We start from the raw sequence: 453,894 nt of genomic DNA on the forward strand, positions 1-453,894 counted from the left end.
TTCCGCGTCATGCGGAAGGGACCGGTCTTCCGGTTCCGCCGATTTCAGTCATTCCAGCCACGCCCTCAAGCGCTCTTTGGCTTCTTCGCGGGGCGGGTGGCGCGCGCCGACATGTTCAATGCCACTGCGGCCTGGATGAGCGCCTTCAGTGCCCTTTCGTCGATCTCGTCCGCTTCGTGGATATCGATCGCGCGCCTCGTGTTGCCTTCGAGGCTGGAATTGAAGAGGCCCGAGGGATCCTCCAATGAGGCACCCTTGGCAAAGGTCATCTTCACGACATTCTTGTAGGTCTCGCCGGTGCAGATTATTCCGGCATGCGACCACACCGGAACGCCTCTCCACTTCCACTCCTCGATCACTTCGGGATCGGCCTGCTTGATGAGGCTTCGCACCAGGGCGAGCGTCTTGCCTCGCCAATCGCCGAGTTCCTTGATCCTCGCGTCTATCAATTGGGAGGCAGGCTCTTGCCCCTTTCCATCCGGGGCAGCGGCAATGTCATTCCTGGGCACGACAGTCTCCTCGACAACGCATGATCCTGCTTCGGTGGGCCGGTCTATCGCCTCACTAGCACAACTCTGACCGCCCGCGAAGCAAAGGCATCCCTGGCGGCCTGCGCTGCAGAGTTGCTCCTCTTGAATCATCGAGATGCGACCGGTTGCAATTTTCCCTGTATTGCCGGAGCATGGGCGCGGTTGCGCTCGCGGCATGTTGCTCGACTGGATTGTCGCAATCGACCGAAAGCGGGCGCAATGCCGCATTGACGCTCCTGCGGCGGATCGATATTGGCGATGCGGTCCGCGCGGTGCGGACGGGGTTTTCGGATGAGACGGACGACCGGACAATGGGCGATGGTCCTGCGCATGCTCTGCGCGGTCGCACTGCTCATGGTCGGTTTCGCCCACAAGCCGGCGATGGCATCCGTGCCGATGTCGCCCGCTGAGATCGCTGCCTATACGCTTCCGGACGGCACCATCGGCGATCTCTGCCACAACCAGGAGGCCCATCCGACCAAGAAGCCTCACCCCGCCGGCACGAGCTGCGATGCCTGCCGGATCGGGAGCGCGATGCTCGTCCCGGCCCCTGCCGATCTTGTCGGTCTCGTCCTGCCCTTCCGGCTCGTCGCTCACCGCCCTCTGGTCGATGCTGCACAAGGCGGCGCGCGCTACCAACCCGGTGCACCGCCTCGGGCACCGCCCTTCCTGTTGATCTGACATTCGTTCCCTGCGCGTTCGGTGGCCCCGATGCGCGATCGTCACGTCATTCAACAGGTCACAAGCATGTCCGTCATTTCAGATGCACCGGCACTCGCCGTCGCAGACACCTCCGCGCTTTCTCAGCGCCTCTACCGCGCCATCTGGCGATGGCATTTCTTCGCGGGGCTCCTGGTCGTCCCCTTCCTCGTCAGCCTGTCGATCACGGGCGCGCTCTATCTCTTCAACGACGAAATCGATGCGAGCCTGTTTCGCGACCGCAACTACGTCACGGTTTCCGACAGCCGGATGGCACCCTCCGAGATCGTCGAGCGCGCGCTCGCAGCCGTTCCCGGCAGCACCTTTTCCAGCTACCGCACGCCTGCGGGGCAGGACCGCTCGGCCCGCGTGACCGTCGGCACAGAGGCCGGCAACGTCCTCGTCTTCGTCAATCCCTCCGATGGCGCCGTGCTCGACAAGGTGGGAGCGAAGGAGGAGTTCAACGAGGTTGTGAAGGATCTCCACAGTCTCGACTACTTCGGTGATTCCTGGGAAGTGATTATCGAGATCGTGGCGGGCTTCACCATCGTGCTGGTGCTGACCGGTATCTATCTCTGGTGGCCGCGCAAGCAGTCCGGCGGCGTCGTGACCGTCCGCGGCACGCCGTCCCGCCGGGTTTTCTGGCGCGACCTCCATGCCGTCACCGGCTTTGCCGCCGGCGGTCTCATCCTGTTCCTTGCCGCGACCGGACTTCTCTGGTCGGGCTTTTGGGGGTCGGGCGTCAACGCCTATCTGACGGCGAACGGCATGGGCTATCCGGCCGAGCTCTGGGACGACGTCCCGGCTTCGACGCTGGTGACCACCGACGTGCTGCCCAAGGCAAACTGGCTGATGGAAAACGCACCGGTTCCCGAATCTTCGGCCGCAACCGCGCCTGCCGCGCCGATCGGGCTCGACCGGGCAGTCGCGATAACCGACGCAGCCGGCATGCTGCCCGGGTACGAAATGTCTCCACCGTCAGGCGAGACCGGTGTCTACACCGCCGCCATCTTCCCCGCCGAACTTTCGCGCGAGCGCACGCTGCACATCGACCAGTACTCCGGCAAGGTGCTCGTCGATGTCGCGTTCGGCCAGTATCCGCTGACCGGAAAGGCGATCGAATGGGGCATCAACCTCCATCAGGGCCGGGAATGGGGGCTGTTCAGCCAACTGCTCATGCTTGCCACCTGCCTCGCCATCGTGCTTTCAAGCGTCACGGCCGTCGTCATGTGGTGGAAGCGTCGCCCGAGCGGACGCATAGGGGTGCCGCCTGCGCCGCGCGACAAGCGCATCTACATCGGGCTCTGGCTGATCGCCGGCGTCTTCGGCCTCGCTTTCCCGCTGACGGGCTTCGCGATCCTTGCCATGATCGCGTTCGACCAGCTTGTCGTGCGTTTCGTGCCGCCGCTGAGGCGTGCACTGTCCTGACGAAAGCTTGCCCCGTCCGCGCGGGGCAGCAAACCGCCGTTCTCCAATGAAGGAACCTTACATGAAACGCGTCCTCATGCTTCTCGCCGCTCTGGTGATCTCGGCGACTGCTTCGTTCGCCCACGAGTTCAAGCTGGGCGATCTCGAAATCCACCATCCCGCCTCCAAGGCGACGCTGCCGGGCCAGCCGGTCGGTGGCGGGTTCATGACCATCATCAACCACGGTAGCGCGCCCGATCGCCTTGTCGCCATCACCTCCGATGTTTCTGACGACGTGCAGATTCATGAAATGTCGGTCGTGGACGGCGTCATGAAGATGCGCCAGCTCGCGGAAGGCGTCGAGATCGCGCCGGGTGCCACCGTGGAGCTGAAGCCGGGCGGCCTGCACGTGATGTTCATGAGCATCAAGCAGCCCTTCGTCGAGGGCGAGATGATCAAGGCGAAACTCACCTTCGCGAAGGCAGGCTCGATCGACGTCGAGTTCAAGGTCGAAGCGGCCAGGAAGGGTGCCGCGACCGGCGAGGGGAAGGCTGACGAGCCCCACGTCGAACACAAGATGTAGCTTCGGCCAGAGCAGAAAAAAGAGCGGATGAGGGCGGCGCCAGGCGCCTTTCCCTCATCCGCCCACGCACCTCTTCATTCGGGCAAAGCGAAGAGGTGCAACTTGTGACCGGCGAGAGCGCCGGCTTGTTCAGCCAGTACGATTTTTCTCGATGGTCAGATGTGCGTATTCCGTAGCGTCCGCGGAAAGATCGCCTGTCGCCCGCTCGTTCCAGCGATACCCCGCGATCGCGCCTCCGGGCGTGTCCTCGAAGAGATTGCCGGAAATGAGGGCCGAACCGGCTCCCTCGACCACGGTGACCGCGCAGCCGACGGGAGCGTTGCGGACAAGGTTGCCGCTCACCGCAAGCCCGCGCATGTAGGGGCCCCAGCCTAGCATCAGCCCCCACTTGGCGGCGTTCTCGATCGTGTTGCCGGAGACGACCGTATCGGCCTCGACGGCTATGCCGAAGCCGAAACCGGCACCGTCGTGGCGGTAGGGACCCTCGAGGTGGAGATTGCGCACCACGTTGCCGGTGACGGAGGCCAGCCTGCCACCCTCGTCGAAATTGACGATGAGGATCCCGTTTGCCGCGCCATCGATCAGGTTGCCGTTGACGATCGCGCCCTCGAAGCCGAACTCCGAATAGATCGCGGTCTCGCCGGACCTGAGGCACGTGTTCGTGGAGATCTGGACGTTGGAGCCGGCGTTCGAGCGGATTGCGGAAAAGGCGCAGTCCGAAACATGGTTGCTCGTGACGATCACGCCGTCGGCGCGGAAAATGTTGATCCCGTTGCCATATTCTCCGGTGCCGCCGCGCGTTGCGGCGATGCGGGCGACACGGTTGCCGCTGACAATGGTCCCGTCCTCGCTCTTCTGCCACCGATGCACGAGGATGCCCCCGTTGGCATTGTCGCACACCGTGTTGCCGACGATCGAGAGTTCCTTGCTCTCGACAGCGTAGATGCCGTAGTCGCCGGCGCCGGAGATACGGTTCTTCTCGATGCGGCCACCGCAGCGTTCGATCGAGATCGCCGATTTCGAAGCACCCGTGATCTCGCAGTTCTCGATCGCAAGATTGGAGACGCCGGCGAAGTTCAGCAGCGCCTGGACGGTATCGTCCAGCCAGCGGTTGCCTCCGTCGATGACGAGATTGGCGAACTCGATGCGCTTGGCGCCGTCGGCGGTGAAGAGCCGCCCGTCGCCGCTGTAAAGGATGCGCGTCGCCCCTGGCACGCCGCTGATGCGGGTGTTGTCGGGCAGGTCGATGTTGGAGATCACGTAGTCGCCGGCCGGAAGGAACACGGGCATGTTCTTCGCCGCCGCCTCCCTGACGAGCTTGCCGAAGGCCTTGCTCTTTCGATCGCCCGCGCCGGGGCGCAGGCCGTGCTCGGACGCGTCCATGCTGCCGCGAAGATCGGCGTTGAGAACAGGAAACCCCGCATCGGCATGTGCCGGTGCGGCGGCGCCTGCGGCGGTCGCTGCGAGCGAGGCGAGAAATAACCGTCTGCTTACCATGTTTTCTCCTTGCGCTCAGCAGAGTGCAGGAATCGTGCCACCGGAAACTGTGCCGATCTGGCACGGATCGGGCCGTTTGGCGGGGCAAAGGAGCGTTTTGGCCCCCCGCGATGTCCGGATTCGGAGCCTGATGGTGTGCCCGGACGGATCGGTGTCCATCGGGATAGATGGCTTTTCACCGATTGATTTCAACTTTGCATAACCCTTGCTGTGTAGCCTTCGCGCGTGTGAAGGCACAGGCCCTCGGTCGTGCCCGTGAGGGAGACATGTGATTGCGCAAGCCTGCATCATCGACCCCAACATCTGAGGTGGACGATTCCGTCGAGCCGACCCTCCGCCTGATTTCTGCAGGCGAGCGGCTCCTGGCGGAGGCCTCGCGCCTTTTCTCCTTCGATCAGCAGGACCGTCACCTCTGGCTGGACGCGATAATCGACGGCGCTCCCGGCTATCTCTACTTCAAGGACCGCAACAGCCGGTTCCTGATTGCGAACCGCGCGATCGCCGAAGACTATCGACGGGGCGGAACGACAAGTCTCATCGGCCTCACGGATTTCGACCTGCACCCGCTGGATGTCGCCCTCGAAACCTTCCGCGCCGAGCAGGAAATCTTCCGGACGGGAGAACCGATGCTCGACAAGGAGGAACTGATCCGCGACGCCTCCGGCAACACAAGGTGGATGCTCACTTCGAAGCTGCCGGTTCGAAACGAGGAAGGCGAAATCATCGGCATCGTCGGCACGTCGCACGACATCACCGAGCGCAAGAGGGAGGAAAGCCTGCACGCAGGCCAGGCTAACCTCCTGAAGATGATCGCGCGCGGCGCGCTCCTGTCCGAGATCTTCGCGACACTGATCAACCTGATCGAGGCGCAGATTCCGGGTGTGATGGGATCGATCCTGCTTCTCTCCGCGGACGGCAAGCGCATGCGTCTCGGCTCGGGGCCGAACCTCGATCCCGCCTATTGCCGACTCATCGAGGGTGTCGAGATCGGACCGGAGGTCGGCTCTTGCGGCACCGCCATGTGGCGGGGCGAAACGGTGATCGTCTCGGACATTCGGGAAGACGTGCTCTGGAAGGATTTCCGGGAGCTCGTCGAACCCTACGGGTTCCGCTCCTGCTGGTCTTCGCCGATCCGGTCCTACCAGGGCAAGATCCTCGGATCCTTCGCTCTCTACTCACGAAAGCCGGGCACGCCCACGCCCGCCTGCACCAGGCTCGTGTCGATGGCCGCCGACCTTGCCGGCATCGCGATCGAGCGCAAGGAGGCGGAAGACCGGATCCAGTTCATCGCCCACCATGACACGCTGACGGGACTTCCGAACCGCAGCATGCTGAACGAGCGCATCGCCAGTGCCATCGAGGATGCGGACGATCGCGACGGAAAGGTTACGATCGCCTTCATCGATCTCGACAACTTCAAGCTGGTCAATGACAGCCTCGGTCACAATGCCGGCGACGAACTCTTAAGGGTCGTCACGGAGCGGATGCTCGAGTGTCTGCGTCCGGTGGATGCGGTCATCCGGCTGGGGGAGACGAGTTCGTCGTACTCGTCCCGGGAGAGCCGCCCGCGGGCCAGACCATGGAAGAGCTGCTGGAAGGGCTGCGTTCCGCCATTGCCCGCCCGGTCGTTCTCGAAGGGCGCAGCCTGAAGGTAACCTGCAGCATGGGTGTCGCGGTCTATCCGGACCACGGCCGCAACGCTCTGGAACTGCTCGCCAATTCCGATGCCGCCATGTATCGCTCGAAAGAGATCGGCCGCGACGCCCTGCAATTCTTCTCGACCGAGATGGCGAGCCACGCACGCGAGAAGCTGGTGCGGCAGGAGGAGTTGCGGGAGGCGATCGCCACGTCGCAGCTGGTTCTGCACTACCAGCCGCAGATGGACCTGACCACGGGCCGCATCTTTGCCGTGGAGGCGCTGATCCGCTGGCAGCATCCCGAGCGTGGCCTGCTGGCACCGGGAGAATTCATTCCGCTCGCCGAGGAAACGGGTCTCATCTCCCCGATCGGCGAGTGGATCCTCAGCACCGCCTGCCGGCAGAACAAGGCATGGCAGCAGGCAGGCCTTCCGCCGATCGTGGTCAGCATTAACGTGTCGGCGAGACAGTTCCAGGAGAAGGACTGGGTGGAGAAGGTCGCGGCCGCGCTGGAGGAGAGCGGTCTCGAGGGCCGTTACCTCGAACTCGAGATCACCGAAAGCCTGATCATGGAGGACGTGCCCCAGGCGGTGGCGACCATGCGCAGGCTGGCGGACCTCGGCGTCGAACTTGCCATCGACGATTTCGGCACGGGCTATTCAAGCCTCAGCGCGCTGAAGCGCTTCCCGGTCGGGCGCTTGAAGATCGACCGGTCCTTCGTCAAGGATCTGCCAGATGCCACCGACGATGGAGCAATTGCCAAGGCGATCATTTCGCTTGCCCATACGCTGCAACTGCGTGTCATCGCGGAGGGCGTGGAAACACGCGAGCAGATGGATTTCCTGCGCCAGAGCGGCTGTGATGAAATACAGGGCTACTATCTGAGCCGCCCGATCGCACCGCGGGCGCTCGAAGCCCTCCTCAGAATCCCGAGCCTCTGACCGGGGAGAGCCGGTAGGCGGCTCTCATTTCTGGCGCCAGTAGTGCAGTTCCATGAGCTTGTGCCACCTGCCGTCCGTCTGCTGAATGAGTGCGGTCAGCGTGCGGTGATCCTCGTCGATGAAGGTGATGACGTCGCGATAGCGGGCGGATTTCTTCGGGTTCTCGAAGTCCGGCCCCTCGCAACTCAGCGTCAGCACATTGCCGGTCGGCTCGAGGATGCCCTCGTAGATCCACAGATGGGTCATCATGGAGCCCGCCCAGGTTCCGACATAGCGATCCTTGACCGGATCGAAACCGAGGGTCATGAGCGTCTGTCCGGGGCCGCCGGCCGGCATTTCTCCCTGACCTTCGCACAGCAACCAGAGACCGCCCCCGATCGTTCGCGCGTGCTCCGACCATTTCGGGTCAGGGGGCGGTGCGGTTATCGCGTCAGCGGCGACGGACCAGTCTCCGACCAGCCGTTCCAGCCAGAGGTGCTGGGTAGAGATTTCTGCCTGCATGGCGCCCTCCTGCCTGGCCCGGTGACCGGCGTCGCCGATCGGCTTCGATCCCCGGATTTACACATTTCCTGCAGTCCTCTTGACATTGGTATGTTGATATCAACAGTAGTGCATTATGACGAAATATCCAGCCGTCCCCTACGAAACCACGCTCTATGTGCGCGACCATTGCCTGTGTCTTCACGCGCAGCGTGCGGCGAGAGCCCTCGCACGGCGGTTCGATGATGCGTTGAGACCCTATGGTCTGACCAATGGCCAGTTCTCGCTGCTGATGTCGCTCAATCGTCCCGAACCGCCCGGCATGAACCCCGTCGCAGCCCTGCTTGCCATGGACCGCACGACGCTGACGGCCGCATTGAAACCGCTCGAACGCCGCGGTCTCGTCGTCGTCGCAGCCGATCCCAGGGACAAGCGCAGCCGGAAGCTGAAACTGACGCCGGAAGGCGTCGTGCTGCTGTCGCAGGCGCTGCCGGTCTGGAAGGAAACCCATGAGATGCTGGAGGCCGGCCTCGACTCCAGTGATCCCGACGCTCTCAGAACCGGCCTGAAGTCAATCGCCTGAACCATTGACCTGATCTGGGTCCTGCTCTGGCAAGTTGCGCCGGCAGGGCTATGTTGATGGGCATGAAGCCAGACCAGCTCCTCCATCCCGCGCGCGCGGGCCTCTATTGTCCGATCGGCGACTTCTACATTGATCCGGTGCGGCCGGTTGCCCGGGCATTGATTACCCACGGTCACGCGGACCACGCGCGGGCCGGCCACGGATCGGTGCTCGCGACCCGCGAGACGCTGGACATCATGGCCATCAGATACGGTGACCCGTTCTGCGGCTCCGCGCAGGCCGCCGGTCTCGGCGAGGTGCTGGATGTCGGCGGCGTGGCCGTGTCCTTCCATCCCGCCGGCCATGTGCTGGGCTCGGCCCAGATCGCCATAGAGAAGGACGGCCTGTGCATCGTCGCCTCCGGAGACTACAAGCGCGGCCGCGATCCGACCTGCACGCCCTACGAGCCCGTTGCCTGCGATGTCTTCATCACGGAGGCCACCTTTGGCCTCCCGGTCTTCCACCATCCGGATCCCAAGGACGAGATCGGCAAGCTCCTCGTGTCTCTCGGGCAGTTCCCCGAACGCAGCCATCTCGTCGGGGCCTATTCGCTCGGCAAGGCGCAGCGCGTCATCCGCCTGCTGCGCGACTGCGGTTACGACAGCCCGATTTACATTCACGGCTCGCTGCAGCGCCTGTGCGACTACTATGTCGAGCGCGGCATCGATCTCGGAGAGCTGCGTCCGGCGACCCGCGAGAAGGGCGACGCGACCGACTTTCGCGGCGCGGTGATCGTCGGCCCGCCCTCGGCCTTCGCGGACCGCTGGGCAAGGCGCTTCGTCGAGCCGCTCATTGCCTTCGCATCAGGGTGGATGATGGTCCGTCAGCGGGCGAAGCAGGGAGGCGTCGAATTGCCCCTTGTGATCTCCGACCACTGCGACTGGCCGGAGCTGACGGCGACCATCGGCGAGCTTTCGCCCGGCGAGGTCTGGGTCACGCACGGTCGCGAGGAAGCGCTGGTGCGCTGGTGCGAGCTCGCCGGCACCCCGGCGCGCCCGTTGCATCTCGTCGGCTACGAGGACGAGGGCGATTGACATGAAGGCCTTCGCGACCCTGCTCGACCGCCTGGTGCTCACTCCGTCCCGAAACGGCAAGCTGACGCTTCTCGCCGACTATTTCCGCAAGACCCCCGACCCCGACCGGGGCTACGGCCTCGCGGCGATTGCCGGTACGCTCGACCTGAAGAGCGTGAAGCCCGCCATGCTGCGCGAACTGACGCTCGAGCGCATGGACGAGGTGCTCTTCCGCTATTCCTACGACTATGTCGGCGATCTGGCCGAGACGATAGCGCTCGTGTGGGACCAGGAACGAAAGGACGTCGTTCCCGATGCTGGCCAACCGCGGCTCGGCGATGTCGTCGCCCGGATGAATTCGCTCGGCCGTACCGAGGCCCGCTCGGTGGTGCGCGATCTGCTCGACCGGCTCGACCCGTCCGCACGCTTTGCCTTCCTCAAACTCGTCACCGGGGGATTGCGCATCGGCGTATCCGCGAGGCTCGCCAAGCAGGCGCTTGCTGACTATTCCGGCCGCGACGTCACGGAGATCGAGACGCTCTGGCATGGGCTGCAGCCGCCCTATGTGTCACTCTTTTCCTGGCTTGAGGGCCGCTCCGGGCGGCCGATCCTTGCCACGCCGGCGATCTTTCACTCCGTCATGCTCGCCAATCCGGTCGGCAGCGGCGATCTCGACGCCCTCGACCCCGGGACTTTGCCGCCGAATGGAAATGGGACGGCATAAGGGTGCAGCTCTCGTCGTCGGGGGAGACGCGGCGGCTCTATTCGCGCTCGGGCGACGACATTTCCGCTGCCTTTCCGGACATCCTCTCGGCGATCGCCTTCGAGGGCGTGGTCGACGGCGAACTGCTGGTGGGCGGAACGTTCCGGTCCGACAGTCCGACGCGGACGTTCTCCGACCTGCAGCAGCGGCTCAACCGCAAGACTGTCAGCGCGAAGATGACGGAGGAGTATCCGGCATTCGTTCGCGCTTACGATCTTCTCTTCGAGGGGGAGAGGGATATCCGGCCGGAATCCTTTCTCATGAGGCGGGAGAAGCTGGCGGCCCTGATCGAGCAGGCGCCGGAGGATCGCTTCGATCTCTCGCCGCTGGTGCCGTTTTCGACCTGGGAGGAACTGGAGAGGCTCCGGGCCGATCCCCCCGATCCGGTCATCGAGGGCGTGATGATCAAGCGGCTCGACAGCGCCTACCAGGCGGGACGCATGAAGGGGCCCTGGTTCAAGTGGAAGCGCGATCCCCACAATGTCGATGCGGTGCTGATGTATGCCCAGCGCGGCCACGGCAAACGCTCGAGCTACTATTCCGATTTCACTTTCGGCGTCTGGACGGCGGGGCTGGAGGGCGACGTTCTGGTACCGGTCGGCAAGGCCTATTTCGGCTTCACGGATGCGGAACTCGAGATTCTCGACCGCTTCGTCCGCAACAATACGGTCGAGCGTTTCGGGCCGGTTCGGGCCGTGCGAGCCGAGCCCGGTTTCGGCTTCGTGGTGGAGGTTGCGTTCGAGGGGATCAACCGCTCGTCCCGTCACAAGTCCGGTGTCGCGATGCGCTTCCCGCGGATATCGCGACTGAGGCAGGACAAGCTTCCCGTCGAGGCCGACCGGCTTGAAACGCTTGTCGCGATGGTGGATTCGACCTCCGCTCCGGTCGAAGACGAAGCCTCCTGACCGCGTGAGCCCTTTCTTCCGTCGGCGGGAACGATCCTGGCCGGCCTCGTCCTACGCCGGCACGGGCTGTCTGCGGTATCGGTAAGCCCCACGCCAGCCGCATTTGCAACAAACTCTGCAAGATACCAGATAGAACCTGGTCTCCGTCCCGCGTCGATTCGATTCGGCGGGGCAGGGCCATCTCGTTCGTCAAAACCGGAATGCGTGCTTCCATATGGCTTCAGAACTCGATCTTTCCCGCCGTTCCGTCCTCAGCCTGTTCGGTCTTGCCGGGCTGGCGGGGCTTGCCGGATGCACGTCCTCGATGAACACCGACCGTTTCCGTTACGAGACCGAGCCGGTCTACCGCAATCCGGAATTCGAAGGGCAGCCGGGCGGAGCGGCAGGCAGTGTCTATGAAGGCCGGGTGGCCGACTACGGTCCCTACGAGGAGCCGATCCTGCCCACGGGCCTGCCGGAAACCGATCCGCAATATGCCGGCATCTATGCGACCAGGATCGACGGCGGCTACCAGATCCCCGCGGTGCCCTATCGGCAGATTGACGCCCGCTTCTGGCGGCGCGAGGTGGACGATCCCTTCGGCGAGGCGCCGGGCACGATCATCGTCGATACCTCCAACCGCTATCTCTACCTCACGCAGCCCAATGGGCGGGCCATGCGCTACGGCGTCGGCATCGGGCGCGAAGGTTTTGCCTGGTCGGGGCGCGGCGTGATCCAGTGGAAGCAGAGCTGGCCGCGCTGGACGCCTCCGGACAGCATGGTCACCCGCCAGCCCGAGCTTGCGAAATACTCCGCGGCCGCCGGCGGCATGTCTCCGGGACTTGCAAACCCGCTCGGCGCTCGCGCGCTCTACATCTTCCAGAACGGCGAGGACACGCTCTATCGCCTTCACGGCACGCCGGAATGGAAATCGATCGGCAGGGCGACGTCGTCCGGCTGCGTCCGCATGCTCAACCAGGACGTCATCGATCTCTACAATCGCGTTCCGAACAAGACTCCGATCCTCGTCCTCTAGAGCGCTTGCGCTCGCCGGTCCCTGTCTCGCCTGATCAGCCTTCGGACTGCCGGAGGTTCCTGGTCAGCGACTGCAGCTCGGCCGTGAGGTTCCTGACGGTTTCGAGCGAACAGCCGGTCGCCTTTCCAAGCTCATTCAGGATGCCGAACGCCTTCCTCTTGAGGGCGTGGCCCTGTTCGGTCAATGCGATCAGTACCTGCCGTTCGTCGTCCCGATCGCGCTTGCGCGTCACATATCCGCTCGCCTCGAGCCGCTTGAGCAGGGGGGAGAGCGTTCCCGAGTCGAGGTTCAGCGCCTCGCCGATCGCCTTCACCGTCCTGTTGTCCTCCTGCCAGAGCGCCAGCATCACCAGATACTGCGGATAGGTCAGCCCATAGGGATCCAGCAGGGGCTTGTAGGTGCGCGTGAAGGCATGCGCGGCAGAATAGACGGCGAAGCAGAGCTGCTCGCCGAGTTCGAGCATGCGGTCGTCCGCGCCCGATGTCTCAAGGATGTCACCATTGTCGATCATGGTCGCAATTGTCGCAGGAATACTCCGGAGTTGCAATGTGCAAAATTATATTGCGCACAATTAAATAATGCGCTATCAATCATGCATCGAATTGGACATCAACAAAAGGAGAGAACGGTCATGCCTATTCTGTACAGGACTAAGGGCTTTGCAACGGGTGGTCGCGCTGGTCATGGCGCATCGGAAGACGGCGTGCTCGATGTGACGCTGACGGTTCCCAAGGAACTCGGCGGCGACGGTGCACGCGGCACCAATCCCGAACAGCTCTTCGCCACAGGCTATTCCGCCTGCTTCCTCGGCGCGCTGAAGTTCGTCGCCGGCAAGGAAAAGGTGAAGATCCCGGATGATGCCAAGGTGACCGCGACGGTCGGCATCGGCCCGCGCGAGGACGGCGGCGGCTTCGGCATCGAGGCGGCGCTCGAGGTTTCCGTGCCCGGCGTCGACAAGGCCGTGGTGGAAGACCTCGTCAAGAAGGCTCACGTCGTTTGCCCCTACAGCCATGCGACGCGCGGAAATCTCGACGTGAAGACCACCGTCGCCTGATTGCATACCCGCCCGCGCCCTCTGGCTTCGACGCCAGCGGGCGCAGCGGGACTTTCCTCCCATCTCCCATTGAAGGGGAGGGATGGTCGGCGGAGACCGTCAACGACGCCTTGTCTGCAGAAGAAATAGTGCTATATTATTTCTGTAGAAAGGAAGGTGGATCGTGGATCGCAAACCCGTGGCCCGGCCGTCAAATGAAGGCGTCGTCATCACCAAGGCCGCGACCGCCGCTGCGGAGCGGCTGGGTCTGACGGCGAAGGCGCTTGCCGCCGTCATCGGCGTTTCCGAGGCGACCGTGTCGCGCATGCGCCGACGCGAATTTCTTCTCGAACGCGGCACCAAGCCCTTCGAACTCGCCATCCTGTTCGTCCGCCTTTTCCGATCGCTCGATGCCATCACCGGCGGCGACGAAGCAGTCGCACGCGCCTGGATCGGCGCATCGAACAGCGCGCTTGGCGGCAAGCCGGCGGAACGCATAACAACGATTTCCGGCCTCACCGATGTCCTTGCCTATCTGGACGCCCGACGCGCTCTCGTCTGAGGCCCGCGCCTACGCGGCAAGCGTATGGCGGCTGGTCGAGGCGCAGCATCGCGTTTCGACGCTGAAGCTCGTCGATACGCTGGACGAGCAGGCACTGCTGGAAGACATCCTGGAAGAGAGCAAGCCGGTCCTGCCGCCGGAATGCGCCGGGCTCGACTATCTGCTCGCCACACCCTTCCGCTACGGTGCCATCTATCCCCACGGCTCCCGGTTCCGCAGGGCAGGGCGCACGCTCGGCGTCTACTATGCCGCCGAAGGAGTTTCGACGGCACTGGCCGAAATGGCCTTCTACAGGCTGCTTTTCTACGCTGAGTCGCCGGATACGCCGTGGCCTGCCGATGCGGCCGACTATACCGCCTTCTCCGCTTCGGTGATGACCGGAGCTGCCGTGGATCTCACCCGGCCACCGTTCGACCGAGACAGCGCGGCATGGACGCACCTGACCGACTATTCGGCATGCCAGGCGTTGGCCGATACCGCGCGTGCGGCCTCCGTCGACGTCATTCGCTATCGCTCCGTTCGGGATCCCGGAGGCGGCTCCAACGTCGCGCTTCTGTCCGCCGGAGCTTTCGCCGCTCCGCAGCCGCTGGAGCGCCAGACCTGGCGCATCCGTCTTTCCCCCGCAGGCGTGCAGGCGATTTGCGACTTTCCGGTCGTGCGGCTTGCCTTTCCGCCGGATGCCTTCGCCGCGGATCCCCGTATCCGGGAGATGCGCTGGAACCGGGGCTAGGGCGGCAGATGGCTCCCGCTAGCGCTTGAGGCTGCCGAGAATTCCGCGCACAAGCGCCCTGCCGAGAGACGAGGCGACGGTTCTCGCCACCGTCTTCATCGCGGCTTCGGCCACCGTTTCGCGCTGGTATCCGGAAGAGCGTGGTTTGGAGGGCTTGCCGGGGGCGGCGGGCTCGTCGTTTCCGAAGCCGGGCAGGGTCCAGCGGCTGCCGCCGGTATCCTGCGCTGCGGCTTCTTCCGCCTGTTGTTGCGCCGCAGCGGCTTCCGCCGCCTTCTTTGCCCTGGCTGCCAGGATCTCGTAGGCCGACTCGCGGTCGAAATCCTCGTCGTAGAGGCCGGCGACCGGGCTGACCTTGATGACCGCCGCGCGTTCGGCTTCCGTCAGCGGCCCGACCCTTGAGGCCGGCGGCCGGATCAGCGTGCGCTCGACCATCGAGGGGGCACCCTTGCCCTCGAGCGTGGAAACCAGGGCCTCGCCTGTCCCGAGCTGGGTGATGACGGTCGCGCAGTCGAATGCCGGGTTCTGGTGGAAGGTCTCTGCTGCGGTCTTCACCGCCTTCTGTTCGCGCGGCGTGTAGGCGCGCAGCGCGTGCTGGAGGCGGTTGCCGAGCTGCGCCAGTACGGTCTCCGGCACGTCGAGCGGATTCTGCGTCACGAAGTAGACGCCGACGCCCTTCGACCGGATGAGGCGGACAACCTGCTCCACGCGCTCGACGAGCACCTTGGGCGCATCGTTGAACAGCAGGTGCGCTTCATCGAAGAAGAAGACCAGCTTGGGCTTGTCGGGGTCGCCGACCTCCGGCAGTTCCTCGAAGAGCTCCGAAAGCAGCCAGAGAAGGAAGGTGCCGTAGAGGCGCGGGTTCATCATCAGCTTGTCGGCGGCAAGCACGGAGATCGCGCCGCGCCCGTCATTGGTCGTGCGCATGATGTCGCTGACCTTGAGCGCCGGCTCGCCGAAGAAATGTTCCGCACCCTGCTGTTCCAAAATCAGAAGTTCGCGCTGGATGGAGCCGACCGAGGCCTTGGAAATGAAGCCGAACTTGTTGGAAAGCTCGCCCGCGTTCTCGCCCATGTAGGTGAGCAGCGCCTGAAGGTCCTTGAGATCGAGGAGCGGCAACCCGTTCTCGTCGGCGATCTTGAAGGCGATGTTAAGCACGCCCTCCTGCGCGTCGGTGGCATTCATGAGCCGCGAAAGCAGCAGTGGCCCCATTTCCGACATCGTGGTGCGGACCCGGTGGCCCTTCTCGCCGTAGAGATCCCAGAAGATCACCGGAAATTCCTGGAAGTCGTAGGGCTCGAGCCCAATTTCCTGCGCGCGCTTCAGCAGGAAGTCCTTGGGTTCTCCGATTGCGCCCACACCCGAAAGGTCGCCCTTGACGTCGGCGCAGAAGACCGGCACGCCGGCGTTGGAGAAGCCCTCGGCGAGGACCTGCAGCGTCACCGTCTTGCCCGTGCCCGTCGCTCCGGTTACGAGCCCGTGGCGGTTGCCGAATTTCAGCGTCAGGTACTCGGCCTTGTTGATGGTGTCATCCGTTTTGCGGCTCGTGCCGATATAGACCATGCCGTCCTGAAGAACGCTCTCGCTCACTTGGGTCTCTCCCTGCTGTGCCGGCTGGCGGATCGGGTTTGTCCCCTTCCGGAGACGCTCGTCCCGCATCTTTCCATTGAATCGTCACTGAGACTTTATAAGGTTGCCGCGTGATATCAACAGCACGCTTGCCGCCGTGCATATTTGCAGCCACGGGCTTGAGTTCGCTGCGGATTTTACTTACCTTGACGTCAACGTCAAAATAATCTGGAGACTTCCATGAGTGAACTCGTTACCCGCGTGGCCGATGCTGTCGGCATCGATGCAGCGCTTGCCGAAAAGGCGATCGGCATGATGCTCGGCTTCCTGCAGCGCGAGGCCGCCGAAGGGCCTGTCGCGAAAATGATCGAAGCAATTCCCGGCGCTTCCGAGCTTGTCGCCAAGTACAATGGCGAGGGCGAGGGGACCGGCCTGCTCGGCGGGCTTCTCGGTGCGCTCGGCGGTGGCGGCATCATGGCGCTTGGCCAGTCCCTCATGAGCGAGGGCCTCGGCATGGGCGAGATCACAGGTCTTGCCAAGGAGACCATTTCGATCGCCCGTGAGCATGCGGGCAGCGACGTGGTCGACGAGGTCGTCGGCTCCGTTCCCGGCCTCAGCCAGTTCGTCTGAGGCTCAGCTCTCCTTCCGCCGTCCTCCGAAAATGAAGGCGGCGGTAAAGGCTGAAAGCGCTATGCCAACCGAAAGCGGCCCCGCCTGAGGGCCGCCGACCTCCATGATGGCTCCGGTTGCACTGGAACCGACGCCGCTTCCGACCGCGTAGGCGAGCGCATACGCGGCGCTGCCCGCAACCAGCATCGGGCCGCGGAACTTCTCTCCAAGCATCGTCAGGGCGCAGGTGTAGAGCGCGAAGGTCGCCGCCCCCATCGTCGCAAAGGCGGTAAGAATGGCTGCGGGGTGTTCGAGCGCGGGCACGACCAGGTAGCTGAGCGCCGCGACGCAGGCCGAGCATACCGCCACGCGATGGCGCGGCAGCCGATCGAGCAGGACGCCGATGAAGGGCTGGGCGATTGCGGTCGGCAACGCGAGCACGGTCACGCTGAATGCGGCGAACGCCTCGGTGTGTCCGGTCTTCACGAAGTAGACCGGCATGGCCGAAATCGCCGCGATATCCGCAAAGCCGAAGGCGAAGACCATTGCCGCCAGCATCGGCGCATGGCGGAAGAAGCGGAAAAGGTCACGCGTGGAGGAAGGTTCCGGGACGGTGCGCGTCGAGAACATCAGGATCGCCGTCGCGAAGGCGACGAGCGCCAGATAGACGGCCGTCAGCGCGAAGCCGAGGCCGCCCGAGGTGCCGAGCAGCGGAATGGCGAGCGGCCCGGCGGCAAAGCCGCCGCATATGCTGGCGCCATAGACGCCCGAGATGCGCCCGCGCAGCCGGTCCGGGCAGGCGACGTTCAGCCACGCCTCGCTCAGCATGAAGATGAGGCTGGAGCTGAAACCGAGCACAAGGCGTGCCCCGAACCAGACCCACATCGAGGTAAAGGCCGAGAACGTCGCAAGGCACAGCGAGCAGCCGATCAGGCCGGCGATGATCAGCCGGTCGGGCCTGAACCTGTTGGTGAGACGGCCGAGCATCAGCGTGGCAAGGCCGAGCCCTAGCGCGAACCCGAGCGCATTGATGCCGATCAGCGTGGACGAAACCCCGCGCGCCTCCAGCGTCAGCGAGATCAGCGGATAGGTCACGCCCTGCGCAACGGAAAAGGCGGTAACGCCGAGAATGACCGCCGCGATCGCCGGCCAGTCGGGCGTGGAATGAGCCCCAAGGGCCTGATCGGACTGCATGAAAACTCCCCGTGCCGCGAGCGCGCGACCGCAGTTTCTTACCGGAGGCGCCGGGAAAAGGGAATGGGGCGCCGGTCTCGGGAAGGAGATCGCCCATTGCCGTGGTGCGAGGAAACGTAGCCGAGCACGAGCGGGGAAACATGCGGCTCGCGGGTAGGGTCCAAGTGATGGGGAAGACCCGCCCGGGATGGGCGGGTCTCGAAGTTTACGCCGCTTCGTCCCACTGCGGCGCAAGGCCGTCCGGGCTGACGATCCGCCCGTCGAGGCGGGCGAGACCGTGTATCGCGGCCATCTCCGAAGACGAAAGGTCGAAGTCGAAGATGTCGAAGTTCTCCTTGAGCCTGCTCGGTGTGGCCGTCTTGGTCAGGGCCGCCACGCCGGGCTGCTGGATCAGCCAGCGCAGTACCACCTGCGCCACCGACTTGCCGTGGCGGCCGCCGATCTCCTGGAGAAGCGGCTCCCCGAGCACTTTTCCATCCGCCATCGCGAAGTAGCCGGTCACGGCCATCTGGTAGCCTCTGGCCGCCTCGATGACTTTCGTCTGGCCGAGATAGGGGTGGTACTCCACCTGGTTCGTCGCAAGCGGGGCGTCGCTGAGGGACACGGCTTCCGCCATCAGCGCTGTGCTGAAATTGCTGATACCGATGCTGCGGGCCTGTCCCTTTTCTCGTACGTGGTTCAGTGCGGCGATCTGGTCGGCGAGTGGCACGGCCTCGTTCGGCCAATGCAGGAGAAGCAGGTCGACATGGTCGGTTTGCAGCTTCCGCAGGCTTTCCTCGACCGAGGCGAGGAAGGCATCTGGACCGTAGTTTTCGACCCACACCTTGGTGGTGAGGAAGATCTCTCCGCGCGCGATGCCGGATGCCCGGATCGCAGCGCCGACAGCCGCCTCGTTACCATAAATCTGGGCGGTGTCGATGTGCCGGAACCCGACCTTCATGGCCTCGGGGAGGATGGACAGCACCTGGTCTTCCGCCATGCGGAAGGTGCCGAAGCCGAGCTGGGGCAGCTGGGTGCCGTTGGCTGTGACGGTCTTCATCAAAAGTCTCCTTTGTTGGTGAGGGCGCCGCGGGGATGTGCGGCGCCTGCAATGTCGGGGGGAGGCGGCCGTCAGGCCGGCCGGGGAAGCGCTTCCTCGCTCGGCATGTCCTCCCTCCGGTCGAGGAGACCCGAGACGATTGTCAGCCCGAGCGCGCCGGCAACCAGGATCCCGCCCACCCAGGGTGTGGCGCCGAGGCCGAGCGGCGAGGCGACGACGAGCCCGCCGATCCAGGCGCCTGCGGCAATCCCGAGGTTGAAGGCGGCGATGTTGAGCGCCGAGGCGACGTCGACGGCAGCGGGCCTGTGGCGCTTTGCAAGCTGCACCACATAGAGCTGCAGGCCGGGGACGTTGGCGAACGAGAGGAAGCCGAGTGCGGCAAGCGTCGCGAGTGCCAGTATGGGCGAGGGTGCGGTGAAGGTGAAGAGCACCAGAACGGCCGCCTGCAAGGCGAAGAGGAATGTCAGCGCCTTCACCGGATTGCGGTCGGCGATCTTTCCGCCGGCTATGTTGCCGATGGCGATCGCAAGCCCGTAGAGCACCAGCACAAGGCTGACGCCGCTTTCCGAGATGCCGGTGATCTCCTGCAGCACGGGTGCGAGATAGGTGAAGGTGACGAATGTGCCGCCATAGCCGAGCGCCGTCATGGCGAAGACGAGCAGCAGGCGGCCGGAACTCAGCACCCGGACCTGGTCGATCAGGCGCGCGGCCTGCTGCCGGTGGAGGTTTGCCGGCAGAAGTGCGGCGATGCCGGCAAAGGCGACCACGCCGAGGCCTGCCACGGCCCAGAACGTTGCGCGCCAGCCGAAGGTCTGGCCGATCAGTGTGCCGAGCGGAACGCCGGTGACGATGGCGACGGTCAGGCCCATGAACATCATGGCGATTGCCGAGGCGCGCCGGTTCTCCGGCACGAGTTCTGCAGCAATTGTCGCGCCGACGGAGAAGAACACGCCGTGCGCGAAGGCCGAGAGGACGCGGGCAACGAGCAGCATTTCGTACGAAGCTGAAAGCGCCGCAAGCGAGTTGCCGGCTATGAACAGCGCCATGAGGCCAAGCAGCAGCGGCTTGCGCGCCGCCCGGCCGGTCAGCGCCGTCAGCACCGGAGCGCCAAAGGTGACGCCGAGCGCGTAGACGGAGACGATGAGGCCGGCGAGCGGCAGGGTGATGCCGATATCGTCGGCGACCGTCGGCAGCAGGCCGACGACGACGAACTCGGTGGTACCGATCGCGTAGGCAGCGATCGTGAGGGCGAAGAGGGCAAGAGGCATAAATTTCTCCTGCCGCGGCCATGGGGCCGGCGGTCTTGATGGAACAGGGAGGATCGTTCGTGGCGGAATATGGCGCAAAGTTACTTGTTCGATAATCCATGGAATGAGACAAGTATCTTTGAATTGAATTCACGGATGGAGGCAGACATGGACAATCGCGCAGGCGAGATGGAGGTCTTCGTGACCGCCGCTGGCCTCAAGAGTTTTTCCGCCGCCGGGCGCCGCCTCGGCCTGTCGCCTTCCGCTGTCAGCAAGCTCGTGAACCGGATCGAGGACAGGCTCGGAACACGCCTTCTCGTGCGCACGACGCGCAGGCTCGAGACGACGCCGGAGGGTGAGGTCTATCTCGAGCGGGCGCGGCGCATACTGGCGGATATCGCCGAGACGGAGCGCGTCGTTGCCGACGGTGCACGCGCCACGCCGCGCGGGCCTCTGCGCGTCAATGCGACCGTCGGCTTCGGCGAGTGTTACATCCTCCCGCTCGCCGGCGAGTTTCTGGAGCTCTATCCGGAGGTCCAGCTCGAGCTGACCCTGACTGACGGCCTCATCGATCTCATCGAGGAGCGTACGGACGTGGCGATCCGCACCGCCCCCATGCGCGATTCGACCCTCAAGGCCCGCAAGCTCCTGGAGAGCCATCGCATCACGATCGCCGCGCCGGACTATCTCGAACGGCGCGGCGTGCCGCAGAAGCCCGAGGATCTCGCCCACCACAACTGCATCACCTTCACCTTCGGCAGGGCGCCTGGCGAATGGCCGTTTCGTGATCCGGGAAGCGCCGCCGTCTATTCAAGCCCGGCCCCCGGCAACCTGCGGGCGGCCAGCGGCTCCGTCGCCCGGCAGTTCTGCCTGCAGGGTCTCGGTATTGCCCGCATCGGCAAGTTCCATGTCGAAAAGGATCTCCAGAGCGGTGCGCTGGTCGAGGTTCTCGAGGACTACAATCCCCTGGAACCCGAGCAGGTTCATGCGGTCTTCGCCGGCCACGAGCATCTCGCGGCCCGCATCCGCGCCTTCATCGATTTCCTGGCAACGAGAATTTGAAGATCGATCGGCGCTGATCTTCTTTCATTCGGTTCGCGGAGGACTTAAGTTCGGGAACGGTTCGCCTCGATGAGGAGTTATGATCGAGGCGAACGCATCGCAGGGGCTTGGAGTGGCATGATGGATGTGGTCGTAGAACACCGGAACGAATCGGATGTCGGGGCCATGCCCCGGTGCAAGTCGGCAGGTCGCGCGCTGGCGCTGACGCTGCTTGTCGCGATGGGGACCCCGATCGCCGCCCGGGCGGCCGATTGCTCGAGCACGCCCGCGCCGGAAACGGACTGGACGGATTGCAGCAAGAAGAGCCTGGTCCTTCAGGGCAGCGACCTGACGCGCTCCAACCTGACCAATGTCGACCTGACGCTGACCGACCTCAGGGACAGCAATCTGACATCGGCCAACCTGGAAAAGGCCAACCTCGTTCGTGCTTCCCTGAAAGGCGTTACGGCAGAGGGCGCCAACTTCACGCGTGTCGAGGCCTATCGGACCAATTTTGCGGGCATCTCGGCGAACAAGGCATTGTTCGTCAGCGCCGAGCTTCAGCGCGCCAACTTCGACGGCGCGAAGCTCGCGGGCGCCAATTTCGAGAAGGCGGAGCTCGCCCGCACTGATTTTACCAAGGCCGACCTCACCGGGGCGCGCTTCTCGCTCTCCAATCTCTCTCGCGCCGATCTGACCGGTGCCACGGTTGCCGGCCCGATCGATTTCGACCGTGCCTTCATGTTCCTGACCCGGCTGGACGGTCTCGACCTGTCGGGCGCCAAGGGACTGGAGCAGGCGCAGATCGAACTGGCTTGCGGCAACGCCGATACGAAGCTGCCGGAAGGCCTGACGACGCCGACCGACTGGCCCTGCACCTACGACTGAACCCGTCCGCAGGCGGGCCGGGGAGCGCGTTCAGGCCCTCACGGCGATGATGAACAGGCGGGGAAAGCGCAGGAGAACCCGCCCGTCCGCCAACGGCGGGTAGGCGCTCACGAGCCTCTTCCGATAGCTCTCGAGAAAGGGTGCCTGCTCCTCGGGCGGCAAGCGGTCGAGATAGGGGCGGATACCGGTACCCTTCATCCATTCGACGATCGCCGCCGTATCGGCCATCGGATGGTTGTAGACGGTGTGCCAGATGTCGACATGCGCAGCCCCGTCCGCGAGCGCGTCGTAGTACTGGCGAGGACTGGGGAGGGGTGGCCGCCTCGGATGGTTTTCGGCGAAGAAGCCCGACCAGCGTGAATCGACCGTCGTCTCGTCCATCAGCACGTGGTTCGGTTCGCCGCGGTTGTCGGGCATCTGGACGGCAAGGACGCCACCCGGTACGAGCGCCTTGAACAGCCGCTTGAAGGCGGCAATGTGCTCCGGCACCCACTGGAACACCGCGTTGGCATAGAAGAGCGCCGCAGGCGAGGGCGGCGACCACACGGAAAGGTCGCCCTGTTCGAAGGGCGTGCCCGGCAGGCGCTTGCGGGCGGCATCCAGCATGTTGGCGTCGCTGTCGACGCCGATCACCGTGTGGTCCTCGAAGCGCCGCACAAGCAGCTCCGTCGAATTTCCGGGGCCGCAGCCGAGATCGTAGACGGGTCCCGCCGGCAGCGGCGGCACCTGCGCCAGGAGGTCACGCGCCGCGCGGGTGCGCTCGCCCTCGAACTTCACATACTGTTCGGCGGACCAGACCATGATCCGGCTCCTTTCATACGAGTGCCTCGAGCGACGGCAGGATCAGGGAGGGGACGAGATCGGAATACTCGTCCGGCATGTCGGAGCGGTTGATCCAGACGGTCCGGAATCCGAATCGCGTTGCACCCGCCACATCCCACCGGTTCGACGACTGGAACGAGACCGCATTGGGATAAAGCCGGTAGCTGGTGGTGACCAGGTCGTAGACGGCAGGCGCCGTCTTGTAGGTCTTCAGTGCGTCGACCGAAAAGATGTCGTCGATAACAGTATCGAGTGCGGCATTGGTGACCGCGGATTTCAGCATTGCCGGCGAACCGTTGGAAAGGATGGCAATCCGCGCCCCATGCGCCTTCAGGCTCTTCAGCACGGTCGGCACTTCCGGGTAGCAGTCGAGCTTCCAGTAGGCTTCCAGAAGCCTGGTCCTGAGAGCCGGATCCACGCTCGTCGTGCGCCGGAAGGTATAGTCGAGCGCCTGTTCCGTCAGCTGCCAGAAGTCGACGTAGGCGCCCATCAGCGCCCGCGTCCAGGAGTATTCGAGCTGCTTTGCCCGCCACATCTCGGAGAATCGCTGATAGTCCGGTCCGACGTCACCGGCATGGCGGCGAACGGCGGCGTGCACGTCGAAGAGCGTGCCATAGGCATCGAACACATAGGCGGCGTAGGACACGACCTTAATTCCTTCCGGAAAGCGCTATGAAACCAAAACATTAGGCGCTTGCTCCCCGATCATGTCAATTTTCTGTGCGTCGCACAACAAGACCAACGGATGAGAGGTGGCAAGCGCGCAAAGTCGCGCTGTTCGCGTGCCTCAGAACCGCGTGATGACGCTGATGCCGAGATCGCTGGCACCGTCCATCGCCATCAGTGCCGGGACCGCCTCTTCCAGGCTGATTTCGCGGCCGATCAGCCTTTCCGGCTGAAGCTTGCCCTCCGCCATCATCGCGAGCATGGCATCGTAGCGCCAGGCCTGCATGCCGTGGCTGCCATAGATCTCCAGTTCGTTGCCGATGACCTGGGCCATCGGAATCTGCGGCGTTGACTGCTCGCCGAGCATCAGGCCGACCTGGACGTGGCGTCCCCGCCGGCGAAGGTTTTTGATCGAGTTGAAGCAGGTCACCGGCGAGCCCAGCGCGTCGATCGAGGCGTGCGCACCTCCCCCGGTGATCTCGCGCACCGCTTCGGCCACGTCCGCGGCTTCGCGGCCGTTCACCGTCGCCACGGCGCCCATCGTGCGGGCGAAGGCGAGCTTTTCCTCAGAGATGTCGATGGCGATCGGGTTTGCCCCGAGGGCTGCCGCGATCATGATCGCCGAGAGACCCACGCCGCCGCAGCCGTGGACTGCCACCCATTCGCCGCCCTTCACCTTTGCCTGGTCGCAGACGGCGCGAAACGAGGTGGCGAAGCGGCATCCGAGGCTTGCCGCCGTGGCGAAGCTGACGTTTTCGGGCAGGTGCACCAGATTGTGATCGGCATAGTCGAGAGCCACGTATTCGGCAAACGAACCCCAATGGGTGAAGCCCGGCTGGAACTGCTCCACGCAGACCTGCTGGTTGCCCGAGCGGCACTCGCCGCAATGGCCGCAGCCCGAGACGAAGGGCACGGTCACCCGCTCGCCCACCCTGTAGCGCGTCACGTTCCGGCCGGCCGCGACGATCGTGCCGGCAAGCTCGTGTCCCGGCACGTGCGGCAGGCGGATGTCGGGATCATGGCCCATCCAGCCGTGCCAGTCGCTGCGGCAGAGCCCCGTCGCCTCGACCTTGATCACCACGCCGCCGTCGCCGGGCGTGGGATCGGCAAGCGTGCGGATCTCCGGCCTGGCACCAAAGGCTTCGTAATACATGGCTTTCATCGGCGGTCTCTCCTCAGTGGTATGTGCTCTGTGCAACGGCGGGGCAGGGCAGCCCGGGGTGGCCCGCCTGTTCCCCGAAGCGGCGCTGAAGCATGCCAGACGCATCGTCCTATTACGCATGACATTACCTTATGTACCCATTCAACATCTTGAGTGGACAAGTCCTGCCCGTTGCGGGAAGCGATTTCCGGCTTGACCTGCCCGCTCCGAGGGCGTTCATGGGCCTAAAAAGGAGAAAAGAGATGGCAGTCGATACTTCCCCGCGCACCGAAACCTGGACCTTCGTGGACGGCGAATGGCTTTCCGGCAATCCGAAGCTGATCGGTCCGACGTCTCATGCCATGTGGCTGGCCTCGACCGTGTTTGACGGCGCCCGCTGGTTCGATGGCATCGCGCCCGATCTCGATCTTCATTGCCAGCGCGTGAACCGCTCCGCCGAGGCCCTCGGACTGAAGGCTACGATGAGCGCCGAGGAAATCGAATCGCTAACCTGGGAAGGCGTCGAGAAGTTCGACGGCAAGACCGCGATCTACGTCAAGCCGATGTACTGGGCCGAGCATGGCGCCTTTGGCGTCGTCCCCGCCGATCCGGAATCGACCCGTTTCGCGCTTTGCCTCTTCGAGGCGCCGATGGGCAACGCCCATGGCGGTAACTCGCTCACCGTTTCGCCTTTCCGCCGCCCGACCATCGAATGCATGCCGACCGACGCCAAGGCCGGCTGCCTCTACCCGAACAACGGCCGCATCATGCTCGAGGCCAAGAAGCGCGGCTTCGACAACGCGCTCGTGCGCGACATGCTCGGAAACGTCGCCGAGACGGGCTCCTCGAACGTCTTCATGGTGAAGGATGGCGTCATCTTCACGCCCGCTGCAAACCGCACGTTCCTGGCAGGCATCACCCGCGCCCGCGTGATCGGTCTCCTCAAATCCGCGGGCTTCGAAGTGATCGAGACGACACTTACAGTCTCCGATTTCGAGACGGCGGACGAGATCTTCACCTCGGGCAACTATTCCAAGGTCGTGCCCGTCACGCGGCTCGAGGATCGGGATCTCCAGCCCGGTCCGGTCACCGCAAAGGCCCGCGACCTCTATTTCGACTGGGCCCGCTCGGACGGAGACGCGTAAGGCGTCTCGCGGCCACGCTATTCGGCTTCGTCGTCGGCGCTGCCCGGCGCAGCCGTGGCGGCCGTGCCCTGCTTGTCCTTCTTCTTGGCAAGGAAAGCCTCGCGCTGCCGGTCGTTGAGCACGCGCACGAATTCCGGGCCGATCTGTCCGCTGAATTCGACGGTCTTCTTCTGCTTGTCGTAGAGGCAGATGTAGGTGACGCGCTCTCCGGCCTTCGCCGGGCGCCCGGAAACGAGTGCGACGCCCTTGCTTTCGGTGCCGGTAGGATCGACGTAGACGGTCTCGCCCTTGAGCTTTTCGGGCAGCGAGGCGAGGCATTGCTTGCGGACATCGGCGCGGAAGGCCTCCCAGGCGTCGGGCGTGGCGGCTGCGACGATACCCGGCGTCAGAGTGGCGGACAGGACGAGCGGAAGGATGAGATGGACGCGGGGCATGGCCTTACCTTTCGATATTTCCTCATGCGTCCCGCCGGACATCCGGCTCCCGATCGGGTACCTTGACGAGAGGCGGAACGCGCAAAGCCGCGGCATCGCTGCATGCGTGCCGGAACGGCCTTCACCATGCACCAGACCATGTCCGTTCCGTGGCGGGCACCGGGTCGTTCGTGCGGAGAAGGATTTTCCTAAGCCTGCGAAAAAATTGGCAAGCCGGCAGTTGCCTGCACCGCCGACCGCCCCTATGTTCCGCTGTGCATAAGGACTTGATGCGGCGACGCCACTATTGGGAATTATGCGCCAATTCAAGCTGTTACAGCGCGACCGCGTGGCCGGACGGAAGCGCGGCGCTGTGAACCATTTCATTGAGAACATTCCGCCGCCAAGAGGAGATACCACTATGGCCTTCGAACTCCCGCCTCTGCCTTACGATTACGATGCGCTCGCGCCCTTCATGTCGAAGGAAACGCTCGAGTATCACCACGACAAGCACCACAAGGCCTACGTCGACAACGGCAACAAGCTTGCGGAAGAAGCGGGCCTGGCGAACCTTTCGCTCGAGGAGATCGTCAAGAAGTCCTACGGCACCAACCAGGGTCTCTTCAACAATGCCGGCCAGCACTACAACCACATCCATTTCTGGAAGTGGATGAAGAAGGGCGGCGGCGGCAAGTCGCTGCCGGGCAAGCTGGAAGCGGCTGTCAACTCCGACCTCGGCGGCTATGACAAGTTCAAGGCCGACTTCGTTGCTGCCGGCACGACGCAGTTCGGTTCGGGCTGGGCCTGGCTCTCGGTTAAGAACGGCAAGCTGGAAATCTCCAAGACCCCGAACGGCGAGAACCCGCTCGTTCACGGCGCTTCGCCGATCCTCGGCGTCGACGTCTGGGAGCACTCCTACTACATCGACTACCGCAACGCCCGTCCGAAGTACCTCGAAGCCTTCGTCGACAGCCTGATCAACTGGGACTATGTCCTCGAGATGTACGAAGCAGCGACGAAGTAATCTTCGCGCACAGCGCTGTTCCATGCGAGTCCCGGCCGGAAACGGCCGGGACTTTTTCGTTCGCCCCGGCGCCCTCGATCCCACCGGCGCTGGCCTTGTCCGGGTCGAAATTGAACGCCCCTTGACCCGGCGAAAGAATGGCTGCTCAATTGCCGTGCGTGACTGTGGTCGATGCGCCTGTGGGGGGATCATGACTGCTCGCCAGACCAAGCTGATCGGGCTGATCGGGGGATGAGCTGGGAGTCCAGCGCGCTCTACTATCGCCTGCTGAACACCGCCGCCCAGCGACGCCTGGGCGGGCACCACAATGCGCGATCTCTGCTACTGACCCTCGATTTCGACGAGCTCAATGCGCTGGCTTCGGGCGGGCACTGGTATCTGCTTGGCGACAAGCTGGCGCAGGCCGCGGAGCGGCTGGACAGGGCGGGCGCCGATTTCGTGATGATCACGGCAGTCACCGGCCATGCGGTCGCCGAGCGGGTGGAGGCATCGCTTCGAATCCCCCTGCTGCATCTCGCCGATCCCACGGCGGAGGCGATCCGAGCGTCGGGGATCACGCGTGTCGGCCTCCTCGGGACGCGCTACACCATGGAGATGGCCTTCTTCGTCGATCGCCTGCGCTATCGGCATGGTCTCGAGGTGCTGACCCCGCCGGAGGACCAGCGCAGGGCGCTCCATCGGATCATCGTCGACGAACTGACTCTCGGCGTGGTGCGCGAGGCCTCGCGGCTGACGCTGCTGCAGATCGCAAGCGACCTTGCAAGGCGGGATGTGCAGGCCGTCATCGTCGGCTGCACGGAGCTTCCGCTTCTCCTGGATACGGATGCCTACCCGATGCCCGCCTTCGATGCGACCACGCTCCACGCCGAAGCAGCGATCGACTGGGCACTGGAGAACGCTGCACACTGAGCGAGGGCTCCCGCCGGTTGCCCACGGTCAGCCCGGGATCGCCGGGCCGGGATCAACCTTCCAGCCGGATATCCAGAGTTCCCGCAAGCGGTCGCCTTCCCCTCGGAACCAGGTGCCTGCGGGGTCGCAATTCTCCACCCGATCGGCGCGGAAGTTGCGGATCGCCTGCCTGAGCTCGCACCAGGCGACGATGTTGGCGCTTTGCGAATAGTAGATCAGCGCCAGCGGTCGGATGGTGCGCTCGCTCGCCCTGCCAAGCTCATCTCTGTAGTCGAGGACCAGCTTCTCCTCCTCACGGATCGCCCGGCGTACCCGGGAAAGGTCGATGCCTTCAGGCGCGGGCTGCACGGTGCCCCAGGCATGGAGTGCCCTGGCCGACAGGGTCTGGCGCAACGGCGGAGGCACCGCTCCGGCGATCTTCGCTCCGACCCGCTTGGCCGCCTCCTTGAGTTCGACGTCGCCCGTGCGCTCCAAAAGCGCGAGCGCCAGCACGACCGCCTCCGTCTCCTCGATCGAAAACATCAGCGGCGGGAGGTCGAACCCGGGACGCAGGATGTAGCCGATCCCGCGCTCGCCTTCGATCGGCACGCGCATCGCCTGCAGCGCGGCGATATCGCGGTAGATCGATCGCACCGTCACCTCCATGCGCCCGGCGATCTCGGCCGCGGTTATCGGGTGGCGGGCAAGCCGCAGGATCTGGATGATCTCGAACAGGCGCGAGGCCTTCCGCATCGCTTTCTCCCAACGCTACTGACACATCGCTGTCAGTTGGGCTTCAGTATAGCAGGGACCAAGCGATTGAAAAACAAGGCAGGAAGAAAGCGATCCGCCTTGAACACGATGGACAACTGACATGACATACGCAGAAAATCTCTGGCTGTTCTTCCTTCTCCTTGCCGGCATCATCGTTGTGCCGGGCATGGATATGATCTTCGTCCTCGCGAGCTCGCTTTCAGGGGGGCGGCGCGCCGGGCTTTCCGCCACCTTCGGCATCATGGCGGGCGGGCTGTTCCACACGGCCTACGCGGCCCTTGGGGTCGGCATGTTGCTGCGCTACGTGCCGCAGCTCTTCGACGTGCTGCTCGTCGCCGGCGCGCTCTACGTCGCCTGGGTTGGCTGGACGCTGGCGAGAAGTTCGATCACCGTCGGCAGCGTCGACGCACTGGAGACGCAGGCGACATGGATGCGATTCCGGCAGGGGGCATTCACCAGCCTGATGAATCCCAAGGCCTATCTCTTCATGCTCGCCGTCTTCCCGCAGTTTCTCCGTCCGGAATTCGGCCCCGTATGGCGCCAGGCGGGCGTCATGGTGCTGATGATCTGGGCGACTCAGCTTGCGGTCTACGGCAGCCTGGCGCTGGCCGCGGGCAGGGGGCGGGATGCGCTTGTCGGCCGCCCCGCCGTGACCCGGCTCATTGGCCGGATCGCCGGCCTCCTGCTGATCGCCGTCGCGGCGCTTACGCTGTGGCGAGGGTGGTATGCCGGCTGAAGGGCGAGGTTTTTCTGGCTGTTTGCAATGCGGGCCTGTCGCCGCAGTCGGCGGCAGCGTCGCGCGAATGTGGCCGATTTTCCGGCGAAGGACGGGTTTAACACCTTCTAACTTCAAATAAATGTTACTTTCCCGGATCGGGCAAAGTGTAATCATGCGGCCGCGAACCACGCTGCCGGATCTGTCTTCCGGCACAGCAATTCCGGGAGTGATCCATGAACGTGAAGACAATCGCGGCAGCCGCCGCCTTTGCAGTGGCCGCTGTGACCATTGCCAGCGCCGCCGACGAACCACAGGCCGTCCGCCAGCAGATGATGAAGGGGGTCGGCCAGGCAATGGGCGCACTCGTGGCGATAACCAAGGGCGAGAAGCCCTACGACGCCGAGGTCGTGAAGGCTTCGCTGACCACCTTCAGCAAGGCGGGCAAGGCCTTCCCCGACCTGTTTCCTGTCGGGTCGGAGACCGGAGCGGAAACCGAGGCGAGCCCGAAGATCTGGCAGAGCATGGATGACTTCAAGGCGAAATCCCTCAAGTTCTCGGCGGATGCCGACGCGGTGCTCGCGGCCATGCCGGCCGATCAGGCAGGTGTCGCCGCAGCGGTGAAGACGCTCGGCGCCAATTGCAGCGGCTGTCATGAGGCCTACCGGATCAAGAAGTGACCGGTAGGCCGTTCTAGCCCTGATGGAAGCGCAAGGTTCCACGTGGTCCGCCCGGCGGCGCGTGGACCTCGCGCATCGATGGTCGTGACGCCATCGCATTGATGGTGCCGAGGTGCGGCGAGGGGAGACACGCCCATGAGATTCAGTATCGTCGTCGGCGCTGCGCTGGCGCTGTGTGTCGTCGGCACGGGAACGTTCCTGCTGCTGACGGCGCCGGACCCCATGCCCGAGGAAACCTGGGCGAACCTCGGCGAGCCGGATCTCGCCAACGGCGAAAGGGTGTTTTCGGAGGGCGGCTGCGTCAGCTGTCACGCGGCCCCGGGGGCACCCGAGGGCGAGAAGCTCGTGCTTTCCGGCGGTATGGCGCTGAAGAGCCCTTTCGGGACCTTCCACGTGCCGAACATCTCCCCGGATGAGACTGCCGGTATCGGCGGCTGGTCGCTCGCCGAGTTCGGCAACGCCATGAAACGCGGCGTCGGGCGGGAAGGGGAGCACCTCTATCCCTCCTTCCCCTATGCGTCCTACGCCCGCATGACGCCTTCTGACGTCAACGATCTCTTCGCCTATATCCGGACCCTTCCGAAAAGCGCGAACGTCGCGCCGCCGCACGATCTGCCGTTCCCGTTCAATGTCCGTCTTGCGCTGGGCGGCTGGAAGTTTCTCTACCTGAACGATGCGCCCCGAGTGGTGCTCGCCGATGCCGACGACAGGCTGAAGCGTGGCCAGTACCTGGTGGAAGGGCCGGGCCATTGCGGCGAATGTCACACGCCCCGTGACGAACTCGGCGGGTTGAAGACGGCCGAATGGCTCGCCGGCGCCCCGAACCCCGAGGGCCAGGGTCGGATCCCCAACATCACGCCGGGCGAAAAAGGTCTCCGCGCGTGGAGCGAGGGAGACATCGTTACCTACCTCGAAACCGGCTTCACCCCGGACTACGACAGCGTCGGCGGTTCGATGGTCGAGGTGCAGAAGAACATGGCGAAGCTCCCCGCCGAGGACCGCGAGGCGATCGCCGCCTATCTCAAGGCAATTCCGGCGCATTGACGCCGAGGGGGAGGCCGCCGGATCGCGCTGCGGCCTGCCGGTTGCCATCCGCGGGCCGCACCCGCCGTCCCTCCTGAACCCGTGAAGACGCCTTGCCGTCCCGGCGCGGCAGGGCGTTTTCGCGCGAACAATCCTCATTCTCCATATTTCAAACGAATGCACTACATGATTGCATTGTGGATTAGTGCAATTATGAATTTGCATCATTCGAATGCAATCTATAAGGGTTTATGACGCGTTAACAATCCTGGGTTATTGAGCGATGGGAAACAGGGTATCGACCGTTCACTGCCTCTTGCTTCTCCTCGCGGGCCTGTCCGGTTGTGCCGAGTCGGCGGCAGGCTGGCAGCATCGTTACGGACCAGACCCACTTCCGCCGCCGAACGTGGTCGTTGCCTCCACGGAAAACCAGCTGAACATCATGGCGAGCCTCAGACGGGTCGCTATGGCGGATGGAACGGCAACCACGGCCGACGTCCACTACCTGACCACGCTCGCCGGCTTCAATTTCGTGGACGAGCAGTGCGACGTTTACCTGAAGGAGCTTTTCGTTCTCGATCAGGAACGCACCCGGTTGCGCAGGGGAATTGATTCCGCTGGCCTGCTGACAAACGCCGTGCTGGCGACGACGACGGCGTCAAAGGCGACCATGGCGATCACGACACAGGCATTCGGCCTCACCAGCCAGTATGTCGACGTACTTGCCAACGGCTACCTCTACGGGGTCAACGCCGCCACGATCTTCGGCATCGTCAGCAAGCTTCAGGCCGCCTATCGCGATCAGACGGACAAGGACAAGACGAAGATCAATTCCACGCCGGCTGCATATGCCCGGATCCGCGGCTACCTCCAGCTCTGCATGCCGCCCAGCATAGAAAGCAAGATCAACGAGGCGCTCGCCTCGGCAACTGCGGTCGCCGGCAGCAAGGCGACTGGTGCGACCACCGAGGGATCGGGCAGTGCGACTCAGACGAGCCTGGTGCCCGCTCAGGCCCATTAGATCAGCAATACAGGAGATTGGGCTGGGGGCAGTTCGCCGCTCCAGCCGCACCAGGGAGAAGGGAAGATGCCGAAGAAACCATCGCTACGACGAAATCTTGCCGCCGCGCTCGTCTTGGCGGGCCTCTCGCCGCTTCAGGCGTTCGCTGCCTGTCCGCTGTCGGAAAAGACCATCGACTATTTCAGCAACGCCGCGCACACGACGAAGACTGCCTCCCAGAAGGCTTTCGCCATCTCCGATGGATCCGTCCTGTTCCGCGCCCGGATGATGATCAACTTTGACGGTTACGCCAAGGCGTATCACCGGGACAACGTTGCTGGTGGCGCGGTCCTCCACCTCTGCAATGCCGCGGACGTCTACCTGCCGGACGGCAGCCACTATGTCGGCTCCTCGAGCAATGCCGTATGCACAGGCAAGTTCATGACCGACTACGCCAGGATCAGGAGCGCCGGATGGACGAACCCGGCGGTCGGCGCGATGAAGTGGTACGGCGTCCTCGCCAGGGAGAGTTTGTCCATCGGTGGCCACACGGTGCGTCCCGTGAAGCCAGTGGAGCAGGCGGACGGCTCCGGTTTCTATGTCTCCCCGACGGCACTTGCTGACACGACGATCGCAGACGAGGCCGACCAGACGCGCTACATCGACGCGACCAAAATTGCCGGTGCCGTGGTTCGCAGTCCAAGTCTCGTCAGCGAATTGTCGGTGGGCGCCGGCACCTTCGGCGTCGCCTTCGATCCCAAAGTGGGCAAGGCCGTGCCGTTCATCGTCGGCGACTTCGGTCCGCGCGTCGGCGAGGCCACGCCATTTCTCGCGCGCTCCGTCGAGAAGGTCAGCGAAAATCTGCCTTACGATCGCGAGCACCGCTACCTCGGTGGCGTCGACGAGGCCAGGATTGTCTGGATCTTCTTCCGCGGCGAGAAGATGGCGGCACCATACACCGCGTCATCGGTGGCAACCGCCGCCTCCGCCGCCTTCGAGACATGGGGAGGAGAGGCGCGCCTGAAGGAGTGCGTCTCTAAGCTGCCCTGATGCACGTTTGCCGGAGATGAGCACCGGAGACCGGATAGAGGCCGCGCGGACACGCAGGGACCTGAACCATGCCTTGCGAATCCGAAGGGCCGCGGCACCCCGCGGCGACGCCGGAATGCGGAGATGCGCGCCTTCGCGCTACCGCTCCGCCGCGCTCTGGTGCTCGGCGCCATAAAGGCGGATGTAGTGCGAAAGCTGGTCGTCTTCGAAGCCGAGCGCCCGGTAGACCTCGGCGGTAAAGGTGATCGGCGCCGTGCCCGGCGCGGTGATGACGTTGCGGTCCGAGACAGCATGCGGAACCTCACGGTAGAGTTTCTGCCCGCTATAGCCCTCGGCGCCGGCAAGAAAGTCCGGTGCGTTGCTCGTATGCTCGCGATCGTCGAGCACGCCTGCGCGCGCCAGCGCCAGCGTCGCGCCGCATATTGCGGCGATCGGCCGGCCGGTGTCGCGGAAGGCGTGTATCGAGGCGGTGAGCTCCGGTGCCGCAGGCGTTTCCCAGATCGTTCCGCCGGCGAGGACCAGCGCGTCGAAATCGAGAGGCGTGACACTTTCCAGCACGCCTGTCGAGGACACGCCGAGGCCGCCCATGGAGGTCACGGGCTGGCCGCCGGGCGTCGCCGCGATGACTTCGAATCCGAAGAACGTCCGTGCCGAGGCCATCAGCAGCCCGCACTCCCAGTCCGCGAAGCCCTCCGTCAATCCGATCGCCAGCCGTCTTGCCATTGTTCTGCTCCGCTTGGTTTATCCGAGCGACTGTACATAGCGCATGCCGGTGACCGGACCAGCCTTGAAGTTCAATTGCTCGTAGAAGCGGTGCGCCTGGAAGTTTCCGGTGGCGGCGCTGACCGAGAGGAAGCCGCAACCGGCCATGCGGGCATGCTCGCGGGCGCGGGCGACGAGATGGCGGCCGATGCCGGTGCCCCGATGGTTGTCGCGCACGAAGATCTGGTGCAGTTCCATGCCGCGCTGGCCTTCCATGGCGCGGTACATCGGGACCAGTATGGCGTAGCCGATCAGGTCCTTGCCCGCTTCCGCGACCAGCGCGGTGATCCATGGCGTGGTGCCGAAGAGATCGCGGTCGAGTGCGGCGGCCGTGATGCGGGCGCTGTCTCCGTGGCACTCGGCATGGAGCGCGATCATGTTCATCAGCGCTTGCAGGTCACCCGGCCTCGCGGCACGGATCGTCAACACCGGCGGGCGGTCGAGGGGCGTCTTTTCGGCGATTGCGGCAGTGGTATGCATCTCAGGCTCCTTCGGTTCTCTTGACCACCAGGTGCCTGAAACAACAAAGCCGCCTGATGGCGGCTTGTTGGATATGATCGAACAGCCGCTCCCTAGAGGAACAGCCAAAAATACGTTGCGGCGATGTGCGTGTTCTTGATCATGGCGGCGATATTGTCCGAATCCGCGAACTTGTCAACGGGGTTCGATGAACGCCCCATGCGCATTCCACTCCAGCAATCTCGGGGCGAGCCACACACGGAGGCCACATTTTTCCCCTAAATCTTTGATTCGGCGGGGTAAAGAATTGCGAGGAGAGTTCATATGCGAGCACACCTGAACCGGCGGGCCGTCCTGGTCGCCTCGGCGTCGGCGGCCTCCGCCGCGCTGTTTCCCGGTTTCCCGCAGGCCTCCGAGGCTGGAGAAGACATCACCCGGCGGCTCGGTGAGCTGGAGAAGTTGACCGGCGGGCGTCTCGGCGTCGCCGTGCGCGCCTTCGATGGTGATGCCGGCTTCGGGCACCGCGAGTCCGAGCGCTTCGCCATGTGCTCCACCTTCAAGGCGCTGGCCGCCGCCTGCGTGCTCAAGCGTGCGGATGAGGGCAAGGAGAGGCTCGACCGCCGCATCGTCTACGGAAACGGCGCACTCGTACCCTATTCCCCGATCACCGAGAAATTCGCCGGCAAGGAGGGAATGACGCTGGAAGGGATCTGCGAGGCGGCGATCACGCTCAGCGACAACACGGCCGGCAATCTCCTGCTCGACGTCATCGGCGGCCCGGCCGCACTCACCCAATGGCTGCGCGAGACGGGAGATGCCGAGACGCGGCTCGACCGGATCGAGCCGGATCTCAACGAGGCGAAAAAGGGCGATCCGCGGGATACGACGACGCCCCAGGCGATGCTCGCGACCCTCGGGCGGCTGGCGCTCGGCGACGTCCTGTCCGAAAGCTCGCGCCAGCGGCTCGTCGACTGGATGGTCGAGACCCGGACCGGAGATGCCCGGCTGCGGGCAGGGCTACCGAAAGACTGGCGGGCCGGCGACAAGACCGGCACCAGTGCCACGGGAGCCGCATCCGACATCGCCATCGCATGGCCGCCCGGCCGCGGACCGGTCGTCATCGCAGTCTACATCGCCGAAGCGACCGCCCCCGTGAAGGAACTGAATCCGGTCTTCGCCGAGGTAGGGGCACTGATCGGCAGTTTCACCCTTTAGCAGCTAGCTACCGGGAACCGGCCACGGAAGTGGATCCGGAGCAGCCCGCTTTCATTTACGGGCGACCACCTTCGGCGGTTGCGATCCCGGCCCATATCCCTCGGTCGTGCAAACCGGGCAGCGCCTACGGCAGTGCATAGGCGATCACATAGTCGCCCGGCTTGGTTCCGACCGAACCATGGCCGCCTGCCACGATCACCACATACTGCTTGTCACCCACCGTGTAGGTCATCGGTGTCGACTGGCCGCCGGCTGGAAGACGGGCTTCCCAGAGCTGGCGCCCGGTGGTGACGTCGTAAGCCCTGACATAGTCGTCCACTGCCGCGCCTAGGAAGGCGACACCACCCTTGGTGATCATCGGTCCACCGATGCCGGGCACGCCCACCTTGAAGGGCAGCGGAAGCGGGGTCATGTCGTAGACGGTCCCGTTCTTGTGCTTGTAGGCGATCTTGCCAGTACGGAGGTCCGCGCCCGAGACATAGCCCCATGGCGGCGCCTGGCAGGGAATGCCGAGCGGCCCCAGGAAGGGGTTGAGGAAGACGCCGTAAGGCGCGCCTTCGTTGCGGTTGAGCCCCTGTTCCGAGCCTTTCTCTCCCTCGCCCTTAGGCGGGATCTCGTCGCGGGGCACGAGCTTGGAGACGAAGGCGAGGTAGACAGGCATGCCGAACATGACCTGCCGTTCGGGATCGACCGCGACCGAACCCCAGTTGAAGGTGCCGAAGTTGCCGGGGTAGATGATGGAGCCCTGCAGGGAAGGCGGCGTATAGCGGCCCTCGTACTTGTAGCGGTGGAAGGCGATGCGGCAGGCGAGCTGGTCGAACATCGTGACGCCCCACATGTTCTTCTCCGTCAGCGGTTCCGGCATGAAGGTGAGCCCCGAGACCGGCTGCGTGGGCGCGCTGAAGTCCTCCGGTATGGTGCCTGTGGGCGCGGGCACCTCGGTGATCGGGATCAGCGGTTCGCCGCTCCGGCGGTCCAGCACGTAGATGTCGCCCTGCTTCGTGGGTCCGACGAGCGCCGGAACGACCGTGCCGTCTTCCTTCGTGATGTCGAGGAGGGCAGGCTGTGCGGGAATATCCATGTCCCACAGGTCGTGGTGGACGGTCTGGCGCACCCAGCGCACCTGCCCGGTGTTGATGTCGAGCGCGACGATGGAGGAGGAGTACTTCTCCACATGCTCGCTGCGGCCCATGCCGAGCTGGTCCGGCACCTTGTTGCCGAGCGGCACGAAGATCAACCCAAGCTCCTCGTCATAGCTCGAGACGGACCATGTGTTGGGCGAATTGGTGGTGTAGTGCTGGCCTTCCGGCAGCGGCGTCGTCTGGTCCGGATTGCCTGAATCCCAATTCCAGATCAGCGCTCCGGTATTGATGTCGAAGGCGCGGATGACGCCGGATTGTTCGTGGATGGAGTAGTTGTCGTTGACCGCGCCCCCGACGATGATCTTGCCGGCCACGGCGACCGGCGGCGAGGTGGAGTAGTAGTACCCGGCCGGATTGTACTCCATGCCCGTTTCCAGATGCAGCACGCCATTGTCCGCGAAGGTCGTGCACAGCGCCCCGGTCGCGGCGTCGAGCGCGATCAGCCGGGCGTCCGAGGTCGGCAGGTAGATCCTCTCGGCGCAGGCCGTACCAGGCGCCACTGCCGGATCCTTCCAGTAGGTGACGCCGCGGCAGGTCTGGTGCTGCCGGTCCGGGTTCATTCCGGGATTGGAATCGTACTTCCACTTCTCCTTGCCCGAGCCCGCATCGATGGCGATCGCCCAGTTATGCGGTGTGCAGACGAACAGCGTGTCTCCGATCTTGAGCGGCGTCACCTGGTAGGTCGTCTCGACGATATCGTCGGGCAGCTTCACGTCGCCCGTCTGGTAGCGCCAGACCTCCTTGAGGGTCGCGACGTTGTCGGTGGTGATCTGCGTGAGCGGCGAATAGCGCTGGCCGAAAGCGGTGCGCCCGTACTGGTGCCACTCGCCGTCCGGCACCTGGCCGCCGAGCGCCGGCGACGCGATCACCGCATCCTTCGGAAGCTCGCCGGCGATGTTCGAGGGATCCTGCGTCATGGCATAGCCGGCCACGATGACGGAAACCAGCGAAGCGACCGCGACCGGCAGGGCGCGTGCCGGATAGCGCGCGCCCGTCGGGCTTACGAAGCCGAGCGGCCGACGGATCGCCGGCAGCAGCAGCCACAGGCCGAGGAGCACGATCACGCCTCCGCGCGGTCCGAGCTGCCACCAGTCGAACCCCACTTCCCAGACGGCCCAGACGAGCGATCCGATGACGACGAGCGCATAGACCCACAACGCCGCGGGCCGCCGCAGGAACAAGAGGCTCGCTGTCACCAGGAAGCCGAGACCCACGATCACATAGTACGGGCTGCCGCCGAGCGCGATCAGCCAGGCGCCGCAGACAAAGAGCGCCGCACCGATGAGGGCGAAGACGAGAGCAGTGAGAATGAGCAGCATGAAAGCGGTCTCCCAGCAAACGGGCGCCGCCGGATAATCCCGGCACAGCGCAATTCCGAGAGGGCAGGGCGTGGTTGCCGTGCCCGCTTAAACCATCGCGTTTTCAAGCAGCCGGCGAGGAAATGCCGGGTCGTCTGAGGTCGAATTGGCCTTTAGTTCGAAACGTGCACGTAGTGAGGTCAGAACGCGATGATACACGTTCAACCAGTTCTTGCAAAAACCCCGTTCCTGCAAAAACAAAGCGGGCACCGGATGACGCCGTCATCCGGTAACAGGGCGGGGCAGTTCATGGGCAGGAGGAGCCGGAGGCGAAAATGTCAGGTCCCGCAGAAGGTCTGCAGAACCTCTTCGCCGGCCTTCGGCGGCTCGCCATAGGAGGCAAAGGCGGGCTGGACGTCGTAGGGCCGAGAGAGCACGTCGTTCAGAGCCTCGAACAGCGAGTAGTCGCCGTGCTCGATCGCCGCCGCGAGCGCTCTCTCCACCTGGTGGTTTCGCGGAATGAACGCCGGGTTGACGGATCGCATGATCTCGGCCCTTGCACTCCCCGCGTCGGTTCCGCGCGCGATCGTCCGCGCCTGCCAGGCCTCGAACCAGGCAAGTGCCGCGCCGGGCTCGGCAAAGGCGGACAGGAAGCGGTCCGGCGTGCCATCGGCCGCGGCGCCTGTGAGCCCGCGAAACGCATTGGTGAAGTCCGCCTTCTGCTCGCTGAGCAGGGCCAGGTAGGCCCGGATGAGGTCGGTGTCGCCGTCTTCCTCCGCCTCCGTGAGCCCGAGTTTGGTACGGATCGTGCGCCTCCAGTTGTCCTGGAAGCGGTCCATGAAGCGGGTCACGGCGTCGTTCGCCAGATTGACCGCCTCGTCCGGCGTGTCGTGGATCAGCGGCAGCAGTGTTTCGGCAAGCCGGGCGATGTTCCATTGGCCGATCAAGGGCTGGTTGCCATAGGCATACCGGCCCATCTGGTCGATGGAGGAATAGACCGTGCGCGGATCGTAGGTATCCATGAAGGCGCAGGGGCCGAAATCGATCGTCTCGCCGGAGATCGTCATGTTGTCCGTGTTCATGACGCCGTGGATGAAGCCGACGCCGAGCCAGCGCGCGATAAGCGCCGCTTGCCGTTCGGCCACCGCGTCGAGAAGCGCGAGCGCCGGCCGCTCGAGGCCCTTGAGTTCCGGATAGTGGCGGTCAATGACGTAGTCCACGAGTATCCGGGTGTTCTCCGTATCGCCGCGCGCGGCGAAGAACTGGAACGTCCCGACCCTGACATGGCTTGCGGCGACCCGGGTGAAGACTGCGCCGGGGAGCATCGTCTCGCGGTAGACCGGCTGTCCCGTGGTGACGGCCGCGAGCGCCCGCGTCGTCGGAATACCGAGTGCGTGCATCGCCTCGCTGACGATGTATTCGCGAAGCACCGGCCCGAGAGCCGCCCGCCCGTCGCCGCGACGGGAATAGGGGGTGGGACCTGCGCCCTTGAGCTGGATGTCGCGCCTCTGCCCCTGGCGGTCGATCACCTCGCCGAGCAGGATTGCGCGCCCGTCGCCGAGCTGCGGCACGAACTGGCCGAACTGGTGGCCGGCATAGGCCATCGCGACAGGTTCAGAGCCGGGAAGGAGGCCGTTGCCGGAAAAGATCTCCGCACCGTCCCGCTCGAGCGCGTCGACGTCGAGCCCAAGTTCCAGGCCGAGCGCCCTGTTGAACTTGACGAGTTGCGGGGCGGCGACGGGCGTGGGCTCCACGCGTGCGAAAAAGTTCTGCGGCAGCCGCGCATAGCTGTTGTCGAAGGCAACCCGTGCCTTTGCCTCGTCGGGAAGTCGTCGCGTTGCCTCGGTCATCTGCCTTCGCCCTTTGCGCGCCGGTGCGGCGCCGTATGCCCAACCTATAAGATAGGGTTGAAGGAAGCGAGCGAAAGGGGAGAGAAGGACTGCGCCGGCCGAAAAGACGGGAGAGGCCCGCCTGCCGGACGGGCCTCGTTCCTGTTCTCTCCGCTCCGACCGCCGGTTTCCTGGCCACGGCGATCCCTGTGGAGCCTTCGCAACCGCTACCCTGTCAGGCGCTCAACGCCCGCGGTGTCAGGCAGGCCTCGCAGATGGCGCCGATATGGCGATGGTCGGTTCCGCAGCACCCGCCCAGCACGCGCAACTGCGGCATGCGCTTCACCATGTCGCTATAGCGCCGCCCGAGGTCGATCGGATCTCCGGCATCGAGCGTCTCGCTCTCGTCGAGCTCGGCATGGCTCATCATTGACGCGTTGGCGCGAATGCCACCGATCCGCTTGATCCAGTCGCTGCCGTGATCCAGCGCCTCCTCGAAATGGCTCGGATGCGCGCAGTTGATCATGTAGTAGAGCGGATAGCTCCCGGTCGCCCGGTCGACGGCCGTGATCGCTTCCTCGATGGTCGTGCCGGTCACGAGCTTGCCGTCGGTCTCCACCGTGAACGAGATCACGCAAGGCATGCCCGCCTTCTTTGCAGCCCATGAGACGCCGATCGCCTCGTTGATGTTGTTGAGCGTGAAGGCCGTCACCATGTCGGCGCCGGAATCGGCGAAGGCCTTGATCTGGGCGAGGTGATAGGCTTCCGCTTCGTCGGCCTCCATGTTGCCGGCCTTGTAGCCGTCGCCGCGCGGCCCGATGGCCCCGTTGACGACGATCGGCGCGCCCGGCTTCTCGCGTTCGTCGCGGATCTCCGTGAGGAGATCGACCGCATCCTCGTTCGCCGCCCTGAGCGCCACGTCGCTATAGCCGAGCTTGTCGCCCCAGTCGGCGTTCGCCCGCCATGTCGGCGTGTCGAGCACGAAACCGGTCCCCGCCTCATCCGCAATGTCGAGATAGCGCAGGTAGTAGTCCTTCAGCTGCTGCCGTCCCTCGCGTGTGGCCAGCAGCACGAATGAAGCGAAATGCGGCAGTTCAACGCCTTCGTGGAAGATCAGCGTCGTTTCCAGTCCACCGTCGGTCAGAAATGTGCCGCCCTTGGTGAGCGGCAGGTTGCTTCTGTACTTGCTCATCTTCGGTTCACTCCCGGTTGGTCCTTCGCCGACGGCCCATGGCGTCGGTGGATGGGTGTATTTGTGCCGTTTTATTGCCTTTGAAACTAGAAGACTTGCGGTATACTTATTGCTTATTTCTAAATTACCGTTCTCTTTCAGAGAGTTGCAGTTGACGACGGAAGAGGGATTCCGAAGGGTCCGTTTCTTCCCGCTTCGAAAACCGTACCAAAGGTACAGGAGCGATCATGCGAAAGGGCGAGGAAACGCGGGGCAGGATTCTTGATGCCGCCGAGGAGGCTGTGCTGGCCAAGGGGTTCGGCGCGACCTCGATCGAGGAGCTGATCGCGGTGACCGGCATCACCAAGAGCGGGTTCTTCTATCACTTCCGTGACAAGACCGAACTCGCCAAGGCGCTCATGCAGCGCTACATTGAGGACGACGAGCAGGTGTTCGACGACGTCTTCGGGCGCGCCCGCGAGCTGATGGAAGATCCTTTGCAGTCCTTTCTCGTTGGGCTCAAGCTTCTCGCCGAACGCCTCTCGGACCTCCCCAACGGCCACCCGGGCTGCCTGATCGCGACGAGCTGCTACAACGAGCAGCTCTTCGACAAGGCGATCCAGGATATCAACCGCGGGGCCGTGCTGATCTGGCGCAAGCGCTTCCGCGGCATGTTCGAAGAGATCATGGCCGTCCACGAGCCGCGCGAGCAGATCGATGTGGACCAGCTGGCGGACATGGTTTCGACTGTGCTGGAAGGTGGCATCGTCATGTCGAAGGCGCTGAAGGAACCAGCCGTTCTCGCCGAACAGATCCTTGTCTTCCGCGGCTTCGTGAAGCTGTTGTTCGAGCGCCGGTAGAAGGAAACAACCGGCGCCTTTCGAATAAATGTCCTACGTCCTTCGTCATAGATGCAGGCCGGGGCGATGACTGCGATGCGCAGGAGCCTCTGTGGTTACCCCTATTGAAGGTAGGAGATACGGTTGTGCAACGGACACTCGCCGAAGTCTTTGCGTTGCTTGTCTTTCTAGGGCTTTCGATGGCCCTGACGGCAGCCTGGAGCGTCGACGGTCACGCTGTCTTGCTCGGCGACGGCACTGTCGCGACGCAAGGCGGTCATCTCGATCCGAGCCAGGGACGGTAAGGCCGTCTCCCCGAAGTTACCACCGGTGCCGGGCAGCCGGGACCTGAGAGCGGAACGACACGTTTCCGCCCTCGATTGAGGCTCAAACCTCCTCGAACGCCGTCTCTTCTCAGGCAGGCCGCCAGGCCTGTTCCCGGGAAACGTGCCCGCCGTTGCGACGTTCACGGCTCTCGAAAGAGCCGCAGGGACGGGCACCTCGTTCTCCCAACCGGGATCTCACATCTTTTCTGCGACCTTGACGGCAAACGCGTACTCGAAGGCGATCTCCTCGAGCCGCTGGAAGCGTCCTGAGGCACCGCCGTGGCCCGCACCCATGTTGGTGCGCAGCAGGATCGGCGCGCTGCCGGCGGCGTGCTCCCTGAGCTTTGCCACCCATTTCGTCGGCTCCCAGTAGGTCACGCGCGGGTCCGTGAGGCCCGAGAGCGCCAGGATCGGCGGATACTCCTTTGCGCCCACATTGTCGTAGGGCGAATAGGAGGCCATCAACTCGTAGAATTTCTGGGACTCGATGGGATTGCCCCATTCCGCCCATTCCGGCGGGGTCAGTGGCAGGGTGTCGTCCAGCATCGTATTGAGCACGTCGACGAAGGGCACGGCCGCGATGATGCCGCCGAACTTCTCCGGAGCCATGTTGACGATGGCCCCCATCAGCATGCCGCCTGCTGACCCGCCCTCGGCGACGATCTTCGCGTAGGACGTGAACTTCTCTTGATTCAGATAGTCCGCGGCAGCGATGAAGTCCTTGAAGGTATTGGTCTTTTTCTCCATCTTGCCGTCTTCGTACCAGGCAAATCCCTTGTCCTTGCCACCGCGGATATGGGCGATCGCATAGACGAAGCCCCGGTCGGCAAGCGACAGGCAGTTGGTGTTGAACGAGGCCGGAATGCTGATCCCGTAGGCGCCGTAGCCGTAGAGCAGGCAGGGCGCCGAGCCGTCGAGCGGCGTGTCCTTGCGATAGAGCAGGGTGACGGGAACACGCTCGCCGTCCCAGGCGGGGGCGAAGACGCGGCGCGTCACGTAGTCGGCCGGATCGTGACCGGAGGGGACCTCCTGCGTCTTCAGCAGCGTGCGCGCGCGGGTCGTCATGTCGTAGTCGAAAAGCTGCGAGGGCGTCGTCATGGAGGAGTAGGAGAAGCGGATGACGTCGGTGTCGTATTCCGCCGCCCCGGAGAGCCCCAGCGAATAGGCCTCCTCGGCGAATGCAATCTCGTGTTCCTCGCCGCTGCGGCGGTCGCGCACGATGATGCGCGGCAGTCCCTCGTGGCGCTCAAGCCAGACGAGATGGCGGGCAAAGGCCATGTGATTGAGGATCAGCGTTCCCGGGCGATGCGGAACCACGTCCTTCCAGTTTTCGCGCTCGGGCGCCGTCACCGGCGCTTCCATGATCTTGAAGTCCTTTGCGCCGTCGGCATTGGTCAGGATGTAGAAGACGTCGCCGCCTTCCGTCATCGAATATTCAAGCCCGGTGTGGCGCGGGGCGACGATGGCCGGTTCCGCCAGAAGGTCCTTCGTCGAGAGCAGGCGATACTCACTCGTCTCGTGGTCATGGATGTCGATGTAGATGAAGTCGTCCAGCAGCGAGCCGCCGACCGACATGAAGAACCCTGGGTCGTGTTCCTCGTAGACGAGGCGGTCGCTGGACTGCGGTTCGCCGAGAATGTGGTGGAAGATCTTCGACGGGCGGTGGTTCTCGTCCTGGAGCGTATAGAAGAAGCTCTTGCCGTCGGGCGCCCAGACCCCGTCGCCGCCGGTGTTCTCGATGACGTCGCCGCGGTCCTTGCCGCTTTCGAGTTCCCGCACGCGAAGCGTGAAGTACTCGGATCCCTTGTCGTCATAGCCCCAGATGCCGAGCGTGTGGTCGGTGGTGTGGTTGATGCCGGCAAGGCGGAAGTACTCCTTGCCCTCGGCCTCCCTGTCTCCGTCGAGCAGGATCGTGCGCTCGCCGCCGTCGCGCGGTTCGCGGAAATAGCGCGGCTGCTCGCCGCCGGTGACAAAGGAGGAGCCGTAGGCATAGGCGCCGTCCTTCACCGGCACGGAGCTGTCGTCCTCCTTGATGCGCCCGCGCATCTCGGCAAAAAGCGTCTTCTGCAACGCTTCGGTATCGGCCATCGCCGCCATCACATACTCGTTCTCGGCCTCGAGATGCGCGCGGATTTCCGGATCGAGAATGGACGTGTCCTTGAACATCGCCTGCCAGTTCTCGGCGCGGAACCAGGCGTAGTCGTCGGTCCGGGTGATCCCGTGCCGCGTGTCGCTCACGGGCTTCTTCGTTGCGATCGGGGCGGAAGGCAGGTTCTTGAAGGCTGACAAGGAGAACTCCGGAAAAACGGTATGGGTCAGGCCAACAGAGATAGAGAGACGCAGAGTGCGCATCAAGGCGCAATCTGCGAGCCGCCCTTACCGAAGATCCGGGTGCCCGCCAGCGGCACGATTGAATCAGAATGCGCGGACTTCGCCATAACCGTTTGAATAAAAGCGGTTTTGGCGGTGGGGCAGCGGTCTAGCGGCGCTGCCCCTTGATGTTCATGTCGAAGATGACGATGTCGAGATAGATCGGCTCGCCAGCGGCCATCTTGTAGCGGGAGCGGTGCACGCGCCCTTCGACGTTGAAGGCGATGGAGCCGCTGCTCCAGTCGGTGAGCCTGACGTTGAAGGTCTCCCGCCGCGAAACGCCCTTGGCGGTCAGCGTGCCCTCGACGACCGCCGTGTCGGAGCTTGTTTGCCGAACTGAGGTCGAGCGGAATGTCACCTGCGGAAAGTTCTCGGCGTCGAAGACCGCACTCGAGCGCAGGAAATCCGCGATCCGTCCGTCCTTCGTCGTGACGCTTCCCGGAAACAGCGTGAAGTTGACCGTCGACGCGGACACATTGTTACTGTTGATCTTGAATGTTCCCGAGAACTTGTTGAACACACCGGAAATGCCGCCGCCGCCAACCTGGTCGACGGAGAAGCCGATCCGCGACGCGTTCGCGATGCGATAGGTGCCGGCGGCGTCCTTGAGGTCGGGGGCATTGGCGAGCGCCATGGGCGCGGCCGACAGAAGCGCGGCAAGCACGCCCGCGCCGATCAGGCATACGGATTTCATGAATCACATCCTTCCTGCCGAGCCCGGCTCCTTCGAGCCTGCCGGCGTTCGATTGGCGGCATCGGGCCTTCTCCGGATGCCGAGCATGCGCGTGAGAACCTCGTCCTTCCTGAAAAGATGGTGATGGAATGCCGCCGCCGCGTGCAGGCCGACAAGCCCCAGCATGACATAGGCGGCAAGCGCGTGGACCTCCGTCCAGAAGGTCTCTGCGCTCTCGGTCTGCGCCAGCGGAAGATGCGGGAAGACGAACAGGTTGAAGAAGAAGGTCGGGATGTTGAGCGTCGAGGTCGAGGCGACCGCCCAGCCGGCAAGCGGCACGGCAAGCGTGAGGATGGCGAGCCCGACATGCGTTGCGACCGAAGCCCTCCGCTCGAGCGGCCCGAGGCCAGCCACCGCAGCCGGGTGGCCTCGAAGGATCCACCACAGCACGCGAAGCAGGGCGAGGCCCAGCACGACAAGTCCGATGGATTTGTGCCACTGGTAGAGCGAGAACTGCAGGAGAGGATCGATCTTCATCCGCCGCATCACGAAGCCGAGCGCGATGAGGCCAAGGATCAGCACTGCGATGAGCCAGTGGAGGCCGATAGCCACCCATCCGAATCCAGTATCGCGATCGCGCGCCATGACGCCTGCCTCCTTGGAGGGATGTTTAAACAGACGTTAGTGGAGAGGCGTTTATTCCTTTCCGCAGCGTTTGGGTGCCCAGCCTGTGACGGATGACAAGCAGGAATGGGCCTGGCGCGGGAGCGTCACAGTTCAGACGCTTTTGCGGCGAATGGAGATGCGCAAATGATCGATCAACCAGGTCCCGCAGGCAGATTGCGCACGATGCTACGTTTCCTCTCCTCAGTGGCGCTCGCGCTTGTGCTTGCAACCCCGGCATCTGCGTCGCCCAAGCTTCTGGAGCCGAAACTCCACTTCGGCAAGGGGCATGACGGCGGGCTTCGCGTGGCGCTGACCTTCGATGCCTGCATGGGCAAGGTCGACAAGCGGATCCTCTCGGTTCTCCTCGAGGAGCATATCCCGGCGACCCTCTTCGTGACCGCCCGCTGGCTGAAACACAATCCTGAAGCGACCGCCGTGCTGCTCGCTCATCCAGACCTTTTCGAAATCGAGAATCACGGCGCCATGCATGTGCCGGCGGTGGATTATCCGGCTTCGATTTACGGGATCACCGCGGGTGGCTCTCCGAGGCCGTCGCCCGCGAGGTTGAGGGCGGCGGTGCCGCCATCGTGGCGGCGGGCGCGCCGCAGCCCCACTGGTTCCGGGGCGCAACGGCGAAGTACACGGCGACGTCCATCGCCGAGATCGCCAAGCTCGGCTACCGCATCGCGGGCTATTCCATCAACGGCGACGACGGCTCGCTGCTCGGCGCAAAGGCGGCCCGGAAGCGGATCGCCGCCGCGCGCGACGGCGACGTCGTGATCGCCCACATAAACCAGCCGACGCATGCGGCCGGAGAAGGCGTCGCCCAGGGAATTCTAGACCTGAAGGCGAGGGGGGCGACCTTCATTCGCCTGTCGGAAGGTTCCGATCAGGTGCCGGTGCCGGCACTCTGAACATGCCTTTCGGGGCCGTATGCCTCGTCACCGCGCCGACCTGAGCGTCCGCTGGGTGTGGTCGATGAAGGCGCGGACCTTCGCCGTCTGGGCGTGCCGGTCGAGATAGCAGGCATAGAAATCGAAGGGTTCGTGCTCGACGGCGGCAATGCCCGCTGACGGGTCGCCGGCAAAGAGCGGCACCAGCTTCCCCTTCTCGATGAGCGGCGCGGAAATGAAGCTGCCGATCCGCGCAATACCGGCGCCCGAGAGCGCAAGCTCCGCCAGCGTGTCGATGTCGTTGCTGACGACCGTTGCCCTCAGCTTCGGCTCGAAGCGGACGCCGTCGCGCAGGAAGGCCCAGCGAAACAGCCGGCCGTGGACCGGCAGCCGGTATATCAGGCAGTCGTGATGCTCCAGCTCCTCCGGCGTCTTCGGCATTCCCTTGCGGGCGATGTAGGAAGGGGAAGCACAGATCGGCATAGGCACGGAGACGAGCTTGCGCGCGATGAGGGCGGGTTCGAGCTGCTGGCCGAACCTGACGGAGATGTCGATGCTCTCCGCGATATGGTCGATCGCCCCATCGTGCATCACGAGTTCGACGGAGACGTCCGGGTAGCGCTGGATGAAGGACGAGACGGCGGGTGCCAGCACATGGCGGCCGAAGGCGACCGAGGAGGCGATGCGCAATTCTCCGCGCGGCGTGTCGTCCCGGGGCGCGATGGCTGCCGCGGCAAGATCGAGGTCCTCGATCACGCCTCGCACGCGACCGAAATAGACCTTGCCGCTTTCGGTGAGGCCGAGGCGCCGGGTCGTGCGCTGGAGCAGGCGCGTTCCGAGCGACTTTTCCAGGCGCGCGATGCTCTGGCTGGCGGCGGCAGGTGTGATGCCGAGGCGGCGTGCGGCCGCCGCGATACTGCCTTCCTCGACGCTGCGAACGAAGGCTTCTATGCCCTTGAGCGTATCCATTAATTTGTGTCGTGGTTCGAGTGCCTATTCGATAGTTTCGCTTAATACTGAACCAGCCGATCAAAGGCTACCGCCCGCCGGCAAAATTCGTAGGTTGGCACCCCACGCTCATCGATGGAGTTTCAATGTCGAACGACCAGCGCTCTTCCGGCAGCCGCACGATTGCCCGCAAGCTTCCACCACAGGCCGTGCCCTACGCCTTCGCCTTCTTCATGGCCGGCATCATGGCTTTCCTCATGTGCTGCACGGTCGTGGCGGCCAATACCGGCATCGACGCCGGTTATCCCTTGCGCGTGCTGAAGTCCTACCAGTTGGCGATGCCGGTCGCCTTCTTCGGCGTGCTCGTCGTGAGGCCGATCGTGGTCCGGCTCGTCGGCTTCGTGTGCCATCCGCACTAACAGGCCTGACCGCACTAATAGGTCTGATGATCGCGAACGCGGCATCAACCCGGCAGGTCGGGCCGGTTCTTGCGGCCGGGCCGCAGTTCGTCGGCGATCGTCATGCCGATGATCGAGATCGGCAGCGCCAGCATCGCACCCGCCGCGCCCCACATCCAGCTCCAGAAGATGATGGCCGAGAAGACGAGGAACGGGTTGACCTCGAGCCTGCGGCCCATGATCGCCGGCATCACCAGGTTTTCCATCAGCAGGTGGACCGTGAAGAACGCGGCCGCGGGAGCAAGGCCCGCCATGATCGTCTCGTGCGTCAGAAGACCCGCCACGCCGAACGCCAGCGTGATCGCGGCAATTCCGAGGAAGGGCACGAAGCTCGAGAGGAAGGCAAACAGTCCCCACAGCAAAGGGTTACCCAGCCCCGCGACGAACGCGATGATCGCGGCGATGATCCCGAGCCCGCAGTAAACCAGAGCCGCGGTCGCGAAGTAGAAGCCCAGCGCGCCGTCGATAGCGTTGAGGACGCGGATCGTCGAAAGGCGCTGATGCCGATGCGGGAAGGCGAGGATCAGCATCCGGCGCAGCTTGATGCGTCCGGACAGGAAGAGCGCCAGCGCGGCGAAGAAAATGAGCGTCTGCAGCAGCGCGGGAGTGAGGCTCGCCGAAACGATCGAGAGCACGCTGCCGGTATTCTGCAGCAGCACCTCGGGGGAGATCGACCCGAAGGAAAGCGAGCCCGGCGTCATGCGCAGCCAGGGAAACCTTTCCAGCATCGGGGTTACGCGCTCGATCGCGTGGCGGACGATCTCGGGTGCCCTGGACGCCAGTTCCATCATCGGATCGACGAGCGCGCCGGCCATCAGGAAGACGCCCAGCCCAAGGGCGGTGGTGAGCAGGATTGCCGTCATGAGCGGAGGGATCCCGAGCGCGACGAGCTTCTCGGAGGTAAGCCCGAGGATGAGCCCGATGACGACCGCAAAGCACATGGGGATGAGGATCTGCGCCATGAAGGAAACGGTGGCGGCCGCGAGGATCACGAAGATGCCGATTGCGGCCCAGGCGGCCGTGATGTCGAGCCCCGTCTTGCGTTGCCGGACATACTGGACGGGTCCCTGCTTTACACCCGGCAGTCCGCTCTTTTCCTTCGTCGAGAGATCCCCGTTTCGTGTTTCTGGCCGGCGCAAGGTTTCGTGCATGTCGATATCCCCCGTGTGGCCCTTCGAACGTACGAAGTCGATGGAAGTTCCGCGCGGCGTGACCCGGTTGCGAAAATCTTCGCGACCGGACGCACATCTTCGTGAGCGCACGTGCCCTGAAATGACCACATTGGTTGCCGAGGTCGGCGGCCGACCGCTTCAGACGGAATCAAGAGCAAGAATGATCAAGAGATTTACCACCTTCGCCGTGGGCCTGACCCTGGCTTCCTCCGCGCATGCAGTCGACGGCAGCGTCAGGCGGCAGCTCGAGGCACTCAGCCCCGAGGAGAGGATCGAGCAGCGTTGCGACATGGAGGCGATGGAGCAGATCGGCGGCGCCAGGAAGGGATTTCGCCCTGACAAGGTGATCGCCTATGCCTTCGGCGACCCGAAGCAGTCCGAGGATCTGCTGAAGACCCGTGGGGCCGTGTTCCGCAGCAAGGGCGAATGGTACCGGCTGGCCTATCGCTGCGAAACGACGGCTGACGGGCTCGACATCCGCTCCTTCAAGTTCAAGATCGGCGAGAGGGTCCCGCGCGAGGACTGGCAGGCGCACTACCTCTACGATTGAGGCGTGCGCCCTTTGTAAATCAGGCGACCAGGTTGAGGCCGATGCCCCAGGGGTCGATCAGCGACAGCCTCTCGCCCTGACGGGTCGTGGGGATTTCCAGTTCCTCGAGCTTCTTGGCGGCGGTCTCGAATTTGGCCGCGTCGTTGAACTGGATCGTGTAATCCGAAAGCCCGGTCATGTTGCTCTGCCGCTTCGGCTGGCCGCGCGAATTCCAGACATTGGCGCCGATGTGGTGGTGATACTTGCCCGAGGCGAAGAAGCTTGCGCCCGGATACCGCGCCATGAGGTCGAGGCCCAACACGTCGCGGAAGAAGCCGTCGGCCTCGGGAATATCGGAAACCTGAAGGTGGATATGGCCAATGGCCGTTCCGTCCGCCTGGCCGCCCCAGGACTCCTTGGGGCTTTCGTCGTAGAGCTTCTGCAGGTCGAGCGGCAGCGTGGCCATCTTCACGGTGCCGTCGGGCACGTAGTTCCACTCCGAGCGGTCGCGGTCGCGATAGATCTCGATGCCGTTGCCTTCCGGGTCGTCCAGGTAGATCGCCTCGCTGACGAGATGATCGGAGGCGCCGGTAAGCGCAATGCCGCTATGGGCGGCATGGACCAGCCAGCGTCCGAGCTCGAAGCGGTCCGGTACGAGAAACGCCGTGTGGAAGAGGCCGGGGGCGTTGCGCGGCGCGCGCGCCGCATTGGCGGCGGTCGTCAGCGTCAGCAGCGGGCGTCCGGCGACGCCAAGCGTCTGTCCGAATGCCGACTTCTCGAGCACGGAGAGACCCATCGCCTTCTGGTACCAGTCGGAAAGCATCGGCAGGTCGGAAACCACGAGGTGGGAGTGGTCGATGTAGGCCGGCATGTCGAGGGCGTGGGTCGGCTGGGTTGCGGTCGTCTCGGTGGTCATTCTGGAAGTCTCCGCATGCGGGGCGCCGCCCGGCACGGCCGCCAGTCCTGCCGCCGTCAGGCTCAGGAAAGTTCGGCGGTCGATCGCGGCCATGTCTAACCCCTTGGTTGCGGCTTCTTGCGAAACCGGTGTGTTGACCCGGAATATGGCGAAGAAGCCGTGTTCAAGGAAGTCCAACGATTGACGAATTACTGTCAACGCCACGTTGACAATGCGGTTTCGAATCCGAAGAGAAAGTCTTCGTTATTCTTGGTTGCAGCATGTTATTGTCATGTTCCAAACGCCGGCGGTCGTTTTGGCTGGCCGGTGCCACCGAATGGAGGAACGCGATGCTGGATACGGCTCACTTCAAGACTATCCTCCTTGACCGGAAGAACGAACTCGACAGGCGGCTTGGCCGCATCGAGGCGGACCTCGGCTCTCCCATGGATCCCGACAGCGAAGAGCGCGCGACGGAGCGGGAGAACGACCAGGTGCTCGAAGAGTTCGGCAATGAGGGGGTGAAGGAGCTGCAGGCCATCAATGCGGCCCTGGACCGGATCCGGGCAGGGACCTTCGGCATCTGCGCCAAATGCGGCAATCCTGTCTCTCCGGCCCGGCTGAAGGCGGTTCCCTATGCCGCACTGTGCGAGGAATGCATCGCGACTTGATATCCGGGCGTCATCAAATGTGAGCACGCGTCGCCTGTTCCCGACATTGATTTCCGACGGTTGGGACGTCACGGTAATAGTTCGGGTATGGAACGACGGCCATGGAAAACGACCCTGTACGGTGGGAGTATGACCGGCATGAACTGATCGCCGACGGCGTTGTTCACGCGGTCGGTGTCGTTCTCGCGCTGATAGGGGGAACGGCCCTGATCTTCTACGCCACCGTCTTCTCAAGCCACGGCCAGATGGCGGCGTCATGGATCTACGGCGTCGGCCTCGTGGTGGCGCTGGGAGTATCCTTCGCCTACAACCTATGGCCGGTATCCCCGTCAAATGGCATCTGCGTCGCCTCGATCATTCCGCCATTTTCGTGTTGATCGCGGCGACATATACGCCCTTCCTGCAAAGAGGCTGGCAGGATCCGCTTCTCGCGGCCATGCTGGTCGGCATGTGGCTGATGGCTGTGCTGGGAATCGCGCTCAAGTTGCTCTTGCCGGCGCGCTTCGACAGGATTTCGATCGTCATCTATCTCGTGATGGGCTGGAGCGGCCTCCTTGCCGTGGGGCCCTTGATCTCGACGCTGTCGGCAACGACCATGACCCTCATCGTGACTGGCGGGGTGCTCTATTCACTCGGCGTCATCTTCCATGTCTGGCAGAACCTGCGCTTCCAGAACGCCATATGGCACGCCTTCGTCGTCGCAGCGGCAGCGGTCCATTACATGGCGGTGGTCACGTCCGTCAGCGCCGCGGCGAGCGGCCTGTAGATCCGGCGGCGGGACCCCTCCAGTCCCGGCCGTCAGGTTCGGCAATCTTCAAGTGACAGCGTTTCAATTGGCTGCGGGCGCGACCGTCGGCGCACTCGCGCATCCCCCGACCGGACGGAATGACCTGACGAGACGCAGGGTCGGCTTTTCCATGTCGGGCTTCAGGCCCTCCGGGAACTCGAGGACGAAATAGCCGGCGGCACCATCGCAAAGCGCGACCGCGCGATAGTAGAAGATCGTGCCTGCCTTGAGGCCGGAATAGCTCGCCCAGCCGTCGGTCTCGCGCTGGTAGGTGACGTTCCATCCGTCGCCCTTGTACCATTCGAGCCGTTCGGCTGCTTCCGTCCGCAACGACTTGCCGCCGAGATGCTGTGCCCACACGGCGAGCGTCACTTTCCCATCCGCCGAGCGATAGTTCCACCCGTCGCCGTTGTCGGCCTGCTGGGTAACTGCGTAGCCGGACGGTATGTCGATCACGAAGCCGAACCTCGGATCGACGTAGCGGCCACGATCGGCAGCGATGCTGGCTGCGGCCAGAAAGAGTGCGAGGCCGTAGACGATCAGGCGAATAAGCACGGCATTCTTCTCCCGACTTGTTCCCGCCGGGGCGAAGAATTCCTCCCTCGTTCACCCCGATTTCAGAACGGTGACGAGATAGCGGCAACTTTTGTTCGCATCGTTCACGAAAATGCAGTCTGCGGGCGGTCCGAGCGCCAGGCAGTCTCCGGCATCGAGCCGATGCGTGGTTTCTCCCTCGACGAAGGTGAGGGTGCCTTCGATGACCCGGATCATCTGGCGCACGAAGGTGAAGGCGGCGGCGGGATAGGCGACCCGGGCACCCGGTGGGAGTTCCACCTCGACGATCTCGAGCGGCGCGCCGGCGGGCGGAGAGACATGGCGTCGGCGGTACCCGGTTTCCGGATCGGTCCAGACCGGCTGGTCGGCATTTCGAAGCAGTCGCTCGGTGCCGGCCTCGGCCCGAGCGATAAGCGTGGAGACGGAGAGGCCGAAAGCGCCGCACAGCCTGCCGAGCAGGGCGGCCGTCGGGCTGCTCTCGCCACGTTCGATCTTGTGGATCATCGCCCGCGAAACGTCGGCGCGCGCCGAAAGATCGGTGAGCGACCAGCCGCGGGCTTCCCGTTCGGCCCGGACCCGTTCCCCTAGACAGAGATCAAAATTGTCTGATAAAGTGGACATAACGAAACCATAGTGGACGAAATTCAATGAAGCAAGATGTGATCGTGCGGGACGCGACAGAGGCTGACCTGCCTGCAATCCTCGATATCTACAACGACGCCGTCGCCAATACGACGGCGATCTGGAACGATGTCGTGGTGGATCTCGATAACCGGATCGACTGGTTCCGCGGCCGCATGGCGCGTAAATTTCCGGTTCTCGCAGCCGAACGCGACGGCCGGGTCGTCGGCTACGCTTCCTATGGCGACTGGCGGGCCTTCGACGGTTATCGCCATACGGCCGAGCACTCGATCTACGTCGATGGAAACGCCCGCGGGGGAGGCATCGGGACGCTGCTTCTGGCCGCGCTTGTCGAGCGCGCCCGCCAGAACGGCATCCACGTGCTGATCGCCGGCATCGAATCGGAAAACGCGGCCTCGATCCGCCTGCACGAGAAACTGGGCTTCCGCGTCGCCGGGCGCTTCTCCGAAGTGGGTGTGAAGTTCGGCCGCTGGCTCGATCTCACATGCATGGAGCTGAGGATCGATCCCTGATGCATGTCCCCGGATGTGGGAATCCGTTTCGGCACAGGGACATGCACAGGCAGGTGTCGGATGCCGTCAGGACGACGGATCCTCGTCGAAGGTGAGGGCGACGCCGTTCATGCAGTAGCGCAGCCCCGTCGGTGCCGGTCCGTCGGGAAAGACGTGGCCGAGGTGGGCGTCGCAATCGGCGCAGCGTATCTCGACGCGGTTCATCCCGTAGGACAGGTCGCGATGATTGGTGACCGCATCCGGCGCGATCGGCTGGTAGAAGCTTGGCCAGCCGGTTCCGGAGTTGAACTTCGTCTCCGAACGGTAGAGTGGCCTGTCGCAGCAGACGCAGCGATAGGTCCCCTTCTTCGAGATGTCGAAGTCCGGGCTGGAGAAGGCGCGCTCGGTGCCGTGCTCGCGGGTGATGCGGTACTGTTCCGGCGTCAGCTGCGCCCGCCATTCCGCATCGGTTTTCTGCACCTTGAGTTTTGTGGTTTCGGTCATGGCATACTCCCTTTGCCCTGAGATGTAGGGGCGCAACCGGGCGAATGCAATTGTTCCGGGTCGCCGGCAAGCGCCCAGCCGGCGACTGTCGCGAGGGCCGGCGCTCTCCCGAAACCCGCCGCGAGGCCCGGTTGAACGGTAGCGACCGCTTTTCCCCGGCTTCTTGCCCGGGAAAGGCGCGAGACTTCTTTTCAAGGCTGTGGATTTCGGTCATACCGACGTGGAATCTGCGGTTTGATTGCTATCCTTATGGTGCCGGCGGAACGACGGGCAGGGGAGACGGGATGTATCCGGACACTATGGCCTTGACGTTTGTCGCCTTCTGTCTGCCCTTTGCCGCCGCACTCGTCGCGCCCTCGCTCACCCGCTTCCTCGGACACAACGCAGCCTGGCTCCTCGCCCTGGCTCCGGCCCTTGTCTTCCTGCATTTCCTCGGCTTTTCGGGTGATGTCTCCAGCGGCGAGATCGTCACCGGCGGCTACCAATGGGTACCTTCGTACAATGTCAGCTTTTCCTGGCTGATTGACGGGCTGTCGTTGACGTTCCTGCTCCTGATCTCGGGCATAGGCGTCTTCATCGTTCTCTACTCCGGCGCCTATCTCAAGGGACACCCGCACCAGGGGCGGTTCTTCTCCTTCATCCTGATGTTCATGGGCTCTATGCTCGGGCTCGTCGCGTCCGACAGCCTGCTCATGCTGTTCGTATTCTGGGAGATGACGTCCGTCACCTCCTTCCTCCTGATCGGCTTCGATCATTCCCGGGAGGCCTCGCGCCGTGCGGCGCTCCAGGCCCTCGTCGTCACCGGCGGCGGCGGCCTGTTTCTCCTGGCCGGGCTCCTGGTGATGTGGAACGTAACCGGCGTCACCCAGCTGTCGCTGCTGCTTTCCTTCGGGGAAGAGTTGCGCGCCAGTCCCTTCTATGTGGCCATCCTCGTGCTGGTGCTCGGCGGCGCCTTCGCCAAGTCCGCGCAGTTCCCGCTGCACTTCTGGCTGCCGAACGCCATGGAGGCTCCGACCCCGGTTTCCGCCTACCTGCACTCCGCGACCATGGTGAAGGCCGGCGTATACCTGCTCATGCGGATGAACCCGGTCATGGGCGGAACGCCCGCCTGGGAGACCATCCTGCCGGCATTCGGCGGGCTCACCCTGCTGGTGGGCACGGTGCTCGCCATCCGCCAGACCGATCTCAAGCTCATGCTCGCCTATACCACTGTCGCCTCGCTGGGCCTCCTTGTGATGCTCACGGGCTTCGGATCGGAGCATGCCGTGGCGGCGGCGGCCGTCTATCTCGTTGCCCATTCGCTCTTCAAGGGCGCGCTGTTCATGGTCGCGGGCCTGATCGACCATGAGGCGGGCACGCGCGACATCACCAGGCTCGGCGGCCTGCGCAGGGCGATGCCGGTCACCTTCGCAGCCGCCCTCCTTGCGGCGCTCTCCATGGGCGGGCTGCCGCCTTTCCTTGGCTTCCTCGGCAAGGAGGAGATCTACGCCGCCTTGTGGAGCGGCAATTTGAGGGCGATCGCCTTCACCATGGCCGCCGTCTTCGGCAATGGCCTGATGTTCGCGGTTGCCTTCGCCGTTGCGCTGAAGCCGTTCCTGGGGGCAAAGCCTGCGCTTCCCAAGCATGCGCACGAAGGGCCGCTGCTGCTCTGGCTGGGGCCTCTCGTTCTTGCCGGACTGGGCCTCGCAGCCGGGCTCTTCTCTGGCCTCGTGCACCAGTGGATTTCCTCGCCTCTCGCCTCGGCGATCGCCGGCAAGCCGGAAACCGTGACGATATCGGCTGTCCCGCACATGAGCGCCGCGCTGCTCTTGTCCGTCGCCACCATCGCGTTCGGGATTGTCGTCTACGTGCTGCTCGGGCGCGCGCGCCGCGCCGCGGACGCGCTCGTCGAGGATATCGGCTGGGGGCCGGACCACGGCTTCGACCAGTTCATGCGAGGACTGGTCCGCCTTGCCGCCGGCGTGACGCGGGTGCTGCAGCCGGGCCTGATGGAGGTCTACCTGACCGCGACCTTCGCGCTGGTCGCGCTTGCGCTGCTGGTTCCGCTCGCCTGGTTCGGCGAATGGCCGCGGCTGCCCGTCTGGCCGGCTGGCGTCCAGTTCCACGAGCTTTCGATCATGGCGCTCGCCATCGCCGGCGTCGTCGCGGTGCTGACGGCGAACAACCGCCTGAACTCCATCCTTGCGCTGGGTGTCCAGGGCTTTGCGGTCGCCGTGATCTTCCTACTCTTCGGTGCCCCGGATCTCTCCTTCACGCAGTTCATGGTCGAGACCCTTTCCGTCGTCATCCTCGCCCTTGTCATGACGCGGTTGAAGCTGACCCCGCGGGACCATCGCCCGCTGCGCGAAAAGCTCCCCGATGCGGCAATAGCGATCGCGTGCGGCCTCGGCTTCGCGCTCTACCTGCTCAAGGTCACCCAAGAGCCCTTCGACACCGCGCTTACCGATTTCTTCAATCTCTATTCCAAGACGATCGCCCACGGCGCGAACATCGTGAACGTCATCATCGTCGACTTCCGCGGCACGGACACGCTCGGTGAAATCACCGTGGTGATGATCACCGGCCTCGCGATCCTCTCGCTGATCCGCATCCGATCCGGCCGCTCCGAGCCCGCACGCTCCGTTGCGGAAAACGCTGGGGAGGTCGGCCGATGAACACGCTGATCTTCCGTACGATCGCCCCGTTCCTGACCGCGCTGATGATGCTCTTCTCCATCTTCGTTCTGCTGCGCGGCCACAACCAGCCGGGCGGCGGCTTCATTGGCGGGCTGATCGCGGCCTCGGCTCTCGCGATCTACGGCATCGCCTGCGGCGTGGCGTCGGTACGCCGCGCCATCTGGTTCCATCCGATGTCGATAGCCGCGGCCGGCGTGTTCCTCGCCTGCATCGCCGGCCTGCTTTCCGTCTTCCTCGGCGTGCCCTTCATGAGCGGCCTGTGGATCTATCCGGTCTTGCTCGGGGTGGAAGTCCCGCTCTCGACGGTCATGCTCTTCGATTTCGGCGTCTATCTCGTCGTCCTCGGATCCATCACCTCGATCGCGCTCGCGCTGGAAGAGGGAGGAGACGCCTGATGGAACTGCTGTTCGTCATCCTGATCGGCATCTTCTTTTCCGCCGCCGTCTACCTGATGCTGTCCAAGTTCCTGGTGCGCGTGCTGCTCGGTGTCGTCGTCCTCGGCAACGCGGTCAACCTTCTGCTCTTCACGACCGGAAGGATCCTGCGCGAGGTGCCGCCGATCATCCCCGACGGCCATGACGTGCCGGCGGGCATCACCGCCAACGCGCTGCCCCAGGCGCTGATCCTGACGGCGATCGTGATCTCCTTCTCCTTCTTCGCGTTCCTGCTGGTCCTCGTCTATCGGGCCTATCAGGATCTCGGCACGGACAACGCCAACGAGATGCGGGTGGCCGAGCCGAAGGGCGAGCCCTTGCCGCCGACGGGCTATTGAGGACCCTGACCAGAATGGCCGTCTCCGCACACCCCGTCGCTGATCTCTCCGCCGCCTTCGTCATGACGCCTGTCGCAGCCGCTGACTGGCTCGTGGTCCTTCCGACCGTCTGGTGCCTCCTGACGGGAGCCCTCCTGCTGATGCTGCGCAAGTCGACCGGCCTGCAGCCGCTCATCGGCATCGCCGCACTCGTGGTCCTTGTCGTCATCGACGCGCTGCTGCTCGGCCACGTGGTCGCCTCCGGGCCGGTCACCATGGTCATGGGCCGGTGGTTGCCGCCCTTCGGCATCGCGTTTACCGCGGACCTGACGGGTGTCCTCTTCGCGCTCGCCGCTGCGGTCGTGGCGCTTGCCGGCGGGATCTACGCATCGAACGACGTGGACGCGAGCGGCCGGCGCTACGGCTTCTATCCCTTCCTCCTCGTGCTGATGGGCGGCGTCTCGGGTGCTTTCCTCACCGGCGATATCTTCAATCTCTACGTCTGGTTCGAGGTGCTGCTGATCTCGTCCTTCGGACTGCTGGTGCTGGGCTCCGAGAAGGCCCAGATCGACGGCGCGATCAAGTATGCCTTCCTCAATCTCATCGCCACCACGCTGTTCCTGATTGCCACGGGCTATCTTTACGGCCTGTTCGGCACGCTCAACATGGCGGACATCGCACTGAAGGCGACGGCTCGCGGACCTGAACTGCCGCTGATGACGCTAGCGACGCTGTTCGTTCTGGCCTTCGGGATGAAGGCCGCGGCTTTCCCCGTGAATTTCTGGCTGCCCGCCTCCTACCACACGCCGCGGATCGTCGTTTCCGCGCTCTTCGCGGGCCTGCTCACGAAAGTCGGAATCTATGCGCTGGTGCGCACGCTGGTCATGCTGTTTCCGCTCGAGCGGGAAGGCTTGAGCTTCGTCATCGCGCTTGCCGCCGCCGCCACCATGGTGGCCGGTTCGCTCGGCGCCCTCGGCCAGAGCGACATCCGCCGGATGCTCGGCTTTCTGGTGATCTCCGGCATCGGCGTGATGATGGCGGGCATTTCGCTCGGAAGCCCCGGAGGCGTCGGCGGCGCGATCTTCTATGCGCTGCATTCGATGGTGACGATGACGGCGCTCTACCTGGCGGCGGGTATCGCCGGCAGGCTCGGCGGCAGCTTCGACCTGCACGGCCTCTCCGGCCTCTACAGTCGTTCGGCCCTGCTGTCCGCCCTCTCGCTCGTCCTGTTCTTCTCCGTCTCCGGCCTTCCGCCCTTTTCGGGGTTCTGGCCGAAGGTGATGGTGGCAAAAGCCGCGATCGACATTGGCGCCTGGTGGCTCGCGGGCACCGTGTTCCTCACCGGCTTCCTGACCACGATCGCCACCGGCCGCGTCTTCGCCCTCGCATACTGGCGGCCCTCGAATGCAGACCGGAGGGGCCCCGATGCCTCCGCCATTCCCGTTTCCGCCCTCGTGCCGGTCGCAGCCCTCACGGCCCTGGCGGTGTTCTTCGGCGTCTTTCCCGACATGCTCATGTCGAAGATCCAGACCGCCAGCGCCGTGCTCGCGGAGCCTTCGTCCTATGTCCGGTCGGTCTTTCCCGGGGGAGTGGCGCCATGAAGCTAATCGTCACCAACATTCTGCTCGCATTTGCCTGGGTTGCCGTCACCGGGAGTTTCACGGCGCTCAACTTCTGCTTCGGCTTCGCGATGGGGGCTTCGGGCTTTTCCTGATGCGCCGCGAGGTGAGGTCCGCGGGCTATTTTTCGCGCGGGCTGCGCATCCTGTCGCTCGCGGTGCTCTTCCTCAAGGAACTCGCTCTCTCCGCATGGAAAGTGGCAGTCCTGGTTGCGAGCCCCCGCATGGAGCTCAAGCCCGGCATCATCGCCTTCCCGCTGACGATCGATCGTGACTTCGAAATCACGCTTCTTGCAAACATGATCACGCTCACGCCGGGAACGCTGACCGTAGACGTATCCGACGACCGGCGGTTCCTCTATGTGCATGCGCTCGATTGTTCCGATCCGACCGGGCTGAAGCGGGACATCGCGGGTGGTTTCGAAAGGAAGATCATGGAGGCGTTCCGGTGACCATTGCCGCCGACATCACGGCCTTCGCGGCCGATATCGCGCTGGCGCTGATGTGCGCGGCGTTCTTCCTCACCGTCTATCGCGTGATCAAGGGGCCGACGCTTCCTGACCGGATCGTGGCGCTCGACATGCTGGTCGCGACCGCCATCGGCTTCATCGCGGTCGTTGCGATCAAGACCGGCTTCACGCTCTATATCGACATTGCCATCTCGCTCGGCCTTGTCGGTTTCCTGGCGACGGTCGCCTTTGCCCGTTTCGTTCTGGCACGCGGCAAGCCCGAGGACGAGGCTGATCCGATGGCCGCAAGCCGGCACGCGATCGGCCCGCGCGCGGGCAAGTCCGCGCGGCGGGGGAAGGGGGCACGGCGATGACCATTGTTCTGGCTCTCGTGACGGCGGCCATGCTGATCGGAGGCGGCATCTTCACGTTGCTCGCCGCAATCGGGATCGTGCGTCTTCCTGATGTCTACACCCGCATGCATGCCGCCTCCAAGGCAGGTACGGTGGGCTCGGGCCTGATGCTGATTGCCGCCGGCGTGCACTCGCTCGACCTCGCGACCATGACCCGTGCGATCGCGGGCTTCGTCTTCTTCATCCTCACGGCACCGGTTGCCGCCCATCTCGTCGCCAAGGCTGCCCACCAGGCGGGCTATCGGCTATCACGACACGCCGTTCTCGATGAAATGGCCGGCAGAAAGGCCAAATAACTCCAAACCTGTTAGATTGTCGCAGTTTTGAAGTGCTGACTGCGATGAACATCAGCGATTAATCAATTTTTAATATGTGGTAATAGGCATTGTAAGGACTTTTGCTTTTTTACAAAATAATATTGGACTTTCGACTGAACAGTGTTATTCCGAAACAAGTAAAGCATCTTCGTAGAATTTGCTCGCGATATGGGTTCCAGTTTAAGTTGCGCAATTGCCGAAATGCCCCAAATGGGCAATGTATTGGTTCGAGACTTACGCGTGTTTTGAAAGCCGGAAACGGGAAACTAATATTAGCGTGACCTGAAAGCGAGATCTGCGGAGCGTTATAGCGTCGGCGGATAGCGAAATTTTCTAAAGGTCGAAGATATTGCTTTGCTTCTGAATTTTTAAGTGCGCCGGTTTTGCGTGGCATGATCGGCAGTACGTCCGATAGGAGACCTAACATGAATGAAACTGTGCTTGGAACTGCCCCTGATTTGCTGGTGGAGCTGACGGCGGATATCGTCGCTGCCTATGTCAGCAACCATGTGGTTCCGGTCGCTGAACTTTCGACGTTGATCGCTGATGTGCACGCCGCGCTGAACAACACCAAGCAGCCGGTCGTAGCCGTTGCGCCCGTCCCGACAGCCGAAAAGCCGAAGCCGCCCGTCCCAGTGCGCAAGTCGGTGCAGAACGATTATATCATTTGCCTTGAAGACGGCCAGAAGTTCAAGTCGCTCAAGCGCCACCTTATGACACACTACGGCATGACGCCGGAAGAGTATCGCGAGAAGTGGGACCTGCCGGCCGACTACCCGATGGTCGCACCCGCCTACGCCGAAGCGCGCTCGCGTCTTGCCAAGGAAATGGGTCTCGGTCAGCGCCGCAAAGGCCGCTGATCGGTCGCACCGATCCGCCAATACCGCCGGACCTTCCTGCGAAGGCCCGGCTTTTTTTCATCATTAATGAGGAAAAAAAACCTATTCGTGGGGATTTAAAACACGTAAATATGAAATAAATCAATGTATGGTTGTGAGCCGGGGATTTCCTTCATCCCCGCTTGATGTCAAAGGTGTATGAATAAATTCCTAAACAGGAGTCTGGATCATGCACCGATCGATACTGACAATGCCATTGCCCGAGCATGACAAGGCGGCGGGTAGCACCGCTGCCCTGTTCCCGACGCGGGCGCCGGAAGGAAAATCGGCGGATCGCCCGCCATTCGCGGCGCAGGCCTATCCCGCCGTTCCTCCGCGCATCGCCTGCCGGATCGTGCGGCAATTGATCGTCGAGATGGTTCAGCTTTCCGGGGAGCGGGTCCTTCGACGCCGCGATTCGCGCCGCGCTACCTGCCACATCCGCCAGATTGCCATGTATGTCTGTCATGTGATCCTGCAGATCTCGCTCTCGGACATCGGCCTCGCTTTCGGCAAGGACCGCACCACGGTCGGCCATGCCTGCAACGTGGTGGAGGACCGCCGCGACCACCAGGACTATGACGAATTCGTCGCCGCCGCGGAGCGAATCGTCCTTTCCGTCCTGACGCCGGCGGGGTACGGCAATGATGAGTGAGCGCCAAACGCCGGTGAAAGCCGCACCGAGGAAGCAAGCATCCGTCGCCAGCCTGTTGCGTTTCCTCCTGTCGAGCGGGGAGGCGGCGACCGGAACGGCTGATGGATCAGTCCTTCTTGCCGCAAGCGACGGCCGCACCTTGACGGCCAGTCCGGCTCTCGTTTCGGAGATTGTCCGGCAGGGTCTGGCGACCAGCGAGGGCTCGACGCTGAAGCCCACCCCCGAGGCTCGAGGCCATCTGCGCCGCCTTCTCTCGGGCGGAGAGAACGCCTTCGGGGACCAGCATCGCGAGGTGACCGAGAAGATCGTCATCGATCAGGGATTTCGCCGCACGGCGAGCGTCAACCAGCTCGAATCGCCCCTGTCCTCGCTCGGCCGCATCCGCGACCGGAACGGGCAGTCCTTCCTGCCGGAAACAGCACTGGCGGCCGGGGAGCGTCTTCATGCGGATTTCACCCGCGGCGGCCTGCAGCCGCGCATGACGATGAGCTGGGAACCGCGGATCGCGACCCGGATGAAGGGGGAGGCCGGAGCGGGGACGGAGATTTCCGACACGGCGCTTGCGGCGCGCGAGCGGGTGAGGCTTGCCGTCGGCGCCATGGGGCCGGAACTGTCGGGCGTGGCGCTCGACGTCTGCTGCTTCATGAAGGGGCTGGAAACGGTCGAGCGGGAGCGGCAGTGGCCGCAGCGCTCCGCCAAGCTGATGCTGCGCGCGGCACTTATGACGCTCGCACGCCACTATGCGCCACCTGCGCCGAAGCCGCGAAGCCATGTCTATGCGGCCGAAGACAGCCGCCCGACGCTCTTGGGGCGGCCGGGTAGATGAAGCCGCGCCTCAGGCGGCGACGCGCAGCATGCCTTCCTCGCGGATCCGCTTCACCATGGAGCGCAATCCGTTGGCGCGCTGGGAGGACAGGTGCTCGACCAGTCCGATCCGGTTGAAGACGTCGAGCGCATCGAGATCGGCGACCTCGGAGGCGCGCTTGCCGGAATAGATCGCCAGCACGATCGCCACCAGCCCGCGCACGATATGCGCGTCCGAGTCGCCTTCGAAGGTCAGAAGCGGATCTTCTCCTCCGCCGGCATGCGTTACCAGCCATACCTGGCTGGCGCAGCCCTGTACCTTGTTGGTCGAGGTGCGCTTGTCCTCCGGCAGATCCGGCAGTGCCTTGCCGAGCTCGATCACATAGCGGTAGCGGTCCTCCCACTCGTCGAGATAGGCAAAGTCGTCGATGATCTGTTCTAGGGCTGTCATGGCGGATCCGTATTCGGTCTATGCCGCTCATATAGGATAGGAATGGCCAAATTTGAACTGGAATCGGCCGCACAAAAAAGAAACGCCGCGAGGGATGGGCTATCCTCACGGCGGTTGCAGGGGCAACAGTAGGCAGGCAGAAACTTGATTGGCGACTTGATCAGCCGGCAGGATCCGGGCGGCGGGTCGGCACTGCGATGGTGCCGGTGACGACGTCGTCGGCTTCGCTGGCGGCCGGCGCCGGCATCTCGGTCAGCTCGGAAGGCGGAACATCGGCAAGCTTGGCCGTCTCGGTGTCGGCGAACTGCTTGTCCAGAAACTTGTAGGCAACATGAGCGCCTTCACGAGCCCGGTGGCCAAGGGCGACGAAGGTCTCCGCGCCCTTTTCGCATACGTCGGGCTTTTCCATGCAGATCGCGCTGACATAGCCCAGAGCCTCGCTGGCGGCGGTAAAGGTATCGGAAAGTTCCACGGACGGAGCCGTCTGCAGCCGGTCCGACGACTCACCGTCGAGAAACGGCAGCAGGACCAGAACGAGTGAGAACCAGAACGTTCCCTTGATCAGAAACCACATGTCAGTGCCCATCCTCTAGTTCGAAGCCGCGGGCCATGACGGCCCTGTCGTCCTTCGTTCCGGTCGTTGCCGGTGGTCCTTGGCGAACCATTGATGCAAGACTACTGCGGGGAAGCAAATTCCCCTTTGAGAGAATCGCTCGGGTTTTCCGCAGTTTTAAGTAAAATGCGACCTATCGGCATTTTAGAGGCATTTGAATCGCATCTTATCGATTGCCGTTAAGCAAGAAGGCGGCCGCCTCGGGCTTAACCCTCTGAGAACGCGGCATGCCATGCCGGCACTCATTGCCACAAAAGTTAACGCGGACAGAAAAACGCCGCAAAATGAAACGCTTACCCCCCATTAACCACGATTTCCAAATGGCTCCGAGATTGCCCCAAAACGGGATTTTTCGCCCCTTTCGGGTGCTCCCGGAAGACCCCGGCTTATTCTTTCCTTAAGTCGCGGGTGCGATTTTGAGCGCAGAAAATAACAATGTCCGACAGGGTTTCGCATTGCGCCAATTGAGCGACATCGCTGACACAATGGCTGCCACGTTTGGCGCCATCGCCGGTAGAGGCTCGTCCCTTCGCGCCGAGACGAAGCCGTCCGCGCGCGCGTTCATGCTTGCAGCCCTGGCCTCGGTCGGGGGCGTGCCGCTTGCGCTTTCGGCCTTTCTGCCCGTGTCCGCGGCCCTGCCTGCCGGCGCAGCGCTTGCCGGCGCGGGTGCGCTCTTTGCGACTGCCGCCGTCTTCGCCCGCGATGCGCGCCAAAACGAGAAGAAGGCTGTGTCCGAGCGCGCGGTCGACGAGGTCTCGCCCTACAATTTCTTCGCCGGGCTCGTCACGATCCATGACGGGCGCGGGTTTGTCACTGCCGTCCACGGCCGCGACATGAAGGAAATCCTCTCCTGGATGCGCGACCCGATGGGCCGCGGCTTCCTCGACCAGATCCACGTTTCCGACCGACTGTCCTTCATCCAGACGATCGATCGCATCAGGCAGGGCGCGCCCCACGCCACCATCGACATCCGCATGGAGCGTCCGAGGCTTCGGCCCGACGCGGAGCAGTTCGTCCACATGCGCGTCAACCTTACCGCCGTCAGGAACGACGACGGATCGCTGACGGGCGTCGTGGCCCAGTCGCAGGACATCTCGGCGGAAGCGCAGCTGAAATCTGAAGCCGCGCGCAAGACCGAAGAGGCCGAGACGGCCAACGATGCCAAGACCCGCTTCCTTGCTGCCGTCAGCCACGAGCTGCGTACGCCGCTGAATGCGATCCTGGGCTTTTCGGACATCCTGTCCGGCGAATACTTCGGCAAGCTGGAAAACGACCGCCAACGGGAATATGTCGCCCTGATCAACCAGTCCGGGAGCCACCTTCTGTCCGTCGTCAATACCATGCTCGACGTCTCGAAGATCGAGGCGGGCCGCTACGAACTCCTGTCCGAGCCGTTCGTGGTTTCGGACATCGTGCGCGCCTGCGAACAGATGCTCGGCCTCCAGGCGCGCGAAAAGGGCGTCAAGCTCACGAGCCGCGTCCAGCGCGACCTCGGCGAGGCCGTCGCCGACCAGCGCGCGCTCCAGCAGGTGCTGATCAACCTGGTCGGGAACGCGATCAAGTTCACCGATGCCGGCGGCTTGATCACCATCGACGCGGAGCGGCGCGACAAGGATCTGGTGCTGACCGTGAGCGACACGGGTATCGGCATTCCCGCGGCCAAGCTCGACGCCATCGGTCAGCCGTTCATGCAGGTTCACAACCAGTACACCCGGAAATACGAGGGCACCGGTCTCGGACTGTCGCTGGTCAAGGGGCTGGTCGCCTTGCACGGAGGTTCGTTCGCGATCCGGAGCAACCCGGGCGAGGGCACAGTGATCACGGTGCGCGTGCCTGCCGACGGCTCGGGAATTGCCCTTGCCGTGGAGCCGCACGCGGATCTTGCGGAAACCGTCGAATTCCCCCCGCGCCTGCCGGCGCGCGATGCCGGGGCGGCTGCACCAGCGGTGCTGACGCTGCCGCTTTCCGGGAAGCACAACGAGGATGGAGGTCATGACCGCACGCGCGCGAAAACAGCCTGATCGGCGCTCGCCGAAGCAGGGTGCGCGTACCGGTCGCGGCACGCGCAACGAGGCTCGTGGGCCCGGGGTTGTCCTGCGCGCGCTGATGGCGCTCGGCAGCCTTGCGGCACGTCATCCGACCGCCGTCGGCGGCGGCGCGGCCTTTGCCGTCGTCTTCAGTTTCGTGGCGGCGAACGCCCTCTGGTATCAGCCGGGGGGACACCCGTCGCCGTTCCTGAAGACGCGCAACGGCATGAACACGCTGGGCTTTTTCGCACAGCGCGATCCTCCGAAGGACGTGACCACTTTCCTGATCGAGCGCGAGGGCGAGGCTGAAGGCGATGCCGAGGACGGCTCCCGTCTCGTGCTCGATATCCAGAAGGAACTGGCGCGCCAGGGTTACTATGCCGGAGACACGGACGGCATGCCCGGTGCGCAGACCACGGCCGCAATTCGGGCCTTCGAGGAAAAGCGCGGCGTGCGAGCGACCGGCGAAGCGAGCAGGGACCTTCTCTACGCGCTGAGATCGACCGCACCGGCGGTTACGGAAATCGTTCCTTCGGAGCGGCCCTTCGAGGATGCGAAGAAGCCGCAGACGCCGACGAAGGTAGAGGACCCGGTCGCGGCCGCTATCCTCAGCGCCGAGGCCGATCCGGGCCTCACCGCATCCGTCACGAGGGCGGCGCCGAGCGAGATGGTGATGAAGATCCAGAAGGGTCTGAGCAACATCGCCTACAGCGACGTGACGGTCGACGGCGTGGCCGGCGAGCGCACGCGCGCGGCTATCCGCCACTTCGAAAAGCACTATCGGCTGCCCGAGACCGGCGAGCCGAACGAGAAGGTGCTGGTCAAGCTCCGGGAAATCGGCGCACTCTAGGATCTGGACGCACGCTCGGATTGGAGCGTGGCTCCCAGCCCTTTGCCGTCCTTGCGGGGAGCGGGCCGGTTGCGCATTCGCCGCGTGGCGTGTATCCCGACCCCATGCGCGTGAAATCCGACATCTTCGTAGCCGCACTGGTGCGCCGCATCTTCGGGCGCGGCGATTTTGCGACTGTCGAGCGCAAGGGCGCGGCCGAGGCCGGTGCCATCTTCATTCGCCAGCTGTATCGCGACGGAACCGAGACCCTCTACGGTCCGGCGCCGCAGAGCTTCTTCGACGACGACGCGACGGGGGAGCGGCTGTTCGAGCTGCGCCTCGACAGGGTGGGGCGCGATGAGGTCTCCGATGTGCTTGCGCGGGAGGCCCGTTTCGACGCGGACCTCTGGGTGCTGGAGGTCGAGACCGAAGAGCTTGGCGGCCTGCTGCCGCTATTCGAGGAAAAGCCGGAAGAGACTGGGCCGTTTCGCCGCTGAGCATCCCGATCGCGGGCGCGAGGCGCGCCGGCGGAGGTAGCCTCAGCCGGCTGACCGGCGCTTGTTGAGCTGGCCGAATACCGGGCTGTCGTTCTGGGCCGGGATCTCCCGGGCCTTGCCGGCATCGGCAGGTTGCGGCTGGTCCCCGTTGGTGTAGTGGTCCGCCCGCTGCCAGCTTGCGACTCGTTCGGCGCAATGGGCCGGATCCTGCGCGGCAAGAAGTTCGCCAGCGCCTTTGCCGGCAAGATGCGGATAGATGCGCGAGAGAATATAGGCGGCATCCTGCCGGTCCAGGCGAAGCGCAACGAGGGTCGCCGCGAGCTGATGACCTGACAGGTCGAGGAGAATGCGTTCCGACAGCCATTGGCTTGAAGCGAGCGCATCGGCAAGCGCGACGGCGAGCATTCCCGTCTCGCCCGAGCGCGCGAAGCGTACGAGCAGGGCCTGGTGGACCTCGCTTGCAGGCAGGAGCGAGGGGGCCGCTGCGGGACGATCGGCGCGGGCAAGTGCCCTCAGATCCTCGCGAAGCCGCTCTTCCCGTTCAAGACGGCGCGTTTCGACGGCCACTCGTTCACGCTCGACTTCGGTCTGGCGACTGCTCTGGTCCTGGTGATTGCCGACGAGCGCCTCGATGACGGCCGGCGAGAGGTTCTTCCTGCGGGCGATCGCACGGGCATGGGCCGAGCTTCCTGCCTTCAGGATGCGGATCAGCATCGCATCGGTGAGCGACTCAGAGCGGGTGAGGAAGATGGCGGCGATGTTGATCGGTCTGGAACCGATGAAGAGGGCGGTTGCTTCCGGCACCTGGCGGCATTGCGAGAGGGCGGCGACCGCCTGCCGGCGTGCCTCGTCGCTGGAAGCGAGATAGAGTTTTTCAAAGAGTTCGCTGAATTGCAGGAGATCCGAGCGGGACGGATGACGAAGGCTCTCGAAGCTGGAGACCGTCGCCATCAGGACGATGTCCTTCTTTCGACCGGACTGTGGTCTTTCAAGCTCGCGAAACCTGTCCGCCACAACGCACCTACCCATACGCAGAAGCGGCGCCCGAAGTCGGTGGCGGATGCTGCGCTCCTGCGGAACGCGAAGGCCTGCCGGCTGCGGGCAGGGGACGATTACCCGTTGCCGCGTTTTACCCTGATTGGGAACAATTAGAGGAAAAACGTTAGCAACATGTTAACCGTGTTCATATTAGGATCTCTGCAATGGCGTGGTGTGCCGGGGAAAGCAGCCGGGCCATGATTCGAATGCGCGGAAGATGTACCGAAGTAATGCGGTCCATCGAAGCACCAGAGAAAGGTGCGATGTTCCGGGTGCCGGGGGGCGAGGCAGGGTAATTTTCCTACAACAGGAAACCTTCCATGCCGGATCGCCGTTTCAGGTTCGATCGCGACTGCGAACACATGTTTCGCCGTCCCGAGCGGCCAACGGAACCGGATGCACCGGCCCGTAGAGCGGGCAGGGTGAAATAAATTCGATCCTTCATCCGTCTCGATTCTCACAAGGAGGCGAGAATGGCAGAGGTAGTCATACTGCAAGAACGGCTCGCGCGTCCGGCGCGGCGACAACCCGCGTGGCATGATGTGCCTGCGGAAATCCTTTTGTTCACCGGCGTTCGCTACGAGCGCCTGACGCCGGCGATGATGGCCCAGAAAGCCTCCGTTTCCGGTAAAAACCGGGGCGCGAAGCAGAGTGTGCCGGTCGCCGACCCTGCGCGGCAGAACCCTTAAGCTCCCTTCACCAGAAGGGGGCTCCCCGAAAATTACAGAGTGAAGCGGCGATGTCGCTATTGTCGAGGCGCCGTCCGGACGTGTCGGCTCAAGCCCTTTGCGAGACGCGGCGAGCAAATTTCGCCGTCAAATCCGGCCTGCTCACGAAGATGTGAACTGCTCGCAGCCGGCATCCGACAGGAACTCACGGGCAGCCGCCGCCTGGCTCAGCGTCGGCACGAAGGTTCTCAGAACCGCATAGCCCTCGTCCCCGGACAATCCTACGAGAATAGATTGCGTCAGCTCTTCCGGGAGCGACTTGCGAATCCCGGTCAGCTGGATCGGCGACGCGACGAGCAGATCGAGCGTCCGGTCGACCGAGGTGCGGTCGTTCATGCTGAAGACCTCGTTCGAGCCTGTGTCGAAGATGGCGATCGACCAGAAGGGGACATCGCCGGGCGCCGTGAAATGGACAGGTGTCTCCTCGGTCGAGAAGGCGCAGACTGCGACGAGCAGGTTCGGGTCGTCGCTGACGAGACCGGTGTCGGGGGCTCCATCGCCGGACAGCGGAAAGAACCGGTTCTGCTCGCCGAACGCCTCGACGCGCGTGTAGGCATCCCGGTCGGAGAAGCTTGGAAGCGAGAGGATTATGATGATGTGCAGGACGGCCGCTCCGACAAGCCCGATCAGCACGGCATAAAGAACACTACGCATCGGCACATCCCATGCGGTTGATCGCCGGCATTCCCAGATCGATGACGCCGGAACTTCCGGCCGTGGGTGTGTCGAGGAGCGTTAGAACGAGCTCGAAGGGCGCATCGGCGACCGGAACCGCGAGCCAGTTGCCAGGCTTTGCGGTCGGAGAAACCTGGATCACGAAGCTTCCGTCGGCGGCACGCATCACCATCCATGAGGTAAGCCCGTCCGGGAGGCCGGCGGTGGTCGCAAGTCGCCGCCCACGGGGCGAGGCGGCGTGCAGTGTCCACAGACGTGCAGGTGGGGTTGCACCTGTGACTTCATAGGAGCAGGCCGACGAAAGCGTCCTGCCTGCGCTGTCGGTGGTGGCGGCGAAGAGCAGCCCTTCTGCCCCGCCGAGGAGCAGCTTGCCCTCGCGCGCCCTGTGGGCCTTTGCATAGGGATCGGCGTCGGCTGTCTGCGCCTGCGGGAATGCCTTCCACGGGCCAAGCGCGATCGCTCCAAAGCCAATCGTTGCCCGCAGAGCCAGCACCGATGTGACGATGCCGACCCCGAAGGCGATGGCAAGCGCAAGGGCGACGAGAAGGGGAGTGCGGAACAAATCGGCCTACCGGTTGGAATCAGGAGAGCTTGGCGTCACTGTTTCCGCTTTCACTGCGCGGCGTCAAGCGCGGCAACCCGGCCGTCGGCCTCGATAGGCTTGGCGGTGTTGAACTGGCGCGCGATATCGCGAAGCAGCCTGGTCACGTCCGCAGACAGCGAACGGGGCCGGACCAGGGGTGGAAGCGCGGTTTCCTCCGCGGCGGCGGTCGCCGCAGGCGTCTCCTCCTTCTTGGGCTCGGCGCCCGGCATGGGGTTCTCAATGCCGGGAATGGGGCGAAGCTCGATGCCCTGGTGGGCATAGTCCATCAGCCGCTTGAATGTCATCGCGGGCAGGGAGCCGCCGGTCATGTTGTTGGTGGAGGTGTAGTCGTCGTTTCCAAACCAGACGGCGGCCGTATAGTTGCCGGTGAAGCCGCAGAACCAGGCATCCCGGTAGGCCTGGGTGGTACCGGTCTTGCCGCCTGTGACGATGCCGTGGTCGAGAGCCGCACGGCGCGCGGTGCCGATGATCGGGATCTGCGTCAGCATCTGGTTCATCGACGCGGCCGCGGGTTCTGTGAGCACGCGTTCCGCCGGTTTCTCGTCGCGCTGGAAATCGTAGAGAATGTCGCCGTCGTAGTTGAGGATCTGCGTGATGCCGTGGCGGCGGGACTGCAATCCCCTGCAGGAAAGACGGCGTAGGCCGTGGCCTGGTCGAGCACAGTGACTTCGGAGGTTCCGAGCGGCATGGTCTTGTCGGTGCGCAAGGGAGTTTCTACTCCCATTTTCCGGGCGGTCTGGGCAATGAGGTCCGTGCCGAGGAGATCCTTCGCAAGACGGACCGGAATGGTGTTGATCGATTTGGCGATGGCGGTCAGGAGCGTCACCCGGCCGGAATAGCTTCGACCGTAGTTCTGAGGCGACCAGCCGCGCCACGTGATCGGAGCGTCGACGATCACCGTGTCCGGCGTCTTTCCCTTCTCCATGGCGGCCGCATAAGTATAGACCTTGAAGGAGGAGCCCGGCTGGCGAAGCGCCTTGGTGGCGCGGTTGAACTGGCTTTCGCCGTAGTCGCGGCCGCCGACCATGGCCCTGACGGCGCCGCCGTTCTCGATCATCACGATCGCGCCCTGCTTGACCTTGTAGCTTTCTCCGTACTGCCTGAGGCCGGACTCAACCGATTCCTCGGCGGCTGCCTGCAGCCCCATGTCGATGGTGGTCCGCACGATCAGCGAATGCTGGGCGAAGGGCTTTGCGATGCGCTGGGTCTCTTCGAAGGCCCAGTCGAGGAAGAAGTCCGGCGCCGTCTTTTCGTTTCGGTCGATAATGCTCGCCGGATTGCGCCGAGCGGCGATGACCTGTCCCTCGGTCATCAGCCCACCCTGGACGAGGTTGGTCAGTACCTCGTTGGCGCGGGCGCGGGCGGCGGGCAGGTTGACGTGCGGCGCATAGCGCGCGGGCGCCTTGAAGAGGCCCGCCAGCATGGCGGATTCGGCGAGGTTCACGTCGGTGATGTCCTTGCCGAAATAGAACTGCGCGGCCGCGGCCGCACCAAAGGTGCCACCGCCCATGTAGGCGCGGTCGAGGTAGAGGCGCAGGATTTCCTTTTTGGAGAGGTTGGCTTCCAGCCACAGCGCCAGGAAGGCCTCCTTGATCTTGCGTTCTATGGTGCGCTCGTTGTTAAGGAACAGGTTCTTGGCGAGCTGCTGCGTCAGCGTCGAACCACCCTGGACGACGCCGCCGGCCCTCGCGTTCTCGCTCATAGCGCGGGCGAGGCCGAGGAAATCGATGCCGAAGTGATCGAAGAAGCGGCGGTCCTCGGTGGCGAGCACGGCCTTGATCAGGTGGTCCGGCAGCTCGTCGACGGGCACGGAATCTTCATGGATGATACCGCGATGGCCGATTTCGCTGCCGTAGCGATCGAGGAAGGTCACGGCAAAGTCGCTCTGCGCGCGCCAGTTTCCCTCGGTCTCCTCGAAGGCGGGCAGAGCCAACGCCAGGAGCAGGACGAAGCCCGCCGTTCCGAGGTTCATCGACTCGCCGACGACTTCGAACAGCGCCTTCTTCCAGCCTTTCGTGCGAAAGCGGCGGAAGAATATGGTAATTTCCTCCCACCACTCGGCCGCGCGGAATCCGAGGTTCCACAGCGTCGAATCGATCCAGGAATCGATGCGCAGCAGGATATGCCGCTTGCGGCGCGGTCGATTTTCGGGGCTGGAGGGATCTTGCACGCGACTCGTCCTGTTCCCGGTCAAACTTTGTACGGTTTACACCTGTATCAAGGACGATAGCAGGCTTTCCTTACGGAAAAAACAAGGTGAGACCCGCGAGAACGGATGATCCGGCAGGTCACAGTGGGCGGACCGCCGGCCCGAGGGCCTTGACCTTTCCGGGGCATGCGTCCACGGGTTCGCCAAAGGCATTAGACGCATGAGACATGGACAGACAATGGTGCAGCAGGATGAGCAGCGGGAGGATCTTCCCTTCTGGAAGACGAAAACGCTTGGCGGGATGACGGACACGGAATGGGAGAGCCTGTGCGACGGCTGCGGGCTCTGTTGTCTCAACAAGCTCGAGGACTGGGACACCGGCGAGATCGCCTGGACGTCGATCGGCTGCCAGCTTCTCGACGGGGAAAGCTGTCGCTGCAAGGACTATGAGAACCGCCAGGCGACCGTGCCGGACTGTATCCGTCTGACCGCGCAATCGGTCAACGAAATCAGCTGGCTGCCGCCGACCTGCGGCTATCGGCTCGTCCGCGACGGGTTTGATCTCTACTGGTGGCACCCGCTCGTCTCCGGCGATCCCGAAACCGTGCACCAGGCGGGCATTTCGGCGCGCGGGCGAACTGTCAGCGAGGAAGGCATCGATATCGAGGACTACGAGGACTACCTCGTGACATGGCCGCTGGAAGTGGGAGGGCAGGCGCAGCGCTGAACGCCTGCCACCGAAATTCCGCTTTCGGGAAACACTTCGACATTACCGCGACATAAGCCGGACACGCCTTGCGCCTAATTTCGTTTCCAAGGGACAACAAAAGGAGACGATGAAAAGATGACAAACCTCGTCAAGGACACCCAGAGACGTTTTCGCGCCGGACTGGCGCTGGCAATCATCCTGCCGCTGACGGCTGCGGTCACCATTCCCGCAATTGCCCAGGACCGTGACCAGCCGCCGGGCGCGATGGAAGACCGGATTCAGCCGGACGCCGACCGCGCCGACGGACGCGACATGCCGCCGCGCTTCCACATGCGCGACCGGGACCGCGACGGCGATCGCGACATGCGCCCGCTGATGTGGCACGACATGGCCCGTGACATGGGCCCACGCCACGGCCCGCGCCGCGGACCTCCCATGGCGGAGATGATCGCCATAAAGCTTGCCGCTGCCGAACAGGCCGCCGGTATCAAGTCGTCCCAGCTCGATGCATGGCGCACCTTCAGCGCGGCGCTGATCGACTTCATGCAGCCCTCGCGGCCTGACATGCCGCCTGCGGACGCACCTGATGATGCGGCGGATGCAGCACCCGATGCCGCCCCGGATGCGGGCCAGCAGCCTCCTGCCGGCGGTGCCGACCAGGCGACAGCCGACGATGCACAGCGCCCCGGCGATCGTCCGGGCCGTGACGGCGACCGCCGCGGCTTCCGTGACATGAACGCCTTCGAGCTGCTCGACAGGCTGGTGGCACGTGCAGAGAGCCGTGCCGAAAAGGCAGAGAAGCTGAAGGCCGCGCTGACGCAGCTCCAGGCCGTCCTCGAGCCCGAGCAGAAGGCCAAGCTCGAAAAGCTCCTGCTGCCGCCGCACCACTTCCGCGGCCCTGGCCCGGGCAAGCCGTAAGCCGGACGGCAGAAGATCGAGGCGCGCCGCCTGCAAGGCATCGGCGCGGCGCGCTCCATCCCGCAGTTTCTACGCCCGGAACCGGACCGGATTCCGGTACCGGGCGGCATGACCAAAGGCATTGCCCTTCGCTCGCAAACAGAACGAAGGGGACAGTCATACTGCATTTGAGTGAATTTCGGCGTCTCGGTTCGGATTTCGAGCCGGGTGTCGATAACGGAGTTGCCTTCCCCCGCAAGGGGTGGCGACGACGTTCCTGCCCGTACCCCGAGGAGGGATCAGCCCTGCTGGCTCCTCCACCCCGCGGCAGGACGTACATGTGCCGGGCGGCCCCCCAAAAACATTGCCGCCCGGCGCATGGCTTTCAGGAGCTTCCCCATCTCGGTCATGATGTCAGGCGTGTAGCCCGGGATGGTCGCTATCGGTCCCGGAGGCTGCCCGAAGCCGCTTCGGTGCGACGTTGCGCCATGCGGTCTCGACGATTCCGCTGATCGTATCGTGCTCGGCACTGTCGAAGTAGAGCGACGTCCAGCCCTTGGCTCCCCATCCACCGGGCACCGCCGCACACAGTCCCGGTTCCGTCTCGAGGAGCATGGCCTGCTGGTCGGGCTTGAGCTTGCAGACTGCGCGGCCGGGTTCGGGAAGGGTCAGAAAAATCCGGCTTCCCACCCGAAAGTCGCGCTTTCCGAAGTGAGAATCCTCAAGGGCGCCCGGGAGTGCCAGCGCCATTCGTGCAATTTCCTCCGAGGTCATGGAAAATCTTAGCACGGCGCATTCCTGTAAAAAAGATTACCAAGGATAGGAAAAAAATCCTTGACTGCGTGACGGTGGTTTGATAGGGTTATGGCACAGTCGGAAAGGTGCGGGCGGATAGATCTCCCCCGGCGAAAGCGTGGACTGGTTCGGTTCCCGGCGGGGCGAAGAGAAGTCGCCCGGCTGAAATCGTACAGAGGTCGCCACATTCGGGGCGTTTATTACGTATCCTGAGGAGGCATATCGGCAGGATCGAGTGTCATGGCCGGTGCGGCAATGTCCGCCCGCTGACTGGTTTTGAGAGATTTGAAGGTTCGCGAGCGCCCGTCCGGCTGGACGAGGCGCTTTTTGCCGTGGGCGAGGGGCTGGGAATGGTTGGGACGGATCTGGTGGACATGGGGCTTTTCGGCTTTGCAGCAGGCCCATGCGAATATGACGGCCGGGTCGCGGAGCGCCGCCTCGCCGAAGAAACCCATGCTTTGGCGACGGCAGAGATCCTGCTCGATCTGAAGGGGGAGCCGAGCGAGGATCTGCTCGGCGAGATGCAGGACATGCTGTCTGTCATGACCAAGGAACTCAGGGAGCGCTTCCAGCGGTTTCAGAGCCAGAAGGTGCGGGCGGAGACCGAGGCGGAAACGCTGCCGGACGAGGCCTCGCGAAAGCTCGCCCAGGCCGACGCCAAGGCGGCGATCGAGGCCGTGTCGCTGATCGTGCGGACGCTCGAAAAGATCGACAGCATCTACCGATCCATAGACCACGAGCGCAGGCAGGCAGCCGAGAGCGCCAGCGGAGCGGACGACGATGAAGCACTCGTTGCGAAGTTCAACAAGCTGGTCGATATCCGCGCAGCAGAACTGGTCAGGGCCCGCGTCGCAGAAGAACGGGATGATGGCGGCGGCCCAGGCGGGGCCGCGTCTTCCGCTTGTGAAGACGGAGAGAACGGCCCGTAACAGCAGGCGGGTGAAGAAAAAGTCCGTTCGCAAGCTGGGCGCGGCCCAGCGGGACCTCGGCCACGGGATGACAGCAATCGCCGACAAGCACACTGCAACGCGCGGGCTGATCGAGGCGGACAGGCTGGCGGATCAGCTCGAAGCACGTCGCATTGCGGATGGCCTGCAAACCGGGCCTTCAGGCGCGCCGGCTCCTCCGGAGCGCCTCCAGGCCGGTGTGACCTCGCCGAGTGAACGGATGCTCAGCGTCGCCGGTATGATGGCGCACCCGGCATCCGTGCGCAGGCTGGTCGGGGACTGGCGCTACTGCGGGCGCATGGAACAGCAGGCGCCGGCGGGTGACTGGCGGGTCTGGCTGCTGATGGGCGGCCGCGGATCGGGCAAGACGCGGGCGGGTGCCGAATGGGTGCACGCCATCGCGGCCGCGACGCCGGACCTGAGAATTGCGCTCGTCGGCGAGACGCTGGGAGATGCACGAGAGGTAATGATCGACGGAGTCTCCGGCATCTGCCGCATCGCTCGGTCGCAGCGCCCGGACTTCGAAGCTTCCCGGCGCCGGCTCGTCTGGCCGAACGGCTCCGTCGCGCAGATTTTTTCCTCCGAGGATCCGGAGAGCCTGCGCGGACCGCAGTTCCATTTCGCCTGGTGCGACGAGCTCGGCAAGTGGAAGCACATGCAGGAAAGCTGGGACATGCTGCAATTCGGGCTGCGGCTCGGCGACGAGCCGAAGGTGTTGGTGACGACGACACCCAGGCCGGTGCCGCTCCTGCGCGCGCTCGTCGCCGACGGAAGAACGGCGGTACGGCATGTGCGCACGGCGGACAATGCCGCCAACCTTTCGGCTGGATTTCTGGGGCAGATGCGGGACCGCTACGGCGGAACGCGGCTCGGACGGCAGGAACTGGACGGCGAACTGATCACCGACCGCGAGGACGCGCTGTGGCAGCGCGACCGGATCGATGCGCTTCGCGTGCGCAATTGCGGACCTCTGTCGCGGATCGTCGTGGCCGTGGATCCGCCGGCTGCGGCCTCGGCGCACTCGTGCTGCGGCATCGTGGTGGCGGGGCTCGACGCGTCGGGACGCGCGGTGGTGCTCGCGGATTGTTCGGTCGGCGGCGCAAGCCCGGCAGGCTGGGCGAGCGCGGTGGTGCGCGCCTATCGTCGTTTCGATGCCGACCGCGTAATCGCCGAAATCAACCAGGGCGGAGACATGGTCGCGGCGATGCTGAGAAGCATCGACGAGACCTTGCCGATCGCCACCGTCCGGGCGACGCGCGGCAAGTACCTGCGTGCCGAACCCGTGGCCGCACTCTACGAGCAGGGACGTGTAGTGCATGCCGGGAGTTTCGCGGAACTCGAGGATCAGATGTGCGATTTCGGGCCGGACGGGCTGTCGTCGGGCCGCTCGCCCGACCGGCTCGACGCGCTGGTCTGGGCACTGACGGCCCTGATCATCGACCGCCGCGGCGAACCGAGGGTGAGGGGCGTATGAGCGCGGCTTCTCGCTGTGCAACCTTGGATAGCAATGTCGAATCCCTATAATTCTAGCTGCACGGATACGTATTTTGTGATTTACTAATATGCGTTCCCAAGAGGCACGCCGCGGGCGTTGCGACACCGAAATTGGCAGACATGTGAGAGGGCGATTGAAGCCGCCCAAAGCATACCCAGCGTGGCGAGGGCTGCGCGAGGGCAAGATCCGTATTCGCGGGCTGGGTCGTTAGAGAGACAGTGTCATGGGAATAAACAGGAAATTCTTCTTCGACTATGTGCGCCTTCATCTCTTCGACGGCGCGCTCACGCAGCCGCAGGTGCGCGGCCTGACAGCGATCATCGACAAGTGGGAAGCGACCATGCCCGGCAACGATGATCGGTGGCTCGCCTACATGCTGGCGACGACCCATTATGAAACCGGACGCACCATGCAGCCGGTGCGCGAGACCTTCGCCCCCACGGACGACAAGGCGATCGCGATCCTGGACCGGGCTTTCAACGCGGGACGGCTGCCTTGGGTATCGAGACCCTACTGGAACAAGGACGCGCAAGGCAGGACCTGGCTCGGCCGCGGTCTCGTGCAGCTCACTCATGAGGCCAACTACCAGAAGATGACGAACGAGACGGGGATCGACCTCGTGAGCGATCCGGCACTTGCGATGGACCTGAAGGTGGCCGTGGACATCATGTTCATAGGCATGACCAAGGGGTCCTTCACGGGCAAGAAGCTCGCCGACTTCTTCGCGCCCGGAAAGGGCGACTGGGTGAATGCCCGCAAGATCATCAACGGGCTGGACAAGGCGGCGCTGGTGGGGAGCTACGGCAAGGCCTATTACGCCGCGATCAGCTACACGACATAGGGCGGACAGCCGCGCCCCTACCTGAACCATCGTATCCTTCTGACGATGTGATGGTTGGCCGGCGTGGGCCCGGGATGACCATCAGACACATGCCCGCAACCGCAGGCGCCGGACACCGGAACCCGAGGGAAATCGACACGATGAGATACGCATTCCTCATGCCCTGGCGGCGCGCCGGGGCAAAGGCCGCCGCGCGCCGGGCCGGCGTCGAGACGAAAACGACCGCTCTCCTCGCGTTTGGCGCGGACGGGCGGGCCCACTGGTCGAGCCGGACCTATTCATCGCTCGCGCGGGAAGGCTTCATGCGCAATCCGGTCGCTCACCGGGCAGTACGGATGATCGCGGAGGCGGCCGCATCCGTGCCCTGGCTGATCTATGAAGGCGACGAGGAACGGCCCGATCATCCACTTGCCGAACTGCTTGCGCGGCCGAACGGGCGGATGGCCGGAAACGAATTCTTCGAGGCGCTCTACGGGCACCTTCTGCTATCCGGAAACGGGTTTGTTGAGGCGGTGCGCATCGGCGCCGAACTGCGGGAGCTGCATCTCCTGAGGCCCGATCGGGTGCGCATCGTCGAGGGGCGCGACGGCTGGCCGGAAGCATACGAATACCGTGCGGGAGCGCATGTGCGCCGGCACGCAGCCGGGGACGATCAGGCGATCCTGCATGTGAGGCTCTTCCATCCCCTCGATGATCACATGGGATTTGCTCCGCTGGAGGCGGCCTCCGTGGCGCTCGACCTTTCGAACGCTGCAGCCAGCTGGAACAAGGCGCTGCTCGACAATTCCGCCCGGCCTTCCGGCGCGCTCGTCTATCAGCCGAAGGATGGCGGAAACCTGACGCCCGACCAGTACGACCGGCTGAAGGCGGAACTCGAGGACGGCTATTCCGGACCGGCGCGGGCCGGGCGGCCGATGTTGCTGGAGGGCGGGCTCGACTGGAAGGCGATGGGCCTCAGCCCTCGCGAGATGGATTTCATGGAGGCCAAGAACGGCGCGGCGCGCGACATCGCGCTCGCCTTCGGCGTGCCGCCGATGCTGATCGGAATTCCGGGCGATGCGACCTACGCCAACTATCAGGAGGCGAACCGCGCCTTCTGGCGGCTTACCGTCCTGCCGCTCATCTCCCGCAGCGCTTCGGCGCTGTCCGGCTGGCTCGCCCGTCCGGGAGACAGGGCGCTTCGCCTTGTGCCGGACCTCGATGCGGTGGCGGGTCTTTCCGTCGAGCGATCGGAATTGTGGGCGCGCGTCGGGGGCGCGAGCTTCCTGACGGACGAGGAGAAGCGGCAGGCCGTTGGATACTGAAAAGGCGCCGGAAACGGGCCGTGCAATCATTCGTTTCCGTTCCCCGCACGGGGACCGGCGCGGAGAGGGCAGAAATCCGGAAACTCATAAATGAATTCAATCGGTTGCGGGCGCGGAATGAATCAGTTCCTGCGAGCGCGGATTCGATGCGCGAATTCGCTGCCCGGATCTTCGAACGGACTGTCGCAAGCGATTCATTAGATTCGGGAAATTGCGTTCCGCACAGAGCGTCGCCGGCCGGATGGCGGGTGCATGCGCCGCCCGGATGAATATCAGAATAATCTGAAAGGCTTAACGAATGGCTGACTTCGGAAACGAGAGCGGTATGTGGGCCACGCGCCTGTTCGGCGCCTCCGCCGGTTCGGCGATATCGCTGGTCTACCTGCTGCCGAAGAGCCGGCGCGAGGCAGCGTCGCGCTTCTTCACCGGGCTTGCCTGCGGAATGATCTTCGGAGCGCCGACGGGCATGTGGATCGTCACCCGCGCGGGCATCGCCGGACACCTTTCCGGCAGCGAGATCCTGCTGACCGGCTCGGCGGCGGCGAGCCTCTGCGCCTGGTGGGGCATGGGGGTTCTGGTACGGCTTGCGGAAAGAGTGAGGAAGTAGGCCGCCGCGGCCGCCAACAGGCGACCGGAGCGCGATGCGCGACGCGGCCGCTGCAGGAAATAACGCGCTGCCTGACGGTCGCTGCCCGGCAGCCACCGAGACAAAGGCGCGTTCCCATCACCATCGGAGACACAGGATGACAACCGACGACTTGCCGGTTTGGCGGATGAAGAAATATGCCAACCTGACGCTTTCAGGGATTTCCGGGGACGGCGTCTTTTCCGGCTATGCCAGCGTGTTCGGCGAGATCGATCTGGGCAAGGACGCGATCGAGCCGGGCGCATTCGCCAAGTCGCTGGCCAAACGCGGTGCGGGCGGGGTGCGGATGCTCTTCCAGCACGACCCGTCCGAACCGCTCGGACGCTGGCGCACCATTCGCGAGGATGGCCGCGGCCTTTACGTCGAGGGCATGCTTTCGCCCGGCGTGGCGCGGGCGCGCGAGGTGCATCAACTGATGAAATCAGGTGCGCTCGATGGTCTCTCGATCGGTTTCCAGACCGTGAAGGCAAGGACTGACCGTGGAAGCGGAGTGCGGCGGATCCTCGAGGCGGATCTCTGGGAAATCTCGATCGTGACCTTTCCGATGCTGCCATCGGCACGGATCTCGAACGTCAAGAACGCGCGGTGGTTCCGCGACAAGGAGACGGAGCTGGTCCGCACCATGCGGCGGGCGGCCCGGATGATGAAGCTCTAACCTGCAAGGATGACACGATGACCCTGGAACAGACGGCTGTGGCGCCCGAGATCAAGGCGGCGCCGGAGACGATGACGGCTGCCTTCGACGAGTTCATGGAGGCCTTCGAGGCTTTCAAGGACACCAACGACCGCAGGCTCGGCGAGATCGAGCAGAAACTGACGGCGGACGTCGTCACCCGCGAGAAGATGGACCGCATCAGCCGGGCGATGGACGAGCAGAAGCGCGTTCTCGACCAGCTGGCGCTGAAAAAGGCGCGCCCGGCACTCGGTCGCGGCCAGCCCGAAAGCATCGAAACGGCCGAGCACAAGGCGGCGTTCGAAAGCTATATCCGCCGCGGCGACGAAACGGGGCTGCGCGAGCTGGAGGCGAAGGCGATGTCCGTCGGGTCGGCGAGCGACGGCGGCTATCTGGTTCCGGACCAGACCGACACGGAAATCGGCCGCAGGCTTTCGGCGGCATCGCCGATCCGCGCGCTGGCAACCGTCCGGCAGGTGTCGAGCTCGGTGCTGAAGAAGCCGTTCGCGACCACCGGCATGGCGTCGGGCTGGGTCGCTGAAACCGCTGCGCGCCCCCAGACCAATGCGCCCCAGCTCGCGGAGCTCACCTTCCCGACGATGGAACTCTATGCCATGCCGGCGGCAACCGCGGCCCTTCTCGACGATGCCGCGGTTGAGATCGAGAGCTGGATCGCCTCCGAGGTCGACGTGGTCTTCTCCGAGCAGGAGGGGACGGCCTTCGTTTCCGGCGATGGCATCAACAAGCCGAAGGGTTTCCTCAGCTACACCAACGTGGCGGAGGCGAGCTGGAGCTGGGGCAACATCGGCTACATCGCCACCGGCAATGCCGGCGCCTTCAAGGCAAGCGGCCCCTCCGACACGCTGATCGACACGATCTACGCGCTGAAGGCGGGGCACCGGCAGAACGCGACCTTCGTGATGAATCGCAAGACGCAGGCGGAGATCCGCAAGTTCAAGGATGCGGACGGCAACTATCTCTGGCGCCCGCCGGCAGCCCCCGGACAGGCGGCATCGCTGGCCGGATTTCCGGTGAGCGAGGCGGAGGACATGCCGGATATCACGGCCGGCAGCTTCTCGATCGCCTTTGGCGACTTCCGCGCCGGCTATCTGGTGGTCGACAGAACGGGCGTCCGGGTGCTGCGCGATCCCTATTCGGCGAAACCCTACGTGTTGATTGTTTTTACACTACTTTTGCGCATCCTTTTTGCAGCAGTTTTGGGACGCGCAGACCATGAAGAGCACTACCCGCAGACTAGCGTACTCGTACATCCGCATGAGTACGGAAAAGCAGATCAAAGGCGACAGTTTGCGCCGCCAGATGGATTGGTCTGAAGGCTTCGCGCAACGTCACAGCCTCGATCTTCAAGATACAACGAAATTCGCAGACATCGGCGTTTCCGCTTGGAAGGGCTTGAACCGCAGCAAAGGTCGCCTCGGCGCTTTCATTGAACTTGTCCGCGAGGGAAAGATTCCGTCCGGCAGTTATCTGCTCATCGAAAACCTCGACCGTCTCTCACGTACTACCCCACTTGAAGCACTCGACTTGTTCAAGGAAATCTTGAAAATCGGGATTACCGTTGTCGCTCGTGGCGAGTGGGGCGATGAAGAGACCTATACGTGGCAGAGCCTTAACAGTAATTCAAACCAGTTGATTTCCACGCTCACCACGATGTTGCGTGCGAACCGGGAAAGCGAGCGCAAAAGCCAAGTCATCCGCGAGGCATTCGAGAACAAGCGTGCACTCAGTCGTCAGGGCATCAAAACGAACCAAACACCGCCGCATTGGATCACCGCCACAAAGGTAGAGCGCGGCCAGTTCGAATATTCGTTGAATGATCGAGCACCGTTGGTTCAATCGATTTTCGAGCGCAGCGCAGACGGTGTTGGCTTTGATCGCATCGCACGCGATTTGAATGAGCGCGGCGAACCTACATTGAAACCGAGCAAGCGCGGTTGGTTTTACACGAGCATCGCAGGGATCATCACTAGCCGATCCGCAATAGGCGAGTACCAGCCTTACGAGGAAGTTGACGGTGTTCGCGTCGCTCGTGGTGATCCGATTGCAGATTATTATCCAGCAGTCGTCACAAACGATCTTTGGCTACGGGCACAGAAAAAGCCACATCGAAATCGTCGTGGTGGTCGTGCCGGAACCGCTTTCAGCAACTTGCTTGGCGACCTCGCAAATTGCCAGCACTGCAACAGTCGCATGTTCATGCTCAACAACAGTCGGAGCGATAAGCAATGGCAGTATCTCGTATGCTCGGCAGCGCATAGACGCATTCAGCAAGATATCCAGATTGACGGAGACACGCGGAGCGTACCAGTTTGCACGCAGGGTAAGATGCGATTCCGATACGATCTCGTAGAGCGGTTTATCCTCGATCATGTTGCCGAATTTGGCGATAGCGAAGAAATCCGCTTGGCGAAAGCAGGCGCGGAGTTGCAGGTTTTCAATGAGGCTATTGCCGACGTATCGTTGAAACTCGAAAGTCTGCGCACGAGGGAACAGCGTCTGCTGACATTGGTCGAGACAGAGGACGAGGGCGAAATTCCTGGGCTGCTCGCAGCACTGAAATCCAGAACCAAAGAACGCAAGCAGGCTGAGGCTCGATTGGAAGAACTCACGCAAAATCGAGATATCGAAATGGCAAAGCAAGCCAGCCTCGATCCAGCGAGCGCAATCAAAGCCATGCGCGAAGAATGGGAGAAGACTGAAGACATGTCCACACGTTACGCGCTTCGTGTTCGGACCAGCGCAGCCATCAAGGGAGTTGTCCAGCAAGTCAACTTCGACAGCGAGAACGGCATCTTCGATGTAATTCTGATGGGCAATCGGCGCGTTTATCGCTTCCCCAATGTAAAGCACGCGAAGGGCAAGGCACTGCACGATTTGCAGGTCAAGCCGGTCGTCGTAGACATGACGAGACTGCTAGAGGAAGTACCTCTCGGCCGTTACGTGGATACCGTTGGCCCCGATGCAACGCCCGACATGGAAGCCATATTCGCCTCGGATAGCCGCATTGGTTGCATACCACTCGCAACAGGCACAAAGCCCATAAACGACCTTCTGCACAGTCATCGGAAAATTCGTTTAGTAGACTGAAAACGAGAGGAAAACGTAGAAATTCTGTGCTCGCCCTTTGGTTTTAATGGCAATAACTCTGAGTTGTAAACACAACTTATAGGAGTTATGCCAATGCAGTTTCGGGTTTGGGGTAAGATCGATGGCAAACAGTTCGATCAGGTATTCGCGGATGTCGCCGAATGGCGTGCAGAACGCAAAATGATCGAACGCTTTGCCGCTGTTAGCGTTGCTGGAATGGCAAGCGTTGAGGTGGCAGCATGAACCTGCTTCCCGAAAACATTCTTGAACGGCTTGCTCAAAACAATTGCAATCGTGACGCTGATCATGTGCCGGTAGTTAAGTTCTTCCTACCCGGTACGAACTGCGTCTGGGTCTTCACTGAGATTGAGCCAGATGGTGATACGCTGTTCGGCCTTTGCGATCTGGGACAGGGTGAGCCTGAACTTGGCTATGCAAGTTTTTCCGAAATGACAAGCATCCGCACGCAGATTGGAACGGTGATCGAGAGAGATGTGCATTGGAAGGGAAAAGCACCAATGTCAGAATATGCGCGTGCTGCACGAGCAGCGCGACGGATTGTGGAGGTCTAATTTGTTTGGGAAGGTAATTGATCGTTGGCGTTCGGATCGAAAAGCAGGAGTGCTGCACCATGCAGTTGGCAGTTTGGCGTTTGCTGAGCCGCACCTCGGAGCCATTGCAACTTCGATGTATATGATCAGAGACGACGTCTCTGGCGTCACCTCTGACGGCGTAAGCCTTTACTACAATCCAGACGACATTCTGGCAATGTCGCCGGAGAAACGAGTTCAAGCAGTCCGCAACGTGATTATCCGGCTTCTGGAAACCGCGCTACGAGACGAATGTAGAGGTCCATGGAGCGAAGAGCATCAAACCCTGCGCGATAAGTGGACCGATGACCAATGGAACGACATCGCGTTCAAATATGATTGCGCTATCAAAGGAATGAGAATTGCGCGGTACCAGGAAGAACTGTCTCACATCGGGCCGCTAGAATACATTCCGTCCGCAAAATACGATTGACATGGAAAGCCCCGGAGTGAAGGGGGTTTCGGGGCTTTTCTCTTATAGACGTGCGTTGCGATCAATGCGTTTCTGAGTCAGTTCGATGCTTGCTGCTGTGATGTAATCGCTGATCTCACCCAATACGAACCAAGCACGAAGTGCCAGAAGAAGAAGTGCTACACCGATTACATAGCCCCAAATTTCCATGCTTGCCTCCGTTGCAAAACTACCCCGCTAGTGCCTTTGATTTCAAAGGGCAACCTCCCTCTGCTTACGGAAAAGCCCACCGGAATGAGCAACCGGTGGGCTTCCTGAATCAACCATTGGGTGGAGTAAGGCCCAATGGGATGCGAGTGAGAGCGGCTAGTTTGGAGGAAGGATTGCTCTCACATCGTATTTAGTTGCCGACGCCCAATTCCCTTAGTTCTGCAAGCCACTGCTTGGGTGTTAGTGTCCGTGTGCTGTCGCTGGGTTCCTCAATAGCGAAACGGTCGAAAGCCTCGCTGAGTGTTGCATCTGCTTCACGTTGGATATCCAAATAGCAACGACCTTCCTTGCGTACTGCTTTGTCAGCGATTGCCAAGTTATCGAGTTGCCATGGCAACCGTTCATTGCGGCGATACAGGCGACCGACGCCTCTGGACCTCATGATGGTCAGGGCGCGTTCATCGCTTTGTGTGAAGAACTCGACCCATTCGGACAGAGTGAGTTCCCACGGCTCGCCAAGCCGCTTATGGCGGTAGTTTCGGAACTCCAAAAACTTCTTGCGGATTTTGTCGGTGATGTCTTTTTCCATATTCGCAGTATGCAGCCGTGCGATCCCGTAGGGCGATAAAGAAAACCCGGAGAACCGAATTGTCCTCCGGGCTGAGCAGTGTGGGCGGGGATTTGTTCGCCCATCCCTATTTAATCGAGCGGCACTCCCTCATCGATCAACTCGTAGATCGTTTCCTGTATCTGCTTGATCGTTGCAGTGGGAAGCCTGCCGATTGGCTCATCATTGAGGCTGCTTGCGCGGATCGCTGTTACCTTGTCGCACATCACATAGGAACGCTTCGTCAGCCCGTTATCCGGCGACGGTTCAACTGCAATACGGATCGGCTCGCCGTGCGCGTCGTTGGACGTTAGCGGGGCAATGATAACGCTATCCAGTCGGACATTGGGGTTCTGCATCACGACGACAGGGCGGGGCTTGCTTGTATAGGTGCCATTCTCAACCATTGCGTAGATCGCACCGCGTTCAATCATCATCGGATAGCACCACGCTATGAGCCTCGATCCAGCGCATGGCGTCTTCTTCGTCTTCCTTACCAAGTGTCCTTATGCGCTCGGATGCCTCACGTAGTTGCTCATTGCGGACACGCTTGATGTACAGCAGCAGGGCATCGCGCATCGCCTCGCTTGGCGTTTGGTGCTTTGTCTCTGCTGCTTCCGTGAAGCGTTCCCGTAGGTCGTCATCGACCCGGAAATTCATTAGCGTTGCCATCGTTGCCTCCTGTAATACAAAACATATTACGCCGCCGACAGGCAGCCGCAAGGCCGGAAATCAGGAAAACGCATGTCAGCGGAAACGCTTCATAGAGGCTCATAGAGCGCCAGGACGATGTTGCGCGTTATGCTGTGCGGTTGGGCACGAACGCAGCGGGCGGCGCTCTATGACGTGTTTCCGTGCGAACTATTGCTGGTGCTTGCTGCGTGTTTTTTGGCCGCGATGCAGCAATAAAAATATCGCATTTGAAGCACCTCATCCAGTATATTGATAAATACATTTGTAATGCTTCTGTCTGGAAAACGAGGTCTTACACGGACTACTCGCAGATGGAAGCACTTATCTCCCTAGTTGACAAAGTGATTAGCCCTGCATGTTTCCAGACAGATGCAGGGTTTTTCATTTTCAGCAAAGGGATATAAAAATGAATAATGTGTCTGGAAAATACAATTCATCCGACGTGTCGGCCATTCTGGCTAAGGTCAAGCAGCACGCCATCGAACGTGCTCAGGCCAATAACAACTCAGTAAAATCACCAATTGCCGAATGGGTCGCTTCTTCGCAGATCGACATGGGTACTTCTTATTTTGAGTCCAAGGGCGAATCCATTATTAATGTTAATAATGTAGAGAATAATGTTAATAATGGAATCGCGCCTAAGGCATTAATGGAATCGCCCTCGGCTATTCCAGCAAATGGCGATTCCAACAAGAACGTATTTTCCTTCGGATCTGCTACGCAGAACAACGGGAACAACGCAGTCGCGGCCACAGCCGACGACTTCGCGAACAACGAGTTCCTTCCCAATGAAGAAACAGAAAATAATGGCTTCGCGGATGACGACGACGAGGACATGCCGGACTACGACTACGACACGGCCACCGATGACGAGCCCGAGCCGACCCGCATTGCGGCAGTCCGCGTAGACTTCTTCGACAACGGCGAAAACTCGATGAAGGGCAAAAAGAAGTCCACACGCCTGAAAGCCAATGTGCATGTGAAGTTGCCGGGAGCCGCCAACTACACGAAGTTCGGTTGCAGTTTCAACAATCGCCTCCGCGACTTTGCCGCAACCATGACGGACGAGCAGCGTGCCGATCCTTGGTATCAGCATGTTCTCGCTGCTCTGGAAACGGTGCGTGAAGCCGGTCGTAGCGGTGAAGTCCAATTCAACATCGCTCCGCATGCGGGCAAACTGCGCGATGAAAACAATCACACGGTCGAGCACACAGCGGTCATTCTTTTCCATGAGTGCGGCGCTGATTTCCCGACCGCCTACGTCTTCATCGACGGCTTTGAAGAAGCGATCGATCTGAACCTGCCGCCAAAGGGCAAGTCGAAATGCCCGAGTCTGATGGCCGTCGGCCAGTTTAAAGACCCCGATCTGATTGAGAAGGAAGACAGCCCATCGAAGGCCGGTGGGGTGTCGTTCATGCAGGCTATGGCCGCAAAGAACCGCAGGGCTTGATTTGGTGCCACACGAACCCGGCCAACGTGCCGGGTTTTTCTTTGTCCTGAGTAAATACCAGAACAAGGAGGTCACATGGACAAGCCAAAGAAACCACACGGACTACTCGGCACAACGAAGCCGCCAGAGGTTCGCGAAAAGATCGCAGCATCCAAGCGCGGTGTTCCCCGAACAGAGGAAGCCAAAGCAGCGATTAGCGCGGGTAAGACCGGAAAGCGGCGTAACCCAGAAGACGGTAAAAAGATATCAGCGGGATTGCGCCGATATTTTGCCAACAGGGTACGCGGGTCTGAGCCTCAGGCATAAATAGAATACATACAAGAAAAGGAGAGCTCATTAAATGAGCAACAATGCAGAACTAATCAAGGCCATTAAAGACGCAGAGAATGCGCTGACTAAGGCGATCAATACTCTAAAAGATATCGCGACAGAGACGGAAAGTGACCGTGTTTCGATGGAAGATTTGAATGCCGGTTATCAGGCAATAGCCCCACATGGGGCGTCGGGTAAATCATTCGCGGACGGAGAAAGGATGCTGTTTCGCGAGGTGATCAGCCTGCGGGAGCGTGTTGATTCTCTCTCGGAAGAGCGTCGTATGACAGAGGCCAAAACGGCTTTGGACGAGAAAATCTTTCGTATGACATGGGAGTCAGAAAAACAAGGAAGGGCGTTGGCCGCAAAGCGCGGTTGGTTCAAATAATAAAAAGACTATCATGGAGTAATGCAAATGGACATCGCAAACGAAAGCATTTTTGAGAACCTATTCGAGCAGGCAAAAGCAGCACAAAGCGTGCGCAGTCTCGATCCACTTGCCGATCTATTAGCAAAACCGTTGGTACGCATCGGCTACAAGCGTAAGGTAAAGCGCAACAGCACAAGCGCATTCATGGAATTCACGAAGCGCGACCGCAACTGGCTGGATCTGCTGCTGCGTGAGTTGACCACCATCCACAAGGTATTCCAGGCGGATGCCAGCATTATGCTCAGCGCGTCTACTGCAAAGCGTGGCACTGGCAAAACCCAGACATGGGAAGAGTTCGTCGTTGAACTCTACGATGACAAGGTTGTTGGTCGCTTCGATTTCTCGGAAGGCCAGTTGAAGCACCTGCCGAACCTCATTCAAGCACTGTCCGTTGGTCGTCGCTTGTCCGGTTGTGGACTTGTGGAGTTCTATGACATCGACACCGGCACCACACTTTAATGGTTTTTGTTACCCGCGCGCCGTTCAAGCCGCTCATCAATTGTCTACTACGCTGAGTTTTGTGACTCGATTATGCACGTACCTTCCGATAGGCTTCAGCCGCATGGTGCAACCAAGGTGGAGGATCGAAATGCAGATTTCACGTCGCGCGTTCACGGCGTCTTCAATTGCGGGTCTCGCAGCAACATTGACCACGGCGCCGGTATTCGCTCAGGAAGCGTCTATAAGCGACGAACTTTTGGGAAGATCTGATTTTTGGACCGCTTTGGAGGCCTACGTTTACGCGTATCCGCTGGTCACTATGGAATATACTCGACGTGTCCTCACCAACGTCGCTGAGCCGCGTGGTACAAAAGCGCCGATGGGTCAGATCGGTCGATTGCGCGAATACCCGAACGCCTCTTTTCGGGATGTGACCGCCCCAAATGCGGACACCCTGTACACGTATGCGTTTTTCGATGTGGGGCAGGAGCCGTATGTCTTGAGCATCCCGGACATGGGAGATCGATACGCACTGTTTCCAATGCTCGACGGTTGGACCAACGTCTTTGAAGTGCCGGGAAAACGAACCACCGGAACTGGCGCACAGACTTACGCGATAACGGGACCGGGTTGGTCGGGAACGCTGCCTGACGGAGTTACCGAGTACAAATCACCGACCAGCATGGTTTGGCTGCTAGGTCGCATCTATTGCACCGGCACTCCCGAGGACTATGCCGCCGTCCATAAAATTCAGGATGAGGTCAAACTCGTTCCGCTGAGCGCCTACGGAAAAGACTACACACCGCCTTCGGGTAAAGTTGATCCCGAGATCGATATGAAGACGGCTGTGCGCGAGCAGGTCAATGCGCTGGATACAGTCGCGTACTTCACGCAGTTCTGCGAATTGCTCAAGACCAACCCGCCCGCTGCGTCCGATGCGCCCATACTGGAAAAACTGGCGACCATCGGAATTGTCCCCGGTAAGGATTTCGATGCGAGCAAATTGGACGTCATTCTCCATAAGCGGCTTCCGCAGATCGCCTATGCGCGCATCATGTTGCACTTCAAGGACAGTGGCGGAGACATCAATGACATCAATGGCTGGGCGTATACGACGAAGACTGGCCTGTATGGCACCGATTATGTCCAGCGAGCCTTAATCACGGCAATCGGCCTCGGAGCCAACCGACCTCAGGATGCCGTCTACCCGACAAGCAGAAAATCGGGCGGGGGCTTGTTTGCCCGAGACTACAACGGTTCGGAAAAATACGTCATCAATTTTCCGAAAGGCCATTTGCCCCCGGTAAACGGCTTCTGGTCGATTACCATGTATGACGCCGGATTTTTCTTCGTAGATAACCCACTGAATCGCTACTCCATCAGTCCACGTCAGGATCTCAAGGCAAACGCGGACGGTTCTACAACCATCTATATCCAGCACGAGTCGCCGGGGGCGGAGAAGGAATCCAACTGGCTTCCTGCGCCGAAAGACAAGTTCATTTTGATGATGCGCTTGTACTGGCCGAAAGAGGGTAATCCTTCGATCCTTGACGGATCGTGGGTCCTGCCCGCTGCTACGAAGATCGACTAAGCGTCCACACAGCCCATTGCGCTTGGAAACCCGGCCTCAAAAGCCGGGTTTCTCTTTACCGGCGTTCGTTCATGTGCACCTGCGATCTTTTTTTCTATCGCGACAAATGACCGATGAGCACGATGTTTCCGTCGCTATTGCCGCATTCGCAGCGCAGCCGGTGACGTAGGTTCATTAAGTACATATCGCCGTAACGTCGGAGGATCGCATCCTTGTCGAACCATCCGAGATGGCCGCAAGCACCACACTTAGCGCCGAGGACTTCCCACTGATTCAGCCCCCGGAGCGTGTGAAACTGCTCGGGGTTATGCAGGTAATAACGGGCCGGTCGGAACGGAGGTTCGAGGTCGATGCTGCGCCGATGTTTCATCTCTCGCCCCATTCGCGGAATGAGAACAAAATGGGAACATAATCCCAAGGGAGTCAACGTCGCATCCGGTAAATAACGGATGACGACACGCACTATCAACAAATCCGGCCTCGATCTCGTCAAGCAGTTTGAGGGGCTTCGCACCACCGCTTACCTCTGCCCCGCTGGCATACCGACAATCGGCTACGGCAGCACACACGGCCTCACACCCGGGGATGTCGGCCGCAAGAAAATCACAGCACCACAAGCGGAAATCCTGTTACGCGCGGACCTCGTTCGATTTGAGAAGGCCGTTAGTCGACTGGTCACTGTCCCGCTGACGGATAATCAGTTTGCTGCGCTCGTCTCATGGACGTTCAACCTGGGAGAAGGCAACCTAGTCAAGTCCACACTGCTCAAGCGCATCAACGCCAAGGCTCCGATTACGGACAAAACCGACGCGAACGGGAATGTCATTGTTCCGGGTATCGAGCGTAGTTGGATGCAGTGGGTGAATGCTGGTGGCAAACGCCTACAGGGGCTGGTCAATCGCCGTGCGGCGGAGATGAAACTCTGGAAGAAGCCGTGAGGGACTATTGGTCTTGCTCGGGCTGGCAAGGTGGTATGACCGCCGTCACAGCCGCGCTTCTTTTCGAGAGATTCCACCAAACTGAACAATGGCGGAAGCGACTTTTTGCGCCAGTTGGGTTTCCAGATCGATTGGCTTGGAAGCGTCGATGCTCGCATCATAACTATCGCTCCACACGATTGCCCTAGTCTCCCGCGTAACCAACCGCACGAGCAAACGCATACTGTTGCCCCCTATGCGTACACTGCCTTGGAGCAAATAGCCTTGGTCACCGGGGCCGGATGAGGCTTGCGTTTCTTCATCATCGCTCACATCGGGAACGATGACGTTCATTCCGTGCTGTTTTGCCAACTGCAGGATGACTTCGTACGTGACGCTTTTGGCCAGTCTTGCGGCATGCGATTGTCCGGTGAGGTCTTCGAAGGGCATCACGGTGACAGTTGGCGCCGCTGAAAGTGTTGGCGCTTCGCTGTTCTGGATCAAACGCCCGGACACATCGAGCAACAAGATTGCGGCGCACGTGAAACCCCGACCCATGCGACCACCTGCCTTAGTTTCGAACTGGCAGGTGGCACCGTGCCATCAGACGGTAACGTGTCGTCGGCTTCCAGTTCGGGCTCCCGGTTATGAGAAGTCCATGTAAACTGCGGTACGTAGCCGCCCCGAGGGATACCAATTAGTATCGGATCGCGGCTCCCGGAAAGCAGGTAGTAGCGTTCCAGTTCTCTACGCAAGCGACCCGCTTCGATGCGAACGACTGGATCGTTCTGAGCATCAAAACTCCCATCACGTCCGAAAACTTCAAGGGCAATTGAGAATGCTTTGATGCGGTCCGCGCGCCCTTGGAGTGTCTCTTCTATGATGTATTTCAGGAACTGGCGACTGCGGGAGGGAGTATTGAAGTCGCGGCTGTTTAGAATGCGCTCGAGTTGAGCGCGAACATCAGGTTCCGGTGGCTGTTCCTCGGGAAAGCCCAACTGCAATGCGCTTACGGTACTCATGCTACCACCTCCACTGGGATGCATCCCATGGTAGGGCACCCAACCTCATCTTGGCATGCAATTACGAGTAGAAATCAGCGGCTTGGTATTGCTTGTCGTCCTTGGACGTCTCAGCCAGAAGAACGATCTAATGCTCACCTTAAGTGGTATTTTATCGGCGTCAAGCGCAAAACGCCTCACGTTTTTCGTGAGTTAGGACTTGGGCCATAAGCGCGGATAAAGACCGACTTTTGCGGTTCCCGATTAAATACGGATGGCAGGACTCTCATTGTGATGGGTTCACAAACATAGGCAGAAACCCATCATGGTTGAAACAATCGTCGCGTTCTTCAAAGCACTATCTGCGTTCTTCGCAAGCATCGGTATTGATCCGACTCACTTCATTGCGGGACTAGCCGGTGCATTCGTTCGTGCCATAGTGCAGAACAAAAAACTCACGTGGGAACTCCTTAGTAACGTAGTCGTGGGAGCACTTTGCGCAACCTATTTGACCCCACTAATCGTCCTCTACGCGGGTATTGCAGCAACACCGGGATTGGCTTTCGGTATCGGATTGATCGGCATGTATATGGCCGAAGGCGTGCTGAAACTAGCGCAAAGGTGGGCAGCAAATCCAAAACTGCCAAAGGAGGCATACGCAAAGGATGTCTTTGACCTGATTAAGCAGGACGAGGAACCTGAGAACTAAGCCAGAGCGATGGATGCATAAATACCCCTGAGAAGAAATCAAGGAGCACAAAATGAGCAACGTCATCATCAAGGATCAAGTCCCACTGTATCGAGCAGGAAACGTTTACAACTGCCACGTCAACAACCATACGATCCTCGCGGACAACGAGACGGAACTATTTGAGACTATCGGCCAAGTGATCGAGCCGGAATACCTGGCACCCTTTGAGGGTAAGGGCTTCACATGGTCATTCGTGCGCGACGATACAGCCGGGGAATACCAAGTGGCCCGAAAGAACCCGGAATATCGGGCGAATGCGACCACCGGCCCAACACTAGCATTGGGCTCAGGCCCGAACGGTCATTTCACCCCATATGGGACATTCCTCGTTTATCCGCGCCAAGCCACCTTTGAGGCCATCGACTGGATCGACGCCAATTGCAAGGGAACGGTTCTCGCTTGGACGCTCCCATGCACGGACCTGCATTTCTACCTGTTTGAGGATGCCAAAGAGGCCATGCTGTTCAAATTGCAGGGTGGCACGCCATGACGCAGCGCATGCTCAATTCTACCTTGCCGGGCAACCTCCTCCCCAATAACAATTCCCTTGGGTCAAGATGGGAGAATCAATGCTCAGATGCTTTGGGATATTTGGGGTATTGCTGGCGACTTCTGGCGCCGCCCAGTATATGCCGCCGACAGACTATTCGGGCACTTACTATTGCAAAATGACAGCGAGCGCGGGGTTGCACCTGAATAAGCAGTTGCAACAGTGGGAGCCGATCATTTTCAATGTTGATGATGTCGCTTACACGGTGAAGGTCATCAATACCGGCGATATCCACCAAAACCAGTATCTGGGCGATCAATTGATTCACCTCGTGAACGTGCGTGAATTCGGTTCTTCTGAAGAGGCCCGCAACTGCGTTGGCCGTCAGATCATCGAAGGCAAGTACGGCGAGAAGATCCCAATCGGCGCTTCGGGCGATGTAACCTGCCGGTATTTTGGTTCTGAGTACCGGCTGAATTTTAAGACCTTGCGCATGCAAGTGTCTTTCGACGGCGGCTACATGGATGATTGGAGCGAGAACCAAGACACGCCATACGTAGCCGTGGGCAAATGCGATAAGATCGGTTGAGTCAGCATGTACGAGGACAATACCGTTTTTGTCGTAGGCGCTGGAGCAAGTGCGGAGTTCGGACTTCCGATTGGTTGGAAACTGCTCGAAAAGATACGGGACAACAGCCACTTCGAATTTGACTACGGACCGTTGCCATCAAAAGGCATTAGGAAGGTATTCGAGTGCGTCTATGAGAAGTACGCGAACGAGCGTGAGGTGCTGGATCAGGCCATCAAGACATTCGCGGATATTAATCGCGGAGTCGAAACAGCAGGCTCAATTGACGAGTACATAAACCGATACAGCGACGATCCATTAATCGCGGAACTCGGAAAGATTCAAATTGCCTATGCGATATTGGAAGCCGAAGGGAAATCGAACCTCGTGCCATCAAAGGGACGAGAAAGAGACGGCATAAACTGGGATGGTATGCAGGATACGTGGATATCCACATTCACCCGCGCGCTATTCGATGGCGTGAAAGCCGGCGACGTTGAGAGCATCGGCCACAATATTGCGATCATATGCTTTAATTATGATCGCTGCATAGAGCACTATTTGGAACACGCCATTATGCGCGCGTATCGTGAGGTGGATCGGAAGACCGCAAGGAAAATCGTGTCGGATATGGACATAATCCATCCGTATGGTTCACTTGGCAACCTAAGCCGGTTCTCTTATGGAACACCGCTCGAAAACGCCGACCTTTATCATATCACCAAGAACCTGATTACTTGGTCGGAAACGGTCAAAGATGTTACTCTTATCACGCGAATGAAGGACGCGATAAAGGAAGCCAGAAACATCGTTTTCTTGGGATTCGCATTTGCAAACCAAAACATGGAACTTCTCAACGCCCAATTGCCGGAAAGAAAGGCGCATTGCACGAATGTCTACGCGACCGGTTTCGGCTTGTCGGATGTCATTGAGGTCAAGTTAAAGAAAAAGATTATGCAACTTTACTCGCCTGTCGCAGATGCTGAATATGCGAGGTTTGTTGGAATAAAGTACAACATGAAGTGCAAGGATTTCATGAATAGCCAGTTGTTGAATTTTACGGATTGAAATCAGCGACGTATCAACGGAAAAATTGCAGAATTCGCATAGGTTCACATAAACAACACCAGACACGCACAAGCATCCCAACAATCGCAGGAAATCCGAAGAGCGAAGCATTTTTCACCATGCCTCTCATAGCGCAACCGAAAAGACTTCTTGCCCTTGCATTCGCATGGCAACAGGTAACGGGCAATGCACGTTGACTGTTACCGAGGGGCTTACAACCAATGCAACCTACGACTTATGTTGCTTATTATCGCGTGTCCACCGCAAAGCAGGGACAAAGCCAATTGGGGCTAGAAGCGCAACGAGTAGCGGTTGCTCAATACCGGCCAATTGCAGAGTTCATAGAGGTGGAGTCCGGGGCAATCGATAACAGGCCGGAATTGCATCACGCTTTGGAACTTGCAAGGGAAACGAAGTCCACACTGGTCATTGCCAAGTTGGATCGGTTGTCTCGTGACGTCGAGTTCATCGCACGCACGATGAAACAGGGTGTTCCGATCCGTTGTGCGGATATGCCGGATGCAGATGAGTTCCAATTGCACCTGTATGCGGTACTCGCACACAAAGAACGCAGGATGATATCCGAGCGGACCAAAGCGGCACTGGCGGCGGCTAAAGATCGTGGCGTTAAGTTGGGTGGCGCACGCGGAACGGATAAGTCGGAAGCCCACGCGGAAAGCATTCGCCCGTTTATTCAGAGTCTCAATGGTGCAGGCATTACGACGCCAGCGGCCATTTGCAAGGAATTGAACCAACGCGGCTACGAGACGGTCACAGGCAAACGCTGGCATATCTCACAGGTTACGCGACTTCTGGAACGCCTTGGAGAGTAGGGGCTTACACCACCCCCTATGGGGTCTTAAAAATCTCTATTACATGCGTCCGCAGAATTGATACAAGTTCTAGATGTCAGAGGGGAGTGTGATGCCTACCGATTTGCTGCCGACATTTTGGGAGGACGAAGAATATGTCTATATCCCAGAAGAGTTTTTCCAATATTTGCCCCCGGAGATGCTAAAGGACGTGAGTGCTAGAAAATTGAAGGGGCTGTCGGTCCTAGAAGTAGTAGACAAAGATATCAAGAATCTAATCCGCCTTGGCAATGCCTTTCCTACAATGATCAGTTTGCGGTATATTCAGTATCGTCTGGCAAACACGAAATTTGAACTGACATCGGAAGGCATGTTAGAGCAGGAAATGCTGACCTCAGTCTTCGCCATCACCTATGCGCGGCTCATCCATGGAGGGCTCGGCAGTGGCGTTTCCAGGGATAGTTTGCCGGCTCATCTCCGCACTTCGCATGATTACCTGCTAGAAGTTCGCAACAAGCGATTTGCGCATAACGTTGGTCATGAATCTATCAGCAGCGGTATCGCCATCGATTTTGACGAGACGCGATTCAACGTCAAACTAAACTTTAATATGGGCTTCCATGTCGGGGGAGCAAATGAGTGGTCGGAACTGGTCGCTTTTCTCGATGGACTGATGCACGAAAAACTTCACATTCAACTCGCACGGTTGAAAGAAAAAACCGGCTACGACTGGACTTTTCCAACTGGGCCCGCGCCGCCGTGGGCCGATAAATCGGCCGAGACCATGGACGATGGAACTGAAAGAGCCACTGACGAATGAAGTGGAAGAATCGAAATCTTAGGGCGTTAGCAGACATCATTTGCGGAAATGTCGATAACTTTCCTTATCGTTCAAGCAGTTTCATCACCGAATTCTTCGAGGATTGCGACCTCGACTATGTGCACGATGGAAGCACTCGTTGGGCTTGGGTTGCCCAACGGCTTGAAGATGTACTTGCGCAGCCTCAGCAAGCACCAAATCTTCCTCCACATGCCTTTCTGCGCATTATTCGGACTGTCCTCGTCAAGAACGAGGCCCAAGAGGGTGACGAGGATAGGAGCAAAGCCCTCGCAGCCTTGAACAACGTTCTCACGGGGGAAGGCTGGATTGCCTTTTATGATGACAACGGTATCGCGCAACTACGACACATACCAACCAACACCATCGCGGATATAGCGAACCCTCATCGCCCGCTCACTCCGGCAGAGTTGGAGAGGAAAGAGCGGCTTATGTCCTATCTTGATGCCTGCTCGGAAGACGAACTTATCGAAGACCTGCTATTGCCGTTGTTTAGACAACTTGGCTTTCATCGGATCACAGCGGCGGGCCACAAGGACAAGGCGCTTGAGTACGGCAAAGACGTTTGGATGAAGTTCACGCTTCCCACGCTTCACGTCATCTATTTTGGAATTCAGGCGAAGAAGGGGAAACTCGATGCGGCAGGCATGAGCAAAGCAAATACCAGCAACGTGGGAGAGATTTTGAACCAAGTCACGATGATGTTAGGTCACGAAATTTTCGATCCTGAACTTAATCGGCGTGTGCTGGTGGATCACGCTTTCATAGTGGCGGGTGGAGAGATCACCAAGCAGGCGCGCAATTGGCTCGGCGAGCGGCTTGACGCCTCGAAACGAGCGCAGGTCATGTTCATGGACCGAGAAGACATTCTCAACCTCTTTATAGTCACGAACTTACCTCTGCCAAAAGGTGCGCTCCCGCCAGCCAAGCAGCCGTATACGGATGATGACGATATACCCTTCTAGTAGCGGCAGTCTTCGGTTGCCCTGAATTTCCACGGCTGGACCACAACCTTTAGGGATCGCGGCAAATAATAATATACGTCCAAAATTTTGATCTCGACCGATCCACAGTCGATGCGTTCAAAAAGGATTGCTCGCGCCCAACTTATTCGGGTCTTGAAAAATCTTCGGCATGAGTTGCGCCGCTCGATCCTTCGTCAGAGCGCAATCGCTTGTTGTCATGCGGCCTTTGTAGGCATTGAAACTCTGCTCCATTGCGTACCAAATCTTGTCGCGATCAGACTTTGGAGTAGGCGTCGACGCAACAAATTTCCCTATTTCTGCTTCAACACTTTCCATTTCATCAGCAGTGAACGACTCTTGATTCTCCGCGCACAGGTTGCCGACCATGAATGTCATGTACAAGTCCTGCAGCACCTCTAGTTCGCGTGACGGCTCGGGATGATGGAAAATGCTGCTTTCGTTCGATTGGTTTATCTCTTCGGCGCGCTTTGCCATTTGTTCGGAGCGTTCTGCTTCAGCCGCTTTCGCTTGCTGTTGCTGATCAACACCCCTGTTGTTCTCATGTGCAGATGCATTCCGGTCCTTGATTTTGGCCGCTTGTTCTAGCAGTGGAACGGTCGCATTCATCCAGACAGAACTATCCACCCTATGTCGGGATTCAATCCCGTCCGTAATGTCTTTAAGCAGACTCTCTTCATCGGATGTTAGAACTGACTCATAGCCGTCATCATTGCGTACACCAACCTTCTCTTCTAGTCCTTCGAGGTCGGCTTTATTCTCGACGTAAAATTCTTCCGCCTCCCGTTGATTCCTGAGTTCGGGTAGTTGAGCCTGCGCTTCGTCAATGCGCATGAACAAAGAGCGTTCAAGGTGTCGCTCGTTGTAGGTGGCAAAGTTGTCGCCGGGTGTATCGTTGGCGCATTGCTGTATTGCGCCCTTGAGAGCGACAAAATCCTCGGGGCTAAAGTCGGTAATCGGATCCCCAAACAATTGCGCTGTGTCGTTGTCGCTGACCAAGGACTGCTCCCAATTGAACGAAGCCAACGCGTCGCAAGACGGCATGGTCACAGCCCCAGCCGGCAGTGCAATCAGAAGGTAGGTGGCAGGCAGAATTGACCAAACGCGCATAAGGCACTCCCTCGCTATGCTCCTGACGTTAAATGCGAATTCCCCAATAGCAAGTGCATCACCGACTAAATCTTCGGTTGCCCTGAGTACTCAACGGCTATTGATGGGAAAGCACAGCGCAATTGTGCGCTGGTGCAAAGGTAGATCGAAGATGACGAACGCACTGGAACTTCTCAAGGCAAGCGCAACGACTGGTCATGTTGGTGGCCGTAGCCCGTTGGATATCTTCTACGACAAGATCAACACGCAGATCGAGTTCGCCAAGCAGGTCAAGGCTGGCAAGGACATCAACACGCGCAGTCTGTGGTTCCGTAAAGACGGCGCTGGCTACGTGGTGCGGATCGGCCGCAACGCTTTCGAGATCGCCGGCAGCAAACTGTTCCGTGCATCGGATCTCGATGCGGTCGTGGAACTGCTGGTCGCCGCAAAGGCTGCCATCGAGCAGGATAAGAAACTGCAAGACGTGATCGCCCTGCATAGCATGGAACGTTCGGAGCGGCTGAAGGCAGGCCGTGCGAAGGGGAAGGGCAAGAAGTAACTGCTGCGATTGTTTGCGCAAGCAATCGGATGGCCCTGCCGGAAACGGCAGGGCTTTTTCGTGCCTTCGGCTTTGGCCTGGCTGTCGCCTACATGCGATCCAGATACTCGTCGCACCATGCGTACTTCGAGCCAAATGTCCTCCAGGCAAACCTCCACATCGCCCCCCCTTCGGCCCAGCCTTGGCATCTAAGCCTGAAGTTCTCTTCCCGGCTCGCTTTGACATATGGCGCGCTGGCCGCTGCATAGCGTTCCATCCTGCGGTCTTCATGTTGTTTTGCGGCTATCGCGCACATGACTAATGGGCCGAACACGATCAACACTGCGGCAATGCGGAGGATGTTCGGTAACAATGTAAAAAATCTCAGCATGACTTCCTCGGTATGCACTTGCGAGCGTACCTACTGGTCCGCTGCTGGGGTACATCGCACGCTAGAGTTTCAGGATCGCTAACGGGGTAGCCTAAGAAGCACAGAGGCTCGTCCGTTACAGGGGAGGGTAGGTCATGCGTATTGCAGCGCGAGGATGCTGCTGCGTTTCCTTATGCCTTTACGGGTGCGTATGACTGCACATCATAGGAGGCCGCTAAGCAGTCAAGGACGCGAGGGCAGGCACAATGCTACGCGTGGTGCTGCTAAGTCATGATCGCAGCGGAAGAAGTGTCTGAGGGTGCCTGTGACAGCAGGGACTTCATAGGTGTCGCGGCAAACATAGGCCTACCACCCCTATGGGGTCTTTAAAGTCTCTGTAACATGCGTCCGCAGATTTGATACCAAACCTGTTGCGTCCGAAACGTGCCCTTTGAACTTAGTCCAAATTTTCCAATGAATCTGTTTGCTGATATTTCATATCCCAATACGCGAGCCGCGTATTGTTACTAGTCGACACTAGCCAGAACCGTTGACCGATTTTGGCTCCGAAAAACATCTGTCCGTCGCGATAAACCCCGAGATTGACTACCAGCATGTTGTAGTCGGGCTCATGCCGCACGAGTTTGAGAACCCGCTGATTGTGGAAATCCACAATGTTGAGATCGAGAGGGCATTCGTAAGCACGGACATGCGGGTTCGCTGCGATAAAGTCTTGAACTTGATCGATCCATTTTTGCGGGACGAAGAAAGAGGTGTCGTTTTCAAATTCGGCGGCGGCACGAGTCGCCAGTTTGCTGGCATGGTCCCAGTGATAAGCATCGATCCACCCCTGCGAGTTCGCCCATCGGTACTTGACCGCATCAACAACGACTTGGGGATTCACTGGATTGTCAAATGTATTCATTGGTCTGGTCCGTATTGGGGTTTGTCACCGTATAGGGCCGGTACGTAAATTTTTCTGATTCACTTACATTTTAATTTCGACAAATCGTCTCTGGCTCCCGTATGGTTGGTTCCAGATCGAACCCCGACATCGCTGTTTTTCGCGACGACCCCGACTTGAGCCGGGTCGCAGATCGAATCCGTTTTTTCAATCATCCCGACGACGCAAGATTCGGCGCTGGAGTAGCGCGCGTACTCGGCAATTTGTGAGTATCAAAATGAGCAATAACTTGGATATCAAAGTCAACCTGAGCAACTTCGAACTATGGGGCCGAAGCAGCCTGTGCGCCGAGGTCACATTCAACGACATCCGTTTGTTCTCGTGGCATCAGACCGACGAGAGCCTTGCGAAGGGCACGCGCGAGTTCACTGCAATCGGCCAATTTGGCTACGAGCAGTGGTTTGTATTCTCCCCGGAAGGCCGCTGGGTGCGTCAGATGATCAATGGCGTCGAAAGCCCGGAAATGATTGTCCCGTTCGACCGTCTGTTTGAGATCACCGAGCAGGCTGTTCGCGACACCATGGGCGATGCACTCAACCTCACGTATCATCCTACGGGCGTTGATGGGGAAGTTGCTGTTCACTTGGATGGTAAGGAAGTGCTGTTTTGGGGCGCTGCCAACGATGAATCCGGAGGGTTCATCGTGTTTGACGCCGACGTGAGCAATTTCTTCCAGTTCTGGTCCGCAAGCACTCACGGCTTCAGCGCGTGGAACGAAGGCGATTGCGACGGCTGGCCGGATACTTTCGACCAGTCCTTCATGGACCGTATTTGCCCACTCGCTTATCGCGCACTACACAATGGTTGGATTGTCGGAGGTGCCGCATGAGTAAGCGCCTCAAAGTTCCGAAGCGGGTCAAGCAGGCTTTGGAGGCGGTAGGAAACTACCGTCTTCATCGCGGGAAGCGACACATCCACATCTACGTGAACGGCCAATTCGCCGGGATCACGCCCCATTGTGTTAGCGGTGATGGAGAACCATTCGGTCATACGCTCAGTAACACGCTGGCCCAGATCAAGAGGCTAGGAGGTCACAATGGCTAAGCGAACCCGCTACATCGTCTCTCGCGATGCCTTTCAAAATCCCTTTGTGTTCGACACTAAGAAGGCTCGGATTAGAACATCACGCGTACGGTATACTGTGTGCCGGGACGCCTTCGTTTCCGAGCAACCAAAGCCAGCGAAAACTAAGCGGGGTCAGCAATGACCCTCCACGTTTCGTACCATTCGGACATCGATATCGATGAAGAGATGCTTTTTGAAATCGCAGACGCATTCTACGAAATGACGGATGGCGAGCCATCTGTCTTGAAGAGATGCTACCCGACGGTTTCCAGCATACACCGCATGACACCTTCCATGCGGCCACTTGCGTAGATACGGGTTGGGCACTCGAATACTGCTATCATAGCGTTGGCGAGTGTATGGAACTGCGCGATGCCGCTCAAACGTTCAGGGTAGTGTTTCGACTGAAACAGGAGGCCGATATTACCCACTGGATCACCGCAGCGGGCGTTGGCACCCTAGAATATTGGGTGCGTTGGTTCATCATTGACCGGATCGATGGCGAGAAGGCGCTAGGTCGCTTTCTGATGACCTGGAAACTAACGCAGTGATACGGAAAAGCCCCGGAAACGGGGCTTTTTCTTATTGTAAGTGGTGATTGTCGGGATCCGGTAGCGGTTTCGCCTCGATCACTTGCCCCTCAATGATCTCGCGAGCCTTTGCAGCCTTAGCAATTAGATCGCTCGTGTGGTTGTGGTGAATCTCGCCGGAAACATCGACCTTTTGCGCGGCCTTGGACAGATTGTAACTGAGGATCAATTCGTTGGCCTTGAGGCGAACCATGTCATTTTTGCTTGTCTTCGCAAGCCTCTGCACTTCTTTGAGTGCGTCGGGTGACATTTCCGCAGCAGAAATCTTCAATTCCTCGGGCGTGGGCGTTCTGCCTTTGGGATTGCCCGACTTACCCTTTGGGAATTGGTTCTTCTGGAGGTTTGCCAGTTGTTTTGCTGTCATTGGTCGTTTCGCCATTATTCCTCCAACTTGTGACCGCCAGCACGCTTTATGAAGTCGTCGGCATCGCTCTCGTATGTGAAATCCACGACGAAGTTGAATTCGCTCGTCTGTGGGATAGTGAAATCTTCGCTAATGCTGTCACGGATGAACGTTCCGAATTTCGCATCGATCCATGCGGCAATCGCTGCATCCTTCGTCATTCCGGGATTTCTCTTGATGAACTCAAGTAAGCCATCTTCGCCGCGTTTGTGTCCGTTGGCGATTTCGTATTGAACTCTCATTGATGTCGTCCTATTGGTGTTTACCCGTTATTTAAGTGTAACCGCCCAAAAGCGTGCTCAAACCATTTAAGGAGCGAACCAATGGCAACTTCTCCCTTCCTCAAGCGTCTTTCCGAAATCGGTAAAGCCAGCCGCCCGACGAAAACCGCTGGCCGTAACAAGTCCGTGCAAGACTCCTTCTTGTCCGCGCTGGAAAAGCAGATCGACGCTGTAAATGGTGCGATCAAGAAGGCCGGTTCTGTGCAGTGGAACCGTGGGCATTGGGTAAAGCCGGAAGCCAATGGCCGTTACAGCGTAAGTTTCGGTTTCCCGGCAATCGCCGTAGTCGAGGGTAAGAAGTTCTTCTTCGTTGACGACCTCAAGGAAGCACTTGATCTGCTCGAAAACGGCAAGGGGCTTGTCGAGGACAAGAATTTCGTTGCAGCACTTGAAGCGCAGCGCGCCGCACGTTCTGGACCGCGCCAGAAGAAGTCCTAAGCGACACTCACAGAACAGCACAAAGGCCCCGTTTCCGGGGCCTTTTTCGTTTGAGCATCCAAATTAGCATCGAACGGTAAATACACCGGATTTAACAGCCGGTTGTTTACGCATGAGCATTACAAAGCAGGAGAAGCAGCAAGAAGAAGATCAGATTCTATCGCTTCTCAAAGATTTTCATCACGATATTCCATTATTCGCACTCACTGTCTTTGGTTCGCAACTGCGTCCAGTTCAGGTTGAGATTGCCGAAAAGTATCAGAACAGCAAGCGCACCACTGTAAGAGGCGGTGTAGGTTTCGGTAAGACGCACGTCATGGCGATCCTCATTTGGTGGGCGCTAATGACGCACGACGATGTGCAGGTGACGATCTTTGGTCCAACCGAAGGCACTATCGAACGCAACGTTTGGAAGGAACTCAATATCCTTCACTCCCGAATGGCAATGCCATTCAAGGATTGGTTCGAGGTCAGCGCAAAGAAGATCAAGCGCATATCTAATCCCGCTGGATGCTTCGCCACATATGCGCTTGCAAGCACCGACAACATTGCAGCAGCACGCGGTATTCACCAGATCAACAACTTCGTGTTCGTGGACGAGGCTGATGGTGTTCCCGATGAAGTGTACACGGAAGCACTCGAAAACATCCTCACCGACATAAACCCGAAACTCTGCCTAATTTCGAACCCGTCGAAGACAAGCGGTTATTTCTGGGAAACGTGGAACGGCCAAGCGGCAAAACTGTGGGCGCACGTTCACGGCCGCATGTCCGACGCGCCGCACGTCACCGAGGAAGACCTTGAGGCGAAAGCAATCGCCTACGGGGGCAGGGATACGCGAATGTATCGCATCATGGTCGAGGGCGAGTTCCCCGACGATGACGTTGATGGGCTTATTCCGAAATGGGCTGTCGATGAGGCGGTGAATAACCCCGATGCCGTCCCGGCTGCGTCATATCCGGTGATTTGGGTCTCGATCCAGCAGACGGTGGCGACCGCAGTGTTCTCGTCATGCGCCATGACAACAAGGTCATCGGCATTCACAAATGGAACGGCACGGACCTCATGCAGTTGGCGATGAAGGTCCGAGACCTCTACGAGGCAACGCCCGCGAAACTGCGCCCCAAGGCGATCTGCGTAGACGCTAACGGCGTCGGCAACGGCGCATATGTCAACCTGCATTACATGGGTCTGCCAGCGCGCAAGATCATGGTGACGAACTCACCAACGCGAAAGCCGGAACTTTATAGCCGCTTGCGTGATCAGATTTGGTGGGAAACTCGCCAGTGGTTCCTTGAAGGTGGGAAAAGCATTCCTGATCATCCCGACCTTCGAGCCGAATTGATCACCCCGACCTACGACAGCGACAACGGCAAGATCAAGGTCGAGAAGAAAGACAGCATTCGTAAGCGATTGAAAGGTAATTCGCCAGACTTCGCGGACGCGCTCTGTTTGACGTTTGCGATCTCGCCAACGCGGTACGCGAGCCAATTCAACTTGGATCGCTACATGAGTTCGCCGCAGAACTTGTCGCAGTACGAGTAATCGCGTCGGAAATGCGGTACAGCAGTAAATACGAACAACACTAATAAAAATGAGAACGGTGGAACGAACCGCCGCGAAAGGCCCAATGGCGAAAATCACCAAGATTAAGAAAGTTGATGAGGACGCGCTAGTCAATAGCATCGCAAAGGCAGTGCAAGAGGCCGTTGGCGTATCAGCAACGCATATCGCAAACAAGCAGGAAGAAGCACTAAAACTCTACATGCGAGAGCCATTCCCTACGGATAAGAAGGGCGACGGCAAATCCAAGTGGGTGAGTTCGGATGTTCAGGAACGCACGGATTGGGCAACAAGTCAGTTGATCCGTGTTTTCGACAACCAGCAACAGGTTGTCAGTTTTGCCCCGAATGAACCAAGCGACCAGCCAATTGCAGACCAGATGACCGAAGTCTGCAATTTCGTTGTCCGCTCGAAAAATTCGCACGTCGCAATGCTCGCCCCATGGGTGAAGAACGGCTTCCTCACTGGCCTTGGCATTACGATGGTCGAACTCAAGAAGGTTCGCGAGGAATCCCTGCCGGAAATCATGAAGGCGCAGACCGATCAGCAGTTGGTTGAGCGCGTGGCAGAGGAGGAAGCCGGAACGATTGTCATTGAGGAACGCGGCGAACCCTATGTAGGGCCACAGCAAGCACCTGTACCGGATTTGCCGCCTGAACTCGCCGCGCTGGCCGCGCAGATGCAGCCGAAAGTGCGCGATATCAAAATCCGCCGTGTCAGTGAAAAGCCCCAGATCAATATTTGCAATCTGCCCCCGGAAGATTTCATCGTATCCAAGGACGCCGATATCGACCAGCAGACCGGCGGCATTCGTGCTCGTCTGCAAGGTCATAAGCGCATCATTGGCCGCGCCGAACTCATCGAATTGGGCTTCGATGAAAAGAAGGTGGCTGCGATCCCGTCAGCGGATTCCGAAGAAGACGGCATGGCGTTGCAACGCTCGAAAGAGACCGATTACGACGATGGTGTTGGCGACGTTGAAGACGATGTGCTGATTTACGAGGTTTACACCCGTATGGCCGTTGATGGTGGAAAGCGCCGTCACTATCGCTTTGTTCTCGGCGGTGACATCACCAATAAGCCGGTCCTGCTTCATCGTGAGGAAGTCAGCAAGTTCTATCCGTATGCGGCTTTTGTGCCGTATCCGATCCCGAATACGCTATTCGGTCAGGGGATGGTTGATCGTGTAGGCCCGACACAGCGCCTCACAACGCAGATCATCCGTCAGCAGCATAACAACCTGAATAAGGTCATTGACCCGCTCGTTGTCGTGAACCCCGATGTGACACGCCCGGATGACCTGTTGAATTTGCATCCGGGTAAGGTCATCCGCAGTGAAGACCCGAATGCAGGACTGTCGTTCATTCAGCCGCCGTTCGTCGCGATGCAGGCGCAGCCGATCATCGACAACCTGAAAACGGAACTCGATTACACGACCGGTGTTGGCGGTGCGCTGGCCTCGGTCAATGCGTCGGATTTGCAGAATACGACAGCGACAGCGAACGCCCAACGCGCAAGCAGCCAGCAGATGCTAGTTGAGCAGATTTGCCGACACTTCGCAGACACCGGCTATCGCTACTTGTTCCGCATTATTGTGGACCTGTTCACGAACAACCCAGAAGAAGCGCATTCATATATCACCCGTTTGACCGGCCAGTTTACCCCGCTCCGCGTCGATGCGTGGGACCCCGATATGGATGTGACCGCAAACGTTGCGTTTGGCGTCACCGACAAGATCGGCAACGCAGGCAACCTCAACGCGCTTCTCGGCTTGCAGCAGACTTTGCAGCCGATGGGACTGGCGAATGCGCAGACCATCTATCACACTGCCACCAGACTCGCGGAGAACGCGGGCGAGAAGAACTCTTCAGCGTTCTTTGTCGATCCTTCGACTTTGCCACCAGCGCCACCGGCTCCCCCGCCACCGGACCCGAATGCCGCCCTCATCGCGGAAATGAAACTCAAGGCGCAGTTGGACGCAGAAGCAAAGGCTCGCGAATACGAGTTCGAAATGAACAAGTTGATCGTGGAGAACGACTTGAAGCGCGATCAGATGGCGCAGGACTTAGAACTCAAGCGCGCCGAGATCGAGGCAAAGTATCAGGCCCAGGTCGATATTGCCCGCATCCAGCAGGAGCAGGCCCGTCAGCGCAATGACGTTGATTTCGCCATCGCAGCGCAGGACGCGCAAGTGCAGGTAAAGGCGGCTCAGGAGCAACAGCAGACACAAGCCATGCAAGCGCAGGCAGCACAACAGCAGCCAGCGATGCCTCCGCAGGCCCCTATGATGCCTCCACAGCAGTAAGGAGTAACGCATGAACCGAGAGATTATTGAACGCGGTCAGACCGCTAAACGCTTGCTGGAATCCCCGGAATGGAAAGCCTGCTTGGAATATCTCGATAGAGATTTGATCGCCCAGTTCCGCAAAACAAATGTCAATGAAGTGAACGAGCGAGAGGACATCCACAAAGTCATGTATTGGTCAGATTTGTTCTCTGATCGACTAAGCAAGTACGTGGAGAAGGCAGAAACAGAGGTTAATATATATCAACACAAGTCAGGCGCATAACTAAAGATTTTTCGCATTGCCTAGTAAATACAGTATCAATAACAATTGCTGAGGTAATGTATGGAAACGACCAATACTCCCGTTGAGGGAACTGGTTACTCGGTCGATGAAGCGGCCACACACATCGAAAATCTTTTGGACTCCGATATTGGAACAACCGAAACTGTAGATGCTGAGAACGAAGTCGATGAGACTTCAAACACGCTAGACGATGATGTCGAAATCGACATGGAGCAACCGGAAACGGATTCCGATGATGTTGATGAAGATGCAACCGAAAGCGAAACGGACGAAGTAGAGGAACCTACCGTTCGCGATCCTAATGAGGTTCTGTTCGAAATCGACGGCCAAGGAATTTCACGACAGGAAGCCGAACGCGGTTATTTGCGTCAGTCCAATTACACGAAGAAGATGCAAGAACTCGCAGAACACCGCAAAAAGTGGATTGTTCAAGAAGTCGAGTTTCATCAGGTTCGTGCTCAATCTGAGCAGGTATTGAACAATCTTGCCGCTCACGTTGCTCAAGTCTTTGAGATGAACGATTTCGGCGCAGAACCCGATTGGGCAGCCGAATGGGACGTTGATCCATATGAGGCGCAAAAGAAGCGTTTCCAGTGGGACAAGGACAAAGCAGCATGGCAGCAGAAGCAAGCCGCTCGTGAAGCCGCTGTAAAGGCGATTTACGATTCTCAAATTGAGGTTGCTCGTCAGAACGAGGCTTACGCGAACAACAAGCGAGAAAACGCGATCATTGAAAGTCGTGAAACGCTTGCTCGTGAAATGCCAGAAGTTTTTGGCGAAGCACAGAAAGCCAATGTCAATCTTATCGCAGTTGCCAAGTTCCTTAATGAACAAGGCTACGGCGAAGACGAGATCAAAGGTGTGATCGACGCACGCACTATTAAACTCGCATATTATGCGAAGTTGGGAATGGAAGCGGCGATGAAGGTTCCAGCAGCGATCAAGAAGATTGAGGCTAAGCCTGCACTGACAATGCCCGGCACAACAACCGCACGAACAACAACAGCGGACGCCGCGTACAAGCAGGATAGGCGGAGACTAAAGCGGACTGGCAGTCTCGATGATGCTGCAAGTCTAATCAGCAGACTACTATAAGGAGAAGCCAATAATGGCCACATTGAAGACTACGGACGTCAAGAACGTTCGCGAAGACCTCGGCGATTTCATTTCCGATATCTCGCCAAAGGAAACACCTGTACTTTCCTCGATCGGTAAGACAAAGGCATCGAACACATACCACGAAACCCTCAAGGACTCGCTTGCTGCTGCCAATAAGGACAACGCTCGCCCAGAAGGTGACGACGCCCCGGCGGCAAACAACGTTGGTCCTACCCGCATTGGTAACTGGACGCAGATTTTCTCCAAGCAGGTTTCCGTTGCTGGCACGCTTGAAGCCGTTAACAAGGCTGGCGTTCGCAGTGAAAAGGCCCGCCAGATCGCTAAGGCCGGTCTGGAAATGAAGCGCGACCAAGAGGCTGCAATCACCTCCGATAACGCTTCTGTTGCCGCTGGTACACGTAAACTGGGCGGTATCGGCGCATGGCTCGAAACTAACGTTGATCACGGCGCTTCCGGTGCAGTTGGCGGTTTCTCCAACGGTATTGTTGCTGCTCCTACAGACGGCACAAACCGCGTCCTGACAGAAGATATGTTCAAGGACATGGCGCAGAAGGTTTGGAGCGAGGGCGGCGACCCGACTCTCGTGTTTGCTCCGGGCGACCTGAAGGCTCTGATTTCGACCTTCGACGGCGGCGCAACTAAGTTCCTCGCAACCGACAAGGAAACGATCTACGCAAACGCAGATATCTACGTTTCCAACTTCGGTACGCACAAGATCATTCCTCACCGCTATATGCCGGTAACAAACGTGTACTTCCTCGATAAGTCGCTTTGGAACAAGGCTGTTCTGCGTGGTGTAGCCAAGTACGATCTCGCAAAGACCGGCGATAGCGAGAAGATGGAACTGGTTGAGGAATTCACACTGGAATGCCTGAACGAAGCCGGTAACGGTGCAATCCGAGACGTAACAGCATCCTAATAGACTACGCAAATGGGGAGCGAAATGCTCCCCATTTCAGCAATACGCCCGAATAAAAATAACAATAAGAGGCGACAGTGATTAATTCAAATTTCACCGCAGGTGACTTGGTTACGCATGGCACATTCGTCCTAGTCGATGATGCGGACAAGACAGTTTATGTCACTCGTGATGGCGAACTTATGTACGTCACAACCGAGTGGAAAAACCTTTCAGCAGTGCTAGAAGCAAATGCTCGTGCTGCCGCAGAATTCAGCAAAACACAGAAACTCGGTGACATGGAACGTGTCGCTAGTATCCCGTTGGGCGTTTATCACCAGTGGGCGAACGAAGGAATCATGGATGACGACAAAGCACTAGCACGTCGTTTAAATGACGTGGATTTCAGCAAGTTCCGCACGAATAGTTTGAAGGTGTAAGCATGGCCTTCAATTCCTATGACGAACTGTTTTCAGCAATTGCCGATTACATCATGCGACCGGACGCACCAATCGCGTCTTTCATCGCTCTCGGCCAGTCCGACATCGCGCCGCGCATCAAGCACTACGAGCAGGAAACGAAAGTTACCCTGACCAGTGCTGACAACATGGTGACGCTGCCAGCGGATTTCCAAGAGGCCCGTCGCGTTGTTGTTGATGGCGCGCTTGCAACTCCGACCAGCATCTACCGGACCGATTTCTCGGCGGGTTGTGTCTACTATTTCCAGCGAGGCAAGCGATACGAGTTCGTTCCCGCGAAGGACGTGCCGCGTGAGGTCGAACTGACCTACTACGCTCGCATCCCATTCATCACCGTAACCAATCAAACGAACTGGCTGACCGATTACAATTTCGGCAATGCAATCTTCCACGCTTCACTTGTCCGCGCTTATCGCTGGATGAAGGACAAAGACGCGGAAGCGATGGAGAAGGCGAGCCTAGAAGAAGCCCTTGCAGGCATTGCGACGGACAATAGCCGCGCAGTGAACAGCGGCAACCAATTCGAAATCGATTTCGGAGGGCCGCTGTTTTGATCATCGATAGCGTTTTCGGCCCTTGGCGTCCTGACCTTCCCGACCTCAACAATCCGGGTGTCACTGTCGCTCGCAATGTCACCCCAGGTATCGGCGCATTGCAGGGTAGCGTGACCTATGGGCCGCTGCGCCGTGCTGCGATGTATTCGAACACGTCGATGGCGAGCCGACCAATCGGAACCGCTGTCAGTCAGGATCAGTTCGGAAACGCGAAGGTCTACGGCGGCTGTGCAACGAAACTCTACAAGTTGTCGCCAATCAATCGCCAGTGGACCGACATTAGCCGTAGCGGCGGATACACGACGCTGAACACGGATCGCTGGAACGCCGTCGAGTTCGGCTCGTACCAGATTTTCACGAACTTCTCGAATGAGCCTCAGTACATCGATATGAACATCGATTTGCAGTTCGCCAATCTCACGACGCTCGCCAAGGGCCGTTACATCGGCACGCACAAGGGCTTCGTCATTCTTGGCAACACATGGGATGCGCTGGACGGTGCAAAGCCTAATCGCGTGCGCTGGTCCGGTCAGGAACTTCCCGGTGATTGGGCATACTCGGCACAGACACAGGCCGATTTCCAAGACATTCACGGCTATGGCTCCGTTCAGGCCATTGTCTGCGACGACAGCGTTTGGGTGCTCATGCAGCGCGGTATCGTGCAGATGACCTACATCGGCGCCCCTTACGTCTTCCGCGTCGATACTCGCGTTGAAGGCAAGGGCTGCAATGTCCCGGAAAGCGTTGTGACGGTCGAGGGCAAGACCTTCTTCTTGTCCGAAGACGGCTTCTATATGCTGCAGGGCGGCAGCCTCACGCCAATCGGCATCGGCAAGGTCAACAAATACTTTTTGAAGAAGGCCGACACGTCTCAGTACCAGTTTATGACGGCGGTTTCCGATCCTCGCGAAACGCTCATCTATTGGAACTATGTCAGCGTCGACGCCGAAGACGGCACGCCCGATCGCACGCTTATCTACAACTACCAGACAGGCGAATGGTCCGAAGCGGAAGCCACAGCGGCTTTTCTCTTTCCCGCGCGAAGCCTGCCTTGGACAGTCGATCAACTCGATGAGTTCGGCAGCATTGATGCGGTGCCAGCGAGTTTCGATGATCCGATTTGGGCCGGTGGCAACTCAATGCTTTGGGCGATGAACCCCGATGGCGACGTTCTCGCCTTCACTGGCTCGACACTTCCAGCGTTGATCGAGACGCAGGAGCAACACTTAATCAATGCGGTGCGTGCGCTCAATCCGAACGCGCAGGGAGATCGCACGAACGTTATGGGTGTTCGCCCGTTCTTCGAAGGTGCAGACGCAACAGCAGCAGTTTCGGTTGGATCGAGAAGCCAGAGCAATGGCCTCGTTGCTTGGTCGAGTGTTGCAACAACGCACCCGGATACCGGCTTTGCATACGTCCGTTTGCAGGACCGTTTTCATCGCTTCCGACTGCAATTGAATGGCGATTGGGACAAGGCTTACTCGCTTCAAATCGACGCTAATTCCGCTGGCTTCCGGTAAATACGGAATAACGGAAAGGAAGCCATGCAGAGCATCTACAATCCAGATGACAAGCGACAGATTGCAGCAACGATCAATGACCTTGTTCGCCAGTTTGAGAATATAGGTTCGGTTACGTTGGCGAGTTCAACGACATCGACAACTGTTAGCAATCCAAAGGTTCTGTCTTCTAGTGTGATCGTATTGCAGCCGCGTACATCGACAGCAGCAGGAGCGCAGGCAACGACATACGTTAGCAGTGTTAGCGGTGGACAGTTTGTAATAACACATGCGAGCGCGACGACATCGAGAATTTTTGATTACGTAATTTACGGAGTGTGATGGCAATACAGAGGATCGATAACGCAGAAAAGTTCGAAATTGAATATCCTCGTTGCCGCGAGTGGCTATTAGAAGCACTAAAATACTCCACTAACAACATAGGCGAAAACGATCTGCTCAATGGGCTAGTTGAGCGCGATTACTTGCTTTGGACATCAGATAACGCGGCATGCGTAACGTCACTGACAGAGTGGCGCGAGAAGCCCGTTTGCGTGCTGTTCCTCATAGGAGGGGCAAAGGGCAAGGCAATGAGGGAAATCCTCTTAGAGGGTCAGCCAATCGTTGAAGCATATGCACAAGAGCATTCGTGCGCCGGGCTTCTCGGTATTGGCCGAGAGCAATGGGCAAAAGTGTTGAAGCCGTTTGGCTTCCAAACAGAAGGAACCATTTTCTACAAAGGAATTTGAAATGGCCAGCACACCAAAGGAAACAACAACAAAAACAGAGCCGTGGGATGGTGCGAAGCCATACATCGAGAAGTATCTGAAACAAGCGGATGAACTGTATTCCGCTGGCAAGCCCGAATATTACAAGGGCGATACCGTTGCGGATCAGTCGAAAGCAACCACAGATGCGCTGAAGCAGCAGGAAGCAATTGCTCGCGGCGGTTTCGGCGGCATTAAGACCGCACAGAACACAGTCAGCAACATCACGTCCGGTAACAAATTTTCGACACAGGCCAACAACACGCTGTCGCAGTTGCAGAACGGCGTATCGCTGGGAACCAACCCAGCGGCTGCTACCGCTGCGAAAATTGCATCTGGTCAGAACGGCACGGCTCCCGGCACTTCCACGCTGACAGCGGGCCAGAACTGGACAAACGCGGCGCTCGGTGCGCAGCAGGCACAGTCCAAGGCTCTAGCATCCGGGAACAATCCCGCGATGGACTATCTGCGCTCCACGGCTTCTGGCGCTGAGGTCGGCAACAATCCGTATCTGGATCAGATGGTTGCCAATCAGCAGACCAAAATTGCCGACCAGTTGAAGACCGTCATCAATCCGCAGATCGATTCACAGGCCGCTTCGCTCGGTCGTATGGGTTCGGGAGCATATGCGAGCCAGCGCAACAATGCGGAATCGACCGCTGCGAACGCGATGGCGCAGGTAGCCACCGATATGTACGGAAACCAGTACAACACGGACAAAGACCGTCAAATGTCCGCTGCTGGCCAGTACGGCAATTTCTACAACAGCGATCAGCAGAACCAGATGCAGGTCAATGCGAACCTCGCCAACACGAGTGCGCAGCAGCAGGGCATTCGCACGGATGCCGCTAATAGCCTGAACAACCAGTATCAGTTCGATAAGAACCTGCAAATGCAGGGCTTGGCCCTACAGAACGACATCTATCAGTCGGGCATTCAGAACCAGTTCCAAAACGGTACACAGAAACTCAACGCTGCCAATTCGCAGTTTGCGAACCAGAACGCGCAGGCTCAGACGCAGTTGCAGGGCGCGGGTATGGCCGGTGATATGTACGGCCTCTCATACCTGCCATCGCAGTACCTGGCGCAGATCGGTGCGCAGAAGGATCAGCGTGCGCAGGACGTGTTGAACGCGGACATTCAGCGTCACGATTTCAACCAGAACCAGCCTCTCGCGAACATTGCCAACATGATCAATCTGGCGAACGGCGGCAATTACTCGAACACGACAACGCCGGTTTACAACAACACGGGCGGCCAGATCGCGGGCGGCATCACATCGCTGCTCGGCCTGCTGTCGATGTGCGACCAGCGCACGAAGATCGTTTTTGAATGTGTCGGCAAATTCCCGAACGGCATTCCGATGTACCGCTTTGCCTACAAGGACAATCCCGACGAGGTGTTCGTTGGTCCGCTCGCGCAAGAGGTCGAGGCGGTCATGCCGGATGCGGTGATCGAAATCGGCGGCATCAAACATATCATCAATGACACATTCATGGAGGCCGCATAATGTTGGACCTATTGGAACTGCTCAAGCGTTTGCAGGGTGGGCAAAACCAGCCCACAGGCGTTATCGGAACCGCACAGACCGAGGAACAGCCACAGCCTGCGCAATCCGGGTTCAACCCGCTGTCGCATTTCCTGCCAGACGATGCCGATAAGCGCGATGCCATCAGCATGGCCCTCCTGAATGCCGGTGCCGGAATGATGGCGGCTGGTGGTCCTAGCACAACGCCTACGAACTTTCTTAGCGTCGTGGGCACGGGTCTCGGCACCGGGGCGCAAACTTATACGGCTGCACGCAAGGATGCAGAGGCGAGCGCATTGGATCGCGTTAAGACGCGCAATGAACAGGTGAAACTCTTGCAAGCGCAAGCCGACGCCGGTCTGACCGACGACATCAAGGAATATAGATTCTACGTCGCGCAGACCGAAGCAAACGGCGGGCTGCCACTCGAGTTTAACGACTGGATGAACCAATCGAAGAAGGCCGGCGCAACCAACGTAACCGTCGAGGGGAACAAATTCGGCACAATTCCTGCTGGGTTCCAACTCGTAGAGGACAATGGAACTACACGACTTGAACCGATTCCGGGTTCTCCGCAGGCCGAGGAACAGCGTCTGGCGAATGATAAGCGAAAGAAGGCTTCCGACGTTAAGCAGACCTACAGCGACGTGGTGACAAGCACCATCGATGATATCTTTACGGCTGATCGAGAGGCGACGTTACCGACGACCGGCTTGCTAGGTTCTGTCACGCAGAACATTCCCGGCACTAACAGTCACGATATCTCGCAAAACCTGAAGACACTGAAGGCTAATGCGTCGTTTGAACGTCTCAATGCAATGAGAGAAGCATCGCCAACGGGTGGTGCTCTTGGTGGTGTCTCCGAAAAGGAAATGGCACTGCTAGAAGCGTCTTACGCTGCGCTTGAGCAATCGCAGAGTGATGAGCAGTTCAAGCGCAACCTGAATCGCTTCCACAATACATATTTGGACATCGTTCATGGACGCGAAGCCGGTTCTCAATATCACCGATCACTCGACTACGGATTGAGCGAGAAGAAGGAGCAGACAAAGCCATCCAATAGCGGTGGCGTTGGATTGGTAATCACTGGTGATGATGGCGTGCAATATCGCTTCAAGGGTGGTGACAAGAACAAGAAAGAGAATTGGGAACCAATTCTCTAATACCCGCAGAAGCGGATACATAAGAAGCCCGAAAAGGGACGAGGAATGCAGTGGCAGGTTATATTACCTATAGAAATCAGAAAGCGACACGTAATCGCCCGCTAGACGACGATCTGATTAAGCGTCTCGCATACTTGCAGGACATGGGCATTACGATGGAAGTCTTTTCCGGCGGTCAGCCCGGTAAAGACGAGGGCGGCGCTCGTGTCGGCAGTGTTCGACATGACCACGGCGGCGCAGCCGATGCTTTCTTCTACAAGGACGGTCGCAAATTGGACTGGGCAAACAAGGAAGATTTGCCGGTCTTTCAGGAGATTGTCAGTCGCGGCAAAGCCAACGGCATTACCGGCTTCGGTGCCGGTCCCGGCTACATGCAAGCGGGTTCCATGCACATCGGCGGTGGCAATCCCGGTGTTTGGGGAGCAGGCGGCAAGGGCGACAGTGCGCCGGATTGGCTGAAGTCCGCATACAACGGCTCGAAGTACGATCCGGTTGCGGAGGTGATTGCAGCGGCTTCACCAACACCGGAGACGCCAGCAGTAGCCGAAGTCGATGATCGTAGCCTTGGCACAAAGGTCTTTGACCGCTTGCTTGGTTCGGAGACGCCGGAACAGGCAAAGGCATCGGTCTTGCCGAATGTTCTCCCTGACACGTTCATGGGCGTGAACACAAAGAAGGGCATCAATATGCTTGGTGCGCTCAGTTCGGCGTTTGCGGATTCCGGCGCAGATGCAAACAAGCAGATTCAGGCCGCAGCACAAGCAGGTGCAGCACGTCGCAATTCGGCGCAGCCAGTGGAACTCGCACTGATGAGTTCAGCCCCCGGTGCACAGCAGAACATTCCGGGTGGAATTAGTTCGCTCGCACAGATGCAGCCGGAGGAACTCATGGAACTATTGAAGAAACAGAAGCAGATCGGAGGTCTCGGTGGCCTCGGTGGATGGAGGGTCTAATATGGCTATGCCATGGGAAATGGATTGGAATGATCCAGAGCGTGAGAAGCCAGCCATAGAAGCGAAGCCAACGGGCGGAATGCCATGGGAACGCGATTGGTCGAATGCGGAAGCAGAGCAGCCAGCGGAAGCACCTCGCGAACGTGAACTCGGTATGTTGCTGCCTGTTAGTTGGAATGCCGATGACGGCTCCGAATATTCCTTCGACAGCGATGCAGGTTTGCTCGGCGCGGTGAAGCGCGCGGTCATGTTGCCGGGACAGGCAATGTCCGGTGAGATTGACCCGACGAGCGAAGAGGGGATCGGTCGCGCTTTTGAGTTCGCCACGGTCTTCTCGCCAGCCCGAACTGCGTTTCCGAAGGCGAAGATTGCCTCTGAGACAGTGCCGGTTCAGCCGCGTTCCGGGTTCAATCCCGTCAAGACCGCCATCATCGGGGAAGCCGACGACACCGCGAAAATCGCTCAGCGTGCGCAGGACTTCCGAGATATCGGTGTTCAGCCGACGACCGGCATGGTGTCCGGTTCGACACGTGCGGGCTTGAAGGAACATGCGCTTGCTAACACTAGCCGCGAGATACAGGGCCGTATCGATGATGCCTTTGAAGCACAGGGCACAGAGTTCGGTCGCATCGTTGACGATCTCATTTCCCGCAACAATCCGGGTGCGAAGACCAATAGCCGACAGGAACTCGGTGAAATGCTCCGCACGCAGGCACAGGCCGCGAAAGATGCAGCATTTGCCCGTTCGGAAAGCCTCTATGATGACGTTGGTCGATTGACCGGAGAAAACGCCGTTTCCGGTACAGCAACCAAGGATTTCCTAAAATCGCTAGGTGAGACGAAGAAGGCCATGGGCAAGTCGGAAAGCCTGAACCGTGGTCCTCAAATCAACAAGGCAATTGAGCAGACCAAGGCGATTACCGCAGATATCGACAAGGGCATGTCTTTCACGAAGTTGAAGGAAGCACGCACGGCGATCAGCCGTATTGCCAACGATCGCGATGTAGACCCCGCGTTGAAGTCATATCTGGACGATCTGCGAAAGGCACTGACCACGGACATGGAAGCAACGGCGGGTGCCGCTGGTGATGACGCATTGCAGGCTTTCCGTAAGGCAAACAACCACTATCGACGCACGGTTGATGGCGAAACTGGCTTCGGCAAAGGTAGCGCACCAAGCACGCTGCTCAACAAGAACATGCCGGAAGAAATCTACGGTTATGTCATGGGCAAGTCCAAAGAGGGCGGGTCCCGCTTGAACATGATCCGCCGTCAGATCGAGAAGACCCCGGAGGGCAAAGCCACGTGGGACAATCTGACGGGTTCCGTTGTCGAGCGAATGGGTTTGAAAACAGCCGACGATACGGCGAGTTTCGATCCCGGTCAGTTCATGCGCAACTGGAAAACCATGTCACCGGAAGCCAAGGACGTTTTGTTCAAAGGCACGGATCGCAGCACATATCGTCAGGACTTGGATCGTCTCGCTCGCGTTGCGGATTCTTGGACGAAGTATCGCAAGCACGCGAACCACTCCAACAGCACGAACCATCGCACGGTTCTTAGCCAGTTGAACCCCTTCGACAAGACGAGCCTGCTGGCAGCAGCATTTGCAGGTCCGAAGGGCTTTGCTGCCGCAGCCGGTGCGAAAGCGGTGAACGCGGCATCGAGGGGCTACCAGTCGCGAATGCTGTCTGATCCGCAGACCGTGAACTGGCTCGCCGGTATTCCAAAGGCCCAGGTCGAGAAGGGCGGCCTTCGCCGGTATGTGGGCAAACTCATCGACATTGCCGAAAAGACCCCGAACGCGGCGACGCGCACGGCCGTTTTCGAGTACCTCCGCGCAGCCGGATATGACGAGGAAAACAGCGCCCCAAGGTAAATACGGAAACACGCAGCAAGCGTGACCACCCAATAACAAGAATAAGAAAGCGGTGATCACCAATGGTAGATATCATTGATCAAAAATGGTCCGAACTGGACGCATCTAACACAGGTGCAGCACCAGACGGCGTTCAGGGCGGTTACGCACCAAGCACAATCGCACCGATCCTCAGAGGCACGCGAGGCGCGTTGAAGCGGTTCTACAATCGCATCAACGCCGCTTACACAACAACAGGTTCCGTAACAGCGGCAGTCCTAACATTCTCGCAAGGGCCGGTCTCGTATGCCAAAGGCGAGCGTTTCGCATTCTGGGCGAATGCGACGAATACCGACGCGATGACCCTCAATATCAACGCTCTCGGTGCAAAAAGCATCTTGCGCGGGGATGGAACGGCACTCGTTGCCGGTGACATCGGTTCAGGTCAATTTACGGAACTCGTATATGACGGCACTGCATTCCGCATCGTGAATGGCGCAGGAGCCAAGTATACGGGAAACGTGACCGCAGCGACATTCACAGGCAACGGCGTTGCACTGACGAATCTGAATGCATCGAACCTATCGTCTGGCATTGTTCCGAACACAGTTATCAGCGGCTCCTACGATGGAATGGATACGTTAACTGCGAACCGGATTCGTTTGCTCAGCACAACTGATGCAAGCGAAACGTCAACTGCTCATGGATTTCAGGTCGGAGCAGACAACAGCGCAAACGTGATCATCGACAACAACGAAATCCTGTTCCGCAACAACGGCGTGCTTGCTGCTGTGAACGTCGTTGGCTCATCAGTGGCTATGAGCACAGCAAGTGTAACAGCAGGCGGAAACACGGTCTGGCACGCCGGTAATGATGGTGCTGGTACTGGCTTGGACGCCGATCTCGTAGATGGCTATGAAGCAGCACGTCTGTTCCGCGATAACGCCTCGTTTAGCACCACCGGTAACCTAACGATTTCAAACAGTGGACCGGTCATCGATATGATCGACACAACGTCTGGTCAGTACAGTTCTCGTCTCTACACGAACAGCAATAATTTCTACATTCAGCAGTCGCCGGATAACGGCGCTACGTGGGCCACGATGATGCAGTTCGAAATGGATACGAACAATGCATATGCGAATGGTCAGCAGATTTGGACTAATGGTAATGTAACAGCCGCAGTGATCAACGGAAAACTGGGATATACGCCGGTAACTCCTGCTCGTACAGTTACCGCAGGTAATGGCTTGACAGGTGGTGGTGCACTGAGCGCCAATCAAGTCATCACATTGGGTACTCCCGCGAATATCACCAACAGTACAACAAACAGTGTAAGCACGTCGAGTCACACTCACGCATTGGGCTTCATTGCGGCTGAAGTCAGCACAACGACATCGGCCGCAACGACCAGTTTCCCATTGGGTCATCTGGTTTACGTGCGTTTGAACGGATCAAACGTAGCGCGAAACGGTTCTTCAACAATCTATCTGATGAACACCGACACACGACGCTACACGAACAATTCCGGTTCAAGCGATGGAACGTTGTCGGGAACATACCGTGCAAGAGGCGACGATGATGGTTCGTATGGTCTCTTCCAGCGAACTGCATAAGGGATATTAAAATGACTATTGAAAACACATCAAACAATGCGGTTCTGCATAGCGTATTTTCGGTCCGGGCAACTCGTGATGAGGGCGTCTATATTCTCGATGTCGATCTTACGGATATGAATGGCGAGCGTTATCGCTGCGATTACGTTAGCGCACCCGACGATACATTCGGACTTGGGCCAGTCATCCGACAATGGCTCATCGACAACGAAGGCTCATATGAGATTGCCCCGTTTGTTGCACCGACAGTCGAAGAACTCCGCGCATCAATGCTTCCGCTGTCGCGTGTCGCATTCCGTACAGCGTTTAAGAACGCCGGAATGACGACAGCCGTAATCATTGCTGCGGTTATGTCGGTCGCGGATGATAGCGAACAGGAGGATTTGCAGATCGCATGGGAAGACGCTCAGTCGTTCAATCGTCTCGATCCACTCGTGGTGTTGATCGCGTTGCGAGCGGGAAAGACAGCAGAAGAGATCGACGCTATCTGGTCAGCAGCAACAGCGACTTAAGGGAAAACTCTTTCCTTCCAAGGCTTTAAGAATAAGTAGTGTAAAACGCAATTAGGACTTACGTGCTCTTCTACACGACGAAGCGCGTGGGTGGCGGCGTGCAGAACTTCGAGGCGATCAAGCTCCTGAAGTTCGCGGCGAATTGAGAAACGGCGCCGGCGGACATCTTCCCTGCCGCCGGGGCTCAGGCGGGCGCGGTTCCTCCCACCGCGTCCGCCCGCATTCCTCCCGCGGGCCTCGGACGGTGCCGCCCGCATTTCTCGCTCGCGGCTCCGGTTGCCACGCCCGCATCACTGCCCTTGCTGACAGGACCCCATCCATGACGATTGCAGAACTGACGCCGCCGGCGGCCGAACCCATCACGCTCGCCGAGGCGAAGGCGCACCTGCGCCTGGACGAGGACGACGAGGATACGCTCATCACCTCGCTCATTGCCGCCGCAAGGCTGCATCTCGAAGGACAAACCGGGCTTGCGCTGATGGTGCGCAGCTTCCGGCTCTACCTCGACCGCTGGCCTTCCGCAGGCGTGATTCAGATTGCCAGGGGACCGGTCCAAACCATTGAAACGGTGACGGTTTATGATGACGCGGGTGCGCCGCTGGAGGTCGATCCCTCTGGGTTCGTGCTCGACGGTGCTGCGCGACCCTCCCGCCTCTTCCTGCCGCGCCGGCCGCCGACGGGGCGGGCGGTGAACGGGATAGAGATCGACTTCACGGCGGGCTTCGGCGAGACGGGCGCGGAGGTGCCCGACGTGCTGAAGCGGGCGCTGCTGCTCCACGTGGCGGCGATGTTCGAACTGAGGGGCGTGCTCGACGCGGCGATGCAGCCGGGTACGATCCCGCCCGGCTACGACCGTCTGGTTGCTCCCTACAGGATCCGGAGGCTCTGATGGCGCTCGCAACCTTCGATCCCGGCGCCTTCAGCGCGCGGCTGATCCTGGAAATGCCCGAGGCTGAACCGGACGGGCAGGGTGGGGCCGCGGACGCGTTCTCGGCCGTCGCAACGCTGTGGGCTCGCGTCGAACCGGTCTCCGGCCTGCGCGACGAGGAGGCGGCGTCCGAGCCGATGACCGTGACCCACCGAATCTGGCTTCGCCACCGGGGTGACATTTCAGGCGACATGCGCTTTCGCAAGGGTGGGCGGATCTTTGCGATCCGCGCATTCCGCGATCCCGACGAGAGCAGGCGCTATCTCGTCTGCCACTGCGAGGAGGTCGGACGATGAGCGCGGCTGCCGCCCTCCAGAAAGCGATCTTCCAGAGGCTGAGCACGGATGCGGCGCTGATGGCGCTCGTCGGTGCTGCAGGCGTTACCGACCGGCTGCTCGCCAAACCGAGCCTGCCGCTGGTGGTGATCCGATCGATCGACAGTTCGGACCGCTCCACCGCGACGGAGGAGGGCGAGGAGCACCTGGTCACCATCGATGCCTGGTCGGAGAACGGCGGGCATCTGGAGGTTCAGACCATCGCGGCCCGGGTGCGCCTGCTGCTCCACGACGCCGATCTTACGATCGAGGGGTTCCATCTGGTGAGCCTCCTTCACCGCACGACCCGTATCCGCCGCGATGGAAAGACCCGTTATCACCGGGCCGAGATGCGGTTTCGCGCCGTAACCGAGTAGGGCGACGGATTTCACTCGAGATCGCCCGGTCGGCGGAGACATCCATTTCATGGCGGCGCCCGCGCTGCGCATCTTCTACTGCGGAAAGGAATTGCCATGGCGGCACAAAAAGGCAGGGACCTTCTCCTGAAGGTCGAAGACGGCGGCTCCTATGCGACGGTGGCCGGATTGCGCACGAAGCGGCTCTCGTTCAATGCACAGACCGTGGACGTGACGGACGCCCAGTCGAGCGGCCGATGGCGGGAGCTTCTGGCGGGGGCGGGCGTGCAGCGCGCGTCGGTGACGGGCAGTGGCATCTTCAAGGACCAGGCATCGGATGCCCTGGTCCGCTCCGCCTTCTTCGGAGGCATAATCCTCGACTGGCAGATGGTGGTACCGGACTTCGGCACGGTGACCGGGCCCTTCCAGATCACCGCCCTTGATTACTCGGGCGCCCATGACGGCGAGGTGCAGTTCGAGCTTTCGCTGGAATCTGCGGGCGCATTGTCGTTCGGGGCTCTCTGATGGGGGCGCGGGCTAACCGTCACCGCGGCGAGATCGAGGCGATACTCGACGGCGAAAGGCGGATCCTCTGCCTGACGCTCGGTGCGCTTGCGGAACTCGAGACGGCCTTTGCGGCGGACAACCTTGCCGCCCTCGCCGGGCGGTTCGCGTCCGGACAGCTCAGGGCCCTGGACATAATCCATATCATTGGCGCGGGCCTTCGCGGCGGCGGCAACATCATTACGGACGACGAGGTCGCCGGCATGGTTGCCGAGGGTGGTCTTTCCGGCTTCGCCTGGACCGTTTCGGCGCTCCTCACCGCCACCTTCGGGGAGGCGACGGACGGCGGCGGCGAAAACCCTCCGGAGCCGCAGCCCGGGGCATGACGGCGGAGCCGCTTCCCTTTCCCTGGGATGCGGTGCTTCACGCCGGGCTCGCCGGGTTGCGGCTTTCCCCACGCGAATTCTGGTCCCTGACGCCCCGCGAACTGCATGCGGCGCTCGGCGGGCGTTCGCCAAGAGCAGGAACGCCCGACCGCGCGGGCCTGGAGGCGCTGATGAGGGCCTTTCCCGACGCTTCGCCAGCGGCATGAGATCGAGCAGGATCGGAGAAATACATGGATACTGACCAGGTACCACTGGCGCAGACGGCCGACGAGGCCGAAGCGCTGCGGGATGCTCTCGACGACCTGGAGCGTCGGTCGCGCTCGTTCGGATCCGCACTCGGCAGCGCGCTGAAGTCGGCCGCGACAGACGGCAAGGGGCTCGACGACGTGTTGAAGGGACTGGCAACGCGCATCACCGACATCGCGCTATCGGCGGGCCTGAAGCCGTTCGAGGGATTGATCTCCTCCGGCCTGTCGAGCCTCGTCGGAAGCGTGACACCCTTCGCCAAGGGCGGCGTCGTTTCTTCGCCGACCTATTTCTCCGGCGGATCGGGGCTGGGGCTGATGGGCGAGGCCGGCGCGGAAGCGATCCTGCCGCTGAGGCGTGGTGCCGACGGTTCCCTGGGTGTGGCGGCAAGCCAGGGCGGCGGGAGCCAGATCATCTTCAACGTGACTGCGACGGATGCCGCGAGCTTCCGCAAATCGGAAGGGCAGATCGCCGCGATGGTCACGCGGGCGGCCGGGCGCGGCCAGCGGCATCTTTGAGCCCGCGGCATTTCCCAACGTCGTAAAGCGAGCTTCGAATCACACCATGACAAGCGGATTTCACGAAGTACGGTTTCCCCTGCGCATTGCGCTCGGAACGAGTGGCGGGCCGGTCAGGCGGACGGACATCGTCAGCCTGAGCAACGGTCGCGAGAGCCGGAACCGCCGGTGGCGCGACGCCCGCCGACGTTACGATGCGGGGTCGGGCGTGCGCTCGGCCGACGACCTTTACGCCGTGCTCGCCTTCTTCGAGGCGCGGGCCGGGCAGTTCCACGGCTTCCGGTTTCGTGATCCTGTCGACTTCAAGTCCTGTGCGCCGAGCGCGAGCATCGCTGCGACCGACCAGTTGATCGGGACGGGGGACGGCGAGACCGCGGCGTTTCAACTGGTGAAGACCTATGCCGATGCAGGTGGCTCCATGTCGAGGGCAATCGAGAAGCCGATTGCCGGCTCGGTTTCGCTCAGTGTCGGCGGAGAGACGGTGCCCTCCAGCCGCTACGCCGTCGACCAGACGACCGGAACGGTGACTTTCGCGGCAGGGCACGTACCCGCGGCCGGGCTCGAAGTGCGGGCCGGCTTCGAATTCGACGTGCCCGTTCGCTTCGATACGGACCGGATCGACATCGATCTCGCCCAGTTCAACGCCGGGCGCATTCCCTCCGTCCCGCTGGTGGAGATCAAGCCGTGAGAACCATCCCCGATGCCCTTGCCGGCCATCTCGAAGGCGATGCAACGACCATCTGCCACGCCTGGCGCGTGACGCGACGCGACGGGACCGCTCTCGGGTTCACCGAACACGACCACGACCTGGTGTTCGCCGGCACCACCTTTCTGGCGGCGAGCGGTTTCCAGGCGAGCGACACGGAGGAGACGAGCGGACTTTCGGCCGAGGCGAGCGAGGTCGCGGGCGCCTTCTCCTCGGAAGCGATCCGAGACGAGGACCTGACGGCCGGCCGCTACGACGGCGCTCGGGTGGAGGTCTTCGTGGTCAACTGGCAGGCGCCGTCCGAGCGCGTGTTGCTCAGGGTCGGCGAGATCGGCGAGGTGACGCGGGCGGGCGACGCCTTTCGCGCGGAGATCCGCCGCCTCACTCATTCTCTCGACCAGGTGAAGGGACGCGTCTATGCCCACCGCTGCGATGCGGTTCTGGGAGACGAGCGCTGCGGCGTGAACGTCGCAAGCAGCGCCTTCCGCTCGTCCGGAACGGTCGTTAGGGTGAAGGACGAACTGAGGCTGGAGGTCGAGGGCCTTTCGGTTTTCACCTCGCGCTTCTTCCGCTACGGGCTGCTGACATTCTCGAGCGGCGAGAACGACGGACTTGCGGCGGACGTCGAGGATCATCGCACCGCGGGCGGCACCACGGAGATCGTCCTGTGGCTGCCGATGCCGAGGCCGGTCTCTCCCGGCGACGTTTTCAGCATCGTTGCGGGCTGCGACAAGCGCTTTTCCACCTGTCGAAAAAAGTTCGCCAATGCGCTGAATTTCCGCGGCTTTCCGCATATGCCGGGCAGCGATTTCACCTACAGCTATGCCGACGGCGACACCGAGCATGATGGGCGGCCGCTCTATGAATGAGAGCGGGACGACGTCCGCGATGGCGATCTCGGTCGTTTCGATCGCTCGCAGCTGGATAGGGACCCCCTACAGGCACCAGTCGTCGCTAAAGCATGTGGGGTGCGACTGCCTCGGACTGGTGCGCGGGGTGTGGCGCGAGGTTTACGGCAGCGAGCCGGAGCGACCCGTGGCCTACCAGCGGGACTGGGCGGAGCGGAGCGGAAACGAGCGCCTGCTCCAGGCTGCCCGCCGCCATTTCGGGGAACCCGTTCCGTCTGGGCAAATGCTCCCCGGCGACGTGCTGATCTTTCGCTGGCGGCCGGACTGCGCGGCGAAGCATGCGGGCATTGCAAGCAGCAAGGACCGTTTCATTCACGCCTACGAACAGGCAGCGGTCGTCGAATCGCCGCTGGTTCCCCATTGGCGGCGGAGGATTGCCGCCGCCTTTCGCTTTCCAGAACGCGCACTCTGATTGGGCATCGCCCCCAGCCGAGGTTCCGAACGAATGGCCACCATTCTCTTTCAAGCTGCCGGTGCTGCCCTCGGCAGCGTCTTCGGGCCGTTCGGCGCGATCATCGGGCGCGCGGCGGGTGCGCTCGCCGGATCGGTCGTGGATCGTTCGATCATCAACGGCATGACGACCATAACCGGCGCGAGGCTCTCCGACGCGCGCATACCCGGTGCCGAGGAGGGGACAGTCATCAATCGGGTCTACGGAACGGTCAGGATCGGCGGAACGCTGATCTGGGCGACGCGCTTCGAGGAGGAAGTGACCAGCGAACGCTCGGGCGGCAAGGCGACCGGACCGCGTGTCGAAACCTACAGCTATTTCGGAAATTTCGCGGTCGGCATCTGCGAGGGACCGATCGCGGGTGTGCGGCGCATCTGGGCGGACGGCCGCGAACTCGACCTCACGACGATCGAGATGCGTCTTCACAAGGGCCGCGAGGGACAGGCGCCGGATCCGCTGATCGAGGCCAAGCAGGGCGAGGGGAAAGCGCCTGCCTATCGCGGCCTCGCCTATGCCGTGTTCGAGCACCTGCCGCTTGACGGATTCGGCAACCGGATACCGGTGCTGCAATTCGAGGTGATCCGGCCGGTGGGTAAGCTCGAAAAGCGCATCCGGGCCGTCACGATCATCCCCGGGTCGAGCGAGCACGGCTACGATCCGCGGCTTGTGACCGAGCGGACCGGTTCGGGTGCGGGACGCAACATCAACCGCAATACGATGATCGCGGAGACGGACTGGACGGTGTCCATCGACGAGCTGCAGAGCCTCTGCCCGAACCTCGAGCGGGTGGCGCTGGTGACGGCCTGGTTCGGAACGGACCTCAGGGCAAGGCGCTGCCGCATCGTTCCCGGCGTCGAGGTGGCAAGCCGAAACGACGAGAGCAGGCCCTGGAGCGTCAGCGGGATCTTGCGAGCAGACGCGCATCTCGTCAGCCGCAGCGGCGGTGGCCCGGCCTATGGCGGGACGCCCAGCGATGCGAGCGTCGTGGCCGCGATCAGCGATCTCAAGGCACGGGGGCTGAAGGTCTACCTGTACCCCTTCGTGCTGATGGATATTCCGGAGGACAACGGTCTCGCCGATCCCTATGGCGGCGGCGAGCAGGCAGCCTATCCATGGCGCGGCAGAATCACCTGCCATCCCGCAATCGGCGAGAGCGGCAGCGCAGACCGGTCGGCGGAGGCGCGAGAACAGGTCGAAGAATTCTGCGGAGCTGCCCGGGAGGCGGATTTCGAGGTTTCCGGCGAGACCGTCACCGGTCCGGTAACGGATGAAGGGTTCCGGCGCATGGTGCTTCACTACGCGTTGCTGGCCAAGGCGGCAGGCGGCGTGGACGGCTTCATCGTCGGCTCCGAGATGCGCGGCCTGACGCGGGTTCGCGACGGCGACGGAAAATTCCCCTTCGTGGACGCCTTGCGGGACCTCGCGTCGGATGTGCGCGACATCGTCGGTGCCGGAACCAGGCTCACTTATGGGGCCGACTGGAGCGAGTATTTCGGCTACCAGCCCGCGGACGGAAGCGGGGAGGTTCACTACAACCTCGACCCGCTCTGGGCCTCGCCTGCAATCGACGCCGTGGGAATCGACAACTACATGCCGCTCTCCGACTGGCGCGACGGCGATACGCTTTCCGGCAACCCAGACGGCTTCTCACTTTCCGAGGATGCCGGCGCCATGCGCGCGATGATCGCCCGGGGAGAGGGTTTCGACTGGTACTATCAGAGCGCGGCCGACCGGCGCGCCCGCGAGCGTGCTCCCATCACCGACGGCCTCTTCGGCGAACCCTGGATCTACCGATACAAGGACATCGAAAGCTGGTGGTCCAACCACCATCACGGGCGGAGCGACGGCACCCGGGCAACCTCCCCATCGGACTGGGTGCCGCGCTCGAAGCCGATCTGGTTCACCGAGCTCGGTTGCCCGGCCGTCGACAAGGGCGCAAACCAGCCCAATGTCTTCACCGATCCCAAGAGTTCGGAGGATGCGCTTCCCTATTTCTCTACCGGTCTCAGAGCGGATGCGCTGCAGCGCCGGTTCCTCGATGCGCATCTCGGCTGGTGGACGCGCGGCGAGGCCGATCCCGAAATGGTCGACGCCGACCATATCTTCCTGTGGACCTGGGATGCGCGGCCCTATCCGGCGTTCCCAGAAAACACAGACCTCTGGTCGGACGGGGGCAACTGGCAGCGGGGACATTGGCTGAACGGCAGGCTGGGTGCAGGAACGGTGGCCGACGTGATCGCTGCCATTCTCGAGGATCACGGGTTTGACGACTACGACGTCTCGGGTGTCGGAGGCGACCTCTCCGGTTTCGTGCAGGCGGAGCAGACATCGGCGCGCAGCCTTCTCGAAAGCCTGATGGCCGCGTTCCAGATCGACGCGATCGAGGAGGGCGGGACGCTGAGGTTCCGCTCGCGCCTGAGGGCGGCGGCACCCGGGACTGAAATCGCCGTGCTCGCCGAGCGACCGGACGAGACATCGTTCGAGGAGACGCGCGCGCATGCGAGCGAACTCGCCGGAGAAGTCATTCTCGACCATTTCGCGGACCAGGGCTCCTACTCGCGCGTTGTCGCACGCTCGCGGCGCATGGTCGTCGACAACGACCGGGTGATGCGGCTTTCGCTGCCCGGCGTGCTCCACGAGGGGGCGGCCGCGCAGGCGGTGGAGGCGGCGTTGCGTGACCATCGGATGGCCCAGCGCCAGATCTCCTTCCGCCTACCTCCGAACATGCTCGCCCCTGTGCCGGGGGATGTGGTGACCCTTGTGGACGGGCCGTCGGGCTCGTTTCTCGTGACGCGGACGACCGATGCGGAAGTCCGCGAGGTGGAGGCAAGGGCGTTTGCGGGTGCCGAGGGCGCAGGCGGCGAGCCGGACGACGACGAAGCCCCGCGGTCGACAGGCGCGGTGCTCTCCGCATCCCAGGCCTTCATGCCGGACCTCCACTTTCTCGACCTGCCCGGCTACGAGGCGGGCCAGCCCGAGGATTTCGCGCGGGTTTCCGCCCAGACGCGACCGTGGAAACCCATTCTCGTCTCGTCTTCACCGGTCTTCGAAGGCTACCGGTCGCGCGTGCGCGTCGATCGGCCGGCGCGGTCGGGCCGGCTTGTCGCTTCGCTCGGCCCCGGTGTCGTCGGCCGATTCGATCATGCCAATGTCCTGGTGACAGACATCGACTACGGCGGACTTTGCTCTGCGGACCGGCTGTCCGTTCTCGATGGCGCCAACCGGATCGCGGTCGCCTCGACGGACGGACGGTGGGAAATCATCGGGTTCCTCGACGCCGAGGAAATTTCCGGGGGGCGCTGGCGCCTGTCCGGCCTGCTGCGCGGGCTTGCAGGATCGGAGGACGCGATGGCCGCAGGCCATACCGCGCAGTCGGCGGTGGTCGTGCTCGACGAGGCCGTCAGGCCGTTGGGGATCGCTGCCGACGAGGCCGGGCGCAGCCTCAACTGGATTGCCGAGCGGATCGGCGGGGGTGGCGGGATGGCCGGGCCGATCGCATTTGCAGGCGGCGTGAGGGCGCTGACGCCGCTCGCCCCGGTGCATCTGCGTGCGCGGCGCGATGTCTCGGGCCAGATCCGCTTTAGCTGGACGCGGAGAGGACGGGTCAATGCCGACAGCTGGCTTTCGACGGACATTCCTCTGGATGAGCCGCAGGAGGCCTACCGGCTGGACATCCTCGCGGGGAACGACCCCGTGCGCACCGTAGACTTGCTGGATGCGAGCTACGTCTATCCCGTCGATACGGAGATTGCGGATTTCGGAACTGTCCGGACGGAAATCTCCTTTCGCGTGCGCCAGAAGGGCCAGTCGGTGCCCCTTGGCATTCCCGCCGAGCAAACCATCACTCTCTAGAAACGGGGAAATGAGCCATGGAAGATACGAAGGCATGGTACCGGTCGCGGACGGTCTGGGGTGCGCTGGTCGCGATCGTGGCCTCCTGCGCGAACATTGCGGGCATGGAAATCAGCGGGGCGGAGCAGGCCGAGCTCGTCGAAACGATCGCCGCGCTTGCAGCCGCTGCGGGCGGACTTGTTGCAATTATAGGGCGAGTTCGCGCCCGCAGGACATTGCGCTAGTAAGCCCACCCGTGATTGTGGAATGGGGCCGCATTCATTTGCCATTCAGCGTGGATCGGTTAATCCTTTGGGCCAAGTCGATCTGCGTTCGAAAGTTTACCTATGGCTTCGCCACTTACTATAGCCGCATTCGCCGCTAGCATGGTCCTGTCCGGTGCTTCGGTGCCGGAACAGGCACCGGACCTCGTCACGGTCGCTGGCGATTGCAGTGCGGCCGCGCGTCAGGTGCTGGCGGAAACCGGTGGCGAACTGCTTTCTGCCCAGCCGAAGAACGGCGTGTGCGTCGTGACAGTCCTCGTGCCCGGAAAGGGAAACGCCCGTCCCCGCAAGGTTACGGTTCGGGTGCCAATGTAGTTTGAACCTGCGTGGCCGGACGCTGTCCGGCGCGGGGCGAAGAGGTAAGGGGACAGGCTGAGCATGCGCATTCTGGTGGTCGAGGACGACGTCAATCTCAACCGGCAGCTGACCGACACGCTGAAGGAGGCCGGCTACGTTGTCGACCAGGCCTTCGACGGCGAGGAGGGGCATTATCTGGGAGACAGCGAGCCGTATGATGTGATCATCCTCGATATCGGCCTGCCGGAAATGGACGGGATCACCGTGCTCGAGAAGTGGCGCGCGCAGGGCAAACGCATGCCGGTCCTGCTTCTCACGGCTCGCGACCGCTGGAGCGACAAGGTTGCCGGCATCGATGCCGGTGCGGACGACTATGTCGCCAAGCCCTTCCATGTCGAGGAAGTGCTTGCCCGAATCCGTGCGCTGATCCGCCGCGCTGCCGGTCATGCGAGCTCCGAGATCGTCTGCGGTCCGGTCAAGCTCGACACGAAGGCCTCCAAGGCAACCGTCGACGGGGTCCACCTCAAGCTGACCTCGCACGAGTATCGTCTCCTGTCGTATCTGATGCATCACATGGGGCAGGTCGTCTCGCGCACCGAACTGGTCGAACACATGTACGACCAGGACTTCGATCGGGATTCGAACACGATCGAGGTTTTCGTCGGGAGGCTGCGCAAGAAGATCGGGCTCGATCTCATCGAGACCGTGCGCGGCCTTGGCTATCGCATGCAGCCGCCGGCCGGCAGCCAATAGGAACCAAGCGGATGGAGCTCAGCAGCCGGAACCCATTCCGCCTGAAACTGAAGCGTTCGACACAGGGAAGTGACCGCACTTGGTGACGCCGAGTTCGCAGAAGACGAAGGCCCGTTCACTCACCTTCCGGGTGCTTCTGATCGCGACCCTATGGGCCGTGGTCGCGCTCGTCGTGATCGCGATCGTGATCTCGACGCTCTATCGGCAGAGCGTGGAAGAAAGCTTCCAAAACCTTTTGCGCGCCCAGCTCTACAACGTCATCAATTCGATTTCCGCCGACGAGGAAGCAACGCTGTCGGGCAGCCCCCAGCTGGGCGACCTGCGTTTCTCCCAGCCGAGAACCGGCTGGTACTGGATCGTCGAGCCGATCGGCGACAACTTCAAGTCGCCGTCTCTTTCATCGACTTCGCTCGGAAACGGCAGCATTCCAATTCCGGACACCGACAAGATACCCTTCAACACGCGCTACGAGCGCTACTACACGACCCGCGATTCCTTCAACAACGACGTCGAGGTTGCCGAGACGGAAGTCGTGCTCGACGCGGAGGGGCGCACCGCGCGCTTCAGGGTCGTCGGCGCGCGCAACGTGCTCGAGGACGACATCAACGATTTTTCGCGCAGCCTGTTCATCGCGCTGATGGGTTTCGGCATCGGCAACATCATCCTCAACGGCGTCGCGATCCTCATCGGCCTCAAACCGCTCGACCACGCGCGCAAGGCGCTCGAAAAGATCCGCGCCGGCGAGAGCGAGCGCCTGGCGGGGGATTTTCCCCGCGAGATCCAGCCTCTTGCGGTCGAGGTCAACGCCCTGATCGACAGCAACCGGCGCATTATCGAGCGCGCGCGCATGCAGGTCGGGAACCTCGCCCACTCGCTGAAGACGCCGATCGCCGTGCTCCTGAACGAGGCACGCGTCCTGGAACCCCAGCATGGCGAACTCGTGCGCTCGCAGGCGGAAGCCATGCAGGGACAGGTTCAGTCCTACCTCAATCGGGCACGGATCGCGGCCCAGCGCGAATCCCTGCTGGCGCGCACGGAAGTGTTTCCCGCGCTCGAGCGGCTGGCGCGCGTGATGCGGCGGCTCAATCCCGACAGGAATTTCCCGCTTTCCGTCGACCCGCCGAACCTGACGCTCGCGATGGAGCAGCAGGACCTCGAGGAAACTGTCGGCAATCTTCTGGAAAATGCGGCGCGCTATGCGCACAACTCGATCGCGATACGTGCACGCCTTGCGCCTCCGGAGACGGGCGACGACAGCGCCTCGCGCCTGACCTGGGCGATCATCGAAGTCGAAGACGACGGTCCCGGGCTGGAGCCGGAGGAGATCAGAGAGGCGATGAAACGGGGAAAAAGGCTGGACGAAAGTCGCCCTGGAACGGGCCTCGGGCTTTCGATCGTCAGCGAGATCACCTCGGAGTATCAGGGTAAGTTCAACCTCTCGCGGGGCCAGTCCGGAGGGCTGCTTGCAAAACTCGTACTGCCGGTGGTGACAAAGGATGTTGCCTGAGCGAACGGACAGTGCAAAAAGGGAGTGAACTGTGGCGCGGATATTCGCACTGTTCCGACTCGGCAGCGATTGCCGGCAGAGCATGAAGAGAGACGGTCTGGCTGGATGAAGACGCATATCCGAGTTGCCCTTATCCCCTCTATTCTGGCTGCATCCGTGCTTTCGGGTTGTGCCTCGACGTCCGGCGCGAAGGCGACCGGAGGCGGTCTACTGACATCCAGGAGCAGTACCCCGGCAAATTCCGGGGTCTATATTTCCTCCCTGCAGGGCGGATTGATCGATCGCAGCAAGGTGGCCTCTATCTCCAGCGCGGACCGGCAACGGGCACTCGAGGCGGAGTACCGTGCGCTGGAGGCGGCGCCGGGCGGGCAGCCGGTGGTCTGGCAGGGGCAGGGCGTTTCAGGTTCGGTGGTTGCGGCCGCGCCCTATCAGGTCGGTTCGCAGAACTGCCGCCAGTACAGCCATACGGTGACAGTCCAGGGACGCGAGACCGTCACGCGCGGTGCGGCCTGCCGCAACGCCGAGGGTGTCTGGGCACCCCTGACCTGACAGCTGCGTCCAGATTGCGGCGAAACGCCTCAAATCTGCGTCATCGATCGATTTGGAATTGGAATTCGGGGGGCGTTCCAGTAAGTCGACAGCTATGCTTTTCTGGATACTCGTTGCATTTCTGACGGCCGCGGTCGCGGCCATGCTGCTCTTGCCGCTGCTGCGCGCCCCGGTGGCCGAAGCGGCAGCGGATAGTCATGACGTCGAGGTCTATCGCGACCAGCTCGATGAAGTGAAGCGCGATGAGGCCGCCGGGCTCATCGGCGCAGGCGAGGCGGATCTCGCGCGAGCCGAGATTGCGCGACGTCTGATCGCCGCCAAGAAGGCCGAGGAAAAGACCGGTACTGCCGCCTCCGTCGGGCGCAACCGTCTTGCCCAGCTTCTCATCATCGTTCTCATGCCCGCCATCGGGCTCTGTCTTTACTTGACGACGGGGAGCCCGGACCTTCCGGCGCAACCGCTCGCAGCACGCCTCGCAAACCCGGGCAACGACATCAACATCCTGATCGCCAAGGCGGAAAGGCATCTGGCACGGAACCCCGATGACGGGGCCGGCTGGGATATCCTGGCGCCGATCTACTTCCGCAACGGCCGTATCGAGGATTCCGCAAACGCCTACCGTCAGGCGATACGGCTTGCCGGTCCGACGCCCGAGCGCCTCGACGGCTACGCCGAGACGCTGATGGCGCTCTCCGATGGTGTGGTGACGAAGGACGCACGCGAGACGCTCGAGCAATCGCTGGCGCTTGCGCCGGGCAACCCGCGGGCAAAGTTCTACCTCGCGCTGGCCCTGGAGCAGGACGGCAAGGACTCGGAAGCAAAGACCGCATTCGAGGCGCTTGCGGCCGAGTCCCCGAAGGATGCGGCCTGGCTTCCGCTCGTCAACAGGCACATCGCGGCGATTTCCGCCAAGTCACCGGCCGCTCTCGGCAATCCGACGGCCGATGACGTCGCCTCTGCGGCCCACATGGACGCTGGCGGCCGGCAGCAGATGATCGAGGGGATGGTGGCGAGCCTCGAGGCCAAGCTCAAGGAGGACCCCGATAACATCGAGGGTTGGCTCCGGATCGTTCGGTCCTACGTTGTGCTGGATCAACGTGCGAAGGCTGAAGACGCCTTAAAGACGGCTCTGATGACGTTTCCGCGAGACAGCGACGGCGGCAGACAGCTGATGGCAATGGCACAGGAACTTTCGATTCCGGTCGAGGAAAGCACGAAATGACACGCAAGCAGAAGCGTCTGGTGATCATCGGCGGCGGGGTCGGGTTCCTTGTCGCCGCAGTTCTGCTGGTGATGTTCGCCTTCAGCCAGTCGATCGCCTATTTCTATGTGCCGGGCGATCTCGCCAAGGCCAGTGTGCCCCCCGGCACGCGCATTCGCCTCGGCGGGTTGGTCGAGGCCGGATCCGTCAAGCGCGGGCAGGGCTCGACAGTGGCCTTCACCGTAACGGATACGATCGGCGAGGTGCCGGTCACCTATACGGGCATCCTGCCGGACCTCTTTCGCGAGGGGCAGGGCGTGGTCGCCGAAGGAGCCTTCGAAGACGGCAACGGGATCTTTGTCGCTGACACGGTCCTTGCCAAGCATGACGAAACCTACATGCCCAAGGACGTGGCGGATCGGCTGAAGGCCCAGGGCGTGACGCTCGGCGGCAAGGAAAACATTCAATGATCATCGAGCTCGGACACTACGCGCTGGTCCTGGCGCTTGCGACGGCGATCATCCAGTCGATCCTTCCGCTGGTCGGCGCCCTGCGCAACGATCGCTCGTTGATGGCGATCGCGCCGACCTCGGCGATCGCCGGCTTCCTGCTGACCGCCTTCTCCTTCGCGGTTCTGACCTTTGCCTACGTGGTTTCCGACTTCTCCGTGGCGAACGTTTGGGAAAACTCCCATTCGCTGAAGCCGCTGATCTACAAGTTCTCCGGTGTCTGGGGCAATCACGAGGGATCGATGTTGCTGTGGGTGCTGATCCTCACCTTCTTCAGCGCCCTTGTGGCAACGTTTGGCGCCAATCTTCCCGACCGTCTGCGCGCGAACGTTCTTTCCGTCCAGGGGCTCATCTCCGCGGCCTTCTTCCTCTTCATCCTGCTGACGTCCAATCCCTTCCTCAGGCTCGCTCCAGCGCCGGCGGAAGGCAAGGACCTCAATCCGATCCTTCAGGATGTCGGCCTCGCCATCCATCCGCCGCTCCTTTACCTCGGCTATGTCGGCTTCTCCGTCTGCTTCTCCTTCGCGGTGGCGGCGCTGATCGACGGACGCATCGATGCCGCCTGGGCGCGCTGGGTTCGTCCCTGGGCACTTGCTGCCTGGAGCTTCCTGACCGCCGGCATCGCCATGGGCTCCTACTGGGCCTATTACGAGCTCGGATGGGGCGGCTGGTGGTTCTGGGATCCGGTTGAGAACGCCTCGTTCATCCCCTGGCTTGCGGGCACGGCCCTGCTGCATTCGGCGCTCGTCATGGAGAAGCGCGAAGCCCTGAAGATCTGGACGGTGCTACTGGCGATCCTGACTTTTTCGATGTCGCTTCTCGGGACGTTCCTCGTTCGCTCGGGCGTGCTTACCTCGGTCCACGCATTCGCGACGGATCCGACGCGCGGTGTGTTCATCCTTGGCATCCTCGTGGTCTTCATCGGCGGAGCATTGTCTCTCTTCGCCTTCCGTGCGGCGACGTTGAAGGCAGGCGGGCTGTTTGCGCCGATCTCGCGGGAGGGCGCGCTCGTCCTCAACAACCTGATCCTGACCACGGCTGCCGCGACCGTGCTGACGGGAACCCTCTATCCGCTCGTTCTCGAAGCCCTGACCGGAGACAAGATCTCGGTCGGCGCCCCCTTCTTCAACATAACTTTCGGCCTGCTGATGCTGCCGCTGCTGTTGGCCGTGCCGTTCGGTCCGCTGCTTGCGTGGAAGCGCGGCGACCTTGCCGGGGTTGCCCAGCGCCTGTTTGCAGCAGTCGGAATCGGGCTCGTACTCGGCGGCGTGGTGCAATACATGCACGGAGGCGGGCCGCTGCTCGCCTACTTCGGTCTCGCGCTGGCGTTCTACATGATGGCGGGAGCGATCACCGACATCATGCTTCGCGCCGGGATCGGCAAGGTCTCGCCCCACGTGATGATCCGCCGCCTTGCCGGCCTTCCAGGATCTGCCTTCGGCACGGCGCTTGCCCATTTCGGCCTCGGCGTCACTGTGCTCGGGATCGTTGCCGTCACCGCCTTTCAGACCGAGTCTGTCGTCGAAATGAAACCGGGCATGCGCACCGATCTCGGCGGTTACACGCTGACCTTCGACGGGATGCGTCAGGGAACGGGCCCGAACTATACCGAAGAGTCCGGCCATTTCACCGTATCGCGCGCGGGAGTGAACGTGACCGAGATCTGGTCATCCAAGCGCCTCTACCCGGCGCGGCGCATGCCGACGACCGAGGCGGGGATCAGGACCTTCGGCTTGAGCCAGCTCTACGTGTCACTGGGCGATCCGATGGATGACGGGGGAATCGTCGTGCGCATCTGGTGGAAGCCCGCGATCCTCTGTATCTGGCTCGGCGCGCTGATCATGATGGCCGGAGGCGCCACCTCGCTCTGCGACCGCCGCTTGCGCGTCGGTGCCCCTCAGAAAGCGCGCCGGCAGCGTGCGCCCCAGCTGGAGGCAGCCGAATGATTCGCACGCTGGCCCTCGTCGCGCTTATTGCCCTGGCAGGTTCCCCGGCACTTGCGGTCAATCCCGACGAGGTCCTCGACGACCCGGCACTTGAGGCGCGGGCGCGAAATCTTTCCGCGCAGCTCAGATGCATGGTCTGCCAGAACCAGTCGATCGACGATTCCAATGCCGAACTCGCACGGGACTTGAGGGTGCTGGTGCGCGAGCGGCTGAAGGACGGGGATTCGGACGAGGCGGTCATCGACTACGTGGTTTCGCGCTACGGCGAGTTCGTGCTGTTGAAGCCGCGCCTGGAGATGAAGACCCTCCTGTTGTGGGGGCACCTCTGGCGCTCTTGCTTGCAGGCGTCATCGCGATGGCCGTTGCGGCGCGCAGGCGGACCGGCGTGGTGCCCGGCTCGCCGCTGACGGAAGACGAGAAGGCCGAGTTGGACCGCGTGCTTTCCGCTCCGCGGCACGACCAGTCCAACTGACTCTCTCACCTGCGGAACGCCCCTCAGCAACATTACGAAAAATTCATCTGCAGGACAGTGGATCGTAATGTGACAACGACTATCTCTTCGTCATCGGTTGCAGTTGAGGCACCAGAGAAGAGAAAAGGTCCTACACATGTCCACGAAAACATCATTCCGCCCCTCGCTCACGACTGTCCTGAAGGCCTCCACGGTCGCCGGTCTGGCTGCGATGATGCTCGCCAGCGGAATCCCGGCGAAGGTCACGAATTCCTACGCCGAGGCGGTGAAGATCGATGCACCGCAGGTCGCGAGCTTTGCCAACGTCGTTGACGCCGTTTCCCCGGCTGTCGTTTCCGTTCGCGTTCAGTCCAACGTCAACCCGGTCAGCGATGACGGGGACAATTCCTTCAGCTTCAATTTCGGCGGTCGCGGTTTTGACGACCTCCCGGATGATCACCCGCTCAAGCGCTTCTTCAAGGAGTTCGGCGGCCAGGACGGCCAGTTCCATGGCGACCGCAAGCAGCAGGAGCGTCGCTTCGGTGAGAACAAGGGCCGCAAGGGCCACCTCCGTCCGACCTCGCAGGGCTCCGGCTTCTTCATCTCCGAGGACGGCTATATCGTCACGAACAACCACGTCGTAAGCGACGGTCAGGCCTTCACGGTCATCATGAACGACGGCACCGAGCTCGACGCCAAGCTGATCGGCAAGGACAGCCGGACAGACCTCGCCGTCCTCAAGGTGGACGAGAAGGACAAGCGCAAGTTCACCTTCGTCAACTTCGCTGACGACAGCAAGGTTCGCGTCGGTGACTGGGTCGTCGCTGTCGGCAACCCCTTCGGCCTCGGCGGCACCGTGACGGCCGGCATCATCTCGGCCCGTGGCCGCGACATCGGCTCCGGCCCCTATGACGACTACCTGCAGGTTGACGCTGCCGTGAACCGCGGCAACTCGGGTGGTCCGACCTTCAACCTCAACGGCGAAGTCGTCGGCATCAACACCGCCATCTTCTCGCCGTCGGGCGGCAACGTTGGTATTGCCTTCGCGATCCCGGCCTCGGTTGCCAAGGATGTCGTAACCGACCTGATGCGCGACGGTAAGGTCCAGCGCGGATGGCTCGGCGTCCAGATCCAGCCGGTTACGAAGGATATCGCGGAATCGCTCGGCCTCGCCGAAGCGAGCGGCGCGCTCGTCGTCGAGCCGCAGGCCGGATCGCCGGGCGAGAAGGCCGGCATCAAGCAGGGCGACGTGATCACCGCGCTCGAGGGCGACACCATCAAGGATCCGCGTGATCTTGCTCGCCGTGTCGCGGCGATCGAGCCCGGCAAGAGTGTCGACATCTCGCTGTGGCGCGATGGCAAGCCGCAGACCGTAAAGGTCGAGATCGCCAAGCTCGCCCAGGACCAGCAGGCTTCCAACGACACGGAAGAGGCTGCCCCGGCCGAACCGTCCGCTGAGCAGGCGCTTGCCGACCTCGGCATCACCGTGACCCCCTCCGAAGATGGCAAGGGCGTAACGGTTGCCTCTGTTGACAGCGACTCGGATGCCAGCGACCGCGGCCTGAAGGAAGGTGACAAGATCACTTCGGTGAACAACCAGGAGATCAAGTCCGCCGAGGACATCACCAAGGTCATCGACGCCGCGCGCAAGGATGGCCGGTCCAAGGCTCTCTTCCAGGTCGAGACCAATGACGGCAGCCGCTTCATGGCGCTCCCGATCAACCAGGGCTGATCGACTGAACCATTGATCGGACGCCGCGGAATCGAAAGGTTTCGCGGCGTTCGCGCATCAGGTGCCCAAGGGCGATCTGTTCACCGCCACGCAATCGTGTTGTAAGGTCGAGACGATGAAGATTCTGATTGTAGAAGACGACCTGGAGGCGGCCGCCTACCTGACGAAGGCCTTTCGCGAGGCGGGTATCGTGCCCGACCACGCGAGTGACGGTGAAAGCGGGCTCTTTCTCGCGATGGAAAACAGCTACGACGTGCTTGTCGTGGACCGGATGCTGCCGCGCCGCGACGGACTGTCCGTGATCTCCGAATTGCGTCGCCGGGGCATTCATACGCCGGCGCTGATCCTCTCGGCTCTTGGCCAGGTGGACGACCGCGTGACCGGCCTTCGCGCCGGCGGTGACGACTACCTTCCTAAACCCTATGCCTTCAGCGAGCTTCTGGCGCGTGTCGAGGTGCTGGGACGGCGGAAGGGAGCACCCGACCAGGACGTCGTCTACCGCGTCGGCGATCTCGAACTCGACAGGCTTTCCCACACGGTGCGCCGCAAGGGCAGGGAGATCCTTCTCCAGCCCCGCGAGTTCCGCCTGCTGGAATATCTCATGAAGAATGCCGGCCAGGTGGTAACCCGTACGATGCTTCTGGAGAACGTCTGGGACTATCACTTCGACCCCCAGACCAACGTGATCGATGTGCACGTCTCGCGCCTTCGCTCCAAGATCGAAAAGGATTTCGACCAGCCGCTCCTGCGCACCGTCAGGGGTGCCGGATACATGATCAAAGACGAGATTCCGGGCTGAACAGATGGGAAGGCTGCGGGCGCTCTACCGGACGACGGCCGTGCGCCTTTCGGCGCTTTATCTCCTGCTATTCGCGGCTTGCGCCGCGTTCCTCGTGTTCTACGTGACCTCGATGTCGGAGGGGTTGCTCGAACAGCAGACCCTGGACGCGGTGGCCGCCGAGACTGCGGAGATCGAGCAGGTCTTCGATCTTAACGGCATGAACGGTCTCCTGAAGCTTCTCGAGCGCCGCGCTCGCCAACCCGGCGCCAACCTCTACATCATCGCAAGCCCGACTGGCGAAATACTGGCCGGAAACGTGCTCTCGATCCAGCCGGGCGTGCTTGACAGCGAGGGGTGGACGACAAACGCCTTCAGCTATCGCCGCTTCGACGACGAGGGCACCAAGGAACATCACTCGGCGCGGGCGCAGGTCTTCGTGCTTTCCAACGGCCTGCGCATTCTCGTCGGCCGCGACCTCAGCCAGCCCGAGACTTTCCGAGGGCTCGTGCGGCAGGCGCTGGTCGTCGCCCTCGGCATCATGGGCATCGGCGCCTTGGCGATATGGTATCTGATCGGACGCAACGCGTTGCGGCGGATGGATCGGATGTCGCATGCGAGCCAGAGGATCATGGCGGGTGATCTCTCCCAGAGACTGCCGACAAGCGGATCGGGCGACGAATTCGACCGGCTTTCGGAGTCCCTGAACACCATGCTCGGCCGGATCGCGAAGCTGGACGAGGGGCTCAAGCAGGTCTCCGACAATATTGCCCACGATCTCAAGACGCCGTTGACGCGCTTGCGCAACAAGGCGGAGGCGGCACTGGCCGGCAAGGGCAAGGCCACCGATTTCCGCAATGCCCTCGAAGAGATCATCGGCGAGTCCGACCAGCTGATCCGCACGTTCAACGCGCTTTTGATGATTTCCCGTGTTGAGGCGGGCCAGTCGGCGGCAGAGATGTCGACCATCGATCTCAGTACCATCGCCGCCGAGAGCGTCGAGCTTTACGAGCCCGTGGCCGAGGATGCGGGTCTGATGTTGACGGGACGATCACGCCTGACATCGCGATCCATGGAAATCGCGAGCTCGTCGGGCAGGCGCTCAGCAACCTAATCGACAACGCGATCAAGTATGCCGAGGGCAGCGAAAATCCGGCAATCACCGTAACACTGGCAAAGGAGCCGGCACATGTGGTGCTGGCCGTCGCGGACCATGGCGCCGGCGTGCCGGATGGGAAACACAAGGAGATCGTGGGGCGTTTCGTGCGGCTCGACGAGAGCCGGTCGAAACCCGGGACGGGGCTCGGGCTCTCGCTCGTCGAGGCGGTTATGGAGACGCATGGCGGCGTGCTGGAGCTTCGTGCAACCGATTCCGAGAGCAAAAACGGTCGTGGGTTGACCGCACGAATGGTTTTCCCTCTGCCCCACGACTGATACACCTTCGCCTTGGGTGTCTCCGCTGGAGGCGAAGATGCCCGGGGAGGAAATTGCATGAGCCTGACAGAGACCACACGTCTTAGCGACCTCGAGGTCTGCCCGATCCGGCCGATGAGCCAGACCGACGGAAAGTCGGTCGTGGCTGATCTCAAGGACTGGGGGCGCGAGCACGCCGCGCTGGCAGCGCTTGCCGGCTCCGACGGACCGCTCAAGGATTTCGTCGTGGCGGCATTGTCGCTTTCACCCTATCTGCGGGACACGGCGAGAATGGATCCGTCGCTGCTGGCGCGGGCGATCAGCGAGCCGGTGGTGCCGCAACTGCACGCCGCGATTGCCAATGCCCGCATCTGCTGGAAAGGTGGCGACGAGAGCGAGGCCGGCGTCATGGCTCGTCTCAGGATCGCAAAGCGGGAGGTCGCGTTCCTGACGGCACTCTCGGATCTCTCGCGCCTTTTCGACGGCCGGCAGACCACGAGGTTCCTGAGCGATCTTGCGGAGGCGGCCGTTTCGGCTGCGATCGACCATCTCCTGCTTTCAGCGCATCGCAGCGGGAAGCTTGCGCTCGTCGATCCCGATCGGCCGAGCGAGGCTTCGGGGCTCATCGTGCTCGGCATGGGCAAGCTCGGCGCCGGCGAACTCAACTACTCCTCCGACATCGACCTGGTCGTGTTCTTCGATCCGCAAGCCGGAATCGTCGCCGATCGCGAAGAGGCGACCGACACCTTCGCGCGGCTGATGCGCCGCCTGATCCGCATCCTGCAGGAGCGGACCGCGGACGGCTACGTCTTCCGGACGGATCTTCGCCTGCGCCCGGATCCGGGGTCCACGCCCCTCGCCATCTCCGTCGATGCGGCAATGCTCTACTACGAGAGCAGGGGGCAGAACTGGGAGCGCGCCGCCTTCATCAAGGCGAACGCAATTGCCGGCGACCTGAAGGCCGGCACGAACTTCCTGCGGGAGCTGACGCCGTTCGTTTTTCGCAAGTATCTCGACTATGCGGCGATCGCCGACATTCATTCGATCAAGCGCCAGATACATGTGCACAAGGGGCATGGCGAGATCGCGGTGAAGGGGCACAACGTCAAGCTCGGGCGCGGGGGGATCCGCGAGATCGAATTCTTCGTGCAGACGCAGCAGCTGATCGCCGGCGGCAGGGTGCCGGCACTGCGCATGCGTTCGACCGAGGCGATGCTCGATGCGCTTGCCGACGCGAACTGGATAGACCGGGCGACGGCGGACGAACTGGTCTCCGCCTACTGGTTCCTGCGCGACGTCGAGCACCGGATCCAGATGGTGCGCGACGAGCAGACGCATCTCCTGCCCGAAACGGAAGCAGAGCTGAAACGCATTGCCTACATGGCCGGGTTCCCGGACGCCGCAAGTTTCTCGGCCGCCGTCACCGCGGTCTTCAAGACCGTGGAGCGGCGCTACGCGGCGCTCTTCGAGCAGGAAGCGCGGCTCTCCAGCGAAACGGGAAATCTGGTCTTCACGGGCCAGAACGATGATCCCGATACGCTCGAGACCTTGCGCAGGCTCGGCTTCGAACGGCCGTCCGACATATCGCGCACGATCCGCACCTGGCACTACGGTCGCTATCGGGCCACGCAATCGGTGGAGGCGCGTGAACGCCTGACCGAGCTGACACCGGAGCTGCTCCGGGTCTTCGGCGAGAACAAGCGTGCCGACGAGGCGCTGCTGCGGTTCGACCAATTCCTTTCGGGATTGCCGGCGGGCATCCAGCTCTTTTCGCTGCTCGGCAACAATCCGGCGCTTCTCTCGCTCATCGTCAACATCATGTCGTCGGCACCACGGCTTGCCGACATCATCGCGGCCAGGCCCCACGTCTTCGACGGAATGCTCGACCCCAGCCTGCTCGCGGAACTGCCCACGCGCTCCTATTTCCGCGAGCGTATCAGCGGTTTTCTGGCAGGTGCCCGTCACTACGAGGAAATCCTCGACCGGCTTCGCATCATCGCCTCGGAGCAGCGCTTCCTAATCGGGATCCGGCTGCTCACTGACGCGATCAACGGCGCGCAGGCCGCACGGGCCTTTACCCATGTCGCGGACCTGGTGATCCAGGCTGCACTCGACGCCGTTCTCGTGGAAGTCGAGGCGGCCCACGGAACGTTCCCCGGGGTAGGGTGGCCGTGGTCGGAATGGGCAAGCTCGGCAGCTTCGAGCTCACCGCCGGCTCGGACATCGATCTGATCCTTCTTTACGATTATGACGACGAAGCCTTCGAATCGACCGGGACGAAGCCGCTCGATTCCACGCGGTACTTCACCCGCATCACCCAGCGCCTGATTTCGGCGCTTTCCGCGCCGACCAGCGAGGGCGTTCTCTACGAAGTCGACATGCGACTTCGGCCATCCGGCAACAAGGGGCCCGTCGCAACCAGGATCAAGAGCTTCGCGAAATACCAGGAGACCGAGGCCTGGACGTGGGAACACATGGCCCTGACGCGGGCCCGCGTGATCTGCGGCGAGGAAACGCTGGTAGCCGAGGCCGAGGACATCTTCGCCAGGATACTCGGACGGACGCGGGACCCTGCCGCGATCGCGGCGGACGTGGCCGAGATGCGCGCGCTCATCGAAAAGGAAAAGCCGGCGAAGGACATATGGGATCTCAAGCTGATCCCTGGAGGGCTGATCGACATCGAGTTCATCGCCCAGTATCTGGCTCTGATCGCGCCCGCCCGCGGCATCGCTCTGCCCGAACGCGCCCTACCGACGTCAGAGGCACTTGCGCACTTCGGTGCTGCCCTGATGAACCCGAACGACCTCGATGCCGCCAGGCAGGCGCTGTCGCTCTATACGGAGATATCCCAGATCGTCCGGTTGTGCATCGACGGCGATTTCGACCCGAAGGAGGCCCCGTCCGGCCTGATCGACCTTGTATGCCGCGCCGGCGATTGCCCCGATCTCAGGACGCTCGAGTCCGAGATCCGGCGATTGTCGAAATCCGTGCGCCGGATTTTCCACGATGCCGTGAAGGCGTGACGCCTGTCGGAGCGGACTACGCGGCCGCGTTGCGCCGTGCGGCGAGCCGCTCGCGCTCCGGAATGCGGACGGAGATGATCGTCCCCTTTCCCTCCTGGGAATAGATCCGCATCGCTCCGCCATGCAGGCGCGTCAGCGACCGGGAGATGGCGAGGCCAAGCCCCGAGCCGCCCTTGCTCTTGGCGTACTGGCTCTGTACCTGCTCGAACGGCTGGCCGATCTTGGCGAGCGCGGACTTCGGAATTCCGATACCGGTATCGGCGATCGTCAGCGTCACCGCGCCGTCGAGCTTGCGTGCCCGCACCTTGACCGTGCCACCATCGTTGGTGAACTTGACCGCGTTGGAGAGCAGGTTCAGCAAGATCTGCTTCATCGCGCGCCTGTCGGCGACCATCGAAAGTCCGCTCGCCACGTCCTGATCGACATGGATGCTCTTCTGCTGCGCCTGGATGCTCATGAGGCGCATGGTCTCCTCTATCAGCGGCGCAAGGTCGATGCTCTCGCAGCTAACCCGCATATGCCCCGCCTCGATCTTCGACATGTCGAGGATGTCGCTGATGACGTTGAGGAGATGCTTGCCGCTTTCGTGGATGTCGCGCGAGTATTCGTTGTATTTTTCCGAGCCCAGCGGCCCGAACATCTGGTTCTGCAGGATCTCGGAGAAGCCCAGGATCGCATTCAGCGGTGTCCTGAGTTCATGCGACATGTTGGCGAGGAATTCCGACTTCGCCCGGTTCGCCGCTTCGGCGCGCTCCTTCTCCGCCTGGTAATTGGCGTTGGCGATGGAAAGCTCCGTCTTCTGGCGCTCCAGAATGCCGCGCGAGGCTGAAAGATCGCCGATCGTCGCCATGAGCCGCCGCTCGGATTCGCGCAGGCGCACCTGATGCCGCTTCATCATGGTGATGTCGGTGCCGACGGAGACGAGGCCTCCGTCGCGCGTACGCCGCTCGTTGATCTGCAGCCATCGCTGGTCCGCGAGCTGCACTTCGAATGTCTGCGAGCTGTTGCTGCGGTCCGCGTCTGCGATCCGCCTGTCGATCACCGGCCGTGCCGCCGCAGCGTGGACGATCAACCGCTCGGTGCCGGGAACCAGAACCTCGTCCGGAAGGCCGTAGGCCTGCTGATAATGCGCATTGCACATCACGAGTCGGTCGTTCTTGTCCCACAGGACGAATGCTTCCGAAGTACATTCGATGGCGTCGGCCAGACGCTGGTCGGCTTCCTGGTAGCGTTGGGCTAGACGATGCTGCTCCGTGACGTCCATGGCGATGCCGATGATGTGCATGCGGCCGGAGGCCATGCGGATCAGCTGTGCGCGGGCGCGAAGCCATACGTAGTGGCCTTCCGCGTGACGCATGCGAAACACCTGGTCCACCTGCCGTGCCTCGCCCTTGGCGACGGCACGCGCAACCTGGTAGATCCCTTCATCATCCGGATGCATCAGCCGCGCCGCATCCCCGAAGGAAAGCACGCTGTCGCGCGGGATCATTCCGAGCATTTCGTACATCGACCGCGACCAGAACAGCCGCCTGCCTGCCAGGTCGAAGTCCCAGAGGCCGCAGCGACCACGCGCAAGCGCCGTCTCCACCCGCAGATTGGACTCGGCGAAGATCGCATCGGCATCGCGCGCCCGTTTCGCCTGGATGTAGTAGGCGTAGAGGATGACCAGGAGGATCGCAGAGGTGCCGGCAAACAGGGTGACGTTGAGCGCTACCTGGTCGCGCCAGATGACATCGAGGTGGCCGAGCGGATTGGCGACCACGATGAAGCCGGCGCGCTCGGGCATGCGTACGATGGAAACGTCGTGGTCTGCGCCGGCGATCTTCGAGCGCGTCACGCCCGCAGGGTCGCCGAAATAGTGCATGGCGGCGATCTCAGGCGCGATCCGCGCGATCGACGTGCCCACGTATCCGGCACCACCAAGCGAGCTGGCGAAGATCCAGCCGTTATCCTGCGCAAGAAGGACGAGGCTGCCCGCCGGGAGCCGGTCCTGCGGCAGGTGAGCCGCAAGAAGCGCCTCCATCGGCGCGCGTTCTGCCTTTGAGAAATCGGCGCCGGCCGTGCCTGCGAAGACAGCGCTGACCGCCGCGGCCGTCAGGGCCGTGGCATCACGGATCTCCGCTTCCATCCGGTCGTGTTCCGTCAGAATGTCGATCATCCGCGAAATGCCGACGATCAGCAGGAAGGCAACGATCAGGATCGGAATGGACCGCTTGAGGACCGGTTCCGCCCGCGTCAGATGGCGTGCGGCCGGGCCGGCGAATATCCGCCCGTGCCCGCTCAGCTCGTCTTCCCAGGCCGCCGTTCCCGGAAATTTGAGCCGAAGCCGCTCACCGGCTGCGCGTCCTCGTGGCGCGTCCGTCATTGTCTTCAACCTTGTGTCCTCTGGTGATTCGGTACGCCGCTCGTCCGAATCTGCCATAATGAATCAATTGTGATTCCGCTTGTCCAGAGGGAAAGGTAAATCTTTCTTAACCATTTATTATGGTTAGGAATTTGGGGGTTGAGTGGCACTCCGGCAGCAATCCAGGGCTGCCGGAACGCGATGCCGCATCAGCCGTTGAGCATCCGCTCGACGATGTCGGAGACATCAGGCGAAAGCTTGTCGTTCGACGAGATCGATCGAAGCGCGTTGCGTGCGTGATCGGCGCGCAACTCCTCGAGCGCCCTCCAGGACCGCATCGAGGTCAGGATACGCGCGGCAAGTTGAGGGTTCCTGGGATCGATGGCGAGGATCTGGTCCGCCAGGAAACGGTAGCCGGCACCGTCGGCGCGGTTGAAGCCGGTCGGGTTCGAAAAGGCGAACGTGCCGACGAGCGAGCGTACGCGGTTGGGGTTGGCGGCGTTGAAGAGCGGGCTCTCCATCAATGTCTGGATCCGCTGCAGTGCGCCTTCACCCGGAATGGTCGCCTGGATGGAGAACCACTTGTCGATGACCAGCGCATTGTCGGCGAAACGGGTCCGGAAAGTTTCGAGCGCCGCCGCGGTTTCCGGTGCATCGGGGAAGCGGTGGGCGAGAACGGTGAGCGCTGCGCTAAGGTCGGTCATGTTGTCCGCGTGCGCGAAGCTTGCCGCCGCCCGCTGGGGGTTTCCTTCGGCCGCGGCGAGGTAGGACAGCGCCGCGTTGCGAAGGGCTCTGCGCCCGGCGCTCGTAGCGTCCGGCGTGAAGCCACCCTCGACCCGGTGGCGGTCGAAGAGCTTGGCGAAGATTGCGGCACCCTGCCGGGCAATCGCCTGCGTGATCGTCTCGCGGCCCTTGCGGATCGCGTCCGGATCGTTGTTGCTGCCGAGTTCGCGGGCGACGTCGGCCTCGCTTGGCAGGTTCAGCGCCTGCGCACGGAAGGCGGCCTCGAGCGATTCATCGGCGGCGAGGAGGAGCAACGTCTCACCCAGCAGGGGATCGACCGTAATGTCCTCTCCCACCCGGGCCTTGCGCGCGGCCTCGACGAGATGTGGCAGGGCAAGATCGCCCACCGCCTGCCAGCGCGCGAAGAGATCCCGGTCGTGCCGCGCAATGTGCGCGAGGTCCGCCGGGGACTGTTTGAAGTGCAGGTTGATCGGTGCCGAGAAACCGCGATTGAGAGACAAGACAGGCCTGGACGCGATACCCGAAAAGACGGCGGTCTGCTTGCGTTCGGTGAGGTGAAGCACGTCCTCGGTGATCTCGATGCCTTCCACGGCCGTAGGCACGGCCTCGCTTCCGTCAGCCAGCAACAAGCCGAAGCGGAGCGGAATGTGCATCGGCTCTTTCGCGGTCTGGCCGGGCGTCGGCGGGATCATCTGCTCGAGCGAGAGCGTGAAGGTGCCCTTCGCCTGGTCATAAGCAGCGGAGGCCGTGACGAGCGGCGTGCCCGCCTGGTGGTACCAGAGCGAGAACTGGCCGAGGTCGCGATCGCTCGCATCCTCGAAGCACTTGACGAAATCCTCCACCGTGGCGGCCTCGCCGTCGTGGCGGTCGAAGTAGAGATCCATGCCTTTCTTGAACAGATCGCGTCCAAGGAGGGTCGCGATCATGCGCGTGACTTCCGATCCCTTTTCGTAGACCGTCGTCGTGTAGAAGTTGTTGATCTCGCGATACTTCGTCGGGCGCACCGGATGGGCGAGGGGGCCCGCATCTTCTGGGAACTGCTCGGACTTGAGGTGCCTGACCTCGGCCACGCGCTTTACGGCGCGCGAGCGCTGGTCGGCCGAGAACTCGTGGTCGCGGTAGACGGTCAGCCCTTCCTTGAGGCAAAGCTGGAACCAGTCGCGGCAGGTGATGCGGTTGCCGGTCCAGTTGTGGAAGTACTCGTGCGCGATGATCGCCTCGATATTGGCGTAGTCGGCATCGGTGGCCGTTTCTGGGTCGGCCAGCACGTACTTGTCGTTGAAGACGTTGAGCCCCTTGTTCTCCATCGCGCCCATGTTGAAGTCGGAGACGGCGACGATCATGAAGATGTCGAGGTCGTACTCGCGGCCGAAGACTTCTTCGTCCCACTTCATCGAGCGCTTGAGCGCATCCATGGCATAGGTGGCGCGCGGCTCCTTGCCGTGCTCCACGTAGATCTTGAGCGCCACCTCGCGGCCGGACATCGTGGTGAAGGTGTCTTCCACCACGCCCAGGTCGCCTGCGACGAGCGCGAAGAGATAGCTGGGCTTGGGATGCGGGTCGAACCAGGCGGCAAAGTGCTTGCCCTCGCCATAGCCGGCCCCACCGAGGAAGTTGCCGTTGGACAGAAGCAGCGGGCAGCTTTCCTTGTCGGCGATGATGTTAACCGTGTAGACGCAAAGAACATCCGGGCGGTCGTAGAAATAGGTGATGCGGCGGAAGCCTTCCGCCTCGCACTGGGTGCAGTAGACGCCGCCGGTGCGGTAGAGGCCCATGAGCTTGGTATTGGCTTCCGGGTTGATCTCGGTGTCGACCGTGATCTCGAAGCTGCCGCTTTCGGGCAGGTCCCGGATCGTCAACTGGTCGTCTTCCTCGGTGTAGCGCTCTGCTTCCATCGGCATGCCGTCGTAGAGCAGCCCGGTCATCTTCAATTCGTCGCCGTCGAGGACCAGCGGCGCGTCGGCAGGACTTCCCTCGCGACGGTGGAGCAGCATGCGGGAGGTGCACTTCGTCGCTGTCGGATCGAGTTCAAAGGTAAGGTCGACACGTTCGAGAACGAAGTCCGTCCGGCGATAGTCCGCCAGATGCATAATCCGGCCGCTGTCAGTTCGCATAGTCTGTCCTGCTCGGGTCCTTGGGTTCCGTCTCGGTTTTTCTTAGAGCAACTCTGCCGGGCTTTAAAGGACGGTTTATTCGAATGCTCGAAAGTTCTTAGCGGTATAGACTTAACATCTCATTGCTTCGAACTACCCGCCTAGAGATTTCGGCGAGGTCTTCGAAGCGATTCTTGCCTGTTTCAACCTCGACATTTGTGGCCCCCGACCTAATATCAGGGATGGCGGTGACAGTGCGTCACCATTCCTTCGTCACTCTCAGGATACCTCCGGCATGAATATGGCTACACCGAAATTCGGAGTGGGTGCTTCCGCATTGCGCAAGGAGGACCTTCCTCTTCTGCGCGGCGAGGGCGCCTATACAAGCGATATCGTCAAGGACGGGGAGCTCAGAGGCGTGGTGGTGCGCTCGCCCCATGCCTCGGCCTCCTTCCGGATCGTTTCAATCCAAGCGGCGCAAGAGGCGCCGGGTGTGCATCTCGTGCTGACTGCCAAGGACATCGAGCATCTCGGCGACGTGCCGTGTCTCATGCGGGTCACCCAGCCGGACGGCACCGAGCACGAGGTCCGCAATGCCCCCGTACTCTGTCGCGACCGTGTCCGTCACGTCGGCGACGCGGTGGCTTTCGTCGTGGCCGACACGCAGTCGCTGGCCGAAGACGCGGCGGAACTGGTGGAGATCGACTGGGACATGGACGAGGCCAATACCTCGTTGCCGCTCGCTGCCAGTGGAGATGCTGTGCTCGTTTGGCCCGAACTCGGCACCAACATCGTCTACGAGCACCAGACGGGAGACCCGGCGCCGGTCGCCGCAGCCTTTGCCACCGCCGCCCACGTGACCGAGATCACGATCGTCAACAACCGGCTCGTCAGCAACTACATGGAGACCCGCGCGGCCATCGGCCAATGGGACCGCGAGACCGGCTCCTTTACCCTGACCAGCGGTTCGCAGGGCGTGCATGGGCTGCGCCACTCCATCGCCCGCCATATTCTCCGGATCGATCCGGAAAAGCTCCGCGTCATCACGCCCGACGTCGGCGGTGGGTTCGGTACGAAGGCGTTTACCTACCGCGAGTATCCCCTCGTGCTGGAGGCCGCGCGCAGGCTGGAACGTCCCGTAAAATGGGTGGCCAGCCGCAACGAGCACTTCCTCGCGGATTCGCACGGGCGTGACAGCATCGTCAGGGCTGCCGCCGCCATCGATGCGGGGGGCAGGATGACGGCATTGCGGATCCGGATGGACGCCAACATGGGCGCCTATCTTTCGCAGTACGCACCGCTGATCCCGACCTCGGCGGCGATCATGGTGACCGGGGTCTACGACATTCCGCTGCTCGACATGCGCATTCGCGCCTTCTACACCAACACGACCCCCGTGGATGCCTATCGTGGCGCCGGGCGGCCCGAGGCGGCCTATGTGATCGAACGTCTGGTCGAGGCGGCGGCACGCGAGCTCGAGATCCCGCGCGAGGAGTTTCGCCGTCGCAACTTCATCCGGCCGGAACAGTTTCCATACAGGACGCAGGGCGGACGCCTCTATGACGTCGGTGAGTTCGACGGACACATGACCGCGGCCATGGCGCTGGCGGACTGGAGCGGCTTCGACGCACGGTCCGCAGAGGCGAAGGCGCGAGGGCGGCTCAGGGGTATCGGCATGTCGACCTACATCGAAGCCTGCGCCTTCGCCGGCTCGGAGCCTGCGAAACTCCAGCTGAACGAGGACGGCACGATCACGCTCTTCATCGGCACCCAGACGAATGGCCAGGGCCACGCAACCGCCTATAGCCAGTTCATTGCCGACAAGATCGGTATCGACTTCGACCGCATCGTCGTGCGCCAGGGCGATACCGCGGACCTTGCCCGCGGCGGTGGAACCGGTGGCTCCCGCTCCATTCCGCTCGGTGGCGTTTCGGTTGCCTCCGCAAGCGAGGGGCTCTCCGAGAAGATGAAGCGGATCGCCGGAGACGAACTGGAGGCGGCGGTTGAGGACATCGAGCTAGTGGCGGGCGAGGCGCGCGTCGTCGGGACCGACCAGTCTCTCTCCTTCGAGAGGATTGCAAAAGCCGCCAAGGCGGCGGACGACCTGGTCGCGATTGCGGACGTGGAGCAGGACGAGGCGACCTATCCGAACGGTACCCACATCGTCGAGGTGGAAATCGATCCGGAGACCGGGATCGTCGAGATCGTCAACTACCAGGCGGTCGATGATTTCGGCGTCACCGTCAATCCGGTCCTGCTGCTCGGCCAGGTGCACGGAGGCATCGTGCAGGGCATCGGCCAGTGTCTTAACGAGGAGGCCGTCTATTCCGAGGATGGCCAGTTGCTGACGGCGAGCTTCATGGACTATTGCATGCCGCGGGCGGCCGACACCCCCTTCTTCAAGTTCGAGACGCGCAACGTGCCCTCGACGACGAATGCCCTCGGCATCAAGGGCGCAGGCGAGGCAGCGACCATCGGCGCCTGTCCGGCGGTCATGAATGCGGTCGTGGATGCACTTTATCGAGCAAACGGCGTGACCGGGATCGACATGCCGGCGACGCCGCAAAAGGTCTGGCAGGTGTTGAACGGCGCTTCTACTTGACGCTGAGCGCGGCGTGGATGGCCGCATCATCCTCTGTCTGCTGAACGACGACGCCCGACCAGCCGAGCCCGTCATAGTCCTCGTAGCCCAGCGTCTTGGCGAAGGCGACAATGGCACCCTCCGGAGTGTAGTAGCTGCCGCGCATCTGGCCTTCGGTGCTCTTCAGCGCGAAGTTCGAGAAAACGAGGGCGGGCCGGGTCGAGGCGATGACCCGGTTGCGACCGTCGAGCAGCATGACCGTCGAGCGTTCGGCGACGTGGGGAGGCAGGTTGGCCTCCTTCTCCACGATCGTCTGCCCCTGCTTCTCCCAGTCGAAGTAGGCTCCGAGCGTACCCACGACCTTGCCGTCGGAAAGCCCTCCCTCGCGGATGGCGGCCGCGTAGACAATGGTCGGGCGGTTGGCGTGCAGGCCGCTCGGCTGCACCTGGTCGACCGCATATTCGTCGCCGCTTTTCGTCGCCATCGCGTCACGGAACCAGGGCTCGGACGAGAGGCTTGCCCCCTTGATCGCCTTGGCGAAGGAGCCGTTGGAGGATGCCACGACCCGCCCGGAAGTGTCGGTCATGACGAGATCGAGGTAGACCGAGTAGAACCTGTTGATGACGCCGAGCCTGCCGGCCGCGTTGGCGAAGCCACTCCCATCGGGCGCCTGCAGGGCCTGCCACAGCGCGGGATCCGTTGCCCACCAGCGCACGTCGGCCGTGCGCTCGAAGAGGTTGCGGACGATGAGCTGCACCAGCGTCTGCGCAAGATCGATGAGGCGCACGCCTTCCATCTGGTTCACGAGAGAGTCGGAGACGGAGCGACCGAGCGCGATGCGGCTCAGCACGTTCTTCTCGAACCTCTGCGCGATGCCGCTTGAAAGATCGGCCAGTCGCTGGACCTCGTTCGCCACGACGGCGAAGCCCTTGCCCGCATCTCCCGCACGTGCCGCCTCTATCGCGGCGTTGATTGCGAGAAGCCTGATCTGCCGCGCGATCGCGCTGTTCTCGCCGCTGAAATTTTCAAGATCGCCCCCGATGCTTTCGGTGATCGCCCGCATGGTGCGGGGTGTCGGCTGGAGCCCGGATGCATGCGCTGGCGTAAGCTGTTTCTGTTGCATGACGAAACTCTTGATCTGAAAACGTGTTGGGGAGGCGAAGGGCACCAACTGCAAATGGTAGAATTATGTGCAGTTATGGTTAATGCCTAATATTTGACAAAGAATGAATGGCGAGATCCGATGGTCAATGACGATGTTCCATCAATGCCGGTACGGGTCGCATCAGCAAATTTGATCGCACCGCGCGTTCGAGTCGGCTAAAGTCGCTGCCATCTTGCCGGCTCGCAGTCGGCCCTCCAGCAGCTGTCGCATGTCATATCCGGCCCGCTGCCGTGATCGCTGTACGAGTTGCGCTGCAATGGAAGTCTATCCGAATCCGCTCAAGGGAATCCTGCTCAAGGTTTCCTCGGTCGTTATCTTCGTCTGCATGTCGACGCTGATCAAGGCGGCCGGGAAGGACATCACGACAGGGCAGATCACCTTCTATCGTTCCGCCTTCGCCATCGTGCCGATCGTTGTCTACCTTGCCGCGCGCGGCGAGCTGCGGACGGCCTTCCAGACCGACGACCTGATTGGCCATCTCGCCCGCGGTTTCATCGGTATCCTCGCCATGAGCTTCGGCTTCTACGGTCTGGTGCACCTGCCGCTGCCGGAAGCGATCGCTATCGGCTACGCCATGCCGCTTATCGCGGTGGCGATCGCTGCGCTCTTCCTTAAGGAGGTGGTTGGCATCTACCGATGGTCCGCGGTCCTCATCGGGCTGACGGGGGTGATGATTATCACCTGGCCGCGCCTGACGTTGCTCGAGACGGGCGGGCTCGGGGAAGAGGAGGCTCTGGGGGCAATCTCGGTGTTGATGTCCGCGACACTCGGCGCCATCGCCATGGTTCTGGTGCGCAAGCTGGTCAAGACCGAGCGGACGCCGACGATCGTGCTCTATTTCTCGCTGTCGGCATCCGTGTTCTCACTTGCGACCCTCCCGTTCGGCTGGGTGGACATGAGCGGGCATGCGCTGCTGCTACTCGCGCTCGCCGGCTTCTGCGGCGGCGTGGCGCAGATCCTGCTCACCGCCAGCTACCGCTATGCGGACGTATCCACCATCGCCCCCTTCGAATACACGTCCATCGTGCTCGGTATCGCCATTGGATACGTCCTCTTCGACGACATCCCCACGGCAACCATGCTGGCCGGCACTGCGATCGTGGTTTCGGCAGGCATATTCATCATCATCCGCGAGCACAGGCTCGGCATCAAGCGCAAGGCGGCGCGCAAGCACCTGACCCCGCATGGCTGATGCATGCTTCCCGGGGGGCGGACGCCGCTTCTGCGATGAAGGCATGGGCAACGCAATGAGCTGAAGCATATCGCCCGCGTTCATCGGGCCGCGATGCACCTCATGTGCAGGCTCAACTGCGCCAGGTCGGGCTCGTCGTATCGGCGACCAGCGGTTCTTCGCCCAGTTCCTGCTGCATCGTTCCTGCGGCCGCGGGTGCGGCGCATTCCCCGCCGAGTGGCTGCGGCGGCATGGCCTGGTAATCGGTCTTGGCGACCATCCCGTCGGAAGCCTCGCGCCGCATGATCCGCCAGCCGGCATAGGCGGCGTAAAGGGCGAAATAGACTGCAAGTGTCGCAAAGAGGGAGGCGGGACCGAACCGCTCCATGATGGGGCCGACTGCCAGTGGCCCGGAAATCGTCCCGAAGCCGTAGACGATCAGCATGCCCGAGGAAACCTCGACATACTCGTCGGGTTGCGCGAGGTCGTTGGCATGGGCGACGTTGAGGGCATAGATCGGAAAGATCACCGAGCCGATGCAGGCGGCGATGAGATAGAGGTGCAGGGGCTCGGCACCCGTGGAGAAGGTCATGGCGATGCACGAGGCGGTGCCGATGATGCCGCAGAAGACCATGACCAGCCTGCGGTCCATGCGATCGGAAGCGCGGCCGATCGGAATCTGCGAGAGGGCGCTGCCGATAAGGACGGCAGCCAGCAGCGTGGCGCCCTGTGCGGTGGTGAGCCCCGTGCGCTGCGTGAAGACGCCTCCGAGGTTCAGCCATGCTCCCGACAGCGCGCCGGCGAGAAATGCGCCGACGACGGCGACGGGCGAGCGACGGTAGAGAGCGGCCAGACGGAAGCTCGCCTGTCTCGGGGGAGCAGGCAGCGGCGAGGAACTGAGCGCGGTCGGCAGCAGCGAAATCGAGAAGATGACGCCGCAGAGAATGAAGAGCGAGGTGTTCGACGGATCGCCGATCGGCACGAGGTACTGCCCCATGATCGTTCCGACCATCGTTGCGATCAGATAGATGGAGAAGACCGAGCCGCGGTTCTCATTGGTGACCCGCTCGTTGAGCCAGCTCTCTATGATGAGGTAGCTGCCCGCGATGGCAAAGCCCGAAACCGTGCGGAACAGCATCCAGGCGCGCCAGTCGACGACGAGGCCGCACAGAAGGATGCCGATCGACAGCAGCGTGATGAGCGCGACGAAGACCCGCACATGTCCGACCATGAGAACGAAACGCGGCGTGACGATGCATGAAAGCGTGAAACCGACGGTGTAGCCCGTCGCGATCAGCGAAATCGTCTGCGTGCTCCACCCCTCCGCGACCGAACGGACGGGCACGACATAGCTCTGCAGGCCGAAGGCGACCATCATCAGCAGCGTCGACAGCATGAGACTGAAGATCGAAGCGAGGCTGGCCAGCATGGGAAACGCTCCAGACGGGAACAGTAGGCAGGACGGCGGGCCGCGCGCGCCGCGGCCTTGTGCGAAGAGAATGTCGCTCTAAAGAAGGCGCGCCGCGCTGTCCATTGCGACAGGTGCTGACGCAAAAGAAAAGGGCGCGGCAACCGCACCCTTGGCATACGTGAAAATCTGGCGGCAATGCGCCGCGGCGGTCAACCGGGAAGGAATGTGCGCAGCGGCTGCCGTGACGCGGTGCCATGCGGCAGCGCGGCGAGGGTCGAGTACTGGCGTGAAGCCTTGACCGCGGTGCGGATGTCGTAGAGAGCGGACACGAACTTGGCTATGTGGGTCATGAGCACTCCGGGGCGTTCAAGCATGCGGGCCCTTTCGCGGAGCCCGTTCGATGGCTCAACGCTGGACGAAATCCGCGAAGATCTGCACGGGCCGGCCGATGCGCGAATATCCGATGGCGGTCATCTGCTCGTTGGCCGGCGCACGGACGCTTGCGAAGCCATAAGCCGGGCGAAGGCCGGAATGGCGGAGCGTCTCAAAGCTCGAATGGATGGGCCGAAAGCGGGCGGTCATTGCAATAGTTCCTTGTTCAAGCCTCCCTGACCCCGATATTGCGTTGCACCATCTCTTTTGCAATGCGACATAATGGCGAGCTGCTATGCGTTTTGCGCATGGCAACAATAATAATCTGTTCACAAAACGGGCAACTTTGCGGCCGGAATCCGAGCGATATGTGAATCTCTGCCCGAGAGTTGTCGCGTAATTTATTGTATTTTATTGATTTTTTTATAGTTGATAGGGCGCGTCAGACCGCGACCCCCTTGCGAAAGGCAAGAAGATCCTGCCACGCAAGCCGCTTGCTGATGGGGGCTGCGATCAGGTCGAGCGGGTGCAGCGTGGCGAAAGCGGGTACATTCCTGCCACCGATGTGGATTTCGCGCCACACTCCGCGCATCTCATGGATGGTCTCCGTGCCGCCGAAGAAGAAGCGTGCGGCGAAATTTCCGAAAATCAGGACGTGATTCGGTTCGGCGAGCGCGATCTGCCGCTCGATGAAGGGGCGGCAGATGTCCGACTCGCGGACCGACGGCACCCGGTTTCCCGGCGGACGCCAGGGAATGACGTTGGTGACGAGCACCGAGGCCCGGTCGATGCCGATGCCCGCCAGCATGCGGTCCAGCATGGCGCCCTGGCGGCCCGAGAAGGGGTGGCCCTCCCGGTCGTCGTCGGCATTCGGCATGGCGCCGATCGCCATCACCGCAGGTTTCGGATTGCCGCTCGCGAAAACCAGGCTGCGTGCGCTGTTCTTGAGGTTGCAGCCGTTGAAGGCTTCCATGGCCGCCCTCAGTTCGTCGAGCGATCGTGCGCTGGAGGCGGCGAATTCGGCCTCCGCGACAGCCTGGCTGTCCGGGATCGTCACGGCGGCAGAGGGTGCCGCCTCGCGCGCGGGCCGGGCCGGCGCAGCCTGGCGCCCGGCGGATCCATTGACGGATGCCTGCGGGCGCGCAGCGCTTGGGGCTGGCCCGCTACCGGCATCCCTGTCCGCTGGCTGCGGGCGCTTCCCCTGCTCGGCACGCATGGCTTCGAATTCCGCAAACCGGTCGATCGCCACGTCCTCGAGCATCCATTCGACGCCGGCATCGGCGTGGAAATGCAGGAGGGCTGCCAGTTCGGGGGCGGAGAGGTCGTTCGCGGATATCATGGGCACGACTGTAGCGGATCGGGAGAGGGGGGAAAAGGCGGCGACAGCTGTCTCTTGTCTCGAAAGACCCTAGACCGACCGTGCCGCTCCCCCGTCGCAACGGATGAGGCTGCCCGTCACGTAGCTCGCCCGCTCGCTGCAGAGGAAGGCGGCGACCGCGGCAAACTCCTCGACGGTGCCGTACCTGCCTGCCGGAATGGCCTTTTCGGACCGCGCGCGGATCTCTTCGACCGGCTTGCCCGAATTTCTTGCTGCGGCTTCGTCAAGGCTCGTCAGCCTGTCCGTGAGGATGCTCCCGGGCAGGAGCAGGTTGGAGGTGATGCCGTCGGAAGCGACCTCGCTCGCAAGCGTCTTCGACCATCCGGCGAGCGCCGGACGAAGCGTGTTCGACAGCGCAATTCCGGGGATGGGCTCGATGACGCCGGACGAGGCAACCGTCAGGATACGGCCCCAACGCTGCTCCTTCATGCCCGGCAGGAACGCGTTGGCAAGGCCGATGAGGCTGAGCACCATGGCATTGAAGTAGGTCTGCAGCTTCTCGGCGGTCATTTCCTCGGTCGTGCCCGGGATCGGGCCGCCCGAATTGTTGACGAGGATGTCGAGGCCGCCGAAGCGTTCTCTCGTGGCCGAGACGACGGTCTCGTGGAACTCGGAAGAAAACAGATCTGCCTGGATGAAGTTGGCCCGGCCGCCGCCCTCCGCGTTGATCGCTGCGCAATTGGCGGCAAGCGTCTCCGCGTCGCGTCCGCACAGGAGAACGTCGGCCCCCTCACGTGCCAGTGCCACTGCGATGCCTCGGCCGAGGCCCCGCGAGGAGGCGAGGACGAGTGCGCGCTTTCCCTTGATGCCGAGATCCATGGTCGTTTCCTCTCTTGGTCTGCCGGTAACCCGGCCCGTCTTCTCAGAACGGGACCTTGCCCGGATTGAATATCATCTTCGGATCGAGCGCGGCCTTGATGGCCTGGGCGACGGCGCGCCGCTCCGGATTGCCGTGCAGATGGTAGGCGTCGCGCTTTTCCGTCCCCACGCCGTGTTCGGCCGAAAAGCTGCCGCCGAGATCCGTGATCCCCGTGTAGACTGCGTCTTCCACGGCAGCTCTGTTCCCGGCCGCATCGGCGCCATCCCCGATCACCGACAGGTGGAGATTACCGTCGGCGATATGCCCGTAGACATAGGCGTCGAGGCCACTTCCGACGCTCGCCAGTCGCTGACGCAGGGTCGCGACATAGCCGTCCACCGCTCCAGGCGGAATGGAAACGTCGAAGGACGGGGCGTTCGGATGCAGGCGGTAGATGAATTCCGATTCTTCGCGCAGCGACCAGAACTTGCGTGCCTGGTCGAGGGACTGGGCAACGATGCCGCCCGTAAGGCCCGCTTCCTCCCAGACCGCCTCCAATGCGCGTTCCAGCTCGGCGGTCGCCCGTTCGACCGATTCGCCGGAAATTTCGACGAGGAGGATGCTCTCAATTTCACCCTCCAGCCATTGCATGTCGAAGTCGTGAACTCTGGCACTGTCGAGGAAATACTGGCGCCACATCAGTTCCGCCCCCTCGAGTGTCACCGCGGCGACACCTTGCAGATGCCCGACAACGGTGAGCGCCGCGACCGCGTTCGGAACGGCGAGAAGCGCGGTTGCGCGTGCCGTGCTGAGCGTTTCCAGTTTCACCACGACCCGGGTCACGAAGCCGTAGGCACCTTCCGCGCCAACCAACAGCTGCTTCATATCAGGGCCGGCGCTGGCCTTCACCACGCGCGTCAGGTCACTGAAGATGCGCCCGTCCGGAAGCACCGCCTCGATGCCGAGCACCTGATGGCGCATGACGCCGTTGCGAAAGGCGAGGATGCCGCCGGCATTGGTCGAGACCATGCCACCGATCGTCGCGCTGCCACGCGCGGCAAGGTCGATTCCGGGCGCCAGCCCGTAAGGCGCGGCCGCCTCTTGGAGGCGCTGCAGTGTCACGCCGGATTGAACGACGGCGATCCGGGCGACGGGATCGATCAGTTCGATCTGTGTCAGTCTCTCGCTTGAAAGGATGATCTCGCCCGGCTTGCTGACCGAACCGCCGACAAGGCCTGTCCGTCCCCCTTGCGGAACAACCGGCACTCCTGCGTCGGCGCACCAGGAAATGACGGCCGCCGCCCCCTCGGCCGTTTCCGGCAGAGCCATTGCGCCCGCGCCGAAATTGTCCGGGTGCTCGCCCGGGTGCCGTCTCGACAGCGCCTCGGCTCCGATAAGGACAACTGTAGTGCCGATTTTGTTCAAGTGAGCTTCTAGGGATCGGATAGGCTCGTCCATCAGTGGGTATCCTCTACCGTCTGGCAGGGCATGCGTAGTCGGGGCGCGGCGCGGAATCAAGCAATGGATCGGATGCTGGCCCAATCGGACTGTTGACGCATGTGCCGGCGTGACTGATTTTGCCCACGCATGCATGACCTTATGCGCAAAAGCGGGGACCATTGGTCGCAGATCGGCTCGACAAGCCGGGGCGTATTTGCAATGAGGGGATAAAAATGAGGGGCGGCGCCAACGCTCGCATGCGTGGCGGGTTGGAGAGAAGCGATGACAGACGCAATGGAACTACCAGAACGCGAGAGCATGGAATTCGACGTTGTGATCGTGGGAGCGGGCCCGGCAGGGCTGTCGGCGGCGATCCGGTTGAAGCAGGTCAATCCGGAGCTGTCGGTCGTGGTTCTGGAAAAGGGCGCGGAAGTCGGGGCGCATATTCTCTCGGGCGCCGTCGTCGACCCGATCGGTATTGATCGGCTGCTGCCCGGCTGGCGCGAGGAGGCCGACCATCCCTTCAAGACCGAGGTGACGGACGACCAGTTCCTGTTCCTCGGCCCGGCCGGCTCGGTGCGCCTGCCCAACGCCCTGATGCCGCCCTTGATGAACAACCACGGCAACTACATCGTCTCGCTCGGCAATGTCTGTCGCTGGCTGGCCACCCATGCCGAGGCGCTGGGCGTCGAGATCTATCCGGGCTTTGCCGCGACCGAGGTGCTCTACAATGACGCGGGTGCCGTCATCGGGGTCGCCACCGGCGACATGGGCATCGAGCGCAGCGGCGAGCCCGGCCCGAACTATACCCGCGGCATGGCGCTGATGGGCAAGTACGTGCTGATCGGCGAGGGCGTGCGCGGTTCGCTGGCCAAGCAGCTGATTGAAAAATTCGATCTGCAGAAGGGTCGCGAGCCGCAAAAATTCGGCATCGGCCTCAAGGAGCTCTGGCAGGTCAGGCCCGAGCATCACCGGCCCGGCCTGGTGCAGCATTCCTTCGGCTGGCCGCTCGGCATGAAGACCGGCGGAGGCTCCTTCCTCTACCATCTCGAGGACAATCTGGTGGCCGTCGGCTTCGTCGTCCACCTCAACTACAAGAACCCTATCTCTTCCCCTTCGAGGAGTTCCAGCGCTTCAAGACACACCCGGCGATCCGCGGCACCTTCGAGGGCGGCAAGCGGCTGTCCTATGGCGCGCGGGCCATCACCGAGGGGGCTTCCAGTCGGTGCCGAAGCTGTCGTTCCCGGGCGGCGCGCTGATCGGCTGCTCGGCCGGCTTCGTCAACGTGCCGCGCATCAAGGGCAGCCACAATGCGGTGCTGTCGGGCATTCTCGCGGCCGAGAAGATCGCCGATGCGATCGCCGGCGGCCGGGCCAATGACGAGCCGCACGAGATCGAGGCCGGCTGGCGTCTCAGCGCCATCGGCCAGGACCTGAAACGGGTGCGCAACGTCAAGCCGCTGTGGTCGCGCTTCGGCACGGCGGTCGGCGTGGCGCTCGGCGGCCTCGACATGTGGACGAACACGCTGTTCGGCTTCTCCTTCTTCGGCACGATGAAGCACGGCAAGACCGATGCGCAGAGCCTGGAGCCGGCGGCCAAGCACGAGAAGATCGACTACCCGAAGCCCGACGGCGTGCTCACCTTCGACCGGCTGTCCTCGGTGTTCCTGTCCAACACCAACCACGAGGAAGACCAGCCGATCCATCTGCAGCTGAAGAACCCCGAGCTGCAGAAGTCCTCCGAGCTCGACGTCTATGCCGGCCCCTCGACGCGCTACTGTCCGGCCGGCGTCTACGAATGGGTGGAAAAGGACGGCAAGGACGTGTTCGTCATCAACGCCCAGAACTGCGTCCACTGCAAGACCTGCGACATCAAGGACCCCAACCAGAACATCAACTGGGTGCCGCCACAAGGCGGCGAAGGGCCGGTCTATCCGAACATGTAGTGGTGTGGGGCATTGTTGCTGATCCTGCAGTAAGCTACCTTGTCTCCGGCGTGTATTTCGCCTCGCCGGGGAGGGGTGCCGATGAGCAAGTTTGCAGCCATCGACGTCGCGGTTCGCCTGCAGCTAGCGCAGGACGGAAAGGCGCTTGGACCGCGCGATGCCATCGGAGGGGCGGCCACAGGTTACGCCAGCCCGGCCGAGATCGAGGAGTTTCTCCTCAGCGTCGCCAGAAGACTGCGGCTCGATACGCCCGCCCTGCGGTTCGATTGGGGCGCGATAGACGCGGCGTCGATCGCCAACAGCAAGCTCTATGTCGTCCAGGAAATGATCGCCGAGAAGGCTTCGCTGGAGAAGTCCGATGGTTAACATTCCCGCCCTGGTCTTTCCCATCGTGCGCGCAGGCATGTCCGAGAGCATCCGTTCGATGTTCCGCAACGATGCCACCGATGCAGTCGTTTCCGTGATCGGAGACAGTCTGCGCCTGACGCGACGGCCGACGATCGGCTACAACGACGCCTCGACACAGCCGGAACTGTTCTCCCAGGCCCTGCCGATGATGGTCGGTCTCGCGGTCGGACAGATTACGAACATGCGCCTTCAATCCAAGACACCCAGGTCCGGGGCCGGCCTGATCAGCGTCGACGCTGCGACGCTGGGCGCCAGCGCTGCTTCCGTCATTGCCATCCTCGGATACGACGAAGAACTGAACGACGTGAGGCTGCTCGGGTTTCTCGACCGGGGCGCGGTGTACCAGCAGGTGAAGGGCGTCTGGAAGTGCCCTGTCGACAGCGAGCTTTTCCGGGATGACGGGGTCTGCCCGATTCATGGCGAGAAACTGGAAAAACAGTCATAGGGGCTTCCGGCGATGTTGACCGAAGTTCTCGGAAGGATCGACGGTTGGCTCGGCCGGTCCTTCATGCTGGCGCGCTTTTTCCCCTGGCTGCTTTTCTGCCTCGGCAATGCGTTCCTCGCTGGCGTCGCATTTCCGTCCGTGCGCGAATTCCTGCTGACGGAGTACCAGAACCTGGGCTCCGGCGAAAAGCTGGTCAACCTGGCAATGCTTCTCGCTGGCGTCGCGGTCCTTGCCTTCACGCTGTCTCCGCTGGTGCAGCCGATCACCAGCCTGCTGGAGGGGAAGGGGTTGCCCTGGTGGCTGGCGGAACCGCTCGTCCTCGGCCATGTCCTCAGCCGCGACCGCCGTCTCGAACGCGGCTATCGCATGTTTCTGAGGCGAGCCAAGCTGCCCGACAGCAAGGTGGTGATCACGAGGCTGTCGAAGGACCGTGCCGAAGGCGTATTCACCCGCGCAGTCACCAATCCCGACGCCATCAAGGCCGCGCAAAGAGCGATACGGTCACTTCGGGCAACGCGTTACCTGAACAGGCCGATCGAGGTCGACGCGTTGCAGGAGGGCATAGACTGCTTGTCGAAGGCCCTCCGGGAGAACTGCGCAGACGTGTCGAGGCTTTCTGCGTCTGCCGTCCGGGCGACGAGAAAGCGGGCCACACGGCTGGATGCCCTCCACAGGGAAATGATGTTCAAGATCGCGAAATATGCCAAGGACATAGCCGAAGCTCATGATGCGCGTGAATTTGCTGCATACGAAAGATCGTTTGCAGCCGCCGAAGTCGCGCCGACCCGTTTTGGCAACGACATTGCCGCCCTGCGCAGCTATTGCGAAACGAGGTACGGCTTCTACTTCGACTTCTTCTGGCCGCGTCTGCAACTGGTTCTCAAGGACGAAGTCATTCTCGCCAGACTGGACAGCGCGCGCATCCAGCTGGACTTCTCGATCCTGAGCCTGGTGTTGAGCGGGCTGTTCACGGTGATCTGGCTCGTCGTCCTCGGTTTCTGGGGCACCTCGCTCGAGGCATTGCTGACGATCGCCATCGTTGGACCGTTGCTGATCGGCCTCTGGCTTTGGATCGTGCATGAGAGCTTTTCGGCCTACGCGGAGGTCGTGAAGGGCGCGATCGACACACGGCGCTTCGAGCTTCTGAGCGCCCTGAGGCGGCCTCTGCCGAAGACGGTCGAGGAGGAGCCGGAGGTCTGGCGCAGTACCGAACGGCTTCTGGCACTCGGGGAGCGGGACGAGGGCATCGTTTACGAGCATCCTCCATGAGCAGGCTTTGGACCATCGTCCTCGTATGGATCCTGGCATGCGCGCGCGCCATTCCGCTCCTCGTCTATGCGGGTGTGGTGATCTGGCTGGCGACGCTTATTTCGGGGCGCCAGGAGGTGCCGGAACCGGTGTCGCGTCGGGACGTGCAGAAGAGCCACCAATTGCAACCCGGTGATCTCACGACCCCCGCCATCGACAGGCTGGGCGGCAAGTACCTCAACCAGGATGTCCGCGCCGGCGGCAGGGTGACGGAGGATATGGTGGCCGACAGGCCGCCGCCTGCCGTGGCCGCGAACACCATGGCCGCGATCATCACGATCACCCGCAGCGACTGGGACAAGGCTGCGATCGGCAGCGGCAGCGACGTCCGGATCTGCGTCGGCGGCAAGGATTTCGCCGGGGTGACGAAGGTGCTTTCGGTGAACTGCGGTGCTCAGGACTGCGAGGTCGTCGTGGGATTACCCAGGCTTCCGAACCAGACTGTCGATCCGGTCGTCCTCTCGGGAGCCATGCTGGTCGACGGCAAGGTCCAAGGCTGCGCGTCCCCTCGGCCGTAGGCCAGCCTGGAGGGAGGCGCATCCCTCCCGCTTATCAGTTTGTTAACCATGATTTCCTTAGTTTCGGCGCCGTCACCGATAATTAAGGAATTTTGCGATGTCGATTTCCCGCCGTGGCCTGCTTCTGGGTGCGTCCGCGCTGCTCGCAGGCTGTGCAACGAACGGTCCTGACCACCGTGCGAACTACGCTTCGCTTCCCGACGAGAAGCATCCGCTTCCCGCGATGCCGCTCGACAGGATCAAGCCGGAGTTGAGGCGGCAGGAAGTGGCCTTTGAGACCGGCGAGAAACCGGGAACGATCGTCGTCGATACGCCCGCAAGACGCCTGTACTACGTCCTCGGTGATGGCCGGGCGATGCGCTACGGCATCGGCGTCGGCCGGGATGGCTACGCGCTCAGCGGAAATGCCTACATCGGCCGCAAGGCGGAATGGCCCAGCTGGACGCCGACGCCCAACATGATCCGCCGCGATCCTCAGAAGAACCTCAAATATGCGGGCGGCGTCGAGGGCGGCCCCAACAACCCGCTCGGCGCAAGGGCGATCTATCTCTACCAGGGCGGCAATGACACGATGTTCCGCATCCACGGCACCAACCAGCCGCAGTCGATCGGTCTCGCCATGTCCAGCGGTTGCGTGCGAATGCTCAACCACGATGTCATCGATCTCTACGAAAAAGCCACCGTCGGCGGCCGCGTCGTCATCGTCCAGGCCGCCTGACGCCGCCCCTCCGATATCGTCACAGATAGGTCCTGCACATTTGGCCCGCCGCCTGTCGGGAAGGGCGGCGCGTGGCCAAATCTGCCCATGGCGCAACACGAGCACTCACGGGCGCAATCTGACCGGCATTCGTGGCTGTAGCTGCAAAGTTTGAACGGGTGAGATTGTTGCGAGCTGATGGCAGGGAGTAGCCATGGCATCGGGCCCTCCATCCGGTCGCAAACGGCTGCGGCGGCGCGGCCGGCCAATGCGCACGCCATACACTGCCTAAACGATAAAGGGAACCATCATGAAAAACCTACTCGCAAGCACCTGTCTCGCCTTCGGGCTTTTTGCCATGGCAGGCGCAGCCTCCGCGGCGGAATGCGGCGACGTCACAATTGCAAGCATGAACTGGCAGAGCGCCGAAGTGCTTGCGAGCCTGGACAAGTTCATCCTCAACGAAGGCTACGGCTGCAACGCCGAAATCATCGTGGGCGACACGGTGCCGACCATTACCTCCATGATCGAGAAGGGCGAGCCGGATGTTGCGCCTGAAGGCTGGGTGGATCTGTTGCCGGATGTCGTCAATCGTGGCCTGGAGGAAGGCAAGATCGTTGGCGCGGCAGTCGCGCTCTCCGACGGCGGTGTCCAGGGATGGTGGATCCCGAAGTACATTGTCGACGCTCATCCGGACATCAAGACGATCGATGACGCGCTCAAGCATCCTGAACTGTTCCCCGATCCGGAAGACAGCAGCAAGGGCGCCGTCCACAACGGTCCGCAGGGTTGGGGCGGCACGGTCGTCACCTCGCAGCTCTTCAAGGCCTATGGCGGCGAAGCCGCCGGCTTCAACTTGATCGACACCGGATCTGCGGCCGGCCTCGACGGCTCGATCGCCAAGGCCTACGAGCGCAAGGAAGGCTGGGTCGGCTACTACTGGGCTCCGACCGCTCTTCTCGGCAAATATGAGATGGTCAAGCTCGACCACGGCGTTGCGGCTGACCCTGCCGAATGGAAGCGCTGCAACACCGTTGCCGATTGCGCCGACCCGAAGAAGAACGACTGGCCGAAGGACAGGGTCAACACGCTGGTCACAAAGGGCTTTGCGGACCGTGCCGGTGCACCCGTCATGGACTACCTCAACAAGCGCACCTGGACCAACGACACGGTCAACAAGCTCATGGCCTGGATGACCGACAACCAGGCGAGCGGCGAGGACGGTGCCAAGCATTTCCTCCAGGAAAATCCGGACCTGTGGACCCCCTGGGTCTCTCAGGAGGCCGCCGACAAGATCAAGGCTGCGCTCTGAACGGGTTGCAGGGCACTTTCACAGGTCTAGAGTGATGGCGGCGCGCGCTGAAGGGCGCGCCGTCATCAGCATTCAAGGCGGCTGGGCGCAGGAACGCCCAGCGCCGAGACAGGCATGAGAAGGGGATCGGCATGGACTGGTTGACCAAGTTTCCGCACATGAACGACGACTCGCTCAGGACGCTCAAGAAGGCGATTGACGAGGGGTTCCGGGCGTTTACCCGAGCCTATGGCGACGGCATCGAATCATTTTTCGAGCCACTGCAGTATTTTCTCATTTTTTCCGAGCGTCTGATGACGCGTACGCCCTGGCCGATCGTTCTCCTCGCGGTCGCCCTTATCGCCTGGTTTGCGAGCCGCAACTGGAAGATCGTGGTGGGTTGCGTCGCAACGCTGCTGGTCATCGGTTACTTCGACATGTGGGACGACACGATGAAGACGATCTCGATGATCCTCGTCTGTACCGTCCTGTCGATCGCGATCGGCATTCCGATCGGCATAATAATGTCTCGCTCCGACCGGTTTCAGAACATGGTCAATCCTGTGCTGGACGTCATGCAGACCATGCCGAGCTTCGTGTACCTCATTCCCGTGGTCATGCTGCTGGGCATCGGCAAGGTGCCGGGACTGATTGCGGTGGTCATCTATGCCATCCCGCCGATGATCCGCCTCACCAATCTGGGCATCCGGCTCGTCGACAAGGATGTTCTCGAGGCAGCCGACGCCTTCGGTTCCTCCAACTGGCAGAAGCTGAAGAACGTGCAGATGCCGCTTGCACTGCCGACGATCATGGCCGGCATCAACCAGACCATCATGATGGCGCTGGCCATGGTGGTGATCGCCTCCATGATCGGCGTCCAGGGACTGGGGCAGCCGGTGCTCAAGGCGATCGCCAACCAGTACTTCACGCTTGGGATCTTCAACGGCCTGGCGATTGTCGGCATCGCGATCATCTTCGATCGCGTGAGCCAGGCCTACGGCAAGCGCCTGCAGCGCCACCGTGAGGTCGTGCACGGCTAGTTGCGCAAAGGCCCCGCCCCAGAGATGGAGCGGGGCCTCGCATGCTCATGCGATCTGCTGCTGGATCAGGGAGGGATCGGTATTCGCTCGCCCTGCAAGCGGGGAAGCCGATTTCCAGGCAACCACCATCATGGCGCCTATGACGGTGATGTGTTCCGCCACGACATAGAATTCGAGCGTCCGGAACGGCTCCTCCATCGTCCAGAAGTTATGAGCGATCGGTATCGTCAGCGCCGTGAACACCGAAAGCATGCCGGCGCCGAGCCAGGTCCATCGGTTGGCTATGACGAGGGCCGAGCCTGCGATCTGCGTGAGGGCGACCGCGACGTTGAAGAACGGTGCCGGCTGCAGCCCGAAATGGGCCATTTCCACGACCCCTGCGTTGAAATCGATCAGCTTGGACAGGCCGCTGGCCCAGAACATCGAGGTGAGTATCGTCCGCGCCAGATAGCCGAACCAGCGGGATCCGGTGATTGAATCGATAAGCGAAGGCATTTCAGTCTCCGATGAATGGTGTTGAAGACCGGGTATCCAGAGGATCTCCGGAGAGCAGCAGTCGCCCGAAAGAGGCTTTGTTTGACGTGCTGCGCTGCTAACAGCTCTACCAGAGCGGTAGTCCGATGATGTCACTGCGGTAACATCACACCGAGCCTGCGCGCGTTCCTGCGTTGCTCGTGCCGCAAAAGAAAAAGGCGCCCCGCCTGGAAAGGGGGACGCCATCGATCTGGACCTGGAGTTTTCCGGTTACTCTGCCGGACAGGTCATCCCGGTGTCGGTGCGGCGATCGTTGCGCTCCAGCGCAAGCGACAGGAAGAAGACGCCCATTCCGCAGAAGGCCATGATCGCGCCGACGAAGCCGACGGAGGCATAGCCGTAGCCCGCGGTGATCGCGATACCGCCGAGCAGCGCGCCAAGCGCGTTCGCCACGTTGAAGGCCGAGTGGTTTAGGGCCGCGGCGAGCGTCTGGGCATTGCCTGCCACATCCATCAGTCGCGTCTGCAGCGCCGGTCCGACGACGAAGCTGCAGCCGATGAGGAAGCAGCAGAGGCACAACATGGCCGGGATATGCGCCGTCAGGGAGAGCAGCACCAGCACGAGAAGGTAGGCGAAGAGCGCCCAGCCGATGGTGCGCATAAGCGATAGGTCCGCCAGCTTGGCGCCGAAGATGTTGCCGACGATCATGCCGGAGCCGAAGAGCGCCATCACCACCGGTACCATGGAAATCGGCAGCTTCGCGACATCAGTGACGATCGGCGAGATATAGGTGAACACCGAGAACATTCCGCAGAAGCCCGTGGCCGCGATCCCGAGCGTCAGCCACACCTGCTTACGCTTGAGCGCCCCGAGCTCGGTCAGCGCATTCACGCCGCTGGCTTGCTTGTCGCGAGGCAGGAACGCCGCGATCAGGATGACGGTGAGCATGCCGGTGGCGCCGACGGCCGCGAACATCAGCTGCCATTCGAACACCTGGCCGAGGAAGGCGGCGAGCGGCGTGCCGATCAAGGTGGCGACGGTAAGGCCCAGCATCACGCGGCCGACGGCCTGGGTGCGCTTGTTCATCGGAACCATCGAGGCGGCGACGAGGGCCGCTACGCCGAAATAGGCGCCGTGCGGCAGGCCGGTGAGGAACCGCATCAGGATGAAGCTCTCGAAGGTGGGGGCAATGGCACTCGCGAGGTTGCCGAGCGCAAACACCAGCATAAGTCCGAGCAACAGGTCGCGCCGGCGGAATCGGGCGCCGATCACCGCCAGAATCGGAGCGCCGACGACGACGCCGAGAGCATAGGCGCTGATGACGTACCCTGCCTGGGCGCTTGTGACGTCGAAGCTCCTGGCGACGTCCGGCAGAAGACCCATGATGGCGAACTCGCCGGTTCCTATGCCGAAGCTGCCGACGGCGAGCGCCAGGATGATGAGCGTTACGGTGAGCGGGGAGACCGTTGGCTGCGCGGAGGAGGGCACAGCGCGATCGGAGATGGGTAGGTCGGACACGTTGGCTCCGTGGAAGAGCCCTGCGCGGCGGCACAGGTGGAAACGGGCACGTCCAGCCACTCCTCCTGGCTGCGCTTGCAAATCTCCGGCCGGTTGGCCTTGCGGGGAAACAATTGGAAATCGGCCTGAATAGACGCGATTGTGCGGAACTTTAGCAGGATTCGACGGGAATCAAATCACTATTTTTTGCGACGCAAACTTGTCCATTTCCGGCGGCTATCACTTCCTGGTGATCGCACTTTCCCGCTCATGCTGTTTTTTTGCCGTTTTCAACCCTATCTAATGAGGGGGTGCCACCCGGAGCATTCCATGGAGATGGCGAATGAGAATACAGGCAATATTCAACAAGGATGGCGGTACGTTCCGTACGACCGACATGGATCTGTACGTCCGCAAGGCGGAGGAAATCTTCGCCAATGCCGGCCATCACCTGGATTGTGATATCGTCGAGGGCTCCGATATCGAGATGGCTTTGAAGCGCTGTGCGGGTCGTAGCGATCTCGATGCGATGCTCGCCGGGGGAGGCGATGGAACGATCTCGGCGGCCGCTGGCATCGCCTGGAAGAGCGGCATGCCGCTCGGCGTGGTGCCGGCGGGCACCATGAATCTCTTTGCCAGGTCGCTCAAGGTTCCGCTCGACATATGGCAGGCAATTCACGCACTCGCGGATGGCGATGTCGCCGCTGCGGATATCGGCAGCGCGGACGGCCGTGCTTTCGTGCACCAGTTCTCCGCCGGCCTCCACGCCCGGATGGTGCGCCTTCGTAATGCGATGACGTTCAATTCCCGCGTCGGAAAGATGATGGCGAATGCCCGCGCGGCTGTGGGCGTTGTCTTCGATCCCCCGGAATTCGATGTGGAATTCGATGTCGACGGCGTGAAATCGCACCGCTCCGTTTCGGCGATCAACGTCTCGAACAATCGCTTCGGCGACTACGGGCTGCTCTATGCCGACGACGTGACGGGCGGCCACCTCGGCTTCTATACGACGCAGCCGCTGAAGCCGGCTGGCGTTGCGCGTCTGGCCTTTGACATCATGCGGGGCAAGCTTCGTGAAAATGCCGACGTGACCGAAATGACCGGCAGCGCCGTCGACCTGCATTTCCCGCGGGTCGACCGGGCGATCAATTGCGTCATCGACGGCGAGCTGCTGCCGATGGGCCGCGATGTCGCGCTGCGTCTGCATCCGGGCGAACTCAAGGTGATCGTCCCGAAGGTGGCCGGAGACGCCGACAAGGAGCAGGTCGCGGCCTGAAGGCCCGACTCAGATTCGCGGCAGGTACGTCTGGTAGTCGAAGTCCGACACCGTTCGCAGATAGGTGATCGCCTCTTTCCGCTTCGTGTCTCCGTAGAGCTTCTGGTAGCGCGGCCCGAAGACATCGGCGATGAACGGCGAGGCGGAAAAATCCTCCACCGCGGTGAGGAAGTCGTGGGTCAGCCGCCGTGCGTCGGGCGCGTCCTTGCCGGGTTCTGTGACGGGACCCGGGTCCAGGTTCTCGTCGAGCCCGCGCAGTATGCCTCCCAGAATAGCCGTCAGCAGCAGGTACGGATTGACGTCCGCGCCGGCAACTCTGTGCTCGACACGGGCAGCCGGGCCGTCCTTGTCGGGGATGCGGATAGCGGTGCCGCGGTGGCCGAACCCCCAGGTCAGGTCGATCGGAGCGAATGATCCCGGCTGGAAACGGCGGTAGGAGTTCGCGAAGGGTGCGAAGACCAGCTGCGCATCGCGCATCGTGTCGAGCATGCCGGCGCAGACCGACTTCAGCTTCACCGGATCACCGCCCTTGGCGTCGAGAATGTTCCTGCCGTCGCGATCGATGATGCTTGCGTGCACGTGAAGCCCGGATCCCGCCTGGTTGGCGTAGGGCTTGGCCATGCAGGTGGACTTCAATCCGTGAAGCTTCGCGGCCTGCTCGGCAATGCGCTTGAGGTAGATGCAGTCGTCGGCAGCAGCCAGCGCATCGGGCCGGTGGAGAAGGTTGATTTCGAACTGGCCGGGGCCGAACTCCGCCGTGGTCGCGTCGGCGGGCAGATCCTGGGCGCGGGCCCAGGCGCGAACGGTCTGCAAGTAGCCGTCGAGCGCGTCCACCGCGCTCATGTCGTAGAGCTGGAAGCCGTTTGGCTCGTCGCGGTACATCAGCCTTTCCGGCGGGCGTGGCTTGCCCGTTTCGCGCCAGTCATCCTGGATCACATAGAATTCGAGTTCCGTCGCGACGACCGGGGTAAGGCCCCGGTCCTCGAACCGCTTCAGCAGCGCGGCAAGGATCGCGCGTGGATCCATGAAGCTCGGCGTTCCGTCGAATTCGTGCATCGTCGCCAGCACTTGCTTCGAACCCGCCGGCGCCCAGGGCATGGGTACCAGCGAACGACTGTCCGGGATACATGCGCCGTCCGGATCGCCGACACTCAGCGAGAGCCCGGTGATGTCGTCGTTGTCGTCGCCCCAGATATCGAGCGACTGGGTCGATGAGGGCAGCCGCACCGAACCGTCCCAGATCTTCTTTTCGCCCTCGAGTGGGATCTGCTTGCCGCGAAGGTCGCCGTTCATGCCGACGAGAAGGATCTCGATCCTCGGGGGGAGGTCGGGCGAGCTTGTTGCTGCCGTCTTTTGCTGGGTCATGTTCGGTATCGTCTCTGGCGGGTTGCAGATAGGCTCTGGATAGTAGCCGAATCTAGGTTCGGTCCCTTGCCAAAGTCCTGTTACATGGGCATTTTCCTAGCCTATTCTGTCTCGCCGTTCAACAAGTGAGGGGGCGTTGGGCGGCCGCAAAAATCCGAGACGTCGCAAGCGCTCCCTGCCGCAAGGAACCCTTCATGGATACCCAGTCAAACGCCGCCCTGTCCAATCTCGGTGCGCTCGACGCCGCCCATCATCTTCATCCGTTCTCGGACATGAAGAAACTGAATGCTGTCGGCACCCGCATTATCGAGCGGGCGGAAGGCTCGTACATCTTCGATAATCATGGCAAGCGCTATCTCGACGGGTTCGCGGGGCTCTGGTGCGTGAACATCGGCTACGGGCGCAAGGAGATTGCCGATGCCGTCTATCGGCAGATGAACGAACTGCCTTACTACAACACCTTTTTCGGCACCACGACGCCGCCGGCCGTCCTGCTTGCCCAGAAGATCACCTCGCATGCCGGGGCGAAGATGAACCGCGTCTTCTTCACGGGATCCGGATCCGAGGCGAACGATACGTGGTTCCGCATGGCCCGGGTCTACTGGGCGGCACTCGGCAAGCCGACCAAGAAGACGATCATTGCCCGGAAAAACGGATATCACGGCTCGACCGTTGCCGGCGCCTCGCTCGGCGGCATGAAATGGATGCACGAGCAGGGCGACCTGCCGATCCCCGGCGTCGTCCATATCGGGCAGCCCTTCTGGTACGGCGAGGGCGGTGACCTTTCTCCCGCTGAATTCGGCCTGAAGGTTGCGCGCGAGCTCGAGGAGAAGATCGACGAACTCGGCGAAGACAATGTCGCGGCGTTTGTCGCCGAGCCGATCCAGGGGGCAGGCGGCGTGATCGTGCCGCCGGAAACCTACTGGCCGGAGATCGCGCGCATCTGCAAGGCACGCAACATTCTGCTCGTCAGCGACGAAGTCATCTGCGGTTTCGGGCGCACGGGTCACTGGTTTGGCTACCAGCACTTCGGCGTGGAACCGGACCTTGCGCCTATCGCCAAGGGCCTGTCGTCGGGCTATCTGCCGATCGGCGGGGTGATGGTCAGCGACCGCGTCGGCGATGTTCTCGTCAACGAGGTGGGCGACTTCAATCACGGCTTTACCTATTCCGGCCATCCGGTCTGCGCCGCGGCGGCGCTCGAGAACCTGCGTATCATCGAGGACGAGAAGCTTGTCGAACGCGTCCACGACGACATCGGCCCCTATCTGGCCGCGGGCCTGAAATCGCTGGAGGATCATCCGATCGTTGGTGATACCCAGTGCGTCGGTCTCATGGGCGCGGTCCAGCTCGCGGAAGACAAGGCGACGCGTCTCCGGTTCGAAGACAAGGAAAAGGCGGGCGTGATGGTGCGCAATCACTGCCTGGAGAACGGCCTCGTCCTGCGCGCGACCGGCGACCGCATGCTCTTTTCGCCGCCACTCATCATCACTCGCGCAGAGGTAGACCAGATGGTCGAGACGACCCGCAAGGGGCTCGATCATGCGTTGAAAGAGCTGAAGGGCTGAGCCGGAGGACATCCGGCAAGGTCCCGGTTCCCCGGCCTTGATCAAACGACCCGCGCATTCACCTGAGTGCGCGGGTTCCCAAAGCACCCGTCGCCTTATTGCTTGACCGGGTAAAGCCAGGCGTATCCGAAGACATAGCTGTCTTCGGGCGTGCCGTATGTGTAGGGCAGCGACATCTCCCGCGTCTGAAGGCTTTCCGGAGCAATCTGTCTTCCGGAACGGCTGGCGAACTTCAGAAGTGGTGCGGGAATTTCGGCGCCGCTCTTTCCCTCCATGCGCCAGACGACGAGGACCTGCGAGGTCTCGTTCCAGGCAATTTGCGGGTCGAATGACGGATAGGCGGGTGACACAACGGGCGCTCCCGGGAACTGCAGGCGCAGGTTTCCGGCAAGATGCGGATCCTCGGCGATGACGGCGCCGGGCTCGGCCGGTGCCTCCTTCATGATCGCCGCAGCGAACGCGTCATAGGGAACGTTCTGCTTCTGGTAGTCGCCGGTTCGCCCCGCCAGCGCGACGCGCCCGAAGAGCACGGCCGGCACCAGAAGCATGATCAGGAGGGGAACCGGCAGGTAGCGTCCCAGGAATTTTTGGCCGGAAACACCTGCCGCCTCGAGCTTCATGCAGAGGTAGAGCGGCAGGATGAGCAGGAGCGGCGTCAGCCAGCGGTCCTTGATGTGCGACGCTCCCGCGAACACGATCAGAAGGGCAAGCACGATCAGGAACACGACGAGGATGCGCTCGACGAGCGCGGTCCATCGGTTGCCCTGCCGCAAGGCGTGGAACAGCGTGCCCCTGAAGACGGCTGCGAAGACCGCGACTGTCACGGCCGAGAAGCCGAGGATCGCCATCGCCAGCGAACCAAATCCCGTGGCGATCTGCGCCGGCAGGCTCAGCGTCTCTCCCGCGAGCTTGTCCATCGTCCGCTCGGTCGCAAGGCCGAGATTTCCGGCAAGCCACAGCCCGTGCGGAAGCACGATCAGCAGCGCCGCCGCGACCGTGAACGCGAGGCGGGGATCGAGGAGCCGCGCACGCCATTCGCGGTCCGGCAGGGTCGCGAGGAGGGCGGCGGCCGGCAGGATGGCGAAATTGTACTTGGAGATCAGTCCGACCCCGACCGCCACTCCTGTGAGGAGGTAGGAGAAGGAACTCGGCGTCTGCAGGGTGCGGAAGAAGCCGTAGAGGAAGAGGGAAGCCGCAAAGACGATCGCGACCGTATGGCTCAGATCTCGCTGGGCTTCGAAGGCGATCTGCGGGATCGTGAGCAGGCCGAGCGTCGCGATGATCGCAAGGTCCCGGTCCTTGAGGACCGTGCGCGCGGCGAGCCCATAGGCGAGATAGGCGAGGAAAAGGACGGCGTTCTTCAGCACGCTGACGGCGAACACGCTCGGACCCGTCACCTTGACCACCGCATACTGGATCCAGTTGTAGAACGGCGGCTGGGTGTCGTAGCCCGCCGCGAGCCACTGCGACAGAAGGATCTGCTGGGCCTCGTCGCGCTCCAGTGCGTCCGGCATGGCGAGGCGCACAAGGAGGTTGAGCACGAAGTAGCCGGCGATCAGCAGGAAGATCGCGGCCGGCGATGAACGCAGAAATTTCGTCATGTCACTCCTGCCGGAATGTCTGGCGTATGATGTAGTTCGGCGTGTCGTCGTCGCGGAAATAGGTCCGGGCGATCATCTCGGAAAGGATGCCAGTGGTGATCAGCTGGATGGAAGACAGAAACAGCATGACCCCGACGATCAGCATCGGTCGCATGCCGATGTCATTGCCGAAGATAAACTTGTCGATGAACAGGAAGGCGAGGATGAGGGCACTCACGGCACCGGCGGCAAGGCCGATCGAGCCGAAGAAATGTCCCGGCCGCGCCTTGTAGCGCATGAAAAACAGCACCGACAGGAGATCGAGGATGACCCGGAAGGTGCGGGAAATGCCGTACTTCGACGTTCCGAGCGTCCGCGGGTGATGGGTGACCACCATCTCGCCGATGCGCGAGCTTGGCACCACGCCCGCCACCCAGGCGGGGATGAAACGGTGCATTTCACCCATCAGCTTGACCTGCTTGATGATCGATGCGCGATAGATCTTCAGGCTGCATCCGTAGTCGTGAAGCCGGACGCCGGTGATTCTTCCGATCAGCGCATTGGCACACCAGGAGGGTATCTTGCGCAGGAACAGACCGTCCTTGCGATCCTTGCGCCAGCCGACGAGGAGATCGAGTTCCCGCTCATCGAGCGCTCGGGCCATGGCGGGAATGTCGCTCGGATCGTTCTGAAGGTCGCCGTCCAGCGTGGCGATAAGGCGGCCGTTCGCCGCGTCGATACCTGCCTGCATCGCGGCCGTCTGGCCGAAGTTGCGCTGGAGTTCGATGATCGCCATGCGAAGTCCCGGACGGGCGAGCGATGCGCGTGCGCGCAAAAGCGTCGCGTCCGTGCTCCCATCGTCGACAAGGATGAGCTCCCACGAAGAGACGCGCCCTTCCATCGCCGTGCAGACGCGGTCGATCAGCAGTCCGACGCTCTCTTCCTCGTTGAACACGGGGACGACCAGGGAGAGCTCGATGCCTTCCGCAAAGGTTTCCCCGGCAGCTACAGTTTCAGAATTCTCTAGCAATTACCTATCTCCCCTCCCGCCGGGAGGTTCTTTCTGCACGCGCGCCATGTTAATCACGGCCTCGCAAGCCCTGTAATGGATATTCAGCACTATATGACTTCGACACCGGATTCCAGCCGCTCCTCCTGGGTTTCCCGCAACGGGGTGACCCTGCTGACGGTCGCATGTCTTGCCGGCTATGGCGCCTTCGTGGAATGGCAGTGGGGCTGGAGCAAGCTCTTTGCGCAATGGCTGGAAATCGGCCTGTGGCCCGTTGCCGTGGCTCTGATGTCGCTGACGGCCACCTATTTCGTTCGCTCCTGGCGGATCCACGACTATTTCCCCTCCGAGACGGCCGGCCGCTTCCTTCGGCTTTTCCGTGTGACGCAGGTTCATAACCTCCTCAACATCATGCTGCCGTTTCGGGCAGGCGAGACGAGCTTTCCCCTGCTGATGCGCTCGGAGTTCGGCATTCCGCTCGCACGCGCGACGTCGGCGCTTTTCGTCATGCGCCTCCTCGACCTGCATGCTCTCTGCGCGGCCGCCGGGGTGGGCGTCGTCATCAATGCCGGAGGCACGTGGCCCTATGGGCTGGGCTGGATCGTCTTTCTCGTCTGCCCCCTTGCTTTCTATGCCCTCAAGGCCCCGATCCTTGCCAGGCTTCGGGGGCATGTTCCGGAGAGGCTCGAACGCATCGTCGAGGAAATCGAAGCAGGTATTCCCGCGGATCGGGGTGCCTTCGTGCGTGCCTGGGCCTTCACCGTCCTCAATTGGACGGTAAAGGTGCTGGTGCTGGCGTGGGTTCTGGCGCTGATGGGCGTACTTCCCCTCGGCGCCTGTTTCGGCGGAGCGCTCGGCGGCGAGCTTTCGTCCGTCCTTCCGCTTCATGCGCCGGGCGGGGTCGGAACCTACCCGGCAGGAATTGCGGCCGGAGCCATTGCCTTTGGTGCTGCCGGCAAGGGGGAGGCACTGGCGTCCCTGGGGCAGGCCGCGGTCAACACCCACCTTCTCATCATCGCATCGGCCTTTACCGGGACCGCCCTGTCCGTGCTCTTGTCGTCACGCAGGCGTTCCTGACGGGGACTACTGAAACGCCGTTTCGTAGAAGCTTCTGAGCTTGCGGGAGTGGAGCTTCTCCGTCGGCATTCCCGCGAGCTTCTCGAGGGCGCGAATGCCGATCCGCAGGTGCTGGTTCACCTGCGTGCGGTAGAAGGCCGTCGCCATGCCGGGCAGCTTGAGTTCCCCATGGAGCGGCTTGTCCGAAACGCAGAGCAACGTGCCGTACGGCACGCGGAACCGGAAGCCGTTGGCCGCGATCGTGGCTGATTCCATGTCGAGCGCGATGGCGCGCGACTGCGAAAGCCGCTTGACCGGTCCCCGCTGGTCACGCAGTTCCCAGTTGCGGTTGTCGATGGTCGCGACCGTGCCGGTCCGCATGATGCGCTTGAGGTCGTACCCCTCGTAGCCCGTCACCTCCGCCACCGCACCCTCGAGCGCCACCTGCACTTCGGCGAGTGCCGGAATCGGAACCCATACCGGCAGGTCGTCGTCGAGCACGTGGTCTTCGCGCACATAGGCATGGGCGAGCACATAGTCGCCAAGCGTCTGGCTGTTCCTGAGCCCCGCGCAGTGGCCGAGCATCAGCCAGGCATGCGGGCGAAGCACGGCGATATGGTCGGTGATCGTCTTGGCGTTGGAGGGTCCGACGCCGATATTCACCATGGTGATCCCGCCGTGGCCCTTCTTCTTGATGTGATAGGCCGGCATCTGCGGCATGCGACCGAGCGTGAGGTCCGATTCCGGGCGGTCGGAGCCTGCGTGCGTGACGATGTTTCCCGGCTCGACGAAGGCCGTGTAGCCGTTGCCGCCCTCGGCCATCTGCATTCTCGCCCAGGCGCAAAACTCGTCGACGTAGAACTGGTAGTTCGTGAAGAGGACGAAGTTCTGGAAATGGTTGGCGCTGGTCGCGGTGTAGTGGCTGAGTCGGGCCAGCGAATAATCGACGCGCTGGGCGGTGAAGGCTGCAAGCGGCGAGGGCTCTCCGGGACCGGGTTCGTAGGAGCCGTTGGCGATCTCGTCGTCCGTATTCGTGAGGTCGGGCGCGTCGAACAGGTCGCGCAGTGGCAGCTCGATGTGTTCGGCGACTTCCGCTTCGACATAGGCACCTTCGCCGAAGGCGAAATGGAGCGGGATCGGTGTCGTCGATTCGGACACGGTCACGCGGATGCCGTGGTTGCGCATGAGGTGGCCGAGCTGTTCCTTCAGATAGTGGCGAAAGAGCTTCGGGCGGGTGATGGTCGTCGTGTAGATGCCCGGCGAGGCAACGTAGCCATAGGAAAGCCGCGAATCCACGTGGCCGAAACTCGTGGTTTCCACGGCGACCTGCGGGTAGCAGGCGCGGAACCGCTTGTCCGGAGTGCCCGACTTGCCGAGCGATACGAACGCGTCGGTGAGGAACTTCGTGTTCCTCTCGTAGAGCGCTTCCAAAGCATCGACGGCCTTTGCCGGATCGTCGAAGGTCTGTGGCTCGTAGCGTTCAGGCGTGGAGAAGGAAAGTGGACGGGGATAGGAGATGGTTTTGCTCATGAATCATTATAGTGAGTTGCTTTTTACAAGCAAACGACAAGAACTTTGCGCTGGCAAGCGGAGTTTTCACCACTCGACCGGGCCTTTTGGTCAAACGGAGGCGAAAGTCAGCGGGGACTTGCAAGAATAACCGCAGCGCCCACCAGTGCGATGGCGGCACCCGAAAGATCGAACCGGTCCGGGCGGACGCCTTCAGCAAGCCAGAGCCACAGCAAGGAGGCCGCAATATAGACGCCGCCATAGGCTGCATAGGCGCGTCCGGCCGCATTGCTGTCGATCAGGGTGAGCAACCAGGCGAAGGCCACGAGCGACCCGACGCCGGGTATGAGCCACAGGCTCGATTTGTCGAGTTTCAGCCAAGCCCAGAATGCGAAGCAACCGGCGATCTCGGCAAGGGCTGCAAGGGAGTAGACGGTTACGGCCTTCACGATGCCTCCGGATGCTAAGAATGGGCAGCATCCACGGCTCTAGCATTCATGTTCGTGTCGTGCACGGCGAAATTGTGAGGCGGGAAAACGGAAGGCAGGGGCGGCAGAAGCGCCGCCGGGCATCGCCGGTCATCGAAACGTGCCGGCGCGTGCAAAAGCGCTGATCAGATGGCGCCGCGGCAGAAAGGCGTGCCGGCGCAGGCGGTGAAGACGCCAGGCTGTGCCTTCGCGTGGCGGCGGGCGTCGCTTTCGACGGCTGCGGCGAGCGAAATCGCGAAAACTGCCATAAGCAGGGTGATCATCGTCAGGCGGCGGCTTAGGACTTCCATGGATCGGCTCGAGACTGTTCAGTTGTTGTCGATGATGCGTTCTCGCATGTCGCGACTGAACGATGACTGAGAGGTCTGTTCATCTGGCGTTCATCTTTCTCGCCCGCGCTTGAAGCCGGGTCGAGCGGACTCTACCTTCTCCAATTGAAGGAGAACGTCATGACAAAACCGGTTGAACTCTATTTCTGGCCGACGCCGAACGGCTACAAGATCACCATCATGCTGGAGGAGCTAGGCGTCCCCTACGACGTGAAATACGTCAACATAGGCAGGGGCGAGCAGTTCGCTCCCGATTTCCTGAAGATAGCCCCCAACAACCGAATGCCCGCGATCATCGATCCCGATGGTCCGGGAGGAGAGCCGATCTCGGTCTTCGAGTCCGGTGCGATCCTGCAATATCTCGGACGCAAGCACGGCAAGTTCTATCCCACCGACGAGCGCAAGCGCGTTCAGGTGGAAGAATGGCTGTTCTGGCAGATGGGTGGTCTTGGCCCCATGGCTGGGCAGGCACACCATTTCCGTCAATATGCTCCGACCAAGGTCGAGTATGCCATCGATCGCTACACGAATGAGGTCAACCGCCTCTACGGCGTCATGAACAAGCGCCTCGCCGATCACGAGTTCCTTGCCGGCGAGTATTCGATCGCCGACATGGCTTCGATCGGGTGGACCCGGTCGTATGAGAACCAGGGGCAGGACCTTGCGGAGTTTCCCAACCTGAAGCGCTGGTTCGATGCGGTGCTGGCGCGACCCGCCGTGCAGAGGGGTATTGCGGTCGGCCAGGAAGAACGTGCCCGGCAGACAAGCCTTGCCGAGGACAAGGAGGCGCAGAAGATCCTCTTCGGGCAGCGGGCGCGCTGACCGGTTTTCCCTTTTTCCCCGCGGCCGGGTTTGCGGCCGCGGGGGCTCCACCCCGCGCCCGCGATAGTTGGCGGAGCAGCGATACGTGCGCGACCATGTGCTTTTCGATAGCGAATTGCCGCCATTTTCCGTCTCGCCGGCGCATTTTCGCGCGATCGTCAAAACAGCCGATGTTTCCCGTGGTTAGCAAAACGTTGAAATCGCCAGTTGAATATTTCGTAAATTTTTCTGCGAATGCCCGCGTTTCCAGCGGGTCCGATGTTTAACGAAAAGCCAAGTTTACCAACTGTTTGAACTTTGTTTGTCGCAAATTAATCATGCATTTTAAGCGCCCATTGAAAGCCCGCTGTCATAGTGAAGCCATAAGACGAGCACGGAACAAACCGGCCGAAAATCCAACGGGGTGACCTAAGCCGCAGAAGACGGCAGGCCCCCGCGGGACGCCCGAAAAGGGCAATAAAACAGGGCGTTACAAGCGGTACTCAAGTAGACAGGGACACAGAAGATGGCACGTTTTGAAATCCAGAATTCCGAGATGGCCGCCATGATGGGCGGTGAGACCCGCGCCGACACTTTCTGCGACATGGGTTTGATGTATGCGACGGGTCGCGGATGCGACGTCGACCTGGTCGCCGCACACAAATGGCTCAACATTGCTGCAATCAAGGGTTGTGATCGCGCTGCGGAACTCCGCGCCGACCTGGCGGCGACGATGAGCAAGACCGATCTGGCGCTGGCACTGCGTGCGGCGCGCGATTGGATGACCGTGCACTGAGGGGAGGAGGCGCGTAGCGAGATTGGATGGCCGAGGCGGAAAACAACAAGAAGAATACGTGCCGCCGCACACCGCCATCCCGGCTCTCGTCGTTCGCTACGCGCTTCTTTCGAGCTTCCTGAGCACCAGCGGCAGGGCTTCGGCGAAGCGCACCATGCTTTCCTCAGGTCCGGCGCTGACCCGTATGCAGCGGTTGAGTGGTGCTACGCCCGGCATTCGGATGAAGACGCCGTGCTCCATCAGGCCGTCGACGATGTTGCGGGCATAGTCGCCGTCGCGAAGGCAGTCGATGGCGATGAAATTGGTCGCCGAGGGCAGGGCCACAAGGTTGTTCTCCTCGGCAATGGCGGCAATCCGCGAGCGCGAGGTGGCAATTCGCCCGACGACTTCGGCCAGATAGTCCTGGTCCTCGAGCGCGGCAAGCGCGGCGATGACGGAGATCCGGGCCATCCCGAAATGGTTGCGAATCTTGTCGAATGCGGTCGCGTTGCCGAGCGTTCCGATCGCGTAGCCGATCCGCGCTCCCGCCAGTCCATAGGCCTTGGAGAATGTCCGCATCCTGAGAACGTTCGGCTGCCCGACAAGCGCATTGATTGCCGGTATCGCCTCGCCGGGCGCGGTCTCGCAATAGGCCTCGTCCAGTATCAGAAGCGTTCGCGGCGGAAGAGCCCGGGCAAATGCGACGATACTGCCCGCATCCCACCAGCTTCCCATCGGATTGTCGGGGTTCGCAAGGTAGACCAGCGGCGCGTCCGTACGCTTCACTGCGGCGAGAAGACCGTCCAGGTCTTCGCGATCGTTGACGTAGGGGACCGTTTCAAGGCGTCCGCCGAAGCCTTGGACGTGGTAGTTGAACGTCGGGTAGCCTCCGAACGAGGTGACGACGATCGTTCCCGGTTCCACCACCATGCGCACGATCTGCCCGAGAAGCTCGTCCACCCCGCCGCCGATCGCGATGTTGTCGCGCGATATGCCGTGATGGATCGCAAGTGCTTCCCGGAGCTCGAAATTTTCCGGGTCGCTGTACATCCAGGTTTCATGGACGTTGTTGCGTATCGCCTCCAGAACGGAGGGCGCAGGGCCGAAGCCGCTTTCATTGGCGCCGATTCTCGCCTGGATCTTCTGGCCGCGCTTGCGCTCGATCGCTTCGGGACCGATGAAAGGCACGGTCGAGGGCAGGCCGTTGGTGAGGGGCGTAAAGCGGCTGAAACTGGACATGGGCAAACCTGGATTGGAACATCGCGTTGCGGTCCCTCATGCACCGCAGCCATTCATTGGTTGCGGAATCGGGATCGCACGGCACCCTATCCAAAAAATGCGGCGTGTAAATCAGACGACGGCAGACCCGACCGAAGCCTTCTCGACGCCGACCATGTATGGGCGGGCGCCTTCCATCTTCTTGCCGGAGATGCCGCCGGTGAAATAGTCGCTTCGAACGATCGAATGGAGGAGATCGGCGTCGATCTCCTTGATGAACTGGACGTTGATGCGATGGCCGTTGCGGAACACTTCGGCGCATCCGATCTTCGCGGCGATGCCGACCACCGAAAGATAGTAGTGAGTGGAGAGCCCGATCGTCGTGCCGACCGAAAAGGTCGCGCTGCCGAGCGAAATGTCGATCAACTGACAGGACCGGATCTTGGGGAAGGCGAGGTCCAGCCCCACTGTCAACAGCACAGCTTGCCGATTGACCGCGAAGCGTTCCCACTTGCGCTCATAAAGTCCTGCCCCTGGCGAGTGTTTCACCAAATCCGACATCCGAAGCTCCTCGTTCAGGGACATCATGTCCAGGGTAACCGAGGCCGAGTGTCGCAGCCGTTTATTCCGAATTGTTAAATCAGATGACTAAAACTTTAACGGCCTCGATCATATCGCCGTATCGGCGGTGCAAGTGCCGGTTCCGGCTCACGCAAGCACGGTCTCGGCGCCCTGTGTGACGCGACGCAGGAACTCGGCATCGAGGAACATGTTGAAGCGGACCACCAGTTCCTCGCGGTCGCGACGGAACTCGGTGCAGCCGATTTCGTCCCGCACGCCGTGAATCTCCAGGTAGAAGTTTTCCGGCAGCTCGAGATTCCTGTTCACGTTCAGCACCGCTCCGGCGCAGGAAATGCTCATGATCAGGCAATTGTAGACCGTCGAGGAGCGGAGATGGTGGCCGATGGGAATGATGTGGCCGGGACGCTCGATCCTGTACTGGACGAAGCTCCGCTTGGGTTGCCGGAACTTCGCCTGCTCGTGGATGTGTTCCAGGGGCATGGGTTCCTCCCGCATGTGTTGCCCTGATGTTCGGTCTATGTTCAGCGTATCGGAATGGGATTTACAGAGAATGAAGAAAGCCGCCAGCAATTTAGCGAGCGGCTTGTAAATCCTTGTTTTTTCCGGAGGCGAAGCGGCTATTGGAAAGCCTGCAGTCCCGTCTGCGCACGACCGAGGATAAGCGCGTGAATGTCGTGCGTTCCCTCGTAGGTGTTGACCGCTTCCAGGTTCATCACATGGCGGATGACGCCGTACTCGTCCGACACGCCATTGCCGCCGTGCATGTCGCGCGACACGCGGGCGATGTCGAGCGCCTTGCCGCAGTTGTTGCGCTTCATGAGAGAGATCAGTTCGGCCGGCGCGCGGTGTTCGTCGAAGAGGCGACCGAGTCGCAGGGCACCCTGGAGGCCGAGTGAGATTTCGGTCTGCATGTCGGCGAGCTTCTTCTGGATGAGCTGATTGGCTGCCAGCGGCTTGCCGAACTGCTTGCGGTCCAGCGTGTACTGACGCGCCGCCATCCAGCAGAATTCGGCGGCACCCATCGCGCCCCAGGCGATCCCGTAGCGGGCGCGATTGAGGCACCCGAAGGGTCCGGCGAGACCTGAAACGTTCGGCAGGAGGTTCTCATCCGGGACGAACACGTCCTGCATCATGATCATGCCGGTGACGGAAGCGCGAAGCGAGAACTTGCCCTCGATCTTCGGCGTCTCGAAACCCTTCATGCCACGTTCCAGCACGAATCCCTTGATCTTGTCGTCATGCGCATCGGACTTCGCCCAGACGACCGCGACATCGGCGATCGGGGAGTTGGTGATCCAGTTCTTGGCGCCCGAGATCAGGTAGCCGCCGTCGACCTTCTTGGCGCGGGTGATCATCGAGGAGGGGTCGGAGCCATGATCGGGTTCCGTGAGGCCGAAGCAGCCGACCCACTCTCCCGAGGCGAGCTTCGGCAGGTACTTGGCGCGCTGCTCGTCCGTGCCGTAGGCGAAGATCGGGTGCATGACGAGGGAAGACTGCACCGACATCGCCGAGCGGTAGCCGGAATCGACGCGCTCGACCTCGCGAGCGACGAGGCCGTAGGAGACGTAGTTCGCGCCGACGCCGCCGAATTCTTCCGGGATGGTGGGACCGAGCAAGCCAAGCTCGCCCATCTCGTTCATGATCTCGCGATGAAAGATCTCGTGGCGGTTCGCCTCGAGCACGCGCGCGGCCAGCCTGTCCTGGCAATAGGCGCGCGCCGTGTCGCGGATCATCCGCTCTTCATCGGTCAACTGGTCCTCCAGCAGGAAGGGATCCTCCCAGTTGAAAGCCGCCATCTTCGCCCGTGCCTGTTCCGGGGTTGCCGCGTGGTGTTCGCTCATCATTCCCATCCTGTTGCGGTCATTTCGTTGCAAAATAGCTATATCAGGTCGTCAACAGCCGAAAGGGGTGGAACGAAATCGGGCCCTTCCGGCTTTCCGTATTTGCGAATGCCATCATGCATTTGAAGAATGAGCCCTGTCTCAGAATTGCGAAACCTTCCGGCAAATTCATCGCCGCGGCCTTGATTATGCCCTTTGTGGGTGCCCACGTCTTGTTGACGAATGACAAGGAGTCGAAGCGATGCGAGACCGTTTTCTGAGGTCGATGGAACGAATTGTAGCGAACCAGGAGCGCCTGGGCGAGCTATTCTGGCCCTTCGACCGAACGCTCGATCGCAAGGCTCCGAGGGTGCGAAAGCCCGGGGCGGACGCCCCCGTCCTGACCGAGATCACCGATTTCGGCTCGAATCCCGGCGCCTTGACCATGTTCGCGCACGTGCCGGCAAACCTTAAGCCCGATGCGCCTCTTGTGGTCGTTCTGCATGGATGCCGGCAGACGGCGGCAAGCTATGATCGCGCGAGCGGGTGGGCTGCGCTTGCCGAGGAGGAGGGGTTCGCCGTGCTCTACCCCGAACAGAGGCTGGCCAACAATCAGGGTCTCTGTTTCAACTGGTTTCGCCCAAGCGAGGTCACTCGCGATCGTGGGGAACTGATGTCGATCCGCCAGATGATCGAAAGCCTGGCCGAACATGCGAAGTCGGACCGCCGCCGCATTTTCATTACCGGGCTCTCCGCCGGCGGCGCGATGACGGCGGCCATGCTTGCCAACTATCCGGAGCTATTTGCCGGGGGAACGATCATTGCCGGTCTGCCCTTCGGTGCGGCCCGTGACGCAACCCGGGCGCTCCAGGCGATGGAGGAGGCACCGGAGCGCAGCGCACGCGAATGGGGCGACCTCGTCCGAAAGGTATCGCCGCAGATAGTCTCGAAGCCGGTCATTTCCGTCTGGCACGGCACTGCGGACGAGACCGTCTCCGCGAGCAACGCGGACGCGATTCTGGCGCAATGGCTGGACGTCTATGGGCTCGACATATCGCAGTTCACCGAGACGGCGTCCAGGGCGCGCAGGGTCCGTCGCTGGCGGGATGCCGAGGCGCGGTCTCTGGTCGAGTTCCACGAGGTCGCGGGGCTCGGGCACGGAACCCCCGTGGCGCGCGGTTTCGGCGGCGGATATGCGACGTGCGGCGAGCCGTTCATGCTGGATGTCGGATTTTCATCCACACTCGAAATTGCAAGGGACTGGGGACTGCTGCCCCTTCGCCGACGGCTGGCCAGGACAGCTGCGCACCGCGGCTAGAAGGCAAGTCTGCATCGCCTTCCATCCGTCCTCGCGGGCGCGGGGATCCTGGACCTATCCTCCTGATCCCCCGTAACCTTTCGTCTTCGGAAAGGCCGAGGGAACGACGGCTGGCGCCTTCTCGCCCGGTGACCACATCGGCGGAAGAAAACCGGGTCACCCCTCATTGAATCAGCCCCGCCCGAACGTAATACTCATGGCGCTTATGCCGGAGGGGAAGGGCATGTTCGAGCGAGTAGTAAGCCGCATTGCACCGATTGTTTTTCTATCGGTCGCGGTTTTCGTGTGTGAGGCCGGTGCCGCTGAGGCCAAGCGTGTCGCCTTGTTGATTGCCAATCAGAAATACGAGGCGACCGCACAGCTGAACAATCCGGCAAATGACGTCGAACTCATGCGCCAGTCGTTCGAGAGTGCGGGTTTCGATTCGGTCAATACAGTACACGACCTGGACCGAGCCGCCATGGTCAAGGCGCTTCGCGATTTCGAGGACCAGGCGATCGATGCAGAAGTCGCCGTGGTCTACTATTCCGGCCATGCGATGGAAATGAACGGCGTCAATTATCTGCTGCCCGTGGACGCCATGCTAAAGAGCGATCGGGACGTAGAGGACGAAAGCGTGGCGATCGACCGCGTCCAGCGGGCCCTCAACGGCGCGACCCGCCTGAAGCTCTTCATTCTCGACGCCTGCCGCAACAATCCGTTCGCCCAGAGCATGACACGATCGATCGGAACGCGCGCCGTGACCCGCGGCCTCGCTCGCGTGGAGCCCGAATCGGCGGACACCCTCATCGCCTTTGCGTCGAAGGCCGGTACGGTTGCGCTCGACGGAGAAGGCAGCAACAGCCCGTTTGCGACCGCGCTTGCCAAGTACCTCGTCGAACCGGGGGTGGATGTGCGCATTGCCCTCGGCAAGGTCCGGGACGAGGTGGTGCAGGTGACCAATCGCGAACAGGAGCCATTCGTCTACGGTTCGCTCGGCGGCGCCCAGATCTTCCTCAATATCAAGCAGGTGACCATCAACGTCACCAACAGCGGCAATACGCAGGAAGTCTCTCCCAACGGCCAGTCCGAGGCGGCTGCCGATTGGCAGAACATCCGCGATCTCGCCGACAAGGACCTCCTCCAGGCTTTCATCGCCAAGCATGGCAAGGACCCGGTCTACAAGATGCTGGCGGAAAAGAAGCTGGCATCGCTTGCCGAGGCCGAGCAGACCAAGGGCCAGGCGGCCGACGATATCGCCTGGGAAGCCCTGAGCGGCTCCACCGACGCCGCCGCGCTGACGCGTTTCATCGAGCGTTATCCCTCGAGCGGTCACAAGGCGGAAGCCGAGCGGCTGATTGCCGCGCTGGAGCCTGAGAAGGGCCTCGGCGTCAGCCAGGGCGCCAAGGAGACCCCCGCGTCGCGCGACTGTTATCTGCTCGCGGGAGAGCCGCAGTCCCTGCCGAATTTTCTCGGTGTGAGCTTCCTCAAGATCGATGCCAAGCGGGCGTTGACGGCGTGCGCCCAGGCCGTCAACGAGAATCCCGCAGACGGGATGCTCGTCGACCTGCTCGGCCGCGCCCATGACGCCGACCGGAACTATGTGGAGGCCCGCCGGAACTACGAGAAGGCCGTCGAACTTGGCAACATGTACGCGCTCACGAACCTCGCCTGGTTTTCCGTCTACGGAACCGATGGCCCGATCGATGTGGCCAAGGGCCTGAGCATGTTCGAAAAGGCGGCAACTGCCGGCAATGCCTATGCCCAGGCGTCGCTCGGATGGCTTTACCGCGAAGGCTATGGCGGAACGAGGCAGGATCTGGCCGAGGCGGCGAGGTGGTATCAGCAATCCGCCAACCAGGGCTATGCGAATGCCATGGCGACGATGGGCTGGTTCTACCGGGAGGGCAAAGGCGTAGCGCAAGACTACGTGCAGTCACTGAACTGGTACCGCAAGGCCGCAGATGCCGGCGATGCCAACGCCATGTCCTCGCTCGGCTGGGCGCACCAGAATGGTCTCGGTACGCCGCAGAACTACGCCGAAGCCAAGGTCTGGTACGAAAAGGCGGCCAACAATGGCGACGCCTATTCCATGGCGTCGCTCGGCTGGTTCTATGACGTCGGCAACGGCGTGAAGCAGGACTATGTCGAGGCCCGATACTGGTACGAGAAGGCGGCCAACAACGGCAGCGCCTATGCGATGGGCAATCTTTCCCGCCTCTATGACCAGGGATTCGGAACGCCGAAGGACGCCAAGGAGGCCGTGCGCTGGGCTGCCGCCGCCGTGGAGAGCGGTGACGCCAACAAGCTCGCGGAACTGAAGTCCAGTCCCGGCAATTTCACTCCTGCCTTCCGCAAGGAGATGCAGAACCTCCTGCGGGAACGTGGTCTCTATAGCGGAGCGACGGACGGAGAATTCGGTGTCGCCACGATCGCGGCAATCGAACGGCTCGCCTCATCCAGGGAAAATGCAGCGGCAGCGACCTCCGGTGGGGACGGCGGGAACAGCACCATCCAGCCGTTTGTAAGTGCGACCGGTTCTGACGCGGACCAGTGCTATGCGCTTGCGGGCGAGCCGAACGTGAAGCCCGGATTCAACGGTACTCTCTTCGCCCAGATCGACTACGGGCGGGCAATCCCCGCCTGCGAGGCTGCGCTGGCGGCAAATCCCGGCGACAACATGATCCGCAACATGCTCGGCCGCGCCAACGACGCCGCACGCAACTACGCCAAGGCGCGGGAGAACTATCAGAAGGCCGCGGACGAGGGCAATTACTATGCCCTCACCAACCTTGCCTGGTTCTCGATCTACGGCACCGACGGGCCAGTGGACATGCAGAAGGGCATCCGCATGTTCGAGCAGGCCGCGAACGCCGGAAATCCCTACGCGCAGGCATCGCTCGGCTGGCTCTATCGCGAGGGCTACAACGGCACGCCCAAGGACTACGACCGGGCGGCTGACTGGTACCGGAAGGCCGCGGACCAGGGCTATGCGAACGCGCAGGCCACCATGGGCTGGTTCTATCGCGAAGGGCTGGGCGTCGAACGCGACTACAATGCCTCGATCGACTGGTACAAGAAGGGTGCCGCCGGCGGCGATATCAATGCCATGTCGTCTCTCGGCTATGCCTACCAGATCGGCCTCGGTGTCGCCGTCGACTTCGTCGAGGCGCGCAAATGGTACGAACAGGCGGCCGCGTTCAACGACTATTACTCCATGGCCTCGATCGGCTGGCTGTATGACGTCGGTAACGGCGTGAAACAGGACTATGTGGAGGCAAAGGCCTGGTACGAGAAGGCGGCCAAGGGCGGCAACACCTATGCCATGGGCAACCTCTCCCGGCTCTACGACCAGGGCCTGGGCGTACCCACGGATCCGCAGCAGGCGGCTCGCTGGGCCGTCGCCAGCATCGAGGGTGGCGACCAGGCCAAGCTGCAGGAACTGAAGACCTCTCCAGGGAACTTCTCTCCGCAGTTCCGCAAGGAGCTCCAGACAATTCTCAAGCAGCGTGGTTTCTATTCCGGCCCGATCGACGGTGACTTCGGCATCGCGACCCAGAATGCGATCGACCGGTTGGCGAGCCGAACCTGAAACCGCGGCCGGACGGCCGGTGCGGCAGGTCCGGCAAAAGTCTTTGGCCGTCTCGCGCCGGAATCGCGTGGATACGGGAGGCCGCGGCCTCCGCGCGATCATGAACGGACCAAAGAGTATCGACTCCGTCCTGAGGCAAAAAACAGAAACGCCGGGGAAGGTCCCCGGCGTTTGTCATTCGAGTATCCGCGAGCCTCAGAGAAGGAAGTCGCTCGTGTAGAGTTTCGTGGCGTTGACCTCGACCTGGAAGTCCGAACGGCCGTCGCCGTCAACGTCGGCCGAAAGTATGTAGCTCTTGTAGCGCAGTTCGCCTGCTGTGCCCGAGAAGTTGCTGCTGCCGATGTAGTCGAACGCCTGGTTGCCGCGATAGGTCGTGTCGGCATCGATCCCGCGAAGGTCGATGTAATCGCCTTGCGAGCGGCTGAAGTCCTCGATCACGTCGCGGCGCGATCCGACGACCGAATCTGCGATGGAGTTAAAGTCGAAATAGTCGGCGCCGCTGTTTCCCTGGAGGATGTCGTTGCCACGGTCTCCCCTCAGGATGTCGTTGCCGCTTCCGCCGAAAAGGTCATCGTCGCCATTTCCGCCGATGAGCAGGTCATTCCCGCCCAGGCCGTCGAGTTCGTCATGGCCCGATCCACCGTTCAGCGTGTTGCGGCCGAAGGTCCCGATCAGGGTATCGTTGTAGCTCGTGCCAATGGCATTCTCGATGCTGATCAGATCTTCCATGTCCGATCCAACCTTTGCGTATTGCTCATCGAGGTCCACATAGACCCCCGAACCGCGTAGATCGCTCGAATCCTGGAGCTGGTAGGAGATGGTGTCGGTACCGGTTCCGCCGTGGAAGGTGTTCTCGTAGCCGACCGACTGAAACGTGTCGTTGCCCGAATCGCCGTTGTAGACGCTCTCGAGCGTCTTTACCCGGAACAGGTCGTTGCCGGCGCCGCCGAAGACGTTGTCGCGCTCGGTCGAGTCGATTGCGTATCCGTCGTGGGTGTAGATGTCGTTGCCGTTGCCGAGGTAGATGTCGTTGCCGCCCTCGTAGCTGTTGCGAACGATGTCGTCGCCGTCACCTGCGGACACCCAGTTGAACCCGCCGAGGCTGTCGACCCGGTTCAGGATGATCTCGTCGTCTCCCGCATAGGCATAGACGCGCAGGTCCACGGCCGAATTCTGCTGGATGAAATCGTCGTCGTCCGTACCGTATATATAAGTCGTCATGGCTTGTTCCTCTGTCAGTGTCGCCGCATTCGATGCAGGGAAGCTAATCCCGCCAGGCTGAACCCACGTTGAACGGAGGCGATCGACCGGGGCGGCTCCCTGCGGGGCGTAGAAGTGCCCGAGCCTCGTGGCCGAAAGCCGGAACAAAGATGATCGTTTGGTGACGATAGTTCGGCCCAGACCTGCCCCGGCGCCTCACAGGTTAATGACCGAACGTGCGAAGCGGTTCGCCATCGATCCGCCCGCCATCTCCATCCGCTTCGATGGTGGCGTTGCGTGCGATGTCGGGGTGCCCGGAGGGAAGCCTCTGGAAAACTTCCGCGAAAATGAACAATTCGTCGGAAAGGAGTTGATTAGGGCGCCTGTTTTCTTTATCAGCCCGTTCGTGAGCGGAGAGGTGGCCGAGTGGTCGAAGGCGCTCCCCTGCTAAGGGAGTATACCGGGAACGGTATCGAGGGTTCGAATCCCTTCTTCTCCGCCATTTTTTCAAGACCCAAGTCGTATGCGTGATTTGCGGCCCGTCCCCGGATCAGGGTGACGGCGTCAAGCATGGTACCCTGCGCTTCTATCTCCACCTCGCTTCCGTTCATGCGCGCCACCGTCACGATATGTGCTCCGGCAATCGTCAACGTATGTCCGGAGGCTGCCCTGGAAAGAATCGCGCCGCATCCTTCAGCCACTCACGCTTCTGATTCTGCGAATCTCCACCCGCGTGGAATCACAAACGTCACGATTCGCGGTCTGCGCGCATTGCCGGGAGCGGGTTGCGACGATGGCAGTCTACACGATAAGCGTTCAATCGCGGCGCCACCCGCCCGCTGCAGGCTGTGCCAAACCGGCGTAAAGCCGGCGCCGAGGCATGCTGCTGAAGTGCTAAGTGTCGAAATCCTATGCGATTTTGTTAACGCTTCGTAAACTTCTCCGGACCGGTGCCCCGATTTTGTGTCCTTTGCGCAACAGGGCATGGGGAAGGGTGCACCAAATCACTTCACCCGTCAGTTTGGAGATTGCACACCGTCCTGCGTCTTGTATTTTCAACTCCGGAAGCAGGGGCGGTTGATCGTCCGCTTCCTGAACTTGGGGATGGGGCAGGGAACGCTGTCCTTCAGCAAAAAACCCAGACCCGTTTGAAACTTTTTGACTGGAGGTCAGAAATGAACATCAAGAGCCTTCTTCTCGGCTCCGCTGCTGCTCTCGCAGCAGTCTCCGGCGCACAGGCCGCTGACGCTATCGTAGCTGCAGAGCCCGAGCCGATGGAATACGTTCGCGTTTGCGACGCATTCGGCGCTGGCTACTTCTACATTCCGGGCACCGAAACCTGCCTCAAGGTCGGCGGTTACCTCCGTGTTCAGTTGGACATCAGCGATGACGTTGTAACCAACGACGAAGACGAAGCTGGCTACAAGACCAACGCTCGTGGCTACCTCATCGTCAACGCTAAGAGCGACACCGAATACGGCGTCCTCAACAGCGAAATCGACATGCAGATGGACTCCCAGGGCGGCTTCTTCCTGGACGGCGCGTTCATCCAGCTCGGTGGCCTGACCATCGGTCGCTTCTACAACTACTGGGACGCCGGCCTCTCGGGTGAAACCGACATCAACGACTCCGGCGCAAGCTGGGCTCCGGGTGCATTCACCCTCAACGACGCGATCATGTACACCTACGACGGTGGCACGTTCAACGTTTCGGGTACGGTTGAAAACTTCGAGCCGCAGGGTGCTACCTACGTTGGTACGAACCCGATCCACGCTCCGTGGAAGAACTTCGGTGACGTCGGTCTGTCGGCTAAGGTTGGCTTCACCTTCGGTGGCATCAGCGCAAACCTCATCGGCTCCTACGACACGTGGGTTGAAGAAGGCGCAATCCGCGCTCTCGCAACCGCTGACATCGGCCCGGGCACCTTCGGCATCTTCGGCGTATGGTCGAGCGATCCGAGCCGCTACTGGAACGCTTCCGAATGGTCGGTTGCTGCCGAGTACAAGGCTAAGATCAACGACAAGTTCTCGATCACCCCTGGCGTTCAGTGGTTCGACAAGATCGACATCGACTACACCAACGGCAGCTTCCAGAACGGTGGCCACTACGCTGGCGACGGCGATGCATGGCGCGCTGGTGTAACGGTCGACTACGCGATCACCGCTGGCCTGACCTCGAAGCTCAGCGTTCAGTACCAGGACGAAGACCACGACGAAGACGTCGTTGGTGGCGGCCTGGACGACAAGACCTGGAGCGGTTTCCTCCGTCTGCAGCGCGACTTCTAATCTGGTCTGACTTCGGTCAGTCTGGGAAGCCCGGCTTTCGAGCCGGGCTTTTTCTTTTTGTCCAGAGACAGGCGCGGAAGGCACAGACCCTTCGCGACCGTCCAGATCCGACCGTTCCTTGCGGCGAGCTCAGGTTTTCTGAAGGAAGGCGGATACCGAGGGGTAGACGTCGGGATGGTGGAGGAGGGGGCATGCCCCTGACCGGCGGCGGTCAGCCTCACGAGACCACGGTGGCGCTGCGCCATGTCGGCGAAGGTTGCTTCGGACAAAAGCTCTGAGTGCTCGCCCCGAATCGCCAGAACTGGGAGATTGGATAACCCCTCGAACTGTGGCCAGAGCGTGGGCAGAGGTTGGCTGAGGTCGAGCGTCAGCAGTTGTGCTGCAATTGCGGGATCGTAGTCGGCGGCAACAGCACCGTCTTTCTCGGCGTAGATCGCCTGCGCCATGTCGAGCCAGTCCCTGTCCGAGAGGGCAGGAAAATTCCGCTCGTGAATGCGCCTCAACGCAGCAACTGCCCCGTCCCAATCGTCGATCGGTTGGCTCGCATTGAGATAGTCGCGGATCTTCGCCATTCCCTCGTTTTCAATCACGGGCCCGATGTCGTTGAGCACGAGGCCTGAGATCAAGCCGGGACGGGCAGCGGCCAGAAGATGTAGAAGCAGACCGCCGCGGGATGTTCCGATGAAAGCCGCACGCTCGATGCCGAGCGAGTCACAGATAGCGATCACGTCGCCGCATTCGACCGCGATGTTGTAATTGCTTTTGTTTTCGTCCCACGCCGAGTTTCCGCGCCCCCGGGAGTCGATGGTGATGACGCGCCGGGGAGCTGATTCGTCACGCGAGAGCATCAGTGCAAACTGTTGAAAATCGCGCGAATTGCGCGTCAGTCCCGCGAGGCAGATTACGGGTACGCCCTGAGCGGCGCGGCCATTCGCCTGATAGTCACGCGTATAGAGCCGGAGCCCGTCCTGGGTTACGAAATGGCCTGGCACATATGCGTCAGCGTCGTCGAAGCTCATTGCGGAACCCTGCGATTGCGTCGTTCCGCTTCATCATGCCTGTTTTGATCCGGTCGTCATCCGAAAACACGTGCAATGGCGGCCAGAATCCGCCAATCGCGCGTTTCTTTCGCGTGAGGCCGCCGGTCAGCGGCCCATCCTGAGATCGTGGACGATATCCGCTTCCTGGCCGAGCCGGGTCTTGTAGACCTGATAGTTCTCCATCACCCGCTGCACGTAGCTGCGTGTCTCCGTGAACGGAATCCGTTCGATCCAGTCCACGACCTCGTCGATCGGCTTTCCGCGCGGGTCGCCATATCGCTCGATCCACTGCGGTACGCGTTTCGGCCCCGCATTGTAGGCGATGAAGGTGAGAATGTAGGAACCGCCGAAGTCGTTGATCTGCTCGCCGAGATAGTGCGCACCCAGCGTGGCGTTGTAGCCCGCGTCGGAGGTCAGCTTTTCCTTGGAGTAGGCAATGCCATAGCGCTTGGCGACGCCCTGCGCCGTGCCGGGAAGCAGTTGCAGCAGGCCGCGCGCGTTCGCCGGCGAGACTGCTGCGGGATTGAAGGCGCTCTCCTGGCGCGCGATCGCATAGGCGAGCGCCTTGCCGGAGCCGGATATGTTTGCGCCCGCTGGGATCACGCCGACGGGAAAGGCGAGGGCGGCTACGTCCATGCCGCGCCCGAAAGCGATCTTGCCGACCTGAAGCGACAGCTGGTGATCACCCTGACGCTCGGCCTTGGCCGCAAGAATTGCCATTTCGCCGGGGCTCTGGAGTTCGTCGGCGAGAGCCCGGTAGAGTGCCGCCGCGCGCCAGCCGTGCCCGGCCGCATCGAGGCGGGCGATTGCCTTGACCGCCTCGCGTGATTCGAAGCGGTTGCGCTCATCGGGTGAGGGGCTGGGATAGGTGACGTTCAGCGTCTTGCGGCCGATGCGCGCCGCCGCCAGCTGACCATAAAACGTCCCGGGGAAATTCGCGGCCTTGGTATAGTACTCGCTGGAACTGCCGGGCCCGCCTGCTTCCGCTGCCCTGCCCATCCAGTACCAGGCGCGCGAGACGGAAAGCGGGCGGTTCGAGGATTGCAGGATGTTGCGGAAATGCTTGGCCGCGGTCGATGGGTCGTTCAGACCTCGCAGCGCATACCAGCCGGCATGGAACTCCGCATCGACCACGTCAGCCTGTTCGCGCGCTGCGTGACTTGCGACGACCGTGTAGGCGGATTTGTATTTGCCGAGATCGGCGAGCCCGCGGCTGGTTATCCGGCGCTGCGTCCACCATTCCCCGGGATTGACGAGTGCCTTCGCGTCGTCCGGAGCGTGGACCAGAAGGTCGGCGGCTTCGACGTATCTGTCGGCACGGTTCGCAAGCAGAATCCGCACGAAGGTATAACCGGGGTCCTTGTGCCATTTGGGGTCGACCGCCTTGACGAGCTGGCCGGCATTGGGTGCCTTACGGATCGCGGCGGCCCAGGCGCGGTAGAGTGACTGTGCCTGGCCGAGATCGCCGAAGCGCGCCGCCTGGTCGGCCCTTCCCCTGTAAAGCAGCATTTCCATGCGTGCCTTGTGGTCGGCAACGGTGAGAACTCCGGAGAAATCCTCGAGGATCGTTGTCTCCATATCCTTGGTGAGCGGCTCGCGCAGCCAGAACGGCCGAAGCACCACTGCTGCGGCCGCCGTTCCGCCGGAGGCCATCTTGGCGCGCGCAAGAGCGATCGCGCCGTCGGCGGTTTCCGGCTGGGTCGTGCCAAAGGCTGCAATCACGTCAGCTGGCGGAGCGTTCTCCCGCGCGAGCGCACGTTCCGAATTGGCGCGCAGCGACGCGAGGCCCGGCCATCCTCTCAGTTCCCGTTGCGCATTGGCGATCTCGTAGGAAGGAACTCCCTTCTGGCCGGAGGTCACGATTGCCCAGGTCAGGATATGCCTGTCGAGCCCGTCCTGCTGGAGGGCGTTGCGAATGCGCAGTGCCTTCACCGGATCACGGTCGGAGAGCGCGTCCAGGCCATCCTTGAGTTGACCGCTGATGGGGGCGACGTTCTCCGCGCGAACAATCGCGCCGGTGATGTCCTGCGAAGGTGTACTGGCTGCAAAGCCCAGCGGCTTCACGCGGGGAAGGGGAATCTCCTGCGCGCGGACGGGCAGGACAAGAGGGGGCAGGGCAAGAGCGGCGATGGCAAGGGTGCCGGCGGCAAGCACGGCGGTCAACGAGGCGGGCTTTCCTGGGATCATGTCACGTTCCGGGCGTGTTGCGGGCTTCCTCGCCGGATCCGGCGCGCCCCTCTGATCTACTGCCTTCATTAGCGCTTCAATGCCTTAACGAAAAATTACCGACTTCATTCAAATGCCCGTGATCCCGGTCTTCGCGCACAGATGCCTTTCCCGGGAACGTGCGCTCGTTGCCCAGTGCCAGCCAGTTGCCGGAAGCATCGTCCCTATGGTCGGGATGGCCAAAATCGATCCCCACGGCGCTTGCCGCCTGCCCCTCACATGATTATGGTGCGGCAGTTTTTAACGATCGAATACGGCCAAAGCATGGGTGCCCGCCAGGGTGGTTTTGGCCTCAGGAGCTCTCGATGTTCAAGGGATCTATTCCCGCTCTCGTCACGCCTTTCACCGAATCCGGCGCGGTCGACGAAACCGCCTTCGCCGCCCACGTCGAGTGGCAGATCACCGAAGGAAGCCACGGCGTCGTGCCGGTCGGCACCACGGGTGAATCGCCGACGCTGTCGCATGCCGAGCACAAACGGGTGGTCGAGCTGTGCATCGAGGTTGCTGCCCGGCGCGTGCCGGTGATCGCGGGCGCGGGCTCGAACAACACCAAGGAAGCGATAGAGCTCGCGCAGCACGCCGAGAAGGCTGGTGCAGAGGCGATCCTCGTCGTCACGCCCTATTACAACAAGCCGACGCAGAAGGGCCTCTTCGCCCATTTCTCGGCGATCGCCGAAAGCGTGAAGCTGCCGATCGTGATCTACAATATTCCGGGCCGGTCGGTCATCGACATGACGCCCGAGACGATGGGTGCCCTCAGCAAGGCGCACTCGAACATCATGGGCGTCAAGGATGCGACCGGCAAGATCGAGCGTGTCTCCGAACAGCGGATCGCCTGTGGCAAGGACTTCGTTCAGTTGTCTGGCGAGGATGCGTCCGCGCTCGGTTTCAACGCCCATGGCGGTGTCGGCTGTATTTCGGTTACGGCAAACGTCGCGCCGCGACTCTGTGCCGAGTTCCAGAATGCGACGCTCGCCGGTGACTACTCCGCAGCGCTCGAGTATCAGGACAAGCTGATGCCCCTGCACAAGGCGATCTTCATCGAGCCGGGTGTCTGTGGTGCCAAGTATGCGCTGAACAGGCTGCGTGGCGTGAGCCGCGCCGTCCGGTCGCCTCTGCTTCCCACGCTTGAACCGGGCACTGAAGCGGCAATCGACGCGGCGCTGCGCCACGCGGGACTGTTGAACTGACATGGCAGTGAAGGCCAAGCCAACGACGGTCAAGAAGATTGTGGCGGAGAACCGCAAGGCCCGCTTCAACTATGAGATCGTGGATACCTACGAGGCCGGTCTGGTCCTGACCGGCACGGAGGTTAAATCCCTGCGCGAGGGCAAGGCCAATATCGCCGAATCCTATGCCTCCGACGAGGGCGGCGAGATCTGGCTGATCAACTCCTATCTGCCCGAGTATCTGCAGGCGAACCGTTTCAACCACGAGACGCGCCGCCGGCGGAAATTGCTGCTGTCCAAGCGCGAGATGCACAAGCTTCAGACCGCGGTGAACCGCGAGGGCATGACGCTGGTGCCGCTGAAGATCTATTTCAATGATCGTGGCCGGGCGAAGCTGGAGCTGGCGCTTGCCAAGGGCAAGAAGCTGCATGACAAGCGCGAGACCGAGAAGACGCGCGACTGGAATCGCCAGAAAAGCAGACTGCTGAGAGACAGAGGCTAGACCTCCGCTCTTCCCACATTCCATCTCGCAATGCGCAGAAGATTGCCGGTCGCGCCGGATCGGGCCTCAATGCCCGATCAGCGGCGTACAATTCGTAGGCCTGAATCTCCGCAGCTGCCGTCACAGGACGACGGGCGCAGGGAGGCGTCAGAACTGGCGATAGAGTTGTGCGACCACGGATTCGCGGGCAATGCGCGAAAGCTGGTAGACGTCGGTCTCAGGCAGACGGTCCGGGCTTGCGGGTGTTGCCGAGGTGGATGTCTCGGTCGGCAACATCAGTGACGACAACAGGGCGGTCAACTGGGTGCTTTCCATGGCAAGACGAGCGGAAGGGTCGCGGCTGTTGGCCACTGTCGTCTCGACACTGCGCTCCGACGACGGCACGGCATAGGCGGGAACCTGGGCGCCTTCCGGCAGTCCATTCGGCCCGTAGATTGCGGCAGCGGAAGTGTCGGCCTCGATTTCAGCATCGAATTGTGCATCCAGGGCCTGCAACTGCTGCGAAGCCGTCAGCGCGGCCATGGCCTCGGCAGCCGAAGTCGCGTCCACCTGCGGCGCACTCTGGCGCGGGACGACGACCGCATTGCTCTGCGGGCTGCTGCCGGAAATCGATACTGCACTCAACATTGGCTATTTAAAACTCCTGTCCGAACTCTCTCGTAACAGAAGCCTGTTGAAGAATGCTGAGTGTTGCCGGCTGCATTTTAGTCGAATTCTATCGAACTGCGCCCCGACCGGGAGACGGATGTAACAAGGTAAACATTTGGTGATTGAAACCTGCCGTCTGCTCAGCGAGGCGGCTGGTCCGGCACGCGACCGCTTGGTCTCGGATAGCGGGACCTATCAAGGGAAGGGGAGATGCGTGCAAACAATGTCGATAGCGCTGGGGATCGACCTCTGGCACCACGAAACGCTTCAGGAAGCGCTTTTTAGCGACCCTGGAATAAAACGAGTCGTTGCAAACGGCCGCAACGCCTCGTTCAGGCATGGTCGCTCTGACGATCCCGGGCGGCAAGCAGCTGTATCCCGGAAGGGAACAAGCGGCGGGGCCAGCTAATCTGTCAGGCGTCCTGATCGTCGCTGGCGGGTTCGACGACACGGCTCGGACGTTCGGACGGATCCCTGCCGATCTCCGCTTTGAGGGAGACCAGATCGATGAAATAGTCAGCCTGGCGGCGCAGGTCGTCGGCGATCATCGGGGGCTGGGTGGCCATCGTGGAAACCACGGACACCTTTCGGCCCTTGCGTTGCAGTGCTTCCACGAGCGTCGTGAAATCCCCGTCGCCCGAGAAGATCACGAGGTGGTCGACGCATTCGGACTGCTCCATGGCATCGATCGCAAGCTCGATATCCATGTTTCCCTTGATCTTGCGGCGTCCGAGTGAATCCGTGAATTCCTTCGCGGGCTTGGTCACGACCTTGTAGCCGTTGTAGTCGAGCCAGTCGATCAGCGGGCGGATGGAGGAGTACTCCTGATCCTCGATCAGTGCGGTGTAGTAGTATGCCCTGAGCAGGTAGCCGCGCTTTTGAAACGCTTTGAGGAGCTTGCGGTAATCGATGTCGAAGCCGAGCGTTCGCGACGCGGCATAGAGATTTGCACCGTCAATGAACAGGGCAATCTTCTCGCGTGAGTCAAACATATGAGTTTATCCTTCGGCAATAACGGCTTCTAAAAACGTGACCGTAACAACGGTCGACTCACAATGACGATTTGGTTTTCGATACATTATGCATCGTTCATATAACCAAGATGTAGGGCACTTGCCGCAACAATCCAACCAAACCTGAGTTGAAAACGGTGCTAACGCTCGGTTTCAGCAAAACTCGTTCACAAATGTGGGAAATAACAATGACGTCAGGCTCTCTTAACCGTATTGTCACATTTTTTTGGAGATCGCCTCTCGTTGCGTGAGGTTTCAACCAAAGGTTGATAAAGGTCGAGCCGGTTGTTCGCCCACCTGAATCGAATCAAATTTCGCGGCATGGATCGCCCCGTTGCCGTGCGAAGGGCTCCCTTGGGCCGCGGGGAAGGAAAAACTTGAATTTGCCGTCCATTGATTGTATCGGGCATGCTAATTCCAGAAATTCTCGACCGCAAAGGACAGGCAATGGCCCGTGTCACCGTTGAAGACTGCATTGACAAGGTAGATAACCGTTTCGAACTGGTGCTTCTCGCTAGCCACCGCGCGCGCCTTATCTCGCAGGGCGCTGCCATCACGGTCGACCGCGACAATGACAAGAACCCCGTCGTGGCGCTTCGCGAGATCGCTGACGAGACGCTTTCTCCTGACGACCTGAAGGAAGACCTCATCCACTCGCTTCAGAAGCATGTGGAAGTGGACGAGCCTGAGCCCGATCCGGCAAGCCTGATCGTGGCCGAAACCGAAGCAGGCTTTGTCTCCGCCGAGAGCGAAGACGAAGACCAGCCCGAGGCCGTCACCTTCGACCGCATGTCCGAGGAAGAGCTGCTGGCCGGTATCGAAGGTCTCGTTCCGCCTGAAAAGAGCGACGACTATTGATCGCTTCGTCCAGCTGTGGGCGTTGATACACATCATGCCAGTGCGCCCTCCGCCGGACGGGCGCACTTTTTTTGTGCCTGAGGGTCGCGAACCGGACGAAACGTATCGATTCTTTAGATTGTGTTAACGATCTGTTGTCGTACCTTCGAAGGGGGAAGCACTATCGTCGCTTTTGTCGCCGGATGGATTTGAAAATGCGCGCATTTCCTGCATCCATCTTTCGTCCACATTCAGATTCGTTCCTTGGGAACGGATGAACGCAGGTTCCGACCCTACATGATGCGCCAGTATGAACTCGTCGAACGGGTTCAAAAATACAAGCCCGATGCGAACGAGGCCCTCCTGAACAAGGCCTATGTCTATGCGATGCAGAAGCATGGGCAGCAGAAACGGGCGAGTGGCGATCCCTACATTTCCCATCCCCTCGAAGTGGCCGCCATCCTGACCGACATGCGGCTCGACGAGTCGACGATCGCGGTAGCCCTCCTGCACGACACGATCGAGGATACGACCGCGACGCGCGCGGAAATCGACGATCTGTTCGGGGAGGATATCGGCGCCCTGGTCGAAGGGCTGACGAAGATCAAGAAACTCGACCTCGTCACCAAGAAGGCCAAGCAGGCGGAGAATCTCCGCAAGCTGCTGCTTGCGATTTCCGACGATGTGCGCGTTCTCCTGGTGAAGCTGGCCGACCGGCTGCACAACATGCGCACGCTGGATCATATGTCGCCGGAGAAGCGGGCGCGCATCTCCGAAGAAACGATGGACATCTACGCCCCGCTTGCAGGGCGCATGGGCATGCAGGACATGCGCGAGGAGCTGGAAAACCTCTCCTTCCGCCACATCAATCCGGAAGCCTACGAGGCCGTTACGCGAAAGCTGCAGGAACTTTCCCAGCGCAACGAGGGACTGATCCGAAAGATTGAGGAGGAACTGGGTGAACTGCTCGTCGCAAGCGGGCTGACCGGCGCACAAGTCAAGGGCCGGCAGAAAAAACCCTATTCCGTCTTCCGCAAGATGCAGTCCAAGTCGCTCTCCTTCGAGCAGCTTTCCGACGTATACGCCTTCCGCATCATCGTCGACGATGTTCCGTCTTGCTATCGCGCGCTCGGTATCGTGCACACGCGCTGGCGTGTCGTTCCCGGACGGTTCAAGGACTACATCTCTACGCCGAAGCAGAACGACTACCAGTCGATCCACACCACCATCGTCGGTCCGTCGCGCCAGCGCATCGAGCTTCAGATCCGCTCGAAGCGCATGCACGAGATCGCCGAATACGGTATTGCGGCCCACGCCCTTTATAAGGACAAGGAGCCGAACGGCGGCGATGAGCGGCAGTCGCCCCGCTCGAACGCCTATGCGCTGTTGCGTCGTACGATCGAGTCGCTTGCGGAAGGCGACAATCCGGAGGAGTTCCTCGAGCACACCAAGCTCGAGCTGTTCCAGGATCAGGTGTTCTGCTTCACGCCCAAGGGCCAGCTGATCACCCTGCCGCGTGGCGCGACGCCCATCGACTTCGCCTATGCCGTGCACACCAACATTGGCGACACCTGTGTCGGCGCCAAGATCAACGGCCGGATCATGCCGCTCGTCACCCGCTTGAACAACGGCGACGAGGTGGAGATCATCCGGTCCGGCATTCAGGTGCCGCCGCCGGCATGGGAAGAGATTGTGGTTACCGGCAAGGCGCGCGCGGCAATCCGGCGCGCCACACGTGCTGCCGTCCGCAAGCAGTATTCCGGCCTCGGTTACCGCATCCTCGAAAGGACCTTCGATCGCGCCGGCAAGTCATTCTCGCGCGATGCGCTGAGACCGGTGCTCCATCGCCTCGGCCAGAAAGAGGTCGAGGACGCCATCGCGTCGGTCGGGCGCGGGGAGCTCTCGTCGCTCGACGTGCTGAGGGCGGTCTTCCCGGATCACCAGGACGAGCGCGTGACGGTGAAGCCCAGTTCCGACGAGGGCTGGTTCAACATGCGCAGCGCCGCAGGCATGGTGTTCAAGCTGCCCGGCAAGTCGAAGGTTGCGGCGGAGGAGGCCATCGGCAACGGTCCCGAAGCGCTGCCCATCCGCGGCCTTTCCGGGAATGCGGAGGTGCACTTCTCCGAGGGGGCGCCGTTCCCGGCGATCGCATCGTCGGCATCATGGAGAAGGACAAGGGTATCACGATCTATCCGATCCAGTCGCCGTCCCTGCAGAAGTTCGATGACGAGCCGGATCGGTGGATCGACGTGCGGTGGGATCTGGACGAGGCCAACAACACCCGGTTCATGGCGCGCGTGTCGATCAACGCTCTGAACGAGCCGGGCACGCTTGCCGAAGTGACCCAGGTGATCGCCACCAGCGACGTGAACATTCGCTCGATGAGCATGAGCCGGGTCGCCACGGACTTCACGGAGGTTCAGATAGAACTCGAGGTCTGGGACCTGCGTCAGCTCAACCAGCTGATCGGCCAGCTCAAGGAGCTGCAGTGCGTGTCCACCGTGCAGCGCGTCTTCACCTGATCGACGCCTGCTCGTGTTTTCGCTGTTTATGACCGCATCCCAAATCGCTTGGGCTGCGGTCGCTCGAACCGTATCAGCCGGATGTATGGACGGACCCAACAGTTTGTTTCGCGTGCAGGCGGGGTGGGACCGGTGGCGCTTGTCGCGCCCGCCGCCCCTCCGCGCCACCATGATTTTGCGTCAGCTCTTCGCGATTTGCATATTTGTTCGGCAGATAGTGCCAAAGTTGCGAATTTTTTTCGCATAACTGGAGTTTTAGGGCCGTAGAGAGGCTGCACTGCCCAGGGATTGACCGGTAGATATGTGTAAAATGCATGGCTGATCTCATTTTGTATCGCTGGTGAAAGGTGAGCCTCCACCCTATGTTCGTGCTCGGGAGGTCAACCGATAGAGGTTCACCATGTTGAAGCAGATCAAGAATTTCACCCGCGCCCTGCGCGCTCCGACCGCCGAAGACCGCGAAGCCGCCTACCTGAACGGCGCTATCGACCGGATCGACCTGGAATACCGCCAGCGTCAGATCGACCGCGGCATGTTCCGCAAGTTCTACTAATATCCGCTCGCTCCCATATCCGTGGCGCAACGTGCAAGATGCGCCACAGGGGGTAGGGGACAGGAAGAACGGAGCCCGCCGACAGGGGCTGGCTCACCAGCGATTGCGACGCCGGTTGCAGCAATGCCATTGAATTGCCATCAACCAATCGGCTATGTCTGAGCAATGTTGTTTAGACGTCGGAATCCGCCAACACTGCGTGAGCGGCTGCGCGCGCTCTTCTGGCCGCGCAAGGGCCTTGTCCGTCCATTCAGATATATAGGCAAGCGCATCCTCAGGCTCGGCGCTTCGCCACATGCCGTCGCCGTCGGCGTGGCGGCCGGGGTCTTCTCCACCTTCACGCCCTTCGTCGGGCTGCATATCGTGATCGCCTGCGCGATCGCCTATGCGCTGGCAGGAAACCTGCTGGCGTCGGCGCTGACGACCGCGCTTGGAAACCCCATTACCTTTCCGCTGATATGGCTCGCGACATTCCGCGTCGGCGACGTCGTTCTCGGCACGGGCGTATCCGGCGGGCAGAGCTCGGCCGATCTCGTCCACATGCTCGAGCATCTCGAGTTCACGGAACTCTGGCAGCCGGTTCTCAAGCCGATGCTCGTGGGCACGTTGGTGCTGGGGTCCGCGGCCGGGATAGCAGCCTACGCCTTGACGTTGATCGCCATGCGGGCGTTCCGGAAGCGGCGGCGGCTGAGGATAGCCGAGCGCGTCGCGCCGCAGCGTGCCACGACAGCAGGACCGTGATCTGAACCGGCGTTGCGGTTCTGTCGCTGCCCTCGCGCTGCGACAGCTGACCCTGAACGTCTCATTTATAGAGCGAGCGACATGATAGTTGGAATCGGCAGCGACCTCATAGATATCCGCCGCGTGGAAAAGTCGCTGGAACGCTTCGGCGAGCGCTTCACCCACCGCTGTTTCACCGAAATCGAACGGCGCAAGTCGGACGGCCGCAAAAACAGGGCCGCATCCTACGCCAAGCGGTTTGCCGCCAAGGAGGCCTGCTCCAAGGCGCTCGGCACGGGGCTAGCGCAGGGCGTTTTCTGGAAGGACATGGGCGTGGTGAACCTGCCCGGGGGCAAGCCGACCATGCATCTGACCGGCGGCGCGTTCGAACGGCTCGCCAAGCTCATGCCCCCTGGATACGAAGCAAGAATTCACATCACTATTACCGACGATTTTCCGCTGGCCCAGGCCTTCGTCATCATTGAGGCGGTACCGTTCGGTACACCTTCCTGAGAAGGGGTGTGACAACGGGCGCATCGGCTGCGCTTGCGGGCGGCGCAACAATTGCGACCGTCCGATTTCATTTCCCCTGAACTTGCGCTAGAGAGTGCGAAATGTTTGTAGAAAAGGACAAGTCCGGCGTGGCAGAAAAGACTGAGAAGGCCCAAAGCGGCCTGTGGGAAAACGTCAAGGTCATCATCCAGGCGCTTCTTCTCGCCGTCGTGATCCGCACCGTGCTGTTCCAGCCCTTCACAATTCCGTCAGGTTCGATGATGCCGACCCTGCTTGTCGGCGACTATCTGTTCGTCAACAAGTTCTCCTACGGCTATTCGAAGTATTCACTGCCGTTTTCTCCCAATCTCTTCTCGGGTCGCATCTTCGCAAGCGAGCCGACGCGGGGAGACATCGTCGTGTTCCGCTTCCCGCCGAACCCGGACATCGACTACATCAAGCGGCTCGTCGGCTTGCCGGGCGACCGCATCCAGGTGCGCGACAGCGTACTCTACGTCAACGACGTTCCGGTGAAACGTGAGCCCGACGGCTTCTTCCGGTCGGATGACCGCTACGACACCGGCGAGAACATTCCTGTCTTCCGCGAAACCTTGGACAATGGCGTCAGCTTCGACACGCTGGATACCCGGATTGGCACGGTCGGCGACAATACCCGTGAATTCATCGTGCCCGAGGGGCACTATTTCATGATGGGGGACAATCGCGACAATTCGGCCGACAGCCGCTTTGACGTCGGATTTGTTCCGGCCGAGAACCTGATCGGACGCGCAAGCCTGATCTTCTTCTCGCTCGGCAACGACACCGCTTTCCGCGAAATCTGGAAATGGCCGGCCAACCTGCGCTGGGACCGTCTGTTCAAGGTCGTTGAATGAAGACGGCGAAGCCGTTGAACGAAGCCAACCGCGGCCGTGCAGAGGCCGCGATCGGCTACTCCTTTACCGATCCCGAGCGCCTCGATCGGGCGCTCACGCACGCCAGCGCCCGCGTCGCGAAGGGCGGAAACTACGAGCGCCTGGAATTTCTAGGAGACAGGGTTCTCGGTCTGTGCATTGCCGAGCTGCTGTTCCGCACGTTCCGGGATGCCGCCGAAGGCGAGCTTTCGGTCCGCCTCAACCAGCTGGTCAGCGCGGAAGCCTGCGCCAAGGTGGCGGATGAGCTCGAGCTGCACCAGTTCATCCGCACGGGCGCCGACGTCAAGAAGCTCACGGGAAAGGCGATGATGAACGTCCGAGCGGACGTGGTGGAATCGCTGATCGCCGCGATCTATCTCGACGGCGGCCTGGAGGCGGCGCGTGCCTTCGTACTGCGCAACTGGGAGCGCCGGGCGGCACATGTCGACAGCGGTCGTCGCGATGCCAAGACCGAGCTGCAGGAATGGGCCCATGCGCGGTTTTCGACCACGCCCGTCTACAGGGTTGACGACCGGTCCGGACCGGATCACGATCCCCGCTTCACCGTGACCGTGCAGATTGCGGGCATTGCGCCCGAGACGGGGACGGACCGCTCCAAGCGAGCAGCCGAGCAGGTCGCGGCGACGAAGCTGCTGGAGCGCGAAGGGGTCTGGCAGAAGTCCGGCGCATAGCCTTCGGGTCGTTCTCGACCCTGGAAGCTTGGGCCTATGAATTCACATTGCAATTGCCGGAAAGAGGTCTGGTGTCCGTGCGGACGCGGCCCCGGCGGAAATCGACGGATAAGATGACAGACATCGAGCAGACCGCAGACAATGGCGGCGCACCGACCAGATCGGGTTTCGTCGCGCTGATCGGCGCGACCAATGCAGGCAAGTCGACCCTCGTGAACCGCCTTGTCGGTGCGAAGGTCTCGATCGTCAGCCACAAGGTGCAGACGACGAGGGCGATCGTCAGGGGCATTGCCATCCACGACAGTGCCCAGATCGTGTTCATGGATACGCCCGGCATCTTCAAGCCGCGCAGGCGCCTGGATCGTGCCATGGTCACGACCGCCTGGGGCGGTGCCAAGGACGCCGATGTGATCATGTTCCTGATCGACAGCGAACGTGGCCTGAAGGGCGATGCCGAGACCATTCTCGATGGGCTTTCGGAAGTCCACCAGCCGAAGATCCTGGTGCTCAACAAGATCGACCAGGTTGCTCCGGAAGACCTGCTGAAGCTCGCCAAGGCCGCCAACGACAAGGTCGCGTTCGAGCGCACCTTCATGATCTCGGCACTGAACGGCTCGGGCTGCAACGACGTCATGGAGTATCTTTCCAAGAAGCTCCCCGAAGGGCCCTGGTACTACCCCGAAGACCAGATTTCCGATCTGCCGATGCGCCAGCTGGCCGCGGAGATAACCCGCGAGAAACTCTTCCTGCGCCTGCATCAGGAGCTTCCGTATTCCTCGCACGTGGAAACGGAGAAATGGGAGGAGCGCAAGGACGGCTCGGTGCGCATAGAGCAGGTCATCTATGTCGAGCGCGACAGCCAGAAGAAGATCACCCTCGGCAAGGGCGGAGAAGCCATCAAGGCGATCTCGTCCGCGTCCCGCAAGGAGCTGTCGGAGATTCTCGAACAGCCGGTGCACCTGTTCCTGTTCGTCAAGGTACGCGAGAACTGGGGCGACGATCCCGAACGGTTCCGGGAGATGGGGCTGGAATTCCCCCGTTGAGGCAACGGCCGCTCTCTCGTCACCAGCCCTCGAGGTTTGAAGAGGGGATCAGGCGCGGCGTGAGCGTGTATCGTCTGCCGCGGAAGCGCGTGCGGTTTCCCGTGCCTGATCGACCAGCCGCTGCATCGCCCAGATGCCGACATCCTTGATCTTCAGCGGCTTGCTGATGAGGTAGCCCTGGAAGAGGTCGCATCCGGCCGCCGCCAGCAGCGTGAGCTTGTCCGTGGTGTCGACTCCCTCAGCGACAACAGCCATTTCCTGCGCGTGGCAGAGTGCGACGAGGGCGCGAAGCGTCGGCAGGGAGGCAGACCTGGTCAGGCTTTCGACAAGGCTCCGGTCCAGCTTGATGGTATCGGCAGGGTATTCGATCAGCTGCTGCACCGAGGTGTAGCCGGCGCCGAAGTCGTCGATGGAGATCCGGAAGCCTTTGGCGCGCAGGATGTCGATGTTGCGTTGGGACTGGTCGCCAAGCTTGACCGCGAAGGTCTCCGTCAGCTCGATCTCGATGGTCCGCGCCTCGACCCCGTGCCGCTCCAGGCAATCGATGAAGTGTTCGCTGATCGACTTGGTGTAGAGTTCGGCCGAGGAGATGTTGATGCACAGGATCGTCTCGGGACCGAAGAGCTTTTTCAGCTGTTCGCTGTCCGCCATCGCCCGGTCGATGACCCACCAGTCGATCTTGCTGAAAAGACCTGTCGTCTCGGCAATCGGAATGAATTCGTCCGGCGTCACGTTGCCGAGCTCGGGGGAGGTCCAGCGCAGCAGAGCCTCGCAACCCGTCACCTTGCCGCGGCCGTCGACGATCGGCATGTAGACCAGGTGGAACTCTTCGTTGGGATCGAGCGAGCGAAGTTCCTCTTCGATCCGGCGCCTGCGGGTCCTCTTTTCATGAAGCGACCGCGAATAGCGTGCCGAACCGTTCTTTCCCTGGGATTTGGCCTGATACATCGCGGCATCCGCGTTGGCGATCAGCTCGGGCAGTGTTTCCGCATCTTCCGGGCAGACAGCGATGCCAATGCTGGCGGTCACGGGATAGGACTTGTCCAGAACCTCGAAACCTTCGGCAAAAAGGGCGAGGATCGCGCCGGAAATCTCCGTGATCGTCCCGTCACCCGGGTGCGAGCGCACCATGATCGCAAACTCGTCGCCTGAAAGGCGTGCAATGAGGCCCTCGGGAAGCTTCCGCCGCGCGAGCACGCTGTCGACGATCGCCCGGACCCTGAGGGCGAGCGTTTTCAGGAGTTCGTCGCCCACCTTGTGGCCGTGCTTGTCGTTGACGAACTTGAAGTTGTCGACGTCGATGAAAAGCAGGGTGCAGCCCGTGGACGACGCCTTGGCGTCGGCAAGAAGCTGGGTGGAGCGGATGTTGAAGTATTCGCGGTTGCTGATCCCGGTCAGCGTGTCCGTCCAGGACGTCGTCTGCACGAGATCGAAGGAGTGGGTGGCGTTGTCGTGGAGACGCTTCACGTTCTCGGACAGGCGCCCGATCTCTCCTGCCTCGACGGTCTTCTGGATTTCGGCGCGGTGGCCGGACATGACTTCCGTCAGCTGACGGTCGAGCCGTGCGATCGGATTGGTGATGTAGCGTCTGACGAGCAGAAGCACGATGCCGATGGTGACGATGCTGAGGGCGACGGCGCCGCCGACGAGGAGCAGCTTGAGGTTCCGAAGCTTCTCGTCGAGAAGGGCGGGATCGGGCGTGAGGCGGGCGAAGAGCGAAGGGCCGAGCTTCGCGGTTGCCGAAAGGCTTCCCTGTGCCATCATCGGGTGAAGGGAAATCTCCAGGCGGGCCGTATACTGCTGTTCGAGGCTCTTGCGCATTTCCATGAAGCCGGTGGGCTTCACTGCGGTCTGGACCAGGATCGAACCGCGCTTGGCGCTCGATACCGGACGGCTGAACGTAAGCGGGTCGATGAATTCCGAGTGGATGATCAGCGGATCGGTGCCGTCTGCTTCGATGTAGGACCATGACGACAGCTTCGGGCTGTCGATCACGCGCCTGGCGTGATCCAGCTGGGCGTGCGGGATCTCGGCGAAGGGATCGGCGCTGTTCTCATAGTAGTAGTCGACGGTAAGCGGCGGCCGGATCACGGTAAGCGACACGAATTTTGTCGGATCCTCGGAAAGCGAGGTGATGCTTTGTTGAAGCTGCACGCCAAGCGCATTGCTTCTGTAGCTCGCATCGGGCTCGTTGATGAAAAGGCGTATCGCGTTGCCTTCCATCAGCGAATAGATGAGGCTTTTGTTCTGGGTCACGTCGTTCTGGAAGACAGCCGTGAGCAGTCCCATCTGCTGCCAGAGGCGGGCGCGTTCCAGGCCGAGGATGGAGGAACTCTGCGATATGTAGAGCAGCGAGGCGGCCAGCACATAGCCTGCGAGCACCACTGGGAAGATAAGAAGAAAAGATCGTCTACCGAGGGTCACGGAACTGCACCAGGCTGCTTATGATGCGCCGACGGGCCTGGACCGACTGGACGGTCAGCTCCTCTTGAGTCTGGCTCCTGGCCAGGATCTCGCTCGGCGGATAGATTTCGGGATTGTCACGCATCTCGGCCGGTATTTTCGAGAGAGCTGCGCTGTTGGCGGTCGGCATGTTGAGCGTGATCGCATTGCGGGCCGAATTCTCCGCATTGGCGATGAAATCGACGAGTTGCAGGGCGAGCTCTTTTCGGCGCGAGCGCTCGTTGACGGACATGCAGTCGAGCCAGGAGAGCGTACCCTCCTTCGGCACGGCATAGCGCCACAGGCCCGGTTGGCCGACCTTCTCGTTCAGCACGTGCTGGTCGCCGCTGTAGCCGATCGCCATGTAGATGTTCGGCCCCTGGTTGGCATTCTGGATCGAGGTGATGACGTAGTCATAGGTCAGCACAAAGGGCGACTGCGTCTTCATGACCTCGTAGGCGGCCTTCAGGGTTTCGTTGTCGTTCGCGTTGATCGACTTGCCGAGCAGGACCAGGGGCGCCACGAAGGCCTCGTTGTGATCCTCGTACATGGCGATGTGGCCCTTGAGCTCCGTCTTCGGGCGCATGAGGTCCGCCCAGGAGGTGGGCGTAACCGAGATCTTGTCGGACCTGTAGAGGATGCCCATCGTGCCCCAGAGGTAGGGAACGCCGTATCCGCCGCAGCGCGAACTCCATTCCTGCGAATAGTCCTTGAGCGAGGGCTCGTTATCGACCGTCATCGGCGTCAGCACGCCGCGGTTGCCGAAGAGCTTTGCGCCGTTTTCCCCCGTGACGACGAGATCGACATCGTTGTCGGGATCCGAAAGGATCTCGTCGCGCACGTCGCCGCTGTCGTAATAGGTCTGCTGCACCGTGATACCGGTCTTCTCGGTCCAGGCCGAAAGTATCGCCGGGTCGATATACGCTTCCCAGATCAGCAGGTTGAGATTTTGGGCACTTGCGCCAGATGGCGTGGCAAGTACGGCGATCGCCATCGCCGCCGACAGGAGAGATTTGCCCATGTGCCCAAGCCCCGTTCCGTTAGGTGAGCGTCAGGATAGACTTCAAGAATTGATGAACTGTTACAACCCCTAAGCAATACCGGTCCCATCAGTGCAGCCATCGCTTTACTTCCTCGCGCCGGCGATTTGTCTTGCCTCCCGCGAGGAAGCCGTTACCGTTCCGTCAGCCTTTGCGTGATCAATCGGGAGTCCCGCATGGACACGGTGTTTTCGGCGATGCTGGGGCGGGTGATCCGCACCGGAAATCTCGTCCTCGTGGATTCGGCCGGAGGTGTCCGGACTTTCGGGGACGGCAAGGGAGAGGCCCTGCGTATCCGCCTTGCCGACGAGAAAGTGGGCCAGGAGATTGCCGCCGACCCCGCGCTGACGCTCGGTGAAGCCTTCATGGACGGCCGCCTGCTGGTCGAGGAGGGCACGGTCTTCGATCTTCTCTCGCTGCTCCGACGCAACGGTGTACGCCGCGCAGCGACGCCGGGTCTGCGCCTTAAAACGATCGGGCGGCTGTTGTCCTATCAGCTGCGTGCGAGGCTGCCGGTCAATCGCAACAAGCTGAACGTCGCGCATCACTACGACCTCGATGCCCGCCTCTTCGACCTCTTCCTGGATCACGACTGGCAGTATTCATGCGCCTATTTCGAGCCGAAGGGCATCGGCCTCGAGGAGGCGCAGCTGGCGAAGAAGCGCCACATCACCGCGAAGCTGCTGCTTGAGCGGGGACAGACCGTGCTCGAGGTCGGCTCCGGCTGGGGAGGGCTCGGGATGTACATGGCCGAGGCCGCCGGCGTCGACGTCACGGGAATTACGCTCAGCGAGGAACAGCTTGCCGTATCGCGTGAACGGGTGCGGATCCGCGGCCTTTCGAACAGCGTGCGCTTCGAGTTGCGGGACTATCGCGATCTTTCGGGACAGTACGACCGGATCGTCTCGGTCGGCATGTTCGAGCATGTCGGCATCGCGCATTACGGCCGGTTCTTTCGCAAGATGGCCGAGGTCCTGAAAAAGGAGGGTGTCATGGTTCTCCACTTCATCGGACGCACGCGACCGGCCCATGCCATCAATCCCTGGATCGAGAAATACATCTTCCCGGGCGGATATCTCCCTGCGCTCTCGGAAGTCCTGCCCGCGGTCGAACGCGCGGGTCTGCTGGTCAAGGACGTCGAGATCTGGCCGATGCACTACGCCTGGACGCTGCGCGCCTGGCGGGAACGGTTCATGGCCCGGAGGACGGACGCGGTTCGCCTCTATGACGAGCGCTTCTGCCGCATGTGGGAATTCTATCTCGCCGCAATGGAAGCGGCCTTCCGCCACGACCGGTTGCCGGTCATCCAGCTCCAGCTCGCCCGGCATCAGGATGCTGTGCCCTACGCCCGCGACTATATCGCCGAAGCGGAGCAGAGACTGAAAGCCTTCGAGGCCGATCGTCCTCCGCTCGAGCCCGTGAGTTTCTGATCGGCGCATGCGGCGATCTGGAAGGCGCTCCGCCTCGGTCCCGCCCCGATCATATGTTGTGGACTCCGCTCGCCGCCGCCGGACGCGGTGGTTGGCGGGGCGCGGTGGGCGCACTATGTTCGCCGCCCGCCGAAAGCGCAGATGGAGACTGACATGACCGCAACGCCGCTCAAGATCGCCAACCTGATCGCAGCCGAAATCAAGGCCAGTGCCGCGCAGGTTTCCTCCGCGGTCGAGTTGCTGGACGGCGGCGCGACCGTGCCCTTCATCGCGCGCTACCGCAAGGAAGTGACTGGCGGGCTGGACGATACCCAGCTGCGCGTGCTTTCGGAACGGCTCACCTATCTCCGGGAACTGGAGGCGCGGCGCGCCTCGATCCTGGAATCGATCGCCGGCCAGGGCAAGCTGACGGACGAGCTCTCCGCCAAGATCGCAGCCGTCAGCACCAAGGCGGAGCTGGAGGACATTTACCTTCCCTACAAGCCGAAGCGTCGCACCAAGGCGGAAATCGCACGCGAGCGCGGCCTCGGTCCGCTCGCAGAGCAGATCCTCGGCGATCGCTCGCTCGTCCCGGCCGATGTAGCGGCGGCGTTCCTGACGGCCGATGTCCCGGATACGAAGGCAGCACTGGAAGGTGCGCGCGACATCGTCGCCGAACAGATCACGGAAAATGCCGACGTGCTGAAGCGGTTGCGCGAATATATGAAGGACAACGCCTTCCTGCGCGCCCGCGTCGTCGACGGCAAGCAGGACGCCGGCGCGAAATTCTCCGACTATTTCGATCACACCGAGCGGTGGTCCGGCGTGCCGAGCCACCGCGCCCTCGCGATGCTCCGGGGCTGGAACGAGGAAGTCCTTTCGGTCGACATCGTCGCCGACCAGGACAGCACCGAACCGGTGAAGCCCGTCGAGCGCATCATCGCTTCCTTCTACGCGGTGGGATCGACCAGGCCGGGCGACCGCTGGCTTTCTGACGTGATCGGCTGGACCTGGCGGGTAAAGCTCTCCATGTCGGTCTCGCTCGACCTGATGCGTGAAATGCGCGAGCGTTCGGAAGAGGAGGCGATCCGCGTCTTCGCCCGCAACCTCAAGGATCTCCTTCTCGCAGCACCCGCCGGCACGCGGGCGACGATGGGACTGGACCCGGGCATCCGCACCGGCGTCAAGGTGGCGGTCGTGGACAACACGGGCAAGCTTCTGGAGACGACGACCGTCTATCCGTTCCCGCCGAAGAATGACATCCGCGGCACCCAGGCTGAGTTGGCGAGCCTCGTGCGCAAGCACAAAGTCGAACTGATCGCGATCGGAAACGGGACGGGCAGCCGCGAGACGGAAAAGCTGGTCGCCGACATGCTGGCCCAGCTGCCCGCGCCGAAGCCGACCAAGGTCATCGTCTCGGAGGCCGGCGCTTCCGTCTATTCCGCCTCCGAGACCGCTGCCGCCGAGTTTCCGGGGCTGGACGTATCGCTGCGCGGAGCGGTCTCGATCGCACGCCGCCTGCAGGACCCACTGGCGGAACTCGTCAAGATCGAGCCGAAGTCGATCGGCGTGGGCCAGTATCAGCACGACGTTGACCAGGGCAAGCTGAGCCGCTCGCTCGACGCGGTAGTGGAAGACGCGGTGAATGCCGTGGGCGTCGATCTCAACACCGCCTCCGCGCCGCTTCTCTCCCGCGTCTCCGGACTGGGGAAGTCAACGGCCGAGGCGATCGTTGCTCACCGGGACCAGAACGGGCCGTTCGCCAGCCGCCAGGAGCTTTTGAAGGTCTCGCGCCTCGGTGCCCGGACCTTCGAGCAGTGCGCGGGCTTCCTTCGCATCCCGAACGGCAAGGAGCCGCTCGATGCCTCCTCGGTCCATCCGGAGGCCTATGGCGTCGCCAAGAAGATCGTTTCGGCCTGCGGTCGCGATCTCCGCGCCCTGATGGGTGATAGCGCCGAGCTGAAAAAACTCGATCCGCGCCTCTTCGTCGACGAGCGTTTCGGCCTGCCGACCGTCAGGGACATTCTCGCGGAACTGGAAAAGCCCGGCCGCGACCCGCGCCCGGAATTCCGCACGGCGACCTTCGCCGAAGGGGTGGATGACATAAAGGACCTGAAGCCCGGCATGCTGCTCGAGGGAACCGTCACGAACGTCGCCGCCTTCGGGGCATTCGTCGATATCGGCGTCCATCAGGACGGCCTCGTGCACGTCTCCCAGCTTGCGGACCGCTTCGTCAAGGATCCGCACGAGGTCGTGAAGGCGGGCGACGTCGTCAAGGTGCGGGTGACCGAGGTGGACGTGGCGCGCAAGCGCATTGGTCTCACCATGCGCAAGGATGGCGGCGCCGATGCGGCTCCCCGCGAGCAGCGGGGCCGCGAGGCACCGCGCGGCGGCAACCAGCGCGCACCGCAGCATAAGCCTCAGGCTCCCGCCCAGGGAGCGTTCGGAGCCGCACTTGCCGAGGCGATGAAGCGGAAGTAGCCGCCGGCAGGCTGAGCGTCACCTTGCGAAGGGCGCAGACGCTTTGCCTTACGGCAGCACGATGAGCGGTGAATCGTCCGAGGAAAAACTGAGGTCGCGCAGCTTGCCGGGCCCCTGCTGTCGGAGCAGGAGCGCGGCGCTCAACCCCTTGGCGATCCGGGCGGCATAACCGAGGTCGTTCAGGAGCGAGCTGAGCTGCAGGCCGTCGATCCGGTCGGCGCGCAGCTCTGCGACGAGCCGGTCGCGAAATTGCGCCTCGAACGCCTCCTGCATCCCCGCCAGCTCCTGCAGCCGGTCGTCGAAGCCCTTGCCCGTTGCGTCCGACCACGCGAGGGACCTGACGTCGTGCAGGACAGTTATGAGGTGTCGCCTGAGGTCGACATAGGCGGCACGGGCAGGGGAGTCCGGCTGGCGCAGGTAGAAGGCGAGGTTCTTCTGCAGCTGCTTGGCATCCTTCACCGTCTCGACGAGTTGCAGGGCCGCAACCTGGCAAGCCGTCCAGAAGTCCCGATGCGCGTCGTCGCCTGCGATATCCACCCGTCCCATGAAGCTCAGCAGGTCTCCGTAGACGCCCTTGATGTGCCGCTGGTAGAGCGCTTCGGCGCTGACGTAGTCGGCGTCGGGCGCGGCCGCGATCAGGCTTTCGTCGTGGCGCGCGGCGTCGAGCTCGCTCACCGGGAGGTAGAGCGCATGGCAGATGACCTCCATGCTGAGGCGAGCGAGATGCCGCAGTTCCTGCATCACGGCAGTGGCTGCCGTGTCGAGCGATTGCAGCGCCTGGGAGGTGAGATAGCGTGCACGGCTGCGCTCGATCGGCTGTTCCGCCGGGGCCGCCCCCGGTAGGAGATAGGGCGGTTCGCCGCGCTCCGGCAGGATGCGTTCGAGTAAGTCCGTGAACCGATCGAGGAACGGCCAGAACAGCACGATACCGAGCGTCGTGAACATCGAGTGGAAGATGGCGAGCATCATCAGTTCGTTGTCGCCGAAGCCGAGAAATCCCGCGATCTTGCCGGTCAGCCACATCTGCGGTCCGAGAAGCGCAAAGGCGACGATGGCGGTCGCCACGTTGAAGATCACGTGGGAAAGGGCAAGCTGTTGGCCCCGCCGGTTGCCCCCGAGCGCGCCGGCAATGCCCGTGGTGACGCTGCTGCCGACCTTGGCGCCGATTGCGATCGCCGCGCCCTGGATCAGCTCAACCTGTCCGAGGGAGAGCGCTGTCAGCGTCAGCATGAGGGTCGCGTGCGTCGATTGCAGCACCAGCGTCAGAACGAGGCCGATGCCCCCGAAAAGCAGGTAACCGAGCCAGCCCGCCGGTTCGTACTGCGTCAGGTCGAGGTTTTCGGTGACGGTGGAGAAGCCGGACTTGATCGCGTCTATGCCGAGGAAGATGAAGGCAATGCCGAGCAGGATCCTGCCGGCCGCCTTCGGTTTCGGTCCGAAGAAGCTGGCGACGACACCAAAGACCAGGAGCGGCAGCGCCAGTGGCGAGAGGCTGATGTTCTGGCCCGCCAGCGCGAGCAGCCAGATGCCGGTGGTGGAACCGAGATTGGCGCCGAGGATGATGGCGACGCCTGCCGTCAGCCCGATCAGCCCGGTGCTGATGAACGCGATCGTCATCAGCGAAACAAGCGTGCTGGATTGCAGAACCGCCGTTCCGCAGAAGCCGATGAGGAAGCTCCTCGGACGCGTCGAGGTGCCGCGCGCCAGAACCTGTTCCAGCGTATCCCCGGCAAGGTTCTTCAGCCCTTCCTCGAGGCATTGCATGCCGAAGAGGAAAAGCGCCACCCCCGCGCAGAGCGTCATCCAGGAGGAACTGCTCCAGAAGCTGTAGGCAAGGAGAAGTGCGCCGAGCGACGCGGCAATGCCGATACCGTAGCCGCGCCATGCCTGGCTGGGGGTGCTGGCGCCGGTCATTGGTTTCTGCCCCGGCGGGAGACAGAACACGGCGCGGGTCCGATCGCGTCAAACTCGCTGAAGGTTGCCTGGGAACCGGTCACCTTTCCCCCACACGCTATCGCCCCTGAAGTGGAACATTACGGCTGCGCGCCGGGCGAAAGTCAACGCGTGGCGCACAGACGACTGCCGACGCGAACGGATGCGCGTGACGCAAACGCTGTCCCTCAGGATGCCACCGGCCGTGCGGGTGCGGTAAGTTGATGCGCTGGCGCGGTTCGCCGTAGAATTGCCTCTTTCCGGTTCGCTGTCTCTGCGAATTCTGGCGCATGGCACTGGTGAAACGCATGCAGAGCGAACTGGCATCCCCCGAAACCCCCAGGGCAAATGACCAACCCAAACTGTTTCCCTGGAGCGGCCACCGCCTCTCCGCGGTCCTGCTGCCCATTGCAGGTGTGGTCATAGCGCTTCTCGCGCTCTACGTGCTCGAACAGCATGTGCATGCCATATCGTTCCGCGAAATTCGCGACGATCTCTATGCGCTGTCTGCGAGCCGGCTTGCGCTTGCCATTCTCTTCACGGTCGTCAGCTTTTCCGCCGTGGCGTTCTATGACGTCGTCGCAGTGGAGACGATTGCGCCGGGCCGCGTTTCGAAGCGGGTCTCCGCGATGGCGGGAGCGGCAGGCTATGCCATCTCCAATGCGCTCGGCTTCTCCCTTTTGACGGGCGGTGCGCTCCGCTACCGGGTCTATGCGGCCCAGGGGATTGAACTTGCGGATATCGGACGCATCGTCGGAACCTCGTGGTTCGCAATCTGGTTCGCCTTCGCCATCATGGCGGCAATCGCCATGGTCGCCGAGCCGGATCAGATACCGTGGCTGGCGACGCTCGGACCCGCCGTCGACGTTTCGATCGGCATTGCCGTTCTCGCGGCAATCGCGGCGCTGGTCCTGTGGCTTTCGCGTGGTGCGCGCACGGTGGGTGTAGGGAGCTTCTCGCTCAGGCTGCCCACGTCGCGCGGTGCGTTGATGCAGATCGCCGCGGGTCTCGTCGACATGACGGCGGCGGCCGCCTGCCTCTATGTTCTGCTGCCGTCAGGAAGCGTCGGCAGCTTTTCCGCCTTCATCCTCGTCTATGTGGTCGCTGTCATTCTTGGGATAGCCAGCCACGCGCCGGGCGGTGTCGGGGCGTTCGAGGCGACCATCATCGCCGGCCTCGGCCTCGGGTCCAATTCGGAGGCGTTGGCGGGCCTCGTTGCATACCGCATTGTCTACACCCTCCTGCCGTTCCTCGTCGCCGTGGCGGGACTGGTCGTCTCGGAGATCCTGCGCCATCGCAGCCGCATCGCCGGGCCGGTCGGCGCCGCTTCCCTGTTTCTGGAGCCCCTGATACCGCCGCTCTCGGCCGGCATCGCCTTCTTCGGGGCAGCGGTCCTGCTGATATCGGCTGTCACCCCGAGCCTCGAAGGGCGCATCGAGGCGCTGTCGGAGGTCATCCCCCTGCCGTTCCTGGAGATGTCGCATCTGGGTGCGAGCTTCGTGGCCGTCGGTTTGCTGATCGTCGCGCGGGGTCTCGCGAAACGTCTTCGCCGGGCGTGGTTCGCAGCCATCATCCTTTTTGCCAGCGGTGCCGTCTTCTCGTTCTTCAAGGGGCTCGACTGGGAAGAAGCCGTCGCGCTGTCGATGATGGCGCTGACGCTGCTGGTGTTTCGCGATTCCTTCTACAGGCGTCCTTTCAACGGAGACATGCATCTTTCCTGGGGCTGGCTCGCCAGCATGGGGACCATGGTCTTTGCCGCCATTTGGCTCGGGCTCTTCGCATTCCGCCACGTAGAATACGACAACGAGTTGTGGTGGCAGTTCGCCTGGGAGGGGGACGCGCCGCGCTTCCTGCGTGGAGCGGTCTTCATCGTGACACTGCTCGCCGCGGTGCTGGTCGATACGCTGATCAACCGGCGGGTCCTGACGCTCGCCCCGGAGGGACGGATGCCGGAGAGCGTGCCGGCGGTGGTCGCGGACGCTCCTTCGTCGTCGGCCGCGCTCGCGCTCCTCGGGGACAAGCGGTTCCTGGTCTCGCCCGACCAGCACGGCTTCGTCATGTACCAGCGCTCCGGGGGCAGCCTCATCTCCATGGGAGAACCGGTGGCTGCGGACGAATCGATGAGTGGGCTCGCATGGGCCTTCCACGAACTCGCGGACAAGTCCGGGCTGCGCACCGTCTTCTATGAGGTCGGCCCGGAACACCTGCCGATGTTCCTCGACATGGGCCTTGTCGCGCTGAAGCTCGGCGAGGTCGCCAGGGTGGACCTCACGACCTTTTCGCTCGACGGACCGAAACGCCAGCCTCTCAGATATGCCGACCGTCGCGCGGACAAGGATGGTCTGACCTTCGAGATCATCCCGAAGGAGAAGGTGCCGGAAATCATTCCGCAGCTGAGCGAAGTGTCCGACGAGTGGCTGGAGATGAAATCCGGCGGCGAAAAGCGCTTCTCGCTCGGTTATTTCGACCCCGGCTACATGAGCCTTTTCGATGTCGCCGTCCTGAAGCGCGGGGAACGGATTGTGGCCTTCGCGAACCTCTGGCGCGGCGGCGGCCATCACGAGATGGCGGTGGACCTCATGCGCTACCGGCAGGACGACTGCAAGGTCATGATGGACGCGCTGTTCACGAAGCTCATGCTGATCGCCAAGGCGGAAGGCTACCACTGGTTCAACCTGGGTGCCGCCCCGCTGTCCGGGCTGACCGACAGGCGCACCGCCTCGAGATGGAACCGCCTCGGCTCGCTGATCTACCAGAAGGGCCGCGACCTCTATCATTTCGACGGGCTGCGCGCCTTCAAGGACAAGTTCGGCCCGGTGTGGACCGCAAACTACCTCATCTGCCCGCCGGGTCTCGACACCGCCCGCGCGCTCCTTGACGTCACCACGCTGATCAGCGGGCGGCCGCTTGTCGGCAAGCGGAAGTGACCCAATTCCCGTTCAGCCACCACGCGGAGTTTGCCTGTGATGAAGCGATATGTCCCGATGGTCGCGATAGTGGCCGCAGTGCTCGCCGGCGCCGCCTACTGGTACTGGCCGATGATCCGCAAGGCGACGGGCTATAAGCCGCCCGCGATTTCCGTCAGCTACGGACGGCTGAACGCGATCCAGCTCCAGCGCCCGGCGGGAGAAGTCGCAGGGCTTGCCATCCTCGTCTCGGGTGCCGATGACCGGGGCGGCCGTGCGGCGGCGCTCGCTCGCGAACTCGAGCGGCGGGACATCGCCGTCCTTCCGGTCGATCTCGACGCCTGGCGTCCTGCGCTCGACACCGATCCGGGCGAATGCATCTACCTCGGCTCAGACATCGAAGGCCTTGCCAAGGAAGCGCAGCGGCTCGTCGAGAGCCGGCACTATCTGCATCCTGTCGTCGTCGGGGTCGGGGAGGGCGGAACGCTCGCCTATGCGGCACTCGCGGACGCCCCGGCGGCGACCTTCGCGGGCGCCGTGTCATTGGAACCTTCGGATGCGCTCGCCACCGCGGTTCCCGTCTGCGAGGGCGCGCGCGCGACGGCCGTCGGCGCACGAGGCTTCAGCTATGCCGAGGATGCGGCCCTTCCGGATCGCGGAGTAGTGATACGGGCCGGCGATGGTCCATCTGACGCCCAGGCGGCTTCCGACACATCGGGTTCGCATCGGCTGGAGGTGAAGGAGGCCGCCACCCCCGAGGCACGGCTTGCCCTGGCCGTTGACGCCGTGAGCGATATCGCTGCCGCCGATGCCGATGCCAAGGCTCTCCCAGTGGTCGACATTCCGGCAAAGGGCAAGGCGGAAAGGCTGGCCGTCTTCTATTCCGGCGACGGCGGCTGGCGCGACATCGACAAGAGCGTCGGCGAAGCGCTCGCCGAACAGGGCGTACATGTGGTGGGCGTCGATTCCCTTCGCTACTTCTGGTCTGTACGCAAGCCCGAACGGATCGCCTCCGACCTTGCGAGGATCGTGCACGATGCCGATCCCTCGGGGAAGCTTCCCATTTCCCTTCTCGGCTATTCGTTCGGTGCCGACACTGCACCCTTCGCCTGGCCGTTCCTGCCCGCAGAGATCCGTGACCGCATCCGCTTCATCGGCCTGCTCGGCACGGAGAAGATGACGCCATTCCAGGTAACGATCGAGAACTGGCTGGGCATGGGCGGGGACCATGAAGTCGCGGCAGCAATCGCAGCGCTGCCGAACGAAAAGGTTCTCTGCGTCTATGGCGGTGAAGAAACGGAGACGGCCTGCGAGGATCCGAGGCTCGCTGCCGTCGAGAAGCTGAAGCTCGACGGCGGGCACCATTTCGACGGCGACTACGACGCTCTTTCCGGACAGCTCCTGGAAGCGATGAAACGACGCGATCAGGCCTCGTGACCCGCTACATCCCGTAAACCGGCTCGGTCAGGCGCAAGGAACATACGTCAAGGCAGGAGCCAGATTTCCCGGATCACGATGGGGTCTATTCACCGAGTTCGTCTTTCAGGGCGGAAAGAACGCTCATCGCGTGGCCGGCATACTGGCTGATCCAGCGGTCGTGAATCCGCTGGATCGGGAGTGCGTTCATGTGGTTCCACCGCTCGCGCCCCTCGCGTCGGGCGATGATCAGGCCTGCTTCCTCCAGCACCTTGAGGTGCTGCATGACCGTGCAGCGATCCATCTCGCGGAAGCGCTCGCAGAGCGCACCGGTGGTCCGGGGCTCGTCCTTGAGAGCGTCGAGCATCTGTCGGCGTTTGCCGTTCGCCAGCGCCCTGAAAACGGCCTCGTCGTCTGATTCGCTTGACATGTTATGTTTTTATAACATAACTTGAGTGACGACAAGCGGAGGAGGAAGCGTCATGCTGGAATTTCGCGTGAACGGACGGATCGCCAAGCCCGTGGCCGAAGTTTTCGATGCCGTCGTCAATCCTGAGAAACTGAGCGGTTATTTCACCACCATCGGCGGGGCGAGCGGCCCTCTGGTGGCCGGCACCACGGTCACCTGGTGGAACATGGCGCCCGTTATCGTCGACGAGGTGGAGGAGAACAGCCGTATCGTGTTCCGCTGGGACGCGATGGTCGAAAAGGGCGAGGAGCCCTACAAGACCCGCGTCGAGATGCGCTTCATCCCGCTCGAGGACGGCGCAACGATGGTGACCATCGCCGAGACGGGCTGGCGGGAAAACGAGCGCGGCCAGAAGAGCTCGTATCTGAACTGCGAGGGCTGGTCGCAGATGCTTTCGTGCATGAAGGCCTACCTCGAATACGGCATCAACTTGCGCCACGGCTACTATCCGAGCGAGCTGAAAGGCGTGGTCGCTTCGGAACCGGATTTTTAAGGCGGGTGGTCCCGGCGGTCGCGTGAGGGGCCAGAACGTGGAGGGCAGGGCAGGCTTTCGTCCGGTCCTGCCACGGTGTAGAACGGCGTCATGCAATGGGATGACGAGGCAATCGTACTGGGCGTGCGCCGTCATGGCGAGACATCGGTCATCGCCGAGATGATGACGCGCGACCACGGACGCCATCTTGGCCTTGTCCGCTCCGGCCGTTCGCGCGCCATGCAGCCGGTGCTGCAGCCCGGAAACTCGGTCGAAGTCACATGGCGCGCGCGCCTCGACGAGCACCTCGGCGATTTTCGGATTGAGCCGCTTCAGCTCAGGGCGGGACGTCTGATGGAGACGGCAACCGCCGTCTACGGCATACAGGCAATGGCGGCGCTGCTGCGTTTCCTGCCGGAACGCGATCCGCACCCGCATCTTTTCAATGCGCTCGGCATCATTCTCGAGCATCTGGACGAACCGGCCGACGCGGGCGAACTCTTCGTGCGCTTCGAGCTTGCGGTCCTGAATGACCTCGGTTTCGGGCTCGATCTCGAGGAATGTGTCGCTACCGGCAGTCGCGAGGATCTGGTCTACGTGTCGCCCAAGTCCGGCCGTGCCGTGTGTCGCGCGGCCGGTGAGCCCTGGGCAGACAAGATGCTGGCACTGCCATCCTTCCTCGCGGTAGAGCGGCGCCACGCCGCCGATTGCGATGCACTTTCGCAGGCCTTCCGGCTCACCGCCTTCTTCCTCAACCGCCATGTGTGCGAGCCGCGGGGCCTGGAACTCGCGTCCGCCCGCGACGGCTTCGTGCAGGCGGTGCTCAAGGCTCTCGCTGTGGCCGAGGCGTCCCGCCCTCAGGAGCTTGCTCAATGAACATCGAAATCTATCCGGGGCTTTCTGTCTCGGGAATCGGCACGCTGCCGCTCGACGTCGTGGCGCGCGACGGCGGATTGAAGGCCCTTCAGGACATGCTCGTCGGGCAATTGCCGGCACCGCCGATGGCGCAGACGCTCAGGTTCACCCTGAAGGAGGTCGAGGAGGGCAGGGTCGTTTTCGTCGGGTACCCGACGGCGGAGCATCTAAATCCGCTCGGCACCGTGCATGGCGGCTGGACCGCCACGGTGATGGATTCCGCGCTCGGCTGTGCCGTCTTCTCGGTCACGAAGCCTGGCGAGGCCTACACGACGGTGGAATTCAAGGTGAACCTCGTTCGGCCGGTCCTGCCGGACATGGGCGAGGTGTTCTGCGAGGGCAAGATCGTTCATCGTGGCAGGACGATCGCTACGTCTGAGGCCTGGCTCAGGGATTCGGCCGGCAAGCTGCTCGCCCATGGCACGGAGACCTGCGCAATTTTCCCCATTTCCAACCTGATGCGCTGACGCTGTCGGCGCGGGACGATTGAAACTCCACGTTGAAACGTCTTTCTATTTTGTTGCCTGAGACGAACCGGGCAGCGGGGACGGGTGTGCGGATCAAATTCAGGAACAACACGCCAAATCAGTGTGTTAGTGTGTGCATGGCGCGAGTGGTCGGAATCGGCCATGCGCGGCAGGGCCTTTTCGAGCGCGGGGAGCAGTCATGGCAGAAATACTGGCACTCGTCGGTGTGATTCTGGCAATCGCGGCGATGAATGCGGCGCGCAAGAATTCCGCGAGGTTAGAGCAGGACATCCTCGCGCTGAGGCAGGAGGTCGAGGCCCTGAAACGGGGCGAGCCGCTGCCAGCTGCCGATATGTCCGAAGCCGAATCGGTCGGGAACATCGCGGAGGCGGCGGAAACGGCCGGGGAACCGACCGAGGAGTTCGCGAGCCCCTGGGCGCGTGCGAGAGAGAACCGCGAGAAAGTGGACGCTGCAGGCCTCGCCGTTTCTGCAAAGGCGGGAGCGGATGCGGCAGGTGCCTCCACGTCCCTGAGCGAAGCGGGCGACGTGCCCGAAGGCGCTCGTGTCGCCGGGCAGGCGGGAGAAAGCCTGGAAAGCCGCATTGGCGCACGCTGGGCCGTGTGGGTCGGCGGACTTGCGCTCGCCCTCGGCGGCGTCTTCATGGTCAAGTATTCGATCGAGAGCGGCCTGCTGAGCCCGGCGGTGCGCCTTTCGCTGGCGGCCGCCTTCGGCCTCTTGCTCCTCGCCGGCGGCGAAGTCATACGGCGCCGGGCCCAACCGCTGCTGCCGAACGAATTCCGCAACGCGATGATCCCCGGCATCCTCACGGCTGCGGGTGCGGTCACCCTGTTCGGCGCCACCTATGTCGCCCACGGGTTTTATGGATACTTCGGCTCGTTCACGGCCTTTTTGCTCTTGTCCCTGGTGGCGTTCGCCACGATCGGCCTCTCGCTCCTGCACGGGCAGGCGCTGGCGGGGCTCGGCCTGCTCGGCTCCATGACCGTGCCGCTCCTCGTCGCGACGGAGAGGCCAAGCGTCTGGGGGCTGTTCGGCTTCCTGACGCTCACCTGGCTCGCGACCCTCGTCGCGTCGCGGCTGCGGCGATGGACAGTCGTGCCCTCGCTCGGCAATCTTGGCCTCGGTCTGTGGTCGGTGTTGTACCTCAGCCAGGCCGTACCGGTCGAAAGCACGCCGGTCGTTCTGTCGCTTGCGGTCATGCTCGCCGGACTGGGGCTTCTCTGGCCGGCCGGCGCGGACGCTGCCGAATCGGCGCCGGAGACGGCACACGCTTCCGGGGACGCATCACCGGATGCACCTGTTGCGGCCGAAGCGCCATGGCGTCGTTTCCTTGCGCCGCAGGGGATAGCATTGCCGCTTTCCGGATCCCTTGCCGTGCTTCTGCCGGCGCTGGTCCTTGCGGCCATGGCTCCGGCGCTTCCGCGGGGCGGACTGTCCTTCGCCCTCCTCATCGCCGCGCTTGCCGTCCTTGGATGCCTGCGCGGCTGGGCGGCCTTGCCGGCGATCCTTGCGTCCGTCGGCGCGCTCCTCGGAACGGTCATTCTTGCCGTGCTTCCCGGTGGCGTCCCGATCGACACGTTGCTTGGAGAAGGCGCCCTGCCGGACACTGCGGGGGTTGCCTCTGCAGTTGGTAGGCTCCCCGTCGGCGAGGTGCTCGGCCTTTCCGCGACCCTCGGGCTGGCCGGAGCGGCGGCACTTACGCTCTTCCGCCGTCGCCTTCCGCCCTTCGCGGCGCTGTGGAGCATTCTCATGACGGCGACGCCGCTGGCGCTGGCGGCGATCAGCTTCCTCGCCTTCGGCAATCTGAGCTTCGATCTCGGGCACGGCCTCTTCGCGCTCGCGTTCGGCGCCGTGCTGCTGGCAGGCGCGGAGATGCTGGGCAGGGGATGGGACGAGAGCGACACGCGGTACCTTCCGTTGTGGGCGCTCGTATCCGGCGGCTTTGCCTTCCTTTGCCTCGGCGTGCATGCCCTGACCGACGGCCTTGCGACCACGCTTCTCGTCTCCGCGCTCGGCATGGCGGCGGTCGTGGTCACCCGCCTTCGCCGCTGGCCGGTGCTTCCCTGGATCATGGTCGCGGCCGCGGTCGTGGTCGCGGGCCGGATTGCCTGGGAGCCGACGATCGTGGGTGCTGCCGCACTTTCGAAGACGCCTGTCTTCAATCAGCTTCTCGCCGGCTACGGCGTACCCGCGTTGCTGCTGGTGCTGGCCGCCTACATGCTCCGCGCCTGGCCGGGCGAACGCGTGCGCAATCTTCTCCAGGCGCTCGCGAGCCTTTTCGCCCTCCTGACCGCGGCTATCCTCGTCCGTCACGCGATGAACGGCGGGGTGCTGGACAGTGCCTTCCCGACGCTCGGCGAACAGTCCGTCTACACCCTTCTTGCCGCGGGCGCTTCCGCCGTGCTGATGACGCTGGACATAAGGTCTCCGAGCCCCACCTTCCGTTTCGGTTCCATGGTCATCGGCGCCGTCTCGATGCTCTCGATCCTTCTCGCCCATTTCATCGGTCTCAATCCGTATTTCACCGGCGAGCCCACGGGGTCGATTCCATTCTTCAACCTTCTTCTCGTCGGCTATCTCCTGCCTGGAGTGGCCTTCGCGGGCCTCGCCTTCTATGCCCGCGACAAGCGGCCGGCACCCTATGTGATGATGCTTGCGCTGACGGGCGCGGCCCTCGTCTTTGCCTGGGTCACGCTCTCGGTCCGTCGCTACTGGCACGGGGAAGGCATTGCCGACTGGAAGGGGTTCCTGCAGGGAGAGACCTACACCTATTCGGTGGTCTGGCTCTTGCTCGGCGTGCTGCTCCTCATCGCCGGCTCGCGGTTCGACGCAAAGAGCATCCGCCTCTCATCCGCCGCGCTGGTGCTGATCGCCGTGGTCAAGGTCTTCCTGATCGACATGTCGAACCTCGAAGGCATCCTGCGTGCGCTCTCCTTCATCGGGCTCGGCGCCGTGCTGATCGGCATAGGTCTCTTCTATCAGAAGGTGCTGTCCGGAAAGGGCAGGGCCGGGCAGGTGTCGCCGCCTGCGGAACTGAGGACCGGAGATGGAACGTGATCGGAACGAACGTTTTAAGGCTCCTGTCCGGTTGGCGAGGATGAGCCATCCGCGAAGGATGGGGCGGCTTCCTCAGTGCGGAAGTATTACCAGCAGTGCCGACATCACGATGCAGGCAAGCACCGACAACTCTATTGCGAATTTCATGGCACGGTCCTCCTGACACTGCCGCTCAACGCGCCAGGAGGTCCGAGGTTCCACTGCACTGGGCCAGGCTTTGCAACTGGCGAATCCGATGGGATCGGTGAAGCCTGGGGCGCGACGGTGGCATGCCTTGACGCTGCCCGTTTCTACTGGGTTGCGTCGGTCGACCGGGCGGTTGTCGGACAGCCTTTAACGACACCTTAAAGACGTGCTGCTAGACCGCTCGGACGGCCTTGCATGCATCGTGGCCGGTCGGATGGCAGGGGTATGGACGAGACGCGTCACATCACAAGCCTTGATGGCCTGCGCGGCATAGCCGCGTCGCTGGTTCTCGTGTCACATGTCCACCTCATCTTTCCGTCGCTTGGACCTTTGCCCTTCACGGATATCGGCAGCGAGGCAGTTGCGGTCTTCTTCGCCCTCAGCGGCTTCCTGATGGCCTATCTCTATGGCACTCGTCCCCTGACGCGTGCGGCTGCGCAGGATTTCCTGGTGAGTCGGTTCGCGCGGATCTATCCCGTCTACTTCGTCGCGGTCTGCCTCGGCGTCCTGCTCTCCGCCGTTCCCGGTCTCGGCTACATCCATCCCATTTCCGGACTGACCGAAATCGTGCGCCACGTGATGATGCTCGGCTCGAGCGGCGTGCTCTGGTCGGTGCCTCCCGAGATACAGTTCTACCTTCTCTTTCCTGTGATCTGGCTTGTGCTGTCGAATCCCTTGCGCCACCAGGGAATCGCGATCGCGATTGCCGCCTTCCTTGCCGTCGATGCCTTGCTTGGCTTCCCGGGGCCGGGAATTCTTATCCCGTCCAAGCTGCCCTACTTCCTTCTCGGTGTGGTGGCCGGCCGGCTTCACCTCGCCTGGCGCGAGGCGCCGCGACCCGCCTGGACAGGCGTTCTGGCTATCGTGCTTTTTGCGTTTCTCTTCACCTACAGGCAGCTCTTTCCGGACGCGGCGGTCAATCCCTGGGGTCTGCCGTCGGCTTTGGCCGCCGCCCTCGTCGTATCGCTCGCCGCCCGCGAGCATCCGGCCTCCGCATGGCTGCTGTCCTCCCGACCGCTTCGCTTTGCCGGTGCCGTCAGCTTCTCGCTCTACCTGTTCCATGTGCCGGTCATGTTCCTCACCAGAGAGACGTTTTCCGGTCTGTTGCCCGAACCTCTTCTGTTGGTGCTCGCGACTGCAAACGCCTTCCTCGCGGCGTGGGTGAGCTACCACGTGATCGAGACACCGTCGCGCCGCATGCTCGTCTCGCTCTGGCGGAAACGACGCGCGATCCGTCCTGCGGACGACCGCATAGATCTCTCGCGCCTGCCGGCGGACACGCAGCGGATCCACTGACCTTCGAGCGATTTGCCCGGTTCCGGTTGCATGAATTATCCGGTAGAGAAAAGGTAATCTCTTCCGCCCAACACTCCTCTCGTCCCGGATGAACAGCATGGCCTCGAACGCACTGACCGTATCCGGTCTCAACATCCATCCCCTGAAAAGCGGCCGCGCCATTGCGGTCCCGCAGGCCGAGGTCCGGCTCGACGGATTTCGTGGCGATCGCCGCTTCATGGTGGTCCAGCCGGATAGTCGGTTCATAACGCAGAGGGAGCTCCAACTGCTTGCCCGGGTCGAAGCCCGCGAGGTCGAGAACGGCATTCGTCTTGCCATGGAGGGACGCGAGTTGACGGCGACCTTCGATCCGTCCGCGCGGATGGACGTTACCGTCTGGGACAGCGCCGTCAGTGCCGCCGTTGCCGGCGAGGACGTGAGCGCGACGCTTTCCGAGTGGTTCGGACAACCCGTCAGGCTGGTGCACATGGACGCGCAAGCACGACGGTCGGTCGGGGCCGATTGGGCGGGCGAAGCGGCTGACGTCGGCTTCGCCGATGGATTTCCCATCCTCGTCACCACCACCGGCTCGCTCGCCGACCTGAACCGCACACTTGTCGCCAAGGGCCAGGAACCCGTCGGCATGGACCGTTTCCGCACGAACATTCTCGTGGAGTGCGACGAGCCCTGGGCAGAGGATTTCTGGCCGGCAATCGAAATCAACGGCATCGTCTTTGATCTTGTGAAGCCCTGCGCGCGCTGCATCATGACGACCCAGGACCAGGTGACTGGCGATCGCATCGGCGGCAATCCGATCCAGGGCCTGGCGGAAAAGCGCATGTCGGCCGATCGCCGCGTGCCCGGTGTGCTCTTCGGCTGGAACGCCGTGCCGCGCGGCACCGGCGTGATCAACCTCGGCGATGCGGTCGCCGTGCATGGGGTTCGTGGTGAACGCTGGCCGATGAAGGTGAGGGCCTGAACGGCAGCCGGGTGCCATCAGTGCCGTTGATCGCGCGGTCAATTTAATTCACTTTTTGAAATGCGTGACCGCACGTATTTTGGCGCTTCGAATCCCCGGAGGAAGTCAATGTCCGTGCCATCGTCCCTATCCCAGAGGTCTGCCTCGAGCCCGTCCATGCCGTGGACGATCATCGCTGCCGGTTCGATCATTGCCATGCTGACCTTCGGCCCCCGGTCGGCCATGGGGTTCTTCCAGTTGCCTATGCTGCAGGATACCGGTTGGGACCGGACCACCTTCGGACTGGCGATGGCATTGCAAAACCTTTGCTGGGGTTTGAGCCAGCCCTTCTTCGGCGCAATCGCTGACAAGTTCGGAACCTGGCGCGTTCTTGCCATGTCCGGCATCATCTACTCTACCGGTCTGTTCCTCATGTCGCTCGGCTCATCGCCGGCCTGGCTCTACATCGGCGGGGGCGTGCTTGTGGGCCTTGGCGTCGGTGCCGGTTCCTTCGGTATCATCCTCTCTTCCTTTGCCCGGAACGTGAGCCCGGAACAGCGTTCGATGGCCTTTGGCCTTGGTACGGCCGCGGGCTCCGCGGGCATGTTCCTGTTCGCCCCATTGAGCCAGGGCCTGATCTCCGCCTACGGCTGGTCCGACGGCCTCGTCTATCTGGGGCTGATGATGCTGGTGGTGCCGGTTTTCGCCATTCCGCTGCGCGGCAATTCGTCGTCGGGACGGCAGGCTGAAGCCGCCTTCAAACAGACCGTCGGTGAGGCATTGAAAGAGGCCCTCGGTCACAAGAGCTACCTGCTGCTTGTCTCCGGCTTCTTCGTCTGTGGCTATCAGGTGGCTTTCATCACGGCGCATTTCCCTGCCTATATCGGCGATATAGGCATCGATGCGCGCTATGCGGTGATCGCGCTGGCACTGATCGGCTTCTTCAACATCATCGGTTCGCTTGCCGCGGGCGTCATCGGCCAGCACTACTCGAAGCCCTATTTCCTCGCGCTGATCTATCTGGCGCGCTCTGTTGCGGTGGCGGCCTTTCTGCTCGTGCCGGCGACGCCGACGACGGTCATCGTCTTTGCGATCGTCATGGGCCTGCTGTGGCTTTCCACCGTGCCGCCGACGAACGGGCTGGTCGCGATCATGTTCGGAACCCGGCATCTCGGGCTCCTCGGGGGCATTGTCTTCCTGTCGCACCAGGTCGGTTCATTCCTGGGCGTGTGGATGGGAGGCTACCTGTACGACCACTTCGGCACCTACGATCCGGTCTGGTGGCTGGGTGCTGCCCTTGGCGTGTTTGCCGCCGTCGTACATTGGCCGATACAGGAGCGAAGCGTGGTGCGGCCTGCTGCCGCATGACCCGCCAGATCAGGCGCTCCCCGAAAAAAAACGGGGAGTGCGATCCTTGCAATGTGTCACAAATCTTTCTAAATCAGCCGTACCGGCATCGCCGGTTTTGTTTTGCAGCCATTATGCTCACAATGAGCATAATTCAAGTGCCGCCCGGATCGGGCGGAAGGAGGGTCCCATGTCCACTCTGGCTCGCTCGAAGGAAAAGGCAGAGATCGCCCATCCCCCGACAGCCGCCGAGCGTTTCGGCGTTCTCGACATGCCGGACCTCACCTATACGCCCGAGGTGGCGCGCGAGACGGAGCATCTCTACGAGCGTGTCAGCCAGTTCATTCCCGCCATCGAGTGGCCCGTCTATGCGCCCTATGTGCATGCGATCAACCGGCTGAAGAAAGAGCGCGGCGCGGTCATCCTGGCGCACAACTACCAGACGCCCGAGATCTTCCATTGCGTAGCCGACATCGTCGGCGATTCGCTTCAGCTGGCGCGGGATGCCACCAAGGTGGACGCTGAGATCATCATCCAGTGCGGCGTGCATTTCATGGCGGAAACGTCGAAGCTGCTCAATCCTGAAAAGACCGTGCTGATCCCCGATGCGAAGGCAGGATGCTCGCTGTCGGAATCGATCACCGGCGCCGACGTGCGGCTGCTGAAGCAGCGCTATCCGGGCGTGCCTGTCGTCACCTACGTCAACACGTCCGCCGACGTGAAGGCCGAGACCGACATCTGCTGCACCTCGTCCAATGTGCTTGCCGTCGTCGAAAGCCTCGAGAGCGACACGGTGCTCTGCATCCCGGACGAATATCTGGCGATGAACGTCGCCCGCCAGACGAACAAGAAGATCCTGACCTGGAAAGGCCACTGCGAGGTCCACGAACGCTTCACGGCCGCCGAGCTCCTTGCCTACAAGGAAGCAGACCCGTCGATCGAGATCATCGGCCATCCCGAGTGCCATCCGGACGTGATCGCCGTCTGCGACTTCTCCGGCTCCACTGCCGGCATGATCAACTACGTCAAGGACAGACGCCCGCCGCGCGTGCTTCTCGTCACCGAATGCTCCATGGCGTCCAACATCCAGGCCGAGGTGAAGGGCGTCGATTTCATCAAGCCGTGCAATCTCTGTCCGCACATGAAACGCATCACGCTGCCGAAGATCCTCGACAGCCTGGTCAACATGACGGAGGAGGTTCTGGTCGATCCGGCGATCGCCGGCCGCGCCCGCCTCGCCGTGGAGCGGATGGTGAACTTGAAGCAGTAGGAGGCTGGCCCTTCCGTTTGAGGGAGGTGTCGGGGAAGGGAGTTGCGCCGTGAACCCTTCCTGGGCCTTAGGGCCACCCTTCCCTTGAGGGGAAGAGCCGGTGCCGGAGGAGAGTTGAATGCCAAACGATAGTTTCCGCCCGCTGTCCTGGGATGCCATCGACGACATCGTCATCGTCGGCGGCGGACTTGCCGGCCTGTTCTGCGCGCTGAAGCTCAGCCCCCGCCCGGTGACCATCCTGGCGGCCGCGCCGATCGGGCAGGGCGCATCCTCCGCCTGGGCCCAGGGTGGGATCGCCGCAGCGATGAGCCCGGGCGACACGTTCGAAAAGCATGTGGCGGATACGCTCGAGGCCGGTGCAGGCATCGTCGACGAAAAGATGGCCCGTTCGATGGTCGTCGAGGGACCCGCCCGGATCCACGACCTCCTCGACTACGGCGTGCCTTTCGACCGCGATCTCGAGGGCCGGCTTGTGCTGTCGCGCGAGGCGGCGCATTCCGAACGCCGGATCGTACGCGTGAAGGGCGACATGGCCGGCAAGGCGATCATGGAGGCGTTGATCGCGGCCGTGCGCAAGACGCCGTCCATCCGCGTCCTCGAAGGCTATGTGGTCGAGGAACTGGTGCGCGAAGGCCGCTTCGTCTCCGGCGTCATCGCAAGGCCGGACGCCGGACAGTCCAAGAAACGCGTGCATTTTCCGGCGCGCGCCGTTGTCCTGTGCTCCGGCGGCGTCGGGCACCTCTATGCGGTCACGACGAACCCCTGGGAGGCCTGCGGCCAGGGCGTCGGTATGGCGGCGCGTGCGGGCGCCATCATCGCGGACCCTGAATTCGTCCAGTTTCACCCGACCGCGATCAACATCGGCCGCGACCCTGCGCCGCTCGCGACCGAGGCGCTCCGCGGCGACGGGGCGCATCTCGTCAACGCCGCCGGCAGGCGCTTCATGCTCGATATCCATCCGGACGCCGAACTTGCCCCGCGCGACATCGTATCCCGCGGCGTGTTTGCCGAGGTGCAGGCCGGACGCGGTGCCTTTCTCGACTGCACGAAAGCGGTCGGCCGGCATTTTCCGGAGATGTTCCCGACGGTCTACGCCTCCTGCAAGGCGGCCGGCATCGATCCCGTTGAACAGCCGATACCTGTCGTTCCGGCGGTTCACTACCACATGGGCGGCATCCTGACCGATGCGGAGGGACGCACCTCCATCGACGGACTGTGGGCGGCCGGTGAAGTCACCTCCACCGGGGTGCACGGCGCCAACCGTCTCGCCTCCAACTCGCTGCTGGAGGCCGTCGTCTTCGCCGCGCGTATCGCCGAAAACATCAAGGGCTTCCTGCCCGAGCCGAAGATCAGCGACTGGGGCAAGAACGCAGACGAGAGCGATGATCTCGTGACCGTGGAAGACAGCCCCGCTCTCGCGAGGCTTCGTCGCATCATGAGCGAACATGTCGGCGTCATCCGCAACCGTACCGGACTGGTTTCCGCCATTCGCGAGATCGCCGTTCTCGAACGCGAAAACACCCGCATGCGCTTCCTCAATATCCTCACCACTGCCAAGCTGATTGCGGTCGGTGCGCTTCTGCGGGAAGAAAGCCGTGGCGGTCATTTCCGCTCCGATTGCCCCGAACAGCGCGCCGCCTGGAAGCGCCGCTCCTTCCTGACGCTTGCTGACGCCGACAGGGTCGTTGCGGAGCTCGCCGAGACAGAGGCTGCCTGATCATGCCCCGGTCCGCGGCTGCGACCGACGAAGAGCGCCCATCGGCGATGCCATGAACGAACGGCATGCCGATGACCTCTTCTGCGCCGCGGAGGACGATCGCGAGCATTTTTCGCGTGCGGTCGGGCCCAAGATGGCGCAAGAACGACAAGACAACCCCAGAGGCTGAGTTCCATGACGACCCCCACCTTTCTCCCTGTCCTTTCACCGCTGATGGTGGAGGACCAGGTTCGCGCGGCACTTTCCGAGGATCTCGGCCGGGCTGGCGACATCACCAGCCAGGCGACGATCTCCCCTGACATGGTGGCGACGGCCGAGCTGAACTCGCGCGAGGACGGTGTCGTCGCCGGGATCGAGCTGGCACGGGCGGCTTTCCGGCTCATGGATCCGACCATCCGGTTCGAGGCCTTCGTGCGTGATGGGGACAAGGTTTCGCCGGGCGCAATGATTGCCCGCGTGTCGGGTCCGGCGCGCGCCATTCTGTCGGCCGAACGAGTTGCCCTGAACTTCCTGATGCACCTCTCTGGCGTCGCGTCCTATACCGCCCGTTTCGCAGCCGAAATCGCGCACACCTCCGCCAAGGTGTGTTGCACCCGCAAGACGCTGCCGGGCCTGAGGGCTCTTGAGAAATACGCCGTGCGGATGGGCGGCGGCTCCTCCCACCGCTATGGCCTCGACGATGCGATCCTGATCAAGGACAACCACATCGCCGTTTCGGGTGGCGTCGCCGGTGCCATTGCCGCCGCCCGCGCCTTTGCAGGGCATCTGGTGAAGGTGGAGGTGGAGGTTTCCACGCTCGAGGAACTCGAGGAAGCCCTCGAGGCAGTGCCAGACGTGATCCTTCTCGACAACATGGGCCCGGAGATCCTGCGCCGTGCGGTGGAGATCAACAGGGACTGTGCCGGGCTCACCGAGGAGACCTATGCCGTCGACGTGCGCCGCGTGAAGCTGGAGGCATCCGGCAACGTCAACATCTCCACGGTGCGCGCCATCGCCGAGACAGGGGTGGACTACATCTCCACCTCCAAGATCACCATGGCGGCGCCGACGCTCGATATCGGTCTCGACATCGCCCTGGCGTAATAGAGAGGCGTCCCCGCAGCGCCTGGAGCCATGATCCGCTCGATCGCCGGTTTGCCGTGAGGGGACTAGTCGCGGGGAATTCCTCCGGAACACCCCGCGCGCCCATGCGTTGCGCCTTGCAACAACCGCAGGGAAGGATGTTTTATGCTCAGAACAACTGTGATTTTTACCGCGGCCGCATTGGCTTGCACGCTTTCTCCGGCAGTCGCCCAGCAGCAGTCGGAAAGCGCCACAGCCGAATTCCTCGGGCGCTCGGGGACGGAGGCGGGACGGGCGACGCTGAGTTCGGGACGCGATGGTGTCCTGTTCGAGATCGAGATCACCGGCATGCCGGTGCGCAAATGGGTGGCGGTTCATATCCACGAGCACGGCGCGTGCGACCCGACGACCGGACACGAGTCTGCCGGCGGCCATTTCAACCCCGGCTCCAAGGAGCATGGATTTCTCGCCGCCAACGGCCCGCATGCGGGTGACATGCCCAACCAGTATGTCGGCGATGACGGCGTGCTGCGCGCGCAGATATTCAACGGCGCGGTCCAGCTGGATGACAAAGACCTTGGCGTCCGCGGCCGGGCGCTGGTCGTTCACGCCGGATTCGACGACTACCGGACCGGGCCCTCGGGTGGCGCGGGCGACCGGCTGGCATGCGCGGTGATCAAGTAGAGCCTGCCTCCGGGAAGCGTCAACGGCCGCCGAGTTTCAGTCCCGGTGCGGGGCGCTCGTCGAGAATCTGCCGGCGGAAGCGGAAGAGGGCCGCAGGCCTTCCACCGGTCGCGGAGGTGGAGCCGCCTGTCGGTTCCACCAGTTCAGCGCCTTCCACGAGCCGGCGGAAATTCTGCTTGTGCAGATGGCGGCCGGAGATTGCCTCCACGGTCGCCTGAAGCTCGGTCAGCGTGAACTCTGGCGCCATCATCTCGAAGATGACCGGCCGGTATTTGATCTTGCCCCGCAGTCGCGCCATGGCGGTCGCAACAATGCGCCGGTGGTCGTGACGCATTGCGACGCCAGGCCCCGGCTTTCCCGCGGGAGCCCACCCGTCGGTGACCGCTTCCGCCGCAAGACCTGCCTCGTAGAGCAGTTCGTAGCGTTCGAGCACCCGCTCTTCGTCCCAGGGGAAATCGTCCAGTCCGAAGGCGAGCCGCAAGCGTGTGCGTCGCGCCGGAAGGCGTTCGTCGAGTTGCGCCTCACGCGCCCAGGCGGAAAGGCCGGGTATGATCAACTGGTCGATCACGGCGGGGCGTCCCTGCCGCCAATCCTCCCAGGGAAGATAGGCATACCAGTCGCGCCAGCAGGCACCGGCTTCGGCGAGCTGTTCGTTCGCCTCCGCGTCCGTCCTCGTCAGCGCGAGGTAGCCGACGGAAACCATGTGGGTGCCTGCTTCTTTCGGCAGCTTCTGCCGTCCCCGGTCGCCGAACGTGTAGAGCTGCTCGATGTAGCCGAGCTTCAGCGCGGTCTGCTGTTCGACGCTCGCCCTGAGGCTGGTCTCGAAGGTCCGGTGCTGGTGGGCGTTGAATGGCCCGAAGGGCAGCGCATCCCTTTCGCCGTCCTTGCTCGCCACCACGAGAATGCGGGGCTGACGGTCGGAGATGGCGACGACCGCGGCATTGAGGCCGATTTCGACGGGAGCGCGCGTGGGTTCGGCGGTCAACGGCAGCCTCTCAGGTCGCTGGAAGGCTGAAGGGGCTGTCCCCGACATAGTCGGAACCGCGACCGATCGCGTTGACGGCAGCAACCAGCCGTCCGTTTCGCGCCAGCAGGGAATCGCCGATCGCCACCAGCCGCGCATTCGGCGTCGCCTGGGCGGAAGCGGCGCGCAACCGCAGCGCAAGTTCCCCGTCGTCCTGGTCCGGCGCAACCGCGAGCGCGACGATGAGGGCGGCGGCCGGCGAACGGGAGACGCCCATCATGCAATGGACGAGCAGGGGGGCGGTCCGGTCCCATGCGCGCGCGAAGGCGATGATCATCTCGACGTGCTCTTCCTGGGGCGCCACCAGATTGCCCGTCCCACCGAAGGTGATGTCGTTCATGCCGAGCGTCAGGTGCCGCTTGGCATCGATGACGCCGGGACGATGGAACCCCTGCTTCGGTGCAACGAGGCTCAGCATTTCCCGACAGCGGTGGCGCACGGCCATTTCCGCAATCTTTGTCAGAGGTGCGACGACGATCGTTCCAGTGAGTGGTGTGGCGTCCATGGTCAGGCCCTCGCGGCAGTCCGTTTGCGTTCCGCCTCCAGATCCGCAAAGCGTTCGGCAAACCTGCGCTGGGCCTCCACCGCCGGCACCGGATCGATTTCTATCATGTCGAGCGTGATGCCGCGGGGTTCGCCGAAGAAGCGGATCGCCTCGGGGCGCGAAAAGCCTGCGAGTTCCGTCGCCTCGAAGAAGGCGGCGATCTGGTCGGCCTTCTTGATCTTGTCCTTGAGCGTGCGCGGCATGCTCGAAGGCAGGCCGAAGCGAAGGTGGATGGCGGCTTCGAGGCGCTTCTCCACCGTCTTGTAGCCGCCGCCGACGACCGCCTTGAAGGGGGAGATCATGTCTCCGATCACATATTCCGGCGCGTCGTGCAGCAGCGCGAACAGCCGCTCGTCGGGACCGCAGCGATTGAGGCGCTGGAAGATTTCCTCCACGACGAGACAGTGCTGCGCGACGGAAAAGGCATGGTCACCGCGTGTCTGGCCGTTCCAGCGGGCCACGCGCGCAAGACCGTGGGCAATATCGGTCAACTCGACGTCGAGAGGTGAGGGGTCGAGCAGGTCCAGCCGCCTGCCGGACAGCATCCGCTGCCAGGCGCGAGGTTCCTTGCGGACGCGCGTCTCGCTGCTCATGAGCCCGGGACCTCGCTTGCGTCCTGTGGGAACGACAGCCCGGACCATTCCGGCAGCATGACGATCGCCGGCACTCCGTCCGCGGTGATCTCCGATCCGGCGGCCAGCGCATCCGCAACCCGGTCTATGCGAACGATCGCAAGGGCCTTGTCGCCGACGACCGTTCCAAGTGCGCCGAGGGGTTTGCCCCCGGCGAGAAGTTCCGTGCCCGTTGGCGGAAGAACGCCAGCTCCTGCCACGATGACCGGGCGTTTGCGCGCCGTTCCGCGGTGGTGCATGCGCGAGATCACCTCCTGGCCGACATAGCAGCCCTTGCGAAACGAAAGTCCGCCGGTCAGGTCGAGCAGGACGTCATGCGGAAAGGCATCGGAAAGGTCGAAATCCCGACCGGATTCCGGGATGCCGCACGCAATCCTGAGGGCGTCGTATTCGCCGGCCGGATCACTGCCGCCAGCGCCGGGCCGGCGCCGGACCTGGATCCCGGCCTTCGCGAAACGGCTGTCCTCGGCGCCTTCGGCCGGCGCCGCTTCACCCCAGCTGACCGCCGCCTCCGATACGTCGCTCGCAGCAATCTCGACGGCTGCCCTGAGCTTGTACATGGAAAGCCTCTTGATGAGGCCGTCGCGCTGATCCGCACTGGTCTCGAGGAGAAAGCCGTCGCCCTCGCGCACGATCAGGAAGTCGAACAGAATTTTCCCCTGCGGCGTCAGCAGCGCGCCGGGACGTATCTCGGATGCCGCCATTCCGGGAAGGTCGGTGGTGATCAGCGCCTGGAGAAAGTCTTCGGCATCCTTGCCGGAAACGGTGAGGAAGGCGCGGCCTGTCAGGGTCACAGAGGGCATTGTTCCATCCGGGGATTGCGCCGCCCGAACGGTGTACGAGCCGGCGTGTCATTCAGTCCGAAGATGGGATCACAGGTAGAACGCCGCCAGCCCTTTCGCAAGCGGCCGACTGTGCTAATCGCCTGCCACGAAGAATTTCCACTGGCCATCCGGCGTGATGCCGATGCGGTAGAAATTGTAGCTCCCGAATTCCTGCATGTCAGCGTAGTCACCGGCGGTAACGATCCGCAGCAGTTCCACCTTTTCGGGCGGCGAAAGCGAGCCGAGCGCCTTCTCGGCGAAGTAAGGCCAGACATACATCTCGTTCGGCGTGCCGGCATCGACTCGCACGAATCCGGTCGCAAGCACGTCGAGGAGGATCGCGAGGATCTCGTTGCCTTCCGTGTCTCCGGACAAGCCCTTCAGCGTCTCGACCGGCTCGTCGGTCGTCTCGACCACGCTGACCTGGGTCTGGGTCGGTCCCTTGCCGAGCAGGGGGCGAATCCGCTCGATGTCGCCCGATGCAGCCGCCTCGACGATGAGTTCGCGCATGCGGCGCACCGGTTCCGGCGCCTTGTTTATGTCGTAGAGGACTTCGACCGGGACGTCCGGCTCGTCGGAATCCTCTTCGATATCGGTGGTTGGCTGCGTCTCGGCCGAATCGCCGTTGCGCACCAGCGGATCCGGCATCGGAAGCTGAAGCGGGTCAGAATCGTCGTCCTTCTGCGCGGGCTCGTCCTTGCTCGAGTCGCCGGTCGACTGGCCCGGGATCTGCTTCAGCTCGCTGAGCGCGAAGGCGGTGTGGGGAAAGGCGGTAATGGAAAGGGTAAGGAGCGCGGCGATAGACAATGCGCTGCTGCTGACCAGCCGTCTGCGGTTAGATGACCTGTGCATGAGCCGGGTCTTTCCAGTCTATTGCAGGGTCCGTTCGGGAGAAAACTCACCTGCAAGCATGCGTTCGCGAAGCGAATTGAGCATCGCTTCCGCACCATCCTCGCCGTGCATGCGGATCGTTTCCCGCATAGCCAGCGCGATCGCCGCATCGGCAATGATCTCCGGCTCTATCCCGTCTGCCATGCCGTCCGCCCAGGCTTCGTTCTGATGCTCGAGTGCAGCCTGCATCTTCTCGTGAACGATCATGTCGTCGATATCGTTGAGGCTCGGTTCCATTATACGATCCATGCGCGGCATTCAGTTCTTTACCAGTCTGTTAACGACCTTAGCAGCCTTTTCCCAAAACGACACGGGGTCCGGCGAAAACAGGTTAATTATTCGCTAATTTCCGAATCTGGCAGTAATTTCTGAGGCAAGTGTTGCACCTTCGTTACGGTATTTCTCTTCTGCGACAACGGCCGGTCGCGTGCAAGTGGTATAGACGGATGCAAACGACCGATATCCACGGTTGAACGAGGCCGTGAGCCTTTCCTTCCGCTTCGGCTGCTCGTGAGTCTCGAGTTCGATGAGGCGCTCCATCGACCGGCGCCAGGCGTCCTCGCCCTCCTTCACGCAGAGGTTTCTGAGGTAGTGGACCGCGCCCAGGATCTCGGCGAGCCGTTCCAGCCGGGCGTCATACGCCGTTTCCTTTTCCTCGACGACGGGTGGAGTGACGTTCTCGGGCGTAGCGGGTTTCGTCTCCTGCGCCAGGGCGCCGGAGGCGATCCACGAAGCGCAGAAGAACAGGCCCTGGCACGTCCGGGCGAGGCGCGAGACGGTCTTCATCCGTTACCTCAATCCCGCGCGGTGATAAGGGCCGGGCAGGGCATCGATTCGGTCGTTTTCCAGCCTGAGGATGCAATCGCGGACGCTTTCCGGAGCAGGCAGTGCGGCGATTTCGGCAGCCGTGTACCATCCGAGCTCCGCCGCGTCGTCGGCCGCGGTCGCCACAGCGTCGTCATCCGCCTCGACCCGGAACACGGAGAGCAGGAACCGGCGCGATGCCGGGCCCGCGCTCGCTTCGCCCGGAATATCGTAGGTCGCGAAAAGGCGGGGATTGTGCACCGTTACACCCGTTTCCTCCAGCATCTCCCGAATAGCCGTCTCCTCCGGCGTTTCGCCTGGTTCGCCTCGCCCGCCGGGAAAGGCATACATGTCGGCTGCGGGCGGGTTTCGTCGCCGCACGAGCAGGTAGCGGCCATCGCGTTCGAGGATGGCCGAGGAAGCGGGAACGACGGTCTGCTGCATGACGAATCCGTTTGGCGCGCTTGATTGACCCCTTATAGGCAAAATGCGATGACAAGGCCATGTGTGGACGTTTTGCTTTGACGGCGCCCCCGGAGCGTGTGGCGGATTTCCTGGGGGTGGTCGACCTCGAGGACTTTCCGGCCCGCTATAACATCGCGCCCACCCAGCCGATTCTCGTGGTGATCTCGGGCGACCGCCCGCAGGCGGGGAGCAACCTTCCCGACCGAAAGACTCTTCTTGTCCGGTGGGGCCTCACCCCGTCCTGGGTCAAGGATCCCGCGAGCTTTCCGCTTCTCATCAACGCTCGCGCCGATACCGCGATCGGCAAGGCGTCGTTTCGCGCAGCGATGCGCCATCGCCGCATTCTCATTCCCGCTTCCGGTTTCTATGAATGGCATCGCCCGGCAAAGGGCACCGGCGAGAAGTCGCAGGCGTATTGGATCAGGCCGAGGAATGGTGAGGTAGTTGCCTTTGCCGGCCTGATGGAGACCTGGTCGTCCGCTGACGGATCGGAGGTGGATACGGGGGCAATCCTGACCACCGACGCCAATTCGGCGATTGCGCCTGTCCACGATCGCATGCCGGTGGTCATCCGCCCGGAAGACTTCGCCCGTTGGCTGGATTGCAAAACCCAGGAGCCGCGCGAGGTGGCGGACCTGCTGTCGCCGGTAGAGGACGATTTCTTCGAGGCCGTGCCGGTATCGGACCGGGTCAACAAGGTGGCCAATGTCGGTCCCGATCTGCAGGTGCCCGTCGAGGTCAAGGCCCTGAAGCCCACCGAGGATCCCGCCGCCAAGGCGAAGGGCGGCAGTCAGCTTTCGCTCTTCTAGCGTATTTTCCCCGGGCTGAACCTTGTACCGGACCGCGCCATCCGAATTCGTAGCACGCGCAATCTGATACCGCGTGGCCTGCGCCGTACGATCCCGGCCTGCCGTTCGAAGGCTCGCTTCGGTTTAAGCCAAGGCTCGTACCGGGGATCAGGCCCCGGTCGCTCGCCTTGTGTCTGTTGTCAGCTGTAGCAATCCTGCAAGCCGGGCGGGATATCCCGCTCGTTGCCGTCGCTTTCGCGATCGGGCTTGCGCTGTGACGCAGCTGCAAGAACGGCCCTCAGTCCGACCGGTTTGTATTGTTCGGCCAGATCGTCACGCTTCTCTTGGCTGTGCCAGGAGTTGCGCTTGTCTTCGTTAATGAACATTAACTTTCTCCTTCCGCACTCTAACAATGAAGGCATCATTGTTGTTCATTGCGAAGAACATACAGGCAAGTATTGTTCAAAATCTGCTGGAAACCTGACGATAGTCTGGAAAAAATCAGAACTTTGCGGCAGTTCCATCAACAAATATTACATTCGTTCATAAAACATGGGTGACGAGTGGAAATAAAAAGGCCGGTCAAGCCGGCCTTTGAGGTCTCGCGATGCGGTGCATCGAACGGCGTCTCAGGTGGCGGGTACCGGCTTGGGACCTGCCTTCTTGACCTTCAGCTGCAGCGCCGCGGCGAGCACGGCCTTGAGCCCGAGCGGGCGGTACTGGCTGACGAGGTCGACCGCCGGCTTGGCGGGCTTTGGTTTCTTGGCACTCATGTCTGTCTCCTTGCAATGTGCATCCCTGGATTGGGAACGTTTCATCCGCCCATTCTGCATGAGGCGGCGTTCCTCTTTGTCACCGAGGGAACTGCGTCGGTTGCATGAGAATCAGTGCACACGTCGTTCCCGCGTCGCGGCTCTCAGATAGGAGCAATCGTGACAAAATGTGGGTGCGAAACTCGCTCCCCCTGGCCGCGAACAAAATAAATATCGACAGTGCCTTGCGCGTAACGGGAGCACCCTTGACCGCAACTGTTTCCGGCGCGATAAAGCACCCATGAAAACGGTACTCTGCATTTGCCGGAGCATTATTCGCTAGCCTCACCGCTGGCTTGGCCGTTTTCGTCTCCTGACATCCCCAGATGACAAACGACCCGGCCGCCGGATGGTTTGCCCTTGGGAGATTACTTATGGCCGAAAAACCGGTCCTGACGCTCTACAACACGCTGACCCGGACCAAGGAGCGGTTTGCTCCGATCGAGCCCGGCAATGTCCGCATGTATGTCTGCGGCCCGACGGTCTATGATTTCGCCCATATCGGCAATGCCCGCCCGGTTATCGTCTTCGACGTGCTCTATCGGTTGCTGCGCCATGTCTATGGCACATCGCACGTCACCTATGCCCGCAACATCACTGACGTGGACGACAAGATCAACGCGCGGGCGCTTCGCGATTTCGGCGCGGAGATCGCCTCGGGGGCAATGACCCTCAACGAGACGATCCGGCGGGTGACGGAAAAGACGGCCAACCAGTTCCACGCCGACGTGTCGGCGCTGGGTTGCCTGCCGCCGACATACGAACCGCGCGCGACGGAGTTCGTGGAACCGCGTGCGGACGGCAAATCGGACATGATCAGCATGATTCTGCGTCTGATCGAACGCGGCCATGCCTATGAAACCAATGGGGAAGTGCTGTTCGACACCGGCTCGATGGCCGATTACGGCCAGCTCTCCAAGCGCAATCTCGACGAACAGCAGGCCGGCGCCCGCGTCGCCGTCGATGCCCACAAGAAGAACCCCGGCGACTTCGTCCTCTGGAAGCTCTCCTCGCCTGAGGAGCCCGGCTGGGAGAGCCCGTGGGGAAGAGGACGCCCCGGCTGGCACATCGAATGCTCGGCCATGTCCGCCGCCTATCTCGGCGAAGTCTTCGATATCCACGGTGGCGGCCTGGACCTGATCTTCCCCCATCACGAGAACGAGATCGCCCAGTCGCGCTGCGCCCATGGCACCAAGGTCATGGCCAATGTCTGGATGCACAACGGCTTCGTGCAGGTCGAAGGCCGCAAGATGTCGAAGTCGGAAGGCAACTTCGTGACCATCTACGACCTGCTTCACACCGAAAGCTTCGGCGGACGCAAATGGCCGGGCGAGGTGCTGAGGCTGGCCATGCTGATGACGCACTACCGGGAGCCGATCGACTTTTCGGTCAAGCGGCTGGAGGAGGCCGAACGGCTCCTAGCCAAATGGCCGGCGGGAGAACCATCCGGTGAAATCGACGCGTCGGTTCTGGAGGCTCTCGGCGACGACCTCAACACGGTTGCGGCCGTCCAGGCCCTTCACGCCCTGGCTGGCAAGGCCGCAAGTGATCCCGTTGCCGCCGGTCGCTTTGCCGCGAGCGCCGAGGTGCTCGGCATCAAGCCCAGAAAAGCGCAGATTTCCGAGGCCTTGGAGGCTGGCCTTGATTCGATCATTCAATTGCGCCTGGAAATGCTGAAGGCCAAGAACTTCGCCGAGGCCGACCGGATTCGCGAGGACCTTCTTGCCAAGGGCATCCAGCTGAAGGACGGCAAGGATCCCGAGACGGGCGAGCGCGTCACGACCTGGGAGGTCAAGCGGTGAGATTTTCACCCTTCCTCTGTGCCATGCGTCACGGCGAACGGGACCATCGTTTGCGCGGGGCCGGAGGGAGCGTCCTGCACGTGCGCGACGGCGACGCCATGCGCGATCGGGATGACGCCTGTCCACGCGGGATAGAGAGCCACACCGGAGGTGCCTCGTGACCCAGCCCAGCTACAGCGGCGGCTGTCAGTGCGGCGCGGTTCGCTTCCGCGTCGTGGGTGCACTCACCGATTCTGCCTCCATCTGCTACTGCCGCATGTGCCAGAAGGCTTTCGGTGCCTACTACGCACCGCTGGTGTCGACACGCGGGGCCGAACTCGAATGGACGCGCGGCAAGCCGAAGACGTTCCGCTCGTCGAACCATGCCTTCCGTGGCTTCTGCGGCGAATGTGGTACGCCGCTGACCTACGAGGCGGCGGATGGAGTCGCGCTCGCTGCCGGTGCCTTCGACGATCCCTCGCAGCTGGTCCCGGTCGCCGCCTTCGGGATCGAGGCCAAGGTCGACTTTGTGGACGGTCTCCGGAAGCTTCCCGGCTACAGGACGGAGGAGGATGCGCAGGAGGCTCCCTTCGTCCTCGATGTCGTGTCCTACCAGCATCCCGACCACGATACTGCGGAGTGGCCGCCAGGGGAGGGTGAATGAGCATCGCACGGATTTATACCGGTGGCTGCCAGTGCGGGGCGGTGCGCTACAGGGCCGAGGGCACGCTCGGCGACCCGCATCTGTGCCACTGCCGAATGTGCCAGAAGGCTGCCGGAAACTACTTCATGCCGCTCGCCAACGCCTCGCGGGCGACGCTCACGATCACGCGCGGGGAACCGGCGTGGTTCTCCTCGTCGGCAGTGGCGCGCCGCGGCTTCTGTCGGGATTGCGGCACTCCGCTCTTCTACGACATGCCCGGCGAGACCTTCATCAATCTCGTCCTCGGATCTCTCGACGATCCGGAGGATGTGCGCCCGCTCGCGCAGTCCAGCGTCGAGTCGCGCATGCCGTGGTTCACCCATCTTGCCGAACTGCCAGAATCGGAAACCGATATCGCCAGCGACGAGGGGGCAGAGCGCCACATGGCAATCCTCGAATCGAACCGCCAGCATCCAGACTACGACACCGACCATTGGCCACTGGAGGACTGATCATGACCGAATCCCTTCGCAGCGGCGGCTGCCAGTGCGGTGCCGTTCGTTTTCGCATCCGCGGGCAGCTTGGGCGTCCGTCGATCTGCCATTGCCGCATGTGCCAGAAGGCATTCGGCGGTTTCTTCGGGCCGCTCGTCACCGCGCCGAAGGATGGCGTGGAGTGGACGCGCGGTGCCCCGAGCTACTTCCAGTCGTCGGTCAACATCGAGCGTGGCTTCTGCTCGGCCTGCGGCACGCCGCTCACCTATCGCCACCCGGGGGTCTCGAAGTGTCGATCGGTTCGTTCGACGATCGGTCCGACCTCGCGCCGCAGATCCAGGTCAACTATGGATCGCGCCTGCCATGGGTCGAAACGATCTTCGCCCAGCCGGTGCACGAGGATGCGGACTACTACGCACGCCAGGAAGGCATCATATCCTTCCAGCATCCGGACCATGATACTGACAGCTGGCTTCCCCAGGGAGAAAAACTATGACTGATGCTTTGCGTGGCCTCTATCCCGAGATCGAGCCCTATGCTTCGGGCCATCTCGATGTGGGCGATGGCCATGTGGTCTACTGGGAAAGGGTCGGGACGCCGGGTGCCAAGCCTGCTGTGTTCCTCCACGGCGGACCGGGCGGGACGATCTCGCCCAAGCACCGCCGCCTTTTCGATCCGGCCCTCTACGACGTCACGCTGTTCGATCAGCGCGGCTGCGGAAAGTCGACCCCGCACGCGGAGCTCAATGCGAACACCACCTGGCATCTCGTCGCCGACATCGAACGTCTGCGCGCGATGGCCGGTGTCGACAAATGGCTGGTGTTCGGCGGCTCCTGGGGCTCGACGCTGGCACTCGCCTATGCGGAAAAGTATCCGGAACACGTCTCGGAACTCGTGGTTCGCGGCATCTACACCCTCACCAAGGCCGAACTCGACTGGTATTATCAGTTCGGCGTCTCGCAGATGTACCCCGAAAAGTGGGAGCGGTTCTTGGCACCGATCCCGCCGGAAGAGCGCCACGAGATGATGCTCGCCTATCACCGGCGCCTGACCAGCGACGACAAGGCGACCCGGATCGCTGCCGCAAAGGCGTGGAGCATCTGGGAAGGCGAAACGATCACGCTGCTTCCGGAACCGGAGACCAGCACGCCCTTCGAGAACGACGAATACGCGCATGCCTTCGCACGCATCGAGAACCACTTCTTCGTCAACGCCGGTTGGTTGGAAGAGGGGCAGCTCCTGCGCGATGCCCACAAGCTGAAGGGTATTCCGGGCGTTATCGTCCACGGCCGCTATGACATGCCGTGCCCGGCGCACTATGCCTGGACGCTGCACAAGGCCTGGTCCGAGGCGGAGTTCTACCTCATCGAGGGGGCGGGCCACGCATATTCGGAGCCCGGCATACTCGACCGGCTGATCTACGCAACCGACAAGTTTGCCGGCAAGGCTTGATGACGGCGCAAGAAGCCGCAGATATCTGTTCCTCGGGAGGGAGCACGCAGTGACCAGAGAACGCATCTATCTCTTCGACACGACGCTTCGCGACGGGCAGCAGACGCCCGGAATCGATTTCTCCGTCGAGGACAAGATCGCCATCGCGTCGATGCTGGACGAGTTCGGCCTGGATTACGTCGAGGGCGGCTACCCGGGCGCGAACCCGACCGATACCGCCTTCTTCTCCAGGAAGCGGACCCAGTCCGCGCGGTTTGTGGCCTTTGGCATGACCAAGCGCGCCGGCGTGTCGGCGTCGAACGACCCGGGTCTCGCCGCGCTTATTGATGCGCAGAGCGACGCGGTCTGTCTGGTCGCCAAGAGCTGGGACTATCACGTGCAAGTCGCGCTCGGCTGCACGAACGATGAGAACCTGGAATCGATCCGAAGCTCGGTCGAAGCGGTCGTGGCCGCCGGCAAGGAAGCGATGGTCGATTGCGAGCATTTCTTCGATGGGTACAAGGCCAATCCTGCCTATGCGCTCGCCTGCGTGAAGGCCGCCTATGACGCCGGCGCCCGGTGGGTCGTGCTGTGCGACACCAACGGCGGAACCCAGCCGCCGGAGATCCGGGACATCGTTGCGGCCGTCATTGCCGCCGGCGTGCCCGGAGGCTGTCTCGGCATCCATGCCCATAACGATACCGGGCAGGCCGTTGCCAATTCGCTCGCGGCCGTGGAGGCCGGCGTGCGCCAGATTCAGGGCACGCTGAACGGCATCGGCGAGCGCTGCGGCAATGCCAATCTGATCACACTCATCCCGACGCTCGCCCTCAAGGAGAGCTACGCCGAGCGGTTCGATATGGCGATCGATGCGGGTCGTCTGACGGGGCTGACGAGGCTGTCGCACCAGTTCGACGAACTGCTCAACCGTTCTCCCGACCATCAGATGCCCTATGTCGGTGCCTCAGCCTTCGCCACGAAGGCCGGTATCCATGCCTCCGCCTTGCTCAAGGATCCCCGTACCTACGAGCATGTCGCTCCTGAAACGGTCGGCAACCTGCGCAAGGTGATGGTGTCGGACCAAGGCGGCAAGGCGAATTTCATCAACGCTCTGAAGCTTCGCGGGATCACCGTGTCGAAGGACGATCCGAAGCTCGAGCGGCTGATCGAGATCGTCAAGGAGCGCGAGGCGACCGGCTACGCATACGAAGGCGCCGATGCGAGTTTTGCCTTGCTGGCAAACCGCATTCTCGGAACCGTGCCCGATTTCTTCCATGTCGAGAGCTTCCGCGTCATGGTCGAGCGTCGGTTCGATGCGAACGGCAACCTGAAGACCGTCTCGGAGGCGGTGGTCAAGGTGATTGTCGACGGCGAGACGATGATGTCCGTCGCCGAAGGCCACGGCCCGGTCAATGCCCTCGACCTTGCCCTGCGCAAGGATCTCGGCAAGTACCAGGCGGAAATCGCCGACCTCGAACTCGTGGACTACAAGGTGCGAATCCTGAACGGCGGCACCGAGGCAATCACCCGCGTGCTGATCGAATCGACGGACCACAGCGGCGCGCGCTGGTGGACGGTCGGCGTGTCCGACAATATCATCGACGCATCGTTCCAGGCGCTCATGGACAGTATCGTCTACAAGCTCCTGAAGAACCGGGGAAACTCGGCGCGCGCGGCGGCGGAGTAAGCGCTCGGCGCCCTTGCCTGCGCGACATCGGGCAGGGGACGCCCCCGACCTATCTTCAGCGGGACTTGATCAGCCTTCACGGGAATGAATTGGTCCATTCGCAACGATTGGAGTAGGAGGGTCGAAAAGCTTAAAATCGACGGGAAGAAACACCATGGCCGATGCGAAGACTGCACCTGTGGCAGACAGTGGCGATTCCGCGAAGGGTTTCGCCTTTGCGCTCGCCGCCTATGGCCTCTGGGGGTTCCTGCCGCTGTTCATGAAGGCGGTGGCGCATATTCCGGCGGCCGAAGTGGTGGCACACCGTATCGTCTGGTCCCTCCCGATCGCGGGCCTCGTGCTCGTCGTGCTTGGCAGGACCGCAGATGTAAAACAGGCGCTGCGCACACCGCGGATGCTCGGCATGGCGGCCCTGACTGCGATCCTTATCACCATTAACTGGGGCATTTACGTCTGGGCGATCGGCGCCGGGCGGGCAATCGAGACCGCACTCGGATACTACATCAATCCGCTGTTTTCGATCTTCCTGGGCGCCGTCCTGCTCAAGGAGAAACTCGACCACTACCAGATGGTGGCGATCGGGCTCGCCGCACTTGCCGTGGTCATTCTCGCGTTCGGGGCAGGTGGGCTTCCCTGGGTATCGCTCGCGCTCTGCATCAGCTGGGGGTTCTATGCCTTCTTCCGCAAGACCCTGCCGGTCGGTCCCAATCAGGGCTTCTTCCTGGAAGTCATGCTGCTCGCCCTTCCCGCGCTCGGCTACATCATCTGGCTGGAGGCGACAGGGCAGGGGCATTTCGGCGATACCGGAACCGCGGACGTGCTCTGGCTGTTGTCCTGCGGCCTGGTGACGGCCGTACCGCTCATTCTCTATGCGAACGGCGCCAAGCTTCTCCGGCTCTCGACCATCGGCATCATGCAGTATATCGCGCCGACGATGATCTTCCTCATCGCCGTCTTCGTCTTCGATGAACCGTTCGGAACGACGAAGCTGGTCGCCTTCGTCCTCATATGGACCGCCCTGATCGTCTACACGGCCTCGATGCTGCGCTCGGCGCGGGCGCGCAGGCTCGTTGCTCAGGCCAGTCCGGCCGAATGACGGGATAAAAGGGTGCCGCGTCCTCTTCAATGAAGACTGGCACCCTTGAGCGGCGTCAGAGCCGCGCGATGATTTCGGCTTCGCCCTCGCGGTCGACTTCGCCTGCCCAGTGTTCCAGCAGTGCCGGTACGATGTCCTCGGGCTCGTCGATGACCAGCGGCTGGACGAGGTGGGCCGTGTGGATGAACCCTTCGTCGCTCATGTGCCTGATCAGTTTCAGCATCGGATCCCAGAAGCCGCCTATGTTGGCGAAGACCATCGGCTTCCTGTGACGGCCGAGCTGTGCCCAGGTCATGATCTCCACGATCTCTTCCAGCGTGCCGATTCCGCCCGGCAGCGTCACGAAGGCGTCGGCCCGTTCGAACATCTTATGCTTGCGGTCGTGCATGTCCGCCGTGACGATCAACTCGCTGAGTTGACCGAGGGAATGACGGGTAGCCTCCATATCCATAAGAAATTGTGGTATAATCCCTGTAACACGGCCGCCATGGGAAAGTACGCCGCTGGCCACGGCGCCCATGATGCCCTTGGTCCCTCCGCCATAGACCAGTCGAAGGTGGTTCTCGGCGATGGACTTGCCGAGCACGCGGCCGGCATTGATGTAGGCAGATTGGCGTCCCGGCTGAGAGCCGCAGTAGACGCAGATGGATCGAATCGGCATTGTTTGTTCGCTCATGAGGGGGATTCAGCCATCCCGTTACGGGCTGCGTCAAGGAAAATGACTGAAAAGCTTGTCTCCGACCATGTAGAGGGCCGGCACCTGCTTGTGCAACACTTTGGAAATCGCTAGCAATTTCAAAAGGGGATCGCGGGAAACCGGGAAGAAAGAGTGTTTGAATGATGAAGTATAGAACAGCCTTGGTTGCTTTGCTCGTGCTGGTGGCGGCGACGCTGCTGATGGTCTTTCTGGTACTTCCGAACATGAACCGTGAAAAGGAAGCGCAAGCGCCGCAAGCGACGGAGGGAGGCAGCGCGTCGACCGCGACCTCCGAGACGAAGACAGCGGACGGCAAGCAGGCCCGTCCGTCTACGGAAGGTGAAAGCGAAGGGCAGGCCGCGGGGGCAGCCGGTCAGACTGCCGAATCACCTGCGGCTGGCGGCGAGGCTTCGTCCGATTCGGCGGCGGCAGGCGTGACGCCGGGCTTCGATGTCCTTCGCGTCGAGCCGGACGGATCGACCGTCATTGCAGGCCACGCGCAGCCCAACTCCACACTCAAAATTCTCAATGGCGAGACGGTTGTCGCCACCGCCGACGTGGGCCCGACGGGCGACTTCGCGGCGGTCTTCGACAAGCCGCTCGTTGCCGGAGATTACCAGCTGACGCTGAACAGCACCGGTCAGGATGGCGTGACGAAGAAGTCCGAGGAGGTCGCGACGATCTCCGTTCCGAAGGATGCCGGCGGCAAGCTCCTTGCCATGGTCTCTAAGCCCGGCGAGGCGAGCCGTCTGATCACCGTTACGCCCACCGCCGAGGGTGCAGACGATTCCGCCGCTCCTTCCGGCGTCGCAGCCGGGACGCAGCCGGCGGCAGCCGATGGCCAGGAACAGGCGGCGGTACAGACGGACACGGGTACGGGCACAGCCGTCGTGGCGGATTCCGCTGCGGCTCCGACAACCGACGTGCACGTTTCGGCCGTCGAGCTCGAGGGTGACAAGATCTTCGTTGCAGGAAATGCACGGCCGGGCGCGCTGGTCCGGATCTACGCCAACAATACGCTTGTCGGCCAGATGAAGGCCGATGACGCCGGCCGCTACGTCGTCGATGGCAACATGAAGCTGCCGGTCGGCCGCCACACGATCCGTGCGGACGTGATGAGCGCGGACGGAAGCAAGGTAGAGCTTCGCGCATCCGTGCCCTTCGACCGTCCCGAGGGCGAGCAGGTTGCCGTCGTTGCCCAGACCGGAACCACCGATGTGGCGGGGACCAGCCTTGGCCCCGTCGGCAGCGGCACGTTCGATAAGCTGCGTAACGAAGCGGATCAGGCTGTCGGGCTTTTGTCCGGCCTCTATGCCGAAGGTCGCCTTCCGACTGCCGAACAGCTCGCGGCGGCACGCTCGGCGACCGAAATCGCCCTCAAGTCGCTTGCTGAGTTCAAACCGGCGGCCGACGAGGGCACCATGGCCAACGGCATGGCCGCCAAGGCCGCCGCCGCTGCTGCCGATGCGCTCACCAAGCTGAAGGCGCTTCCCCAGGATGTGGGAGCGGTCGGAGCCGAGGTCGCGGCGATCGAGACTGCGGTCCGTACCGCGCTTGCGCCGACCATGCAGGCAAGCGATGTGCCGCAGACCGAAACGGCATCCGCTGCAACGACCCCTGCGGGCGCGGGCACAGGAACTTCCACGACGCTCGCGACAGAAACCCAGACGGCGGCTTCGCAGAACGCTGGAACCGGGTCTGATGCTGGCGCCACCACGGCCAAGCCCGCGGCGGAAACCGCCACGTCGGGCGGCGCTGCGGCGGCCGAGACGGCTGCCGTGACGACCGATGAGCCCAAGACGGTAGAACAGGCGCCGCTTACCGAGAGCAAGACCTCCGTCATCATCCGCCGCGGCGACACGCTCTGGCAGATTTCGCGTCGCGTCTACGGCAAGGGCGTGCGCTACACGACGATCTACATGGCGAACCAGGACCAGATCCACAATCCGGACCGGATCCTGCCTGGCCAGGTCTTCGGCGTGCCGGACAAGGCGCTCGACGATGCCGAGGAGCTGCATCGCAAGCGGATGCAGAAGAAATAGCTCAGCCTTTTGGCTGCCGTCCATTGTGGGGCGGCGCCGGAGGGCCTATTTGAAGGGCGCGGCGCCTCCAAAGGGGCGCCGCGCCTTTTCTATGATGCCTATTCGGCCGGTGCGCGATGCCGGCGCCGGAGAGTTCCTTGACTGCACCAACGAAGAAGATCGTTTCGGCGGATTCCGGCAGGACGATGCAGACAATCGTCAACCTGTGGCCCTACATGTGGCCGTCGGATCGTCCGGACCTGAAGCTGCGCGTCGTGTGGGCCACGGTCTTCCTGCTGATCGCCAAGGTCGTGCTGCTGCTCGTTCCCTACTGTTTCAAGTGGGCGACCGATGCGCTGAACGGCAGGATCGATGCACCCGATCTCCTTCCCGGCTTTCTCCTTGGCGCGGTGATGCTCGTCATCGCCTACAATCTGGCGCGCATCCTGCAGGCCGGGCTGAACCAGCTTCGCGACGCGCTCTTCGCAAGCGTCGGGCAGCATGCCGTGCGCCAGCTCGCCTACCGTACCTTCGTCCACCTGCACCGGCTTTCGCTTCGCTTCCATCTGGAGCGCCGCACGGGCGGCCTGTCCCGCGTGATCGAGCGCGGCACGAAGGGCATCGAGACGATCGTCCGCTTCACGATCCTCAACAGCGTCCCGACTGTCATCGAATTCCTGCTGACCGCTGCCATCTTCTGGTGGGGTTACGGCTTCTCCTATCTCGCCGTCACGGCAGTGACGGTGTGGCTCTACATCTGGTTCACGGTGCGGGCGAGCGATTGGCGCATCTCGATCCGCCGCTCCATGAACGACAGCGACACGGAGGCCAACACCAAGGCGATCGACTCGCTGCTCAACTTCGAAACCGTCAAGTATTTCGGCAACGAGGAGATGGAGGCCAGGCGCTTCGACCAGTCGATGGCGCGCTACGAGAAGGCGGCGACCGAAGTCTGGACCTCGCTCGGCTGGCTGAACTTCGGGCAGGCGCTGATCTTCGGAACGGGCACGGCGGTGATGATGGTCATGTCGGCGCTCGCCGTCCAGCGCGGCGAGCAGACGATCGGCGACTTCGTCTTCGTCAACGCCATGCTGATCCAGCTCGCCATCCCGCTCAATTTCATCGGCTTCGTCTACCGCGAGATCCGGCAGGGCCTGACCGATATCGAGCAGATGTTCGATCTCCTCGAGGTGAAGGAGGAGGTGGTCGACAAGCCCGATGCGAAGCCGCTGGCGGTCGATCGCGGCGCGATTTCCTTCAAGGACGTGCATTTTGCCTATGATCCCGCCCGGCCGATCCTGAAGGGCGTCACCTTCGACGTTCCCGCCGGCAAGACCGTCGCCGTCGTTGGACCTTCGGGCGCGGGCAAATCCACGCTCTCGCGGCTCCTCTACCGCTTCTACGACGTGCAGGAGGGATCGATCACCATTGACGGCCAGGACGTGCGAGATGTCACCCAGACGTCGCTGCGCCGGGTGATCGGCATGGTGCCGCAGGATACGGTCCTCTTCAACGATACGATCGCGTACAACATTCGCTACGGCCGCCCCTCTGCCAGCGACGAGGAAGTCCGCAAGGCGGCGGAAATCGCCCAGATCGGGCCCTTCATCGAGCACCTGCCGGGTGGCTACAAGGCAATGGTCGGCGAACGCGGACTGAAGCTGTCCGGTGGCGAGAAGCAGCGCGTGGCGATCGCGCGCACGATCCTCAAGAGCCCGCCGATCCTCATCCTCGACGAGGCGACGTCCGCGCTCGATACCCGCACGGAACAGGAAATCCAGGCCGCGCTCGACGTTGTCTCCGAGAATCGCACGACACTCGTGATTGCCCACCGACTGTCGACGGTCATTTCCGCGGACGAGATCATCGTGCTGAAGGATGGCGCGATCGCCGAACGCGGAACGCACGGAGAGTTGATGCAGCGCGACGATGGCCTCTACGCCGCGATGTGGAATCGTCAACGCGAGGCGATCCAGGCGGAAGAACAGCTCAAGAAGGTGCGGGAAGCCGACGACATGGGCATGGTCGTTCGCCACCCTGCGGCCAACTGAGGTGGGGCAGGGCTTTTTCGCTGCCAACAGGGCTGTTTGCCACGTCCGGCTCTTGCGGGCCGCGCATTGCCCCGGCGCCCGTTTCGGGGTAGTCCGTTCTGCAACAAAATCAGGAGATGTCCGATCATGAGTTTGATCGATAGTGTACGCAACACCATGGTTCCCGTTCACCGGGACGGCTGGAAGTTCGTTGCGATTTTCTTTGTCGTGTCGCTCATCCTCGGCCTTCTGTGGAAACCGCTGATGTGGATCGGTTTCATCCTCACGGCCTGGTGCGCCTATTTCTTCCGTGACCCAGAGCGGGTAACGCCGCAGGACGATGATCTGGTCATCAGCCCGGCCGATGGCCGGGTCTCGGCGATCGCCATGGTCACGCCGCCTTTCGAGCTCGAGCTCGGATCGGAGCCGATGCTGCGTATTTCGGTTTTCATGAACGTCTTCAACTGCCACGTGAACCGTGCGCCCATGCGCGGGCGCATCGCCCGCGTCGTCTATCGGGCGGGGAAATTCCTCAATGCCGAACTCGACAAGGCGAGCCACGAAAACGAGCGTAACGGCCTGGTCATCGAGACGGCGCACGGCCCGATCGGCGTCGTCCAGATCGCCGGCCTCGTTGCGCGGCGCATCCTTTGCTGGAGCCAGCCGAACACCGGTCTCGAAGTGGGCGAGCGCTTTGGCCTGATCCGCTTCGGTTCGCGCCTCGACGTTTTCCTTCCGGCGGGTGCTGCTCCGCGCGTCAGCGTCGGACAGACGGCGATCGCCGGCGAGACGGTTCTCGCGGAGTTCGGATCGACGAAGGGACCGACGATCAGCCGCCGCGGCTGATCGGCCGTCCTGCGCACTGAAGATTGCCGGAGACGATCTGTCTTGGCCCACAGGCGGTCGAGATAGTATCCTGTAAAAAAGCGAGCCACGATGGACACTCCATTCCCGCCCTATGAGCCGAACGGTCCCAACGACACGGCCCGAGGTCCGCGTCTCAGGGAAATCCCGCTGCGCATGATCATTCCCAACATGATCACGGTGCTGGCCATCTGCGCCGGCCTGACGGGCATCCGGCTCGCTTTCGAGAACCGTTACGAGCTTGCCGTGGGAATGGTTCTGCTCGCGGCGTTCCTGGATGGTATCGACGGGCGTGTCGCGCGTCTGCTCAAGGCAACGTCGAAGTTCGGCGGCCAGATGGATTCGCTTGCGGACATCGTCAATTTCGGCGTCGCGCCGGCCCTGGTTCTCTATGTCTTCGTTCTCGACCAGGCGCGGTCCATCGGGTGGATCGCGGCCCTGATCTATGCGATCGCGGCGGGCCTGCGCCTCGCCCGGTTCAATGTGATGGCCGAGCGCGAGGCCAAGGCTTCCTGGCAGTCGGAGTATTTCGTCGGAGTACCGGCGCCGGCCGGCGCAATGCTCGTGCTGTTGCCCGTGTATCTCGGTTTTCTCGGCATACCGCCGAGCAATTTCTTCGCGCTGCTTTCCTCGGGCTACACCGTCGTCATCGGATTCCTGCTCGTCAGCCGGTTGCCCGTCTGGTCCGGCAAGTCCGAAGGCAGCCGCATCCGCCGCGACCTCGTGCTGCCTGCCATCCTCTTCGTGGTGTTCTACGTCGCCACGCTGATGAGCTTCACCTGGGAAACCATGGTGCTCACGGTGCTCGCCTATCTCGCCACACTGCCCTTCGGTGCGCGGGCCTGGCAGAAGAAGTACGGCCAGTGGACCGCCCCCCCGACGGACAGTGACGACGACGAACTGGCGGACACCCGCGAGTAGCACCGTATCTCCCGAAGTGTTTTTCGAAGAGGACCACTGCGATGTTGGCGTGGAGCCTCCGCGCGCCTATACCTTTGGGTGGATACATAGCGAACTAACGATCATCGAGCTATCAAATGACGAGCACCGAACCGCGGCACGCCATCCTTGACGAACTCTCCCGGGTAAGCCGGAAGATGCGGGCACTCTTCGATGCGCGCGTGAAGGAGAGGGGATTGACGCTTGCGCGAGCGCGGACACTTCTCATCCTGAGCCGCAGGGGTGCTCTCACCCAGCGGGAACTCGCGGACGAACTCGACATCGAGACCCCGACCCTGGTCAGGCTTCTCGACGGCATGGAGACGCAGGGCTTCATCGAGCGTCGGTCCGTGGAGGGCGACAGGCGCGCCAAGCAGATCGTGATGACGAACCACGGCCAGTCGGTCGCCGCCGAGGTCAGCCAGCTCGCAAGCGAACTCCGCACCGATGTCCTGAAGGGCATCAGCGCGGAGGAGATGGCGGCGGCACTCGGGGTGCTGCAGAAGATGACGGAGAACGTGCAGGCCGCCGACCGTACGCTGGTCTAGAGCGTGGTGAGGCTTGCTAACCGCAACGCTCTCTGGAGTCCCGGGCCGGACTATTCCGGCATCCGGTAGTCGACGATCTTGCGCTCGCGCACGATGAAGAGCTTGCCCGTCTCGGTCATCTCGCGCGACAGCAGCGGCATCATCGCCTGCGCCACTTCCGAGGGGTGCGGCAGGACCGAGGGGTCTTCGCCCGGCACGGCCTGGGCCCGCATCGCGGTCCGGGTGGCGCCCGGATCTATCGAGAGGATGCGTAGCGGAGTGCGCTGCGTCTCGCCCGCCCAGGTGCGCGCCAGCGCTTCCACGGCGGCCTTGGAGGCGGAGTAGGGGCCCCAGAACGGCTTGCACTTGTGCGCCGCGCTGGAGGAAAGGATCAGCGCGCGTCCGGCATCCGACTTGAGGAGCAGCGGCTCCACCGATCGGATCAGGCGCCAGGTGGCGTTGACGTTGATCGTCATGACCTTTTCGAAGACCTTGGCCTCCACATGGCCGATCGGCGAGATGACCCCAAGCACGCCGGCATTGGCGACGAGGATGTCGAGCTTGCCCCAGCGCTCGAAGATCGAGCCGCCGAGCTTGTCGATAGCGGCCATGTCGGCGAGGTCGAAGGGAACGAGCGTGGCGGTGCCGCCAACGGCCTTGATCGCATCGTCGAGTTCCTCGAGCCCGCCCACCGTGCGTGCACAGGCGATAACATGCGCGCCGGCCTTTGCCAGTTCGAGGGCCGTGAAATAGCCGATCCCGCGCGAAGCGCCAGTGACCAGCGCGATACGGTCTTTCAGGTCGTTGTTCATCGTTCTCTTCCCGTGTGGTGCCGGCCAAATGAAAAAGGCCGCGCTAGCGCAGCCTTCTAAAGTGTTCAGCCGGAAATGGAAACCGGCGCTGCGCGTCAGCCGTTGCTGGCGAGTACCGAAACCTTGCGACCCATCGTCTCGCCGTCCTTGTCGAGCAGGCGGGTCGGATAGTCGCCGGTGAAGTAGTGGTCGGTGAACTGCGGACGGGCGTCATTGCGATCTTCGCCGCCCACGGCGCGGTAGAGCCCGTTGATCGAGAGGAACTCCAGCGAGTCGGCACCGATGTATTTGCACATTGCTTCGAGGGTGTCGTACTGGTTGGCGATAAGCTTCTCGCGGTCCGGCGTGTCGATGCCGTAGAAGTCCGGATAGTAGATGCGCGGGCTTGCGACGCGCAGGTGCACTTCCTTGGCGCCAGCATCGCGGATCATCTGGACGATCTTCAGCGAGGTCGTGCCGCGCACGATGGAATCGTCGACCAGAACGACGCGCTTGCCCTCGATCATCGCCCTGTTGGCGGAATGCTTGAGCTTGACGCCGAAGGCGCGGATCTGCTGCGTCGGCTCGATGAATGTGCGGCCGACATAGTGGTTGCGGATGATGCCGTATTCGAACGGAATTCCGCTTTCCTGCGCATAGCCGAGCGCTGCGGGCGTACCGCCATCCGGCACGGGAACGACAACATCGGCCTCGACCGGGGACTCCTTGGCCAGGTTGATGCCCATGTTCTTGCGCGCCACATAGACGCTGCGGCCGCCCACGACCGAATCGGGACGGGCGAAATAGACATATTCGAAGAGGCAAAGCCGCTCGGCCTGGCCGTTGCCGGCCTTTCGCGAGTCGATCGAGATCGAACCGTCAGGCTGGACCTCGCAGATGATGACCTCGCCGTTCTCCACGTCCCGCACGAACTTCGCGCCGATGATTTCGAGCGCACAGGTTTCCGAGCAGAAGATCGGCTTGCCGTCGAGCTCGCCCATGACGAGGGGACGGATGCCGGTCGGGTCGCGCGCCGCGATTAGCTTGGTGCGCGTCATCGCGAGCATGGAATAGCCGCCTTCCATCTGGCGGATCGCGTCGATGAAGCGGTCGGCGGTCGACGTGTAGCGCGAACGGGCGAACAGGTGCAGCACCACTTCCGTATCGGACGTCGACTGACAGATCGCGCCACCGGCGATGAGCTGTCGGCGCAGTGTCAGCCCGTTGGTGAAGTTACCGTTGTGGGCGATCGCAATGCCGCCGACTTCGAGTTCGGCAAACAGCGGCTGAACGTTTCGCAGCGCCACCTCGCCGGTGGTCGAGTAGCGTACATGGCCGATCGACATGTTGCCGGGCAGGCGGGCAAGTGTCGCGGGGTCCGTATAGTGGTCACCGACGAGGCCCATGCGGCGTTCCGAGTGGAAGCGCAACCCGTCGAAGGAGACGATGCCTGCTGCCTCCTGGCCGCGATGCTGCAGGGCGTGCAGGCCGAGCGCGGTCAGCGTTGCGGCATCGGGATGGCCGAGGATGCCGAAGACGCCGCATTCTTCATGAAGCGTGTCGCCATCGAGGTCATCGTCGGAGTGACGAACGGGAAACTGGAAGTCGCTCATTGCTGCAAGCCTTTGCTCGGGAAGTAGTGGGTTGCACGGGTCTCGAATTCGTCGCGTACCGGAAAAGCGTCGCCCCCGCCGAGCGTCGGAGACGGAATCTCCCTTCGTCTCGGTCTGCGTTGTGCGGTCCGGTTCTTCATGCAGTCATGCCTATATGTGTTCGGGCCTATATATGTATGGGCTAACACCTTTGCCACCGAAGATGTGAACTTCGGTGGCGATTGCTTGAAACTACCAAAAATCAGGGACGTCCGCTGCTACGAATTTTAGCGAGTCGTCCCATTGGTCTTATCCGTTCGTTGCCGGAACCTCTTCGGCGGGTGTGCCACCCGTCGTGCTGTCGCCATCTTCGGGCTGGGCCTCGCCTTCCGTAGGCTTGCCGCGCAGTCTGTCGAGGATCGTTGCATCGGCGTTTTCCGGCAGAAGCGCCACGAGCTTCGAGCCCAGATTGTCGAGAAGCGGCTTCGACTTGGCCCCGAGGACCCAGGTCGGCTGCTGCTGCGGAGCGACAAGCCAGTTGAAGAACAGCATGGCGACGACGACGAGAAGGATGCCGCGGGCCGCACCGAACAGGAAGCCGAGCGTGCGGTCGAGCGCGCCGATGCGGCTGTCGATGATGAAGTCGGCGATCCGCATGGTGATGAAGGAAACCACGATCAGGGCGACGAGGAACACCGCTGCCGCCGAACCGATGAGCGCCACCGTGTCGCTGGTCGTGTATTCCTTGGCATAGGGAAGAACCACCGGATAGAGATAGTACGCAGCAGCCGCGGCGGCCACCCAGCTGGCGACCGACAGGACTTCGCGGGAGAACCCGCGCACCATCGCCAGGACGGCGGAGAATAGGGCCACGCCGATAACGATACCGTCGAGAATTGTGATGGGCATTTTCGTCCTACTCCAAACCCGGAATGTCTTCTGACCCGGATGCGAATTGCCGCGCCACATTAGCGGATCGCAGGGCCGGCGTCTCAAATCGGTTCACCGGCAAAAGCGCTTTCCACAAGGGTTTGCCTTTTCTGCGGCAGGTTTCAATCGTCTTGATCCGCAGCCTTGAGAGCCGAGCGCGACCCGGCAATGCGCGCCACCAGATCCGGCAGGCTGTCGATCTCGGCCCACCTGCCGCCGTTGGACTTCGGCAGCTCGGCGGATCCGACCGGCAATACGGCCCGCGAGAACCCCAGCTTCTCCGCTTCCTTGAGGCGCTGGGCGGTGTGCGCAACCGGGCGGACAGCTCCCGACAGGCTGACTTCGCCGAAATAGACGCAATCGGCGGGAAGGGCAAGACCGGCAAGCGACGAAACGAGAGCGGAGGCGACCGCGATATCGGCGGCCGGTTCCGAGATGCGATAACCGCCCGCGACATTGAGGTAAACGTCGTGCTGTCCGAGGCGGACGCCGCAATGGGCTTCGAGAACGGCGAGAATCATCGACAGGCGCGCAGAATCCCAGCCGACCACGGCGCGTCGGGGCGTGCCGAGCGAGGTGGCTGCGACCAGCGCCTGGACCTCCACCAGAACCGGACGGGTTCCCTCCATGCCGGCGAAAACGGCCGCACCCGGCGCTTTCTCGTTGCGTTCGCCGAGGAAGAGTTCGGAAGGATTGCTGACCTCGCGAAGCCCCTTGTCCGACATTTCGAAGACGCCGATCTCGTCGGTTGGCCCGAAGCGGTTCTTGACGGTTCTGAGGATCCGGTACTGATGGCCGCGGTCTCCCTCGAAATAGAGAACGGCGTCGACCATGTGCTCGACGACGCGGGGGCCTGCAATCTGGCCGTCCTTGGTCACGTGTCCCACCAGCACCATGGCGGCACCCGTCTGCTTGGCGAACCGGATCATGGCCTGGACGCCGGTCCTGACCTGCGTGACGGTGCCGGGCGCCGACTCGGCCGTGTCGCTCCACAGCGTCTGGATCGAGTCGATGATCACCAGGTCCGGCCGCTTGCCTTCGCCGATCGTGGCGAGGATATCCTCCACGTTCGTCTCCGCGGCGAGAAGGACGTCCGTTTCCGCCGCCTGGAGGCGCTGTGCGCGCAGGCGCACCTGCGCAACGGCTTCCTCGCCGGAAACATAGATGATCCTGTGGCCGCGCCGGGAGAGGGCGGCTGCCGCCTGCATGAGCAGCGTCGACTTGCCGATTCCCGGATCGCCGCCGATGAGTACCGCCGATCCCCGGACGAAGCCGCCGCCCGTCGCCCTGTCGAGCTCGGTCATGCCGGTATGGATGCGCGGCGCCTCCTCGATCTCGCCGGATAGCGCCGTCAGCGTCACGGGGCGTCCCTTCTTCGGCACCTTGCCCGGGCCGCTGCCGATCCCGCCCATCGGATCTTCCTCGACGATGGTGTTCCACTCGCCGCAGCCTTCGCACTTGCCCGACCATCGGGTGTGAACAGTACCGCAGTTCTGGCAGGTGAATTGTGTGCGCGCTTTGGCCATCGGGTCTCGCTTCGGGGACGGATGCAGGGAATCAGGTAGGAGTGGATTGTGGCCTTAGCACAAAACGGGAACAAGTCCTACCGTTCGGCTTCCACGTAGTTGCGGTGGTATCGTGCGCCGAGGCTCGTCAGAAGCTCGTAGTCGATCGTGCCGCTGGCCCGGGCGACGTCTTCGATCGCGATGTTCGGTCCGAAGAGTTCGATGAAGTCGCCCGCCCTGACCGCGCCCTTCGGCAGGTCCGTGACATCGAAGTGGGAGAGATCCATGGTGATCCGGCCGATGACGGGAACACGCTGTCCGTGCAGGAAGCCGCTTGCACCGGAAAGACCGGTCTGGCGCAGGGGCACGCCGGTGCCGGAAAGGCTCCTCAGGTAGCCGTCGGCATAGCCGATGGCAGCAATCGCGATCCGCGTGTCGCGCATCAGCACGGCCGACGCGCCGTAGCTGACCGTCTCTCCCGCGTTCGCGTCGCGGACCAGCAGGATCCGTGCCTCGGCTGTCACGACCGGCTTCATCGGGTTCGGCACGTCGTTGACGGCGGCTCCCCCGTAGAGCGAAATTCCCGGGCGCGTGAGGTCGAAGTGGTAGTCCTCCCCGAGGAAGATCCCGGCGGAATTGGCGAGGCTCGCGTCTATTCCGTCAAAGGCGGCCGTTGCCAGCCTGAAGAGATCGAGTTGCGTGCGGTTCATACTGTGGGCGGGGTCGTCCGCACAGGCGAGGTGGCTCATGACCAGCACGGGCGAGAAGCTGGCCGGACGCGCGGGGTCCGTTGCGAGCGCCGTTGCATCAGCGACGGTGAGCCCCAGCCGGTTCATTCCGGTGTCGATCTGCAGGGCGCAGGGGTGGTCGCTGCGATCTGCGATCGCCGCCATGAAGATGGCTAGCTGTTCCTCGGACGAAATGACCGGCACGAGGTCGTTCTCGAAGAACAGCCTTTCGGATCCGGCCCACATGCCGGAAAGCACGAAGATACGGCCGTCGGGCACGATGGGGCGCAGGGTCGCGCCCTCGGCGGGGCTTGCGACGAAGAAGTCCCTCGCGCCGGCCGCAAACAGGGTGCGGGCAGCACTTTCCAGCCCTATGCCATAGGCATTCGCCTTCAGGACCGCGGCTGTCCGTGCCGCGCCCGAGCGCCGTGACATCGATCGCCAGTTCGAAGCGAGCGCGCCGAGGTCGATCGTGAGGCGGGCATGGTCCTCGCCGGCGATTGGCAAGGCGTGACGGCGGTCGAGGTGGTTTTTGTTCATTGCTTTGAGATACAGGCTGGAGGAATGAGCTGCAATATGCACCGTCGTCGTCGACGATGCACAGCCTGGAGCATGTCCCGGCCGGCCGTCTGCACCGGACCGAAGGGCACAAGCAGGGAGAACCTACATGCGTAAGTGCAGTGCGATCTTTCTTCTGGCGATGCTTGTGCTGTGGCCGCGGCAGCCGATGGCCGAGGAGAGGACTGAAACCTCCCGTGCCATGAGGGACGCCTTTGCCGTACTCCTCGAGCTCTCGTCCGGCGGGCAGAAGCCCGACGAGGACGGCAGTGCGGACATCTACTACTCGATCGCGGACGACCCAAAGGCTCCCCGCCTTGTCACCCGGCTGGAGCTCGGCGGCGATCCCTGCGTTGCGCGCACCTTCGCCGCGCTCCAGTTTCCGGGAAAATGGGCGTCGCTCTTCGTTGCTACGACGGGGCTTTCGGCAATCACTTCCGCCGTCGCCTACGCGTCGGTCGACGACCTCATCGCAGAACGCGATCCGATTCCGGTTCTCGACCCTCGGGCGCAGCAGGTCGTGCTGACGGGTACGGGGCTCTACTGTGCGAGCCGCTTCGCATTGGGTCATGAGGGGAACGCCGAACCGGAATGCCGCGACCGCATCGATTTTGCGATGATGGATGCCGAGCAGGTTCATCGGGGCCGCGCCGCGATGGCCGTCATTGCCAATACCTGCAACGTCGCCTCGCTCCGGCAATAGCCGTCGTCACTTTTGTTCAATACAGCCTACCTTCAGACGGCTATAGTGGGCAGCATGCAGAATGTGTCTCAACAGCAGGCGACCCAGGCGATGCCGCTTGCCGGCGCCGAAAGCACTCGTTTCTGGAGGGACGAGCGGTTCGGCGGCATGGAATGCCTGTCCGCGACCTTCATCACGCACGAGTTCGCTCCGCACGCCCATGACACATTCAGCATCGGCGCTATCGAAAGCGGCAACCAGATCGCGACGATCAGGGGCGAGCGCGAATGCTCCGGTCCGGGCGACCTCTATCTGATCAATCCCGGTGAGATTCACGACGGCGTGCCGGGCGGTGAGGGTTACCGCTACCGGATGATCTACCCGTCCGTAGATCTCTTCCGCGAGATCCTGGAAGATGTCTCCGGCCACGCGTTCCATGCATCGCCCGCCTTCTCGAAGCAGCTGTTGCGTGATCCGGTGCTTGCCAAGGCATTCAACCGCGCCCACCGCACACTGGAGGAAAAGACCGGGGCACTGGAGGCCGACGAAAGCATGTTCTCGGTGCTCGCAGCCATGTTCGAGCGCCATGGCAGTCTTATCCTCGCGCCCGTCGATACAAAGGAGCGCACCGCGGTCTTTCTGGCGCGCGACTATCTTGTCGAGAACTACGCGACCGATATCGGCCTGGAGGAACTGGCAAAGGTGGCTGGCCTCAGCCGGGCCCACCTGATCCGCGCCTTCCGCAAGGAATTCCACATCACGCCGCACGCCTTCCTGACCGACAAGCGCATCCGGGAGGCACGCAAGCTTTTGCAGACGGGTTGTCCGCCGGCGGAGGTGGCCTTCGAATGCGGCTTCGCCGACCAGGCGCATTTCACCCGGCATTTCAAGGCCCGCACCGGCCTCACGCCCGGGCAATATCGGGCGAGATAATCACTTTCGTTCAAGATCGGTTGGATTGACCGCGCTATCACGCGCCTCTTTCAACGGGGACGAGGAAGATGCTTACGGGCGGGAAACGCGATGAATTCATGGGCGGGCTGCGAGCTATCGCTCCGCTCATCGCCGCCGTGGTGCCGATCGGGCTCGTTTTCGGAACGGTCGCCGCGACCAAGGGGCTGTCGCCGCTGGAGGCGACGGTAATGAGCGCGCTGGTCTTTGCAGGCGGGTCGCAGTTCGTGGCGATGGACATCTGGACCCACCCGGCCCCCTGGGCCGGCGTCGGCCTCGCCGCACTGCTGATCAACCTTCGCCATGTGCTGATGAGCGCGTCCATTGCCACGAAGATGGAGGCTTTCTCGCCCACCGGAAAAGCCTTGTCCATGCTGCTGCTGGCCGACGAGATCTGGGCCATGGCGGAGTTCCGCGCGGGCAGGGCGCGGCTGACGCCGGCATGGTTTGCGGGCCTTGCCGTGCCCTTCTACGCCAGCTGGGTCGCATCGACCCTGCTTGGTGCCTCGCTCGGCGCATTTCTCGGCGATCCCGTGGCGCTCGGACTCGATTTCGCGTTTCCCGCCGTCTTCATCGTGCTCGTGATGGGATTCTGGAAGGGCAGGGAGACCGGCGCCATCCTGCTGGCGAGCGCGATGACCGCCGTGGTTGTCCAGCATTTCGTACCCGGCGTCTGGTATATCGCCGCCGGTGCCGTCGCGGGCGTGATCACCGCCGTCGTTGCAAACCGCCCGGCGCGCAAGGAGGTGCACGCATGACGCTCGATCCCCACACGCTCCTTGCCATCCTCGCCATGGCCGTCGCGACGATGATGATGCGCCTTGCTGGCCTCGTTCTGGTCCGCCACGTGGCACTCGGCGATCGCGGACGCAAGGCGATCGAGTCGATTCCGCCCGCCGTACTGATCTCCGTCGTCGCGCCGACTGCGCTCGCGACGGGGCTGGTCGAGACAATTGGATGCGCCATTACCGCACTTGCGGCGCTGCGCCTGCCCATGCTCGCGGCCGCGGCCCTTGGCGTCGTCTCCGTCGCGGCCTTGCGCGCGGCGGGTCTCTAGAACGCGTTGAAACTGGTGAGGCGCAACGCGCTCCAGCGCGCCGCGCCTCGAATGGCCGGTCGCCGGTCGCTCAGTGCTCGTACTGGGTGAAGGAGGGATCGGCGAGATCGGTGAAGCGCGTGTATTCGGACTGGAAGGCGAGCTTCACCGTTCCGGTAGGTCCGTGACGCTGCTTGGCGATGATGACGTCGGCCGTCCCCTTCACCTTCTCGAACTGCATCTTCCACTCTTCGTACTTAGGGTCGAACTCGTCCCGAGGTTCGAGGTTCTTCACGTAGTATTCTTCGCGGAACACGAACAGCACCACGTCGGCGTCCTGTTCGATCGAGCCGGATTCACGAAGGTCGGAAAGCTGGGGCCGCTTGTCCTCGCGGTTTTCCACCTGACGCGACAGCTGGGAAAGCGCGATGATCGGCACGTTCAGCTCCTTGCCGAGAGCCTTCAGGCCGGTGGTGATCTGGGTGATTTCCTGCACGCGGTTTTCGTTCGACTTGCCCGAGCCGGTCATCAGCTGGATGTAGTCCACCACCAGGCAATCCAGACCGCGCTGACGTTTCAGGCGGCGGGCTCGCGCGGAGAGCTGGGCGATGGAGATACCACCGGTCTGATCGATGAAAAGCGGCACCTTCTGCATCATCTGCGAGCAGGCGACGAGCTTTTCGAAGTCTGCTTCCGAGATGTCGCCGCGGCGGATCTTGGAGGAGGAGACTTCGGTCTGCTCCGAGATGATACGGGTGGCGAGCTGCTCAGACGACATTTCAAGCGAGTAGAAGCCGACCACGCCGCCGTTCTTCGCCTTGAACGAACCGTCGGCCTGGATTTCGGGCTCGTAGGCGGCCGCTATGTTGTAGGCGATGTTGGTTGCGAGCGACGTCTTGCCCATGCCGGGACGTCCTGCAAGCACGATAAGGTCGGAGCGCTGAAGGCCGCCCATGCGGGCGTCAAGCGATTGTATGCCGGTGGAGATGCCCGAAAGGCTGCCATCACGTTCGAACGCGGCACCGGCCATGTCGATGGCGAGCGCGACCGCATCGTTGAAGGACTGGAATCCCCCGTCATAGCGGCCAGTCTCGGCAAGCTCGAACAGCCTGCGCTCGGCGTCCTCGATCTGGTTCTGCGGCGGCATGTCCAGCGGCGCGTCGAAGGCGATGTTGACCATATCCTCGCCGATGGTGATCAGCGAGCGGCGCAGAGCCAGGTCGTAGATGGCCCTGCCGTAGTCTTCCGCGTTGATGATCGTCACCGCTTCGGAAGCGAGGCGTGCGAGATATTGCGGGATCGTCAGGTCTCCGACCTTGGAGTCCGAGGGCAGGTGGGTCTTGAGCGTGATGGTGGTCGCGATCTTGCCCATGCGTATGGTGTCGCCGGCGAGCTCGAAGATCTTCCTGTGCAGCGGCTCATGGAAATGGCTCGGCTTCAGGAAGTCCGACACGCGGTAGTAGGCGTCGTTGTTGACGAGGATGGCCCCGAGCAGCGCCTGTTCGGCTTCGATGTTGCCCGGTGCCTCGCGATGGTGTGGCTCGGCGTTGTCACGGCCCTGGCTGGCAAGCTTTCGCACAACATCGTTCATGATGCCGAATCTCTCCCACTATGCTTTGAAGGAGGTTGGTTTCTGCCTTTCGGCCGTCCCGGTCAAGACCTTCGGGGACGTCGCCGTGACTAGGTCCGGAGGCTTGCCGCGTTTGGGCACTGTCTTAGACTTTTCCACAGGGGGCGGATTGCAGAAAATCCACAGTGGCGGTGAATTCACCGGCCGGCGGCCCGGCGCATCGCCCGGGGTCTTGACGTCGACCCGGCGGATCTGGCGGGTTGTCTCAGAAAGACGCCTCATGCGGGAACTTGCGAGCCCCGGGCGACTGTCCTCGGCCATCCGATTCGCGCGCCTTGAGGCAATTCTCGCCGCTCTCCAGATAGTTCCGGGTCAGGGGAACGACTGTCGGGTCGTGGGCGATCTGAAGCTGGAAGATGACGAGGTTCTGCCAGCGGAAGGCGCTCTCCGAGGCGGCTAGATAGAACTCCCAGATCCTGCAGAACGCTTCGTCGTAGAGCTCCTTCGCCTTGTCGCGCTGGGCCATGAAGCGCTCGCGCCAGTGCCGGAGCGTCTCGGCATAGTGGATGCGCAGGATCTCGATGTCGGTCACGCCGAGGCCGGATTTCTCCACCGCCCGCATCACCTCGGAAAGTGCGGGAATGTATCCACCCGGGAATATGTACTTTTCGATGAACGGATTGTTCGAGGTGGGACGGTCCGTCCGCCCGATCGTGTGCAGCACCATCACCCCGTCCCGCCGGAGGAGGGCGCTGCACTTCTTGAAATAGGTCAGGTAGTTCGGTCGCCCGACATGTTCGAACATTCCGACGGACACGATCCGGTCGTAGGTGTTCGGCGCGTTGCGATAGTCCTCGAGGAGGAAGTGCACGTCATTCGAAAGTCCCTCGGCCTTTGCCCGGGCCGTCGAAATCGCGAACTGTTCGTTGGAAAGCGTAACGCCGGTGACCTTCGCCCCGAGGTAGCGCGCGAGATAGAGCGCCATGCCGCCCCAGCCACTGCCGATGTCGAGCACCGAGAGCCCGGGCCGGCCCATCAGCAGCTTGGCTGCGATGTGCCGCTTCTTCGCCAGCTGGGCATCATCAAGGCTTTGGTCCGGTGTCTCGAAGTATGCGCAAGAGTATTGCCGGTCATTGTCGAGAAACAGGTCGTAGAGTTCGCCGGTCAGGTCGTAGTGATGCTGGACATTGCTGCGCGAGCGCCTCAGCCCGTTGCGCTCGTTCACCCAGCGCAGCAGGAACCGGGCCCGCTCAAGCAGACGGTTCCATCGGCTGTCATAGTACTGGAAGTCCGGATTGCCGGTGAAAATCGTCTTGAGCAACTCGTACATGTCGCCTTCGATAATCTCGATATCGCCGGTGCCGTAACAATGTCCGAGGTAGTAGGAGGGGTCGATGATAAGGCCCCACTGCGCACCACGGGTGTTCAGCCGGATGCTGACCGGTGTGCCGGACCCGTCTCCGAAGCGCGTAATCGCTCCGTCGCAGAACGTGATCTGCAGGTTGCCACGCCGTACAAGCTTTGAAACGATTGAATCAATAATGAATTTCATGATTGCTCCGTCATGCTTTTACGGCGGAGCGGGTCTGGTCGGAAACCGGCCTGGGAAGCGGCCCGACCGCCAATCCAGTCTAACGACATAAAACAAATAACAAAAAAGCCCGGATTTCAAGCCGGGCTTCTTGAATTTGTCGCACGCGGAGCGGGCGGCCGGAAGGCCGCACACCACGTTTGTGCCTATCAGGCTTCTTCGCCTTCGCCTTCGGCTTCCGGATCGAAAAAGTCTTCCGGACGCAGGGCATCCTCGTCGACGCCGTAGATCGCGTCGGCGGAGGTGAGGCTTTCGCCCTTGGCCTGGCGCTCGGCTTCGTCGGCCGAACGGGCAACGTTCAGCTGAATGCTGATCGCGACTTCGGCGTGCAGGTGCAGGACCACCTTGTGCAGGCCGATGGTCTTGATCGGGGTGTTGAGTTCGATCTGGTTGCGGCCGACGTTGAAGCCTTCTGCTACCAGCGAATCGACGATGTCACGCGCTGCGACCGAGCCGTAGAGCTGGCCGGTTTCGCCGGCGGAGCGGACGATGACGAAGTTCTTGCCGTCGAGCTTCTCGGCGACCTTCTGGGCCTCCGACTTGCGCTCGAGGTTACGGGCTTCGAGCGTTGCGCGCTCGGCTTCAAAGCGTGCCTTGTTGGCGGCGTTAGCGCGCAGCGCCTTGCCGAGCGGCAGCAGGTAGTTGCGTGCGAAGCCGTCGCGAACCTTTACGGTTTCGCCCATCTGGCCGAGCTTGGCGATGCGTTCGAGGAGAATGACGTCCATTTCGAGTTCCTTTCTTGAGATGTCAGATTGATGGGGTACGAGGTTTTTCGCTCGGGCCGGTTGGCGTAAGCGCGATCGTGCGCCGCGTGTCCGACAGGCCTAGAACGAGAATTGCGATAACCGGGATGGTGAACAGCAGCACGGAAACGTAGGCGAGCCACAGTGCTGCCAGCCGCCAGACCTTGCCCCGGCTGCGATGATGGAGAACCGCGAAGCCGGAGAGCACGAAGCCCGCTCCGAACGTGCCGCAGATCAGGGCGCCGATGATGGCCGGAACGCCGCCCGCGAATGTCAGGACGAGGCCGCCGAGGAAGACGAAGATCGCGTTGCGGTGCATGCGAAGTGCAGCCGGCATGTCCTCGCGCGGACGCAGCCCCTTGCCGGAGGCGCGCACGATGAAGAGCGCGATGTAGTAGGCTGCGAACAGAAGGAAGACCCAGAGCGCGCCCTGCACCAGGGGCAGTGCCAGCGCGAAGATCGCCTTGATCTGGGCGACCGCGGCCGGGTCGGGGTTATAGAGGGGCTCCTGCTCCTGCAGCGTCTGAAGGACGATCTCGACCAGTCGGTCCGCCATCGTGCTGTCGTAGCCGACGATCATGCCGACGGCGATCATGCCGAGCGTCACCATGAGCGCGAGATGGGTCAGGATGTTCGACAGCGGATACCAGGCCAGCGCGTTGTCCGGGCCGCCGAGTTCGGTGGCCGGGCGTGCGAGATTGGCAAGGTTGCTGAGCCAGCCCGCCGGGATCAGCGTGATGATAACGATCAGCAGGGCAAAATGCGAGGAAACGAGCGTCGAGGCGGTGAGGCCCGCGGCAATGACGGCGATGAACGCGCTGGCATTGCCCCAGCCGAGGCCTGCAATGAGAATGGGAAGCGCGGAGGCTGCGTAGAGGAAGATCGCCAGAGTCGATTGCGCGTTCGCGCTCAGCGAAAGCAGAGCGGCGGTCACTCCGGCCACGAGGCCGATCGCAATCGAGGTCCAGTTCAGGTTCTTCACGTTCGCTGTCCTGTCTGTCCAGACAGTTAGAGGAGCTTCCTGATCTAATCTCTCAGGCGTCTCCCCAACATGGGGTTTCGGCACGGGCCCGTCCGACTGTCGGGAGGCTTTCTGCCGGTGGTTCCGATCCGCGCCCATCGCGGAAGGGAGAAGGGAGGGCGCGAGCGCCTTCCCTCAATTCGGTGTCGTCGCCCGCGGCATGGCCCGGGCGGCGGTCGGCCCTATCAGGCTACGACGTAGGGCAGCAGGCCCAGGAAACGGGCGCGCTTGATCGCCTTTGCGAGTTCGCGCTGCTTCTTCTGGGAAACGGCCGTGATGCGGGACGGAACGATCTTGCCGCGCTCGGAAATGTAGCGCGAGAGCAGGCGTACGTCCTTGTAGTCGATCTTCGGTGCGTTTGCGCCGGAGAAGGGGCAGGTCTTGCGACGGCGGTGGAACGGACGGCGTGCCGGAGCGGAAGAAATATCAGCCATTGTCTTAAATCTCCTTCAGCTTCGGTTATGCGCGGTCTTCGCGCGGACGACGGTCGCCACGGTCCGGGCGGTCGCCATCGCGGCGCGGGCCACGGTCGCCGAAGCCACGGTCGGGACGGTCGCCATCACGGCGCGGACGGTCGTCGCGGTCGCGCTTCTGCATCATCGCGGACGGGCCTTCTTCGTGGGCTTCGACGGCGATGGTCATGTAGCGCAGAACGTCTTCGTTGATGCGCATCTGACGTTCCATTTCCTGCACGGCGGCAGCCGGAGCGTCGATGTCCATCAGGGCGTAGTGAGCCTTGCGGTTCTTCTTGATGCGGTAGGTCAGGGACTTGAGGCCCCAGTTTTCTACACGCCCGACCTTGCCGCCGTTTGCTTCGATGACGCCCTTGTACTGTTCGACGAGAGCTTCAACCTGCTGAGCGGACACATCCTGCCGGGCAAGGAATACATGTTCGTAAAGAGCCATGGTGGCTTGCCTTTCTTGCGTTTGATCCATCACCCGGAACCGGCGCCAAGCCTCAACGACTGATCTCAGGACCCTTTCGGGTCGGGCAAGAAAAGCGTTTCACTAGACGGTCGAGAGCGGAGACACGGGAGGCTGGAGCTCTTGGCCCCAAACGGCTTCCTTGCGAAAACCGGCCCTCCGTTCAGCCACCAGCCGGTACGACCGGGTGTTTTGAACAGCGCGCTTATACAGAACTATGCGCTGAATGCAAGGGAAGGGGCGAAGATAGTTCGGGCGAGCGGGGAGGCTCTTCACTCGAGCTCGTCGCGAATGACCGATGTCAGAGCGCTCGGAACCGCCTCCTCGGGCACCTCGATGGTCCTGACGCCGGATGTGGTCTGCCAGGTGATACGGCAGATGAAGCTGTCGCGCATGGGCGATGGTTTCGCCTTTCCGGCTGTCGCAAACAGCTGCTCCACGGATTTCTTGTCGCTCTCGGACAACTGGTCGAACGTCATTGCGCCGCGGCTCTTGATGCGCGACTTCGGCAGCCCGAATCCGGCGAGCCCCCCGATCCTCTCGATTTTGAGGTCATCCATGCCTGATCCTATCATCCCGCGGGCGTGCGGTCACGCCTACAGTCCGACCTGCTGCCAGCCGTCATCCACCGCCTGAGCGACCGCGGCGTCACCGGGGTAGAGCTTGGCCGCCCATTTTCGCGTCCGGTTGGCGAATGTCTTCATCCGCATGTTGGGCGAGGGGCGCGAACCGGTAAGCGTGCGGTACCAGATCTGGCCGGGTTTATCCCAGCTGTTGCCGCCGATTGCCGTGGCGATCTTGTAGAAGGCGAAATTGGGGATGCCGCTGCTTTCGTGCGGATCCATTCCGGGCGCGTAGTCCGAATAGTGGACAGGCTGCGGTGCCAGGCAGTGGTTCCCGCCGGGGTCGGCCATGTCGCGAAGGCAGGTATAGCCGCTGGCCTTTGCCTGAGACCCCATGATATCCCCGCCGATGAGCCAGCTTGTGGTCCCTCCGGTCTGGGAGGCGCGCCACTGGTTGAACATCACGCCGAAGACGTCGGATGCGCTTTCGTTCAGTCCGCCGGCCTGGTTGGCATAGGCGAGCTGCAGGCTGTATTGCGTGACGCCGTGGGTGAGTTCGTGGCAGACGACGTCGTCGCCCTGGGTGAAGTCCACGAAGATCGCGCCGTCGCCGTCGCCATAGGTCATCTGGAAGCCGTTCCAGAAGGCGTTGTTGTAATTGACGCCATAGTGGACGGATGATTGCATCGTCATGCCGGCATTGTCGATCGAGTTCCGCCCGAACAATGTCTTGTAGAACTTTGCGACCGCGGTCGTGGTGTCGAAGGCGCGTTTTATGGTCCCGTCTGCCGAGCTGCCCGGGTTGGAGATCGGCGTGCCGGGCAGGGCCTGGGAATTCTTGCAGTCGTAGACAAGCACGGATGGTGCTGCCGCCAGCGTCGCGATGCCCTGCGAGACCGCGAAAGAAGTGCGCGTCAGCTTCAGCGCCTGTTCGCGGATCTTGCGGGTTTCAGCATCAAGCTTTGCCGTGTTCGCCAGCCCGTCGCGAACCGCCTTCGACAGGCGGTCGTCCTCCGACAATTTCAGAAGAACGCTCTTGGGCACAATCGTACAGTACCTGCACATCGTGAGTCCCCCTTGCTTGCGCAGTCTCTAAAATAATGCCGAGTGTCCGGTTAGTAAATCTACCGGAGGTGGTGCTGGCGAAATTCTGAAGGTTTGGATGGTCAGGTCGCAGGCGCGAGGCGCGATATCGGCCCGGCCTCGGGGCAGCGCGCTGTGGGGACCGCGAGGCGCAAGGTAGCCGGCAGGGTCAGGTGTGCCGGGGGAGGCCCCGGCACGCGAAGTTTCAGATCGGTGCGGGGAACTGCCTGTGCAGCTTCCGTATGCCCTGGAGCAGTTCCGGCGACAGGGTCAGGTCGGCGGAGGAGATGTCCGTGCTGAGCTGGTCCATCGTGGTCGCGCCGATAATCACCGAGGTCATGAACGGCCGCGACAGGCAGAAGGCCAGCGCAAGCTTCGCCGGATCGACATCGTGTTCGCGTGCGAGTGCCACATAGGCCGCCACGGCCGGCTCCTGGTGCGGTTGGTAGCGTCCGCCGAGGTCTCCGTTCTTCGTCAGGCGCGATCCTTCCGGGCGCGCGCCGTTCAGATATTTCCCGGTGAGCAGCCCGGCCGCCAGAGAAGAATAGGCCAGCAGCCCCACGTTCTCATGGTGCGAAAGCTCGGCGAGATCGAGGTCGAACGTGCGATAGAGCAGGTTGTATTCGTTCTGGATGGAGGCCATCCGCGGCAGACCGTGCTGTTCTGCGAGCTTCAGGTACGCCATCGTTCCCCAGGCCGTCTCGTTGGAAAGGCCGACGGCGCGGATCTTGCCCTGCTTCGTCAGGTCGCCGAGCGTTCCCAGGATCTCAAGCAGTTCGTCTGCCACCCGCGCGCTGTCCTGGCGCGACGGATCGTAGGTCCAGGAGTTGCGGAAGTGATAGTGTCCGCGGTTCGGCCAGTGCAACTGGTAAAGGTCGAGATAGTCGGTCTGAAGCCGCTCGAGAGTGCCGTCGATGGCTGCGAGCATGCCTTCGCGCGTCATCGGCGCGCCGCCGCGTATGTAGGGCCGGCCGGGGCCGGCAACCTTGCTGGCAAGCACGATCTTGTCCCGCTTGCCGCCCTGCTTCAGCCAGGTTCCGATGAAGCGTTCGGTATCGCCGTAGGTTTCGGGTGAAAGTGGCGTCGTCGGGTAGAGTTCGGCGGTGTCGATGAAGTTCACGCCGTGGGCGAGCGCATAGTCGAGCTGCGCATGGGCCTCGGTCTCGCTGTTCTGCGATCCCCAGGTCATGGTGCCGAGACAGATCTCCGAAACCGAAATATCGGTTCTGCCGAGCGTTCTGTATTTCATAGTGGCAATTGTCCTGCTGATTGAAACGGCCGGGAATGTAGGCTCGTCTCGGGGAAGTGCAAGCGCTTTGGACGCTGAAACGAAGGATTTTCCTGGGATGGAGCGCGGCGGAAGCGGCCATGATGGAGCGCCCGCAAGGGTGGCAAGCCTTGACTCCACTCCCCAGAATGTGAATGGAGAGTAAAAAACAAAGACGGGAGAAACCCCATGAGCGTAGCATTCACCTTTCCCGGTCAGGGCAGCCAGGCCGTCGGAATGGGCAAGGAACTGGCTGATGCCTTTCCGGAAGCCGCCGCCGTATTTGCCGAAGTCGACGAAGCGCTTGGCGAGAACCTCTCGACCCTCATGTTCGAAGGGCCGGAATCGCACCTGACGCTGACCGCCAACGCCCAGCCCGCGCTGATGGCGGTGTCCATGGCGGTCATGCGTGTCCTGGAAGCGCGTGGCTTCTCGCTTTCACAACATGCCTCATATGTGGCCGGGCACTCGCTCGGCGAATACTCGGCGCTCTGTGCCGCCGGTGCCCTGTCGATTGTCGACACGGCGCGGCTCCTGCGCATCCGCGGCAACGCCATGCAGTCGGCGGTGCCGGTCGGCGAGGGCGCCATGGCCGCGATCATCGGGCTCGAACACACCGACGTGCAGGCGATCTGCGACGAGGCATTCGTTCACGGCACCTGTCAGATCGCCAACGACAATGGCGGCGGCCAGCTGGTCATCTCCGGCGCAAAGCCGGCCGTCGAGCGTGCTGCGCGTATTGCGACCGAAAAGGGCGCCAAGCGCGCGCTGATGCTGTCGGTGTCCGCTCCCTTCCACTCGGCTCTCATGGCGCCTGCCGCCGAGGCCATGCGCGAGGCGCTGGCGCAGGTCGAGATGAAGGCCCCGGTCGTCCCGCTCATCGCCAACGTCCGTGCCGCGCCGGTGACCGACCCCAAGGAAATCACCGGCCTTCTCGTGGAACAGGTGACGGGCCAGGTGCGTTGGCGCGAGACCGTGGAATGGTTCGCGGCCAACGATGTGACGACGCTGTATGAAATCGGCTCCGGCCGCGTGCTGAGCGGGCTCGCCCGCCGGATCGACAAGTCGGTTACCGGCACGGCCGTCAACACGCCTTCCGAAATTGAAAGCGCGCTTGCCGCGCTCCTTGGCTGATCCGCAGTCGCGGACGCCGCAGTAACAGGAAAAGAACCATGTTTGATCTTTCAGGCCGCAAGGCACTGGTAACCGGAGCTTCCGGTGGTATCGGCGAGGAAATCGCCCGCATTCTCCACGCCCAGGGCGCACTTGTCGGCCTGCACGGCACGCGGGTCGAGAAGCTGGAGGCACTGGCCAACTCGCTCGGCGAGCGTGTCAGGATCTTCCCGGCAAACCTCTCCGATCGCGCCGAGGTAAAGGCTCTCGGCGAGAAGGCGGAAGCCGATCTCGGCGGCGTCGACATCCTCGTCAACAATGCCGGCATCACCAAGGACGGTCTCTTCGTGCGCATGAGCGACGAGGACTGGGACAGCGTTCTGGAAGTCAACCTGACGTCCGTCTTCCGGCTCACGCGTGAACTCACCCATCCGATGATGCGGCGCCGTTTCGGGCGCATCATCAACATCACCTCGGTGGTCGGCGTTACCGGCAATCCCGGCCAGGCCAACTACTGTGCCTCCAAGGCGGGCATGATCGGCTTCACCAAGTCGCTCGCCCAGGAGATCGCGAGCCGCAACGTCACCGTGAACTGCGTGGCGCCCGGTTTCATCGAATCGGCCATGACGGACAAGCTCAACGACAAGCAGAAGGACGCGATCATGGGAGCAATCCCGATGAAGCGCATGGGCACCGGTGTGGAGGTCGCATCGGCCGTTGCCTACCTCGCCTCGTCGGAAGCGTCCTACATGACGGGCCAGACCCTGCACGTCAACGGCGGCATGGCGATGATCTGACGGGGTGTAAAAAGCCCGGCTTGCTTGTGAAAATAGCATGTTGAACGGCGTGGACCGGGCGATTTTCGGACTTTGCGGCAGACTTAAACCGTGTTAATCGGGCCATGACTGCCAGCAGTCGACCGCGAATGTGTGGGTGTACGGCGCCGCGAGAGTGCCTGCCGAGACCGCATCTCCGGTTGAAGAGTTTGCCCGATATGCCTCGGCGTGGCGGGCATGGTTGAGTGACCGGTGCCTTGGAGGCATCGTATAAATAACAAAGGTCGAGGAATCCGACATGAGCGATATCGCAGAACGCGTAAAGAAAATTGTCATAGATCATCTGGGCGTTGACGCCGAAAAGGTCAGCGAAGGCGCAAGCTTCATCGATGATCTTGGCGCGGACTCGCTCGACACGGTCGAACTGGTCATGGCCTTCGAAGAAGAGTTCGGCGTCGAAATTCCGGACGATGCTGCAGATTCGATCCTGACCGTCGGTGACGCCGTCAAGTTCATCGAGAAGGCACAGGCCTGATCCGGGCTTTGCCCGAGCGGGCCGCATGTCGGCCCGCCACGGCTTCCCCTGTGGAGGCCGACCCTCTTCCACGAGGCGCGTAAGTTAGACAGGGTGGATCACGGACAATGAGACGTGTCGTTATCACCGGTACCGGCATGGTATCTCCCTTGGGCTGCGGCACCGAAGTGACCTGGTCCCGGCTTCTGGCCGGCCAGAGCGGCGCCCGTCGGGTGACCGAATTCGAGGTCGACGACCTCCCTGCGCAAATTGCCTGCTGTATTCCGACCGGCGACGGCACTGACGGCACGTACAATGCCGACCAGTGGATGGAGCCGAAGGAGCAGCGCAAGGTCGATCCCTTCATCACCTATGCGATGGCTGCCGCCGATATGGCGCTTGCCGATGCGGGCTGGCATCCGAAGACGGATGACGACCAGATCGCCACCGGTGTCCTGATTGGTTCCGGCATCGGCGGTCTCGAAGGCATCGTCGAAGCGGGATACACCCTGCGCGACAAGGGTCCGCGGCGCGTTTCGCCCTTCTTCATTCCCGGCCGTCTCATCAATCTGGCCTCGGGTCAGGTCTCGATCCGTCACAAGCTGCGCGGTCCCAATCATTCGGTCGTGACGGCGTGTTCGACGGGCGCCCACGCAATCGGCGACGCAAGCCGGCTGATCGCATTGGGAGACGCCGACGTCATGGTTGCGGGCGGGTCCGAATCTCCCGTCTGCCGCATCGCGCTCGCGGGCTTCGCCGCCTGCAAGGCGCTCTCCACCGCCCGTAATGACGATCCGACCGCTGCGTCCCGTCCCTATGACCGCGACCGCGACGGCTTCGTCATGGGCGAGGGCGCCGGCATCGTGATCCTTGAAGAACTCGAGCACGCCAAGGCGCGTGGCGCAAAGATCTACGCCGAGGTCGTCGGCTACGGCCTGTCGGGCGACGCATATCACATCACCGCCCCGTCAGAGGACGGCGATGGTGCCTACCGCTGCATGAGCATGGCGCTGAAGCGCGCCGGCATCTCGGCGGGAGAACTCGACTACATCAACGCCCATGGCACTTCCACCATGGCCGACACGATCGAACTCGGTGCCGTCGAGCGCCTCGTCGGCAACAACGCCGGCCGCGTTTCGATGTCTTCCACCAAGTCCGCGATCGGCCACCTTCTCGGGGCCGCCGGTGCCGTCGAGGCGATCTTCACGGCGCTTGCCATTCGCGACAACATCGCGCCGCCGACGCTGAACCTCGACAATCCCGATGTCGAGACGGCAATCGACCTCGTTCCGCACAAGGCAAGGAAGCGCGAAATCAACGTGGCGCTTTCCAATTCCTTCGGCTTCGGGGCACCAACGCCTCCATCGTGCTGCGCCGCTACGCCTGACCTCTTGATTGGTCCGCGTGGAAGCGGAATATGCTCCTGACCGGAGAAAACCACGCCGGGGTCACGACGTCGTGACCCCGAACCTGTTTTTGCCGCATTGCCTAGTATAGAGAATCGATTGATCTACAACGACCGCGATGCCGAACAACGAGGGCTGCCCGTGAGTGACACGAACAATGCCGGCGAAACGGCAAGCACCGGACCGATCATTCCCAAATCCGCCAGCGAGGCCCTGCGCCCGGAGAAGGTTCCGCAGCCGCCCCGTCGCTCGCGCAAGGCCCGCAGCCAGATCGTTATCTTTCTCAATTTCCTGCTGACGATCGTCATCTTCGTCACCATTGCGGCGATCGGCATCTTCTACTACGGCATCAACTCCTATCGGGAGGCGGGTCCGCTCACGCAGAACACCAATTTCATCGTTCGCAACGGCGCCGGTCTCAATGAGATCGCGGCGAGCCTGGAGCGCAACAACGCCATCACCGACGGCCGGGTTTTCCGCATCCTGTCGCGCGTCTATCTCGATGGCGAAACCCTGAAGGCCGGGGAGTACGAGATCAAGGCCGGCGCCTCCATGCATGACATCATGGAGCTCCTCAAGTCCGGCAAGTCGATCCTCTACAGCGTATCCGTGCCGGAGGGCCTGACGGTCAAGCAGGTGTTCGACCGTCTGCAGAACGACGCGATTCTCGAAGGCGACCTGCCTGCCGAGCTTCCGGCCGAGGGCTCGCTGATGCCCGACACCTACAAGTTCTCGCGCGGCACCAAGCGTGGGGAAATCGTCCAGCAGATGCTTTCCGCCCAGCAGGTCATGGTCGATCAGATCTGGGAGAAGCGCGACCCGGACCTGCCGATCACCACCCGCGAGGAATTCGTCACGCTTGCCTCGATCGTCGAGAAGGAAACCGCCCGTGCGGACGAGCGTCCCCGCGTCGCCGCGGTCTTCCTCAACCGGCTGAAGAAGGGCATGCGGCTGCAGTCCGACCCGACGATCATCTACGGGATCTTCGGCGGGGACGGCAAGCCGACCGACCGCGCCATCCTCCAGTCCGATCTCGACAAGGCGACACCCTACAACACCTATGTGATCAAGGGGCTGCCGCCCACGCCGATCGCCATCGTCGGACGCGCAGCACTCGAGGCCGTGGCGAACCCGTCGCACACCACCGACCTCTACTTCGTCGCCGATGGCACGGGCGGCCACGCCTTCGCCAAGACACTCGACGAGCACAACGTCAACGTGAAGCGCTGGCGCAAGCTAGAGGCCGACAAGGCCGCTGAAGCCGCCAAGGCCGCTGAAGGTGCCAAGGAAGAGGGGCAGGCCGACCCGGAGTGATCCGGGCGGCACGGAGCTGCATTTCCGTTGGGGATTTCGCAGGGTCCCCACGCATTCCGTTGCGGAACGCGCTATAAGCGGCGACGTGCCTGCACGCTGAGAGCCCGACGACGGCTCATGCGGGGCTGGCCTTGCTGATGGAGATCGACATGCCCCTCCAATCCATGACCGGTTTCTCCCGTACCGAGGGAACCAGTGGCCGCTACCGCTGGGCCTGGGAACTGCGTTCGGTCAACGGCAAGGGCCTCGATCTGAGGCTGAGAATTCCCCAGGGATTTGAGCATCTCGAAACGGAGGTGCGCCAGAAGGCCGCCGAACGTTTCGCCCGGGAAACATCCAGATCGGCCTTTCCGTCTCCGTGAGCGAGACGCAGGTCGAGGCAGTGGTGAACCAGGGAGCGCTGTCCGCAGTCCTTGCTCTGCGCGAGCAGCTCGCGGGCATTATCGATTCCGCTCCGATGAAGCTCGATACGCTGCTCTCGGTCCGCGGTATCGTTGATTTTCGAGACGTCGAGGAGAGCCCCGAGGAACGCACCAGGCGCGAGGAGGATGTCCGAACCGGACTGGCTGCCGCAATCGAGCATCTCCTCGACATGCGCGCCAGCGAAGGCGTGGCGTTGAATCAGGTGCTCCTCGCCCAACTGGCACGCATCGAGGAACTCGTATCCGTCGTAGAGAACGATCGCGCACGCAGCGTCCAGGCGCTTGCCGAGCGCCTCTCGACCCAGATTGCCGCCCTTGTCCAGTCGAGCACTGCGCTCGACCGCGACCGGCTTCACCAGGAGGCGGTGCTTCTGGCAACGAAGGCGGATCTCAGGGAGGAGATCGACCGGCTGACCTCGCATGTGCGCGCGGCCCGCGAGCTGCTCGTCAACGGCGGCCCGGTCGGTCGCAAGCTCGATTTCCTTGCACAGGAATTTAACCGCGAATCGAATACCATCTGCTCAAAATCGAACTCGTCCGCCGTCACTGCGGCAGGGATCGAGCTGAAGGTCGTTGTCGACCAGTTTCGTGAGCAGATTCAGAATTTGGAGTGAAATCATGAGCGCGCAAGACATGCCGACGCACGTCGAGATCAAGCGGCGGGGCCTGATGTTGGTGATCTCGTCTCCATCAGGGGCGGGCAAGTCGACGATTGCGCGTAACCTGCTCGACGTGGACAAGAACATGAACCTGTCCGTCAGCGTGACGACCAGGCAGCGCCGCCCGAGCGAGATCGAGGGCGTACACTACCGCTTCGTCAGCATTCGCGAGTTCGAACGGCTGCGCGATTCGGACTCCCTCCTGGAATGGGCTGAGGTGCACGGCAATTTTTACGGCACGCCGCGCGAGACCGTCGAGGACGCCATGTCGGCCGGCCGCGACATGCTGTTCGACATCGACTGGCAGGGTGCCCAGCAGCTGCAGGAGAAGATGCCCGCCGATGTGGTGTCGATCTTCATCCTTCCTCCGTCCATGACCGAGCTGCAGTCGCGCCTGCACCGGCGCGCGGAGGATACCGAGGAAGTGATCGCGACAAGGCTCGCGAACTCGCGCTCCGAGATCGAGCACTGGCGCGAGTACGACTACGTGGTCGTCAACGACGACCTGAACCGCGCCTTCACCTCGCTGAAGTCGATCGTCGAGGCCGAGCGCCTTCGCCGCGACAGGCGTCCCGGCCTGTTCGATTTCGTCACGAAGCTCCTGACCGAGAAGCCCGTTCTCTGAGCGGCTGCCCTCTTCGGGCAACGCGTTTCAGAGGGTATTGGCGAGCAGCACGAATTCCTCGACGGAAAGTGTTTCGGCACGCCGTTGCGGGTCTATTCCGGCCTTCGACAGAAGGGCCTCCCCGCCAAGCGATTTCAGGCTTTGGCGCAGCATCTTGCGCCGCTGGCCGAAGGCGGCCTGGGTCACGCGTTCCAGCTTGTCGGCGGAGCACGGGAGGGGATTGTCGATGGGCTCCAGCTGGACCACCGACGAGGTGACCTTCGGGGGCGGGGTAAAGGCCTGTGGCGGCACGTCGAAGGCCATGCGCGCCTTCGTACGCCAGCCGCAGAGCACGCCCAGCCGGCCATAGTGATCGTCGTCCGCATCCGCGACGATGCGCAGGCCGACCTCCTTCTGGAACATCAGCGTCATCGACATGTAGAAGGGCGGCCAGTTGCGCGGAAGAAGCCAATTCACGAGAAGCTGCGTTCCGACATTGTAGGGCAGGTTCGCGATGATGCGCACGGGACGGCCGTCGGTGAGCGCCTCGAAGTCTGTCTTCAGCGCATCGCCCTCGATGACGGTGAGTCGTCCCGGATAGTGATCGGAAATTTCCGCAAGCGCAGGCAGGCAGCGGGAGTCCCGCTCGATGGCGATGACCCTCCTTGCGCCAAGAGCGAGGATCGCCCGCGTCAGACCGCCAGGCCCGGGCCCGACCTCGATCACGGTGCAGTCCTCGAGCGGTCCCGCGGTCCGCGCGATCTTCTGTGTCAGGTTGAGATCGAGCAGGAAGTTCTGTCCGAGTGCCTTGCGGGCATCGAGCCCGTGGCGCTGGATCACGTCGCGAAGTGGCGGAAGCCCGTCCAGAGCGGCCATCACACGGCCTTCCGTTCGTTGCGGGCAAGCGAGGCGGCCAGCCGGATCGCGGCAAGCAGGCTGTCGGGCTTGGCCTTGCCGGCACCGGCGAGCGCAAACGCCGTGCCGTGGTCCGGCGAGGTCCGGATGAAGGGCAGTCCGAGCGTGGCGTTGACGGAATCGTCGAAGCCCAGCGCCTTAGCCGGTATCAGCGCCTGGTCGTGGTACATGCAGACCGCCACGTCATAGGTGGCGCGTGCGGCGTCATGGAACATCGTATCCGCGGGCAGGGGGCCGAAGGCATCGATTCCCGCCGCGCGCAGCCGGTCGATCGCCGGGCGGATGATTGCGTCATCCTCCAGGCCGAGTGCTCCGCCTTCACCCGCATGCGGGTTGAGCCCGGCAACGGCAAGGCGCGGCGCGGCAATGCCGAACCGGTCGCGCAGATCCGCAGCCGTCGTCGTAACGGTGCGCACGATCAGATCCTCGGTAAGCTCCGACGGGACATCCTTGATCGGGATATGGATTGTGACTGGAACCGTCTTCAGTTTCGGCCCGGCAAGAAGCATGACCGGCAGCAGCTTTGTTCCCGTCGCGCGTTCGGCGAGGTCGGCCAGATACTCGGTATGACCCGGAAAACCGAAACCCGCATCGTACAGTACCGATTTGGCGATAGGGTTGGTGACGACCGCCGAGGTGCGCCCGGCCATCGTCAGTTCTACCGCCGTCGAGATCGCTTCGATGATCGCACCGGCATTGGCGGAATCCGGGGAGCCCGCTACCGCCGGTCGCGCCAGCGGGATGTCGTGGACGGGCAGAGCATGGGCAAAGGCCGCGCTCGCTTCCTCGGCCGTCGCCTTGGAGGTGACAAGCGCTATGCCGAGATGGGCGGCGCGCTCTACAAGCATCGCGGCGTCGCCAACATAGAGGAAGGCCGGAAGGTCGAGTTCCTTCCTCGCCGACCAAAGCGCAAGGGTGATGTCCGGGCCGATCCCCGCCGGATCACCCATGGTGAGTGCCAGCGGCGAAATAGCTCTGTCTGTCATGGAGTTGGCCCAGTCCCTTCGCCCGACCTGCGAGAACGCTGGAAGGTTCCCGCAGCTCGGCGTGTGTGCGAAATGTCAGCGATTGATGATCTGGGCCTTCTTGCGAAGTTCCTCGACATACTTCTTGCTGTTGGCGTCCGCCTGCTCGCCGTCCTTCTTGCCGAGGTCCTCGGCGCGGAAGACCATTTCGGCGGCAACGTCGTCGTTGACTTCGCGCTTCTTGCAGATGGCGAGATATTCTACGCCCCGGTTGGTGACGCGCGTGCCGGTGGTGGCACCGTCGGCCTTCTTGACCAGCGGCTCCCAGTCTTCGGGAAGCTGGGGCTCGAGGATGCGTCCGAGATCGCGGACGGAAACGTCGAGCATGGTTGCGGCGAACACCTTCGCCTGGTCGCAACCCGGGAATTTGGACCGGGACGCTTCCGCTTCCGCCTTGCGCTTGCCGAGGATGGCGTTGCGCTTGGCTTCCGGCACCACGAAGATGATCTGCTTGAGGAAGTATTCGGTCGTCACCGGCTTCTGGCCGCCGCGTTCCGCCATGCGCTGAGCGAGGTCGTTGGTGTTGTTCGCGCTGCCATAGCGCGCGTTGACCACACGCGGCCAGCTCATCTGGATGGCGATATACTTCTTGAAGTGATCGCTGCCGACGCCTGCCTGATCGAGAATCTGGCCGAGCTGCTGGACGGTCAGCTTGTTGGAGGAGGCAAAGCGCGCGAAGGAGGCGTCCACGTCGCTGGTGCTGACCGATGCGCGTGCGCGAAGGATCTCGGCGCGCTTGAGCACCTCGTCGATCAGCTGTTCGCGGGCGATCTCGCGCAGGTTGCCCTTTGTGCGCTGGAGCTTCAGGAAGGCCACGCGGCGGGAAATGTCGCCGGACGTGATCGCGGTGTTGTTGACGACGACCTCGATGCCGTTGGCGGCGTGTGCGGAGGTCGCAGGAACGCTGATCGTCGCCGCAACGGCAAGTGCTGCGCTGAGGAACACGGCGCGCCCGGTGGAAATTCTGCCCTTCATCCCTGACCCTTTCAATATGCCCATCCCGCGCAGCTGACTGGAGCGCTCTCGACAGATATCGCTGCCGGCGGGGGAAACAGCCTTACCGTGTGCATAATACATGCGGCCAAACAATGACAAGGGGCGCCCGAAGCGTAACGGGCGCCAGCCTCGCTCAATCGAAGCCCTGCAGATCGGTGTCGCCGACCTGGATGTCGCCGAGCGTACGGAAGCTCAACCGGGCACCGATCGACCAGTCGTTCGCAACGGACGAGGAGCTGTCCCGCGTCTGCTCGTAGACGATCGAGAAGACCGTGTCCCGGTCGTCATAGGTCAATCCAATGCCGTTGCGCGATACGTTGTGGTCGTTGATGTCGTAGGTGATCGATCCGAACACCGACCAGTAATCCTTGAACTTCAGCGCGGCAGCCGACTGGATCTCGTCATTGTTCGACGGGAGACCGTAAAGCGGCTGGGCGGCGATGCGGGTATAGGTCAGCTCCGACTGGAACCGGTGGTTCTCGAAGCCGATCGTGGCGTCTGTGCGGCTCAGCGAAAGGTCGTCGCGATCGAGCCTAGCGCTCGCGGCAAGCGCGATTCCGTTGGGCATGTCGATGCCAGCCATGCCGACATAGTCGGATGCATCCGACTCCAGGCCCGAATTGGCGCCGGCGTTGACGAGGTCGGGGGAGGCGAACGAGTTCTTGCCCGCGAGCTGGAAGGACTGTCCCACGATGCTGCGCAGCGTGTAGCCGTTATCGAAGCTGCCGGTGTAGCGCATCCCGACATTGGCGCGGGTGCCGCCTTCAACGCGGTCGAAGCCCGAGAACTTGTCGCGATCGAAAAGCGAGGTCGCATCGAACACGAAGCTCTGTGCATCCTCGTTCGGCAGGCCGCCCGCGAGGTCCTCGTCCGGCCGCGCATAGATCTGGCCGATCGGCTCGAAGATGTGGCTGCTGTGTTCCGTGGTCGCGAGGATCGGATACCGCGCCTCGAGGCCGGCAGTCAGCATCGCCCGCGTGGCGTCGTCGGCATTGGTGTAGTTGCCGGCATAGCCTGCGCCGGGCGGGGTCATGTCGAGGCGATAGGCATCGCCGCGCGCCGCGAGCAGGGGGGTCAGTACCAGTCCGCCCGGTGCAACGAACTGGCGCTTCCACTCGATCTCGCTGGTGAGGCGCGTCATGCCGCCCTCGAGGCCGCGGAAGCGCTCGTTGCCGAGCACGGAGTAGGAATCGAGCCGGTCGCGATGGATGTTCGTTATGTTGCTGGTGACGCTGAGCTCGCCGCCGAAGATCGGCTGGGGCGCGATGTAGTCGTAGTCGAGCGTCTGCGGGATCGCCTGCTTGTTTTCTTCCTTGTTGCCGTCGTCGGCATCCTGCACGTCGAAGTAGAAGCCGCGCAGGTCGAAGAAATTCCGCTCGCCGAGACCCGTCAGGTAGATCTGGTTGGTATGGATGCGGTCGTCGAGGCCGTCCAGATCGTAGGTTCGCGAGAAGTTGTTGTCGGTCTGGATCATCGCATCCCAGCCGAAGGCCCAGCGGGGATTGATCTTGAACTCGCCCGTCGAGGCCAACATGCCGCGGCCGGTCACGTTCGCGTCTGTCGTGCCTTCGGTGAACACGTTGGTGTTCATCTGGTCGATGCCCGCGGCGCGCAGCGTTACCAGTCCGCTGTGGAACCGCTTGCGGAACTCGCCTTCGAGCAGGAAGCCCTGGCGCGTATAGCCGCTTGCGGCGACGGTCGCGTCCATGTCCGGAGCAATGGCGAAATAGTAGGGAACGCCGACCCCGAGCCCGAGCTTCTGCGCGTAGCTGAACTGCGGGAAGAGGAAGCCGGACTTTCTCTTGACGGTGTGGTCGGGGATCGTCAGCGTCGGCAGGTAGGCGATCGGCTTGCCGAACATCTCGAACTGCGCGTGTTCCAGCCGGATTGTGTGTGTCTTGCCGTTCTGGACGATCCGCTCGGCCTTGATCTGCCACAGCGACCGGTGCGTCGGATTGGTCGCGCAGGGCGTGCAGGCGGTGTAGACGGCCTTGTTGAGGATCATCTCCTCGTCGTTCACACGTTCGCCGCTCGTTGCCGCGATCTTGGTCAGGTCGGTCGTCTCGATTCTGAGCGCGTTGACGAAGCCGTTGGCGAAATCGTCAGAAAGATCGAGGTTCTGGGCATAGACCTTGTTTCCCGACGGTTCGATCAGTTCGATATCCCCGACGGCGCTCAGCCGGCCGGTCTTCTGGTCGTAGACGACCTGGCGCGCGACGAGCTGGTAGCCACCGTAGTTGATCTGCACCGCCCCGCGGGCGATCACCTTCTCGGTGTCTTTGTTATAGACGAGTTCGTTCGCCGCCAGCAGGAGCTTGGCGTCTTCCGGAATCTTGGGTTCAAGCGATTCGATATTCTGGGTCTGGGCGCGTGCGGGCACCGAAACGGTGCACACGAGCGCACAGGAGGCCGCTCCTGCAAGCAGGGCGATCCTGAGCCATCTGTACCTTCCGCGGTTGCCTGCCGCCACTAACCATCCTCCTGATGAAGCAGAATTGTAGCCCCTAGAGCCATTGCTACGACGACTGGCAACCAGGCCGCAACGAACGGAGGAACTACACCGCTGCTTCCGAATGCTTTCACAAGCACGGTGACGACATAAAGCATGAAGCCTGACAGGATTCCACCCAGAATCACCGACCGGGATTGGTTAAACCTGCTAAATTTCAGAGAGACGCTTGCAGCGATCAGCGTCATTGCAACCAACAGCAGCGGCAGCGATAGCAACGAGTGGAACTGGGTCTCCATCCCGTAGGTTGGAAAACCGAAGGACTTGGCGGCCTCGATCTTCCGTCCGAGGCTGAAAAACGGAATTGATTCAGGCTTTTCGAGGTTTTCCTGAACGAATTCCTGCTTCAGATTGGTACGAAGCTGTAGCGTGGGGAGACGGCGCGGCAACTCTCCCACCTGCGTCTCCAGCACGTTCTTAAGCAGCCAGTAACCATCTTCCAATGTGGCCGATTCGGCGTCCTGGCGCAGATTGATGCGGCCTTCCGAATCGAAATGGATGATCGTCACGTTGAGCAGGCGCGTACCATCGTCCATGACGGCCTTCGCGCCGATGATCGCATCGTCATTCTTGTAGATCTGGCGCAGCCACGGGATCGACGTCGTCGTCGATTTTCCCTGGGTCGCGCTCCATTCGGCTTCCAGCGACTGCGCTTCCTTCGTCGACCATGACGCGAGCGGGTTGATGGCCGCCACGGCGAGAATTCCGAAGAGGAAGGCGCCGATCACGAAGGGCCTGAGGAACTGCCACACCGAAATGCCGGCCGCGCGCGTCACCACGAGTTCGTAGCGACGATTGAGCGACATGAGGGCAGCCATCGCCGAAAAGAGCGCGACGAAGGGGACCGTCTGCATCAGGATCGCGGGGATCCGAAGCGCCGTCATCAGGAGCCCGCCCGCCAGTGTGTATTTCGGCAGGGAGGCCATGCGGTTCGCCGTCTCGCTGAAATCGATGATGAAGATCAGCGCGAAGATTCCGGCCAGGAACCAGAAGGTCGTAACCACGTAGCGGCGGAAGAAATAGAGGCCGAGTGTAGGGATCATCAGCGGGTTCCCCCGCTCGCCGTGCCGGAGCGTCCGCTCAGCCGCTCCACGATCGTCTTGCGCAGCTCGCCGATGCGTTCGCCGAGACTCATGGGAATGTCGAGACTTTTGTTACCCTGCAGGCAGCGGATGCAGATGACCGTGGCCGCGATCGGCAGGAGATACATCACGGGGATGAAGTAGAGCGAATCCTCGGCGCTGTTGCTTGCGTAGAAGGTCAACCATCGGAAGAGGAACGCCAGCAGCAGGGCTGTCACGAGCGGATGAACGCGCGCCTCCCTGTGGGACCGTGCGTCGCCGCTGACGACGAGCGCGATGAGGCCGAAGATGGCCGGGAATGTCCATTCCGTCAGTCGCCGGTGCAGTTCGGCGGTGAACTGCTGGGGATTGCGCTTCACCTGGGGATCGGCGGGATCGGGATTGAGGAGGAACGGCAGGTCGCGGTCCTTGGCGCGGATACTCGCATGCGCTGCTGTCTGCGTCAGGTCCGTGAGGTCGAAGGCATAGGAATCGAACTTGATCACCGAGACATTGCCGTCCGGAATCTTGCGGTGGACCTCGCCGTCCTTCATGACAAGCGCGGAACTCCTCTCGTCGATGGCGCCTTCGCGGGCGTAGTAGACGAGGTCGAACTTGGGGTCGCGGGAATCGGCGACGAAGAGGCCGCGCAGGATGCCGCCGTTGCGGCGTTCCGCCACCTGCACGTAGAGCCCGTCGGTGATCTTGCGGAAGGTGTTCTCCTGCACCACCGAGGAAAGCATGTCGGCATGCGCGGTAGCGATCATCTTGCGCACCGCCGTGCGCGAATAGGGTTCCACGAAGTTGTCGACCGCAAAGGAGACGACGCTGAGGGCGAGGCCGAGATACATCACCGGCCGGATGATCGTCATGCGCGAGCTTCCGGCCGCGTTGAGGACCGTCAGCTCCGAATCGGCATTCATGGCGGTCAGCGTCTGCGCGACGGCGATCACGAACGCGAAGGGCAGGATGATCGGAACGACCGACGGCAGAATCAGCGTCGCGAGCTTCATGAACGCGCCGATCGACTGGCCGCTGTCGGTCACAAGGTTGATGTTGCTCAACGCCTGGGTCGTCCACACGATGCCGAGGAGCGGCAGCAGCGTGGCGAAGAACATGAGCGTCGTCCGCCTGAATATGTAGCGCTCAATCAGTTTCATGTTGTGTCCCGATCGGCTGTGTCCCGCAGGCGGCTCAGTGTCGTGATCGCCGAGGCATCTGCTGCGGCTTTGCGCATATAAGCTTTCGCGGGCCATGTGCCATAGAAACTAGTGTGCACCGGCATGGAAAATTTATGGCGAACATTCATCGTTAACTGTCTGTAAACAAGGCTCGCTCTCTTGCCAAGCGCCGTAAAACGGACAAGGAATGCCTGAAACCTGCCAATAGGGCAACGCACGCGCGTGCTGCGCACGGGTGCAGCCCCCCAACGACAATCGAATCCGGAGCAAACCATGTCGTCCAAGTTCGAGATCAGCTTTTCAAAGTCCATGCGTCCCGCGGGCGGTGTGGCGGTGCTCCTGCAAGCTCTCGAGCAGGGGATAGCCGGCGCGAAGGAGGCCGATCCCGAGGGCGTCATTGCCAAGGCGGCCGAGATCTCCAAGTTCACCGGCAAGTCGCTCGCCACGCTTGATATCGTCGCTCCGCACGGCGCGCCCGTCGACCGCATTCTCGTCCTTGGCCTCGGCGATCCGGCGAAGCTCAGTGCCCATGACTGGCTGAAGGCGGGCGGTGCCGCGGCAGCCAAGATCCGCGGAGCCGAGAAGGTTTCTGTTTTCATCGATGTCCCCGAGCTCACCGTCACCGGCGAGAACGCGGCCGATTTCGCGCTCGGCATGGTCCTCGGTGCCTACAGCTTTGATACGTACAAGACCAGGAAGAACGGCGAGGAAACCAAGCCGAAGGACCAGAAGGCCGTAAAGGTCACGATCGTCACCTCCTCCGCGGCAGCGGCGAAGAAGGCGCACGCGACGGCGGCAGCCGTCGCCGAGGGTGTCATCCTTGCCCGTAACCTCGTCAACGAACCCGCCAACGTGCTTGGCCCGGTCGAATTCGCAGCCAAGGCAAAGGAGCTGGAAAAGCTTGGTGTCGAGGTGGAAATCCTGACCGAGCGTGAGATGAAGCGTCTCGGCATGGCGGCCCTTCTGGGCGTTGCCCAGGGATCCGGCCGTCCGCCGCGGCTGGCGGTGATGGAGTGGAAGGGCGGCAAGTCCAAGGACAAGCCGATCGCCTTCATCGGCAAAGGCGTCGTGTTCGACACCGGCGGCATCTCGATCAAGCCGGCGGCCGGCATGGAGGACATGAAGGGCGACATGGGCGGCGCCGCGGCTGTTATCGGTCTGATGCATGTGCTGGCGGCCCGCAAGGCCGAGGCCAATGTGGTCGGCATCCTGGGGCTGGTCGAGAACATGCCTGACGGCAACGCGCAGCGGCCCGGCGACATCGTGACCTCGATGTCGGGCCAGACGATCGAGGTCATCAACACCGACGCCGAAGGGCGTCTCGTGCTCTGCGACGCCCTCTGGTACTGCAATGAGAAGTTCAAGCCGCAGTTCATGATCAACCTGGCGACGCTGACCGGCGCGATCATGGTCGCGCTCGGCAGCCACCACGCCGGCCTGTTCTCCAACGACGACACGCTGGCGACCCGCCTGACGGCCGCGGGGCTCGCGACGAACGAGCGGCTCTGGCGCATGCCGCTCGGCAAGGAATACGACAAGATGATCGACAGCAAGTTCGCCGACATGAAGAACACCGGCGGCCGCTATGCGGGCTCGATCACCGCTGCGCAGTTCCTCCAGCGCTTCGTCAAGGACACGCCCTGGGCGCATCTCGACATCGCCGGCACCGCGATGGGGTCTCCGTCCGACGAGATCAACCAGTCCTGGGGCTCGGGCTTCGGGGTGCGGCTGCTCAACGAGCTGGTGCGGGCCTACTACGAGGGCAACTGATCCCGTGAGCGAGGTCCTGTTCTATCACCTGACCGAATCGAAGCTGGAAGACGCTCTGCCGCCGCTCCTCGACAAGAGCCTGGAGCGCGGCTGGCGGGTGATCGTGCAGACCGGAAGCGCCGAGCGCAGGGATGCGCTCGATACGCTGCTGTGGACATGGCGGGAGGAAAGCTTCCTCCCGCACGGAACCGACGCGCAGCCCCATCCTGAGGACCAGCCCGTGCTCCTGACGACGGAGCTGGAGAACGCCAATGCCGCAACGGTTCGCTTTCTCGTCGACGGCGCGGTGCCGCCGCCGCTCGAAAGCTACGAGCGGGCGATCTTCATGTTCGACGGTTACGAGCAGCAGGAGCTGGAGGCCGCCCGCGGTCACTGGAAACGCCTGAAGGGCGAGGGGCACCAGCTCACCTACTGGCAGCAGAACGACGACGGTCGCTGGGTGAAGAAGGCCTAGGACCGGAGGCTTCCCCGCTAAGGCGAGGAACGGCCCCGAGGCCTGGGCAGGGTGCGGCTGGCCGGATATTCCGCTCTCCTACGCACTGCGCCGCCGCGGATATCGGCGCTGCCTCCCCGCCGGGACGGGGAGGCGCTGTCTTGATCAGTCGTAGAACGAATCGACGAATTTCCGCCTGCCGAGCATGAACGCATCGGCGACGTGGCGCAGCGGTGCAAGGTCGACGTCCGACCGGCCCGCCTTGATGATTTCGGCGAAGCGCTTGTAGAGCAACGGATACTCCTGCTCCGGCTCCTCGTGGCGGATCACGCCGTCGATCGAGAGCTTCGCTCCGCCCTCCGACAGCAGCATCTGCCCGGCGTCTGTCTCGGCAACGATGTCCCAGCTCTGCTTCCCGGTCTGGCGCCAGTCGAATTCGGCCGAAACGTCGAGGCCCACGGCGTCGGTAAACTGGATGTTTGCCGCGATGGGGGCATCCCGGTTCTCGGGGAATTCCAGCGTCGCGGACGTGATGAACACCGGACGCGGGAGGATATGGGTGACGATGGAGAGGGCGTTGATGCCCGGGTCGAAGACGCCGAGGCCACCCGCCTGCCAGATCCATTCCTGATTCGGATGCCAGTGGCGGACGTCTTCCTTCCAGATGACCTTCAGCGAGCGGATCGTCGTGGAGGCGAGGAACGCCTTCGCCGCCTCGACGCCGGGCGCATAGCGCGAATGCCAGCTTGCGAAGAGCGAAAGCCCCTTCGACGCCGCGAGCGCTTCGAGGTCGGCGACTTCGCTGAGCGTCGCACCCGGGGGCTTTTCCAGGAATACGTGCTTGCCGGCCGCCAGCGCCTTGTGGGCGGCCTCGTAGCGGTACTGCGGCGGCATGCAGAGCGAAACAGCATCGATCGCGGGCACGGCTGCAAGCATGTCGTCGATCGACTTGAAGTTGTCGATGCCGTCGACGGTGCCATGCCGGCTCGCGGCGGCGATCAGCTTGAAATCCGGGTTCTTGGCGATGGAGGGGAGGTGCTGGTCGCGGACGATCTTGCCGACGCCGACGATTGCGAGATGGATCGGGGACATGGTGCTTCGCTCGATTAGTATGATTATTGGGCGGTGTTTTATCAGAATGCGCGTTTCCGGCAAGGGAGGCAACGGTTGCAATTCCTGCCTATCCCTTGTGCAACTTTGTCTACGGCGTATTGGTCTTTCGTCTAAGGACCGCGTTCCGGCCGGGAAAACGGGCTTGCGCGCTTGAATCGACGCGTGAAATCGGCACTCTGCCCTAAGCAAGCGAAAATCAAATGAAGCCTGCGGGGAGGAACGTCATGCAAGCACTACTCGGCCTGAGTCGGCTGATCGACCGTATTACAGAGATCATCGGGAAGTCTGTTTCCTGGTTGATTCTTCTCGCCGTTCTCGTGAGCGCCGGCAATGCTGTAGTGCGAAAAGTGTTCAATGTATCGTCGAACGCCTGGCTTGAGGCGCAATGGTATCTTTTCGGTGGCGCCTTCATGCTCGCCGCCGCCTATACTCTCGCCCAGAACGAACACATCAGGATCGACGTCGTCTACGGTCATTTCTCTCGGCGTGTACAGCATTGGATCGATCTTCTCGGCCACTGCCTCTTCCTCATGCCCTTCGTCCTGTTGATGATCTACTTTCTGATTCCCTACGTCCGGATGTCCTATGCTTCCGGGGAAATGTCCTCGAGTGCCGGGGGCCTGATCATCTGGCCCGCAAAGGCGATCCTGCTCGCCGGCTTCCTGCTGCTTGCCGCCCAGGGCGTGTCCGAGATCATCAAGAAGATCGCGATCATGCGCGGCGACATGGACGACCCGACACCCTACGTTCCCACACATGCTCCCCTTGATATGGAAACTCCGGTCGAGGAGCACCGCGCATGATTGAATTCATTGCTGAAAACCTGGCGCCGATCATGTTCGCGTCGCTGGTGGTATTCCTTCTCCTGGGATACCCCGTCGCCTTCGCACTGGCTGCCAACGGTCTGCTGTTCTTCGTCATCGGCGTCGAGCTTGCGCCGCTGTCCGATTCGATCAACCTCTCCTGGCCGCTCCTCAACGCCATGCCCGAACGCCTGTGGGGGGTGATGTCGAACGACACGCTGCTTGCGATCCCGTTCTTCACATTCATGGGGATCGTGCTGGAGCGGTCCGGCATGGCCGAGGACCTGCTCGACACGATCGGCCAGCTCTTCGGTCCGATCCGCGGCGGTCTCGCCTATGCTGTGATCTTCGTCGGTGCGCTGCTTGCGGCCACCACTGGCGTGGTTGCCGCGTCCGTCATCGCGATGGGCCTGATCTCGCTCCCGATCATGCTGCGCTACGGCTATGACCGGCGCGTCGCGTCGGGCGTCATCGCGGCGTCGGGCACGCTCGCCCAGATCATCCCACCTTCGCTGGTGCTCATCGTGCTTGCCGACCAGCTCGGCCGTTCGGTCGGCGACATGTACGCCGGCGCGTTGATCCCCGGCCTCGTCCTGACCGGGCTGTACATGCTCTACATCCTGGTCATGACTTTCCTGAAACGCGATTCCATGCCGGCGCTGCCGCCGGAAGCGCGTTCGCTCGGTTCCGGCGTGACATCGCTTGCGATCGCGCTCGTTGTTGCTGCCGGCATTGCATATGGCGCCCATGTCCTGCTTTACCCGACGCAGGGCGAGAATGCCGATATCCTTGGCGCGACCGTCGGCGTTGCATTCATCTATGTGGTGGCGCTTCTCGACAGGAACCTGAAGGTCAACGCGATGTCGCGGCTCGCCCAGCAGGTGATCATCGTGCTGATCCCGCCGCTGGCGCTCATCTTCCTCGTCCTCGGCACGATCTTCCTCGGCATCGCGACGCCGACCGAGGGCGGTGCCATGGGCGCGGTGGGTGCACTTATCATGGCTGCGGCCAAGGGGCGGCTCACCTTGGATGTGGTCCGTTCGGCGCTTGCCGCCACCACCCGGCTTTCGGCCTTCGTGCTGTTCATCCTGATTGGCGCCCGCGTCTTCTCCCTGACCTTCTACGGCGTCAACGGCCACCTCTGGGTCGAGCATCTGCTCGTCTCCATGCCGGGCGGCGAGACGGGCTTCCTCATCGCGGTCAACATCCTCGTCTTCCTGCTGGCCTTCTTCCTCGATTTCTTCGAGCTTGCCTTCATCGTCGTGCCGCTGCTGGCGCCGGCTGCCGACAAGCTCGGGATCGACCTGATCTGGTTCGGGGTTCTGCTCGGCATCAACATGCAGACGAGCTTCATGCATCCGCCATTCGGCTTCGCGCTGTTCTATCTGCGCTCGGTCGCGGCCCGCGTGCCCTACATCGACAGGATCACCGGCAAGATGACGGCGCCCGTCACCACCGGCCAGATCTACTGGGGGGCCGTACCTTTCGTCGGTATCCAGATCGTGATGGTCGCGCTGACCATCCTCTTCCCGCAGATGGTCATGCACTACAAGGGCCCGGCCTCTGCCGTCGACCCGTCGACGATCAAGATCGAGGTGCCGGGCTTCGGCGGGCAGGGCGGGGGGCTCGGGCTTCCCGACAACGGCGGCGGGCTCGGCCTGCCGGGCGGCCTCCAGCTTCCTGGCGGAAGCCCGCTGGATCAGCCCCCGGCCGACCAGAATGGCGGTACCGGCGGAGGCCAGCAGCAGAAGCCGTCGAACGACCTCAGCAGTCCGCCGTCCTTCAACTGACGGGACAGCTACCGCAAATTAAGAACCGGGCCGGCTTGCCGGCCCGGTTTTGTTATATCCCCGCGCGCGCCACACGATCCGGGCTTCGGTCAACAAAAAACCCCGGAGCTCTGCGCTCCGGGGCTGTTCTCGAAGGTGATGACCGCCGGTAAGCCTAGAGCTTGCCGCCGCGCTGCTGGATCATCATGAAGGTGTCGTAGTTGTACTCGGCGATCTGCGCATTGAGGTAGTACTCCCCGCGGAAGGCCTTGATCGAGTCCCAGATCTTCTTGAAGGTCGCATTGGAGCCTTCCATTTCGGCATAGACCTCGTTGGCCGCGTCGAAGCAGGCCGAAAGGATTTCCGGGCTGAAGGGGCTCAGCTTGGCGCCGGCGGCGACGAGGCGCTTGATCGCCGACGGATTGAGGTAGTCGTACTTCTGCAGCATGTTCGCGTCGGTGGCCTGGCAGGCGGTGCGCAGCAGCGACTGGTAGTTCTTCGGAAGCGCCTCGAAGGCAGCCTTGTTGAAGATGGCGTGCACGGTCGGGCCGCCTTCCCACCAGCCGGGATAGTAGTAGTAGGGGGCAACCTTGTAGAAGCCGAGCTTCTCGTCGTCGTAGGGCCCCACCCATTCGGCCGCGTCGATCGTGCCCTTTTCGAGCGATGGATAGATGTCGCCGCCGGCGATCTGCTGCGGCACGACGCCGAGTTTCTCGACGACCTTGCCGGCGAAGCCCCCGATGCGCATCTTCAGGCCCTGCATGTCGGCGACCGTCTTGATCTCCTTGCGGAACCAACCGCCCATCTGCACGCCGGTGTTGCCGCCGGGGAAGCCGATGAGGCCCTGCGTCGCGAGGAACTCGTTGAACATGTCGATGCCGCCGCCGTGGTACTGCCAGGCGTTCATGCCGCGAGCGTTGAGCGCGAAGGGAACCGCCGCGCCGAGCGCCCAGACCGGGTCCTTGCCCCAGTAGTAGTAGGAAACGGTGTGGCAGGCTTCGACGGTACCCGCCGCGGCCGCGTCGGCGGCCTGCAGGCCCGGTACGATTTCGCCGGCCGCGAAGACCTGGATCTGGAAATTGCCGTCGGTCGCTTCGGACACGTATTTGGAAAGGACTTCGGCGCCACCATAGATCGTGTCGAGCGATTTCGGGAAAGACGACGCGAGGCGCCAGTTGACCTTCGGGGTGCTCTGCGCAATCGCGGGTGCGGCGAGCGCCGTGGCTGCCGCGGCACCGGCGCCGGCGACCCCGGCTTTCTTGAAGAATGTACGACGATCCATGAATTCTCCTCCCAGTGGTCAGCGGGCAAAGGACCCGCTTTTCGTGATCACACGTGACCTAAACACGTTGACCGAGGGCTTTCAAGCACGGCAGCGCATTGACCCGCAAAAGCCCGCATTCGACTTTGGTATGATGCGGCGGTTTTACTATCTGCCTGTTTTTTGAGCGTTTCTCGGTTTGGCACGTCTGCCCCGACCTGCACGCCGAAGCGGTTGACAGTCCCGGCTTTGGCACGATGATGGCGCATCGCCTTATCTCGGCGTGCGAAACGAGGACTGCCCAGATGACCCCCACGATCCGCAACGCGACGCGCGACGAACTCGACGTGATTCTCGATTGGGCCGCGCGGGAGGGATGGAACCCCGGCCTCGACGATGCCGGCCCTTTCTGGGCGGCGGACCCGCGGGGCTACCATGTCGCGACCGTCGATGGCGAGCTCGCCGCTGCCGTATCGGTTGTGAAGTACGATCCGGCCTATGCCTTCCTCGGCTTCTACATGGCACGGCCGGAGTATCGCGGCCGCGGCATCGGCTGGGCACTGTGGCAGGCGGCGATCGCATCCGCTGGAGCGCGCACAATCGGGCTCGACGGTGTGGTCGCCCAGCAGAACAACTACCGCAAGTCCGGCTTCGCCTATGCCCATGCCAATGTCCGCTATGGCGGCGATGTCAGCTTTGCCGCTCCGGATGATCCGCGCCTCGTGCACGTCGCCCCCGTCCACCTGCCGCTCCTGTCCGCCTATGACCGCGCGCTCTCACCCGCTCCCCGGGAGGATTTCCTCGCGGAGTGGCTGAGGACCGGCGAGTCCCGCCGCAGCATTGCGCTCCTGAGGGACGGCAGGGTTGGGGGCTTCGGCACCATCCGCGCCTGCCGGGAGGGCTTCAAGATCGGCCCGCTCTTTTCCGATACCTCCGTCGGCGCCGACCTGCTCTTCCGGGCACTGGTGGCAGATGTCGGCGGGGGCAGGGTGTTTCTCGATATTCCCGAGCCGAACACCGAGGCGAGGGCGCTCTGCGCACGGTATAACCTCACGCCGGTGTTCGAGACGGCACGAATGTACCGCGGCACCGATCCGCAGCTGCCTCTCGGCCGGATCTTCGGGATCACGACATTCGAACTCGGTTGAGGCAAACGCCTACCGCGCCCGGTCAGTCCTGGCGCTTGCGCTGGATGAGCTGGTCCAGCATCAGCCCGTCTATGTCGGTGTTGATCTGCAGCCAAAGCGGCAGATGGTCGGAGAGCTGGTAGGTGAACTGCGTCTTGGTGAGATCGGGAAAGAGCGGCTTGTGATCGCTCTTGTAGAAGTCGAGAACGCCGCCGGACCGCGCGAAGTTCTCACCGTACCGGGCGAAATGCAGGATCTGGTCGTAGCGCTTGTCGCGGGCGAGATTGGAACCGAATTCGTCCTTGGCGAGGGCGGAGGGAAGCACCAGTCCCTTTGACGTGATGGCCGCAAACAGCGGGCTCGTCCGGCTGGGGATGTTGAAATCGCCCATCACGATGATGTCCTTGTCCTCGCAGTTCGGTTCGCCGATCTTGGCCTCGAGCCAATCCGCGAGGGCCTGGATTTCGACCAGCCGTCCTTCCTCGCTGTCGCCCCAGCGCACGTGGGTGGTCAGCGAGCAGAAATCGAAATTGCCGGATTTGAACGAGGCGATGTAGGGCGGGCGCCACCAGTTGATGTCGCTGAGATACTCCCTGCCACGCTTGGTTCTCGGAGTGCTCGCTTCGGCGGCGAGGCCGTTGAAGGTGACGGCCCGCTGGTCGAAGACATAGCATATCCGCTCGCGGTTCCCGCCATCGTCGAGGATCGCGTCGGAGTAGATGATGTCCCAGTAGGGACCGAGGATCGGCAGGATCCTCTGGAGGTCGCCGAGATTGTCGCGCAGCTCCACGATCGACACCAGGTCGAACTGCCCGATGATTTCCGCGATGTAGTGGATGGCCGCCTCGCTGCGCCGCTTCTTGCCGAGCTCGCGGATGTTCCAGGTGGCGATGTTGATCGTCTCGTCGATCTTCGACGGAGGTATGTTGGCGGCCTCGATCCGCTGCTTGAGTGTCTTCAGGCCTTCTGCGATCTCGAGCGAAACATTGCCATGGAACATCGCGCTTTCCCCCGGCTCTCACGGAGGCAGCGTATCACATGCTGGTCGTCATGGGGCAGGGCCGCCTGACCATGACGAAGTGCCCCTTCAGCTTGCCATCGCCTCTTCGTATTCGGACGAGAGTTCCAGCCACTGTTCCTCGGCGTCTGCGAGCTTCGCGGCCGCATCCGAGCGCTCCTTCGCCTTTGACGCTGCCTTGGCGGGGGACTTTTCGTAGAGCGCCGGGTCGGCAAGCTCCACATCAAGCGCTTGAATCTGTTTCTCCAGCTTTGCCGTCAAGGATTCGAGATCGTTGATCTTTTTGCGCAGCGGTGCCAGCGATGCGCGCCGGTCCGCATTCGCCTTGCGCTGGTCGGCCTTCGAAAGGCCGTCATCGCCGGCCACCGGCCGCGCCTTGTCGTCCTTGCCCTTCGGTCCCCCCACGATGAGGGCCCGGTACTCTTCGAGGTCGCCATCGAAGTTTGCGACGGTTCCGTCCTTCACCAGCCATAGCCGGTCGACGGTCGCCTCTATCAGGTGACGATCGTGGGAGATCAGGATCACCGCGCCGGAATAGTCGTTCAGCGCCTGGATGAGGGCGTTGCGGCTGTCGATGTCGAGGTGGTTGGTCGGCTCGTCGAGGATCAGCAGGTTTGGTCCGTCGAAGGCGGCGAGCCCCATCAGCAGGCGCGCCTTTTCGCCGCCCGACAGGTCCTTGGCCGGTGTTTCCATCTTCTCGGTCGCAAGCCCCATCTGGGCGACGCGTGCGCGCACCTTCGCCTCGGGCGCGTCAGGCATCAGTCTACGCACGTGTTCGACCGCGCTCTGCGTCGGAACAAGGTCGTCGAGTTGGTGCTGGGCGAAAAAGCCGATCTTGAGGTTCGGTGCCGCCTTCACTTCTCCCGTTTCGGACTGAAGCTTGCCGGAGATGAACTTGGCGAAGGTGGACTTGCCGTTGCCGTTCGATCCCAGCAGCGCGATCCGGTCGTCATTGTCGATCCTGAGGTTCAGCCGCTTCAGGATCGGCTGGCCCGGATGGTAGCCGACAGCACCGCTGCTGACCGCGACGATGGGCGAGGCCGGCAGCTTCTCCGGCTCGGGAAACGTGAAGCCCTGCACATGGTCCTCGATCACGGCGGCGACCGTTCCCATGCGCTCGAGCGCCTTGATGCGGCTCTGCGCCTGCCGCGCCTTGGAGGCCTTCGCCTTGAAGCGGTCGATGAAGCTCTGCAGGTGCTTGCGGGCGGCGTCGTTCTTCGCCTTCGCCTTCATCTGCAGTTCGTCGGCCTCTGCCTTCTGGCGCTCGAACTGGTCGTAGGAACCGCGATAGAAGGTCAGCTTCTTCTGGTCGAGATGGATGATCGAGTTGACGGCGGTGTTCAGGAGGTCGCGGTCGTGGCTGATGATGATGACGGTGTGCGGGTAGCGGCGCACATAGTCCTCGAGCCAGAGCGTGCCTTCGAGGTCGAGGTAGTTGGTCGGTTCGTCGAGGAGGAGCAGGTCGGGCTCCGCAAAGAGCACCGCGGCAAGCGCCACGCGCATCCGCCATCCGCCGGAAAAGCTCTTGGCAGGACGCTTCTGCGCCTCGTGGTCGAAGCCGAGGCCGGCGAGAATGCTGGCCGCGCGAGCCTCGGCCGCATGGGCGCCGATGTCGGCGAGCCGTGTCTGGATCTCTGCGATGCGATGAGGATCGGTGGCCGTTTCGGCTTCCGCCATCAGCGCTGCGCGCTCCTTGTCGGCCGCAAGCACGATCTCGATCAGGGGCTCGTCGGTTCCGGGGGCTTCCTGCGCCACCTGGCCGATCCGGGCGTTGCGCGGTATCGAGACGTTGCCCGCTTCCCCTGCAAGGTCGCCGGTGATGACACGGAAGAGCGTGGACTTGCCGGCGCCGTTGCGCCCGACAAGGCCCGCCTTTGTTCCCGCCGGAAGCGAAACGGAGGCGTTGTCGAGCAGGAGGCGCCCGGCGATACGGGCGGAGAGGCCGGAGATCGTGATCATGGATCGCGTCTATAGGGCCGGCCACCCCGTCAAGGCAAGGGGTTGAGGCGCGGCCTCAGGCCACATCGCGTCGATAGTTGCGCGCTGCCCGAGCCGCAATGTCGGCGGAGTAGAAGCGGATTTCACGACCTTCGCCTTCGCCGGCAACCGCGAGAGCCTGTTCCGACTGGCTTACCAGCACGGAAGGGGATCGAGCCGCATCCGTGAAGGCAATCCCGCCCGTCAGGGACAGGAAGCCCGGTGGCAGGTCCCGTCCCGGAAAGCTGAAGCTCTCCGCCTCGACCTTGCCGCGGATGCGTGCGGCGATGCTCGCCGCGTTGTCGCGATTGACGTCGGCGAGGAGAAGCGCGAACTGGTCCGGCCCCGTCCGCGCCACGAAATCGTTCTTCTTCAGCGATTGCCTGAACAGCGCTGCGAGCTGGCGCAGCGTCTGGTCGGCAGCGCCCGCCACGTGCGTGTCCATGAAACCCTTGAGACGGTCGATGCGCACCAGCAGCAGCGCCGCGGTCTTTTCGTCCTCACTCTCGAAGTGGGACTTGAGCCGCGTCGCAAGTGCCGCCTGGTTGCCGAGGCCGGTGACCGTATCGTGGGTCAGCGCCTCGTGGCTCGCTGCCATGCCGGAGCGCACGCCCCGCATCTGGCCGAGAATGTCGTCGGTGCGCAGGCCCAGGATACGCTCTGCCGACAGGAGATCCTGGACGATGGCGAGCAGCCGGCTGGCGTCGCTGGCGAAGTCGGTCATGGCGAACACCGGGTCGGAAGTCAGCCGGTCGGCAATCTCCCGGATCTCCTGAAGGGCGATCGCCTTGTCCTGGTTGCACTTGTTTGTGACGGAGGACATCTCCCCGATGAGCCTAAGGGCCTCTCCCGCCGCCTGTCCGGCCGCAAGCGCATTGTGGCTAGCAAGTCCGTAGCGGATGGCCAGCGCGTCCAGCGAGGCCTGTTCCGGCGACTTGCCGAGTGCGGCGATTTCCTTTACCAGCGCGGCGTTGCCGCCGGCGCAGGCCTCGTAGAGCAATTCGTAGTTGCGTGGCTGCCCGCTGATCCCGAGGCTTGCCATGAGCTGCATGATCTTCTGCGCGGTAGCGGGTGCCCCGGCCGCTGCTTCTTTCGTCCCCATCATTGCGTTCGTCGTCATAACAGCAAACACCGAAAAGTTGTGGGAAGAACCGCTTTGCCGTCCCCCATCGTGCATTCTCGCGGAGATTGTACTGTGCGCCGGTTAATATTAGGTGATGCTGCATTGCAACCTGCATTCTGCAATTTTGCCGATAGCCGATTGATGCAATTGCTCAATTATTGCTCAATTAAGGGATCTCTAACCCTTTTCCTTCATTGATGGCTGACGGGATGACCCCGCTGTGCCGTTTCCCGCCCTGGTAGTGTGGAAAAGGACACAAGTCCGCACGCATGTGTCACGCGTCGCTACTTCATCCCGAGCCATCATGAACAGGACCGTTATCGCGGCGAATTTTGCACTGTTTCTCTCCCTGGTCGTCGCCGCGCAGGCGTGGCCGGCCGGAGATTTCGTGCTTGTGGTGGCGGCTCCCGGATCGAACCCGGCAACGGTCCATTCCCTCATCGCGCGGTCGGGGGGCTCCTATGTCGGCCCGTCGCGGTTCGGCTGGATGGCCGTCGCCTATTCCCAAAGCAGCGACTTTGCGCAGCGCCTTCTCGGCGAAGGCGCCTTTCTCGTCCTCAATCATGCATTTGCAACAGGTTGCCTTCAGAAGGATCGATCATGAACGCTCTCGCCAGGCTCCGCCTCTATGCTTCGTATGGGATATTCTCCCTTCTGTGGATCAACGTGGGCTTGATCCTCGTGCGCAATATCTTCCGCGCGGATGGCTTTTCGACCGCGGCCGTCGCTTCGGCCTTCCTGGTCGCAGCCTCGGCCTCGATGAGCTGGTTCGGTGATCGCACAGGAGCCACGACCCGGGTCGTGATGTCGATGGCGCATGCCGCGAGCGTCGCCCTGCTGGTCTATTCCTTCTCCGGCTCCCACCTGCAGATCGACATGCACATGTACTTTTTCGCGTCGCTCGCGATCTGTGCCGCCTGGATCGATTGGCGCGCCATCGTCGGCTATGCGGCACTGGTGGCGGCCCATCACATCGTGCTCTACTTCTGGATGCCCCTGGCGATCTTCCCCGATCAGTCGGATCTCTCGCGCGTTGCGCTCCATGCCGTCGTCCTGATCGTCCAGAGCGGCGTGCTGATCGCACTGACCCACTCGGTTGTGGCCGCCTTCGGTGCGGCGGAGCGTTCGCTGGAGCAGGCAAACTTCGCGCATCGCACCGCGACCGAGATGAGCGAGAAGGCGCGCGCCGCCGACCAGGCGATCGCCGCCGATCGGCTGCGCCAGCAGGAGGAACGCCAGCGCCAGGCGGAGATTGCCGCCTCCGTCGTCCGCGACGTCGAGTATGCGCTTTCGGAACTGGCCGGCGGCAACCTGTCCCATCGCATCGCCATCGCATTTCCCGCCGATTTCGAGAACCTCCGTGTGTCCTTCAACACCTCCATGGATCAGCTCGAGATGGTGATGGGCGCGGTCGGTGACGCCGCGGGCAGCGTCCGCGCGGGATCGAGCCGCATTCGCAACGCCAACGACGATCTGCAGCTTCGCACGGAACGGCAGGCGGCGTCGGTCGAGGAAACCGCTTCGGCGCTTTCGCTCGTCAACGGGACGGTTCAGCAGACGACCGGTCTTGCGGAAGATGCCGGCCGGCTGGTGGAGAACGCTCGCCGCAGCGCGGAACGGTCCGGAACGGTGGTCGGCGATGCCGTGGCCGCGATGGAATTGATCGAGACTTCGTCCGGCGAGATCAGCAAGATCATCGGTGTGATCGACGACATCGCGTTCCAGACCAACCTACTGGCGCTCAATGCCGGTGTCGAGGCCGCGCGGGCCGGAGAGGCCGGCAAGGGCTTCGCGGTCGTGGCCCAGGAAGTCCGTGAGCTTGCGCAGCGTACCGCTACCGCCGCACGCGAGATCAAGGCGCTCATCAACGCCTCGAACGATCATGTGAAGAGGGGTGTCGGCCTTGTCGACCAGACCGGGCAGGCGCTCAGCGCCATCGCCCACGAGGTTCAGGAAATCGCCGCGCACGTCACCGGCATTGTGCAGGGTGCCCGCGAACAGGCGACCGGGTTGAGCGAGATCAGCGCCTCCGTCTCGGAAATCGACCGTAACACCCAGCGCAACGCGGGCATGGTCGGAGAGTCCTCGGCTGCCATTCACGGGCTTGCCGGCGAAGCGCAGAGACTGGAGGATTTGCTCGCAAGGTTCCGTCTTGCCGCCAGCGGATCGGCCGTTGCCTCGGGGCGGACTGAAGGCCGCGCGACGGCACGCGCAGCCTGAGTGAGGAAGTCGCCCGCTCCGTCAGGACGGTGCGGGCGAAAACGTCAGGCGGTTCTGCGCGTCATCTGAAGGGCGCGCACGAACTGCAGGAACATCCCGACATTGGCGGGCTTGGCGCGCCGCGGCTGCGAAAGCTGGATGTCGCGCATCGCGGCTGCATAGCCCTCGGCGCGAGCCTCGTTCATGGCAACCTCGAACGTTTTCGCGATCACCGGATAGCAGTCGTCGGGCAGGTAGGCGTTCGGGGCGTCCGTCCCGTAGACCAGCGCCATCTTGGATAATGCGCTGCCCAGCAGCGCGCTCCATTCCTCTGTCGTTCTCGCCATTGTCCTTTTCCTCTTTTGGACCGGGCTCGTGTTTGCAATCCTCTATGCCTACACTCCGGTGGAAAGGACTATTTCATCCTTTGCCGCCATGCCCTGTAACTTGGGTAACAACCGGAAGACCTTCCGCCGGTCCAAGTTCTCTGTGTCCTTGGCGCTGTTTGTTTGCTTGATTTTCTTGCGCTCGGGACATCGACAATGCGGGATATGAGTGCATGTGCATCGGGTGGCTTTTGCCACGGGGGTAATGCCCCCCTTGCCCTCTGGTAGATCATGCTTCAGGCGCCCGCGCTAGTGTCACCCGTCACACTTCGCATGGTCTCGGAGGCGCTTATCTGAGCCTATCTCGGATTTTCCTGCACGGTCATCCATTCCTGGCCCTCGCTTCTCAGGAAATAGATGAGATCGAGCGAGATCGAAGGCTTTCCGAGCGCCGTCAGACCCGAATGCGCCTGGCCGCGATGATGGGTCTGGTGGTTGAAGACGTGAACCAGCGTTGGCTCGACGGCATGGGTGAACGCAATAGGGCTGGAGACCGGCGAATAGGTCATGTCGCGCTTCAGATCCTCCTCGCTGAGCGAGGTCAGCCAGTCGATGATGCGCGCGTCCTCCGCGACCCGGGCCGCATGCAGTCCGGCGAAATCGTCGAACAGGACGGTGTCGAGCGAGGGAGGAGCCTCTCCCTGTCCGGTCAGGCGCTTCAGCCAGATCCTGTCTGCGACGAGAATGTGGTTCAGCGTTCCCTGCAACGATTTGAAGAAGGCCCCGGTGTCACGCCGGAACTCCTCGTCTGTAACCTTGGAGACAGCCTCGTAGAGATTGCGGTTTGCCCATGCGTTATAGGCGGCGAACATCTGGAAGTGTCTGATCATGGTGTTGTTTTTCCTTGCCTGAATCATCGGGCCGCATTCTAGGGCATGAAATGATTTCGGGGTGTTATGGGACTCATGAAATTTGCTGATCCGATGAGAGGCCTGCAGTCTTCGCGTGCGGCGCGCGCCGGTCGGCCGATGCGCGTCGCCGCATGCGCCGTGTGACGGCTGCATGAAACCTTGGCCCATCCGGCGGCATTTGCCCGCGCCCCCTTGTTTTGCGCGGAATTGGCGGTTATTGAACCGCCACTTTTCACCGGAAACCAAGGGAATTGACTGATGGCGATTGAACGCACCTTTTCGATGATCAAGCCGGATGCGACGAAGCGCAACCTCACGGGCGCGATCACCAAGATGCTCGAAGACGCAGGCCTGCGCGTCGTTGCATCCAAGCGCGTGTGGATGAGCCGCCGCGAAGCCGAGGGCTTCTATGCCGTTCACAAGGAACGTCCGTTCTTCGGCGAACTGGTCGAGTTCATGTCCTCCGGCCCGACGATCGTCCAGGTCCTCGAAGGCGAGAACGCCATCGCGAAGAACCGCGAAGTCATGGGCGCCACCAACCCGGCCAACGCTGACGAAGGCACGATCCGCAAGGTTCACGCGCTCTCGATCGGCGAGAACTCGGTTCACGGCTCCGACGCTCCGGAAACCGCTGCCGAAGAGATCGCATACTGGTTCTCCGGCACCGAGATCGTCGGCTGATTGGATCAGTCGGACGGACCCGAGCACATGACCGGGTCCTGACGGCACAGGCGGACGGCGGGCAGAGTGCCCGCAACAGCCTCTGACAGGAATGATGAGCCGCCCGCAGCGACCGCCGCGGGCGGCTCTTCTCGTCGAGGGAGGCGTTCTGGTGAAAGCCGCAAGCGGCGCCAGGCGACCCAGGCACCATGGCTCCGGCCCGCCCGTGAGCGTCACACCGGGCACTTGGCCGTTTCGAAATGCTCCGGCGTCTTCCCGTCCTTGAAGACCTCTGGATTCTTGTCGTAGGCCGGTCCGACGACCAGCGCCTTCGCCGGCAGCACGTCCTGGTCGAGATTGGAGATCACACTGGTCTCCAGCGTCTGCAGGACCTTGCCGTCCGGATCGGTCACGCGGATGGTCACCTTGTAGGGACGCTCCTTCTTGACGCAGGTCACGTCCGGACTTTCGAGGATCACCTTGTCGACCTTCGGAAAGAGCTTCTGGCTCAGCACGAGCGGGTCGCCGCCCGCCGGGTTCTCGAACTGGGCCTCGACCTTCGATCCCTCGGGCACCGGCACTGTGCGGTTAAGGGTGACCATGTAGGTCGCGTAGGCGAGGCGATAGTTGAAGATGAACATCTTGCCGGTGAGCTCGAGCGGGTTTTCTCCGCTCTGGCGCTGGCAGCCGGCGGCCAGGCAGGCGAGGGCGACCATCAGCAATATCCTCGATTTCATTGCACTGTCTCCTCGCGGTGACGGTAGTAGTGCCGGCTGGCCTTCACCCGGTTGCCGCAGACTGCCATGTCGCACCATGCGCGCGACCGGTTGCGACTGCGGTCGAGAAACAGCCACTGACAGTTCGGGCAGATCTTGAGCCGCTCCGGCTGCGGGTTGGCGGCAAGGAAGAGCGCCGAGCGCGCGGTCGCCGTGTCGAGCAAGCAATCCTTGTCTCCGCGGCTCGTGCGCAGTGTCGCCGATATCGCGTCGAGGAGGTCGGCGAGCAGCGCCGGATCGCCGTTGCCTGATGCTTCGGCCCGGAAATGGCGGTCGATCGCCTCGCGAAGGCCGATGAACCGCGCGCGACCCGCCGGGGGTACAGGAGCGACCGGTCCGTAGACATCCCGCTCGGCGCAATGGCGGTTCACACCGGCGGCGAAGGCATCCATCGCCGCCGCATCGGCGAAGCGGTCGATGCGCCGCGAAGCGTCCGGTCGCAGCACGACCGAGTTGGCGACGTCGAGCGCCAGAGAGCCGCCGGCGAAGCGGTGCGAGGTCCAGGAGAAGGTCATCGATCATCCTAACTGGTAAAATGCATAATACCAGTTATAGTGATCTTGTCACCCGTTGGATGCGCGCATGGCCTATCTCCTCCAGCAGTTCGCGAACGCCGTGCCGGTTGCCGCGCTCTATGCGGTGCTTGCCTTCGGCTATTCGCTGGCCTTCGCCGTCACCCGACGGGCGGACATCACCTTCGGCGCGCTCTTTGCCTTTTCCGCGCAGATGTTCATCCTGTTTTCCGACTATGCCTGGAACCGGCTGTGGCTGGTGCTGCCCGCCGCCCTCGCGGTCGGAGCGGTGGCGGCGGCCGTCTATGCCATCGGTGCCGCGGTCGTGGTGGCGCGTCACGTCATGCGACCGCTCGCCTTCTCGTCCGACAACACCGTCGTGGTCGCGGCGGTCGGTGTGGTGCTGGTGCTGATGGAGACTGCCCGGCTCGCCTCCGATACCCGCAGCCTGTGGCTTCCACCCTTTCTGAACACGCCCGTGGTGTTCTGGAACGATCCGGCCTTTCCGGTGACGCTGACCACGATCCAGCTCGCCAATGCCGGGATCATGTTCGCGGTGGTCGGTCTCGGCCATGTCTGTCTCGTGCGCTCGAGATGGGGAGGCGATGGCGGGCGGTATCGGAGGACCGGGAGGCTGCGGAGCTCTGCGGCGTCGACAGCGCCGGCGTCTACATTGCCGCCTACGGCACGGCTGCGCTGGTCGCGAGCCTGACGGGCATTCTCGCGGCTTCCTACTACGGCAACATGGATTTCGGAGCGGGCATGACCTTCGGCGTGAAGGTCCTGTTCATCGCCGCGATCGGCGGCCACGGCACTCCGCTCAAGGCGGCGGTCGGCGGCGCCGGTGTCGGTCTCGCGGAAACCTTCTGGAATGCCTATGCGGCGGCGCTCTGGCGCGACCTCGTGATCTTCTCGGTCCTGGTGCTCCTGCTCGTCATCTTCCGGCGCGAGAAGGCGATCCCCTGACCCGTATGCGGCAGTGGCTCTCGGATGACGTCGAGGCAAAGGCAGCCGAAACGCGGACGGCTCGGTCAGCGCCGCCACTTGTCGCGGGCGTGGTCGTCGGCGTCGCGGGCATCCACCCAGCCGCCTTCGGTGCCGTCACGCAGGTGTTCCTTCTTCCAGAAGGGCGCGGAGGTCTTGAGATAGTCCATCACGAAGGCAGCGCCGTCGAATGCGGCCTGACGGTGCGAGGCCGTGGCGATGACAAGCACGATGTTTCCGCCCGGCGCGATTGGTCCGACGCGATGGATCGCTGAAATGCCGGAAAGCTGGAAGCGTTCGATCGCCTCGTGGCAGATGCGACCGATTTCCGCCTCCGCCATGCCCGGATAGTGTTCGAGTTCGAGGGCCGCCAGCCGTCCGCCGTCGTCCCGGCAAAGCCCGGTGAAGGTGACGACCGCGCCGATCTCGGTACGGCCCTCGGTGAGGCGGCTCAATTCGCTTGCGGCGTCGAAGTCCTCGCGGCTGACGCGAACGATGACCGGAGCCTCGCGCCCGCCACCCATGATCAGCCTCCGGTCATCGGAGGGAAAAGCGCTATCTCGCGCGCCCCACCGATCGGCTCGTCATGCTCGACATGTTCCTGGTTGATCGCGACGCGGATGACGTTCTCGTGCTCCAGCGCCGCCTCGTATTCCTCGCCTCTCGTCTTGAGAAAAGCGATGAGGTCGCCTGCCGTCTTCACGGAGGCGGGAAGCGCGAGATCTTCCTCGCCCTTGCCGATCCTCTCTCGCACCCAGGCGAAATAGACGAGCTTGACCATCTCAATCGACCATATGCTTGGCGCCGGCGCGGAAGTAGTCGTAACCGGTATAGATGGTCAGGATGGCGGCGACCCACAGCAGGGTGATGCCGATTTCGGTCGTATAAGGCAGCACCTTGTCGCCGGCAGGGCCGGCCAGCAGGAAGGCGATCGCCACCATCTGCGCCGTGGTCTTCCATTTGGCGATCCGCGTGACCGGCACGCTGACCTTCAGTGCCGCCAGATATTCGCGCAGGCCCGATACCAGGATTTCGCGGCAAAGGATCGTGATCGCCGCCCAGAGCGACCAGCCGGCAATCGTCTGGTCGGCGGCCATCAGCAGAAGCACGGCGGCTATCAGGAGCTTGTCGGCGATCGGATCCAGCATCTTGCCGATATTGGAGGTCTGGTTCCAGATGCGGGCGAGATAGCCATCGAGATAGTCGGTGATCGAGGCGGCGATGAACAGGCCGAGACCGGTCCATCGGGCGAAATCGGAACTCTCGAGCCGACCCTCGATGAAAAAGCAGACGACGATCAGCGGCACGGCCAGAATGCGAGCGTAAGTGAGGAGATTGGGGATGTTGTATGCGCGCGATGCCATGGATTTTACATTTCTCTGCCGTTTGAGCGTAAATGATGGCTTTGCGTCGCCAACGTCAACTGTCCCCGCCGTCTTTTTTGGCTCCGATAGCGGCATAATTCCGGTGCGCGGAATACGTCTCCGCCGGCGCCGCGAAGGTCAGAGCAGGAAGTCGCTCTTGTAGAGTGTCATCGCGTCGTCGAGGTGGATCACGAAATCCGATTTCTTGTCCCCGTTGAGGTCGGCGTAAATGTAGGTATCGGAGGCCTTCTTGCTGTAGCGCAGTTCCCCCGCATCACCGGAATAGGACTTCGTTCCGATGAAGGAGAAGTCCTGGGTGCCGCTTCTGGTCGTATCGGCGTCGAGCGACCTCAGGTCGATGCGGTCGCCCTGCGAATGGGAAAAGTCGATGATCGTGTCGCGGCCGGAGGAGGCCGCCGTGCTGTCCGACTTCAGGTTGAACACGAAGGTGTCTGCGCCCGATCCGCCCGAAAGCTTGTCCGCGCCGCCGCCGCCCGTAATCTTGTCGTTTCCCGCGCCGCCCGAGATCGAATCGTTGCCGTTCTTGCCGTCGATGCGGTTGGAGCCGACATTGCCCACGAGCCGCTCGGAGGCGGAGGAGCCGGTAAGCGCCAGCGCGTCGCGGCCCAAAAGTTTCGCGCCGCTCGCGCCCGAGGTCAGCGTCAGAGATACGGAGCTCTCGATGAACTTGCCGTCCACGAGGTCGATCTTGGCATTCTCGCTGAGTACCTTCGCCTCGAGCTTCACGGCGGAGGATCCGGTGCCGAACGCCACCGAGTTGGTGCCGGCACTAACCTTCATCTGGTAGCCGCCGCTCGCGATGCTGTCCGTCGTCTTGCCCTCTGAGGAAATGCGCACGTCGTTGCGCCCTTCGCCGACCGAATAGAAATCGTCCCCGGAAGTGTCGTTGTAGATCACCCCCGTCAGGAAGATGGAACTGCCGGATTTGGCGAAGTTCTGCGTGACCATCGAGGCGTTGTAGGTGGTGCCGCCGGAGGTGAATTTGCCGGCGATCTGTCCGATGCCGATTTCACGAAAGCTCTCCTCGAGAATGTTCTCCCGGTGTCCGGCGCTCAGGAACAGGTTCTTGTGCTGGCTGATGATCGCAGACGTCAGGTCGAGCGACCCGGTCGTTCCCGTCCAGGCGATGTTTTCGCCGGTCGCCCACGAGCCCGTGAGTGAGTAGTTTGCCGCCTGCATGCGCTGTGTGGGTGTGGAGCCGCCCTTGCCGGTATGGCTGAAGGTGTCGGTATCGATCATCCATTGGCTGTGGCCGCGCGCGGAATTGATGAGCAGGTAGTTCATCGCCAGCGGTGCCTTCGTCGAGCCGCTGATCGTCCCTGAAGGAAGATTGTCGTTCAGGCTGATCCCGTACCGCTTGGCCTCCGTGATCGGATCGAGGCGCGCGCGGTTCACCAGTTCCAGCATCAGCTGTTCGCGTGCGGTCGGTTGTGCCATCGGCAGGATCTCCTCAATCTTCGCGGGCCGCGGTCTCTCTGTTCAACCTAAGCTAAAAGAGTGAATCAAACAAAGCGGTCGCAAGCGGCTTTCGCACTGCGAGATGGGCAAAATGGGGCGGATGGCGAATTTCGCGGCGCCGGGTTACTGCGTCGCGTCTTCGTGGAAGTGGCTGTAGACAAGGCGCGCTACGCTTTCCGAGATTCCCTCGACAGCCATCAGGTCGGCAATGGCCGCGCGGGAGACGGCTTTCGCCGTCCCGAAATGCTGGAGCAGCGCCCGCTTGCGCGTCGGGCCGATGCCGGAAATCTCGTCCAGCGGGTTCTTCACCATTTCCTTCTTGCGACGGGCGCGATGCGAGCCGATGGCGAAGCGGTGGGCCTCGTCGCGAAGCCGCTGGATGAAGTAGAGCACGGGATCGCGCGGCGGCAGCGAGAAGTCCGGTTTGCCGGCGGCGAAGAAGCGCTCGCGTCCCGCTTCACGGTCGGCGCCCTTGGCAACGCCGATCGCCGTCACGCGATCGGTCACGCCGAGCTCGTCGAGGATCGCCCGGACCGCGGTCATCTGCCCCTGTCCGCCGTCGATGAGGATGACATCGGGCCAGGCCGGGAAGGGGAGGTCGGCGCTCTCGGCCGCCGAAATCTCGGTACGGTCCGGCAGGCCCTCCTCCTTTAGGAGGCGGCTGAAGCGGCGGGTCATCACTTCCCGCATCATGCCGAAGTCGTCGCCGGGGGTGATGTCGGTCGATTTGATGTTGAACTTCCGGTACTGCCCCTTCACGAAGCCTTCCGGCCCGGCGACCACCATCCCGCCGACGGCGTTCGTCCCCATTATGTGCGAGTTGTCGTAGATCTCGATGCGCCGCGGCACGTAGGCGAGCTCGAAGGTCTTCGCAAATCCCTCCAGCAGGCGCGACTGCGATGCGGTTTCCGCCAGCTTGCGGCCATGCGCCTCGCGTGCGTTGGAAAGCACATGGTCGACGAGGTCCTTCTTCTCGCCCCGCTGCGGCACGAGGATCGAGACCTTGTATCCCGCGCGTTCGCTGAGAGCCTGGGACAGCAGGTCGATCTCCTCGACCGTTTCCGAGAGCAGGATCTGCCTCGGACAGGGCTTGTCGTCGTAGAACTGCGCCAGGAAGGCGTTCAGCACCTCCGCGCCCGAAAGCTGCGGGTCGGCCTTCGGGAAGTAGGCGCGGTTGCCCCAGTTCTGTCCCGTGCGGAAGAAGAACACCTGGATGCAGGAGACGCCGCCCTCGTGGTGGATTGCGAAGACGTCGGCTTCCTCGACGCCGGACGGATTGATGCCCTGGTGACTCTGCACGTGCGAAAGCGCCGCCAGCCGGTCGCGATAGATCGCGGCGCGCTCGAAATCGAGTTCCTCGGCGGCCTCGTTCATGGCGGTCGCCATGTGTGCCTTGACGTTCTGGCTCTTGCCGGAAAGGAAGTCCTTGGCCTCCCTGACGAGTTCCGAATAGTCGCCGTCGCTGATCTCGTGCGTGCAGGGGCCGGAACAGCGCTTGATCTGGTAGAGCAGGCACGGTCGCGTGCGCGTCTCGAACACGCTGTCGGTACAGGTCCTGAGCAGGAAGGCGCGCTGGAGCGAGTTGATGGTCCGCCCAACGGCGCCGGCGGAAGCGAAGGGCCCGAAATAGTCGCCCTTGCGGGCGCGGGCGCCGCGATGCTTGAAGATCGCCGGCGCGCGCGTATCCGCGGTGACGAGGATATAGGGAAAGGACTTGTCGTCGCGCAGCAGCACGTTAAAGCGCGGCCGCAACCGCTTGATAAGATTCGCCTCGAGCAGAAGCGCCTCTGTCTCGGTGCGCGTCGTCACGAACTCCATGTGCGCGGTCTCCCGGATCATCCGGGTGATGCGGTTGGAATGCCCGCGGCCGAGCGCATAGTTCGTTACGCGCTTCTTGAGACTGCGCGCCTTGCCGACATAGAGAACGTCGCCCGCCTCGTTGAACATCCGGTAGACGCCGGGGCTGTTCGGCAGCCGCTTGACGAGCGCATGGATGAGTTCCGCCCCGCGGAGGCCCTCAGGCACTCCGGCGCTCTCATTCCAGTCGATGTCGCGCGCGCCGCCAACCTCGGCCGTGCCTTCCGGCAGGTCGTCGTCCTCGTCCTTGTCGGTCTCGTCGTACAGGATGCCGCCATCCTGGACAGGCCGTCCGTTCATTCCATGATCTCCGCGATGTCGGGGGTCTCCCAGGCGAGATGCTGTCCGCCATCGAGCGCAATCATTTGACCCGTAATCGAGGGCGTGTCGAACAAAAATCGCACGGTCCGGCCGAATTCCTCCAGTCCCGGACCGGTCCTCAGCAGCAGTCCGCTCGTCTGCATCTCGAAGTCGCGGGGGTCCTGCCGTTCGTTGGGCAGTGTCGGCCCGGGACCGATCGCATTGACGCGAATGGCAGGTGCCAGCGTCTGCGCCATGGTGCGCGTCGCCATCCACAAGGCCGCCTTGGAGAGCGTGTAGGAGTAGAACCGGGGAGTGGGGTTCCAGACCCGCTGGTCGATGAGGTTGACGATCAGGCCGGTCCCGTTCGCGGGCAGTTGCCGGGCGAAGTCCCGGGCAAGGATCGATGGCGCCTTCACGTGGATGTTGAAGTGCCGGTCCCAGAACTCCTCGTGAAATGCGTCGACGCTGTCGGGTTTGAAGATGGACGCGTTGTTGACGAGCACGCCGAGCGGTCCCAGTCGCTTCGTGACGTCTCCTATCAGCGTCGCGGTCGAGGCCGAATCGGTAAGGTCGCATGCCACTGCGACAGCGTTCGCGCCCTTCGCCCTCAACGATTCGGCAAGCGCCTCGGCGACGTTCACCGAGTCGTTCGCATGAATGGCGACAGCGAAACCATGGGCTGCCAGGTCCTCTGCAATAGCCTTGCCGATACGCTTCGCAGCACCCGTAACGAGTGCTGTTTTTATTGCTTCCTTCAACGAAAATTCCGCCTGCCGATTCCTTTGATTAACCCGCCCAAGATATAGGCAAGAACGGGCCCGCTCAAACGGGCGCCCGGCAAATGTTTTCGAAAAAATTAATTCTGGAGAGTGTGGAGTATTATTTAGCTTCACATTAAGTATATTTGAATCATTTCTGCGTTTATGGTTAATAAATACCATGTTGTAGTGAAGCAACATCGCAATTAGGACATCGCTGCGCCGCAAAAAATTCATATTTTGGCTCTTGGAATTCCTCAATCTTTATTCAATTTACCCCCATCTCGACGGGACTGAATTTGAGTAACGATGTTCCGGCGTGCCTATTCGGCAACGGACATTGGAATGTAAAGGAGACTACTATGCGTACACTCATCACCTCCCTCATGGCCACCGCTATGACTTTCGCTGCCTTCCAGGCAGTCCAGGCCGCTGACGCGGTCGACGAGATCCCGCAGGCTCCGGCTGCGGAATTCTCCCAGCCGGCGGCAAACTGGGCGGGTGCCTATGCGGGTGGTACGGCTTCCTGGCAGAAGGGCAGCTTTGATCGCCAGAGCGGCAACGACGCCAACGGCTTCGGCGGCGGCGTCTACGGCGGCTACAACCTGCAGAGCGGCCAGATCGTGTACGGCGGTGAAGGCGACCTGAACTATTCGGGCATCGACTCGAAGAACAACGTCCGTAAGGCCGAGCAGGGTGTCAACGGCTCGATCCGCGCTCGCGTCGGTGTCGACCTGAACCCGGTTCTGCTCTATGGCACCGCCGGTGTTGCCGCCACCAACGCGGAAATGAAGGACTCGACCTCGAGCGACAGCAACACGCTGGTCGGCTGGACCGCTGGCGTCGGCGCTGAAGCCTTCGTGACCAACAACGTCACGGCGCGCGTCGAATACCGCTACACCGACTACTCGAGCAAGCGCTTCGGCCTCGACTCGGGCACGGTTCGCTCCGGTCTCGAAGACAACAGCGTTCGCGTCGGCATGGGCGTGAAGTTCTGATATCGGCCAATCGCCGAAAGAAAATGGCCGGGCGTCGATCGCCCGGCCATTTTCGTTTTGGGGTACGAGGGGAAGGCCTCCGGATCGTCGCGGGTCAGGCCTTGAACTTTGCGTAGTCCGGAAAGACCGCTTCGAAGCGCGTCAGGAAGCGGGCAAGCTTCGGCCGGCGCTTCTGCCACTGGCCGGCAAATCTGAGCTCGATGTAGCGCAGCATCGCGGCAAGCGCGAAATGTCCGGCATGCGGCTTCTTTCCGAGCCGGGGCATGTTGGCCTCGATGAGATCCAGCGCCCGCTCGGCCTTGGCCCATTGCCGGTCGATCCAGGGCTGGTAGACGAATTCCTCCGGGCGCATCCGCTTTTCATAGACGATCGCCAGCAGGCAGTCGCAGATGCCGTCGGCGGTCGCCTCCAGCACTTCCACTTCCGTCAGCTTGTCGGCATTGCGCGGGTAGAGGGTCCGCCCGGTCTGGCGATCGATAAAGCGCATGATGGCGCGGCTGTCGTAGACCGCCTTGCCGTCGTCGGTGAGGAGCGTCGGGATCTTGCCGAGCGGGTTTGCGGAGATGAGTTCCGCCGGGTCGGTCTTGGTCTCGGTCGCCACGTGCTCTGCATTGAGGCCGGCATAGTGGGCCGCCATCCGCACCTTCGTGGAGTAGGGGGAGGCATCGGAATAGAAGATCTTCATCGCAAGGTTCCTGTCGTGGCGTGCCGTCCGGCACCGCGTCCTGAGCGGCGCCCGTGCACCGTCGTCCCCGCATCGATTGCGCAAAAAGCGATTCCCGTCGAGGCGCGATCTTAGCGCATTGCGGGCTGCGTGACGCTTTTCAGGCGGCAGCTCGCCCGGTCCACCTCCGGGCACGACCGGAATTCGAGATCCGGCGTCATGCAGATGCGCAGTTCCTCGAGACGGTTGCCCTCGCACGTTACGCCGATCGCCGACGCCGAAAGTCCCGGATTGGCGCCGATCAGCACTTTCTCGATCTCCGCCGGGCTCTTCGGGCGCCTGTTGTTGGGCGCTTCCAGGCTGTCCGGGATCGTCACGCGCTCACGCGCCGCGCGCACCACGGAGAAGTACTCTGCCTGGTTCAGGCCGGAGCAACTGCCGTGCTTGCGCCACTGATGGCCGATGAGACCCATCGACGGAATGATGTCGAGGTAGCGCCGTCCCAGTTGCTCGCTCACGCGGTCCGGCTCCCGGCTCGGGCAGAAGGAAGGATATCCGCGCTCGTTCTGCGGCCAGAGCCCATGCACGATGAAGCCGGGATAGCGCCCGCTGCCGCACTGGTCGCTCCGCCCTTCCGCATCGTTCTCGGCGCACCAGGTCGGCGACCAGGAGAGCGACAGCACGTAGAAGTCAAACCCGTTGCCGCGCGGAACCGCCCGTGCGGTCTCGGACGAACCCGGTTCTCCAGCGCGTTGCTTCGGCGCACTTGCCTCCTTGTTTCCGGAGGACTGCTGGTCGCTGCAGCCGAGGATCGAAAGCGCCATCAGCGCGATCGCAAGGGCGCGCCTCGCCGGTGTGCGGACTTTGGAGGCGACAGATCGCATGGTGATCAGCGCAGCGACGCGCAGTACGCGCCGTAGACGTGCCACGGGTCGAGCCCGTCGATGCAGAACTCGATGTTCCTCCCGATCCCGGCAAAGCCCCAGCCGTGCTCGATTAGGTACCAAAGCGGGCGCGTGCTTCCGTCGGTCATCGTCACGCTCGCATGGCAGTAGTCGCGCGCGACGCTCGACATGTATTCGTTTGTCGGCTCCTGTCGGGTAAGGCGCATCCTGCGGATCTCGTAGATCGAGAGGTCGCTCTGAAGGTAGTGTACTGCCTTGTAGCCGAACCGTGAGGTGATGAAGCCGAGCACCGAGGGATCGGCGCAGACGTTACCTGCGGACGTCGACGTCGCCCCGGCGGGCGTGGCAGCGGCGAGCGTGGCGAGGACCAGCATCGCGAAAGCGGCAATTCCTGTACGCATGCTCATCATCCCTCTTGCCATGGCCGAGAGTGCGTCCTCGCGGGGCCGGAGGTCAAGTCTCCGGTTTGGCTTCCCCGGCAATCCAGAAACTGCGTGCCGATGCGAAGCGGTCTTGGGCCAGCGTCGTCTTCAGGAAGGGGAGGAGCACGTCGAGTTCCTGCTTCAGCGTAAACGGCGGGTTAACCACGATCAGGCCGGATCCGGAGAGCCCGGTTTGATCCCGGTCGCTCCTGACGGACAGCTCGGCGCAGAGGATCTTCGGAATGCCGAGTGCCTTGAGCTCCTTGTGAAACGCGGCGACCGGCGCGCCCTTCTTCAGCGGATACCACAGGCAGTAGACCCCGCCAGGAAAGCGACGCCAGGCCTTGGCCAGGCCGTCACTCATCCGCTCGAACTCGCCGTCTATTTCGAAGGGAGGATCGACCAGCACGATGCCGCGCTTCTCCTTCGGCGGCAGGTGGCCGCCGAGCGCCAGCCATCCGTCGAGATGGGTGATCCGGCTCTGGAAGTCGCCGTCGAAAAGCCGGCGCAGCGTCTCGTGGTCGTCGGGATGGAGTTCCATCGCCGAAAGCCGGTCCTGCGGGCGAAAAAGCTGGCGCGCGAGCTGCGGCGAGCCGGGATAGAACTTAAGGCCGCCTTCCGGATTGAGCTTGCGGACCGTGTCGAGATAGGGCGCGAGAAGGGGGACGATCTCTGCGGGAAGTTCGGCGGTCAGCAGGCGGCCGATGCCGTCGCGCCATTCTCCCGTCTTCTGCGCTTCCTCGCTCGAAAGGTCGTAGAGGCCGATCCCTGCATGGGTGTCGAGGACCCGGAAGGCCTTGTCCTTCTGCTGCATGTAGGCAATGAGGCGCGCGAGTACCGCATGCTTCAGCACATCGGCAAAATTCCCCGCGTGATAGATGTGTCGGTAGTTCATGGGGGCTTCCGTTGATAGGCCGATGAATAGTTTCTATGGGATGGAAAATTGCCTTTTGGCAGTCCTTTCCCTGCTCTATACAAAAGCCATGAACGTTGCGACCCCCAATCTCGGCAAACCCGTCGTCCGCCACTCCGTCTGTCCGCACGACTGTCCTTCCGCTTGCGCCCTCGACATCGAGATCGGCGCTGACGGGCGGATGGGCAAGGTGCGCGGCAGCGCCGACAATAGCTACACCGCAGGCGTGATCTGCGCCAAGGTCGCTCGCTATGCCGAGCGCCTCTATCACCCCGACCGGCTGATGAAGCCGCTTCGCCGTGTCGGTGCGAAAGGCGAGGGGAGCTGGCAGGAGATATCCTGGGAGCAAGCTCTCGACGAGATCGCCAATGCCTTCGTCAAGGCGGAACAGACCCACGGCAGCGAGGGCGTCTGGCCTTACTACTATGCAGGCACGATGGGCCAGGTCCAGCGCGACTCGATCAATCGCCTGCGTCACGCCAAGCGCTATTCCGGCTTCTTCGATTCGATCTGCACCAACACCGCATGGACCGGCTACGTCATGGGGACGGGCGCGCTGCGCGGCCCGGATCCGCGCGAGATGGCGAAGTCCGATTGCGTCGTCATCTGGGGCACCAACGCCGTGTCGACCCAGGTCAACGTGATGACCCACGCCGTCAAGGCCCGCAAGGACCGCGGTGCGAAGATCGTCGTCATCGACATCTACGACAACCCGACGATGAAGCAGGCGGACGTCGCGCTGAAGCTGAAGCCGGGTACGGACGCGGCACTCGCCTGCGCCGTCATGCACGTCGCCTTCCGCGACGGCTACGCCGACCGCGCCTACATGGAAAAGTATGCCGACGATCCGGCCGGCCTCGAAGCGCACCTCGCCAGCCGCGATCCGGCGTGGGCGGCTGCGATCACCGGCTTGTCCGTCGACGAGATCGAGGCCTTCGCCCGCCTCGTTGGCCAGACGAGGAAAACCTTCTTCCGCCTCGGCTACGGCTTCACGCGCAGCCGCAACGGCAGCGCCTCGATGCATGCGGCACTGTCTATTTCGACCGTCCTCGGCTCGTGGCAGTATGAAGGCGGCGGCGCCTTCCACAACAACGGCGGGATCTACCGGCTCGAGAAGCACGAGCTCATGGGCCTCGACCTCGCCGATCCGAACATCCGCCAACTCGATCAGAGCCAGATCGGCCGCGTGCTCACCGGCGACGCAGTGGCGCTGCGCCACCGCGGTCCGGTGTCGGCGCTGCTGATCCAGAACACCAATCCGGTGAATATCGCCCCGGAGCAGCGACTGGTGAAGAAGGGTTTCCTGCGCGACGATCTCTTCGTCGCCGTCCACGAACAGTTCATGACCGATACGGCCAAGCTCGCCGACATCGTCATCCCCGCGACCATGTTCGTCGAACATGACGATCTCTACCGCGGCGGCGGGCACCAGCACATCCTGCTCGGGCCGAAGCTCGTCGAGCCGCCATCGACCGTGCTCACCAATCTCTTCGTCATCGAGGAACTGGCAAAGCGCCTCGGCGTGTCAGACCGCCCGGGCTTCGGCCTTTCGGAACGCGAGCACATCACGCGGATGCTGCCGCACTACGACATCGATTTCGATGGGTTGGCCGAGGAGAAGTGGATCGATTGCCAGCCGGATTTCGACACGGCGCATTTCATCGGCGGCTTCGGCTTTGCGGATGGCAGATTCCGCTTCCGGCCGGACTGGACCGGAACGGCGGCGCCCAACCGGCCGCCGAAGTCCGTCGGTCTCCTCGGTCCGCACGAGGCGCTTCCCCGCTTCCCCGACTATGTCGAGACGGTCGAGGTCGCCGACGCCGACCATCCGTTCCGTCTTGCCACGTCGCCTGCGCGAACCTTCCTCAATTCGACCTTTACCGAGACCAAGGGATCGCGTGACAGGGAAGGGCGGCCGGAGGTGATGATCCATCCGGCGGACGCCGCAGCCAGCGGCATTGCCGACGGTGATGTCGTCGTCCTCGGCAATCCGCGCGGCGAGATACGTCTCCATGCAAAGGTAAGCGAAGGCTGCAAGGAAGGCGTGCTGATCGCCGAAGGCCTGTGGCCGAACGACGCCCACCTCGACGGCGAGGGCATCAACGTGCTGACCGGCGCCGATCCCGTCGCTCCCTATGGCGGCGCGGCTTTCCACGACAATCGCGTCTGGCTTAAGAGAGACGCAGCGTGACGAAATTCGAAAAGGCGAAGATCGACATCGTCAAGGACGAGACGCTGTCGAAGAACTGGTATCACCTGCGCAACGTCACGTTCAACTACACGGGTTCGGACGGCCATACCACGCGCCTGAAGCGCGAGGTCTACGATCGCGGCGACGGGGCCACGATCCTTCTCCACGATCCACGTCGCGACAGCATCGTCCTCGTGCGCCAGTTCCGCATGCCGGCCCATCTCAACGGCCACTCTGGCTGGCTTCTCGAAACGCCCGCGGGCCTGCTCGACGGCGAAAACCCGGCTGAGGCGATCCGCCGCGAGGTGATGGAGGAGACCGGCTACGAGATCGGCGAGGCGACACCGCTCTTCCAGTGCTTCATGAGCCCCGGTGCGGTAACCGAGATCGTCCACTTCTTCGCCGCCGAAATCGACGCGACCCGCAAGGTCGGGAAGGGTGGCGGTGCCGACGGCGAGCACGAGGATATCGAAGTGGTCGAGATTGGCCTCGACGAGGCGGCGCGGATGGTCAAAAGCGGCGAGATCTGCGACGGCAAGACCATCATGTTGATCCAGTGGGCGCTCATGCAGCGCCGCTGATCGCACGATCCACGTTCAAGCTGTACATTAGAAAATTGTGATAATTATCTGAATCGACTCCATTTGCACGGATCGGGTCAGAACCGTCCCTTTACGCCCATGGAAAGCGACATGGCGCTGAAATCGCCACCCGCGGAATCCGCGAAGGTCTGCGAGGCGCCGCTTGTCGTGTCGACCATCGTCGTGTCTCCGCGTGCCTCGAAGATCTTTTCCAGCCCCGCACCCAGGTAGAAGGTGGCGTTCGGCATGATCTGGTAACCCACCTCGACATTGGCCGAGATGACCGGCGCCGTATCGAGGCGGTCCTCGAAGCGCAACGCCCGCATCCAATGGTCGTCCGTGTCACGCGCGCCGACGGTAAGGCCACCCTGAAGCGCGCCCGCCAGCCGCCAGTCGCCCGTCACATGCGTGGCGTTGAGGGCAGCATAGGCGACCGGGAACTGCTGGCGATAGCTGATGCCCCGTTCGTCGTCGGGAAAACGCCCGCGGAAGTCGCGGAAACCGGCGTCGCTGTAGATGAAGGACCCACCGTAGGCGGACCATTTGACGTCGGTGTAGCGCAGCCCGCCGCCGAGGCCGAGGGTGCTGTAGGCGTCCTCGAACATGGTGCGGCTGAGCTCGGCCTCGAGACGGTAGTAGTGGTCGAGCTTGGTATCCGGATGTCTGGATCGGTCGCTCCAGTCATCCATGCCCTCGCCGGTGCTGAAAGGAGCGATCCAGTCGTAGTCCGTCATGTCGCTGTCGCCGCCGAAGCCGCCGGAGGCCGAGAACCGCGCCTTCCAGGAGTTCTGGAGCTCCATGTCGAGCGTGCCGTTGACGAGGCCCACCGCATCGCTTTCCCAGACCAGCCGGCTGATGCGCTGGCCGCCGTCATAGACGAGCTCGTTCGCCTCGATGGTCATGAGGCCTGCGGAACCGGAAAGGGAAATCGACCCGTCGAGCGATTGGGTGATCAGCTCGGCCGCCTGGCCTTGCGGCGCCGACGCAATCAGGGAAAAGAGAGCGATTGTCCGAACCGTATGCCGCATGGATGGAGCCGCCTCCGTAGCGATGACGGCAACTTTATATCAGCCGAACTTGGCCGCAAGCTGACGCAACCGCTGGTCCCCAGCCTTTTGCGGATGCGCGGGATCAGAGCCCGGTGGAGATCAGGAAGCGTGCGTTCTCGGTGGCGGAGCCGTCGGCGACGACCGCGCGACCGCCCTCCATCCGCACCGTCCCTTCCGAAAACAGGCGCAGCGCCTGCGGGTAGATCTGGTGTTCCACGGTCAGCACGCGTGCGGCGAGCGTCTCGGCGGTATCCGTCGCAAGAACCGGAACGGCGGCCTGCGCCAGGACCGGCCCCTCGTCCATGCCCTCGGTCACGAAGTGCACGGTGCATCCGGCGATCCGCACGCCGGCGTCGATTGCCCGCTGATGGGTGTGGAGGCCCGGAAAGAGCGGCAGCAGGGAAGGGTGGATGTTGAGGATCCGGCCCTCGTAGCGGGCGATGAATTCGCCGGAGAGGAGCCGCATGTAGCCCGCGAGACAGATCACGTCCGGGCTCAGCCGATCGAGTTCCGCCCGGATCGCCTCCTCGTGGGCCTCCTTGGAGGCATAGTCCTTGCGAACGAAGGAAAACGTCGCAATCCCGAGTGCTTCCGCCTTGGCGAGGCCCGGAGCGTCGGCCTTGTCGGATATGACCGCCACCATCTCGGCCGGAAAGTCCTGGCCCGCGCAGGCCCTGGCGAGCGTCAGCATGTTGGAGCCGCCGCCGGAAATGAAGGCGACGACGCGCTTTCTTGCTGATGGCGTCGACGTCATAGGGCGAGGGCGCCCTTGTAGACCGTGCCCGGATCGCCTTCGGCGCGGCCGACCATGCGCCCGAGCGTGAAGACGGTCTCGCCTTCCGCTTCGAGCACGGCGGAGACGCGCGCGGCCTCCGATGCCGGTACCACCGCGATCATACCGACGCCGCAGTTGAAGGTGCGCAGCATCTCGCGCGCCTCGACGCCGCCGGTCTTGGCGAGCCAGGAGAAGACGGCCGGCGCCTTCACGGCGGCAAGGTCGATCTCTGCCGCAAGGTGCTTCGGCAGCACGCGCGGAATGTTCTCGGGGAACCCGCCGCCGGTGATGTGGGCGAGCGCCTTGATCGCGCCGGTCTCGCGGATCGCCTTCAGGAGCGGCTTCACGTAGATCTTGGTCGGCGTCATCAGCGCCTCGGCGAGCGTCGCGCCTTCGGCGAAGGGTGCAGGCGCATCCCAGGCGAGGCCGGAGAGCGCCACGATCTTGCGCACCAGCGAATAGCCGTTGGAGTGGACGCCGGAGGATGCGAGCGCCAGGATCACGTCACCTTCGGCGATGTCGCCGGAGGGAAGCAGTCTGCCGCGTTCGGCAGCGCCCACCGCGAAGCCCGCGAGGTCGTAGTCGCCGTCCGAATACATGCCCGGCATTTCCGCGGTCTCGCCGCCGATCAGCGCGCAGCCCGCCTGCCGGCAGCCTTCCGCGATCCCGCCGACGATCGCCGCGCCCTGGTCCGGATCGAGCTTACCGGTCGCGAAGTAGTCGAGGAAGAAGAGCGGTTCGGCGCCCTGCACCACGAGGTCGTTCACGCACATCGCCACGAGGTCGATGCCAACAGTGTCGTGCTTGTCCGCGTCGATGGCGATCTTGAGCTTGGTGCCGACGCCGTCGTTCGCAGCGACGAGCACCGGATCGGTGAAGCCTGCCGCCTTGAGGTCGAACAGGCCGCCGAAGCCGCCGATCTCGCCGTCAGCGCCCGGACGGCGGGTGGACCGCACCGCGGGCTTGATCTTCTCGACGAGCAGGTTGCCGGCGTCGATGTCGACGCCCGCGTCGCTATAGGTCAGACCGTTTTTTCCCGACTGGCTCATGCTCGGTTCTCCGATGGCTTCAGGCTGTGAAAAACGTCCGATATCGCGGCCGGGCGTTTCAAGGCCCGATTGGCACGCTGGACACCGAAGTGCAAGCATAATGCCGGTTTCGTGGGCTTTTTTTCACCGTTTTACCCGAAGCCCGGCTCGCCCGCGACTGCCGGCCTTGACCGGGATTGCTGCAGCGTCCTATCTCCTGCTGTAACGAGGGCGTGCTACGGGTCGATCCGGCGTCCGTTGAAATACTCGAACAGGCGGGATGAAGCGGATGGCAAGCCATGTGAGCGGCGCCGGGTTGAAGAGGCAGGTCATCTTCTGGCTGATCGCGCTTGCCGGCTTCATCGCCTTCCTGATGATCTTCAGTTCGATCCTGCTGCCCTTCATCGCCGGCATGGCGCTCGCCTACTTCCTCGATCCGGTCGCCGACCGCCTCGAAAGGCTGGGCCTCAGCCGCACCATGGCGACGGTCGTGATCCTGATTGCCTTCATCATCATCTTCGCGCTGTCGCTCATGATCATCATCCCGCTCTTGATGACCCAGGCTTCGGATTTCTTCGCGAAATTCCCGGGCTATGTCAGCCAGCTGCAGGAACTGGTCACGAGCTTCAACCCGGATCTGCTTCCCTCGTGGATCAGCAGCCAGATGGGCACGATCAAGCAGAGTTTCTCTGCCGTCCTTGCGGAAGGCGCCGGCTTCATGGGGGCTATCTTCAAGCAGCTCTGGAACTCCGGCATGGCGCTGGTCGACATAGCCTCGCTCCTCGTCGTGACCCCGGTCGTTGCGTTCTATCTGCTTCTCGACTGGGACCGTATGATCAACAAGGTCGATAGCTGGGTACCCCGTGACTATGTCACCGACGTCCGCCAGATCGCCACGGAAATGAACACGGCGATTGCCGGGTTCGTGCGCGGGCAGGGCTCCATCTGCATCATTCTCGGCCTGTTCTACGGCATCGGCCTCTCCTTCGCCGGCCTGAACTTCGGGCTTCTGATCGGCCTCTTCGCGGGCATGATCAGCTTCGTCCCCTATGTTGGCTCGATGGTGGGGCTTGTGCTCTCTGTCGGCGTGGCGCTCGTCCAGTTCTGGCCCGACTATTTCCACATCATCCTGGTCGCCAGCGTCTTCTTCGCCGGCCAGTTCTTCGAGGGAAACATCTTGCAGCCGAAGCTCGTCGGCTCGCAGGTTGGCCTTCACCCGGTCTGGCTCATGTTCGCCCTTTTCGCCTTCGGCGCGCTCTTCGGCTTCGTCGGCCTGCTGGTTGCAGTGCCGGCAGCCGCAGCGGTGGGCGTTCTTGTCCGCTACGGGCTTGGGCGGTACCTTGACAGCGATCTCTATCACGGCGCAAACACGCCGCCTTCCATCGAGCGTAAGCCCAAGCAGGTAAAGTAGAACCGAGTAGAGTCATGACGCAGCGCAAAGCCGCAGAACAGTTGCCGCTCGTGTTCGGTCATGAGGCCTCGACCGGTCGCGACGACCTGATGGTCGCCGACCCGCTCAACGCTGCCGTCGCCATCGTCGATGCCTGGCCGAACTGGCCGTCGCCCGTGGTGATCCTTGCCGGTCCCGCGGGATCGGGAAAATCGCACCTCGCCTCGATCTGGAGCCAGAGGAGCGGGGCGGTGGCGATCGACGCCATGCCCGGCACCGGCTCGGAGAACGCCGCCGCCGCCGGCCCGGTGATCCTGGAGGATGCCGACCGCAACGGCTTCGACGACCGCACCCTTTTCCACGTCATCAACAATGTCCGGCAAAACGGCACGTCGCTGCTCGTGACGGCGCGTCTGTGGCCCATGTCCTGGCCCGTCGAACTTCCCGATCTGCGCTCGCGCCTGAAGGCGGCGACGACCGTCGAGATCGGCGAGCCGGACGACGAACTGCTGGCGCAGGTCATCGTGAAGCTCTTTGCCGACCGGCAGCTTTTCGTCGACGACAGGCTCGTCGCCTACATGGTCGCGCGGATGGAGCGGTCCCACGAGGCGGCCCAGACCCTCGTCGACCGTCTGGACCGGTTGGCGCTCGCCCGCGGCAGCCGGCTCACCCGGGGACTCGCGCAGGAGGTGCTGGGCGCCATGGTCAATCCCGATTCCGAGGATTGACTGTCACAGTTCCGTCGTCAAACTGGGCTACGAGGTGAGAGAGTCTAGACGGGCGGAAAGAAAAATGGATACAGCGACTTCGGACATAGCGGCAACCATCTCGACGGTGGAGGTGCCGGCAGGTCCAGAACTCCCCGACATCGAAGCGCTGATGCAGAGCCCAGAGCGGTTTATCAACCGCGAGTTCTCATGGCTCCAGTTCAATCGCCGCGTCCTCGAGGAGACGCTGAACACGGCGCATCCGCTCTTGGAGCGCGTCCGCTTCCTCTCGATCTCGGCGGCCAACCTCGATGAATTCTTCATGGTGCGCGTCGCCGGCCTCGAAGGGCAGGTGCGTCAGGGCATCGCCATCAAGAGCCCCGACGGCAAGACCTCGGCCGAGCAGCTGGACGATATCCTGAAGGAGATCGACAATCTGCAGATGGAGCAGCAGGCCTCGCTCGCCATCCTGCAGCAGTACCTCGCCAAGGAAGACATTCTGATCGTCCGTCCCTCTGCGCTTTCCGGCGAGGACAGGGCCTGGCTGGCGCAGGCATTCGAGGATTCGATCTTCCCCGTCCTCACGCCGCTGTCGATCGATCCAGCCCATCCGTTCCCGTTCATTCCCAATCTCGGCTTCTCGATCGGCCTGCAGCTGGAGAATATCCACACGCACGAGCCGATGACTGCTCTCCTGCGCCTCCCCGTCGCGCTCGATCGCTTCATGCGCTTGCCCGATTCCGGTGGCGCGATCCGCTACATCACCCTCGAGGATCTCGTCGGCCAGTTCATTCACAAGCTCTTCCCGGGCTACTCCGTCCAGGGGTCGGGCACGTTCCGGATCATCCGAGACAGTGATATCGAAGTGGAGGAAGAGGCCGAAGACCTCGTGCGTTTCTACGAGACCGCGCTGAAGCGCCGCCGCCGCGGATCTGTGATCCGGCTGGAGACGGATTCGGAGATGCCGCAGTCGCTTCGCCGCTTCGTGGTCCAGGAACTCGGCGTGCCGGACAACCGCGTCGCCATCCTGCCGGGGCTGCTTGCGCTCAACACCCTCTCCGAAATCACCAAGGCGCCGCGGGAGGACCTCAGGTTCGAGCCGTACAATGCCCGATTTCCCGAACGCGTCCGCGAGCACGCAGGCGACTGCTTCGCGGCCATCCGCGAAAAGGACATGGTCGTCCACCACCCCTACGAGTCCTTCGACGTGGTGGTCCAGTTTCTGCTCCAGGCTGCGCGCGATCCTGAAGTGGTCGCGATAAAGCAGACGCTCTACCGGACGTCGAACGACAGCCCGATCGTGCGGGCGCTTGCCGATGCCGCCGAAGCCGGCAAGTCGGTCACCGCGCTTGTGGAGCTAAAGGCGCGTTTCGACGAGGAAGCCAACATCCGCTGGGCACGCGACCTCGAGCGTGCGGGCGTGCAGGTGGTCTTCGGCTTCATCGAACTGAAGACGCATGCCAAGATGTCGCTCGTCGTGCGCCGCGAGGAAGGCAAGCTCAGGAGCTACTGCCACCTCGGCACCGGCAACTACCATCCGGTCACCGCGAAGATCTACACCGACCTGTCCTTCTTCACGTGCAACCCGACCATCGCCCATGACATGGCGAACATCTTCAACTTCATCACCGGCTACGGCGAACCGGAAGCCGGCATGAAGCTTGCGGTCTCGCCGCATACGCTCCGCCCCAGGATCCTCAAGCACATCAACGAGGAAATCGAGCACGCCAGGAACGGATCGCCGGCTGCGATCTGGATGAAGATGAACTCGCTTGTGGATCCCGAGATCATCGACAGCCTCTACCGGGCGAGCCAGGCGGGCGTGGAGGTCGATCTCGTGGTGCGCGGCATCTGCTGCCTGCGCCCGCAGGTTCCGGGGCTTTCGGAAAACATCCGGGTCAAGTCGATCGTCGGGCGCTTCCTGGAGCACTCTCGCATCTTCTGTTTCGGAAACGGCCATGGGCTTCCATCGGAGAAGGCGCTCGTCTATATAGGGTCCGCGGACATGATGCCGCGCAATCTGGACCGGCGGGTCGAGACACTTGTGCCTCTGATCAACCGGACTGTGCATGAACAGGTACTTTCGCAGATTATGCTGGGCAATCTCATCGACAACCAGCAGAGCTACGAGATCCTGGAGGACGGCACGTCGCGGCGCATGGAAGTTCCGCATGGCGCCGAGCCGTTCAATGCACAGCATTATTTCATGACCAATCCGAGCCTTTCGGGGCGAGGAGAGTCGTTGAAGTCCAGTGCGCCGAAGACGATCGCAGGCTGGCAAAGCCGCCGGAAAAAGTAAAAAAACTGGACGTGCATGGTTGAATCCGAAGCCCAGGGGCGTTTGCCTGGAGTTGCCCCGGTCTCTGTGGTGGATATCGGATCGAACTCGATTCGCTTGGTCGTTTACGAGGGTCTCAACCGGTCGCCAGCCGTCCTCTTCAACGAAAAGGTGATGTGCGGGCTCGGTAAGGGGCTCGCCAAGACCGGACGCATGGACGAGGAGGGCGTGGCGCGCGCGCTCGCGGCTCTCCACCGTTTCAAGGCGCTGTCGGCCCAGGCGAGGGCCCAGACCATGTATATCCTCGCCACCGCCGCCGCGCGCGAAGCTGAAAACGGCGCCGACTTCATCCACAGTGCAGAGATGATCCTCGGTCGCCGCATCCGCGTCCTGTCGGGCGAGGAGGAGGCCTATTTCTCCGCGCTCGGCATCGTCAGCGGCTTCCACGATCCGGACGGGATCGTCGGAGATCTCGGCGGCGGGTCGCTCGAGCTCGTTGATGTGCGCGGCCGGGCGATCGGCAACGGCATCACGCTTCCGCTCGGAGGCATCCGCCTTTCCGAAGCGGCCATGGGTTCGGTGGCGCAAGCCCGGACCGTCGCCCGCAAGCACCTGAAAAACGCGACCCTCCTCAAATCAGCCGCGGGGCGCACCTTCTACGCGGTCGGCGGCACCTGGCGCTCCATCGCCAAGCTGCACATGGAAGTGCGCAACTATCCCCTGCACATGATGCAGGGCTACGAGATCGACTTTGCCGAAGCCATGGATTTCCTCACGGATATCGTGACCGCAAAGGGCTCGAAGGATCCCGCCTATGGCGCGATCTCCAAGCTTCGCCGCACGTTGCTGCCCTATGGCGCGGTCGCCATGCAGGAAACGATCGCGCTCATGAAGCCGTCGAAGGTTTCCTTTTCCTCTCTCGGAGTGCGCGAGGGCTTCCTCTATTCGCTTCTTCCTGAATCCGAGAAGCTGCAGGACCCGCTGCTGTCGGCCGCCCGCGAGCTGGCGATCCTGCGCGCCCGTTCTCCGGAGCATGCGCGCGAACTCGCCGAATGGACCGGCCGCATGATGCCCGTCTTCGATATCGTGGAGACCGAGGAAGAAAGCCGCTATCGCCAGGCAGCCTGCCTGCTCGCCGACATCAGCTGGCGCGCCCATCCGGACTACCGCGGCCTGCAGGCGCTGAACATCATCGCGCACAGCACCTTCGCCGGGATTTCTCATCCGGGCCGTGCCTATATCGCGCTTGCCAACTACTACCGGTTCGAAGGTCTCTACGACGATGCGGCGACCGGGTCGCTCGCGACCATCGCCACGCCGCGCCTGCTGGAGCTCGCCAAGCTTCTCGGCGGAATGCTGCGCATCGTCTATCTGTTTTCCGCGTCGATGCCTGGCATCGTCAGGCACCTCAGCTTCCGCAAGTCGAAGAGCCCCGAACTCGATCTCGAGTTCGTCGTTCCCTCGGAATATGCGGAGCTTGCGGGCGAAAGGCTGGAGGGTCGCCTGCAGCAACTGGCGCGCCTGACCGGCAATCGCCTCGCTTTCCGCTACGAATAGACACCTCGCACTTACGCAAACGGGCGCGCCGATCATCGACGCGCCCGCCCGTCGTGATGCTTACTCCGCCTTGAGGAAGTCGCCGACCTCGAGCAGCACGAACTCATTGTCGTCTGCCTTGTCGATCGAACGGCCGGCCGAGAAGGGCAGGTTGTTGTCGTTGCCTACGATGATGTGCGTCTCGTCCACGCGGTCGACGTTCTCGATGGTGAGGAAAGGCATGTCGTAGAAGCCTTCGCCACCGCCCTGGCGCTTGCGGTTTTCCGGATCGGCGATCTTCAGGAGGTCGATGTAGCCGATCTTGCGTACGGCCTTGCCGACGTTCCCGTCATCCATCGCGATTTTGTAGATGCGCTTGACCTTCGAGCCGACGGCGAAGCAGTCGACCTTCGGATCCTTGGGGTCGGCGCAGGCCTTGTCGACGGTTCCGGCGCCGTTGTCGCGCTCGATCACCAGCGCCGTGGTCTCGTCCAGCATGTTGAAATCGCCGATTGCCTCGCCGCCCTCGGCCAGCGGATAGAGCCAGCTGCGGCCGGTCCAAGCCTTGCTGGCGACGTCGAACTCAACGATGCGCAACGCCGGACGACCTTCCGCCTGCTCGACCGATTCGTTGTCGACCCAGAGCGGTCCCTCGAGCAGGCCGTAGAGCTTGCTTCCGTCCTTCGACATGGCAAGGCCCTCATAGCCGCCCGAGCGCTTCAGGTTGAAGGCCGGCATCTTCTTCGAAGGGTCCGCCTGCACGGCGAGCGTCGGATTGTCGGGCGAAAGCACCGGCTTGCCCTCGACCTCGGTGGCGACGGCGTCTGTCAGCCTGCCCTCGCTGTCGAACTTCAGGAGGTAGGGGCCGAACTCCTCGCCGATCCAGAAGCCGTCCGCAACGGGCTGGATCGATTCGACGTCGAAGTCGCCGCCGGTCAGGTAGCGCTTGTCAGCACCTTCCATGACGATCGGGAAGGGGGCCTTCCGGTCGGGATCGGAGAGGAAGACCGTCTTGATCGGCTCGAGCTTGCCGTTGTCCCAGTCGAACTTGACATGGTGGATCATCAGCATGGCGTCGGTGGAGTTCAGCTTGTTGCCGAAGCCGTTGTCCGAGAGCGTCCAGAAGCTGCCGTCGTCCATCGCCTTGATGCCGGAGAAGCCCTGCATCGGCTGGCCGTCGAAGGGCAGCGAGAGGCCCGTCGGGCGAACGCCGTCCTTGCCCGGCACGCTTGCGAGCCCGTCGGCGCGCTTGCGGTCGGCGGTGGAGAACTTGCCCGAGGTCTTGAGGTATTCGGCGGCGTCGGCCGGAGCCGCGATGATCGTGTTGGCCGGAAGGATCGCGTGCGCCTTGAGCGTTGCCGGGAACACCTTTTCTTCGGCCGCTGCCGGGGCGGTCATCAGAAGCGTCAGGGCCACGGAGGCAAGCAGTTGTCTCGTCATGTTGGTCACCATGGGTTGGAGTTGGGACGCTCCCCGGTAGGCGGTCCGTGTGACGTTGAGGTGATGATTGCTTGACGGTGCAATGAAGCTTTGATGACGCCCGCCTCGTGCGGTGCCGGCCGGTCGTGGCCTTCGCGTCAGGCGCGGGAGGCGGCGACGAGCGTCGCAAACCGGCCCGGCGTCATGCCGTGCGCCCTCTTGAAGTGCCGAGTGAGGTGCGCCTGGTCGGCAAACCCACTCGCATAGGCGGCCTCGGCGATGCTGTCGCCGCGGGCGATGATCGAGCGCGCCCTGTCCAGCCGCCGCATGACGAGATAGCGGTGCGGGCTCGTCCCGAGCAGGCGGCGGAACTGGCGTGACAGGGTGAAGCGGTCGAGCCCGGTCACCTCTTCCAGATCGTCCGACGTGAGCCCGCGTTCGAGGTTGTCGCGCAGGAAGTCGGCCGCTCGCGACACGGCGGCACGCGCCGGACGGCCCGGCGCCGAAGATACCGGAGCGCCGTCCGCATGGCGCAACAGGCCGTCGGCGAGCTCGGCCACGAGAGTGTCGAGCTTCATCGGGTCGATCTCGTGGTCGATGTCGCCGAGCGCATCGAGAATGAGCCGTGCGAGCACCGGATCGTCGAGGACCGGATCGGAGACGAAGGGCAGGCCGCCGAACTGCGGCGGAAGGGCCGCCTGAAGGCGGTCCGGTGGAATGTACATCATGCGGTAGCTGAGACCTTCATCCGTACCCGCCGCGCCGTCGTGCAGCTCGTCGGGATGGAGCACGATCACGTTGCCGGGAAGGCTGAACTGCGACACGCCCCGGTATCGGAAGGTCTGGATCCCGGAAAGCGTCATGCCGATCGCATAGGTGTCGTGGCGGTGCGGCGCGAAGCCGTTGCCGTGGAACCGCGCCTCGATCCGCTCTATCCCGCCGGAAGGCGGCGCCATGTGGATCCGGTCCGGATCGTCGCCGCAAGAACGTTCAATCGCCTCGTGATCGCTTCCGGCTAATGCATTGGCAGCGGACGGGCTCTCGCCATCCGCCTTGATCCTTTCCGCATGTTTCCGGGAGACCCATTGCATGTTCGACACCAAATTTGCCGTTGTCCTGCGAGACGATCTGATGACCTGGCAGAAACTCAACGTCACCGCCTTCCTCGCAACGGGGGTCGCCGGCCAGAAGCCGTCGATCATCGGCGAATCCTATCGCGACGCGGCGGGCAATGTCTACAACGCGCTGAGCGTCCAGCCGATCGTTGTCCTTTCGGCCGATGCGTCCACGATCGCCGCCATCCATCGCCGTGCGCTGGAGCGGGACGTCCAGGTCTCCGCCTATATCGAGGAGATGTTCTCGACCGGCCATGACGTGGCCAACCGCGAAGCCTTCGCCTCCTTTGGACCGGACGAGGCGAAAGTGGTGGGGATCGCGCTCCACGCGGACCGCAAGCTCGTGGACAAGGTGACGAAGGGCGCGAGGCTCCATGCCTGACCGGCATCCGTCGCTCTAGCCCGTGGCCGATGCCGCCCAGAGAAACTGCGCTTCGCTCTGCACCGCGCCGGGGCGCACCAGCCTTATGCGCCTGAGCGCGGCCTGCGGTTCCTCGCCGCGTTCGACGAGCAGCCTCAGGGCCACCATGCCCGAGCGGCCATGGCCGCCGTGGCAGTGGACGAGCACCGCGCCGCCTCGGTCGAGCAGGGCATGCAGGCTGTCGGAAATCGTCGGCCAGCTCGATGCATTCGAACCCGAGGGGCCTCCGAGGTCACGGACCGGCAGATGGAACCAGCCGATGCCCATGGAAGCGAGCCGGAGCCCGAGATCGCTGCATCCGCGCGCTTCCATCTCGAACGTGTCGGTCATGGAAACGACGACGTCGGCACCCCAGTCCCTGATCGTCCTGAGGTCCGCGTCGTAGGCGCCAGAGCGCCCCGGAATCCGGCTGATGCCGATCCGTCCGCCGCTCGCAAGCGGCACCGTGGCGATGGTGAATGGCTCTACCGGTTCCATGGCCAGGCATTTTACCCGCTCCTGCAGGGAGCTGGAACCGGAAAACGCGAGGATGCCCGCGATCGGGAGGTAAGGCCGTCCGTTGCCCGCCGCAGGACGCAGCGCCGGAGCCCGGCCGCGTTCGATGCCACGGGCTTCGCGTTAAAGTTCCACTGCCTCGAGCTTGCGGTTCACGAAGCGCAGGCCGACCTTGCCGTCTATGAGGTTCAGCGCGGTATTGCCGAAAAGCTCGCGCCGCCATCCGTGAAGCGCCGGAACGTCCGCGTTCTCGCCCTCGGCGGCGATCCTTTCCAGGTCGTCGCTGTTGGCGATGATCTTGGCGGCCACGCCCTCGCGCTCCGATATCAGCTTCAGGAGCACCTTCAGGAGTTCGCTTGCGGCTGCTGCCCCTTCCGGCAGTTGCGGCTGGCGGGGCAGGCGCGGCAGATCGGTCTTCGGAACGGCCAGTGCCGTGTTGATCGCCTCCAGAAGCGCCGCTCCGGACTGCGAGCGCTCCCAGCCCTTGGGAATGGTGCGCAGCCGTCCCAGCGCTTCGGCATCCGCCGGCTGCTGCTGGGCAATCTCGTAGATCGTGTCGTCCTTCAGGATGCGCGAACGCGGCACGTTGCGGCCGCGCGCCTCACGCTCGCGCCAGGCGGCGACCTTTTGGAGAACAGCAAGTTCCTGTGGTTTCTTCACCCGCATCTTCAGGCGCTTCCAGGCGTCGTCCGGGTGGATGTCATAGGTTCCGGCCGACTCGAGGATCGCCATTTCCTCCGTCAGCCACAGGGAGCGTCCTTCGCCTTCCAGCTTGGCCTTCAGCGTCTGGTAGACGTCGCGAAGGTGGGTCACGTCTGCCAGCGCATATTCGAGCTGCTTGTCCGTGAGCGGCCTGCGGCTCCAGTCGGTGAAGCGCGAGGACTTGTCGATCTGCACGCCCTTCGTCCGCTGCACGAGTTGGTCGTAGGAGACGCTCTCGCCGAAACCGCAGACCATGGCGGCGACCTGCGTGTCGAAGATCGGATGAGGAATGAGATTGCCGCGATTGTAGATGATCTCGATATCCTGCCGTGCCGCATGGAAGACCTTGATCACTTGCGGATTGGCCATCAGTTCGAAGAACGGGGCGAGATCGATGTTCTTGGCGAGCGGATCCACGAGCACCGCGATGTCGGGCCCGGCCATCTGGATGAGGCACAGTTCAGGCCAGAAAGTCGTCTCGCGCAGGAATTCCGTGTCGATCGTCAGGTAGTCGGATTTGGCAAGAATCTGGCATGCGTCGGCAAGAGCCGCGGTCGTCTGGATAATGTCCATCAATATACTCGGGCGGGAAGTCTCAATCTGGTTGGCTATGGTTTCGGGGGCAAAACCCGGTCGGAGCGCGTGTGCCGCAGGCTGTATATCGGATCTGCTCGGAAGGAAAGGTTCAGAAAATATCGATCATTTCCGAATCGTTCCGATGCCCGCAGGGCCAGGATACAGCCTGTCCGAAGAGCTGGGGTCAATGGAACGCCTGACTGCAAACAACGCTGGACAGACCCTCAGGGTCTTGTTTCGCATTTGCTTGCTCTCGTTCGATCCAATCTGCCTCAACGGAACACGCACTCTTGTTGGGTTCAGACCCTAGACCCTTCACCATTTTGCCACAATCGAAAATTTCGCCGCTGCCGCAGTGTTTCGCGGGTTCGCCGTGGTCAGGAGACGCGCACGAAGCTGCTCATTCCCGTCTTCTGATGCTCGATGATATGGCAGTGGAGCATCCAGTCGCCGGGATTGTCGGCGACGAACGCCAGCTCCGCCACCTCGTCGGGCGAAAGCAGGATCGTGTCCGTCAGCTGCCCTGTCATCTCCCGCTTGTTGGACCGCAGGATGCGGAAGCTCAGGCCGTGGAGATGCACGGGGTGAGCGTGCGGCGTGCGGTTCTTGACTTGCAGTATGTAGCTCTTGCCGAGTTTCAGGTCGGCCAGAGGTGCAACCGGATCAGGCGTGTCGCCGGACCACGCGACCTTGTTGATCGCCCAGAAGGTATAGCCCAGCGTTCCGCAGAGATTGGGCTTGGCGGCGTGCTCGGCGGTCGCGGTGAACTCGAGCGGTATCGTCACGGCGGAGGAGAGGTCGGCTTCGGCGACCGGGTTGGCGGGCAGGGCCTTCACGTCGCGCAGGTCGCGCTTGAGGCTGGTGCCCGTGGCCCTGAGCCTGGCGATCGTCCACGGCGTGGTGCCGCGGAAGTTGCCGAGCGTCGCTTCCGTGCCCTCGCTGTCGGAGACGCGCACCACCAGGTCGAGGCGCTGGCCGGGGCCGATATCGTACCGCCCGAGCGGGAAGGGGGCCACGACGGGATTTCCGTCGATGGCGATGACCGTCGCCGCCGCGCCTTCGAGGCCGATCGTATAGATCCGCGTGACGTCGGTCGCGGCAAGCCTCAGGCGGACGAGGCCGCCGGCGGGCACGTCGTAGACCGGTCCCTCTAGCCAGTTCGCGGTTTTGACGGTGCCGTAGGTTCCGCCCCGGGCCGCGTCGCGCGGCTTGAAGGGCGCGATGAACTGGCCGTCGGACCCCAGCCGCCAGTCGCGCATGTTGAGCACCACCTCGGCGTCGAAGACCGGATCGTCGGGATTCTCCACCACGATCACGCCGGTGAGCCCATGGCCCATCTGCGTCAATGTATTGCAGTGGGGGTGATACCAGAAGGTCCCGGCGTCCGGCGGCACGAAGCGGTACTCGAAGCTGTCGCCCGGATAGACGTAGGGCTGCGTCATTTCCGGAACGCCGTCCATGGCGTTGGCAATCCTTAGCCCGTGCCAGTGAACGGTCGTCGGCTCGTCCAGCCTGTTGATGAGCCTGGCCGCGAATTCCTCGCCCTTGCGCATGCGCAGGACCGGCGGCACGCCGCTCGCCTCTTCGCTGAGCCGGTAGGACATCGTCCCCCTGGTCGGTGCGCTTCCCGTCAGCAGTGCTTCCGAGGAATAGGCGGTCAGTTCTGCGGGCGTGGCGGCAAGGGCTCGGCGGCCGGCCGAGAGCCCGAGGCCCGTACCATAGGCGCCTGCGGCGAGCGCCGATGTTGCAAGGAATGTGCGGCGGCTGATCGGCACGGGAATGCTCCTGCTGGCCGGTGAGTTCGCTCCTGCTTTAAACCTGAGACGCGCTGTCATCAATCGCGGTCTCGCTGGCATCTTGCCGCAGCCGCGCCTTCAGCCCCTGTCGTCCTTGTCGGAGCCCGCGAGCTTGGTGAAGAAGGCGGAGGTCCTGAGCAGGTTGCGGAAGCGGCCGCTGCGGGCTTCCGCCGGCACCGGTGCGCGCGCCGTCATGCGCAGAGCCGTGTAGGCCATGAAGGCGACCAGGATGACGGCGGTGTAGATGAACAGCGCCTGCGGCCCGAAATGGTCGAGCAGGACGGAGGCGAAGAGCGGTCCGATGATCGCGCCCGCGGACCAGAAAAACAGCATGCCGGCGGAAACCAGCGCATGTTCGCCTTCGCCAGCGTGGTCGTTGGCATGTGCGGAACAGAGCGAGTAGAGCGGCATGGCGAAAGCGCCGAAGACGAAGATGCCGACGAAGTTGCGCCACTCGTTGCCGCCGGCGAAAATCGCCAGGTAGAGCGCGGCAAGCGCCGAGCCGAGGGTTGCGACGAGAATGATCACGCGCCGGTCCAGCCGGTCCGAATAGATCCCGAGCGGATATTGCAGCACGACGCCCCCGACGATGCCGGCGCTCATGAAGCTCGCGATCTGCGTGACCGAAAGCCCAATCTGCTCGGCGTAGATGGGCCCGAGCGACCGGAACGAGGCATTGGTGAGCCCGACGACGATGCAGCCGATCGTCGCGAGCGGCGAGATGTTCCAGAGCTTCCTGACGTCGAAGCGGATGGCTTCCGGTGCAACCGGTTTCGAGCGGTCCGCAAGCGAGATGGGCACCAGCGAAAGTGTCAGCGCCATCGAGATGATCGCGAAGAGCTGGAAGCCGCCGATGCCGACGCCGGGGATCATGTACTGGGCGGCGGTGACCGATCCGAGGTCGACCAGGCGGTAGATCGACAGGGTGCGGGCGCGGTTTGAATTCGTCACCTTGGCGTTCAGCCAGCTTTCGACGGTTGCAAACAGGCTGGCAAAGCAGATGCCCGAGACGAGCCGCATCCCAAACCAGAAGGACGGATCGATTACCAGCGCCATCGCGATCGATGAGGAAGCTGCGATCGCGGCCATCGCCGAGAAGGTCCGGATGTGGCCGATCGCCCGCAGCATGCGCGTCACGTAGATGCAGCCGATGGCAAAACCGATGTTGTAGCCGGCGCCCACGATGCCGATCAGCGACGTCGAGAACCCCTCCTGCGAAGCCCTCAGCGAAATGAAGGTACCCTGGAGGCCGTTGCCCCCGATCAGGATGCCGGCGGTGACGAGTAGGGGGATGAGGGGACGGATCTGGCTCATGGCGCCGCTATGGTTCGCGAATCGGCATCGCTGTTTCGACGGTGCCATCCGTATATCCCGCAGGCAGCGGGCGACAGTGCAATAAATGCGACGAAGAATGTTTTTACTCGGCACCCAACCGCAGGCAAGCAACGCCGTTTGCTTGCTATGTCTAGTAGAGTATATTCTTATATGATAACCTAATAAAATAGTGGTGGTGCCGTGGGCCGGCGCCGTCTGCTTCTGCGAATGAATTTCCCACAGGAGGACAGCATGAAAGTCACACGCCGTGCCGCGTCGTTGGGTGGACTGGGTCTGCTCGCAGCAAGTGCAATCACACCGGCAAAGGCCTTTGATGAGCCGTTTGTCGATCCCTTCGAAGGAGAAGGCGATTTCTGGTTGGCCGTCGAAGCCTATATCTACGGCTATGCGCTCGTCACGATGGAAATGACCCGCCGGGTTGTCACCAATGTGGAGAAGCCTGTAGGCAGCAAGGGCCCGATGGGGCACATGATCAAGCTGCGCGAGTATCCGGACGCCTCCTTCACCGATGTGACGGCCCCCAACGCGGACACTCTCTACACCACCGCCTTCATCGACGTCGGCAAGGAACCCTGGGTGTTTTCGTTCCCGGACATGAAGGACCGCTACTTCCTGTTTCCCATGCTCGACGGATGGACAACCGTCTTCCAGGTGCCGGGGAAGCGTACGACCGGAGGCGACGCGCAGACCTATGCGATCACCGGCCCGGGATGGGAAGGCACGCTGCCGGAGGGCGTCACGGAATACAAGTCTGCGACGAGCCTTGTCTGGATCCTCGGGCGCATCTACTGCACCGGCACGCCTGAGGACTACAAGGCTGTCCACGCCCTCCAGGACGAGTGCAAGCTGGTGCCGCTCAGCGCCTACGGAAAGGACTGGACGCCGCCGCCGGGCAAGGTCGATCCCTCGATCGATATGAAGACGGCCGTTCGCGACCAGGTCAATCGGATGGACGCGGTCGAGTACTTCACGCTGCTCAGCGAACTCCTCAAGACCAATCCGCCGACGAGTGCCGATGCGCCGATGGTGGAGAAAATGGCGCGGATCGGCATCGTCCCCGGCAAGGATTTCGACAAGAGCAAGCTTGACGCCCATTTCATCAAGCGCATCCCCGAGATCGCCTTCGGCCGCATCATGCTGCATTTCAAGTTCAGCGACGGCGACGTCAAGAACATCAACGGCTGGGGCTTCACCACGAGGACCGGCATCTACGGCACCGAGTACCTGCAGCGCGCGCTGGTGACGGCCATCGGGCTCGGCGCGAACCGTCCCCAGGATGCGGTCTATCCCACCTCGCTCAAGATGAGTGACGGGCTCTTCTCCCGCTCCTATGATGGGTCGAACAACTACGTGATCACCTTTCCGAAGGGACAGACGCCGCCGGTCAGGGGGTTCTGGTCGATCACCATGTACAACGAGAAATACTTCTTCGTCGAAAATCCGATCAACCGGTACTCGATCAGCGCCCGGCAGGACCTGAAACCCAATCCGGACGGATCCATCGACATCTACATCCAGAACAAGACACCCGGCGCGGACAAGGAATCGAATTGGCTTCCCGCACCCGCGGGCAAGTTTGTCCTGATGATGCGGCTCTACTGGCCGGATGACAGCCCGCCCTCGATCCTCGACGGGTCGTGGATCATCCCGGCGGTCAAGAAGGTGTAGTCGCTACCCGCCTTGGTCCGGGTCCCGGCTGCGTCTTCTGGGCGCCGGCCGGGCTGGCTTTCCGGAAGCCGGGGTGGCGCATCACCCCGGCAGCTTGGCAGCAAGCACGTCCAGCTTGCGGATCTCCGGCGGCCTGGCGAAGAGCTCTTCGGCCTTCGCCATCAGCGCTGCGGCGACCTTTCCGGAAAGATGTGCCTCCCGGGATGCCTCGTCCGGAAAGACATCGAAGATCGCGAAGGAGGAAGGCCCGGTCTGGAGGCCGAACCAGGCGACCGTGCCCGGCTCGGCTTCGACGAGCGGCAGTCCCGAACGCAGGAAATCGGCGACCGCCTGTTCCTTGCCGGGCTTTGCTTCAAGCGGAACGTAGAGTGCGTATCTGGCCATGAAGAACTCCTCCCTTTAGAGCAATGCATGCTTGGAAGAAGATACGCCTCGCGCCCACGCATAGATACGGCGCATGAGGCGCTGCCGGGAGAAACCGCGGACAGGCTTGAAGGCGAGAATCACCCGCCGCTGTTGCGGCAACGTATCACGCCGTCCGTGCAAGCAAGGACATCTTCAAGTCTCCGCCAGGATTGTCCTCCACAGGCAAGCAACGGCGAAGATTTGCTGCATCGCAAAAAAGCCTTTTCTTCGCCCTAAAAGCCCTCGCTTCAAGTTCAGTGCAGCGGGTAATCATGAAATATGTCAAGGAATTCGAGGCCTTGAGAGGCGTGCTCGCCCTCTGGGTCCTGGTGGGACATGTCGCTTCCGCCACAGCTCTTCACGGGCGCCTCTTCCAGGAACGGTTCTACAACGAGTACGCGGTGGATGTATTTATCATCCTCAGCGGCTTTGCCATCACGGCGCTGATCGACAAGCGGCCGGAGAGCTATCGCTTCTACATAACCCGCCGCGCCTTCCGCATTTTCCCCGTCTACCTCTTCTACCTGGTCCTCTCCGTTGCGGTCGCCGAGATCGCCCTGCAGATCTGGCAGGCATCCCCGGAAGGATCGATGAAGGCGGCCCGCATCCAGATTGCCTCGGATGCGCTCGTCCACTGGCCGGGACATCTCTTCGCCCACCTGACCGGGCTTCACGGCCTCGTGCCGCCGAAGCTGCTGCCGTCGACGGACTATGCGTTCCTCGGGCAGGCCTGGAGCGTCTCCCTGGAGTGGCAGTTCTACCTGATCGCTCCCTTCGTCATCGCCTTCGTCGCCCGGCCGGTGTCGTGGCGGGCAATCGCTCTCGTCCTCGGCGTGGCGCTTGCGGCCGCGTATGTCGAGCCCCGGCTCCCGAACAGCTTCATCGGCAAGTGGATGGTGGAGTTCGGCATCGGGATCGCGACCTTCTATTTCATGAAGCACCGCGAAGCGGGCAATCCGTTCCTGAAATCGCTGCCGCTCGTCCAGCTCTGGGCGATCGGCATCGCGCTCTGCGTCCTCGAACGCTCCATCGCGATGATGCCGCTGGTTCTCTGGCTCACGGTGATCCTCGTCGTCATTGGTGCGCGTGAGGGCAGGGGGCCTATCTTCTCCCGCCTGTCCGCCATGGCCTGCGGCGCGCCGCTGCAATGGCTGGGCGGCATGGCCTACTCGCTCTATCTCTCCCACATGCTGGTGCTCCTCCTCGCGCTGAAGACGATGGAAACCACCGGCATCACGGAGCCCCTTGCGCAGGCGGCCTATCTCCTGACCGTCACCCTCGTCGGCTCGCTCGTCCTGTCGCGCCTTTCCTATGTCTTCATCGAGAGGCCGTTCAACGACTTCGGCCGCAGCCTCGGTCGGACCGCATCCGCGTCGCCGGCACCCTCCGTCGCGAGCGGCGCCGACCATGTCCTTGATGGCGAGGCACTGTCTTCCGCCCGAGGCTAGGGCAAGGCGGAACAGCGCCAGGTCGCGAATGTCGCCAACGGCAAGCCCGGCTCAGGGCGCAGGCCCGCGTTCTGAGCCATGGGCTGCTGGCGAATGCTTGCGGATAGCTCCTGAGCCGTCAGCCGCGCCGCGCCGCTTCTATTTCGGCGACGTCGATCTTCTTCATGGTCATCATCGCTTCGAACGCGCGCTTGGCTTCGCCGCCGCCGGCCGCCATCGCGTCGGTCAGTGCGCGCGGAGTGATCTGCCATGAGATCCCCCACCTGTCCTTGCACCAGCCGCACGCGCTCTCCTGGCCGCCATTTCCGACGATGGCATTCCAGTAGCGGTCGGTCTCCTCCTGGTCGTCGGTTGCGATCTGGAATGAGAAGGCCTCGTTGTGCGTGAACACGGGGCCGCCGTTCAGGCCGAGACAGGGAATGCCGGCGACGGTGAATTCGACGGTGAGAACATCGCCCCTGTTGCCGCCCGGGAAGTCGCTCGGTGCGCGGCGCACCGCATCCAGTCTGCTGTCGGGAAAAAGGTCGCAGTAGAAGCGGGCGGCAGCCTCGGCGTCCTTGTCGTACCAGAGGCAGATCGTGTTCTTCGCCATTGCGTGCTCCTTTCGGTGGGGACCGTTCGGCCGTGTCTCCTCTGAAATAGGCGGCCGCGCGCAATTCTCCACCCCGGAATGCCCGCCTCGCGGGGGCGGGATAGCAAGGGGCGCTGCCGGCTTCGGCTGGAGGTCGCAAATCGGTGTTCTCGGGATGGCTCCCGGCCCGCAACGCGCTCTAGAACCAGAGGTCGCGAACACACCGTCCTGTGGAAGGCAGATCCTCGAACGTGTCGAGGCCGTCGAAGTGATCGATGGGAAGATCGGCGACCGCGTCCGGCGGCGCAAGCCTCATGTTCACCGCCATGCGCCGGCGACCGTCCTTGCCCGTTCTGAGGCCGCGCCAGCTGACCACGCAGGCGCAGGACGGGCAGAACAGGATTTCGAGCGACGACGTGTCCCTGCCGGAACGCGTGTAGGATGCGGTCTCCCCGGTGACGGCGATCCGTTCGCCTTCATAGTCATAAGCCCACAGCGCCCCGTAGCGTCGGCATAGCGTGCAATTGCACGCCGTGATCGAGCCCGGGTCACCGTCCAGTGTCCATCCGGCATTGCCGCAATGACATGAGCCTATCAACATGCGCGATGATCCCGTTGCTCCGGAACGACGCCATAATGCCCCGATGCCGCGACGTCCGCAACCAGCGGGGGCCGAACGGATTGCGCATGCGGCAGATGGGCCGCAAGGGCTTCGCCATCCACTGCCGTCCCCCATGGCAGGCGGCGCGTTCCCGCCGTCGTCTGGGCAGCCTGCGGGAACTGTGGCATAACTAAACCATGGCGATAAACGTCTTGGCGATCCATCGCGACACGGTCGGGAAGGAACAGGCAGCAGGCAACTCGCTTGCGACCGCCTATTCCGTGGCAGTTCTGTGCTGGCTGCTGTCGGCCGGCGTCTATATCGCTGCGAAATGGGTCTCGACCGAAATGCCGCCCTGGGCGCTCTGCTTCTGGCGCGTGCTGATCGCCTGGGCGATCCTCCTGCCGGTCGTGCGCCGGCATTTCGGAGACATGGTCGCGCTGGTGCGGGCTCGTGGCCTCGAACTGCTTGCCATCGGCGGCATGGGTCTTGCGATCTGCCAGGGTCTGATCTTTGTCGGCCTCGAACATGCCGATGCTACCACCGCCGGCATCATCATTGCGCTCATCCCGATCATCACCATGATCCTTGCCCGTTTCATCCTCGCCGAGCCCATGGGACGCTGGCAGGTGATCGGCTCGATCCTGGCCTTCCTCGGCATCGTGGTCATCATCGTCAAGGGCAGCCCGGCCGCGCTGGTGAACCTCGATCTCAATGCCGGTGAACTGTGGATCGTCGCCGGCGCATTCTGTTTCAGCCTCTATACCGTCCTGCTGCGCCGGGCGAACTTCGAGGTGGATCGCCTCTCGCTCCTCGTGCTGCTTCTCGGCGCGGCGGTGCTCACGGCGCTCCCGTTCTACCTGTTCGAGCTTGCCTCCGACGAGCGCTCCACGCTCAACGCCAGCGGGCTCTTCGCGCTCGCCTATGTGGCGATCCCTGGTGGGGCGCTGATGTACTACCTGTTCAATCGCAGCATCGAGGCCCTGGGCGCGGCCCGCGCGGGCGTATTCCTCTACATCCAGACGATCTTCATCGCGGTGCTCGCCTACCTCATCCTCGGCGAACAGTTGCAGACCTATCACCTCGAAGGCGCGGCGCTCATAATCGCCGGCCTGCTTCTCATCATCCTGCTGAAGCCGAAGACCACGCCGGAGGCCGCGAAGGTCTGAGGGCGACGGCGTCGCCATGGCCGGAGAAAGCGAGACGTTCCGCGCTTCCGCCGGGGCGTCCGGGCGAGGAGCGTGGCCTGAGCCCGAGGAAGGGTTTCCGTTCTAGCAAAATGCCGCGTCAGGGACGGCCGGAATCCGCCATAAGCAGACGGCGTTGGGGCCCTTCTCTTGTCCCGGTTAGGCCGAGGTATACACTGGTTGGCCTCATTGGCACGGGATATCGGCTAGCCGACGGAACACGTTCTCTGTCGTGGTGGTCAGGAGGCTACAATGGTTACCAGGATATTCGCCGCTGCTGGTTTCATTGCTGCCGGGTGTGCAGCCACGGCGGCTGAGGACCTCAGCGGTCGCTACAAGGTCAACGGCACACTTGCCAACGGCAGAACCTATTCAAACTGGGCGGTCATCAAGATGAGCTCCGAGAATACGTGTGACATCACATGGAGCGATGGCACGAAAGGCGTCTGCATGCTGAACGGCACGACCCTTTCCTACGCATCGGTCATCTTGCCGGGCTTGCCTGGCGGGGAACACCCCTTCGGAGAGATATGCGTAAAGGCGGAACCACAGGTGGGGGTCTATCAGGTCGCTCCCGACGGGAGCATGGAGGGCGCCTACTTTGACAACACAAGCAACAAGGGTGGGCACGAGAAATTGACCCCGGTTCGCTGATCGCCAGGCCGAGACGCCTGGCTGCCCCTGTGCCTTGCCGCATGCAGCTTCCACGGCTCTCAATGGCGAGTCCGCTCAGGGCCGAATGCTGCCCTCTCTGCGCCATTGAAGGAACGCGCGCTGAAGAAGCATCTCGGCGCAAGAATACACGATGCGATGGATGACAGGTGTCCCGGTGCAGGAGGATCGCCGTTCGAACAAAGTTCCCGTTGCCGGCCCTCTCGAAATTGCTTTGTGACATGGAAAGTAACGATGGGCAGGAACATCAGTCCAATTCATTTTTGTTTCTGCGTCATCAGGTATATTCTGTCCAATATTCAGCAAGACATTGAGTGAGGAGATCGCGAGGGGAGGTTCCTATGCTACGCGTTACCGTGGACATTTTTTCGGGCCGGCCGAATCCGACCTGGGTCGTGACGGATGACAGAAAAATTGAACGCATGCTCAAGGCATTCGCCGAAAATCCTGCAGCGCTTTCGAAAGTCGGGGAGGGTCACCAGGGCCTCGGATATCGGGGCATTCAGCTGCGGCTCCTCGGTGACGACAACGAGTTCAAGCTACCGTTCCAATTCGTCATTGCAAACGACGCATCGGATGCTTCGCGCTCGCTGCTCGACGTTGCCCGTGGCCTCATCGAGGACATGACCGAATCCCGCATTCCCTTTCCCGACCATCAGTTGACGCCGCTCGACAAGAATATCCGGAAGTATGTTCTGAAACGCTTCGAGGAGTTCCACAGGTCGCCGTTCAGGCTCTATCCGCTCGACATCTTCACGAAGCGGGGCATTCGCGTCACGGTCCGTGACCCCAATTGCCGGGAGTGCCAGTACGAAGAGAGCCGCTTCAACCCGGGTTTCTGGAACAACGATCCTTACGTGCGCGCCAACAACAACTGCTACAACTATTCCCGCAACTGGCGGACGGACACCTTCGCCCAGCCGGGGCGTGCCTCGGGCCACTGGCCCAACCCGATGGCCTGCGGCGACGTGAGCGCAGGCGCGATGTCGGACGGACTGAAGAAGCGATGCGACTGCCTGCCGAAGGATGAGTACCCGCGCAGGCTCGTGGCTCTCGTCGTCGATCCCGGGTTCGACTACCATTGGTACCGGAAGCAGAAAGGTGGATTCTGGGGACACAAGCCGGGCCAGACCGCCGCGCGCAATGTTGACAACAGCAATGTCGTCATCACCAATCCCGAAACCTGCGATCGGGGAGGCTACACGGACTTTTGCGGCTATTTCTACGCGGGAAAGAGCGTTCAGATCATCTGACCGGTCGTCCTCGACCTCTGAACCTCCGGCGCCACGCCGCCTGCGGATCATGGGCGGGGGCGTCGGTCCTTGTCCTTGCGCTGGCGGTCTTGCCGGCCGGCGCAGGCGGAGGAGCCGCAATGCAAGTGGAACTGGACATCATGAGCGGCAGGCCCAACCCGGTCTGGGACCTCACGCCTGCGCAGGCCGATGAGCTGGGCGATATCGTCGAAACCTTGCCGACGGGCACGGGGACACCGCCGCCGGACCCCGGTCTCGGCTATCGCGGCTTCGTCGTAACCGACAAAGCCCGGCCGTCATGGCGGCTCGGCGTCTTCAAGGGGTTCGTCCGCATATCGGGTGGTGGGCCTACGGAGATCCGGAACGATCGGGACCGGAGGCTCGAGCGCTGGCTCCTCGATTCTGCAGGTACGCTATTGGGCGACCAGATCCGTCGTCGCGTTCCGCTGGAGTGAGGGGACGTCTCTGCCTCCGTCGCCTAAAAGTTCCCGACCACGGTGTGTCGTGGTCGGGAACGTTGTCGATCCATGCGCCCAGGCGGGGATGGTGCGGCCTATGGGGTGCCGGCCTTGTGGCGGCGGTCAGGCGAACCTGGCCCGTATCGAGACGGCAAGCGCAAATCCGCATTTTCCAACACCCAGGGACAGAATGAATGCAACCGGCCATGCGATGGCGAATGCCCGGCTCCACTCGGTCAGGCAGTCGGTCGTGAAGCCGACATGCAGGAGCGAGAAAAAGCCGGTCATGAGGAAAGCCATCATCCCCGAGATGAAGAACTGTGCGAGGATGATTGTTTTTGTGTCGTTCATGGTATCTCCACATTGTCGGGTGGAGCGCGCTCTTCACAAGCCGCAGCACCACCTTGGTTAGGGTTGGTGCCGTGGGTTCGCGTAGCGACTTTCCCGCTGTCGCGGGGGCCGGAATAACCACACCGGCCTAAAACTTTTCGACTGTTCACCTCTAGCTGAGTCCCGGTTCTGGTCAAGCCGGGAACGGCTTCGGGGAAACTGGTGGCACTTGCTGCATGATACCGCGATTTTCCGGAATTATGCAGCAGATGCCTCCACTGTCCGCTTCTGGGCCCTTTGCGGACTCTCCAAGCTACTATTGTGATGCCCTTCAAAGTTAGCTTCAGCGCCCTAATTCTCTTCAAAACCGGCACCACAAGCATGACTACGCTTGAAAGAAATCGCTTTTCGCATCGCTAGGGGGAGACAGGTGATGGAGATTTCCCGTTGTCTAAGACATGCGACCTGCCTGATAGGCGTGGGGTTGGCCGTTGCGATCGCGGGAGCAGGCCGTGCGGATGACGATCGAGTTCCCCGGGCAACCGAGGCGTTCAAGGGAACAATCGGCAAGACTTATCAGGAATCGACGCCCGCATGGCCAGCGATCCCCACGGCCCAGGAGAGTGCGCCGAATGTCGTGCTCATTCTTCTGGATGACGTCGGGTTTGGGCAACCCTCGACCTTCGGCGGGCTGATTCCGACACCCAACTTCGACAAGCTCGCAAGCGAGGGATTGCGATACAACCGCTTCCACACCACCGCGATCTGCGGACCGTCCCGCGCCGCGCTTCTGACAGGCCGTAACCATCACGACACAGGCAATGGCTTCCTGATGGAATGGGCGACCGGCTTTCCGAACTACAGCACGATGATCCCGCCGGAAACGGCGACGGTCGCCGAGGTGCTGAAGGAGAACGGTTATGCGACCTGGTGGTTCGGCAAGAACCACAACACGCCGGATTGGGAGACGTCAGTAGCAGGTCCATTCACACGATGGCCGACAGGCCTCGGCTTTGAGTACTTCTATGGCTTCAATGCCGGAGAAACGCACCAATACTACCCTGTGATCTTCGAGAACACCACGCCGGTCGAACCGGACAAGAGCCCCGAGCAGGGCTACCACTTCATGACCGATATGACCGACAAGGCGATCGCGCGCATGAAGTACTTCAAGTCGGTCTCCCCGAAGAAGCCGTTCTTCATGTACTTCGCGCCCGGTGCGATGCATGCGCCCCATCATGTCACCGCCGAATGGCGCGAAAAGTTCAAGGGCAAGTTCGACATGGGCTGGGAGAAGTATCGCGAGCAGGTTTTCCAGCGCCAACTGGAAATGGGGATAATTCCGGCAGGGACCAAACTGACGCCACGGCCGGATTGGGTTCCGGCATGGGACTCACTCTCAGACGAGCAAAAGCAGGTCTATAACCGCTTGTTCGAGAACTATGCGGGCTATTTCGCCTTCACCGACCACGAAATCGGCCGCCTCGTCGACGCCATCCACGAACTGCCCGATGCCGACAACACCATGATAATCTACATCGCCGGTGACAACGGGGCATCGTCCGAAGGTGGGCCGGACGGCACGCTCAACGAGATCAAGTCGCTGAACGGCTTTGCCACCGACATCAAGGATACGCTCAAGCGGATTGATGAAATCGGCGGACCCAACTCGGAACCCCACTATCCGGTGGGCTGGGCTTGGGCGGGTAACACCCCGTTCCAGTGGGTTAAACAGGTCGCCTCGCATCTGGGCGGGACGCGCACAGGCATGGTGGTGACATGGCCTGAGAAGATAAAGCCGGACAAGCAGCCTCGCGACCAGTTCCTCCATCTCGTCGACGTGGCACCGACGATCCTCGAAGCCGCTCATGTAACCATGCCGACCGAGGTCAACGGCATCAGGCAGTTGCCTATCGCTGGAGAGTCATTTGAGGCGAGTTTCACCGACCCGAAGGCGAAGAGCCGCACCGAACAGTATTTCGAGATTCTCAGCAACCGCTCGGTCTACTACGAGGGATGGAAAGCCGATGCCCAGCACACTTTGCCGTGGCGTCAGGACCTTGCACCCGGCAAGTGGGACGAAGACCGATGGGAACTTTATAACCTCGACAAGGACTTCTCCGAGGCCAACGATCTTGCCAAGGAGATGCCCGAGAAGCTCGCCGAACTGAAAGGTCGGTTCGATGAACTGGCGCGTGAATACCACGTCTATCCGCTCGATGATCGTGGTGCCGCGCGGCTGGCAATCGCCAAGCCCACGCCTCCGGGCTTCGATCCTGATGCGAAGACAATCACCTTCTACAAGGGCGCGACGCGCCTAGCCGAAACAGCCGCACCGCAGATGAAGAACCGGTCTTGGTCGCTAACGGCCAACGTGGCCGCAGACGGTGAAAAGACTGAAGGAGTGATCCTTGGTTTCGGCGGCGTTGCTGCAGGCATGACGTTCTACATCAAGGACGGAAAGCCCATCTTCGACTACAATTGGTTTGAGGAGCATTTCACCGTCAAATCCGACGCAGTGGTGCCAAAGGGAGACGCCGTCATCCGCCTCGTTTTCGACTACGAGGGCGGAAAAGAACTCGGCAAATCCGGTACTGCCAGCATATTCATCGATGACAAGAAGGTCGCCGAAGGAAAGATCGAGAAGACCGTCGCGGGTCGCTTTGGGATCGACACCTTTGGCATCGGTGAAGATAGCGGGCAACCGGTGACATTTGATTACAAGCCACCCTTCACCTTCAACGGTGACCTGAAGGAAGTTCAGATCGAGTTGAAATGACACTGCTGGCGTTGGCGTGCATGTCTGCAATTGGCGCATTGCGGACGATGACCGCGGGCCGCTCTCGGGCCTAAAGCTGCCGGCGCCGCAGCGCTTTCGGTTGGTGGCATTCGCCGCATGATACCGCGAATTTCCCCGCTGACGGCAGCCATGCGATCATCCTGTCGTTCCGCCGCGGATACACTGCGAGGCGTCGTGGCGAGGCGGGATCGGCGCTCTGTGCGGAGGAAGGACGTGAGCTTCCGCACCGGGGGTCCGCAGAAAATGGTTCCCCTCTCACCCCCTTAAAAAGGGGCGGGACGTGCCTGTGCGGCACATATGAATGGACCGGCGACTGGCCGGGCCGAAGAGCGGCCGATCCGCCAAGGCGGAACGGCTCTCTGAAAGCCCGCCTTTCGTGGCGCCGCGGCGACCGTGCCAAGGTCCCGCCGCGAGTGCCACCCTGGAAAGGTGCCGTCATCCGCGCAGAGGAACCGGAGTTGCGGGCACAAACCGCCGAACGGGGCGCCGCAAGGTGCCATATGTTTCATTTCACGAGGCAGCTTCCGGCGCCCCGTCCGAACCCTTCTGCAAACCCACGGCGGCAAATCGCGCGTGGATATCCGTGCTTCCCGATTCTTCGAGCCTTTGCAGAGGTACCGGGCAGGCCGCGACGCCTCGGGGCGGGCTTCCGGGCAAAGCACGCTCCGCCATTCAGCGTCGAAGCCTTGACAAATCGGAGCTGTCATGCGCTTTTCCGCCCGAATTTCGAGAAGCGGTCGCTCGGCGCTCCGGCGCGGCCCGTCAGCATTCCAGGATAAGACAATGCACCGTTACCGCAGCCATTCCTGCGCCGCACTCCGCAAGTCCGACGTCGGCTCGACCGCCCGGCTTTCCGGCTGGGTCCACCGCGTTCGCGACCATGGCGGCGTGCTCTTCATCGACCTGCGCGACCACTACGGCATCACCCAGGTCGTCGCCGATCCGGACAGCCCCGCCTTCAAGACCGCCGAGGCGGTCCGCGGCGAGTGGGTCATCCGCATCGACGGCCTGGTGAAGGCGCGCACCGACGACACGATCAACAAGAACATGCCGACCGGCGAGATCGAGCTCTACGCGCAGGAGATCGAAGTTCTCTCTGCTGCGAAGGAGCTTCCGCTGCCGGTCTTCGGCGAGCCGGACTATCCGGAAGACGTGCGCCTGAAGTATCGCTTCCTGGATCTGCGCCGCGAGACGCTGCACAAGAACATCGTCAAGCGCACCCAGATCATCGCCGCCATGCGTCGCCGCATGACCGATGTCGGCTTCACCGAATACTCGACGCCGATCCTGACGGCTTCCTCGCCGGAAGGCGCGCGCGACTTCCTCGTGCCGAGCCGCATCCACGAGGGCACCTTCTACGCGCTGCCTCAGGCGCCGCAGCAGTACAAGCAGCTCCTGATGGTTGCCGGCTTCGACCGCTACTTCCAGATCGCTCCCTGCTTCCGGGACGAGGACCCGCGCGCCGACCGCCTTCCGGGCGAATTCTACCAGCTCGACCTCGAGATGAGCTTCGTCGAGCAGGAAGACGTCTGGAACACGATGGAGCCGGTCATCCGCGGCATCTTCGAGGAGTTTGCAAACGGCAAGCCCGTCACGCAGACGTTCCGTCGCATCGCCTATGACGACGCGATCCGCACCTACGGCTCCGACAAGCCGGACCTGCGCAACCCGATCGAGATGCAGGCGGTCACCGACCATTTCGCCGGTTCCGGCTTCAAGGTCTTCGCCAACATGATCGCCTCCAACCCGAAGGTCGAGGTCTGGGCAATCCCGGCCAGGACCGGTGGTTCGCGCGCCTTCTGCGACCGCATGAACGCCTGGGCCCAGAGCCAGGGCCAGCCCGGTCTCGGCTACATCTTCTGGCGCAAGGAAGGTGACAAGCTCGAGGGCGCAGGCCCGCTCGCCAAGAACATCGGCGAGGAGCGCACCGATGCGATCCGCGTCCAGCTCGGCCTCGAAGACGGCGACGCCTGCTTCTTCGTCGCCGGTGACCCGGCCAAGTTCTACAAGTTCGCAGGTGAAGCCCGCACCAGGGCCGGCGAGGAACTGAACCTCGTCGACCGCGATCGCTTCGAACTCTGCTGGATCGTCGATTTCCCGTTCTTCGAATGGAACGAGGACGAGAAGAAGGTCGACTTCGCCCACAATCCCTTCTCCATGCCGCAGGGCGGCCTCGAGGCGCTCGAAAACCAGGATCCGCTGTCGATCAAGGCCTACCAGTACGACATGGTCTGCAACGGCTTCGAAATCGCGTCGGGCTCGATCCGGAACCAGTCGCCGGAACTGATGGTCAAGGCCTTCGAGAAGGTGGGCCTGAGCCAGGCGGACGTGGAAGAGCGCTTCGGCGGCCTCTACCGCGCCTTCCAGTACGGTGCACCGCCGCACGGCGGCATGGCGGCCGGCATCGACCGCGTGGTCATGCTGCTCGTCGGCGCGAAGAACCTGCGCGAGATCTCGCTGTTCCCGATGAACCAGCAGGCGCAGGACCTGCTGATGGGCGCGCCTTCGCCTGCAACGCCGGCGCAGCTTCGTGAGCTTGCGCTGCGCGTCATTCCGCAGCCGAAGAAGGATTGAGTGCAATGCTGGAGGTGCTGTTCGAACGTGGTCGAGCAGCATTTTCCCGCGCTCTGGCGGCGGCGCTCTCCGCCGCCCTCGCATACTGGCTGGCCCATCTGCTGTTTGGCCAGCCACAGCCGATCTTCGCCGCGATAAGCGCGTTGATCTGTCTCGCCCCCGGCATCGCGAATCATCTGCGGCAGGGCGCGAGCCTCCTCCTCGGCGTGACGATCGGCATTCTCGTCGGCGAGGTGGCCTTCCTCATTCCCTATGACATGGGCGAAATACGCCTGGCCTGCGCCACTTTTCTCGCGATGATGATTGCGTCCCTGTTCGGGCTCGCGGCCGTGGTGCCAATCCAGGCCGGCGCATCGGCCATGCTGGTCCTCTTGCTCGGACCCCAGACCGCCGGGCTCGTCCGGTTCCTCGACGTCATCGTCGGGGTTGCCATCGGTGTCGTCGTGGCGGTCGTTTTCTTCCGGTCGAAGCCTGCCTCTTAAAGCAGCCTTCCTAGGCGAAGACCCCGGGCGAAGCCGGGGCCTTCCGTTTGCGGCCGAAGGCCTACTCGTTGGCGGTTACCGTCACGCCCAGCACCTGCGGAATGGTGTTCGGCGCACCCATGGCGGCACCCATGATCATCGGGAAGGGGACCGGCTTCTCCGGCTCCGCGGTGATCGTCAGGTTCTTCGGGTCGTCGAGGTAGGTGGTCAGCGCCTGCGAGACCTGGTTCTGCAGTTCGGGCATGTTGAGCTGGGCCATCATGAGCGGCACGAGACCCTTCAGCGACTGCGCCATCTGATCTCCGCTGACGCCCTGTTCGGCACCGGCGATCTCGAGCAGCTTCTTGGTGAGCGATGCATCCTCGAAGCTGATGGAGGCGTTGTTGAAGGTCAGCTGCTGGACCAGTCCCATCATGGACATGCCGAGGGCGGCGTTTGCCTCCTCCTTGTTGGGATTGTCCTGCGAGGCCTTCATCGCGTCCTGCATGCCCTTGATGAAATCGGGCGTATAGCCGGAGAGGCCAAGGGAGAGATTGAGACGCCCGAGGTTGGCGAAGTCGAAGGCATACTCGTCGAGCGTCACCTTGCCGCTTGCCAGTTCCCAGCTGCCCTTGACGGTCACTTCGCCCTTGAGCGACTGGATGCCGAGCTTCTGGATCGTGTCCTTCGCCTTCGGATCCTCGACCTGGCTCAGATCGGCATTGATGTCGGAAACCGTCGCGTCGAACTCGATGCCGGCGTCGTTGTCCATCGGCGTGACGTTCGCTTCGATGCCGGAGAGCGAGAAGACCTGCTTGCCCTTCTCGGACAGGGTGACGGAGCCGGCGCTTGCGGACTCGTACATCAGAAGCGAGTCGAGCGTGTTGTCAGGCTCACCGGCCGGAATGGCAACGCCGGTCAGCTGCAGATCGTTGGCGACGATCGTCGTGTCGTTTTCCGTCTGGTTGATGTCCGGAAACGCAACCGTGTCGATCGTGTAGCCGCCCTCGCCATCTTCCTTGACACCGTCGAGCGTCACGTCGCCGATCTGTGCCGTCTTGCCGTCGCTCGACTTGACGTTTACGCCCTTGAGCGTGATCGTCGATCCTGCCACGTCGGCGTTGGCATAACCGACCGTGAAGCCGCTGGCGGCATAGCTCGCGTTCAGTTTGCTGACGAGGTCCGCGCCGTCGAGTGCGAAAGCCGGACCTGACAGCAGAACGAGCGAGGCACTCGCCAGCAGAGGGCGGAAGGTACGATTTCGAAGCATTTGGGGTCTCTCTTTCCTGGAAATCGGATGGCGGTATGTCCGCCCCGCCTCATATACGGAATTCCTTGCGAATATATTCTCGCCCGCACAGCAGTCTCAGACAAATGTGGCGATATTTCCGGGCTTTCGAATGGCTGTCGCGGGAAGCTATCCACAGCCGAATCGCCCGGTTTCCTTGCCGCGAATCGGACTAGGAGCTAGTCAAGTCCCATGGGACAAAACACTTTGCCGCCGGATGGCGGAGACGACCACATCCTGCCAGTCGATCTGAAGGCGGCGCTCGAAGAGCGCTACCTCGCATACGCGCTTTCGACCATCATGCACCGCGCTCTGCCGGACGTTCGCGACGGCCTGAAGCCGGTGCATCGCCGCATCGTCTACGCGATGAGCGAGATGGGCCTGCGCTCGAACACGGCGTTCCGCAAGTCCGCCAAGATCGTCGGCGAGGTGATGGGTAACTTCCACCCGCACGGCGACCAGTCGATCTACGACGCGCTGGTGCGCCTGGCACAGGACTTCTCCGTCCGCTATCCGCTCGTCAACGGGCAGGGGAACTTCGGCAACATCGATGGCGATAGCGCAGCCGCCATGCGCTACACCGAATCCAAGATGACGCCGGTCGCCGAGCTCCTGCTCGAAGGGACGGACGAGGACGCGGTCGACTTCCGCGATACCTACGACGAATCGAATTCCGAGCCGACCGTTCTTCCGGGCGCCTTCCCGAACCTGCTGGCAAACGGCTCCTCCGGCATCGCCGTCGGCATGGCGACCTCGATCCCGCCGCACAATGCGCACGAGCTCTGCGACGCGGCGCTGCATCTCATCCGCCATCCGGATGCGACGGTCGAGAAGCTCGTCGAGTTCGTTCCGGGTCCGGATTTCCCGACGGGCGGCATCATCATCGACGGCCGCGAGAGCATCATCGAGAGTTACAAGACGGGCCGCGGAGGTTTCCGGGTCCGCGCCAAGTGGGAGACCGAAGATCTCGGGCGCGGCGGTTATCAGATCGTGGTCACCGAGATCCCGTTCCAGGTGCAGAAGTCGCGGCTGATCGAGAAGATCGCCGAGTTGCTGATCGCGCGTAAGCTGCCGTTGCTCGAGGATATCCGCGACGAGTCGGCGGAAGACGTGCGTGTGGTGCTGGTGCCCAAGAGCCGTTCGGTCGATCCGACGATCCTCATGGAGTCGATGTTCAAGTTGACCGAACTGGAAAGCCGGTTCCCGCTCAACATGAACGTGCTCTCGATGGGCCGCATTCCGCGGGTCATGGCGCTGAACGAGGTTCTGAAGGAGTGGCTGGATCACCGCCGCGACGTTCTGATCCGGCGTTCGCGCTTCCGTCTCGCGGCGATCGAAAGGCGGCTGGAGATCCTCGGCGGCCTGCTGATCGCCTATCTGAACATCGACGAGGTCATCCGCATCATCCGCGAGGAGGATGAGCCGAAGCCGGTGATGATCGAGCGCTTCAGCCTGACGGACATTCAGGCCGAGGCGATCCTCAATATGCGGCTGCGCTCTTTGCGCAAGCTCGAGGAGTTCGAGATCCGCAAGGAATTCGATGCCCTCACGCAGGAGAAGGCGGACATCGAGGCGCTGCTTGCGTCCGATGACAAGCAGTGGCAGACCGTCGCCTGGGAAATCGGCGAGGTGAAGAAGAAGTTCGCCAAGGCAACCGAACTCGGCCGCCGCCGCACGCAGTTCGCCGAAGCGCCGCAGGCCGACGAGGAGGCCATCCAGCAGGCCATGATCGAGAAGGAGCCGATCACGGTCGTCGTCTCCGAGAAGGGCTGGATCCGGGCGCTCAAGGGGCACATGTCCGATACGTCCAGCCTGCAGTTCAAGGAGGGCGATGCGCTGAAGGTCGCCTTCACGGCGCAGACGACCGACAAGATCCTGCTGGTGACCACGGGCGGAAAGGCCTACACGCTGGGCGGCGACAAGCTGCCGGGCGGTCGAGGTCACGGCGAGCCGCTGCGCATCATCGTGGACATGGAAAACGACCAGGACGTCCTTACCGCCTTCGTGCACGACCCGTCGGCAAAGGTCGTCATCGCCTCGCGCCAGGGCAATGGCTTTGTCATCGCCGAAACCGAGATGATCGCCAACACCCGCAAGGGCAGGCAGATCATGAACGTGTCCATGCCGGATGAAACCGCGCTGGTCGTGCCGGTGCGCGGGGACCACGTCGCCGTCGTCGGCGAGAACCGCAAGATGCTGATCTTCCCGCTGCACCAGCTGCCGGAAATGACGCGCGGCAAGGGCGTGCGCCTGCAGCGCTACAAGGACGGCGGCGTCTCCGACATCCGCTGCTTCGCAATGGCCGACGGCTTGAGCTGGGACGACAGCGCCGGGCGCAATTTCGTGCGCAGCAAGGAAGAACTGGCAGAGTGGATAGCCGACCGCGCCAGCGCCGGACGCACCGTTCCCAAGGGCTTCCCGAGGAGCGGAAAGTTCAGCGGATAGCGCGGTATGCCCGTTCGGTCCTGTCCGACAAGGGCGAGGATGAACACGTCAGGCACTGACGCCGCGGTCAACCGGTAAACGGGAACTCCGCGGCGGCATCCGCCGCACGAACCGCCTTCGATTTGCTCCGCATCTGCCACAGCGAATGGGCAAGGAGCGCCGCGATCAGAATTGAGCCGCCGACAACCGTCTGGCTCGAAGGTGTCTCCGCGAAGATGATCCAGACCCAGATGGGTGCCAGCACCGTTTCAAGCAGATAGAACATGCCGACTTCCGGCGCCGAAAGGTAGCGAGGACCGGTGGCGAGGCAGAAGAAGGCCAGCGGGATCATCACCAGCCCGTTGAAGAGAATGAAACCCGGCCTTGCGATCTCGAGGCCGCCCGCAGGAATGAGAAGCAGTGCGATCGTGCCGGGGAAAATCGCCGTCACGAGGGGCACCAGTCCCATCGCATGACCGCTCCTGCGGCTTATCGTGATTGCGGAGGCGAGGAGCAGGGCCGATGAGGCCGCCATGAGGTCGCCGAATATATTGCCGCTCGCAAATCCGTCGTGAACGATCAGGGCGACGCCCGCGACCATCGCGCCCATCGTGAGCAGGGTGGCATTGGACGGTCGTTCTCCCAGGAAGATCCACGAGAGAATCGCGGCGAACATCGACGTGAAAGCCAGGATGAACACGACATTCGCCGTCGACGTGTTGAAGACGGCGAGCACGAAGGTGAGCGAGTTGATGCCGTAGAGAATGCCGGCCACAAGTCCGATACGCCCGGGAACGAGCGGGATAGGTCGCCTCACTGCGAAACGGAGAAATGTCCAGACCGCCAGCGCGACCAGGAACGTGGCAAAGCTTCTGGCTGCAAGGATTGACCAGACATCGCCGTTCGACGAGCGAATCAACGGAATGTCGAAGGAGAGAGCGAGGCCGCCGATGGCCGTAATCAGGAGGCCCTTGCGGTGAAGGGCAGGATCGGTGAGCGTGGACAAGAGAAGTTCCAGGTTCGGGCGAGGGGCTTCCCAAGCTCAATCGCTCAGGATGTTTCCTCGCCGTTATAGCGCTCCCAACCGCGCGCCATAAGGTGCTCCTGCGGCAAAAATCGTTTCTTATAGTCCATCTTCCGCGAACCCTTCACCCAGTAGCCGAGATAGACGTGCGGCAGCCCGAGCGCCCGGGCCCGGCGGATGTGGTCGAGAATCATGAAGGTACCGAGCGAGCGGTCGACGAGTTCGGGATTGTAGAAGGAGTAAACCATCGACAGTCCATCATTCATCCGGTCGGTAAGGGCTACGGCTACGAGCTCCCCGCGTGGTTTCTCGTCGATCCCCGCGCCCTCCTGGCGGACCCTGTACTCGATGATCTTCGTATGAACATGGGTATCCTCGACCATCATCGCATAGTCGAGCACGGACATGTCGGACATGCCACCTTTCTGGTGGCGGGCATCCAGATAGTGGCGGAAGAGGGAGTACTGTTCGCTCGACGGCTCGGCAGGATACTCGTGCGCAATCAGGTCGGCATTGCCGGCGGTGACGCGCCGCATGGACCGCGTCGGTTTGAATTCGTTCGCGAGAATGCGCACCGAGATGCAGGCCCGGCAGGTTTCGCAGGCGGGCCGATAGGCGATGTTCTGCGATCGGCGGAAGCCACCCTGGGTCAGGAGGTCGTTAAGTTCCGGCGCACGCTCCCCGACGAGGTGGGTGAAGACCTTTCGTTCCATCTCATGCGGCAGATAGGGACAGGCCGCGGGTGCGGTGAGATAGAATTGGGGTGAAGGTGCAGCCTGCGTATTCATCTGCCGCGGGGCGACTCCGTCGTTTACTTCGCGTTACCAATAGCATTGGCGCAAGCGGGAAAAAGGTCAACAGTCCCGCATGCGACAATCGCAACTTGCCCTTAATATCCGTTCTGGCGACCCGATAAGGTCCAAAGCGTTTCGCGATCTCTGGGAGTCGCCGTCCCGCTTTGACTACCGATTCCTGCTGACATCCGTGTTCCGGAACCGGTGACCGGACCCGGCAGACACGCCTTAGAAAGGCGAGCGTCGCACCATGACGGTGCCGAGCAGAAGGTCGTGCAGCAGGCGGCCCCTGTCGGTGAACAGGCCGATCAGCATGACGAACGGCGTCAGCACGGCATTACCGATCCAGAAGAGCACGAGGTGGACGATCGCGGTCAGAAAATCGATCGGCCTACCATCGGTCCGGGCGAGGGCGAGCCCCATCACGTTCATGCCGACCGATGCCTGGTTCGCGCCACCCACCGTGAGGCCGAAGTAAAGCATGGCCACGATGGCGAAGAGCGCCGGGTACAGGAAGAAGCCGAGGCCGAGTGTCAGTATGCCGAGGAAGAACACGACCACGGCTGCAGGAACCCAGAGCAGCGCGATGATCGCGTAGTCGAGCAGAAATGCGAATATCCGGCGCGACAGGACGCCGCGATAGGCGCGCCAGTCGGTGCTCGGTACGCGAATCTGGTCAAGGTCTGCGTTCATTGCGGGTTCTCCATTTGAGTACACCGCTAGCATATGGTGTCGATTTTTCGGAAAGCAACACAGGTCGCAGGCCTCAGCCCCGCGCGGCCAGCGACCGGGCCACGTCCATCGCGAAATAAGTGAGGATCCCGTCGCAGCCGGCCCGCTTGAAGGCGAGCAGGGTCTCCATCATCGCGGCATCGCCATCGATCCAGCCATTCATGGCTGCCGCCTTGATCTGCGCGTATTCGCCCGAGACCTGATAGGCGAAGACCGGCAGGCCGAAGGCTTCCTTGATCCGCCAACAGATGTCGAGATAGGGGAGGCCCGGCTTGACCATCAGCATGTCCGCGCCTTCCTCGACATCGAGCGCCGCGTCGCGGACCGCTTCCGTGCCGTTGGCGGGATCAATGTAGTAGGTCTTCTTGTCGCCCTTGAGCAGGCCGCCAGTCCCGATCGCATCGCGATAGGGGCCGTAGAAGGCGGATGCGAACTTGGTCGCATAGGACATGATGCCGACATCCTGGTGGCCGGCCCCGTCGAGCGCGCGCCGGATCGCGCCGATCCGTCCGTCCATCATCTCTGACGGGGAAATGATGTCGGAACCGGCGTCCGCCTGGATGACAGCCGCCCGGGCGACCTGTTCCACCGTTTCGTCGTTGACGATCACGCCTTCGCGCAGGATTCCGTCATGACCGTGGCTGGTGAAAGGGTCGAGCGCGACGTCGGTGATCACGCCGATCTGAGGCACGGCCTTTTTCAGCGCGCGCGTCGCCTCGTTGATGAGGTTGTCGGCGGCAAGAATGTTGGAGCCCGTCAGGTCGCGCAGCGACATGTCGATGTTCGGAAAGGTCGCGATGGAGGGAATTCCGAGATCGGCCGCTTCCTTCGCTGCCTCGACCAGCCTGTCGATGCTCATCCGGTTCACGCCCGGCATGGCCGATATGGGCTCGACCACATTGGTGCCCGGTACGATGAAGACCGGCCATATGAGATCGTCGACCGTCACGCGATTCTCCCGAACCATGCGCCGCGTCCAGTCCGCCTTGCGGTTGCGGCGCATCCGGCGGCGCCCGGTGATCTCGTCGACGATGCTAGTCTTGCCGGTCATGAGCCGTTTCCTTGCCTTTCCTGCCATTGTGCGCCTCTTATCACGCCGGTTCGTGCAATCCAAACCAGCTTTTCGGGGTGCCAATGCGGCATTTGGCCCCGGGAGAAAACTTTGCGCCTTTATGCATTCAAGTGGGCTGATATGGTTCCGGGCATGCTTTCTGATTCTCCAAAAGTGCCGAGGCAGACGCTGACGCAGATGCTGTTCGCGGTGTTCCTGCGGCTCGTCGCGGTGGGCTGCATCTGGTTCGCGCTGCAATACTGGGCGATGCTGACGGGGTTCAGTTTCGGGGGCAAGGGACGATTCGACCTGCTGCCATCCGCCTGGAAGGCGGCCTATACGGCGCTCGCCGTCCTCTTCCCGGTCGCGGCAGTCGGGCTGTGGCTGCTCGTCTCCTGGGGGCCTGTGGTCTGGGTCATCGCGGCGGCGACGGAAATCGCCATGCACGAGGTCTATCCGTCCATCTTCGGCATCAACCGGCTGCTGGTTTTCACCCATATAGCGGTGGCGGTCGTCTTCATCCTGTTCCGCCTCGTCATCTTCGTGCAACAGCGCAAGCAAGCGAAGGCGGTAAGAACTGATTCACCGTGAGACAGGCTCTGTGGAAGGTAAGGTGCCGTTAAGCCTGCGGTTTAAGTAGAATTTTAGACGCATTCGATAGGGTCTCACTCAAGGCGGGAAGAAAAGACACCGCCAAACAAAACAGTGAGGCAGTAACATGAACACCAAGATGAAGCCGCAGGCCGCCGCAATCGATACTCAGGAAGATGCGATCCGTGCCCTGTACCTGGAATCCCTGCATCTCGTCGAACGCCTTCACCGTCGTCTGCTTGACGTGATCAAGGACGAGTTCGACCGTTCCGGCCGCTCGGACGTCAACGCCATCCAGGCTCTCCTGCTTTTCAACATCGGAAACTCGGAGCTGACCGCCGGCGAGCTTCGCTCGCGTGGCTACTATCTTGGCTCCAACGTTTCCTACAACGTCAAGAAGCTGGTCGACCTCGGGTTCATCAACCACCAGCGCTCGCGCATCGACCGCCGCTCCGTCCGCATCAGCCTGACCGACAGCGGCCAGGAAGTCGCAGAGACCGTCGCCGGCCTGTACGAACGCCATATCGGCTCGATCCAGAAGGTCGGCGGAATTGGCGAGAACGAGTTCACCCAGATGAACAAGCTGCTCCAGCGTCTTGATCGCTTCTGGAACGACTCGATCCTCTATCGCCTCTGAATCATTACCCAATCTCCAGTCGAAGGCCGGACGCGTTCCCTGCGCGTCCGGCTTTTTACGTCGCTACACTTTGCTGTGATTGCGCATTCCCGGAGATTGGCCGGGACACGAATTGGCCATATTGCTGTGAGACCGAGCAAGGTGCTGGGGGCATGTCTGCAAGACATAGCCGGTTTCGGTTTGTTAACCCTGTCAGTGTTATTGGCACCGGTAGCGAAACCTCGGATCCTCGATCTGGGGTGCGTTGGCCGCGCATCGTGGCCGTAGAGAATGGTAGGTTAGATGTCTCGCAAAAACGGAATTGATGTGTTCTCCCGCCGCGCGTTCCTGCGTACGGCGGCAACGATAGGTGCGGCGGCGGTCGCCGGCAAGGCGGCGGCGCAGAGCGCAATCGACGAGATCATCAACGCGCCCAGGCGCGGCAACTGGGACGACCAGTTCGACGCGAAGGCATCGCGCACCGCCACGGCCGTCGTTTCCAACAACCCGATCTTCGGACCAGGTTCGGCCGGGCACATCCAGCAGGCGATCTTCGACTACCAGAACATCGTTGCCAACGGCGGCTGGCCGCAGGTCAACGCTGGGCAGAAGCTCGAAATCGGCGTTTCCGATCCGGCTGTGCAGCAGCTTCGCCAGCGCCTGATCATTTCCGGCGACCTTCCGCGTTCGGCAGGCATTTCCAGCTCCTTCGATTCCTACGTCGACGGAGCCGTCAAGCGCTTCCAGGCCCGCCACGGCCTCCCGGCGGACGGTGTGCTCGGCGAATACACGCTGAAGGCGATGAACGTTCCGGCGGACATCCGCCTTGCGCAGCTCCAGACGAACCTCGTTCGCATTCAGGCGATGTCGGGCGACCTCGGCCGCCGTTTCGTCATGGTCAACATCCCGGCCGCCTATATCGAAGCGGTGGAGAACAACCGGGTGGCGCTGCGCCATACGGCGATCGTCGGCAAGATCGATCGGCAGTCGCCGATCCTGAACTCCAAGATCTATGAAGTGATCCTCAATCCCTACTGGACCGCCCCGCGCTCGATCGTCCAGAAGGACATCGTGCCGCTGATGCGCAAGGATCCGACCTACCTCACGCGCAACGCCATCCGCCTGATCGACGGCAACGGCAACGAAGTCGCGCCGGAGACGATCGACTGGAACGCCGAGAAGGCGCCGGACCTGATGTTCCGCCAGGACCCGGGCAAGATCAACGCGATGTCGTCCACGAAGATCAACTTCCACAACGAGCATGCGGTCTACATGCACGACACGCCCCAGCAGGGCCTGTTCAACAAGCTGATGCGATTCGAGTCCTCGGGCTGCGTGCGCGTGCAGAACGTGCGCGACCTCTCGACCTGGCTCCTCAAGGAGACGCCGGGCTGGTCCCGTTCGCAGATCGAGGCGACCATCCGCGCCGGCAACAACACGCCGATCAAGCTTGCGGAAGAGGTTCCGGTCTATTTCGTCTACGTGACCGCCTGGTCGGCGAAGGACCGCGTCGTCCAGTTCCGTGACGACATCTACCAGCGCGACGGCGAGGAGCAGCTGGCGCTGCAGACCAACATCGGCGTCGAGCGGGGCCCTGTCGACGACGACGCCCTGCCGCAGTAAGCGCATGCAGGCGGCCCGTCGGCCGCGACATTTCACGTATTTTGGACGACCTCCCGAAAGGGGGGTCGTTTTTGTGTCAAAGGCTGGTTGGAAATGGCGCAATCCGTACAGCGGATATTGCCCTTGCCATGCGAGGAAGTTAAAGACTTGCCACCGACCTCAAGGAGCCTTCAGGATGAGCCATTCTTCCGCCACGGACGTATTCTTCAGCCGCTCTCTCGCCCAAACGGATCCGGAGATCTTCGGCGCAATCGAGAAGGAACTCGGTCGCCAGCGCCATGAGATCGAACTGATCGCTTCCGAAAACATCGTGTCGCGCGCCGTGCTCGAAGCGCAGGGCTCGATCATGACGAACAAGTATGCCGAGGGCTACCCGGGCAAGCGCTACTATGGCGGCTGCCAGTTCGTCGACATTGCCGAGGAGCTCGCCATCGAGCGCGCCAAGAAGCTGTTCGGCGTCAACTTCGCCAACGTTCAGCCGAATTCCGGTTCGCAGATGAACCAGGCCGTGTTCCTGGCGCTCCTGCAGCCGGGCGACACCTTCATGGGCCTCGACCTCAACTCGGGCGGCCACCTGACGCACGGCTCGCCGGTCAACATGTCCGGCAAGTGGTTCAACGTCATCTCCTACGGCGTGCGTGAAGACGACCATCTGCTCGACATGGACGATGTCGCGAAGAAGGCGCGCGAGCACAAGCCGAAGCTGATCATCGCCGGCGGCACCGCCTATTCCCGTATCTGGGACTGGAAGCGCTTCCGCGAGATCGCCGATGAAGTCGGCGCCTACCTGATGGTCGACATGGCCCACATTGCCGGCCTCGTCGCCGGTGACCAGCATCCGTCGCCGTTCCCGCATTGCCATGTCGCCACCACGACGACCCACAAGTCGCTCCGCGGTCCGCGCGGCGGCGTCGTGCTGACGAACGACGAGGATATCGCCAAGAAAATCAACTCGGCAGTCTTCCCGGGCCTGCAGGGCGGCCCGCTGATGCACATCATCGCCGCCAAGGCCGTCGCCTTCGGTGAAGCACTGCAGCCGGAGTTCAAGGACTATGCCGCGCAGATCGTCAAGAACGCCAAGACGCTTGCCGAAACGCTGAAGGCCGGCGGTCTCGACATCGTTTCGGGCGGCACCGACAACCACCTGATGCTCGTCGACCTGCGCAAGAAGAACGCCACCGGCAAGCGCGCCGAGGCTGCACTCGGCCGCGGCTACATCACCTGCAACAAGAACGGCATTCCCTTCGATCCGGAAAAGCCCTTCGTCACCTCGGGTGTTCGTCTCGGCACGCCTGCCGGCACCACCCGCGGCTTCAAGGAAGCCGAATTCAAGGAAATCGGCAACCTGATCGTCGAGGTTCTCGACGGCCTGAAGGCGGCCAATTCCGACGAGGGCAATGCTTCGGTCGAGGCGGCCGTACGGGAGAAGGTGGTGAAGCTCACCGACCGCTTCCCGATGTACCCCTACATGTAAGGAGCGCCGATGCGCTGCCCGTACTGCGCCTCCGAAGACACGCAAGTGAAGGATTCCCGTCCTGCAGAGGACGGGACCGCCATTCGCCGCCGCCGCATCTGTCCCGATTGCGGCGGTCGGTTCACGACCTTCGAGCGGGTGCAGTTGCGCGAGCTGATGGTGATCAAGAAGACTGGACGCAAGGCGCCTTTCGATCGTGACAAGCTCATGCGGTCGTTCGAAATCGCCTTGCGCAAGCGACCGGTCGACCGCGACCGGATCGAGCGCGCCGTATCCGGCATCGTGCGCCGGCTGGAAAGCTCGGGCGAGACCGAAATCTCGTCGGAGGAAATCGGCCTGCAGGTGCTTGAAGCCTTGAAGGCGCTGGATGACGTTGCCTTCGTCCGCTACGCCTCGGTCTATCGCGACTTCTCGCATGTCGACGACTTCGAGAAGATCCTTTCCGAGGTCGAGGCGAAGATCGCGCGCGATCCCGGGGCGGACAGATAGACATGACCGGGGCGGGCGCAGACGAACGCTTCATGGCGGCAGCCATCCGCCTCAGCCGCAACCACCTTGGACTGACCTCGACGAACCCGTCGGTAGCGTGCCTCATCGTCAAGGATGGTGTCGTCATCGGCTCGGCTGTTACGGCGCGGGGAGGGCGACCTCACGCGGAAACCCAGGCGCTCGCGGAAGCGGGCCCAGCGGCCCGTGGCGCGACTGCCTATGTCACGCTCGAACCGTGCTCCCATCACGGCAAGACGCCGCCCTGCGCCGATGCGCTCATCGCAGCCGGCATCACGCGCGTGGTCGTCTCGGTCCCCGATCCCGACGAACGTGTCGCCGGACGCGGGTTCGCGATGCTTCGCGAGGCGGGGATTGCAGTCGAGACGGGCGTTCTGGAAGCCGAGGGCCGCCGGACGCTCGCAGGATACCTCATGCGGCAGACGAAGAAACGCCCGCATGTGACTCTCAAGCTTGCCGTTTCGGCCGATGGCATGATCGGTCGCCTGGGAGCAGGGCAGATCGCGATTTCCGGGCCGGTGTCGCGCGGTCAGGTTCAGGTGCTGCGCGCCGAAAGCGACGCGATCCTGGTCGGGATTGGAACGGCCGTCGCCGACGATCCGGAACTGACTGTTCGCCTGCCGGGCCTTGAGGAGCGCTCGCCGGTCCGCATCGTTCTCGACGCACTCCTGGAACTGCCGCCAGAAGGCAAGCTGGTGAAGTCGGCGGGAAGCGTTCCGGTCATCGTTGCTGCAGACACGCCGCCGGGCTTCGATAACAGCACGGACCCTGCCTTTCAGGTCCGTCGAGAAGCGCTGATCCAGGCCGGGGTCGAGACTTTGCTCTGCAATCCGCGGGATCTCTGCGAATTGCTGGAGGCACTGGCCTCGAGAAATATTTCCACCCTTCTGGTGGAGGGCGGTGCACGGACCGCCCAGAGGTTCCTCGATTCCGGTCTCGTCGACCGCATTATTCTGTTCGGCGCTCCGGGGACGATTGGACTTGGCGGCATCGCATCCCCATGTGTGCCGGGCCGTGCGCCAGCAGGATTTTCACTCCGGCGCACCATGCAGTTTGGCCCGGACCTTTGCGAAGAATACGAAAGAGACAACTGATGTTCACCGGCATAGTCACCGATATTGGCACCGTGGAGAAAGTCACCCCCATGAACGAGGGTGTCCGGCTTCGCGTGCGTACCAGCTACGACCCGTCCACGATCGACATGGGCGCCTCGATCTCGCACTCGGGGACCTGCCTGACCGTAACGGCTCTTCCTGAGACCGGTTCGAACGAGCGCTGGTTCGAGGTCGAGGCCTGGGAGGAGGCACTTCGGCTGACGACGATCGCCGGATGGAATTCCGGTACGCGGGTCAATCTCGAGCGGTCGCTCAAGATCGGCGACGAACTCGGCGGACATATCGTCTCCGGCCACGTGGATGGGAAGGCGGAAATCCTCACGATCGAGGCTGAGGGCGACGCAACGCGCTTCCGGCTGCGTGCGCCCGCAGGGCTCGAGCGTTTCGTGGCACCGAAGGGCTCCGTCGCTCTCGACGGGACTTCGCTCACCGTCAATTCGGTGAAAGGTGCGGATTTCGACGTGCTTTTGATCCGCCATACGCTCGAAGTCACGACCTGGGGCGAGCGCAAGGCCGGCGACTTCGTCAACTTCGAGGTCGACACGATGGCGCGTTATGCCGCAAGGCTGGCGGAGTTCCCGGTGGCGAAGGCGGAGTAGGAGAGGGCAGGCGCCGGCCACCCGCCGCAGAAAGTCAGGCGCCCGGCTCTCCGTCCCAATAGTCCACAGCGCTTTCGGTGCGTCCGATGTAGCGGAACCGGGCTTTCGCCTCGCCCGGGATGCGTGTCTTGGCCAGGAACTTTCCGGAATCCGGGTATTCGCAGATTTCCGTCGCGGCCATGGTCGAGATGGAAAGGTATTTCAGCGGTTCGCTGCCCGTGTTGATGAGATGGTGGGCCGTTTCCGGGCCGCCAGCCGGTGCCCCGAGGATATCGCCGGGGCCGACCTCGTAGCGCTCGTTGCCAAACCGATAGGTGCCTTCTCCCTCGAGGATGATGAACAGCTCCTCCTCGACATGGTGATTGTGGAACGGGCAGCCGGCCTTGCCGGCCGGAACCTCGCCGTAACCTATGCCAAGGTTCGTCAGTCCGAGGTGCGCGCCGAATGAGACGTCACGCGACTCGAAGAAGCTACCCTGCCGCCAGTGCTCGAGTTCGAGGTTTCCGGGTCGTATGACCGGTGACGCCTTGGTTTTCATGTCTGGTTCCTCACTGGGCGACCGCGGAAGGGCGCTCTCGAAAATGTGATTGCGGACGCACCCGGAAATTGCCGAACCGCAGGCGGAAAATGTGTTCAACGCTCGGATTCCGCAGCAAAATCACGGGGGTCATCTACCTCACGTAACGATATGGATACTTGTTTGCCGCTAGCGTCACGCTAGGGTGCAATTCCAGCGGAATCGGATTCTTCCACGCATGGCGCTTGACTACAACACGCTCTTGCTGGCCATCGGGCTATCAGGGCTTTGCCTGGCATTTACTCTGTTTGCCAGCTGGATCTCGGCACAGATCGAGCGCTTCATGCTGTCCTGGGCTGTCGGAATCGGTCTCGTTGTACCAAGTGTTGCCTGCTACAGCGTCTATGTGGAAACGCCCGGCTCATGGCTCGGAGCGATTTCATTCCTTCTGCTCCTGGGCGGCTTTTCCTTCATCTACGGTGCCGCCTATCGGTATCGGACGGGCAAGCCGGGGCGATGGCATACCTTGACCGCTTTCCTCGTGACGGGTCCGGTGACCGCCGGTGCCTTTCTTGGAGAGTATGACGGGCTTGGACTGGTGATCCTCAACACCGCTGCAGCCTCGCTTCTCTGGGCGACCGCATGGGAATACTGGAAGGGACGCGCCGAGGCTCCCCTGCCGATCACCGGAATTGCCGGCCTCTACTGCATCGTCGCTGTCTCCTTCCTGAACTGTGCTGCCGTTCTGGCCTGGAACGGACAGTGGGTGCTCGGCCATGCTCCGGACAACTGGGCGGAAGATCTGAACCTCGTCGCGGCCGTCGTCGGCATCACGGGAATTGGAGCGATGTCTCTGGCGCTCAACCAGTGGCGGCTTGCCGGTAGCCACAGGCGGGAGGCGATGACCGACGCGCTGACCGGACTTCTCAATCGTCGTGCCCTGTTCGACAGATATGGCGGCGAGCCAATCGGCGAGCATACCGCAATCGTCGCGTTCGACCTCGATCGCTTCAAGGCGATCAACGATCGTTACGGCCATGCGATCGGCGACAAGGTGCTCCTGGCTTTTGCCGAGGTGCTCTCCGAAAACTGCAGGGAGACGGATTGCGCGGCGCGCTTCGGCGGCGAGGAATTCGCCCTTGTGCTGCACCGGGCGCTTCCCGAGCGAGCCATGGCTGCCGCCGAGCGGATCCGATCCGTCTTCGCCCAACGGCGAGTGGTGACCGAAATCGGCCCCATTGTTTGCTCCGTGAGCGCCGGGATCGCCTTCGGCAGCAAGCAGGGGGCGACATTCGACAGCGTCCTCAACAATGCGGACAAGGCGCTCTACACGGCAAAACGGGACGGACGGAACCGGGTATCCGTCGCCGATCTGCGACTGGTCGGCTAGGGCCAGTCCGTCCCCGCGTGGCGCAGGATCGCGCCGGCATTTGCCCCAGAACGCCGAAAATCGCTTGCCATGGCGGCGATGTCGTGGTTTGACCGCCGCCTCAGACGCGACGATCCGCGCATGCCTCCAATTTTCAGGTGATCCATGGCCCTATCCGAAAACCCACATCTTCTGATCGTCGAGGCGCGGTTCTACGACGACATGGCGGACGCGATGCTCGACGGCGCGAAGCATGCCCTCGACGCGGCGGGCGCCACCTACGACATCGTCACGGTTCCCGGAGCCCTGGAAATTCCGGCGGCGATTGCCATGGCGCTCGACGGAGCGGATAATGGCGGCACGGAATACGATGGCTTCGTCGCGCTCGGAATGGTGATCCGCGGCGAGACCTATCATTTCGATATCGTATCGAATGAATCCTCGCGCGCCATCATGGACCTTGCGGTCAGCGAGAGCCTGCCGATCGGCAATGGTATCCTGACTGTCGAGAACGATGACCAGGCCTGGGCAAGGGCCCGGCGTACGGAGGGCGACAAGGGTGGTTTTGCGGCGCGTGCGGCGCTGACCATGATCGAACTCAAGAAGAAACTGGGCGGCGAACTGTGACCAAGGAAACGCAGGATCAACCGGTAAAACAGGCGAACCAGCGCGGCGCGGCACGGCTCGCTGCCGTGCAGGCGCTCTACCAGATGGACGTCGGCGGGACCGGCGTGCTGGAAATCGTCGCCGAGTACGAAGAGCACCGTCTGGGCCGCGAGCTCGACGGGGAGACCTACCTGAAGGCGGATGCCTCCTGGTTCCGCTCGATCGTGTCTGGCGTGGTGCGCGAACAGCGCCAGCTCGATCCGTTGATCGGCGCGGCACTCCAGGACGACTGGGCACTCTCGCGTCTCGATTCCACCGTGCGCGCCATTCTTCGGGCTGGCACCTTCGAACTGATCGAGCGCAAGGACATACCGGTTGCGGTGATCGTGACCGAGTACGTCGAAATCGCCAAGGCCTTCTTCGAAACGGAGGAGCCGAAGCTCGTCAACGCGGTTCTTGACAGGATCGCCAAGCAGGTTCGTCCCGGTTCCAGGAAATAGGCAAGCATGGATACGAGAACGGCGGGAAGCGGTGGCCTTGAGCGTGAGCTCTCCGCGGCGAGGCGTAACGTTCTCCTGCTGACGGGCGCGCAGGCAATTCTCGCCTCCGCGGGACCGATTGTTTTCTCGATCGGCGGCATCGCCGGCTATCAACTGCTTGGTGAAGACAAGTCGCTCGCGACCGCACCCCTTACCGGGTTCAATGTCGGCGTGTCGCTGGGGGCCATACTGGTCGCTCTTGCGGCGCGCTTCTTCGGCCGTGTCGCCGGGTTCGTCGGCGGAGCGCTGATCGGCGCGATCGGGGGGCTTGTTGCCGCGATCGCGTTGATTCGCGCCGATTTCTGGATGCTCGCAGGCGCATTCGTGCTCGTCGGCGTGTCGTCAGGCTTCACCCAGAAGATCCGGTTCGCGGCGGCGGACGCTTCGCCCTCCTTCTACAAGCCGCGTGCCATATCGTGGATCCTTGCCGGCGGCATGGTCTCGGCGATCCTCGGCCCGCAGATCGTGATCTTCACCAAGGATCTCCTCGAACCGATCCAGTTCGCCGGCGCGTTCGCGGCGCTTGCACCGCTTTGCCTGCTGGCGATCGTGCCCTTCCTTCTCCTGCGCCTGCCGGATCAGGGCAGGGGGAAGCCTCAACCGGGATCGGAGCCGGTGCGGCCACTTGCCGAGATCGTGCTCACCCAGCGCTTCCTGACCGGCATGGTCTGCGGCATCTCCACCTATGCGCTGATGACCTTCATGATGACCGGTGCGCCGCTTGCGATGGTCATTGGCTGCGGGTTTTCCCAGGAACTCGCGACCCTCGGCATTCAGTGGCACGTGCTTGCGATGTTCGCGCCGAGCTTCTTCACCGGCATGCTGATCCAGAAGTTTGGATCGGAAAAGGTCGTTGCCGCCGGGCTCATCCTGCTGATGGTTTGCGCGGCGATCGCCCACATGGGGATAGAACTCTGGAACTTTTGGGGTGCGCTGGTGCTCCTCGGTGTGGGCTGGAACTTCGGCTTCATCGGGTCTACCGCGATCGTGGCATCCAGCTACCGCCCGCATGAAGCCGACAAGGTGCAGGGTTTCCACGACATCATTCTCTTCGGCACGGTGGCGCTTGCCTCCTTCTCCTCCGGCAAGGTGTTCAACGCCTTCGGATGGCAGACGATCAGCCTTGCCTTCTGGCCCGTCTCGGGCCTGTGCCTGATCCTCCTTCTGGCTCTTGCCGTAAGAAGCCGCCGCAAGAGCGCCTGATCCTAAGGTTCAGCCGTGCTTGGCCCGCCCTACGCTCGGTTGCGGCGGGGCTTGACGCCAGCGATTCGCAAACGCACTCTGACGCCAGCGTCAACCACCCGGATTGCGAGGAGGCAACGGGTAGCTGGCGTTTTTTATGGCCATCCGGAGGACGATGGCCTCACAGGAGGAAAAGGCGAAATGACCATATTGTTGGGCGTTATCGCATGCGGGTTGCTTTCGGTGGCTTATGCCATCTGGGCGACAAGGTCGGTGCTTGCCTCCGACCAGGGGAACCCCCGCATGCAGGAAATTGCAGGCTATATTCGAGAAGGCGCACAGGCCTATCTCACACGTCAATATAAAACCATTGCACTTGTCGGCGTCGTCGTCTTCATCGGGGTCTGGTTGTTGCTCTCCGCTTCGGCCGCCATCGGCTTCCTGATCGGCGCCGTTCTTTCCGGCCTTGCCGGCTTTATCGGAATGCATGTGTCGGTCCGCGCCAACGTGCGCACCGCGCAGGCCGCTTCGGCCAGCCTTTCCTCCGGTCTGGACATTGCCTTCAAGTCCGGCGCCATTACCGGCATGCTCGTTGCCGGTCTCGCCCTCCTTGGCGTTTCGATCTACTACTATATCCTGACGGTCATTCTCGGCCACGATCCTGCCTCGCGCGAGGTGACGGACGCTCTCGTGGCGCTCGGTTTCGGTGCGTCGCTGATCTCGATCTTCGCCCGTCTGGGCGGTGGCATCTTCACCAAGGGAGCCGACGTTGGTGGGGACCTCGTCGGCAAGGTCGAGGCTGGCATCCCCGAGGACGACCCGCGCAACCCGGCGACGATTGCCGACAACGTCGGCGACAACGTCGGTGACTGCGCAGGCATGGCGGCCGACCTCTTCGAGACCTATGCGGTCTCCGTGGTTGCCACCATGGTTCTCGCCTCGATCTTCTTCCCGGTCTCACCGATGCTGGCGGTCTATCCGCTGACGATCTGCGCGGCCTGCGTCATCACCTCGATCATCGGCACGTTCTTCGTGAAGCTCGGCAGCAACGGCTCGATCATGGGCGCCCTCTACAAGGGCCTCATCGTCACCGGCCTTCTCTCCATCGTCGGCGTCGCCGTCGCCACGTCGCTCACCATCGGCTGGGGCTCGGTGGGCATTGTCGAAGGTGTCGACATCACGGGCATGCGCCTCTTCGTCTGCGCGCTTCTGGGGCTCGTCGTCACCGCGCTGATCGTCGTCATCACCGAATATTATACGGGGACGAACAAGCGGCCGGTAAACTCGATCGCGCAGGCTTCGGTCACGGGGCACGGAACGAACGTCATCCAGGGTCTCGCGGTCTCCCTCGAATCGACCGCCCTCCCGGCGATCGTGATCGTCGGCGGGATCATCACGACGTACCAGCTGGCGGGCCTCTTCGGCACCGGGATCGCCGTAACGGCCATGCTCGGTCTTGCCGGCATGATCGTCGCCCTCGACGCCTTCGGTCCGGTGACGGACAACGCAGGCGGCATCGCGGAAATGGCGCACCTGCCGCCGGAAGTGCGCAAGTCGACGGATGCGCTGGACGCGGTCGGCAACACCACGAAGGCGGTCACCAAGGGCTACGCGATCGGCTCGGCGGGTCTTGGCGCACTGGTCCTCTTCGCGGCTTACTCCAACGACCTGCATCATTTCGCGGCGAACGGAGATACCTATCCTTACTTCAAGGATATCGGGACGATCTCCTTCGATCTGTCCAATCCCTACGTGGTGGCCGGCCTCATCTTCGGCGGGCTGATCCCCTATCTCTTCGGCGGCATCGCGATGACGGCCGTCGGGCGGGCGGCGGGTTCCATCGTCGAGGAGGTTCGCAGGCAGTTCCGCGAGAAGCCCGGTATCATGGAAGGCCGCGACAAGCCGGACTATGGCAAGGCAGTCGACCTGCTGACCAAGGCGGCGATCAGGGAAATGATCGTGCCGTCGCTCCTGCCGGTGCTGGCGCCGGTGGTGGTGTACTTTGGCGTTCTGCTGATCTCGGGTTCCAAGGCTTCGGCCTTTGCGGCGCTCGGCGCCTCGCTTCTCGGCGTCATCGTCAACGGCCTGTTCGTCGCCATCTCCATGACGTCGGGCGGCGGCGCATGGGACAATGCGAAGAAGAGCTTCGAGGACGGCTTCGTCGACAAGGACGGCACGCGTCACCTGAAGGGATCAGAGGCGCACAAGGCCTCCGTCACGGGCGACACCGTCGGCGATCCCTACAAGGATACGGCCGGCCCGGCCGTCAATCCCGCCATCAAGATAACTAACATCGTGGCGCTGCTACTTCTGGCGATACTCGCCTGAGGCATGCGGGATAGAAGAAACGAAGACCCGCGGCGGCAGCCGCGGGTCTTTTCGTTTCGTCGAAAGAAAACGGCGGCCGAGGCCGCCGGATCTCCGTTATCGCTGGGTCTGGGACCTGTTCGATTCGTCCGCAAGCTGCTGGATGAGCTGGCCGGGGTTCGCACCGCCCTTGAGCAACTGTCCGAGGAAGGTCAGTTCCACACCGCCCGTCGGAGTGGTGCGCGTGATCATGTCGAACGGTACGCCATCCTTGAGCGTGTAGTTCGCAAGCCGATCGACGGTTCCCTCGCCATTGAAATAGACGGCAAGGATGCTCTGGTCGACGATCTTCGGCTTCATGAAGGCGACCGGCCGCGACCGGGTCTGCGAAATATAGTAGAATACTTCATGATCGAAGGTCGCCGTGGTCGAGGGCGAGCCCAACGACAAAAGCACCTGTTCGCGCGACGAGCCCACTGGGGCGAGCGCGAGCGTTTCCTGATCGACGACGTAACCCTGGTGGAGAACCTCGCCTGTCTGGCATCCGGCAAGCACGGTGGTCGAAAGGGCAATGGCAATGGCGGTGTTACGCAACAGATTCATATCAGTCCTGAAATACCGTCTCTTCAACGACATCCCCCTTGAAACTATGTATGGCCGGACAGCCATTGCAATTCGTGCACGCTTCGGTAAACCAGCTTCGCCCCTCATGCAACATGGCATGCGGCGGGCCGCTCCCTTCAATGAGACAAAACTAGGCTTTATGATGATTTTCGGTCTGTTTAGCAGAAAAAACGGAAACCAGCGGATCGTCAACAAACAGTACGCGCATCTGACGGCCGTTGCGCGCGAGCCCTATCTCTATGAAGCGCTTGGCGTCCCGGATACGGTCATGGGGCGTTTCGAGATGCTGTCCGCGATTCTGATCCTCTACTTTCGCAGGACCCGGTCGTCCGGCGTTTCCGGGCAGCAGATCGCACAGGAGATCGTCGATGCCTTCTTCGAGGATGTGGATCACTCGATCCGCGAACTCGGCGTTGGCGACGTCGCCGTTCCGAAACGCATGAAGAAATTTGCGGGCATGTTCTATGGACGCCTCGAATCCTATGCGGCAGCGCTGGACGCGGGCGACAGGGAGGCCCTGGCCCAGGCGCTTTCGCGCAATTTCCATCCGGAACCGGCTGCGGGAACGCCCGACATGACGGGCCTTGCGGACTACCTCTTCAGGGTCGAGGGGCACTCGCCGCCGAGACCGAGGAGGACGTGATATCGGGGAGCCTGGTCCTTCCAGGCCCGCAATGAGGCGACGACGCGACCGGCGCCAGCACAAGAGAACGACTGAGAAAGAACGAAGACATGACCAAAGTCGAGCAGGCCCCTTTTTCCTATCCGGTGAAGGTCGGGCACATTTCCGCCAATCCGGTCGAGGTGCATCTCGAGGCGGACGAGCGCGAGCGCTCTGAAATCGCGCGCGTCTGGAATGTTCTCGAGGTGAAGAGCTTCGAGGCCGGCCTTCAGATCCAGCGCTGGAAGAAGGATGGCGTTCGGGTGAAGGGTCGCGTGACGAGCGCGATCGTGCAGGCCTGCGTCGTCACTCTGGATCCGGTCGAATCCCTGATCGACGAGACCTTCGAGGCGCTCTTCGTGCCGCAGGGATCGAAGCTCGCGCAAATGCCGCGGCCCGAGGGCGAGATGCTGCTCGATCCGGACGGACCCGACGCACCCGAGATTTTCACGGGCGATACCGTCGATGCCGGTGAGATCGCCGCAGAACATGCCGCGCTTGCGATCGATCCCTATCCGCGCAAGGAGGGGATCGACTTCAAGGGACATATAGAGAGCACCGAGGAGGACGATCGGAAGCCGTCTCCCTTTGCGGTGCTCAAGGACTGGAAAAAAGACTGAACGCAGTCGCAATGCGCCGATAATTCAGTTGTCAGTCGGGTGAAAACCGGTATTTTGACCGAAATTCCGCCCCGGCGCGACCTCCGTGCAAGTGGAGTCACTTGGACAAGCGGCTTGCGAAGATAAGAAGAGTTTGGAGCCGGCTCGAGGCATCCGGTCGGATCTGTCCGGCCCGAGGGTTGGAAAGTAAGGATAAGACACGCGTGGTCAGAATTTCCGTTGATGCCATGGGTGGCGATTTTGGACCCAAGGTCGTCATACCGGGCGCAGCCAAAGCACTCGAACGCCATCCAGAAATCCGTTTTCAGCTCTTCGGCGTCGAGTCGGAGTGCCGGGACATTCTGGAGAATTACCCGAAACTGAAGGCGGCGAGCACCTTCCATCACTGCGACATCGCGGTCGCCATGGACGAGAAGCCGAGCCAGGCGCTCAGGCGCGGGCGGGGCAAGTCGTCCATGTGGCGGGCGATCGATGCCGTTGCCAAGGGCGAGGCCGATGTCGCTGTTTCCGCCGGTAACACCGGCGCCCTGATGGCGATGTCCAAGTTCTGCCTGAAGATGATGGCGGACATCGAGCGGCCGGCGATCGCAGGCATCTGGCCGACCCTCAAGGGCGAAAGCATCGTGCTGGACATCGGTGCGACGATCGGAGCGGACGCCAACCAGCTTTTCGACTTCGCACTCATGGGCGGTGCGATGGCGCGGGCGCTTTTCGAGATCGATCGTCCGACGGTCGGGCTCCTGAATGTCGGCGTGGAAGAGATCAAGGGCCAGGAAGAGGTCAAGGCGGCGGGCCAACTGATCCGCGAGGCCAATTTTGACACGATTGACTACTATGGCTTCGTCGAAGGTGACGATATCGGCCGCGGCACCGTGGATGTTGTGGTGACTGAAGGCTTTTCCGGAAACATTGCCCTAAAGGCGGCGGAAGGTACGGCTCGTCAGATCGCGGAGTATCTGCGCGCGGCGATGTCGAGAACCTGGCTTGCGCGTATCGGCTACATTCTGGCAAAAAGCGCTTTCGACCGGGTGCGGGAAAAAATGGATCCGCGCAAGGTCAACGGCGGCGTCTTTCTCGGGCTGAACGGGATCGTCATCAAGAGCCACGGCGGCACCGATGCCGAGGGCTTCGCGGCGGCGGTGGATGTGGCTTATGACATGGCCCGTAACGGGCTCAAGGACAAAATAGAAAAAGATCTACAAAAATATCATGCAGGCCGCCCCGGCGAGGGTGTCGCGGAAAGCATGAGCGACGGGGTGTAATGAGAATGATCCGTTCAGTGGTTCGGGGCTTCGGGGCTGCGCTTCCGAAGCGTGTGCTCACCAATGGTGAGCTGGAAAAGATGGTCGATACTTCCGACGAATGGATCGTGCAACGCACCGGTATTCGCCAGAGACATATCGCCGGAGAGGGTGAGACCACGGCCTCTCTCGGGGAGGGAGCCGCGCGGGCCGCGCTTGAAAAGGCTGGGCTTTCCGCCGCCGACATCGATCTCATCATCGTGGCGACATCGACCCCCGACAACACTTTCCCGGCCACGGCAGTGAACATCCAGAACCGCCTGGGCATGCACCACGGCTTCGCCTTCGACGTGCAGGCTGTCTGTTCTGGCTTCGTCTATGCGGTTGCGACGGCCGATGCCTACATCCGCGGCGGCCTGGCAAAACGGGCGCTGGTAATCGGCGCGGAGACCTTCTCGCGCATTCTGGACTGGACCGACCGGACGACCTGCGTGCTCTTCGGCGACGGAGCCGGCGCCATCGTGCTCGAGGCACAGGAAGGCGAGGGCACGACTGCGGACCGTGGCGTGCTGACGGCACAGCTGCGCTCTGACGGAGCGCACCGCGACAAGCTATACGTGGATGGCGGGCCGTCGTCGACCGGAACGGTCGGGCACCTTCGCATGGAGGGCCGCGAGGTCTTCAAGCATGCCGTGGGCATGATCACCGATGTGATCGTAGCGGCATTCGAGGCAACGGGAACGACCGCCGACGACATCGACTGGATGGTGCCACACCAGGCCAACAAGCGAATCATCGATGGCTCCGCGAAGAAGCTCGGCATTCCGCTCGACAAGGTTGTCGTGACCGTGGATCTGCACGGCAACACGTCTGCCGCATCGATTCCGCTCGCGATCGCTGCAGCCGCAGGCGACGGCCGGATCAAGGAAGGCGATCTCGTTCTGCTCGAGGCCATGGGCGGCGGCTTCACCTGGGGAGCGGTGCTCCTGCGCTGGTAGCGCCAGCAAGGATCCGTGAGCCTTTCGGATGGCTTGACCGTCAAGTGCTTCGGCAATAGTCTTCTGCCAGCAACCAAGCGCAATCATTATAAAAATCGGTGGGGAAAGATGAGCGGGAAGACAGTGACACGCGCAGATTTGGCCGAATCCGTATTCCGCAAGGTTGGCCTTTCGCGCACCGAGTCGGCTGAGTTGGTGGAAACCGTCATCGACGAGATTTGCAATGCGATCGTCCGTGGCGAGAGCGTGAAGCTGTCCTCGTTTGCAACGTTTCAGGTTCGGGACAAGAACGAACGCATCGGCCGGAACCCGAAAACGGGTGAGGAAGTGCCGATTTCTCCCAGGCGCGTGATGACCTTCAAGGCATCGAATGTCCTGAAGCAGAGGGTTCTCAAGGCCCATGTCGCGCGCCGCGGCAAGCAGAAGCCGCAGTCTCCGGTAAGCCAGTGAAAGACATCCCCGTGGTGGGTGACCTATTTTTCGGTTGAAAAACTTCGGTCAACCCGCTGAAATGCAAGGATTCGGTGGTATGCTTCTGTTGAGCTGACGCCGTCTTATGCCGGGAGGTTTTCCATGGACAAGAGTCCCGATGCGTTTCGCACCATAAGCGAAGTTGCCGACGATCTCGATCTGCCGCAGCATGTGCTGCGTTTCTGGGAAACACGCTTCTCGCAAATCAAGCCGATGAAGCGCGGCGGCGGTCGTCGCTACTACCGACCCGAGGATGTCGACCTCCTCAAGGGTATCCGTCACCTGCTCTACGATCACGGCTACACGATCAAGGGCGTGCAGAAGCTACTGAAACTCAACGGAAACAAGTTCGTCGCCGCCATCGCGAGCGGCGACCTTGCGACGATCGAAGCACTGGCGGCGGCCACGCATGAGGAGCCGGCAGGTCCGAAGCTGACTGACGAAGATCAGATCGTCGGCCGCGCCAAGCCGCCGGCAAGCCGCCGATTCTTCAGTTTTGTCGGAGGAGGGGACGAGGCCCCCGAAATCTCCATCGGCAAGACCAGCGTCGGCAAGGAGGATCGTGCCCTGCTGCAGGAAGCGCTCTACGACCTGTTGGAATGCAAGCGGCTCCTGGACCAGGTACGCTGACGCTTGGCGTCCACAATCGATCCCGGCGCTCCCTAGGCGCAATGTAAATCCTCACGGCGTTCGGATCCTGAAGCATGGCGCCATGAGTTCTCACCGGCGCCAACATCGCGAGATATGCAAAACAGCCGACTCAGGCGTGAGTGATTCCATCGAAGGGTCCCGAAACGCCTTTCGAGGTCGAACACGCGGCACCATTGTCGTGTGGCAGCCCGTGGCATCGCCGGACGGAGCCGTACGCGCCGCTGATTTCCTTCGAGTGAAATGCGCAGCCAGTTCCACCAGCGAAGAGGCAGAGTAAAATTTGGCGGCTCCGCTCACAATCGACGATCAGCTTTGTATTTCCCGCCAATGGATCAATTCTATGGAGAATACAGAACGTGAACGAAAGAGAACAAATCTTGCGGATACTTATAAGGGAATCGTAAAATACTGAGAACAAACGGAAAACAAGTGCGGATACGCCTCTGTTTTTGTCGTATAGCAGAGTTATGTATATGTTTATTGTGAACGGTACTCATCCGCAGTGGATTCGTCTCAGGCGGTGCGGGGTACGTACGAGCGGTGCCCACCATGCGCCCGCTGCCGGAGAGACGGCCTCAATTCCGGAAATCGATGAATGCGTCGAGCCCCAGCGGATCCGTGAGCAGTGCCTCCTCATGGTCGCGGGCGATGACGAGATCGGCGAACGCATTTTGGATCGCCGCCAGTGTCTCCAGGCTTTCCTTGTCCGTTCCGACATTCGCCATGATACGCCTTCGGAATTCTATGAGGCGTGTGACCGCCGCGTCGATCTCGTCGATATGGTTCATGACCGACCTCCACCGTGCGAAGAGAGTATCTCACGTATGGGAATGCGGGTCCATTGACGCCCGTCACACGGGACGTTCGTCGAAGACGATGCGAAAGCGTGGGGCCAGCCCATATCTCCCGAAGGAGCGCACCTGTTCCGGCTTAAAGACAGGCGTCAAAACCGGACACGGACGCGTGGATGACATCTTCGGGATCTCGAAGTTTCAGTGAACCGAAGGCTCGGTGTCGTCCAGGAACGTGCGTATGCCGTCCCGCGCGATCGTCGCCAGGAATTCGTCGAAGGCCTCGCGGTCGGTGGCGAAGGGGGCCTCCCACTCGATGAGGTCCTCTTCCTGGGTGATCACTTCCATCCGCCAGTCGTTCTGGGTACCGGCAGGGCGGAAGATGTCGACCAGTACGGTCACCCCGTCTTCCGTGAATTCGCCCGAAAGCTCCGAATGCTCCATTTCAAGCCCGTCGCCGTCTCTCAGGATCTCGTCATCCGACATGTCTTCCTCGCGTGTTCCACGTTCCGTATATGGCTTCGCGATAGCACATTCGCACCGATTTCCGAGTGACAAAAGCGGGAACCTCCACAGGAATACCTGCGACGGAGATCACGGCATGCCGCACTCCCGCTATCCAAGGTTGTTTGCTCCTCGGGGAGATGAAGACATCGAGGGCGCGGCAAGACGGCTCTCCAATGGATCCGGCCGGAGAGGTTGCCTTGGCCCGTCAGCAAAAGGAACGCCCCTCGCATGGTGTTCACGCGAGGGGCTACGCACTACTCAATTGGGTCAGGCCCTACTGCAGAACCTGCACGACGGTATGGGTCCGCGGATCCACGATGACGCGCTGCTGGTTCACAACCGCATAGGAATAGGTCGGGTTGTCCGGCACCGGGGTCAGCACGACGGTCTGCGGGATGGGGCGGCCGACCTCAACGGGTTCCTGGACCACCACTGTCTCGGGCATCGGCTGCTGCTCGACATAGGTGATGACTTCGCGCGGCGGCGGATCAAGTGCTGCACCGGCGGCAAGTCCGACAACGCCGCCGACTACGGCGCCCACCGGTCCGCCTACAATCGCTCCCGTGGCCGCGCCACCGGCAGCTCCGGTGATTGCTCCGTCATTGTCGTCGGCAAAGGCCGGGACAGTAAATGCAGAAAGCGCCAGCGTGGACGCAATAATAATCTTCAAACTCATAGTTCTCACTCCGGTTATTCATTTCACGGTGCAGAAAGTCCGGAAGTGGTGAGATTGTTCCGAGTGCATGCGGCAGATCGGGCAAGAAACCGTGAAGTTCAGCTCACCTTTTGTTTCGATGTGAAATGACGGTCTCGACCGTTATTGGGCAATCAAGAGCGTGATAAACGCAACGTTCGGCGGCTCAGGACGTCCATCGTGAAAAGTGTTCTTCAATGGCGCGTGAACGGGCCGTTGATCACTTCGGTCCGTGTGTGATCGAGGCCGGCGGAAGGTCGGCTCTCGCGTTTTCACATCGGTGGCCTTGACCGCCGATCATTCCTGACAAAGTGCTGACATTCGCTCTCAGCGGCCAGTAAGCGGGCTTCTGCAATCCTGTCTGCGTTGAAACGTCGATGGAAGGAATGCCCAATGGGGAAGCTGGTGACGGTGCTTTCGCCCATAACCGAAGGCAAGGGGATCGACTGGAGCATCGATATCGACTCCCGTGTGGCCGTTCAGGCAGATCCGGCCGACGTTGCAGAGGCGATCGGCAACATTCTGGACAATGCAGTTCGCTTCGCGCGTCGACGCATCCAGGTTTCCGCCGTTGCGGAAGGCCAGATGGTAACGGTTCGGGTGGGGGATGACGGCCCCGGGGTGGACGCCGAATACTATGCACGGATGTTGAAGCGTGGCGTGACCGACGCGGATGCGGGGCACGGGCTCGGTCTCGCCATATCCAGCGACATCGCAGCAGCGTACGGCGGCGAGCTCAGGTTCAGGCAGTCACACCTGGGTGGTCTGGAGGCCAATCTGAGCTTACCGGCGCTGAGGTGCGAAGCGCCGGGCCAGTAACGTCCCGACACCGCCTCAGGCCCGTGGCCGGGACATGTGCTCGCACGCACCTCGCCGGGCATTTCAAGGCATCGTCCCGACGCCGTGCCAACTCCGGGCCAACTCCGGGCGATGAGCCGCGCGGTCAGTCGGTGCCGCGCAATCTGTCTTGCTTTTGCCCCTTAGACATGGGAGGAGGCGCCCCTCCCGCCTCTTCAGCACATCGGACTTCTCATGACGACCGCCTATGGCCTCGACTTTGGCACCACCAATTCCGTCCTCGCGACAGCCAGCGGCAATGCCACCCAGTCCGTGGTCATGCACACGCCGGCTGGTGAAACGGATACGCTCAGGACCGCGCTGGCCTTCATGAAGAAGGGCGTGCACCAGATTGCCTGCGAGGCGGGACCGGCAGCCATTGCACAGTTCATCGATAACCCCGGTGAATGCCGGTTCCTGCAATCGATCAAGACTTTCGCCGCGTCACCCTTGTTCCAGGGCACGATGATCTTCGCCAAGCGCTTCGCGTTCGAGGACATCATGCATGCCTTCCTGTCGCGCCTGCGGGACTATGCCGGAGATGCCGTGAGCGAGGGGGCGAAACGTGTCGTTGTCGGGCGCCCGGTGCGCTTCGCGGGGAGCAATCCGGACGAGCAGCTCGCAACGGAGCGCTACAACACCGCACTCGCGCGCTTTGGCTTCCCTGAAATCCACCACGTCTACGAGCCGGTTGCCGCTGCGTTCTATTTCGCGCGCAACCTCGATCGGGACGCCGTCGTGCTTGTCAGCGATTTCGGCGGGGGCACGACGGACTATTCGCTGATCCGCTTCGAGAGCCATGCCGGGCGCCTGACCGCTACACCGATCGGCCACTCGGGCGTCGCAGTCGCGGGGGACAATTTCGATTACCGCATCATCGACAACATCGTCTCCCCGATGATCGGCAAGGGCACACTGTTCAAGAGCTTCGACAAACTGCTCGAGGTGCCCTCCGGTTACTATGCGAATTTCGGGCGCTGGAACCAGCTTTCCATCTTCAAGACGCTGCGCGATTTCGCGGAATTGAAGAAACTGGTGCAGGTGAGCCTGGAGCCGGAGAAGCTTGAAGCCTTCATCGAACTCATCGAAATGGACGAGGGTTACCCGCTCTACCAGGCCGTTTCGGCGACGAAGATGCGGCTTTCGAGCGCCGAGGAGACGGAGTTTTCGTTTGCGCCGCTCGGGGAAGCGGCCCGGCGATCCGTCAGGCGGGCCGATTTCGAGAGCTGGATCGCTCCGGAACTCAATCAGATCGAGGGAGCGCTGGATGAGGTGCTTACGAAGACGAACATGCCTGCCGGCGATATCGACAAGGTGTTCCTGACCGGTGGGACATCGTTCGTGCCAGCCGTGCGCCGGGTGTTCGAACAGCGTTTCGACCGAAGCCGCATCGAAAGCGGTGGTGAACTCTTGTCCATCGCCCATGGTCTCGCCCTCATCGGAGCGCGTGATGATATTGAGAACTGGACGGCTGGAGCGATCTGACAGGCGGCGGCGCTTGCCGGCAGGTGAAAGCGTGTCATGCAAGCCTGCGGTGTTCCGGACCTTCGTGCGAGGGTGTGTTGGTGAGGATCGCAATATCCGGGTGGTGGAGCTGCGTTGGTGACGACACGCGGTGACCTGGACGGGCTCTCGATGTAGCTTCTCTACCGATTCTCCGCGTTGATGTGCAGCACTATGGAAACTTCGCTTTATCTGCCCGTAAAAGGCTTCCTCGAGAAGGCAGGCTACGTCGTCAAGGGCGAGGTTGGAGGCTGCGATCTTGTCGGGCTCAGCGACGGCGACCCGCCCGCTGTCGTGATCTGCGAGCTGAAACTGACCTTCAATCTGGAACTCATCCTGCAGGCCGTCGATCGGGCGGCCATTTCGGACGAGGTCTGGATTGCTGCCAGAGTCTCGGCCAAGGGCAGGGGACGTGAGGCAGACAGGCGCTACCGCGACCTCTGCCGTAGGCTCGGCATCGGCATGCTCGGTGTTTCCGATGCAGGCGATGTCAGCGTCATCGTCGGCTCCGTTTCACCCATGCCCCGGACCAATCCGAAACGGCGCTCGAGGCTCATGCGCGAGCATTTGAAGCGACGGGGCGATCCCGCACTTGGCGGCAGCACGCGCGCACCGGTCATGACCGCCTATCGCCAGCAGGCTCTCGGCTGCGCGGCTGCCCTGGCCGCGGGCCCCTCGCGTGTTCGCGATGTAAGAACCGGCATACCGGAGGCAGGGAAGATATTGCTTTCGAATGTCTATGGCTGGTTCGAGCGGCTCGACAGGGGCGTCTACGGCTTGACCGATGCCGGTCGAGAAGCGCTCGACCGCTGGCCGCAGCCCGAGATACCGGCAGGCCAGTAGCTCGCTCCAGCCCTCATGGCCAGGGGGCGCTATACGCCTCCGGCGGCCACCTCGGTCAACAGGAAGGCTCTTTCCTGCCACCTTCGGAACACCGCACTGCAGCAAATGCTTGTGTTCCGATGGAGCATCATGCCATTAGAACATTCTTCCCTCTGGAGACTGGCACATGGCCAAGAACACAATGGTCGGGCGACCATTGAAAGGACTGATGCTTCTTGCATCCCTTTTCACATGTCTACCCGCAAATGCCACGCCTGTGCTCGTCGTGGATTCCGAGACCCATCAGGTGCTCTATCAGGAGGATGCCGGCGTGCCCTGGTATCCGGCCTCGACAACCAAGCTCATGACGGCCTTCGTTGTATTCGAGGCCCTTCGATCGGGCGAAGTCACTTTGACGACGCCGGTTATGATGACGCGAAACGCGACCAAACAGGCGTTTCTGGAATCCGGCCTGACTTTCGGGCGGACGATGACGCTCGAGGACTCGCTCTTTGCCATGATCGCCGCATCGGCCAATGACGTCGCTGTGGCCCTTGCGGAAACGGTAGCCTCCGACGAGCAGGCATTCGTCCGGCGAATGAATGAGACCGCAGCACGCCTCGGGATGTCGGGCACCCATTTTTCCAATCCGAATGGCCTGTTTGACCGGAAGAACTATACGACCGCGCGCGATCTCGCGATCCTTGGAATGGAAGTGGATCGAAAATTCCCCGAATACAGCCGCTTCTTCCAGGCATCCTCGGTCACGATCGACGGGAAGGAGATCAAGTCCAACAATTTGCTCCTGACCCGCTTCGGTGGCACGATCGGGATGAAGACCGGCTTCCTGTGCGCATCAGGACGAAATCTGGTCGGGCTGGCCTCGCGAAATGGAAAGCGCGTGATGGTGGTCATCATGGGCGCGACCACGGAACGCGAACGCAACGAACGGTCTGCGCAATATCTGACGCAAGCCTTCGATGGCCGCCTGCCTGCCGGTGCAGAGCGCGTTGACGATCTGCAAAACCGGAGCGATGTCGCTCCGGAGGACATGCGCATCCGCCTCTGCACCGACAAGAGCGCCGCCTACGAGGCGAGCCGAGACACGCTCTATCCGATGGGCCTGCCGGGTCATGAGAGCTATTTGCAGGACCAGATACCCGGGCAGGTCCACGCGATCCGCACCTGGGCCAACGAGAACGCAACGGATGTGCCCACACCCAACCCACGTCCTTCATAGGAGCGCCGGCGACCCGGCTCTGCGGCCCCGGGCAGATCTGGTCTGCAAAATACCCGGCATTAGGTAGCAAAAGCGATCAGACCCAGTTGGGCATCCGGCCGTACTCCGTTGTTGCTCCTGGGCGAAGACCGATCGAGAGGGCGACGGCGCTACCTTACCAGAGGGGCTTCCATGAAGACGAGATGGTTGCGCAGTTCCGGAGGTGCTTGGTAGTAGGGGGCGATTTCCCGGAACCCCAGTGAGCGGTAGAGCCCCAGTGCCTCATCATGGTTGCGGCCGGTATCCAGCCGCATGGTGGTGTAGCCCCGCTCACCGGCCACGCGCACGATGGTCTCGGCGAGCCGTCGGCCCAGCCCCATGCCGCGGCCCTCGGGGCCGATGAACATGCGCTTCATCTCGCATGTGTGCTGGTCGATCCGCTGCATCATCACGCAGCCGACCACCTTTCCGTTCAGGCGGGCAACAAGGACTTCCCCGTCCGGAGCCGCGTGAATCCTCGGCAGGCTCTCCAGCAGCGCGGCCCATTGTTCCGGCGTGTAGTAGCGGTCGACGAACCAGGCATTCTCGCCATATCGGGATCGACACCAGTCGAGGAAGCCGTTGCACAGGGCTCGAATGGCAGGGAAGTCGTCAGGTCCGGCTGGGCCAATCTGCGAGTTCTGTTCCACCTCTGCGCCTCCACTCACGAATCGTGCAGCGACAAAGCGGGCGCTCCTTCCCGAGGTCCACGGACGCCGGAAAGGCGGCCGCGGTCGAGACGGGCCCGGGCAATCGTCCGCTGGGAGTTCGGAAAGTTTCCTGCCCAGTGCCTCTATCGAACCAGGTGAATTCTGCTCGAGCTGTCATGAACTGTAGTCGAGCACGGTATTGTTGACAATCTGAGGGGCGCTCCGGCGAAAGCGCGCAACGACTTCAACCGGGAGCGCGAGGATCGACCACTTGTTCGTACCGCGGTCCAGGGGAGAGGCGTCCCCTCAGTCGTCCACCGCTACCATGACATCGGAGGCCTTCACGACCGCATAGGCTTCCTTGCCAGCCGCCAGTCCCAGTTCCGCCACGGCCTCGTTGGTGATCGAGGCAGTGACGATCGAACCCCCGACATCAATCCGGACATGGGCTGTCGTCGCGCCAAGGGTCACATCCACCACCTTGCCCTTCAGCCGATTGCGTGCGCTGATTTTCATGGTCCGGAGCTCCTCTGTTCTCTATGCATTTGCCCTAGCACAATCGGGCGGTTGCAGGTAGAACCGCAGCAGAGAGACAACCATGATCGTTCGCCCACCCCCGACCTTTCTGCAACTCCTGTACGTCACTCGCGGTTCGGTGGTCCCCAAGATCCTGCCACAACTTGGCCTGACCGCAGCCTTTGCCGCGCTGGTCGTCCTGTTCCACGAGCACTATCCGGCGCTTGTCCCTTCCTTCGCGGGCGTTCCGTTCGCCCTGCTTGGTATTGCGCTTTCCGTCTTCCTGGGGTTTCGCAACAATGCCTGCTATGACCGCTGGTGGGAGGCGCGCAAGCAATGGGGCGAGATGATATCGGTGTGCCGCAGCTTCGGCCGGCAGACACTCGTCCTGGAGGATGGTACCGACGCGGCGGCGAAGTGCCGGCGTGACCTGCTGACGGACGCAATCCTGTTCGTACATGCGCTTGCCATTCATCTGAGACCCGGTCGGCCGTCCGATCCGTCACGGTCCGAGTTTGATCCCCGGCTGCACAGCGACCTTGCGGATGTCGCCAACCGTCCCGAAGCAATTCTGAGGCGCGCATCGCAAAGGCTAGCGTTGCTCAATCGCGAAGGGCAGGTGAGCGATGTCATGTACCAGACGCTCGATCGTTCCGTGGCGCAACTCGGGGGCGTTCAGGCGGCATGCGAGCGTATCCGCACGACACCGCTTCCCTTCGCCTATTCCTTGCTGTTGCATCGGACGGCCTATCTCTTCTGCTTTCTCTTCCCCCTTGGATTTGCCGATTCACTCGGTTGGCTGACGCCCTTCTGCTCAGTGCTCGTCGCTTACACCTTTTTCGGCCTGGACGCCCTGGGCGTCGAGCTGGAAAACCCGTTTGACAATACCGCGCACGCCATCCCCCTGAGTGCCATGGCAAGAACCATCGAGATCAGCCTGCTGGAAGCAATGGGAGAAAAAAACGTTCCCGCTGTTCTCCAGCCGAGCGAGTTCGTGCTGATGTAGGTCAGCCGGGTTTTCGGGCATGTCCGCTGTTGGCGATGATATCTGACGCTGCCTTGGGCGATCCGCGCGCCGAGGCTGCCGAAGATCAAACAGGAACTCGACCAGGACGTCCGATTGCAAATGCGCTCATCGCGGGGGGCGTGAGAGGCGAGAAATCTCGCCTCTCATCTCTATGCAGAATTAACGCGGTGCCAGGGACTCCAGCTCGCCGAGCCGCTTGAGCGCCGCCTGCTGCTGCAGCCATCCATAGTTGATGCCACTTGCGTTCAGCGTGCTTCCCGTCTGGAAGGGGAAGTCATTGAAGTCTGCAAAGAACTCCTTGATCTTGCCCTGGATCGGGACGAGCAGCCACATGTTGCGGGCAAGGAACTCAATGGCCCCGCCACCGTCTTCCATGGCCCGCTCGTAGGGATCCATACGCAGGTTTGCGATGACCGCCCAGCTCGGCACTTCACGTGTGGCCGTGGCAATGTTGCCGTGGCTCGCCTGCGCGAAACTGAGCTTCCAATCGTTCCAGCGAATTGCGTTGAGGTTCCCGCCCTGATCGAAATAATACATCACGTCGCGTGGCGTTGTCTTGGCGGTGCCTTTCAGCAGTTCCGTCAGGTCGTAGCCGTCGAGATGGACCTTGAAGTTCTTGCTTCCTGACTGGAAGCCCGTTTTCATCTGGTCCTTGATGTCGGGAATACCGGCGGCCGTCGCGAATGTCGGCATCCAGTCCATCAGCGTCACGATGTCGTTGATCTGCGATCCCGGCTTCACCACGCCCGGCCAGCGCACCATCATCGGAATGCGCATGCCGCCTTCCCAGGTGGTGCCCTTTTCGCCGTGGAACATCGTCTGGGCGCCGTCCGGCCAGAGCGCGAGTTCGGCGCCGTTGTCGGTCGTGTAGAGCACGATCGTGTTGTCGGCGATGCCGAGATCGTCGAGCTGCTGCAGAAGTTGCCCGACATGGCCGTCATGCTCGGCCATGCCGTCGGCATGAATGCCCTTGCCGGTCTTGCCCAGTGAATCCGGTTTCAGATGCGTGAAGACGTGCATGCGCGTCGAATTGAACCAGACAAAGAAGGGTTTGTCGGCCTTGGCCTGCCGGTCGATGAAGTCCTTGGCTGCGGCCAGGAATTCCTCGTCGACCGTCTCCATGCGCTTGGTGTTGAGCGCGCCGGTGTCCTCGATCTTTCCGTCCGCGCTGGACTTGATCACGCCACGCGGACCAAAGTCCTTCCGGAACTCGGGATCCTTCGGGTAGAAGTAGCCTTCCGGTTCCTCTTCCGCGTTGAGGTGGTAGAGGTTGCCGAAGAACTCGTCGAAGCCGTGATTGGTAGGTAGGTGTTGGTCGCGGTCGCCGAGGTGGTTCTTGCCGAACTGGCCGGTTGCATAGCCCTTCGACTTCATTACGTCGGCAATGGTCGGCATCCAGTCCTGGATACCGTGCGGGTCGCCCGGCATGCCGATCGTCAGCAGGCCGGTTCGGAACGGTTCCTGTCCAAGGATGAATGAGGCGCGTCCGGCGGTGCAACTGTTCTGCCCGTAGGAGTCGGTGAAGATCGCGCCCTCGGCCGCGATGCGGTCGATGTTCGGAGTGCGATAACCCATGAGGCCCATCGTGTAGGCGCTGATTTGCGGAATGCCTATGTCGTCGCCGAAGATGACGAGAATGTTCGGCGTCTTTGCACTTCCTGAGGCTGGTTGCTCCTGGGCTGCTGCCGTTTTCACGGCTGCCGTGGTGCCCGCGACGGCAGCGGCCGCGAGCATTGTTCCGCCAAGGAGAAGGCTTCTCCGGTCGAGATCAAGTGTTTGAATTTCAATGTCACGCGTATCGACATCATTCATTCCGCTCATCACATTCTCCTCATAGAGAGCTTCACTTGTCGATTGCTTGCACTGTTGGGAATTGCCTCATCTGTTGTTATTTTCTTCGAAGATGAAGGGCAGTACTTGTCGATGCTTGGCCGAGCCCGCCCATTTCAGGTAGAGCACAAGATCTGCGCGACAAGTGGCAGAAGTTGTAAAAAGTAGAAGAGGTGGAGGCCGTGCGGCGCATGCCCAGCCCTGCCTGCGTTCAGGCTGCTCGCTGGATCACCGTTTTCGGTGAGAGGATGTCCGGCGCCGATGGATTGTGCTGCTGGATTGAAAAGCCGATAATTCCAGGAACGTTGTGCGGTGAGCCCGCTCGCCGCGTCACTGGCCATAGTGCGGCCATCGAATCTATCGCTGGTTCAAACAGTGGTAGCAATCTGTTTGAGATAAATGGTCGGAGCGGCGGGATTCGAACCCACGACCCCTTGACCCCCAGTCAAGTGCGCTACCGGGCTGCGCTACGCTCCGACCTGCTTTTGCAAGCACGCTTTCCATAGTCGGTAGGTTGTCGCCGCGCAAGCGAAAAAAAGGTGGTTCGGGAACAAGTCCAAGCATTTCGCCGGGGTGGTGCGAGGACGCCCTCTCAGCGCAGGACGCTGCGGTAGATGGCCTCGGTGTCGGTCACCATCCGGCTGAGGCTGTAGTCGTCCTTGCGGGCGAGGGCTCCCTCTGCGTATCGAGCAAGGCGCACGGGATCGGCTATCCTGAGCATGGCGTGGGCGAGCTGGCGAGCATCGTCGGTGTTGGCGACCAGGATTCCGTTCTGTCCGTCCTTCAGCACCATGGAGACCCCGCCCACCTCGGTCAGCACCATGGGCTTGGCTGCGGCAGCCGCTTCGAGCATCACATAGGACATGGCCTCGTAGCGGCTCGGCATCGTCAGGACGTCGATCGCGTCCATGACCTCGGCGCCGGTATACTGCGATGTGAAGTGGAAGCGGTCCGCGGGAAGCATTTTGGCCGCCAACGACAGGATGTGTCCTTCATCCTCTCCCGTCCCGACCATCAGCAAATGCGCCGATGGCATCCGTTCGGCCACAAGCGCGAATGCGCGCACCAGGCGTTCCGGCGCCTTCTGCTTCGAAAGGCGGCCGACGAAGCCGTAGACGAAATCGTTGTCCGACATGCCGAGGTTCGAGCGGATCTGTTGCCTCAGGCCTGATGGCGGCGTCACCACACCGTTGACGACGATCTCCAGTTTCTCCCGCCGCATGCCGAGAGCCCGGGCATGGGCATACTCGTCGGCGGAGACGCAGATGAGCCTGTCCGTGAAGTACCGTGCAAGAAGCCGCTCGATGGTTCCGTACACCATGTGTCCCGCACGGCTGAGGTGGGGGTCCATCGTCCGGAATGCGTGGGGCGTATAGACACGTGCGGCGGGCTCACCCGGGAAACGGATGCGAGCCAGGGCTCCCGCCTTGGAGCTGTGGCCGTGGATGACGTCGAACGGACCATGCCTGCGCGCAAGCCGCCTGAGGATTGCGAGCGACGCGATGTCGCCCGGGCCTGGCGCACGGGCCATCTCGACGCAATGCGCGCCGTCGAGCCCGAGTGCCAGCAATTCGTCGACGAACCGCTGCTCCGCCCTGACGGGCGAGTAGATCGCGTGAACCACATGGCCGCGCTGCTTGAGGCCGCCGCAAAGGTCGATGAAGTGGCGGCCGGATCCTCCACCGCTCGGCTCCAGCACCTGGAGCACGCGCAGGGAGCGCAGGTTCTTGTCGCGGATCATGTTCACGGGCGCTCTCCGTCGTGTCTCGGGCGGTTGTGGCGCAATTCCAGCGCCCGGCAGCCCCAGATGACCCCGATAAGGAGGTATAGATGGCGCCAGTGGTCGGTATCGATGACGAAGCCAACGGCGGTATGTCCGCAGAAGGTGAGGAACGAGATCATCAGGTAGGGTTGCCACGGCCGGTCGCGAAGGAGGGACTGGAACCCTGCGGCGAAAGTCCAGATGGCGAGGGTGAGATAGCTGAGGAAGCCCATCCATCCGTAGGTCGTCAGCGACTTCAGCCAGATATTGTGCTCGTCCTCGGGAAACATGGTGCTGAACACCATCGGGCCGATGCCGAGCGGCTTTTCCATCGACATCAGGAAGCCGATACGATGGCGGTCGAAGCGGCCGAGATGCCCGCCATCGTACTCCTGGACGAGTTGGGTACGGCTCGAGAAAAGGTTGGAGACGGCGCTGGACTGCAGCGCGAAGACGAGCGCCACGACCATGGCGCCGGCCGCGCAGATGCTGAGCGTCAGGATCTTCAGGCGGAACACCGCCGTCCGCTCCTTGAGCAGCATGACGAAGACCAGGGCGACGACGGAGAACAGGTAGAGCGCCCAGGCCGCACGCGAGAAGGACAGGAAGACGCCGAGGGCGAGGATTACGACGCCGACGATCTTGAGCGGTGCCCCGAGGAGACGGCCCGCGAGAAGGCCGTGCATGAGATAGAGCGACGGGGCGACGAGAAAGGGGCCGAAGACGTTCGGATCCTGGAAGGCGCCCTTTGCCCGGTCGTAGAGCGTGAAAGCCTCGCTGCCGGGAAAGGCATGGAAATATCCGAGGATGCCGAGGAGGGAGGTGATGAGCGCGCTTGCGACCCACGCCCGGAAAATGAGCTGGAGACGTTGCGGCCGTGCCTCGATGATCGCGGCGAAGAACACGGCCGAAAGAGCGAGGAACAATGAGACGGCAATGTAGATCGGGCCGTCCGCCATGTCGGTCATGACGGTCAGGGACAGCATGCCGCCGATGTTGAAGGTGAGGAGCAGCGCCAGCAACGGGGCGACGTTTCGCGATATCCGCAAGCCGAAGATCGCCCACATGCCGATAAGGCCGGCCATGAAGACTTCATAGGGGGCAGGCTCCGCAATGACGAATCCGGACAGGAAGACGCCAAGCGTCACCAGGGCGGAACCGAAAACGCCGACGGCCGCCAGTTGCGGCCTGAAGGGCGGCGCGAAATGGGTGACCGCGTCGCTCAATAGGCATTTTCCGTGTTCAGGAGGCGGATCGGCGTCAGGAACAGGATCTTGAGATCAAGCCACAGCGACCAGTTCTCGATGTAGTAGAGATCGAACTCGGTGCGGTAGCGGATCTTGTCGTCATGGTCGATCTCGCCGCGCCAGCCATTGATCTGCGCCCAGCCCGTGACCCCGGGCTTCACGCGATGGCGCGCGAAATAGCTCTCGACGACATCGACATACTTTCGATTGTGCGACTGGGCCTGGATCGCATGGGGGCGCGGGCCGACCAGCGAAAGTTCACCCTTCAGCACGTTGAAGAGCTGAGGCAGCTCGTCGATCGAGGACTTGCGCAGGAAACGGCCGACCGGCGTCACACGCGGATCGCCCTTCGTGACCGCCAGCTTCGCCGTGGGGTCGGAGAGGTTGGTGTACATCGAGCGGAATTTGTAGACGTCGATGACCTCGTTGTTGAAGCCATGGCGTTTCTGCTTGAAGATGATCGGGCCTGGCGAGGTCAGCTTGACGGCGACTGCCGCGCCGATCAGGACGGGCCACAGCAGCGCGAGTGCGATCAGGCTGAACGCTATGTCGAAGGCCCGCTTGGCGACAGAATCCCAGTCGGCGATCGGCTTGTCGAAGATGTCGAGGAGCGGCACCTTGCCGATCTGAGAATAGCTGCGCGGGCGAAAGCGAAGCCCCTTGGAATGCGCTGCAAGCCGGATGTCGACCGGAAGCACCCACAGCTTCTTCAGGAGAGCCAGGATGCGCGCTTCCGCGGAGAGCGGCAGCGATATGATCAGCATGTCGATACGCGCAAGACGCGCAAATTCGACCAACTCCGCGACGGTTCCGAGCTTGGGGTACCCTGCGATCACGGAGGGCGACCGGCGTTCGTCGCGATCGTCGAAGATGCCGCAGATGCGGATGTCGTTTTCCGGCTGGCGTTCCAGCGAGCGGATGAGCTCCTTCGCAGGCTCGCCGCCGCCGACGATCACCGCGCGGCGCTCCATCGTGCCGTTGCGGGCCCAGTGCCGGATCGAATAAGCGATCAGCTGGCGCTCGGCGATGAGATAGATGGCGCCGAGAACGAACCAGGAGACGAACCAGACGCGCGAATAGACATCGCCGGTCTTGAACAGGAACAGCGCCAGCGCCATCACGGCAAATGCCACCGCCCATGCGCACAGGATGCGCGGCGTCATCCGCCAGGCCGAGCGCAGCGCAGGAATCTGGTAGGCATCCGCGAGTTGCATCAGCATGATGCCGGTGGCGGACCCGCCCGCAAGTACGGCCACATAAAAGAGCGCCATTTCGATGCCGGGCGCGACATAGAGCATGATGATCGCGTAGCCGATCGCAAACAGCGAGGCGAATTCGGTGATCCTCAACAGGCCGAGAAGCATCGACGGCGAATAGGCATCCGCCCGAAATTGCATGGCGATCTGTTTGGCAAGCGGGTTCAGTTCTACCGTCTTGCCGCCGTCCACTTCCTCTTCCGAGCCGTTTGGCGCGATCGTCCGTATTTCGGACACCAGACGCCGTATGGCATCCGGGTCGAAGGCTTCAGGTTTGTCGACGTGGTTCATGGGCAGAAATCCGCGGATGCATTTCGCATCGGATAGCAGAAAGGCCCTAAGAAAACGCTTACGTTGCGGGAGGGGACGACGCCGTTTCAGGGTTGCGCACGACCCGTTCCGGCACGTCGGGAAGAAGGTCGTGGTAGAGGCTCATCATGGACGAGGCCATCACCGAAGCGGAGAACGTTGCCTTCACCTTCCCGGGATCGGGCATGGCGATCGTCTTCCACTGGGGGTTGAGCACCGACTGGACCATGATGCTTGCCAGCGCATCCGCATCCGCTGGATTGGCGAGCGCTATGCTGTCCGGGCCGAGCATCTCCGGTATGCCGCCGACGCGGCTGGCGGTCACGCCCTTGCGCGCGGCAAGCGCCTCCAGGACGATATAGGGCATCGATTCCGCCCGCGAGGGCACGACGACAGTGCGGGCGAGTGAGAAGGCCTCCCGGGTTTTCATCGCCGGGAGCATCCCGATGCGGCGCGCAAGGCCGAGCTCCAGCATCATCCGCTCGTATTTCGGCTGGTCCGGACCGTCGCCGATCATCAGCGCCGAAAGCGGCCGGCGCATCAGGCGCTCCGCCTTTGCGAAGGCTTCGATGAAGACATCTGGTCCTTTCAGGTCCCTCAGCATTCCGATGTAGAGGAAGTCGACCGCGTCCGGACGGACATAGACCGTCTCGAAATCGCGATCCGGAATGCCGTTGTAGATCCGCTCGGCCCGGCAGCGGGGCTTGCCGACCTTGTCGGAATAGGTTTGCCGCTCGAAGTCGCAGACGAATACGAGGGAATCGGTCTGGAACTCGAGCAGTCGTTCGAGACCGAACACCGTGCGCCCCGTGAGACTGTTCGGGGCATAGTGCAGGCTGCCGCCGTGCGGCGAATAGAGGCGGGCTACGCGATACCTGTTGACCCGCAGGGCTGAGCCGATGAGACGAGCGATGGCGCCACCCTTGGCGCCATGCCCGTGCAGGACATCCGGCTTCAAACTTCTGATTTCACGATAACTGCTCCAGAACGCGGAGAGGTCCTTGATACTGAGCGAACGGTCGATCGGCAGTCGCAGCAGTCCAAGCGAGAGGTGGGGCCTGATCTCGTCGAAGAGATTGTCCTCATATGAACCGCCCGTCGTGCTGTCGCACAGGATGCCGACTTCGTTGCCCTGCTTAGCATGGATCTCCGCCAGATCGCGCACGTGCCGGAATATCCCTCCGATCGGCGATCTGAAACAATGGATGATGCGCAGCGGCCTCTCTTTGCGCATGTCCGTCAGAACAGCCGCTCGCGAACGTAGATTGTATCTCCTGCAAGGACCGGATCCGAGATCGACACGCGGCCTGTGATGACCTCGCCGTTGATCTTCCGGGTGACGTCCACATTCGCCTGGTTGGCGCGCGGCGAGAAGCCACCGGCCACCGCAATGGCATTCTGGACGGTCATGCCCGCCACATAGGTGTATTGTCCGGCCTGTCCTACCTCGCCCATGATATAGACCGAGCGATAACGATCGACCTCGATCGAGACGTCCGGATCGCGCAGGTAGCCCTGTCGGAGCTTGGCGGCGATCACGCTTTCCAGTTCCTGCAACGTCCGGCCGCGCGCCGGAACGGAGCCGATCAGCGGGAAGGCGACGTAGCCGGCCTGGTCGATCGAATAGGTGTTGCTGAGGCCGGCCTGTTCGAAGACGGTGATGCGCAGCCTGTCGCCGCTGTCCAGCCGATAGGGCTGGATCGTCGCCTCATGAAACGCCTTCGGGGCAGGGCGATAGCTGGTGCAGCCTGCCAGCATCGTCGCGAGCAGCGCCATTGCGATGATGAAGCCATTTCTGTTGAGCGCGAAGTCCATCGCCTTTTCCATCTGCGGAGGTCCGATTGCAGGTCTCGTTATCAATCCGTTAGGGTTAACGGCTGGTAAAGGCGCACGGCTCGCGACAGCGAATTCGGCGTTTTTCTTCAAGGAGTTTGGCCAGATCGGGGGTGAGGGGCGGCGATCGCCATTAACCGTTGCGTTACCATGTTTGTTTACGGTGCCGACAAACCTAGGTTGCGGAGTGGTGGTATGACAGGCGTTTACGGAAGCCAGCAGGACGTCGATATAGATCTCGGCGGTCTGTTCGGTGCAATCTGGCGCAGGCGCCGGGCAGTTCTGCTCGCCACTGCCGCATGCGCCGGCCTCGCCTTTGTCGGCGCCAGCCTCGTTTCGCCGAAGTACCGCAGCGAGACCCGCCTTATAATAGAGACGCGCGAACCTGCCTTCACCACGAGTTCGGACCGGACGACATCGGGCGAGCGGCCCGCCTTCGACGAACTGGGTATCGTGAGCCAGGTGGAAATCCTGAAGTCCGTGGACCTCGTCAAGCAGGTCGCCCGCAACATGAAACTGTACGAGCTCGAGGAGTTCGACCCCACGGCGAAACCGTCTGCAATTTCAGACCTGATGGTGCTCTTCGGCCTCAAGAAGAACCCGCTGGAGCTTGCGCCGGAAGAGCGCGTGCTCAAGGAGTTCATTCAGAAGCTTTCCGTCTACCAGGTCGAGAAGTCGCGCGTCGTCGGCGTCGAGTTCACCTCAGAAGACCCGAAGCTCGCCGCGGCGATCCCGAACGAGATGGCGAAGGTCTATCTCTCGCTGCAAAGCGGCGCCAAGCTGGATACGAACTCTGAGGCAAGCCGCTGGCTCGAGCCGGAGATTGCCAATCTGCGCGAAAAGGTGAGGGAGGCGGAAGCGAAGGTCGCGGCCTATCGCGCGTCTTCGGACCTGTTGCCCGCGGGTAGCGACGGCACATTCGCCGTCAATCAGTTGAACGGCATTTCGGCCGAGCTCGCGCGCATTCGCGGCGAGAAGGCGAATGCCGAAGCGCGGGCCGAAAGCGTGCGCGCCGTGCTGAAGAACGGCGGTCAGGCGGATTCTCTCGCGGATGTCGTCGGATCCCAGATGATCCAGCGGCTGAAGGAGAGCGAGGCCCAGATCCAGGGTCAGATCTCCGATCTCTCCACCTCGCTGCTCGACGGTCATCCCCGGTTGAAGGGGCTGCGTTCGCAGCTTGTCTCGATCCGCGGACAGATCCGCGAGGAGACCCAGAAGATTCTCGCGAGCCTCGACAACGAGGCGAACGTGGCGCGGCTGCGCGAACGCCAGCTGATGGGCCAGCTCAATACGGTGAAGGCGGATTCCGCGCGTGCCGGAGAGGAAGAAGTCGGCCTGCGGGCGCTCGAGCGCGAGGCAACGGCCCAGCGCCAGTTGCTCGAAACCTATCTCGCACGCTACCGTGAAGCCGCATCGCGCACTTCGACCAACTCCACTCCGGCCGATGCGCGGGTGATTTCCGCCGCGGTCGAACCGACCGAGGTTCATTTCCCGAAGGTCGTCCCCATCACCGTCGTCGGCGGGCTGGCCGGCTTCCTGTTGAGCGCCGTCGGGATCCTGCTCGTGGAACTCTTCAGCGGCCGTGCGCTGCGACCGAGCGCCGTCCCGCCGGTCATGCCTGTGAAGAGTGAAGACGAAAGAAAACGCGCGGCCGAACCTGCCCGTCCGCCTGAGCCGGTAGTGGTCGAGCCTGTCGTCGCAAGGTCATTTGCGGCCGCGGTTCCGGAGCTGCCGACCAAGAAGGTCGCTGCCGGCGAGCCAGTTCCCACAGCCGTGACGAAAGTCCAGGGATCGCTGCTCTCGGGCTTTGACGAACCGGAGGAAGAGGAGGAGATCCGCCCGACGGAGCCGGACCTGCTGGCGTCGGATTCGGGCGAAGAAGACTTCTCCGTTGCGGCGGTTGCCCGTCATCTCGTGGAAAACGATGTCCCGGTAGCGATCACCGTGTCGCCATCGGGCGACAAGGGCTCCACCGCTGCCGTGATGCTGGCGCGCACCGTGGCCGAGGAGGGGAGAAAGACCGTCCTGATCGATTTGACGGGATCCGCATGCCCGACCCGTCTGATGGCCGAGTCCATGCGCCTTCCCGGAATCACCGATCTGCTCGTCGGCGACGCCGCCTTCGCCGACATCATCCACGGGGATCGCCTCTCGGCAGCCCATATCATCCCGCGCGGGTATTCGGACATCAAGCGTGCGATGAAGGGTATCGACCGGCTGTCCATGGTCATCGACGCGCTGTCGGACGCCTATGAGACTGTCATCGTCGAATGCGGTGCCGCGGACGTCCAGGGCATTCGCCGCCTGTCGCGCTCTGGAGAGACCGAGATCATTCTCTCCATCCCGGGGGCGGAGGAGGATGAGATCGTCGCCCTGATAGAGGCATTCGGAAATGCCGGCTACAGCGAGATCGTGCTCATGACCGCAGATACCGGCCGTCCGCCCCACGATCCGGATCGCCGGGCGGCGTAGGGCAGGCGTCGAAGGGCTCGGGCGTCAATCGTTGTCCGAGCCGACTTCCACGAACTCGGTCTTGCCGGACCGCAGGCGCTGCATGAGGCTGTAGAGCCTCGGATTCTGCTTGATCGTGCGCTTCGCGCCAGCCTTGGCCCGATGGATCGCCGCAATCGTGCTGCCGGCGACCGTCGTCGGCCAGAGCAGGTCATGCTGCGCCGTTTCGATCGTGCACCAGGACCGCTTGTAGGGCTGGTCTCCGATGCCGAAATCGAACAGGCGCACGCCTTCGCTGCAGAGCTGGCGGATGATGAGGTAGAAAAGAAACTCGCCGGGGCTCGCGTCTGGAACGAGCGTGTCATCGATCGAGCCGAACTGGCAGATGACGTGATCGCCCTTCCGCGACACACCGGCGATTGCAACGATCTTGTCTTCATGTTCCGCCTTCAGGCGCACCGCATGAAGCTGAAGCGGATAGCTTTCCTCGTTCGGGACGACTGACGTGAGCCGATGGAAGAAATCCTGCGTCTCCGCATCGCGGAAGACGTTTGGCAGGCCCATCGCCTCGAACCGCGCGGCTTTCTGGCGGAAAAACACATCGAGCAACGCCTTGCCGTCAGCGGCGGAGGTAGCGATCACGTGTTCGTATCCGCCGACGAGCTCCAGCCGCCGTTCGGTGCTGCGGAATTTCTTCCTGCGGCGTTTGGCGTTGACCTGCGCCAGCGTCCGTTCGAACTCCGGAAAGAGCGCGAGCTGGAAGGAAGCGTTTTGGTTCAGCACCGCCGGAAGGTCTGCGAAGGAATTCGTCTCGCCCCGCCAGGTGAGCGGCATGTTTTCGAGCAGGAAGAGATCGAAGTAGCGCGCGAACTGGCCGCGCGCCTGTTCGAGCGCCTTCCTGAGACGCGGAGGAGCGGCGAGAAAGCGGAATTCGTCGGTATAGAGGCCGGTATTGATGTTGCTGAACCGGCTTCCCAGGAACCGCGCGGTACGGATCGGCCCGTGCCGGACGATTTCGAGCGGCAGGATGAGATGGGTCTGGCCGCCGGATACGCCTTCGACGATCAACGGCTTGCAGTCGTGGCTCTCGATCCATGCCTTGCACCAGTCGTAGCTCTGGTGAAGCGAAAGCTCGTTTCGCGATTCCAGCGCGCGCCAGCTTTGTTCCAGCGGCTCCATCGTATCGTGGAGGCGGATCGACAGCGGGATGGTTGCGGGAATGCGGCCGCCGCCGACCACGGCGCTGGCGAGCGTACCGAGCATTTCCCTTTCGGTCGGCATGATCTGAAAATCGAGCTGCAAGGCAACCATGGCAAACCTGTTCGAGACCGGACGGACGGAGCGCCGCGCCGATATGCTAGGATCTTTCCTTGCCGAAATGGTTTAAAACCGGCCCTGTCGAGGGCTGCGCCCCCATTTAGTCGCGGGCGCGGTTAGCAAAGCGATAACGAGGGAGCGCAAAATCGATGCTTCGCGCAGAAACTGTCTCCGTTTCGCGACGAAACCGTCCCGGAATGTATCGCCCCGGCGTCCAGCATTACGACTGGCCCGTATCCTCCATCCGCCAAGTGGGAATGGTGGAACCAGGTACTTCGAGAGACGTTGGAGTTCTCTCTTTAGATTAGAAAGCCTTCATAAGGGGCCGAATTGATTCCAACTCCTGTCATCCGGTGTTGTGGTCCTCAGCCCAGCCAGCCTCTTGCCAGAACGTTCGCCCATTCCCGCTGGCCGCGGCTTGCCGCAAGGCGTGAGGCGGCCATGTGGTCGTAGCTGACCAACCTGAACTCCGCGTTCCAGGTGCTGCCCGTCTTCTCGATGATGGCGTATCGGGCATGGGGCGAGCCGGTCTCTACCTTGTGAAACACCGGCTCGTCGTCGTCATAGCCCGGGCAGCCGACGCTTCCCGGATTGAGGACGATGCGGCCGTCACGGAGCCGGACGATGCGCGGCAGATGGGTGTGGCCGCAAAGCAGGACGGGATGGTCGATCCCCTCGGCAAACTTCTCGATGCGCTCGAGCTGCGAGAGCCGCATCGTTCCATCCGGGGTCGCCTCGTCCAGCCAGTACGTCGTGTCGTCGACGGGCGTGGCGTGGCAAAGGAAAATTTCGCCCCGGTGGACCAGCGTTGGCGGCAAGCTTTTCAACCAATCGAAGTGATGCGGCTTAAGCTGCTGGTGCGCCATGCTGTCCCAACTGCCCATCTTCTCCGGCGCCTTCTCCACGAGCCAGCGATCGTGATTGCCGCGAACGGAGGGAAAACGGTGGCGCATCAGGATGTCTGCCGTGCGCGCGGCGTTGAGCGCGCCGCTCAGGTGGTCGCCAAGGTTGACGACGTCGTCGACCGACTGCGCGGCGATGTCGGCCAGCACAGCCTCCAGAGCCAGGTCGTTGCCGTGAATGTCTGCGATGACGGCGATGCGCAAGGTCACTTGCCTCCAGACTTGCCGGGTTTTTCCATCCACTTGATGATCAGCATTGCAGGAAGCACCCACAGAATGCCCGTGAACAGGAAGTAGGCGAGGTGGATCCACCAGGGTGAACTCCCGAGGGTAGCCGCCGCGACGGTCGTCGCGATCAGCGCGTAGAGGAGGACGAGGATGATGATCAGGATGGTCCCGATCAGCTTGCGCAGGCGAGGGGGCATGGCATTGTCTCATGTCTATTGCGGGAGAGCCGATCGGCGGGGATGCCGCGACCGCATGCCGCAAAGGTTCGTCCCTTGTTTTGCACGGCGAGGTGATGCAAATCAACGCCAACAAGACAGGAGCCGCCATGACAATCATCGATAGCGCAATCGAGCGCCGCTCTCTCACCGACATCAGTCGGCAGGAGCGCAATCGCAGGCAGGTGCGCCGCTGGCTTGGGGTCGTTCTTTTCGTGCTGTTCGCGCTCGTGCTCGTCGGCGGTGCGACGCGGCTCACTGAATCGGGCCTGTCGATTACTGAATGGAAGCCGATCCATGGCGTGATCCCGCCGCTTTCGGCCGCCGAGTGGGACGAGGAATTCGCGCTCTACCAGCGCATTCCGCAGTACAGCCAGATCAACAGCGGCATGACGGTGGAGGAGTTCAAGACCATCTTCTGGTGGGAATGGGCCCACCGGCTGCTCGCCCGTTCGATCGGCTTCGTCTTTGCGCTGCCTCTTCTGTTCTTCTGGCTGTCCGGCCGGATCGAGCGCCAGGTGCGGATGCCGCTGCTGGGCCTTCTCGCGCTGGGTGGCTTCCAGGGGTTCATCGGCTGGTGGATGGTATCCTCGGGGCTCGCCGACCGGGTCTCGGTCAGCCAGTATCGTCTTGCGACCCACCTCGTGATCGCCTGTCTCATCTTTTCGGGCACGATGTGGATCATGCGCGGGCTCTCGCCCCACAGCAACGACTCCGCGCCGACCGAGCATTCGAGACTGATGGCGGCGATCATAGCGTGCATGGCGCTGTTCCAGATCTATCTGGGAGCCCTCGTTGCAGGGCTCGACGCCGGCCTCTCCTACAACACCTGGCCGCTGATGGACGGCGCCCTGGTGCCGGGCAATCTCTTCGTCCAGCAGCCCTGGTGGATCAATCTCTTCGAAAACCCGAAGACGGTGCAGTTCGTCCATCGCTGCGGAGCCTATGTGCTCCTCGCCCTGGCACTGGCGCACATGATCATTTCCTTGCGGGCAGCTCCGCAGACGACCCATGCGCGGCGCTCCGTCCTCCTGTTCTGCCTCATCTGTCTTCAGGCAGCGATCGGCATCGCGACGCTGATCTGGCAGGTTCCGCTTTCCTGGGCGCTCGCGCACCAGGGAGGCGCGCTTGTCGTCCTCGGATTTGCGATCGCACACTGGCGCGGCTTCATCGGAGAGTATCCGAACCAGGCACAGAGCGAGGCGGCAATATGGGGCGAGGATCCGGTCGGAAGGCACTAGAGCCTTTCGAGCCCCGAAATCCCACGGGCTCTTGCGGGCAGGACTGGATTAGCCCAGCTGCGCGGACAAAAAGAAGGGGCACGATCCCGGCAGGAGATCGTGCCCCGTTTCTTTTCCAGTCGTCTGCTCTAATCGGCAGAAACCTTGGCGTCAGGCGCGCAGCATCAGGTCCATGTTCTGGACGGCGGCTCCGGACGCTCCCTTGCCGAGATTGTCGAGAAGCGCGACGAGGTTGACGTGCGCTGACCCGGCCGTGCCGAAGACGAACAGCTTCATCCTGTCGGTATTGGCGAGCTCTACCGCATTGACGCGGGCGATCGCAGCGCTCTCCTTGAGATCGACCACCTCGACGATATCCTGGCCCGCATAGTGATCGCTGAGGGCGGCGTGGATGGAGCCGAGAGAGGCGCCAACGTTCAGGTCCGCGAGATAGAGGGGAACCTGCACGATCATGCCTTGCGGGAACTTGCCTACGGAGGGTGAGAACAGCGGTGCGCGCTGAAGCAGGCCATGGATCTGCATTTCCGGCACATGCTTGTGCTTGAGCGGCAGACCGTAGAGGAAATGGGGAGCATCGATGGCGTCCGGATGCGACGGATCCTCCATCTGGGCGATCATCTGCTTGCCGCCGCCCGTGTAGCCGGACACGGCATTGACGGTGATCGGATAGTCTTCCGGAAGGATGCCGGAAGCCCTCAGCGGACGGATCAGGCCGATTGCGCCGGTCGGATAGCAGCCCGGGTTGGCGACATAGCGGGCAGCCGAGATCTTCCCTGCCTGCGCCTGGTCCATCTCGGCGAAACCGTAGGCCCAGTCCGGATTGACGCGGTGTGCGGTCGAGGTGTCGATGATGCGGACGCTGTTGTTGCCGGAAACCATGGCAACGGCTTCCTTTGCCGCATCGTCGGGCAGGCACAGGATCGCAATGTCGGCGCCGTTCAGGAGGTCCTCGCGGAGTGCCGCGTTACGCCGCTCCGCTTCCGGAATGGACAGGAGTTCCACGTCGCTGCGTCCGGCCATGCGGGTGCGGATCTGCAACCCCGTCGTGCCGTGTTCGCCATCGATGAAGATTTTCGGTTTCATGGATCCAGCCCTGCTTCGCGACGCGATCAAAATCGCTTTCGGCGTTCACCCGGCCATGAGCGGCGCCCTGAAACAGCGCCCTAGAGGGCCGGGATCGGCGCCCTTGTGGCGCATATAACCCGCAGTCTGGCGCGTTGCAACGGCGCCGGGCTCACCAAGATTATGAAAGTTCTGTTGCGAAGTGTCGCCAGTGCGGGCCGAGCAACCGGCGAGGGCGCCATCGATCATCCATGTCAGGATTGGAACACGTGAAGGATGCCACGCCGGCCGCCGGATCGGCGGCCTGCTGATGCTCGTTAGAGGGGGAGGCGGGACTTGCTCCTCCCTGCTCTTGTCAGCTCCGCCTCTCCGCCAGCCATTCCGCCTGGAGGCCGAGCATGTACATCGCGATCGTCGAGCCGGCGATCGCCGTAATGTCGGCGTGGTCGTAGGCGGGTGCAACTTCAACGACGTCCGCGCCCTTGATGTGGAGCGCGCCGAGCTTGCGCAGAACGGAAAGGATCTTGGCGCTGGAAGGGCCGCCGGAGACCGGTGTTCCCGTGCCGGGGGCATAGGCCGGATCGAGGCAGTCGATATCGAAGGTGAGATAGGCCGGGCGATCTCCGACGTGGCGGATGATCGTGTCAGCGATCTCGCCGGCGCTCAATTCCTCCACGTCATAGCCGTAGACGATGCGAATCCCGCAGTCCTCCGGCGCGTGGGTCCGGATGCCGACCTGGATCGACCGGTCGGTATCGATGATCCCGTCGCGCGCTGCCCGTGCGACGAACGAGCCGTGGTCGATGCGTCCCTTCTCGTCGGGCCAGGTGTCCTGATGGGCATCGAACTGGACGAGGGCAAGCGGCCCGTGGAGGGCGGCATGGGCCTTCAGGACCGGCCAGGTGACGAAGTGGTCGCCGCCGAGGGTCAGCAGGAAGGCGCCCGACTTGAGGATCTTCGCGGCCTCCTTCTCGATCGTGGCAGGGGTCTTCTGGTGATTGCCGTAGTCGAGCAGGCAATCGCCATAATCGATCACAGCCATGCTCTCGAAGAGATCGCGCTCGAAGGGGTACTGCGGATCGTTGTCCATGATCGCCGACGCCCGGCGGATCGCCTGAGGTCCGAACCGGGCGCCGGGACGATTGGAGGTGGCCGCATCGAAGGGAATGCCCCAGACGACCGCATCGGCTCCGGCGAGGTTCTTGGTGTACTTGCGGCGCATGAAGGAAAGAACACCCGCGTGCGTCGGATCCGACGCGGCACTCTTCAGAGACTTCGCAGTGATTGAATGATCGATCGTCTTGTTGGCCATGGGCATCCTCCGCAATTGCGGCGACGTTGGCCAATCCGACCGATGAAGGCAAGAGGGCGCCATAGCAATTTCCACCACCGCTCACTTCCCGTTGGACAAACCCTCCATTGTGACGGTTTTGCCCCGGCCGGGAGTGACACCGGGTGCGACCGATTGTATCGCGCACGCACGTCCGGGGATGTCTGCCTCAATTTCATCACCATGTAAGGGCCTTGGGGCGCCTGTCCCGCGCTCCTTGGCAGAACGTCCGGGCGGCAGTCAGGTGCGAGACCCGGCGGAAGAGTTTCGCCGCATGCAGGAATACTTATGCAGTATCGAAATGAAATCGACGGCCTGAGGGCCGTCGCCGTCGTCTCAGTCGTTTTCTTTCATGCGGGTTTCTCGTTCTGGGGCGGCGGTTTTGCCGGCGTCGACGTATTCTTCGTGATCAGCGGTTACCTCATCACGTCGCTGATCCTGCGCGACCTCGATTCGGGGACCTTCTCGCTGGTGTCCTTCTACGAGCGCAGGGCGCGACGCATTCTCCCGGCCCTGGTGCTGGTGATGCTGTGCTGCATGCCGTTCGCCTGGCGGTGGATGCTGCCGGCGGCCTTCATCGACTATTCGAAGAGCCTGATCACCGCCGCCTTGTCAGTCTCGAACTTCTATTTCTGGCACAAGAGCGACTATTTCGCCCCGGATTCCCATGAAGTGCCGCTCCTGCATACCTGGAGCCTTGGCGTCGAGGAGCAGTTCTACGTGCTCCTTCCCTTGCTTCTCATGGGGCTCTGGAAGACCCGGCGAAGCTGGGTGACGTGGACGATCCTCGCAATCGCCGCGGCAAGCCTCGGCCTGTCGCAATGGGGCGCGCAGAACGCCCCGGACGCGAACTTCTACCTCTTGCCCGCCCGCGCCTGGGAATTGCTCGCCGGCTCGCTCGTCGCGCTGATGCAGTTCCGCCGCGAAGGCGTCGCCCCCCATCGCGCCGCCGGCCAGTTTGCGCTGCTCGGGCTGGCGCTCGTTCTCTTCTCGATCTTCTTCTTCGATGAAACGGTGCCGTTCCCCTCGGTCTACGCGCTCGTGCCGGTCGTCGGGACCGCGCTGATCCTGCAGTTCGCGGTCAAGGGCACCTGGGCAGCGACGCTGCTGTCTGCCGCACCGCTCGTCGTGATCGGCCAGCTCAGCTATAGCGCCTACCTGTGGCATCAGCCGCTCTTTGCCTTTGCGCGTCTGTCCAGCCTTTCGGTTCCGTCCACTGCGTTCATGCTCGCGCTGTGTGGACTGACCTTTGTCCTCGCCTACCTGTCGTGGCGGTTCGTCGAACGGCCATTCCGGAAGGGGAGTGTGCCTATCTTCGCGAACACCCGGCAGGTCTTTACCACCTCGGCCGTGTCGCTCTTCGCCTTGATCTCATTCGGTCTCGTCGGAGTCTATACGGACGGGATGCGTTCGAGGCTTCCGGAGCCGGTCAAGAATTTCCTTGCCGATACGTCGTGGAGCAGGAAGTGCCTCTTCCAGCGTGGCGATGCGCGAAGCAATTCGGCTGTCCGCGATTGCGTCTTCAACGCGGAACAGGCGAAACACTATGCGATCTGGGGCGATTCCGTCTCAGCCTCGATTGCGCCCGAACTTGCGCGCCGCCTGAAGGAAGATGGAATCGCACTGCATCAGCTTACCCACGGATACTGCGCCCCGATCCTCGACGTCACGGCGCGGGACGTGGCGGGCGCGCGCGATTGCCCTGACTTCAACAGGGAGGCTTACAACCTCATTATCAGGAGCGGGATCAGCACCGTCATTCTCTTTGCCTCATGGGAGGAGTTCTTCGACAGGGGAACCTACCTCGTGGAGGGCGTCGCCACCGACGAAAAGCCCGCCGGGATGAAGCGACTGAAGGACGAGCTCAGGGAAACGGTTGACGGCCTCGAGCGGGCCGGGGTGAAGGTCGTCCTGGTCTATCCGCATCCCACACTTCGCGTACGGGCGGCTGACACGGCTGCAAAACTCATGCTGAAGGGCGATGCCAAGCCGGAGGTCGGGCAGAGCTATCAGGAGTTCCTCGGCGAGGCGGCGAAGTCCTATGCGGTGCTGGACAGCGCCGATATCGACGGTCCGACCCGGATCTATCCCGAGAGGTTGTTCTGCAACCGGTTCGAGGCAGGCCAGTGCGTCATGGTCAACGAGGGTATGCCGTACCTTGTCGACTCCGTTCACTTTGCCGCCGAGGGCGCGAAGGTCGTCGCGGACGCGATCATGAAGATGCTCGAAGCCCCGTCGCAGCAGGACAAGGAATCAAAGGGCCTCGGCTTCGCAAGCTGAGGGTCGGCCGAACGCGGGAGTTTCCGTCAGGACACGGATACGAAAGCCATGGCCGAAGGCCGCGTGGAGGCAATCGCGCGGTTTGCGATCGCTCTTCTGTAAAGCGATGTGCCAACGGCCCCACGCTTCGGAGGGCGGCAGCCAGATACGAAAAAGGCCGGAGACGAATCTCCGGCCTTTCCAAATCCGATCCCTTGCGGGAAGAGATCAACGCTTCGAGAACTGGAACGAACGACGTGCCTTTGCACGGCCGTACTTCTTACGCTCGACGGTACGGCTGTCGCGGGTAAGGAAGCCGCCCTTCTTGAGAACAGCGCGGAGCGCCGGCTCGTAGTAGGTCAGCGCCTTGGAGATGCCGTGACGAACGGCACCGGCCTGGCCGGACAGACCGCCGCCAGCAACCGTGGCGTCGATGTCGAACTGACCGTCGCGTGCTGCCGCGATGATCGGCTGCTGCAGGATCATCTGCAGAACCGGACGGGCGAAGTAGGCCGAGAAAGCCTTGCCGTTGACGGTGATCTTGCCGGAGCCCGGCTTGACCCATACGCGGGCGACGGCGTCCTTGCGCTTGCCGGTCGCGTAGGCGCGGCCCTGGGCGTCAACTTTCTTGACGTGAACCGGAGCGGATGCCGGAGCGGCGGCAGAGGTGCCGAGATCCTTCAGGGAAGAGAGGTCAGCCATTATCAGGCGCTCCTTACGTTCTTGCTGTTCAGCTTGGCGACGTCGAGGACGGCCGGCTGCTGTGCTTCGTGCGGGTGGTTGGAACCAGCATAGACGCGCAGGTTCTTCATCTGGCGACGGCCGAGCGGACCGCGCGGAACCATGCGCTCAACAGCCTTCTCGATGACGCGCTCCGGGAAGCGGCCTTCGATGATCTGGCGAGCCGTACGCTCCTTGATGCCGCCGGGGTAACCGGTGTGCCAGTAGTACTTCTTGTCGGAGTACTTCTTGCCGGTCAGAGCGACCTTTTCCGCGTTGATGACGATGACATTGTCGCCGTCGTCGACGTGGGGGGTGTAGGTAGCCTTATGCTTGCCGCGCAGATGGTTTGCGATGATGGTGGCGAGACGACCGACAACGAGGCCTTCGGCATCGATGAGGATCCACTTCTTTTCCACCTCGGCGGGCTTCTGTACGAAGGTTGCCATGGTAAAACTCTTTTCGTTTGGGACCCGAGACCGCAAGAGCCCGGGCGTTTCTTGTTGCTTGGTTTGGCGGGCTTTCACGCGCCAAAAACGAAAGCGGCCCGAAGGGACCGCAATCTGGCTGGGCTTATAGGGAAAAGGCGGGAAGGCGTCAAGGAGCACATTTCCGGGAGAGGAAAAGAAAACGCAGAAAATTCAATAGCTTGCAATTGTGGTATTTTGATACCTCAATTTTTCTCCGGTGGAATCGAGTAGGTTGCGGTCGCGTGGGCGACAAGGTCGTCGTCATTTCCGGCCAGAATCGATGCTTCGACCACTGCGAGGCGCTTGCCGAGCTTCAGCAGGCGACACACGCAGGAGAGGGGCCCCGGTCTCGGCTTGCGCAGGAAATTGATGTTGAGATTGGTGGTGACCGCCAGCGCGACAGGGCCGATATGGGCGAGGATCACGCAGTAGGCAGCGACATCGGCGAGCGCGAACATCGTGGGCCCCGATACGGTTCCGCCCGGGCGCAGGTGCTTGGCGACCGGATCGAGTTGCATGCTCAGGCTGCCGGGGCCGACGGAGGTAACCTCGAAGATCTTGCCGTCCGTGTGGATCTCGGGAAAATCGGTTTCCAGAAACCGGTTCAATTCGCCGACTGTCATCACTGGATCGAACTGCATGGCCGCCTCCCTGCTGGTCGACCGGGCGTACTAACCGTACCCCTATTTGGCAACCCCTCGAAAAGTCTATGGTCTGGCATGATCGCAGCGCCTTGAAAGGATGGGGCGAGGGGCGTACCACGGGGCGCGTTCATGGCGAAGCAGGAGAATGAAGATGGCGGAGGTTGTATCCTTCCACAAGGAGAACGGCGCGTCCCTGGTACGGGTGGAGCGGGTTGGCGCCGTGCTTAGGCTGACGCTGAACAGCCCGCCGGCAAACGCCCTCTCGATCGCCATGATGAGCGCGCTTTCCGACGAACTCGACAGAGCCTCGGCGGCCCCTGACGTGCGGGTCGTCGTGATTGCAGCAACGGGGAACCTGTTTTCCGCCGGCCACGACCTGAAGGAACTGACCGCACACCGCGCCGATCCGGACAGGGGCAGGGAGTTCTTCGAGAAGACGCTTCGCATGGCCGCCGACCTGATGCTGAAGATCGCCGGCTTGTCGCAACCCGTGATCGCTGAGATCGACGGCCTTGCGACGGCCGCCGGATGCCAGCTCGTCGCGACATGCGACCTTGCCGTCTGCACGGACAGCTCCACCTTCTGCACTCCCGGCGTCAACATCGGCCTCTTCTGCTCCACGCCGATGGTTGCCGTGGCGCGCGCCGCCCATCCGAAGCAGGCCATGGAAATGCTTTTGACCGGGGAGACGATCGACGCTTCGACCGCGAAGGATTTCGGGCTCGTCAATCGCATTGTTCCCAAGCAGTATCTGCGCCAGGTCGTCGACAAATACGCTTCGGTGATTGCGTCCAAATCCCCCCAGGCCCTGCGGGTCGGCAAGGCCACCTATCGTGCCCAGGCGGGCCTCCCTCTCGCCGAAGCCTACGAGACAGCGGTCGCTGCCATGACCGAAAACCTGCTGATGGACGATGCCAAGGAAGGCATCGGGGCGTTTCTCGGCAAGCGGATGCCGGAGTGGACGGAGAAGTAGGCTCGGCAGGTCCGAAGGCGAACGGAGCGAATGCGAAATGCTGCGCTATCCCGGCCAGAGGTCACCCCAGCTTCAGCACGAGCACGCCAAGGGCAATGGTCGCACCTGCGAGATAGCGCCAGATGCTCGCCTTTTCCTTGAGGATGACGACGGAGATCAAAAGCGCGAAAACGATCGCGGTTTCGCGCAATGCCGCGACGGAGGCGACGGGGGCTTTCGTCATGGCCCAGAGCGCGAGGCCATAGGAGGCGATTGATCCGGCGCCGCCAAACAGGCCGCGTTTCCAGTTTCGCTTGACGTGGTGAGCGACGACGTCGCGGCCACGTCGCAGGATCGCCCAGCTGAAGAGCAGGACCGGCGGCAGCAACGACATCCACAGCGTGTAGGAAACGGCGTTTCCGGATATCCTGGCGCCCGCGCCGTCGACGAAGGTGTAGGTCGCAATCACCACCGCATTCGCAAGGGCCAGGACAAAGGCGTGCCGGCCGCCATGGCGCGATTCGAAGGCAAGTGTGAGTACGCCGGCCGAGATGACCAGGATGCCGGCGAGGGCCGCATTCGAAAGATGTTCGCCGAGCACGATGCCGCTGGTCGATGCCACGATGAGGGGGGCCGCACCACGCATCAGCGGATAGACCAACCCGATGTCGCCCGCCCGGTAGGCGGCGGCAACAAGCTGGAAATAGGCGAATTGCAGGAAGGCCGAGACCAGAATGAACGGCCAGGCCCCGGATGCGGGGAGCGGAACGAAGGGCAGGAACGCAAGGCCCACCATGCCTGCACCAAGCGCGATCATCGCCGCATCGAGCGATTTGTCGGATCCCGCCTTGACGATCGCGTTCCACGTCGCATGGAGTGCCGCTCCGAGCAGGACAAGAGCGATGACATCAAGCGGCACGGCGGAACCTCGAGGAGAGTGGCGAAGCCAGAAAGGAAAGGCGGCCGCGCCTTTTCCGCTCAAACGGCGCGATTTGCAATCGGTATCTTTGGGGTATTGCCGGTTGTCGAGCGGAAAACGTCCGTCGGGGGGCAGCATGGGCGCCGGAGGCCAAATTCGCAATCTACGGCAAAGAGGGGTAGAATAAAGGATCGAGCAACGGAACGATCAGTGCTGAACTGCTGCGGCCTTGCCGTCGAACGCCGAGGGAGGCTTCGATGAAACACGACCACTATTCAAGCGCCTACATCTGCGAAATCCTGCGGACGGTCCACACGATCGCCGTGGTGGGTGCGTCCGCGAACGTTTCGCGTCCGAGCTACGGCGTCATGGGGTTCCTGCTCGGCAAGGGCTACCACGTCATTCCGGTCAATCCCGGCCACGCCGGCAAGCAAATACTGGGGCAGACGGTGTACGCGCATCTTGCCGACATCCCGGAGGCGATCGACATGGTCGATGTGTTCCGGCCGGCGAGCCAGCTTCATGCCGTCGTCGACGAGGTGCTCGCGCTCCGGCCGCTGCCCGCCGTCCTGTGGGGACAGTTCGCCGTGCGTGACGATGCAGCGGCAGCGCGGGCGGAGGCAGCAGGGCTTCGGGTCGTGATGGATCGTTGCCCTTCTACGGAGTTTGCGCAGTTGACGCTTCGCGCGTCCTGATTGCCGTCTCGCAATTTGCCGTATTGACTTTGGATGCGTGCCTCTCATGTTGTCGGAGGGACAACGGGAGCGGGCAATGAATCACGACGACTATCCCGATAGCTATCTTGCAGAGATCTTGCAGAAGACGAAGGTCATCGCCCTCGTCGGTGCCTCGCCGAATCCGGAACGGCCGAGCTATCGCGTGATGGGATTTCTGCTTCGGAAGGGATACCGGGTGATACCGGTCAATCCCGGTCAGGCCGGAAAAGAGATTCAGGGGCAGAAAGTCTACGCCCACCTTGCCGATATTCCGGAACCGATTGACATGGTCGACGTGTTTCGCGCTCCGCACGCCCTGCCGGGCCTCGTCGACGAGGTTCTCCTCCTTGATCCACGTCCCAAGGTGATCTGGGGGCAGCTTTCCGTGCGGCATGACCAGGCCGCCTCACGCGCCGAAGACGCGGGTATCCGGGTGGTGATGGATCGCTGTCCGGCGATCGAGTACCCGCGCCTCGTGGGATGATCCCGAAAATCTCAACGAGTCCTGCCGGACCGGCAGATGACAATCTTACCTTGCGAGGGCGGTCCCTCCCGGATCGCCGGCAAGGCGCATGAAGCGAAATGCACAAAAATGAAAGGGAGGAATTGATGACGGCACGAAATCCAGGATTTTCGACGCTCGCGGTACATGCGGGTGCCCAGCCTGATGCCGCGACCGGTGCACGGGCAACCCCCATCTACCAGACCACCAGCTTCGTCTTCAACGACGCCGACCATGCCGCAGCCCTTTTCGGGCTTCAGGCCTTCGGGAACATCTATACCCGCATCATGAACCCGACGCAGGCCGTGCTCGAAGAGCGCGTCGCGGCGCTCGAGGGCGGGACGGCGGCGCTTGCCGTCGCCTCAGGTCATGCGGCGCAGATGATCGTCTTTCACACGATCATGCGTCCGGGGGAGAATTTCATCGCAGCGCGCAGGCTCTACGGCGGGTCGATCAACCAGTTCGGGCATTCGTTCCAGTCCTTCGACTGGCATGTGCGCTGGGCCGATCCCGAGGATCCCGCATCCTTCGAGAGCCAGATCGACGACAAGACCAAGGCAATCTTCATCGAGAGCCTCGCCAATCCGGGCGGTACCTTCGTGGACATCGCCGCCATTGCCGATATCGCGCACCGGCACGGCTTGCCGCTTATCGTCGATAACACCATGGCGACCCCCTATCTCGTTCGTCCGTTCGAACACGGCGCCGACGTGGTGGTGCATTCGCTGACCAAATTCATGGGCGGACACGGGAATTCCATGGGCGGTGTCATCGTCGACGGCGGCACGTTCGACTGGTCGGCATCCGGCAAATACCCATTCCTGTCGGAGCCCCGTCCCGAATATGGCGGGGTGGTTCTCCATTCGACGTTTGGCAACTTCGCCTTCGCGATTGCCTGCCGCGTGCTGGGCCTGAGGGACCTCGGACCCGCGATTTCGCCCTTCAACGCCTTTCTGCTGCTGACGGGCATCGAGACTTTGCCGCTGCGCATGCAGCGCCATTGCGACAACGCCCTTGCTGTCGCCAGATGGCTGAAGGCGAATGACAAGATATCCTGGGTCAATTATTCTGGGCTGGAGAGTGATGCCAACCACGCCCTGCAACAGAAATACGCCCCGCGCGGCGGCGGAGCCGTCTTCACCTTCGGCCTGAAGGGCGGATACGAGGCCGGCAAACGGTTCGTCGAGGGGCTCCAGATGTTTTCGCATCTCGCCAACATCGGCGATACCCGATCGCTGGTCATCCATCCGGCCTCCACGACGCACCGGCAATTGGCGGAGGAGCAGCAGGTTGCGGCGGGGGCTGGCCCCGACGTCGTCCGCCTGTCGGTCGGTATCGAGGATGTCGCGGATATTATTGCCGATCTCGAGCAGGCGTTGGCAAAGTCCTGACGCCCGCGCGACGCCGAGAGATCCGCATGTGGCCTTCGATGGTGCGCGCAGATCGAACTTTCGGGCTGCCCCTCCAGATCGGCGGGGCGCCTCTATCTTCATGAAGCGGGCGAAAAATGCTCCCCGCAAAACTGGAAACTGACATGAACCTGTCGCAACGCTTCAACATCGACAACATCGTTCCCGAGATCGGCCATCCGGTTGCCGAGCGCCTGATCTCGGGCGACCCGCAGTTCACAAGCTGGAACATCGAGGAAGCCGACGGAGGCATCTATTCGGGTATCTGGCAATCGACGCCGGGCAAGTGGAGGGTTGAGTACGACGAGTGGGAGTACTTCCACATTCTCGAGGGACATTCGATCCTCGTGTCCGACGATGGCGAGGTCTTCGATCTGAAGGCCGGCGAGCGGCTGATCATCCGGCCCGGCTTCAAGGGAACGTGGGAAGTCGTTGAGACGACCCGGAAGGACTACGTGATCAGGCTGTAGAGCACGGTCCTTCTGCGCAGTTTCCGCCGGCGGCGATCAGGGAGGCCCGATCGGCGCCTGCTGTTTCCTGCTACAGCGACAGAAGAGGCGGCATGGACCGCCTCACCACTCCAGATCGAGGCTTTCGAGCCCGTGGAAATGATAGACGTCTTTGACGACGGGCGTCCCTGCCAGTCTCAGCCCCGGCAGTCTGCGGAACAGGATCGGCAGGGCGATATTGAGTTCGAGCCGGGCGAGGGGCGCGCCTATGCAGAAATGGATGCCGGCGCCGAAGGAGAGGTTCGCGCCTTCGTCACGCTCCGGCTGAAAACTCAAGGGGTCCGTGAACCGGTGCGGATCAAGGTTGGCCGCGGCGAGAATGAGCGCTGCCTTGTCGCCGCGCCGGAATGACACCCCGTCGATCTCGGCATCCTCAAGCGCATAGCGCTCGAAAATGTGCACGGGCGCACAGATGCGCAGGCATTCCTCCACGGTCCGTTCGGTCGTCTTCTCGTCTGCAAACAGCGATGCCGGGGAAGGCCGCTGTCCAGTATGCTGCGCACCGCATTTCCGATCTGGTGGACGGTCGCCTCATGCCCGGCGTTGAGCAGAACGATCGTGGTCGATATCAGCTCGTCTTCGGTGAGAAGCTGCCCCTTGTGCTCCGTATGGATCATGTGGGTCAGCAGATCGTCTTCGGGTTTTGCGCGACGTGCGGCGATCACGCTGCGCACATAGTCCGCAAATTCGGCCGCTGCCGTGTCGGCCGCGTGCTCGTCGGCCTCGGTTCTGCCGAACATGTACATGCGGACATAGGCATGCGACCACTTCAGGAGCTGTGGCCCCATCTCGTCGGGAATGCCGATCATGCGGGCGATCATCGTCACCGGCAGGATGTCGGCGAAGCGCGACAGCAGTTCCACCCTGCTATCCCCTTCAAATTCATCGATAAGCCGATTGCAGAGGTCGGTGATTTCCGGCTTCAGCCTCTCGATCTGGCGCGAGACGAAGGCGCGGTTGACGAGAGTCCTGAGCCGCGTGTGTTCCGGCGGCTCCAGTTCGAGGAGCGACCAGGCCTCGGCGGCGTCGAAATTTGCGAGGTGCGTCGACGGCGCAGGCATTCCCAGTTCCTCGCGGCTGGCCACGTGAAGGATCTGGCGGCCGAAGCGCCGGTCTCTCAGAAGGCCGTTCACGTGGTCGTATCCCGTGAAATACCACCGCTTCTGCTCTTCCCAATAGAAGGTGGGACAGTGCGCGTGCAGCGCCGCATAGACCGGGTTCGGATCGCGGTAGAAAGCTGGGTCGCGGGCGTCGAGCGAGACGCGGCGGCTGGCGGGATCGATCGAAAGGAAGGGGAATGAAGTAACCATTGGGCTGCTCTATCCCATTCAAAACTTCCGGGAAAGTCTGCTCTTTCGTCGATTTACAGTTGCATCGCGAGAAAATACCCGTTGTGGCAGCAAGATTCCGGCGCATAATGCGTCTGTGAAAAACGTTAACTGAAAAAAGTTCTGCGCAGTCGTGTTGCCATGTTTCACGCGCGTCCTTCCTGACGCGCCACGCGGAGGAGCGATCTCATGGAACTGACGTCCCGGGAATACAAGCTCACCCTCGACCCTGCGGCATTTGCCGGAGATCCGCAGAGTCTCGTTGCGGCCAACGACGGTTTCTGGACGACCGTACGCGCCTTGCTCGTCCAGAATGGCATTACCGTCAAGGGTGATGCGGACTCCGCGGAGGCCGGCAAGAAACGCCAGCTCTATTTTCTCGATACGCTTCAATCCCAGGGAAGCGCGAAAGGTGCGCTGCTGAGGGACGCCGGGCTGGTCTATCGGCTCCGGCGGCGTGTGGATAGCGACGGGGATTGGACCGCGACGTTGAAATTCCGCCACGGCGACCGCCTGCTGGCGGACAGCGAGGACTTTGCTGCCGTGGATCCTGAGGGGGAGGTAAAGTTCGAAGAGGATATCAAGGCCGCCAGAGGAGTGGAGGGCCCCGGCTTCTGGGCGCTTTTCAGCCGGTCGGCCAGCGTGAAGGTGAACGGAGCGGAAGAGTTTAGGACGGTCGGCGACTGCCTCGCGCCCTTCAAGGATCTGCGTGAAGCCACGCTGCCCCCGAGCAATGGACCGGTCGCGGTGGTCAACGGTCTGCGCGTGACGGAGCACGTCTACGAGGGCTGGAAGCTCGATTTCGAAGACGCGGAATCCGAATGCGCACTGATCCTGTGGTGGGATACCAATCCTGTCGTGCCGATAGCGGCCGAGTTCAGCTTCCGCTTCGATCTCGTCGACGGCAAGATCAAGGCCGACATCGCGCGCGATGCCTGGAAGGTAATCGGTATTCTCTACGACACCCGCTGGGTCGCGCGGGAGGGATCCACGAAGACCCAGCTGGTCTACGGCTAAGCCTCACTGCGGACACTACTTGCCGAGGGCAACGCCTTCGCGTCTCGGATCTGCGCTGCCCTTCAGGCCCTCGCCGGTGATCTCGATCGCATGGAGGCCGGAGGTCATCTCGCCGAGCTTGACCTCGTAGCCGAGCGCCTTCAGCGGTTCCTGGAGCTTTTCGGCCGCAGTCCCTGCTTCGAGGTCATAGGTGCCGAAGCGATTGATGAGGTGCGGCATCGAAACGATCTCGCGCACGTCCATGCCCCAGTCGATATAGGCGATCAGCGCCTGGGCCACGTAGCCGATGATCTGACTGCCGCCCGGCGAACCGATTGCGAGCAGCGGCTTGCCGTCTTTCATCACGATGGTCGGTGCCATGGAGGAACGCGGTCGCTTCCCCGGCTCGACCCTGTTGGCGATCGGAACCCATCCGTCGTGGGTCTCGAAGGAGAAGTCGGTGAGCTCGTTGTTCAGCAGGAAACCTTTCGTCATCAGGCCCGATCCGAACGCGTTCTCGATCGTCGAGGTCATGGAGACGACGTTCCCGTCCGCATCGACGATGACGAAATGGGTGGTGGAGGGCAGCTCGATCGCACGGTCCCGCCCGAACAACAGGGCATGGTCCCATTCCGGCTCGCCTGCCTTGACCTTGTCGTCCGGCAGCGCCTTGTCCCCGTCGAGCAGGGCCGCCCGTTCACTTAGGTACTTCTTGTCGAGCAGCCCCTTGATGGGCGCTGGAACGAAATCCGTATCGGCGAGGTAGCGCCCACGGTCGGCAAAGGCGAGACGCTGGGCATCCCCGATGATCCGCCAGCTCTCCGGATTGTCCTTGCCCAGTCCCTTGATGTCGAAATTCTCGACCAGGCCGAGGATCTGGCCGATCGTCACGGCGCCCGAGGAGGGCGGTCCCATACCGCAGACCTGGCGTGCGCGGTAGTCCACGCAAACCGGCCGGCGCTCCTTGACCCGATAATTTCTGAGGTCGTCGAGCGCCAGCACGCCGGCATTCTTGTTGACGATTCGCACGGCATCGACGATCGCCTCGGCAATGGGGCCGTTGTAGAAGGCGTCCGCGCCGCCGTCGGCGATCGCCCTCAGCGTTTCCGCATAGTCGGGGTTCTTGAGGACCGCGCCAGCCTTGAGCGGCTGGCCCTTGTCGTCGAAGAAGTATTTCGCCGGTGTCTCGAAGGTCTTCAGCCCGTCGCCCTGATCTGCAATCAGGCCAGCCAGGCGGGGCGAGACCGCGAAGCCATCGGTCGCAAGCTTCATCGCCTGGTCGAAAAGCGTATTCCAGTCGAGCTTTCCGTAGCGGTTGTGCGCTTCCTGCAGCAGCATCACCGTGCCCGGCGTGCCGACGGAGCGCCCGCCGACAACGGCGTCATAGAATTCGAGCGGCTTGCCGTCCTTGTCGAGGAAAAGCTTCGGCGTAGCGGCCATCGGCGCCGTCTCGCGTCCGTCGAGCGTGGTCAGCCGCTTGTTGGAGGCGTCGTAGTAGAGGAGGAACGCGCCGCCTCCGAGGCCGGACGACTGCGGCTCGACAAGCCCGAGCACGGCCTGGACCGCAACCATGGCGTCGATCGCGCTGCCGCCTTTTTCGAGAATGGCGCGTCCTGCCTCAGCGGCGAGTGGGTGGGCGGCCGCGACCATGTACTGCTTGGCGGTCGCGAGCGGCGCGGTTGCCGTGCTTACGCCCGATTCCGGCGCCACGGTTTCCGATGCCTGTTGAGCCCCCGCGGGAAGGACCAGCAACATGAGGGCTGTTGCCGCGGCCGCGATTGGTCTGGTCCACATCGAGGGGGTCCTTCTCCTGGTGCCACCCGGAACCGGGCGTTGCGATCATATCACGCGGCTCGCCTGCATGGCAGGCGTGCCAGCACTTCACAATTCGTTTACCCTGAGGCGGTGCGTGCTTGTGGAAATCTTTGGGGACGCCTGTGCAATTAACTCAGTTCTGGCATTGACCATCCCCAATGTTGGGGGCTGTCTTGAAGTCCCGTACCCTGACACTCTATGTAGGGAATATGAAACGTGTTGATTCCCGGCGCTTGCAAGTGGGTTCCCGGGCCAGACTGATGAAGGGTTGATATGAGAAATCCCGTAGATACCGCCATGGCCCTGGTGCCGATGGTCGTCGAGCAGACCAACCGCGGCGAGCGCTCGTACGACATCTACTCGCGTCTCCTGAAAGAGCGCATCATATTCCTCACTGGCCCCGTCGAGGACAACATCGCGTCGCTGGTGTGCGCGCAGTTGCTCTTTCTCGAAGCCGAGAACCCGAAGAAGGAGATCGCCCTCTACATCAACTCGCCGGGTGGCGTGGTGACGTCGGGCATGGCGATCTACGACACGATGCAGTTCATCAGACCGGCTGTCTCGACCCTCTGCATCGGTCAGGCTGCGTCCATGGGATCGCTCCTGCTTGCCGCCGGCCACAAGGACATGCGCTTCGCCACGCCGAACGCCCGCATCATGGTTCACCAGCCTTCAGGCGGTTTCCAGGGCCAGGCGTCGGACATCGAGCGCCATGCTCGTGACATATTGAAGATGAAAAGACGGCTCAATGACATCTATGTGAAACATTGCGGACGTACCTATGAGGAAGTCGAACAGACCCTCGACCGCGATCATTTCATGAGCTCCGAAGAGGCACTGGACTGGGGCCTCATCGACAAGGTGATCACGAGCCGCGAAGCTATCGAGGGCGTGCAGGCGTCCTGACGTCAAGCTTTTGTGTACGGATGACGCCGATTGTGACACATTTGTAATGGTCCCGGGGTTTATCCCAACACCAAAGCGGCTAATATGCCCGTTAATGCTATGTTGAAATGTGACAACCTAGCATTCGGTTTTTCGGTGGGGGATTCGTTGCCACCGGCGAGCAAGATCAAATGGTTCGCCCGGTTAGTACCCCCAAGAGCCTGTAGCGGATCCGCGGTTGGCGGCTCGGCGTGGGTGGTGTGAGTAGACCGGATATCTCCAGGTGGGATGGCCGGCGTGCTGGAAGGAAAGTGATATGAGCAAGGTCAGCGGCAGCAACGGCGGCGACTCTAAGAATACTCTCTATTGTTCATTCTGCGGCAAGAGCCAGCACGAAGTCCGGAAGCTGATTGCCGGGCCGACGGTGTTCATCTGCGATGAATGCGTCGAATTGTGCATGGACATCATCCGCGAGGAAAACAAGACCTCGATGGTCAAGTCCCGCGACGGCGTTCCGACGCCCCAGGACATCATCAAGGTTCTTGACGAATACGTTATCGGCCAGCAGCAGGCCAAGCGCATCCTGTCGGTTGCGGTGCATAACCACTACAAGCGCCTGGCACATGCCGCGAAGGGTTCGGATGTCGAGCTCGCGAAGTCGAACATCATGCTGGTCGGTCCGACCGGCTGCGGCAAGACCTACCTTGCCCAGACGCTCGCACGCATCATCGACGTTCCCTTCACCATGGCGGACGCCACGACGCTGACAGAAGCAGGCTATGTCGGCGAGGACGTCGAGAACATCATCCTGAAGCTTCTGCAGGCTGCCGACTACAACGTCGAGCGGGCACAGCGCGGCATCGTCTACATCGACGAGGTCGACAAGATCTCGCGCAAGTCGGACAACCCGTCGATCACCCGAGACGTGTCGGGCGAGGGCGTTCAGCAGGCGCTTCTGAAGATCATGGAAGGCACCGTCGCGTCGGTTCCCCCGCAGGGTGGCCGCAAGCATCCCCAGCAGGAGTTCCTGCAGGTCGATACGACGAACATCCTCTTCATCTGCGGCGGTGCATTCGCCGGCCTCGACAAGATCATCTCCGCCCGCGGCGAGAAGACGTCGATCGGCTTCGGTGCCACCGTGCGTGCGCCGGAAGACCGTCGGGTTGGCGAAGTGCTTCGCGAACTGGAGCCGGAAGATCTGGTGAAATTCGGCCTCATTCCGGAATTCATCGGCCGTCTGCCTGTTCTGGCGACGCTCGAGGACCTCGACGAAGATGCACTGATCCAGATCCTGTCGGAGCCGAAGAATGCGCTCGTCAAGCAGTATCAGCGCCTCTTCGAGATGGAAGACGTGGAACTGACCTTCCACGAGGACGCGTTGCGCGAGATTGCCCGTCGGGCAATCATCCGCAAGACCGGTGCACGCGGTCTGCGCTCCATCATGGAGAAGATCCTGCTCGATACGATGTTCGAGCTACCCACGCTGGAAGGCGTGCGCGAGGTCGTGATCTCCGACGAAGTCGTCAAGGGGTCCGCCCGCCCGCTCTACATCTACTCGGAGCGTTCAGAGGAAAAGGCCAACGTTTCGGCCTGATCGATGTTCACACGACGAATTGACCCGCCTCGGCGGGTCTTTTCGTTTCTGCGGTCTATCGCGAAATCTCGTGACTGGTGGATTACGGGTTGTAAGAGCATGATGCCCGCTTCGACCGCTTGCGAATATCGGTCATGGCGGCGATGATAGGTCGATTCTCTTGTCTAATTCGGTTCCTTTCGCCGGGAGGGGCCAGGTCAGCGGCAGGATGGGTTCCGACAGCTCAGACCTTCGCCAGAGATGGCTTGGGGGCGAGTTGGACCGGGCTTGAAAACAGGCTAATTGCACTCCACTTGTAGGTGGAAAAGTATGCCGGATACGCGTATTTGAGCGCGCGGCATCAACTCCCGGGATACGGGATGTTTGAAAGGAAATGACATGACGAAAAAAACGTCTGTGGCGCATGACAACTTGGCATTCCCGGTTCTGCCTCTACGCGACATCGTGGTTTTCCCGCACATGATCGTGCCGCTGTTCGTCGGCCGCGAGAAATCGATCCGCGCACTCGAGGAGGTCATGGGAACCGACAAGCAGATCATGCTTGCGACCCAGATCAATGCCGGTGACGACGATCCGGCTACCGACGCGATCTACAAGATCGGTACGGTGGCCAACGTGCTCCAGCTTCTCAAGCTGCCTGACGGCACCGTGAAGGTGCTGGTGGAGGGCCGCGCACGTGCCGAGATCGACAAGTACACCGATCGTGAGGAATTCTACGAGGCGATGGCGCATGTGCTGCCGGAGCCGGAAGAGGATCCCGTCGAAGTCGAGGCGCTGGCCCGTTCCGTCGTCTCGGAGTTCGAGAACTACGTAAAGCTCAACAAGAAGATTTCTCCTGAAGTCGTTGGCGCTGCGAGCCAGATCGAGGATTACTCGAAGCTCGCCGATACCGTCGCGTCCCACCTCTCGATCAAGATCGTCGAGAAGCAGGAGATGCTGGAAACGACGAGCGTGAAGCTGCGCCTCGAGAAGGCGCTCGGCTTCATGGAAGGCGAGATCTCTGTCCTGCAGGTGGAAAAGCGCATCCGCTCGCGCGTCAAGCGCCAGATGGAGAAGACGCAGCGCGAGTACTACCTGAACGAACAGATGAAGGCGATCCAGAAGGAGCTCGGCGACGGCGAGGAAGGCCGCGACGAGATGGCCGAACTGGAAGAGAAGATCTCCAAGGTCAAGCTTTCCAAGGAAGCGCGTGAGAAGGCCGATGCCGAGCTGAAGAAGCTGCGACAAATGAGCCCGATGTCCGCCGAGGCAACGGTGGTGCGCAACTACCTCGACTGGCTGACCGGCATTCCGTGGGGCAAGAAGTCCAAGATCAAGACCGACCTCAACCTCGCCGAGAAGATTCTTGATGAGGATCATTTCGGTCTCGACAAGGTCAAGGAACGCATCGTGGAGTATCTCGCCGTCCAGGCTCGCTCGGCCAAGATCAAGGGCCCGATCCTGTGCCTCGTCGGTCCTCCCGGCGTCGGCAAGACGTCGCTTGCGAAGTCGATCGCGAAGGCGACCGGCCGCGAGTACATCCGCATGGCGCTCGGCGGCGTTCGCGACGAAGCCGAGATCCGCGGTCACCGCCGCACCTACATCGGCTCGATGCCCGGCAAGGTCATCCAGTCGATGAAGAAGGCAAAGAAGTCCAATCCGCTCTTCCTGCTCGACGAGATCGACAAGATGGGCATGGATTTCCGCGGCGACCCGTCGTCGGCCCTGCTCGAGGTGCTGGATCCGGAACAGAACTCGACCTTCATGGATCACTACCTGGAAGTCGAATACGATCTGTCGAACGTGATGTTCATCACGACGGCCAACACCCTGAACATCCCTGCGCCCCTGATGGACCGCATGGAAGTGATCCGTATCGCCGGCTACACCGAAGAGGAAAAGCTGGAGATCGCCAAGCGGCACCTGCTGCCGAAGGCTATCCGCGATCACGCCCTGCAGCCCAAGGAGTTCTCGGTCACGGACGGCGCCCTGATGGCGGTGATCCAGACCTACACGCGGGAAGCCGGTGTTCGTAACTTCGAGCGCGAACTGATGAAGCTCGCCCGCAAGGCGGTCACCGAGATCATCAAGGGCAAGACCAAGACCGTTGAAGTCACGGCGGATAACATCCATGACTTCCTGGGCGTTCCGCGCTTCCGCCACGGCGAAGCCGAACGCGACGATCAGGTCGGCGTGGTTACTGGGCTTGCCTGGACCGAGGTCGGCGGCGAACTGCTGACGATCGAAGGCGTGAGCCTGCCGGGTGGCAAGGGCCGCATGACGGTGACCGGCAACCTGAAGGACGTGATGAAGGAATCGATTTCCGCAGCGGCCTCCTATGTCCGCTCGCGCGCCGTCGATTTCGGCATCGAGCCTCCGCGGTTCGACAAGAACGACATCCACGTGCACGTGCCGGAAGGTGCGACGCCGAAGGATGGTCCGTCGGCCGGCGTCGCAATGGCGACCGCCATCGTCTCCATCATGACCGGCATTCCGGTCTCGAAGGATGTGGCGATGACGGGCGAGATCACGCTTCGCGGACGTGTCCTGCCGATCGGTGGCCTGAAGGAAAAGCTGCTTGCAGCGCTTCGCGGCGGCATCAAGAAGGTGCTGATCCCGGAAGAGAATGCCAAGGATCTGGCAGACATTCCGGACAACGTGAAGAACAACATGGAGATCGTTCCGGTATCCCGAATGGGAGAGGTGATCGAGCATGCGCTGGTCCGCAAGCCGGAGCCGATCGAGTGGGATATGACCCAGCAGGCGGCCGCATCCAAGACCGTCGAATCGGCTGATGAGGCGGGCGCTTCGGTTGCTCATTGAGCGTTGATGGCCCCCATTCGGGCCCGCGCAACGAACCAAAACGCGAAAGACCGGCAATTTTTGCCGGTCTTTTTTGTTTGAAGGTTGCAAAAAGCTTGGATTCTGAGGGGGTACAGCGCAAATACGGTTGCGGCAGACATGGCGATGCGTATTCTGCCCCCGACTTGTATTTGAGTCGTTTCGAACCGTAAGAAAGGGGTGGAAACATGAACAAGAATGAACTCGTGTCCGCAGTGGCTGAGAAGTCTGGCCTGTCGAAGACGGATGCAGCGTCCGCTGTCGACGCCGTATTTGACACCATCCAGGGCGAACTCAAGAACGGCGGCGATGTTCGCCTTGTCGGTTTCGGTAATTTCTCCGTATCGCGCCGCGAAGCCTCTAAGGGGCGCAACCTGTCGACCGGCGCCGAGATCGAGATTCCTGCACGCAACGTGCCGAAGTTCTCGGCCGGCAAGGGCCTGAAGGACGCCGTCAACTAATTGACGGCAATGCCGACGCCGTGCTTGCACGGCGATCAGCTCGGAGAGTTGGGGTCCGGTTTTCCGGGCCCTTTTTCTTTGTTCTCCTGTCATCTCACTGTCATGCATCTGTAACATGCAGGCGCCAGAAACCCCGTGTTTCCTGCAACGGGATCTGGGAGAATTCATATGAAGACCCGTACTATCATCGCCGTCGTCACGGCCGCTCTTGCTGCCTCCACGGCATCCATTGCCCATGCCGAACCGGTATTCAATCGCATTGCGTCCTTCGCCGTCGCCGACAACCTGCCGGCGGACGCGGACCAAAAGAGCCCGACCTCTTCGGAGATCATTGCTGCGAGCAACGATGGCAACACGCTCGTCTATTCCGACAGCCCGTTCAAGGCGATCGGCTTCATCGACATCACCGATGCGACGGCCCCCAAGGCGGGCGGAATTGTCTCCTTCGAAGGCGAGCCGACCTCCGTGGCGATTGCCGGAGCCAAGGCCCTCGTTGCTGTCAATACGCGCAAGAGCTTTGTGGAGCCGTCCGGCTTTCTGGCGACCGTCGACATAGCCTCGAAGAAGATCGAGGAGCGTTGCGATCTGGGCGGCCAGCCGGATTCCGTTGCGGTCAACAAGGACCGCACCCTTGCTGCGATCGCGATAGAGAATGAGCGCGACGAAGAGGTCAATGACGGCGACTTGCCGCAGATGCCGGCCGGTGATCTGGTCCTCCTGTCGCTCAAGGATGGCGTTGCCGACTGCGGCTCGATCAAGCATGTCACGCTGACCGGCCTGGCCGACGTTGCCGGCGAAGATCCGGAACCGGAATTCGTTTCCTTCAACAGCCTCGACGAAGTTGCGCTGACGCTGCAGGAGAACAACTACATCGTCATCATCGACGGAAAGACCGGCACGGTGAAGAACCACTTCTCCGCCGGTAAGGTGAGCCTCGAAGGCGTCGACACGAGGAAGGACGGTGCGCTGAAGTTCACCGGCGAGGTCAAGGACGTCGCCCGCGAGCCCGACGCCGTCAAGTGGCTCGACGACAACCGCCTCGTTGTTGCCAATGAAGGCGACTGGAAGGGCGGCGCGCGCGGCTTCACGATCTTCAGCAAGGACGGCAAGGTCCTTTACGAGAACGGCGCCGCCTTCGAGCGTGAGATCGCCAAGATCGGTCACTACCCGGACAAGCGCAACAAGAAGGGCATCGAGCCGGAAGGTCTGGAAGCCGCCAAGTTCGGCGATGACAGCCTCTTCTTCGTGCTCGCCGAGCGCGCCTCCGTCGTCGGCGTCTACAAGGACACTGGCGCGGAGCCTGAGCTTCTCCAGCTCCTGCCATCGGGTGTAAGCCCGGAGGGTGCCGTTGCCATCCCGAGCCGCAACCTCCTGGTGACAGCCAACGAAGCCGATCTCGTCGAAGACGGCGGCGCGCGTTCGCATGTCATGATCTATGAGCGCGGCGAAGGCGAAGCTACCTATCCGCAGATCGTTTCGACCGAGAAGGACGGCGAGCTGATCGGCTTCGGCGCTCTCTCTGGTCTCGCACCGGTCAAGGATAAGCCGGGCACGCTCGTCGCCGTCAACGATTCCTTCTACGCCTCGCAGCCGACGATCTTCACGATCGACGCGACGCAGAAGCCGGCGAAGATCGTTGATGCGCTCCGTATCACTCGCAACGGTGCGGCCGCCCAGAAGCTCGACAGCGAAGGCGTGACGCCGGACGGCGAGGGCGGCTACTGGCTCGCCAATGAAGGCGACGCCGACAAGCTCTATGCCCACGCGATCATCCACGTGAACGAGAAGGGAGAGATCGACAAGGAGATCGCCATTCCCGCCGAGTTGCGCGCCCACGAGAAGCGCTTTGGCTTCGAAGGCATCACCAGCATCGGCGAAGGCGACGAGCAGGTGCTCTGGATGGCCGTCCAGCGCGAATGGGGTGACGACGAGAAGGGCTTCGTGAAGCTCGTCTCCTACAAGCCGTCGTCCAAGGAATGGGGCGCCGTGCGCTACCCGCTCGAAAAGACCGAGAGCGGCTGGGTCGGCCTTTCGGAAATCACCGTCAACGGCGACTACGCCTACCTGATCGAACGAGACAACCTGATCGGCAAGGCTGCCCAGCTGAAAAAGATCTACCGTGTCCCCGTTGCCGATCTGAAGCCGGCCAAGCTGGGAGAGACGCTGCCGGTGGTGAGAAAAGAGGAGGTCCGCGACCTGATCCCGGATCTCAAGGCACTGAACGGCTATGTCGTCGACAAGGTCGAGGGCTTCACGATCGATGCCGCCGGAAACGGCTACGTGGTGACCGACAACGACGGCGTGGACGATTCATCGGGCGAGACGCTGTTCTTTACGATCGGTCCCGTCAACGCGATGTAAGCGGGCATGAAACGGAAAACGCCGGGATTAGCGTCCCGGCGTTTTTTGGGTTGGAAGAGACCACCGATACCTTGCTGCAGCCGTATGAAATAGAGATCGCGCCAGCTCCGGGTGTATCGCTCGTAGAGGCCGGCGGCGACCTTCAAACCGCCGTCTTGGTAACCGGACCCCTGAGGTCGCGTTCCTGTTGCATCTTCTCTGTGCGTTCGCTGAGGCAGGTGATGATTTCTGCCAGCTGGCTCCTCTGGGAGTCGTCCAGAGCCGCGAAGATCGCGTCCAATGTCTTGTGTTGAGGTTGCTGCGCTGCGTTGATCACCGTTCGGCCCGTCTCCGTTATGGAAACGATCTTTGCACGGCGATCCTTCGGGTCCGGTTGCCGGATCACCAGATTGTCTCTCTCCAGACCGTCTATGGCTTCCGTCACAGTGCGGGGGGCAAACCCGAGAGCACTGGCGATGTCGGTGGAGCGCTGCGGCCCCTGACATTCGAGCAGCAGCAGAAACTTGCTGCGCGCCAGCGAGACGCCTTCGTCCATCATGCACTCGTTCACCAGGCGGCTAACCTGATGGTACAGCTTGAACATGCCCTGGGCGATGTCGATGGTGGAGCTCATCGTTCCAATATAGGTTTGATGAGGTACCATGTCAAATAAGGTGATATGTTTGCCGCAGAAGCGATCACGTTCAGTGAACAATCCGTGATGGATCGAGGCGGAGTGGGCGAGGGGCCCAGGCGTCAGCATGGTTCCATACGACCACGCGCCGCTTCGGGTCCGACCAGCGTATGGATGTGATTAGAGCGCGTTGCGTTCTAGGCTTCCGCCTGGGCGCCGGGCAGAACGACCACCTGGCGCAGCCCGCCTTCGGGGCGGTTGGCTATTTCGAGCGTACCACCATTCTTGGCAATGATTTCGCGCGAAATGGCGAGCCCAAGGCCTGCGCCCGGGTGAAACTTGCGGCGCGCCTCGTCCACGCGGAAGAATGGCTCGAATACGCGATGGATCATCGGCTCTGGTATGCCGGGACCATCATCCTCGAAAATGACGCGGACGCTGTCGGGCGCGGCCTTGACCGTGACACGCACACCGCCGCCGTGCGTTGCGGCGTTGACGGCCAGGTTTCTCACGGCACGCTTGAGGGCAAGGGGCATGGCAAGGGCGGTAGCGGGGGCGGCCTCTGCGACTGCCGCGTCATGGCCGAGGTCACGGATCTCGCGGACGACTTCCTGCACCATCCTGTCGATGCGGACCGGCTGGCGGGAATCGTCACTCACCTCTTCGCGCACCAGCCTGATGGCGCTATCGGCGATGCGATCGAGTTCGTCGATGTCCTTTAGCCAGAACTCCCGTTCATCGTCGTCGAAAAACTCTGCGCGAAGGCGCATGCGGGTCATGGGGGTGCGCAGGTCATGTCCGGCGGCGGCGATCAGGCGCATGCGGCTCTCCACGGCGGCATTCAGCCTTCTGGAGAGGCGGTTTATCGCGCCCGCCGTCACGCGAACTTCGGGTGGCCCTTTTCGGGAATGACCGGAATTGTTCCGTCCGGCCCGATCGACGAGATCGTGCTTTCCAGCATGCGGAAAGGCTGCATCATGCGTCTTGCGCTGTAGATGGCGATGGCGCCGACCCCGACGGCGATGACGGTCAGGTAGAGTGTCAGCGATTTCCAGGGAAAGCTCGGCCGGTGCGGAAACGCCAGATAGGCCCATTGGTTGTCGGGAAGCTTGACCGCAAGCCTTGACCGTCCACTGGCACGGTCCTCAAGAACGACAACCTCCGTGCCCTTACGGATCTCGCGAACTGTCTTGCCGATCCTCTCGCTCACATCGGGCTTGACGCTGGCGTCGTCCGGCCTGCCACCGATCTCGACGCCCGCGGTACGCGCCGCCTCCGGGGATACCTTGAACAGGTCGAGGGCGAGAAGCGCCTTCTCCGCCATGGCCCGACCGAACTGGTCCTCGCCGGGGCCCCGGGCAAGCGAGGATGTGATTACGGCGGCGAGGACGACGACGCCGATCACCGAGGCGATCAGAAGCGCTGCAAAACGGGTGGTCAGGGAGCCCATGGCTTAGCCGTGAACTTTCTCGACGGGAGCCGAAAACTGATAACCGCCGTTGCGTACGGTCTTGAACAGGCGGAATACTCCGCCGTCGCCGAGCTTGCGGCGGAGCCGGCTGACCAGCACGTCGATGGAGCGGTCGAACGGCTCGGCGCTGCGGCCCTGCGTGAGGTCCAGCAGAGAATCTCGGGAAAGCACGCGGCCCGGGCGCTCCAGGAATGCGATCAGCAGCTCGAACTCGCCACCCGTCAGGTCGATCTCGCTTCCGTCCGGATCGAGAACGACCCGGGTCTGCGTGTCGACGCTGAAGCCGGAGAAGCGGTAGATCTCAGGACCCGTCTTCTCAGGCTCTGCCCGTCCGCGCCTCAGAACGGCTTTTATTCTCGCGGCGAGTTCGCGCGGGTTGAAGGGCTTGCCGAGATAGTCGTCGGCTCCAAGTTCCAGGCCAATGATCCGGTCCACGTCTTCCTTGAGCGCGGTAAGCAGGATGACGCCAATGTCCGAGCGCTCGTTGCGCAGCCACCGGCATATGTCGAGCCCGGATCCGTCCGGGAGCATCACATCGAGGACGACGAGGTCTATCCGGTGCTCCTTGAGGCGCGCCTCGCATTCGCGCCTGTCGGCCGCAAGCGTTACGCGGAACCCTTGTCCGTCCAGGTATTTTCCGAGTAGCCGGCGAATTTCGAGGTCGTCGTCGACGACGAGAAGGTGAGGTGCGTGTTCCATGCCTTCCCTATAGCAGCGGCTTCCGGAAAAGTGCATGGCCATCGCCGTGCGCGCGGCACCCGAATTGTTGCGGATCGTTGTGCCTGCGGTGATGGAAACGTTCGGATACAAAAAATTCGGGCCGCCGGAAACAAACGTGGCGGCAAAAAAGCGTGGGCAGGCAGACGCGAGCATTGACCCCGGCGCTCCCGCGGGGCGATTGTCCCGCATGCCCTTCCGCTTCGTTCACACCGCAGATCTGCATCTCGACTCACCCATTGCCTCGCTCGCGCTGCGCAACGGCGAGTTGGCCGACCTCATTCGCGGAGCGACGCGCCGGACGCTCGAGCGTATCGTCGATCTCTGCATCGCCGAACGTGTCGATGCGCTGCTGGTCGCAGGCGACCTCTATGACGGGTCGCAGACCTCTATGGCGACGGCCTTGTTTCTTACCGCCCAGTTCCGGCGGCTGGAGCAAGCCGGGATCCGCATTTTTCTCATTCGCGGCAACCACGATGCCCAGTCCCAGATCACCCGCGAGCTTACCTTTCCCGCCAACGTCCATGTTTTCGACGGACGGGGGAAGCCGGTCGTTGCAGGCGCGCTGGAGGACGGGCGCGCGGTGAACGTGCACGGCATCAGTTTTGCCCAGCCGCACGCTCCTTCGAGCCTCTTGCCTTCGTTTCGCGGCCCCGTCGTCGATGCCGTGAACATCGGGATGCTCCATACCAGTCTCGGCGGATCGTTGCGCCACGATCCCTACGCTCCCTGCACCGTCGCCGACCTCACCGCCCACGGGTTCGACTACTGGGCGCTTGGCCATATCCACCAGCGCAGCCAGCACCTGAGCAATCCTTGGATCGTCATGCCCGGAATTCCGCAGGGCAGGGACATCAACGAAGCCGGTCCGAAATCGGTGACGCTGGTGACGGTCTCGGACGACGCCGGCATCTCGGTGGAGGAACACCAGGTCGCAGTCGCAGTCTTCGAGCGTTTGCGCGTCGATCTTGATGGTATCGAGGATTGGGGTGGCATGCTCGATGCCGTGGAACGGCGTGCATCACATGCCAAGCGGGAGGCGGGCGACGTCAATCTCGTCATGCGCATCGACCTTGCCGGGACCACGCCGCTTGCCTGGCGTTTGCGGCGTGACGAGGACCTGCTTGCAGGCGAGCTTCAGAATATTGCCGCGGCGATCGGTGATTGCTGGATCGAGAAGGTGGAGCTTTCGGTCCACGCGCCGCTCGCACCTGCCGGCCAGGGTGGCCTCGATCCCGTTCTCGAACTCGGCGGACTGATGCGCGACGACGTGCTCGCCTCTCACGCATTCCAGAGCGAACTGCGGGAAATGCTCTCGGATCTGCTTCGCCAGCTGCCCAAGGGAGCACGCGAATTGCTGGCGGACGACGAACAGGCGCAAGAGGCACTTCTCGCCGAGATCGCCGCGGAGGGAAGCGAGGACGTTCTTGCGCGGCTCGCATCGGCGAGTGCGGAGGCGTCGGGCTGATGCGCATCAATCGCCTCGATCTCGTTCGCTACGGCAAGTTCACCGACCGGAGCCTTGTCTTTCCTGAGCCGCAACCCGGTGGTTCGGACATCCATATCGTTCACGGCCCCAACGAGGCGGGAAAGTCGACCCTCTTTTCCGCCTATCTCGATCTGCTGTTCGGTATCGAGCTGAAGAGCACATACGGTTTCCTGCACGGCTATCCGGCGCTGCGCATCGGCGGCGACTTCACCTTCGCGGGGAACCGCCAGGAGGTCTACCGGCTGAAGCGGAACCAGGCGTCGCTTGTCGGTGCCGACGACAGGTCCCTCCCGGATACGCTGTTTTCGCCCGTTCTCGGCGGGATCGACCGGCATGCCTACCAGATGATGTTCTCGCTCGACGATGACAGCATCGAGAAGGGTGGCGAGGGGATCCTCAAAAGCGAGGGCGAGCTCGGCGCAATGCTGTTTTCCGCAAGCTCCGGCCTTTCGGGAATAACCTCCTCTCTCCAGAGGATGAAGTCCGAAACCGAGGAGTTCTATCGACCTCAGGCGCGAAAGCACCGGCTGTCCGCCCTCAAGGCGGAAGTCGAGGCGTTGCGCGAGGAGCGCAAGCAGCGGGACGTCGCCGCCCGTGACTACGGGACCCTGGTGCGCAGCCGGGATGCAGCCGCCGCCCGCTACGACGAGGTCCTGTCTCAGCGTGCGCAGACGAGACGACAGATGGAGGCGCTCGACCGGCAGCTGGCGGCCATGCCGCTTCTGCAGAGACTTCGGGATCTGCGCGCCCAGCTCGCGACATTCGATCTCGGGGAGACACCGCCACCGGAATGGGCGGTACTGGTCGACAGGCTCTCGCGCGAGGATGCGGAACTCGGCGCCCGTATCGCCCGGATAGACCTCGAAGGCGAGCGCCTCGATACCGACCTTGCCTCCCTTTCCCGGGACGAGGTGGCGCTGGCCAACGAACCGGCGATTGGTATGCTCGGCGACTCGGGACTGGAGGCGCGCTACCGGACCGCACGCATGGACATGGAAAGCCGCGTCGCCGACCGCGAGCGCATCTCCGCTCTCACGGGAGAAAGACTGGCCCTTCTGCAGTTGCCGCCGCATACCGATCCGGCAACGGTGCTGCTTCCACCCGGATCGGCGGACGCCCTGACGAAGCAGTTTTCCCTGCGCTCGGGATTGATGGAGCGGTGCGCCGCGGCAGAACGGGAGGCTGCCGAGACGGAAAGGGCTCTCACCCTCGCGCAACAGGCCGCAGAGGGCATCGAAGACGAAGGTGCCGTCGATGAAGCCGATCGCATGGCGGAGCTCTCGACCATTTGCCGTTCGGTTCGCTCCGGCGGGATTTCCTCTCGCTGGAGGGAGGCGGAACGAGCGGCGGCAATGGAGGCGGAGTCTCTTGCCGATGCGATCGCACGGCTATGGCCCTGGCAGGGTGATGCGCAGGATCTCTCCGCGCTGCCCGTACCCGCCTCTGCCGAAAGGCAGGAACTCAAGGCCGACCTCGATAGCGTAAAGGAAAAGCTGCGCAGGACGCTCGGGCAGATCGCGGATCTGGAGAACGATTTCGCCATCCGGCTGGTAAGTCTTTCCAGGCTCCGCCGCTCGGAGGGGCTGGTCAGCGACTATGAGGCGACGGAACTCCGTTCAGCGCGAGATGACGCTTGGCGGCAGCATCTGGCCGCGCTCGATGAAGGGTCCGCCGACATTTTCGCAAGCGCCATGGAGGCTGATGACAGGGGGACGGCGAAACGCCTGGCCCAGACGGAGCGCCACTCCGAGCTGCGGCTCGAGGAGCGCGCGGTTGCCGAAGCGGAAGCACGTCTCGACGGGTTGCGAAATGCCGCTGATGCCGTGGAGAAGGAGCGCCAGGCTCTCGAGGAGCGGATCGGCGCGACCGTTGTCGCCCTCGGGCTGGCGGCGGATACGAGTCTCGAGGCGCTCGAGGCCTGGCTTGCCCGCCGGGAGGCGGCGCTCGAACTTCGTGCCCGGCACGCCCGCGCCAAGGCCGAGCTTGCCGTTTTCCAGAAGGAGGCAGGGGAGGCGGAGGCACGGTTCACAGATCTGCTCGGCCTCAAGGACAATACCGCCCGTCTCGACGAGCTGCTGCTCCTTGCGGAGGATCGGATGGCGAAGCTTGTCGAGGTCCGTGCCCGGAAGCAGGCGGCAGACGAAAACCTCAATCTGGCGCGGATCCGCAACAAGGAACGCGGGTAGAACTCGAGGAGGCGCGCGCGGCCATCGCCAGCTGGAACTCGACCTGGAATTCCCTTCTGGCCGGAACATGGATCTCGGCGCTACCGGAGCAGCCGGAGCCGGAACGGGTTTCCTCCATGCTGCCCGTCCTCCAGAACCTTTCCCAGCAGGTGGAAGAAGCGCGGAAGCTCGACTACCGGATCGCCGGCATGCGGCGCGATACGGAGCAGTTTTCCGAAGCGATCGCCACGCTCTCACAAAGGCTGGGCATGCCCGAGGCGTCGAGCGATCCGCTCGACGGACTTGCCATGATGACGGCCCGGATTCAGGCGGCAAAGGAAACGGAGACGTATCGCATGCGTGCCGAAGCCGATCGCGCCAAGCTCCAGGGCGAGGCACGGGAACTGGCCGAGCAGCGAGCGGTTCATGAGGCGCGATCCGCCGAGATTTGTACGTTCCTGCGATGCGAGAGCCTCGGCGAAGCGGCGGCGCTCCTTGCCCAGCACGCCAGGCGCCGGGACGTGCTTGCTCGGCTCGACCAGGCCGGCAGCGACATCGCGCGGCAATTGCTGGTCGCGACCGAGGAGGAGGCGGAATCCATCCTCGCTGCGGTCGATGAGCCGCAGCTGGTTGCCGAGCGCAGCGAGCTGCAGGCGCTTTTCGACGAGCAGGATCGCGAGGTCCGGGATCTGCACGTGGCGCGCACCAAGGCAGCCGACGACCTTGCGAGGGTCGGCGATGACGACACCGTGGCCCGGATCGATGAGCATCAGAAGACGCTCCTGCTCGAGCTTGCCGATCGCGCACGCCGCTATCTCTCGAACCAGGCGGGAATACTGGCCGCCGAGCAGGCGCTTCGGCTTTATCGGGAGCGTCATCGCAGCGCCATGATGGACAGGGCTTCCGAGGCGTTCCGATTGATCAGCGGCGGCGAGTATACGGGTCTCGCCACCGTGGCGGAAAAGGACAGCGAATTGCTTATCGCCAACGCTGCGGCGGGTGGTTCGAAACTTGCCCGGGACCTCTCCAAGGGGACACGGTTCCAGCTTTATTTCGCGCTCAGGGTGGCCGGCTACCACGAGATTGCCGCGAATCGAGAGATCCTGCCCTTCATCGCCGACGACATCATGGAGACGTTCGACGACGAGCGCGCGCTCAACACGTTCCGCCTGATGGGTCACATGGCGAAGACCGGGCAGGTCATATACCTCACCCATCACCAGCACCTGCGGGACATCGCACGCCAAGCATGCCCGGACGTGGTCGTTCATGAGCTGTGACGGCGGAAGATACGACTATCCGTTACCGAAAGGTTACCGGGCCGGCCTAGCGAACTTGACTTGACAGGCCTGAAGTGGTTCTTGGCGTGCACCACGGGCGGCGGGACATGCGTTGCTGCGCGTTCCGGGACGGATGGGTATGAGCAAGCAGTCGCATAGAGAGCCAAAGGGAATACGCCGGGGCAGCTTGCCCATCGGCTTCCTTGCCTTTCTGTTGACCCTCCTCGTCACGCCGTTTGCATTGCTCGACGACGGTTGCGGCACGCGTGCGGGCGAATCGCAGAACATGGAAGGCAAGCCTTCCTGCGCGACGCCGGAAAGTGCCCGGTCCGGCGATCTGCCCAGGCCACTGTCGACAGCCGGTGGAATGGGACGGAGCGAACTCTGGATACCCGGCGGCGCCACCGCCGAGCGGCGTTCATCGAAGTCCAAGGCAGGTGTTTCCGATGGCGACGGTGCTGCCAAGGCGGCGCTTTCGCGCTACCAGCCTCTGGTCTATGCCTTTGAAGTCTCTTCCGACGTTCAGGCTTTCCACCGCGACGATGCCCATGTGACATCCGCGGCCGCCGCCGCGTTCCGCAGCCGGGCGCCTCCGCGCGCAGCCAGCTAAGCCAAGCCGGCCGGGAAGGCTGGCACAAACTCCGATTTTCAGGGGAGCCCGCCGCCGTCCGGTCGCGCGCTCCCACGCAAGCTTGAAGTGGATTCATCCATGCGCACCTCCAAATGGTCTCTGGTGGCCTATATCGCCATCATCCTCTTCGGGGTCCTGACGGCCGTCCCGAATATTCTTTCACCCGCACAGTTGCAGTCCTTCGGACGCTATCTGCCTGCCAATCCCGTCACGCTCGGTCTCGACCTCAAGGGTGGATCGCACCTCGTTTTGGAGGTGGATTCCGCGGCACTCCGCAAGGCGCGCATGGATGTGCTGCTGAATGATGTCCGTGCCATCCTGAGGACCGCCGGCGAGAGGGCCTCCGCCGCCAGGCTGAACGGCAGCGAGCTGACCATCACGCTGCCCGACCAGGCATCGCTCGACAAGGTTCTCCCCGAAGTCCGCAAGCTTGCCGCTCCTGCCGGCAGCCTCGGTTTCGGTGGTGGCCAGCCGGATATCGACGTTGCCAACAACGGCATGGTCATTGCCGTGTCGCTGACAGAGGCAGGTCTCAACGACCGCATGTCCGCTGCCGTCGAGCAGAGCCTCGAGATCATCCGTCGTCGTGTCGACCAGGTCGGCGTCGCCGAGCCGTTGATCCAGCGCGTGGGTGGCGACCGCATTCTGGTACAGCTTCCGGGCCTTCAGGATCCGACGCGCCTGCGCCAGCTTCTCGGTTCGACCGCGCAGATGAGCTTCCACATGCTCGATGCGAGCACGGACCCGAACGGTGTGGCGCCACGCGGCGTAACCATCCTTCCCGGAGCCAACGACGGCAACAAGTATGCGGTGGAAGATCGCGTCGCCATCTCGGGCGACAGGCTCGCCGACGCCAAGGCAGGCTTCGACCAGCGCACGAACGAGCCGATCGTCTCCTTCACCTTCGACACGACCGGTGCCCGCCAGTTCGCCGACATCACCAAAGCCAATGTCGGCCGTCCTTTCGCTATCGTCCTCGACGGCAAGGTGCTGACCGCTCCGGTCATCCGCGAACCGATTATCGGCGGCCAGGGCCAGATCAGCGGCAACTTCACCCCGCAGGAGGCGACCGTGCTTTCGGCGCTTCTGCGCTCGGGCGCGCTGCCGGCCCCGCTGACGATCATCGAAGAACGCACAGTCGGACCTAACCTCGGAAGCGACTCGATCCGCATGGGCCTCTACACCGGCTTCGCCGGTCTGGCCCTCGTCGTACTCATGATGGTTGGTCTCTACAGCGCCTGGGGCCTGATCGCCGTCGTCGGCCTGGTCCTTCACACGATCATGACGATCGGCTTCCTCGGCCTGCTCGGCTCGACGCTGACCTTGCCCGGCATCGCCGGTATCATTCTCGGCATCGGTATGGCTGTGGACGCCAACATCCTCATCAATGCCCGTATCCGAGAAGAGACGGCGGGCGGAGCGGGCGCGATGAAGGCGCTCGACGTCGGCTTCAACAAGGCCTACGCCACCATCGTCGACGGCAACATGACGACGATGGTCGGTATGATCCTGCTCTTCATGTTCGGCAGCGGTCCCGTGCGCGGTTTTGCGGTCACCATGATCCTCGGGCTTGCGATCTCGATGTTCACCTCCATCACGGTCGTTCGCCTGCTGATGCGCGAAGTGGTTGTCCGCCGCAAGATGAAGAAGATCGAGATCCATTCGATCCTCGGTGCTGTTCGGAGCATTCCGAGCTTCTCCTTCATGCGCGGTCGCTTCATCGCCATCGGCGTTTCGGCCGTCCTTTCGATCAGCTCGATCATTCTCTTCTTCACGCCGGGCCTCAACTACGGCATCGACTTCGTCGGTGGTATTCAGGTCGAGGCAACCTCGAAGACGCCGATCGACCTTCCGATCGTGCGCGAGAAGATGGAAGGGCTGAACCTCGGCGAAGTCGCCCTGCAGGAATTCGGCCAGGGGACCTCGGTGCTGGTCCGCGTCCAGCGGCAACCGGGCGACGAGGCGGCGCAGACAGCCGCCCTGGGGAAGATCCGCGAGGCCGTTGCGGAAGTCATCCCGGATGCCAACTTCGAACGCACGGAAGTCGTCGGTCCGACGGTCAGCACCGAACTCGCCCGCTCCGGCTTCATCGCGGTCGGCCTCGGCATGCTGGCCATCCTGATCTACATCTGGTGGCGGTTCGAATGGCACTTCGCCGTGGGCGCCATCGCGACGCTGATCCTCGACATCACCAAGATGATCGGCTTCTTCGCGCTGATGCAGATCGACTTCAACCTGACGGCGATCGCCGCCGTGCTGACGCTGATCGGTTACTCGGTCAACGACAAGGTGGTGGTCTACGACCGCATGCGAGAGAACCTGCGCAAATACAAGTCGATGCCGTTCTCGGAGCTGATCGACCTGTCGATCAACCAGGTGATCATGCGATGCATCTTCACCTCGGTCGCCGTGGCCGCCGCGCTGCTGCCGATGGCGATCTGGGGTGGCGATACCGTCAAGCCGTTCGCCTGGCCGATGGTCTTCGGCGTCATCGTCGCCACGTCCTCGTCGATCTACATCGGCGGCCCGATCCTGCTCTTCCTCAGCCGCTGGTGGAAGGATCGCGAGACGACAAGGGCGCCGTCCACGCCGGCCGCACAGGCCTGATCCAGAAAATGAAACGGGCGCCCTTGAGGCGCCCGTTTCAGTTCTAGTGTGGAGATGCGGTGCCTACTGGAAACGCGCTGGCGAAAAGACCTCGGCGTCCAGTTCATGCTGTTCGTACCCCTTGAGCGGAGAGGTCTCGGCAATCAGCGCGGCCGCCAGGCTTCCGAGCGCCGGGGAGGTCAGAATGCCGTATCCGCCCTGTCCCGCCAGCCAGAAGAAGGCCGGATTGTCCGTCGCCGGGCCGACGACCGGGAGGCGGTCGGTGCTGAAACTGCGCATCCCCGCCCAGCTGCTTGCAACCCGGCGTACTGACAGTGTCGTCGCCTGTTCCAAATGATGAGCGGCATAGGCAATGTCGATTTCCTCCGGCTGGACGTCGGCCGGTTCGCAGGGGGTGGCGTCCGCCGGTGAGACCAGCAGCCGTCCCGCATCGGGCTTGAAGTAGAATTCTTCGTCGACCTCGTTGATCTCCGGCAGCAGCCCCACGTCTATCCCCTCGGGCAGGTCGACCGTGATAGCGGTCCGCCGGTGGGGCACGATGGAGAGCGGGCGCACGCCACACAGCGCTGCCACCGTATCGGCCCAGCCGCCCGCGGCGTTGACGATGAGGTCCACCGAAATCTGATCCTTGCCCGTGTCGATCGTCCATCGGCCGTCGTCAAGGGTGGCGCTTTCGAGCGTTCGTCCCTGGAGGAATTCCGCCCCGTTGCGGCGGGCGCCGCGCACATATCCCTGCATGAGCGCATCGACGTCGATATCCCAATAGTCGGGATCGAAGTAGGCGCCACCGAGGCTGTCCGGATCGAGGAAGGGCACGTGCGTGAGTGCTGCCTCCACGGTCAGCTTCTCGACGGATGCACCTGCCGCCTTGCTGCGCTGGTAGAGGGTCTCGATCCGCTCTTCCTTTCCCTTGGCGCCGATCATGACGCTGCCGCGCCGTCTCAGAAGCGGCGTCTCGGAAAAGCCTTCCGGTGGATCGGCCATGAAAGGATGGCTGATCGCGGCAAGCGTGTTCACCGCCGGCGCGTTGTCGCGAAGCGTGAATTCCGCGGCGGACCGGCCGGTGCTGTGGTAGCCGAGGGCTTCCTCGCGTTCGAGGACCACCACCGACCGATGCGGGGCCAGGAAATACGCAAGCGAGATGCCTGCGATGCCGCCGCCGATGATTGCAATGTCGTAGTGTTGCATGGTTTTCCCGTCGCTTCTGGATATGCGGGAGACCTAAGGCCTTTTGGACCTGCATTCAAATTTATAGAGGTGAAGGTGACTATCAGTCTGGTTTATGCCGGGTGGTGGCGCCACGGCGGCACATCGGCGACGTGGGCCAGGAAGGCACGTTCGGCGGAATTGAGGGCAGCATCTGGATTGGTGATCCGGAAGGTTTCGGTTTCCGGTAGTACGTCGTAGGGCGGAAGCTGCCACAACGTGCCCATTTCGACAGCCGTTGCCGTCATGTGGACCGGTAACATGCCGATCCCGGCGTTGGCGATGACCAGCCGCAGAACCTCCTCGACATTGAAGGCGATGGCGCGGACCTGCTGGCCGAACGAGCCGATGGCGCGCACTGCGGTGACCGGCCCCATGTGCGGCCCGCCGAGAACGTCTGCAAGAAAGCTGACATAGGGCTCGCCGCGCAGGTCCTCGACCCGAACGTCGGAGGCGCCGAACAGCCGGTGATTTCTTCCGCAGTAGAGTGCGTAATGCTCATAGCAGAACGGCACCTTGGCCAGGCTGTCCGGAATGATTCCGTCTGACAGCCCGAGGGTTGCGACACCGCGCTCGACCGCGCTGATCACGTCGGCGGTGGTTTCCACGGTGATTCCGATCGTCACCTTCGGGTAGAGGCGGAAGAAGGAGGCAAGCGCGCTGTCCCATTGCGGATTAAGCGCGTGGCTCACCGAATGGATGGTGACGTGCCCGGTCACCTCGTCGCCGGAAAGTTCGACCGCCTCGGGAAGGCGCACGACGGCCGTGAAGATCTCCCGGCAAAGCCGGTGAAGCCTCGATCCCGCTTCCGTCAGTTCAAATCTACCCGGCCGGCGATCGATGAGCTTGTGGCCGACCGACTGTTCGAGCCGCTTGAGAGCCATGCTGACGGCGGGTTGCTGGAGCAGCAGCCGGTTGGCCGCACGCGTGATGCTGCCTTCCTCCACTACCACCACGAAGGTGCGAAGCAGGTTCCAGTCGAGGTTGTGAGCGAAGCGTTCGAGTCGGTTGATGGGCATCCGTCAGGCCGGGTCGGGGTCTTCCCGAAACGAAACGGGCCGGAGGACATCTGAAGTCCTGCGGCCCGAACGCTCGGTAGCGAAAGATCTCACTTCATCGTGTAGATATCGATGGAGAAGTATTTTTCGTTGATCTTCTGGTAGGTGCCGTCGGCACGTATTTCCTTGAGGGCCGCGTTGAGCTTCTCCCGGAGCGCGTTGTCCTCCTGGCGCACCGCGATGCCGACGCCTTCACCGACATATTTCGGATCGGTTATCGGCTGTCCGATCAGTTCGCAGCAGGCCTTGCCGTCGTCGTTCTTGGTGACCCAGTCGAGCAGGGGGATCATGTCGCCAACCTCGAGGTCCAGCCGACCGTTGGCCATGTCCAGGTTCACTTCGTCCTGCGTCGGGTAGAGCTTGATGTCTGCATCCGGATAGACGGCTGCGACATAGTCGGCCTGCGTCGTGCCGGACTGCGCGCCGATCGTCTTGCCCTTCATGCCTTCGTTGGTGAAGTCGGTTATGCCGGATCCCTTTGCTGCGGCGTGGGTCATGGCGGCGAGGTAGTAGGGATCGGTAAAGGACACCTGCTTCTTGCGCTCGTCCGTAATGAACATCGATGCGATGATCATGTCGTACTTCTTCGCCTGCAGACCGGGGATGATGCCATCCCAGTCCTGGGCGACGACTTCACACTCGACCTTCAGCTTTTCGCAGAGCGCAAGCCCGATCTCGACGTCGAAGCCCGCGAGGTTGCCCGCGGAGTCCTGGAAGTTGAAGGGCGGGTAGGCGCCCTCGGTTCCGATCTTGAGTGTCTCGGCCATGGCCGGAACAGCGGTGAGGGCCGTGGCCGCGAGGACCAGGGCCAGGAGCGTCTTCTTCATTTTCGTTCCCCTTGGAGGTTGATTATCAGACGATGGATCAAACGGTAGCTTGGGGTTGCGCATAAACGAAATAGATAGCTGCAATAGTCGTTATTATTTTGACTGATGTTCGAGCCGGAATCTAGACCTCTCTCACCGTGGAGAGCGCGCGCATGACGCCGCGCAGCTCGGCCAGTCCCTTCAGTCGTCCGATGAGCGAATAGCCCGGGTTGATTCTCGCCTTTCCGATGTCGTCGGCAAGCAGATGGCCGTGGTCGGGACGCATGGGAATCTGCCAGTCCGGGCGACCTTCCTCCTTCCGCCGGGCCTGTTCCTTGAGCAGTGCCGCAACCACGGCGACCATGTCGGTCGAGCCGTCGAGGTGGTCCGATTCATGGAAGGAACCATCGGCCTCCCGGGTCACGTTGCGCAGGTGAGCGAAATGGATTTGCGGGCCGAATTCACGGATCATCGCGACGAGATCGTTGTCGGCGCGCACGCCGTAGGACCCGGTGCAGAAGGTGATGCCGTTGGCCGGGCTGTCGGCTGCCGCGAGGATTGCCCGAACATCCGCCGCCGTCGAAACTACGCGGGGAAGGCCGAAGAGGGAGAATGGCGGATCGTCCGGATGGATGCACAGTCGCGCCCCGACTTCTTCGGCGACCGGTACGATTTCCTTGAGGAAGGAAACGAGGTTCGCCCTCAGCGTATCGGCATCGACGCCCTGGTAGTCGGCAAGCGCCCGTCGAAATCCATCCCGGTCATAGGTACGTTCGGTGGCGGGGAGGCCGGCGATCAGGTTTCGCTCGATCGTGGCGACCTTTTCGGCGTCGAGGCTTGCGAGCCTGGCCTCGGCCTCCCGGATGCGCTCGGGTGTGTAGTCCTTCTCCGCGCCGGGGCGCTCCAGTACCAGGAGATCGTAGGCGGCGAAATCGACTGCGTCGAATCTCAGCGCATATCCGGTCGAGGGCATCCGGTACATGAGGTCCGTCCGCGTCCAGTCGACCACCGGCATGAAGTTGTAGCAGATCGTGGTGACGCCAGCTCCCGCAAGCGCCCGGATCGTGTCCTTGTAGTAGCCGACATAGCGGTCGCGTTCCCGGCTCGCGATCTTGATGGAATTGTGCACGGGAATGCTCTCGACCACCGACCATGTCAGGCCGGATGATTCTATCCCGGCCTTGTACCTCTCGATCTCTTCGCTTGGCCACGCGGAGCCGTCGTAGATGTGGTGAAGGGCCGAGACGACGCCGGTGGCTCCCGCCTGTTTGATATGATCCAGCGTCACCGGATCGTTAGGCCCATACCAGCGAAAGCACTCTTCCATCGTCATTTCCTCCTCCTGCTCCCGGACTTTGGACCACAGACGGGAATGTGGTGCAAGACCGATCGAATGCCGGTCTGGCGCTTGATGCCACCCGCCCGCGTCTCTCCGAAAGGGGAGTGGAATCGGCGCGGGGAGGTGCTTCCTGTCGCTGACGCCCCGTGCTCTATTGCGGATCATGCGCCGGCCGTGCAGATCCCGCCCGGTCGTGCCGGGAGGGCGCGGGCGCTGGCGGCAAGAGGAGGAAACGGAGTGAAGGATCAGGAATTCGCGGGCAAGGCTGCCCTGGTGACCGGGACAAGCGGCATAGGCCGCGCATCGGCGATCCGGCTTGCGGAAGGCGGCGCCACGGTCATGTGTCTAGGCATCGACGAAGGCGCGAACGATGAACTCCGGTCCATCGCCACGGAAGGCCGCCTGTCGCTTCTTGTCCGCAAAACCGACGTGTCGGTCGCAGGGGAGGTCGGAGAGGCGATTGACGAGATCTGCGCCTCGGCAGGCGGGCTGGACATCATCGTAAACTCGGCGGCAATCCATCCCTATGGCACGGCGGTGACCACGGATGCGGAGACCTTCGCGCGCTGCATGGCGGTCAATGTCGGTTCGATCCATCTGACCGCGCATTTCGGCGTGCCGCACATGGCAAGGCGCGGCGGCGGCGCGATCGTGAACATATCCTCGGTGCAGGGTCACGCGTGCCAGAAAGGTGTAGCCGCCTATGTCGCGAGCAAGGGGGCGATCCATGCGCTGACCCGCGCAATGGCGCTCGACCATGCGGCCGAGGGCATCCGGGTCAATTCGGTAAGCCCCGGTTCGGTGAGGACACCGATTCTGGAGCTTGCGGCACGCACGTTCGACGGAGAAGGAGCAGACCTCGGGGAGGTATTCCGGAGATTCGGTGCCGCGCATCCGCTCGGGCGGATCGGGGAACCGCAGGAAGTCGCCGAAATGGTCGCCTACCTGGCTTCGGACCGCGCCGCTTTCTGCACCGGCGCGGACTTCGTTATCGACGGCGGGCTTACTGCCGCCCTCGGCGTTGCTTAAGGAGCGTCGCCGTCACCAGCGATTGTGAACGTGCGGAGCGACGAGGCGATAATAGATCTCGCGTGTCGCCTCCATCAGATCCTCGGAAAATACCGGAAGGCTCGCAGCCCGCGCATTGGCTTCGGCCTGGGCGGCATTGCGTGCACCGGGGATCACGACGCTCACGGCTTCGTTCATGAGAATCCAGCGCAATGCGAAGGCGGCCATGGTTTCGCCGGCAGGAACCAGCGCACGGATTTCCTCGACCGCCTGGAGACCGGTTTCGAACGGCACGCCGGCAAAGGTTTCGCCAACGTCGAATGCCTCGCCGTGGCGGTTGAAGTTGCGGTGGTCGTCAGCGGCAAACGCCGTGTCGGCGGAAATCTTGCCGGACAGCAAGCCGCTTGCGAGCGGCACTCGGGCGATTACCGCGACCTTCTTGCGGGCCGCTTCCTTGAAGAAGAGGTTCGCCGGACGCTGGCGGAAAATGTTGTAGATGATCTGCACGCTGACGACGCCGGGATACTCGATCGCCTTCAGCCCTTCTTCCACTTTTTCGACGCTCACCCCGTAGGTAGCGATCTTGCCGGCGGCCTTGATCTCGTCGAGCGCATGGAAGACTTCCGGCCGGTAGTAGACCTCCGTCGGCGGGCAATGAAGCTGCACCAGATCGAGGCAGTCGACACCGAGATTGAGGAGGCTCCGGTCGATGAAGGCCTCGAGGTTCTCTTTGGTGTATCCATCCGCGACGTGCGGCGAAAGCCGACGGCCGGCCTTGGTTGCCACCATCGGCCGGTGACCGCCCCGCGATTTCAGCACGTCTGCGATGATTTTCTCCGACCGCCCGTCGCCGTAGACGTCGGCCGTGTCGATGAAGGTGATGCCTGCGTCGAGCGCGGCATTCAGGGCAGCGCGCCCGTCCGCCTCGCTGACGTCGCCCCAGGCGCCGCCGATCTGCCACGCGCCGAAGCCTATGTCGGTCGTGGTGAATGCGGTGCGGCCGAATTTGCGGTGTCTCATGGGGCTCCTCCCGGATCTGATCCTGTCAATGTGGCTTTGCGCGTAGCACCGAGCGCAGGCAGGGGCAACAGGTTCGCCGATATCGAAGAATCAGGCGCCGCCTTGGGCCCGCTCCGAGCGTACGATCTCGTAGTAGGCGGAGAGCTGGGGGATGGCCTTGGAAAGGGCGTCGAACAGCGGGTCGCTCTCGTGGAGCGTATCGGCATACTTGGCCGCGACCAGCCGGGCGTGCATTTCAGCGGCCTTGGGATCAAGCGCCGCCATCGCGGTGTAGACCGGCGATGCCGTCGTGCGTCCCTTCACTGTAATCCGGTCCAGTTCGAGGATGGCGAAGGCGGCGCCCGCCTGCCGGGCAGTCTCCTCGCCAAGCAGCAGCGGAACGCCGTAGTTCTTTGATGCGCCCTCGAGCCGGGAAGCAAGGTTCACCGCATCGCCCAGCACCGAATAGTCGAACCGTTGCAGCGATCCCATGTTGCCGACCACGCACTCGCCGGTGTTGATGCCGATGCCGATGCGAAGCCTGTGATAAGGCGTTCCCCGTTCCTTTGCCTCCCGTTCCAGCTCGGCGTTGAGGGAGTCCATGCCGGAGAGCATGCCGCGCGCCGCCGCGACGGCATGCACCGCATGATCCGCGTCGTCGAGCGGGGCGTTCCAGAAGGCCATGAGGCAGTCGCCGATATACTTGTCGATCGTGCCGCCGTGGCCCATGACGATGTCGGAGAGGGGCGTCAGCAGGCGGTTGATGAGCGCCGTCAGCTGCTCAGGATCTTCCTTCATCTTCTCGGCAATGGTGGTGAAGCCGCGCACATCGCAGAAGAGGATTGTCAGCGTGCGCCGCTCGCCTCCGAGGCGCAGCTGCGAAGGATCCATCGCCAGCCGCTCGACCAGGGTCGGGGAAAGATACTGGGAGAAAGCCCGGATGATCTGCTGCCGGTTGCGCCGCTCGTCGGCATAGTCGAACGCCGCCTGGCTGATCACGACGCATACGAAGGCGAGCGCCGGGCCGAGCGGCGAGACGAAAACGTGGCCGAGGCGAATCGCAAGGAAGCTTGCTGCCGCGAGTAGGATCACGACGAGAAGCGATGTCAGCGCCGCCTGCCAGCGCGTTTCCTTCCTCACTACGAAAGCGCCGAGAAGTGCGGCAAGGACAATACCGAGAACGACCAGCATCGGGCTCGCCCGGGCAATCGAATCGCCTCGTGTCAGATTGTCGAAGATCGTGGCCTGGATCTCGACGCCGGAAACGAGCCGGCCCGTGTGGACTGTATAAGGTGTCGCGAAAGCGTCCGTGCCGCCCGCCTTGATCTCCGGGGCGTTCTGCAAACTCAGGCCGACAAGGACGACCCGGTCGCGAAAGATGTCCTTAGGCAGGAAGTTATCGGGGTCGAGCGCCTGGTAGTAGGATACGGTCTGATAGCTGCGTCCGGGGCCATAGGACTGCACCATCAGCGGTCCGACCGGCGACTTTGTCTCGCGGCCGGAGACGCGGGAGAGCTGGAGGGCGAAACCGTCTTTATAGTGCGGGATATCCCGGAAGATGCCGTCGCCGTGCAGAGAAATCGAGGCGAGACCCGTGACCGCGCCTGCGTCGGTGAACTGTCGCAGCGGCGTCGTGCGCAGCAACTGCTCGGCCTGTGGTGTCACGATCACGCTCTCGTCGCCCGCGAGCACCACGTCCGGCCCGAGCGCATCGGCAAGCGCCTTGTCGTTTGCGGGATCAGAGGGCTCCGCGAAGATGATGTCCATGCCGATCGCCTTGGCACCTGCCGCGCGAAGGCTTTCGATCAGCTGGGCGTGGAGGCTGCGCGGCCACGGCCATTGCGCGTTGAGGTCGGCGAGGGAAGGTTCGTCGATCGCGACCACGATCGGCCCTCCCTCCGGCGGCGATGGGTCGTCCAGTGTCGAGAGATAGTCGAAGCTTCTGAGCTCGAGCAGCGACCAGCCGGGCACGGAGGAAAGCACCGAGACGACGGTGATGACCGCGGCGGTCAGGAGCGCGAGCCTCGCGGGCCTGCCGATTCTCGGCGGTCTGCTGATTCCCGCAGCTCCGTTCATGAAAAGAGGGCCTTCGCAGGCATTGCGAATCGCTGTCGCGTCCACCTCGACCGCGGTCGCGGAACGAACGGTGATCCGGCGGCGGCATGCGCGACCGTCAGCGCCGGCGAAGCTTGCCGCCGGCATAATATTGAAAATCCCCTCATCGGTGGTAACCAGTCTCAAATGCTACCGCAATGTCAAGTGGAGGGTGCGTCGAGGGTATCGGGACACGCAATCTCCGGCGGGCCGGCGAATCGGGGAGAAAATGACAATGGCGAATGTCGAGTTTCCAATAGGGGCAACGCATGCGGAACCGCATCAGGCGGTCCAGACAATCGAGGCCGAGCACCTGCAGCATGTGAAGAAGGTCAATGACATCTTCTATGACCAGGTGAAGATCTCCGACCAGAAGGCGGCCTATATCTTCACGTTCATGCTGGCCTTCCTCGTCACGTCAGGCGAAGGCAGGGGCGTGTTCACCCTGTCGAGCTATGCCTCCGAAAGCATTGCGGACACGCTGCTCTCGGCCTTGCTCGCCGTATCATTGGTCGTTTCGATCGTCTCGGCGATCCTGGTCGTGTTGCCGCGACGAGTGAACAAGGCCACCTCGCTCTTCTGGGGCGCATGGCCGAAGCACCGGGAGGCCTTCCGCGCAGCCGCTGCCGAGGGCGATACGCGATATCTCTTCGATCAGTATCTGGAAAACGCCGATGCGATGGCGATGCTGGCAGCTGACAAGTATCGCTACGTCGCATTTGCCTTCCGCGGGCTCCTGCTCACGGTTCTCGCCTATGTGGGTCTGCTTTTGACGCGATAGGGCAGTCGCAGCGGAGGACCCGAGAGACCGGTTCCAACTACTGCTTACGGCGGTTTTAAAGGGGAAAATGGTGGGCGATGAGAGACTCGAACTCCCGACATCCTCGGTGTAAACGAGGCGCTCTACCAACTGAGCTAATCGCCCGCCGCGTTGGTGGCCGTGATCTATGCGGATACGAATGAAACCGCAAGAGCATTTGTGCGCTTTTTCGATTTTTTTTGTGCAAGTGCGTATTGGAGGGCCGCCGGCAGCGGGAGGGGCATGTGGATAACTGCACGTCGCCTTGGAGCGTTTCCAAGCGTGCATCCCGGTGATGCCGTTACCGGGGAGGGGATTGAGAGGGTTCCCGCGCGATTTTCGCCGCGGCGTCTTTCCTCTATCCAAAACATTTCTCCGCCCGTCATCGTTTTGTATTCAAACCTGCTTGACACCCAATGGGGAACCCCTTAGTTAGCCGCTCATCAAAACGGCGAGGCCGCTTTGACAAGGACGCTCCGGCGTCCGGACCATGAGATGGAAATGCGGGTGTAGCTCAGTCGGTTAGAGTGCCGGCCTGTCACGCCGGAGGTCGCGGGTTCGAGCCCCGTCACTCGCGCCATTTCAAAAGGTTCGGTCACGAAGGTCCAGGCTTGCAAAAGCCAACATGCGCGGGTGTAGCTCAGTCGGTTAGAGTGCCGGCCTGTCACGCCGGAGGTCGCGGGTTCGAGCCCCGTCACTCGCGCCATTTCACTCTCATAAACTCATTGTTCAGCTTGTGCCGGCAACGCGCCGGTTCGCGTAGCTTTTTGCGCATTGAGCCGTTCCCGATCTTTTTTGATTCGCCATCGCGATCCGGCCGCTGAAGACGCGGCATCGCTGCTGGAAAGCCGAATGGCAGAACGCGGGTTTTTTAGTTCCGGCGCGATCAAATGCGACTCGGTCGTGCCCATGTCCCTGATTATGCTGCACTGCACGCGTTCGCCCCCGCGTGGTGGCGTGGCTTTGCGGTTGCCGCCGTTCTCCCTCTGGCGTCTGTCCGGGAATCAAATCGTTTCGATCGTGATTTGGCGGCACTGCGCGAAACTATGTAATCATTTTGACGAATGTCCGACAAAGCCTTGCACAGCGACGCTCACTGCGATAACCACTCTGGCGTTGCAACATAACTTCTGGGCTTGCAGGTCATGGACCGAACGGTGTCTCTCCGACGCCCTCGCAAGCAGGACGGACGACAATGACTGAACTTCTCGGTTCCTATATCCCGATCGCAATCTTCATTGGTATCGCGCTCGTGATCGGCGTCGCGCTTCTGATCGCGCCTTTCGCGGTCGCGTACAAGGCGCCCGATTCGGAAAAGCTTTCCGCTTATGAATGCGGATTCAATGCTTTCGACGACGCACGAATGAAGTTCGACATCCGATTCTACCTGGTGTCGATTCTCTTCATTATCTTTGACCTCGAAGTGGCCTTCCTCTTCCCCTGGGCGGTTTCCTTCGCCGACATGGGTTGGTTCGGCTTCTGGTCGATGATGGTGTTCCTCGCCGTGCTTACCATCGGCTTTATATATGAATGGAAGAAGGGGGCGCTGGAATGGCACTAGCCCAAGCTCCGACGACGCTCGTTTCGCCGCAGGCCAAGGGGATCATCGATCCCAACACTGGCAAGCCGATCGGCAGCGACGACGCATTCTTTGGCGAGATCAACAACGAGCTCGCCGACAAGGGATTTCTCGTCACCTCGACCGACGAGCTCATCAACTGGGCCCGTACCGGTTCGCTGATGTGGATGACCTTCGGCCTTGCCTGTTGCGCCGTCGAGATGATGCAGCTTTCGATGCCGCGTTATGACGTCGAGCGTTTCGGCTTCGCGCCGCGCGCGTCTCCGCGCCAGTCCGACGTGATGATCGTCGCGGGCACGCTGACCAACAAGATGGCGCCGGCGCTTCGCAAGGTCTACGACCAGATGCCAGAGCCGCGCTATGTGATCTCGATGGGGTCCTGCGCCAACGGCGGCGGGTACTATCACTATTCCTATTCCGTGGTGCGCGGCTGCGACCGCATCGTGCCTATCGATATCTATGTTCCGGGCTGTCCTCCCACGGCGGAAGCGCTGCTTTATGGCGTGCTTCTGCTTCAGAAGAAGATTCGCCGCACGGGCACGATCGAGCGCTAAGGGCAGGGGACTGACGACATGAGCGAAGCCCTTCAGGAGCTAGCTTCCTATATCGGTGAAACGCGCGGTGCATTGCTCTCCGCGTCGGCAATCAACTATGGCGAACTGACGCTGGTGACGAGCGGCGAAAAGCTGCTCGATCTGCTGACGTTCCTCAGGGATGACGTGCAGTGTGGCTTTGTCAGCCTGATCGACGTTTGTGGCGTCGACTGGCCGAGCCGCGAGGACCGCTTCGACGTGGTCTATCATCTGCTGTCGCCGCGCCAGAATCTGCGCATCCGCGTGAAGGTTGCCACGGGCGAGGACGTTCCCGTCCCGTCGGCCTGCAGCGTCTATCCGGGCGCCGACTGGTTCGAGCGCGAGGCCTACGACATGTACGGCATTCTCTTCACGGAGCACCCGGATCTTCGCCGTATCCTCACGGACTACGGCTTCGAAGGCTATCCGCTTCGGAAGGACTTCCCGACGACCGGGTTCGTCGAGGTGCGCTATGACGACGAGGTCAAGCGCGTGGTCTACGAACCGGTGGAGCTTCGGCAGGAGTTCCGCAACTTCGACTTCCTCTCGCCGTGGGAAGGCACCGACTACGTGCTTCCGGGCGATGAAAAGGCGAAGCAGCAATGATCTGTCCTATCGCCGGAAATATGCCGAGTTTTATCCTTGAGCGCGGAGCGCGCCGCACATGAACGAACACAACGTCCGCAACTTCAACATCAACTTCGGACCGCAGCATCCGGCCGCCCACGGCGTTCTTCGCCTGGTGCTCGAGCTCGACGGTGAAATCGTCGAGCGCGTCGATCCGCATATCGGCCTGCTGCATCGCGGAACCGAAAAGCTGATCGAGACGAAGACCTATCTGCAGGCCGTGCCATATTTCGATCGCCTCGACTACGTGGCGCCGATGAACCAGGAGCACGCCTTTGCCCTCGCGGTGGAGCGCCTGACGGGAACCGAGGTGCCGATCCGCGGCCAGTTGATTCGCGTTCTCTATTCCGAAATTGGCCGTATCCTTTCGCATCTTCTCAACGTGACCACGCAGGCCATGGACGTCGGCGCGCTGACGCCGCCGCTCTGGGGTTTCGAAGAGCGCGAAAAGCTGATGGTCTTCTACGAGCGCGCCTGCGGCGCCCGTATGCATGCAGCCTATGTCCGGCCGGGAGGTGTCCACCAGGACCTCCCGCACGAGCTGGTGGAAGACATCGGCAAGTGGATCGATCCGTTCCTGAAGACCCTCGACGATATCGATGATCTTCTCACCGGAAACCGTATCTTCAAGCAGCGCAACGTCGATATCGGCGTCGTAAAGCTCGAGGATGCCTGGGCCTGGGGCTTCTCCGGCGTGATGGTGCGCGGTTCGGGTGCTGCCTGGGATCTGCGGCGTTCTCAGCCTTACGAGTGCTATTCCGACCTTGAATTCGATATTCCGATCGGCAAGAACGGCGATTGCTACGACCGCTATCTGATCCGCATGATCGAGATGCGCGAAGCGGTCAAGATCATGCGCCAGTGCGTGAACCGGCTGCTTGGCGATGCCAAGATCGGCCCGGTGTCGTCGATGGATGGCAAGATCGTGCCGCCGAAGCGTGGCCAGATGAAGCGCTCGATGGAAGCGCTCATCCACCACTTCAAGCTCTACACCGAGGGCTATCACGTGCCGGAGGGAGAGGTCTACGCGGCCGTCGAGGCGCCCAAGGGCGAGTTCGGCGTCTACCTGGTCTCCGACGGCAGCAACAAGCCGTACCGCTGCAAGATCCGCGCCCCGGGCTATGCCCACCTTCAGGCGATGGATTTCATCTGTCGCGGTCACCAGCTCGCCGACGTATCGGCCATCCTGGGTTCTCTCGACATCGTCTTTGGTGAGGTTGACCGCTGATGCCTAGGCTCGCTGTCGCCCTCACGCTTCTCCTGTCCGCTGTGTCTGCCGCGTCCGCCCAGGACATCGGCAGCCGCAGCAAGAGCGGTTCGGCCACCATGGCCCAGCTTATCGCCGAGGGCTACGAGATCAAGGCGGCGGCGCCCAACGGCAGCCGGTATGTCGTGTTTATGCAGAAAGAGAAATCGGCCTATGCCTGCGAGTTCGCCAATGTGTCGGCGACCCAGTGCCGGCTGATTAACTGATAAGGCGTGAAAGTATGTCCGTTCGTCGACTAGCCGATGACAATGTTCAGCCGCCGAGCTTCGCGTTCTCTAAGGAGAATGCGATCTGGGCGAAGGCAACGATCAAGAAATACCCGAAGGGCCGTGAGCAGTCCGCCGTCATCCCGCTTCTGATGCGGGCGCAGGAGCAGGACGGCTGGGTCACCAAGGCTGCGATCGAGGCGATCGCCGACATGCTCGGCATGGCCTACATCCGTGTCCTCGAAGTGGCGACGTTCTATACCCAGTTCCAGCTGAAGCCGGTTGGAACGCGGGCGCATATCCAGGTCTGTGGCACGACGCCCTGCATGCTTCGCGGCGCCGAGGACCTGATGAAGGTGTGCAAGAGCAAGATCCACGCCGAGCCTTTCGAGCTCAACCACGGCGGCACGCTGTCGTGGGAAGAGGTCGAGTGTCAGGGCGCTTGCGTCAACGCACCGATGGTCATGATCTTCAAGGATAGCTACGAAGACCTGACGCCGACGCAACTCGAATACATCATCGACCGGTTCGAAGCCGGCAAGGGCGCCGACGTAACGCCGGGTCCGCAGATCGATCGCGTCTTTTCCGCCCCTGCCGGCGGGCTGACGAGCCTCAACGAGCCGGAAGCCCCTGCCAAGAAGGTAACCGCACCGCGCGCCAAGAAGGCGGACGACGTAGCGGCGGTCAGCGTGCCGCCCTCCGATGCAGCGCGGCCCAAGACCGACGCGCCGGTAACCGATCCGTCCCTGAAGACGCCGGCAACCGCCAAGGCGGAGGCAGCGGCCAACACCAAGGTCAAGGGCGACACGCGTGCGGAAGGCGGCGCCAAGGGCGCAGCTCTCGTCGGCAAGCCATCCCTGGAAGACAAGAACCGCCCGGCAGGCATCGCAAGGCCAGACGCAGTCGATGACCTCAAACTGATTTCGGGCGTCGGTCCGAAGATCGAGGGCACGCTGCACGAACTCGGTATCTTCACCTATGCGCAGATCTCCGCCTGGAAGAAGGCGGAGCGCGAATGGGTCGATGGATATCTCAATTTCAAGGGCCGCATCGAGCGCGAGGACTGGGTCAAGCAGGCCAAGGCACTCGCCAAGGGCGGCGAAGCCGAATACATCAAGGTCTTCGGCAAGAAGCCGCGGTAAGAGGTGAAATATGCTTAAGGATCAGGATCGCATCTTCACCAACATCTACGGCCTGAAGGACAAGTCGCTCAAGGGCGCGATGAGCCGCGGCCACTGGGACGGTACGAAGCAGCTTCTCGAAAAGGGTCGCGACTGGATCATCAACGAGATGAAGGCCTCCGGGCTGCGCGGCCGTGGCGGTGCAGGCTTCCCGACCGGCCTGAAGTGGTCGTTCATGCCCAAGGAAAGCGACGGGCGGCCCCACTATCTGGTGGTCAATGCCGACGAATCCGAGCCCGGCACCTGCAAAGACCGCGACATCATGCGTCACGATCCGCATACGCTGATCGAGGGCTGCCTGATCGCAAGCTTTGCGATGGGCGCACACACCGCGTACATCTACGTTCGCGGCGAGTACATGCGGGAGCGCGAAGCCCTGCAGGCGGCGATCGACGAATGCTATGACGCGAACCTGCTCGGCAAGAACAACATCCACGGCTGGGACATGGACATTTTCGTCCATCACGGCGCGGGTGCCTATATCTGCGGCGAGGAAACCGCGCTGCTCGAAAGCCTCGAGGGCAAGAAGGGCCAACCGCGCCTGAAGCCCCCGTTCCCGGCGAACATGGGTCTCTACGGTTGCCCGACGACGGTCAACAACGTCGAATCGATCGCGGTCGCGCCGACGATCCTGCGTCGCGGGGCCGGCTGGTTCTCGTCGATCGGTCGTCCGAACAATGTCGGCACCAAGCTTTTCATGGTGTCCGGACACGTGAACCGGCCTTGCACGGTCGAGGAAGCGATGGGCATCACGTTCCGCGAGCTGATCGAGAAGCACGCGGGCGGTATCCGCGGCGGCTGGGACAATCTCCTGGCGGTCATTCCGGGGGGCGCATCGTGCCCGGTCGTCAAGGCCGAAGACATCATCGATTGCCAGATGGACTTCGACGGTCTGCGCGAGGTGAAGTCCTCGTTCGGAACGGCGGCGGTCATCGTCATGGACAAGTCGACCGACATCATCAAGGCGATCGCGCGTCTGTCTCAGTTCTTCAAGCATGAGAGCTGCGGACAGTGCACGCCCTGCCGCGAAGGCACCGGCTGGATGTGGCGCGTGATGGAGCGCATGGTTCGCGGTAACGCACAGAAGCGCGAGATCGACATGCTCTTCGACGTCACCAAGCAGATCGAAGGTCACACCATCTGCGCGCTCGGCGACGCAGCCGCCTGGCCTATCCAGGGCCTGATCCGGAACTTCCGACCGGAGATCGAAAAGCGGATCGACCAATACACTCACAACGCCATGGCGCACGGCGCCGTGCTCGAAGCAGCGGAGTAAGGACGATGACAAAGCCGGTGGGACAGGAACGAAATAGTGATCCAGTCCACCCGGCAAGCGCGGCGGGCGAAGATGTATTCGCCCTCGCACAGTGGCTGAAGCAGATGCCGGCGATGCCGCTGCATCCGCTGATGACCCATCCGATGGCTGCTGTAGCAGCGGTAACTGCAATCGGGTTCGGCATGACCGGGCAGATTGCGGGGATGGTGTTCGGAGCCATGCAAGGTGCAGCCGAAAGAACCGCCATGCCAGTCGGGCGGATATCCGGCGAAGACGCTGGTGGGCGAATGAATGCCCCGCGGACGGAGCAGGTGACGGCGACGCAGAAGGTGGTCCGGGCGAAACCTCGTTCGGCCAGGATTGAGATGAAGAAGGCACCGGCCGCAGCTGCGGCATCGGCGGCCACGGCGGAAGCGGTTGACGATCTGAAACTCATTTCAGGCGTCGGCCCGAAGCTGGAGCAGGTTCTTAACGGCATGGGCATCAGACGCTATGCCGATATCGCGGCCTGGTCCGAGCTGGACGTCGCGAAGATTGAAGGTGAACTCGGCATCGAAGGGCGGATAGCCCGGGACGGCTGGGTGGAGCAGGCAAGGGTGCTGGGGCAGGGGAGCCGGTAGGCTTCACTCTGACCGGCGAACGAAACGAATTCAGGTGGACGGAAGGGTGCAATGACCCGGAAGTCCACCGCACACATGGCGCTGACGAGACGCAGGATTTGCGTGGAAAGCGGGAAGACGGATATGGCAAAGCTGAAAGTCGATGGAAAAGAAATTGAGGTTCCGGATCATTTCACGCTGTTGCAGGCGTGCGAGGACGCCGGCGCCGAGGTTCCGCGCTTTTGTTTCCATGAGCGGCTTTCGGTGGCGGGCAACTGCCGCATGTGTCTCGTCGAGGTAAAGGGCGGTCCGCCCAAGCCGGCAGCCTCCTGCGCCATGAGTGTCCGTGACCTGCGTCCGGGCCCGAACGGCGAGCCGCCGGAAGTCTTCACGACAACGCCGATGGTCAAGAAGGCCCGCGAAGGCGTGATGGAGTTCCTGCTCATCAACCACCCGCTGGATTGCCCTATCTGCGACCAGGGTGGCGAATGCGACCTGCAGGACCAGGCCATGGCCTTCGGTATCGACAGCTCGCGCTACCAGGAAAACAAGCGCGCCGTCGAAGACAAGTACATCGGCCCGCTGGTCAAGACGATCATGAACCGCTGCATTCACTGCACGCGTTGTGTCCGCTTCACCACGGAAGTCGCTGGTATCACCGAGCTCGGCCTTATTGGCCGCGGCGAGGATGCCGAGATCACCACCTACCTCGAGCAGGCGATGACGTCCGAGCTTCAGGGCAACGTGGTCGACCTTTGCCCCGTTGGTGCGCTGACGTCCAAGCCGTTCGCCTTCACCGCCCGTCCGTGGGAGCTCAACAAGACCGAGTCGGTCGACGTCATGGACGCCGTCGGTTCGGCGATCCGCGTCGACACCCGCGGCCGCGAAGTGATGCGCATCCTTCCGCGCGTCAATGAAGACATCAACGAGGAATGGATCTCCGACAAGACCCGCTTCATCTGGGACGGTCTGAAGACCCAGCGCCTCGATCGGCCCTATGTCCGCAAGGACGGCCGTTTGCAGCCTGCTTCCTGGTCCGAGGCGTTTGCGGCGATCAAGACCGCCGTTGCCGGCAAGTCCGGCGACCGCATCGGTGCGATCGCAGGCGACCTCGCTTCCGTCGAGGAAATGTACGCCCTCTCCGAACTGGTGAAGTCGCTCGGTTCCACGAACCTCGATTGCCGCCAGGATGGTTCGGCGCTCGATCCTTCGCTCGGCCGTGCAAGCTATCTCTTCAACCCGACCATCGCAGGCATCGAGGCCGCCGACGCGCTCCTCATCGTCGGCGCCAATCCCCGCCTCGAGGCTGCTGTCCTCAACGCACGCATCCGCAAGCGCTGGCGCATGGATGGCTTCCCGATCGGCGTGATCGGCGAGCAGGCCGAACTGCGCTACGACTACGAATACCTCGGCGCCGGTACGGAGACGCTGGCGGAGCTCGTGGATGGGACAAACAAGTTTGCGGCCAAGCTGAAGAAGGCCAAGAACCCGATGATCATCGTCGGCCAGGGCGCGCTCTCTCGCGCCGACGGTCTGGCGGTGCTGTCCAGCGTGGCCAAGCTTGCCGACGCCGTCGGCGCTGTCACGGCGGAGTGGAACGGACTTGCCGTCCTCCACACGGCTGCTTCGCGGGTTGGCGGACTGGACCTCGACTTCGTTCCCGGCAAGGATGGCAAGGCTGCCGCCGACATGCTGACGGGCACGGACGTGGTCTTCCTGCTCGGCGCCGATGAAATGGACTTCTCCAAGAAGACCGCGTTCACCGTCTACATCGGTTCGCATGGCGACAACGCCGCGCACGTGGCTGATGTGATTCTGCCGGGCGCGACCTACACCGAGAAGTCGGGTACCTGGGTCAACACCGAGGGACGCGTTCAGGTCGGAAACCGTGCCGGTTTCGCACCGGGCGAAGCACGCGAAGACTGGGCGATCATCCGTGCCCTGTCCGACGTTCTAGGCAAGAAGCTGCCGTTCGATTCGCTGGCGGTCCTGCGCGCCAAGCTCTATGCCGCCCACCCGCATTTCGCCGATGTCGACGCGATCGCGGCCGGCAGCATCGAGGATATTGTGGCGCTCGCGAAAAAAGGCGGCAAGTTGGGCAAATCCGGGTTTGCGTCGCCGATCAAAGACTTCTATTTGACGAACCCGATAGCGCGCGCCTCCGCGGTAATGGCCGAGTGCTCGGCACTTGCCCGTAACAACTTCAAAGCCGCGGCGGAATGAGCGCAGGGGATTAAGGCATCATGGACTCTATCATTTCGACATACGTATGGCCCGCGGCCATCATGATCGGCCAGTCGCTCCTGCTTCTGGTCGCGCTCCTCCTCTTCATCGCCTACATTCTACTCGCAGACCGTAAGATCTGGGCTGCAGTTCAGCTGCGTCGTGGACCCAATGTGGTGGGGCCGTGGGGGCTTTTCCAGTCCTTCGCCGACCTTTTGAAGTTCGTCTTCAAGGAGCCCGTCATTCCGGCGGGCGCCAACAAGGCGATCTTCCTCCTTGCTCCGCTCGTCTCGGTCACCTTGGCGCTTGCGGCATGGGCCGTTATCCCGCTCAACGAGAACTGGGTCATCGCCAACATCAACGTCGGCATACTCTACGTCTTCGCGATTTCCTCGCTCGAGGTCTACGGCATCATCATGGGCGGCTGGGCTTCGAACTCGAAGTACCCGTTCCTCGGCGCGCTTCGTTCGGCTGCGCAGATGGTCTCCTACGAAGTGTCCATCGGCTTCGTCATCGTCACGGTTCTTCTCTGCGTCGGCTCGCTTAACCTGACCGACATCGTGAATTCCCAGCGCGACGGCATCGGCACGATGATCGGCCTGCCGGGTTCGTTCCTCGACTGGCACTGGCTGGCCCTGTTCCCGATGTTCGTGGTGTTCT

The 453,894-nt window shown here is 62.3% G+C and carries 424 protein-coding genes, 5 tRNA genes and 18 pseudogenes (1 of these 447 cut by a window edge); 268 read left to right on the top strand and 179 right to left on the bottom strand.

What is annotated here, in order from left to right:
* Window positions 1-65: 65 nt before the first annotated feature.
* Window positions 66-509 carry a DUF1801 domain-containing protein gene (locus F3Y30_RS08810; protein ID WP_246752919.1) on the bottom strand — a complete coding sequence of 148 codons (444 nt, stop codon included), beginning with the start codon at window positions 507-509 and terminating at the stop codon, window positions 66-68.
* Window positions 510-821: 312 nt separating this feature from the next.
* Between F3Y30_RS08810 and F3Y30_RS08815 the strand changes: the two genes are divergently transcribed.
* From F3Y30_RS08815 to F3Y30_RS08825, 3 genes are all read left to right on the top strand, one after another.
* A complete protein-coding gene (locus F3Y30_RS08815) occupies window positions 822-1,211 on the top strand; it encodes a hypothetical protein (protein WP_203426073.1) in 390 nt (129 codons plus the stop codon).
* A gap of 66 nt (window positions 1,212-1,277) precedes the next feature.
* Window positions 1,278-2,657, top strand: coding sequence for a PepSY domain-containing protein (locus tag F3Y30_RS08820; protein WP_203426074.1), 1,380 nt, complete (start codon window positions 1,278-1,280; stop codon window positions 2,655-2,657).
* Between the two features lie 61 nt (window positions 2,658-2,718).
* Window positions 2,719-3,219, top strand: a complete 501-nt coding sequence (locus tag F3Y30_RS08825) for a copper chaperone PCu(A)C (RefSeq protein WP_203426075.1) — start codon at window positions 2,719-2,721, stop codon at window positions 3,217-3,219.
* Between the two features lie 129 nt (window positions 3,220-3,348).
* On the opposite strand, the gene F3Y30_RS08830 is transcribed toward F3Y30_RS08825, so the two are convergent.
* Window positions 3,349-4,716, bottom strand: a complete 1,368-nt coding sequence (locus tag F3Y30_RS08830) for a TIGR03808 family TAT-translocated repetitive protein (protein ID WP_203426076.1) — start codon at window positions 4,714-4,716, stop codon at window positions 3,349-3,351.
* Between the two features lie 412 nt (window positions 4,717-5,128).
* Between F3Y30_RS08830 and F3Y30_RS26705 the strand changes: the two are divergent.
* Window positions 5,129-7,291, top strand: a pseudogene (locus F3Y30_RS26705) (diguanylate cyclase); the annotation flags it as partial.
* Window positions 7,292-7,318: 27 nt separating this feature from the next.
* Here the strand turns inward: F3Y30_RS26705 and F3Y30_RS08840 are convergent.
* Window positions 7,319-7,795: a DUF1579 domain-containing protein gene (locus tag F3Y30_RS08840; protein ID WP_203426077.1), complete on the bottom strand. Its 477-nt coding sequence runs from the start codon at window positions 7,793-7,795 to the stop codon at window positions 7,319-7,321.
* A 115-nt stretch (window positions 7,796-7,910) separates the two neighbouring features.
* On the opposite strand from F3Y30_RS08840, the gene F3Y30_RS08845 reads away from it, so the two are divergent.
* From F3Y30_RS08845 to F3Y30_RS08860, 4 genes and pseudogenes are all read left to right on the top strand, one after another.
* On the top strand, window positions 7,911-8,357 hold the full coding sequence (locus F3Y30_RS08845) for a MarR family transcriptional regulator (protein WP_203426078.1): 447 nt from the start codon (window positions 7,911-7,913) through the stop codon (window positions 8,355-8,357).
* 62 nt (window positions 8,358-8,419) lie between these two features.
* A complete protein-coding gene (locus F3Y30_RS08850) occupies window positions 8,420-9,430 on the top strand; it encodes a ligase-associated DNA damage response exonuclease (protein WP_203426540.1) in 1,011 nt (336 codons plus the stop codon).
* Window position 9,431: 1 nt separating this feature from the next.
* Window positions 9,432-11,077, top strand: a pseudogene (locus F3Y30_RS08855) (cisplatin damage response ATP-dependent DNA ligase).
* A gap of 214 nt (window positions 11,078-11,291) precedes the next feature.
* Window positions 11,292-12,092, top strand: a complete 801-nt coding sequence (locus tag F3Y30_RS08860) for a L,D-transpeptidase (protein WP_203426079.1) — start codon at window positions 11,292-11,294, stop codon at window positions 12,090-12,092.
* Between the two features lie 34 nt (window positions 12,093-12,126).
* Here the strand turns inward: F3Y30_RS08860 and F3Y30_RS08865 are convergent, their stop codons facing one another.
* Window positions 12,127-12,555 (bottom strand): MarR family transcriptional regulator, encoded by a 429-nt coding sequence (locus F3Y30_RS08865; protein WP_203426541.1) that lies wholly within the window; start codon window positions 12,553-12,555, stop codon window positions 12,127-12,129.
* Between the two features lie 168 nt (window positions 12,556-12,723).
* Between F3Y30_RS08865 and F3Y30_RS08870 the strand changes: the two genes are divergently transcribed.
* The 3 genes from F3Y30_RS08870 (at window position 12,724) to F3Y30_RS08880 (ending at window position 14,417) form a co-directional block, all read left to right on the top strand.
* Entirely contained in the window at window positions 12,724-13,146 is a 423-nt protein-coding gene (locus tag F3Y30_RS08870) for an organic hydroperoxide resistance protein (RefSeq protein ID WP_203426080.1), read from the top strand.
* A 163-nt stretch (window positions 13,147-13,309) separates the two neighbouring features.
* A complete protein-coding gene (locus F3Y30_RS08875) occupies window positions 13,310-13,687 on the top strand; it encodes an MbcA/ParS/Xre antitoxin family protein (RefSeq protein WP_203426081.1) in 378 nt (125 codons plus the stop codon).
* A complete protein-coding gene (locus tag F3Y30_RS08880) occupies window positions 13,647-14,417 on the top strand; it encodes an RES family NAD+ phosphorylase (protein ID WP_203426082.1) in 771 nt (256 codons plus the stop codon). Before F3Y30_RS08875 ends, F3Y30_RS08880 begins: the two co-directional genes overlap by 41 nt.
* Before the next feature lie 18 nt (window positions 14,418-14,435).
* Here F3Y30_RS08880 and F3Y30_RS08885 read toward each other — a convergent pair whose 3' ends face one another.
* Window positions 14,436-15,977: a helicase HerA-like C-terminal domain-containing protein gene (locus F3Y30_RS08885; RefSeq protein ID WP_203426542.1), complete on the bottom strand. Its 1,542-nt coding sequence runs from the start codon at window positions 15,975-15,977 to the stop codon at window positions 14,436-14,438.
* A gap of 246 nt (window positions 15,978-16,223) precedes the next feature.
* On the opposite strand from F3Y30_RS08885, the gene F3Y30_RS08890 reads away from it, so the two are divergent.
* Window positions 16,224-16,613, top strand: coding sequence for a hypothetical protein (locus tag F3Y30_RS08890; RefSeq protein ID WP_203426083.1), 390 nt, complete (start codon window positions 16,224-16,226; stop codon window positions 16,611-16,613).
* 3 nt (window positions 16,614-16,616) lie between these two features.
* On the opposite strand, the gene F3Y30_RS08895 is transcribed toward F3Y30_RS08890, so the two are convergent.
* From F3Y30_RS08895 to F3Y30_RS08905, 3 genes are all read right to left on the bottom strand, one after another.
* Complete coding sequence (locus F3Y30_RS08895) at window positions 16,617-17,786, bottom strand: MFS transporter (protein ID WP_203426084.1); 1,170 nt, start codon at window positions 17,784-17,786, stop codon at window positions 16,617-16,619.
* Between the two features lie 205 nt (window positions 17,787-17,991).
* Window positions 17,992-18,825 carry an aldo/keto reductase gene (locus tag F3Y30_RS08900; RefSeq protein WP_203426085.1) on the bottom strand — a complete coding sequence of 278 codons (834 nt, stop codon included), beginning with the start codon at window positions 18,823-18,825 and terminating at the stop codon, window positions 17,992-17,994.
* 71 nt (window positions 18,826-18,896) lie between these two features.
* The gene (locus F3Y30_RS08905) at window positions 18,897-20,093 is read right to left on the bottom strand and encodes an MFS transporter (protein ID WP_203426086.1); all 1,197 of its coding nucleotides are present in this window, start codon (window positions 20,091-20,093) and stop codon (window positions 18,897-18,899) included.
* 147 nt (window positions 20,094-20,240) lie between these two features.
* Between F3Y30_RS08905 and F3Y30_RS08910 the strand changes: the two genes are divergently transcribed.
* Together F3Y30_RS08910 and F3Y30_RS08915 are read left to right on the top strand one after the other, a co-directional pair.
* Entirely contained in the window at window positions 20,241-21,134 is an 894-nt protein-coding gene (locus tag F3Y30_RS08910; protein WP_203426087.1) for a LysR family transcriptional regulator, read from the top strand.
* Between the two features lie 165 nt (window positions 21,135-21,299).
* Entirely contained in the window at window positions 21,300-22,001 is a 702-nt protein-coding gene (locus tag F3Y30_RS08915; RefSeq protein ID WP_203426088.1) for a pentapeptide repeat-containing protein, read from the top strand.
* 30 nt (window positions 22,002-22,031) lie between these two features.
* On the opposite strand, the gene tam is transcribed toward F3Y30_RS08915, so the two are convergent.
* The 3 genes from tam to F3Y30_RS08930 all read right to left on the bottom strand — a co-directional run bounded on the left by tam (window position 22,032) and on the right by F3Y30_RS08930 (window position 24,651).
* Window positions 22,032-22,802 carry a trans-aconitate 2-methyltransferase gene (tam, locus tag F3Y30_RS08920; protein ID WP_203426089.1) on the bottom strand — a complete coding sequence of 257 codons (771 nt, stop codon included), beginning with the start codon at window positions 22,800-22,802 and terminating at the stop codon, window positions 22,032-22,034.
* Window positions 22,803-22,815: 13 nt separating this feature from the next.
* Complete coding sequence (locus F3Y30_RS08925; RefSeq protein ID WP_203426090.1) at window positions 22,816-23,469, bottom strand: haloacid dehalogenase type II; 654 nt, start codon at window positions 23,467-23,469, stop codon at window positions 22,816-22,818.
* A gap of 141 nt (window positions 23,470-23,610) precedes the next feature.
* Window positions 23,611-24,651: a zinc-dependent alcohol dehydrogenase family protein gene (locus F3Y30_RS08930; protein ID WP_203426091.1), complete on the bottom strand. Its 1,041-nt coding sequence runs from the start codon at window positions 24,649-24,651 to the stop codon at window positions 23,611-23,613.
* Between the two features lie 242 nt (window positions 24,652-24,893).
* On the opposite strand from F3Y30_RS08930, the gene F3Y30_RS08935 reads away from it, so the two are divergent.
* On the top strand, window positions 24,894-25,775 hold the full coding sequence (locus F3Y30_RS08935) for a branched-chain amino acid aminotransferase (RefSeq protein WP_203426092.1): 882 nt from the start codon (window positions 24,894-24,896) through the stop codon (window positions 25,773-25,775).
* A 17-nt stretch (window positions 25,776-25,792) separates the two neighbouring features.
* On the opposite strand, the gene F3Y30_RS08940 is transcribed toward F3Y30_RS08935, so the two are convergent.
* Complete coding sequence (locus F3Y30_RS08940; protein WP_203426093.1) at window positions 25,793-26,209, bottom strand: hypothetical protein; 417 nt, start codon at window positions 26,207-26,209, stop codon at window positions 25,793-25,795.
* Window positions 26,210-26,609: 400 nt separating this feature from the next.
* Here F3Y30_RS08940 and F3Y30_RS08945 point away from each other — a divergent pair, with 400 nt between their 5' ends.
* Window positions 26,610-27,212: a superoxide dismutase gene (locus tag F3Y30_RS08945; protein WP_203426094.1), complete on the top strand. Its 603-nt coding sequence runs from the start codon at window positions 26,610-26,612 to the stop codon at window positions 27,210-27,212.
* 231 nt (window positions 27,213-27,443) lie between these two features.
* On the top strand, window positions 27,444-28,121 hold the full coding sequence (locus F3Y30_RS08950) for an amino acid racemase (protein WP_246752920.1): 678 nt from the start codon (window positions 27,444-27,446) through the stop codon (window positions 28,119-28,121).
* Window positions 28,122-28,148: 27 nt separating this feature from the next.
* Here F3Y30_RS08950 and F3Y30_RS08955 read toward each other — a convergent pair whose 3' ends face one another.
* Complete coding sequence (locus F3Y30_RS08955; protein ID WP_203426095.1) at window positions 28,149-28,853, bottom strand: YafY family protein; 705 nt, start codon at window positions 28,851-28,853, stop codon at window positions 28,149-28,151.
* Between the two features lie 121 nt (window positions 28,854-28,974).
* Between F3Y30_RS08955 and F3Y30_RS08960 the strand changes: the two genes are divergently transcribed.
* The 5 genes from F3Y30_RS08960 to F3Y30_RS08980 all read left to right on the top strand — a co-directional run bounded on the left by F3Y30_RS08960 (window position 28,975) and on the right by F3Y30_RS08980 (window position 33,342).
* A complete protein-coding gene (locus tag F3Y30_RS08960; protein ID WP_203426096.1) occupies window positions 28,975-29,610 on the top strand; it encodes a LysE family translocator in 636 nt (211 codons plus the stop codon).
* A 215-nt stretch (window positions 29,611-29,825) separates the two neighbouring features.
* A complete protein-coding gene (locus tag F3Y30_RS08965; protein ID WP_203426097.1) occupies window positions 29,826-30,269 on the top strand; it encodes a cytochrome c in 444 nt (147 codons plus the stop codon).
* A 135-nt stretch (window positions 30,270-30,404) separates the two neighbouring features.
* Complete coding sequence (locus tag F3Y30_RS08970) at window positions 30,405-31,313, top strand: cytochrome c (protein ID WP_203426098.1); 909 nt, start codon at window positions 30,405-30,407, stop codon at window positions 31,311-31,313.
* A gap of 262 nt (window positions 31,314-31,575) precedes the next feature.
* On the top strand, window positions 31,576-32,313 hold the full coding sequence (locus tag F3Y30_RS08975) for a hypothetical protein (protein ID WP_203426099.1): 738 nt from the start codon (window positions 31,576-31,578) through the stop codon (window positions 32,311-32,313).
* A gap of 66 nt (window positions 32,314-32,379) precedes the next feature.
* Window positions 32,380-33,342, top strand: coding sequence for a hypothetical protein (locus F3Y30_RS08980; protein ID WP_203426100.1), 963 nt, complete (start codon window positions 32,380-32,382; stop codon window positions 33,340-33,342).
* A 138-nt stretch (window positions 33,343-33,480) separates the two neighbouring features.
* Here F3Y30_RS08980 and F3Y30_RS08985 read toward each other — a convergent pair whose 3' ends face one another.
* Both F3Y30_RS08985 and F3Y30_RS08990 read right to left on the bottom strand, forming a co-directional pair.
* Window positions 33,481-34,065, bottom strand: a complete 585-nt coding sequence (locus tag F3Y30_RS08985) for a type 1 glutamine amidotransferase family protein (protein WP_203426101.1) — start codon at window positions 34,063-34,065, stop codon at window positions 33,481-33,483.
* 18 nt (window positions 34,066-34,083) lie between these two features.
* Window positions 34,084-34,584 (bottom strand): GNAT family N-acetyltransferase, encoded by a 501-nt coding sequence (locus F3Y30_RS08990; protein WP_203426102.1) that lies wholly within the window; start codon window positions 34,582-34,584, stop codon window positions 34,084-34,086.
* Between the two features lie 303 nt (window positions 34,585-34,887).
* Between F3Y30_RS08990 and bla the strand changes: the two genes are divergently transcribed.
* On the top strand, window positions 34,888-35,778 hold the full coding sequence (gene bla, locus F3Y30_RS08995; RefSeq protein WP_203426103.1) for a class A beta-lactamase: 891 nt from the start codon (window positions 34,888-34,890) through the stop codon (window positions 35,776-35,778).
* 124 nt (window positions 35,779-35,902) lie between these two features.
* On the opposite strand, the gene F3Y30_RS09000 is transcribed toward bla, so the two are convergent.
* The 3 genes from F3Y30_RS09000 to F3Y30_RS09010 form a co-directional block, all read right to left on the bottom strand.
* Window positions 35,903-38,239: a glucose/quinate/shikimate family membrane-bound PQQ-dependent dehydrogenase gene (locus F3Y30_RS09000; protein WP_203426104.1), complete on the bottom strand. Its 2,337-nt coding sequence runs from the start codon at window positions 38,237-38,239 to the stop codon at window positions 35,903-35,905.
* Between the two features lie 317 nt (window positions 38,240-38,556).
* The gene (locus tag F3Y30_RS09005; RefSeq protein ID WP_203426105.1) at window positions 38,557-40,068 is read right to left on the bottom strand and encodes a protein adenylyltransferase SelO; all 1,512 of its coding nucleotides are present in this window, start codon (window positions 40,066-40,068) and stop codon (window positions 38,557-38,559) included.
* 214 nt (window positions 40,069-40,282) lie between these two features.
* Complete coding sequence (locus F3Y30_RS09010) at window positions 40,283-41,239, bottom strand: homocysteine S-methyltransferase family protein (protein ID WP_203426106.1); 957 nt, start codon at window positions 41,237-41,239, stop codon at window positions 40,283-40,285.
* Window positions 41,240-41,466: 227 nt separating this feature from the next.
* On the opposite strand from F3Y30_RS09010, the gene F3Y30_RS09015 reads away from it, so the two are divergent.
* Window positions 41,467-42,078, top strand: a complete 612-nt coding sequence (locus tag F3Y30_RS09015; RefSeq protein ID WP_203426107.1) for a TetR/AcrR family transcriptional regulator — start codon at window positions 41,467-41,469, stop codon at window positions 42,076-42,078.
* 125 nt (window positions 42,079-42,203) lie between these two features.
* Window positions 42,204-42,362, top strand: coding sequence for a hypothetical protein (locus F3Y30_RS09020; RefSeq protein WP_203426108.1), 159 nt, complete (start codon window positions 42,204-42,206; stop codon window positions 42,360-42,362).
* A 216-nt stretch (window positions 42,363-42,578) separates the two neighbouring features.
* Here the strand turns inward: F3Y30_RS09020 and F3Y30_RS09025 are convergent, their stop codons facing one another.
* The 3 genes from F3Y30_RS09025 to F3Y30_RS09035 all read right to left on the bottom strand — a co-directional run bounded on the left by F3Y30_RS09025 (window position 42,579) and on the right by F3Y30_RS09035 (window position 46,071).
* Window positions 42,579-44,672, bottom strand: a complete 2,094-nt coding sequence (locus F3Y30_RS09025; protein WP_203426109.1) for a S9 family peptidase — start codon at window positions 44,670-44,672, stop codon at window positions 42,579-42,581.
* A gap of 190 nt (window positions 44,673-44,862) precedes the next feature.
* Window positions 44,863-45,447 carry a YceI family protein gene (locus tag F3Y30_RS09030; protein ID WP_203426110.1) on the bottom strand — a complete coding sequence of 195 codons (585 nt, stop codon included), beginning with the start codon at window positions 45,445-45,447 and terminating at the stop codon, window positions 44,863-44,865.
* Between the two features lie 3 nt (window positions 45,448-45,450).
* Window positions 45,451-46,071: a cytochrome b gene (locus tag F3Y30_RS09035; RefSeq protein WP_203426111.1), complete on the bottom strand. Its 621-nt coding sequence runs from the start codon at window positions 46,069-46,071 to the stop codon at window positions 45,451-45,453.
* A 204-nt stretch (window positions 46,072-46,275) separates the two neighbouring features.
* On the opposite strand from F3Y30_RS09035, the pseudogene F3Y30_RS09040 reads away from it, so the two are divergent.
* A pseudogene (locus F3Y30_RS09040) lies at window positions 46,276-47,006 on the top strand (polysaccharide deacetylase family protein).
* A gap of 27 nt (window positions 47,007-47,033) precedes the next feature.
* Here the strand turns inward: F3Y30_RS09040 and F3Y30_RS09045 are convergent.
* Complete coding sequence (locus tag F3Y30_RS09045) at window positions 47,034-47,954, bottom strand: LysR family transcriptional regulator (RefSeq protein WP_203426112.1); 921 nt, start codon at window positions 47,952-47,954, stop codon at window positions 47,034-47,036.
* 125 nt (window positions 47,955-48,079) lie between these two features.
* Here F3Y30_RS09045 and F3Y30_RS09050 point away from each other — a divergent pair, with 125 nt between their 5' ends.
* Window positions 48,080-48,352 (top strand): DUF2798 domain-containing protein, encoded by a 273-nt coding sequence (locus tag F3Y30_RS09050; protein WP_203426113.1) that lies wholly within the window; start codon window positions 48,080-48,082, stop codon window positions 48,350-48,352.
* A gap of 44 nt (window positions 48,353-48,396) precedes the next feature.
* On the opposite strand, the gene F3Y30_RS09055 is transcribed toward F3Y30_RS09050, so the two are convergent.
* Window positions 48,397-49,542, bottom strand: a complete 1,146-nt coding sequence (locus F3Y30_RS09055) for an AI-2E family transporter (RefSeq protein WP_203426114.1) — start codon at window positions 49,540-49,542, stop codon at window positions 48,397-48,399.
* 181 nt (window positions 49,543-49,723) lie between these two features.
* Here F3Y30_RS09055 and F3Y30_RS09060 point away from each other — a divergent pair, with 181 nt between their 5' ends.
* Window positions 49,724-50,113 carry a DUF930 domain-containing protein gene (locus tag F3Y30_RS09060; RefSeq protein WP_203426115.1) on the top strand — a complete coding sequence of 130 codons (390 nt, stop codon included), beginning with the start codon at window positions 49,724-49,726 and terminating at the stop codon, window positions 50,111-50,113.
* 19 nt (window positions 50,114-50,132) lie between these two features.
* Here the strand turns inward: F3Y30_RS09060 and F3Y30_RS09065 are convergent, their stop codons facing one another.
* Window positions 50,133-51,008, bottom strand: a complete 876-nt coding sequence (locus tag F3Y30_RS09065; RefSeq protein ID WP_246752964.1) for a VOC family protein — start codon at window positions 51,006-51,008, stop codon at window positions 50,133-50,135.
* Between the two features lie 332 nt (window positions 51,009-51,340).
* On the opposite strand from F3Y30_RS09065, the gene F3Y30_RS09070 reads away from it, so the two are divergent.
* Both F3Y30_RS09070 and F3Y30_RS09075 read left to right on the top strand, forming a co-directional pair.
* Window positions 51,341-51,658: a TraR/DksA family transcriptional regulator gene (locus F3Y30_RS09070; protein ID WP_203426543.1), complete on the top strand. Its 318-nt coding sequence runs from the start codon at window positions 51,341-51,343 to the stop codon at window positions 51,656-51,658.
* A 101-nt stretch (window positions 51,659-51,759) separates the two neighbouring features.
* Window positions 51,760-52,424: pseudogene (locus tag F3Y30_RS09075) on the top strand (hemolysin III family protein).
* A gap of 63 nt (window positions 52,425-52,487) precedes the next feature.
* On the opposite strand, the gene F3Y30_RS09080 reads toward F3Y30_RS09075, so the two are convergent.
* Entirely contained in the window at window positions 52,488-53,000 is a 513-nt protein-coding gene (locus F3Y30_RS09080) for a hypothetical protein (protein WP_203426117.1), read from the bottom strand.
* A gap of 51 nt (window positions 53,001-53,051) precedes the next feature.
* A complete protein-coding gene (locus tag F3Y30_RS09085) occupies window positions 53,052-53,621 on the bottom strand; it encodes an XRE family transcriptional regulator (RefSeq protein ID WP_203426118.1) in 570 nt (189 codons plus the stop codon).
* 26 nt (window positions 53,622-53,647) lie between these two features.
* Here F3Y30_RS09085 and F3Y30_RS09090 point away from each other — a divergent pair, with 26 nt between their 5' ends.
* Complete coding sequence (locus F3Y30_RS09090; protein ID WP_203426119.1) at window positions 53,648-54,154, top strand: GNAT family N-acetyltransferase; 507 nt, start codon at window positions 53,648-53,650, stop codon at window positions 54,152-54,154.
* Window positions 54,155-54,220: 66 nt separating this feature from the next.
* On the opposite strand, the gene msrB is transcribed toward F3Y30_RS09090, so the two are convergent.
* Window positions 54,221-54,637, bottom strand: a complete 417-nt coding sequence (gene msrB / locus F3Y30_RS09095) for a peptide-methionine (R)-S-oxide reductase MsrB (protein WP_203426120.1) — start codon at window positions 54,635-54,637, stop codon at window positions 54,221-54,223.
* A gap of 284 nt (window positions 54,638-54,921) precedes the next feature.
* On the opposite strand from msrB, the gene F3Y30_RS09100 reads away from it, so the two are divergent.
* The 10 genes and pseudogenes from F3Y30_RS09100 (at window position 54,922) to F3Y30_RS09145 (ending at window position 63,219) form a co-directional block, all read left to right on the top strand.
* Window positions 54,922-57,291: a putative monovalent cation/H+ antiporter subunit A gene (locus F3Y30_RS09100; RefSeq protein WP_203426121.1), complete on the top strand. Its 2,370-nt coding sequence runs from the start codon at window positions 54,922-54,924 to the stop codon at window positions 57,289-57,291.
* Window positions 57,288-57,707: a Na(+)/H(+) antiporter subunit B gene (locus F3Y30_RS09105; protein WP_203426122.1), complete on the top strand. Its 420-nt coding sequence runs from the start codon at window positions 57,288-57,290 to the stop codon at window positions 57,705-57,707. Before F3Y30_RS09100 ends, F3Y30_RS09105 begins: the two co-directional genes overlap by 4 nt.
* A complete protein-coding gene (locus F3Y30_RS09110; protein ID WP_203426123.1) occupies window positions 57,707-58,084 on the top strand; it encodes a Na+/H+ antiporter subunit C in 378 nt (125 codons plus the stop codon). Before F3Y30_RS09105 ends, F3Y30_RS09110 begins: the two co-directional genes overlap by 1 nt.
* A gap of 14 nt (window positions 58,085-58,098) precedes the next feature.
* Window positions 58,099-59,664, top strand: a complete 1,566-nt coding sequence (locus tag F3Y30_RS09115) for a Na+/H+ antiporter subunit D (RefSeq protein ID WP_203426124.1) — start codon at window positions 58,099-58,101, stop codon at window positions 59,662-59,664.
* Window positions 59,661-60,133: pseudogene (locus F3Y30_RS09120) on the top strand (Na+/H+ antiporter subunit E). Before F3Y30_RS09115 ends, F3Y30_RS09120 begins: the two are co-directional and overlap by 4 nt.
* Window positions 60,130-60,504, top strand: a complete 375-nt coding sequence (locus F3Y30_RS09125; protein WP_203426125.1) for a cation:proton antiporter — start codon at window positions 60,130-60,132, stop codon at window positions 60,502-60,504. Before F3Y30_RS09120 ends, F3Y30_RS09125 begins: the two are co-directional and overlap by 4 nt.
* Window positions 60,501-60,839, top strand: coding sequence for a monovalent cation/H(+) antiporter subunit G (mnhG, locus tag F3Y30_RS09130; protein ID WP_203426126.1), 339 nt, complete (start codon window positions 60,501-60,503; stop codon window positions 60,837-60,839). The genes F3Y30_RS09125 and mnhG overlap by 4 nt, the downstream gene beginning before the upstream one ends.
* Window positions 60,840-61,285: 446 nt before the next feature.
* Window positions 61,286-61,720, top strand: coding sequence for a MucR family transcriptional regulator (locus F3Y30_RS09135; RefSeq protein WP_203426127.1), 435 nt, complete (start codon window positions 61,286-61,288; stop codon window positions 61,718-61,720).
* A 208-nt stretch (window positions 61,721-61,928) separates the two neighbouring features.
* Complete coding sequence (locus F3Y30_RS09140; RefSeq protein WP_348649866.1) at window positions 61,929-62,393, top strand: helix-turn-helix domain-containing protein; 465 nt, start codon at window positions 61,929-61,931, stop codon at window positions 62,391-62,393.
* Window positions 62,386-63,219, top strand: a complete 834-nt coding sequence (locus F3Y30_RS09145) for a DUF6456 domain-containing protein (RefSeq protein WP_203426128.1) — start codon at window positions 62,386-62,388, stop codon at window positions 63,217-63,219. The genes F3Y30_RS09140 and F3Y30_RS09145 overlap by 8 nt, the downstream gene beginning before the upstream one ends.
* 9 nt (window positions 63,220-63,228) lie before the next feature.
* Here F3Y30_RS09145 and F3Y30_RS09150 read toward each other — a convergent pair whose 3' ends face one another.
* Complete coding sequence (locus F3Y30_RS09150) at window positions 63,229-63,648, bottom strand: SufE family protein (RefSeq protein WP_203426129.1); 420 nt, start codon at window positions 63,646-63,648, stop codon at window positions 63,229-63,231.
* Between the two features lie 160 nt (window positions 63,649-63,808).
* Window positions 63,809-64,222 carry a DUF5330 domain-containing protein gene (locus tag F3Y30_RS09155; protein WP_203426130.1) on the bottom strand — a complete coding sequence of 138 codons (414 nt, stop codon included), beginning with the start codon at window positions 64,220-64,222 and terminating at the stop codon, window positions 63,809-63,811.
* 455 nt (window positions 64,223-64,677) lie between these two features.
* Between F3Y30_RS09155 and F3Y30_RS09160 the strand changes: the two genes are divergently transcribed.
* From F3Y30_RS09160 to F3Y30_RS09170, 3 genes are all read left to right on the top strand, one after another.
* Window positions 64,678-66,282, top strand: a complete 1,605-nt coding sequence (locus F3Y30_RS09160; protein WP_246752921.1) for a HAMP domain-containing sensor histidine kinase — start codon at window positions 64,678-64,680, stop codon at window positions 66,280-66,282.
* The gene (locus tag F3Y30_RS09165) at window positions 66,254-67,138 is read left to right on the top strand and encodes a peptidoglycan-binding domain-containing protein (RefSeq protein WP_203426132.1); all 885 of its coding nucleotides are present in this window, start codon (window positions 66,254-66,256) and stop codon (window positions 67,136-67,138) included. Before F3Y30_RS09160 ends, F3Y30_RS09165 begins: the two co-directional genes overlap by 29 nt.
* 104 nt (window positions 67,139-67,242) lie before the next feature.
* Window positions 67,243-67,614: a DUF1491 family protein gene (locus F3Y30_RS09170; RefSeq protein WP_203426133.1), complete on the top strand. Its 372-nt coding sequence runs from the start codon at window positions 67,243-67,245 to the stop codon at window positions 67,612-67,614.
* Window positions 67,615-67,656: 42 nt separating this feature from the next.
* On the opposite strand, the gene F3Y30_RS09175 is transcribed toward F3Y30_RS09170, so the two are convergent.
* Entirely contained in the window at window positions 67,657-68,628 is a 972-nt protein-coding gene (locus tag F3Y30_RS09175; protein ID WP_203426134.1) for a DUF2336 domain-containing protein, read from the bottom strand.
* 497 nt (window positions 68,629-69,125) lie between these two features.
* Between F3Y30_RS09175 and F3Y30_RS09180 the strand changes: the two genes are divergently transcribed.
* Window positions 69,126-69,341: a hypothetical protein gene (locus F3Y30_RS09180; protein ID WP_203426723.1), complete on the top strand. Its 216-nt coding sequence runs from the start codon at window positions 69,126-69,128 to the stop codon at window positions 69,339-69,341.
* Between the two features lie 141 nt (window positions 69,342-69,482).
* Here F3Y30_RS09180 and F3Y30_RS09185 read toward each other — a convergent pair whose 3' ends face one another.
* The 3 genes and pseudogenes from F3Y30_RS09185 to F3Y30_RS09195 form a co-directional block, all read right to left on the bottom strand.
* Window positions 69,483-70,034 carry a DUF1254 domain-containing protein gene (locus F3Y30_RS09185; protein WP_203426135.1) on the bottom strand — a complete coding sequence of 184 codons (552 nt, stop codon included), beginning with the start codon at window positions 70,032-70,034 and terminating at the stop codon, window positions 69,483-69,485.
* Window positions 70,027-70,617, bottom strand: a complete 591-nt coding sequence (locus tag F3Y30_RS09190; protein WP_203426136.1) for a DUF1214 domain-containing protein — start codon at window positions 70,615-70,617, stop codon at window positions 70,027-70,029. Before F3Y30_RS09190 ends, F3Y30_RS09185 begins: the two co-directional genes overlap by 8 nt.
* 50 nt (window positions 70,618-70,667) lie before the next feature.
* Window positions 70,668-72,829, bottom strand: a pseudogene (locus F3Y30_RS09195) (PBP1A family penicillin-binding protein).
* A 199-nt stretch (window positions 72,830-73,028) separates the two neighbouring features.
* On the opposite strand from F3Y30_RS09195, the gene F3Y30_RS09200 reads away from it, so the two are divergent.
* The gene (locus tag F3Y30_RS09200) at window positions 73,029-73,535 is read left to right on the top strand and encodes a YcgN family cysteine cluster protein (RefSeq protein WP_246752922.1); all 507 of its coding nucleotides are present in this window, start codon (window positions 73,029-73,031) and stop codon (window positions 73,533-73,535) included.
* A 117-nt stretch (window positions 73,536-73,652) separates the two neighbouring features.
* Window positions 73,653-74,435, top strand: coding sequence for a Spy/CpxP family protein refolding chaperone (locus F3Y30_RS09205; RefSeq protein WP_203426137.1), 783 nt, complete (start codon window positions 73,653-73,655; stop codon window positions 74,433-74,435).
* A gap of 393 nt (window positions 74,436-74,828) precedes the next feature.
* Here F3Y30_RS09205 and F3Y30_RS09210 read toward each other — a convergent pair whose 3' ends face one another.
* Window positions 74,829-75,188 carry an MmcQ/YjbR family DNA-binding protein gene (locus tag F3Y30_RS09210; RefSeq protein WP_203426546.1) on the bottom strand — a complete coding sequence of 120 codons (360 nt, stop codon included), beginning with the start codon at window positions 75,186-75,188 and terminating at the stop codon, window positions 74,829-74,831.
* Between the two features lie 371 nt (window positions 75,189-75,559).
* Between F3Y30_RS09210 and F3Y30_RS09215 the strand changes: the two genes are divergently transcribed.
* The 11 genes from F3Y30_RS09215 (at window position 75,560) to F3Y30_RS09265 (ending at window position 85,246) form a co-directional block, all read left to right on the top strand.
* Window positions 75,560-76,138 carry a hypothetical protein gene (locus F3Y30_RS09215; RefSeq protein WP_203426138.1) on the top strand — a complete coding sequence of 193 codons (579 nt, stop codon included), beginning with the start codon at window positions 75,560-75,562 and terminating at the stop codon, window positions 76,136-76,138.
* 256 nt (window positions 76,139-76,394) lie between these two features.
* Complete coding sequence (locus tag F3Y30_RS09220; RefSeq protein WP_246752965.1) at window positions 76,395-77,630, top strand: terminase family protein; 1,236 nt, start codon at window positions 76,395-76,397, stop codon at window positions 77,628-77,630.
* 244 nt (window positions 77,631-77,874) lie between these two features.
* Window positions 77,875-78,492, top strand: coding sequence for a hypothetical protein (locus F3Y30_RS09225; protein ID WP_203426139.1), 618 nt, complete (start codon window positions 77,875-77,877; stop codon window positions 78,490-78,492).
* Window positions 78,493-78,632: 140 nt separating this feature from the next.
* Window positions 78,633-79,796 carry a phage portal protein gene (locus F3Y30_RS09230; RefSeq protein ID WP_203426140.1) on the top strand — a complete coding sequence of 388 codons (1,164 nt, stop codon included), beginning with the start codon at window positions 78,633-78,635 and terminating at the stop codon, window positions 79,794-79,796.
* A 298-nt stretch (window positions 79,797-80,094) separates the two neighbouring features.
* Complete coding sequence (locus F3Y30_RS09235) at window positions 80,095-80,403, top strand: DUF6107 family protein (RefSeq protein ID WP_203426141.1); 309 nt, start codon at window positions 80,095-80,097, stop codon at window positions 80,401-80,403.
* Between the two features lie 136 nt (window positions 80,404-80,539).
* Entirely contained in the window at window positions 80,540-81,097 is a 558-nt protein-coding gene (locus F3Y30_RS09240) for an HK97 family phage prohead protease (RefSeq protein WP_203426142.1), read from the top strand.
* Window positions 81,098-81,114: 17 nt separating this feature from the next.
* Window positions 81,115-82,449, top strand: a complete 1,335-nt coding sequence (locus F3Y30_RS09245; protein WP_203426143.1) for a phage major capsid protein — start codon at window positions 81,115-81,117, stop codon at window positions 82,447-82,449.
* Entirely contained in the window at window positions 82,391-84,223 is a 1,833-nt protein-coding gene (locus F3Y30_RS09250; protein WP_203426144.1) for a recombinase family protein, read from the top strand. The genes F3Y30_RS09245 and F3Y30_RS09250 overlap by 59 nt, the downstream gene beginning before the upstream one ends.
* Before the next feature lie 93 nt (window positions 84,224-84,316).
* Window positions 84,317-84,466, top strand: coding sequence for a hypothetical protein (locus F3Y30_RS09255; protein ID WP_203426145.1), 150 nt, complete (start codon window positions 84,317-84,319; stop codon window positions 84,464-84,466).
* Complete coding sequence (locus F3Y30_RS09260; protein ID WP_203426146.1) at window positions 84,463-84,795, top strand: DUF2958 domain-containing protein; 333 nt, start codon at window positions 84,463-84,465, stop codon at window positions 84,793-84,795. Before F3Y30_RS09255 ends, F3Y30_RS09260 begins: the two co-directional genes overlap by 4 nt.
* Complete coding sequence (locus F3Y30_RS09265) at window positions 84,758-85,246, top strand: hypothetical protein (protein ID WP_203426147.1); 489 nt, start codon at window positions 84,758-84,760, stop codon at window positions 85,244-85,246. Before F3Y30_RS09260 ends, F3Y30_RS09265 begins: the two co-directional genes overlap by 38 nt.
* Before the next feature lie 42 nt (window positions 85,247-85,288).
* Here the strand turns inward: F3Y30_RS09265 and F3Y30_RS09270 are convergent, their stop codons facing one another.
* From F3Y30_RS09270 to F3Y30_RS09285, 4 genes are all read right to left on the bottom strand, one after another.
* Window positions 85,289-85,435, bottom strand: a complete 147-nt coding sequence (locus F3Y30_RS09270) for a hypothetical protein (RefSeq protein ID WP_203426148.1) — start codon at window positions 85,433-85,435, stop codon at window positions 85,289-85,291.
* A gap of 190 nt (window positions 85,436-85,625) precedes the next feature.
* The gene (locus F3Y30_RS09275; RefSeq protein WP_203426149.1) at window positions 85,626-86,024 is read right to left on the bottom strand and encodes a hypothetical protein; all 399 of its coding nucleotides are present in this window, start codon (window positions 86,022-86,024) and stop codon (window positions 85,626-85,628) included.
* 110 nt (window positions 86,025-86,134) lie between these two features.
* Entirely contained in the window at window positions 86,135-86,479 is a 345-nt protein-coding gene (locus F3Y30_RS09280) for a type II toxin-antitoxin system PemK/MazF family toxin (protein ID WP_203426150.1), read from the bottom strand.
* Window positions 86,469-86,714 carry a ribbon-helix-helix protein, CopG family gene (locus F3Y30_RS09285; protein ID WP_203426151.1) on the bottom strand — a complete coding sequence of 82 codons (246 nt, stop codon included), beginning with the start codon at window positions 86,712-86,714 and terminating at the stop codon, window positions 86,469-86,471. Before F3Y30_RS09285 ends, F3Y30_RS09280 begins: the two co-directional genes overlap by 11 nt.
* Window positions 86,715-87,141: 427 nt before the next feature.
* Between F3Y30_RS09285 and F3Y30_RS09290 the strand changes: the two genes are divergently transcribed.
* The 5 genes from F3Y30_RS09290 to F3Y30_RS09315 all read left to right on the top strand — a co-directional run bounded on the left by F3Y30_RS09290 (window position 87,142) and on the right by F3Y30_RS09315 (window position 91,897).
* Window positions 87,142-88,185, top strand: coding sequence for a hypothetical protein (locus F3Y30_RS09290; protein WP_203426152.1), 1,044 nt, complete (start codon window positions 87,142-87,144; stop codon window positions 88,183-88,185).
* 340 nt (window positions 88,186-88,525) lie between these two features.
* Complete coding sequence (locus tag F3Y30_RS09300) at window positions 88,526-88,885, top strand: hypothetical protein (RefSeq protein WP_203426154.1); 360 nt, start codon at window positions 88,526-88,528, stop codon at window positions 88,883-88,885.
* A 27-nt stretch (window positions 88,886-88,912) separates the two neighbouring features.
* Window positions 88,913-89,386: a hypothetical protein gene (locus tag F3Y30_RS09305; protein ID WP_203426155.1), complete on the top strand. Its 474-nt coding sequence runs from the start codon at window positions 88,913-88,915 to the stop codon at window positions 89,384-89,386.
* A 130-nt stretch (window positions 89,387-89,516) separates the two neighbouring features.
* Window positions 89,517-90,959, top strand: coding sequence for a DUF1254 domain-containing protein (locus tag F3Y30_RS09310; RefSeq protein ID WP_203426156.1), 1,443 nt, complete (start codon window positions 89,517-89,519; stop codon window positions 90,957-90,959).
* A 449-nt stretch (window positions 90,960-91,408) separates the two neighbouring features.
* Window positions 91,409-91,897 carry a lysozyme gene (locus F3Y30_RS09315; protein WP_203426157.1) on the top strand — a complete coding sequence of 163 codons (489 nt, stop codon included), beginning with the start codon at window positions 91,409-91,411 and terminating at the stop codon, window positions 91,895-91,897.
* A 45-nt stretch (window positions 91,898-91,942) separates the two neighbouring features.
* Here the strand turns inward: F3Y30_RS09315 and F3Y30_RS09320 are convergent, their stop codons facing one another.
* Both F3Y30_RS09320 and F3Y30_RS09325 read right to left on the bottom strand, forming a co-directional pair.
* Window positions 91,943-92,404: a hypothetical protein gene (locus tag F3Y30_RS09320; protein WP_203426158.1), complete on the bottom strand. Its 462-nt coding sequence runs from the start codon at window positions 92,402-92,404 to the stop codon at window positions 91,943-91,945.
* A 134-nt stretch (window positions 92,405-92,538) separates the two neighbouring features.
* Window positions 92,539-92,898, bottom strand: a pseudogene (locus tag F3Y30_RS09325) (hypothetical protein); the annotation flags it as partial.
* A 304-nt stretch (window positions 92,899-93,202) separates the two neighbouring features.
* On the opposite strand from F3Y30_RS09325, the gene F3Y30_RS09330 reads away from it, so the two are divergent.
* The 7 genes from F3Y30_RS09330 (at window position 93,203) to F3Y30_RS09360 (ending at window position 98,369) form a co-directional block, all read left to right on the top strand.
* Window positions 93,203-93,586: a hypothetical protein gene (locus tag F3Y30_RS09330; RefSeq protein WP_203426160.1), complete on the top strand. Its 384-nt coding sequence runs from the start codon at window positions 93,203-93,205 to the stop codon at window positions 93,584-93,586.
* 52 nt (window positions 93,587-93,638) lie between these two features.
* Window positions 93,639-94,118 carry a hypothetical protein gene (locus tag F3Y30_RS09335; RefSeq protein ID WP_203426161.1) on the top strand — a complete coding sequence of 160 codons (480 nt, stop codon included), beginning with the start codon at window positions 93,639-93,641 and terminating at the stop codon, window positions 94,116-94,118.
* Window positions 94,119-94,197: 79 nt separating this feature from the next.
* Window positions 94,198-94,707: a hypothetical protein gene (locus tag F3Y30_RS09340; RefSeq protein ID WP_203426162.1), complete on the top strand. Its 510-nt coding sequence runs from the start codon at window positions 94,198-94,200 to the stop codon at window positions 94,705-94,707.
* Between the two features lie 6 nt (window positions 94,708-94,713).
* Window positions 94,714-95,754, top strand: a complete 1,041-nt coding sequence (locus tag F3Y30_RS09345; RefSeq protein ID WP_203426163.1) for a hypothetical protein — start codon at window positions 94,714-94,716, stop codon at window positions 95,752-95,754.
* Window positions 95,755-95,975: 221 nt separating this feature from the next.
* Window positions 95,976-96,587, top strand: coding sequence for a recombinase family protein (locus F3Y30_RS09350; RefSeq protein ID WP_203426164.1), 612 nt, complete (start codon window positions 95,976-95,978; stop codon window positions 96,585-96,587).
* A gap of 91 nt (window positions 96,588-96,678) precedes the next feature.
* The gene (locus F3Y30_RS09355; protein ID WP_203426165.1) at window positions 96,679-97,386 is read left to right on the top strand and encodes a hypothetical protein; all 708 of its coding nucleotides are present in this window, start codon (window positions 96,679-96,681) and stop codon (window positions 97,384-97,386) included.
* A complete protein-coding gene (locus F3Y30_RS09360; RefSeq protein WP_203426166.1) occupies window positions 97,383-98,369 on the top strand; it encodes a hypothetical protein in 987 nt (328 codons plus the stop codon). The genes F3Y30_RS09355 and F3Y30_RS09360 overlap by 4 nt, the downstream gene beginning before the upstream one ends.
* A 117-nt stretch (window positions 98,370-98,486) precedes the next feature.
* Here F3Y30_RS09360 and F3Y30_RS09365 read toward each other — a convergent pair whose 3' ends face one another.
* Window positions 98,487-99,497, bottom strand: a complete 1,011-nt coding sequence (locus F3Y30_RS09365) for a hypothetical protein (RefSeq protein ID WP_203426167.1) — start codon at window positions 99,495-99,497, stop codon at window positions 98,487-98,489.
* Between the two features lie 151 nt (window positions 99,498-99,648).
* Between F3Y30_RS09365 and F3Y30_RS09370 the strand changes: the two genes are divergently transcribed.
* A complete protein-coding gene (locus F3Y30_RS09370; RefSeq protein WP_203426168.1) occupies window positions 99,649-100,035 on the top strand; it encodes a hypothetical protein in 387 nt (128 codons plus the stop codon).
* An 806-nt stretch (window positions 100,036-100,841) separates the two neighbouring features.
* On the opposite strand, the gene F3Y30_RS09375 is transcribed toward F3Y30_RS09370, so the two are convergent.
* On the bottom strand, window positions 100,842-101,309 hold the full coding sequence (locus tag F3Y30_RS09375) for a hypothetical protein (RefSeq protein ID WP_203426169.1): 468 nt from the start codon (window positions 101,307-101,309) through the stop codon (window positions 100,842-100,844).
* Window positions 101,310-101,577: 268 nt separating this feature from the next.
* On the opposite strand from F3Y30_RS09375, the gene F3Y30_RS09380 reads away from it, so the two are divergent.
* Window positions 101,578-102,177: a hypothetical protein gene (locus tag F3Y30_RS09380; protein WP_203426170.1), complete on the top strand. Its 600-nt coding sequence runs from the start codon at window positions 101,578-101,580 to the stop codon at window positions 102,175-102,177.
* A gap of 595 nt (window positions 102,178-102,772) precedes the next feature.
* Window positions 102,773-102,964, top strand: a complete 192-nt coding sequence (locus F3Y30_RS09385; RefSeq protein WP_203426171.1) for a hypothetical protein — start codon at window positions 102,773-102,775, stop codon at window positions 102,962-102,964.
* 31 nt (window positions 102,965-102,995) lie between these two features.
* Here the strand turns inward: F3Y30_RS09385 and F3Y30_RS09390 are convergent, their stop codons facing one another.
* Entirely contained in the window at window positions 102,996-103,382 is a 387-nt protein-coding gene (locus F3Y30_RS09390) for a DUF5681 domain-containing protein (protein WP_203426172.1), read from the bottom strand.
* Complete coding sequence (locus tag F3Y30_RS09395) at window positions 103,382-103,648, bottom strand: hypothetical protein (protein ID WP_203426173.1); 267 nt, start codon at window positions 103,646-103,648, stop codon at window positions 103,382-103,384. The genes F3Y30_RS09390 and F3Y30_RS09395 overlap by 1 nt, the downstream gene beginning before the upstream one ends.
* 81 nt (window positions 103,649-103,729) lie before the next feature.
* Between F3Y30_RS09395 and F3Y30_RS09400 the strand changes: the two genes are divergently transcribed.
* The 43 genes and pseudogenes from F3Y30_RS09400 to F3Y30_RS09605 all read left to right on the top strand — a co-directional run bounded on the left by F3Y30_RS09400 (window position 103,730) and on the right by F3Y30_RS09605 (window position 144,816).
* Window positions 103,730-104,125, top strand: coding sequence for a hypothetical protein (locus tag F3Y30_RS09400; protein ID WP_203426174.1), 396 nt, complete (start codon window positions 103,730-103,732; stop codon window positions 104,123-104,125).
* Between the two features lie 112 nt (window positions 104,126-104,237).
* A complete protein-coding gene (locus tag F3Y30_RS09405; RefSeq protein WP_246752923.1) occupies window positions 104,238-105,206 on the top strand; it encodes a DEAD/DEAH box helicase family protein in 969 nt (322 codons plus the stop codon).
* On the top strand, window positions 105,137-105,670 hold the full coding sequence (locus F3Y30_RS26315; protein ID WP_246752924.1) for a hypothetical protein: 534 nt from the start codon (window positions 105,137-105,139) through the stop codon (window positions 105,668-105,670). Before F3Y30_RS09405 ends, F3Y30_RS26315 begins: the two co-directional genes overlap by 70 nt.
* Before the next feature lie 85 nt (window positions 105,671-105,755).
* Window positions 105,756-107,993 carry a hypothetical protein gene (locus F3Y30_RS09410; RefSeq protein ID WP_203426175.1) on the top strand — a complete coding sequence of 746 codons (2,238 nt, stop codon included), beginning with the start codon at window positions 105,756-105,758 and terminating at the stop codon, window positions 107,991-107,993.
* A 10-nt stretch (window positions 107,994-108,003) separates the two neighbouring features.
* Window positions 108,004-108,258 (top strand): hypothetical protein, encoded by a 255-nt coding sequence (locus F3Y30_RS09415; protein ID WP_203426176.1) that lies wholly within the window; start codon window positions 108,004-108,006, stop codon window positions 108,256-108,258.
* Between the two features lie 60 nt (window positions 108,259-108,318).
* Window positions 108,319-109,374 carry a hypothetical protein gene (locus tag F3Y30_RS09420; protein ID WP_203426177.1) on the top strand — a complete coding sequence of 352 codons (1,056 nt, stop codon included), beginning with the start codon at window positions 108,319-108,321 and terminating at the stop codon, window positions 109,372-109,374.
* Between the two features lie 13 nt (window positions 109,375-109,387).
* A complete protein-coding gene (locus tag F3Y30_RS09425; RefSeq protein WP_203426178.1) occupies window positions 109,388-110,317 on the top strand; it encodes a DUF5309 domain-containing protein in 930 nt (309 codons plus the stop codon).
* A gap of 77 nt (window positions 110,318-110,394) precedes the next feature.
* Window positions 110,395-110,736, top strand: coding sequence for a hypothetical protein (locus tag F3Y30_RS09430; protein WP_246752925.1), 342 nt, complete (start codon window positions 110,395-110,397; stop codon window positions 110,734-110,736).
* Window positions 110,737-110,738: 2 nt separating this feature from the next.
* A complete protein-coding gene (locus F3Y30_RS09435; protein ID WP_203426179.1) occupies window positions 110,739-111,329 on the top strand; it encodes a hypothetical protein in 591 nt (196 codons plus the stop codon).
* A complete protein-coding gene (locus tag F3Y30_RS09440; RefSeq protein ID WP_203426180.1) occupies window positions 111,326-112,849 on the top strand; it encodes a hypothetical protein in 1,524 nt (507 codons plus the stop codon). The genes F3Y30_RS09435 and F3Y30_RS09440 overlap by 4 nt, the downstream gene beginning before the upstream one ends.
* Window positions 112,850-112,873: 24 nt before the next feature.
* Entirely contained in the window at window positions 112,874-113,170 is a 297-nt protein-coding gene (locus F3Y30_RS09445; protein ID WP_203426181.1) for a hypothetical protein, read from the top strand.
* Window positions 113,170-113,577 carry a hypothetical protein gene (locus F3Y30_RS09450; RefSeq protein WP_203426182.1) on the top strand — a complete coding sequence of 136 codons (408 nt, stop codon included), beginning with the start codon at window positions 113,170-113,172 and terminating at the stop codon, window positions 113,575-113,577. Before F3Y30_RS09445 ends, F3Y30_RS09450 begins: the two co-directional genes overlap by 1 nt.
* Before the next feature lies 1 nt (window position 113,578).
* A complete protein-coding gene (locus tag F3Y30_RS09455) occupies window positions 113,579-115,105 on the top strand; it encodes a tail fiber domain-containing protein (protein WP_203426183.1) in 1,527 nt (508 codons plus the stop codon).
* Window positions 115,105-116,286: a hypothetical protein gene (locus F3Y30_RS09460; RefSeq protein WP_203426184.1), complete on the top strand. Its 1,182-nt coding sequence runs from the start codon at window positions 115,105-115,107 to the stop codon at window positions 116,284-116,286. Before F3Y30_RS09455 ends, F3Y30_RS09460 begins: the two co-directional genes overlap by 1 nt.
* A gap of 50 nt (window positions 116,287-116,336) precedes the next feature.
* Window positions 116,337-117,239 carry a hypothetical protein gene (locus F3Y30_RS09465; protein ID WP_203426185.1) on the top strand — a complete coding sequence of 301 codons (903 nt, stop codon included), beginning with the start codon at window positions 116,337-116,339 and terminating at the stop codon, window positions 117,237-117,239.
* Between the two features lies 1 nt (window position 117,240).
* Window positions 117,241-119,118 carry a hypothetical protein gene (locus F3Y30_RS09470; protein ID WP_203426186.1) on the top strand — a complete coding sequence of 626 codons (1,878 nt, stop codon included), beginning with the start codon at window positions 117,241-117,243 and terminating at the stop codon, window positions 119,116-119,118.
* Window positions 119,119-119,180: 62 nt separating this feature from the next.
* A complete protein-coding gene (locus F3Y30_RS09475; protein ID WP_203426187.1) occupies window positions 119,181-120,713 on the top strand; it encodes a hypothetical protein in 1,533 nt (510 codons plus the stop codon).
* Window positions 120,714-120,724: 11 nt separating this feature from the next.
* Window positions 120,725-121,225: a hypothetical protein gene (locus F3Y30_RS09480; RefSeq protein ID WP_203426188.1), complete on the top strand. Its 501-nt coding sequence runs from the start codon at window positions 120,725-120,727 to the stop codon at window positions 121,223-121,225.
* A gap of 62 nt (window positions 121,226-121,287) precedes the next feature.
* Complete coding sequence (locus F3Y30_RS26320; RefSeq protein WP_281435460.1) at window positions 121,288-121,371, top strand: hypothetical protein; 84 nt, start codon at window positions 121,288-121,290, stop codon at window positions 121,369-121,371.
* A 173-nt stretch (window positions 121,372-121,544) separates the two neighbouring features.
* On the top strand, window positions 121,545-122,114 hold the full coding sequence (locus F3Y30_RS09490; RefSeq protein ID WP_203426189.1) for a head-tail connector protein: 570 nt from the start codon (window positions 121,545-121,547) through the stop codon (window positions 122,112-122,114).
* The gene (locus F3Y30_RS09495) at window positions 122,114-122,449 is read left to right on the top strand and encodes a phage head closure protein (protein ID WP_203426190.1); all 336 of its coding nucleotides are present in this window, start codon (window positions 122,114-122,116) and stop codon (window positions 122,447-122,449) included. The genes F3Y30_RS09490 and F3Y30_RS09495 overlap by 1 nt, the downstream gene beginning before the upstream one ends.
* Window positions 122,446-122,844, top strand: coding sequence for a DUF3168 domain-containing protein (locus tag F3Y30_RS09500; RefSeq protein ID WP_203426191.1), 399 nt, complete (start codon window positions 122,446-122,448; stop codon window positions 122,842-122,844). Before F3Y30_RS09495 ends, F3Y30_RS09500 begins: the two co-directional genes overlap by 4 nt.
* 96 nt (window positions 122,845-122,940) lie before the next feature.
* Window positions 122,941-123,348 carry a phage major tail protein, TP901-1 family gene (locus tag F3Y30_RS09505; protein ID WP_203426192.1) on the top strand — a complete coding sequence of 136 codons (408 nt, stop codon included), beginning with the start codon at window positions 122,941-122,943 and terminating at the stop codon, window positions 123,346-123,348.
* Window positions 123,348-123,713 (top strand): gene transfer agent family protein, encoded by a 366-nt coding sequence (locus F3Y30_RS09510; RefSeq protein WP_203426193.1) that lies wholly within the window; start codon window positions 123,348-123,350, stop codon window positions 123,711-123,713. The genes F3Y30_RS09505 and F3Y30_RS09510 overlap by 1 nt, the downstream gene beginning before the upstream one ends.
* A complete protein-coding gene (locus F3Y30_RS09515; protein WP_203426194.1) occupies window positions 123,710-123,919 on the top strand; it encodes a rcc01693 family protein in 210 nt (69 codons plus the stop codon). The genes F3Y30_RS09510 and F3Y30_RS09515 overlap by 4 nt, the downstream gene beginning before the upstream one ends.
* 24 nt (window positions 123,920-123,943) lie before the next feature.
* Window positions 123,944-124,477 carry a phage tail tape measure protein gene (locus F3Y30_RS09520; RefSeq protein ID WP_203426195.1) on the top strand — a complete coding sequence of 178 codons (534 nt, stop codon included), beginning with the start codon at window positions 123,944-123,946 and terminating at the stop codon, window positions 124,475-124,477.
* Between the two features lie 46 nt (window positions 124,478-124,523).
* Complete coding sequence (locus F3Y30_RS09525; RefSeq protein WP_203426196.1) at window positions 124,524-125,165, top strand: DUF2460 domain-containing protein; 642 nt, start codon at window positions 124,524-124,526, stop codon at window positions 125,163-125,165.
* Window positions 125,162-126,052: a DUF2163 domain-containing protein gene (locus tag F3Y30_RS09530; RefSeq protein WP_203426197.1), complete on the top strand. Its 891-nt coding sequence runs from the start codon at window positions 125,162-125,164 to the stop codon at window positions 126,050-126,052. The genes F3Y30_RS09525 and F3Y30_RS09530 overlap by 4 nt, the downstream gene beginning before the upstream one ends.
* Window positions 126,045-126,503, top strand: coding sequence for an NlpC/P60 family protein (locus F3Y30_RS09535; RefSeq protein WP_203426198.1), 459 nt, complete (start codon window positions 126,045-126,047; stop codon window positions 126,501-126,503). Before F3Y30_RS09530 ends, F3Y30_RS09535 begins: the two co-directional genes overlap by 8 nt.
* 33 nt (window positions 126,504-126,536) lie before the next feature.
* Window positions 126,537-130,394, top strand: a complete 3,858-nt coding sequence (locus tag F3Y30_RS09540; protein WP_203426199.1) for a glycoside hydrolase TIM-barrel-like domain-containing protein — start codon at window positions 126,537-126,539, stop codon at window positions 130,392-130,394.
* A gap of 17 nt (window positions 130,395-130,411) precedes the next feature.
* Window positions 130,412-130,618: a hypothetical protein gene (locus F3Y30_RS09545; RefSeq protein ID WP_203426200.1), complete on the top strand. Its 207-nt coding sequence runs from the start codon at window positions 130,412-130,414 to the stop codon at window positions 130,616-130,618.
* 102 nt (window positions 130,619-130,720) lie between these two features.
* Window positions 130,721-130,972 (top strand): hypothetical protein, encoded by a 252-nt coding sequence (locus F3Y30_RS09550; protein WP_203426201.1) that lies wholly within the window; start codon window positions 130,721-130,723, stop codon window positions 130,970-130,972.
* A gap of 63 nt (window positions 130,973-131,035) precedes the next feature.
* Complete coding sequence (locus tag F3Y30_RS09555) at window positions 131,036-131,707, top strand: response regulator transcription factor (RefSeq protein WP_203426202.1); 672 nt, start codon at window positions 131,036-131,038, stop codon at window positions 131,705-131,707.
* A gap of 79 nt (window positions 131,708-131,786) precedes the next feature.
* Complete coding sequence (locus F3Y30_RS09560; protein ID WP_203426203.1) at window positions 131,787-133,214, top strand: HAMP domain-containing sensor histidine kinase; 1,428 nt, start codon at window positions 131,787-131,789, stop codon at window positions 133,212-133,214.
* A gap of 105 nt (window positions 133,215-133,319) precedes the next feature.
* Entirely contained in the window at window positions 133,320-133,763 is a 444-nt protein-coding gene (locus F3Y30_RS09565) for a hypothetical protein (RefSeq protein WP_203426204.1), read from the top strand.
* A 94-nt stretch (window positions 133,764-133,857) separates the two neighbouring features.
* Window positions 133,858-134,985 (top strand): c-type cytochrome biogenesis protein CcmI, encoded by a 1,128-nt coding sequence (gene ccmI / locus F3Y30_RS09570; protein WP_203426205.1) that lies wholly within the window; start codon window positions 133,858-133,860, stop codon window positions 134,983-134,985.
* On the top strand, window positions 134,982-135,434 hold the full coding sequence (gene ccmE, locus F3Y30_RS09575; protein WP_203426206.1) for a cytochrome c maturation protein CcmE: 453 nt from the start codon (window positions 134,982-134,984) through the stop codon (window positions 135,432-135,434). Before ccmI ends, ccmE begins: the two co-directional genes overlap by 4 nt.
* Window positions 135,431-137,419, top strand: coding sequence for a heme lyase CcmF/NrfE family subunit (locus F3Y30_RS09580; RefSeq protein ID WP_203426207.1), 1,989 nt, complete (start codon window positions 135,431-135,433; stop codon window positions 137,417-137,419). Before ccmE ends, F3Y30_RS09580 begins: the two co-directional genes overlap by 4 nt.
* Window positions 137,416-137,891: pseudogene (locus F3Y30_RS09585) on the top strand (cytochrome c-type biogenesis protein). Before F3Y30_RS09580 ends, F3Y30_RS09585 begins: the two are co-directional and overlap by 4 nt.
* Before the next feature lie 136 nt (window positions 137,892-138,027).
* Window positions 138,028-139,602 carry a Do family serine endopeptidase gene (locus F3Y30_RS09590; RefSeq protein WP_203426208.1) on the top strand — a complete coding sequence of 525 codons (1,575 nt, stop codon included), beginning with the start codon at window positions 138,028-138,030 and terminating at the stop codon, window positions 139,600-139,602.
* Between the two features lie 115 nt (window positions 139,603-139,717).
* Window positions 139,718-140,401, top strand: coding sequence for a response regulator transcription factor (locus F3Y30_RS09595; RefSeq protein ID WP_203426209.1), 684 nt, complete (start codon window positions 139,718-139,720; stop codon window positions 140,399-140,401).
* Between the two features lie 4 nt (window positions 140,402-140,405).
* Window positions 140,406-141,814, top strand: a pseudogene (locus F3Y30_RS09600) (ATP-binding protein).
* 57 nt (window positions 141,815-141,871) lie between these two features.
* A pseudogene (locus tag F3Y30_RS09605) lies at window positions 141,872-144,816 on the top strand (bifunctional [glutamine synthetase] adenylyltransferase/[glutamine synthetase]-adenylyl-L-tyrosine phosphorylase).
* 16 nt (window positions 144,817-144,832) lie between these two features.
* Here the strand turns inward: F3Y30_RS09605 and F3Y30_RS09610 are convergent.
* Together F3Y30_RS09610 and pepN are read right to left on the bottom strand one after the other, a co-directional pair.
* Window positions 144,833-147,190 carry a PAS domain-containing sensor histidine kinase gene (locus tag F3Y30_RS09610; RefSeq protein WP_203426210.1) on the bottom strand — a complete coding sequence of 786 codons (2,358 nt, stop codon included), beginning with the start codon at window positions 147,188-147,190 and terminating at the stop codon, window positions 144,833-144,835.
* Between the two features lie 179 nt (window positions 147,191-147,369).
* Entirely contained in the window at window positions 147,370-150,018 is a 2,649-nt protein-coding gene (gene pepN / locus F3Y30_RS09615) for an aminopeptidase N (protein WP_203426211.1), read from the bottom strand.
* 274 nt (window positions 150,019-150,292) lie between these two features.
* Between pepN and F3Y30_RS09620 the strand changes: the two genes are divergently transcribed.
* Window positions 150,293-152,599: a xanthine dehydrogenase family protein molybdopterin-binding subunit gene (locus F3Y30_RS09620; RefSeq protein ID WP_203426212.1), complete on the top strand. Its 2,307-nt coding sequence runs from the start codon at window positions 150,293-150,295 to the stop codon at window positions 152,597-152,599.
* Here the strand turns inward: F3Y30_RS09620 and F3Y30_RS09625 are convergent.
* A complete protein-coding gene (locus tag F3Y30_RS09625) occupies window positions 152,592-153,701 on the bottom strand; it encodes a methyl-accepting chemotaxis protein (protein WP_203426213.1) in 1,110 nt (369 codons plus the stop codon). The two genes, F3Y30_RS09620 and F3Y30_RS09625, sit on opposite strands and share 8 nt — an antisense overlap.
* 298 nt (window positions 153,702-153,999) lie before the next feature.
* Between F3Y30_RS09625 and F3Y30_RS09630 the strand changes: the two genes are divergently transcribed.
* Window positions 154,000-154,935 (top strand): DMT family transporter, encoded by a 936-nt coding sequence (locus tag F3Y30_RS09630; protein WP_203426214.1) that lies wholly within the window; start codon window positions 154,000-154,002, stop codon window positions 154,933-154,935.
* Between the two features lie 112 nt (window positions 154,936-155,047).
* Here F3Y30_RS09630 and F3Y30_RS09635 read toward each other — a convergent pair whose 3' ends face one another.
* The 6 genes from F3Y30_RS09635 to F3Y30_RS09660 form a co-directional block, all read right to left on the bottom strand.
* The gene (locus F3Y30_RS09635; RefSeq protein ID WP_203426215.1) at window positions 155,048-156,343 is read right to left on the bottom strand and encodes an MFS transporter; all 1,296 of its coding nucleotides are present in this window, start codon (window positions 156,341-156,343) and stop codon (window positions 155,048-155,050) included.
* 191 nt (window positions 156,344-156,534) lie between these two features.
* On the bottom strand, window positions 156,535-156,675 hold the full coding sequence (locus F3Y30_RS09640) for a hypothetical protein (RefSeq protein ID WP_203426216.1): 141 nt from the start codon (window positions 156,673-156,675) through the stop codon (window positions 156,535-156,537).
* A 55-nt stretch (window positions 156,676-156,730) separates the two neighbouring features.
* Window positions 156,731-156,907, bottom strand: coding sequence for a hypothetical protein (locus F3Y30_RS09645; protein WP_203426217.1), 177 nt, complete (start codon window positions 156,905-156,907; stop codon window positions 156,731-156,733).
* Window positions 156,908-157,139: 232 nt separating this feature from the next.
* On the bottom strand, window positions 157,140-158,036 hold the full coding sequence (locus F3Y30_RS09650) for a uracil-DNA glycosylase (RefSeq protein ID WP_203426549.1): 897 nt from the start codon (window positions 158,034-158,036) through the stop codon (window positions 157,140-157,142).
* Window positions 158,037-158,105: 69 nt separating this feature from the next.
* Window positions 158,106-158,894, bottom strand: coding sequence for an SDR family oxidoreductase (locus F3Y30_RS09655; protein WP_203426218.1), 789 nt, complete (start codon window positions 158,892-158,894; stop codon window positions 158,106-158,108).
* Window positions 158,895-158,937: 43 nt separating this feature from the next.
* Window positions 158,938-160,299, bottom strand: a complete 1,362-nt coding sequence (locus tag F3Y30_RS09660) for an FAD-binding oxidoreductase (RefSeq protein ID WP_203426219.1) — start codon at window positions 160,297-160,299, stop codon at window positions 158,938-158,940.
* A gap of 297 nt (window positions 160,300-160,596) precedes the next feature.
* Between F3Y30_RS09660 and F3Y30_RS09665 the strand changes: the two are divergent.
* The 8 genes and pseudogenes from F3Y30_RS09665 (at window position 160,597) to F3Y30_RS09700 (ending at window position 167,966) form a co-directional block, all read left to right on the top strand.
* Window positions 160,597-162,259, top strand: a pseudogene (locus F3Y30_RS09665) (electron transfer flavoprotein-ubiquinone oxidoreductase).
* Between the two features lie 81 nt (window positions 162,260-162,340).
* The gene (locus tag F3Y30_RS09670) at window positions 162,341-162,625 is read left to right on the top strand and encodes a hypothetical protein (protein ID WP_203426220.1); all 285 of its coding nucleotides are present in this window, start codon (window positions 162,341-162,343) and stop codon (window positions 162,623-162,625) included.
* Window positions 162,618-163,112: a hypothetical protein gene (locus tag F3Y30_RS09675; protein ID WP_203426221.1), complete on the top strand. Its 495-nt coding sequence runs from the start codon at window positions 162,618-162,620 to the stop codon at window positions 163,110-163,112. Before F3Y30_RS09670 ends, F3Y30_RS09675 begins: the two co-directional genes overlap by 8 nt.
* Before the next feature lie 12 nt (window positions 163,113-163,124).
* Window positions 163,125-164,381 carry a hypothetical protein gene (locus F3Y30_RS09680; RefSeq protein WP_203426222.1) on the top strand — a complete coding sequence of 419 codons (1,257 nt, stop codon included), beginning with the start codon at window positions 163,125-163,127 and terminating at the stop codon, window positions 164,379-164,381.
* Entirely contained in the window at window positions 164,378-164,938 is a 561-nt protein-coding gene (locus tag F3Y30_RS09685) for a hypothetical protein (protein WP_203426223.1), read from the top strand. The genes F3Y30_RS09680 and F3Y30_RS09685 overlap by 4 nt, the downstream gene beginning before the upstream one ends.
* A gap of 97 nt (window positions 164,939-165,035) precedes the next feature.
* Window positions 165,036-165,656 (top strand): L,D-transpeptidase, encoded by a 621-nt coding sequence (locus F3Y30_RS09690; RefSeq protein ID WP_203426224.1) that lies wholly within the window; start codon window positions 165,036-165,038, stop codon window positions 165,654-165,656.
* A 289-nt stretch (window positions 165,657-165,945) separates the two neighbouring features.
* Window positions 165,946-166,947 (top strand): ABC transporter substrate-binding protein, encoded by a 1,002-nt coding sequence (locus tag F3Y30_RS09695; RefSeq protein ID WP_203426225.1) that lies wholly within the window; start codon window positions 165,946-165,948, stop codon window positions 166,945-166,947.
* 131 nt (window positions 166,948-167,078) lie between these two features.
* Window positions 167,079-167,966: a proline/glycine betaine ABC transporter permease gene (locus F3Y30_RS09700; protein WP_203426226.1), complete on the top strand. Its 888-nt coding sequence runs from the start codon at window positions 167,079-167,081 to the stop codon at window positions 167,964-167,966.
* Window positions 167,967-168,011: 45 nt separating this feature from the next.
* Here the strand turns inward: F3Y30_RS09700 and F3Y30_RS09705 are convergent, their stop codons facing one another.
* Together F3Y30_RS09705 and F3Y30_RS09710 are read right to left on the bottom strand one after the other, a co-directional pair.
* A complete protein-coding gene (locus tag F3Y30_RS09705; RefSeq protein WP_203426227.1) occupies window positions 168,012-168,461 on the bottom strand; it encodes a DoxX family protein in 450 nt (149 codons plus the stop codon).
* Window positions 168,462-168,710: 249 nt separating this feature from the next.
* Window positions 168,711-169,958: an MFS transporter gene (locus tag F3Y30_RS09710; protein WP_203426228.1), complete on the bottom strand. Its 1,248-nt coding sequence runs from the start codon at window positions 169,956-169,958 to the stop codon at window positions 168,711-168,713.
* 322 nt (window positions 169,959-170,280) lie between these two features.
* Between F3Y30_RS09710 and F3Y30_RS09715 the strand changes: the two genes are divergently transcribed.
* Entirely contained in the window at window positions 170,281-171,213 is a 933-nt protein-coding gene (locus tag F3Y30_RS09715) for a diacylglycerol kinase family protein (protein ID WP_203426229.1), read from the top strand.
* Window positions 171,214-171,222: 9 nt separating this feature from the next.
* On the opposite strand, the gene F3Y30_RS09720 is transcribed toward F3Y30_RS09715, so the two are convergent.
* Entirely contained in the window at window positions 171,223-172,578 is a 1,356-nt protein-coding gene (locus F3Y30_RS09720) for a glutamine synthetase family protein (protein WP_203426230.1), read from the bottom strand.
* A 194-nt stretch (window positions 172,579-172,772) separates the two neighbouring features.
* Here F3Y30_RS09720 and F3Y30_RS09725 point away from each other — a divergent pair, with 194 nt between their 5' ends.
* Window positions 172,773-174,146 (top strand): aspartate aminotransferase family protein, encoded by a 1,374-nt coding sequence (locus F3Y30_RS09725; protein WP_203426231.1) that lies wholly within the window; start codon window positions 172,773-172,775, stop codon window positions 174,144-174,146.
* 95 nt (window positions 174,147-174,241) lie between these two features.
* Here F3Y30_RS09725 and F3Y30_RS09730 read toward each other — a convergent pair whose 3' ends face one another.
* Window positions 174,242-175,747, bottom strand: a complete 1,506-nt coding sequence (locus tag F3Y30_RS09730; RefSeq protein WP_203426232.1) for a glycosyltransferase family 39 protein — start codon at window positions 175,745-175,747, stop codon at window positions 174,242-174,244.
* 1 nt (window position 175,748) lies between these two features.
* Window positions 175,749-176,756 (bottom strand): glycosyltransferase family 2 protein, encoded by a 1,008-nt coding sequence (locus F3Y30_RS09735; protein WP_203426233.1) that lies wholly within the window; start codon window positions 176,754-176,756, stop codon window positions 175,749-175,751.
* Between the two features lie 93 nt (window positions 176,757-176,849).
* On the opposite strand from F3Y30_RS09735, the gene F3Y30_RS09740 reads away from it, so the two are divergent.
* On the top strand, window positions 176,850-177,812 hold the full coding sequence (locus tag F3Y30_RS09740) for a lysylphosphatidylglycerol synthase transmembrane domain-containing protein (RefSeq protein ID WP_203426234.1): 963 nt from the start codon (window positions 176,850-176,852) through the stop codon (window positions 177,810-177,812).
* A gap of 6 nt (window positions 177,813-177,818) precedes the next feature.
* On the opposite strand, the gene F3Y30_RS09745 is transcribed toward F3Y30_RS09740, so the two are convergent.
* The 3 genes from F3Y30_RS09745 to F3Y30_RS09755 form a co-directional block, all read right to left on the bottom strand.
* Entirely contained in the window at window positions 177,819-179,321 is a 1,503-nt protein-coding gene (locus F3Y30_RS09745) for an AMP nucleosidase (RefSeq protein ID WP_203426235.1), read from the bottom strand.
* Window positions 179,322-179,428: 107 nt separating this feature from the next.
* Complete coding sequence (locus F3Y30_RS09750; RefSeq protein WP_203426236.1) at window positions 179,429-179,749, bottom strand: YnfA family protein; 321 nt, start codon at window positions 179,747-179,749, stop codon at window positions 179,429-179,431.
* Between the two features lie 164 nt (window positions 179,750-179,913).
* Window positions 179,914-180,078, bottom strand: coding sequence for a hypothetical protein (locus F3Y30_RS09755; protein WP_203426237.1), 165 nt, complete (start codon window positions 180,076-180,078; stop codon window positions 179,914-179,916).
* 159 nt (window positions 180,079-180,237) lie between these two features.
* On the opposite strand from F3Y30_RS09755, the gene F3Y30_RS09760 reads away from it, so the two are divergent.
* A complete protein-coding gene (locus F3Y30_RS09760) occupies window positions 180,238-180,939 on the top strand; it encodes a glutathione S-transferase N-terminal domain-containing protein (RefSeq protein ID WP_203426238.1) in 702 nt (233 codons plus the stop codon).
* 505 nt (window positions 180,940-181,444) lie between these two features.
* On the top strand, window positions 181,445-181,714 hold the full coding sequence (locus tag F3Y30_RS09765; protein ID WP_203426239.1) for a sel1 repeat family protein: 270 nt from the start codon (window positions 181,445-181,447) through the stop codon (window positions 181,712-181,714).
* Between the two features lie 96 nt (window positions 181,715-181,810).
* On the opposite strand, the gene F3Y30_RS09770 is transcribed toward F3Y30_RS09765, so the two are convergent.
* The 4 genes from F3Y30_RS09770 to F3Y30_RS09785 form a co-directional block, all read right to left on the bottom strand.
* The gene (locus tag F3Y30_RS09770; protein WP_203426240.1) at window positions 181,811-182,932 is read right to left on the bottom strand and encodes a pyridoxal phosphate-dependent aminotransferase; all 1,122 of its coding nucleotides are present in this window, start codon (window positions 182,930-182,932) and stop codon (window positions 181,811-181,813) included.
* 111 nt (window positions 182,933-183,043) lie between these two features.
* On the bottom strand, window positions 183,044-183,472 hold the full coding sequence (locus F3Y30_RS09775; RefSeq protein WP_203426241.1) for a PilZ domain-containing protein: 429 nt from the start codon (window positions 183,470-183,472) through the stop codon (window positions 183,044-183,046).
* 147 nt (window positions 183,473-183,619) lie between these two features.
* A complete protein-coding gene (locus F3Y30_RS09780) occupies window positions 183,620-183,973 on the bottom strand; it encodes a hypothetical protein (RefSeq protein ID WP_203426242.1) in 354 nt (117 codons plus the stop codon).
* 137 nt (window positions 183,974-184,110) lie between these two features.
* Window positions 184,111-185,334 (bottom strand): acyl-CoA dehydrogenase, encoded by a 1,224-nt coding sequence (locus tag F3Y30_RS09785; RefSeq protein WP_246752926.1) that lies wholly within the window; start codon window positions 185,332-185,334, stop codon window positions 184,111-184,113.
* A 241-nt stretch (window positions 185,335-185,575) separates the two neighbouring features.
* Here F3Y30_RS09785 and F3Y30_RS09790 point away from each other — a divergent pair, with 241 nt between their 5' ends.
* On the top strand, window positions 185,576-186,631 hold the full coding sequence (locus tag F3Y30_RS09790) for a PHB depolymerase family esterase (RefSeq protein WP_203426243.1): 1,056 nt from the start codon (window positions 185,576-185,578) through the stop codon (window positions 186,629-186,631).
* A 223-nt stretch (window positions 186,632-186,854) separates the two neighbouring features.
* Window positions 186,855-190,202: a caspase family protein gene (locus F3Y30_RS09795; RefSeq protein WP_203426244.1), complete on the top strand. Its 3,348-nt coding sequence runs from the start codon at window positions 186,855-186,857 to the stop codon at window positions 190,200-190,202.
* Between the two features lie 195 nt (window positions 190,203-190,397).
* Here the strand turns inward: F3Y30_RS09795 and F3Y30_RS09800 are convergent, their stop codons facing one another.
* A complete protein-coding gene (locus tag F3Y30_RS09800) occupies window positions 190,398-191,423 on the bottom strand; it encodes a calcium-binding protein (RefSeq protein WP_203426245.1) in 1,026 nt (341 codons plus the stop codon).
* Window positions 191,424-191,628: 205 nt separating this feature from the next.
* Here F3Y30_RS09800 and F3Y30_RS09805 point away from each other — a divergent pair, with 205 nt between their 5' ends.
* The 3 genes from F3Y30_RS09805 to F3Y30_RS09815 all read left to right on the top strand — a co-directional run bounded on the left by F3Y30_RS09805 (window position 191,629) and on the right by F3Y30_RS09815 (window position 193,687).
* Entirely contained in the window at window positions 191,629-191,853 is a 225-nt protein-coding gene (locus tag F3Y30_RS09805) for a hypothetical protein (protein ID WP_203426246.1), read from the top strand.
* Window positions 191,815-191,904: transfer RNA gene (locus F3Y30_RS09810), tRNA-Ser, on the top strand. Before F3Y30_RS09805 ends, F3Y30_RS09810 begins: the two co-directional genes overlap by 39 nt.
* 673 nt (window positions 191,905-192,577) lie before the next feature.
* Window positions 192,578-193,687, top strand: a complete 1,110-nt coding sequence (locus tag F3Y30_RS09815; protein ID WP_203426247.1) for a porin — start codon at window positions 192,578-192,580, stop codon at window positions 193,685-193,687.
* On the opposite strand, the gene F3Y30_RS09820 is transcribed toward F3Y30_RS09815, so the two are convergent.
* Window positions 193,684-194,706, bottom strand: coding sequence for an alpha/beta hydrolase (locus F3Y30_RS09820; RefSeq protein WP_203426248.1), 1,023 nt, complete (start codon window positions 194,704-194,706; stop codon window positions 193,684-193,686). The two genes, F3Y30_RS09815 and F3Y30_RS09820, sit on opposite strands and share 4 nt — an antisense overlap.
* 126 nt (window positions 194,707-194,832) lie before the next feature.
* Window positions 194,833-196,914 carry a lytic transglycosylase domain-containing protein gene (locus F3Y30_RS09825; protein WP_203426249.1) on the bottom strand — a complete coding sequence of 694 codons (2,082 nt, stop codon included), beginning with the start codon at window positions 196,912-196,914 and terminating at the stop codon, window positions 194,833-194,835.
* Window positions 196,915-197,258: 344 nt separating this feature from the next.
* On the opposite strand from F3Y30_RS09825, the gene dapA reads away from it, so the two are divergent.
* Both dapA and smpB read left to right on the top strand, forming a co-directional pair.
* The gene (dapA, locus tag F3Y30_RS09830) at window positions 197,259-198,143 is read left to right on the top strand and encodes a 4-hydroxy-tetrahydrodipicolinate synthase (RefSeq protein ID WP_203426250.1); all 885 of its coding nucleotides are present in this window, start codon (window positions 197,259-197,261) and stop codon (window positions 198,141-198,143) included.
* 1 nt (window position 198,144) lies between these two features.
* Window positions 198,145-198,624 carry an SsrA-binding protein SmpB gene (gene smpB, locus F3Y30_RS09835; RefSeq protein WP_203426251.1) on the top strand — a complete coding sequence of 160 codons (480 nt, stop codon included), beginning with the start codon at window positions 198,145-198,147 and terminating at the stop codon, window positions 198,622-198,624.
* Between the two features lie 147 nt (window positions 198,625-198,771).
* Here the strand turns inward: smpB and F3Y30_RS09840 are convergent, their stop codons facing one another.
* Window positions 198,772-199,251 carry a hypothetical protein gene (locus F3Y30_RS09840; RefSeq protein WP_203426252.1) on the bottom strand — a complete coding sequence of 160 codons (480 nt, stop codon included), beginning with the start codon at window positions 199,249-199,251 and terminating at the stop codon, window positions 198,772-198,774.
* A 434-nt stretch (window positions 199,252-199,685) separates the two neighbouring features.
* Window positions 199,686-200,264 carry an NYN domain-containing protein gene (locus F3Y30_RS09845; protein WP_203426253.1) on the bottom strand — a complete coding sequence of 193 codons (579 nt, stop codon included), beginning with the start codon at window positions 200,262-200,264 and terminating at the stop codon, window positions 199,686-199,688.
* A gap of 468 nt (window positions 200,265-200,732) precedes the next feature.
* Between F3Y30_RS09845 and rpoZ the strand changes: the two genes are divergently transcribed.
* From rpoZ to era, 8 genes and pseudogenes are all read left to right on the top strand, one after another.
* On the top strand, window positions 200,733-201,143 hold the full coding sequence (gene rpoZ, locus F3Y30_RS09850) for a DNA-directed RNA polymerase subunit omega (RefSeq protein ID WP_203426254.1): 411 nt from the start codon (window positions 200,733-200,735) through the stop codon (window positions 201,141-201,143).
* A gap of 276 nt (window positions 201,144-201,419) precedes the next feature.
* Window positions 201,420-203,644, top strand: a pseudogene (locus F3Y30_RS09855) (bifunctional (p)ppGpp synthetase/guanosine-3',5'-bis(diphosphate) 3'-pyrophosphohydrolase).
* Between the two features lie 400 nt (window positions 203,645-204,044).
* Window positions 204,045-204,197: a DUF3563 family protein gene (locus F3Y30_RS09860; RefSeq protein WP_203426255.1), complete on the top strand. Its 153-nt coding sequence runs from the start codon at window positions 204,045-204,047 to the stop codon at window positions 204,195-204,197.
* A 165-nt stretch (window positions 204,198-204,362) separates the two neighbouring features.
* Window positions 204,363-204,938 (top strand): DUF2062 domain-containing protein, encoded by a 576-nt coding sequence (locus F3Y30_RS09865; RefSeq protein WP_203426256.1) that lies wholly within the window; start codon window positions 204,363-204,365, stop codon window positions 204,936-204,938.
* An 81-nt stretch (window positions 204,939-205,019) separates the two neighbouring features.
* On the top strand, window positions 205,020-205,430 hold the full coding sequence (acpS, locus tag F3Y30_RS09870; protein WP_203426257.1) for a holo-ACP synthase: 411 nt from the start codon (window positions 205,020-205,022) through the stop codon (window positions 205,428-205,430).
* 128 nt (window positions 205,431-205,558) lie between these two features.
* A complete protein-coding gene (gene lepB, locus F3Y30_RS09875; RefSeq protein ID WP_203426551.1) occupies window positions 205,559-206,302 on the top strand; it encodes a signal peptidase I in 744 nt (247 codons plus the stop codon).
* Window positions 206,299-207,012 (top strand): ribonuclease III, encoded by a 714-nt coding sequence (gene rnc / locus F3Y30_RS09880; protein ID WP_203426258.1) that lies wholly within the window; start codon window positions 206,299-206,301, stop codon window positions 207,010-207,012. The genes lepB and rnc overlap by 4 nt, the downstream gene beginning before the upstream one ends.
* Before the next feature lie 113 nt (window positions 207,013-207,125).
* A complete protein-coding gene (gene era / locus F3Y30_RS09885; protein WP_203426259.1) occupies window positions 207,126-208,055 on the top strand; it encodes a GTPase Era in 930 nt (309 codons plus the stop codon).
* Window positions 208,056-208,103: 48 nt separating this feature from the next.
* On the opposite strand, the gene F3Y30_RS09890 is transcribed toward era, so the two are convergent.
* On the bottom strand, window positions 208,104-210,479 hold the full coding sequence (locus tag F3Y30_RS09890) for a GGDEF domain-containing phosphodiesterase (protein ID WP_203426260.1): 2,376 nt from the start codon (window positions 210,477-210,479) through the stop codon (window positions 208,104-208,106).
* Window positions 210,466-211,518: a spermidine/putrescine ABC transporter substrate-binding protein gene (locus F3Y30_RS09895; protein ID WP_203426261.1), complete on the bottom strand. Its 1,053-nt coding sequence runs from the start codon at window positions 211,516-211,518 to the stop codon at window positions 210,466-210,468. The genes F3Y30_RS09890 and F3Y30_RS09895 overlap by 14 nt, the downstream gene beginning before the upstream one ends.
* A gap of 195 nt (window positions 211,519-211,713) precedes the next feature.
* Between F3Y30_RS09895 and F3Y30_RS09900 the strand changes: the two genes are divergently transcribed.
* Together F3Y30_RS09900 and F3Y30_RS09905 are read left to right on the top strand one after the other, a co-directional pair.
* Window positions 211,714-212,967 carry a cyclopropane-fatty-acyl-phospholipid synthase family protein gene (locus F3Y30_RS09900; protein WP_203426262.1) on the top strand — a complete coding sequence of 418 codons (1,254 nt, stop codon included), beginning with the start codon at window positions 211,714-211,716 and terminating at the stop codon, window positions 212,965-212,967.
* Window positions 212,968-213,120: 153 nt separating this feature from the next.
* Window positions 213,121-215,427 carry a Tex family protein gene (locus tag F3Y30_RS09905; RefSeq protein ID WP_203426263.1) on the top strand — a complete coding sequence of 769 codons (2,307 nt, stop codon included), beginning with the start codon at window positions 213,121-213,123 and terminating at the stop codon, window positions 215,425-215,427.
* Window positions 215,428-215,475: 48 nt separating this feature from the next.
* Here the strand turns inward: F3Y30_RS09905 and F3Y30_RS09910 are convergent, their stop codons facing one another.
* The gene (locus tag F3Y30_RS09910) at window positions 215,476-217,341 is read right to left on the bottom strand and encodes a Na/Pi symporter (protein WP_203426264.1); all 1,866 of its coding nucleotides are present in this window, start codon (window positions 217,339-217,341) and stop codon (window positions 215,476-215,478) included.
* A 308-nt stretch (window positions 217,342-217,649) separates the two neighbouring features.
* Between F3Y30_RS09910 and mprF the strand changes: the two genes are divergently transcribed.
* Complete coding sequence (mprF, locus tag F3Y30_RS09915) at window positions 217,650-220,286, top strand: bifunctional lysylphosphatidylglycerol flippase/synthetase MprF (RefSeq protein ID WP_246752927.1); 2,637 nt, start codon at window positions 217,650-217,652, stop codon at window positions 220,284-220,286.
* Window positions 220,287-220,325: 39 nt separating this feature from the next.
* On the top strand, window positions 220,326-221,702 hold the full coding sequence (locus F3Y30_RS09920; RefSeq protein ID WP_246752928.1) for an AcvB/VirJ family lysyl-phosphatidylglycerol hydrolase: 1,377 nt from the start codon (window positions 220,326-220,328) through the stop codon (window positions 221,700-221,702).
* A gap of 85 nt (window positions 221,703-221,787) precedes the next feature.
* On the opposite strand, the gene F3Y30_RS09925 is transcribed toward F3Y30_RS09920, so the two are convergent.
* Window positions 221,788-222,111 carry a metalloregulator ArsR/SmtB family transcription factor gene (locus F3Y30_RS09925; protein WP_203426265.1) on the bottom strand — a complete coding sequence of 108 codons (324 nt, stop codon included), beginning with the start codon at window positions 222,109-222,111 and terminating at the stop codon, window positions 221,788-221,790.
* A 52-nt stretch (window positions 222,112-222,163) separates the two neighbouring features.
* Between F3Y30_RS09925 and F3Y30_RS09930 the strand changes: the two genes are divergently transcribed.
* The 11 genes from F3Y30_RS09930 (at window position 222,164) to F3Y30_RS09980 (ending at window position 235,579) form a co-directional block, all read left to right on the top strand.
* Complete coding sequence (locus F3Y30_RS09930; protein WP_203426266.1) at window positions 222,164-222,643, top strand: SRPBCC domain-containing protein; 480 nt, start codon at window positions 222,164-222,166, stop codon at window positions 222,641-222,643.
* 90 nt (window positions 222,644-222,733) lie between these two features.
* Window positions 222,734-223,498, top strand: coding sequence for a DNA repair protein RecO (recO, locus tag F3Y30_RS09935; protein WP_203426267.1), 765 nt, complete (start codon window positions 222,734-222,736; stop codon window positions 223,496-223,498).
* Entirely contained in the window at window positions 223,495-224,004 is a 510-nt protein-coding gene (locus tag F3Y30_RS09940; RefSeq protein WP_203426268.1) for a PaaI family thioesterase, read from the top strand. Before recO ends, F3Y30_RS09940 begins: the two co-directional genes overlap by 4 nt.
* Before the next feature lie 199 nt (window positions 224,005-224,203).
* Window positions 224,204-227,080 carry a DUF2339 domain-containing protein gene (locus F3Y30_RS09945; RefSeq protein ID WP_203426269.1) on the top strand — a complete coding sequence of 959 codons (2,877 nt, stop codon included), beginning with the start codon at window positions 224,204-224,206 and terminating at the stop codon, window positions 227,078-227,080.
* A 411-nt stretch (window positions 227,081-227,491) separates the two neighbouring features.
* On the top strand, window positions 227,492-228,562 hold the full coding sequence (locus tag F3Y30_RS09950) for an acyltransferase (protein WP_203426270.1): 1,071 nt from the start codon (window positions 227,492-227,494) through the stop codon (window positions 228,560-228,562).
* Window positions 228,563-228,674: 112 nt separating this feature from the next.
* A complete protein-coding gene (locus tag F3Y30_RS09955) occupies window positions 228,675-229,520 on the top strand; it encodes an MOSC domain-containing protein (RefSeq protein ID WP_203426554.1) in 846 nt (281 codons plus the stop codon).
* Between the two features lie 108 nt (window positions 229,521-229,628).
* The gene (locus F3Y30_RS09960) at window positions 229,629-230,867 is read left to right on the top strand and encodes an MFS transporter (protein ID WP_203426271.1); all 1,239 of its coding nucleotides are present in this window, start codon (window positions 229,629-229,631) and stop codon (window positions 230,865-230,867) included.
* Window positions 230,868-231,036: 169 nt separating this feature from the next.
* The gene (nadA, locus tag F3Y30_RS09965; protein WP_203426272.1) at window positions 231,037-232,116 is read left to right on the top strand and encodes a quinolinate synthase NadA; all 1,080 of its coding nucleotides are present in this window, start codon (window positions 231,037-231,039) and stop codon (window positions 232,114-232,116) included.
* Window positions 232,117-232,234: 118 nt separating this feature from the next.
* Entirely contained in the window at window positions 232,235-233,833 is a 1,599-nt protein-coding gene (locus tag F3Y30_RS09970) for an L-aspartate oxidase (protein ID WP_203426273.1), read from the top strand.
* Between the two features lie 174 nt (window positions 233,834-234,007).
* Window positions 234,008-234,916 carry a carboxylating nicotinate-nucleotide diphosphorylase gene (gene nadC / locus F3Y30_RS09975; protein ID WP_203426277.1) on the top strand — a complete coding sequence of 303 codons (909 nt, stop codon included), beginning with the start codon at window positions 234,008-234,010 and terminating at the stop codon, window positions 234,914-234,916.
* Window positions 234,917-235,060: 144 nt separating this feature from the next.
* Window positions 235,061-235,579 carry a superoxide dismutase family protein gene (locus F3Y30_RS09980; RefSeq protein WP_203426279.1) on the top strand — a complete coding sequence of 173 codons (519 nt, stop codon included), beginning with the start codon at window positions 235,061-235,063 and terminating at the stop codon, window positions 235,577-235,579.
* A 19-nt stretch (window positions 235,580-235,598) separates the two neighbouring features.
* On the opposite strand, the gene F3Y30_RS09985 is transcribed toward F3Y30_RS09980, so the two are convergent.
* From F3Y30_RS09985 to F3Y30_RS10020, 8 genes are all read right to left on the bottom strand, one after another.
* Window positions 235,599-236,564 (bottom strand): NAD regulator, encoded by a 966-nt coding sequence (locus tag F3Y30_RS09985; RefSeq protein ID WP_203426281.1) that lies wholly within the window; start codon window positions 236,562-236,564, stop codon window positions 235,599-235,601.
* A gap of 10 nt (window positions 236,565-236,574) precedes the next feature.
* Window positions 236,575-237,108 (bottom strand): tyrosine phosphatase family protein, encoded by a 534-nt coding sequence (locus F3Y30_RS09990; protein WP_203426282.1) that lies wholly within the window; start codon window positions 237,106-237,108, stop codon window positions 236,575-236,577.
* 2 nt (window positions 237,109-237,110) lie between these two features.
* Window positions 237,111-237,740 carry an HD family hydrolase gene (locus tag F3Y30_RS09995; protein ID WP_203426284.1) on the bottom strand — a complete coding sequence of 210 codons (630 nt, stop codon included), beginning with the start codon at window positions 237,738-237,740 and terminating at the stop codon, window positions 237,111-237,113.
* Window positions 237,737-238,582: a folate-binding protein YgfZ gene (locus tag F3Y30_RS10000; protein ID WP_203426286.1), complete on the bottom strand. Its 846-nt coding sequence runs from the start codon at window positions 238,580-238,582 to the stop codon at window positions 237,737-237,739. Before F3Y30_RS10000 ends, F3Y30_RS09995 begins: the two co-directional genes overlap by 4 nt.
* Before the next feature lie 114 nt (window positions 238,583-238,696).
* Window positions 238,697-239,455 (bottom strand): hypothetical protein, encoded by a 759-nt coding sequence (locus F3Y30_RS10005; protein ID WP_246752929.1) that lies wholly within the window; start codon window positions 239,453-239,455, stop codon window positions 238,697-238,699.
* An 18-nt stretch (window positions 239,456-239,473) separates the two neighbouring features.
* Window positions 239,474-239,743 carry a hypothetical protein gene (locus F3Y30_RS10010; RefSeq protein ID WP_203426288.1) on the bottom strand — a complete coding sequence of 90 codons (270 nt, stop codon included), beginning with the start codon at window positions 239,741-239,743 and terminating at the stop codon, window positions 239,474-239,476.
* 93 nt (window positions 239,744-239,836) lie between these two features.
* On the bottom strand, window positions 239,837-240,280 hold the full coding sequence (locus tag F3Y30_RS10015; protein ID WP_203426290.1) for a TIGR02301 family protein: 444 nt from the start codon (window positions 240,278-240,280) through the stop codon (window positions 239,837-239,839).
* 3 nt (window positions 240,281-240,283) lie between these two features.
* Window positions 240,284-240,742, bottom strand: coding sequence for an NUDIX domain-containing protein (locus F3Y30_RS10020; RefSeq protein WP_203426292.1), 459 nt, complete (start codon window positions 240,740-240,742; stop codon window positions 240,284-240,286).
* A 59-nt stretch (window positions 240,743-240,801) separates the two neighbouring features.
* Here F3Y30_RS10020 and F3Y30_RS10025 point away from each other — a divergent pair, with 59 nt between their 5' ends.
* A complete protein-coding gene (locus tag F3Y30_RS10025) occupies window positions 240,802-241,572 on the top strand; it encodes an SOS response-associated peptidase (protein WP_203426294.1) in 771 nt (256 codons plus the stop codon).
* 179 nt (window positions 241,573-241,751) lie between these two features.
* Here the strand turns inward: F3Y30_RS10025 and F3Y30_RS10030 are convergent, their stop codons facing one another.
* Together F3Y30_RS10030 and F3Y30_RS10035 are read right to left on the bottom strand one after the other, a co-directional pair.
* A complete protein-coding gene (locus F3Y30_RS10030) occupies window positions 241,752-241,937 on the bottom strand; it encodes a hypothetical protein (RefSeq protein ID WP_203426295.1) in 186 nt (61 codons plus the stop codon).
* A gap of 243 nt (window positions 241,938-242,180) precedes the next feature.
* Window positions 242,181-242,324 carry a hypothetical protein gene (locus F3Y30_RS10035; protein ID WP_203426296.1) on the bottom strand — a complete coding sequence of 48 codons (144 nt, stop codon included), beginning with the start codon at window positions 242,322-242,324 and terminating at the stop codon, window positions 242,181-242,183.
* A 413-nt stretch (window positions 242,325-242,737) separates the two neighbouring features.
* Between F3Y30_RS10035 and cysS the strand changes: the two genes are divergently transcribed.
* The 7 genes and pseudogenes from cysS (at window position 242,738) to rarD (ending at window position 249,495) form a co-directional block, all read left to right on the top strand.
* On the top strand, window positions 242,738-244,165 hold the full coding sequence (gene cysS, locus F3Y30_RS10040; protein WP_203426304.1) for a cysteine--tRNA ligase: 1,428 nt from the start codon (window positions 242,738-242,740) through the stop codon (window positions 244,163-244,165).
* 157 nt (window positions 244,166-244,322) lie between these two features.
* The gene (locus tag F3Y30_RS10045) at window positions 244,323-244,808 is read left to right on the top strand and encodes a GFA family protein (RefSeq protein WP_246752930.1); all 486 of its coding nucleotides are present in this window, start codon (window positions 244,323-244,325) and stop codon (window positions 244,806-244,808) included.
* A complete protein-coding gene (locus F3Y30_RS10050; RefSeq protein WP_203426305.1) occupies window positions 244,805-245,299 on the top strand; it encodes a GFA family protein in 495 nt (164 codons plus the stop codon). Before F3Y30_RS10045 ends, F3Y30_RS10050 begins: the two co-directional genes overlap by 4 nt.
* Window positions 245,300-245,301: 2 nt before the next feature.
* Window positions 245,302-245,777: pseudogene (locus F3Y30_RS10055) on the top strand (GFA family protein).
* Complete coding sequence (pip, locus tag F3Y30_RS10060) at window positions 245,774-246,733, top strand: prolyl aminopeptidase (RefSeq protein WP_203426307.1); 960 nt, start codon at window positions 245,774-245,776, stop codon at window positions 246,731-246,733. The pseudogene F3Y30_RS10055 and the gene pip overlap by 4 nt, the downstream one beginning before the upstream one ends.
* Window positions 246,734-246,782: 49 nt before the next feature.
* Window positions 246,783-248,399 carry a citramalate synthase gene (cimA, locus tag F3Y30_RS10065; protein WP_203426308.1) on the top strand — a complete coding sequence of 539 codons (1,617 nt, stop codon included), beginning with the start codon at window positions 246,783-246,785 and terminating at the stop codon, window positions 248,397-248,399.
* Between the two features lie 154 nt (window positions 248,400-248,553).
* Window positions 248,554-249,495 (top strand): EamA family transporter RarD, encoded by a 942-nt coding sequence (gene rarD / locus F3Y30_RS10070; protein WP_203426309.1) that lies wholly within the window; start codon window positions 248,554-248,556, stop codon window positions 249,493-249,495.
* 55 nt (window positions 249,496-249,550) lie between these two features.
* Here rarD and F3Y30_RS10075 read toward each other — a convergent pair whose 3' ends face one another.
* The gene (locus tag F3Y30_RS10075) at window positions 249,551-250,171 is read right to left on the bottom strand and encodes a TIGR00730 family Rossman fold protein (RefSeq protein WP_203426310.1); all 621 of its coding nucleotides are present in this window, start codon (window positions 250,169-250,171) and stop codon (window positions 249,551-249,553) included.
* A 161-nt stretch (window positions 250,172-250,332) separates the two neighbouring features.
* Between F3Y30_RS10075 and F3Y30_RS10080 the strand changes: the two genes are divergently transcribed.
* The 5 genes from F3Y30_RS10080 (at window position 250,333) to F3Y30_RS10100 (ending at window position 256,594) form a co-directional block, all read left to right on the top strand.
* The gene (locus F3Y30_RS10080; RefSeq protein ID WP_203426312.1) at window positions 250,333-252,234 is read left to right on the top strand and encodes a LysM peptidoglycan-binding domain-containing protein; all 1,902 of its coding nucleotides are present in this window, start codon (window positions 250,333-250,335) and stop codon (window positions 252,232-252,234) included.
* A 185-nt stretch (window positions 252,235-252,419) separates the two neighbouring features.
* Window positions 252,420-254,264, top strand: a complete 1,845-nt coding sequence (locus F3Y30_RS10085; RefSeq protein WP_246752968.1) for an ABC transporter ATP-binding protein/permease — start codon at window positions 252,420-252,422, stop codon at window positions 254,262-254,264.
* Between the two features lie 126 nt (window positions 254,265-254,390).
* The gene (locus F3Y30_RS10090) at window positions 254,391-255,089 is read left to right on the top strand and encodes a phosphatidylserine decarboxylase (protein WP_203426315.1); all 699 of its coding nucleotides are present in this window, start codon (window positions 254,391-254,393) and stop codon (window positions 255,087-255,089) included.
* Window positions 255,090-255,179: 90 nt separating this feature from the next.
* Complete coding sequence (gene pssA, locus F3Y30_RS10095; RefSeq protein WP_203426317.1) at window positions 255,180-256,028, top strand: CDP-diacylglycerol--serine O-phosphatidyltransferase; 849 nt, start codon at window positions 255,180-255,182, stop codon at window positions 256,026-256,028.
* 116 nt (window positions 256,029-256,144) lie between these two features.
* Window positions 256,145-256,594, top strand: coding sequence for a MarR family transcriptional regulator (locus F3Y30_RS10100; protein ID WP_203426328.1), 450 nt, complete (start codon window positions 256,145-256,147; stop codon window positions 256,592-256,594).
* 50 nt (window positions 256,595-256,644) lie between these two features.
* Here the strand turns inward: F3Y30_RS10100 and F3Y30_RS10105 are convergent, their stop codons facing one another.
* From F3Y30_RS10105 to alr, 5 genes are all read right to left on the bottom strand, one after another.
* A complete protein-coding gene (locus F3Y30_RS10105; protein WP_203426337.1) occupies window positions 256,645-257,385 on the bottom strand; it encodes an SDR family NAD(P)-dependent oxidoreductase in 741 nt (246 codons plus the stop codon).
* A gap of 95 nt (window positions 257,386-257,480) precedes the next feature.
* The gene (gene purF, locus F3Y30_RS10110; protein ID WP_203426338.1) at window positions 257,481-258,977 is read right to left on the bottom strand and encodes an amidophosphoribosyltransferase; all 1,497 of its coding nucleotides are present in this window, start codon (window positions 258,975-258,977) and stop codon (window positions 257,481-257,483) included.
* 288 nt (window positions 258,978-259,265) lie between these two features.
* A complete protein-coding gene (locus F3Y30_RS10115) occupies window positions 259,266-259,865 on the bottom strand; it encodes a CvpA family protein (protein WP_203426339.1) in 600 nt (199 codons plus the stop codon).
* Between the two features lie 143 nt (window positions 259,866-260,008).
* A complete protein-coding gene (radA, locus tag F3Y30_RS10120) occupies window positions 260,009-261,412 on the bottom strand; it encodes a DNA repair protein RadA (protein WP_203426340.1) in 1,404 nt (467 codons plus the stop codon).
* Between the two features lie 77 nt (window positions 261,413-261,489).
* Window positions 261,490-262,659, bottom strand: coding sequence for an alanine racemase (alr, locus tag F3Y30_RS10125; RefSeq protein ID WP_203426341.1), 1,170 nt, complete (start codon window positions 262,657-262,659; stop codon window positions 261,490-261,492).
* A 127-nt stretch (window positions 262,660-262,786) separates the two neighbouring features.
* On the opposite strand from alr, the gene F3Y30_RS10130 reads away from it, so the two are divergent.
* The 4 genes from F3Y30_RS10130 (at window position 262,787) to F3Y30_RS10145 (ending at window position 265,367) form a co-directional block, all read left to right on the top strand.
* On the top strand, window positions 262,787-263,380 hold the full coding sequence (locus F3Y30_RS10130; RefSeq protein WP_203426342.1) for a hypothetical protein: 594 nt from the start codon (window positions 262,787-262,789) through the stop codon (window positions 263,378-263,380).
* Window positions 263,381-263,434: 54 nt separating this feature from the next.
* Complete coding sequence (locus tag F3Y30_RS10135) at window positions 263,435-264,292, top strand: AraC family transcriptional regulator (protein WP_203426343.1); 858 nt, start codon at window positions 263,435-263,437, stop codon at window positions 264,290-264,292.
* Window positions 264,293-264,360: 68 nt separating this feature from the next.
* Entirely contained in the window at window positions 264,361-265,068 is a 708-nt protein-coding gene (locus F3Y30_RS10140; protein ID WP_203426344.1) for an AzlC family ABC transporter permease, read from the top strand.
* Window positions 265,065-265,367 (top strand): AzlD domain-containing protein, encoded by a 303-nt coding sequence (locus tag F3Y30_RS10145; RefSeq protein ID WP_203426345.1) that lies wholly within the window; start codon window positions 265,065-265,067, stop codon window positions 265,365-265,367. The genes F3Y30_RS10140 and F3Y30_RS10145 overlap by 4 nt, the downstream gene beginning before the upstream one ends.
* Window positions 265,368-265,437: 70 nt before the next feature.
* Here F3Y30_RS10145 and F3Y30_RS10150 read toward each other — a convergent pair whose 3' ends face one another.
* From F3Y30_RS10150 to F3Y30_RS10190, 9 genes are all read right to left on the bottom strand, one after another.
* Complete coding sequence (locus F3Y30_RS10150; RefSeq protein ID WP_203426346.1) at window positions 265,438-266,937, bottom strand: replicative DNA helicase; 1,500 nt, start codon at window positions 266,935-266,937, stop codon at window positions 265,438-265,440.
* 244 nt (window positions 266,938-267,181) lie between these two features.
* Window positions 267,182-268,468 (bottom strand): cyclopropane-fatty-acyl-phospholipid synthase family protein, encoded by a 1,287-nt coding sequence (locus tag F3Y30_RS10155; protein ID WP_203426347.1) that lies wholly within the window; start codon window positions 268,466-268,468, stop codon window positions 267,182-267,184.
* 188 nt (window positions 268,469-268,656) lie between these two features.
* Window positions 268,657-269,232: a 50S ribosomal protein L9 gene (gene rplI / locus F3Y30_RS10160; RefSeq protein WP_203426349.1), complete on the bottom strand. Its 576-nt coding sequence runs from the start codon at window positions 269,230-269,232 to the stop codon at window positions 268,657-268,659.
* A gap of 22 nt (window positions 269,233-269,254) precedes the next feature.
* On the bottom strand, window positions 269,255-270,232 hold the full coding sequence (locus tag F3Y30_RS10165) for a DUF2232 domain-containing protein (RefSeq protein WP_203426350.1): 978 nt from the start codon (window positions 270,230-270,232) through the stop codon (window positions 269,255-269,257).
* Window positions 270,233-270,456: 224 nt separating this feature from the next.
* Window positions 270,457-270,705, bottom strand: a complete 249-nt coding sequence (gene rpsR, locus F3Y30_RS10170) for a 30S ribosomal protein S18 (RefSeq protein ID WP_097139135.1) — start codon at window positions 270,703-270,705, stop codon at window positions 270,457-270,459.
* A gap of 25 nt (window positions 270,706-270,730) precedes the next feature.
* A complete protein-coding gene (gene rpsF, locus F3Y30_RS10175) occupies window positions 270,731-271,177 on the bottom strand; it encodes a 30S ribosomal protein S6 (RefSeq protein WP_203426351.1) in 447 nt (148 codons plus the stop codon).
* A gap of 290 nt (window positions 271,178-271,467) precedes the next feature.
* A complete protein-coding gene (locus F3Y30_RS10180; protein WP_203426352.1) occupies window positions 271,468-271,755 on the bottom strand; it encodes a protealysin inhibitor emfourin in 288 nt (95 codons plus the stop codon).
* Between the two features lie 36 nt (window positions 271,756-271,791).
* Window positions 271,792-272,802 carry a M4 family metallopeptidase gene (locus tag F3Y30_RS10185; protein WP_246752931.1) on the bottom strand — a complete coding sequence of 337 codons (1,011 nt, stop codon included), beginning with the start codon at window positions 272,800-272,802 and terminating at the stop codon, window positions 271,792-271,794.
* A gap of 244 nt (window positions 272,803-273,046) precedes the next feature.
* Window positions 273,047-274,090 (bottom strand): aldo/keto reductase, encoded by a 1,044-nt coding sequence (locus F3Y30_RS10190; protein ID WP_203426354.1) that lies wholly within the window; start codon window positions 274,088-274,090, stop codon window positions 273,047-273,049.
* A gap of 207 nt (window positions 274,091-274,297) precedes the next feature.
* Here F3Y30_RS10190 and fabD point away from each other — a divergent pair, with 207 nt between their 5' ends.
* The 7 genes and pseudogenes from fabD (at window position 274,298) to gmk (ending at window position 280,937) form a co-directional block, all read left to right on the top strand.
* Window positions 274,298-275,242, top strand: a complete 945-nt coding sequence (gene fabD, locus F3Y30_RS10195) for an ACP S-malonyltransferase (protein WP_203426357.1) — start codon at window positions 274,298-274,300, stop codon at window positions 275,240-275,242.
* 38 nt (window positions 275,243-275,280) lie between these two features.
* Window positions 275,281-276,018: a 3-oxoacyl-[acyl-carrier-protein] reductase gene (fabG, locus tag F3Y30_RS10200; RefSeq protein WP_203426359.1), complete on the top strand. Its 738-nt coding sequence runs from the start codon at window positions 275,281-275,283 to the stop codon at window positions 276,016-276,018.
* A gap of 277 nt (window positions 276,019-276,295) precedes the next feature.
* Window positions 276,296-276,532, top strand: a complete 237-nt coding sequence (locus F3Y30_RS10205) for an acyl carrier protein (protein ID WP_003531676.1) — start codon at window positions 276,296-276,298, stop codon at window positions 276,530-276,532.
* Between the two features lie 107 nt (window positions 276,533-276,639).
* A pseudogene (gene fabF / locus F3Y30_RS10210) lies at window positions 276,640-277,898 on the top strand (beta-ketoacyl-ACP synthase II).
* 154 nt (window positions 277,899-278,052) lie between these two features.
* On the top strand, window positions 278,053-279,231 hold the full coding sequence (mltG, locus tag F3Y30_RS10215) for an endolytic transglycosylase MltG (RefSeq protein ID WP_203426557.1): 1,179 nt from the start codon (window positions 278,053-278,055) through the stop codon (window positions 279,229-279,231).
* Window positions 279,232-279,380: 149 nt separating this feature from the next.
* Window positions 279,381-280,267: pseudogene (locus tag F3Y30_RS10220) on the top strand (YicC/YloC family endoribonuclease).
* 19 nt (window positions 280,268-280,286) lie between these two features.
* A complete protein-coding gene (gene gmk, locus F3Y30_RS10225; RefSeq protein WP_203426558.1) occupies window positions 280,287-280,937 on the top strand; it encodes a guanylate kinase in 651 nt (216 codons plus the stop codon).
* 27 nt (window positions 280,938-280,964) lie between these two features.
* Here the strand turns inward: gmk and rsmA are convergent, their stop codons facing one another.
* The 6 genes from rsmA to lptF form a co-directional block, all read right to left on the bottom strand.
* Complete coding sequence (gene rsmA, locus F3Y30_RS10230) at window positions 280,965-281,792, bottom strand: 16S rRNA (adenine(1518)-N(6)/adenine(1519)-N(6))-dimethyltransferase RsmA (protein WP_203426360.1); 828 nt, start codon at window positions 281,790-281,792, stop codon at window positions 280,965-280,967.
* A complete protein-coding gene (gene pdxA / locus F3Y30_RS10235; RefSeq protein ID WP_203426361.1) occupies window positions 281,792-282,817 on the bottom strand; it encodes a 4-hydroxythreonine-4-phosphate dehydrogenase PdxA in 1,026 nt (341 codons plus the stop codon). The genes rsmA and pdxA overlap by 1 nt, the downstream gene beginning before the upstream one ends.
* 75 nt (window positions 282,818-282,892) lie before the next feature.
* Complete coding sequence (locus F3Y30_RS10240; protein WP_203426362.1) at window positions 282,893-283,831, bottom strand: peptidylprolyl isomerase; 939 nt, start codon at window positions 283,829-283,831, stop codon at window positions 282,893-282,895.
* Window positions 283,832-283,985: 154 nt separating this feature from the next.
* Complete coding sequence (locus F3Y30_RS10245; protein ID WP_203426363.1) at window positions 283,986-286,322, bottom strand: LPS-assembly protein LptD; 2,337 nt, start codon at window positions 286,320-286,322, stop codon at window positions 283,986-283,988.
* Window positions 286,322-287,407, bottom strand: coding sequence for an LPS export ABC transporter permease LptG (gene lptG / locus F3Y30_RS10250; protein WP_203426559.1), 1,086 nt, complete (start codon window positions 287,405-287,407; stop codon window positions 286,322-286,324). The genes F3Y30_RS10245 and lptG overlap by 1 nt, the downstream gene beginning before the upstream one ends.
* A complete protein-coding gene (gene lptF / locus F3Y30_RS10255; protein ID WP_203426364.1) occupies window positions 287,404-288,582 on the bottom strand; it encodes an LPS export ABC transporter permease LptF in 1,179 nt (392 codons plus the stop codon). Before lptF ends, lptG begins: the two co-directional genes overlap by 4 nt.
* A 294-nt stretch (window positions 288,583-288,876) precedes the next feature.
* Between lptF and F3Y30_RS10260 the strand changes: the two genes are divergently transcribed.
* On the top strand, window positions 288,877-290,373 hold the full coding sequence (locus F3Y30_RS10260; protein ID WP_203426365.1) for a leucyl aminopeptidase: 1,497 nt from the start codon (window positions 288,877-288,879) through the stop codon (window positions 290,371-290,373).
* Window positions 290,374-290,377: 4 nt separating this feature from the next.
* Complete coding sequence (locus F3Y30_RS10265) at window positions 290,378-290,827, top strand: DNA polymerase III subunit chi (RefSeq protein WP_203426366.1); 450 nt, start codon at window positions 290,378-290,380, stop codon at window positions 290,825-290,827.
* A gap of 144 nt (window positions 290,828-290,971) precedes the next feature.
* Here the strand turns inward: F3Y30_RS10265 and F3Y30_RS10270 are convergent, their stop codons facing one another.
* A complete protein-coding gene (locus F3Y30_RS10270; protein ID WP_203426367.1) occupies window positions 290,972-291,898 on the bottom strand; it encodes a Gfo/Idh/MocA family oxidoreductase in 927 nt (308 codons plus the stop codon).
* A gap of 245 nt (window positions 291,899-292,143) precedes the next feature.
* Between F3Y30_RS10270 and F3Y30_RS10275 the strand changes: the two genes are divergently transcribed.
* Both F3Y30_RS10275 and F3Y30_RS10280 read left to right on the top strand, forming a co-directional pair.
* Window positions 292,144-292,722 (top strand): TRAP transporter small permease subunit, encoded by a 579-nt coding sequence (locus F3Y30_RS10275; RefSeq protein ID WP_203426368.1) that lies wholly within the window; start codon window positions 292,144-292,146, stop codon window positions 292,720-292,722.
* Window positions 292,719-294,512, top strand: a complete 1,794-nt coding sequence (locus tag F3Y30_RS10280; protein ID WP_203426369.1) for a TRAP transporter large permease subunit — start codon at window positions 292,719-292,721, stop codon at window positions 294,510-294,512. Before F3Y30_RS10275 ends, F3Y30_RS10280 begins: the two co-directional genes overlap by 4 nt.
* A gap of 154 nt (window positions 294,513-294,666) precedes the next feature.
* Here the strand turns inward: F3Y30_RS10280 and F3Y30_RS10285 are convergent, their stop codons facing one another.
* A complete protein-coding gene (locus F3Y30_RS10285) occupies window positions 294,667-295,773 on the bottom strand; it encodes a TRAP transporter substrate-binding protein (protein ID WP_203426370.1) in 1,107 nt (368 codons plus the stop codon).
* Between the two features lie 284 nt (window positions 295,774-296,057).
* Between F3Y30_RS10285 and F3Y30_RS10290 the strand changes: the two genes are divergently transcribed.
* Window positions 296,058-296,900 (top strand): GNAT family N-acetyltransferase, encoded by an 843-nt coding sequence (locus tag F3Y30_RS10290; RefSeq protein WP_203426371.1) that lies wholly within the window; start codon window positions 296,058-296,060, stop codon window positions 296,898-296,900.
* Between the two features lie 22 nt (window positions 296,901-296,922).
* Here the strand turns inward: F3Y30_RS10290 and F3Y30_RS10295 are convergent, their stop codons facing one another.
* The 3 genes from F3Y30_RS10295 to F3Y30_RS10305 all read right to left on the bottom strand — a co-directional run bounded on the left by F3Y30_RS10295 (window position 296,923) and on the right by F3Y30_RS10305 (window position 300,994).
* Window positions 296,923-297,879 carry an endonuclease/exonuclease/phosphatase family protein gene (locus F3Y30_RS10295; protein ID WP_203426372.1) on the bottom strand — a complete coding sequence of 319 codons (957 nt, stop codon included), beginning with the start codon at window positions 297,877-297,879 and terminating at the stop codon, window positions 296,923-296,925.
* An 87-nt stretch (window positions 297,880-297,966) separates the two neighbouring features.
* Window positions 297,967-299,856: an ABC-F family ATP-binding cassette domain-containing protein gene (locus F3Y30_RS10300; RefSeq protein ID WP_203426373.1), complete on the bottom strand. Its 1,890-nt coding sequence runs from the start codon at window positions 299,854-299,856 to the stop codon at window positions 297,967-297,969.
* A gap of 55 nt (window positions 299,857-299,911) precedes the next feature.
* Window positions 299,912-300,994 (bottom strand): GGDEF domain-containing protein, encoded by a 1,083-nt coding sequence (locus F3Y30_RS10305; RefSeq protein ID WP_203426374.1) that lies wholly within the window; start codon window positions 300,992-300,994, stop codon window positions 299,912-299,914.
* A 307-nt stretch (window positions 300,995-301,301) separates the two neighbouring features.
* Between F3Y30_RS10305 and F3Y30_RS10310 the strand changes: the two genes are divergently transcribed.
* Together F3Y30_RS10310 and F3Y30_RS10315 are read left to right on the top strand one after the other, a co-directional pair.
* Window positions 301,302-301,601: a hypothetical protein gene (locus tag F3Y30_RS10310; RefSeq protein ID WP_203426375.1), complete on the top strand. Its 300-nt coding sequence runs from the start codon at window positions 301,302-301,304 to the stop codon at window positions 301,599-301,601.
* Window positions 301,598-303,217, top strand: a complete 1,620-nt coding sequence (locus tag F3Y30_RS10315; protein ID WP_203426376.1) for a methyl-accepting chemotaxis protein — start codon at window positions 301,598-301,600, stop codon at window positions 303,215-303,217. The genes F3Y30_RS10310 and F3Y30_RS10315 overlap by 4 nt, the downstream gene beginning before the upstream one ends.
* Window positions 303,218-303,261: 44 nt before the next feature.
* Here F3Y30_RS10315 and F3Y30_RS10320 read toward each other — a convergent pair whose 3' ends face one another.
* Together F3Y30_RS10320 and F3Y30_RS10325 are read right to left on the bottom strand one after the other, a co-directional pair.
* Complete coding sequence (locus tag F3Y30_RS10320; RefSeq protein WP_203426377.1) at window positions 303,262-303,543, bottom strand: hypothetical protein; 282 nt, start codon at window positions 303,541-303,543, stop codon at window positions 303,262-303,264.
* 338 nt (window positions 303,544-303,881) lie between these two features.
* On the bottom strand, window positions 303,882-304,412 hold the full coding sequence (locus tag F3Y30_RS10325) for a DinB family protein (RefSeq protein ID WP_203426378.1): 531 nt from the start codon (window positions 304,410-304,412) through the stop codon (window positions 303,882-303,884).
* A gap of 279 nt (window positions 304,413-304,691) precedes the next feature.
* Between F3Y30_RS10325 and ndk the strand changes: the two genes are divergently transcribed.
* Entirely contained in the window at window positions 304,692-305,114 is a 423-nt protein-coding gene (ndk, locus tag F3Y30_RS10330) for a nucleoside-diphosphate kinase (RefSeq protein ID WP_034803877.1), read from the top strand.
* Window positions 305,115-305,326: 212 nt separating this feature from the next.
* Here ndk and F3Y30_RS10335 read toward each other — a convergent pair whose 3' ends face one another.
* Window positions 305,327-305,830, bottom strand: a complete 504-nt coding sequence (locus F3Y30_RS10335) for a hypothetical protein (protein ID WP_203426379.1) — start codon at window positions 305,828-305,830, stop codon at window positions 305,327-305,329.
* A complete protein-coding gene (locus tag F3Y30_RS10340) occupies window positions 305,827-306,384 on the bottom strand; it encodes a CGNR zinc finger domain-containing protein (protein WP_203426380.1) in 558 nt (185 codons plus the stop codon). The genes F3Y30_RS10335 and F3Y30_RS10340 overlap by 4 nt, the downstream gene beginning before the upstream one ends.
* Before the next feature lie 67 nt (window positions 306,385-306,451).
* On the opposite strand from F3Y30_RS10340, the pseudogene F3Y30_RS10345 reads away from it, so the two are divergent.
* Window positions 306,452-307,347: pseudogene (locus F3Y30_RS10345) on the top strand (branched-chain amino acid ABC transporter permease).
* A 65-nt stretch (window positions 307,348-307,412) separates the two neighbouring features.
* Here F3Y30_RS10345 and F3Y30_RS10350 read toward each other — a convergent pair.
* The 6 genes from F3Y30_RS10350 to F3Y30_RS10375 all read right to left on the bottom strand — a co-directional run bounded on the left by F3Y30_RS10350 (window position 307,413) and on the right by F3Y30_RS10375 (window position 313,126).
* Window positions 307,413-307,889, bottom strand: a complete 477-nt coding sequence (locus F3Y30_RS10350; protein WP_203426381.1) for a molybdenum cofactor biosynthesis protein MoaE — start codon at window positions 307,887-307,889, stop codon at window positions 307,413-307,415.
* 2 nt (window positions 307,890-307,891) lie between these two features.
* The gene (moaD, locus tag F3Y30_RS10355; protein WP_203426382.1) at window positions 307,892-308,146 is read right to left on the bottom strand and encodes a molybdopterin converting factor subunit 1; all 255 of its coding nucleotides are present in this window, start codon (window positions 308,144-308,146) and stop codon (window positions 307,892-307,894) included.
* 1 nt (window position 308,147) lies between these two features.
* Window positions 308,148-308,729, bottom strand: a complete 582-nt coding sequence (gene pgsA, locus F3Y30_RS10360) for a CDP-diacylglycerol--glycerol-3-phosphate 3-phosphatidyltransferase (RefSeq protein ID WP_203426383.1) — start codon at window positions 308,727-308,729, stop codon at window positions 308,148-308,150.
* Window positions 308,730-308,867: 138 nt separating this feature from the next.
* Window positions 308,868-310,187, bottom strand: a complete 1,320-nt coding sequence (locus F3Y30_RS10365) for a CAP domain-containing protein (protein ID WP_203426384.1) — start codon at window positions 310,185-310,187, stop codon at window positions 308,868-308,870.
* Between the two features lie 144 nt (window positions 310,188-310,331).
* On the bottom strand, window positions 310,332-312,365 hold the full coding sequence (gene uvrC / locus F3Y30_RS10370) for an excinuclease ABC subunit UvrC (protein WP_203426385.1): 2,034 nt from the start codon (window positions 312,363-312,365) through the stop codon (window positions 310,332-310,334).
* Complete coding sequence (locus F3Y30_RS10375) at window positions 312,362-313,126, bottom strand: SDR family oxidoreductase (RefSeq protein ID WP_203426386.1); 765 nt, start codon at window positions 313,124-313,126, stop codon at window positions 312,362-312,364. Before F3Y30_RS10375 ends, uvrC begins: the two co-directional genes overlap by 4 nt.
* Window positions 313,127-313,488: 362 nt before the next feature.
* Between F3Y30_RS10375 and F3Y30_RS10380 the strand changes: the two genes are divergently transcribed.
* A complete protein-coding gene (locus F3Y30_RS10380; RefSeq protein WP_203426387.1) occupies window positions 313,489-314,124 on the top strand; it encodes an outer membrane protein in 636 nt (211 codons plus the stop codon).
* Between the two features lie 94 nt (window positions 314,125-314,218).
* Here F3Y30_RS10380 and F3Y30_RS10385 read toward each other — a convergent pair whose 3' ends face one another.
* The 4 genes from F3Y30_RS10385 to F3Y30_RS10400 all read right to left on the bottom strand — a co-directional run bounded on the left by F3Y30_RS10385 (window position 314,219) and on the right by F3Y30_RS10400 (window position 317,010).
* The gene (locus F3Y30_RS10385; RefSeq protein ID WP_203426388.1) at window positions 314,219-314,809 is read right to left on the bottom strand and encodes a glutathione S-transferase; all 591 of its coding nucleotides are present in this window, start codon (window positions 314,807-314,809) and stop codon (window positions 314,219-314,221) included.
* A gap of 110 nt (window positions 314,810-314,919) precedes the next feature.
* Window positions 314,920-315,717: a ribonuclease gene (locus F3Y30_RS10390; protein WP_246752932.1), complete on the bottom strand. Its 798-nt coding sequence runs from the start codon at window positions 315,715-315,717 to the stop codon at window positions 314,920-314,922.
* Window positions 315,678-316,067 (bottom strand): hypothetical protein, encoded by a 390-nt coding sequence (locus tag F3Y30_RS10395; RefSeq protein ID WP_348649868.1) that lies wholly within the window; start codon window positions 316,065-316,067, stop codon window positions 315,678-315,680. Before F3Y30_RS10395 ends, F3Y30_RS10390 begins: the two co-directional genes overlap by 40 nt.
* Window positions 316,068-316,146: 79 nt before the next feature.
* Complete coding sequence (locus F3Y30_RS10400) at window positions 316,147-317,010, bottom strand: 23S rRNA (adenine(2030)-N(6))-methyltransferase RlmJ (RefSeq protein ID WP_203426390.1); 864 nt, start codon at window positions 317,008-317,010, stop codon at window positions 316,147-316,149.
* Between the two features lie 70 nt (window positions 317,011-317,080).
* Between F3Y30_RS10400 and F3Y30_RS10405 the strand changes: the two genes are divergently transcribed.
* Both F3Y30_RS10405 and F3Y30_RS10410 read left to right on the top strand, forming a co-directional pair.
* Window positions 317,081-319,219, top strand: a complete 2,139-nt coding sequence (locus F3Y30_RS10405) for a molybdopterin oxidoreductase family protein (protein WP_203426561.1) — start codon at window positions 317,081-317,083, stop codon at window positions 319,217-319,219.
* Complete coding sequence (locus F3Y30_RS10410; RefSeq protein WP_203426391.1) at window positions 319,216-319,800, top strand: NUDIX domain-containing protein; 585 nt, start codon at window positions 319,216-319,218, stop codon at window positions 319,798-319,800. The genes F3Y30_RS10405 and F3Y30_RS10410 overlap by 4 nt, the downstream gene beginning before the upstream one ends.
* 77 nt (window positions 319,801-319,877) lie before the next feature.
* On the opposite strand, the gene F3Y30_RS10415 is transcribed toward F3Y30_RS10410, so the two are convergent.
* From F3Y30_RS10415 to purM, 3 genes are all read right to left on the bottom strand, one after another.
* Complete coding sequence (locus F3Y30_RS10415; protein WP_203426392.1) at window positions 319,878-320,828, bottom strand: omptin family outer membrane protease; 951 nt, start codon at window positions 320,826-320,828, stop codon at window positions 319,878-319,880.
* 103 nt (window positions 320,829-320,931) lie between these two features.
* Window positions 320,932-321,603 (bottom strand): phosphoribosylglycinamide formyltransferase, encoded by a 672-nt coding sequence (purN, locus tag F3Y30_RS10420; RefSeq protein ID WP_203426393.1) that lies wholly within the window; start codon window positions 321,601-321,603, stop codon window positions 320,932-320,934.
* Window positions 321,600-322,673 (bottom strand): phosphoribosylformylglycinamidine cyclo-ligase, encoded by a 1,074-nt coding sequence (purM, locus tag F3Y30_RS10425; protein ID WP_203426394.1) that lies wholly within the window; start codon window positions 322,671-322,673, stop codon window positions 321,600-321,602. Before purM ends, purN begins: the two co-directional genes overlap by 4 nt.
* Window positions 322,674-322,941: 268 nt before the next feature.
* Here purM and F3Y30_RS10430 point away from each other — a divergent pair, with 268 nt between their 5' ends.
* The 4 genes from F3Y30_RS10430 to ppx all read left to right on the top strand — a co-directional run bounded on the left by F3Y30_RS10430 (window position 322,942) and on the right by ppx (window position 328,584).
* On the top strand, window positions 322,942-324,063 hold the full coding sequence (locus F3Y30_RS10430) for an AI-2E family transporter (protein ID WP_203426395.1): 1,122 nt from the start codon (window positions 322,942-322,944) through the stop codon (window positions 324,061-324,063).
* Between the two features lie 14 nt (window positions 324,064-324,077).
* Window positions 324,078-324,770 carry a DnaA regulatory inactivator HdaA gene (gene hdaA, locus F3Y30_RS10435; protein WP_203426396.1) on the top strand — a complete coding sequence of 231 codons (693 nt, stop codon included), beginning with the start codon at window positions 324,078-324,080 and terminating at the stop codon, window positions 324,768-324,770.
* A gap of 64 nt (window positions 324,771-324,834) precedes the next feature.
* Complete coding sequence (locus F3Y30_RS10440; RefSeq protein WP_203426397.1) at window positions 324,835-327,048, top strand: RNA degradosome polyphosphate kinase; 2,214 nt, start codon at window positions 324,835-324,837, stop codon at window positions 327,046-327,048.
* Between the two features lie 15 nt (window positions 327,049-327,063).
* Entirely contained in the window at window positions 327,064-328,584 is a 1,521-nt protein-coding gene (gene ppx, locus F3Y30_RS10445) for an exopolyphosphatase (protein ID WP_203426398.1), read from the top strand.
* A 60-nt stretch (window positions 328,585-328,644) separates the two neighbouring features.
* Here the strand turns inward: ppx and F3Y30_RS10450 are convergent, their stop codons facing one another.
* Together F3Y30_RS10450 and F3Y30_RS10455 are read right to left on the bottom strand one after the other, a co-directional pair.
* Complete coding sequence (locus F3Y30_RS10450; RefSeq protein WP_203426399.1) at window positions 328,645-330,003, bottom strand: esterase-like activity of phytase family protein; 1,359 nt, start codon at window positions 330,001-330,003, stop codon at window positions 328,645-328,647.
* 137 nt (window positions 330,004-330,140) lie between these two features.
* Complete coding sequence (locus F3Y30_RS10455) at window positions 330,141-331,073, bottom strand: AraC family transcriptional regulator (RefSeq protein WP_246752933.1); 933 nt, start codon at window positions 331,071-331,073, stop codon at window positions 330,141-330,143.
* On the opposite strand from F3Y30_RS10455, the gene F3Y30_RS10460 reads away from it, so the two are divergent.
* A complete protein-coding gene (locus tag F3Y30_RS10460) occupies window positions 331,072-331,479 on the top strand; it encodes a DUF2000 family protein (protein ID WP_203426400.1) in 408 nt (135 codons plus the stop codon). The genes F3Y30_RS10455 and F3Y30_RS10460 overlap by 2 nt on opposite strands.
* 15 nt (window positions 331,480-331,494) lie before the next feature.
* Here F3Y30_RS10460 and F3Y30_RS10465 read toward each other — a convergent pair whose 3' ends face one another.
* The 4 genes from F3Y30_RS10465 to F3Y30_RS10480 all read right to left on the bottom strand — a co-directional run bounded on the left by F3Y30_RS10465 (window position 331,495) and on the right by F3Y30_RS10480 (window position 336,401).
* On the bottom strand, window positions 331,495-331,995 hold the full coding sequence (locus F3Y30_RS10465; RefSeq protein ID WP_203426401.1) for a protein-tyrosine phosphatase family protein: 501 nt from the start codon (window positions 331,993-331,995) through the stop codon (window positions 331,495-331,497).
* A 141-nt stretch (window positions 331,996-332,136) separates the two neighbouring features.
* Complete coding sequence (gene rnd / locus F3Y30_RS10470) at window positions 332,137-333,282, bottom strand: ribonuclease D (protein WP_203426563.1); 1,146 nt, start codon at window positions 333,280-333,282, stop codon at window positions 332,137-332,139.
* 386 nt (window positions 333,283-333,668) lie between these two features.
* Window positions 333,669-335,072, bottom strand: a complete 1,404-nt coding sequence (locus F3Y30_RS10475) for a multicopper oxidase family protein (RefSeq protein WP_203426564.1) — start codon at window positions 335,070-335,072, stop codon at window positions 333,669-333,671.
* 93 nt (window positions 335,073-335,165) lie between these two features.
* A complete protein-coding gene (locus tag F3Y30_RS10480; protein WP_203426565.1) occupies window positions 335,166-336,401 on the bottom strand; it encodes an MFS transporter in 1,236 nt (411 codons plus the stop codon).
* 252 nt (window positions 336,402-336,653) lie between these two features.
* On the opposite strand from F3Y30_RS10480, the gene F3Y30_RS10485 reads away from it, so the two are divergent.
* A complete protein-coding gene (locus F3Y30_RS10485) occupies window positions 336,654-338,090 on the top strand; it encodes a DUF1254 domain-containing protein (protein ID WP_203426402.1) in 1,437 nt (478 codons plus the stop codon).
* A gap of 81 nt (window positions 338,091-338,171) precedes the next feature.
* Here F3Y30_RS10485 and F3Y30_RS10490 read toward each other — a convergent pair whose 3' ends face one another.
* On the bottom strand, window positions 338,172-338,474 hold the full coding sequence (locus F3Y30_RS10490) for an antibiotic biosynthesis monooxygenase (protein ID WP_203426403.1): 303 nt from the start codon (window positions 338,472-338,474) through the stop codon (window positions 338,172-338,174).
* A 293-nt stretch (window positions 338,475-338,767) separates the two neighbouring features.
* On the opposite strand from F3Y30_RS10490, the gene F3Y30_RS10495 reads away from it, so the two are divergent.
* Window positions 338,768-339,943 (top strand): acyltransferase, encoded by a 1,176-nt coding sequence (locus F3Y30_RS10495; protein WP_203426404.1) that lies wholly within the window; start codon window positions 338,768-338,770, stop codon window positions 339,941-339,943.
* 118 nt (window positions 339,944-340,061) lie between these two features.
* On the opposite strand, the gene F3Y30_RS10500 is transcribed toward F3Y30_RS10495, so the two are convergent.
* Together F3Y30_RS10500 and F3Y30_RS10505 are read right to left on the bottom strand one after the other, a co-directional pair.
* Window positions 340,062-340,535: a VOC family protein gene (locus F3Y30_RS10500; RefSeq protein WP_203426405.1), complete on the bottom strand. Its 474-nt coding sequence runs from the start codon at window positions 340,533-340,535 to the stop codon at window positions 340,062-340,064.
* Between the two features lie 178 nt (window positions 340,536-340,713).
* Window positions 340,714-341,115 carry a GFA family protein gene (locus F3Y30_RS10505; RefSeq protein WP_203426406.1) on the bottom strand — a complete coding sequence of 134 codons (402 nt, stop codon included), beginning with the start codon at window positions 341,113-341,115 and terminating at the stop codon, window positions 340,714-340,716.
* A 197-nt stretch (window positions 341,116-341,312) separates the two neighbouring features.
* On the opposite strand from F3Y30_RS10505, the gene F3Y30_RS10510 reads away from it, so the two are divergent.
* The 4 genes from F3Y30_RS10510 (at window position 341,313) to F3Y30_RS10525 (ending at window position 344,682) form a co-directional block, all read left to right on the top strand.
* Complete coding sequence (locus F3Y30_RS10510; RefSeq protein WP_203426407.1) at window positions 341,313-342,284, top strand: DMT family transporter; 972 nt, start codon at window positions 341,313-341,315, stop codon at window positions 342,282-342,284.
* Between the two features lie 270 nt (window positions 342,285-342,554).
* A complete protein-coding gene (locus tag F3Y30_RS10515; protein ID WP_203426408.1) occupies window positions 342,555-342,956 on the top strand; it encodes a hypothetical protein in 402 nt (133 codons plus the stop codon).
* Window positions 342,957-343,315: 359 nt separating this feature from the next.
* Complete coding sequence (locus tag F3Y30_RS10520; protein ID WP_203426409.1) at window positions 343,316-344,227, top strand: hypothetical protein; 912 nt, start codon at window positions 343,316-343,318, stop codon at window positions 344,225-344,227.
* A gap of 119 nt (window positions 344,228-344,346) precedes the next feature.
* On the top strand, window positions 344,347-344,682 hold the full coding sequence (locus F3Y30_RS10525) for a hypothetical protein (RefSeq protein WP_203426410.1): 336 nt from the start codon (window positions 344,347-344,349) through the stop codon (window positions 344,680-344,682).
* A gap of 126 nt (window positions 344,683-344,808) precedes the next feature.
* On the opposite strand, the gene F3Y30_RS10530 is transcribed toward F3Y30_RS10525, so the two are convergent.
* A complete protein-coding gene (locus tag F3Y30_RS10530; RefSeq protein WP_203426411.1) occupies window positions 344,809-345,036 on the bottom strand; it encodes a DUF2798 domain-containing protein in 228 nt (75 codons plus the stop codon).
* A 412-nt stretch (window positions 345,037-345,448) separates the two neighbouring features.
* On the opposite strand from F3Y30_RS10530, the gene F3Y30_RS10535 reads away from it, so the two are divergent.
* The 3 genes from F3Y30_RS10535 (at window position 345,449) to F3Y30_RS10545 (ending at window position 350,871) form a co-directional block, all read left to right on the top strand.
* Window positions 345,449-347,794, top strand: a complete 2,346-nt coding sequence (locus F3Y30_RS10535; protein WP_203426412.1) for a sulfatase-like hydrolase/transferase — start codon at window positions 345,449-345,451, stop codon at window positions 347,792-347,794.
* A gap of 804 nt (window positions 347,795-348,598) precedes the next feature.
* Complete coding sequence (gene aspS, locus F3Y30_RS10540) at window positions 348,599-350,389, top strand: aspartate--tRNA ligase (RefSeq protein ID WP_203426413.1); 1,791 nt, start codon at window positions 348,599-348,601, stop codon at window positions 350,387-350,389.
* 5 nt (window positions 350,390-350,394) lie between these two features.
* Complete coding sequence (locus F3Y30_RS10545; protein ID WP_203426414.1) at window positions 350,395-350,871, top strand: FUSC family protein; 477 nt, start codon at window positions 350,395-350,397, stop codon at window positions 350,869-350,871.
* Window positions 350,872-350,932: 61 nt separating this feature from the next.
* Here F3Y30_RS10545 and F3Y30_RS10550 read toward each other — a convergent pair whose 3' ends face one another.
* A complete protein-coding gene (locus F3Y30_RS10550; protein ID WP_203426415.1) occupies window positions 350,933-352,120 on the bottom strand; it encodes a hypothetical protein in 1,188 nt (395 codons plus the stop codon).
* Window positions 352,121-352,330: 210 nt separating this feature from the next.
* On the opposite strand from F3Y30_RS10550, the gene parC reads away from it, so the two are divergent.
* A complete protein-coding gene (gene parC / locus F3Y30_RS10555) occupies window positions 352,331-354,583 on the top strand; it encodes a DNA topoisomerase IV subunit A (RefSeq protein WP_203426416.1) in 2,253 nt (750 codons plus the stop codon).
* Between the two features lie 67 nt (window positions 354,584-354,650).
* On the opposite strand, the gene F3Y30_RS10560 is transcribed toward parC, so the two are convergent.
* The 4 genes from F3Y30_RS10560 to hemB form a co-directional block, all read right to left on the bottom strand.
* Window positions 354,651-355,568 (bottom strand): DMT family transporter, encoded by a 918-nt coding sequence (locus F3Y30_RS10560; RefSeq protein ID WP_203426417.1) that lies wholly within the window; start codon window positions 355,566-355,568, stop codon window positions 354,651-354,653.
* A 44-nt stretch (window positions 355,569-355,612) separates the two neighbouring features.
* Window positions 355,613-356,374, bottom strand: coding sequence for an arginyltransferase (locus tag F3Y30_RS10565; RefSeq protein WP_203426418.1), 762 nt, complete (start codon window positions 356,372-356,374; stop codon window positions 355,613-355,615).
* A gap of 234 nt (window positions 356,375-356,608) precedes the next feature.
* On the bottom strand, window positions 356,609-357,073 hold the full coding sequence (locus F3Y30_RS10570; protein ID WP_203426419.1) for an RDD family protein: 465 nt from the start codon (window positions 357,071-357,073) through the stop codon (window positions 356,609-356,611).
* 73 nt (window positions 357,074-357,146) lie between these two features.
* Window positions 357,147-358,163 carry a porphobilinogen synthase gene (hemB, locus tag F3Y30_RS10575; RefSeq protein ID WP_203426420.1) on the bottom strand — a complete coding sequence of 339 codons (1,017 nt, stop codon included), beginning with the start codon at window positions 358,161-358,163 and terminating at the stop codon, window positions 357,147-357,149.
* 141 nt (window positions 358,164-358,304) lie between these two features.
* On the opposite strand from hemB, the gene F3Y30_RS10580 reads away from it, so the two are divergent.
* From F3Y30_RS10580 to F3Y30_RS10610, 7 genes are all read left to right on the top strand, one after another.
* On the top strand, window positions 358,305-358,754 hold the full coding sequence (locus F3Y30_RS10580) for a DUF6163 family protein (protein WP_348649869.1): 450 nt from the start codon (window positions 358,305-358,307) through the stop codon (window positions 358,752-358,754).
* Window positions 358,755-358,881: 127 nt separating this feature from the next.
* Window positions 358,882-359,391, top strand: a complete 510-nt coding sequence (locus tag F3Y30_RS10585; protein WP_203426422.1) for a MarR family winged helix-turn-helix transcriptional regulator — start codon at window positions 358,882-358,884, stop codon at window positions 359,389-359,391.
* A gap of 282 nt (window positions 359,392-359,673) precedes the next feature.
* Complete coding sequence (locus F3Y30_RS10590) at window positions 359,674-360,993, top strand: L,D-transpeptidase family protein (RefSeq protein WP_203426423.1); 1,320 nt, start codon at window positions 359,674-359,676, stop codon at window positions 360,991-360,993.
* Window positions 360,994-361,168: 175 nt separating this feature from the next.
* On the top strand, window positions 361,169-362,467 hold the full coding sequence (gene glyA / locus F3Y30_RS10595; protein WP_203422718.1) for a serine hydroxymethyltransferase: 1,299 nt from the start codon (window positions 361,169-361,171) through the stop codon (window positions 362,465-362,467).
* Between the two features lie 9 nt (window positions 362,468-362,476).
* Window positions 362,477-362,956, top strand: a complete 480-nt coding sequence (nrdR, locus tag F3Y30_RS10600; RefSeq protein ID WP_203422719.1) for a transcriptional regulator NrdR — start codon at window positions 362,477-362,479, stop codon at window positions 362,954-362,956.
* A 2-nt stretch (window positions 362,957-362,958) separates the two neighbouring features.
* A complete protein-coding gene (gene ribD / locus F3Y30_RS10605) occupies window positions 362,959-364,068 on the top strand; it encodes a bifunctional diaminohydroxyphosphoribosylaminopyrimidine deaminase/5-amino-6-(5-phosphoribosylamino)uracil reductase RibD (RefSeq protein WP_203422720.1) in 1,110 nt (369 codons plus the stop codon).
* Window positions 364,068-364,688 carry a riboflavin synthase gene (locus F3Y30_RS10610; protein WP_203422721.1) on the top strand — a complete coding sequence of 207 codons (621 nt, stop codon included), beginning with the start codon at window positions 364,068-364,070 and terminating at the stop codon, window positions 364,686-364,688. The genes ribD and F3Y30_RS10610 overlap by 1 nt, the downstream gene beginning before the upstream one ends.
* Before the next feature lie 34 nt (window positions 364,689-364,722).
* On the opposite strand, the gene F3Y30_RS10615 is transcribed toward F3Y30_RS10610, so the two are convergent.
* The gene (locus tag F3Y30_RS10615) at window positions 364,723-365,226 is read right to left on the bottom strand and encodes a cupin domain-containing protein (protein WP_203422722.1); all 504 of its coding nucleotides are present in this window, start codon (window positions 365,224-365,226) and stop codon (window positions 364,723-364,725) included.
* A gap of 217 nt (window positions 365,227-365,443) precedes the next feature.
* Here F3Y30_RS10615 and F3Y30_RS10620 point away from each other — a divergent pair, with 217 nt between their 5' ends.
* From F3Y30_RS10620 to F3Y30_RS10640, 5 genes are all read left to right on the top strand, one after another.
* Window positions 365,444-366,595: a GGDEF domain-containing protein gene (locus F3Y30_RS10620; protein WP_203422723.1), complete on the top strand. Its 1,152-nt coding sequence runs from the start codon at window positions 365,444-365,446 to the stop codon at window positions 366,593-366,595.
* Between the two features lie 144 nt (window positions 366,596-366,739).
* Window positions 366,740-367,201, top strand: a complete 462-nt coding sequence (locus F3Y30_RS10625; protein ID WP_203422724.1) for a 6,7-dimethyl-8-ribityllumazine synthase — start codon at window positions 366,740-366,742, stop codon at window positions 367,199-367,201.
* Window positions 367,198-367,680, top strand: a complete 483-nt coding sequence (nusB, locus tag F3Y30_RS10630) for a transcription antitermination factor NusB (protein ID WP_203422725.1) — start codon at window positions 367,198-367,200, stop codon at window positions 367,678-367,680. The genes F3Y30_RS10625 and nusB overlap by 4 nt, the downstream gene beginning before the upstream one ends.
* Window positions 367,681-367,686: 6 nt before the next feature.
* Window positions 367,687-368,922 carry an MFS transporter gene (locus F3Y30_RS10635; protein ID WP_203422726.1) on the top strand — a complete coding sequence of 412 codons (1,236 nt, stop codon included), beginning with the start codon at window positions 367,687-367,689 and terminating at the stop codon, window positions 368,920-368,922.
* Between the two features lie 180 nt (window positions 368,923-369,102).
* Window positions 369,103-371,229 carry a sodium-translocating pyrophosphatase gene (locus tag F3Y30_RS10640; RefSeq protein ID WP_203422727.1) on the top strand — a complete coding sequence of 709 codons (2,127 nt, stop codon included), beginning with the start codon at window positions 369,103-369,105 and terminating at the stop codon, window positions 371,227-371,229.
* A 96-nt stretch (window positions 371,230-371,325) separates the two neighbouring features.
* On the opposite strand, the gene F3Y30_RS10645 is transcribed toward F3Y30_RS10640, so the two are convergent.
* Window positions 371,326-371,838, bottom strand: a complete 513-nt coding sequence (locus tag F3Y30_RS10645) for an outer membrane protein assembly factor BamE (protein ID WP_246752705.1) — start codon at window positions 371,836-371,838, stop codon at window positions 371,326-371,328.
* A gap of 79 nt (window positions 371,839-371,917) precedes the next feature.
* Here F3Y30_RS10645 and F3Y30_RS10650 point away from each other — a divergent pair.
* The 6 genes and pseudogenes from F3Y30_RS10650 (at window position 371,918) to F3Y30_RS10675 (ending at window position 376,453) form a co-directional block, all read left to right on the top strand.
* Window positions 371,918-372,510 (top strand): annotated as a pseudogene (locus tag F3Y30_RS10650) (ubiquinol-cytochrome C chaperone family protein).
* Window positions 372,511-372,564: 54 nt separating this feature from the next.
* Entirely contained in the window at window positions 372,565-373,113 is a 549-nt protein-coding gene (locus F3Y30_RS10655; protein WP_203422730.1) for a DUF177 domain-containing protein, read from the top strand.
* A 203-nt stretch (window positions 373,114-373,316) separates the two neighbouring features.
* A complete protein-coding gene (plsX, locus tag F3Y30_RS10660) occupies window positions 373,317-374,375 on the top strand; it encodes a phosphate acyltransferase PlsX (protein WP_203422731.1) in 1,059 nt (352 codons plus the stop codon).
* Window positions 374,376-374,380: 5 nt separating this feature from the next.
* Entirely contained in the window at window positions 374,381-375,352 is a 972-nt protein-coding gene (locus F3Y30_RS10665; RefSeq protein WP_203422732.1) for a beta-ketoacyl-ACP synthase III, read from the top strand.
* 108 nt (window positions 375,353-375,460) lie between these two features.
* Window positions 375,461-375,802: an integration host factor subunit alpha gene (locus F3Y30_RS10670; protein ID WP_203422733.1), complete on the top strand. Its 342-nt coding sequence runs from the start codon at window positions 375,461-375,463 to the stop codon at window positions 375,800-375,802.
* A 123-nt stretch (window positions 375,803-375,925) separates the two neighbouring features.
* Window positions 375,926-376,453 (top strand): MerR family transcriptional regulator, encoded by a 528-nt coding sequence (locus tag F3Y30_RS10675; protein WP_203422734.1) that lies wholly within the window; start codon window positions 375,926-375,928, stop codon window positions 376,451-376,453.
* A 596-nt stretch (window positions 376,454-377,049) separates the two neighbouring features.
* Here the strand turns inward: F3Y30_RS10675 and F3Y30_RS10680 are convergent.
* From F3Y30_RS10680 to F3Y30_RS10690, 3 genes are all read right to left on the bottom strand, one after another.
* Window positions 377,050-377,262 carry a hypothetical protein gene (locus F3Y30_RS10680; RefSeq protein WP_203422735.1) on the bottom strand — a complete coding sequence of 71 codons (213 nt, stop codon included), beginning with the start codon at window positions 377,260-377,262 and terminating at the stop codon, window positions 377,050-377,052.
* 204 nt (window positions 377,263-377,466) lie between these two features.
* Window positions 377,467-377,751, bottom strand: a complete 285-nt coding sequence (locus F3Y30_RS10685; protein WP_203422736.1) for a hypothetical protein — start codon at window positions 377,749-377,751, stop codon at window positions 377,467-377,469.
* Window positions 377,752-378,046: 295 nt separating this feature from the next.
* Complete coding sequence (locus F3Y30_RS10690) at window positions 378,047-378,448, bottom strand: DUF1236 domain-containing protein (RefSeq protein ID WP_203422737.1); 402 nt, start codon at window positions 378,446-378,448, stop codon at window positions 378,047-378,049.
* Window positions 378,449-378,859: 411 nt separating this feature from the next.
* On the opposite strand from F3Y30_RS10690, the gene F3Y30_RS10695 reads away from it, so the two are divergent.
* From F3Y30_RS10695 to F3Y30_RS10710, 4 genes are all read left to right on the top strand, one after another.
* Window positions 378,860-379,285, top strand: coding sequence for an ATP-binding protein (locus F3Y30_RS10695; RefSeq protein WP_203422738.1), 426 nt, complete (start codon window positions 378,860-378,862; stop codon window positions 379,283-379,285).
* Between the two features lie 213 nt (window positions 379,286-379,498).
* On the top strand, window positions 379,499-380,788 hold the full coding sequence (locus tag F3Y30_RS10700; protein ID WP_203422739.1) for an Hsp70 family protein: 1,290 nt from the start codon (window positions 379,499-379,501) through the stop codon (window positions 380,786-380,788).
* A 192-nt stretch (window positions 380,789-380,980) separates the two neighbouring features.
* Window positions 380,981-381,649, top strand: coding sequence for a DUF2161 family putative PD-(D/E)XK-type phosphodiesterase (locus F3Y30_RS10705; protein WP_203422740.1), 669 nt, complete (start codon window positions 380,981-380,983; stop codon window positions 381,647-381,649).
* A 166-nt stretch (window positions 381,650-381,815) separates the two neighbouring features.
* Window positions 381,816-382,868 carry a D-alanyl-D-alanine carboxypeptidase family protein gene (locus F3Y30_RS10710; protein WP_246752706.1) on the top strand — a complete coding sequence of 351 codons (1,053 nt, stop codon included), beginning with the start codon at window positions 381,816-381,818 and terminating at the stop codon, window positions 382,866-382,868.
* A 149-nt stretch (window positions 382,869-383,017) separates the two neighbouring features.
* On the opposite strand, the gene F3Y30_RS10715 is transcribed toward F3Y30_RS10710, so the two are convergent.
* The gene (locus tag F3Y30_RS10715; RefSeq protein ID WP_203422741.1) at window positions 383,018-383,536 is read right to left on the bottom strand and encodes a GNAT family N-acetyltransferase; all 519 of its coding nucleotides are present in this window, start codon (window positions 383,534-383,536) and stop codon (window positions 383,018-383,020) included.
* Between the two features lie 306 nt (window positions 383,537-383,842).
* Window positions 383,843-384,052 carry a TOBE domain-containing protein gene (locus F3Y30_RS10720; RefSeq protein WP_203422742.1) on the bottom strand — a complete coding sequence of 70 codons (210 nt, stop codon included), beginning with the start codon at window positions 384,050-384,052 and terminating at the stop codon, window positions 383,843-383,845.
* 82 nt (window positions 384,053-384,134) lie between these two features.
* Here F3Y30_RS10720 and F3Y30_RS10725 point away from each other — a divergent pair, with 82 nt between their 5' ends.
* Window positions 384,135-385,058, top strand: a complete 924-nt coding sequence (locus F3Y30_RS10725; RefSeq protein WP_203422743.1) for a bestrophin family ion channel — start codon at window positions 384,135-384,137, stop codon at window positions 385,056-385,058.
* A gap of 180 nt (window positions 385,059-385,238) precedes the next feature.
* Here F3Y30_RS10725 and F3Y30_RS10730 read toward each other — a convergent pair whose 3' ends face one another.
* The 7 genes from F3Y30_RS10730 to F3Y30_RS10760 all read right to left on the bottom strand — a co-directional run bounded on the left by F3Y30_RS10730 (window position 385,239) and on the right by F3Y30_RS10760 (window position 393,298).
* Window positions 385,239-386,891, bottom strand: a complete 1,653-nt coding sequence (locus F3Y30_RS10730; RefSeq protein WP_203426567.1) for an arylsulfatase — start codon at window positions 386,889-386,891, stop codon at window positions 385,239-385,241.
* A 418-nt stretch (window positions 386,892-387,309) separates the two neighbouring features.
* Window positions 387,310-387,386 (bottom strand) — tRNA-Pro (locus F3Y30_RS10735).
* 115 nt (window positions 387,387-387,501) lie between these two features.
* Complete coding sequence (locus F3Y30_RS10740; RefSeq protein WP_203426568.1) at window positions 387,502-388,650, bottom strand: glycosyltransferase family 4 protein; 1,149 nt, start codon at window positions 388,648-388,650, stop codon at window positions 387,502-387,504.
* A gap of 2 nt (window positions 388,651-388,652) precedes the next feature.
* Window positions 388,653-389,897 (bottom strand): O-antigen ligase family protein, encoded by a 1,245-nt coding sequence (locus F3Y30_RS10745; RefSeq protein ID WP_203422744.1) that lies wholly within the window; start codon window positions 389,895-389,897, stop codon window positions 388,653-388,655.
* Complete coding sequence (locus F3Y30_RS10750; RefSeq protein WP_203422745.1) at window positions 389,894-391,465, bottom strand: undecaprenyl-phosphate glucose phosphotransferase; 1,572 nt, start codon at window positions 391,463-391,465, stop codon at window positions 389,894-389,896. Before F3Y30_RS10750 ends, F3Y30_RS10745 begins: the two co-directional genes overlap by 4 nt.
* A 58-nt stretch (window positions 391,466-391,523) precedes the next feature.
* Window positions 391,524-392,717, bottom strand: coding sequence for a glycosyltransferase family 4 protein (locus F3Y30_RS10755; RefSeq protein WP_203422746.1), 1,194 nt, complete (start codon window positions 392,715-392,717; stop codon window positions 391,524-391,526).
* Between the two features lie 5 nt (window positions 392,718-392,722).
* Window positions 392,723-393,298 (bottom strand): polysaccharide biosynthesis/export family protein, encoded by a 576-nt coding sequence (locus tag F3Y30_RS10760; RefSeq protein ID WP_203426569.1) that lies wholly within the window; start codon window positions 393,296-393,298, stop codon window positions 392,723-392,725.
* A gap of 213 nt (window positions 393,299-393,511) precedes the next feature.
* Here F3Y30_RS10760 and F3Y30_RS10765 point away from each other — a divergent pair, with 213 nt between their 5' ends.
* Window positions 393,512-395,788, top strand: coding sequence for a Wzz/FepE/Etk N-terminal domain-containing protein (locus F3Y30_RS10765; protein WP_203422747.1), 2,277 nt, complete (start codon window positions 393,512-393,514; stop codon window positions 395,786-395,788).
* A 24-nt stretch (window positions 395,789-395,812) separates the two neighbouring features.
* On the opposite strand, the gene F3Y30_RS10770 is transcribed toward F3Y30_RS10765, so the two are convergent.
* The 3 genes from F3Y30_RS10770 to F3Y30_RS10780 form a co-directional block, all read right to left on the bottom strand.
* The gene (locus F3Y30_RS10770) at window positions 395,813-397,078 is read right to left on the bottom strand and encodes a GNAT family N-acetyltransferase (RefSeq protein WP_203422748.1); all 1,266 of its coding nucleotides are present in this window, start codon (window positions 397,076-397,078) and stop codon (window positions 395,813-395,815) included.
* A 371-nt stretch (window positions 397,079-397,449) separates the two neighbouring features.
* Window positions 397,450-398,190, bottom strand: coding sequence for a metallophosphoesterase family protein (locus tag F3Y30_RS10775; protein WP_203426570.1), 741 nt, complete (start codon window positions 398,188-398,190; stop codon window positions 397,450-397,452).
* A 2-nt stretch (window positions 398,191-398,192) separates the two neighbouring features.
* Window positions 398,193-398,411: a DUF2842 domain-containing protein gene (locus F3Y30_RS10780; protein WP_203422749.1), complete on the bottom strand. Its 219-nt coding sequence runs from the start codon at window positions 398,409-398,411 to the stop codon at window positions 398,193-398,195.
* A 128-nt stretch (window positions 398,412-398,539) separates the two neighbouring features.
* Here F3Y30_RS10780 and F3Y30_RS10785 point away from each other — a divergent pair, with 128 nt between their 5' ends.
* Entirely contained in the window at window positions 398,540-399,670 is a 1,131-nt protein-coding gene (locus F3Y30_RS10785) for a COX15/CtaA family protein (RefSeq protein WP_203422750.1), read from the top strand.
* Between the two features lie 150 nt (window positions 399,671-399,820).
* Here the strand turns inward: F3Y30_RS10785 and argC are convergent, their stop codons facing one another.
* Together argC and speB are read right to left on the bottom strand one after the other, a co-directional pair.
* Entirely contained in the window at window positions 399,821-400,753 is a 933-nt protein-coding gene (argC, locus tag F3Y30_RS10790; RefSeq protein ID WP_203422751.1) for an N-acetyl-gamma-glutamyl-phosphate reductase, read from the bottom strand.
* Between the two features lie 334 nt (window positions 400,754-401,087).
* Window positions 401,088-402,044 carry an agmatinase gene (gene speB, locus F3Y30_RS10795; RefSeq protein ID WP_203422752.1) on the bottom strand — a complete coding sequence of 319 codons (957 nt, stop codon included), beginning with the start codon at window positions 402,042-402,044 and terminating at the stop codon, window positions 401,088-401,090.
* A gap of 306 nt (window positions 402,045-402,350) precedes the next feature.
* Between speB and F3Y30_RS10800 the strand changes: the two genes are divergently transcribed.
* Window positions 402,351-404,342, top strand: a complete 1,992-nt coding sequence (locus F3Y30_RS10800; protein WP_203422753.1) for an acyltransferase family protein — start codon at window positions 402,351-402,353, stop codon at window positions 404,340-404,342.
* A gap of 207 nt (window positions 404,343-404,549) precedes the next feature.
* On the opposite strand, the gene rpsI is transcribed toward F3Y30_RS10800, so the two are convergent.
* The 3 genes from rpsI to F3Y30_RS10815 all read right to left on the bottom strand — a co-directional run bounded on the left by rpsI (window position 404,550) and on the right by F3Y30_RS10815 (window position 406,152).
* Window positions 404,550-405,023: a 30S ribosomal protein S9 gene (gene rpsI / locus F3Y30_RS10805; RefSeq protein WP_203422754.1), complete on the bottom strand. Its 474-nt coding sequence runs from the start codon at window positions 405,021-405,023 to the stop codon at window positions 404,550-404,552.
* A 2-nt stretch (window positions 405,024-405,025) separates the two neighbouring features.
* Complete coding sequence (rplM, locus tag F3Y30_RS10810; protein WP_203422755.1) at window positions 405,026-405,490, bottom strand: 50S ribosomal protein L13; 465 nt, start codon at window positions 405,488-405,490, stop codon at window positions 405,026-405,028.
* 224 nt (window positions 405,491-405,714) lie between these two features.
* Window positions 405,715-406,152 (bottom strand): PaaI family thioesterase, encoded by a 438-nt coding sequence (locus tag F3Y30_RS10815; protein WP_203422756.1) that lies wholly within the window; start codon window positions 406,150-406,152, stop codon window positions 405,715-405,717.
* Window positions 406,153-406,306: 154 nt separating this feature from the next.
* On the opposite strand from F3Y30_RS10815, the gene F3Y30_RS10820 reads away from it, so the two are divergent.
* The gene (locus tag F3Y30_RS10820) at window positions 406,307-407,128 is read left to right on the top strand and encodes an enoyl-CoA hydratase (RefSeq protein WP_203422757.1); all 822 of its coding nucleotides are present in this window, start codon (window positions 406,307-406,309) and stop codon (window positions 407,126-407,128) included.
* 61 nt (window positions 407,129-407,189) lie between these two features.
* Here the strand turns inward: F3Y30_RS10820 and F3Y30_RS10825 are convergent, their stop codons facing one another.
* Entirely contained in the window at window positions 407,190-408,026 is an 837-nt protein-coding gene (locus F3Y30_RS10825) for an EamA family transporter (protein ID WP_203422758.1), read from the bottom strand.
* 257 nt (window positions 408,027-408,283) lie between these two features.
* On the opposite strand from F3Y30_RS10825, the gene F3Y30_RS10830 reads away from it, so the two are divergent.
* From F3Y30_RS10830 to F3Y30_RS10845, 4 genes are all read left to right on the top strand, one after another.
* Window positions 408,284-408,721, top strand: coding sequence for a CoA-binding protein (locus F3Y30_RS10830; RefSeq protein WP_203422759.1), 438 nt, complete (start codon window positions 408,284-408,286; stop codon window positions 408,719-408,721).
* Window positions 408,722-408,797: 76 nt separating this feature from the next.
* The gene (locus tag F3Y30_RS10835) at window positions 408,798-409,226 is read left to right on the top strand and encodes a CoA-binding protein (RefSeq protein ID WP_203422760.1); all 429 of its coding nucleotides are present in this window, start codon (window positions 408,798-408,800) and stop codon (window positions 409,224-409,226) included.
* A gap of 125 nt (window positions 409,227-409,351) precedes the next feature.
* Window positions 409,352-410,635, top strand: coding sequence for an O-acetylhomoserine aminocarboxypropyltransferase (locus F3Y30_RS10840; RefSeq protein WP_203422761.1), 1,284 nt, complete (start codon window positions 409,352-409,354; stop codon window positions 410,633-410,635).
* A gap of 143 nt (window positions 410,636-410,778) precedes the next feature.
* On the top strand, window positions 410,779-411,123 hold the full coding sequence (locus F3Y30_RS10845; protein WP_203422762.1) for a cupin domain-containing protein: 345 nt from the start codon (window positions 410,779-410,781) through the stop codon (window positions 411,121-411,123).
* A gap of 102 nt (window positions 411,124-411,225) precedes the next feature.
* Here the strand turns inward: F3Y30_RS10845 and F3Y30_RS10850 are convergent.
* A pseudogene (locus F3Y30_RS10850) lies at window positions 411,226-412,472 on the bottom strand (cytochrome P450).
* Between the two features lie 207 nt (window positions 412,473-412,679).
* Between F3Y30_RS10850 and F3Y30_RS10855 the strand changes: the two are divergent.
* On the top strand, window positions 412,680-413,507 hold the full coding sequence (locus F3Y30_RS10855; protein ID WP_203422763.1) for a hypothetical protein: 828 nt from the start codon (window positions 412,680-412,682) through the stop codon (window positions 413,505-413,507).
* Between the two features lie 15 nt (window positions 413,508-413,522).
* On the opposite strand, the gene ggt is transcribed toward F3Y30_RS10855, so the two are convergent.
* A complete protein-coding gene (ggt, locus tag F3Y30_RS10860; protein WP_203422764.1) occupies window positions 413,523-415,280 on the bottom strand; it encodes a gamma-glutamyltransferase in 1,758 nt (585 codons plus the stop codon).
* A gap of 294 nt (window positions 415,281-415,574) precedes the next feature.
* On the opposite strand from ggt, the gene clpP reads away from it, so the two are divergent.
* From clpP to F3Y30_RS10885, 5 genes are all read left to right on the top strand, one after another.
* Complete coding sequence (clpP, locus tag F3Y30_RS10865) at window positions 415,575-416,207, top strand: ATP-dependent Clp endopeptidase proteolytic subunit ClpP (protein ID WP_203422765.1); 633 nt, start codon at window positions 415,575-415,577, stop codon at window positions 416,205-416,207.
* A 295-nt stretch (window positions 416,208-416,502) separates the two neighbouring features.
* Window positions 416,503-417,780, top strand: a complete 1,278-nt coding sequence (gene clpX, locus F3Y30_RS10870) for an ATP-dependent Clp protease ATP-binding subunit ClpX (RefSeq protein WP_203422766.1) — start codon at window positions 416,503-416,505, stop codon at window positions 417,778-417,780.
* A 378-nt stretch (window positions 417,781-418,158) separates the two neighbouring features.
* On the top strand, window positions 418,159-420,582 hold the full coding sequence (lon, locus tag F3Y30_RS10875) for an endopeptidase La (RefSeq protein ID WP_203422767.1): 2,424 nt from the start codon (window positions 418,159-418,161) through the stop codon (window positions 420,580-420,582).
* Window positions 420,583-420,788: 206 nt separating this feature from the next.
* Entirely contained in the window at window positions 420,789-421,061 is a 273-nt protein-coding gene (hupB, locus tag F3Y30_RS10880; protein ID WP_203422768.1) for an HU family DNA-binding protein, read from the top strand.
* Between the two features lie 168 nt (window positions 421,062-421,229).
* A complete protein-coding gene (locus tag F3Y30_RS10885) occupies window positions 421,230-423,422 on the top strand; it encodes an esterase-like activity of phytase family protein (RefSeq protein WP_203422769.1) in 2,193 nt (730 codons plus the stop codon).
* 142 nt (window positions 423,423-423,564) lie between these two features.
* Here the strand turns inward: F3Y30_RS10885 and F3Y30_RS10890 are convergent, their stop codons facing one another.
* The 4 genes from F3Y30_RS10890 to F3Y30_RS10905 all read right to left on the bottom strand — a co-directional run bounded on the left by F3Y30_RS10890 (window position 423,565) and on the right by F3Y30_RS10905 (window position 426,205).
* On the bottom strand, window positions 423,565-424,164 hold the full coding sequence (locus F3Y30_RS10890; RefSeq protein WP_246752707.1) for a MarR family transcriptional regulator: 600 nt from the start codon (window positions 424,162-424,164) through the stop codon (window positions 423,565-423,567).
* 68 nt (window positions 424,165-424,232) lie between these two features.
* Window positions 424,233-424,856, bottom strand: coding sequence for an ATP-binding protein (locus tag F3Y30_RS10895; RefSeq protein WP_203422770.1), 624 nt, complete (start codon window positions 424,854-424,856; stop codon window positions 424,233-424,235).
* A 56-nt stretch (window positions 424,857-424,912) separates the two neighbouring features.
* Window positions 424,913-425,485, bottom strand: coding sequence for a hypothetical protein (locus tag F3Y30_RS10900; RefSeq protein ID WP_203422771.1), 573 nt, complete (start codon window positions 425,483-425,485; stop codon window positions 424,913-424,915).
* A gap of 3 nt (window positions 425,486-425,488) precedes the next feature.
* Window positions 425,489-426,205, bottom strand: a complete 717-nt coding sequence (locus tag F3Y30_RS10905) for a response regulator (RefSeq protein WP_203422772.1) — start codon at window positions 426,203-426,205, stop codon at window positions 425,489-425,491.
* Between the two features lie 208 nt (window positions 426,206-426,413).
* Here F3Y30_RS10905 and F3Y30_RS10910 point away from each other — a divergent pair, with 208 nt between their 5' ends.
* From F3Y30_RS10910 to secD, 5 genes are all read left to right on the top strand, one after another.
* Window positions 426,414-427,691, top strand: a complete 1,278-nt coding sequence (locus F3Y30_RS10910; protein WP_203426572.1) for an exonuclease SbcCD subunit D — start codon at window positions 426,414-426,416, stop codon at window positions 427,689-427,691.
* On the top strand, window positions 427,691-429,898 hold the full coding sequence (locus F3Y30_RS10915; RefSeq protein WP_203422773.1) for an AAA family ATPase: 2,208 nt from the start codon (window positions 427,691-427,693) through the stop codon (window positions 429,896-429,898). The genes F3Y30_RS10910 and F3Y30_RS10915 overlap by 1 nt, the downstream gene beginning before the upstream one ends.
* 116 nt (window positions 429,899-430,014) lie before the next feature.
* Window positions 430,015-431,157: a hypothetical protein gene (locus F3Y30_RS10920; protein WP_203422774.1), complete on the top strand. Its 1,143-nt coding sequence runs from the start codon at window positions 430,015-430,017 to the stop codon at window positions 431,155-431,157.
* A gap of 139 nt (window positions 431,158-431,296) precedes the next feature.
* Window positions 431,297-431,767, top strand: coding sequence for a hypothetical protein (locus F3Y30_RS10925; protein ID WP_203422775.1), 471 nt, complete (start codon window positions 431,297-431,299; stop codon window positions 431,765-431,767).
* 99 nt (window positions 431,768-431,866) lie between these two features.
* Window positions 431,867-434,395, top strand: coding sequence for a protein translocase subunit SecD (gene secD, locus F3Y30_RS10930; protein ID WP_203422776.1), 2,529 nt, complete (start codon window positions 431,867-431,869; stop codon window positions 434,393-434,395).
* 63 nt (window positions 434,396-434,458) lie between these two features.
* On the opposite strand, the gene F3Y30_RS10935 is transcribed toward secD, so the two are convergent.
* The 4 genes from F3Y30_RS10935 to uxuA form a co-directional block, all read right to left on the bottom strand.
* Window positions 434,459-435,583: an FAD-dependent oxidoreductase gene (locus F3Y30_RS10935; RefSeq protein WP_203422777.1), complete on the bottom strand. Its 1,125-nt coding sequence runs from the start codon at window positions 435,581-435,583 to the stop codon at window positions 434,459-434,461.
* 92 nt (window positions 435,584-435,675) lie between these two features.
* A complete protein-coding gene (locus F3Y30_RS10940; protein ID WP_203422778.1) occupies window positions 435,676-436,620 on the bottom strand; it encodes a LysR family transcriptional regulator in 945 nt (314 codons plus the stop codon).
* A gap of 89 nt (window positions 436,621-436,709) precedes the next feature.
* Window positions 436,710-437,486 carry an ABC transporter substrate-binding protein gene (locus F3Y30_RS10945; protein WP_203422779.1) on the bottom strand — a complete coding sequence of 259 codons (777 nt, stop codon included), beginning with the start codon at window positions 437,484-437,486 and terminating at the stop codon, window positions 436,710-436,712.
* Window positions 437,487-437,607: 121 nt separating this feature from the next.
* Window positions 437,608-438,792, bottom strand: a complete 1,185-nt coding sequence (gene uxuA / locus F3Y30_RS10950; protein ID WP_203426573.1) for a mannonate dehydratase — start codon at window positions 438,790-438,792, stop codon at window positions 437,608-437,610.
* Window positions 438,793-439,041: 249 nt separating this feature from the next.
* Between uxuA and F3Y30_RS10955 the strand changes: the two genes are divergently transcribed.
* Complete coding sequence (locus tag F3Y30_RS10955; RefSeq protein ID WP_246752708.1) at window positions 439,042-439,833, top strand: SDR family oxidoreductase; 792 nt, start codon at window positions 439,042-439,044, stop codon at window positions 439,831-439,833.
* A gap of 12 nt (window positions 439,834-439,845) precedes the next feature.
* Here F3Y30_RS10955 and F3Y30_RS10960 read toward each other — a convergent pair whose 3' ends face one another.
* Window positions 439,846-440,832: an aldo/keto reductase gene (locus F3Y30_RS10960; RefSeq protein WP_203422780.1), complete on the bottom strand. Its 987-nt coding sequence runs from the start codon at window positions 440,830-440,832 to the stop codon at window positions 439,846-439,848.
* Window positions 440,833-440,922: 90 nt separating this feature from the next.
* Window positions 440,923-442,887: an adenylate/guanylate cyclase domain-containing protein gene (locus F3Y30_RS10965; protein ID WP_203426575.1), complete on the bottom strand. Its 1,965-nt coding sequence runs from the start codon at window positions 442,885-442,887 to the stop codon at window positions 440,923-440,925.
* A gap of 253 nt (window positions 442,888-443,140) precedes the next feature.
* Here F3Y30_RS10965 and F3Y30_RS10970 point away from each other — a divergent pair, with 253 nt between their 5' ends.
* Entirely contained in the window at window positions 443,141-443,686 is a 546-nt protein-coding gene (locus F3Y30_RS10970; protein ID WP_246752709.1) for a Pycsar system effector family protein, read from the top strand.
* Window positions 443,687-443,754: 68 nt separating this feature from the next.
* On the opposite strand, the gene F3Y30_RS10975 is transcribed toward F3Y30_RS10970, so the two are convergent.
* Window positions 443,755-443,830: transfer RNA gene (locus F3Y30_RS10975), tRNA-Val, on the bottom strand.
* Between the two features lie 377 nt (window positions 443,831-444,207).
* Between F3Y30_RS10975 and F3Y30_RS10980 the strand changes: the two genes are divergently transcribed.
* Both F3Y30_RS10980 and F3Y30_RS10985 read left to right on the top strand, forming a co-directional pair.
* Window positions 444,208-444,284: transfer RNA gene (locus F3Y30_RS10980), tRNA-Asp, on the top strand.
* Between the two features lie 49 nt (window positions 444,285-444,333).
* Window positions 444,334-444,410, top strand: a tRNA-Asp gene (locus F3Y30_RS10985).
* A gap of 16 nt (window positions 444,411-444,426) precedes the next feature.
* On the opposite strand, the gene F3Y30_RS10990 is transcribed toward F3Y30_RS10985, so the two are convergent.
* Entirely contained in the window at window positions 444,427-444,615 is a 189-nt protein-coding gene (locus F3Y30_RS10990; protein ID WP_203422781.1) for a hypothetical protein, read from the bottom strand.
* A 284-nt stretch (window positions 444,616-444,899) separates the two neighbouring features.
* Here F3Y30_RS10990 and F3Y30_RS10995 point away from each other — a divergent pair, with 284 nt between their 5' ends.
* The 10 genes from F3Y30_RS10995 to nuoH form a co-directional block, all read left to right on the top strand.
* The gene (locus F3Y30_RS10995; RefSeq protein WP_203422782.1) at window positions 444,900-445,265 is read left to right on the top strand and encodes an NADH-quinone oxidoreductase subunit A; all 366 of its coding nucleotides are present in this window, start codon (window positions 444,900-444,902) and stop codon (window positions 445,263-445,265) included.
* Window positions 445,256-445,837 carry an NADH-quinone oxidoreductase subunit B gene (locus tag F3Y30_RS11000; RefSeq protein ID WP_203422783.1) on the top strand — a complete coding sequence of 194 codons (582 nt, stop codon included), beginning with the start codon at window positions 445,256-445,258 and terminating at the stop codon, window positions 445,835-445,837. Before F3Y30_RS10995 ends, F3Y30_RS11000 begins: the two co-directional genes overlap by 10 nt.
* 18 nt (window positions 445,838-445,855) lie before the next feature.
* Window positions 445,856-446,461: an NADH-quinone oxidoreductase subunit C gene (locus tag F3Y30_RS11005; protein WP_203422784.1), complete on the top strand. Its 606-nt coding sequence runs from the start codon at window positions 445,856-445,858 to the stop codon at window positions 446,459-446,461.
* Between the two features lie 58 nt (window positions 446,462-446,519).
* Entirely contained in the window at window positions 446,520-447,710 is a 1,191-nt protein-coding gene (locus F3Y30_RS11010; RefSeq protein ID WP_203422785.1) for an NADH-quinone oxidoreductase subunit D, read from the top strand.
* The gene (locus F3Y30_RS11015) at window positions 447,710-447,955 is read left to right on the top strand and encodes a hypothetical protein (RefSeq protein ID WP_203422786.1); all 246 of its coding nucleotides are present in this window, start codon (window positions 447,710-447,712) and stop codon (window positions 447,953-447,955) included. The genes F3Y30_RS11010 and F3Y30_RS11015 overlap by 1 nt, the downstream gene beginning before the upstream one ends.
* Before the next feature lie 14 nt (window positions 447,956-447,969).
* Complete coding sequence (locus F3Y30_RS11020) at window positions 447,970-449,097, top strand: NADH-quinone oxidoreductase subunit E (RefSeq protein WP_203422787.1); 1,128 nt, start codon at window positions 447,970-447,972, stop codon at window positions 449,095-449,097.
* Window positions 449,098-449,107: 10 nt separating this feature from the next.
* Window positions 449,108-450,412: an NADH-quinone oxidoreductase subunit NuoF gene (nuoF, locus tag F3Y30_RS11025; RefSeq protein ID WP_203422788.1), complete on the top strand. Its 1,305-nt coding sequence runs from the start codon at window positions 449,108-449,110 to the stop codon at window positions 450,410-450,412.
* Window positions 450,413-450,417: 5 nt separating this feature from the next.
* Window positions 450,418-451,032: a hypothetical protein gene (locus F3Y30_RS11030; RefSeq protein ID WP_203422789.1), complete on the top strand. Its 615-nt coding sequence runs from the start codon at window positions 450,418-450,420 to the stop codon at window positions 451,030-451,032.
* 123 nt (window positions 451,033-451,155) lie between these two features.
* A complete protein-coding gene (gene nuoG, locus F3Y30_RS11035; RefSeq protein ID WP_203426577.1) occupies window positions 451,156-453,234 on the top strand; it encodes an NADH-quinone oxidoreductase subunit NuoG in 2,079 nt (692 codons plus the stop codon).
* A gap of 20 nt (window positions 453,235-453,254) precedes the next feature.
* On the top strand, window positions 453,255-453,894 hold the 5' portion of the coding sequence (gene nuoH, locus F3Y30_RS11040; RefSeq protein WP_203422790.1) for an NADH-quinone oxidoreductase subunit NuoH. Its footprint extends 407 nt past the window's final position; only the first 640 of its 1,047 coding nucleotides appear in the window; its start codon is at window positions 453,255-453,257; its stop codon lies beyond the right edge, outside the window.

It is taken from the genome of Sinorhizobium sp. BG8, assembly GCF_016864555.1.
GTDB lineage: Bacteria > Pseudomonadota > Alphaproteobacteria > Rhizobiales > Rhizobiaceae > BG8.

Bases quoted from the DNA above. Each gene is read 5' to 3' on its own strand.
- F3Y30_RS09595 (WP_203426209.1), top strand. From the start codon at position 139,718: ATGAAGATTCTGATTGTAGAAGACGACCTGGAGGCGGCCGCCTACCTG.
- F3Y30_RS08885 (WP_203426542.1), bottom strand. From the start codon at position 15,977: ATGGTCTATATCGGCACGAGCCGCAAAACGGATGACACCATCAACAAG.
- F3Y30_RS10845 (WP_203422762.1), top strand. From the start codon at position 410,779: ATGAACCTGTCGCAACGCTTCAACATCGACAACATCGTTCCCGAGATC.
- F3Y30_RS09535 (WP_203426198.1), top strand. From the start codon at position 126,045: ATGAATGAGAGCGGGACGACGTCCGCGATGGCGATCTCGGTCGTTTCG.
- F3Y30_RS09475 (WP_203426187.1), top strand. From the start codon at position 119,181: ATGGTAGATATCATTGATCAAAAATGGTCCGAACTGGACGCATCTAAC.
- F3Y30_RS09740 (WP_203426234.1), top strand. From the start codon at position 176,850: ATGACTTCGACACCGGATTCCAGCCGCTCCTCCTGGGTTTCCCGCAAC.
- F3Y30_RS08945 (WP_203426094.1), top strand. From the start codon at position 26,610: ATGGCCTTCGAACTCCCGCCTCTGCCTTACGATTACGATGCGCTCGCG.
- F3Y30_RS10545 (WP_203426414.1), top strand. From the start codon at position 350,395: ATGCTGGAGGTGCTGTTCGAACGTGGTCGAGCAGCATTTTCCCGCGCT.
- F3Y30_RS09410 (WP_203426175.1), top strand. From the start codon at position 105,756: ATGGCGAAAATCACCAAGATTAAGAAAGTTGATGAGGACGCGCTAGTC.
- F3Y30_RS09250 (WP_203426144.1), top strand. From the start codon at position 82,391: ATGAGTACGGAAAAGCAGATCAAAGGCGACAGTTTGCGCCGCCAGATG.
- F3Y30_RS09240 (WP_203426142.1), top strand. From the start codon at position 80,540: ATGACAACCGACGACTTGCCGGTTTGGCGGATGAAGAAATATGCCAAC.
- F3Y30_RS09385 (WP_203426171.1), top strand. From the start codon at position 102,773: ATGGAACTGCGCGATGCCGCTCAAACGTTCAGGGTAGTGTTTCGACTG.
- F3Y30_RS10640 (WP_203422727.1), top strand. From the start codon at position 369,103: ATGACCATATTGTTGGGCGTTATCGCATGCGGGTTGCTTTCGGTGGCT.
- F3Y30_RS08930 (WP_203426091.1), bottom strand. From the start codon at position 24,651: ATGAAAGCCATGTATTACGAAGCCTTTGGTGCCAGGCCGGAGATCCGC.
- rpsI (WP_203422754.1), bottom strand. From the start codon at position 405,023: ATGGCTGACCTCTCTTCCCTGAAGGATCTCGGCACCTCTGCCGCCGCT.
- F3Y30_RS09090 (WP_203426119.1), top strand. From the start codon at position 53,648: ATGAAGCAAGATGTGATCGTGCGGGACGCGACAGAGGCTGACCTGCCT.
- F3Y30_RS10005 (WP_246752929.1), bottom strand. From the start codon at position 239,455: ATGCACAGGTCATCTAACCGCAGACGGCTGGTCAGCAGCAGCGCATTG.
- nadA (WP_203426272.1), top strand. From the start codon at position 231,037: ATGTCCACTCTGGCTCGCTCGAAGGAAAAGGCAGAGATCGCCCATCCC.
- F3Y30_RS09695 (WP_203426225.1), top strand. From the start codon at position 165,946: ATGAAAAACCTACTCGCAAGCACCTGTCTCGCCTTCGGGCTTTTTGCC.
- F3Y30_RS09460 (WP_203426184.1), top strand. From the start codon at position 115,105: ATGTTGGACCTATTGGAACTGCTCAAGCGTTTGCAGGGTGGGCAAAAC.
- F3Y30_RS10135 (WP_203426343.1), top strand. From the start codon at position 263,435: ATGCAGAATGTGTCTCAACAGCAGGCGACCCAGGCGATGCCGCTTGCC.
- F3Y30_RS09000 (WP_203426104.1), bottom strand. From the start codon at position 38,239: ATGCTGCTCATTCTCACTGCTCTCGTCTTCGCCCTCATCGGTGCGGCG.
- F3Y30_RS09455 (WP_203426183.1), top strand. From the start codon at position 113,579: ATGGCCAGCACACCAAAGGAAACAACAACAAAAACAGAGCCGTGGGAT.
- F3Y30_RS09860 (WP_203426255.1), top strand. From the start codon at position 204,045: ATGTTGAAGCAGATCAAGAATTTCACCCGCGCCCTGCGCGCTCCGACC.
- F3Y30_RS09030 (WP_203426110.1), bottom strand. From the start codon at position 45,447: ATGAAATCCGTATGCCTGATCGGCGCGGGCGTGCTTGCCGCGCTTCTG.
- F3Y30_RS09180 (WP_203426723.1), top strand. From the start codon at position 69,126: ATGGCAGAGGTAGTCATACTGCAAGAACGGCTCGCGCGTCCGGCGCGG.
- clpP (WP_203422765.1), top strand. From the start codon at position 415,575: ATGAGAAATCCCGTAGATACCGCCATGGCCCTGGTGCCGATGGTCGTC.
- F3Y30_RS09800 (WP_203426245.1), bottom strand. From the start codon at position 191,423: ATGACGACTTATATATACGGTACGGACGACGACGATTTCATCCAGCAG.
- F3Y30_RS09995 (WP_203426284.1), bottom strand. From the start codon at position 237,740: ATGAGCAGCGAGACGCGCGTCCGCAAGGAACCTCGCGCCTGGCAGCGG.
- F3Y30_RS08980 (WP_203426100.1), top strand. From the start codon at position 32,380: ATGCCGAAGAAACCATCGCTACGACGAAATCTTGCCGCCGCGCTCGTC.
- F3Y30_RS08950 (WP_246752920.1), top strand. From the start codon at position 27,444: ATGAGCTGGGAGTCCAGCGCGCTCTACTATCGCCTGCTGAACACCGCC.
- F3Y30_RS08915 (WP_203426088.1), top strand. From the start codon at position 21,300: ATGCCCCGGTGCAAGTCGGCAGGTCGCGCGCTGGCGCTGACGCTGCTT.
- F3Y30_RS09775 (WP_203426241.1), bottom strand. From the start codon at position 183,472: ATGTCGGATTTGGTGAAACACTCGCCAGGGGCAGGACTTTATGAGCGC.
- F3Y30_RS10655 (WP_203422730.1), top strand. From the start codon at position 372,565: ATGACCAAAGTCGAGCAGGCCCCTTTTTCCTATCCGGTGAAGGTCGGG.
- F3Y30_RS08850 (WP_203426540.1), top strand. From the start codon at position 8,420: ATGAAGCCAGACCAGCTCCTCCATCCCGCGCGCGCGGGCCTCTATTGT.
- F3Y30_RS09905 (WP_203426263.1), top strand. From the start codon at position 213,121: ATGACCGCAACGCCGCTCAAGATCGCCAACCTGATCGCAGCCGAAATC.
- F3Y30_RS10320 (WP_203426377.1), bottom strand. From the start codon at position 303,543: ATGGCGAGAACGACAGAGGAATGGAGCGCGCTGCTGGGCAGCGCATTA.
- F3Y30_RS09350 (WP_203426164.1), top strand. From the start codon at position 95,976: ATGCAACCTACGACTTATGTTGCTTATTATCGCGTGTCCACCGCAAAG.
- radA (WP_203426340.1), bottom strand. From the start codon at position 261,412: ATGGCCAAAGCGCGCACACAATTCACCTGCCAGAACTGCGGTACTGTT.
- F3Y30_RS10730 (WP_203426567.1), bottom strand. From the start codon at position 386,891: ATGAATGATGTCGATACGCGTGACATTGAAATTCAAACACTTGATCTC.
- F3Y30_RS08845 (WP_203426078.1), top strand. From the start codon at position 7,911: ATGACGAAATATCCAGCCGTCCCCTACGAAACCACGCTCTATGTGCGC.
- F3Y30_RS08970 (WP_203426098.1), top strand. From the start codon at position 30,405: ATGAGATTCAGTATCGTCGTCGGCGCTGCGCTGGCGCTGTGTGTCGTC.
- F3Y30_RS10755 (WP_203422746.1), bottom strand. From the start codon at position 392,717: ATGCGCAAAGAGAGGCCGCTGCGCATCATCCATTGTTTCAGATCGCCG.
- F3Y30_RS10290 (WP_203426371.1), top strand. From the start codon at position 296,058: ATGACCCCCACGATCCGCAACGCGACGCGCGACGAACTCGACGTGATT.
- rarD (WP_203426309.1), top strand. From the start codon at position 248,554: ATGGCCGATGCGAAGACTGCACCTGTGGCAGACAGTGGCGATTCCGCG.
- acpS (WP_203426257.1), top strand. From the start codon at position 205,020: ATGATAGTTGGAATCGGCAGCGACCTCATAGATATCCGCCGCGTGGAA.
- F3Y30_RS10550 (WP_203426415.1), bottom strand. From the start codon at position 352,120: ATGCTTCGAAATCGTACCTTCCGCCCTCTGCTGGCGAGTGCCTCGCTC.
- mnhG (WP_203426126.1), top strand. From the start codon at position 60,501: ATGACCATTGTTCTGGCTCTCGTGACGGCGGCCATGCTGATCGGAGGC.
- F3Y30_RS09565 (WP_203426204.1), top strand. From the start codon at position 133,320: ATGAAGACGCATATCCGAGTTGCCCTTATCCCCTCTATTCTGGCTGCA.
- F3Y30_RS09825 (WP_203426249.1), bottom strand. From the start codon at position 196,914: ATGATCCCAGGAAAGCCCGCCTCGTTGACCGCCGTGCTTGCCGCCGGC.
- rplM (WP_203422755.1), bottom strand. From the start codon at position 405,490: ATGGCAACCTTCGTACAGAAGCCCGCCGAGGTGGAAAAGAAGTGGATC.
- F3Y30_RS10740 (WP_203426568.1), bottom strand. From the start codon at position 388,650: ATGATCCGCGACAAGAACCTGCGCTCCCTGCGCGTGCTCCAGGTGCTG.
- F3Y30_RS09330 (WP_203426160.1), top strand. From the start codon at position 93,203: ATGGTTGAAACAATCGTCGCGTTCTTCAAAGCACTATCTGCGTTCTTC.
- F3Y30_RS08985 (WP_203426101.1), bottom strand. From the start codon at position 34,065: ATGGCAAGACGGCTGGCGATCGGATTGACGGAGGGCTTCGCGGACTGG.
- F3Y30_RS10440 (WP_203426397.1), top strand. From the start codon at position 324,835: ATGGATACAGCGACTTCGGACATAGCGGCAACCATCTCGACGGTGGAG.
- F3Y30_RS10765 (WP_203422747.1), top strand. From the start codon at position 393,512: ATGACAGGCGTTTACGGAAGCCAGCAGGACGTCGATATAGATCTCGGC.
- F3Y30_RS09720 (WP_203426230.1), bottom strand. From the start codon at position 172,578: ATGACCCAGCAAAAGACGGCAGCAACAAGCTCGCCCGACCTCCCCCCG.
- F3Y30_RS10335 (WP_203426379.1), bottom strand. From the start codon at position 305,830: ATGAAATCGAGGATATTGCTGATGGTCGCCCTCGCCTGCCTGGCCGCC.
- F3Y30_RS09235 (WP_203426141.1), top strand. From the start codon at position 80,095: ATGGCTGACTTCGGAAACGAGAGCGGTATGTGGGCCACGCGCCTGTTC.
- ggt (WP_203422764.1), bottom strand. From the start codon at position 415,280: ATGTGGACCAGACCAATCGCGGCCGCGGCAACAGCCCTCATGTTGCTG.
- F3Y30_RS10050 (WP_203426305.1), top strand. From the start codon at position 244,805: ATGAGCATCGCACGGATTTATACCGGTGGCTGCCAGTGCGGGGCGGTG.
- F3Y30_RS10305 (WP_203426374.1), bottom strand. From the start codon at position 300,994: ATGACGACGAACGCAATGATGGGGACGAAAGAAGCAGCGGCCGGGGCA.
- F3Y30_RS10365 (WP_203426384.1), bottom strand. From the start codon at position 310,187: ATGGCACAACCGACCGCACGCGAACAGCTGATGCTGGAACTGGTGAAC.
- smpB (WP_203426251.1), top strand. From the start codon at position 198,145: ATGGCAGTGAAGGCCAAGCCAACGACGGTCAAGAAGATTGTGGCGGAG.
- F3Y30_RS09110 (WP_203426123.1), top strand. From the start codon at position 57,707: ATGGAACTGCTGTTCGTCATCCTGATCGGCATCTTCTTTTCCGCCGCC.
- fabD (WP_203426357.1), top strand. From the start codon at position 274,298: ATGAGCGTAGCATTCACCTTTCCCGGTCAGGGCAGCCAGGCCGTCGGA.
- F3Y30_RS08865 (WP_203426541.1), bottom strand. From the start codon at position 12,555: ATGCTCGAACTCGGCGAGCAGCTCTGCTTCGCCGTCTATTCTGCCGCG.
- F3Y30_RS09360 (WP_203426166.1), top strand. From the start codon at position 97,383: ATGAAGTGGAAGAATCGAAATCTTAGGGCGTTAGCAGACATCATTTGC.
- F3Y30_RS10585 (WP_203426422.1), top strand. From the start codon at position 358,882: ATGAACACCAAGATGAAGCCGCAGGCCGCCGCAATCGATACTCAGGAA.
- F3Y30_RS09950 (WP_203426270.1), top strand. From the start codon at position 227,492: ATGGACGAGACGCGTCACATCACAAGCCTTGATGGCCTGCGCGGCATA.
- F3Y30_RS09305 (WP_203426155.1), top strand. From the start codon at position 88,913: ATGGACATCGCAAACGAAAGCATTTTTGAGAACCTATTCGAGCAGGCA.
- F3Y30_RS09515 (WP_203426194.1), top strand. From the start codon at position 123,710: ATGACGGCGGAGCCGCTTCCCTTTCCCTGGGATGCGGTGCTTCACGCC.
- hemB (WP_203426420.1), bottom strand. From the start codon at position 358,163: ATGACCGGCAAGACTAGCATCGTCGACGAGATCACCGGGCGCCGCCGG.
- lon (WP_203422767.1), top strand. From the start codon at position 418,159: ATGACGAAAAAAACGTCTGTGGCGCATGACAACTTGGCATTCCCGGTT.
- F3Y30_RS10920 (WP_203422774.1), top strand. From the start codon at position 430,015: ATGCTGCCCGTCCTCCAGAACCTTTCCCAGCAGGTGGAAGAAGCGCGG.
- purM (WP_203426394.1), bottom strand. From the start codon at position 322,673: ATGAGCCAGTCGGGAAAAAACGGTCTGACCTATAGCGACGCGGGCGTC.
- F3Y30_RS10690 (WP_203422737.1), bottom strand. From the start codon at position 378,448: ATGAGTTTGAAGATTATTATTGCGTCCACGCTGGCGCTTTCTGCATTT.
- F3Y30_RS08935 (WP_203426092.1), top strand. From the start codon at position 24,894: ATGGCAGTCGATACTTCCCCGCGCACCGAAACCTGGACCTTCGTGGAC.
- F3Y30_RS10325 (WP_203426378.1), bottom strand. From the start codon at position 304,412: ATGATCAGACACTTCCAGATGTTCGCCGCCTATAACGCATGGGCAAAC.
- F3Y30_RS10780 (WP_203422749.1), bottom strand. From the start codon at position 398,411: ATGCCCCCTCGCCTGCGCAAGCTGATCGGGACCATCCTGATCATCATC.
- F3Y30_RS10815 (WP_203422756.1), bottom strand. From the start codon at position 406,152: ATGCAGTTCGATCCAGTGATGACAGTCGGCGAATTGAACCGGTTTCTG.
- F3Y30_RS10895 (WP_203422770.1), bottom strand. From the start codon at position 424,856: ATGCGCCTGATCGCCGCCGCCGGACATGACCTGCGCACCCCCATGACC.
- F3Y30_RS10495 (WP_203426404.1), top strand. From the start codon at position 338,768: ATGAAATATGTCAAGGAATTCGAGGCCTTGAGAGGCGTGCTCGCCCTC.
- F3Y30_RS09005 (WP_203426105.1), bottom strand. From the start codon at position 40,068: ATGACCGAGGCAACGCGACGACTTCCCGACGAGGCAAAGGCACGGGTT.
- pdxA (WP_203426361.1), bottom strand. From the start codon at position 282,817: ATGACAGACAGAGCTATTTCGCCGCTGGCACTCACCATGGGTGATCCG.
- F3Y30_RS10750 (WP_203422745.1), bottom strand. From the start codon at position 391,465: ATGAACCACGTCGACAAACCTGAAGCCTTCGACCCGGATGCCATACGG.
- F3Y30_RS10260 (WP_203426365.1), top strand. From the start codon at position 288,877: ATGTCGTCCAAGTTCGAGATCAGCTTTTCAAAGTCCATGCGTCCCGCG.
- F3Y30_RS10885 (WP_203422769.1), top strand. From the start codon at position 421,230: ATGAAGACCCGTACTATCATCGCCGTCGTCACGGCCGCTCTTGCTGCC.
- lptF (WP_203426364.1), bottom strand. From the start codon at position 288,582: ATGAAACTGATTGAGCGCTACATATTCAGGCGGACGACGCTCATGTTC.
- F3Y30_RS10580 (WP_348649869.1), top strand. From the start codon at position 358,305: ATGGTTCCGGGCATGCTTTCTGATTCTCCAAAAGTGCCGAGGCAGACG.
- F3Y30_RS09345 (WP_203426163.1), top strand. From the start codon at position 94,714: ATGTACGAGGACAATACCGTTTTTGTCGTAGGCGCTGGAGCAAGTGCG.
- F3Y30_RS10240 (WP_203426362.1), bottom strand. From the start codon at position 283,831: ATGAAGGGCAGAATTTCCACCGGGCGCGCCGTGTTCCTCAGCGCAGCA.
- F3Y30_RS10965 (WP_203426575.1), bottom strand. From the start codon at position 442,887: ATGAACGGAGCTGCGGGAATCAGCAGACCGCCGAGAATCGGCAGGCCC.
- F3Y30_RS09215 (WP_203426138.1), top strand. From the start codon at position 75,560: ATGGTTGGGACGGATCTGGTGGACATGGGGCTTTTCGGCTTTGCAGCA.
- fabG (WP_203426359.1), top strand. From the start codon at position 275,281: ATGTTTGATCTTTCAGGCCGCAAGGCACTGGTAACCGGAGCTTCCGGT.
- F3Y30_RS09625 (WP_203426213.1), bottom strand. From the start codon at position 153,701: ATGCAACAGAAACAGCTTACGCCAGCGCATGCATCCGGGCTCCAGCCG.
- F3Y30_RS10635 (WP_203422726.1), top strand. From the start codon at position 367,687: ATGGATACGAGAACGGCGGGAAGCGGTGGCCTTGAGCGTGAGCTCTCC.
- F3Y30_RS10570 (WP_203426419.1), bottom strand. From the start codon at position 357,073: ATGAACGCAGACCTTGACCAGATTCGCGTACCGAGCACCGACTGGCGC.
- F3Y30_RS10625 (WP_203422724.1), top strand. From the start codon at position 366,740: ATGGCCCTATCCGAAAACCCACATCTTCTGATCGTCGAGGCGCGGTTC.
- F3Y30_RS09210 (WP_203426546.1), bottom strand. From the start codon at position 75,188: ATGACCTCGGAGGAAATTGCACGAATGGCGCTGGCACTCCCGGGCGCC.
- F3Y30_RS09420 (WP_203426177.1), top strand. From the start codon at position 108,319: ATGGAAACGACCAATACTCCCGTTGAGGGAACTGGTTACTCGGTCGAT.
- F3Y30_RS10315 (WP_203426376.1), top strand. From the start codon at position 301,598: ATGAACGCTCTCGCCAGGCTCCGCCTCTATGCTTCGTATGGGATATTC.
- F3Y30_RS09910 (WP_203426264.1), bottom strand. From the start codon at position 217,341: ATGACCGGCGCCAGCACCCCCAGCCAGGCATGGCGCGGCTACGGTATC.
- F3Y30_RS09770 (WP_203426240.1), bottom strand. From the start codon at position 182,932: ATGTCCAGTTTCAGCCGCTTTACGCCCCTCACCAACGGCCTGCCCTCG.
- rnc (WP_203426258.1), top strand. From the start codon at position 206,299: ATGAAGACGGCGAAGCCGTTGAACGAAGCCAACCGCGGCCGTGCAGAG.
- F3Y30_RS10205 (WP_003531676.1), top strand. From the start codon at position 276,296: ATGAGCGATATCGCAGAACGCGTAAAGAAAATTGTCATAGATCATCTG.
- F3Y30_RS10835 (WP_203422760.1), top strand. From the start codon at position 408,798: ATGAATCACGACGACTATCCCGATAGCTATCTTGCAGAGATCTTGCAG.
- F3Y30_RS09225 (WP_203426139.1), top strand. From the start codon at position 77,875: ATGGGAATAAACAGGAAATTCTTCTTCGACTATGTGCGCCTTCATCTC.
- F3Y30_RS09765 (WP_203426239.1), top strand. From the start codon at position 181,445: ATGGCACGTTTTGAAATCCAGAATTCCGAGATGGCCGCCATGATGGGC.
- F3Y30_RS10500 (WP_203426405.1), bottom strand. From the start codon at position 340,535: ATGGCGAAGAACACGATCTGCCTCTGGTACGACAAGGACGCCGAGGCT.
- F3Y30_RS09725 (WP_203426231.1), top strand. From the start codon at position 172,773: ATGGATACCCAGTCAAACGCCGCCCTGTCCAATCTCGGTGCGCTCGAC.
- F3Y30_RS08960 (WP_203426096.1), top strand. From the start codon at position 28,975: ATGACATACGCAGAAAATCTCTGGCTGTTCTTCCTTCTCCTTGCCGGC.
- F3Y30_RS10430 (WP_203426395.1), top strand. From the start codon at position 322,942: ATGGCAAGCCATGTGAGCGGCGCCGGGTTGAAGAGGCAGGTCATCTTC.
- F3Y30_RS08910 (WP_203426087.1), top strand. From the start codon at position 20,241: ATGGACAATCGCGCAGGCGAGATGGAGGTCTTCGTGACCGCCGCTGGC.
- F3Y30_RS10140 (WP_203426344.1), top strand. From the start codon at position 264,361: ATGCTTACGGGCGGGAAACGCGATGAATTCATGGGCGGGCTGCGAGCT.
- moaD (WP_203426382.1), bottom strand. From the start codon at position 308,146: ATGGTCAAGCTCGTCTATTTCGCCTGGGTGCGAGAGAGGATCGGCAAG.
- F3Y30_RS09270 (WP_203426148.1), bottom strand. From the start codon at position 85,435: ATGGAAATTTGGGGCTATGTAATCGGTGTAGCACTTCTTCTTCTGGCA.
- F3Y30_RS09700 (WP_203426226.1), top strand. From the start codon at position 167,079: ATGGACTGGTTGACCAAGTTTCCGCACATGAACGACGACTCGCTCAGG.
- F3Y30_RS10710 (WP_246752706.1), top strand. From the start codon at position 381,816: ATGGCCAAGAACACAATGGTCGGGCGACCATTGAAAGGACTGATGCTT.
- F3Y30_RS10565 (WP_203426418.1), bottom strand. From the start codon at position 356,374: ATGAATACGCAGGCTGCACCTTCACCCCAATTCTATCTCACCGCACCC.
- F3Y30_RS10415 (WP_203426392.1), bottom strand. From the start codon at position 320,828: ATGCGGCATACGGTTCGGACAATCGCTCTCTTTTCCCTGATTGCGTCG.
- F3Y30_RS09895 (WP_203426261.1), bottom strand. From the start codon at position 211,518: ATGGGCAAATCTCTCCTGTCGGCGGCGATGGCGATCGCCGTACTTGCC.
- ribD (WP_203422720.1), top strand. From the start codon at position 362,959: ATGACCGGGGCGGGCGCAGACGAACGCTTCATGGCGGCAGCCATCCGC.
- F3Y30_RS10485 (WP_203426402.1), top strand. From the start codon at position 336,654: ATGAAAGTCACACGCCGTGCCGCGTCGTTGGGTGGACTGGGTCTGCTC.
- F3Y30_RS10145 (WP_203426345.1), top strand. From the start codon at position 265,065: ATGACGCTCGATCCCCACACGCTCCTTGCCATCCTCGCCATGGCCGTC.
- F3Y30_RS09480 (WP_203426188.1), top strand. From the start codon at position 120,725: ATGACTATTGAAAACACATCAAACAATGCGGTTCTGCATAGCGTATTT.
- F3Y30_RS10910 (WP_203426572.1), top strand. From the start codon at position 426,414: ATGCCCTTCCGCTTCGTTCACACCGCAGATCTGCATCTCGACTCACCC.
- F3Y30_RS10465 (WP_203426401.1), bottom strand. From the start codon at position 331,995: ATGGAACCGGTAGAGCCATTCACCATCGCCACGGTGCCGCTTGCGAGC.
- F3Y30_RS10460 (WP_203426400.1), top strand. From the start codon at position 331,072: ATGTTCGACACCAAATTTGCCGTTGTCCTGCGAGACGATCTGATGACC.
- F3Y30_RS09335 (WP_203426161.1), top strand. From the start codon at position 93,639: ATGAGCAACGTCATCATCAAGGATCAAGTCCCACTGTATCGAGCAGGA.
- F3Y30_RS09495 (WP_203426190.1), top strand. From the start codon at position 122,114: ATGGCGCTCGCAACCTTCGATCCCGGCGCCTTCAGCGCGCGGCTGATC.
- purF (WP_203426338.1), bottom strand. From the start codon at position 258,977: ATGAGCGACTTCCAGTTTCCCGTTCGTCACTCCGACGATGACCTCGAT.
- pepN (WP_203426211.1), bottom strand. From the start codon at position 150,018: ATGCGAACTGACAGCGGCCGGATTATGCATCTGGCGGACTATCGCCGG.
- recO (WP_203426267.1), top strand. From the start codon at position 222,734: ATGCAATGGGATGACGAGGCAATCGTACTGGGCGTGCGCCGTCATGGC.
- F3Y30_RS10925 (WP_203422775.1), top strand. From the start codon at position 431,297: ATGAGCAAGCAGTCGCATAGAGAGCCAAAGGGAATACGCCGGGGCAGC.
- F3Y30_RS10995 (WP_203422782.1), top strand. From the start codon at position 444,900: ATGACTGAACTTCTCGGTTCCTATATCCCGATCGCAATCTTCATTGGT.
- F3Y30_RS10670 (WP_203422733.1), top strand. From the start codon at position 375,461: ATGAGCGGGAAGACAGTGACACGCGCAGATTTGGCCGAATCCGTATTC.
- nuoG (WP_203426577.1), top strand. From the start codon at position 451,156: ATGGCAAAGCTGAAAGTCGATGGAAAAGAAATTGAGGTTCCGGATCAT.
- F3Y30_RS10675 (WP_203422734.1), top strand. From the start codon at position 375,926: ATGGACAAGAGTCCCGATGCGTTTCGCACCATAAGCGAAGTTGCCGAC.
- F3Y30_RS10680 (WP_203422735.1), bottom strand. From the start codon at position 377,262: ATGAACCATATCGACGAGATCGACGCGGCGGTCACACGCCTCATAGAA.
- dapA (WP_203426250.1), top strand. From the start codon at position 197,259: ATGTTCAAGGGATCTATTCCCGCTCTCGTCACGCCTTTCACCGAATCC.
- F3Y30_RS10530 (WP_203426411.1), bottom strand. From the start codon at position 345,036: ATGAACGACACAAAAACAATCATCCTCGCACAGTTCTTCATCTCGGGG.
- F3Y30_RS09035 (WP_203426111.1), bottom strand. From the start codon at position 46,071: ATGGCGCGCGATCGCGATACTGGATTCGGATGGGTGGCTATCGGCCTC.
- F3Y30_RS09135 (WP_203426127.1), top strand. From the start codon at position 61,286: ATGAATGAAACTGTGCTTGGAACTGCCCCTGATTTGCTGGTGGAGCTG.
- F3Y30_RS10820 (WP_203422757.1), top strand. From the start codon at position 406,307: ATGGCGGAGGTTGTATCCTTCCACAAGGAGAACGGCGCGTCCCTGGTA.
- F3Y30_RS10770 (WP_203422748.1), bottom strand. From the start codon at position 397,078: ATGGTTGCCTTGCAGCTCGATTTTCAGATCATGCCGACCGAAAGGGAA.
- F3Y30_RS09790 (WP_203426243.1), top strand. From the start codon at position 185,576: ATGCGAGACCGTTTTCTGAGGTCGATGGAACGAATTGTAGCGAACCAG.
- ndk (WP_034803877.1), top strand. From the start codon at position 304,692: ATGGCGATTGAACGCACCTTTTCGATGATCAAGCCGGATGCGACGAAG.
- F3Y30_RS10510 (WP_203426407.1), top strand. From the start codon at position 341,313: ATGGCGATAAACGTCTTGGCGATCCATCGCGACACGGTCGGGAAGGAA.
- F3Y30_RS10035 (WP_203426296.1), bottom strand. From the start codon at position 242,324: ATGAGTGCCAAGAAACCAAAGCCCGCCAAGCCGGCGGTCGACCTCGTC.
- F3Y30_RS10085 (WP_246752968.1), top strand. From the start codon at position 252,420: ATGCAGACAATCGTCAACCTGTGGCCCTACATGTGGCCGTCGGATCGT.
- F3Y30_RS11030 (WP_203422789.1), top strand. From the start codon at position 450,418: ATGACAAAGCCGGTGGGACAGGAACGAAATAGTGATCCAGTCCACCCG.
- F3Y30_RS09490 (WP_203426189.1), top strand. From the start codon at position 121,545: ATGACGATTGCAGAACTGACGCCGCCGGCGGCCGAACCCATCACGCTC.
- F3Y30_RS09520 (WP_203426195.1), top strand. From the start codon at position 123,944: ATGGATACTGACCAGGTACCACTGGCGCAGACGGCCGACGAGGCCGAA.
- F3Y30_RS09845 (WP_203426253.1), bottom strand. From the start codon at position 200,264: ATGTTTGACTCACGCGAGAAGATTGCCCTGTTCATTGACGGTGCAAAT.
- aspS (WP_203426413.1), top strand. From the start codon at position 348,599: ATGCACCGTTACCGCAGCCATTCCTGCGCCGCACTCCGCAAGTCCGAC.
- F3Y30_RS09010 (WP_203426106.1), bottom strand. From the start codon at position 41,239: ATGAGCAAGTACAGAAGCAACCTGCCGCTCACCAAGGGCGGCACATTT.
- F3Y30_RS09105 (WP_203426122.1), top strand. From the start codon at position 57,288: ATGAACACGCTGATCTTCCGTACGATCGCCCCGTTCCTGACCGCGCTG.
- F3Y30_RS11020 (WP_203422787.1), top strand. From the start codon at position 447,970: ATGTCCGTTCGTCGACTAGCCGATGACAATGTTCAGCCGCCGAGCTTC.
- F3Y30_RS10340 (WP_203426380.1), bottom strand. From the start codon at position 306,384: ATGACCTTCTCCTGGACCTCGCACCGCTTCGCCGGCGGCTCTCTGGCG.
- F3Y30_RS10000 (WP_203426286.1), bottom strand. From the start codon at position 238,582: ATGCCCTCTGTGACCCTGACAGGCCGCGCCTTCCTCACCGTTTCCGGC.
- F3Y30_RS09015 (WP_203426107.1), top strand. From the start codon at position 41,467: ATGCGAAAGGGCGAGGAAACGCGGGGCAGGATTCTTGATGCCGCCGAG.
- F3Y30_RS09635 (WP_203426215.1), bottom strand. From the start codon at position 156,343: ATGCTGGCCAGCCTCGCTTCGATCTTCAGTCTCATGCTGTCGACGCTG.
- F3Y30_RS10940 (WP_203422778.1), bottom strand. From the start codon at position 436,620: ATGCCCATCAACCGACTCGAACGCTTCGCTCACAACCTCGACTGGAAC.
- F3Y30_RS09185 (WP_203426135.1), bottom strand. From the start codon at position 70,034: ATGCGTAGTGTTCTTTATGCCGTGCTGATCGGGCTTGTCGGAGCGGCC.
- F3Y30_RS09545 (WP_203426200.1), top strand. From the start codon at position 130,412: ATGGAAGATACGAAGGCATGGTACCGGTCGCGGACGGTCTGGGGTGCG.
- F3Y30_RS09590 (WP_203426208.1), top strand. From the start codon at position 138,028: ATGTCCACGAAAACATCATTCCGCCCCTCGCTCACGACTGTCCTGAAG.
- F3Y30_RS10020 (WP_203426292.1), bottom strand. From the start codon at position 240,742: ATGCAGCAGACCGTCGTTCCCGCTTCCTCGGCCATCCTCGAACGCGAT.
- F3Y30_RS09640 (WP_203426216.1), bottom strand. From the start codon at position 156,675: ATGACCCACATAGCCAAGTTCGTGTCCGCTCTCTACGACATCCGCACC.
- F3Y30_RS10855 (WP_203422763.1), top strand. From the start codon at position 412,680: ATGGAACTGACGTCCCGGGAATACAAGCTCACCCTCGACCCTGCGGCA.
- F3Y30_RS09275 (WP_203426149.1), bottom strand. From the start codon at position 86,024: ATGGAAAAAGACATCACCGACAAAATCCGCAAGAAGTTTTTGGAGTTC.
- F3Y30_RS09415 (WP_203426176.1), top strand. From the start codon at position 108,004: ATGAACCGAGAGATTATTGAACGCGGTCAGACCGCTAAACGCTTGCTG.
- era (WP_203426259.1), top strand. From the start codon at position 207,126: ATGACAGACATCGAGCAGACCGCAGACAATGGCGGCGCACCGACCAGA.
- F3Y30_RS09375 (WP_203426169.1), bottom strand. From the start codon at position 101,309: ATGAATACATTTGACAATCCAGTGAATCCCCAAGTCGTTGTTGATGCG.
- F3Y30_RS09795 (WP_203426244.1), top strand. From the start codon at position 186,855: ATGTTCGAGCGAGTAGTAAGCCGCATTGCACCGATTGTTTTTCTATCG.
- F3Y30_RS10400 (WP_203426390.1), bottom strand. From the start codon at position 317,010: ATGAACTACCGACACATCTATCACGCGGGGAATTTTGCCGATGTGCTG.
- rpoZ (WP_203426254.1), top strand. From the start codon at position 200,733: ATGGCCCGTGTCACCGTTGAAGACTGCATTGACAAGGTAGATAACCGT.
- F3Y30_RS10385 (WP_203426388.1), bottom strand. From the start codon at position 314,809: ATGAAGATCTTCTATTCCGATGCCTCCCCCTACTCCACGAAGGTGCGG.
- F3Y30_RS11005 (WP_203422784.1), top strand. From the start codon at position 445,856: ATGAGCGAAGCCCTTCAGGAGCTAGCTTCCTATATCGGTGAAACGCGC.
- F3Y30_RS10190 (WP_203426354.1), bottom strand. From the start codon at position 274,090: ATGAAATACAGAACGCTCGGCAGAACCGATATTTCGGTTTCGGAGATC.
- pgsA (WP_203426383.1), bottom strand. From the start codon at position 308,729: ATGGCATCGCGCGCATACAACATCCCCAATCTCCTCACTTACGCTCGC.
- F3Y30_RS09045 (WP_203426112.1), bottom strand. From the start codon at position 47,954: ATGGATACGCTCAAGGGCATAGAAGCCTTCGTTCGCAGCGTCGAGGAA.
- F3Y30_RS10830 (WP_203422759.1), top strand. From the start codon at position 408,284: ATGAAACACGACCACTATTCAAGCGCCTACATCTGCGAAATCCTGCGG.
- F3Y30_RS09980 (WP_203426279.1), top strand. From the start codon at position 235,061: ATGCTCAGAACAACTGTGATTTTTACCGCGGCCGCATTGGCTTGCACG.
- F3Y30_RS10130 (WP_203426342.1), top strand. From the start codon at position 262,787: ATGCGTAAGTGCAGTGCGATCTTTCTTCTGGCGATGCTTGTGCTGTGG.
- F3Y30_RS09730 (WP_203426232.1), bottom strand. From the start codon at position 175,747: ATGACGAAATTTCTGCGTTCATCGCCGGCCGCGATCTTCCTGCTGATC.
- rsmA (WP_203426360.1), bottom strand. From the start codon at position 281,792: ATGGCCGCTCTGGACGGGCTTCCGCCACTTCGCGACGTGATCCAGCGC.
- F3Y30_RS08860 (WP_203426079.1), top strand. From the start codon at position 11,292: ATGGCTTCAGAACTCGATCTTTCCCGCCGTTCCGTCCTCAGCCTGTTC.
- F3Y30_RS09820 (WP_203426248.1), bottom strand. From the start codon at position 194,706: ATGAGCTTCGACGACGCTGACGCATATGTGCCAGGCCATTTCGTAACC.
- F3Y30_RS09300 (WP_203426154.1), top strand. From the start codon at position 88,526: ATGAGCAACAATGCAGAACTAATCAAGGCCATTAAAGACGCAGAGAAT.
- F3Y30_RS08880 (WP_203426082.1), top strand. From the start codon at position 13,647: ATGTCCTTGCCTATCTGGACGCCCGACGCGCTCTCGTCTGAGGCCCGC.
- F3Y30_RS10990 (WP_203422781.1), bottom strand. From the start codon at position 444,615: ATGGGCACGACCGAGTCGCATTTGATCGCGCCGGAACTAAAAAACCCG.
- F3Y30_RS08870 (WP_203426080.1), top strand. From the start codon at position 12,724: ATGCCTATTCTGTACAGGACTAAGGGCTTTGCAACGGGTGGTCGCGCT.
- F3Y30_RS10455 (WP_246752933.1), bottom strand. From the start codon at position 331,073: ATGCAATGGGTCTCCCGGAAACATGCGGAAAGGATCAAGGCGGATGGC.
- F3Y30_RS09990 (WP_203426282.1), bottom strand. From the start codon at position 237,108: ATGGACGCCACACCACTCACTGGAACGATCGTCGTCGCACCTCTGACA.
- F3Y30_RS08830 (WP_203426076.1), bottom strand. From the start codon at position 4,716: ATGGTAAGCAGACGGTTATTTCTCGCCTCGCTCGCAGCGACCGCCGCA.
- F3Y30_RS10270 (WP_203426367.1), bottom strand. From the start codon at position 291,898: ATGTCCCCGATCCATCTCGCAATCGTCGGCGTCGGCAAGATCGTCCGC.
- mprF (WP_246752927.1), top strand. From the start codon at position 217,650: ATGGCACTGGTGAAACGCATGCAGAGCGAACTGGCATCCCCCGAAACC.
- F3Y30_RS11000 (WP_203422783.1), top strand. From the start codon at position 445,256: ATGGCACTAGCCCAAGCTCCGACGACGCTCGTTTCGCCGCAGGCCAAG.
- F3Y30_RS09920 (WP_246752928.1), top strand. From the start codon at position 220,326: ATGAAGCGATATGTCCCGATGGTCGCGATAGTGGCCGCAGTGCTCGCC.
- F3Y30_RS08990 (WP_203426102.1), bottom strand. From the start codon at position 34,584: ATGCATACCACTGCCGCAATCGCCGAAAAGACGCCCCTCGACCGCCCG.
- F3Y30_RS09690 (WP_203426224.1), top strand. From the start codon at position 165,036: ATGTCGATTTCCCGCCGTGGCCTGCTTCTGGGTGCGTCCGCGCTGCTC.
- F3Y30_RS09155 (WP_203426130.1), bottom strand. From the start codon at position 64,222: ATGTGGTTTCTGATCAAGGGAACGTTCTGGTTCTCACTCGTTCTGGTC.
- clpX (WP_203422766.1), top strand. From the start codon at position 416,503: ATGAGCAAGGTCAGCGGCAGCAACGGCGGCGACTCTAAGAATACTCTC.
- argC (WP_203422751.1), bottom strand. From the start codon at position 400,753: ATGAAACCGAAAATCTTCATCGATGGCGAACACGGCACGACGGGGTTG.
- F3Y30_RS08965 (WP_203426097.1), top strand. From the start codon at position 29,826: ATGAACGTGAAGACAATCGCGGCAGCCGCCGCCTTTGCAGTGGCCGCT.
- F3Y30_RS08825 (WP_203426075.1), top strand. From the start codon at position 2,719: ATGAAACGCGTCCTCATGCTTCTCGCCGCTCTGGTGATCTCGGCGACT.
- rplI (WP_203426349.1), bottom strand. From the start codon at position 269,232: ATGGACGTCATTCTCCTCGAACGCATCGCCAAGCTCGGCCAGATGGGC.
- F3Y30_RS10505 (WP_203426406.1), bottom strand. From the start codon at position 341,115: ATGTTGATAGGCTCATGTCATTGCGGCAATGCCGGATGGACACTGGAC.
- F3Y30_RS08940 (WP_203426093.1), bottom strand. From the start codon at position 26,209: ATGCCCCGCGTCCATCTCATCCTTCCGCTCGTCCTGTCCGCCACTCTG.
- F3Y30_RS09340 (WP_203426162.1), top strand. From the start codon at position 94,198: ATGCTCAGATGCTTTGGGATATTTGGGGTATTGCTGGCGACTTCTGGC.
- F3Y30_RS10760 (WP_203426569.1), bottom strand. From the start codon at position 393,298: ATGGACTTCGCGCTCAACAGAAATGGCTTCATCATCGCAATGGCGCTG.
- F3Y30_RS09255 (WP_203426145.1), top strand. From the start codon at position 84,317: ATGCAGTTTCGGGTTTGGGGTAAGATCGATGGCAAACAGTTCGATCAG.
- F3Y30_RS10615 (WP_203422722.1), bottom strand. From the start codon at position 365,226: ATGAAAACCAAGGCGTCACCGGTCATACGACCCGGAAACCTCGAACTC.
- F3Y30_RS09085 (WP_203426118.1), bottom strand. From the start codon at position 53,621: ATGTCCACTTTATCAGACAATTTTGATCTCTGTCTAGGGGAACGGGTC.
- F3Y30_RS09395 (WP_203426173.1), bottom strand. From the start codon at position 103,648: ATGAGAGTTCAATACGAAATCGCCAACGGACACAAACGCGGCGAAGAT.
- F3Y30_RS10300 (WP_203426373.1), bottom strand. From the start codon at position 299,856: ATGATCACGATCTCCGGCCTCTCCGCCCGTATCGCCGGGCGCCTCCTG.
- F3Y30_RS09785 (WP_246752926.1), bottom strand. From the start codon at position 185,334: ATGAGCGAACACCACGCGGCAACCCCGGAACAGGCACGGGCGAAGATG.
- F3Y30_RS09390 (WP_203426172.1), bottom strand. From the start codon at position 103,382: ATGGCGAAACGACCAATGACAGCAAAACAACTGGCAAACCTCCAGAAG.
- F3Y30_RS09445 (WP_203426181.1), top strand. From the start codon at position 112,874: ATGCAGAGCATCTACAATCCAGATGACAAGCGACAGATTGCAGCAACG.
- F3Y30_RS09945 (WP_203426269.1), top strand. From the start codon at position 224,204: ATGGCAGAAATACTGGCACTCGTCGGTGTGATTCTGGCAATCGCGGCG.
- F3Y30_RS09260 (WP_203426146.1), top strand. From the start codon at position 84,463: ATGAACCTGCTTCCCGAAAACATTCTTGAACGGCTTGCTCAAAACAAT.
- F3Y30_RS09655 (WP_203426218.1), bottom strand. From the start codon at position 158,894: ATGGATCTCGGCATCAAGGGAAAGCGCGCACTCGTCCTCGCCTCCTCG.
- F3Y30_RS09315 (WP_203426157.1), top strand. From the start codon at position 91,409: ATGACGACACGCACTATCAACAAATCCGGCCTCGATCTCGTCAAGCAG.
- F3Y30_RS09165 (WP_203426132.1), top strand. From the start codon at position 66,254: ATGACCGCACGCGCGCGAAAACAGCCTGATCGGCGCTCGCCGAAGCAG.
- secD (WP_203422776.1), top strand. From the start codon at position 431,867: ATGCGCACCTCCAAATGGTCTCTGGTGGCCTATATCGCCATCATCCTC.
- F3Y30_RS09540 (WP_203426199.1), top strand. From the start codon at position 126,537: ATGGCCACCATTCTCTTTCAAGCTGCCGGTGCTGCCCTCGGCAGCGTC.
- F3Y30_RS10960 (WP_203422780.1), bottom strand. From the start codon at position 440,832: ATGAGACACCGCAAATTCGGCCGCACCGCATTCACCACGACCGACATA.
- F3Y30_RS10515 (WP_203426408.1), top strand. From the start codon at position 342,555: ATGGTTACCAGGATATTCGCCGCTGCTGGTTTCATTGCTGCCGGGTGT.
- F3Y30_RS08975 (WP_203426099.1), top strand. From the start codon at position 31,576: ATGGGAAACAGGGTATCGACCGTTCACTGCCTCTTGCTTCTCCTCGCG.
- F3Y30_RS09200 (WP_246752922.1), top strand. From the start codon at position 73,029: ATGAGACATGGACAGACAATGGTGCAGCAGGATGAGCAGCGGGAGGAT.
- F3Y30_RS10025 (WP_203426294.1), top strand. From the start codon at position 240,802: ATGTGTGGACGTTTTGCTTTGACGGCGCCCCCGGAGCGTGTGGCGGAT.
- F3Y30_RS10970 (WP_246752709.1), top strand. From the start codon at position 443,141: ATGGCGAATGTCGAGTTTCCAATAGGGGCAACGCATGCGGAACCGCAT.
- F3Y30_RS10155 (WP_203426347.1), bottom strand. From the start codon at position 268,468: ATGAAATTCATTATTGATTCAATCGTTTCAAAGCTTGTACGGCGTGGC.
- F3Y30_RS09355 (WP_203426165.1), top strand. From the start codon at position 96,679: ATGCCTACCGATTTGCTGCCGACATTTTGGGAGGACGAAGAATATGTC.
- F3Y30_RS10890 (WP_246752707.1), bottom strand. From the start codon at position 424,164: ATGCTGACGCCTGGGCCCCTCGCCCACTCCGCCTCGATCCATCACGGA.
- F3Y30_RS09170 (WP_203426133.1), top strand. From the start codon at position 67,243: ATGCGCGTGAAATCCGACATCTTCGTAGCCGCACTGGTGCGCCGCATC.
- F3Y30_RS08955 (WP_203426095.1), bottom strand. From the start codon at position 28,853: ATGCGGAAGGCCTCGCGCCTGTTCGAGATCATCCAGATCCTGCGGCTT.
- F3Y30_RS09365 (WP_203426167.1), bottom strand. From the start codon at position 99,497: ATGCGCGTTTGGTCAATTCTGCCTGCCACCTACCTTCTGATTGCACTG.
- F3Y30_RS10450 (WP_203426399.1), bottom strand. From the start codon at position 330,003: ATGACGAGACAACTGCTTGCCTCCGTGGCCCTGACGCTTCTGATGACC.
- F3Y30_RS09865 (WP_203426256.1), top strand. From the start codon at position 204,363: ATGTTGTTTAGACGTCGGAATCCGCCAACACTGCGTGAGCGGCTGCGC.
- F3Y30_RS09145 (WP_203426128.1), top strand. From the start codon at position 62,386: ATGAGTGAGCGCCAAACGCCGGTGAAAGCCGCACCGAGGAAGCAAGCA.
- parC (WP_203426416.1), top strand. From the start codon at position 352,331: ATGGGACAAAACACTTTGCCGCCGGATGGCGGAGACGACCACATCCTG.
- tam (WP_203426089.1), bottom strand. From the start codon at position 22,802: ATGGTCTGGTCCGCCGAACAGTATGTGAAGTTCGAGGGCGAGCGCACC.
- F3Y30_RS09245 (WP_203426143.1), top strand. From the start codon at position 81,115: ATGACCCTGGAACAGACGGCTGTGGCGCCCGAGATCAAGGCGGCGCCG.
- ccmE (WP_203426206.1), top strand. From the start codon at position 134,982: ATGACACGCAAGCAGAAGCGTCTGGTGATCATCGGCGGCGGGGTCGGG.
- F3Y30_RS09645 (WP_203426217.1), bottom strand. From the start codon at position 156,907: ATGACCGCCCGCTTTCGGCCCATCCATTCGAGCTTTGAGACGCTCCGC.
- F3Y30_RS09370 (WP_203426168.1), top strand. From the start codon at position 99,649: ATGACGAACGCACTGGAACTTCTCAAGGCAAGCGCAACGACTGGTCAT.
- F3Y30_RS09755 (WP_203426237.1), bottom strand. From the start codon at position 180,078: ATGGAAGTCCTAAGCCGCCGCCTGACGATGATCACCCTGCTTATGGCA.
- F3Y30_RS09470 (WP_203426186.1), top strand. From the start codon at position 117,241: ATGGCTATGCCATGGGAAATGGATTGGAATGATCCAGAGCGTGAGAAG.
- F3Y30_RS09760 (WP_203426238.1), top strand. From the start codon at position 180,238: ATGACAAAACCGGTTGAACTCTATTTCTGGCCGACGCCGAACGGCTAC.
- F3Y30_RS10030 (WP_203426295.1), bottom strand. From the start codon at position 241,937: ATGTTCATTAACGAAGACAAGCGCAACTCCTGGCACAGCCAAGAGAAG.
- F3Y30_RS08895 (WP_203426084.1), bottom strand. From the start codon at position 17,786: ATGCAGTCCGATCAGGCCCTTGGGGCTCATTCCACGCCCGACTGGCCG.
- F3Y30_RS10310 (WP_203426375.1), top strand. From the start codon at position 301,302: ATGAACAGGACCGTTATCGCGGCGAATTTTGCACTGTTTCTCTCCCTG.
- F3Y30_RS10010 (WP_203426288.1), bottom strand. From the start codon at position 239,743: ATGGATCGTATAATGGAACCGAGCCTCAACGATATCGACGACATGATC.
- F3Y30_RS09405 (WP_246752923.1), top strand. From the start codon at position 104,238: ATGAGCATTACAAAGCAGGAGAAGCAGCAAGAAGAAGATCAGATTCTA.
- F3Y30_RS09620 (WP_203426212.1), top strand. From the start codon at position 150,293: ATGAATATGGCTACACCGAAATTCGGAGTGGGTGCTTCCGCATTGCGC.
- F3Y30_RS10520 (WP_203426409.1), top strand. From the start codon at position 343,316: ATGCTACGCGTTACCGTGGACATTTTTTCGGGCCGGCCGAATCCGACC.
- F3Y30_RS10785 (WP_203422750.1), top strand. From the start codon at position 398,540: ATGACAATCATCGATAGCGCAATCGAGCGCCGCTCTCTCACCGACATC.
- F3Y30_RS10180 (WP_203426352.1), bottom strand. From the start codon at position 271,755: ATGGATGACCTCAAAATCGAGAGGATCGGGGGGCTCGCCGGATTCGGG.
- F3Y30_RS09050 (WP_203426113.1), top strand. From the start codon at position 48,080: ATGTCGAACGACCAGCGCTCTTCCGGCAGCCGCACGATTGCCCGCAAG.
- F3Y30_RS09505 (WP_203426192.1), top strand. From the start codon at position 122,941: ATGGCGGCACAAAAAGGCAGGGACCTTCTCCTGAAGGTCGAAGACGGC.
- F3Y30_RS10275 (WP_203426368.1), top strand. From the start codon at position 292,144: ATGCAAGCACTACTCGGCCTGAGTCGGCTGATCGACCGTATTACAGAG.
- F3Y30_RS10380 (WP_203426387.1), top strand. From the start codon at position 313,489: ATGCGTACACTCATCACCTCCCTCATGGCCACCGCTATGACTTTCGCT.
- F3Y30_RS09065 (WP_246752964.1), bottom strand. From the start codon at position 51,008: ATGACCACCGAGACGACCGCAACCCAGCCGACCCACGCCCTCGACATG.
- cysS (WP_203426304.1), top strand. From the start codon at position 242,738: ATGGCCGAAAAACCGGTCCTGACGCTCTACAACACGCTGACCCGGACC.
- F3Y30_RS08890 (WP_203426083.1), top strand. From the start codon at position 16,224: ATGAGTGAACTCGTTACCCGCGTGGCCGATGCTGTCGGCATCGATGCA.
- F3Y30_RS09960 (WP_203426271.1), top strand. From the start codon at position 229,629: ATGTCCGTGCCATCGTCCCTATCCCAGAGGTCTGCCTCGAGCCCGTCC.
- F3Y30_RS10700 (WP_203422739.1), top strand. From the start codon at position 379,499: ATGACGACCGCCTATGGCCTCGACTTTGGCACCACCAATTCCGTCCTC.
- F3Y30_RS10905 (WP_203422772.1), bottom strand. From the start codon at position 426,205: ATGGAACACGCACCTCACCTTCTCGTCGTCGACGACGACCTCGAAATT.
- F3Y30_RS09220 (WP_246752965.1), top strand. From the start codon at position 76,395: ATGATGGCGCACCCGGCATCCGTGCGCAGGCTGGTCGGGGACTGGCGC.
- F3Y30_RS09580 (WP_203426207.1), top strand. From the start codon at position 135,431: ATGATCATCGAGCTCGGACACTACGCGCTGGTCCTGGCGCTTGCGACG.
- pip (WP_203426307.1), top strand. From the start codon at position 245,774: ATGACTGATGCTTTGCGTGGCCTCTATCCCGAGATCGAGCCCTATGCT.
- F3Y30_RS10665 (WP_203422732.1), top strand. From the start codon at position 374,381: ATGATCCGTTCAGTGGTTCGGGGCTTCGGGGCTGCGCTTCCGAAGCGT.
- glyA (WP_203422718.1), top strand. From the start codon at position 361,169: ATGAGCCATTCTTCCGCCACGGACGTATTCTTCAGCCGCTCTCTCGCC.
- F3Y30_RS09840 (WP_203426252.1), bottom strand. From the start codon at position 199,251: ATGTTGAGTGCAGTATCGATTTCCGGCAGCAGCCCGCAGAGCAATGCG.
- F3Y30_RS09310 (WP_203426156.1), top strand. From the start codon at position 89,517: ATGCAGATTTCACGTCGCGCGTTCACGGCGTCTTCAATTGCGGGTCTC.
- rpsF (WP_203426351.1), bottom strand. From the start codon at position 271,177: ATGGCTCTTTACGAACATGTATTCCTTGCCCGGCAGGATGTGTCCGCT.
- F3Y30_RS10705 (WP_203422740.1), top strand. From the start codon at position 380,981: ATGGAAACTTCGCTTTATCTGCCCGTAAAAGGCTTCCTCGAGAAGGCA.
- F3Y30_RS10620 (WP_203422723.1), top strand. From the start codon at position 365,444: ATGGCGCTTGACTACAACACGCTCTTGCTGGCCATCGGGCTATCAGGG.
- hdaA (WP_203426396.1), top strand. From the start codon at position 324,078: ATGACGCAGCGCAAAGCCGCAGAACAGTTGCCGCTCGTGTTCGGTCAT.
- F3Y30_RS09140 (WP_348649866.1), top strand. From the start codon at position 61,929: ATGCACCGATCGATACTGACAATGCCATTGCCCGAGCATGACAAGGCG.
- F3Y30_RS09715 (WP_203426229.1), top strand. From the start codon at position 170,281: ATGAGAATACAGGCAATATTCAACAAGGATGGCGGTACGTTCCGTACG.
- F3Y30_RS10395 (WP_348649868.1), bottom strand. From the start codon at position 316,067: ATGCTGGTCCTCGCCACGCTCGCCGCTGCCACGCCCGCCGGGGCGACG.
- F3Y30_RS10280 (WP_203426369.1), top strand. From the start codon at position 292,719: ATGATTGAATTCATTGCTGAAAACCTGGCGCCGATCATGTTCGCGTCG.
- F3Y30_RS09060 (WP_203426115.1), top strand. From the start codon at position 49,724: ATGATCAAGAGATTTACCACCTTCGCCGTGGGCCTGACCCTGGCTTCC.
- F3Y30_RS09230 (WP_203426140.1), top strand. From the start codon at position 78,633: ATGAGATACGCATTCCTCATGCCCTGGCGGCGCGCCGGGGCAAAGGCC.
- nrdR (WP_203422719.1), top strand. From the start codon at position 362,477: ATGCGCTGCCCGTACTGCGCCTCCGAAGACACGCAAGTGAAGGATTCC.
- F3Y30_RS09100 (WP_203426121.1), top strand. From the start codon at position 54,922: ATGTATCCGGACACTATGGCCTTGACGTTTGTCGCCTTCTGTCTGCCC.
- F3Y30_RS08820 (WP_203426074.1), top strand. From the start codon at position 1,278: ATGTCCGTCATTTCAGATGCACCGGCACTCGCCGTCGCAGACACCTCC.
- F3Y30_RS09745 (WP_203426235.1), bottom strand. From the start codon at position 179,321: ATGAGCAAAACCATCTCCTATCCCCGTCCACTTTCCTTCTCCACGCCT.
- F3Y30_RS08905 (WP_203426086.1), bottom strand. From the start codon at position 20,093: ATGCCTCTTGCCCTCTTCGCCCTCACGATCGCTGCCTACGCGATCGGT.
- F3Y30_RS10075 (WP_203426310.1), bottom strand. From the start codon at position 250,171: ATGAGCGAACAAACAATGCCGATTCGATCCATCTGCGTCTACTGCGGC.
- F3Y30_RS11015 (WP_203422786.1), top strand. From the start codon at position 447,710: ATGCCTAGGCTCGCTGTCGCCCTCACGCTTCTCCTGTCCGCTGTGTCT.
- F3Y30_RS09705 (WP_203426227.1), bottom strand. From the start codon at position 168,461: ATGCCTTCGCTTATCGATTCAATCACCGGATCCCGCTGGTTCGGCTAT.
- F3Y30_RS09900 (WP_203426262.1), top strand. From the start codon at position 211,714: ATGGACACGGTGTTTTCGGCGATGCTGGGGCGGGTGATCCGCACCGGA.
- pssA (WP_203426317.1), top strand. From the start codon at position 255,180: ATGGACACTCCATTCCCGCCCTATGAGCCGAACGGTCCCAACGACACG.
- F3Y30_RS10840 (WP_203422761.1), top strand. From the start codon at position 409,352: ATGACGGCACGAAATCCAGGATTTTCGACGCTCGCGGTACATGCGGGT.
- F3Y30_RS10685 (WP_203422736.1), bottom strand. From the start codon at position 377,751: ATGTCGGATGACGAGATCCTGAGAGACGGCGACGGGCTTGAAATGGAG.
- F3Y30_RS10350 (WP_203426381.1), bottom strand. From the start codon at position 307,889: ATGGGTGGCGGGCGCGAGGCTCCGGTCATCGTTCGCGTCAGCCGCGAG.
- F3Y30_RS08900 (WP_203426085.1), bottom strand. From the start codon at position 18,825: ATGAAGACCGTCACAGCCAACGGCACCCAGCTGCCCCAGCTCGGCTTC.
- F3Y30_RS09685 (WP_203426223.1), top strand. From the start codon at position 164,378: ATGAGCAGGCTTTGGACCATCGTCCTCGTATGGATCCTGGCATGCGCG.
- F3Y30_RS09680 (WP_203426222.1), top strand. From the start codon at position 163,125: ATGTTGACCGAAGTTCTCGGAAGGATCGACGGTTGGCTCGGCCGGTCC.
- nadC (WP_203426277.1), top strand. From the start codon at position 234,008: ATGACGACCCCCACCTTTCTCCCTGTCCTTTCACCGCTGATGGTGGAG.
- gmk (WP_203426558.1), top strand. From the start codon at position 280,287: ATGCCGACGCACGTCGAGATCAAGCGGCGGGGCCTGATGTTGGTGATC.
- F3Y30_RS09630 (WP_203426214.1), top strand. From the start codon at position 154,000: ATGGAAGTCTATCCGAATCCGCTCAAGGGAATCCTGCTCAAGGTTTCC.
- F3Y30_RS10100 (WP_203426328.1), top strand. From the start codon at position 256,145: ATGACGAGCACCGAACCGCGGCACGCCATCCTTGACGAACTCTCCCGG.
- F3Y30_RS09970 (WP_203426273.1), top strand. From the start codon at position 232,235: ATGCCAAACGATAGTTTCCGCCCGCTGTCCTGGGATGCCATCGACGAC.
- ccmI (WP_203426205.1), top strand. From the start codon at position 133,858: ATGCTTTTCTGGATACTCGTTGCATTTCTGACGGCCGCGGTCGCGGCC.
- F3Y30_RS10015 (WP_203426290.1), bottom strand. From the start codon at position 240,280: ATGAAGACCGTCTCGCGCCTCGCCCGGACGTGCCAGGGCCTGTTCTTC.
- nuoF (WP_203422788.1), top strand. From the start codon at position 449,108: ATGCTTAAGGATCAGGATCGCATCTTCACCAACATCTACGGCCTGAAG.
- F3Y30_RS10480 (WP_203426565.1), bottom strand. From the start codon at position 336,401: ATGAGCCAGATCCGTCCCCTCATCCCCCTACTCGTCACCGCCGGCATC.
- uxuA (WP_203426573.1), bottom strand. From the start codon at position 438,792: ATGGAAGAGTGCTTTCGCTGGTATGGGCCTAACGATCCGGTGACGCTG.
- F3Y30_RS09150 (WP_203426129.1), bottom strand. From the start codon at position 63,648: ATGACAGCCCTAGAACAGATCATCGACGACTTTGCCTATCTCGACGAG.
- F3Y30_RS09780 (WP_203426242.1), bottom strand. From the start codon at position 183,973: ATGCCCCTGGAACACATCCACGAGCAGGCGAAGTTCCGGCAACCCAAG.
- F3Y30_RS10105 (WP_203426337.1), bottom strand. From the start codon at position 257,385: ATGAACAACGACCTGAAAGACCGTATCGCGCTGGTCACTGGCGCTTCG.
- F3Y30_RS26315 (WP_246752924.1), top strand. From the start codon at position 105,137: ATGCGCCATGACAACAAGGTCATCGGCATTCACAAATGGAACGGCACG.
- F3Y30_RS09525 (WP_203426196.1), top strand. From the start codon at position 124,524: ATGACAAGCGGATTTCACGAAGTACGGTTTCCCCTGCGCATTGCGCTC.
- purN (WP_203426393.1), bottom strand. From the start codon at position 321,603: ATGACGTCGACGCCATCAGCAAGAAAGCGCGTCGTCGCCTTCATTTCC.
- F3Y30_RS09805 (WP_203426246.1), top strand. From the start codon at position 191,629: ATGACCGAACGTGCGAAGCGGTTCGCCATCGATCCGCCCGCCATCTCC.
- uvrC (WP_203426385.1), bottom strand. From the start codon at position 312,365: ATGAACGGACGGCCTGTCCAGGATGGCGGCATCCTGTACGACGAGACC.
- F3Y30_RS08840 (WP_203426077.1), bottom strand. From the start codon at position 7,795: ATGCAGGCAGAAATCTCTACCCAGCACCTCTGGCTGGAACGGCTGGTC.
- F3Y30_RS09400 (WP_203426174.1), top strand. From the start codon at position 103,730: ATGGCAACTTCTCCCTTCCTCAAGCGTCTTTCCGAAATCGGTAAAGCC.
- hupB (WP_203422768.1), top strand. From the start codon at position 420,789: ATGAACAAGAATGAACTCGTGTCCGCAGTGGCTGAGAAGTCTGGCCTG.
- F3Y30_RS10935 (WP_203422777.1), bottom strand. From the start codon at position 435,583: ATGCAACACTACGACATTGCAATCATCGGCGGCGGCATCGCAGGCATC.
- F3Y30_RS09670 (WP_203426220.1), top strand. From the start codon at position 162,341: ATGAGCAAGTTTGCAGCCATCGACGTCGCGGTTCGCCTGCAGCTAGCG.
- F3Y30_RS09450 (WP_203426182.1), top strand. From the start codon at position 113,170: ATGGCAATACAGAGGATCGATAACGCAGAAAAGTTCGAAATTGAATAT.
- F3Y30_RS10725 (WP_203422743.1), top strand. From the start codon at position 384,135: ATGATCGTTCGCCCACCCCCGACCTTTCTGCAACTCCTGTACGTCACT.
- rpsR (WP_097139135.1), bottom strand. From the start codon at position 270,705: ATGGCTGATATTTCTTCCGCTCCGGCACGCCGTCCGTTCCACCGCCGT.
- F3Y30_RS09425 (WP_203426178.1), top strand. From the start codon at position 109,388: ATGGCCACATTGAAGACTACGGACGTCAAGAACGTTCGCGAAGACCTC.
- bla (WP_203426103.1), top strand. From the start codon at position 34,888: ATGCGAGCACACCTGAACCGGCGGGCCGTCCTGGTCGCCTCGGCGTCG.
- F3Y30_RS09675 (WP_203426221.1), top strand. From the start codon at position 162,618: ATGGTTAACATTCCCGCCCTGGTCTTTCCCATCGTGCGCGCAGGCATG.
- F3Y30_RS09055 (WP_203426114.1), bottom strand. From the start codon at position 49,542: ATGCACGAAACCTTGCGCCGGCCAGAAACACGAAACGGGGATCTCTCG.
- F3Y30_RS10080 (WP_203426312.1), top strand. From the start codon at position 250,333: ATGATGAAGTATAGAACAGCCTTGGTTGCTTTGCTCGTGCTGGTGGCG.
- msrB (WP_203426120.1), bottom strand. From the start codon at position 54,637: ATGACCGAAACCACAAAACTCAAGGTGCAGAAAACCGATGCGGAATGG.
- F3Y30_RS09290 (WP_203426152.1), top strand. From the start codon at position 87,142: ATGAATAATGTGTCTGGAAAATACAATTCATCCGACGTGTCGGCCATT.
- F3Y30_RS09280 (WP_203426150.1), bottom strand. From the start codon at position 86,479: ATGATGATTGAACGCGGTGCGATCTACGCAATGGTTGAGAATGGCACC.
- F3Y30_RS10590 (WP_203426423.1), top strand. From the start codon at position 359,674: ATGTCTCGCAAAAACGGAATTGATGTGTTCTCCCGCCGCGCGTTCCTG.
- F3Y30_RS09550 (WP_203426201.1), top strand. From the start codon at position 130,721: ATGGCTTCGCCACTTACTATAGCCGCATTCGCCGCTAGCATGGTCCTG.
- ppx (WP_203426398.1), top strand. From the start codon at position 327,064: ATGGTTGAATCCGAAGCCCAGGGGCGTTTGCCTGGAGTTGCCCCGGTC.
- F3Y30_RS09285 (WP_203426151.1), bottom strand. From the start codon at position 86,714: ATGGCAACGCTAATGAATTTCCGGGTCGATGACGACCTACGGGAACGC.
- F3Y30_RS09435 (WP_203426179.1), top strand. From the start codon at position 110,739: ATGGCCTTCAATTCCTATGACGAACTGTTTTCAGCAATTGCCGATTAC.
- alr (WP_203426341.1), bottom strand. From the start codon at position 262,659: ATGAACAAAAACCACCTCGACCGCCGTCACGCCTTGCCAATCGCCGGC.
- F3Y30_RS10535 (WP_203426412.1), top strand. From the start codon at position 345,449: ATGGAGATTTCCCGTTGTCTAAGACATGCGACCTGCCTGATAGGCGTG.
- F3Y30_RS10525 (WP_203426410.1), top strand. From the start codon at position 344,347: ATGCAAGTGGAACTGGACATCATGAGCGGCAGGCCCAACCCGGTCTGG.
- F3Y30_RS09940 (WP_203426268.1), top strand. From the start codon at position 223,495: ATGAACATCGAAATCTATCCGGGGCTTTCTGTCTCGGGAATCGGCACG.
- F3Y30_RS10115 (WP_203426339.1), bottom strand. From the start codon at position 259,865: ATGCCCATCACAATTCTCGACGGTATCGTTATCGGCGTGGCCCTATTC.
- F3Y30_RS10610 (WP_203422721.1), top strand. From the start codon at position 364,068: ATGTTCACCGGCATAGTCACCGATATTGGCACCGTGGAGAAAGTCACC.
- F3Y30_RS09510 (WP_203426193.1), top strand. From the start codon at position 123,348: ATGGGGGCGCGGGCTAACCGTCACCGCGGCGAGATCGAGGCGATACTC.
- F3Y30_RS10490 (WP_203426403.1), bottom strand. From the start codon at position 338,474: ATGGCCAGATACGCACTCTACGTTCCGCTTGAAGCAAAGCCCGGCAAG.
- F3Y30_RS09205 (WP_203426137.1), top strand. From the start codon at position 73,653: ATGACAAACCTCGTCAAGGACACCCAGAGACGTTTTCGCGCCGGACTG.
- F3Y30_RS10090 (WP_203426315.1), top strand. From the start codon at position 254,391: ATGAGTTTGATCGATAGTGTACGCAACACCATGGTTCCCGTTCACCGG.
- F3Y30_RS10720 (WP_203422742.1), bottom strand. From the start codon at position 384,052: ATGAAAATCAGCGCACGCAATCGGCTGAAGGGCAAGGTGGTGGATGTG.
- F3Y30_RS10295 (WP_203426372.1), bottom strand. From the start codon at position 297,879: ATGTTCCATGGCAATGTTTCGCTCGAGATCGCAGAAGGCCTGAAGACA.
- F3Y30_RS08815 (WP_203426073.1), top strand. From the start codon at position 822: ATGAGACGGACGACCGGACAATGGGCGATGGTCCTGCGCATGCTCTGC.
- F3Y30_RS10695 (WP_203422738.1), top strand. From the start codon at position 378,860: ATGGGGAAGCTGGTGACGGTGCTTTCGCCCATAACCGAAGGCAAGGGG.
- F3Y30_RS09925 (WP_203426265.1), bottom strand. From the start codon at position 222,111: ATGTCAAGCGAATCAGACGACGAGGCCGTTTTCAGGGCGCTGGCGAAC.
- F3Y30_RS09650 (WP_203426549.1), bottom strand. From the start codon at position 158,036: ATGATATCCGCGAACGACCTCTCCGCCCCCGAACTGGCAGCCCTCCTG.
- F3Y30_RS09500 (WP_203426191.1), top strand. From the start codon at position 122,446: ATGAGCGCGGCTGCCGCCCTCCAGAAAGCGATCTTCCAGAGGCTGAGC.
- F3Y30_RS10150 (WP_203426346.1), bottom strand. From the start codon at position 266,937: ATGAACGATGTTGTGCGAAAGCTTGCCAGCCAGGGCCGTGACAACGCC.
- speB (WP_203422752.1), bottom strand. From the start codon at position 402,044: ATGGCCAACAAGACGATCGATCATTCAATCACTGCGAAGTCTCTGAAG.
- F3Y30_RS09555 (WP_203426202.1), top strand. From the start codon at position 131,036: ATGCGCATTCTGGTGGTCGAGGACGACGTCAATCTCAACCGGCAGCTG.
- F3Y30_RS10900 (WP_203422771.1), bottom strand. From the start codon at position 425,485: ATGGGCTCCCTGACCACCCGTTTTGCAGCGCTTCTGATCGCCTCGGTG.
- F3Y30_RS10915 (WP_203422773.1), top strand. From the start codon at position 427,691: ATGCGCATCAATCGCCTCGATCTCGTTCGCTACGGCAAGTTCACCGAC.
- F3Y30_RS11010 (WP_203422785.1), top strand. From the start codon at position 446,520: ATGAACGAACACAACGTCCGCAACTTCAACATCAACTTCGGACCGCAG.
- F3Y30_RS10285 (WP_203426370.1), bottom strand. From the start codon at position 295,773: ATGGATCGTCGTACATTCTTCAAGAAAGCCGGGGTCGCCGGCGCCGGT.
- F3Y30_RS10945 (WP_203422779.1), bottom strand. From the start codon at position 437,486: ATGAAGAAGACGCTCCTGGCCCTGGTCCTCGCGGCCACGGCCCTCACC.
- F3Y30_RS09815 (WP_203426247.1), top strand. From the start codon at position 192,578: ATGAACATCAAGAGCCTTCTTCTCGGCTCCGCTGCTGCTCTCGCAGCA.
- F3Y30_RS09115 (WP_203426124.1), top strand. From the start codon at position 58,099: ATGGCCGTCTCCGCACACCCCGTCGCTGATCTCTCCGCCGCCTTCGTC.
- F3Y30_RS09930 (WP_203426266.1), top strand. From the start codon at position 222,164: ATGCTGGAATTTCGCGTGAACGGACGGATCGCCAAGCCCGTGGCCGAA.
- F3Y30_RS10800 (WP_203422753.1), top strand. From the start codon at position 402,351: ATGCAGTATCGAAATGAAATCGACGGCCTGAGGGCCGTCGCCGTCGTC.